Source organism: Micromonospora kangleipakensis (assembly GCF_004217615.1).
Lineage (GTDB): Bacteria > Actinomycetota > Actinomycetes > Mycobacteriales > Micromonosporaceae > Micromonospora > Micromonospora kangleipakensis.
This window is the reverse complement of record NZ_SHLD01000001.1, coordinates 4809905-5268596: the sequence shown is the minus strand read 5'-3', so window position 1 is coordinate 5268596 and position 458692 is coordinate 4809905. Positions and strand designations below refer to the sequence as shown.

420 protein-coding genes, 5 tRNA genes, 27 pseudogenes and 2 riboswitches (2 of these 454 cut by a window edge) are annotated in these 458692 nt (G+C 71.3%); of the genes and pseudogenes, 244 read left to right on the top strand and 208 right to left on the bottom strand.

The window, feature by feature from the left end; genetic code table 11:
* Positions 1 to 429, bottom strand: partial view of a DoxX family membrane protein gene (locus EV384_RS25385; protein WP_242624283.1) — the 5' portion only. It extends 147 nt beyond the left edge of the window; 429 of the gene's 576 nt are visible here — the first part of the coding sequence; it begins with the start codon at positions 427 to 429; the stop codon falls past the left edge of the window.
* 218 nt (positions 430 to 647) lie between these two features.
* On the opposite strand from EV384_RS25385, the gene EV384_RS25380 reads away from it, so the two are divergent.
* Positions 648 to 1346 carry a CBS domain-containing protein gene (locus EV384_RS25380; RefSeq protein WP_130337135.1) on the top strand — a complete coding sequence of 233 codons (699 nt, stop codon included), beginning with the start codon at positions 648 to 650 and terminating at the stop codon, positions 1344 to 1346.
* A 197-nt stretch (positions 1347 to 1543) separates the two neighbouring features.
* Here EV384_RS25380 and EV384_RS25375 read toward each other — a convergent pair whose 3' ends face one another.
* From EV384_RS25375 to EV384_RS25365, 3 genes are all read right to left on the bottom strand, one after another.
* Complete coding sequence (locus tag EV384_RS25375; RefSeq protein WP_130337133.1) at positions 1544 to 2260, bottom strand: helical backbone metal receptor; 717 nt, start codon at positions 2258 to 2260, stop codon at positions 1544 to 1546.
* Between the two features lie 161 nt (positions 2261 to 2421).
* Positions 2422 to 3873: an IS607 family element RNA-guided endonuclease TnpB gene (tnpB, locus tag EV384_RS25370; protein WP_130337131.1), complete on the bottom strand. Its 1452-nt coding sequence runs from the start codon at positions 3871 to 3873 to the stop codon at positions 2422 to 2424.
* The gene (locus tag EV384_RS25365; protein ID WP_130336997.1) at positions 3870 to 4439 is read right to left on the bottom strand and encodes an IS607 family transposase; all 570 of its coding nucleotides are present in this window, start codon (positions 4437 to 4439) and stop codon (positions 3870 to 3872) included. Before EV384_RS25365 ends, tnpB (EV384_RS25370) begins: the two co-directional genes overlap by 4 nt.
* 79 nt (positions 4440 to 4518) lie before the next feature.
* Here EV384_RS25365 and EV384_RS25360 point away from each other — a divergent pair.
* Positions 4519 to 4641 (top strand): annotated as a pseudogene (locus tag EV384_RS25360) (nitroreductase family protein); the annotation flags it as partial.
* Positions 4642 to 4651: 10 nt separating this feature from the next.
* On the opposite strand, the gene EV384_RS25355 reads toward EV384_RS25360, so the two are convergent.
* The 5 genes from EV384_RS25355 to EV384_RS25335 all read right to left on the bottom strand — a co-directional run bounded on the left by EV384_RS25355 (position 4652) and on the right by EV384_RS25335 (position 6740).
* The gene (locus EV384_RS25355; RefSeq protein ID WP_130337129.1) at positions 4652 to 5200 is read right to left on the bottom strand and encodes a hypothetical protein; all 549 of its coding nucleotides are present in this window, start codon (positions 5198 to 5200) and stop codon (positions 4652 to 4654) included.
* The gene (locus EV384_RS25350) at positions 5197 to 5715 is read right to left on the bottom strand and encodes a hypothetical protein (protein ID WP_130337127.1); all 519 of its coding nucleotides are present in this window, start codon (positions 5713 to 5715) and stop codon (positions 5197 to 5199) included. The genes EV384_RS25355 and EV384_RS25350 overlap by 4 nt, the downstream gene beginning before the upstream one ends.
* 1 nt (position 5716) lies before the next feature.
* Positions 5717 to 6073 (bottom strand): Asp23/Gls24 family envelope stress response protein, encoded by a 357-nt coding sequence (locus EV384_RS25345; RefSeq protein WP_130337125.1) that lies wholly within the window; start codon positions 6071 to 6073, stop codon positions 5717 to 5719.
* An 11-nt stretch (positions 6074 to 6084) separates the two neighbouring features.
* Complete coding sequence (locus EV384_RS25340) at positions 6085 to 6273, bottom strand: hypothetical protein (RefSeq protein WP_130337123.1); 189 nt, start codon at positions 6271 to 6273, stop codon at positions 6085 to 6087.
* Between the two features lie 92 nt (positions 6274 to 6365).
* Positions 6366 to 6740, bottom strand: coding sequence for a hypothetical protein (locus EV384_RS25335; protein WP_207232458.1), 375 nt, complete (start codon positions 6738 to 6740; stop codon positions 6366 to 6368).
* Between the two features lie 174 nt (positions 6741 to 6914).
* On the opposite strand from EV384_RS25335, the gene EV384_RS25330 reads away from it, so the two are divergent.
* The gene (locus tag EV384_RS25330; RefSeq protein WP_130337121.1) at positions 6915 to 7790 is read left to right on the top strand and encodes a PDDEXK family nuclease; all 876 of its coding nucleotides are present in this window, start codon (positions 6915 to 6917) and stop codon (positions 7788 to 7790) included.
* A gap of 408 nt (positions 7791 to 8198) precedes the next feature.
* Complete coding sequence (locus tag EV384_RS25325) at positions 8199 to 9449, top strand: hypothetical protein (RefSeq protein ID WP_130337119.1); 1251 nt, start codon at positions 8199 to 8201, stop codon at positions 9447 to 9449.
* A gap of 64 nt (positions 9450 to 9513) precedes the next feature.
* On the opposite strand, the gene EV384_RS25320 is transcribed toward EV384_RS25325, so the two are convergent.
* Entirely contained in the window at positions 9514 to 10761 is a 1248-nt protein-coding gene (locus tag EV384_RS25320) for an MDR family MFS transporter (RefSeq protein WP_130337117.1), read from the bottom strand.
* Positions 10762 to 10893: 132 nt separating this feature from the next.
* On the opposite strand from EV384_RS25320, the gene EV384_RS25315 reads away from it, so the two are divergent.
* Positions 10894 to 11421 carry a mycothiol transferase gene (locus EV384_RS25315; RefSeq protein WP_130337115.1) on the top strand — a complete coding sequence of 176 codons (528 nt, stop codon included), beginning with the start codon at positions 10894 to 10896 and terminating at the stop codon, positions 11419 to 11421.
* A 118-nt stretch (positions 11422 to 11539) separates the two neighbouring features.
* On the opposite strand, the gene EV384_RS25310 is transcribed toward EV384_RS25315, so the two are convergent.
* On the bottom strand, positions 11540 to 11887 hold the full coding sequence (locus EV384_RS25310; RefSeq protein ID WP_130337113.1) for a histone-like nucleoid-structuring protein Lsr2: 348 nt from the start codon (positions 11885 to 11887) through the stop codon (positions 11540 to 11542).
* Positions 11888 to 12148: 261 nt separating this feature from the next.
* Between EV384_RS25310 and lon the strand changes: the two genes are divergently transcribed.
* Positions 12149 to 14485: an endopeptidase La gene (lon, locus tag EV384_RS25305; protein ID WP_130337111.1), complete on the top strand. Its 2337-nt coding sequence runs from the start codon at positions 12149 to 12151 to the stop codon at positions 14483 to 14485.
* 70 nt (positions 14486 to 14555) lie between these two features.
* Here lon and EV384_RS25300 read toward each other — a convergent pair whose 3' ends face one another.
* Both EV384_RS25300 and EV384_RS25295 read right to left on the bottom strand, forming a co-directional pair.
* Positions 14556 to 16349 (bottom strand): DEAD/DEAH box helicase, encoded by a 1794-nt coding sequence (locus EV384_RS25300; RefSeq protein ID WP_130337109.1) that lies wholly within the window; start codon positions 16347 to 16349, stop codon positions 14556 to 14558.
* A gap of 68 nt (positions 16350 to 16417) precedes the next feature.
* On the bottom strand, positions 16418 to 17257 hold the full coding sequence (locus tag EV384_RS25295; RefSeq protein WP_242624282.1) for a hypothetical protein: 840 nt from the start codon (positions 17255 to 17257) through the stop codon (positions 16418 to 16420).
* Between the two features lie 133 nt (positions 17258 to 17390).
* Here EV384_RS25295 and EV384_RS25290 point away from each other — a divergent pair, with 133 nt between their 5' ends.
* Both EV384_RS25290 and EV384_RS25285 read left to right on the top strand, forming a co-directional pair.
* Complete coding sequence (locus EV384_RS25290; RefSeq protein WP_242624281.1) at positions 17391 to 18530, top strand: sensor histidine kinase; 1140 nt, start codon at positions 17391 to 17393, stop codon at positions 18528 to 18530.
* Positions 18531 to 18534: 4 nt separating this feature from the next.
* On the top strand, positions 18535 to 19140 hold the full coding sequence (locus EV384_RS25285) for a response regulator transcription factor (RefSeq protein WP_130337107.1): 606 nt from the start codon (positions 18535 to 18537) through the stop codon (positions 19138 to 19140).
* Here EV384_RS25285 and EV384_RS25280 read toward each other — a convergent pair.
* Positions 19137 to 19565 (bottom strand): nucleoside deaminase, encoded by a 429-nt coding sequence (locus EV384_RS25280; protein ID WP_242624280.1) that lies wholly within the window; start codon positions 19563 to 19565, stop codon positions 19137 to 19139. The two genes, EV384_RS25285 and EV384_RS25280, sit on opposite strands and share 4 nt — an antisense overlap.
* A 56-nt stretch (positions 19566 to 19621) precedes the next feature.
* Between EV384_RS25280 and EV384_RS25275 the strand changes: the two genes are divergently transcribed.
* Positions 19622 to 20140, top strand: coding sequence for a 2'-5' RNA ligase family protein (locus EV384_RS25275; RefSeq protein WP_130337105.1), 519 nt, complete (start codon positions 19622 to 19624; stop codon positions 20138 to 20140).
* On the opposite strand, the gene EV384_RS25270 is transcribed toward EV384_RS25275, so the two are convergent.
* Complete coding sequence (locus EV384_RS25270; protein ID WP_130337103.1) at positions 20115 to 20333, bottom strand: hypothetical protein; 219 nt, start codon at positions 20331 to 20333, stop codon at positions 20115 to 20117. The two genes, EV384_RS25275 and EV384_RS25270, sit on opposite strands and share 26 nt — an antisense overlap.
* A 133-nt stretch (positions 20334 to 20466) precedes the next feature.
* Between EV384_RS25270 and EV384_RS25265 the strand changes: the two genes are divergently transcribed.
* The 12 genes and pseudogenes from EV384_RS25265 to EV384_RS25210 all read left to right on the top strand — a co-directional run bounded on the left by EV384_RS25265 (position 20467) and on the right by EV384_RS25210 (position 32091).
* Positions 20467 to 21213: an ArsR/SmtB family transcription factor gene (locus tag EV384_RS25265; protein ID WP_130337101.1), complete on the top strand. Its 747-nt coding sequence runs from the start codon at positions 20467 to 20469 to the stop codon at positions 21211 to 21213.
* Between the two features lie 93 nt (positions 21214 to 21306).
* Positions 21307 to 22308, top strand: coding sequence for a cytochrome P450 (locus tag EV384_RS25260; RefSeq protein WP_130337099.1), 1002 nt, complete (start codon positions 21307 to 21309; stop codon positions 22306 to 22308).
* Complete coding sequence (locus tag EV384_RS25255) at positions 22305 to 23111, top strand: isocitrate lyase/PEP mutase family protein (RefSeq protein WP_130337097.1); 807 nt, start codon at positions 22305 to 22307, stop codon at positions 23109 to 23111. The genes EV384_RS25260 and EV384_RS25255 overlap by 4 nt, the downstream gene beginning before the upstream one ends.
* A gap of 111 nt (positions 23112 to 23222) precedes the next feature.
* The gene (locus EV384_RS25250; RefSeq protein WP_130337095.1) at positions 23223 to 24191 is read left to right on the top strand and encodes a hypothetical protein; all 969 of its coding nucleotides are present in this window, start codon (positions 23223 to 23225) and stop codon (positions 24189 to 24191) included.
* Between the two features lie 5 nt (positions 24192 to 24196).
* Positions 24197 to 25810 (top strand): asparagine synthetase B family protein, encoded by a 1614-nt coding sequence (locus EV384_RS25245; protein WP_130337093.1) that lies wholly within the window; start codon positions 24197 to 24199, stop codon positions 25808 to 25810.
* A gap of 61 nt (positions 25811 to 25871) precedes the next feature.
* Positions 25872 to 26477: a DUF6461 domain-containing protein gene (locus tag EV384_RS25240; protein ID WP_130337091.1), complete on the top strand. Its 606-nt coding sequence runs from the start codon at positions 25872 to 25874 to the stop codon at positions 26475 to 26477.
* Positions 26478 to 26586: 109 nt separating this feature from the next.
* The gene (locus EV384_RS25235; protein WP_130337090.1) at positions 26587 to 27162 is read left to right on the top strand and encodes an IS607 family transposase; all 576 of its coding nucleotides are present in this window, start codon (positions 26587 to 26589) and stop codon (positions 27160 to 27162) included.
* Positions 27159 to 28586, top strand: a complete 1428-nt coding sequence (gene tnpB, locus EV384_RS25230; RefSeq protein WP_130337088.1) for an IS607 family element RNA-guided endonuclease TnpB — start codon at positions 27159 to 27161, stop codon at positions 28584 to 28586. Before EV384_RS25235 ends, tnpB (EV384_RS25230) begins: the two co-directional genes overlap by 4 nt.
* A 7-nt stretch (positions 28587 to 28593) precedes the next feature.
* A pseudogene (locus EV384_RS25225) lies at positions 28594 to 29420 on the top strand (MerR family transcriptional regulator).
* 118 nt (positions 29421 to 29538) lie between these two features.
* Entirely contained in the window at positions 29539 to 30021 is a 483-nt protein-coding gene (locus tag EV384_RS25220; protein WP_130337086.1) for a DUF1203 domain-containing protein, read from the top strand.
* Positions 30022 to 30072: 51 nt separating this feature from the next.
* Complete coding sequence (locus tag EV384_RS25215) at positions 30073 to 31005, top strand: PfkB family carbohydrate kinase (protein WP_130337084.1); 933 nt, start codon at positions 30073 to 30075, stop codon at positions 31003 to 31005.
* 84 nt (positions 31006 to 31089) lie between these two features.
* Positions 31090 to 32091 (top strand): carcinine hydrolase/isopenicillin-N N-acyltransferase family protein, encoded by a 1002-nt coding sequence (locus EV384_RS25210; protein WP_130337082.1) that lies wholly within the window; start codon positions 31090 to 31092, stop codon positions 32089 to 32091.
* Positions 32092 to 32149: 58 nt separating this feature from the next.
* On the opposite strand, the gene EV384_RS25205 is transcribed toward EV384_RS25210, so the two are convergent.
* Both EV384_RS25205 and EV384_RS25200 read right to left on the bottom strand, forming a co-directional pair.
* Positions 32150 to 33598, bottom strand: coding sequence for an LVIVD repeat-containing protein (locus EV384_RS25205; RefSeq protein ID WP_130337080.1), 1449 nt, complete (start codon positions 33596 to 33598; stop codon positions 32150 to 32152).
* A 465-nt stretch (positions 33599 to 34063) separates the two neighbouring features.
* Positions 34064 to 35509: an LVIVD repeat-containing protein gene (locus tag EV384_RS25200; protein ID WP_130337078.1), complete on the bottom strand. Its 1446-nt coding sequence runs from the start codon at positions 35507 to 35509 to the stop codon at positions 34064 to 34066.
* 138 nt (positions 35510 to 35647) lie between these two features.
* On the opposite strand from EV384_RS25200, the gene EV384_RS25195 reads away from it, so the two are divergent.
* The 8 genes from EV384_RS25195 (at position 35648) to EV384_RS25160 (ending at position 43129) form a co-directional block, all read left to right on the top strand.
* Positions 35648 to 36340 carry a DUF305 domain-containing protein gene (locus EV384_RS25195; protein ID WP_130337076.1) on the top strand — a complete coding sequence of 231 codons (693 nt, stop codon included), beginning with the start codon at positions 35648 to 35650 and terminating at the stop codon, positions 36338 to 36340.
* A gap of 37 nt (positions 36341 to 36377) precedes the next feature.
* Complete coding sequence (locus tag EV384_RS25190) at positions 36378 to 37106, top strand: hypothetical protein (protein WP_130337074.1); 729 nt, start codon at positions 36378 to 36380, stop codon at positions 37104 to 37106.
* A gap of 34 nt (positions 37107 to 37140) precedes the next feature.
* Positions 37141 to 37386, top strand: coding sequence for a GntR family transcriptional regulator (locus tag EV384_RS25185; protein WP_423202970.1), 246 nt, complete (start codon positions 37141 to 37143; stop codon positions 37384 to 37386).
* A gap of 2 nt (positions 37387 to 37388) precedes the next feature.
* Positions 37389 to 37823, top strand: coding sequence for a hypothetical protein (locus tag EV384_RS25180; protein WP_130337072.1), 435 nt, complete (start codon positions 37389 to 37391; stop codon positions 37821 to 37823).
* Entirely contained in the window at positions 37820 to 39055 is a 1236-nt protein-coding gene (locus EV384_RS25175) for a sensor histidine kinase (protein WP_130337070.1), read from the top strand. Before EV384_RS25180 ends, EV384_RS25175 begins: the two co-directional genes overlap by 4 nt.
* A complete protein-coding gene (locus EV384_RS25170) occupies positions 39052 to 39717 on the top strand; it encodes a response regulator (protein ID WP_130337068.1) in 666 nt (221 codons plus the stop codon). The genes EV384_RS25175 and EV384_RS25170 overlap by 4 nt, the downstream gene beginning before the upstream one ends.
* A 150-nt stretch (positions 39718 to 39867) precedes the next feature.
* The gene (locus EV384_RS25165; RefSeq protein ID WP_130337066.1) at positions 39868 to 40644 is read left to right on the top strand and encodes an ABC transporter ATP-binding protein; all 777 of its coding nucleotides are present in this window, start codon (positions 39868 to 39870) and stop codon (positions 40642 to 40644) included.
* A 4-nt stretch (positions 40645 to 40648) separates the two neighbouring features.
* Complete coding sequence (locus EV384_RS25160) at positions 40649 to 43129, top strand: ABC transporter permease (RefSeq protein ID WP_130337064.1); 2481 nt, start codon at positions 40649 to 40651, stop codon at positions 43127 to 43129.
* A gap of 64 nt (positions 43130 to 43193) precedes the next feature.
* On the opposite strand, the gene EV384_RS25155 is transcribed toward EV384_RS25160, so the two are convergent.
* A complete protein-coding gene (locus EV384_RS25155; protein ID WP_130337062.1) occupies positions 43194 to 44594 on the bottom strand; it encodes a serine/threonine-protein kinase in 1401 nt (466 codons plus the stop codon).
* Positions 44595 to 45152: 558 nt separating this feature from the next.
* Here EV384_RS25155 and EV384_RS25150 point away from each other — a divergent pair.
* The 8 genes from EV384_RS25150 to EV384_RS25115 all read left to right on the top strand — a co-directional run bounded on the left by EV384_RS25150 (position 45153) and on the right by EV384_RS25115 (position 52454).
* Entirely contained in the window at positions 45153 to 45794 is a 642-nt protein-coding gene (locus EV384_RS25150) for an RNA polymerase sigma factor (RefSeq protein WP_130337060.1), read from the top strand.
* Positions 45795 to 45810: 16 nt separating this feature from the next.
* A complete protein-coding gene (locus EV384_RS25145) occupies positions 45811 to 46560 on the top strand; it encodes a hypothetical protein (RefSeq protein WP_130337058.1) in 750 nt (249 codons plus the stop codon).
* A gap of 154 nt (positions 46561 to 46714) precedes the next feature.
* Positions 46715 to 47950, top strand: a complete 1236-nt coding sequence (egtA, locus tag EV384_RS25140; RefSeq protein WP_130337056.1) for an ergothioneine biosynthesis glutamate--cysteine ligase EgtA — start codon at positions 46715 to 46717, stop codon at positions 47948 to 47950.
* Positions 47947 to 49287: an ergothioneine biosynthesis protein EgtB gene (egtB, locus tag EV384_RS25135; protein ID WP_130337054.1), complete on the top strand. Its 1341-nt coding sequence runs from the start codon at positions 47947 to 47949 to the stop codon at positions 49285 to 49287. Before egtA ends, egtB begins: the two co-directional genes overlap by 4 nt.
* Positions 49288 to 49421: 134 nt before the next feature.
* Positions 49422 to 50168, top strand: coding sequence for an ergothioneine biosynthesis protein EgtC (gene egtC, locus EV384_RS25130; RefSeq protein WP_130337052.1), 747 nt, complete (start codon positions 49422 to 49424; stop codon positions 50166 to 50168).
* Between the two features lie 55 nt (positions 50169 to 50223).
* Positions 50224 to 51189, top strand: coding sequence for an L-histidine N(alpha)-methyltransferase (egtD, locus tag EV384_RS25125; RefSeq protein WP_130337050.1), 966 nt, complete (start codon positions 50224 to 50226; stop codon positions 51187 to 51189).
* A 244-nt stretch (positions 51190 to 51433) separates the two neighbouring features.
* Positions 51434 to 52021, top strand: coding sequence for a TMEM165/GDT1 family protein (locus EV384_RS25120; RefSeq protein ID WP_130337048.1), 588 nt, complete (start codon positions 51434 to 51436; stop codon positions 52019 to 52021).
* A 64-nt stretch (positions 52022 to 52085) separates the two neighbouring features.
* The gene (locus EV384_RS25115) at positions 52086 to 52454 is read left to right on the top strand and encodes a DUF1622 domain-containing protein (RefSeq protein WP_130337046.1); all 369 of its coding nucleotides are present in this window, start codon (positions 52086 to 52088) and stop codon (positions 52452 to 52454) included.
* Positions 52455 to 52744: 290 nt separating this feature from the next.
* Here the strand turns inward: EV384_RS25115 and EV384_RS25105 are convergent, their stop codons facing one another.
* Positions 52745 to 54127 (bottom strand): RNA-guided endonuclease InsQ/TnpB family protein, encoded by a 1383-nt coding sequence (locus tag EV384_RS25105; protein ID WP_130337044.1) that lies wholly within the window; start codon positions 54125 to 54127, stop codon positions 52745 to 52747.
* A 160-nt stretch (positions 54128 to 54287) separates the two neighbouring features.
* On the opposite strand from EV384_RS25105, the gene EV384_RS25100 reads away from it, so the two are divergent.
* Positions 54288 to 54491, top strand: coding sequence for a hypothetical protein (locus EV384_RS25100; RefSeq protein WP_130337042.1), 204 nt, complete (start codon positions 54288 to 54290; stop codon positions 54489 to 54491).
* A 79-nt stretch (positions 54492 to 54570) separates the two neighbouring features.
* Here EV384_RS25100 and EV384_RS36880 read toward each other — a convergent pair whose 3' ends face one another.
* The 4 genes from EV384_RS36880 to EV384_RS36405 form a co-directional block, all read right to left on the bottom strand.
* Positions 54571 to 55131: a polysaccharide biosynthesis protein gene (locus EV384_RS36880; protein ID WP_278045640.1), complete on the bottom strand. Its 561-nt coding sequence runs from the start codon at positions 55129 to 55131 to the stop codon at positions 54571 to 54573.
* On the bottom strand, positions 55023 to 55271 hold the full coding sequence (locus EV384_RS36875) for a hypothetical protein (protein ID WP_278045690.1): 249 nt from the start codon (positions 55269 to 55271) through the stop codon (positions 55023 to 55025). Before EV384_RS36875 ends, EV384_RS36880 begins: the two co-directional genes overlap by 109 nt.
* Complete coding sequence (locus tag EV384_RS36870) at positions 55268 to 55615, bottom strand: polysaccharide biosynthesis protein (protein WP_278045639.1); 348 nt, start codon at positions 55613 to 55615, stop codon at positions 55268 to 55270. The genes EV384_RS36875 and EV384_RS36870 overlap by 4 nt, the downstream gene beginning before the upstream one ends.
* A gap of 123 nt (positions 55616 to 55738) precedes the next feature.
* A complete protein-coding gene (locus tag EV384_RS36405; RefSeq protein WP_242624278.1) occupies positions 55739 to 55921 on the bottom strand; it encodes a hypothetical protein in 183 nt (60 codons plus the stop codon).
* 630 nt (positions 55922 to 56551) lie between these two features.
* Here EV384_RS36405 and EV384_RS25090 point away from each other — a divergent pair.
* Positions 56552 to 58003: a tyrosine-protein kinase domain-containing protein gene (locus tag EV384_RS25090; protein WP_130337040.1), complete on the top strand. Its 1452-nt coding sequence runs from the start codon at positions 56552 to 56554 to the stop codon at positions 58001 to 58003.
* On the opposite strand, the gene EV384_RS25085 is transcribed toward EV384_RS25090, so the two are convergent.
* The gene (locus EV384_RS25085) at positions 57984 to 58538 is read right to left on the bottom strand and encodes an arsenate reductase/protein-tyrosine-phosphatase family protein (protein ID WP_130340805.1); all 555 of its coding nucleotides are present in this window, start codon (positions 58536 to 58538) and stop codon (positions 57984 to 57986) included. The genes EV384_RS25090 and EV384_RS25085 overlap by 20 nt on opposite strands.
* A 144-nt stretch (positions 58539 to 58682) precedes the next feature.
* On the opposite strand from EV384_RS25085, the gene EV384_RS25080 reads away from it, so the two are divergent.
* The 4 genes from EV384_RS25080 to EV384_RS25065 all read left to right on the top strand — a co-directional run bounded on the left by EV384_RS25080 (position 58683) and on the right by EV384_RS25065 (position 64882).
* Positions 58683 to 59918, top strand: coding sequence for a glycosyltransferase family 4 protein (locus tag EV384_RS25080; RefSeq protein ID WP_130337038.1), 1236 nt, complete (start codon positions 58683 to 58685; stop codon positions 59916 to 59918).
* A gap of 371 nt (positions 59919 to 60289) precedes the next feature.
* Entirely contained in the window at positions 60290 to 60733 is a 444-nt protein-coding gene (locus EV384_RS25075; protein ID WP_130337036.1) for a protein-tyrosine phosphatase family protein, read from the top strand.
* 313 nt (positions 60734 to 61046) lie between these two features.
* The gene (locus EV384_RS25070; protein WP_130337034.1) at positions 61047 to 62318 is read left to right on the top strand and encodes a D-alanyl-D-alanine carboxypeptidase family protein; all 1272 of its coding nucleotides are present in this window, start codon (positions 61047 to 61049) and stop codon (positions 62316 to 62318) included.
* Between the two features lie 218 nt (positions 62319 to 62536).
* Positions 62537 to 64882 carry a lysylphosphatidylglycerol synthase domain-containing protein gene (locus tag EV384_RS25065; protein WP_130337032.1) on the top strand — a complete coding sequence of 782 codons (2346 nt, stop codon included), beginning with the start codon at positions 62537 to 62539 and terminating at the stop codon, positions 64880 to 64882.
* 40 nt (positions 64883 to 64922) lie between these two features.
* Here the strand turns inward: EV384_RS25065 and EV384_RS25060 are convergent, their stop codons facing one another.
* Positions 64923 to 65168 (bottom strand): hypothetical protein, encoded by a 246-nt coding sequence (locus tag EV384_RS25060; RefSeq protein WP_130337030.1) that lies wholly within the window; start codon positions 65166 to 65168, stop codon positions 64923 to 64925.
* Positions 65169 to 65429: 261 nt separating this feature from the next.
* The gene (locus EV384_RS25055; protein WP_130337028.1) at positions 65430 to 65609 is read right to left on the bottom strand and encodes a hypothetical protein; all 180 of its coding nucleotides are present in this window, start codon (positions 65607 to 65609) and stop codon (positions 65430 to 65432) included.
* A gap of 218 nt (positions 65610 to 65827) precedes the next feature.
* Here EV384_RS25055 and EV384_RS25050 point away from each other — a divergent pair, with 218 nt between their 5' ends.
* Both EV384_RS25050 and EV384_RS25045 read left to right on the top strand, forming a co-directional pair.
* Positions 65828 to 67144, top strand: a complete 1317-nt coding sequence (locus EV384_RS25050) for a D-alanyl-D-alanine carboxypeptidase family protein (protein ID WP_130337026.1) — start codon at positions 65828 to 65830, stop codon at positions 67142 to 67144.
* Positions 67145 to 67223: 79 nt separating this feature from the next.
* Entirely contained in the window at positions 67224 to 68087 is an 864-nt protein-coding gene (locus EV384_RS25045; RefSeq protein ID WP_242624277.1) for a M15 family metallopeptidase, read from the top strand.
* A gap of 41 nt (positions 68088 to 68128) precedes the next feature.
* On the opposite strand, the gene EV384_RS25040 is transcribed toward EV384_RS25045, so the two are convergent.
* A complete protein-coding gene (locus EV384_RS25040; protein ID WP_130337024.1) occupies positions 68129 to 69169 on the bottom strand; it encodes a M36 family metallopeptidase in 1041 nt (346 codons plus the stop codon).
* Between the two features lie 109 nt (positions 69170 to 69278).
* On the opposite strand from EV384_RS25040, the gene EV384_RS25035 reads away from it, so the two are divergent.
* From EV384_RS25035 to EV384_RS25025, 3 genes are all read left to right on the top strand, one after another.
* Positions 69279 to 69785, top strand: coding sequence for a DinB family protein (locus EV384_RS25035; protein WP_130337022.1), 507 nt, complete (start codon positions 69279 to 69281; stop codon positions 69783 to 69785).
* A gap of 536 nt (positions 69786 to 70321) precedes the next feature.
* Positions 70322 to 72472 (top strand): hypothetical protein, encoded by a 2151-nt coding sequence (locus tag EV384_RS25030; protein ID WP_242624276.1) that lies wholly within the window; start codon positions 70322 to 70324, stop codon positions 72470 to 72472.
* A gap of 73 nt (positions 72473 to 72545) precedes the next feature.
* A complete protein-coding gene (locus EV384_RS25025) occupies positions 72546 to 73439 on the top strand; it encodes an IS982 family transposase (protein WP_130330970.1) in 894 nt (297 codons plus the stop codon).
* A gap of 48 nt (positions 73440 to 73487) precedes the next feature.
* On the opposite strand, the gene aceE is transcribed toward EV384_RS25025, so the two are convergent.
* The 3 genes from aceE to EV384_RS25010 form a co-directional block, all read right to left on the bottom strand.
* Positions 73488 to 76181: a pyruvate dehydrogenase (acetyl-transferring), homodimeric type gene (gene aceE / locus EV384_RS25020; protein WP_130340803.1), complete on the bottom strand. Its 2694-nt coding sequence runs from the start codon at positions 76179 to 76181 to the stop codon at positions 73488 to 73490.
* A 195-nt stretch (positions 76182 to 76376) separates the two neighbouring features.
* Positions 76377 to 77000 carry a GntR family transcriptional regulator gene (locus tag EV384_RS25015; protein WP_130337018.1) on the bottom strand — a complete coding sequence of 208 codons (624 nt, stop codon included), beginning with the start codon at positions 76998 to 77000 and terminating at the stop codon, positions 76377 to 76379.
* A 180-nt stretch (positions 77001 to 77180) separates the two neighbouring features.
* Positions 77181 to 77672, bottom strand: a complete 492-nt coding sequence (locus EV384_RS25010) for a MarR family winged helix-turn-helix transcriptional regulator (protein ID WP_130337016.1) — start codon at positions 77670 to 77672, stop codon at positions 77181 to 77183.
* Between the two features lie 112 nt (positions 77673 to 77784).
* On the opposite strand from EV384_RS25010, the gene EV384_RS25005 reads away from it, so the two are divergent.
* The 3 genes from EV384_RS25005 to EV384_RS24995 are packed head-to-tail and all read left to right on the top strand — an operon-like array spanning position 77785 to position 80642.
* Positions 77785 to 78834 (top strand): LLM class flavin-dependent oxidoreductase, encoded by a 1050-nt coding sequence (locus EV384_RS25005; protein ID WP_130337014.1) that lies wholly within the window; start codon positions 77785 to 77787, stop codon positions 78832 to 78834.
* A complete protein-coding gene (locus EV384_RS25000; RefSeq protein ID WP_130337013.1) occupies positions 78827 to 79858 on the top strand; it encodes an LLM class flavin-dependent oxidoreductase in 1032 nt (343 codons plus the stop codon). Before EV384_RS25005 ends, EV384_RS25000 begins: the two co-directional genes overlap by 8 nt.
* Before the next feature lie 31 nt (positions 79859 to 79889).
* Positions 79890 to 80642: an NADPH-dependent F420 reductase gene (locus tag EV384_RS24995; RefSeq protein ID WP_130337011.1), complete on the top strand. Its 753-nt coding sequence runs from the start codon at positions 79890 to 79892 to the stop codon at positions 80640 to 80642.
* A 203-nt stretch (positions 80643 to 80845) separates the two neighbouring features.
* Here EV384_RS24995 and EV384_RS37390 read toward each other — a convergent pair.
* Positions 80846 to 80995, bottom strand: a pseudogene (locus tag EV384_RS37390) (IS30 family transposase); the annotation flags it as partial.
* Positions 80996 to 81152: 157 nt separating this feature from the next.
* Between EV384_RS37390 and EV384_RS24985 the strand changes: the two are divergent.
* The 3 genes and pseudogenes from EV384_RS24985 (at position 81153) to EV384_RS36395 (ending at position 81892) form a co-directional block, all read left to right on the top strand.
* On the top strand, positions 81153 to 81449 hold the full coding sequence (locus tag EV384_RS24985; RefSeq protein WP_130337009.1) for a GNAT family N-acetyltransferase: 297 nt from the start codon (positions 81153 to 81155) through the stop codon (positions 81447 to 81449).
* Positions 81446 to 81664, top strand: a pseudogene (locus tag EV384_RS36400) ((4Fe-4S)-binding protein); the annotation flags it as partial. The gene EV384_RS24985 and the pseudogene EV384_RS36400, both read left to right, overlap by 4 nt.
* Positions 81665 to 81712: 48 nt before the next feature.
* Positions 81713 to 81892 carry a CDGSH iron-sulfur domain-containing protein gene (locus EV384_RS36395; RefSeq protein ID WP_242624572.1) on the top strand — a complete coding sequence of 60 codons (180 nt, stop codon included), beginning with the start codon at positions 81713 to 81715 and terminating at the stop codon, positions 81890 to 81892.
* A 349-nt stretch (positions 81893 to 82241) separates the two neighbouring features.
* Here the strand turns inward: EV384_RS36395 and EV384_RS36390 are convergent.
* Positions 82242 to 82517: pseudogene (locus EV384_RS36390) on the bottom strand (redoxin domain-containing protein); the annotation flags it as partial.
* Positions 82518 to 82716: 199 nt separating this feature from the next.
* On the opposite strand from EV384_RS36390, the gene EV384_RS24970 reads away from it, so the two are divergent.
* Positions 82717 to 83667: an NADP-dependent oxidoreductase gene (locus EV384_RS24970; RefSeq protein WP_207232457.1), complete on the top strand. Its 951-nt coding sequence runs from the start codon at positions 82717 to 82719 to the stop codon at positions 83665 to 83667.
* Positions 83668 to 83773: 106 nt separating this feature from the next.
* On the opposite strand, the gene EV384_RS24965 is transcribed toward EV384_RS24970, so the two are convergent.
* From EV384_RS24965 to EV384_RS24950, 4 genes and pseudogenes are all read right to left on the bottom strand, one after another.
* The gene (locus tag EV384_RS24965) at positions 83774 to 83953 is read right to left on the bottom strand and encodes a hypothetical protein (protein ID WP_130337005.1); all 180 of its coding nucleotides are present in this window, start codon (positions 83951 to 83953) and stop codon (positions 83774 to 83776) included.
* 319 nt (positions 83954 to 84272) lie between these two features.
* Positions 84273 to 85064 carry an alpha/beta hydrolase gene (locus EV384_RS24960; RefSeq protein ID WP_130337003.1) on the bottom strand — a complete coding sequence of 264 codons (792 nt, stop codon included), beginning with the start codon at positions 85062 to 85064 and terminating at the stop codon, positions 84273 to 84275.
* Positions 85065 to 85251: 187 nt separating this feature from the next.
* Positions 85252 to 85323 (bottom strand): annotated as a pseudogene (locus tag EV384_RS37385) (hypothetical protein); the annotation flags it as partial.
* 79 nt (positions 85324 to 85402) lie between these two features.
* Positions 85403 to 85621 (bottom strand): PadR family transcriptional regulator, encoded by a 219-nt coding sequence (locus EV384_RS24950; RefSeq protein ID WP_130336999.1) that lies wholly within the window; start codon positions 85619 to 85621, stop codon positions 85403 to 85405.
* 30 nt (positions 85622 to 85651) lie between these two features.
* Between EV384_RS24950 and EV384_RS24945 the strand changes: the two genes are divergently transcribed.
* Together EV384_RS24945 and tnpB (EV384_RS24940) are read left to right on the top strand one after the other, a co-directional pair.
* Positions 85652 to 86221 carry an IS607 family transposase gene (locus EV384_RS24945; RefSeq protein ID WP_130336997.1) on the top strand — a complete coding sequence of 190 codons (570 nt, stop codon included), beginning with the start codon at positions 85652 to 85654 and terminating at the stop codon, positions 86219 to 86221.
* A complete protein-coding gene (gene tnpB, locus EV384_RS24940; RefSeq protein WP_130336995.1) occupies positions 86218 to 87669 on the top strand; it encodes an IS607 family element RNA-guided endonuclease TnpB in 1452 nt (483 codons plus the stop codon). The genes EV384_RS24945 and tnpB (EV384_RS24940) overlap by 4 nt, the downstream gene beginning before the upstream one ends.
* A 58-nt stretch (positions 87670 to 87727) precedes the next feature.
* Here the strand turns inward: tnpB (EV384_RS24940) and EV384_RS24935 are convergent, their stop codons facing one another.
* The gene (locus EV384_RS24935; RefSeq protein ID WP_242624275.1) at positions 87728 to 87862 is read right to left on the bottom strand and encodes a PadR family transcriptional regulator; all 135 of its coding nucleotides are present in this window, start codon (positions 87860 to 87862) and stop codon (positions 87728 to 87730) included.
* Positions 87863 to 88059: 197 nt separating this feature from the next.
* On the opposite strand from EV384_RS24935, the gene EV384_RS24930 reads away from it, so the two are divergent.
* The 5 genes from EV384_RS24930 to EV384_RS24910 all read left to right on the top strand — a co-directional run bounded on the left by EV384_RS24930 (position 88060) and on the right by EV384_RS24910 (position 92349).
* The gene (locus tag EV384_RS24930; protein ID WP_130336993.1) at positions 88060 to 88452 is read left to right on the top strand and encodes a hypothetical protein; all 393 of its coding nucleotides are present in this window, start codon (positions 88060 to 88062) and stop codon (positions 88450 to 88452) included.
* Between the two features lie 107 nt (positions 88453 to 88559).
* Positions 88560 to 88973: a VOC family protein gene (locus tag EV384_RS24925; protein WP_130336991.1), complete on the top strand. Its 414-nt coding sequence runs from the start codon at positions 88560 to 88562 to the stop codon at positions 88971 to 88973.
* 68 nt (positions 88974 to 89041) lie between these two features.
* Positions 89042 to 89338, top strand: a complete 297-nt coding sequence (locus EV384_RS24920) for a hypothetical protein (protein WP_130336989.1) — start codon at positions 89042 to 89044, stop codon at positions 89336 to 89338.
* Positions 89335 to 90180 carry a hypothetical protein gene (locus tag EV384_RS24915; RefSeq protein ID WP_130336987.1) on the top strand — a complete coding sequence of 282 codons (846 nt, stop codon included), beginning with the start codon at positions 89335 to 89337 and terminating at the stop codon, positions 90178 to 90180. The genes EV384_RS24920 and EV384_RS24915 overlap by 4 nt, the downstream gene beginning before the upstream one ends.
* A gap of 159 nt (positions 90181 to 90339) precedes the next feature.
* Positions 90340 to 92349: an elongation factor G gene (locus tag EV384_RS24910; RefSeq protein WP_130336985.1), complete on the top strand. Its 2010-nt coding sequence runs from the start codon at positions 90340 to 90342 to the stop codon at positions 92347 to 92349.
* 31 nt (positions 92350 to 92380) lie between these two features.
* Here the strand turns inward: EV384_RS24910 and EV384_RS24905 are convergent, their stop codons facing one another.
* Positions 92381 to 93034, bottom strand: a complete 654-nt coding sequence (locus tag EV384_RS24905; protein WP_130336983.1) for a phosphatase PAP2 family protein — start codon at positions 93032 to 93034, stop codon at positions 92381 to 92383.
* A gap of 81 nt (positions 93035 to 93115) precedes the next feature.
* Between EV384_RS24905 and EV384_RS24900 the strand changes: the two genes are divergently transcribed.
* A complete protein-coding gene (locus EV384_RS24900; RefSeq protein ID WP_130336982.1) occupies positions 93116 to 93487 on the top strand; it encodes a BlaI/MecI/CopY family transcriptional regulator in 372 nt (123 codons plus the stop codon).
* Positions 93484 to 94401, top strand: a complete 918-nt coding sequence (locus EV384_RS24895; RefSeq protein WP_130336980.1) for a M56 family metallopeptidase — start codon at positions 93484 to 93486, stop codon at positions 94399 to 94401. Before EV384_RS24900 ends, EV384_RS24895 begins: the two co-directional genes overlap by 4 nt.
* Here EV384_RS24895 and EV384_RS24890 read toward each other — a convergent pair.
* The 3 genes from EV384_RS24890 to EV384_RS24880 form a co-directional block, all read right to left on the bottom strand.
* Positions 94383 to 94976, bottom strand: a complete 594-nt coding sequence (locus tag EV384_RS24890; RefSeq protein ID WP_130336978.1) for a DUF6058 family natural product biosynthesis protein — start codon at positions 94974 to 94976, stop codon at positions 94383 to 94385. The two genes, EV384_RS24895 and EV384_RS24890, sit on opposite strands and share 19 nt — an antisense overlap.
* Before the next feature lie 86 nt (positions 94977 to 95062).
* Entirely contained in the window at positions 95063 to 95782 is a 720-nt protein-coding gene (locus EV384_RS24885) for a hypothetical protein (RefSeq protein WP_130336976.1), read from the bottom strand.
* 67 nt (positions 95783 to 95849) lie between these two features.
* Entirely contained in the window at positions 95850 to 96758 is a 909-nt protein-coding gene (locus tag EV384_RS24880; protein WP_207232456.1) for a phosphotransferase enzyme family protein, read from the bottom strand.
* Between the two features lie 317 nt (positions 96759 to 97075).
* Here EV384_RS24880 and EV384_RS24875 point away from each other — a divergent pair.
* From EV384_RS24875 to EV384_RS24850, 6 genes are all read left to right on the top strand, one after another.
* Positions 97076 to 97149: transfer RNA gene (locus EV384_RS24875), tRNA-Trp, on the top strand.
* 134 nt (positions 97150 to 97283) lie between these two features.
* A tRNA-Glu gene (locus EV384_RS24870) sits at positions 97284 to 97355 on the top strand.
* A gap of 25 nt (positions 97356 to 97380) precedes the next feature.
* A tRNA-Gly gene (locus tag EV384_RS24865) sits at positions 97381 to 97454 on the top strand.
* 28 nt (positions 97455 to 97482) lie between these two features.
* Positions 97483 to 98682, top strand: a complete 1200-nt coding sequence (locus EV384_RS24860; protein ID WP_130336972.1) for an RtcB family protein — start codon at positions 97483 to 97485, stop codon at positions 98680 to 98682.
* A 33-nt stretch (positions 98683 to 98715) separates the two neighbouring features.
* Positions 98716 to 98788: transfer RNA gene (locus EV384_RS24855), tRNA-Arg, on the top strand.
* Between the two features lie 533 nt (positions 98789 to 99321).
* Positions 99322 to 99807: a restriction endonuclease gene (locus EV384_RS24850; protein ID WP_130336970.1), complete on the top strand. Its 486-nt coding sequence runs from the start codon at positions 99322 to 99324 to the stop codon at positions 99805 to 99807.
* Positions 99808 to 99931: 124 nt separating this feature from the next.
* On the opposite strand, the gene EV384_RS24845 is transcribed toward EV384_RS24850, so the two are convergent.
* Together EV384_RS24845 and EV384_RS24840 are read right to left on the bottom strand one after the other, a co-directional pair.
* Positions 99932 to 100153 (bottom strand): hypothetical protein, encoded by a 222-nt coding sequence (locus tag EV384_RS24845; RefSeq protein ID WP_130336968.1) that lies wholly within the window; start codon positions 100151 to 100153, stop codon positions 99932 to 99934.
* A gap of 40 nt (positions 100154 to 100193) precedes the next feature.
* On the bottom strand, positions 100194 to 100856 hold the full coding sequence (locus tag EV384_RS24840; RefSeq protein WP_130336966.1) for a hypothetical protein: 663 nt from the start codon (positions 100854 to 100856) through the stop codon (positions 100194 to 100196).
* A gap of 185 nt (positions 100857 to 101041) precedes the next feature.
* On the opposite strand from EV384_RS24840, the gene EV384_RS24835 reads away from it, so the two are divergent.
* Positions 101042 to 101290 (top strand): helix-turn-helix domain-containing protein, encoded by a 249-nt coding sequence (locus EV384_RS24835; RefSeq protein WP_165440070.1) that lies wholly within the window; start codon positions 101042 to 101044, stop codon positions 101288 to 101290.
* Positions 101291 to 101349: 59 nt separating this feature from the next.
* Here the strand turns inward: EV384_RS24835 and lexA are convergent, their stop codons facing one another.
* Entirely contained in the window at positions 101350 to 102000 is a 651-nt protein-coding gene (gene lexA / locus EV384_RS24830; RefSeq protein ID WP_130336962.1) for a transcriptional repressor LexA, read from the bottom strand.
* Positions 102001 to 102269: 269 nt separating this feature from the next.
* Here lexA and EV384_RS24825 point away from each other — a divergent pair, with 269 nt between their 5' ends.
* Positions 102270 to 102698, top strand: a complete 429-nt coding sequence (locus EV384_RS24825) for a MerR family transcriptional regulator (RefSeq protein WP_165440069.1) — start codon at positions 102270 to 102272, stop codon at positions 102696 to 102698.
* 144 nt (positions 102699 to 102842) lie between these two features.
* On the opposite strand, the gene EV384_RS24820 is transcribed toward EV384_RS24825, so the two are convergent.
* The gene (locus EV384_RS24820) at positions 102843 to 103601 is read right to left on the bottom strand and encodes a methyltransferase domain-containing protein (protein ID WP_130336961.1); all 759 of its coding nucleotides are present in this window, start codon (positions 103599 to 103601) and stop codon (positions 102843 to 102845) included.
* A gap of 112 nt (positions 103602 to 103713) precedes the next feature.
* On the opposite strand from EV384_RS24820, the gene EV384_RS24815 reads away from it, so the two are divergent.
* Entirely contained in the window at positions 103714 to 104892 is a 1179-nt protein-coding gene (locus tag EV384_RS24815; protein WP_242624274.1) for a glycoside hydrolase family 3 N-terminal domain-containing protein, read from the top strand.
* Positions 104893 to 105218: 326 nt separating this feature from the next.
* A complete protein-coding gene (locus EV384_RS24810) occupies positions 105219 to 105542 on the top strand; it encodes an NADH-quinone oxidoreductase subunit A (protein WP_207232651.1) in 324 nt (107 codons plus the stop codon).
* 329 nt (positions 105543 to 105871) lie between these two features.
* On the opposite strand, the gene EV384_RS24805 is transcribed toward EV384_RS24810, so the two are convergent.
* Positions 105872 to 106264: a hypothetical protein gene (locus tag EV384_RS24805; protein WP_130336957.1), complete on the bottom strand. Its 393-nt coding sequence runs from the start codon at positions 106262 to 106264 to the stop codon at positions 105872 to 105874.
* A gap of 6 nt (positions 106265 to 106270) precedes the next feature.
* Between EV384_RS24805 and EV384_RS24800 the strand changes: the two genes are divergently transcribed.
* The 11 genes and pseudogenes from EV384_RS24800 to EV384_RS24750 all read left to right on the top strand — a co-directional run bounded on the left by EV384_RS24800 (position 106271) and on the right by EV384_RS24750 (position 118337).
* Positions 106271 to 107107, top strand: coding sequence for a hypothetical protein (locus EV384_RS24800; RefSeq protein WP_130336955.1), 837 nt, complete (start codon positions 106271 to 106273; stop codon positions 107105 to 107107).
* The gene (locus tag EV384_RS24795) at positions 107100 to 108038 is read left to right on the top strand and encodes a complex I subunit 1 family protein (protein WP_130336953.1); all 939 of its coding nucleotides are present in this window, start codon (positions 107100 to 107102) and stop codon (positions 108036 to 108038) included. The genes EV384_RS24800 and EV384_RS24795 overlap by 8 nt, the downstream gene beginning before the upstream one ends.
* 1 nt (position 108039) lies before the next feature.
* The gene (locus tag EV384_RS24790) at positions 108040 to 108603 is read left to right on the top strand and encodes an NADH-quinone oxidoreductase subunit J (protein WP_130336951.1); all 564 of its coding nucleotides are present in this window, start codon (positions 108040 to 108042) and stop codon (positions 108601 to 108603) included.
* Complete coding sequence (locus EV384_RS24785; RefSeq protein ID WP_030504358.1) at positions 108600 to 108902, top strand: NADH-quinone oxidoreductase subunit NuoK; 303 nt, start codon at positions 108600 to 108602, stop codon at positions 108900 to 108902. The genes EV384_RS24790 and EV384_RS24785 overlap by 4 nt, the downstream gene beginning before the upstream one ends.
* Positions 108899 to 110737 (top strand): proton-conducting transporter transmembrane domain-containing protein, encoded by a 1839-nt coding sequence (locus EV384_RS24780; RefSeq protein ID WP_130336949.1) that lies wholly within the window; start codon positions 108899 to 108901, stop codon positions 110735 to 110737. Before EV384_RS24785 ends, EV384_RS24780 begins: the two co-directional genes overlap by 4 nt.
* 4 nt (positions 110738 to 110741) lie before the next feature.
* On the top strand, positions 110742 to 112232 hold the full coding sequence (locus tag EV384_RS24775; RefSeq protein WP_130336947.1) for a complex I subunit 4 family protein: 1491 nt from the start codon (positions 110742 to 110744) through the stop codon (positions 112230 to 112232).
* A gap of 3 nt (positions 112233 to 112235) precedes the next feature.
* Positions 112236 to 113666 carry an NADH-quinone oxidoreductase subunit N gene (locus EV384_RS24770; protein ID WP_207232455.1) on the top strand — a complete coding sequence of 477 codons (1431 nt, stop codon included), beginning with the start codon at positions 112236 to 112238 and terminating at the stop codon, positions 113664 to 113666.
* Between the two features lie 472 nt (positions 113667 to 114138).
* A complete protein-coding gene (locus EV384_RS24765; protein WP_130336945.1) occupies positions 114139 to 115191 on the top strand; it encodes an NlpC/P60 family protein in 1053 nt (350 codons plus the stop codon).
* A 739-nt stretch (positions 115192 to 115930) separates the two neighbouring features.
* Positions 115931 to 116578 carry a C39 family peptidase gene (locus EV384_RS24760; protein WP_130336943.1) on the top strand — a complete coding sequence of 216 codons (648 nt, stop codon included), beginning with the start codon at positions 115931 to 115933 and terminating at the stop codon, positions 116576 to 116578.
* Between the two features lie 325 nt (positions 116579 to 116903).
* Positions 116904 to 117130: pseudogene (locus EV384_RS36380) on the top strand (NADH-quinone oxidoreductase subunit N); the annotation flags it as partial.
* Positions 117131 to 117335: 205 nt separating this feature from the next.
* Positions 117336 to 118337, top strand: coding sequence for a C40 family peptidase (locus tag EV384_RS24750; RefSeq protein WP_130336939.1), 1002 nt, complete (start codon positions 117336 to 117338; stop codon positions 118335 to 118337).
* 62 nt (positions 118338 to 118399) lie between these two features.
* Here EV384_RS24750 and EV384_RS24745 read toward each other — a convergent pair whose 3' ends face one another.
* The gene (locus tag EV384_RS24745; protein WP_130336937.1) at positions 118400 to 119923 is read right to left on the bottom strand and encodes a multicopper oxidase family protein; all 1524 of its coding nucleotides are present in this window, start codon (positions 119921 to 119923) and stop codon (positions 118400 to 118402) included.
* Positions 119924 to 120216: 293 nt separating this feature from the next.
* On the opposite strand from EV384_RS24745, the gene EV384_RS24740 reads away from it, so the two are divergent.
* Positions 120217 to 122391: a heavy metal translocating P-type ATPase gene (locus EV384_RS24740; RefSeq protein WP_165440068.1), complete on the top strand. Its 2175-nt coding sequence runs from the start codon at positions 120217 to 120219 to the stop codon at positions 122389 to 122391.
* Between the two features lie 115 nt (positions 122392 to 122506).
* Here EV384_RS24740 and EV384_RS35555 read toward each other — a convergent pair whose 3' ends face one another.
* Complete coding sequence (locus EV384_RS35555; RefSeq protein WP_207232454.1) at positions 122507 to 123301, bottom strand: hypothetical protein; 795 nt, start codon at positions 123299 to 123301, stop codon at positions 122507 to 122509.
* A 107-nt stretch (positions 123302 to 123408) separates the two neighbouring features.
* Here EV384_RS35555 and EV384_RS35550 point away from each other — a divergent pair, with 107 nt between their 5' ends.
* Complete coding sequence (locus tag EV384_RS35550; RefSeq protein WP_207232453.1) at positions 123409 to 123777, top strand: hypothetical protein; 369 nt, start codon at positions 123409 to 123411, stop codon at positions 123775 to 123777.
* Positions 123778 to 123811: 34 nt separating this feature from the next.
* Here EV384_RS35550 and EV384_RS36375 read toward each other — a convergent pair whose 3' ends face one another.
* The 3 genes from EV384_RS36375 to EV384_RS24725 all read right to left on the bottom strand — a co-directional run bounded on the left by EV384_RS36375 (position 123812) and on the right by EV384_RS24725 (position 125445).
* The gene (locus tag EV384_RS36375; RefSeq protein ID WP_242624273.1) at positions 123812 to 123991 is read right to left on the bottom strand and encodes a P-loop NTPase family protein; all 180 of its coding nucleotides are present in this window, start codon (positions 123989 to 123991) and stop codon (positions 123812 to 123814) included.
* A complete protein-coding gene (locus EV384_RS24730) occupies positions 123991 to 124431 on the bottom strand; it encodes an ATP-binding cassette domain-containing protein (RefSeq protein ID WP_242624272.1) in 441 nt (146 codons plus the stop codon). The genes EV384_RS36375 and EV384_RS24730 overlap by 1 nt, the downstream gene beginning before the upstream one ends.
* A gap of 138 nt (positions 124432 to 124569) precedes the next feature.
* Positions 124570 to 125445: a F510_1955 family glycosylhydrolase gene (locus tag EV384_RS24725; protein ID WP_130336933.1), complete on the bottom strand. Its 876-nt coding sequence runs from the start codon at positions 125443 to 125445 to the stop codon at positions 124570 to 124572.
* 138 nt (positions 125446 to 125583) lie between these two features.
* On the opposite strand from EV384_RS24725, the gene EV384_RS24720 reads away from it, so the two are divergent.
* The 3 genes from EV384_RS24720 to EV384_RS24710 all read left to right on the top strand — a co-directional run bounded on the left by EV384_RS24720 (position 125584) and on the right by EV384_RS24710 (position 127283).
* Positions 125584 to 126102 (top strand): DUF2752 domain-containing protein, encoded by a 519-nt coding sequence (locus EV384_RS24720; protein ID WP_242624271.1) that lies wholly within the window; start codon positions 125584 to 125586, stop codon positions 126100 to 126102.
* The gene (locus tag EV384_RS24715; protein ID WP_242624270.1) at positions 126099 to 126518 is read left to right on the top strand and encodes a DUF6153 family protein; all 420 of its coding nucleotides are present in this window, start codon (positions 126099 to 126101) and stop codon (positions 126516 to 126518) included. The genes EV384_RS24720 and EV384_RS24715 overlap by 4 nt, the downstream gene beginning before the upstream one ends.
* A gap of 75 nt (positions 126519 to 126593) precedes the next feature.
* Complete coding sequence (locus EV384_RS24710; protein WP_130336929.1) at positions 126594 to 127283, top strand: DUF305 domain-containing protein; 690 nt, start codon at positions 126594 to 126596, stop codon at positions 127281 to 127283.
* Between the two features lie 192 nt (positions 127284 to 127475).
* Here the strand turns inward: EV384_RS24710 and EV384_RS24705 are convergent, their stop codons facing one another.
* On the bottom strand, positions 127476 to 128228 hold the full coding sequence (locus EV384_RS24705; RefSeq protein WP_130336927.1) for a zinc metalloprotease: 753 nt from the start codon (positions 128226 to 128228) through the stop codon (positions 127476 to 127478).
* Between the two features lie 254 nt (positions 128229 to 128482).
* Here EV384_RS24705 and EV384_RS24700 point away from each other — a divergent pair, with 254 nt between their 5' ends.
* Positions 128483 to 128845, top strand: coding sequence for a BlaI/MecI/CopY family transcriptional regulator (locus EV384_RS24700; protein WP_130336925.1), 363 nt, complete (start codon positions 128483 to 128485; stop codon positions 128843 to 128845).
* A complete protein-coding gene (locus tag EV384_RS24695) occupies positions 128842 to 129765 on the top strand; it encodes a M56 family metallopeptidase (RefSeq protein WP_130336923.1) in 924 nt (307 codons plus the stop codon). The genes EV384_RS24700 and EV384_RS24695 overlap by 4 nt, the downstream gene beginning before the upstream one ends.
* 40 nt (positions 129766 to 129805) lie before the next feature.
* Here the strand turns inward: EV384_RS24695 and EV384_RS24690 are convergent, their stop codons facing one another.
* Both EV384_RS24690 and EV384_RS36370 read right to left on the bottom strand, forming a co-directional pair.
* Positions 129806 to 130111 (bottom strand): glutaredoxin family protein, encoded by a 306-nt coding sequence (locus tag EV384_RS24690; RefSeq protein ID WP_130336921.1) that lies wholly within the window; start codon positions 130109 to 130111, stop codon positions 129806 to 129808.
* An 87-nt stretch (positions 130112 to 130198) separates the two neighbouring features.
* A complete protein-coding gene (locus EV384_RS36370; RefSeq protein WP_242624526.1) occupies positions 130199 to 130375 on the bottom strand; it encodes a heavy-metal-associated domain-containing protein in 177 nt (58 codons plus the stop codon).
* A 355-nt stretch (positions 130376 to 130730) separates the two neighbouring features.
* Here EV384_RS36370 and EV384_RS24680 point away from each other — a divergent pair, with 355 nt between their 5' ends.
* Complete coding sequence (locus EV384_RS24680; protein WP_130336917.1) at positions 130731 to 132152, top strand: MFS transporter; 1422 nt, start codon at positions 130731 to 130733, stop codon at positions 132150 to 132152.
* A 287-nt stretch (positions 132153 to 132439) separates the two neighbouring features.
* Here EV384_RS24680 and EV384_RS24675 read toward each other — a convergent pair whose 3' ends face one another.
* On the bottom strand, positions 132440 to 133951 hold the full coding sequence (locus tag EV384_RS24675) for a copper resistance CopC/CopD family protein (protein WP_242624269.1): 1512 nt from the start codon (positions 133949 to 133951) through the stop codon (positions 132440 to 132442).
* 335 nt (positions 133952 to 134286) lie between these two features.
* The gene (locus EV384_RS24670) at positions 134287 to 134910 is read right to left on the bottom strand and encodes a DUF2218 domain-containing protein (protein WP_130336913.1); all 624 of its coding nucleotides are present in this window, start codon (positions 134908 to 134910) and stop codon (positions 134287 to 134289) included.
* 191 nt (positions 134911 to 135101) lie between these two features.
* Between EV384_RS24670 and EV384_RS24665 the strand changes: the two genes are divergently transcribed.
* The 5 genes from EV384_RS24665 (at position 135102) to EV384_RS36865 (ending at position 140193) form a co-directional block, all read left to right on the top strand.
* Entirely contained in the window at positions 135102 to 135698 is a 597-nt protein-coding gene (locus EV384_RS24665; RefSeq protein ID WP_130336911.1) for a TetR/AcrR family transcriptional regulator, read from the top strand.
* 145 nt (positions 135699 to 135843) lie between these two features.
* Positions 135844 to 136446: a class I SAM-dependent methyltransferase gene (locus EV384_RS24660; RefSeq protein WP_165440066.1), complete on the top strand. Its 603-nt coding sequence runs from the start codon at positions 135844 to 135846 to the stop codon at positions 136444 to 136446.
* Positions 136447 to 136765: 319 nt separating this feature from the next.
* On the top strand, positions 136766 to 138028 hold the full coding sequence (locus EV384_RS24655; RefSeq protein ID WP_242624525.1) for an LVIVD repeat-containing protein: 1263 nt from the start codon (positions 136766 to 136768) through the stop codon (positions 138026 to 138028).
* 781 nt (positions 138029 to 138809) lie between these two features.
* A riboswitch (cyclic di-AMP (ydaO/yuaA leader) is annotated at positions 138810 to 138952 on the top strand.
* A gap of 211 nt (positions 138953 to 139163) precedes the next feature.
* Positions 139164 to 139967, top strand: coding sequence for a C39 family peptidase (locus EV384_RS24650; protein ID WP_130336904.1), 804 nt, complete (start codon positions 139164 to 139166; stop codon positions 139965 to 139967).
* A gap of 100 nt (positions 139968 to 140067) precedes the next feature.
* Positions 140068 to 140193, top strand: coding sequence for a hypothetical protein (locus EV384_RS36865; RefSeq protein WP_278045638.1), 126 nt, complete (start codon positions 140068 to 140070; stop codon positions 140191 to 140193).
* A gap of 92 nt (positions 140194 to 140285) precedes the next feature.
* On the opposite strand, the gene EV384_RS24645 is transcribed toward EV384_RS36865, so the two are convergent.
* Complete coding sequence (locus EV384_RS24645) at positions 140286 to 140984, bottom strand: hypothetical protein (protein WP_130336902.1); 699 nt, start codon at positions 140982 to 140984, stop codon at positions 140286 to 140288.
* Between the two features lie 32 nt (positions 140985 to 141016).
* Positions 141017 to 141268 (bottom strand): hypothetical protein, encoded by a 252-nt coding sequence (locus EV384_RS24640; protein WP_130336900.1) that lies wholly within the window; start codon positions 141266 to 141268, stop codon positions 141017 to 141019.
* Between the two features lie 986 nt (positions 141269 to 142254).
* Between EV384_RS24640 and EV384_RS24635 the strand changes: the two genes are divergently transcribed.
* The 5 genes from EV384_RS24635 (at position 142255) to EV384_RS35080 (ending at position 146520) form a co-directional block, all read left to right on the top strand.
* Complete coding sequence (locus EV384_RS24635; protein WP_130336898.1) at positions 142255 to 143013, top strand: dienelactone hydrolase family protein; 759 nt, start codon at positions 142255 to 142257, stop codon at positions 143011 to 143013.
* Positions 143014 to 143290: 277 nt separating this feature from the next.
* On the top strand, positions 143291 to 144103 hold the full coding sequence (locus EV384_RS24630) for a transposase family protein (protein ID WP_130340798.1): 813 nt from the start codon (positions 143291 to 143293) through the stop codon (positions 144101 to 144103).
* 67 nt (positions 144104 to 144170) lie between these two features.
* A complete protein-coding gene (locus tag EV384_RS24625) occupies positions 144171 to 145184 on the top strand; it encodes an RNA polymerase subunit sigma-70 (protein WP_130336896.1) in 1014 nt (337 codons plus the stop codon).
* A gap of 298 nt (positions 145185 to 145482) precedes the next feature.
* The gene (locus tag EV384_RS36365) at positions 145483 to 145938 is read left to right on the top strand and encodes a DUF6069 family protein (RefSeq protein WP_242624268.1); all 456 of its coding nucleotides are present in this window, start codon (positions 145483 to 145485) and stop codon (positions 145936 to 145938) included.
* A gap of 461 nt (positions 145939 to 146399) precedes the next feature.
* Positions 146400 to 146520, top strand: a tRNA-Glu gene (locus EV384_RS35080).
* Between the two features lie 15 nt (positions 146521 to 146535).
* Here EV384_RS35080 and EV384_RS24615 read toward each other — a convergent pair.
* Entirely contained in the window at positions 146536 to 148023 is a 1488-nt protein-coding gene (locus tag EV384_RS24615) for an MFS transporter (protein WP_130336894.1), read from the bottom strand.
* A 208-nt stretch (positions 148024 to 148231) separates the two neighbouring features.
* Here EV384_RS24615 and EV384_RS24610 point away from each other — a divergent pair, with 208 nt between their 5' ends.
* Together EV384_RS24610 and EV384_RS24605 are read left to right on the top strand one after the other, a co-directional pair.
* Complete coding sequence (locus EV384_RS24610) at positions 148232 to 148447, top strand: hypothetical protein (RefSeq protein ID WP_130336892.1); 216 nt, start codon at positions 148232 to 148234, stop codon at positions 148445 to 148447.
* 15 nt (positions 148448 to 148462) lie between these two features.
* Positions 148463 to 149212 carry a hypothetical protein gene (locus EV384_RS24605; protein ID WP_130336890.1) on the top strand — a complete coding sequence of 250 codons (750 nt, stop codon included), beginning with the start codon at positions 148463 to 148465 and terminating at the stop codon, positions 149210 to 149212.
* 16 nt (positions 149213 to 149228) lie between these two features.
* On the opposite strand, the gene EV384_RS24600 is transcribed toward EV384_RS24605, so the two are convergent.
* From EV384_RS24600 to EV384_RS24580, 5 genes are all read right to left on the bottom strand, one after another.
* Positions 149229 to 150128: a Gmad2 immunoglobulin-like domain-containing protein gene (locus EV384_RS24600; protein ID WP_242624267.1), complete on the bottom strand. Its 900-nt coding sequence runs from the start codon at positions 150126 to 150128 to the stop codon at positions 149229 to 149231.
* Positions 150125 to 151513 carry a sensor histidine kinase gene (locus EV384_RS24595; protein WP_130336888.1) on the bottom strand — a complete coding sequence of 463 codons (1389 nt, stop codon included), beginning with the start codon at positions 151511 to 151513 and terminating at the stop codon, positions 150125 to 150127. Before EV384_RS24595 ends, EV384_RS24600 begins: the two co-directional genes overlap by 4 nt.
* Positions 151514 to 151517: 4 nt before the next feature.
* Positions 151518 to 152198, bottom strand: coding sequence for a response regulator transcription factor (locus EV384_RS24590; protein WP_130336886.1), 681 nt, complete (start codon positions 152196 to 152198; stop codon positions 151518 to 151520).
* 90 nt (positions 152199 to 152288) lie between these two features.
* Positions 152289 to 152846 carry an AMIN-like domain-containing (lipo)protein gene (locus EV384_RS24585; protein ID WP_130336884.1) on the bottom strand — a complete coding sequence of 186 codons (558 nt, stop codon included), beginning with the start codon at positions 152844 to 152846 and terminating at the stop codon, positions 152289 to 152291.
* Between the two features lie 142 nt (positions 152847 to 152988).
* Entirely contained in the window at positions 152989 to 154254 is a 1266-nt protein-coding gene (locus tag EV384_RS24580; RefSeq protein WP_130336882.1) for an MFS transporter, read from the bottom strand.
* A gap of 73 nt (positions 154255 to 154327) precedes the next feature.
* On the opposite strand from EV384_RS24580, the gene EV384_RS24575 reads away from it, so the two are divergent.
* Genes EV384_RS24575 through EV384_RS24560 form a run of 4 tightly spaced genes read left to right on the top strand, consistent with a single transcriptional unit; the run spans position 154328 to position 157004 of the window.
* Positions 154328 to 155329, top strand: coding sequence for a DUF5937 family protein (locus EV384_RS24575; protein ID WP_130336880.1), 1002 nt, complete (start codon positions 154328 to 154330; stop codon positions 155327 to 155329).
* 4 nt (positions 155330 to 155333) lie between these two features.
* Complete coding sequence (locus tag EV384_RS24570; protein ID WP_130336878.1) at positions 155334 to 155762, top strand: NUDIX domain-containing protein; 429 nt, start codon at positions 155334 to 155336, stop codon at positions 155760 to 155762.
* 22 nt (positions 155763 to 155784) lie between these two features.
* Positions 155785 to 156681: an alpha/beta hydrolase gene (locus EV384_RS24565; protein WP_130336876.1), complete on the top strand. Its 897-nt coding sequence runs from the start codon at positions 155785 to 155787 to the stop codon at positions 156679 to 156681.
* Positions 156682 to 156707: 26 nt separating this feature from the next.
* Complete coding sequence (locus EV384_RS24560; protein WP_130336874.1) at positions 156708 to 157004, top strand: MbtH family protein; 297 nt, start codon at positions 156708 to 156710, stop codon at positions 157002 to 157004.
* A 49-nt stretch (positions 157005 to 157053) separates the two neighbouring features.
* On the opposite strand, the gene EV384_RS24555 is transcribed toward EV384_RS24560, so the two are convergent.
* From EV384_RS24555 to EV384_RS24545, 3 genes are all read right to left on the bottom strand, one after another.
* Positions 157054 to 157314 (bottom strand): hypothetical protein, encoded by a 261-nt coding sequence (locus EV384_RS24555; protein ID WP_130336872.1) that lies wholly within the window; start codon positions 157312 to 157314, stop codon positions 157054 to 157056.
* Between the two features lie 161 nt (positions 157315 to 157475).
* On the bottom strand, positions 157476 to 157817 hold the full coding sequence (locus EV384_RS24550; RefSeq protein WP_130336870.1) for a hypothetical protein: 342 nt from the start codon (positions 157815 to 157817) through the stop codon (positions 157476 to 157478).
* Between the two features lie 17 nt (positions 157818 to 157834).
* Complete coding sequence (locus tag EV384_RS24545; protein ID WP_130336868.1) at positions 157835 to 159004, bottom strand: helix-turn-helix domain-containing protein; 1170 nt, start codon at positions 159002 to 159004, stop codon at positions 157835 to 157837.
* A 167-nt stretch (positions 159005 to 159171) separates the two neighbouring features.
* On the opposite strand from EV384_RS24545, the gene EV384_RS35075 reads away from it, so the two are divergent.
* The 7 genes and pseudogenes from EV384_RS35075 to EV384_RS24515 all read left to right on the top strand — a co-directional run bounded on the left by EV384_RS35075 (position 159172) and on the right by EV384_RS24515 (position 163548).
* Positions 159172 to 159345 carry a hypothetical protein gene (locus EV384_RS35075; RefSeq protein ID WP_165440064.1) on the top strand — a complete coding sequence of 58 codons (174 nt, stop codon included), beginning with the start codon at positions 159172 to 159174 and terminating at the stop codon, positions 159343 to 159345.
* Positions 159342 to 159559: pseudogene (locus EV384_RS24540) on the top strand (hypothetical protein); the annotation flags it as partial. The gene EV384_RS35075 and the pseudogene EV384_RS24540, both read left to right, overlap by 4 nt.
* Entirely contained in the window at positions 159559 to 159690 is a 132-nt protein-coding gene (locus tag EV384_RS36860) for a hypothetical protein (protein ID WP_278045637.1), read from the top strand. The pseudogene EV384_RS24540 and the gene EV384_RS36860, both read left to right, overlap by 1 nt.
* 59 nt (positions 159691 to 159749) lie before the next feature.
* Complete coding sequence (locus EV384_RS24530; RefSeq protein WP_242624265.1) at positions 159750 to 160922, top strand: class I SAM-dependent methyltransferase; 1173 nt, start codon at positions 159750 to 159752, stop codon at positions 160920 to 160922.
* 55 nt (positions 160923 to 160977) lie between these two features.
* Entirely contained in the window at positions 160978 to 161979 is a 1002-nt protein-coding gene (locus tag EV384_RS24525) for a hypothetical protein (protein ID WP_130336866.1), read from the top strand.
* Positions 161979 to 162629 carry a hypothetical protein gene (locus tag EV384_RS24520; RefSeq protein ID WP_242624264.1) on the top strand — a complete coding sequence of 217 codons (651 nt, stop codon included), beginning with the start codon at positions 161979 to 161981 and terminating at the stop codon, positions 162627 to 162629. Before EV384_RS24525 ends, EV384_RS24520 begins: the two co-directional genes overlap by 1 nt.
* A gap of 16 nt (positions 162630 to 162645) precedes the next feature.
* Positions 162646 to 163548 (top strand): inositol monophosphatase family protein, encoded by a 903-nt coding sequence (locus EV384_RS24515; RefSeq protein ID WP_130336862.1) that lies wholly within the window; start codon positions 162646 to 162648, stop codon positions 163546 to 163548.
* Between the two features lie 7 nt (positions 163549 to 163555).
* Here EV384_RS24515 and EV384_RS24510 read toward each other — a convergent pair whose 3' ends face one another.
* Positions 163556 to 164344 (bottom strand): alpha/beta fold hydrolase, encoded by a 789-nt coding sequence (locus EV384_RS24510; protein WP_242624263.1) that lies wholly within the window; start codon positions 164342 to 164344, stop codon positions 163556 to 163558.
* Between the two features lie 101 nt (positions 164345 to 164445).
* Here EV384_RS24510 and EV384_RS24505 point away from each other — a divergent pair, with 101 nt between their 5' ends.
* The gene (locus EV384_RS24505; protein ID WP_130336858.1) at positions 164446 to 164976 is read left to right on the top strand and encodes a PadR family transcriptional regulator; all 531 of its coding nucleotides are present in this window, start codon (positions 164446 to 164448) and stop codon (positions 164974 to 164976) included.
* Positions 164977 to 165147: 171 nt separating this feature from the next.
* On the opposite strand, the gene EV384_RS36360 is transcribed toward EV384_RS24505, so the two are convergent.
* A complete protein-coding gene (locus tag EV384_RS36360; RefSeq protein ID WP_242624262.1) occupies positions 165148 to 165324 on the bottom strand; it encodes an ATP-binding protein in 177 nt (58 codons plus the stop codon).
* On the opposite strand from EV384_RS36360, the gene EV384_RS24495 reads away from it, so the two are divergent.
* Positions 165311 to 165778 (top strand): ABC transporter permease subunit, encoded by a 468-nt coding sequence (locus EV384_RS24495; protein ID WP_207232452.1) that lies wholly within the window; start codon positions 165311 to 165313, stop codon positions 165776 to 165778. The genes EV384_RS36360 and EV384_RS24495 overlap by 14 nt on opposite strands.
* A 173-nt stretch (positions 165779 to 165951) precedes the next feature.
* Here the strand turns inward: EV384_RS24495 and EV384_RS35070 are convergent, their stop codons facing one another.
* A complete protein-coding gene (locus tag EV384_RS35070) occupies positions 165952 to 166149 on the bottom strand; it encodes a hypothetical protein (RefSeq protein WP_165440063.1) in 198 nt (65 codons plus the stop codon).
* Between the two features lie 502 nt (positions 166150 to 166651).
* On the opposite strand from EV384_RS35070, the gene EV384_RS24485 reads away from it, so the two are divergent.
* A complete protein-coding gene (locus EV384_RS24485) occupies positions 166652 to 167371 on the top strand; it encodes a SigB/SigF/SigG family RNA polymerase sigma factor (RefSeq protein ID WP_242624523.1) in 720 nt (239 codons plus the stop codon).
* Positions 167372 to 167597: 226 nt separating this feature from the next.
* Here the strand turns inward: EV384_RS24485 and EV384_RS24480 are convergent, their stop codons facing one another.
* Positions 167598 to 170000, bottom strand: a complete 2403-nt coding sequence (locus EV384_RS24480) for a beta-galactosidase (protein WP_165440062.1) — start codon at positions 169998 to 170000, stop codon at positions 167598 to 167600.
* Between the two features lie 119 nt (positions 170001 to 170119).
* Between EV384_RS24480 and EV384_RS24475 the strand changes: the two genes are divergently transcribed.
* The 6 genes from EV384_RS24475 to EV384_RS24450 all read left to right on the top strand — a co-directional run bounded on the left by EV384_RS24475 (position 170120) and on the right by EV384_RS24450 (position 177016).
* Positions 170120 to 171151 (top strand): LacI family DNA-binding transcriptional regulator, encoded by a 1032-nt coding sequence (locus EV384_RS24475; protein WP_130336848.1) that lies wholly within the window; start codon positions 170120 to 170122, stop codon positions 171149 to 171151.
* A 145-nt stretch (positions 171152 to 171296) separates the two neighbouring features.
* Positions 171297 to 172295 (top strand): LacI family DNA-binding transcriptional regulator, encoded by a 999-nt coding sequence (locus EV384_RS24470; RefSeq protein WP_130336846.1) that lies wholly within the window; start codon positions 171297 to 171299, stop codon positions 172293 to 172295.
* A complete protein-coding gene (locus tag EV384_RS24465) occupies positions 172295 to 173554 on the top strand; it encodes a sugar ABC transporter substrate-binding protein (RefSeq protein ID WP_130336844.1) in 1260 nt (419 codons plus the stop codon). Before EV384_RS24470 ends, EV384_RS24465 begins: the two co-directional genes overlap by 1 nt.
* Position 173555: 1 nt before the next feature.
* Complete coding sequence (locus tag EV384_RS24460; protein WP_130336842.1) at positions 173556 to 174485, top strand: carbohydrate ABC transporter permease; 930 nt, start codon at positions 173556 to 173558, stop codon at positions 174483 to 174485.
* 4 nt (positions 174486 to 174489) lie between these two features.
* On the top strand, positions 174490 to 175395 hold the full coding sequence (locus tag EV384_RS24455) for a carbohydrate ABC transporter permease (RefSeq protein WP_130336840.1): 906 nt from the start codon (positions 174490 to 174492) through the stop codon (positions 175393 to 175395).
* A 52-nt stretch (positions 175396 to 175447) separates the two neighbouring features.
* Positions 175448 to 177016: a glucoamylase family protein gene (locus tag EV384_RS24450; protein WP_130336838.1), complete on the top strand. Its 1569-nt coding sequence runs from the start codon at positions 175448 to 175450 to the stop codon at positions 177014 to 177016.
* Between the two features lie 163 nt (positions 177017 to 177179).
* Here the strand turns inward: EV384_RS24450 and EV384_RS24445 are convergent, their stop codons facing one another.
* Together EV384_RS24445 and EV384_RS24440 are read right to left on the bottom strand one after the other, a co-directional pair.
* Complete coding sequence (locus tag EV384_RS24445; protein ID WP_207232451.1) at positions 177180 to 179033, bottom strand: GH39 family glycosyl hydrolase; 1854 nt, start codon at positions 179031 to 179033, stop codon at positions 177180 to 177182.
* A gap of 631 nt (positions 179034 to 179664) precedes the next feature.
* Positions 179665 to 180873, bottom strand: coding sequence for a D-alanyl-D-alanine carboxypeptidase family protein (locus EV384_RS24440; protein WP_130336836.1), 1209 nt, complete (start codon positions 180871 to 180873; stop codon positions 179665 to 179667).
* 276 nt (positions 180874 to 181149) lie between these two features.
* On the opposite strand from EV384_RS24440, the gene EV384_RS24435 reads away from it, so the two are divergent.
* Positions 181150 to 182802: a glycoside hydrolase family 10-like protein gene (locus EV384_RS24435; RefSeq protein ID WP_130336834.1), complete on the top strand. Its 1653-nt coding sequence runs from the start codon at positions 181150 to 181152 to the stop codon at positions 182800 to 182802.
* Between the two features lie 48 nt (positions 182803 to 182850).
* A pseudogene (locus EV384_RS24430) lies at positions 182851 to 182943 on the top strand (NUDIX hydrolase); the annotation flags it as partial.
* A 453-nt stretch (positions 182944 to 183396) separates the two neighbouring features.
* On the opposite strand, the gene EV384_RS24425 reads toward EV384_RS24430, so the two are convergent.
* Complete coding sequence (locus EV384_RS24425) at positions 183397 to 184014, bottom strand: dihydrofolate reductase family protein (RefSeq protein WP_130336832.1); 618 nt, start codon at positions 184012 to 184014, stop codon at positions 183397 to 183399.
* Positions 184015 to 184305: 291 nt separating this feature from the next.
* Here EV384_RS24425 and EV384_RS24420 point away from each other — a divergent pair, with 291 nt between their 5' ends.
* Positions 184306 to 184866, top strand: a complete 561-nt coding sequence (locus EV384_RS24420; protein ID WP_130336830.1) for a hypothetical protein — start codon at positions 184306 to 184308, stop codon at positions 184864 to 184866.
* A gap of 111 nt (positions 184867 to 184977) precedes the next feature.
* Here EV384_RS24420 and EV384_RS24415 read toward each other — a convergent pair whose 3' ends face one another.
* Entirely contained in the window at positions 184978 to 185688 is a 711-nt protein-coding gene (locus tag EV384_RS24415; protein ID WP_130336828.1) for an MBL fold metallo-hydrolase, read from the bottom strand.
* 348 nt (positions 185689 to 186036) lie between these two features.
* On the opposite strand from EV384_RS24415, the gene EV384_RS24410 reads away from it, so the two are divergent.
* Positions 186037 to 186456, top strand: a complete 420-nt coding sequence (locus EV384_RS24410) for a hypothetical protein (protein WP_130336826.1) — start codon at positions 186037 to 186039, stop codon at positions 186454 to 186456.
* Here the strand turns inward: EV384_RS24410 and EV384_RS24405 are convergent.
* The gene (locus tag EV384_RS24405) at positions 186446 to 187672 is read right to left on the bottom strand and encodes an ArsB/NhaD family transporter (protein WP_130336824.1); all 1227 of its coding nucleotides are present in this window, start codon (positions 187670 to 187672) and stop codon (positions 186446 to 186448) included. The two genes, EV384_RS24410 and EV384_RS24405, sit on opposite strands and share 11 nt — an antisense overlap.
* Positions 187673 to 187777: 105 nt before the next feature.
* On the opposite strand from EV384_RS24405, the gene EV384_RS24400 reads away from it, so the two are divergent.
* A complete protein-coding gene (locus tag EV384_RS24400) occupies positions 187778 to 193579 on the top strand; it encodes a WD40 domain-containing protein (protein WP_130336821.1) in 5802 nt (1933 codons plus the stop codon).
* A 165-nt stretch (positions 193580 to 193744) separates the two neighbouring features.
* Here EV384_RS24400 and smpB read toward each other — a convergent pair whose 3' ends face one another.
* The 3 genes from smpB to EV384_RS24385 are packed head-to-tail and all read right to left on the bottom strand — an operon-like array spanning position 193745 to position 195711.
* Positions 193745 to 194239 carry an SsrA-binding protein SmpB gene (gene smpB, locus EV384_RS24395; RefSeq protein ID WP_130336819.1) on the bottom strand — a complete coding sequence of 165 codons (495 nt, stop codon included), beginning with the start codon at positions 194237 to 194239 and terminating at the stop codon, positions 193745 to 193747.
* Between the two features lie 39 nt (positions 194240 to 194278).
* Positions 194279 to 194887: a lysoplasmalogenase gene (locus EV384_RS24390; protein ID WP_130336817.1), complete on the bottom strand. Its 609-nt coding sequence runs from the start codon at positions 194885 to 194887 to the stop codon at positions 194279 to 194281.
* Positions 194884 to 195711, bottom strand: a complete 828-nt coding sequence (locus EV384_RS24385) for a sterol desaturase family protein (protein ID WP_130336815.1) — start codon at positions 195709 to 195711, stop codon at positions 194884 to 194886. Before EV384_RS24385 ends, EV384_RS24390 begins: the two co-directional genes overlap by 4 nt.
* A gap of 155 nt (positions 195712 to 195866) precedes the next feature.
* On the opposite strand from EV384_RS24385, the gene EV384_RS24380 reads away from it, so the two are divergent.
* Positions 195867 to 197090, top strand: coding sequence for an RNA-guided endonuclease InsQ/TnpB family protein (locus EV384_RS24380; RefSeq protein ID WP_130336813.1), 1224 nt, complete (start codon positions 195867 to 195869; stop codon positions 197088 to 197090).
* A gap of 13 nt (positions 197091 to 197103) precedes the next feature.
* Here EV384_RS24380 and EV384_RS24375 read toward each other — a convergent pair whose 3' ends face one another.
* A complete protein-coding gene (locus EV384_RS24375; RefSeq protein ID WP_130336811.1) occupies positions 197104 to 197829 on the bottom strand; it encodes a FadR/GntR family transcriptional regulator in 726 nt (241 codons plus the stop codon).
* A 135-nt stretch (positions 197830 to 197964) separates the two neighbouring features.
* On the opposite strand from EV384_RS24375, the gene htpG reads away from it, so the two are divergent.
* Positions 197965 to 199857, top strand: a complete 1893-nt coding sequence (gene htpG / locus EV384_RS24370; RefSeq protein WP_130336809.1) for a molecular chaperone HtpG — start codon at positions 197965 to 197967, stop codon at positions 199855 to 199857.
* A gap of 69 nt (positions 199858 to 199926) precedes the next feature.
* Here the strand turns inward: htpG and EV384_RS24365 are convergent, their stop codons facing one another.
* The 5 genes from EV384_RS24365 to EV384_RS24350 form a co-directional block, all read right to left on the bottom strand.
* Positions 199927 to 200286, bottom strand: a complete 360-nt coding sequence (locus EV384_RS24365) for a hypothetical protein (RefSeq protein WP_130336807.1) — start codon at positions 200284 to 200286, stop codon at positions 199927 to 199929.
* A gap of 120 nt (positions 200287 to 200406) precedes the next feature.
* Positions 200407 to 201105 (bottom strand): SDR family oxidoreductase, encoded by a 699-nt coding sequence (locus EV384_RS24360; RefSeq protein WP_130336805.1) that lies wholly within the window; start codon positions 201103 to 201105, stop codon positions 200407 to 200409.
* 46 nt (positions 201106 to 201151) lie between these two features.
* The gene (locus EV384_RS24355; RefSeq protein WP_130336803.1) at positions 201152 to 201628 is read right to left on the bottom strand and encodes a winged helix-turn-helix transcriptional regulator; all 477 of its coding nucleotides are present in this window, start codon (positions 201626 to 201628) and stop codon (positions 201152 to 201154) included.
* 80 nt (positions 201629 to 201708) lie between these two features.
* Entirely contained in the window at positions 201709 to 202074 is a 366-nt protein-coding gene (locus EV384_RS36350) for a hemerythrin domain-containing protein (protein WP_242624261.1), read from the bottom strand.
* Entirely contained in the window at positions 202059 to 203273 is a 1215-nt protein-coding gene (locus EV384_RS24350; protein WP_242624260.1) for an LLM class flavin-dependent oxidoreductase, read from the bottom strand. The genes EV384_RS36350 and EV384_RS24350 overlap by 16 nt, the downstream gene beginning before the upstream one ends.
* 223 nt (positions 203274 to 203496) lie before the next feature.
* Here EV384_RS24350 and EV384_RS24345 point away from each other — a divergent pair, with 223 nt between their 5' ends.
* The 3 genes from EV384_RS24345 (at position 203497) to EV384_RS24335 (ending at position 206963) form a co-directional block, all read left to right on the top strand.
* On the top strand, positions 203497 to 205329 hold the full coding sequence (locus EV384_RS24345; protein WP_130336801.1) for a glycoside hydrolase family 3 protein: 1833 nt from the start codon (positions 203497 to 203499) through the stop codon (positions 205327 to 205329).
* Positions 205330 to 205504: 175 nt separating this feature from the next.
* Positions 205505 to 205677, top strand: a riboswitch (cyclic di-AMP (ydaO/yuaA leader).
* Between the two features lies 1 nt (position 205678).
* On the top strand, positions 205679 to 206350 hold the full coding sequence (locus EV384_RS24340) for a LysM peptidoglycan-binding domain-containing protein (protein ID WP_130336799.1): 672 nt from the start codon (positions 205679 to 205681) through the stop codon (positions 206348 to 206350).
* Positions 206351 to 206525: 175 nt separating this feature from the next.
* Positions 206526 to 206963, top strand: coding sequence for a YbaB/EbfC family nucleoid-associated protein (locus tag EV384_RS24335; protein WP_130336797.1), 438 nt, complete (start codon positions 206526 to 206528; stop codon positions 206961 to 206963).
* Between the two features lie 109 nt (positions 206964 to 207072).
* Here EV384_RS24335 and EV384_RS24330 read toward each other — a convergent pair whose 3' ends face one another.
* Positions 207073 to 209100 (bottom strand): M4 family metallopeptidase, encoded by a 2028-nt coding sequence (locus tag EV384_RS24330; RefSeq protein WP_130336795.1) that lies wholly within the window; start codon positions 209098 to 209100, stop codon positions 207073 to 207075.
* 556 nt (positions 209101 to 209656) lie between these two features.
* Complete coding sequence (locus EV384_RS24325; RefSeq protein ID WP_165440165.1) at positions 209657 to 210514, bottom strand: ATP-grasp domain-containing protein; 858 nt, start codon at positions 210512 to 210514, stop codon at positions 209657 to 209659.
* A gap of 636 nt (positions 210515 to 211150) precedes the next feature.
* Here EV384_RS24325 and EV384_RS35545 point away from each other — a divergent pair.
* From EV384_RS35545 to EV384_RS24300, 5 genes are all read left to right on the top strand, one after another.
* Positions 211151 to 214303 (top strand): OmpL47-type beta-barrel domain-containing protein, encoded by a 3153-nt coding sequence (locus EV384_RS35545; protein ID WP_423202916.1) that lies wholly within the window; start codon positions 211151 to 211153, stop codon positions 214301 to 214303.
* Positions 214304 to 214323: 20 nt separating this feature from the next.
* Positions 214324 to 215292, top strand: a complete 969-nt coding sequence (locus EV384_RS24315; protein WP_130336791.1) for a sugar phosphate isomerase/epimerase family protein — start codon at positions 214324 to 214326, stop codon at positions 215290 to 215292.
* Positions 215289 to 216473: a multicopper oxidase domain-containing protein gene (locus tag EV384_RS24310; RefSeq protein WP_130336789.1), complete on the top strand. Its 1185-nt coding sequence runs from the start codon at positions 215289 to 215291 to the stop codon at positions 216471 to 216473. The genes EV384_RS24315 and EV384_RS24310 overlap by 4 nt, the downstream gene beginning before the upstream one ends.
* A gap of 192 nt (positions 216474 to 216665) precedes the next feature.
* A complete protein-coding gene (locus EV384_RS24305) occupies positions 216666 to 220724 on the top strand; it encodes a ThuA domain-containing protein (RefSeq protein WP_165440061.1) in 4059 nt (1352 codons plus the stop codon).
* Positions 220725 to 220806: 82 nt separating this feature from the next.
* Positions 220807 to 221811, top strand: a complete 1005-nt coding sequence (locus tag EV384_RS24300; RefSeq protein WP_130336787.1) for a hypothetical protein — start codon at positions 220807 to 220809, stop codon at positions 221809 to 221811.
* An 18-nt stretch (positions 221812 to 221829) separates the two neighbouring features.
* On the opposite strand, the gene EV384_RS24295 is transcribed toward EV384_RS24300, so the two are convergent.
* From EV384_RS24295 to EV384_RS24280, 4 genes are all read right to left on the bottom strand, one after another.
* Positions 221830 to 223290 (bottom strand): CoA transferase, encoded by a 1461-nt coding sequence (locus tag EV384_RS24295; RefSeq protein WP_207232447.1) that lies wholly within the window; start codon positions 223288 to 223290, stop codon positions 221830 to 221832.
* Positions 223291 to 223296: 6 nt separating this feature from the next.
* Complete coding sequence (locus EV384_RS24290; protein ID WP_242624259.1) at positions 223297 to 225633, bottom strand: transglycosylase domain-containing protein; 2337 nt, start codon at positions 225631 to 225633, stop codon at positions 223297 to 223299.
* Positions 225634 to 226007: 374 nt separating this feature from the next.
* Positions 226008 to 226697, bottom strand: a complete 690-nt coding sequence (locus EV384_RS24285; protein ID WP_130336785.1) for a hypothetical protein — start codon at positions 226695 to 226697, stop codon at positions 226008 to 226010.
* Positions 226698 to 226865: 168 nt separating this feature from the next.
* Positions 226866 to 227891, bottom strand: a complete 1026-nt coding sequence (locus EV384_RS24280) for a superantigen-like protein SSL4 (RefSeq protein ID WP_130336783.1) — start codon at positions 227889 to 227891, stop codon at positions 226866 to 226868.
* Positions 227892 to 228044: 153 nt separating this feature from the next.
* Here EV384_RS24280 and EV384_RS24275 point away from each other — a divergent pair, with 153 nt between their 5' ends.
* The gene (locus tag EV384_RS24275) at positions 228045 to 228992 is read left to right on the top strand and encodes a diacylglycerol/lipid kinase family protein (protein ID WP_130336781.1); all 948 of its coding nucleotides are present in this window, start codon (positions 228045 to 228047) and stop codon (positions 228990 to 228992) included.
* Here EV384_RS24275 and EV384_RS24270 read toward each other — a convergent pair.
* Entirely contained in the window at positions 228982 to 231510 is a 2529-nt protein-coding gene (locus EV384_RS24270; RefSeq protein WP_130336779.1) for an AMP-binding protein, read from the bottom strand. The two genes, EV384_RS24275 and EV384_RS24270, sit on opposite strands and share 11 nt — an antisense overlap.
* An 84-nt stretch (positions 231511 to 231594) precedes the next feature.
* Here EV384_RS24270 and EV384_RS24265 point away from each other — a divergent pair, with 84 nt between their 5' ends.
* The 6 genes and pseudogenes from EV384_RS24265 (at position 231595) to EV384_RS24240 (ending at position 238149) form a co-directional block, all read left to right on the top strand.
* Entirely contained in the window at positions 231595 to 232632 is a 1038-nt protein-coding gene (locus EV384_RS24265) for an iron ABC transporter substrate-binding protein (protein WP_130336777.1), read from the top strand.
* A gap of 71 nt (positions 232633 to 232703) precedes the next feature.
* Entirely contained in the window at positions 232704 to 234215 is a 1512-nt protein-coding gene (locus EV384_RS24260; RefSeq protein WP_242624521.1) for an ABC transporter permease, read from the top strand.
* Positions 234212 to 235246, top strand: coding sequence for an ABC transporter ATP-binding protein (locus tag EV384_RS24255; protein WP_242624258.1), 1035 nt, complete (start codon positions 234212 to 234214; stop codon positions 235244 to 235246). The genes EV384_RS24260 and EV384_RS24255 overlap by 4 nt, the downstream gene beginning before the upstream one ends.
* Before the next feature lie 45 nt (positions 235247 to 235291).
* Positions 235292 to 236065, top strand: coding sequence for a nucleotidyltransferase domain-containing protein (locus EV384_RS24250; protein WP_130336773.1), 774 nt, complete (start codon positions 235292 to 235294; stop codon positions 236063 to 236065).
* Positions 236066 to 236121: 56 nt separating this feature from the next.
* Positions 236122 to 237228, top strand: a complete 1107-nt coding sequence (locus EV384_RS24245) for a glycoside hydrolase family 18 protein (protein ID WP_242624257.1) — start codon at positions 236122 to 236124, stop codon at positions 237226 to 237228.
* 109 nt (positions 237229 to 237337) lie between these two features.
* Positions 237338 to 238149: pseudogene (locus tag EV384_RS24240) on the top strand (SAM-dependent methyltransferase).
* A 49-nt stretch (positions 238150 to 238198) separates the two neighbouring features.
* Here EV384_RS24240 and EV384_RS24235 read toward each other — a convergent pair.
* On the bottom strand, positions 238199 to 239059 hold the full coding sequence (locus EV384_RS24235; RefSeq protein ID WP_130336771.1) for a S1 family peptidase: 861 nt from the start codon (positions 239057 to 239059) through the stop codon (positions 238199 to 238201).
* 249 nt (positions 239060 to 239308) lie between these two features.
* Between EV384_RS24235 and EV384_RS24230 the strand changes: the two genes are divergently transcribed.
* Positions 239309 to 242110 (top strand): FAD-binding and (Fe-S)-binding domain-containing protein, encoded by a 2802-nt coding sequence (locus EV384_RS24230; protein ID WP_130336769.1) that lies wholly within the window; start codon positions 239309 to 239311, stop codon positions 242108 to 242110.
* A gap of 22 nt (positions 242111 to 242132) precedes the next feature.
* Here EV384_RS24230 and EV384_RS24225 read toward each other — a convergent pair whose 3' ends face one another.
* On the bottom strand, positions 242133 to 243167 hold the full coding sequence (locus EV384_RS24225) for a nitronate monooxygenase (protein ID WP_242624256.1): 1035 nt from the start codon (positions 243165 to 243167) through the stop codon (positions 242133 to 242135).
* A 172-nt stretch (positions 243168 to 243339) separates the two neighbouring features.
* Here EV384_RS24225 and EV384_RS24220 point away from each other — a divergent pair, with 172 nt between their 5' ends.
* Complete coding sequence (locus EV384_RS24220; RefSeq protein ID WP_130336767.1) at positions 243340 to 244221, top strand: SDR family NAD(P)-dependent oxidoreductase; 882 nt, start codon at positions 243340 to 243342, stop codon at positions 244219 to 244221.
* Positions 244222 to 244339: 118 nt separating this feature from the next.
* Here the strand turns inward: EV384_RS24220 and EV384_RS35065 are convergent, their stop codons facing one another.
* The 8 genes from EV384_RS35065 to EV384_RS24185 all read right to left on the bottom strand — a co-directional run bounded on the left by EV384_RS35065 (position 244340) and on the right by EV384_RS24185 (position 250989).
* On the bottom strand, positions 244340 to 244498 hold the full coding sequence (locus tag EV384_RS35065; protein WP_165440060.1) for a hypothetical protein: 159 nt from the start codon (positions 244496 to 244498) through the stop codon (positions 244340 to 244342).
* Between the two features lie 87 nt (positions 244499 to 244585).
* Positions 244586 to 244819, bottom strand: coding sequence for a hypothetical protein (locus tag EV384_RS24215; RefSeq protein WP_130336765.1), 234 nt, complete (start codon positions 244817 to 244819; stop codon positions 244586 to 244588).
* A 120-nt stretch (positions 244820 to 244939) separates the two neighbouring features.
* On the bottom strand, positions 244940 to 246922 hold the full coding sequence (locus tag EV384_RS24210; protein ID WP_242624255.1) for an N-acetylmuramoyl-L-alanine amidase: 1983 nt from the start codon (positions 246920 to 246922) through the stop codon (positions 244940 to 244942).
* Positions 246923 to 247111: 189 nt separating this feature from the next.
* On the bottom strand, positions 247112 to 248353 hold the full coding sequence (locus EV384_RS24205) for a styrene monooxygenase/indole monooxygenase family protein (protein WP_130336761.1): 1242 nt from the start codon (positions 248351 to 248353) through the stop codon (positions 247112 to 247114).
* Between the two features lie 18 nt (positions 248354 to 248371).
* A complete protein-coding gene (locus EV384_RS24200) occupies positions 248372 to 248977 on the bottom strand; it encodes a GTP-binding protein (protein WP_207232446.1) in 606 nt (201 codons plus the stop codon).
* A complete protein-coding gene (locus EV384_RS24195; protein WP_207232445.1) occupies positions 248955 to 249293 on the bottom strand; it encodes a DUF742 domain-containing protein in 339 nt (112 codons plus the stop codon). Before EV384_RS24195 ends, EV384_RS24200 begins: the two co-directional genes overlap by 23 nt.
* A 26-nt stretch (positions 249294 to 249319) precedes the next feature.
* The gene (locus tag EV384_RS24190) at positions 249320 to 249796 is read right to left on the bottom strand and encodes a roadblock/LC7 domain-containing protein (RefSeq protein WP_130336759.1); all 477 of its coding nucleotides are present in this window, start codon (positions 249794 to 249796) and stop codon (positions 249320 to 249322) included.
* Positions 249793 to 250989: a sensor histidine kinase gene (locus EV384_RS24185; RefSeq protein ID WP_130336757.1), complete on the bottom strand. Its 1197-nt coding sequence runs from the start codon at positions 250987 to 250989 to the stop codon at positions 249793 to 249795. The genes EV384_RS24190 and EV384_RS24185 overlap by 4 nt, the downstream gene beginning before the upstream one ends.
* A 329-nt stretch (positions 250990 to 251318) precedes the next feature.
* On the opposite strand from EV384_RS24185, the gene EV384_RS24180 reads away from it, so the two are divergent.
* Positions 251319 to 251945 (top strand): SGNH/GDSL hydrolase family protein, encoded by a 627-nt coding sequence (locus EV384_RS24180; RefSeq protein ID WP_207232444.1) that lies wholly within the window; start codon positions 251319 to 251321, stop codon positions 251943 to 251945.
* Between the two features lie 60 nt (positions 251946 to 252005).
* Here the strand turns inward: EV384_RS24180 and EV384_RS24175 are convergent, their stop codons facing one another.
* The 9 genes from EV384_RS24175 to EV384_RS24135 all read right to left on the bottom strand — a co-directional run bounded on the left by EV384_RS24175 (position 252006) and on the right by EV384_RS24135 (position 263315).
* Complete coding sequence (locus EV384_RS24175; RefSeq protein ID WP_130336755.1) at positions 252006 to 254798, bottom strand: glycoside hydrolase family 38 N-terminal domain-containing protein; 2793 nt, start codon at positions 254796 to 254798, stop codon at positions 252006 to 252008.
* A complete protein-coding gene (locus tag EV384_RS24170) occupies positions 254798 to 255934 on the bottom strand; it encodes a Gfo/Idh/MocA family protein (protein ID WP_130336753.1) in 1137 nt (378 codons plus the stop codon). Before EV384_RS24170 ends, EV384_RS24175 begins: the two co-directional genes overlap by 1 nt.
* Positions 255931 to 256842 carry a sugar phosphate isomerase/epimerase family protein gene (locus EV384_RS24165; protein ID WP_130336751.1) on the bottom strand — a complete coding sequence of 304 codons (912 nt, stop codon included), beginning with the start codon at positions 256840 to 256842 and terminating at the stop codon, positions 255931 to 255933. Before EV384_RS24165 ends, EV384_RS24170 begins: the two co-directional genes overlap by 4 nt.
* Positions 256833 to 258041, bottom strand: coding sequence for a CehA/McbA family metallohydrolase (locus tag EV384_RS24160; RefSeq protein WP_130336749.1), 1209 nt, complete (start codon positions 258039 to 258041; stop codon positions 256833 to 256835). The genes EV384_RS24165 and EV384_RS24160 overlap by 10 nt, the downstream gene beginning before the upstream one ends.
* 2 nt (positions 258042 to 258043) lie before the next feature.
* Positions 258044 to 259180, bottom strand: a complete 1137-nt coding sequence (locus EV384_RS24155) for an ABC transporter ATP-binding protein (protein ID WP_130336747.1) — start codon at positions 259178 to 259180, stop codon at positions 258044 to 258046.
* Positions 259180 to 260052: a carbohydrate ABC transporter permease gene (locus EV384_RS24150; protein ID WP_207232443.1), complete on the bottom strand. Its 873-nt coding sequence runs from the start codon at positions 260050 to 260052 to the stop codon at positions 259180 to 259182. Before EV384_RS24150 ends, EV384_RS24155 begins: the two co-directional genes overlap by 1 nt.
* Before the next feature lie 55 nt (positions 260053 to 260107).
* Positions 260108 to 261001, bottom strand: a complete 894-nt coding sequence (locus EV384_RS24145) for a carbohydrate ABC transporter permease (RefSeq protein WP_130336745.1) — start codon at positions 260999 to 261001, stop codon at positions 260108 to 260110.
* Between the two features lie 28 nt (positions 261002 to 261029).
* Complete coding sequence (locus EV384_RS24140) at positions 261030 to 262427, bottom strand: extracellular solute-binding protein (protein WP_130336743.1); 1398 nt, start codon at positions 262425 to 262427, stop codon at positions 261030 to 261032.
* Positions 262428 to 262577: 150 nt separating this feature from the next.
* Entirely contained in the window at positions 262578 to 263315 is a 738-nt protein-coding gene (locus EV384_RS24135; protein WP_130336741.1) for a GntR family transcriptional regulator, read from the bottom strand.
* A gap of 194 nt (positions 263316 to 263509) precedes the next feature.
* Here EV384_RS24135 and iolC point away from each other — a divergent pair, with 194 nt between their 5' ends.
* From iolC to EV384_RS24110, 5 genes are all read left to right on the top strand, one after another.
* Positions 263510 to 264475, top strand: a complete 966-nt coding sequence (gene iolC, locus EV384_RS24130; RefSeq protein WP_130336739.1) for a 5-dehydro-2-deoxygluconokinase — start codon at positions 263510 to 263512, stop codon at positions 264473 to 264475.
* Positions 264472 to 265359 (top strand): Cgl0159 family (beta/alpha)8-fold protein, encoded by an 888-nt coding sequence (locus EV384_RS24125; protein ID WP_130336737.1) that lies wholly within the window; start codon positions 264472 to 264474, stop codon positions 265357 to 265359. The genes iolC and EV384_RS24125 overlap by 4 nt, the downstream gene beginning before the upstream one ends.
* Positions 265356 to 266255, top strand: coding sequence for a 5-deoxy-glucuronate isomerase (iolB, locus tag EV384_RS24120; RefSeq protein WP_130336735.1), 900 nt, complete (start codon positions 265356 to 265358; stop codon positions 266253 to 266255). Before EV384_RS24125 ends, iolB begins: the two co-directional genes overlap by 4 nt.
* Positions 266255 to 268105: a 3D-(3,5/4)-trihydroxycyclohexane-1,2-dione acylhydrolase (decyclizing) gene (gene iolD, locus EV384_RS24115; RefSeq protein WP_130336733.1), complete on the top strand. Its 1851-nt coding sequence runs from the start codon at positions 266255 to 266257 to the stop codon at positions 268103 to 268105. Before iolB ends, iolD begins: the two co-directional genes overlap by 1 nt.
* A 105-nt stretch (positions 268106 to 268210) precedes the next feature.
* Entirely contained in the window at positions 268211 to 268459 is a 249-nt protein-coding gene (locus EV384_RS24110) for a hypothetical protein (protein WP_130336731.1), read from the top strand.
* Here the strand turns inward: EV384_RS24110 and EV384_RS24105 are convergent.
* The 3 genes from EV384_RS24105 to EV384_RS36345 form a co-directional block, all read right to left on the bottom strand.
* Positions 268437 to 271931, bottom strand: a complete 3495-nt coding sequence (locus tag EV384_RS24105; RefSeq protein ID WP_242624254.1) for a glycosyl hydrolase — start codon at positions 271929 to 271931, stop codon at positions 268437 to 268439. The genes EV384_RS24110 and EV384_RS24105 overlap by 23 nt on opposite strands.
* Before the next feature lie 317 nt (positions 271932 to 272248).
* Positions 272249 to 272422, bottom strand: a complete 174-nt coding sequence (locus tag EV384_RS35060; protein ID WP_165440059.1) for a hypothetical protein — start codon at positions 272420 to 272422, stop codon at positions 272249 to 272251.
* A 145-nt stretch (positions 272423 to 272567) separates the two neighbouring features.
* Positions 272568 to 272924: a hypothetical protein gene (locus tag EV384_RS36345; RefSeq protein WP_242624253.1), complete on the bottom strand. Its 357-nt coding sequence runs from the start codon at positions 272922 to 272924 to the stop codon at positions 272568 to 272570.
* A gap of 126 nt (positions 272925 to 273050) precedes the next feature.
* Here EV384_RS36345 and EV384_RS24095 point away from each other — a divergent pair, with 126 nt between their 5' ends.
* Together EV384_RS24095 and EV384_RS24090 are read left to right on the top strand one after the other, a co-directional pair.
* Positions 273051 to 273671, top strand: coding sequence for an L-threonylcarbamoyladenylate synthase (locus EV384_RS24095; protein ID WP_130336729.1), 621 nt, complete (start codon positions 273051 to 273053; stop codon positions 273669 to 273671).
* A 124-nt stretch (positions 273672 to 273795) separates the two neighbouring features.
* Positions 273796 to 275370, top strand: coding sequence for a Na+/H+ antiporter (locus EV384_RS24090; RefSeq protein WP_242624252.1), 1575 nt, complete (start codon positions 273796 to 273798; stop codon positions 275368 to 275370).
* 8 nt (positions 275371 to 275378) lie between these two features.
* Here the strand turns inward: EV384_RS24090 and EV384_RS24085 are convergent, their stop codons facing one another.
* On the bottom strand, positions 275379 to 275711 hold the full coding sequence (locus EV384_RS24085) for a putative quinol monooxygenase (RefSeq protein ID WP_130336727.1): 333 nt from the start codon (positions 275709 to 275711) through the stop codon (positions 275379 to 275381).
* Between the two features lie 158 nt (positions 275712 to 275869).
* On the opposite strand from EV384_RS24085, the gene EV384_RS24080 reads away from it, so the two are divergent.
* The 6 genes from EV384_RS24080 to EV384_RS24055 all read left to right on the top strand — a co-directional run bounded on the left by EV384_RS24080 (position 275870) and on the right by EV384_RS24055 (position 281482).
* Positions 275870 to 276232, top strand: coding sequence for a PadR family transcriptional regulator (locus tag EV384_RS24080; protein WP_207232442.1), 363 nt, complete (start codon positions 275870 to 275872; stop codon positions 276230 to 276232).
* On the top strand, positions 276232 to 277515 hold the full coding sequence (locus EV384_RS37380; protein WP_242624251.1) for a PH domain-containing protein: 1284 nt from the start codon (positions 276232 to 276234) through the stop codon (positions 277513 to 277515). The genes EV384_RS24080 and EV384_RS37380 overlap by 1 nt, the downstream gene beginning before the upstream one ends.
* Before the next feature lie 374 nt (positions 277516 to 277889).
* Positions 277890 to 278345, top strand: coding sequence for an IS607 family transposase (locus EV384_RS24070; protein WP_130336725.1), 456 nt, complete (start codon positions 277890 to 277892; stop codon positions 278343 to 278345).
* Positions 278342 to 279769: an IS607 family element RNA-guided endonuclease TnpB gene (tnpB, locus tag EV384_RS24065; protein ID WP_130336723.1), complete on the top strand. Its 1428-nt coding sequence runs from the start codon at positions 278342 to 278344 to the stop codon at positions 279767 to 279769. The genes EV384_RS24070 and tnpB (EV384_RS24065) overlap by 4 nt, the downstream gene beginning before the upstream one ends.
* A 15-nt stretch (positions 279770 to 279784) precedes the next feature.
* Positions 279785 to 280513 (top strand): carbohydrate-binding protein, encoded by a 729-nt coding sequence (locus EV384_RS24060; protein WP_130336721.1) that lies wholly within the window; start codon positions 279785 to 279787, stop codon positions 280511 to 280513.
* 114 nt (positions 280514 to 280627) lie between these two features.
* On the top strand, positions 280628 to 281482 hold the full coding sequence (locus EV384_RS24055) for an META domain-containing protein (protein ID WP_130336719.1): 855 nt from the start codon (positions 280628 to 280630) through the stop codon (positions 281480 to 281482).
* Positions 281483 to 281561: 79 nt separating this feature from the next.
* Here the strand turns inward: EV384_RS24055 and EV384_RS24050 are convergent, their stop codons facing one another.
* The 4 genes from EV384_RS24050 to EV384_RS24035 form a co-directional block, all read right to left on the bottom strand.
* Positions 281562 to 282779 carry a M23 family metallopeptidase gene (locus EV384_RS24050; RefSeq protein ID WP_242624250.1) on the bottom strand — a complete coding sequence of 406 codons (1218 nt, stop codon included), beginning with the start codon at positions 282777 to 282779 and terminating at the stop codon, positions 281562 to 281564.
* A gap of 65 nt (positions 282780 to 282844) precedes the next feature.
* The gene (locus EV384_RS24045) at positions 282845 to 283489 is read right to left on the bottom strand and encodes a hypothetical protein (protein ID WP_130336717.1); all 645 of its coding nucleotides are present in this window, start codon (positions 283487 to 283489) and stop codon (positions 282845 to 282847) included.
* 199 nt (positions 283490 to 283688) lie between these two features.
* Positions 283689 to 283928 carry a tautomerase family protein gene (locus tag EV384_RS24040; protein WP_130336715.1) on the bottom strand — a complete coding sequence of 80 codons (240 nt, stop codon included), beginning with the start codon at positions 283926 to 283928 and terminating at the stop codon, positions 283689 to 283691.
* A gap of 30 nt (positions 283929 to 283958) precedes the next feature.
* Positions 283959 to 284675 carry an SDR family NAD(P)-dependent oxidoreductase gene (locus tag EV384_RS24035; RefSeq protein ID WP_130336713.1) on the bottom strand — a complete coding sequence of 239 codons (717 nt, stop codon included), beginning with the start codon at positions 284673 to 284675 and terminating at the stop codon, positions 283959 to 283961.
* Positions 284676 to 284768: 93 nt separating this feature from the next.
* Between EV384_RS24035 and EV384_RS24030 the strand changes: the two genes are divergently transcribed.
* Complete coding sequence (locus EV384_RS24030) at positions 284769 to 285389, top strand: TetR/AcrR family transcriptional regulator (protein WP_130336711.1); 621 nt, start codon at positions 284769 to 284771, stop codon at positions 285387 to 285389.
* 31 nt (positions 285390 to 285420) lie between these two features.
* Here the strand turns inward: EV384_RS24030 and EV384_RS24025 are convergent, their stop codons facing one another.
* The 3 genes from EV384_RS24025 to EV384_RS35050 form a co-directional block, all read right to left on the bottom strand.
* Positions 285421 to 287013, bottom strand: coding sequence for a GMC family oxidoreductase (locus EV384_RS24025; protein WP_130336709.1), 1593 nt, complete (start codon positions 287011 to 287013; stop codon positions 285421 to 285423).
* 304 nt (positions 287014 to 287317) lie between these two features.
* Positions 287318 to 287491: a hypothetical protein gene (locus EV384_RS35055; protein ID WP_165440058.1), complete on the bottom strand. Its 174-nt coding sequence runs from the start codon at positions 287489 to 287491 to the stop codon at positions 287318 to 287320.
* Positions 287492 to 287560: 69 nt separating this feature from the next.
* Positions 287561 to 287707 carry a hypothetical protein gene (locus EV384_RS35050; protein WP_165440057.1) on the bottom strand — a complete coding sequence of 49 codons (147 nt, stop codon included), beginning with the start codon at positions 287705 to 287707 and terminating at the stop codon, positions 287561 to 287563.
* Positions 287708 to 287734: 27 nt separating this feature from the next.
* Between EV384_RS35050 and EV384_RS24020 the strand changes: the two are divergent.
* Both EV384_RS24020 and EV384_RS24015 read left to right on the top strand, forming a co-directional pair.
* Positions 287735 to 289374 (top strand): annotated as a pseudogene (locus EV384_RS24020) (RecQ family ATP-dependent DNA helicase).
* Between the two features lie 96 nt (positions 289375 to 289470).
* Positions 289471 to 291702, top strand: coding sequence for a hypothetical protein (locus EV384_RS24015; protein WP_130336707.1), 2232 nt, complete (start codon positions 289471 to 289473; stop codon positions 291700 to 291702).
* Between the two features lie 32 nt (positions 291703 to 291734).
* Here EV384_RS24015 and EV384_RS24010 read toward each other — a convergent pair whose 3' ends face one another.
* Together EV384_RS24010 and EV384_RS24005 are read right to left on the bottom strand one after the other, a co-directional pair.
* On the bottom strand, positions 291735 to 292439 hold the full coding sequence (locus EV384_RS24010; protein WP_207232441.1) for a spermine/spermidine synthase domain-containing protein: 705 nt from the start codon (positions 292437 to 292439) through the stop codon (positions 291735 to 291737).
* A 333-nt stretch (positions 292440 to 292772) separates the two neighbouring features.
* A pseudogene (locus EV384_RS24005) lies at positions 292773 to 293012 on the bottom strand (hypothetical protein); the annotation flags it as partial.
* 358 nt (positions 293013 to 293370) lie between these two features.
* Between EV384_RS24005 and EV384_RS24000 the strand changes: the two are divergent.
* The 5 genes from EV384_RS24000 (at position 293371) to EV384_RS23975 (ending at position 297946) form a co-directional block, all read left to right on the top strand.
* Entirely contained in the window at positions 293371 to 294408 is a 1038-nt protein-coding gene (locus tag EV384_RS24000; protein ID WP_130336705.1) for an ArsR/SmtB family transcription factor, read from the top strand.
* A 145-nt stretch (positions 294409 to 294553) separates the two neighbouring features.
* A complete protein-coding gene (locus EV384_RS23995; RefSeq protein ID WP_130336703.1) occupies positions 294554 to 295102 on the top strand; it encodes a DinB family protein in 549 nt (182 codons plus the stop codon).
* A 27-nt stretch (positions 295103 to 295129) separates the two neighbouring features.
* Positions 295130 to 296122, top strand: a complete 993-nt coding sequence (locus tag EV384_RS23985; protein WP_165440056.1) for an alpha/beta hydrolase — start codon at positions 295130 to 295132, stop codon at positions 296120 to 296122.
* A gap of 122 nt (positions 296123 to 296244) precedes the next feature.
* Positions 296245 to 297042 carry an ATP-grasp domain-containing protein gene (locus tag EV384_RS23980; RefSeq protein ID WP_207232440.1) on the top strand — a complete coding sequence of 266 codons (798 nt, stop codon included), beginning with the start codon at positions 296245 to 296247 and terminating at the stop codon, positions 297040 to 297042.
* Between the two features lie 280 nt (positions 297043 to 297322).
* Positions 297323 to 297946: an FMN-binding negative transcriptional regulator gene (locus EV384_RS23975; RefSeq protein ID WP_130336697.1), complete on the top strand. Its 624-nt coding sequence runs from the start codon at positions 297323 to 297325 to the stop codon at positions 297944 to 297946.
* Positions 297947 to 298248: 302 nt separating this feature from the next.
* Here EV384_RS23975 and EV384_RS23970 read toward each other — a convergent pair whose 3' ends face one another.
* Positions 298249 to 299208, bottom strand: coding sequence for a threonine/serine dehydratase (locus tag EV384_RS23970; RefSeq protein ID WP_130336695.1), 960 nt, complete (start codon positions 299206 to 299208; stop codon positions 298249 to 298251).
* A 68-nt stretch (positions 299209 to 299276) separates the two neighbouring features.
* Here EV384_RS23970 and EV384_RS23965 point away from each other — a divergent pair, with 68 nt between their 5' ends.
* The 3 genes from EV384_RS23965 (at position 299277) to EV384_RS23955 (ending at position 303139) form a co-directional block, all read left to right on the top strand.
* Positions 299277 to 300185, top strand: a complete 909-nt coding sequence (locus tag EV384_RS23965) for a LysR family transcriptional regulator (protein WP_130336693.1) — start codon at positions 299277 to 299279, stop codon at positions 300183 to 300185.
* 71 nt (positions 300186 to 300256) lie between these two features.
* A complete protein-coding gene (locus EV384_RS23960; protein WP_242624249.1) occupies positions 300257 to 302719 on the top strand; it encodes a glycoside hydrolase family 65 protein in 2463 nt (820 codons plus the stop codon).
* A gap of 87 nt (positions 302720 to 302806) precedes the next feature.
* Positions 302807 to 303139 carry a nuclear transport factor 2 family protein gene (locus EV384_RS23955; RefSeq protein ID WP_165440055.1) on the top strand — a complete coding sequence of 111 codons (333 nt, stop codon included), beginning with the start codon at positions 302807 to 302809 and terminating at the stop codon, positions 303137 to 303139.
* 76 nt (positions 303140 to 303215) lie between these two features.
* Here EV384_RS23955 and EV384_RS23950 read toward each other — a convergent pair whose 3' ends face one another.
* Positions 303216 to 303959, bottom strand: a complete 744-nt coding sequence (locus EV384_RS23950; RefSeq protein ID WP_165440054.1) for an N-acetyltransferase — start codon at positions 303957 to 303959, stop codon at positions 303216 to 303218.
* 402 nt (positions 303960 to 304361) lie between these two features.
* Here EV384_RS23950 and EV384_RS23940 point away from each other — a divergent pair, with 402 nt between their 5' ends.
* Positions 304362 to 305258 carry a helix-turn-helix domain-containing GNAT family N-acetyltransferase gene (locus tag EV384_RS23940; protein WP_130336688.1) on the top strand — a complete coding sequence of 299 codons (897 nt, stop codon included), beginning with the start codon at positions 304362 to 304364 and terminating at the stop codon, positions 305256 to 305258.
* A 124-nt stretch (positions 305259 to 305382) separates the two neighbouring features.
* Positions 305383 to 306540: an acyltransferase family protein gene (locus EV384_RS23935; protein ID WP_165440052.1), complete on the top strand. Its 1158-nt coding sequence runs from the start codon at positions 305383 to 305385 to the stop codon at positions 306538 to 306540.
* A gap of 365 nt (positions 306541 to 306905) precedes the next feature.
* Here the strand turns inward: EV384_RS23935 and EV384_RS35040 are convergent, their stop codons facing one another.
* Positions 306906 to 307577 carry a hypothetical protein gene (locus EV384_RS35040; RefSeq protein ID WP_165440051.1) on the bottom strand — a complete coding sequence of 224 codons (672 nt, stop codon included), beginning with the start codon at positions 307575 to 307577 and terminating at the stop codon, positions 306906 to 306908.
* A gap of 19 nt (positions 307578 to 307596) precedes the next feature.
* Positions 307597 to 308112, bottom strand: a complete 516-nt coding sequence (locus EV384_RS23925) for an RNA polymerase sigma factor (RefSeq protein ID WP_130336684.1) — start codon at positions 308110 to 308112, stop codon at positions 307597 to 307599.
* A gap of 116 nt (positions 308113 to 308228) precedes the next feature.
* On the opposite strand from EV384_RS23925, the gene EV384_RS23920 reads away from it, so the two are divergent.
* The 4 genes from EV384_RS23920 to EV384_RS23905 are packed head-to-tail and all read left to right on the top strand — an operon-like array spanning position 308229 to position 310603.
* Entirely contained in the window at positions 308229 to 308678 is a 450-nt protein-coding gene (locus EV384_RS23920) for a hypothetical protein (protein WP_130336682.1), read from the top strand.
* 4 nt (positions 308679 to 308682) lie between these two features.
* A complete protein-coding gene (locus EV384_RS23915) occupies positions 308683 to 309345 on the top strand; it encodes a cytochrome b/b6 domain-containing protein (protein ID WP_130336680.1) in 663 nt (220 codons plus the stop codon).
* Positions 309335 to 309538 carry a zf-HC2 domain-containing protein gene (locus EV384_RS23910; protein WP_130336678.1) on the top strand — a complete coding sequence of 68 codons (204 nt, stop codon included), beginning with the start codon at positions 309335 to 309337 and terminating at the stop codon, positions 309536 to 309538. The genes EV384_RS23915 and EV384_RS23910 overlap by 11 nt, the downstream gene beginning before the upstream one ends.
* Positions 309539 to 309592: 54 nt before the next feature.
* On the top strand, positions 309593 to 310603 hold the full coding sequence (locus EV384_RS23905; RefSeq protein WP_242624248.1) for an ornithine cyclodeaminase family protein: 1011 nt from the start codon (positions 309593 to 309595) through the stop codon (positions 310601 to 310603).
* 37 nt (positions 310604 to 310640) lie between these two features.
* Here the strand turns inward: EV384_RS23905 and EV384_RS23900 are convergent, their stop codons facing one another.
* The 12 genes from EV384_RS23900 to EV384_RS23845 all read right to left on the bottom strand — a co-directional run bounded on the left by EV384_RS23900 (position 310641) and on the right by EV384_RS23845 (position 319754).
* Complete coding sequence (locus EV384_RS23900; RefSeq protein ID WP_130336676.1) at positions 310641 to 311396, bottom strand: tRNA(His) guanylyltransferase Thg1 family protein; 756 nt, start codon at positions 311394 to 311396, stop codon at positions 310641 to 310643.
* Between the two features lie 5 nt (positions 311397 to 311401).
* Complete coding sequence (locus tag EV384_RS23895) at positions 311402 to 311869, bottom strand: ATP-binding protein (RefSeq protein ID WP_207232439.1); 468 nt, start codon at positions 311867 to 311869, stop codon at positions 311402 to 311404.
* 121 nt (positions 311870 to 311990) lie between these two features.
* The gene (locus EV384_RS23890) at positions 311991 to 312698 is read right to left on the bottom strand and encodes a hypothetical protein (protein WP_207232438.1); all 708 of its coding nucleotides are present in this window, start codon (positions 312696 to 312698) and stop codon (positions 311991 to 311993) included.
* Positions 312699 to 312891: 193 nt separating this feature from the next.
* The gene (locus tag EV384_RS23885; RefSeq protein ID WP_130336674.1) at positions 312892 to 313440 is read right to left on the bottom strand and encodes a YceI family protein; all 549 of its coding nucleotides are present in this window, start codon (positions 313438 to 313440) and stop codon (positions 312892 to 312894) included.
* A gap of 3 nt (positions 313441 to 313443) precedes the next feature.
* Positions 313444 to 313644: a hypothetical protein gene (locus tag EV384_RS23880; RefSeq protein WP_130336672.1), complete on the bottom strand. Its 201-nt coding sequence runs from the start codon at positions 313642 to 313644 to the stop codon at positions 313444 to 313446.
* 45 nt (positions 313645 to 313689) lie between these two features.
* On the bottom strand, positions 313690 to 314010 hold the full coding sequence (locus EV384_RS23875; RefSeq protein ID WP_130336670.1) for an ArsR/SmtB family transcription factor: 321 nt from the start codon (positions 314008 to 314010) through the stop codon (positions 313690 to 313692).
* Positions 314007 to 314444: an SRPBCC domain-containing protein gene (locus tag EV384_RS23870; protein WP_130336668.1), complete on the bottom strand. Its 438-nt coding sequence runs from the start codon at positions 314442 to 314444 to the stop codon at positions 314007 to 314009. Before EV384_RS23870 ends, EV384_RS23875 begins: the two co-directional genes overlap by 4 nt.
* A 248-nt stretch (positions 314445 to 314692) precedes the next feature.
* Positions 314693 to 316840, bottom strand: coding sequence for an RNA polymerase recycling motor ATPase HelR (gene helR, locus EV384_RS23865; protein ID WP_207232649.1), 2148 nt, complete (start codon positions 316838 to 316840; stop codon positions 314693 to 314695).
* 359 nt (positions 316841 to 317199) lie between these two features.
* Positions 317200 to 318855 (bottom strand): MDR family MFS transporter, encoded by a 1656-nt coding sequence (locus tag EV384_RS23855; RefSeq protein ID WP_130336664.1) that lies wholly within the window; start codon positions 318853 to 318855, stop codon positions 317200 to 317202.
* On the bottom strand, positions 318855 to 319001 hold the full coding sequence (locus EV384_RS35035; RefSeq protein WP_165440050.1) for a hypothetical protein: 147 nt from the start codon (positions 318999 to 319001) through the stop codon (positions 318855 to 318857). The genes EV384_RS23855 and EV384_RS35035 overlap by 1 nt, the downstream gene beginning before the upstream one ends.
* A complete protein-coding gene (locus tag EV384_RS35535) occupies positions 318998 to 319153 on the bottom strand; it encodes a hypothetical protein (protein WP_207232437.1) in 156 nt (51 codons plus the stop codon). Before EV384_RS35535 ends, EV384_RS35035 begins: the two co-directional genes overlap by 4 nt.
* Before the next feature lie 211 nt (positions 319154 to 319364).
* Complete coding sequence (locus tag EV384_RS23845; protein WP_130336662.1) at positions 319365 to 319754, bottom strand: PPOX class F420-dependent oxidoreductase; 390 nt, start codon at positions 319752 to 319754, stop codon at positions 319365 to 319367.
* Between the two features lie 270 nt (positions 319755 to 320024).
* Here EV384_RS23845 and EV384_RS23840 point away from each other — a divergent pair, with 270 nt between their 5' ends.
* The 3 genes from EV384_RS23840 (at position 320025) to EV384_RS23830 (ending at position 321522) form a co-directional block, all read left to right on the top strand.
* Positions 320025 to 320216, top strand: coding sequence for a hypothetical protein (locus EV384_RS23840; protein ID WP_130336660.1), 192 nt, complete (start codon positions 320025 to 320027; stop codon positions 320214 to 320216).
* A 119-nt stretch (positions 320217 to 320335) separates the two neighbouring features.
* Complete coding sequence (locus tag EV384_RS23835) at positions 320336 to 320635, top strand: transposase (protein ID WP_130334535.1); 300 nt, start codon at positions 320336 to 320338, stop codon at positions 320633 to 320635.
* Positions 320608 to 321522 carry an IS3 family transposase gene (locus EV384_RS23830; protein WP_341273639.1) on the top strand — a complete coding sequence of 305 codons (915 nt, stop codon included), beginning with the start codon at positions 320608 to 320610 and terminating at the stop codon, positions 321520 to 321522. The genes EV384_RS23835 and EV384_RS23830 overlap by 28 nt, the downstream gene beginning before the upstream one ends.
* A gap of 526 nt (positions 321523 to 322048) precedes the next feature.
* Here the strand turns inward: EV384_RS23830 and EV384_RS23820 are convergent.
* Positions 322049 to 322486 (bottom strand): hypothetical protein, encoded by a 438-nt coding sequence (locus EV384_RS23820; protein ID WP_130336656.1) that lies wholly within the window; start codon positions 322484 to 322486, stop codon positions 322049 to 322051.
* Positions 322487 to 322981: 495 nt separating this feature from the next.
* Here EV384_RS23820 and EV384_RS23815 point away from each other — a divergent pair, with 495 nt between their 5' ends.
* Positions 322982 to 323410, top strand: a complete 429-nt coding sequence (locus EV384_RS23815; protein WP_130336654.1) for a PPOX class F420-dependent oxidoreductase — start codon at positions 322982 to 322984, stop codon at positions 323408 to 323410.
* An 801-nt stretch (positions 323411 to 324211) separates the two neighbouring features.
* Here the strand turns inward: EV384_RS23815 and EV384_RS23810 are convergent.
* Complete coding sequence (locus tag EV384_RS23810; RefSeq protein WP_207232436.1) at positions 324212 to 324592, bottom strand: nitroreductase family deazaflavin-dependent oxidoreductase; 381 nt, start codon at positions 324590 to 324592, stop codon at positions 324212 to 324214.
* A gap of 824 nt (positions 324593 to 325416) precedes the next feature.
* Here EV384_RS23810 and EV384_RS23805 point away from each other — a divergent pair.
* Positions 325417 to 326466 carry an SEC-C domain-containing protein gene (locus tag EV384_RS23805; RefSeq protein ID WP_130336650.1) on the top strand — a complete coding sequence of 350 codons (1050 nt, stop codon included), beginning with the start codon at positions 325417 to 325419 and terminating at the stop codon, positions 326464 to 326466.
* Between the two features lie 408 nt (positions 326467 to 326874).
* Here the strand turns inward: EV384_RS23805 and EV384_RS23800 are convergent, their stop codons facing one another.
* Positions 326875 to 328122 carry a MalY/PatB family protein gene (locus tag EV384_RS23800; RefSeq protein ID WP_130336648.1) on the bottom strand — a complete coding sequence of 416 codons (1248 nt, stop codon included), beginning with the start codon at positions 328120 to 328122 and terminating at the stop codon, positions 326875 to 326877.
* 476 nt (positions 328123 to 328598) lie between these two features.
* Here EV384_RS23800 and EV384_RS23795 point away from each other — a divergent pair, with 476 nt between their 5' ends.
* The 5 genes from EV384_RS23795 to EV384_RS36340 all read left to right on the top strand — a co-directional run bounded on the left by EV384_RS23795 (position 328599) and on the right by EV384_RS36340 (position 332806).
* Positions 328599 to 329324 (top strand): ABC transporter ATP-binding protein, encoded by a 726-nt coding sequence (locus tag EV384_RS23795; protein ID WP_130336646.1) that lies wholly within the window; start codon positions 328599 to 328601, stop codon positions 329322 to 329324.
* 95 nt (positions 329325 to 329419) lie between these two features.
* Positions 329420 to 330091 carry an ABC transporter permease subunit gene (locus tag EV384_RS23790; RefSeq protein ID WP_165440049.1) on the top strand — a complete coding sequence of 224 codons (672 nt, stop codon included), beginning with the start codon at positions 329420 to 329422 and terminating at the stop codon, positions 330089 to 330091.
* The gene (locus tag EV384_RS23785) at positions 330088 to 331434 is read left to right on the top strand and encodes a sensor histidine kinase (RefSeq protein ID WP_242624247.1); all 1347 of its coding nucleotides are present in this window, start codon (positions 330088 to 330090) and stop codon (positions 331432 to 331434) included. Before EV384_RS23790 ends, EV384_RS23785 begins: the two co-directional genes overlap by 4 nt.
* A gap of 14 nt (positions 331435 to 331448) precedes the next feature.
* Positions 331449 to 332096, top strand: coding sequence for a response regulator transcription factor (locus EV384_RS23780; RefSeq protein ID WP_130336642.1), 648 nt, complete (start codon positions 331449 to 331451; stop codon positions 332094 to 332096).
* Between the two features lie 377 nt (positions 332097 to 332473).
* The gene (locus EV384_RS36340) at positions 332474 to 332806 is read left to right on the top strand and encodes a transposase (protein ID WP_242624246.1); all 333 of its coding nucleotides are present in this window, start codon (positions 332474 to 332476) and stop codon (positions 332804 to 332806) included.
* On the opposite strand, the gene EV384_RS23770 is transcribed toward EV384_RS36340, so the two are convergent.
* On the bottom strand, positions 332803 to 334962 hold the full coding sequence (locus EV384_RS23770; protein WP_242624245.1) for an amylo-alpha-1,6-glucosidase: 2160 nt from the start codon (positions 334960 to 334962) through the stop codon (positions 332803 to 332805). The genes EV384_RS36340 and EV384_RS23770 overlap by 4 nt on opposite strands.
* A 600-nt stretch (positions 334963 to 335562) precedes the next feature.
* On the opposite strand from EV384_RS23770, the gene EV384_RS23765 reads away from it, so the two are divergent.
* Both EV384_RS23765 and EV384_RS23760 read left to right on the top strand, forming a co-directional pair.
* Positions 335563 to 335853 carry a hypothetical protein gene (locus EV384_RS23765; RefSeq protein ID WP_130336640.1) on the top strand — a complete coding sequence of 97 codons (291 nt, stop codon included), beginning with the start codon at positions 335563 to 335565 and terminating at the stop codon, positions 335851 to 335853.
* Between the two features lie 361 nt (positions 335854 to 336214).
* On the top strand, positions 336215 to 336685 hold the full coding sequence (locus EV384_RS23760; protein WP_130336638.1) for a phage holin family protein: 471 nt from the start codon (positions 336215 to 336217) through the stop codon (positions 336683 to 336685).
* A gap of 246 nt (positions 336686 to 336931) precedes the next feature.
* On the opposite strand, the gene tnpB (EV384_RS23750) is transcribed toward EV384_RS23760, so the two are convergent.
* Both tnpB (EV384_RS23750) and EV384_RS23745 read right to left on the bottom strand, forming a co-directional pair.
* The gene (gene tnpB, locus EV384_RS23750; protein WP_130336636.1) at positions 336932 to 338359 is read right to left on the bottom strand and encodes an IS607 family element RNA-guided endonuclease TnpB; all 1428 of its coding nucleotides are present in this window, start codon (positions 338357 to 338359) and stop codon (positions 336932 to 336934) included.
* A complete protein-coding gene (locus tag EV384_RS23745) occupies positions 338356 to 338931 on the bottom strand; it encodes an IS607 family transposase (RefSeq protein ID WP_130336634.1) in 576 nt (191 codons plus the stop codon). Before EV384_RS23745 ends, tnpB (EV384_RS23750) begins: the two co-directional genes overlap by 4 nt.
* A gap of 877 nt (positions 338932 to 339808) precedes the next feature.
* On the opposite strand from EV384_RS23745, the gene EV384_RS23740 reads away from it, so the two are divergent.
* The 3 genes from EV384_RS23740 to EV384_RS23730 all read left to right on the top strand — a co-directional run bounded on the left by EV384_RS23740 (position 339809) and on the right by EV384_RS23730 (position 342931).
* Positions 339809 to 340882: a L,D-transpeptidase gene (locus EV384_RS23740; protein WP_242624244.1), complete on the top strand. Its 1074-nt coding sequence runs from the start codon at positions 339809 to 339811 to the stop codon at positions 340880 to 340882.
* 737 nt (positions 340883 to 341619) lie between these two features.
* Entirely contained in the window at positions 341620 to 342015 is a 396-nt protein-coding gene (locus EV384_RS23735; RefSeq protein ID WP_130336630.1) for a type II toxin-antitoxin system VapC family toxin, read from the top strand.
* Positions 342016 to 342610: 595 nt separating this feature from the next.
* Positions 342611 to 342931, top strand: coding sequence for a TraR/DksA family transcriptional regulator (locus EV384_RS23730; RefSeq protein ID WP_130336628.1), 321 nt, complete (start codon positions 342611 to 342613; stop codon positions 342929 to 342931).
* On the opposite strand, the gene EV384_RS37530 is transcribed toward EV384_RS23730, so the two are convergent.
* Both EV384_RS37530 and EV384_RS23725 read right to left on the bottom strand, forming a co-directional pair.
* Positions 342829 to 343368, bottom strand: coding sequence for a WYL domain-containing protein (locus EV384_RS37530; RefSeq protein ID WP_479724759.1), 540 nt, complete (start codon positions 343366 to 343368; stop codon positions 342829 to 342831). The two genes, EV384_RS23730 and EV384_RS37530, sit on opposite strands and share 103 nt — an antisense overlap.
* Entirely contained in the window at positions 343334 to 343609 is a 276-nt protein-coding gene (locus EV384_RS23725) for a helix-turn-helix domain-containing protein (protein WP_130336626.1), read from the bottom strand. Before EV384_RS23725 ends, EV384_RS37530 begins: the two co-directional genes overlap by 35 nt.
* Between EV384_RS23725 and EV384_RS36330 the strand changes: the two are divergent.
* A pseudogene (locus EV384_RS36330) lies at positions 343556 to 343792 on the top strand (4a-hydroxytetrahydrobiopterin dehydratase); the annotation flags it as partial. The gene EV384_RS23725 and the pseudogene EV384_RS36330 sit on opposite strands and share 54 nt — an antisense overlap.
* 213 nt (positions 343793 to 344005) lie before the next feature.
* On the opposite strand, the gene EV384_RS36325 reads toward EV384_RS36330, so the two are convergent.
* Positions 344006 to 345931 carry an Hsp70 family protein gene (locus EV384_RS36325; protein ID WP_242624243.1) on the bottom strand — a complete coding sequence of 642 codons (1926 nt, stop codon included), beginning with the start codon at positions 345929 to 345931 and terminating at the stop codon, positions 344006 to 344008.
* A 157-nt stretch (positions 345932 to 346088) separates the two neighbouring features.
* Here EV384_RS36325 and EV384_RS23715 point away from each other — a divergent pair, with 157 nt between their 5' ends.
* Positions 346089 to 348599: an AfsR/SARP family transcriptional regulator gene (locus EV384_RS23715; RefSeq protein ID WP_130336624.1), complete on the top strand. Its 2511-nt coding sequence runs from the start codon at positions 346089 to 346091 to the stop codon at positions 348597 to 348599.
* Positions 348600 to 349321: 722 nt separating this feature from the next.
* Here EV384_RS23715 and EV384_RS23710 read toward each other — a convergent pair.
* Complete coding sequence (locus EV384_RS23710; RefSeq protein ID WP_130336622.1) at positions 349322 to 350671, bottom strand: MFS transporter; 1350 nt, start codon at positions 350669 to 350671, stop codon at positions 349322 to 349324.
* Between EV384_RS23710 and EV384_RS23705 the strand changes: the two genes are divergently transcribed.
* Entirely contained in the window at positions 350661 to 351881 is a 1221-nt protein-coding gene (locus tag EV384_RS23705) for a DUF5937 family protein (RefSeq protein WP_207232434.1), read from the top strand. The two genes, EV384_RS23710 and EV384_RS23705, sit on opposite strands and share 11 nt — an antisense overlap.
* Positions 351882 to 352093: 212 nt before the next feature.
* On the opposite strand, the gene EV384_RS23700 is transcribed toward EV384_RS23705, so the two are convergent.
* The 3 genes from EV384_RS23700 to EV384_RS23690 all read right to left on the bottom strand — a co-directional run bounded on the left by EV384_RS23700 (position 352094) and on the right by EV384_RS23690 (position 354510).
* Positions 352094 to 352381, bottom strand: coding sequence for a helix-turn-helix domain-containing protein (locus tag EV384_RS23700; RefSeq protein WP_130336620.1), 288 nt, complete (start codon positions 352379 to 352381; stop codon positions 352094 to 352096).
* 635 nt (positions 352382 to 353016) lie between these two features.
* Positions 353017 to 353781, bottom strand: a complete 765-nt coding sequence (locus tag EV384_RS23695) for an ATP-dependent DNA ligase (RefSeq protein WP_242624242.1) — start codon at positions 353779 to 353781, stop codon at positions 353017 to 353019.
* A gap of 105 nt (positions 353782 to 353886) precedes the next feature.
* Positions 353887 to 354510 (bottom strand): TetR/AcrR family transcriptional regulator, encoded by a 624-nt coding sequence (locus EV384_RS23690; RefSeq protein ID WP_130340771.1) that lies wholly within the window; start codon positions 354508 to 354510, stop codon positions 353887 to 353889.
* Positions 354511 to 354620: 110 nt separating this feature from the next.
* Between EV384_RS23690 and EV384_RS23685 the strand changes: the two genes are divergently transcribed.
* Positions 354621 to 355370: a dienelactone hydrolase family protein gene (locus EV384_RS23685; protein ID WP_130336618.1), complete on the top strand. Its 750-nt coding sequence runs from the start codon at positions 354621 to 354623 to the stop codon at positions 355368 to 355370.
* Between the two features lie 387 nt (positions 355371 to 355757).
* Here the strand turns inward: EV384_RS23685 and EV384_RS36855 are convergent, their stop codons facing one another.
* Complete coding sequence (locus tag EV384_RS36855; protein WP_278045636.1) at positions 355758 to 355886, bottom strand: hypothetical protein; 129 nt, start codon at positions 355884 to 355886, stop codon at positions 355758 to 355760.
* Between the two features lie 603 nt (positions 355887 to 356489).
* On the opposite strand from EV384_RS36855, the gene EV384_RS23680 reads away from it, so the two are divergent.
* Positions 356490 to 356942 carry a VOC family protein gene (locus EV384_RS23680; RefSeq protein WP_130330606.1) on the top strand — a complete coding sequence of 151 codons (453 nt, stop codon included), beginning with the start codon at positions 356490 to 356492 and terminating at the stop codon, positions 356940 to 356942.
* Positions 356943 to 357085: 143 nt separating this feature from the next.
* Positions 357086 to 358000, top strand: a complete 915-nt coding sequence (locus EV384_RS23675) for a transposase family protein (protein WP_242624241.1) — start codon at positions 357086 to 357088, stop codon at positions 357998 to 358000.
* Positions 358001 to 358089: 89 nt separating this feature from the next.
* Here the strand turns inward: EV384_RS23675 and EV384_RS23670 are convergent, their stop codons facing one another.
* Both EV384_RS23670 and EV384_RS23665 read right to left on the bottom strand, forming a co-directional pair.
* Positions 358090 to 359379: an MFS transporter gene (locus EV384_RS23670; protein WP_242624240.1), complete on the bottom strand. Its 1290-nt coding sequence runs from the start codon at positions 359377 to 359379 to the stop codon at positions 358090 to 358092.
* Between the two features lie 4 nt (positions 359380 to 359383).
* Positions 359384 to 360634 (bottom strand): aminotransferase class V-fold PLP-dependent enzyme, encoded by a 1251-nt coding sequence (locus EV384_RS23665; protein ID WP_130336616.1) that lies wholly within the window; start codon positions 360632 to 360634, stop codon positions 359384 to 359386.
* Here EV384_RS23665 and EV384_RS23660 point away from each other — a divergent pair.
* Together EV384_RS23660 and EV384_RS37525 are read left to right on the top strand one after the other, a co-directional pair.
* The gene (locus tag EV384_RS23660; protein ID WP_130336614.1) at positions 360633 to 362054 is read left to right on the top strand and encodes an aminotransferase-like domain-containing protein; all 1422 of its coding nucleotides are present in this window, start codon (positions 360633 to 360635) and stop codon (positions 362052 to 362054) included. The genes EV384_RS23665 and EV384_RS23660 overlap by 2 nt on opposite strands.
* 245 nt (positions 362055 to 362299) lie before the next feature.
* Positions 362300 to 362530: a VOC family protein gene (locus EV384_RS37525; RefSeq protein WP_130336612.1), complete on the top strand. Its 231-nt coding sequence runs from the start codon at positions 362300 to 362302 to the stop codon at positions 362528 to 362530.
* A 578-nt stretch (positions 362531 to 363108) separates the two neighbouring features.
* On the opposite strand, the gene EV384_RS23650 is transcribed toward EV384_RS37525, so the two are convergent.
* The 3 genes and pseudogenes from EV384_RS23650 to EV384_RS23640 form a co-directional block, all read right to left on the bottom strand.
* Positions 363109 to 363873 (bottom strand): alpha/beta fold hydrolase, encoded by a 765-nt coding sequence (locus tag EV384_RS23650; protein ID WP_130336610.1) that lies wholly within the window; start codon positions 363871 to 363873, stop codon positions 363109 to 363111.
* A gap of 254 nt (positions 363874 to 364127) precedes the next feature.
* Positions 364128 to 365272 (bottom strand): IS3 family transposase gene (locus EV384_RS23645; protein WP_130334711.1). Its coding sequence is split into 2 segments (ribosomal slippage): positions 364128 to 365002 and positions 365002 to 365272, totalling 1146 coding nucleotides; the frame shifts between segments, so codons are not numbered across the junction.
* 150 nt (positions 365273 to 365422) lie between these two features.
* Positions 365423 to 366726, bottom strand: a pseudogene (locus EV384_RS23640) (IS256 family transposase).
* 259 nt (positions 366727 to 366985) lie between these two features.
* Between EV384_RS23640 and EV384_RS35025 the strand changes: the two are divergent.
* A complete protein-coding gene (locus tag EV384_RS35025) occupies positions 366986 to 367534 on the top strand; it encodes a helix-turn-helix domain-containing protein (RefSeq protein WP_165439837.1) in 549 nt (182 codons plus the stop codon).
* A complete protein-coding gene (locus EV384_RS23635; protein WP_130340768.1) occupies positions 367483 to 368076 on the top strand; it encodes an IS630 family transposase in 594 nt (197 codons plus the stop codon). The genes EV384_RS35025 and EV384_RS23635 overlap by 52 nt, the downstream gene beginning before the upstream one ends.
* Positions 368077 to 368083: 7 nt before the next feature.
* Here the strand turns inward: EV384_RS23635 and EV384_RS23630 are convergent, their stop codons facing one another.
* The 3 genes and pseudogenes from EV384_RS23630 to EV384_RS23620 all read right to left on the bottom strand — a co-directional run bounded on the left by EV384_RS23630 (position 368084) and on the right by EV384_RS23620 (position 369556).
* Positions 368084 to 368425 carry a hypothetical protein gene (locus EV384_RS23630; protein WP_130336608.1) on the bottom strand — a complete coding sequence of 114 codons (342 nt, stop codon included), beginning with the start codon at positions 368423 to 368425 and terminating at the stop codon, positions 368084 to 368086.
* Positions 368426 to 368574: 149 nt separating this feature from the next.
* Positions 368575 to 369105 (bottom strand): annotated as a pseudogene (locus tag EV384_RS23625) (transposase); the annotation flags it as partial.
* A gap of 22 nt (positions 369106 to 369127) precedes the next feature.
* Positions 369128 to 369556 carry a YybH family protein gene (locus tag EV384_RS23620; protein ID WP_130336606.1) on the bottom strand — a complete coding sequence of 143 codons (429 nt, stop codon included), beginning with the start codon at positions 369554 to 369556 and terminating at the stop codon, positions 369128 to 369130.
* A gap of 88 nt (positions 369557 to 369644) precedes the next feature.
* Here EV384_RS23620 and EV384_RS23615 point away from each other — a divergent pair, with 88 nt between their 5' ends.
* Entirely contained in the window at positions 369645 to 370016 is a 372-nt protein-coding gene (locus EV384_RS23615; RefSeq protein ID WP_130336604.1) for a YciI family protein, read from the top strand.
* Positions 370004 to 371209: an RNA polymerase sigma factor gene (locus EV384_RS23610; RefSeq protein ID WP_130336602.1), complete on the top strand. Its 1206-nt coding sequence runs from the start codon at positions 370004 to 370006 to the stop codon at positions 371207 to 371209. Before EV384_RS23615 ends, EV384_RS23610 begins: the two co-directional genes overlap by 13 nt.
* A gap of 216 nt (positions 371210 to 371425) precedes the next feature.
* Here EV384_RS23610 and EV384_RS23605 read toward each other — a convergent pair whose 3' ends face one another.
* Together EV384_RS23605 and EV384_RS23600 are read right to left on the bottom strand one after the other, a co-directional pair.
* Positions 371426 to 372889 carry an MFS transporter gene (locus EV384_RS23605; protein WP_130336600.1) on the bottom strand — a complete coding sequence of 488 codons (1464 nt, stop codon included), beginning with the start codon at positions 372887 to 372889 and terminating at the stop codon, positions 371426 to 371428.
* Entirely contained in the window at positions 372886 to 373635 is a 750-nt protein-coding gene (locus tag EV384_RS23600; RefSeq protein ID WP_130336598.1) for an SDR family NAD(P)-dependent oxidoreductase, read from the bottom strand. Before EV384_RS23600 ends, EV384_RS23605 begins: the two co-directional genes overlap by 4 nt.
* A 70-nt stretch (positions 373636 to 373705) precedes the next feature.
* Here EV384_RS23600 and EV384_RS23595 point away from each other — a divergent pair, with 70 nt between their 5' ends.
* Positions 373706 to 374686 carry a LysR substrate-binding domain-containing protein gene (locus tag EV384_RS23595; RefSeq protein ID WP_130336596.1) on the top strand — a complete coding sequence of 327 codons (981 nt, stop codon included), beginning with the start codon at positions 373706 to 373708 and terminating at the stop codon, positions 374684 to 374686.
* A gap of 558 nt (positions 374687 to 375244) precedes the next feature.
* On the opposite strand, the gene EV384_RS23590 is transcribed toward EV384_RS23595, so the two are convergent.
* The 3 genes and pseudogenes from EV384_RS23590 to EV384_RS23580 all read right to left on the bottom strand — a co-directional run bounded on the left by EV384_RS23590 (position 375245) and on the right by EV384_RS23580 (position 377170).
* A complete protein-coding gene (locus EV384_RS23590) occupies positions 375245 to 375628 on the bottom strand; it encodes a low temperature requirement protein A (protein ID WP_242624239.1) in 384 nt (127 codons plus the stop codon).
* A 121-nt stretch (positions 375629 to 375749) separates the two neighbouring features.
* Positions 375750 to 375926 (bottom strand): annotated as a pseudogene (locus tag EV384_RS37375) (hypothetical protein); the annotation flags it as partial.
* Positions 375927 to 375985: 59 nt separating this feature from the next.
* The gene (locus EV384_RS23580; RefSeq protein WP_130336592.1) at positions 375986 to 377170 is read right to left on the bottom strand and encodes a low temperature requirement protein A; all 1185 of its coding nucleotides are present in this window, start codon (positions 377168 to 377170) and stop codon (positions 375986 to 375988) included.
* Positions 377171 to 377699: 529 nt separating this feature from the next.
* Between EV384_RS23580 and EV384_RS23575 the strand changes: the two genes are divergently transcribed.
* Complete coding sequence (locus tag EV384_RS23575; RefSeq protein ID WP_130336590.1) at positions 377700 to 378284, top strand: Rieske (2Fe-2S) protein; 585 nt, start codon at positions 377700 to 377702, stop codon at positions 378282 to 378284.
* Here EV384_RS23575 and EV384_RS23570 read toward each other — a convergent pair.
* The 5 genes from EV384_RS23570 to EV384_RS23550 all read right to left on the bottom strand — a co-directional run bounded on the left by EV384_RS23570 (position 378250) and on the right by EV384_RS23550 (position 381261).
* A complete protein-coding gene (locus EV384_RS23570; RefSeq protein ID WP_130336588.1) occupies positions 378250 to 378441 on the bottom strand; it encodes a hypothetical protein in 192 nt (63 codons plus the stop codon). The two genes, EV384_RS23575 and EV384_RS23570, sit on opposite strands and share 35 nt — an antisense overlap.
* Positions 378442 to 378516: 75 nt before the next feature.
* A complete protein-coding gene (locus EV384_RS23565) occupies positions 378517 to 379224 on the bottom strand; it encodes an SbtR family transcriptional regulator (protein WP_278045689.1) in 708 nt (235 codons plus the stop codon).
* 57 nt (positions 379225 to 379281) lie between these two features.
* On the bottom strand, positions 379282 to 380280 hold the full coding sequence (locus EV384_RS23560; protein ID WP_130336584.1) for an LLM class flavin-dependent oxidoreductase: 999 nt from the start codon (positions 380278 to 380280) through the stop codon (positions 379282 to 379284).
* A 4-nt stretch (positions 380281 to 380284) separates the two neighbouring features.
* Positions 380285 to 380554 (bottom strand): MFS transporter, encoded by a 270-nt coding sequence (locus EV384_RS23555; RefSeq protein WP_130336582.1) that lies wholly within the window; start codon positions 380552 to 380554, stop codon positions 380285 to 380287.
* 89 nt (positions 380555 to 380643) lie between these two features.
* Positions 380644 to 381261, bottom strand: coding sequence for an NADPH-dependent FMN reductase (locus EV384_RS23550; RefSeq protein ID WP_130336580.1), 618 nt, complete (start codon positions 381259 to 381261; stop codon positions 380644 to 380646).
* Positions 381262 to 381383: 122 nt separating this feature from the next.
* On the opposite strand from EV384_RS23550, the gene EV384_RS23545 reads away from it, so the two are divergent.
* The 4 genes and pseudogenes from EV384_RS23545 to EV384_RS23530 all read left to right on the top strand — a co-directional run.
* The gene (locus EV384_RS23545) at positions 381384 to 382070 is read left to right on the top strand and encodes a TetR/AcrR family transcriptional regulator (RefSeq protein WP_130336578.1); all 687 of its coding nucleotides are present in this window, start codon (positions 381384 to 381386) and stop codon (positions 382068 to 382070) included.
* Between the two features lie 478 nt (positions 382071 to 382548).
* A pseudogene (locus EV384_RS37370) lies at positions 382549 to 382950 on the top strand (eCIS core domain-containing protein); the annotation flags it as partial.
* Between the two features lie 181 nt (positions 382951 to 383131).
* On the top strand, positions 383132 to 384010 hold the full coding sequence (locus tag EV384_RS36305) for a TIGR02269 family lipoprotein (protein WP_242624235.1): 879 nt from the start codon (positions 383132 to 383134) through the stop codon (positions 384008 to 384010).
* Positions 384011 to 384069: 59 nt separating this feature from the next.
* Positions 384070 to 384834 (top strand): annotated as a pseudogene (locus EV384_RS23530) (transposase family protein); the annotation flags it as partial.
* 221 nt (positions 384835 to 385055) lie between these two features.
* Here EV384_RS23530 and EV384_RS23525 read toward each other — a convergent pair.
* Genes EV384_RS23525 through EV384_RS23515 form a run of 3 tightly spaced genes read right to left on the bottom strand, consistent with a single transcriptional unit; the run spans position 385056 to position 388618 of the window.
* Positions 385056 to 385706: a response regulator transcription factor gene (locus EV384_RS23525; protein ID WP_130336574.1), complete on the bottom strand. Its 651-nt coding sequence runs from the start codon at positions 385704 to 385706 to the stop codon at positions 385056 to 385058.
* Positions 385706 to 387184, bottom strand: a complete 1479-nt coding sequence (locus EV384_RS23520) for a sensor histidine kinase (protein ID WP_130336572.1) — start codon at positions 387182 to 387184, stop codon at positions 385706 to 385708. The genes EV384_RS23525 and EV384_RS23520 overlap by 1 nt, the downstream gene beginning before the upstream one ends.
* A gap of 18 nt (positions 387185 to 387202) precedes the next feature.
* Positions 387203 to 388618 carry a TRAP transporter substrate-binding protein gene (locus tag EV384_RS23515; protein ID WP_165440044.1) on the bottom strand — a complete coding sequence of 472 codons (1416 nt, stop codon included), beginning with the start codon at positions 388616 to 388618 and terminating at the stop codon, positions 387203 to 387205.
* A 109-nt stretch (positions 388619 to 388727) separates the two neighbouring features.
* Between EV384_RS23515 and EV384_RS23510 the strand changes: the two genes are divergently transcribed.
* Complete coding sequence (locus EV384_RS23510; RefSeq protein ID WP_130336568.1) at positions 388728 to 390404, top strand: histidine kinase; 1677 nt, start codon at positions 388728 to 388730, stop codon at positions 390402 to 390404.
* A 91-nt stretch (positions 390405 to 390495) separates the two neighbouring features.
* Positions 390496 to 391449 (top strand): TolB family protein, encoded by a 954-nt coding sequence (locus EV384_RS23505; protein WP_130336566.1) that lies wholly within the window; start codon positions 390496 to 390498, stop codon positions 391447 to 391449.
* Positions 391450 to 391468: 19 nt separating this feature from the next.
* Here the strand turns inward: EV384_RS23505 and EV384_RS23500 are convergent, their stop codons facing one another.
* Positions 391469 to 392755: an IS256 family transposase gene (locus tag EV384_RS23500; protein ID WP_423202900.1), complete on the bottom strand. Its 1287-nt coding sequence runs from the start codon at positions 392753 to 392755 to the stop codon at positions 391469 to 391471.
* Positions 392756 to 393076: 321 nt separating this feature from the next.
* Between EV384_RS23500 and EV384_RS23495 the strand changes: the two genes are divergently transcribed.
* The gene (locus EV384_RS23495; protein ID WP_130336564.1) at positions 393077 to 393439 is read left to right on the top strand and encodes a hypothetical protein; all 363 of its coding nucleotides are present in this window, start codon (positions 393077 to 393079) and stop codon (positions 393437 to 393439) included.
* A 26-nt stretch (positions 393440 to 393465) separates the two neighbouring features.
* On the opposite strand, the gene EV384_RS23490 is transcribed toward EV384_RS23495, so the two are convergent.
* The gene (locus tag EV384_RS23490; protein ID WP_130328966.1) at positions 393466 to 394557 is read right to left on the bottom strand and encodes an IS630 family transposase; all 1092 of its coding nucleotides are present in this window, start codon (positions 394555 to 394557) and stop codon (positions 393466 to 393468) included.
* Between the two features lie 123 nt (positions 394558 to 394680).
* Between EV384_RS23490 and EV384_RS23485 the strand changes: the two genes are divergently transcribed.
* The 3 genes from EV384_RS23485 (at position 394681) to EV384_RS23475 (ending at position 398290) form a co-directional block, all read left to right on the top strand.
* On the top strand, positions 394681 to 396096 hold the full coding sequence (locus EV384_RS23485; protein WP_165440043.1) for an RNA-guided endonuclease InsQ/TnpB family protein: 1416 nt from the start codon (positions 394681 to 394683) through the stop codon (positions 396094 to 396096).
* A gap of 87 nt (positions 396097 to 396183) precedes the next feature.
* A complete protein-coding gene (locus tag EV384_RS23480) occupies positions 396184 to 396870 on the top strand; it encodes a TMEM175 family protein (protein WP_130336560.1) in 687 nt (228 codons plus the stop codon).
* A gap of 523 nt (positions 396871 to 397393) precedes the next feature.
* A complete protein-coding gene (locus EV384_RS23475) occupies positions 397394 to 398290 on the top strand; it encodes an alpha/beta fold hydrolase (protein WP_130336558.1) in 897 nt (298 codons plus the stop codon).
* Between the two features lie 921 nt (positions 398291 to 399211).
* On the opposite strand, the gene EV384_RS23470 is transcribed toward EV384_RS23475, so the two are convergent.
* From EV384_RS23470 to EV384_RS23445, 6 genes and pseudogenes are all read right to left on the bottom strand, one after another.
* The gene (locus EV384_RS23470; protein ID WP_242624234.1) at positions 399212 to 401422 is read right to left on the bottom strand and encodes a hypothetical protein; all 2211 of its coding nucleotides are present in this window, start codon (positions 401420 to 401422) and stop codon (positions 399212 to 399214) included.
* Between the two features lie 249 nt (positions 401423 to 401671).
* Positions 401672 to 402483, bottom strand: a pseudogene (locus EV384_RS36300) (hypothetical protein).
* A gap of 160 nt (positions 402484 to 402643) precedes the next feature.
* Positions 402644 to 402889 (bottom strand): transposase, encoded by a 246-nt coding sequence (locus EV384_RS23455; RefSeq protein WP_242624233.1) that lies wholly within the window; start codon positions 402887 to 402889, stop codon positions 402644 to 402646.
* A gap of 28 nt (positions 402890 to 402917) precedes the next feature.
* Positions 402918 to 403406 carry an integrase core domain-containing protein gene (locus EV384_RS36295; protein ID WP_242624232.1) on the bottom strand — a complete coding sequence of 163 codons (489 nt, stop codon included), beginning with the start codon at positions 403404 to 403406 and terminating at the stop codon, positions 402918 to 402920.
* Positions 403391 to 403918: a helix-turn-helix domain-containing protein gene (locus EV384_RS36290; RefSeq protein WP_242624231.1), complete on the bottom strand. Its 528-nt coding sequence runs from the start codon at positions 403916 to 403918 to the stop codon at positions 403391 to 403393. The genes EV384_RS36295 and EV384_RS36290 overlap by 16 nt, the downstream gene beginning before the upstream one ends.
* A 147-nt stretch (positions 403919 to 404065) precedes the next feature.
* Positions 404066 to 405040 carry a magnesium transporter CorA family protein gene (locus tag EV384_RS23445; RefSeq protein WP_130336554.1) on the bottom strand — a complete coding sequence of 325 codons (975 nt, stop codon included), beginning with the start codon at positions 405038 to 405040 and terminating at the stop codon, positions 404066 to 404068.
* 344 nt (positions 405041 to 405384) lie between these two features.
* On the opposite strand from EV384_RS23445, the pseudogene EV384_RS23440 reads away from it, so the two are divergent.
* From EV384_RS23440 to EV384_RS23415, 6 genes and pseudogenes are all read left to right on the top strand, one after another.
* Positions 405385 to 405849: pseudogene (locus EV384_RS23440) on the top strand (CNNM domain-containing protein); the annotation flags it as partial.
* 102 nt (positions 405850 to 405951) lie between these two features.
* Positions 405952 to 406152: pseudogene (locus EV384_RS23435) on the top strand (DDE-type integrase/transposase/recombinase); the annotation flags it as partial.
* 58 nt (positions 406153 to 406210) lie between these two features.
* Positions 406211 to 406493, top strand: a pseudogene (locus EV384_RS23430) (transposase); the annotation flags it as partial.
* Positions 406494 to 406984: 491 nt separating this feature from the next.
* Entirely contained in the window at positions 406985 to 408301 is a 1317-nt protein-coding gene (locus EV384_RS23425; RefSeq protein ID WP_242624230.1) for a ferredoxin reductase family protein, read from the top strand.
* 61 nt (positions 408302 to 408362) lie between these two features.
* Positions 408363 to 408824: an FMN-binding protein gene (locus EV384_RS23420; protein WP_242624229.1), complete on the top strand. Its 462-nt coding sequence runs from the start codon at positions 408363 to 408365 to the stop codon at positions 408822 to 408824.
* Positions 408821 to 409555, top strand: coding sequence for an FAD:protein FMN transferase (locus tag EV384_RS23415; protein WP_207232430.1), 735 nt, complete (start codon positions 408821 to 408823; stop codon positions 409553 to 409555). The genes EV384_RS23420 and EV384_RS23415 overlap by 4 nt, the downstream gene beginning before the upstream one ends.
* Before the next feature lie 58 nt (positions 409556 to 409613).
* Here EV384_RS23415 and EV384_RS36285 read toward each other — a convergent pair whose 3' ends face one another.
* Together EV384_RS36285 and EV384_RS37365 are read right to left on the bottom strand one after the other, a co-directional pair.
* The gene (locus EV384_RS36285; RefSeq protein WP_242624228.1) at positions 409614 to 409871 is read right to left on the bottom strand and encodes an integrase core domain-containing protein; all 258 of its coding nucleotides are present in this window, start codon (positions 409869 to 409871) and stop codon (positions 409614 to 409616) included.
* A gap of 83 nt (positions 409872 to 409954) precedes the next feature.
* Positions 409955 to 410215, bottom strand: coding sequence for a DDE-type integrase/transposase/recombinase (locus tag EV384_RS37365; protein WP_130336550.1), 261 nt, complete (start codon positions 410213 to 410215; stop codon positions 409955 to 409957).
* Positions 410216 to 410803: 588 nt separating this feature from the next.
* Here EV384_RS37365 and EV384_RS23400 point away from each other — a divergent pair.
* A pseudogene (locus EV384_RS23400) lies at positions 410804 to 410923 on the top strand (IS3 family transposase); the annotation flags it as partial.
* 18 nt (positions 410924 to 410941) lie between these two features.
* Here the strand turns inward: EV384_RS23400 and EV384_RS23395 are convergent.
* The 3 genes from EV384_RS23395 to EV384_RS23385 form a co-directional block, all read right to left on the bottom strand.
* The gene (locus EV384_RS23395; RefSeq protein ID WP_130336548.1) at positions 410942 to 411166 is read right to left on the bottom strand and encodes a hypothetical protein; all 225 of its coding nucleotides are present in this window, start codon (positions 411164 to 411166) and stop codon (positions 410942 to 410944) included.
* Complete coding sequence (locus EV384_RS23390) at positions 411166 to 412416, bottom strand: IS256 family transposase (RefSeq protein WP_130336546.1); 1251 nt, start codon at positions 412414 to 412416, stop codon at positions 411166 to 411168. Before EV384_RS23390 ends, EV384_RS23395 begins: the two co-directional genes overlap by 1 nt.
* Positions 412417 to 412660: 244 nt before the next feature.
* Positions 412661 to 413284 carry a poly-gamma-glutamate hydrolase family protein gene (locus EV384_RS23385; protein WP_165440041.1) on the bottom strand — a complete coding sequence of 208 codons (624 nt, stop codon included), beginning with the start codon at positions 413282 to 413284 and terminating at the stop codon, positions 412661 to 412663.
* A gap of 620 nt (positions 413285 to 413904) precedes the next feature.
* On the opposite strand from EV384_RS23385, the gene EV384_RS23380 reads away from it, so the two are divergent.
* Entirely contained in the window at positions 413905 to 414939 is a 1035-nt protein-coding gene (locus EV384_RS23380) for a lysylphosphatidylglycerol synthase transmembrane domain-containing protein (protein ID WP_165440040.1), read from the top strand.
* A 133-nt stretch (positions 414940 to 415072) separates the two neighbouring features.
* On the opposite strand, the gene EV384_RS23375 is transcribed toward EV384_RS23380, so the two are convergent.
* Positions 415073 to 415801 (bottom strand): IS3 family transposase, encoded by a 729-nt coding sequence (locus EV384_RS23375; RefSeq protein WP_130336541.1) that lies wholly within the window; start codon positions 415799 to 415801, stop codon positions 415073 to 415075.
* A 189-nt stretch (positions 415802 to 415990) separates the two neighbouring features.
* Positions 415991 to 416350 carry a transposase gene (locus EV384_RS23370; RefSeq protein WP_130330906.1) on the bottom strand — a complete coding sequence of 120 codons (360 nt, stop codon included), beginning with the start codon at positions 416348 to 416350 and terminating at the stop codon, positions 415991 to 415993.
* 229 nt (positions 416351 to 416579) lie between these two features.
* Here EV384_RS23370 and EV384_RS35015 point away from each other — a divergent pair, with 229 nt between their 5' ends.
* The 4 genes from EV384_RS35015 to EV384_RS23350 are packed head-to-tail and all read left to right on the top strand — an operon-like array spanning position 416580 to position 418725.
* On the top strand, positions 416580 to 416933 hold the full coding sequence (locus EV384_RS35015; protein WP_130336539.1) for a transposase: 354 nt from the start codon (positions 416580 to 416582) through the stop codon (positions 416931 to 416933).
* Positions 416934 to 416965: 32 nt separating this feature from the next.
* Positions 416966 to 417265, top strand: coding sequence for a transposase (locus EV384_RS23360; RefSeq protein ID WP_130334535.1), 300 nt, complete (start codon positions 416966 to 416968; stop codon positions 417263 to 417265).
* The gene (locus EV384_RS23355; RefSeq protein ID WP_341273639.1) at positions 417238 to 418152 is read left to right on the top strand and encodes an IS3 family transposase; all 915 of its coding nucleotides are present in this window, start codon (positions 417238 to 417240) and stop codon (positions 418150 to 418152) included. Before EV384_RS23360 ends, EV384_RS23355 begins: the two co-directional genes overlap by 28 nt.
* Positions 418153 to 418176: 24 nt before the next feature.
* On the top strand, positions 418177 to 418725 hold the full coding sequence (locus EV384_RS23350; RefSeq protein WP_130336537.1) for an IS5 family transposase: 549 nt from the start codon (positions 418177 to 418179) through the stop codon (positions 418723 to 418725).
* A 43-nt stretch (positions 418726 to 418768) separates the two neighbouring features.
* On the opposite strand, the gene EV384_RS23345 is transcribed toward EV384_RS23350, so the two are convergent.
* Positions 418769 to 419152, bottom strand: a complete 384-nt coding sequence (locus EV384_RS23345; RefSeq protein ID WP_130336535.1) for a hypothetical protein — start codon at positions 419150 to 419152, stop codon at positions 418769 to 418771.
* Positions 419153 to 419420: 268 nt separating this feature from the next.
* Here EV384_RS23345 and EV384_RS23340 point away from each other — a divergent pair, with 268 nt between their 5' ends.
* The 5 genes and pseudogenes from EV384_RS23340 (at position 419421) to EV384_RS23310 (ending at position 433380) form a co-directional block, all read left to right on the top strand.
* The gene (locus tag EV384_RS23340; RefSeq protein WP_130336533.1) at positions 419421 to 420617 is read left to right on the top strand and encodes a helix-turn-helix domain-containing protein; all 1197 of its coding nucleotides are present in this window, start codon (positions 419421 to 419423) and stop codon (positions 420615 to 420617) included.
* 635 nt (positions 420618 to 421252) lie between these two features.
* Positions 421253 to 421432, top strand: coding sequence for a hypothetical protein (locus EV384_RS23325; protein WP_130336529.1), 180 nt, complete (start codon positions 421253 to 421255; stop codon positions 421430 to 421432).
* On the top strand, positions 421429 to 421737 hold the full coding sequence (locus EV384_RS37095) for a hypothetical protein (RefSeq protein ID WP_130336527.1): 309 nt from the start codon (positions 421429 to 421431) through the stop codon (positions 421735 to 421737). Before EV384_RS23325 ends, EV384_RS37095 begins: the two co-directional genes overlap by 4 nt.
* 602 nt (positions 421738 to 422339) lie before the next feature.
* Positions 422340 to 422444, top strand: a pseudogene (locus EV384_RS36275) (IS6 family transposase); the annotation flags it as partial.
* A 268-nt stretch (positions 422445 to 422712) separates the two neighbouring features.
* Positions 422713 to 433380, top strand: coding sequence for a calcium-binding protein (locus EV384_RS23310; RefSeq protein WP_130336525.1), 10668 nt, complete (start codon positions 422713 to 422715; stop codon positions 433378 to 433380).
* A gap of 151 nt (positions 433381 to 433531) precedes the next feature.
* Here the strand turns inward: EV384_RS23310 and EV384_RS23305 are convergent, their stop codons facing one another.
* Complete coding sequence (locus EV384_RS23305; RefSeq protein WP_130336523.1) at positions 433532 to 434002, bottom strand: hypothetical protein; 471 nt, start codon at positions 434000 to 434002, stop codon at positions 433532 to 433534.
* Between the two features lie 187 nt (positions 434003 to 434189).
* On the opposite strand from EV384_RS23305, the gene EV384_RS23300 reads away from it, so the two are divergent.
* The 3 genes from EV384_RS23300 to EV384_RS23290 are packed head-to-tail and all read left to right on the top strand — an operon-like array spanning position 434190 to position 440074.
* Positions 434190 to 435320 (top strand): HupE/UreJ family protein, encoded by a 1131-nt coding sequence (locus tag EV384_RS23300; protein ID WP_130336521.1) that lies wholly within the window; start codon positions 434190 to 434192, stop codon positions 435318 to 435320.
* A 35-nt stretch (positions 435321 to 435355) separates the two neighbouring features.
* The gene (locus tag EV384_RS23295) at positions 435356 to 437191 is read left to right on the top strand and encodes a metallophosphoesterase N-terminal domain-containing protein (protein WP_130336519.1); all 1836 of its coding nucleotides are present in this window, start codon (positions 435356 to 435358) and stop codon (positions 437189 to 437191) included.
* Between the two features lie 42 nt (positions 437192 to 437233).
* Positions 437234 to 440074, top strand: coding sequence for an outer membrane protein assembly factor BamB family protein (locus EV384_RS23290; RefSeq protein ID WP_130336517.1), 2841 nt, complete (start codon positions 437234 to 437236; stop codon positions 440072 to 440074).
* A gap of 128 nt (positions 440075 to 440202) precedes the next feature.
* Here the strand turns inward: EV384_RS23290 and EV384_RS35010 are convergent, their stop codons facing one another.
* The 8 genes and pseudogenes from EV384_RS35010 to EV384_RS35520 form a co-directional block, all read right to left on the bottom strand.
* Positions 440203 to 440364, bottom strand: a complete 162-nt coding sequence (locus tag EV384_RS35010) for a hypothetical protein (protein WP_165440038.1) — start codon at positions 440362 to 440364, stop codon at positions 440203 to 440205.
* Between the two features lie 176 nt (positions 440365 to 440540).
* On the bottom strand, positions 440541 to 441989 hold the full coding sequence (locus EV384_RS23285) for an aldehyde dehydrogenase family protein (RefSeq protein ID WP_207232429.1): 1449 nt from the start codon (positions 441987 to 441989) through the stop codon (positions 440541 to 440543).
* A gap of 101 nt (positions 441990 to 442090) precedes the next feature.
* A pseudogene (locus EV384_RS36270) lies at positions 442091 to 442256 on the bottom strand (Sir2 family NAD-dependent protein deacetylase); the annotation flags it as partial.
* A 71-nt stretch (positions 442257 to 442327) separates the two neighbouring features.
* Positions 442328 to 443015: pseudogene (locus tag EV384_RS23275) on the bottom strand (IS6 family transposase).
* Positions 443016 to 443151: 136 nt separating this feature from the next.
* Positions 443152 to 443340, bottom strand: coding sequence for an SIP domain-containing protein (locus EV384_RS35525; protein ID WP_207232353.1), 189 nt, complete (start codon positions 443338 to 443340; stop codon positions 443152 to 443154).
* A gap of 151 nt (positions 443341 to 443491) precedes the next feature.
* On the bottom strand, positions 443492 to 444223 hold the full coding sequence (locus tag EV384_RS23265; protein WP_130336515.1) for a hypothetical protein: 732 nt from the start codon (positions 444221 to 444223) through the stop codon (positions 443492 to 443494).
* Positions 444224 to 444919: 696 nt separating this feature from the next.
* Complete coding sequence (locus EV384_RS23260) at positions 444920 to 445699, bottom strand: transposase family protein (RefSeq protein WP_130334533.1); 780 nt, start codon at positions 445697 to 445699, stop codon at positions 444920 to 444922.
* Between the two features lie 114 nt (positions 445700 to 445813).
* Positions 445814 to 446455: an integrase core domain-containing protein gene (locus tag EV384_RS35520; RefSeq protein WP_242624226.1), complete on the bottom strand. Its 642-nt coding sequence runs from the start codon at positions 446453 to 446455 to the stop codon at positions 445814 to 445816.
* Positions 446456 to 446795: 340 nt separating this feature from the next.
* Here EV384_RS35520 and EV384_RS36265 point away from each other — a divergent pair, with 340 nt between their 5' ends.
* The 4 genes from EV384_RS36265 (at position 446796) to EV384_RS23240 (ending at position 450474) form a co-directional block, all read left to right on the top strand.
* Complete coding sequence (locus EV384_RS36265) at positions 446796 to 447110, top strand: helix-turn-helix domain-containing protein (protein ID WP_242624225.1); 315 nt, start codon at positions 446796 to 446798, stop codon at positions 447108 to 447110.
* Between the two features lie 43 nt (positions 447111 to 447153).
* A complete protein-coding gene (locus EV384_RS36260) occupies positions 447154 to 447558 on the top strand; it encodes an integrase core domain-containing protein (RefSeq protein ID WP_242624224.1) in 405 nt (134 codons plus the stop codon).
* Positions 447559 to 448133: 575 nt separating this feature from the next.
* Entirely contained in the window at positions 448134 to 449144 is a 1011-nt protein-coding gene (locus tag EV384_RS23245; protein ID WP_130336513.1) for a hypothetical protein, read from the top strand.
* Positions 449145 to 449445: 301 nt separating this feature from the next.
* The gene (locus EV384_RS23240) at positions 449446 to 450474 is read left to right on the top strand and encodes a M15 family metallopeptidase (RefSeq protein ID WP_130336512.1); all 1029 of its coding nucleotides are present in this window, start codon (positions 449446 to 449448) and stop codon (positions 450472 to 450474) included.
* 320 nt (positions 450475 to 450794) lie between these two features.
* Here EV384_RS23240 and EV384_RS23235 read toward each other — a convergent pair whose 3' ends face one another.
* Both EV384_RS23235 and EV384_RS23230 read right to left on the bottom strand, forming a co-directional pair.
* Positions 450795 to 451307 (bottom strand): transposase, encoded by a 513-nt coding sequence (locus EV384_RS23235; RefSeq protein WP_242624223.1) that lies wholly within the window; start codon positions 451305 to 451307, stop codon positions 450795 to 450797.
* Between the two features lie 50 nt (positions 451308 to 451357).
* Positions 451358 to 451825, bottom strand: a complete 468-nt coding sequence (locus EV384_RS23230; RefSeq protein WP_278045687.1) for an IS6 family transposase — start codon at positions 451823 to 451825, stop codon at positions 451358 to 451360.
* A 399-nt stretch (positions 451826 to 452224) separates the two neighbouring features.
* On the opposite strand from EV384_RS23230, the gene EV384_RS23225 reads away from it, so the two are divergent.
* On the top strand, positions 452225 to 454102 hold the full coding sequence (locus EV384_RS23225; protein ID WP_130336510.1) for a glycoside hydrolase family 3 protein: 1878 nt from the start codon (positions 452225 to 452227) through the stop codon (positions 454100 to 454102).
* Positions 454103 to 454151: 49 nt separating this feature from the next.
* Here the strand turns inward: EV384_RS23225 and EV384_RS23220 are convergent, their stop codons facing one another.
* From EV384_RS23220 to trpB, 6 genes and pseudogenes are all read right to left on the bottom strand, one after another.
* Positions 454152 to 454853 (bottom strand): IS200/IS605 family accessory protein TnpB-related protein, encoded by a 702-nt coding sequence (locus tag EV384_RS23220; protein WP_207232428.1) that lies wholly within the window; start codon positions 454851 to 454853, stop codon positions 454152 to 454154.
* Positions 454854 to 455485: 632 nt separating this feature from the next.
* Positions 455486 to 455857 (bottom strand): ArsR/SmtB family transcription factor, encoded by a 372-nt coding sequence (locus EV384_RS23215; protein WP_130336508.1) that lies wholly within the window; start codon positions 455855 to 455857, stop codon positions 455486 to 455488.
* A 305-nt stretch (positions 455858 to 456162) separates the two neighbouring features.
* On the bottom strand, positions 456163 to 456321 hold the full coding sequence (locus EV384_RS35005) for a hypothetical protein (RefSeq protein ID WP_165440037.1): 159 nt from the start codon (positions 456319 to 456321) through the stop codon (positions 456163 to 456165).
* A 66-nt stretch (positions 456322 to 456387) separates the two neighbouring features.
* Entirely contained in the window at positions 456388 to 457104 is a 717-nt protein-coding gene (locus tag EV384_RS23210) for a GntR family transcriptional regulator (protein WP_242624222.1), read from the bottom strand.
* Positions 457105 to 457108: 4 nt separating this feature from the next.
* On the bottom strand, positions 457109 to 457963 hold the full coding sequence (trpA, locus tag EV384_RS23205; protein ID WP_130336507.1) for a tryptophan synthase subunit alpha: 855 nt from the start codon (positions 457961 to 457963) through the stop codon (positions 457109 to 457111).
* Positions 457960 to 458692: pseudogene (trpB, locus tag EV384_RS23200) on the bottom strand (tryptophan synthase subunit beta); it runs 427 nt beyond the window's last position. The gene trpA and the pseudogene trpB overlap by 4 nt, the downstream one beginning before the upstream one ends.

Below are 458692 nucleotides of genomic sequence, written 5' to 3'. Positions count from 1 at the left end.
GGGCAGCACGACCGTCCACATCATGACCAGGAGGATGCCACCGGCGACCGCGGCGACCCGGGTGCCGATGCCCAGCAGCAGGGTGACGCCGAGGGCCGCGAGGCCGATCATGAACAGCCAGTCCGCCCAGGCCGCCCCGGCGATGTCGTTGTACAGGCCCTTGAACGGACCGGCGGCGCCGAAGGTGAGGAAGCCCTTGGTGGGGCTGCCCCCGTTGATCCAGGCGTTCTTCGCCGCGGTCTCGTGGCCGAGGCCGAACGTCTTGTCCAGGAAGGCCCAGAGGAAAGTCCAGCCCAGCGCGATCCGGAGGCCGGCGAAGACGTACCGGGTGGCCTTCTGGCCGGTGGTCTCGACGTCGCGGGTGGTCCCGGCCGCCGGAGCGATGGTGTTGGCGGTGATCCGCTCGACTGTCGCGGTCATGGTTTCCACGTCCCTTCTGGTGCCTCGCACCGCGCTTCCCGGTGGCACTTTCATTCCAACCCCGTCCCGTCGTCGCGGGCAGGGCCGACCGGGCCGCTCCGGACCGGGACCTTGGGCCCCTTTCGGCCCGGTCCGGACGGCCTTTCCGGGCCTGCCAACCGCCTCTGACCAGCACCGCCGGCCCGGTCTTACGGTCGCCTCCGGAGACCCGTGACGAGGAGGCCGTGATGAGGACGTGGCAGGTGGGCGACGTGATGACCAAGGACGTCGCGACGGTCGGGGCGCAGACCCCGTACCGCCAGATCGTCGACGTGCTGATCCGGCGGGGCATCAGCGCCGTGCCGGTGGTGGACGGCTTCCGCCGGGTGCTGGGGGTGGTGTCCGAGGCCGACCTGCTGCACAAGGTGGAGCGGGCCGGGCACCCGGACGAGCGGCGGGTCTTCGAGGGACGGCGCCGGCGTACCGCCCGGGAGAAGGCGGACGCGCTGCTGGCCGGCGAGCTGATGACCGCCCCGGCGGTGACCACCTTCCCGGAGGCGTCGCTCCCGGCGGCGGCCCGGCTGATGGACCGGGAGGCGGTCAAGCGGCTGCCGGTGCTGGACGACCTCGGTCGGCTGGTCGGCATCGTGACCCGCAGCGACCTGCTCCGGGTGCACCTGCGCAACGACGCGGAGATCCGCGAGGACGTGGTGCAGGAGGTGCTGCGCCGGGTGCTCGCCGTGCGGGACGGCCTGGTCACCGTCCAGGTCCGCGACGGCGCGGTCACCCTGGACGGCCGGCTGGACCGGCGGACCGCCGTCGACCTCGCCGGCCGGCTCGCGGCCCAGGTCAGCGGCGTGGTCGCGGTGCACAACGCGATCGGGTACGACGTGGACGACACTAGCCTGGTCGACCTGGACCCGGGCCAGGCCACCCCGGTCGCCTGACCGCCGCCGCGGGTCGCCGCCTCGTCGGTTGCCCAGTCCAGCGCCCGCCGGCCACCGTCGGAGCCGTCGACGCCCACCACGATCAGACGATTGCTCTCCATCGCTGCGCTCCTCTCCTCCTGCCCCGAAGTCCACACCGAGCGCCGGCGGGCGGACGGGTGCGAAGGACCCACCACGGCGGGGCCGTTCGCCCCGGTTCAGCCGGGTTGGGCGAGCTGCGCGGCGAGCAGCGCGGGTGCCTCGGCGAGGGAGGGGCCGTACCAGGTCAGGTGCCGCCCGGAGACCAGCGCGCAGGGCACGCCGGGGAAGGATTCCGGACCGTCGTCGGCGGTGAACCGGTACGGCTCGTCCGGCAGCACCACCAGTTCCGGCCGGCGCGCCCGCAGCTCGGCCAGGTCGGGGCGGGGGTAGCGCTCGGCGTCCTCGGCGTACAGGTTCGCCACGCCGAGCCGGCGCAGCACGTCACCGGCGAACGTCCGGCTGCCGAGCACCACCCACGGCCGGCGCCACACCGGTACGACCGCCCGGCGCAGCGCCCCGGGCTCGGGCAGGGCGGCCCAGGCCCGGCGGGCCGCCACGAGCCAGTCCGGCTCGGCGGTCGCGCCGAGCGCGCCGGCCAGGTCGGCCAGCTCGGTCAGCGCCTCGGGCACGGTACGCGGGAAGGTGACCCGGACCGGTACTCCGGCCGCGAGCAGCGCGTCGGCGTCGGCCCGCCGGTTCTCCTCCTCGTTGAGCAGGACCAGGTCGGGTCGGAGCGCGAGCACCCGGGCCAGGTCCGGGTACTTGCTGCCGCCGACCCGGGCGACGTCCAGCCCGGCCGGGTGGGTGCACCAGTCGGTCGCCCCGACCAGCACCTCGGGGCGGGTCAGCGCCACCGCCTCGGTCAGGGACGGCACCAGGGAGACCACCCGCACCTGTCGCTCCCCTCCGCCGCCGATCCGACCTCGATCATGCCGTACCGGCGACACGTCGACGCCCGTCGGTCCGTTGGCCGGGACTGCCGTCGGCCGTTGCTGATCCCATCGTCAGGTCTCAGCAATCCGTGCGTTTTCCGCATGGAAGGTCCGTAACGGTGTCACCGCAACGTGAGGGTCGCGGTGTCCTGATGACGGTCTCTCGCTTCCGCCTGCCGCTGTCGTGGCAGGGTTGCGCCACCTGCCCGCCCCGCCCCGGCCATTCGGCTGGGGAGGGTGACGCGGGTCTTCTGGTCGGCTCCACGAGGCTTCGGCGCTTTCGCGCCCCGGTCTCCGGCCACTCCGGTACCGGTGGTGCTGGCCGCCGCAAGGGCGGCGAGGTTGCAGGCGGCGTTAGCGTCCCGGTCCATCACCAGGCCGCATACATCGCAGCAGAAAGTGCGCGCGTGCAGCGGCAGTTTGGCTTTCACCGCGCCGCACCCGCAGCAGGTCTTCGAGGAAGGGAACCAGCGGTCGGCGACTTGGACCTGTCCACCGTTCCAGCCGGTCTTGTAGGTCAGTTGTCGCCGGATCTCTCCGAATCCGGCGTCGGCGATCTTCCTTGCCAGGCGCCGATTGCGGAGCATCCCGGCGACGTTCAGGTCTTCGACCACCACCGTGCCGTACTCGGCGCTGATCGCTGTGGTGATTTTGTGCAGCGCGTCGGTACGCAGGTTCGCCACCTGGTGGTGTACCCGGTTACGTTCCGCGTTGGCTTTCAGCCACCGTTTCGAGGGCGTCTGGCCGGTGCGCCGGTCTGGCCCTTGGCGGCGGGAAACCCGCCGCGACAGGCGTTTGAGGGCCTTCAGGGCGGTGTCGTAGTGCGCCGGGTTGGGCACGTGGCGGATCTCGCCTTGACCGTCGGCGAGGACGGCGAGGCATTTCACGCCCAGGTCCACCCCGACCGCGACGTCCGGGCGGGCCGGGGTGCGCTCGGCGCGTTCGACCTCGACTTGGAAGGAGACGAACCAGCGCCCGCGCTCGAACCTCACAGTGGCGCAGAGGATGCGGGCGCTGCCGCCCGCGATACGGCGCTCAAGCTTGCGTGTGGATTCGTGGGTGCGGATCGTGCCCAGTCTGGGCAGGGTGACATGACGGCGGTCCGGCTCCACGCGGATCGTGCCGGTGGTGAATCGGCAGGCCAAGCGCGCCTTGTGTTTCGACTTCCGGCGGGGCATACCCACCCGCCCGCCCTTGCGCTGCCCACGCTTGGACTTGGCGTAGTTGTCAAACGCCGCGGCGGCGTTGGCGAGGCCGGTGTTGTAGGCCTCCTTGGAGTTCTCCTCCCACCAGTCGGCAAACCGCGGATCGGTGCGCTTGACCTGATTGAACGCCTTACGCAGGGCTGGCAGCGACCACGGCCGCCACTCGGTCAACTCCGGCCCGGCGAGCCCGTAGGACTCTTCGGCGCGGCGCTGCCACCACGACGCCGACACCCAGCCCACCGCCCAGTTGTAGGCCGCGCGGGCTGCGCCGCAGTGCGAGCGCAGCGCCTGCTCCTGCGCGGCGTTGGGGTCCAGAGCGAACCGGTACGCCTGCACCACGAAGCCCGGCTGCGGCTGGAACTTCTTCACTCGGCCTCCGCTGCGGCGCGCAGTGCGGCGTCGGCCCGGTGTCGGGCCGACCGGCGCCCGTACAGGCGGGCGCACATCGAGGTCAGCACCTCGGTCATGTCCCGCACCAGATCATCGCCGGCCTCCTGTGCATCGAGGATGATCAGGCGACGGCCCGAGGCGGCCAGGGCGGCCTCCAGGTGCTCCACACCGAAGCGGGCCAGGCGATCGCGGTGCTCGACCACGATCACCGCCGCTTCGGGATCGGCGAGGACACGGGCGAGTTTGCGACGCCGGCCGTTCAGTCCGGAGCCGACCTCCGTGACGACTTCACCCACCGCAAGCCCGACCCTGGTCGCTCCCGCGACCACCCGGGCAACCTGCCGATCCAGGTCAGGCTTCTGGTCAGACGAGGACACCCGGCAGTACGCCACCACCCGGCCAGCCGCAGGGGCGTCAGGCTCCTGCACTAGCCAAGTCCCGGTAGCGGTACGCACCACTGGCACGGGCATCTTGCCGTCCCTAGCCCACCGCCAAGCGGTCTGGTAGTGCACACCGTTGCGTGCCGCCCACACGCCCAACCTCACGCGACTATCCTATAAGGAAATTGATAGAAGATGAAACAGCGTGCAACAGCTCTCAACCCCCAGAATGAAGCGGTGCCCGCTGCTCGACCGGCCCGCCGAGGAGCGCGGCAACCTGATCATCCCGGTCGGCTACCCGGCGGCGGCCGCCACGGTGCCGGACATCGCCGGCGAGCCGCTCTCCGAGGTGGTCGTCTGGCGTTGACCGCGCCCGGTCAGAACTCCGCGTCCACCCGGGCGGTGACGTCCAGGTGGGCGGGCCGGCAGCCGACGGTCGCGGCGAACCGCCGGACGGCGGCGTCGACGTGCGCGCGGACGGCGGCGGTGCCGGCCCGGGGGTCGAGCTGCACCTCCACCCAGAAGTCGGGCCGACCGGTCGGGCCGGTGAGCAGCACCCGCGCCCGGCGCACCCCGGGTTCCCGGAGCAGGTCCCGCTCCAGCGCGCCGGTGAGCACCCCGCTCGCCACCCGGGTACGCCCGCCCCCGTCGCCGCCGTGCACCAGGGTGCCCGCCAGCCGGCCCGGCGCCCGCAGCTCCCGGGCGAGCAGCCGCTGGCCGAGCAGGGCCAGCAGCACCCCGCCGACCACCACCGCCAGGGCGCTCCACGGCGTGCCGGCCCGCCACCAGCGCAGCAGGCCAGCGCCGAGCAGCGGGCTGTCGGCGCCCGGCAGCCGGCCCAGGCTCACCGCCAGGCCGGTGCCGCCCAGGGCGGTCAGCAGCAGGGCGACGACCGTCCAGAGCAGCCGGTGCGCGGCGTTGCTCATGCCGCCCGCCGGGCGGGGACCAGCCGGACCTCGACCCGCCCGCACGTCGGCGCGGCCAGCCGGTCCAGCTCGCGGTGCACGGCGAACTCGACGTCCGAGCGGGCCGCCGGATCGCCGGTGGCGGTCACCCGGGGCCGCCAGGCGTCCCCGCGCCGACGGATCCGCACCCGGGCCCGCCGTACGCTCGGCACCGAGCGGACCGCGCGGGCCAGGCGTCGTTCGACCGAGCGCCGGTGCAGGTGCCATCCGTCGTCGCCGTCGAGCCGCAGCCGGGTCGGCCGCCACCGGAGCAGCTCGGCGGTGAGGACGACCAGGCCGATCAGGGTGACGGTGGCGGCGACGCTCCGGGCCGGGGCGTCCTGCCAGCGGGTGCCGGTCAGGGCGGCGTGGCCACGGGGGAGCAGCAGGCCGGGGCGGCCGAGCGCGGCGAGCGTCCCCTCGACCGCGACGAGGATGCCGCCGACGAGCAGGGCGACGGCGAGCAGCAGCGTGGCGATCCGGTTGGCCGTCCGCACCTCAGCCTCCGCTGTCCGGTGGGATGCCGTCGTCCCGTTCGGGCAGGAGCAGGTCCACCACGGTGACGGTGACGCCCGCCACGGTCAGCCCGGTCTGCGCCTCGACCTGGGCCGCCACCCGACGGCGTACCGCCTCGGCGACCGTTGGAAGGTGTGCGCCGTGGTCGACGGCGAGGTCGAGGTCGACGCAGGCGGCCCGGCCGTCGGCGCGGACGGTCGCCGCCGGGGCGGAAACGGCTGCGGTGCGCCGCGCGGCGTCCTCGGCGAGCCGGGCGATCCGCTCCTCTGGCCAGCGGGGCGGGCCGGCGTCGGAGCCGGTGGGAGTGGTGCGTCCGCGGCGGGGCAGGGTGCCGGTCATCGGGGCCCCGGTCAGCGCCGGCGTGGCGGGGCCGTCCGGTCGGCGAACCCGGCCACGGTGACCTCGCCGTCGAGGACCCGGACCAGGAGCCAGCCGACCAGACCGGCCAGGGTGGCGGCCGCGGCGACGCCCGCCCCGCCGAGCGCCCAGACCGCCACCAGGAGGAATCCGGCGAGGAATCCGAACTGCTGCCGCGTCATGCCCACCTCCGCTCGTACCGGCCGGCTCATGGGCGCGGCGTACCCGTTCCCGCCGTCGCCAGTCCTCCGCGACGTGGCGATGCTCCCGGTGGTCAGCGCGCGCCCGCCGCGACCCGGGCCGGCTCCGCGGCGAGGGTCGCCACCGGCACGCCCTCCCGCGCCGCCCACTCCACCGCGTGCCGCACGTCCGTCACCGGCAGGGGCCGACGGTCGGTCACGGTGACCGGCGCGTGCACCCCGAAGGTGACGAACGGGTACGACCGGGCCAGCCCGCCGGTGACCGCCGCGAGCACCGCCTGCGTCTCCCGGGCGGCGCTGCGCCGGCCGAACCGCTCCGGCGCGCCGGGCGGCTCGTCCACCCGGACCGCGACCAGCGCCACCGGCAGCGTGCCGGAGGCGGTGACGCCGTCCAGGCCGGTCCACCGGCGCAGGCCCGGCTCGTCGAGCAGCCCGGCCGGTCCGTCCACCGACTCCGCCCGCCCGGCGCATCGGCCGCCGGGCGGTGGTGCGGAAGACCGGCACGCTCTCGTCCCGGCGGCGCCGGCCGGTCCGGGCAACCGGATTCGGCCGCACCGGCGAGGCGCTCACCATGATCGACGTCCTAGACTCGGCCCGGTCGACCGACGGATGGATTGGCGAAGATGACGAGCACCGGCAGCGAGGACGCGTCCTGGCTGCGTCCGATCACGACCGGGGGCGAGCCGCTGCTCACCCGGGCCGGTCAGGTCGTGTACGCGTCCCGCCGGCTCAGCGAGCTGGTGCACGGGCGGCCGCCGGGCATCACCGGTAACCAGTGGAGCACCGCCATCCGGGAGGGCTTCGACCAGGTGGTCTGCGCCGCGAACACCGGTCGGCCGCTGTTCGCCGTGGAGATCGCCGCTGCTCCGGCCGCCGGCTCGCCGGAGCAGCGCGCCGAACGGATGAAGAGTGCGGTCTGCGCGGCGGTCGGCCTGGAGGTGCTGCGGATCGAGTCGCCGACGTTGCGCGGCGCCGACCACGGCCGGCGGATCGTCGAGTACGTCATCGACGCGCGCGGCTACGCGGACGCCACGGTGGCCGGGCCGGAGGGTGTCGAGCCGGTCGGCTTCCGGGACATCGTCGGCCGGCTGCCCGACGGCCGCAGCGGGCACGTCAACGACCTCGGCGCGCTGACCCGGGCCGCCGTCGTCGAGGCGTACGTGGATCGGCGCCTCGCCGACCCGATCGTCCGGGGCCTGCACGCCCGCTGGAAGAACGGCCCGGCCGAGGGGTGGAGCTGGGTCGGGGTGCGGCCCGGACGGTGCCTGGTCGAGCGGGTCCGGCTCTACCCGCAGCGGTTCTCCTGCGGAGTCGACCCGGCGCGTCTCGCCGAGGACCTCTCCGCCCTGGCGGTGGGGGAGCGGCTGCGCGGCCTCGACGCCGGCGAGCCGCCGTCGCTGATGGACCGGGACCAGCTCCGCCGCGACATCCGGCTCCTCGCGTCCCACGAGGACCAGATGGAGGGCGACTTCGCCTTCGCGCACCTCTGCGCCGACTGACACCGCCCACCGCCGCGCGGCTCGCGCCGCCACCCGGGGCCACGCCCGCCGCGCCCGCGCGCGCCGACCGTGACGGGCCAATGACCGTGATGTGCCGCCGACCGTGGCCGCTCGGCCGGACCGCTGGTGCGGAACTTTCCCGATTCGGGCTTGAACCTTCGCCGCCGCCGCTCCGTACCTAAGCGGGAATGGACCCAGTTCTTCCAGCCGCGCCGGAAGGCGCGGGAGACGGTGCGGAAAGGGCATCGTCGGTCATCGACGTGCGACCGGAACGTCGCAGTGATCCTCACCCCGAATTCCGTCGGTCCGCCGGGGTCACGAGTCAGCCACCGGATCGAGAAGGAGAGCAATTCGATGCGCAGGTCCACACGGGCGCGCCGGCCATCCGGTAACGCGCGGAGCAAGCGAATGCTGGCCGTTGTCGGCACGCTCGCGGTCTTCGGCGGAATCGTCGCCGTGACCCAGATCTCGTCCGCCCAGGACCGGCGGACGTACACCCGCACCGCCTCGGCGTCCTGCCTCCAGCCGAGCCCCGGCGCCACCTCGCCGACCGGCCAGGGCAGCACCACCCGGACGTGGCAGAACGGCCGCTGGGTGCGCAACCACTGGGGTGACGGGCAGATGTCCGTCGCCGAGTGCCAGGCGGTCAAGGCCGGCGGCGGGGCCGCGGCCGGCCCGCCCACCGTGGCCTGCCCGGACGTGAAGGGCAAGCTTCCGCAGGTCCCCGACCAGGCGCGCAACGAGGTGGACCGCAACCTCGCCCTGTTGGACGCCCAGATCGCCGAGGCCAACCGACGGCTCGCCGCCGACGGCGGCCGCAACGGCCAGGACTTCATCAACAGCACGATCCTGCGGCCCCTGGCCGACAAGCGGAAGGCGACGTTGAACCGGATCGCGACCGCGATCGGGCGGGTGGCGCAGCGGCCGCAGGGGCTCGACCAGCTCGCCCAGTGCGCCCTCGCCGACGCCGGTCAGAACGCCGGTGGGAACACCGGCGGCCAGAACGGCGGCGGTCAGAACGGCGGCCAGAACGACAACGGTGGCCAGAACGGTGGTCAGACCGACAACGGCGGCCAGAACGGCGGCAACAACAACGGCGGTGACAACGGCAACGGGCTGGGCGTCCTCGCCAAGGACTGCACCAACAGCAAGCTCCAGCCGCACGACGGTTTCCAGAACGGGAACCGCTGTGTGAGCACCGCTTTCGGTGAGGTGGGTGCGGCCGCGAACAATCCCTCGCTGCTCATCACGCAATTCCCGAACCAGGTCAACCGGAACCAGCCGTTCACCCTCCGGGTCACCACGAAGAACCTGGTCCGGGACCGCTTCCTCGCGGCCGGCCAGGGCGGTTACTACCTGGAGAGCTCGCTGTTGAACGACCAGGGCCTGGTCCGCGGGCACTTCCACACCGCGTGCCGGATGCTCAACGACACCCGGCAGCCCCCGAGCCCGCAGGACGTACCGGCGTTCTTCGTGGCGACCGAGGACGGTCGGGGCGGCGCCCAGCCGGACGACGTGCAGATCCAGATCCCCGGGCTGCCGCAGTCGGGTCTCGCGCAGTGCGCCGTCTGGGCCGGTGACGGTTCGCACCGCATCCCGATGATGGAGCGGGCCAACCAGACCCCCGCCTTCGACGTGGTGCGGATCGAGGTCAACTGAGACCGGGTCGGTCGACGGCCGGAGCCGCCCGGGGGGTACGCCCCGGGCGGCTCCGCCGTTTCCGTCAGACCAGCGCGGGCGCCGGTCGGGCCGGCTCATCGTCCGGGGCCCGCAGCGCGCCGATCCGCCGGGTCCGGGCCGGCGCGGCGAGCAGGTTGCCGACCGCCACCAGCAGGGCCAGGCCGAACAGGCCCAGCCAGAGCGCGGTGTCGCCGAACCGGTCGGTGACCAGCCCGCCGACGGTCGGGCCGCCGAAGGTGGCGAAGGCGTATCCGAGGGAGTAGACGCCCTGGTAGCGGCCGCGCTGGGCGGCGGGGGAGAGGTCGGCGGTGAGCGCCGAGTTGGCCGGCGTCATCATCATCTCGCCGAGCGTCCAGACCAGCACGGCGAGCCCGTAGAACCAGACGCTCTCCGCCAGCGCGGTCAGCGCGAAGCCGGTGCCGATCACCACCGCCGCCACCGCTGTGGTGCGGGACCGGTCGAAGCGGCCGATCAGCCGCGGCACGAAGAGCTGCCCCACCACGATCATCAGTCCGTTCACCGCGATGATCGGCCCGTACGCCGCCGCGGGCAGCCCGTCGGCCTGCAACGCCACCGGCAGCATCACGTTCGCCTCGATGCAGAGCCAGGCCAGCCCGGTGAGCGCGGTGAAGGTCAGGAAGACCGGGTCCCGTAGCACCACGCCGAATCCACCCCGGTCCGCCCGGGTGAACTGTCCGACCGTGACCGGGGCCGGTCGGGACTCGGGCACCTTGACCGCGATCAGCGCGGCCGTGCCGAGCAGCACGGCGGCGTTGACCAGGAAGAGCAGCAGCGGGTCCACCCGGACCAGCAGGCCGGCAACGGTTGCGGCCACCGAGAAGCCGATGTTGATCGCCCAGTAGTTGAGCGTCATCGCCCGCAGCCGGTCGCGTTCGCCGACCACGTCGATGATGGTGGCGGTGAAGGCCGGCCGGGCGACGCCGAGGAAGAGCCCGAGCAGCAGGGTGAGCAGTGCGATGGCGACCGGCTGGGTGCTCAGCCCGAGGGTGCTCGCGGTGGCCGCGGCGGTGACGTTGCCGGCCAGCATGGCCGGCCGCCGCCCCCACCGGTCCGCGACGATCCCGCCGAGCAGCGTGCCGACCGCGCTGCCGGCGCCGTGCAACCCGATCACCATCCCGGCGTACGACGCGTCGAAGTGGCGTACCGAGACCAGGTAGACACCGAGGTAGATGGCGACGAAGCTGCCCAGCCGGTTGATCAGGGTGGCGGTCCAGAGATACCAGAACGTGCGCGGGAGTCCCCCCGCCGTCTGCCGCCACCAGGTCGCCATGCGCCACCCCCGAGAGTCGTCTGTGTAATGCCTGCTAACCGCTCCGGTCATTACAGTCCAGGGGTACGACACTCTTGCGGGCCAGCGTCGATCATGGTGGCGCGGCTCACCCTCGGGCCGTACCGTCGACGGATGTCGACCGAGCGCTTCCCGGCGCTGCTGGACGGGCCGGGCAACGACGTCAGCGAACCGCGCGAGCTGCTGCTCGGCTACCTCGACTGGTACCGCCGGGCGCTGGCGCGCAAGACCGCCGGGCTCTCCGAGGCCGCGCTGCGGACGCCGGTCGACGGCCTCGGTTGGGCGCCGCTGGGGCTGGTCCGCCACCTGGGCTGGGTGGAGCGGCGCTGGATCCGCTGGGGCTTCGCCGCCGAGGCCGTGCCGCCCTGCCCGCCCGGCGACGACGACGACGCGGAGTGGGACGTCCGCGGCCTGCCGGGCGACCAGGTGTGGCGGGAGTACCGGAGCGAGGTGGCGTGGACCGGCCGGATCGTCGAGGGGGTGCCGCTGGATCGCCCGGCGGAGCTGGGTGGTCGGTTCCGCACGCCGGAGGAGGCGCCCAGCCTCGGCCGGATCCTCTTCCACCTGCTCCAGGAGTACGCCCGGCACGTGGGTCAGCTCGACGTGGCCCGCCAGCTCCTCGACGGGAAGACCGGGGAGTGATCAGCCCGGGTGGCGTGGACACGCAGGGCGGGAAATTGTGAACGGTTGAAAAAGCGGACCGGGGCCACGCCGATTTCTCAGCGTGACCCCGGCGTGCCCGAAGGTGATACCCGACCGCTCAGCGGTTCTTGTACGCCTCCACCACCGAGACCGGGATGCGGCCCCGCTCGGAAATCTCGTAGCCGTTCTTGGCGGCCCATTCCCGGATGGCCCGGTTCTGCTCGCGGTCCATTCCGGAGGTGGCCGGGCGCCCCGGGCGGCGCGCGGCGCGGGCGGCCTCGACCGGTCCGCGGCCGATCCGCCGGCCAGCGCTGATGTACGGGTCCAGCGCCTTGCGCAGGACGCCCGCGTTCTCGTCGGAGACGTCGATGGTGTACGCCACGCCGTCCAGGCTGAACTCGACGGTCCGATCGGCCTTTCCGCCGTCCAGGTCGTCGGTCAGAACGGTGATTACTTTCCTTGCCATCGCCATTGCTCCCTGTGTCGGGCGGGGTGTGGCTAAGAGTTTGACGTATGGCGCGGCGAATTCGCAACAATACCCGCGGTTTGCCATTCGGCGGGTCGCCTAATCCGGTCGCGAAATCGTCCGCCGCCGGCCGGGCGCCGGGGGGACGGGGGCGGCCGCCGGCCGGGCCGGAGACGTGGCGTGGGTCACAGCCCGGAACAAGGGGAACGCTTTGTTACTTGAGCCTGACACGCTCAATCTCAACGTGATAGCAGGTGTTCGATGGCAACTCTTCCGGTACTTCCGCTGACCGACGCCGTCCTGCTGCCCGGCATGGTCATCCCGGTGACCCTCGACCCGACCACCCAGGCCGCGGTCGACGCGGCCCGCGCCACCGGCGACAAGAAGCTCCTCGCCGTGCCCCGCATCGACGGCGAGTACGGCTCCGTCGGCACGGTCGCCACCATCGAAAAGGTCGGCCGGCTGCCCGACGGGGAGCCCGCCGCCGTCGTCCGCGGCCTGTCCCGCGCCCGGATCGGCTCCGGCGTCCCCGGACCCGGCGCCGCCCTCTGGGTCGAGGCGACCGAACTCGACGAACCCGCCCCGGCCGGCAAGGCCCGGGAACTCGCCCGCGAGTACCGCGCGCTGATGACCTCGGTCCTCCAGCAGCGCGGCGCGTGGCAGGTCATCGACGCCATGGAGCGGATGACCGACCTCTCCGAGCTGGCCGACGCGGCCGGCTACGCGCCCTGGCTCAGCCTGGCGCAGAAGACCGAACTGCTCGCCGCGCCGGACGTCACCGCCCGGCTGGAGCTCCTCGTCGGCTGGGTGAAGGACCACCTCGCCGAGCAGGAGGTCACCGAGCAGATCAACAGCGACGTCCGCGAGGGACTCGAGAAGTCCCAGCGCGAGTTCCTGCTGCGCCAGCAGCTCGCCGCGATCCGCAAGGAGCTCGGCGAGGACGAGCCGGACGGCTCCGCCGACTACCGCAGCCGGGTGGAGAGCGCCGACCTGCCGGAGAAGGTCCGCGAGGCGGCGCTGCGCGAGGTCGGCAAGCTCGAGCGGGCCAGCGACGCCTCCCCGGAGGCCGGCTGGATCCGCACCTGGCTCGACACCGTGCTCGAGATGCCGTGGAGCACGCGTACCGAGGACAACACCGACCTGGCCGCGGCGCGCGCGGTGCTCGACGCCGACCACGCCGGCCTGGCCGACGTGAAGGACCGCATCCTGGAGTACCTCGCGGTGCGCAACCGCCGGGCCGAGCGCAACCTCGGCGTCGTCGGCGGGCGCGGCTCCGGCGCGGTGCTCGCCCTCGCCGGCCCGCCCGGCGTCGGCAAGACCAGCCTCGGCGAGTCCGTCGCCCGGGCGCTCGGCCGCAACTTCGTCCGGGTCTCCCTCGGCGGCGTCCGCGACGAGGCGGAGATCCGCGGCCACCGGCGCACCTACGTCGGCGCGCTGCCCGGCCGGATCGTCCGCGCGCTGCGCGAGGCCGGCTCGATGAACCCGGTCGTGCTCCTCGACGAGGTGGACAAGCTGGCCGTCGGCTACTCCGGCGACCCGGCCGCCGCCCTGCTGGAGGTGCTGGACCCGGCGCAGAACCACACCTTCCGGGACCACTACCTGGAGGTCGACCTCGACCTGTCCGACGTGCTCTTCCTGGCCACCGCGAACGTGGTGGAGACCATCCCCGGCCCGCTGCTGGACCGGATGGAGCTGGTCACCCTGGACGGCTACACCGAGGACGAGAAGGTGGCCATCGCCCGCGACCACCTGCTGCCCCGGCAGCGGGAGCGGGCCGGGCTGACCGCCGACGAGGTCGCCGTCGCCGACGAGGCGCTGGCCCGGATCGCGGGGGAGTACACCCGGGAGGCCGGCGTCCGGCAGCTCGAACGCGCCCTCGCGAAGATCCTCCGCAAGGTCGCCGTCGAGCTGGCGAGCGACCCGGCCGCGGTGCGGGTGGACAACGGCAACCTGGCCCGCTACCTGGGCCGGCCCAAGTTCACCCCGGAGTCGGCCGAGCGGACGGCGGTGCCCGGCGTGGCGACCGGCCTCGCGGTCACCGGCGCCGGCGGCGACGTGCTCTTCATCGAGGCGACCAGCATGGAGGGCGAGCCGGGGCTGACCCTGACCGGCCAGCTCGGGGACGTGATGAAGGAGTCCGCGCACATCGCGCTGTCGTACCTGCGGTCCAACGGGCGACGCTTCGGCATCGACCCGAACGCCCTCGCCGGGCGGCGGATCCACGTGCACTTCCCGGCTGGCGCGGTGCCCAAGGACGGCCCCAGCGCCGGCATCACCATGGTCACCGCGCTGGCGTCGCTGGTGACCGGCCGGCCGGTCCGCCCCGAGTTCGGGATGACCGGCGAGGTGACCCTCTCCGGCCGGGTGCTGCCCATCGGCGGCGTGAAGCAGAAGCTGCTCGCCGCCCACCGGGCCGGCCTGACCGAGGTGATCATCCCGGCCCGTAACGAGCCGGACCTCGACGACCTGCCCACCGAGGTCCGCGAGGCGCTGACCATCCACACCCTCGCCGACGTCGCCGACGTGCTCGCCCTGGCGCTGCGCCCCGCCGACGTCGACGTGGAGACGCTCGGCGGCCAGAAGCTCAGCGCGGCCTGACCACCACCCGCCCCCTGGCGGGATACACGGAGGCCCCCTGCCGGACCGGCAGGGGGCCTTCGTGCGTGGCTCAGCGTCGGTCGCCTCGGTCGGCACCGAAGTCGCGGCGCTCGCGCCGGTCGGCCCCCTCGAAGCGGCGCTCGCCGCCCCCGTCGCCGTCACGATCCAGCCGTACGGTGGTCTTGCGGCCCTTGATGGTGCTGCCGCGCAGCCCGTTGATCACCTCGTCGGCGACCCCGACCGGCACCTCGACCAGCGAGAACCGGTCGGCGATCTCGATCGAGCCGATGTCCCGGCCGCTGAGCTGGGTCTCCCCGGTGATCGCCCCGACCAGGTCCTGCGGCCGGACCCCGGCGCGTCGGCCCAGCCCGATGAAGACCTGCGTGGTGCCGCCGGTACGCGGTCGGGCGCCGCCGCCACGCCGCTCCCCGCCGCGGCCCTCGTACCCGGGCCGGGTCTCCCGCTGCGGACGGACCGCGACCTGCGGGATCTCCACCTCGTCGGGGGCGCCGGGCAGGGTCGCCTCGTGGGCCAGCTTCACCGCGGCGAGGGCGACCTCCATCATGTCGAACTCGTCCGACAGTGACTCCACGATCACGCGGAACGGATCGAGGTCGTCCTCCAGCAGGCTCTCCCGCAGCGCGGCCTGGGTCAGCTCCAGGCGCCGGGTCCGCAGGTCCGCCACCGTCGGGATCTTGTCGATGGCGATCCGCTGCCCGGTGACCCGCTCGATGGTCTTGAGCATCCGGTGCTCGCGTGGCTCGGCGAGGGTGATCGCCACGCCCTCCCGGCCGGCCCGGCCCACCCGGCCGATCCGGTGCACGTACGACTCCGGCGCCGACGGCACGTCGTAGTTGACCACGTGGGTGAGCTGCTCGACGTCGAGCCCACGGGCCGCCACGTCGGTGGCGACCAGCAGGTCGGCGGTGCCCGAGCGGAGCCGGCCCATCACCCGGTCCCGTTGCTCCTGGCTCATCCCGCCGTGCAGCGCCTCCGCCCGGTAGCCCCGGCCGTTCATCGTCTCGGTGAGCCGGTCCACCTCCTCCCGGCTGCGGCAGAAGACGATCGCCGCGGTCGGGGACTCCACGTCCAGCACCCGGCCCAGCGCCGCCGGCTTGTGCCCCCGGGCCACGATGTATGCGCTCTGCCGCACCCGGGGCGCCTCGCCGGCGACCGGCCGTTCGCGTTCGATCTGGATGCGCTGCGGGTCGGTCAGGTGCTTGCGGGCCAGCCCGTCGATCCGGGACGGCATGGTCGCCGAGAAGAGCACCGTCTGCCGCTGCGCCGGGGCGTGCTCCAGGATCGCCTCGATGTCCTCCGCGAAGCCCATGTCGAGCATCTCGTCCGCTTCGTCCAGCACCACGGTGGCGAGCGAACCCAGCCGCAGGGTGCCCCGGGCGATGTGGTCCAGCGCCCGGCCGGGGGTGGCCACCACCACGTCTACGCCCATGTCCAGGGCGCGCAGCTGACGGCCGATCGGCTGGCCGCCGTAGATCGGCAGGACCCGGGTGCCGAGGTCCTTGCCGTAGCGGTGGAACGCCTCGGAGACCTGCACCGCCAGCTCCCGGGTGGGCACCAGCACCAGCGACACCGGGTTGCCGCCGCTCCGGTCGTCCGGCATCCGCTGCAGCAGCGGGAGGGCGAACGCGGCGGTCTTGCCCGTACCGGTCGCCGCCTGCCCCAGCAGGTCCCGGCCGGCCAGCAGCGGCGGGATCGCCTCCCGCTGGATCGGGGTCGGCTCCTCGTAGCCGAGCGCGGAGAGCGCGCCCAGCAGCTCGGCGCGCAGCCCGAGATCCGCGAAGGCGATGCCCTCGTCGGTGTCGGCGGAGGGGATGGGGTCGGTCGGTGTTGGTGCGGAACTCATGCGCCAAGCCTTTCATCACCCCCGCCGGCCCGTCGCGGCGACCGGCACAACGGTCACCCCCGACACGTTCACCCGACGATGGCCAGCACCATGGTGAGCCCGACGACGGTGTCCAGGACGGCGCACCACTCGGCGTACCCACGCGGCACCACCGCGCCGCGCCGGTGGTGCGCCACGTCCCAGCCGGCGTGCCCGAGCCAGCCGGCGGCCACCAGCCACCGCGCCGGCCCGTCGTCGGCCACGGCGGCCAGCCCGGCCAGGGCGGTCCAGCCCGCCAGGCCGGCCAGCTGCGCCGGCAGCGCGCCCGGGGTACGCCACTGCCGGCGCAGCGTGCCGATCAGCAGGTAGCCGGCGGGCAGCACCAGCAGGCTCCACGGCGGCAGGACCACCGGGGCGACCCAGTTGTCGACCGTCATCAGCAGCGCCAGCCAGGTCGGCCAGCGGGCCGCCAGCGCGGCGACCACCGGGTGCCGTGGCGCCGGCGTCGGGTGGTGGCGCCGGTGCCGCAGGGCGACCAGGACCATCGCCGGCACCATCAACAGGTGGCCGCCGAGCAGCAGGCCGTCCCCGCCGACCAGCCCGGCGGCGAAGGGCACGAGCAGCAGCAGGAACGGCACGTACATGGCGGCGACCATCTCGGCGGTGGCGCGGGCCCCGTGGCCCCGGTGCCACATCCACACCGCCATCCCGATCGACATGTCGGTCGCCATCACGAGGGCGGCGACCTCCGGGCGGGCCAGCGCGGCGGAGAGGCCCAGCGCCGCGCCGGCCGTACGCCAGAGCGGACCGAGCAGCAGCATCCCGACCGCCATGGCGACGGTCATCTCGGCCAGGTGCCGCAGCAGGCGGCGGCCGGGGCGGTCCGCGGGAGTCGGCGGGGGAGCGGGTACGGCGAGCGTCTCGGACATGTTTCGACCCTGCGGCCTACCCGCGCCGGGGAACAGGCGCGACCGTCACGGGAAAGCCGTGCGGAACGCACGGGCGGTCCGTGACATTCCGCAGGGGTGGACGGGACCGAACGGGGCCCTAGGATCGGCGGACATGACGGTCGGGACGGCGGGGGCGGACCGGCGACTGCGCCGCGCCCGTCAGGTCACCCTCGCGTCGCTGGCCACCAGCCTCTGGACCAGCCTGCTGCTGCCCGGCGTCGGGCTGACCCGGGAGCCCGATCCGGTGCGGCTGACCCTCGGCGCGGTGGGCGTCGCCGCGTTCGCCGTCGCGCAGGCCGGCGTGCTCTACGCCGCGGTCACGCCCTGGTTGGCCCAGCGGTGGCGGCACCGGTTCGAGGTCGCGTTCGCCCTGGTCGCGGCGCTGAGCGTGCCGCTGGTCGGCCCGGTGGCGGCCGGCCGGTGGCCGACCTGGGCCTGGCTCGGCGCCTCGCTGGTCGGGATGACCCCGCTGCTGCTGCGGTCCGGCGCCGCGCTCGCCGCCGCGCTGACGGTGGTGACCTCGCTCGCGGTGGCCGCCTGGACCGGCGGCCCGGTCGGCTCCCAGTTGGCGATCACCGGGGGCGTCGGGGCCGGGATCGCGGCGGTCAACTGGGTGCAGGTGTGGTTCTGGGACCTGCTCGTGGAGGCCCGGCAGGGGCACGACGCCCGGGCCCGGCTGGCCGCCGCCGAGGAGCGGCTCCGCTTCGCCCGGGACGTGCACGACCTGCTCGGGCACGACCTCACGGTGATCGCGCTGAAGGCGGAGCTCGCCGCCCGGCTCGCGCCGGTCGACGCCGGGCGGGCCGGTCGGGAGGCGGCCGAGGTGCAGCGCCTCGCCGGTTCGGCGCTGCACCGGGTCCGCGAGGCGGTGCACGGGTACCGGACGGTCGACCTGTCCGAGCAGCTCGCCGCGGTGCGGGAGGTGCTGCGCTCGTGCGGGGTGCGCTGCGACGTCGTACGGCCGCCGGGGGAGCTGCCGGCCGGCGCCGCCGCCGAGCTGGGTGCGGTGCTCCGGGAGGCCGCCACCAACGTGCTGCGGCACAGCCGGGCGGGCTGGTGCCGGATCGAGATCAGCTGGGACGGTGCCGTGGCCACGGTGACGGTGAGCAACGACGGCGTCGACCCGCACGTCGGCCCGGACGGTCACAGCCACGGGCTGCGCGGCCTGGCCGAGCGGCTGGCGTCCACCGGCGGGGTTTCGTCGCCCGCCGGGAGGCCGGTGTCTTCACCCTCCGGGCGACCGTGCCGGTGACCACGTGATCCGCGTGCTGCTCGCCGACGACGAGGAGCTGATCCGGCAGGCCCTCGCCGCCCTGCTCGGCCTGGAGGGCGACATCGAGGTGGTGGCCCAGGCCCGCGACGGCCGTACCGCGGTGGACGCCGCCCGGGCCCACCGGCCGGACGTCGCCGTGGTCGACCTGGAGATGCCGCCGCCGGGCGGGATCGAGGTCGCAGCGGAGCTCGGCCGGGCGCTGCCCGGTTGCGCGGTGGTGATCCTGACCGGGCACGGCCGTCCCGGCCACCTGCGCCGGGCGCTGACCGCCGGGGCCCGCGGCTTCCTGGCCAAGGGCGCCCCCGGCGGCGCGCTCGCCGAGGTGATCCGCCGGGTCCATGCCGGCGAGCGCTACGTCGACCCGGCGCTGGCCGCCGACGCGCTGACCCTGCCGCCCTGCCCGCTCACCCCGCGGGAGCTGGAGACGCTGCGGCTGGCCGAGTACGGCACCCCGGTCGCGGTGATCGCCCGGCGTACCCACCTGGCCGCCGGCACGGTCCGCAACCACCTGGCGGCCAGCGTGCAGAAGCTCGGTGCGACCGACCGGGCGGAGGCGGTCCGGATCGCCCGTGAGGCGGGCTGGCTCTAGGGCCCCTCGACCGGGGCCCGGGCCTCGTCGTACAGGGCCGGACCGGCGTACGCCACGGGCGTCCGCGCCGCGGAGGGGCGCAGGTCGGCCAGCTGCTCGGCGCTGAGCGCGTACACCACCCGCCCGAGGCCGGAGCGCTCGATGGCGGTGGCGCACATGCGGCAGGGCTGGCAGGAGGTGTACATGGTGCTGTGCGCGGCCGTCTCGGCAGCCAGCTGCCGGGCCGCCCAGCGGGCCAGCTTCAGCTCCGGGTGGGCGGTGATGTCGTCGTCGGTCCGCTCGGTGTTGACCTCCTCCGCCAGCACCCGCCCGTCGGCGTCGACCAGCAGCGAGCCGAACGGGCCGTCCCCGGCGTCCCGGGCGGCCCCGGCCAGCTCCACCGCCCGGCGCAGGTGGCGTTCATCGGTCTCGGTCAGCGCGTCCACCCCGCCCGCATTCCCGGGGGACGTCCCCGCACACCGACGGCGACTAGCCTGGCCGGGTGCGCACGGTCGAACTGGTCTGCTCCCCGCCCCTTGAGGAGACGGTCCGGGCGGCCTGGGACCGGCTCGCCGCCGCCGGGATGTCGAGTCTGGCCCGCAACATCCACCCCACCAACCGGCCGCACCTGACCCTCGCCTCGGTCGACGAGTTCCCGCCCGGCACCGAGCGGCGCCTCGCCGACCTCTGCGCCGCCGCGCTGCCGCTGCCGGCCCGCATCGAGCGGGTCGAGGTGCTCGACGGCAGCGCCCCGCTGGTCTGGCTGGTCCGGCCCGTACCGGAGCTGGTCGCCCTGCACGGCGCGGTCTGGGACGTGCTGGCCGGCGCGCCCGGGCAGAATCCGTGGCACCTGCCGGGGCGGTGGATCCCGCACCTGAGCCTGGCGCTGCGGTTCCGGGACGCCGACCGGCGGCTGGCCCGGGCGCTGGCCGGCGCCGACCGGCCGAGCGGGGAGTTCGTCGCGGCGCGCAGCTACGACGGCGAGACACGTACGGTCAGCGACCTCGACGGCCGGCCGTAAGGACCGGGCCCTCGGACGCGCCGCGGACGACGACCGGGTCGGCGAAGGTGTCGGCGAATCCGGCGAATCCGGCGGAGACCGGGTTGCGGTAGCGGTCGGTCCCGGAACCGGCGACGGCCGGCGCGGAGGCCGTCGTCGCCAGCACCAGTCCGACTACGGCGGCGAGCACGCCGCCGTAGTGGAGGTGTCCCATCAGACCTGCCTCGGGTCGGTGTCGACAGAGGTCACTGCGGTGTCACCGCTTCTACAACGTTGGATGCAACGATGCAAAGAGCGGTGACACCGTTCGGTCGGCGCCGAAACGTCCGCGTGTCAGCATGGGGGGCATGACCACCACCAGCACCGACGGCGGTCCGGTCGCCGGCCTCGCCGCGCTGCTCGCCGACCGCACCCGGGCCAGCTTCTGCCTGGCCCTGCTCGACGGGCGGGCCTGGACGGCGGGCGAGTTGGCCCGCACCGCCGGGGTGGCCGCCTCCACCGCCAGCGACCACCTCACCCGGCTGGTCCGCGGCGGGCTGCTGGTCGAGGAGCGGCAGGGCCGGCACCGGTACGTCCGCCTCGCCGGCCCGTCGGTGGCCCAGCTCATCGAGGACCTGGCCGGGCACGCCCCCGCCCCGACGGCCCCACCCCGCACCCTGCGCGCCGCGTCGGCCGGCGCCGCCCTGGCGTACGCCCGGACCTGCTACGACCACCTGGCCGGGCGGCTCGGTGTCCGGCTGTACGACGCGCTGCTGGCCCGGAACGTGCTGGACCGGTCGGGCGGCCTCGCCCTCACCCCCGCCGGGCTGGACTGGCTGGCCGAACTCGGGGTGCCGGTCGAGCCGCTGCGGGCCGCCCGGCGGCCCCTGGTCCGCGACTGTCTCGACTGGACCGAGCGCCGCCCCCACCTGGCGGGGGCGCTCGGGGCGGCGCTCTGCCGCCGCTTCCTCGACCTCGGCTGGACGGTACGCGGCACCGGCCGCGCGATCCGCCTCACCCCGATCGGCGCGCCCGCCCTCGCCGCCACCCTCCACCTCGACCCCGCCGACCTGGCTCCCGCCCCGCCCCGCGACACCGGCGCCGGCCGCGCCTAACCCGCCTTCCGCCCTCCCCAGCCATCCGGACCGACGCCGGCGGGGGAGACGGTTCGGTGGGGGCCGAAGGGTTCCAGGCCTAGCGTTCCGGTCATGAGCTGGTCGACAATCGCCGCCACGGCCCCCTGCGGGCCGCCCGTCCCCGACGTCGAGGGCGGCTGGTCCGTCACGCTGCACGCGGACGTGACCGCCGTGCTGACCCACCCCGACTGCGTGGTGCCGACCGCACCCGGCGGGCCACCGGGCACCCTGGCCTGGCTGCGTGGCGCGGTGAGCCGGTTCAGTGACCGGGAACATCACCCGGCGCGGCGCGCGGTCGGCGTGGCCGTGCTGGCGAAGCTCGACCCGGACGAGCTGCGGACCGCCGCCGGCCGGCTGACCGAGGACGAGATCGACCGGGCCGGCGGGCGGCTCGACGTGATGGCGCGCCTGGCGCGGCGCGTACCGCTGGAGGTGCTGGCGGCCCGGCTCGGCCTGGCCGACCCGACGGCGGCCGTGCCGGCGGTCGCCGCGGTGGCCGCCGCCTACCACCCGGGCGCGACCCCGGCGGCGGTGGCGCGCGCCGACCGGGCGGTCGGCACCCTGCTGGCGATGTCGCCGCCGGCCTCGCCGGAGGTCACCGCGAACCGGCTCGGGCTGCTGGTGCAGGCCTGCGACGCCACCGCCGGGCTGATCGGCGCCGCCGCCCGGCACGTCCTGCCGGCGCCGGCGTCGGTGTCGACGGGCGACCTGCTCGCCGAGGTGCTCCGGCTCGACCCGCCGGTCCGGGCCACCCGCCGGGTCGCCACCGTCGCGCTGCGGCTCGGCGGGTGGGAGATCGACGCCGGCGCCGCGCTGCTGCTCCGCTTCGACGCGGCCAACCGCGATCCGGCCGTCTTCGCCGAGCCGGACCGGTTCGCCCCGGGCCGGCCCGGCCGCGCGTTGACCTTCGGCGCCGGGCCGCGCGGGTGCCCGGGCGAGCGGCACGCCCTGGCCCTGGCCGCCGGGGTGGTCGACGTGCTGCGCCGCCGCTGCCGCGCCACGGACGCCGAGATCCGCCACGACCCCCACCCGACGCTGCGCGTCCCCACCAGACTCGAGGTGATCCCCCGATGAACGACCGGTACGCCGCCTTCCACGCCCTGCACCGGCCGGGCCGCCCGCTGCTGCTCCCCAACGCCTGGGACGCCGCCTCCGCCGCGGCGCTCGCCGCCCGGGGCCATTCGGCGATCGGCACCACCAGCCTCGGGGTCGCCGCGGCCGGCGGGAAACCCGACGCGGCGGCGGCGACCCGGGACGAGAACCTCGACCTCGCCCGGCGGCTGCGCGGGCTGCCGGTGCTGCTCACCGTCGACGTCGAGGGCGGCTTCAGCGACGACCCGGCGGCGGTGGCCGGGTACGTGGCCGAGCTGGCCGCGCTCGGCGTGGTCGGGGTCAACCTCGAGGACGGCCGCCCCGACGGCACCCTGGCCCCGCCCGAGCTGGTGGCGGCCAAGCTCGCCGCGGTGCGGGCGGCGGTGCCCGGGCTCTTCCTCAACGCCCGCACCGACGCCTGGTGGCTGGGGGTGCCCGAGCCGCTGGAGCAGGCCCTCCACCGGGCCCGGGCGTACCGGGACGCGGGCGCGGACGGGCTCTTCGTCCCCGGGGCGCCGGACGACACCGTCGGGCTGCTTGCCGCCGAGGTCGGCGTGCCGCTGAACGTGCTGCACCGACCCGGCGGCCCGGGCCTGGCCGAGCTGGGCCGGCTCGGGGTCGCCCGGGTGAGCACCGGCTCGCTGCTGTTCCGCGCGGCCCTCGGCGCGGCGCTCGACCTCGCCGACGCCGTCCGCGCCGGGCGGGACGGTGGGCCGCGGGCCGTCCCGTCGTACGGGTGGGTGCAGGAGCTGTCTGGACGGTTCGGGGCGGACCACACCGGATAGGGCGTCGTTCGAGGGAGATAGGAGGATTGTTCGGGGATCCACGGGTTCTGGTGCTTACGGTGTGTTTCAGGTTCATCCACACCGTGTCCTGCCCGGAGAGAGGACCCGACCATGCGAGTGCCCAGCCGAAGCCCCGGCCCGCAGCCCGGGCCCGCCGTCGCGTCCACCGCCCCCGTCCGCCGCCTGCCCACGTCGCCCACGGCCCGCCGGTCCGCGTCCGACGAGCCGGACCTGACCGCGTACCGGGCCGCGGTGGCGGAGCTGGTCGTCGAGGTGGGCGCCCTGGCGGACGCCCCGTCGACCGCCGCCCGGCAGGTGCTGCTGGACCAGCGGCTGCGCGAGCCGGCGATCGCCGCGGTGCTCGACGCCACCCCGCAGGGGTTCGTCGGCGCCCGGGAGACGCTGCTGCTGGAGATGGCCCGCTACCAGCCGAACGCCCGCAGCTCCGCCGCTGACCTGACCGCGCTGGTCCGGATCTACCTGCTCTCCCGGATCGACGTGATGTGGTGGCGGGACGCGCCCACCTTCGCGACCGACGCGCAGGTCAACGGCAGCGTCGACCTGGTCGACCTGGAATGGCTGCGCCGCCGTGGCCTGCTCGGCTTCCGGTACCAGGAGCAGCCGGCCAGCGTCCTCGGCCGCAGCCTGCGCGCGGTACACCGCCGGCTCCTCCCGGACGCCACCCCGCGTACCGCCGGCCTGATGTTCCGCCGGGCCCGCCGCGAGATCGTGGCCCTGCTCAACGACATCGCCCGGGAGTTCGCCGTGGCCACCCCGTCCGGCACCCCGCCGCTCTGGGTGACCAGCCTGGCCCGCAGCGCCGAGCACCAGTACCGGCTGCGCCGCCTCGGGTACGCCGCCATGGTGCCCAGCGGGCACTGCCTCGGCTACGCCGCCGACGTGGAGCTGGCCTGGTACCGGCGCTTCGGCGCCCGGGACACCCTGGCCGGGCTGCTGCTGGCCCGGCAGGACGCCGGCGAAATCAACGTGGTCGACGAGGGCCAGGCCTGGCACCTCTGCCTCGCGCCCACCGCCCGCCGCCGCCTGCGGCGGGCGTACGAGGCCGAGATGGGCATCTGAGGAGGATGTGCGGCATCGCGCTCAGCATCGGTCCGGAGGCCGACCCGGCCACCTTCCGCCGGATGCTGGCCGTCCTCGCCCCGCGCGGCGAGGTCACCGAGACGCGGCAGGAGAACGGCCTGCTGGCCGGCGTCCGGCGGCTGCGGATCGTCGACCGACACCGCGCGCTGCAGCCCTGGGTCTCGCCCGACCAGCGGTACCTGCTCTGCTACAACGGCGAGGTCTTCAACCACTTCGAGCTGCGCGTGGAGCTGACGCGGCTCGGGTACGCGTTCCGGGGCGGGAGCGACACCGAGGTGGTGCTGGCCGCCTTCCTGCGCTGGGGCGAGGACGCGGTGCGCCGGCTGCGCGGGGAGTACGCCCTCGCCGTCGTGGAGCGGGCCACCGGCCGGGCCTACCTGGCCCGCGACCCGCTCGGGGTGAAGCCGCTCTACTGGGCCCGCAGCCCGGGCTGCCTGCACCTCGCCTCCGAGGTCAAGGCGCTGGTCGGGCACGGGGCGCCGATCAGCGAGGTGCCGCCCGGGCACCACGGCTGGGCCGAGCCCGACGGGACGGTCCGGCTGCGCCCGCACGTCGACCTGCTGACGCTGGGCGTGGGGCTGCCGGTGATCGACGACCCGGACGAGGCCGCCCTGCTCGTCCGGGTCGCGCTCACCGACAGCATCCGGATGCGGGTGGACACGGACCTGACCGTGGGCGTGGTCCTCTCCGGCGGGTTGGACAGCTCGCTGGCGCTGCTGCACGCCCACCGGATGCACCCGGACTGCCTGGCGATCACCGTCGGCGTCCCGGACAGCCCCGACGTGGCGTACGCCCGGCGGTTCGCCGCCGACCTCGGCGTGCCGCACGAGGTGGTCGAGCTGCGCCCGCGCGACATCCGGCTGGCCGACGTCCGGGAAGCGATCCGGATCTCCGAGCTGACCGAGTACGGCGACATCATCAACGCCGTGGTCTCGGTGCCGATCTTCCGCCGGCTGCGCGAGCTGGGGGTGAAGGTGGTGCTCACCGGGGACGGGGCGGACGAGCTGTTCGGCGGCTACCCGATGTACCGCCGGGTCGGCCCCGAACGGTCCCGCCGGCTCGTCCTCCACAAGATCCGCAACCTCTGTCGTACGGAGTTGCAGCGGGTCGACCGGACCAGCATGGACCACGGGGTGGAGGCTCGGGTGCCCTTCCTCGACCTGAGCGTGGTGGAGCTGGCCATGCGACTGCCGCTGGAGCTGAAGATGCGCGACGGGCAGGAGAAGTGGATCGTCCGGCGGGCGTTCGCCGACGTGCTGCCCGACTACGTCCGGCGGCGGCCGAAGAACCCGATGTCGTACTCGTCCGGGCTGCACGAGCGGGCCCGGCTGTACAAGCCGCTCTTCGCCCGGCTGCACCGGTCGTTCGGCTACGACCTGCTCGAACCCGTCCGACGGGACTTCGACAGCCTGCTCACCCGCTGCGGCAACGACCTGGACCGGGCGATCGCCGACGGGCTGGCCCGTCCCGACTACACCGTGCTGGAGCACGCCCGGGACCTGGTCGGCGCGGCGAGGTGGAACGCCGCGCCGGTGGTCCGCCGGCTGGTCGGCCCGCGCCGCACCCGGGGCGGCGACGAGGCGCCGCTGCCCGGCTGACCACCCGGTACGCCCCGCCCGAGGGCACCCGACTGTCGGTGCCGTCGGGCACGATGTGCCGGTGACCCTCACCGCGACCGACTACGCGTGGTTCCCCGAACGATTCTCCGCGCTGGCCGAGGCGTACTGCCTGACCCTGGTCGAGCGGGTGTCCCCGGTCGAGCTGCTGGACCGGCTCGACGCCCGCGAGCGGCGCGTGCTCACCGGCGTGGACGCCCTCGTCGAGCCGGCCTACGGCGCGTGGGAGGACGGTGGCGGCGACGACGCGTTCGTGGGCGTCGCCGCCGTCGGCGACTGGTCGCTGGTCGTCGAGCCGAACGGCCTGCTCGGTGTCACCGAGGCGGTGCTGACGCCGCTGTCGCGGGGCCGCACGGTCGTCTCCCACTTCCGCAACGTCAACGCCCTCAACCTCTTCTTCTGGTACGTCGACGGCGACCTCCGACTGCAGTTCGAACCGCTCTTTCCGGACAGTCGGGTCGGCAGCGATCCCGACGGGCTGGTCGAGGTGATGCGAAGGGTCGGGTTCGACCTCGACGGCGACGACTACGACCGGTGCGACGAGGCGGCGTTCGCCCTCGCCGCGCACCTGACCGGGGTGCGGTTCACCGCGGACCTGCTCGCCTCGGCGGAGTACCTGTGCGGCACCGTCCGGCTGCCCGGCCGCTGAGCGGTCCGGGCTTGACTCTGACACCGTGTCAGGGCCGACCGTGGGGGTAGTCAGCAGTTCACTCATCTGTGAGCAGGCGTACGAATCTGTGAGTATTAGTATCGGTCTGATGAAGCTTGCCGAGTGGGCGCGTCGCAGCGGGGTGCACCCGCAGACCGCGTACCGGTGGTTCCGCGAGGGGACCATGCCGGTGCCCGCTCGGCGTCTTCCGTCTGGCACGATCATGGTGGATGTGGCCGGTGGTGACACCCAGGGCCGGGTGGTCGTTTACGCCGGGGTGTCGTCGGTCGACCAGCGAGCCGATCTGGATCGGCAGGTAGCCCGTGTGACCGCGTGGGTGACCGGGCAGGACATGGTCGTCTCCCGCGTGGTGACCGAGGTCGGGCCGGCGCTGAACGGTCGACGCGAGAGGTTCCTCGGGCTGCTGCGTGACCCGAAGGTGACCACGATCGTGGTCGAGCACCGGGACCGGTTCGCCCGGTTCGGTGGCGAGTACGTCGAGGCGGTGCTTGCCGCGCAGGGACGTCGGCTGCTGGTGGTCGACCCGGCCGGGGTGGACGACGACCTGGTGCGGGATGTGGCGGAGATCCTGACCGGCCTGTGTGTCCGGCTGTACGGGCGCCGCGGCGCAGCGGACCGGGCCAGCCGCGCGGTGGCCGCCGCCACCGCCGGGGACCTTTCGTGAAACGGTACGAGTCGCCCGCCGGGTGGACCGTTCAGGCGTACAGGTTCGCCCTCGACCCCAGCGACGTGCAGGTGGCCGGTCTGCGCCGCAACACCGGCGCGGCACGGTTCGCTTTCAACCACATGCTGCGGCGGGTCAGCGCGGTCAAGGCGCAACGCGCCGCCGAGGCCAGCTACGGGGTGGCCGAGGCGGACCTGACCCCGTGGCAGGGCTGGTCGTTACCGGAGCTGCGCCGCACCTGGAACGAAATCAAGACGTGGGTGGCGCCGTGGTGGGCGGAATGCTCCAAAGAGGCGTTCAACACCGGCCTGGCCAACCTGTCGGCGGCGCTGGGCAACTGGCACGCCTCACGTACCGGTGCCCGCAAGGGCCGCCGGATGGGCTGGCCCCGGACCAAGAGGAAGCACGGCCGCAGGTCGGCCCGGTTCACCACCGGCGCGATCCGGGTCGACCCCGGCTACCGGCACGTGGTGTTGCCACGGCTGGGCCGCATCCGTACCCACGAGTCCACCCGTAAGCTGGCCCGGCGGGTGAGGGCTGGCACCGCGACGATCCTGTCCGCAACGGTCACCGAGACCGCCGCCAGGTGGTTCTGCTCGTTCCAGGTCGCGGTCAAACGCGTCGTGGGCCGTGCGGCGCACACGCCGAAAGCCGGTCGGATCGTCGGCGTGGACACCGGCATCACGCACCTGGCGGTGCTGTCCACCGGCGAGCTGGTGCCCAACCCGGCACCGTTCAAGGCGGCGTTGAAGAAACTCGGCAAGGCCCAACGCCGGGCCGCCCGCCGAATCGGCCCGTACGACCCGGCCACCCGGCGTAAGCGGACCGCGTCCAATCGGTGGCAGCGGGCGCAGGACACTGTGGCCCGGCTGCACGCCACCGTCGCCGCTGTCCGCGCCGACTCGTGGCACCAACTCACCACCCGGCTGGCGCAACAGTTCACCACGGTCGTGGTCGAGGACCTGCACGTGGCCGGGATGGTCCGCAACCGTAAGCTGGCCAGGGCTCTGATCGACGCCGCCCCGGCGACCCTGCGCCGGCACCTTGGCTACAAGACCGGTTGGTACGGCAGCGTGTTGTACGTCGCCGACCGGTGGTACCCCAGCTCCAAAACCTGTTCAGGCTGTCAGACGGTGAAACCCAAGCTGTCGCTGGCCGAACGCACCTTCAACTGCACCACGTGCGGACTGTCCCTGCACCGGGACGTCAACGCCGCACGTAATCTTGCCGGCCTAGTTCGGCACGTCGACCTGGAGTTGCTGGGCGACGCAAAAACAGGACGTGGAGCCTACGTAAGACCCGTAAGACCTGCACCCGCAGGCGGGGCAGCGGGCCGTGAAGCGTCAAGACCGGTTCATCCGGTCAACGCCGCCCGGCAACGGACGGCTGCCAATCGTGAGTCACATTTACTCACTGAAAGGTAACGGGACCATGTTCACCATCGGAGAGAATTCGCCGGACTCGGTCGGGTGTCGGTGCGGATGCTGCGGCACTACGACGGCATCGGACTGCTGCGCCCGGCCGCCGTCGACCCGCGCACCGGCTACCGGTACTACCGGGCCGAGCAGCTGCGCCGGCTCAACCGGGTGATCGCCCTCAAGGAGCTGGGGCTCACCCTGGACCAGGTCCGGGCCATCGTGGACGACCAGGTCGACGTCGCCGAGCTGCGCGGCATGCTGCGGCTGCGCCGCGCACAGTTGGAGGCGCAGGTGGCGGCGGACCGTGCCCGGTTGGCCGGGATCGAGGCGAGACTCCGGATGATCGAGAGGGAGGGTCGGATGACCAGCCAGGACGTCGTACTGAAGGAGATCCCGCCGGTCCGGGTGGCGGAGCTGACGGGGACCGCGCGCAGCTACCAGACGCCGGACATCAGCCCGGTGATCCAGCCGCTCTACCCGGAGCTGTTCCGCCGGCTGGCGGCCGCCGACATCTGCCCGACCGGGCCGGGGCTCGCATACTACGAGCCCGCCGGGGAGGGCGAGGCGGTCGTCGTGCACGCCGGGGTGGGGGTCGACGAGGACCGGGCGGCCGCGGGGGACGTCGCGATCGTCGACCTGCCCCGGGTGCCGACCGCCGCCACGATCGTCCACCACGGGTCGATGGACGAGGTGGAGGGCACCCTCCAGGTGCTCGCCATCTGGATCGAGGAGAACGGCTGGCGGGCCACCGGCTTCGCCCGTGAGCTCTACCTGGACTACTCCCAGGAGGAGCCGGAGAAGGGCGTCACGGAGCTGCAGATTCCGGTGGTCAAGGGCTGACCGCCCGGGCGGAACGGGGGACGGGCTGCCCCGTCGCGGCCGCCCGTCCGTGCCCGGCCGGCGACGCGAGGTCCGATCGCCGCCAGCATCCCCGTCCGGACCGCGCGAGGGTGGGGTCATGACGACAGCCATCCACACCACCTTCCTCGTCCGCCACCTGCCGGCCGGAGTGCTGGCCGCCGTCCGGGAGACCGGCCGCGACGCGGCGGGGCAGCCGGTGGAGCGGTGCACCGCCGAGGGCGGGGAGCCGCTGCGCTGCTGCCTGCGCGACGCCACCCCGGGCGAGCCGCTGCTGCTCTTCGGCTACGCGCCGCCACCGGCGGCCGGGCCGTACCGGGAGGTGGGGCCGATCTTCGCCCACGACACGGACTGCCCGGGCGCGGATCCCGCCGGCGGCTACCCCGCGCAGTGGCGGGGGCGTCCACAGGTGCTGCGGGCGTACGACCGGCGGGGGCGCATCCACGGCGGCCGGCTGCACGACGGCGACGACCCGGAGGCGGTCATCGCCGAGCTTCTCGCCGACCCGGCGGTGGTCGCGCTGCACAGCCGCAACGTGGCGTACGGCTGCTACATGTTCACCGTCGAGCGGTCCTACGACTGAGCCACCCCGTCCCGGGGGCGTGACCGGCGGTGGCCCGGGTATCAGCCCCGCATGGCGGGACTGGACGCGATCGCGGTCGGGCAGGTGGCGCGGGACCTGGTGCTGCTGGTGGACGGGGTCCCGGACGCCTCTCGGACGGCCCCGGTGCGGCGTCGCCGGGAGCTGCTCGGCGGCAAGGGCGCCAACCAGGCCGTGGGCCTCGCCCAGCTCGGCGCGCGGGTCGGCCTGCTCGGGGTGGTGGGGCTGGACGAGGTCGGGGACCGGCTGCTCGGCCAGGCGCGCACCGACGGCATCGACGTCGCCCCGGTGCTGCGCCGCGAGGGCACGCCGAGCGCGCTCATCGTCGACGTGGTGGACGCCCACGGCCGCTGGCGCTACCTGGAGGACATCCCCGAGGAGACCCTGCTGACCGAGGCGGACGTGGCCGGCGCGGCGGACGTGGTGCGGGCGGCGCGGGCGGTGCTCGTACAGCTGCAGCAGCCGCTGTCGGCGGCGCTGGCGGCGGCGCGGTGCGCCCGGGCGGCCGACCGGCTGGTGCTGCTCGACGGCGCGCCGGACGACCCGGACGGCGCGGCTGAGCTGCTCGCCCTCGCCGACGTGCTGCGCGCCGACGCGCGGGAGGTCGGCCTGATCGTCGGTGACCCGCCGCGGGACGCCGACGCCGGCCTGCGGGCCGGCCGGGAGCTGCTCGGTCGGGGGCCGTCGCTGGTGGCCGTCGAGGTGGCGGGGGAGGGGAACGCCTTCGTCTGGCCGGGCGGGGAGCTGTTCGTGGCGCTCAGCGAGACGCCCACGGTGGACAGCACCGGCGCCGGCGACGCGTTCGTCGCCGCGCTCACCGTCGGCCTGCTCCGCGGCGAGCCGCCCGAGCGCACCGCCCGGTACGCGGTCGCGGCGGCCGGCGCCACGGTGGGCCATCCCGGCGGCCGGCCGGCCCTCACTCCGGCGGCGATCGAGGAGCAGCTGGCCCGCATCCCGGCGTCCTGACGGCCGGCCCGCCGCCACGGCGAGGCAGGCGAGCGGCCGGTGCGGCGATGGACAACCGTCTCTGCCTGCCCTAGCGTCGCCGGTATGCGGAGGAGGACTCTGATCGCCGCAGGCGGCGCCCTGCTGCTCGCCGGCACCGCGTGCACGCGTCCGCCGACCCCGGCGCCGCCCCCGGCCGCGGCCGGGACGCCGACGGCCTCCCGGCAGGACCCGGGCCAGGTTGAGCGGACCCTGGCAAGCCTGCGCAAGGTCGACGACCTGCCGCTGTACGAGATGACCTACACGGGCGACTACGACCCGACGGTCGGCATTCCCGCGCCGCCCACGGCGAGCCCGTTCGGCTGTTCGCTCTTCGCCGCGCTCGGCGACCGTGGCCGGCCGTTGTTCGCCCGCAACTTCGACTGGGAGCCCAACCCGGCCCTGGTGCTGCGGACCGACCCGCCGGACGGGTACGCCTCGATCTCCCTGGTGGACATCTCCTACCTCGGGGTGGGCTCCGACCCGGCCGGCGACCGCCGGCTGCTCAACGCGCCGCTGCTGCCCTTCGACGGAATGAACGAGCGCGGACTCGCCGTGGGACTGGCCGCCGACGACCGGGCGACCGCGCGGCCGGTGCCGGGCCGGCCCACCGTCGGTTCGGTACGCGTCCTGCGCCTGGTGCTGGACAACGCCGCCACGGTGGACGAGGCGATCGGCGTCTTCGAGCGCTACAACCTGAACTTTGCCGGCGGTCCGCCGCTGCACTACCTGCTCGCCGACGCCACCGGCGCGTCCGCCGTGGTCGAGTTCGTCGACGGGACCATGCGCGCCCGACGGGGCCGGGGCGCCTGGCAGGCACTGACCAACGTGCCCGTGGTGGGCGTGTCCGAGCAGGTCCTGCGGCAGGACCACCGGTACGGGGTGATCGCCGCCGCGCTGGACCGGACCGGCGGCGTGGCGGACGGACCCGCCGCGCTGAAAATCCTCGACGCCGTCCGGCAGCCGCACACCCGCTGGTCGGTGACGTACGCCCTGCGGACCGGCGAGGTGCGGCTGGTCACCGCGACCGGTGACGGCGAGCGGCGCTACCAGTTGCCGATGAGCTGACGGGAGGCGGGCCCGGCCCCCCGCGTGCGGGGACCGGGCCCGAGTGTGGTGGAGACCGTCAGTCCCGGTAGTCGGGCTGGGTCTGCACGTTGAGCCGGGTGAAGTGCCTCGTCTCCGCGCCCGGGATGGACGCCTGGTCGATCTCCAGCACGTCCAGACCCTTCTGGATGTCGCTGGAGAAGATGTTGCCGTTGTAGTAGTACGACGACCAGGCACCGCCGAGAACCAGGCGGGTGTCGGAGATCGGTCCCCGCTCCCAGTAGCCGATCTCCCGCGGGGCCGACGAGTCGGTGAAGTCCCAGACGGAGATGCCGCCCTGGTACCAGGCCTGGACCATGATGTCGCGCCCAGGCACCGGGATCAGCGAGCCGTTGTGGGCCACGCAGTTCTCGGTGCTGGAGTTGTCCCGGGGGATCTTGAAGTAGCTGCGGAACACCATCGTCCGGGCGTCACCGCTGCCGGTGACGTCGTAGATGGCGTCCGCGCCGCGGTTCGGCCCGACGGTCGTGTTGCAGGTCGCCGCGCCGCCGCCGCCCAGCTCGTCGGTGAAGATGACCTTGGTGCCGGTGTTGTTGAACGTGGCCGAGTGCCAGAAGGCGAAGTTGACCGTGTCCCGGACCTGGTTGATCACCCGGGGCGCCTCCCGGTCGGAGATGTCCATCAGGATGCCGTCACCCATGCAGGCGCCGGCGGCCAGGTCCTTCTGCGGGTACGCGGTGATGTCGTGGCAGCCGGTCGTGGCCGAGCCGCCCGGGCGGCCCGGGTACCCGCCCTCCGGGAAGAGGTTCGGCGTGGCCACCACCGCCGCGTCGGTGGGCGTCTCAAGCGGCACCTTGACGATGGAGATGGAGTCGTGCGGTGGCTGGCAGTCGGGGAAGGCCGACGCCGGGCTGTACGAGGAGACGTACAGGTAGACGGACAGGCCGTCCTTCGCGGGCACGAGGGTGTGCGTGTGCGAGCCGCAGTCCGTCTCGACGGCCTTGATGTAGCGCGGGTTGGTCTTGTCGCTGATGTCGAAGACCTTGATGCCCTCCCAGGACTCCTTGACCGCCGCCGACTGCGAGACGCTGCTGCAGGAGTCGTCGCTGCGCGAGGAGTCGGTGGAGAGGAAGAGCAGGTCACCGTAGACCGAGATGTCGTTCTGGGACCCCGGGCAGAGCACCTGCGACATGATCTTCGGATTCGACGCGTTCGCGATGTTGTAGATCGTGAACCCGTTGTAGTTGCCGACGAACGCGAACGGTCCCTGGAAGGCCATGTCGGTGCCGAAGGCGCTCTCGGTGTCGAACGGCGCCTGCTTCGGCAGGTTGGCTATCTGCCGGATGTTCGGGCTGCTGGAGATCTGGTCGACGACGAGCCCGGTGGTGTCCACCGTGGCGGGCTCGGCGCTGAGCCTTGGGGTCGCCTGAGCGCCCGGGGCGGCGGCGACGCTGGCGAGAAGGAGGCCGGTGGCGGCCAGGCTCACGATCCGGAGCCGACGGGATGGGGACGTACGGAATCTGATCATCGGCGAGGCCCTTCGAAAGGGGATGATGATTGTCCACACCTTACCGGCGAACGACCGACCTCAATGTGATCTGGGTCACATCATTCGTGTTTGCCGATGGATGCGATCGGTGCGACCTCGACCGGGAGAAGACACGCATGACCGGTCGGCGTGGACGGACCATCATGGCCGTCACAGTCGCGGCGGGGGTTGTATGTGGAGCTTTCTCTGGAGCTGAATCGCCGCGGCATCAGGTCCGCTGTCAGCGGGCGCACGCGCCGTCGTGGCCAATGAGGAGCGGAGACCTGAACTTCGACGGCGGACCGTCGCTGATATACCTGATCGGGCGCTGACCAAGATGCTGGTCGTCGGCATCCTCGAGGAGCGCCGGGACCGGCGGGGATCTCAGGTATCAGTTTTTGCTGAACTGAGTCAGCACACCCGGACCCGACCCCTGGCGGGGCCGAGCCCGGGTGTGCCCTCCGGTCAGTCCCGGTACTCGAACTGAGTCTGCACGTTGAGCTGGTTGAAGTGCCTCGTCTTCGCGCCGGGGATCGACTGCTCGTCGATCTCCAGCACGTCCAGGCCCTTCTGGTCGCTGGAGTAGATGTGTCCGTTGTAGTAGTACGCCGACCAGGTGCCGCCGAAGGTCAGCTGGGCGGCGTTGACCGGACCCCGCTCCCAGTAGCCGATCTCCTTCGGGTTGGCCGAGTCGGTGAAGTCCCAGACCGAAACGCCGCCCTGGTACCAGGACTGGACCATGATGTCGCGGCCGGGCACGGGAATCAGCGAGCCGTTGTGGGCCACGCAGTTCTCGGTGTCGGCGTTCTCGCGAGGGATCTTGTAGTAGCTGCGGAACACCAGCGAGCGGTTGTCACCGCTGCCGCTGACGTCGTAGATGGCGTCCGCGCCCTTGTCCGGCCCGACCTTCTTGTTGCAGGTCGCCGCGCCGCCACCGCCGAGTTCGTCGGTGAAGACGACCTTGGTGCCGCTGTTGTTGAAGGTCGCCGAGTGCCAGAAGGCGAAGTTCTTCGTGTCGCGCACCCGGTCGGTCACCCGGGGGGCCTCCCGGTTGGAGATGTCCATCAGGATGCCGTCGCCCATGCAGGCACCCGCCGCCAGGTCCTTCGCCGGGTAGGCGGTGATGTCGTGGCAGCCGCTGGTCGCCGTGCCGTTGCCGCTGCCCTTGTATCCGCCGTCGGGGAAGAGGTTCGGCGTGGCCACCACCGCGGCGTCGGTCGGGGCGCCCAGCGGCACCTTGACGATGGAGATGGAGTCGTGCGGCGGCTGGCAGTCGGGGAACGTGTCCGACGGGAAGTACGACGACACGTACAGGTAGACCGAGGTGCCGTCCTTGGCCGGGACGAGGGTGTGGGTGTGCGAACCGCAGTTGGTCTCGACTGCCTTGACGTAGCGTGGGCTGGTCTTGTCGCTGATGTCGAAGACCTTGATGCCCTCCCAGGACTCCTTGATGGTCGCGGACTGCGCGACGCTGTTGCAGGAGTCGTTGCTGCGCGAGGAGTCGGTGGAGAGGAAGAGCAGGTTGCCGTAGACCGAGATGTCGTTCTGCGACCCGGGGCAGAGCACCTGCGACACGATGGCCGGTGCGCTGGGACGGGCGATGTCGTAGACCACGAAGCCGTTGTAGTTGCCGACGAAGGCGTAGTTGCCCTGGAAGGCGACGTCGCTGTTGGTGGCGTTCAGCGGGGCCTGCTTCGGCAGGTTGGCGATCTGCCGCAGGTTGGGACTGCTGGCGATCTCGTCGACGCCGGGGATGGTGTTCGAGGCGTCCCCAGTGGTGCCTGACGCTGGCTGCGATACCACCTGGGCGTTGGTCGGTGGGGCGACCATGACACTGGCGATCAGGAGACCGGCCGCGGCCAGGCTCACGACTTGGAACCGCCGTGTTCTTGGCGTGGAGAATTTGATCATCGGCGAGCCCTTCGCAAGGGGGGTGACGACTGTCCACACCTTACTGTCCCCTGAGGTCGGTACATGTGACCTGAGTCACATGTCGGCGCCTTGGTCAATGGATACCATCGCGGTGACCTCGACCTCAGGGAGTGGCTCATGACCAACCGGCGCGCCCGGACCCTGGCGATCGTCACACTGGCCCTTGCGCTGCCGGTGGTGATCCTGATCGTGGTCCGCTTCGGCGGGTCAGGCTCCGCACGACCCGTCTCCGCCCCGGCCACCGCCGCCCCGGCGGGCACGCCCGCCCCGACCGGCCCCGCAGTCATCGTGCCCGGGCGACCGGGGGAGTCGGCGGCCGTACGGGCGGCCGAGGAGATCGGCGACGTCGCTCCGGCCCCGCACAACTCGATGGACGTCTGGTTCGTGCGGATGATGATCCCGCATCACGCGCAGGCCCTGGAGATGGCCGCGCTGGCCCCCGACCGGGCCGCCGACCCCGACGTCCGCGCCCTGGCCGACCGGATCCGGGCCAGCCAGGGGCCGGAGATCGACATGATGCGCGGCTGGCTGCAGAACCGCGGCCTCTCGCCAGAGGTGGCGGGGCACGACCACGGCACGATGCGCGGCATGCAGTCGCCGGAGGCGATGCGCCAGCTCGCCGCCGCCCGGGGCGCCGAGTTCGACCGGCTCTTCGTGCGGATGATGACCGAGCACCACCAGGGTGCCGTCGAGATGGCCACCAATCTGCTCAAGGTCGGCTCGGATCTCACCCTGTCGGAGTTCGCCAACTCCGTCGCCACCGAACAGGCCGTGGAGATCAACCGCATGCACGAGCTGCTGGCCCGCTGACCGCCACATGACCACCAATCCCCGACGGACCGGGCGAATGGCAGCGGTTGTTGATTCCGCCGAGCCGCGACCCCAGCTCGACTACTACCTGCTCCTCTCGCCCGCCGACGGCCGTCCGTTGAATCCGGAGGGGATCGTCATCGAGGAGTTCGTCCGAGACCGCCACTGCGTGACGGTGGGCCTGCACAACGCAGGATGGACGCCGGCGGACGGCCGCTGGTGGAGTTCCGCTTCGTTCAGCCGCGGTATGCGTACCGACCCGGAGCTGTCCGGGCGGGTGACGCCGGTCGGCCGCGGCGCCGCCGAGGCGGCCTACCGGCGGCTCGGCGGGGGACGGCTGCCCGCCGAAGCCGTACTGCGTAGCTACTTCCGTGACTACGAACCGTTTGCTGTCGCGCCGCCGCTCCGGCTCGGCCCGGCGGACGCACCGGACGGATTCCACGAGAAGCGGGTCTACCGCGTCCTGTTCGCCAAGGATCTTCGTGCGGACCAACTGGCGAACCTCACTGCCGTGTGGCGGACGCCGGCCGACGGAGAGCTCGCCGATCCGGCGGCATGGGGGTTTCCCGCCGGCCGACTGCGCGTAGGCGGCGACCTCTTCGCCTGGAATCTCCGCAGGATCGACCGGAACCTCGCCTGGTGCCTCGACCTGACCGCCTCGCTGGCGACCGACGCCGACGACGCCGTCGGGCCGGTGCTGCACGAGCTGACCTCCGTCCTGCGCCAGCAAGGGCTGATTCCCGTGACGACCGAACGGTTCGCCTGACGGCTCAGCCCTTTCCCTACCGAAACCTCCCGTCCTGCCGGAGTACTTCGCATGCCCGCACCACCGAAGTTCGAGCCGCACCATCGGCGAATCATCGCCGACATCAGGGAAACGCATCGCCTCGGGCGAGTGGCCTCCCGGACACAAGCTGCCCTCGACCAAGGCGCTTGCCGAGCTGTACGAGGTCGGCAGCCAGTCGACGGTCCGCCAGGCCATCACGATCCTCATCGAGACCGGCGAGCTCTACGGTCACCAGGGGCTCGGCGTCTTCGTCGCCTAACCGTGAGGACCCGACGGCGAGGGGAACGACGACCGCCGGCGTGTGACTGCACGCCGGCCTGGGTCACGCTGGCCGTCTGCGACGGGCGGTCCGGGCTGGCCTCGGGTACCGCCCACCTGCTGGCCCACCTGAGACGGGCGACCGCCCCGTTGCTGCCGGAGCTGGTCAGCGACACGGAGATCCGGGTCGCGCTGAGTTCCCGGGTGGAGGCCGATGCCCTCAGCCGGGCACTGTGCGACTGGGCGGCTGGCGCGGACGACGGCTGGACAGTGACCATCACCGGGTCGGGTTGGCCCGCCCCCGGGCGGGCCACGTTGCACCAGGTGCGCGGGCGGTTCGCCGCGGAATGGATCGCCTGGTCGGTCGCCGTGGCCGCCGGCTTCGAAAACGGTCCGACGGTAGGCATCGACGAGCGGGACGCCCCGTACGCTGGGTGACCGTGAACCGCACGATCTTCGGTCGTCCGCTGCGCGGCGTCGCGTTCGACGTCGCCGTCTCCGGACTGGTGGCGCTCTTCGCCGTCGCCGGCGTGGTCACCCAGCCGGGCGGCTGGAAGGCGACCGGGGTCGGCCTCGCCATGGCGGTGGCGCTGCTGTTCCGGCGGTCGCACCCGACTCCGGTGGCGGCCGTGGTGGGCGCGCTCGCGCTCACCCAGGTGATCGCCGGCTGGGGCCCTCAGGGCTACGACATCGCCGTGCTGATCGCCCTCTACAGCGTGGTGAAGTACGCCGACGGGCTGCGGGACGGCATCCTCGCCGGTGCGGTCGCCGCCGTCGGGGTGGTGCTCGCCGCGCTCCAGGTCCGCGGGCCGGCGGCGTGGTGGGCGAGCGCGATCTACTTCGGGCTGATCACCGGCGCGGTCTGGCTGGTCGGACTCAACGTGCGGACCCACCGGCTCTACGTGCTGACCCTAGAGGAGCGGGCCGCCACCCTGGAACGCGAGCGGGAGGCCGAGTCCCGGGCGGCGGTGGCCGAGGAGCGCACCCGGATCGCCCGGGAGCTGCACGACGTGGTCGCCCACAGCATGGCGGTGATGATCGTGCAGGCCGACGGCGCCCGCTTCACCATCGACCGGGACCCGGCCACCGCCCGGGAGGCGGTCAAGGTGGTCGCGGACACCGGCCGGCAGGCGCTCGAGGAGATGCGGCGGCTGGTGGGCGTACTGCGGGAGCCCAGCCGGCCCGAGCCGGTGGCCGCGCCCGGCATGGCGGGTGAGCCCGGCGGCGGCGGGTTGTCGGCGGAGCCGGCGCACCGCCGGCCGGCGCTGGTCGAGCTGCCCGAGCTGCTGGACCGCTTCCACGCCGCCGGGCTGCGGATCGCCTGGACCGTGACCGGCGAGCCGCCGGCGCTGCCGCCGGGCCTGGAGCTGACCGTGTACCGGGTGGTGCAGGAGGCGCTGACCAACGCCCTCAAGCACGCCGGGGTCGGCGCGTCCGTCGAGCTGGACCTCGGGTACTCCGACGACGCCGTGCTGGTCCGGGCCGTCGACGACGGGCGCGGCCGGCCGCTGGTCCGGCCGGCGCCGTCTGGCGGGCACGGCCTGGTCGGCATGCGCGAGCGGGTCAGCGTGTACGACGGCAGCCTCACCGCCGGGCCGCGGCTGGCCGGGGGCTGGCGGGTCGAGGCGCGGCTGCCGCTACCGTCGGCGGCCGAGGGGGTGGCGGCATGACGGTCCGGGTGGTGATCGTGGACGACCAGGCGCTGGTGCGCGCCGGGTTCAGGATGGTGCTGGACTCCCAGCCCGACCTGGCGGTGGTCGGCGAGGCGATCGACGGCGCCGACGCGCTGCGGGTGCTCGACCGGGTCGAGGCGGACGTGGTGGTGATGGACATCCGGATGCCGACCATGGACGGGGTGGAGGCGACCCGACGGATCTGCGCCGGGCGGCCGCCGGGGCGGCCCCGGGTGCTGGTGCTCACCACCTTCGACACCGAGGCCGACGCGTTCGCCGCCCTGCAGGCCGGGGCGAGCGGCTTCCTGCTCAAGAACGTCCCGCCGGAGGAGCTGCTGGCCGCGATCCGGGTGGTGGCCGAGGGCGACTCGGTGGTGGCGCCGTCGATCACCCGGCGGCTGCTCGACCGGTTCGCCGGTCAGCTCGGTCCCGGCCCGACCGGGGACCCCCGGCTGGCCCAGCTCACCGAGCGGGAACGGGAGGTGCTGCTGCTCGTCGCGCAGGGACTGTCCAACGCGGAGATCGCCGCCCGGGTGCACGTCGCCGAGGCGACGGTGAAGACCCACGTGGGCCGGATCCTGGCGAAGCTCCAGCTCCGCGACCGGGTGCAGGCGGTGGTGCTGGCGTACGAGAGCGGGCTGGTCACCCCCGGCGGCTGAGCGGGCGTACGACCTGGGTCGTACGGGTCCACCCGGTCGGGGGCGACCCGGGGCGTACCCAGGTCGAGCGCGCAGGTGGAGATCAACTGGCCGGTGCCGCGCATAGCGTCGGAAGGGTCAGATCCACCGCCTCCACACGGGGAGCAGCACGTGTCCGTCGCACCTGTCACGACCGCCGCCGGCGTCGCGGTCACCGCCCGGGACCTGCGCAAGGAGTACGGCGCCGGCCAGTCCCGGGTCGTCGCCCTCGACGGCGTCGACCTGGACTTCGCCGCCGGCCGGTTCACCGCCATCATGGGACCCTCCGGGTCCGGCAAATCCACCCTGATGCACTGCCTCGCCGGGCTCGACCGGCCGACCGGTGGCGCGGTGCGGATCGGCGACGCGGACCTCGCCCGTCTCGACGACCGGCGGCTCACGCTGCTGCGCCGGGACCGGGTCGGCTTCGTCTTCCAGAAGTTCAACCTGCTGCCCACCCTGACCGCCGAGGAGAACATCGTGCTGCCGCTGGCCATCGCCGGCCGGCGGCCCGACCCGGCCTGGCTGCGGCAGGTGGTCGCCGCGGTGGGGCTCACCGACCGGCTCCGGCACCGGCCCGCCGAGCTCTCCGGCGGCCAGCAGCAGCGGGTCGCGGTGGCCCGGGCGCTGATCACGCGACCATGGGTGGTCTTCGCCGACGAGCCCACCGGCAACCTGGACTCCCGCTCCGGCGCCGAGGTGCTGCGGCTGCTCCGCGAGGCGGTCGGCACCCTCGGCCAGACCGTGGTGATGGTGACGCACGACCCGGTGGCCGCCGGGCACGCCGACCGGGTGGTCTTCCTCGCCGACGGCCGGCTGGTCCACGAGCTGGTCGCGCCGACCGCCGGCCAGGTCCTCGACGCGCTCACCCGCCTCGACGCCGCCGCCACGCCAGCCCGGGGGCGGTGAGGCGATGTTCCGCCTGACCCTGCGCCAGGTACGCGCCGACGGGCTGCGCCTGCTGCTCTCCTCGCTGGCCATCCTCCTCGGCGTCGCCTTCGTCGCCGGCACGCTGATCTTCACCGACGGCATGCGGGCCGCCGCCTACGACCGCGCCGGCACCTTCGACCGGCACACCGACCTCGCCGTGTACGCCGGGGAGACGCCCCTGCCGCCCGCCCTGGTCGACCGGGTGCGGGCCGTCGACGGGGTGGCCGCCGCCGACGGCGAGCTGACCGGCTCCGCCGGGGTGGTCGGCTCCGACGGCCGCCCGGTGCTCGGGTACGCCGTCCTCGCCTCGATCCCCACCGACCCGGCCCTGCAGTCGTACGACGTGGTGGCCGGCCGGCTGCCGGAACGCCCCGGCGAGCTGGTGCTCGACGCGCCGACCGTCGCCGACGAGGGTTTCCGGCTCGGCTCGCCGGTGCGGGTCGGCGGGACCGGGGGAGCGGCCCGGCCGTACACCCTGGTCGGCACCGTGGACGTGGCCGGCACCTCGCGGGACGTCGGCGGGCCGTACCTCGGGCTGGTCGGCGCCGACGCGCTCGCGGTGACCGGCGAGCGGGGGTACGGCCGGATCATGGTGGCCGCCCGGCCCGGGACGGACCCGCGGGCGCTGGCCGAGCGGGTCCGCGCGGTGGCCGGGGCCGGGGCGACGGTGAAGGACCGGCAGCAGATCCTCGACGACGTCGTCGACGAGGCGGTCCGCGACCAGCGGCAGTTCGGGCTGTTCCTGCTGACCTTCGCCGCGGTGGCCGTCGTGGTGGCCGGCTTCGTCATCGCCAACACCTTCGCCATCGTGCTCGCCCAGCGGACCCGGCGGACCGCGCTGCTGCGGCTGGTCGGCGCCACCCGCGGCCAGATGTTCCGGGCGACCCTGCTGGAGGCGGCGGTGGTCGGGCTGCTCGCCTCGGTGCTCGGCGTGCTCGCCGGCGCCGTGCTCGCGGGCGGGCTGAACGCGTTGCTGTCGGCGTGGGACGCCCCGGTCTCCGGCGGGCTCACCCTCACCGCCCGGACGGTGCTGCTCTGCCTCGGCCTCGGCACGCTGCTCACGGTCGGCGCCGGGGCGCTGCCAGCCTGGCAGGGGACGCGGGTGCCGCCGGTGGCCGCGCTGACCGACGCGGCGGTGCGGCCGTCCCGGCGGGCCGGCCGGGTCCGGCTGGCGCTGGGCGCGCTGGTCTTCGCCGCCGGGGTGGCGGCGCTGGCCGGCGCCGGCGTGGCCGGCCAGGTGCCGCTGGTGGCCGCCGGCGGGGTGCTCAGCTTCTTCGGCATCGTGCTCTTCGGCCCGGTGCTGGTGCCGGCGCTGGTCCGGGTGCTGGGCTGGCCGGCCCGGCGGCTGCTCGGCGCGACCGCCGGGCTCGCCGTCGCCAACGCGGTCCGCAACCCGCGCCGGATCGCCGCGACCGCCACCGCGCTGGTCATCGGCATCGGTCTGGTGTCGGCGTTCGTGGTCGGGGCGGGCAGCGCCAAGGCCGGCATCGAGCGCGCGGTCGACGCCGAGATCGGCGTGGACTTCCTGGTCACCGGGATCGGTGCGGACCTGCCGGCGTCGCTGGCCGGGGAGCTGGCCGCCCGCCCGGAGCTGGGCATCGTGCACGAGCAGCGCAGCCGCGTCGTCGGCGGCGTCGAGGTGCGCTCGGCGCACCCCGCCCTGGTCGGCCGAACCCTGACCGCCGTGGACGCCGGCGACGTCGGCCGGCTCGGCCCGGGGACCGTGCTGGCGCACCGGGAGGTGGCCGCGGCGCGGGGCTGGACGGTCGGCTCGACCGTGACCGTCGCCGGTCGGCCGTTCCGGGTGGCGGCGGTGGTCGCCGACGACGGTCCGGCGTTGGCCGGCAGCCCGGTGCCCGCCGGCTTCGTGGTCGACGTGGTGGACGCCGACTTCGGGCGGCTCTTCCCGGCCGAGCGCGGGTACCTGGCGGAGGTCGACCCCGCCGACGGGGTCTCCCCGGCGGCGGCCCGGACCGCGATCGAGTCGGTGCTCGGCAACTACCCCACGGTGAACCTGATGGACCAGGCCGCGTACAAGCGGATGCTCACCGGCACGGTCGACATGGTGCTCGCCTTCGTCACCGCGCTGCTCGGTCTGGCCGTCGTGATCGCGCTGGTCGGGGTGGCGAACACGCTCAGCCTGTCGGTGGTCGAACGCACCCGGGAGAACGCGGTGCTGCGGGCGGTCGGGATGACCCGGGGCGGGATGCGGGCCGTGCTGGCCGTCGAGGCGGTGCTCACCGCCCTGGTCGGCGCGCTGCTCGGGATCGCGCTGGGCACCGGCGTCAGTGCGGGCGCGATGGCCGTCGTCGCCCGGATCGGCGGCGACTTCACCCTGGTCATGCCGTGGGCGCGACTCGGCCTGATCCTCGCGGTGGCGGTGTTGGCGGCGCTCGCCGCCGCCGTCCTGCCGGCCCGGCGGGCGCTGGCCCGGCCGGTGGTCGAGGCGCTCGGCGCGGAGTGACGCCGGCCCCCGCAACGGCAACGCTCCGGCCCGCGGTCGCGGGCCGGAGCGTGGTCGGCTCAGCTCAGCTCAGGGTGGCGCCCTCGGCCGGCGGGTTCGGCGGAGTGCTCTCCGTCGTCGGCGGCGGGTTCGGCGGGGTGCTCTCCGTCGTCGGCGGCGGGTCGGGCGGGGTGCTCGCCGTGGTCGGCGGCGGGTCGACGGGCGCGGAGCTCGACGGGCTGCCCGACGGTGCCGGGTCGGCGGTCGCGCTCGGCACCGCGCTCGGCGTCGCCGAGGGCGAGACGGACGGCCGCGCGCCCGGGCCGACCGGGCGGTAGGTCCGGCCGTTCTGGTTGGTGGGCGTGACCTCGTTGACCACGGGGTCCTCGCCGGCGCCCCCACTGGGCGCGGCCCCGGGCGACGCGGGCGGGATGGTGGTGGCCGGGTTGTTGTTGACCGACTTCGCCGCGCCGAGCGCCGCGCCGAGGGCGGCCAGCGCCAGCAGCACGGCGGCGAGCGCGCCGACCAGGGTGCCACGCCGGCCCCGGCGGCCCGCCGGGGGGACCGTGGCCAGCGGGGCCGCGGCCGTCAGGTCGTCCCGGGTGTTGGTCGGGCCGGCCGGCCGGCGCAGCGCGACCGGCACCATCGCGGTGGGCGACTCGGAGACCGCGGCGCGGGCCGCGGCCGCCATCTCGGCGCCGGTCGCGAAGCGGTCGGCCGGGTCCTTCGCCAGCGCCCGGGCGACCAGCTCGCGGACCGGCTCCGGGATGTCGGGCGACAGCTCCGGCGGCGCGTCGTCGAGATGGCGCACGGCGACCTGGAGCGGATTGTCGCCGGTGAACGGCGGACCGCCGGTGAGGCAGCAGTACGCGACCGCGCCCAACGCGTAGATGTCGGTGGCGCCGGAGACCGGGCGGCCGGCGGCCTGCTCGGGAGCCATGTAGAGGGCGGTGCCGGGCACCGCGTTCGTGCTGGTGATGCTGGTGACGTTGGTCGACCGGGCCACGCCGAAGTCGACCAGCACCACGCTGCCGTTCTCCTGCACCAGCAGGTTGCTCGGCTTGACGTCCCGGTGCACGATGCCGCGGGCGTGCGCCGCGTGCAGGGACTGGGCCACCTGCGCCACGATCGACATGGTCTCGGCGACCTCGAGCTGGCCGGCGGTCTCGATCCGCCGGGACAACGGCTCGCCCTCGACGAACTCCATGACCAGGTAGTCGGCGCGGCTGCCGTCGGGCAGGTCGTCCGTGCCGGAGTCGAAGACCTGCACGATGCCGGGGTTGCGCAGCGAGGCCATGATCCGGGCTTCGGCCCGGAACCGGGCGATGAAGTCGGGGTCGGACACCAGCGCCGGAAGCAGGACCTTCACTGCGATCTGACGGCCCAGCACCTGGTCCGTGGCACGCCAGACGTCGCCCATGCCGCCGGTGGCGACACGTTCGTCCAGGCGGTACCGACCGCTGAGTACGACTTCCGATGACAACACCCCAATACCGTACCCAGCGGGGCGGCGGAGTATTTCCCGCGATCTCTCCGGTCGGAGACGGCGGCCGGTCCGAGGTCGATCCGCCGAACGGTCAGCGACACCAGCGCCGTTTGGCCAACCCGTGACGACGCGGATACGCTCGGCCCGAAAAAGGTGCCGCTGGGCTCGTATGTCTGGTTTCAGGATCCCGGATTCACCGGTTCACCCCCTGATTCGGGCATCGGAGCGTCGAAAGGCCACCGGCCGTTACGCCAACTCGCCGTGTTTGGTCGTAGACAAATCTCACTATTTCCCTGTTGGACGCCGGCTTGTCGTGCCAGCGATCCACTCCTAGCGTTAGCCCGGCTCCGGGCCGCCCCGTCGCGCCGGTACGGTATGTCCGCCGACGGCCGTGCTTTACGGCGTTGTCCATACGTGCCGCCCGCCGCTCCGGCGTCGGGCGCGATCGGGTCAGCGGGGGGCTGATGGTGCGGGTGGTGGTCCGGTTACCGGACAGGGCGGGCGTCGGCCATGCCGGACCCGACACGGGCCGGCCCGCGGATTCAGGACGGCGGGTACATGACCGGTGAGCTGAGCGAGGCGGTCGTCGCCGCGCAGGCGGGGGACGAGGAAGCGTTCCGGTTCCTCTACCGCAGCCTGCAACCCGGCCTGCTGCGCTATCTCACCGCGCTGGTCGGCGCGGACGCCGAGGACGTCGCCTCGGAGACCTGGCTGCAGATCTCCCGCGACCTGCCGAGCTTCACCGGCGGCGAGTTCCGGGCCTGGAGCGTGACGATCGCCCGTAACCGCGCCATGGACCACCTGCGCCGGCAGCGCCGCCGGCCGTCGCTGCCGGTGCCCGTGCAGGCGCTCAGCGAGCTGGCCGGAGACGCGGACACCGCCGAGCGGGCCGGCGAGACCATCGGCACCGAGGCGGCGCTCGCGCTGATCGCCACCCTGCCGCCCCGGGAGGCCGAGGCGGTGCTGCTCCGGGCGGTGATCGGGCTCGACGCGGAGACCGCCGGGCGGGTCCTCGGCCGGCGCCCGGGCGCCGTCCGCACCGCCGCCCACCGGGGGCTGCGCCGGCTCGCCGCCCTGCTCGAACGGGGCGAGCCGGGTCAGTCCTCGGGCGGGAACGGGAATCCGAGCCCGCCCCGCCCCCGTACCGGCCGGGGACGGCACGCGCCCAGCGCGCCGCACGCCGAACCGGCGGACGGATGACGTGAGGGGATTCCGAATGAGCTTTCGCCGGTCCGACGGACCCGCCGACCGGGCGGAGTCCGAGCGTCTCCTCGACGCGGCCCGGGACGCCCGACCTCCCGCAGCCGACGCAGACCCGTTGCGGCACCTGCTCGCCGCCGCGGCGGCCCCGGCGAACCCGGGCGAGCTGTCCGGCGAGGAGCAGGCCCTGGCCGCGTTCCGGGCGGCCCGCGCGGCACCCGCGCCCGCGCCGGCGCGGGCACCCGGACGACGGCGGCTGCGGGCCGGCGCCGTGGCCTGGGTCGCCGGGCTCGCCGCCACCGCCACCGCCGGCGTCGCCTTCGCCGCGGTCAGCCTCGACGCTCCCGAGGAGCCCACGCCCCCACCCGCACCCACCACGCCGGGCGGCGGCGACAGCTCGCCGTCGCCCACCCGGGGCGCCGACCCGACCGGCAGTGACCCGGGCGCTCCCGGCGCCACGGCGCCGTCCGGGGCACCCGGCACCACCGGCACGGGGCCGGGCCGATCGGCGGGTACGGCGAAGCTGACCGGGCTCTGCCGGGCCTACCTCGCCAGGTCGACCGAGCAGCGCGCCCAGGCGCTGGAGACGCCGGCCTTCGCCGACCTGGTCACCGCCGCCGGCGGCGCCGAGCGCGTCGAGGACTACTGCCTGCGCCTGGTGCCGGAGGCGAGCCCGACCTCCTCGTCCAGCCCCCGTGCCGCCAGGTCGACCCGACCCACTCCCGCCGCCCCGGCCGGGAAGTCGAGCACCGGCACCGACGGCTGAGCCCGGGATCCGGACAAAAATTCATCTCCACGGGCGCGCGGATTCCGTCTGCTAGACAGAAGATGGTGGGACCGCGGGTGCACCCGCCGACGACGGTCGGTGACAGCGCGGTCGACGCAGCGGTCGGGACCCGCGTGGAGAAGGGAGCCGTCTCTTGGTGATGTCACCAGAGCTGGACCGGGCGACCGTCCTGCGGGACACGGCCGGGGCGGTCGGACACATCGCCAGGATCTGCTTCAAGACCGGCCCACCCAGGTTCACCGGCGTCGAATTGGAATGGACCGTGCACGACGCGGCGGACCCGGCCCGCCCCGTCGACCGTGAACGACTGCGCCGGGCGTTGGGGCGGCACAGCCCCGTCACCATCGGCGGGACGAGCCCCGCCGAGCCGCTCCCCGGTGGCGGCAGCGTGACCGTGGAGCCGGGCGGGCAGGTGGAGATCTCCACCCCGCCGCAATCGTCGATCGCCGCGCTGATCGCGGCCACCGAGACCGACATCGCCGCGCTGACCGCCGTGCTGGACGCCGCCGGCCTGGTCCTGGGCCACACCGGCATCGACCCCTGGCGGCCACCGCGCCTGGTCGTGGAAACCCCTCGCTACCAGGCCATGCGCTGCGTCTTCGACCAGCGTGGACCGGCCGGTCGGACCATGATGTACAGCACCGCCGGGCTGCAGGTCTGCCTGGACGCCGGCGAGCCGGAGCGGCTGGCCGAGCGGTGGGCGGCGGTGCACGCGATGGGGCCGCCGTTGCTGGCCGCCTTCGCCACCGCGGACCGGCACGCGGGCCGGCGTACCGGCTGGGCCTCGGCCCGGATGGCCGCCTGGCTGGCCATCGACCCGACCCGGACCCGGCCGGTCTGGTCCCCGGCCCGGCCCGACCGGGACCCGGTCGCGGCCTGGACCGAGTACGTCCTCGCCGCGCCGCTGCTCTGCCTGCGCGACGACGGTCCGGACTGGACCCCGCCGACCGGGGTCACCTTCGCCGACTGGCTCGCCGGGGCGCTGCCCCGGCCACCCACCACCGACGACCTGGAATACCACGTCAGCACGCTCTTCCCCCCGGTACGCCCGCGCGGCTACCTGGAGGTCCGCTACCTGGACGCCCAGCCCGGTCGGGAGTGGACGCTGCCGCTCGTGGTGCTGGCCGCCCTGCTCGCCGAGCCGGGCACCACCCGGGCCGCGCTCACCGTCGCCGCCCCGGTGGCGGACCGCTGGCACGCCGCCGCCCGGTACGGCCTCGCCGACCGGCCGCTCGCCACGGCGGCGGCGGCCCTGTTCGACCTGGCCCTGGCGGCCCTGCCGGGGCTGGACCTGCCGCCGGGGACGCACGAGGAGACGACCCGAGGAATCCGGCGGCGCCGCGCCGCCGCGGAGAGGGGGTACCGGTGACGACGACCGAGCGGCCGGGCACGGAGGCGGAGCGGCTGCGCAGCCGGATCGCGGTGGAGCTGGAGCGGACCCGGGCCCGCACGGCCCTGCTCACCGAGGCGGTGGACGACGACGACCTGATGCGGCAGCACTCGCCTCTGATGTCCCCGCTGGTCTGGGACCTGGCCCATGTCGGCAACCAGGAGGAGCTCTGGCTGGTCCGCGACGTCGGCGGCCGCCCACCCGTCCGCCAGGACATCGACGACCTGTACGACGCCTTCAAACAGCCCCGCAAGGACCGGCCGTCGCTGCCGCTGCTGCCGCCGACCGAGGCGCGAGCGTACGTGGGCACCGTCCGGGACAAGGTCTACGACCTGCTCGACGGCATCCGCTTCACCGACCGGGGACTGGTGGCCGACGGGTTCGCGTTCGGGATGATCGTGCAGCATGAGCAGCAGCACGACGAGACCATGCTCGCCACCCACCAGCTGCGCTCGGGGCCGCCGGTGCTGGACGCGCCGCCGCCGCCGGAGCGGCGGGCCCGGGTGGCCGGCGAGGTGCTGGTGCCGGCCGGCCCGTTCACCATGGGCACCTCCACCGACCCGTGGGCGCTGGACAACGAGCGCCCCGCGCACACCGTCGAGCTGCCCGCGTACGTCATCGACGCCGCGCCGGTCACCAACGGCCGATACCGCGAGTTCATCGCCGACGGCGGGTACGACGAGCCGCGCTGGTGGAGCGAGGCGGGCTGGCGGCACCGCACCGAGGCGGGGCTGACCGCGCCGATGCACTGGCGGCGCGACGGCGACGGCTGGGCGTACCGGCGGTTCGGCCGGTGGTCGCCGGTCCGTGACGACGAGCCGGTGGTGCACGTCTGCTTCTTCGAGGCGGAGGCGTACGCGGCCTGGGCCGGCCGGCGGCTGCCCACCGAGGCCGAGTGGGAGAAGGCGGCCCGCTGGGACCCGGCCACCGGTCGCTCCCGCCGCTACCCGTGGGGCGACGAGGACCCCACGACCGAGCACGCCAACCTGGGGCAGCGGCACCTGTGGCCCGCGCCGGTGGGCGCGTACCCGGCGGGGGCGTCGCCGCTCGGCGTGCACCAGCTGATCGGCGACGTCTGGGAGTGGACCTCGACGACCTTCCGCGGACATCCGGGCTTCGCCGCGTTCCCGTACCGCGAGTACTCGGAGGTCTTCTTCGGCGACGACTACCGGGTGCTGCGGGGCGGTTCGTTCGGCACCGACCAGGCGGCCTGCCGGGGCACCTTCCGCAACTGGGACTACCCGATCCGGCGACAGATCTTCAGCGGGTTCCGCTGCGCCCGCGACGCTGCGGAGCGGAGCGGAGCGGCAGTGTGAGCGCGAGGAGTGAGCCGGTCTTGCGAGCCCCGCAGTCGCGAACTGAGGTGGCAGTGTGAGCGCGAGGAGTGAGCCGGTCTTGCGAGCCCCGCAGTCGCGAACTGAGGTGGCAGTGTGAGCGGCGGTGCCGCCTGATGTGTCGTCACCTCGCGTACCTGGGACCGCCGGTCAGCCTGCGGACCCTGCTGTACGACCCGCCGTACTCGCTGCTGCGGCAGTCCTGGGCGCCGCGGGACATGCGCGGCGGCGGCACGATCAACGCCGACGGCTTCGGCGTCGGCTGGTATCCGGGTGAGGGCGACCCGGTCCGCTACCGGCGGGCCCAGCCGCTCTGGGGCGACACCACCCTGCCGGAGCTGGCCGCCGTCACCGTCACCGGCGCGGTGCTCGCCGCCGTCCGCTCGGCCACCGTCGGCATGCCGGTGCAGGAGAGCGCCGCCGCGCCCTTCGCCGAGGCGCGCTGGCTGTTCAGCCACAACGGGGTGGTCCGGGGCTGGCCGGACGCGATGGTCCCGCTCGCCGCCGAGCTGCCGGTACGCGACCTGCTCACGCTGGACGCGCCGACCGACGCCGCGCTGCTGTGGGCGCTGGTCCGGCACCGGCTGCGGGCCGGGGAGGAGCCGGCCGCGGCGGTGGCCGCCACCGTGGCGGCGGTCGCGACGGCCGCCCCCGGCTCCCGGCTGAACCTGTTGCTGACCGATGGCCGGACGGTGGTGGCCAGCGCCGCCGGCCACGCGCTGTCGGTCCGGACCGCCGGGGACTCGGTGCTGCTGGCCTCCGAGCCCCTCGACGACGACCCCGACTGGCGGCCGGTGCCGGACGGGCAGCTGGTGGTGGCCACCCGGGCCGGGGTGCGGACCCGCGCCCTGGCGGGCGGGTGACGCCGGACTTTTTCGCAGGTGGGACAGGGACGTTCGCCAACGGAAGGGACACCTCATGAGCGCGGAGCCACTGGAGATCTACCTGGAGGAGCAGGACCTCGACCGCGGCCTGCGGGAGGACGTCCGGTTCGGGTTGACCGCCGAGCCGAAGTGGCTGCCACCGAAGTGGTTCTACGACGCCCGGGGCAGCGAACTCTTCGAGGAGATCACCCGGCTGCCGGAGTATTACCCGACCCGGGCCGAGCGGGCCGTGCTGGCCAAGCGGGCCGGCGAGATCGCCGAGCTGACCGGCGCGAAGACGCTGATCGAGCTGGGGTCCGGCTCGTCGGAGAAGACCCGGCTGCTGCTGGACGCCTTCACCCGCCGCGGTGGGCTGGGCACCTTCGTGCCGCTGGACGTCTCGATCAGCGCCCTGCGGCAGTCCACCGAGGAGATCGCCGCCGACTATCCGGGGCTGCGGGTACGCGGGATCGTCGGCGACTTCACCCGGCAGTTGGACCGGCTGCCCACCGGCGGCCGGCGGCTGGTGGTCTTCCTCGGCGGGACGATCGGCAACCTGCTGCCGGTCGAGCGGGCAGAGTTCCTGACCGCGATGCGCGCCGCGCTGGAGGCCGGCGACTGGCTGCTGATCGGCACCGACCTGGTCAAGGACCCGGCGGTGATCGTGCCGGCGTACGACGACGCGGCCGGCGTGACCGCCGAGTTCAACCGCAACGTGCTGCGGGTGATCAATCGGGAGCTGGGGGCGGACTTCGAGCCGGAGGCCTTCACCCACGTGGCAGCCTGGGTGCCGGAGCGGGAGTGGATCGAGATGCGCCTGCGCGCCGAGCGCCCGATGCGGGTGCGGGTGCTCGACCTGGACGTCGAGTTCGCCGCCGGGGAGGAGCTGCGGACCGAGGTCTCGGCGAAGTTCCGGCCCGAGGGGATCGCGGCCGATCTGACCGCCGCCGGGTTCACCCCGGAGGCCTTCTGGACCGACCCGGACGGCCTCTTCGGCGTCACGCTCGCCCGGGCCGACTGAGCGGCCGGGCCGGAGGCCGCCGCGGGTGACCCTGTTCACCCGCAGCGGCCCGCGCCGGGCGGGGTGGGCTACGCTGGCCGACGCGAAGGGGAGTAGCCCCCAATGTCGTGGTCGACATACTGATGCGTTCCGCATCCGGCCACGCGGCCCCGGCCCCGGGGCGGGCGAGACCTTCGACTCAGGCTGTCGCAGCCGGGTCGAGGGCGCCCCTGTACCTCCTCCCGGCTTGATCGGGAAGGTTCACATGGACGGTTTCCTCGTCGCGCTCGTGATCAGCTTCGGCGTCATCTTCGTCGCCGAGCTGGGTGACAAGTCCCAGCTCATGGCCCTGACGTTCGCCACTCGGTTCAAGCCGATGCCCGTGCTGATCGGCATCACGGTCGCCACCGCGATCGTGCACCTCGCGTCGGTCGCGATCGGGTACGGCCTCAACGCCGCCCTGCCCACCGGCTGGATCTCGCTGATCGCGGGTCTGGCCTTCCTCGCCTTCGGCGCGTGGACCCTGCGGGGCGACAAGCTCACCGAGGAGGAGAAGCGCAAGGCCGAGAAGACCGGCAAGTCGGCGATCGTCGCCGTCGGTGTCGCGTTCTTCCTGGCCGAGCTGGGCGACAAGACCATGCTCGCGACCATCACCCTGGCCACCAAGTACGGCTGGTTCGGCACCTGGCTCGGCTCCACGCTCGGCATGGTGGCCGCCGACGCGCTGGCCATCCTGGTCGGCCGGCTCCTCGGCCGGCACCTGCCGGAGAAGGCCATCCGGTACGGCGCCGCGGTGCTCTTCGCCATCTGCGGCCTCTGGCTGATCTTCGAGGCGGTCGCCGAGCTCTCCTGAGCCCTCCGGGCCGGCCGGTCCCCGCCCACCGACTACTGCTCCCCGGGACGGGTAACAGCTCCGGATGCGGTGGTCGGAGGTCCTGCGCCACGGCGACCAGATCCTGGTCGCCGTGGTGGAGGTCGCCGGCGCGGTGATCATCTTCGTCGGAGCGCTCTGGGCGGCGCTGCGGTTCGTGGTCGTGGGACTCCGGCACCGCGACGCCGCCCTCTTCACCCCGATCCGGCTCTCCCTGGGCCGGTTCCTCACCCTCGGGCTGGAGTTCCAGCTCGCGGGGGACATCCTGCGTACCGCGGTGTCGCCGACCTTCACCGAGATCGGGCAGGTCGCGGCGATCGCCACCATCCGGACCGCGCTGAACTTCTTCCTCCGCCGGGAGATCGCCCAGGAGCAGCGGCAGGTGGGCCAGGCGGGCGGCGGGCCGCCGCCGTGACCGGCGCGCTGCCGGACCTGACCACCGGGCTGGCCTTCCTCGGCGCCTTCGCCGCCCTGGTCACCACCGGTTCCTGGCGGGCCGCGCTGCGGATCCTGCTGGACCTGCTGGTCGCCGCCGGACTGCTGCGCCTCTCCATGGCCGGCGGCTGGTCGGCGCTGGCGGTGGCGGCGGTCGTGGTGGCGCTGCGGCAGCTCCTCTGGGCGACCCTGGCCGCCGGCCCGCCCGGCCCGGCCCCAACATCGCCGCCCCGCTGCGGCGGAGACGATCACCGCTTAGTGCGGTGTCCACTAACGCGCACCGGGTTTCCGGTGGACGTTGTGGATCCTCGCCTTGGGGGCGAGCGACTCCCCACCGGGTGGTGGGGCGGGCCTCCGCGGGCCAACTGATCCTCGCGCCGGCCCGGGTGGGCGGCGGGGGTCACGTCGGGACCGGCCGGCACCGGGCAGGTGTCGGCCGGCTCGACGGTGCGTGACCACCTGCGGCAGCACGACCGCTGTCGGGGTGGTGGGTCCGCCGCCCGGAATACGGGTGGCGATGCTGGCGGCCGCGACGAGGTCGCGGTGGCCGGAGAATGCGCAGTGCGGGCAGGACAAGGTCCTGCCGCGGGGTTTGGGTACCCGCCTGCGGCAGGCGGGGCAGGTGGAGGAGGTGCCGCGTTCGTCGACCAGTCGGACGGTGATACCGGCGAGAGTGGCCTTGTCGGTGAGGACTTGGAGGAGCCGGCCGATCTGCCACTGCCGTAGCCGCAGGTTGTGCCGCCGCCCCGCCGGCAGGTCCAGCACTCCGCGGGGGTCGCCGACGTGCAGGACACCGACCCGCTGCCGCACCGCCCACGAGACGACGCTGTGGGCGGCTTCGTGCTGGGCCTGACGGACCCTGCGCCGGTGCCGGCCCTCCACCAGCCGTGCCCGGCGCCGGTACTGCCGCCACCGCCGGGATCCCTTCTGACCAGGTTTCGGCGCCCTGGGGGCAACGGCGCGACGGCGGGCCTTGGTGTCGGCCAGGTGCATGCGGTGCTCGGCGCGGATCGCCCGCCCGGACACCAGCAACCCCTCGCCGTCGGGGCCGGCCACCGCGTAGGGGTGGATGATTCCCAGGTCCACCCCGGCGACCCTGGCTGGGTCCGGTTGTTCATCGGGCGGGTAGACCGCCACCGGCACCTCGGCGGTGACATCGAGGAACAGGCGCCCACCTTCACACAGCAGCGTGATCGACCGGACTTGTTCGGCCGGATACGGCACCTCCCGCGCCAGGCGCACCCACAACGGCGCCCCACCTTTGGCGGTGGGTATCCGCACCCGGCGTCCGTCGAGGGTGAACGTGCCGTGATACCAGCGCACCGGCACCAGCCCCCGCCGCCGACGCGGGAACCGCGCCGACAGGTCACCGCCCTTGCGACGTTTCGCCGCCGCGAACCACGCATCGGAGAACCGGCGCAACACCGACCGGGCACCCGTGGTGTCCAGCTCCGCGAACGTGCCCGGCCCGGACGCCGCCATCTCCCGGCACAACTCCTGATAGCCGGACAGGGGTACGTCCCGGCGGCGGCGCCGCCACGCGTTGACCTCCAGCACGCACGTCCACACGTCACCGGCGGAGCGCAGCAGCCCGAAGCACCGGCGCCGCTGCCCGGGCGTCACCCGCAACGCGACGCGTGCGGTGCGATGCATGACCCGCGGGGCGGCGGGATCTCGACGGCGAGGCACGGACCGAAGCCAACACCACGCCTACGACAATTTCCCAACCCCCACCATCCAGGCCAACGTTCATGGACACCGCACTAGCGTTGGCGGCGAGAGGCGAACACGGAGAAGACCGGAGGACAAGCGCATGAGCAGGCACGACGAGCCCAACGAGTACGGCTTCGCCGGTGACGCCACCGCCCCCGAGCCGCCGGCCGGCGCGCGCCCCGACGAGCAGGACCGGATCGAGGAGATCGCGGTGCCGGCCGACGACTTCACGGAGCCGTTCGCCGACGCGCTGGAGGAGACCGAGGAGACCGAGGAGGAGCGGGCGGCTGAGCGCCGGCGCTGAGCCGCGACGCTCGGAGGCGCGGCGCGGACCGGACGCGGTGGGACGCCGAGCGGACGGGCCGCCCCACCGCGTGGGCCGGTCAGCGCGGGCCGGGCACGCTCAGTGCCGCCCCGGTCTCCGTGCAGAGCACCGCCAACCGCTTGATCAGCTCGTCCGGGTCGGCGTACGGGTCCAGCCCGCGCACCTCGTCGGGGGCGAGCGACGGCACCCGGACATGCGAGATGAGCGGGTGCAGCGGCCGGCTGTCCGTCCCGTCGGCGCCGAACAGGTGCTCGTGCAGCTTCTCGCCCGCCCGCAGCCCGGTGAAGACGATCTCGGCGGGGACGGACGCCTCGGCGGCGAGCCGGCGGGCCACGTCGGCGATGCGGACCGGCTCGCCCATGTCGAGGACCAGCGCCTCCCCGCCCCGGCCGATGGTGGCCGCCTGGAGGACCAGGTGCACCGCCTCCTGCACGGTCATGAAGTACCGGGTGACGTCCGGGTGGGCGACCGTGATCGGCCCCCCGGCCTCGATCTGCGCCTGGAACGCGGTCAGCACCGAGCCCCGGCTGCCGAGCACGTTGCCGAACCGGACGCTGAGGTACGCCGCGCCGAGCTGCTCGGCGTAGTGGGCGGTGAGCCGCTTGCAGTAGCCGAGCACGCTGATCGGGTTCGCCGCCTTGTCGGTGGAGATGTTGACGAACTCGGCGACGTCCCGGCACGCCTCAGGACGTTCAGGGTGCCCCGGACGTTGGTCTTGATCGCCTCGCCGCGCCGCTGGAGCATCGTCAGGTGCTTCAGGGTGGCGGCGTGGAAGGCGATGTCCGGCTGCCGGTCGGCGATGACCCGGGCGATGCCTCCGCGTCCCGGATGTCGGCCAGGATCAGCTCCGGCCCGTCCAGCAGCGCCCGGCCGTGCAGCGACATCTGCAGGGCGTGCAGCGCCGACTCGTCGCGGTCCAGCATCATCAGCTCGCCGGGCTCGCAGCGGGCGACCTGCCGGCACAGCTCCGACCCGATGGAGCCACCGGCCCCGGTGACGAGGACCCGGCGACCGGCCAGGCCGTTGCGTTCCACGGCCAGGTCGGCCACCCGCTGCGCCCGGCCGAGCAGGTCGGTGATCTGCATGTCCAGCACGTCGGTCATCGCCACTGGCCCGGTCCAGCAGCTCGCGTACCGCGGGAGGCACCTTGAAGGCGGCGCCGGCCTGGCGGGTGCGGCTGCGCACGTCGCGCATCAGCTCGGCGTCCGAGCCGCTCATCGAGAAGATCACCGTACGCGCCCGGGTCCGCCGTACGGCCTCGCCGATCTGCTCCCGGCCGCCCAGTACGCGTAGCCCCGCCAGGCGCTGCCGGCGGCGGCCGGGGTGCTCGTGAGCAGCCCGGCCGGGACGTACCGGCTGCGCGGGTCGCCGAGGAGCACCCGGACGAGCCGCTCGCTGGCCTCGTCCACCCGTAGACCAGGCACCGCTCCGCGCCGCGGACCGGGCGCTGGCGGCGTTCCCGGTGGGCGCGCCAGACGGCCCGGGCCGCGCCCATCAGGAGCAGGGCGACGGCGGTGCCCACCAGCGGCGTGCTGGCCGGTACCGGCCGGTCGGTGACCGGCAGCAGCCCGGTCAGCGTGACCAGGGCGGCGAGCGCGCTGGTGCCGGCCGGGTCGCGGGCCTCACCGGCGCTGCCGATCGGGTGGCGCCAGCGGAGCCGGGAGCGGACCACGGTGCCGGACGGACTGGACTCGGGGTCGGGCCGAATTCGAAGCGGGTCCAGGCGGCACCCAGAAAACCGGCGCACCAGGCGACGGTGTCCAGCGTTAGCAGACACGGGGTGGCCGCGCGGTGGGTGGCCCCGGCGCGGAGTGCTGCGACTGCATCGGCGGTGGTGGCTTCGCGATCCATGGTCTGCCCCCGCGTCTGGTCCGAGAATGGGAGGATTTGGTACTTGTGTGCCGGTCTGATCGTCTACATTCGTTGAGTCGTCCGCTAAGAAGGATGAGTGCTTTAGATACTGGCACGCGTACTGGGCGTCTTAGGGGGGTCTTCGTGCAGTTTTTCCGGATAGCTGGCTCGACGCGAGGGGAGTTGTGATGGAAGTTCGCAGCTACCTGCGCCTGATCCGACGCCACTGGTGGATCGTTCTGATCACCCTGATGGTGGCGCTGGGTACGGCCGCCCTCGTGACGGTCCGGACCCCACCCCGGTACATGGCCTCGGTGACCTTCTTCGTCACCACGCCCAGCCAGGGCGTCACCGACGCCTACCAGGGCGGGCTCTTCCTCCAGCAGCGCGTCAAGTCGTACGCCGACCTGCTCACCAGCGACCGGCTGGCGCAGAGCGTGGTGGCTGAGAACCAGGTCGGGCTCACCGCCGACCAGGTGCAACGGCGGGTCAGGACCTCCACCGAGGCGGGCACGGTGCTGCTGAAGGCGACGATCACCGACACCGACCAGACCCGCGCCCTGAAGATCATCGAAACCCTGTCTGCCAAGTTCGTGGAGCTGGTCCAGAAGGTGGAGACGCCGCCGGGCGGCAGCTCCGCCCCGATGAAGCTGGAGGTGGTCAATGGACCCCGGGTGAGCTCCAACCCGGTCTCCCCGCAGCCGGTACGCAACCTGGTCATCGGCGGCGTGCTCGGCCTGCTGCTCGGCATGGCGCTGGCCCTGCTGCGCGGGCTGGCCGACGTGCGGATGCGGGACGCCGCCGCGCTCCAGCGGGTGACCGGCAGCCCGCTGCTGGGGGTGGTCCCGTTCGAGAGCGGCGCCCGGAGCGCCCCGCTGATCGTCGGCGAGGCGGCGAACTCGGCGCGCGCGGAGGCCGTCCGGAAGCTCCGCACCAACCTGCGCTTCGTCGACGTGCACGAGCCGGCCCGGGTCATCGCGGTGACCAGCGCTCTCCAGGGCGAGGGCAAGACCACCATGGCATGCAACACGGCCATCGCGCTGGCCGAGGCGGGCTGGCGGGTGCTGCTCGTCGACGCCGACCTGCGTCGGTCCAAGGTGGCCGACTTTCTCGGCCTCGACGGCGGCGTCGGCCTCACCGACGTCCTCGTCGGCGACGTCCAGGTGGGCGACGTCGTCCAGCGCTGGGGCGACAAGTCCCTGCTGGTGCTCCCCAGCGGGTCCGCACCGCCCAACCCGAGCGAACTGCTCGGTTCCAAGGCGATGGCGGATCTGCTGCTCGCCCTGCGGGAGTCAGCGGACATCGTGATCATCGACACCGCACCGCTGCTGGCCGTGACCGACGGGGTGGTGGTGGCGGTGCAGGCCGACGGCGCGCTGCTCATCACCCAGCAGGGCCGGACTTCGCGCAGCCAGGTGGCCGCCGCCGCCGCGTCGCTGCACTCGGTCTCGGTCCGGCTGCTCGGCTGCGTGCTGAACATGGCGAAGCTGCCGAAGGCGGACGCCTACCAGTACGAGGCGTACCGGGTGGCCGTTCCGCCCGCGCCGTCCGTGCCCGCCGACCGGGCGTCCGCCGGCGAGCGTGCCGAGACGGACCGGGTCAGCGATCCGACTCAGGAACTCACCCGGCTGTCCCGATGAGCGCCAGCATGGGTGTGATCGACTGTTCGATCTCCTCGGCGCAGCGTCGGAAGTCCGCCGGCGTACCACCGATCGGGTCACGCAGATCGTCCGCGTCGGGGGCGGCGGGTTGCAGCCGCCCCCGGGCGCGGGCCGCCGCCTCGACCGCCGCCCGCAGCGGTCGGCCGGCCGGGTCCTTCGGCGGTTCCGCCGCGGCGGCCAGCCGGGCGAACTGGCGGAGGGTGAAGGTCCGGTGCAGCACCCCCGGGGCCAGCGCCGTGCAGAGCGAGCGCTGGCGCCGGGTCGCGGTCAGCACCACCGTTGCCCTCGTCAGGTGTTCCGGGCGCAGCTTCCGGGTGCGGAAACCGGTGGGGTCGGCGCCGGCCCCGGCCGCGACGTCGATCGCGTACGGGTGCATGGGCGCCCCGTCGACGGCGTCGGTCCCCGCGCTGGCCACCGTGACCGGGTGCGCGGCGAGCAGTCGCCGCGCGATGTACTCCGCCATCGGTGACCGGCACATGTTGGCGTGGCAGACGAAGAGCACCCCGTCGACCATCTGCACCCCTCTCGTCGGCACGGTCGCGGGACGGATCGCCGCGACGGCGGTGCTCCGGCGGTTGCGGCCGGACGCAGAGGGGTTGTCGGCATCGTACGGGGTGCCGGCGGCCCGCCGCCGGGCCGCCGCGCCGGGGGTCGACGCATGAAGATCGGCATCCTCTCGTACCACTTCCCGCCGGAGCCGGCGTTCATCCCCGGCAGCCTGGCGGAGGAGCTGGCCGCCCGCGGGCACGAGGTCCGCGTCCTGACCGGCTTCCCGGACTACCCCGGCGGGCATGTCTATCCGGGCTGGCGGCAGCGCTGGCGGCACCAGACGCGCAGCGAGCGGCTGACGGTCCGCCGGGTGCCCCGGTACGCCGGGGGCGACGGGTCCACGCGGGCGCGGATGGCCAGCTGGCTGTCCTTCGCCGGCAGCGTGGCGCTCACCGGCCGGCGCTACCTCGGCGACGTCGACGCCCTGTACGTCTTCCAGCTTCCGGCGGTCACCTTCGCCGCCGCCGGCCTGCTCCGGCTGCTCGGCCGGGTGCCGACCGTGCTGCACGTGCAGGACGTCTGGCCCGAGGAGGACCCGTCCCGCGGCGCCGACACCCGACGCTGGTCGGGGCGGGTCGGTGCCACCCTGCGTCGGCTCTACTCGGAGGCCGACGGCATCGCGGTCAGCGCACCGTCCATGCGCGACCTGGTCTCCGACGGCGGCGCCGACCCGGCCCGGGTGCGGAACGTGCTCAACTGGACCGACGAACGGATCTTCCACCCGACCGAGCCGAGCCGGGCCGCCCGCCGGCTGGTCCGCCGGGACGGCCGGTGCGTGGTGATGCACGCCGGCACGATCGGCGTACGGCAGGGTCTGGAGACCGCGGTGCGCGCGGCGGCGGCGCTGGACGATCGGATGGACCTGGTCCTGGTCGGCTCGGGCGCGGAGGAGCGGCGGGTGCGGGGGCTCGCCGCCGAGCTCCGGGCGGAGAACGTCCGCTTCGTGGAGCGGCGCTCACCGGTCGACATGCCGGAGCTGTACGCGGCGGCGGACTACCAGCTGGTGATGCTGCGGGACCTGCCGGAGCTGCGCGGCATGGTGCCCGGGAAGCTGCAGGCGGCCCTCTCCTGCGCCTCGCCCGTGGTCGCCTCGGCCGGCGGCGACACCGTCGAGCTGGTGGAGCGGGCCCGGGCAGGGCTCTCCTGCCCGCCGGAGGACTGGGCCGCGCTGGCCGACCGGTTCTGGCTGGCCTCCGCCATCCCGCCGCCGGCCCGCGCCGACATGGGCCGCCGGGGACGTGAGGCCTACCTGCGGGAGATGTCGCTGCGGGCCGGGGTCGACCGGATCGAGCAGATGCTCCACGAGGTGGCAGCCGGCACAGCGCCGGCCGGCGGTCGCTCCTAGCGAAACTCGCATAAACGCTTGAAGGCGTAAAAGGGTCGAATAGCACCACTGAGTCCTAGTCGTTAGTGCTAGAAAACGACCAATGGGCACGTCTGTCCGCTTTTTGGAGTGGAGAGTGGCGTGAGGCATAGCGGTGTGCCGCGCCGCCGGAGCAGGTCCCGACAGCGCACCCGAGCTCGGGTCCGGTGGCGGGCTGGTGGGCGCCGGTGCCGTGCTGATGCTGCTGACCCTGGCCTGGCGTCGCCGCGAGCGCTTCGGGCTGAGCGGTCGCTGACCGATCGCACCGGGCAGGGCCCGGACCAGAGCGGGATGCCCGCCCGACAGTGGTCCGGCGGGCGTCCCGCATTCCCGGCGGCGGCACAATGGGGGCGATGGCAGGGGACTCCTGGGTGGACCGGGCCGGGCTGGTGACGCTGCCCGGCGGGGCCGTGGTGCGCGGGCGGCGGATCGCCGACGCCGCCTCGCCGGCCGACTTCGCCCTGCTGCTCGCCCCCGGCCCTTACCCCGCCTGGCCGCACCGGCGGATCCGCTGGCCCGACTTCTGGCTGCCGCTGGACCGCGCCGACGCGCTCGACGCGCTGCGCGAGGCACGGCGGCGGGCGTACGCGGGGGAGCGGGTGGAGATCGCCTGCCGGGGCGGTGTCGGCCGGACCGGCACCGCGCTCGCCGCGCTCGCCGTCCTCGACGGGCTGCCCGCGGAGCGGGCGGTGGCCTGGGTACGCGCGCACCACCATCCGCGCGCGGTCGAGACGCCGTGGCAGCGACGCTGGCTCCGGCGGATCGACCCGGCCCGGGACGGCCCCGCCGCCCGTTGACCGGGCGGTGGGCCGGCCGGTCACCCGGAGACGTACCGGCGCAGGTGGCGGGCGGTGACGGTGTCGCCGTGCGCGACCAGGTCGGCGGGGGTGCCGGTGAAGACCACCCGCCCGCCGTCGGCGCTGCGGATCGGCAGCTCTCCGGTCGGGCGGCGGACCGGGTCGCGCAGGGCCGCCCGGTGGTCGAGGTGGCGACCGGTCAGGGTCGCCGAGCGCCGCAGGCCGGCGACATCACCGGCGTAGCAGATCCGGCCGCCGGCGGACCCCGGGGTCGGCCGCGGCCAAGCGATCTTGCGGGTTAGTCTGCGTGGTCATGAGAGCCCGGGTCCTGGCCGCCGCCACCGCCGCCGTACTCGTGACCGTCGTGCCGACCGTGCCGGCGCACGCCGCGCCCGCCCAGGCCGCGCCGGGCGCGCGGGCCGCCCGCGCGCCGCTGCCCTGCCCGAAGGCGCCGGCCCCGAAGGTGTCCCGGCCGCCCCAGCCGGTGCCCCCGCCAGCCGTGCCGCAGGACCGGGTGGTCGGTGGCGAGCAGCTCGACACGCCGGGACTGGTCGCGCCGGCCGGCGCGCCGGCCCCGCCGGCGGTCACCGCGACGTCCTGGCTCGTCGCCGACCTGGACACCGGCGCGGTGCTCGGCGCCTGCGGCCCGCACGAGTACGGCACCCCGGCGAGCACCCAGAAGCTGCTGCTGGCGGCCACCATGATGCCGAAGCTCGACCCGAAGCAGGTGGTCACCGTGACCCGGGGCGACCTGAAGATCGCCCCGGGCAGCTCCGCTGTCGGCCTGCTCGTGGGCGGCCGGTACACCGTCGAGACGGTCTGGCTGGGGCTGCTGCTCAACTCCGGCAACGAGGCGGCGAACGTGCTGGCCCGGCTCGGCGGTGGCACCGGGGGCGTGACCGGCGGGGTCCGCGCGATGAACGAGGAGGCCCGCCGGCTCGGCGCCCGACAGACCCACGCGGTCACCCCCTCCGGCCTGGACGGCAAGGGGCAGTTCACCAGCGCGTACGACCTCGCCCTGATCGCCCGGTCCTGCTTCGCCAACCCGCTGTTCCGCCGGTACGCGCTCACCGAGCGGACCCAGATCCCGGCCCAGCCCGCGCTCAAGAAGGGCGGGTTCCAGATCCAGAACGAGAACCAGCTCATCTACCGGTACCCGGGGGCGCTCGGCGGCAAAACCGGCTTCACCGAGCTGGCCCGGCACAGCTACGTCGGCGCCGCCCAGCGCAACGGCCGGCGACTGGTGGTCACCCTGCTCGGCGCCGAGGCCCGGCCGGTCCGCGGCTGGCAGCAGGGCGCCCAGCTGCTGGACTGGGGCTTCGCGCTGCCCCGGGACGCCTCGGTCGGTCGGCTCGTCGAGCCGGGCGAGCTGGACGCGGCGGAGGCCGCCCCGAGCGGCTCCCCGGCCCCGCCGACCACGCCCGCCCCGTGGCACGGCCCCGCCGCGACCGCCGCCCGCCGGATGGCCGAGGGGGACTGGCGGGTCATCGGGCCGGTCGCCGGCGGCGCCACCATCGTCGGGGTGCTGGTGGCGGTGCTGGTCGCCCGCCGTCGCCCCCGCCCGACCGGCCGCCGCCGCGCCTAGTCCCGGCCCCGGCCGCCGCCGCGCCCAGCCCCGGCTCCGGCCGGGCCGCCCGGCGCGGGGAGGGGACGAATCGCCCCGGTTGCGGCCCGTCGCGCCCCGGGGTCGCCCTATGGTCGACCCATGCGGGACAGCGCGGCAGCCGGCCGGAGGACGTCCCAGCCGGGCCCGGCCCCGCGTACCGGCGGCCCGCGCCCGCCGGACGCCCGCTAGGGCCGGGAATGCCCCGGACCCACCGGCCGTCGCCGGCGCTGGTGTTCAGCCTGACGGTCTCCGGCGGGCTGCTCGTCGCGGTCAGCCTGTGGGCCCGGCACCGGCCGCCCGGCCGCTGGGAACGGGACCTCTTCGCCCTGGTCAACCAGATCCCCGGGCCGGTCGGACCGGCCCTGGTCCTGGTCATGCAGCTCGGCGCGTACCCGGCGGTGCTGGTGGCGGCGGCCGGCGCGGTCGCGGCCCGGCGGATCGGCCTGGCCCGGGACCTGCTGATCGCCGGCAACCTCGCCTACTGGTCGGCCCTCCTCGGCAAAACCCTGATCGGCCGGGCGCGACCCGGCGGGTTCCTGGCCGACATCCGGTTCCACGACACGGTCACCGGGCGGTTCGGGTACCCCTCCGGGCACATGGCGGTGGTTACCGCGCTCGCCGTGGTGCTCGCCCCGGCCCTGCCCGCCCGGCTGCGCGGCCTGGTCTGGCTCGCCGTGGCGGCGGTCGGCACCGCCCGGATCCACGTCGGCGCCCATCTGCCGGTCGACGTGCTCGGCGGGTTCCTGCTCGGCTGGTTCGCCGCCAGCCTCACCCGGCTGATCGTCGGCGACGTTGGCCCCGGCGACTCGGCCCGGCGGCTCCGACAGGTCCTCCTCGGCCGGGGCGTCGAGGTGGCCGAGCTGACGCCGGTCCGGGGCGACGCCCGGGGCTCCCGCCCGTGGCAGGTCACCACCACCGAGGGACGACGCCTCTTCGTCAAGGTCACCGGTGGCCGCCAGCGGGACGCCGACTGGCTCTACAAGCTCTACCGCCGGCTGCGCTACCGGGGCATCGCCGACGAGCCGCCGTACGTGACGGCGAAGCAGAAGAACGAGCACGAGGCGTACCTGCTGCTGCTCGCCGAGCGGGCCGGGGTGCGTACCCCGAACCTGGTCACCACCGCAACCGACGCGGTGGGCGACGCGCTGCTGGTCCTGGAGTTCGTGCCCGGCCGGCCGCTCGACGCCCTGGACGCGGCCGACCTCGGGCCGGACGTCCTCGACGACGTCTGCCGGCAGGTGGCCCGGCTGCACCGGGCCGGCCTGGCCCACCGGGACCTGCGGGCGGCCAACGTGCTGGTCGCCGACTCCTCGGCCTGGCTGGTCGACCTCGGCTTCGGCACCGAGGACGCCTCGGCCGAGCAGCAGGCCCGCGACCTGGTGGAGCTCCTGGTCACGCTGGCCGCGCTGGCCGGCGTACGGCCGGCCGTCGACGCCGCGATCCGGCAGCTCGGCGCCGGTCCGGTCGCCGACACGCTGCGCTGGCTGCAACCGGCGCTGCTGTCCCGGGCCGGTCGCGCCCTGGCCGATACCCGCCCCGGCCTGCTGGCGGACCTCCGCGACGAGATCGCGCGCCGGTGCCCCGGCCGGCAGGACCGGCTGGCCCGGGTCGTCCGGATCACCCGACGCGACGTGTTCCTGCTGGTCATGCTCGGTCTGCTGGTGCATTTCCTGCTGCCGCAGCTCGGCCAGGTGCGGGCCGCGCTGCACGCCGTGCTGCACGCCGACCCGCTGGCCGTGACCGGCGCCCTGCTGGCCTCGGCCACCACCTACCTGCTGAGCGCGCTGGTGCTGCGCCTCGCCGCCGCCGGCCGGGTGCCGCTCGGCCGGACGGTCGCGGTGCAGGTGGCCGCGTCGTTCGTCAACCGGCTCGCCCCGGGCGCCGTCGGTGGCGCCGCGCTGAGCATCCGCTACCTGCGCCAGCAGGGCCTGCCGGTCCCGGCCGCGGCCACCGCGGTCGCCGTGGACCGGATCTCGGGCATCGTCTCCGTCGGCCTGCTGCTGCCCGTCCTGCTGCCGTTCGCCCGCGGCGCGCGCCGCCATCTGGTGGGCGCCGCCACCGGGCGGGGGCTGTTCGTGCTGCTGGCCGTGCTGGCGGTGCTGCTGATCGTCGCCGCGACGCTGGCCGTACCCCGGCTGCGCGCGCGGGTCGGCGCGGCCCGGCGCCAGGCGGCGCAGGCGCTACGCTCGCTGGCCCGCAGCGGACGGATCACCCGGCTGCTGGCGGCGAGCCTGGGGCTCACCCTCGCGTACGGCACCGCGCTCTGCCTGTCGCTCCTCGCCGTCGGCCTGCCGGTCGAGCCCGCGCTCGTCGCGCCGGTGCTGCTGGTCTGCGTCGTCGGGGAGGGGGTGTCGTCCGCCGCCCCGACCCCCGGCGGGCTGGGGGCCACCGAGGCGGCGCTCGTCTCCGGCCTGCTGCTGTACGGGGTCGGGGTGGACACGGCGGTCGCCGGGGTGCTGGTGTACCGGCTGGCCACCTTCTGGCTGCCGGTGCTGCCCGGCTACGTGACGCTGCGGGTGCTGGTCCGCCGACACGTCGTCTGAGCGCCGGGGGCGGTGGTCTCCACCGCCCCCGGCGGGCACCTCACGGTCGCGGGTCGACGTCCGCACCGGCGGTGCGGGCCCGGTCCGCCTCGGCGTCCGCGGCGCCGACCGGCGTCCCGTCGGAGTCGCGGGCGGCGTCCGAAAGGTCGGTCTCCGCCCCGGCGCGGGCCGCGTCGGCGCGGGCGTCGTCGGCCCCGACCACGGGGCCGTCCGCCTGCTCGCCGGTGTCCTCGGTGAGGTCGCCGGCGGCGGCGAGGCCCAGCGGGGCGTACCTGGGATCGGTCATGGTCTCCTCCTTCGACGTCCTGCCCCGGGCTACCCCGGGAACGCGACGCCGACACCTGACCGCCGCTCCACCCCGGACGGTGGGGCTCAGGTCACCGTCCCCGTCGGGCAGCCGGGTCGGGCGGTCCGGGTGAAGTCCGCGGTCCGGTTGGTCTCCCAGCTGCCGCCGCCAGGTCCTGTCTCGCGGATCATGGCCGTCGGGGACGGGGCGTGGCCGTCGGGGCCTCCAGCATCCGCGCCGCGGGCCCCGCCCGCCGACGGCTCACTCGTTGTGCAGCACCTCGGCAATCGTGAGCCGGGCCGCCCGACGGGCCGGGACCAGTGCCCCGAGGAGCGCGATCACGACGCCGGCGAGGGCCATGAGCGCGAGTGTCGGCGCCTGCCACACGTCCAGCACCGAGGACGGGATGGAGACCCGGGCCGCGTCGGCGGCGATCGGCACGACGTACCCGTGCGCGAGAATCCCCAGGGGGATACCGAGGACGTCCGCCGGTTCGCCTGACCGACCCGGCCTGCGCGCCGTCCTCGCCCGTTGACCAGTGGCCGGGCCGCGCCGCCGGTCACCCGGCCGGCGGCGCAGCCTAGCGTTCCGGTGCTCGTCGTGGGCCGGAACCGGCGACCGGCCCCCCGATCGGGCAGCCGTGGCTAGCGTCGCTGAACATGAGAGCTTGGGCTCTGCCGCTCGCGGCCCTCACCGCCGTGCTGCCCGCCGTCGGCGCCCCGACGGCCGCCGTCGGCGCTCCCACGGCCGCTGCCCGCGCTTCCACGGCCGCCGTCGCCGGCCCCTCGGGCCTCCGCAACCGGGCCCCGGCCGGCATGGTGCCGCCCTGCCCGAATGTGCCCGCCCCGGCGACCCGGCCACCGCAGCCACCGCCGCCGGCGGACCCCGCCGCCCGGGCCGTCGGCGGGGCCGCGCTCGCCACCGCCGGCCTGGCGGTGCCGCAATCCGTGCCCGCGCCGCCGGCGGTGACCGCGACCTCGTGGGTGGTCGCCGACCTGGACAGCGGCGCGGTGCTGGGGGGCTGCGGTCCGCACGAGTACGGGGTGCCGGCCAGCGTGCAGAAGCTGCTGCTGGCCGCCACGATGCTGCCCCGGCTGGATCCCCGCCGGGAGGTCACCGTGACGGCGGAGGACCTGGCCATCGAGCCGGGCAGCTCCGCGGTCGGCCTGATTGAGGGCGGCCGGTACCGGATCGAGACGATCTGGCTGGGCCTGCTGCTCAAGTCCGGCAACGAGGCGGCCAACGCGCTGGCCCGGCTCGGCGGCGGCGCGGACGGCCAGGCCGGCGGGATCCGCGCGATGAACGAGCAGGCGCGGCAGCTCGGCGCCCTCCAGACCCACGCGGTCACCCCGTCGGGACTGGACGGCCCGGGCCAGTTCACCAGCGCGTACGACCTGGCGTTGATCTTCCGGGCCTGCTTCGCCGACCCGGCCTTCCGCCGGTACGCGGCAACCCGCACCGCGGAGGTCCCCGGGCAACCGGCCCTGCGCGAGAAGCCGTTCCAGATCCAGAACGACAACCAGCTCCTGTACCAGTATCCGGGCGCGCTGGGCGGCAAGACCGGGTTCACCGACCTCGCCCGGCACACCTACGTGGGCGCGGCCGAGCGCAACGGCCGGCGGCTGGTGGTGACCCTGCTCGGCGCGGAGACCGCCACCCAGCGGGGGTGGCAGCAGGGCGCGGCCCTGCTCGACTGGGGCTTCAGACTGCCGCGGGACGCCGCCGTCGGCCGGCTGGTCCGCCCGGGCGAGCTGACCGCCGCCAGCGCCACGCCGACCGGCACGGCGCCTCCGTCGGCCCTCGCCGGCGGCGCCGGGCTGCACGGCGCTCCGGCCGGCGGCCCCGCGCCCTGGCCCCGGACCGGACCGCTCCTCGGCGTCGGCGCGGTGCTGGTGGCGGGGGGAGCGGTGCTGATCAGCCGACGTCGGCGGCACGCCGTGCGCGCCAGCTCGGGGACCACCGGGCAGGGCTGGTAGCGCCGCCCGCCCCGGCCGTACCGGGCGGGTCTCCGGGTTTGCCCGTCGCCGCCGTGACGGGTCCGGTAGACAGGGCAGCGTGAGCAGCGGGAGACGACCGTCCGGCGGCGCCCGGGGCCTGGCGGTCGTGCTCGTCGCCGCGACCGCCGTCGGCGCGGGCTGCCAGCGACCCGCGACGCCCCCGCCCCCGGCCCCGCCCTCGCCCTCGTCCTCGCCGAGCCCACCACCGTCCGCCACCGGGCCGCGGGCCCCGGCGGACTTCGTGGCGCTCTCCGACGTCGATCCGAGCATCCACCTTGACATCCGGTACGCCACGGCGCACAACTTCGTCGGTCGTCCGATCGCCAGCTACCCGGAGCCGCTCTGCCTGCTCACCCGTCCGGCGGCGGAGGCGCTGCGCCGGGTGCAGGCCGCCGCGCTCGGCCAGGGGCGCAGCCTGAAGGTGTACGACTGCTACCGCCCCCAGCGCGCCGTCGACGACTTCGTGGCCTGGGCGAAGCTGCCGGGGGAGCAGCAGATGAAGGCCGAGTTCTATCCCGACGTGGCCAAGTCGAAGCTCTTCGCCGACGGGTACGTCGGCGCGCCGACCTCGCACAGCCGGGGCAGCACGCTGGACCTCACCCTGGTCCCCGCCCCGCCGCCCACCCAGCCCGGATACGTGCCGGGGCAGCCGCTGGTGTCCTGCACCGCGCCGCCCGGACAGCGCTTCTCCGACAACTCGGTCGACATGGGCACCGGCTTCGACTGCTTCGACCCGCTCGCCCACACCGCCGACCCGCGGGTCACCGGGGACGCCCGGGCGAACCGGGAGCTGCTGCGGCGGCTGATGACCGCCCAGGGGTTCGAGAACTATCCGCGGGAGTGGTGGCACTACCAGTTCACCGCCGAGCCGTACCCGCGGACGTACTTCGACTTCCCGGTGGCCCGGTCGTCACTGCCGTGAGCGCCGTCCCGGCCGGCACCCGGCCGGGACGGCGCTCACGGTCAGAGGATGCCGCGGGCGACGAACGCCGCCCGGGTCGCCGACGCGGCGGTCGACCCGTAGAGCCGCTGCGCGGCGACGACCGTGGCCAGCGCCGCGTCCTGGAACGAGGTGTCCGGGGCGAAGTCGAACTGCGCGTCCACGATCAGCGTGGTGGCCCTGCGGTCGCCGAGGGCGGACCGGATGTCCCACAGCGCGCGGGACCAGATCTCGCCGTCGCGGTGCACCTCGCCCACCATGTCCGCCGGGTAGATCTTGGTGCCGTCGAGCCGGCGCAGGCAGTGCGGGACGGTGCGGGTGTAGGAGACCGAGTCCCAGTCGGCCACGCAGGCCTCCGGGGTCTTCGTCGGCGTGCCGGTCGCCCAGCTGGTCACGACGACGGCCAGGTAGTCGCTGAAGGCCTCGCCGATCGAGCCGGACTCCAGGTTGGTGCCGAAGCCGGGCACCTGCCCGTCCTGCACCGAGTGGCCGTACTCGTGGACGATCACCTCGGCGTCCTCGGCGTCGTCCACGCCGCCCTTGCCGAGGGTGATGTTCGCCTTGTCCTCGCGGAAGAACGAGTTGTCGCCGCCGAACTGGTCGATGCGCAGCTCGATCTGCCGCTGGTTGACCGGCCGCAGCGTGCTGCCGAAGCCGAGCGACTGCAGGTACGCCTGGGCGGTGTTCACCCAGTGGTAGCCCATGACCTGCTCGAACTGGTCGGCGTCGCGGTGCCACGCCGGGTACCCGCCGTCGACCGCCCGGGCCGGGGTGCCAGTCTTGCTCTTGACCACCACGTACTTGCCGGTGAGGGTCCCGGAACCGTCCAGGTTGGTCAGCAGCACCGACCGGTACGCCCCGGCCAGCGCCGGGTAGTCGGCGTCCTTGGCATCGGTCAACGTCTGGTCGCCGAGCTGCTGCACCGGGTTCGGGGCGAAGACCGTCGCGGTGGCGCTGTGCCCGTACGGGTCGCCGGCCGCCTGGACGGTCGTGCCGCCGGCGGCCAGCGCCGCGGTGACCGCCGAGGCGACCAGCGCGGAACGTCTGATGTGGGGGTTCATCATGATCCCTTCACGTGTGGATCGATCCGCTGAGACTAGGCTGCCCGGCGAACCCTGCCAACCCCCGACGGGCAGGCCAGCGGCCCTCCCGTCGTCCCAGGAAGGACCCCTCGTGGAGACCGAACGGATCGGCCCGCCCCTGCTGGCGGGGGAGCGCGAGACGCTGCGCGCCTTCCTCGACTTCCACCGGGCCACGCTGGCCCTCAAGTGCGAGGGCCTGAGCGACGAGGAGCTGCGCAGGCAGTCCTCGCCGCCCTCGACGCTGTCGCTGCTCGGCCTGGTCCGGCACATGGCCGAGGTGGAGCGCGCCTGGTTCCGCCGCGTGATCAACGGCGAGGACGTCCCGCTGGTCTGGTCGGAGTCCGGCGACTACCAGGAGGCGTACGACGCGACCGAGGCCAGCCGTTCGGAGGCGTTCGAGGCCTGGCGGCGGGAGGTCGAGCACGCCCGCCGCATCGAGCGGGAGGCGGAGTCGCTGGACGTGACCGGCCACCAGGTCCGCTGGGGTGAGGACGTGTCGCTGCGGCTGGTGATGCTGCACATGATGCACGAGTACGCTCGGCACAACGGCCACGCCGACTTCCTCCGCGAGGCGATCGACGGCACCGTCGGCGTCTAGGGCCTGTCCTGTCGATCATGGAAGCCAGATGATGGCGGCGATGAGGACGGGCTGGCTCGGGGATGACCTGCCGGTGATCCCGCCACCGCCCTCGAGCATCACCCGGCTCGGGCAGCAGCGGCGAGATCACCCTCTGATCACGCTCACGCTGTGGGCCGTCATCGCTGCGCTCCTGGTCGGCCGGCGCCCCCGCCTGATCCGGCGGCGCACCGCAGCCCCCGCCTGATGGTTCGTAGCGGGTTGGCGGGTGGGCTTTCGTGAGTCACGAGCCGTGATGCGTGTTCCGCCCGGTCAGGGGTAGTCGGGCGGTTGGTGAGATGAGGTGGGGAGGGCTGGGTGAACTCGTACCCTGCGGTGGAGGCCCACGGCTTGATCGGCGACTTCCGGCCGCCGCGCTTGGGGGTCGCTGGCTGATGTGCGACGTGCCACCGCCATCCGGGCAAGGGTGGTTGTCAGGGGAAATCGTGGAGCTGAGGGTCCATGGGGTGGCGGGCGCCGGGGCCGGTCAGGTGCTCGGCTGCCGGGACGTTCGTCAGGTGGCCGGCGACCGCCGGGCCGGCTTCTACCGGCCCCGAGCGCAATCCCGGCACACCACCGGTGCCGGTGGGACGGTGCTGGAGGCGTACCAGTGGAGCGACCTGCCCTCGGGCACCGCGGCGCGGACGCTGTCCCTGGTGTTTCTACTGCCGTTCATGCTGAGCAACGTGACGTTCTGGATGCGCCCGGCGGGACGGGGCTTGCAGTCCGGCGTCACGGTGCTGAGCCGGCTCCTCGCGCTCACCCTGACGCTGGTCTACGCGCTGACGGCGGCTGGGGTCGCCCTCGACCTCCTGGCATGGAAGTGCATGGGCTCGTCCGGCTGTCTCGCCGGCCGTGGCTGGCTGTCCTGGCTGGGCGGCCGACCGGTCGGTCTGCGCCTGGCGCTGCTGGCCCTGGTGCCGTTCGCCGCGGTGGCACTGGTGTGGTTTCTCGGCGCACGACAGGCTCGCTCGTACGGAGCCTTCCGGTTGCCGACGGCAAAGCCGCAGGGTGACGACCTCACGGCGTTGGACCGGTGGGACGTCTCGCCGAGGGCGAAACGTCTTCACACGATCCACGTCGCCGCTGCTCTCGTCACGCTGGACGTCGTGCTGCTCGCCGCACGCGCCGCCGCCGGGACGTCCGTGACGGTGGTCGTGCTGTCCGCGCTCACCGGAGCGCTGCTGGCCACGTGTGTGGTGCTGCTCTGCGTCCCGCGCCTACTGGAGTCGGCTCCGATCGCCAGCACCAGGGATCGGATGCCTCTGGTGCTGCGCGCCGTAGCCGGCGGCCTGACGGTCGCGACGCTCGGGTACGTCGCCGTGGAACCGGTCCGCTGGCCGCGGTCGAACGGACTGCCCAGGTACGACGACATCGTCGCCATTGTGTTCGTCACCCAGACGGCGCTGCTCGTCGCGCTCGCCGTACTGGCGCTGTGGCGTCCTGGCGGCCGGGACCGCCGGCCGGCGCTTCTGCGCGGGTTGGGCGCGGCCGTCGTCGCCGCAGTCGCGGTGGGCCTGGCGGGGGCCCTTTCGGGCGAGGTGGTCTACCGTGCGGCGTCTCTGCTCAGCAGGCGGACTTTCATGCTGCGAACGGGGGACCTGGCGGTCCCAGTGCCGGCATACCGGTGGGCGATCCTGGCCTTCTTCCTGACCACAATCGCCGCCGTGGCGGCGGGCGCCATTATCATCCTGTCGACCCGCGCGGAGCGTCGGCGAACCGCAGCAGCCATCGTGGCCCGGGACTACCCGGCTCCCCCGCCAGAGGCGAAGGCCCGGGCCCGGCGAGTGGAGAAAGCGGTCATCCAGGCGTCTTTTACCGAACAGCTGGGCTCACTGGCCATCGCCTACGCGTGCCTGACCGTGATCGGGCTCGCGGCCAGCGCGCTAGCGCTGGCGGGCTTGGAGCCGAGCCCGCTGGCGCAGGACCTTCTCGGCGTGCCCAGCGAGGTGCAGAGCGTAGTGATGGCCATCGGCAGCTACCTGATCCTCGCCGTCGTCGTCGGGCTCCTGGTGGGCGGGCTGTTCGCCTCGCGGACGGCATGGTTTCGCCGCTACGTCGGAGTGCTGTGGGACCTCGGCACCTTCTGGCCCCGCGCGGCCCACCCGTTCGCGCCGCCCTGCTATACCGAGCGGGCGGTGCCCGAGCTGACGGATCGGATCTGCCAGCTGGCGCGACGCTACGACGGGGTGGTGCTCAGCGGACACAGCCAGGGGTCGGTCATATTGGCCGCAACCGTGCTGCGACTTCGCCCAGAGGTGCGGCGACGAGTCGCGCTGCTCACCTATGCCTCCCCCCTCAAGCGACTCTGCGCCGAGCTCTACCCGGAGTACCTCGGCGAGCCCGTGTTGCACGAAATCGGCCACCGGATCGGGTGGCGCTGGCTGAACCTGTGGAGCAACACCGACCCCATCGGCGGCTGGATCTTCTCCGGACAGCGACCCGGGGACCAGCCCGCGCTCCCCCCGCCCGCCGCGCTGGTGGACCGCCGCCTACGCGACCCCGACGACGTGCTGGCGCCACCTGGGGACAGCACCCCGCCGCCGATATGGGGGCACACACCATATGAATCGGACGATCGCTACGCCGCGGCAGTCCGCGAGCTGGCAGACCGGCTGCGAGCAGATTGGGAGCAGCGGGGTCCACAGAACTGCGCCGAACTGCATTGAACGACACCTAGACGAGTAAGTCCGAAGTCCTTCGGGTCTGTGCAGACAGGCGAAGGGTGTTGAAGATCAGTTTGTGACGACCGACCTCAACACCCTTCTGACCGCACTGTACGTGAAGATCGATGACTGGCTGGGACGGCCGCCCCGGGCCGGACGGCCACCGCGGTTGTCCGACGCTGAGCTGCTGACCCTGGCAGTGGCGCAGGTCCTGCTCGGGGTCCGTTCCGAGGCCCGCTGGCTGCGGTTCGTCCCCGGTCACCTACCTGGCGCGTTTCCGTACCTGCCGGGCCAGTCCGGGTACAACAAACGCCTCCGGGCCGCGCTGCCGCTACTCAAACGCGCCATCCGAGCCGTCGCCGAGGACACCGACCTGTGGACCGACGGCGCCTGGGTCGTCGACTCGACCCCGGTGGAGTGCGGCCGGTCCCGGCCGACGGTGAAACGCTCGGGCCTGGCCGGGTGGGCCGGCTACGGCTACTGCGCCTCGCACTCGAGGTTCTTCTGGGGCCTGCGCCTGCATCTGGTCTGCACCCCGTCCGGCCTGCCGATCACCTGGGCCCTGGCCAACCCGAAAATCGATGAACGGCAGGTGTTGACCGCGATCCTTGAAGACGACCCGGACCTGATCTCGCAACGTCCCGGGCTGCTGATCATCGCGGACAAGGGCTACGTGTCCGCCGAGTTGGACCGCTGGCTGGCTGAGCGCGGAGTCCGGATGCTCCGCCCGTCCTACCGCAACCGCACACCACGACCCGGCGAACACCTCCTGAAACCGATCCGGCAACTCATCGAGTCGGTCAACGACACGCTCAAGGGCCAACTCGACCTCGAACTACACGGCGGACGCAGCATCGAAGGCGTCGCCGTCCGCGTCGCGCAACGCCTCCTCGCGATGACCGCCGCAATCTGGCACAACCGCACCACCGGCCAAGCCGTCACCAGGTCCCTGATCGCCTACGACCACTAACCAAGGAGTTCGGACTTACTCGTCTAGACGAGTAAGTCCCAACCCGGGTCAGTTGTCGTCGGCGATTCCGTAGCGCTGGCGGGCCTCCTGAACGGTCTCGGGCTTGACCTCGCCGCGCCGGGCCAGGGCTGCGAGCGCAGCGACCACGACCGACTGCGGGTCAACCCCGAAGTGGCGACGGACGGCCTCGCGGGTGTCGGAGAGGCCGAAGCCGTCCGTGCCGATCGAGTGCCAGTCCTGCGGCACCCACTGGCTGATCTGGTCCGGGACCGCCCGCATCCAGTCGCTGACGGCGAGCACGGGGCCGGGGGCGCCGTCCAGCACCCGGGTGACGTAAGGGATCCGGTCCTCGCCCTTGAGCTGCAGCGCGTCACAGTCCAGAGCGTCGCGGCGCAGCTCGCTCCATGAGGTGGCGGACCACACGTCGGCCGCCACGCCCCAGTCGCTGGCGAGGAGCCGCTGGGCCTCCAGGGCCCAGTGAATGGCGGTGCCGGAGGCGAGGAGCTGCAGACGCGGGGCATCCGCCGCCAACTCCTGGGCATTGGCTTCCTGGAACCGGTAGAGGCCCTTGAGGATGCCCTCCTCGATGGCCGCGCCCGACGGCATGGGCGGCTGGACCTTCGCCTCGTTGTAGACCGTGAGGTAGTAGAAGACGTTTTCCGCGTCCGGCCCGTACATCCGGCGCAGACCGTCGCGGACGATCACGGCGACCTCGTATGCGAAGGCCGGATCGTAGGCGATCGCCGCAGGGTTGGTGGAGGCGATCAGGTGGGAATGGCCGTCCGCGTGTTGCAGGCCCTCGCCGGTCATTGTCGTACGGCCGGCGGTGGCACCGATGAGGAAGCCGCGGCCGAGCTGGTCGGCGAGCGCCCACATCTGGTCGGCCGTCCGCTGCCAGCCGAACATCGCGTAGAAGATGTAGAAGGGGATCATCGGCTCGCCGTGGGTGGCGTACGACGTGGCGGCGGCAGTGAAGTCGGCCATCGAACCGGCCTCGGTGATGCCCTCGTGGAGGATCTGGCCGTTCGTGGCTTCCTTGTAGTACAGGAGCATGTCGCGGTCGACCGGGTCGTAGGTCTGGCCGTGCGGCGAGTAGATCCCGGCGGTGGGGAAGAGCGACTCCATGCCGAAGGTACGCGCCTCATCCGGAACGATCGGCACCCAACGCTTGCCGGTCTCCTGATCCCGCATCAGATCCTTGACCAGGCGGACAAAGGCCATGGTTGTCGCGATCTCCTGACTACCGGACCCCTTGGCCAAGGTTTCGAAGGGCTTGGCGGGCGGCTCGGGCAGCACCACCGGGTGGACCGTGCGAGCCGGGGCGGGCCCGCCGAGCGCGGCCCGGCGCTCGTGGAGGTAACGGACCTCCGGCGAGTCGGTGCCGGGGTGGACGTACGGCACCAACTCATCGTTGAGCCTGCTGTCGGGGATGGGGAGTTCGAGGAGGTCGCGCAGCGCGCGGAACTCGTTGCCCGTCAGCTTCTTCATCTGGTGGTTGGCGTTGCGCGACGCGAAGCCGGGGCCGAGCGTGTAACCCTTGACCGTCTGGGCGAGGATCACGGTCGGCGCGCCCCGGTGCTCGACCGCGGCCCGATAGGCGGCGTACACCTTGCGAGGTTCATGGCCCGCCCGCGAGGCGTGGAAGCACTCGGCGATCTTCGCGTCGGTCAGCACCTTCGCCATCTCGACGAGCGCCGGGTCGGCGCCGAAGAAGTGATCGCGGATGTAGTCGACATCCCGGGCCGCGTACGTCTGGAACTGCCCGTCGGGGACTTCGCGCAGCCGGCGTACGAGCGCGCCCGTGGTGTCGAGCGCGAACAGGTCGTCCCAGGCCGAGCCCCAGAGCGACTTGACGACGTTCCAGCCCGCCGCGCGGAACTGGGCCTCCAGCTCCTGGACGATCTTGAAGTTGGAGCGCACCGGTCCATCGAGCCGCTGCAGGTTGCAGTTGATCACGAAGGTGAGATTGTCCAGGCCTTCGCGACCAGCGAGGGCGAGCGCGGCGGTCGACTCGGGCTCGTCCATCTCGCCGTCGCCGAGGAACGCCCACACCCGCGAGGCGGAGGTGTCCTTGATGCCACGGTGCTGCAGATAGCGGTTGAACCGCGCCTGGTAGATCGCCGACAGCGGGCCCAGGCCCATCGACACGGTTGGGAACTCCCAGAGCCACGGCAGCCGGCGCGGGTGCGGGTAGGAGGGGAGGCCATCGCCGCCCGCCTCCTGCCGGAACCGATCGAGGTGGCCCTCGGTGAGCCGTCCGTCCAGGAACGCGCGGGCGTAGATGCCGGGGGAGGCATGGCCCTGGATGTAGAGCTGGTCGCCGGAGCCGTCGGCCTCCTTACCGCGGAAGAAGTGCTGGAACCCGGTCTCGTAGAGCCACGCGGCGGAGGCGAAGGTGGCGATGTGGCCGCCCAGGCCATGGCGGCTGCCGCGGGTCACCATCGCGGCGGCGTTCCAGCGGTTCCAGGCGGTGATGCGCCGTTCCATCTCCTCGTCGCCGGGGAACTCCGGCTCGGCGGCGGTCGGGATGGTGTTGATGTATTCGGTCTCCAGCAGCTTCGGCAGCGCGAGGCCGGAGCCCTCGGCGTGTTCAAGAGTGCGGCGCAAGAGGTACGAGGCGCGGTGCGGCCCGGCTGCCGCGGTGACGGCGTCGAGAGAGGTGGCCCACTCGGCGGTCTCCTCGGGGTCGCGGTCCGGGATTTGATCGAGTGCGCTTGGCTGCTTTCGCCCGATGTCGGTCATGGTGGGCCGCCTTCCGACGGTTCCGGACCTCTCGTCCGCGGGGCGGGAGGTCGAGACGGTGAGACAGGGGACCTGCCGGCCGGGACAGCTCGGGGCCGAGGGGTCCAACGCCACTATAGATCTGATCGATGATCGATCAAAAGGCGCCGAGCAAGCTCTCCGCTGGCCACGAAAGTGGCGTCCCATGTCGCGAAATCAGACTCGGGGAGCACAACCGAGCACATGCTCCTTGACCAACTCGTCGACCCGGGGATCCCGTCGCCGAAAGGCCTCAACGATGGCCTCGTGCTCCTCCGCGTACGACTGCTGGCGGGTGCCCAGCCACCGGATGGAGAGCGTCGTCCACACCTCGATACCGAGCGACTCCCAGGTGTGCAGCAGCACGCTGTTCCCGGATGCGCGCACCAACTCCCGATGGAAGGCGACCGTATGACGCACCTGGGCCTCGGCGTCACCTTTGCGATCGGCCTCGTAGAGCGCGGCGACTTCGGGCTCCAGGACGGAGACGTCCTTGCCCAGCCGTGGCGCGGCAAGCGAAGCGGCGACCTGCTCGAGGCCCGCCCGCACGGGATAGATCTCCTCGAGATCGGCCGCGGAGAGATTGCGTACCCGTACGCCCTTGTTGGGTGCGGACTCGATCAGCCGCAGCACCTCCAATTCGCGCAGCGCCTCCCGGATGGGCGTCTGGCTGACCTCCAGCTCCACGGCAATCCGCCGTTCCACGATCCGCTCGCCCGGCTTCCAGCGCCCGCTGACAATCCCCTCGACGATGTACTCGCGGATCTGCCGAGGCAGCGAGCGGACGACGGGCGGGGCCATGGGCACTCCTCGGGAGATTGGTGGCTCCCTAGACAATACGGCGGCCAACCGGAGGGCCGAATCGACCCGCCACCCGGGCCAGCCGAAGAGGTCACTGGTTCGATCCCAGTATCGCCCATCGTAAGTATTTGCAGGTAGGGAGTCCGTTGCCGGAGGTGCCGGTAACGGGCTCCCGGATCGTCACAACTTGCGGGACGAGCCAAGATGCGCGCGGAGCGTTGCGGCGACCTCGCCTGCCGCGGCGAGTTGATCCGGCGTGAGTGCGTCGACGAAGAGTTCGCGGACGGCGCGCAGATGCGGGACCGTCGCACCCCGGAATGCCTCAGCGCCGGTCGGGGTGAGCACGACCTCGGCCCCCCGGTTGTCGGCGGCGTACTCCTCGCGGCGGATGAGTGCGCGCCGCTCCATGCGGCCGAGGTGATGGGAGAGACGGCTGCGCTCCCAGCCGATGCCCGCCGCGAGCTCGGAGGAGCGCATCCGCCGCCCCTCGGCCTCGCTGAGGGCGAGCAGCACCGCGTAGTCGCCGGGCGACAGCGAGGACTCGCGCTGCAGGCGTGATGTGAGCTCGGACCTGAGTGTCTCCGCCGTCTCGATGAAGTCGCGCCAGATCCGCAGCTGCTCGGCGGTCGGCAACTGGCGCCCTCTCCGCCGCTGCGGTGTGTCCTCCGTCATGCGTCCTCCAATTGACGTGTCAATCATACCGTGGGCATAATTGACACGTCAATCAGTCTGGCGATCCCGGGGCGGCGCGCCGCACTGCCCGAGATCGGAGCAGGAGGAGACCATGAGCGCCGAAGGCTTCGAACTGGGACTCAACACATTCGGCGAAGTAGCCACCGACGGCGACCGTGTCCTGAGCGACGCCGAGACCGTCCGGCTGATCGTCGAGGAGGCGCAGCTTGCCGAATCGGTCGGCCTCGACCTGTTCAGCGTGGGCGAGCACTACCGCGAGGGCTTCACCGACTCGGCGACGCCCGTGCTGCTCGCGGCGATCGCGACGGCCACCGAGCGCATCCGGCTCGGCACCTCGGTCACGGTGCTCAGCACGAACGACCCCGTCCGGCTCTACCACGAATTCTCGACCCTCGACGCGGTGTCGAACGGCCGCGCACAGCTCATCCTCGGGCGCGCCTCGGCGACCGAGTCGTTCCCGCTGTTCGGCTACGACCTGGCCGACTACGAGCAGTTGTTCGAGGACAAGCTCGACCTGTTCATGCGGCTCCAGTGGGAGGACTCGGTCACCTGGTCAGGCACCGTCCGTAGCCCGCTGATCAAGCAGCGCCTGCACCCACGGATGCAGCCGGGTGGCATCCCGACCTGGATCGGCGTGGGCGGCAGCCCGAGCTCCGTGGTCCGTGCCGCCCGCTACGGACTTCCGCTCATGCTCGCGATCATCGGCGGGCGCCCGCAACGGTTCGCCGGCCACGTCGACCTCTACCACCGCGCGCTCGAACAGTACGGGCACGCCCCGAAGCCGATCGGACAGCACTCACTCGGCCTCGTCGCCGACACCGACGAGGAGGCTGCGGAGACCTGGTGGCGCTACTGGCAACCGGTCGTGACGCAACTCGCCCGCGAACGCGGCTTCTACAAGCCGACCCGCGAACGCTACGAGGCCGAGATCGACCGCGGGGCACTGTTCGTAGGGTCTCCCGAGACAGTCGCCCAGAAGATCGCCACGATGGCCCGCGACCTGCGACTCAGCCGCTTCGACCTCAAGTACGACGTCATGCACCTACCCCGGCGGGCCCGCGCCCGCAGCATCGAACTGCTCGGCCGCGAGGTCGCCCCGCGGGTGCGGGAACTGCTCACCAAGGAGCCCACCCATGTCTGAAATCCTGTTCGGCCTCGACACCTTTGGCGATGTCCCGGAGGACGACTCCGGCAGACCGATCTCCTACGCCGCCGCGATCCGGCAGGTCGTCGACGAGGCGGTGCTGGCGGACGAACTCGGCGTCGACGCCATCGCCGTTGGCGAGCACCATCGACCGGAGTACTCGGTGTCGACCCCGGAGACCGTGCTCGCCGGCATCGCCACGCGCACCTCGCGCATCCGCCTCGGCTCCGGCGTGACCGTGCTGAGCTCGGACGACCCGGTACGGGTGTTCCAACGCTTCGCCACGGTCGACGCATTGGCACACGGCCGCGCCGAGGTCATCCTCGGACGCGGCTCGTTCACCGAGTCGTTCCCGCTGTTCGGCTACGACCTGGCCGACTACGACGCGCTGTTCGAGGAGAAGCTCGACCTCTTCGTGAAGCTGCTCGACGAGCAGCCGGTCACCTGGAGCGGCACCATGCGCGCCCCGCTCGAGCAGGCCGACGTCTTCCCGAAGACCGAGTCGGGACGCCTCGGCACCTGGGTGGGCGTCGGCGGTTCGCCGCAGTCGGTCGTGCGCACCGCACGCCACGGCCTGCCGCTCATGCTCGCCATCATCGGCGGCCCGCCCGAGCGCTTCGCGCCCTACCTCGACCTGTACCGGCGAGCCGCGGACCAGTTCGGCACGACCGCGCATCCGGTCGGAATGCACTCGCCGGGCTTCATCGCCGACACCGACGAGGAAGCCAAGGAGGTGTTCTGGCCGCACTACCGGGTCATCCGGGACCGGATCGGCGCCCTGCGCGGCTGGCCGCCGATCCGCCGGGCCGAGTTCGACGCCGATATCGACCACGGATCCCTCTACATCGGCTCACCGGAGACCGTCGCCCGCAAGATCGCCCGCACGGTCAACGCCCTCGGCGTCGGCCGGTTCGATCTCATCTACACCGCGGGCGCACAGCCGGTATCCGCCCGGCTGCGGGCCGTCGAGCTCTACGGCGCGAAGGTGATCCCCATGGTCCGCGACATCCTCGCCAACTGATCCCAGATACGCGAACACGAACGGAACAGACATGAACGACACCGCCCAGAACGGCCCCCGAACCCTCGGCATCCTCGGTGCCGGCAAGCTGGGAACCGTTCTCGCCAGGCTCGCCCTGGCCGCCGGTTACCGTGTGCTCATCGCCGGCTCCGGCGACCCCGCCAGAATTGCGCTCACCGTCGAGGTGCTCACTCCCGGCGCGGTCGCCACCACCGCCGTCGACGCCGCGGCCCGCGCCGACATCGTCATCCTCGCCCTGCCACTCGGCAAGTACCGCAGCATCCCCGCAGACGCGCTGCGCGGCAAGCTCGTCGTCGACGCCATGAACTACTGGTGGGAAGTCGACGGCATCCGAGACGACCTCACCGACCCGCGCACGTCCTCGAGCGAGATCGTCCAGGCGTTCCTTCCCGGCGCCCGTGTCGTCAAGGCGTTCAACCACGTGGGCTACCACGACATCGAGGACAAGGCCCGCACCGCAGGCGTTGCCGCACGCACGGCCGTCGCGATCGCCGGCGACGACCCCGCCGATCTCGCCGCCGTCGCCTCCCTCGTGGACGCACTCGGCTTCGCCCCGGTCATCGCCGGCCCCCTCGCCGAAGGCATACGCTTCGAACCAGGCACCGAGCTCTTCGGCGCCGACGTAGACGCTGACGAGGTCCGAGCCAGACTCGACCGCTTCCCGGAATCGGAGCGTGGGCGGATCGTCGCCCGCGCGCGTGCCAAGACGCCGGGACTGAAGACGAACGGCTCTGGCACGAAGGCGGTGGTGAGCACGTCCTGAGTGGTGTGTCGAGTGCGGCAGCCTGCCACCGGGACCGGTCGAACCAGGCACGACCTCAGCCTCAGTCCGCCCTGCCAGCTCGGTGCCGACGGTTCGGCAGGTGGTTCGGGGGGCGGATTGGGAGCAGCGGGCTGCACTAAAACGGCCGTCAACCGCACCCAACGGCACCCAACTGCACTCAACGGCACCGCCCCTACCTGCCGTCCCGCTTGCCATGGCTGGCCTCGCTGGGCGAAGAACACGCCGTCACGCAGCAGCGGTGCGATCTGCTGGTGGTAGGCCATCTCCGCGCCCTGGTCCCAGGTGAGGGTGAGTCGCGCCGCCTCCGGAAGCTCCGCCAGCACGGCGAGCAGGCACTTTTCTCCGAGCGCTCAGAAGCCTGACGCCTGGCGGAGTGTGATGACGGGAACAGCCCCCACAGGCAGTTGACCCAGGTCGGTGATGCGTGGAGGACCATGTACGCACGCTCCGGGTGCACGCGGCGGGGCCGAACAACCAGGGAGGCGGACAGTGAGTGACGTGGACATGACCGTCATCCGGAACAATCCGGAAATGAAGAGGTACGAGGTTCTGGGCGACGGCACTCTCGCCGGCTTCGCCGACTACCGCCTCGTCGGCGACCGTGTGGTGTTCACTCACACCGAGGTGGACGTCGCCTACAAGGGGCGCGGACTGGGCTCGCGGCTGGTCGGGGAGGCGCTGGACGATGTGCGACGGCAGGGCCGATTCGCCACCCCGCTCTGCCCGTTCATCGTCTCCTACATCCGCCGCCATGCCGAGTATGCCGACCTGGTCCGGCACCCGTGACCGAGCCGGCCACGCACGACCCCTTCGATGACGGGAAGCGGTATTCCGGCCCGGAGATCCTGGTCAGCTACGACGCTCGCCGGTGCCGGCACGCCCGCGAGTGTGTCCGGGGTCTACCGAAGGTGTTCGACGTCGGACGACGCCCATGGATCCTGCCCGGGGCCGCACCGGGAGACGAGGTCGCGACCGTCATCAGGCGGTGCCCGACCGGGGCCTTGCAGTATCGCCCGACGACCGGTGCCGACACCGAGCAACCTGATCCGGTGACGACCGTACGAGCGGTGCCCGGTGGCCCCCTCCTCTTGCGGGGCGACCTGCGGGTGTGGACGGATCAACCCGGCGTCGGTGTCGGGATGCGCCGCGAGACCCGGATGGCCGCCTGCGCCTGCGGCGCCACCGGGCTCGCCCCGTACTGCGACGGATCGTGTGGTGTCGAGCTCTAGTCAGCTCCCTGGCGGTCACCCGGCGGCGGAGTGTGGTTCGCACGCCGCGCAACGATTCCCTGGCAGGGATGTTCTCGTAGACTCGCCGATTCGACAGTGCCAGGTCGACGTCGACCAGGTCGCCGTTGCCCATCCGCCCGAACGAGCGAGTTCGGCGTAGGCATCGGCACGCCGGGCGACCGGTCAGGACGAAGGGAGGTCGGAAACTCCTGACGTCTGAGCGGCGCCGCACGATGTCGAGCATCTCGTCCACCGCGCCGGCCGGGTCGGTGACCGGGAACTGCACCGCGCGCACCACCGCGTCCGGCCCGACCAGCAGGGTGAGCCGCTTGAAGCGGTCCACGCCGCCGGCCCGGAAGGTGGGCAGGAGCAGCCCGGCGGCGAGCCGGCCGACCTGGTCGGACAGGAGCGGGTACGGCAGCCGGGCGTGCCCGGCGAAGGCGCGCAACTGGTCGGGACGCTGGGTGCTCACGCCGCGCACCTCGGCGCCAGCGGCGCGGAACAGCTCAGGCCGGTCGGCGTACGGGCCGGACTCCAGGGTGCACCCGACGGCGCCGGGGATGTCCTCCCAGCCCGGCGGGTGGCCCTGCGCGGGGGCGAAGGCCCCGGGGAAGAGGTAGAGCACGCGCCCGACGACCGCCGCGTGCCACTGCCCGGGAGCGCCCCTGATCCAGCGCGCTTTCTGCGCCCGAGGGGCAAGGGGCTACGGAAGTCCGGCGGGCGGCTGCCGAACCGCCAGATAATGCGGGTGTCAGCCTGCGGTTTATCCCCAGGGGGCGGCCGGCTGGCTGATCGAAATGCCGTCGGGAAGGAGCAGCAGTCGGATGAGCACGATGCACGCCGTGAGAGCTCACACCAGGGGCGGCCCGGAGCAACTCGTGTACGAGGAGGTGCCGCGGCCCGAGCCGGGGCCCGGTGAGGTGTTGGTGGCCGTGAAGGCTGCTTCCATGACGCCCCGCGAGCTCACCTGGCCGGAAACCTGGACGCACAGCTCGGACGGGACAGGACCCGAGCGCACGCCGATCATCCCGTCGCACGAGTTCTCCGGAGTCGTCGCGGCGTCCGGGGCGGGGGTGGAGAGCCCCGCCGTGGGGGAGGCCGTCTACGGGTTGATCCCTTTCACCCGCGATGGCGCGGCCGCCGAGTACGTCGCCCTGCCCGCGGCCGTCGTGGCGGGCAAACCCGCCACCGTTGACCATGACCACGCCGCAGCGCTCCCACTGGCTGCGCTGAGCGCCTGGCAGGCACTCGTGGACCACGCCGACCTCCAAGCCGGCCAGCACGTGCTGGTGCAGGGCGGCGCCGGCGGAGTGGGGAGCTACGTGGTGCAGCTCGCGGCCGGTCTCGGTGCTCGCGTGAGCGCTACGGCGGCGGCGGCCGACCTGGAATTCGTCAAGGGTCTGGGTGCCGAGCAGGCCATTGACTATGCGCACGACCGCTTCGAGGATCACGTCCGCGACGTGGATGTCGTCGTTGATCTTGTCGGAGGAGCGACGCAGTCGCGGTCCTGGTCGGTTCTGAAGCCGGGCGGCATTCTGGTCACCCTCTCCGCGCCTCCCGACCAGCAGGAGGCAGCCCGGCACGGCGTCCGCGGGGTGTACTTCATCGTCGAGCCCGACCAGAACGCGTTGCGTTCCATCGCCGAGCTCGTCGATGACGGTCGGTTGAGGCCGGTGCTGGACCGCGTGCTGCCCCTCACTGAGACGCGCTCAGGTTACGAGGCGCTCGAGACGGGCAAACGCCGCGGTAAGATCGTCATCCACGTCGCCGACTAGTGCCTCGTCACGCAGCCTTGATCGGGTAATCGGGATGGCGGATCTTGGAGCCGATGGCGAATCCTGACTTCGGCTGTGCGCGGTGCATCGGATGGACGCTCGGCTCCTACCCCCACTCCCGGCGCACCGGAGGCTGCTCGGGCTCCTCGTGCGGGGGATCCGTTTCTGCCGTCTCGACCTGGTCCGCCGGCGCGACTCGGGCGGGCAGCTCGCCGAACCTGACGTGCCGCAGGACTTCGAACTCCTCGTCCGTTGACCGGTCGGTGTGCCCTCGATCCTCACCCATCGCCGACCTCCCTCGTCGGGTTCCATTGTCCCCGCTGAGGCAATATTCGGTCACCGCAGGGTTCGATCAGCGAGGAGGCAGCGAGACGCCTCCCTGGGTCTCGCTGCGCTCCGTCAGCCCGCAACTGCTCCTGTCGCACCAGCGGCTGTCCCCCTCCGGGACTCTCGAACGCGAGGCAGGAGGAGCGGACGAATTGTCGTCCACTGTTTCTCCGCGATCTCGGTGATGCCGTCCGGCATCTGGCACGGCCGACCGGCCGACCGCGCTTGAACCCCGCGCCGCACCTCCGGCCGCACCGGAGGTGCGGCGCGCGGGACGTTCAGCGACCTGTGGCCGGGTCGCGTCGCAGCGGGAGCCAGGCCAGCACGTCCTGGATCTTCGCGTCCCAGTACGCCCAGTCGTGGGCGCCGGGGGAGAAGTCCACGGCGAGCGGCACCCCGCGCCGCCGGGCCGTCTCGACGAAGCGGGTGTTGTCCTCGTACAGGAAGTCCTCGGTGCCGCAGGCGACGTAGAGCGCGGGCAGGTCGTCGCCGGCGCGCTCCAGCAGCGCGACCGTGTCGTCGTCGGTGCCGGGCACCGGCCGGTCGCCCCAGACGGTGTGCCAGACCGCCGGGTCCACCGGGCTGGTGGGGTGCTCCCGTCGGGTGGCCACGTTGAGCGCGCCGGAGAGGCTGGCCGCCGCCGCGAACCGGCCCGGGTCGCGCAGCGCCCACTTCACCGCCCCGTAGCCGCCCATCGACAGCCCGGCGACGAAGGTATCCTCCCGACGCTCCGAGAGCCGGAAGAACGAGCGGCAGACCTCGGGCAGTTCGGCGCTGAGAAAGGTCCAGTACCGGTTGCCGTGCTCCTCGTCGGTGTAGAAGCTGCGGCTCCCGTTCGGCATCACCACGGCCAGCCCGAGCGGCGCGACGTACCGCTCGATCGCGGTGCGACGCAGCCAGATGGTGTGGTCGTCGGTCAGGCCGTGCAGCAGGTAGAGCACGGGCGGGTCGCCGACGATGGCGCTGCCCGCCATGCCGATCTGCGATGAGGCGCGTTCCGGCAGGATGACCAGCATCGACGTGTTCACGTCGAGCGCCTCGGAGAAGAAGTCGCAGTGCACCAGCGCCATGGCGCCCGATGCTACGCGACACGGCGGCCACGCCATTGCCGCGTGCGTCCAGCAGGCTGACGGCCCCGAGCAGCCACCCGCCGGTGAGGGCCCGGCGCAGCACGTCCGCGGTGGAGGTGTGGGCGCGCCGCAGCCGGGCGGCGATGTCGGTGGCGTCGCCGAAGCGGGCCACGGCGAGCCGTTCGGCTTCGGCCGGATCGGCCCCCTCGGCGACGGCCTGCGCCGCCGCGCTGCGCAGGTGGTCCTCGGCCTCCACCATGGTCCGCCGCCCGGCGGCGCCGGTGCCGGCCAGCCGGTCGAAGAGCCGGTCGAGGTACGCGCGTCGATCGGAGCGTCGCTCATGCCGGTGCTCGCTGGGCCGGTGTGAGGATCGCGGCGACGCCGCGGACGAGGGCCTGCCATTCGGACTGCTTCGCCGCCAGCGCCGCGCGGCCCTGCTCGGTCAGCTCGTAGCACCGGCGACGGCGGCCGGTGTCGTCGTTCCACGCGCTGGCCACCAGGCCGGCGCGTTCCAGCCGGTGCAGCGCGGGGTTGATAGCTGTTGCACGTTGTTTCATCTTCTATCAATGTCCTTATAGGATAGTCGCGTGAGGTTGGGCGTGTGGGCGGCACGCAACGGTGTGCATTACCAGACCGCTTGGCGGTGGGCTAGGGACGGCAAGATGCCCGTGCCAGTGGTGCGTACCGCTACCGGGACTTGGCTAGTGCAGGAGCCTGACGCCCCTGCGGCTGGCCGGGTGGTGGCGTACTGCCGGGTGTCCTCGTCTGACCAGAAGCCTGACCTGGATCGGCAGGTTGCCCGGGTGGTCGCGGGAGCGACCAGGGTCGGGCTTGCGGTGGGTGAAGTCGTCACGGAGGTCGGCTCCGGACTGAACGGCCGGCGTCGCAAACTCGCCCGTGTCCTCGCCGATCCCGAAGCGGCGGTGATCGTGGTCGAGCACCGCGATCGCCTGGCCCGCTTCGGTGTGGAGCACCTGGAGGCCGCCCTGGCCGCCTCGGGCCGTCGCCTGATCATCCTCGATGCACAGGAGGCCGGCGATGATCTGGTGCGGGACATGACCGAGGTGCTGACCTCGATGTGCGCCCGCCTGTACGGGCGCCGGTCGGCCCGACACCGGGCCGACGCCGCACTGCGCGCCGCAGCGGAGGCCGAGTGAAGAAGTTCCAGCCGCAGCCGGGCTTCGTGGTGCAGGCGTACCGGTTCGCTCTGGACCCCAACGCCGCGCAGGAGCAGGCGCTGCGCTCGCACTGCGGCGCAGCCCGCGCGGCCTACAACTGGGCGGTGGGCTGGGTGTCGGCGTCGTGGTGGCAGCGCCGCGCCGAAGAGTCCTACGGGCTCGCCGGGCCGGAGTTGACCGAGTGGCGGCCGTGGTCGCTGCCAGCCCTGCGTAAGGCGTTCAATCAGGTCAAGCGCACCGATCCGCGGTTTGCCGACTGGTGGGAGGAGAACTCCAAGGAGGCCTACAACACCGGCCTCGCCAACGCCGCCGCGGCGTTTGACAACTACGCCAAGTCCAAGCGTGGGCAGCGCAAGGGCGGGCGGGTGGGTATGCCCCGCCGGAAGTCGAAACACAAGGCGCGCTTGGCCTGCCGATTCACCACCGGCACGATCCGCGTGGAGCCGGACCGCCGTCATGTCACCCTGCCCAGACTGGGCACGATCCGCACCCACGAATCCACACGCAAGCTTGAGCGCCGTATCGCGGGCGGCAGCGCCCGCATCCTCTGCGCCACTGTGAGGTTCGAGCGCGGGCGCTGGTTCGTCTCCTTCCAAGTCGAGGTCGAACGCGCCGAGCGCACCCCGGCCCGCCCGGACGTCGCGGTCGGGGTGGACCTGGGCGTGAAATGCCTCGCCGTCCTCGCCGACGGTCAAGGCGAGATCCACCACGTGCCCAACCCGGCGCACTACGACACCGCCCTGAAGGCCCTCAAACGCCTGTCGCGGCGGGTTTCCCACCGCCAAGGGCCAGACCGGCGCACCGGCCAGACGCCCTCGAAACGGTGGCTGCAAGCCAACGCGGAACGTAACCGGGTACACCACCAGGTGGCGAACCTGCGTACCGACGCGCTGCACAAAATCACCACAGCGATCAGCGCCGAGTACGGCACGGTGGTGGTCGAAGACCTGAACGTCGCCGGGATGCTCCGCAATCGGCGCCTGGCAAGGAAGATCGCCGACGCCGGATTCGGAGAGATCCGGCGACAACTGACCTACAAGACCGGCTGGAACGGTGGACAGGTCCAAGTCGCCGACCGCTGGTTCCCTTCCTCGAAGACCTGCTGCGGGTGCGGCGCGGTGAAAGCCAAACTGCCGCTGCACGCGCGCACTTTCTGCTGCGATGAATGCGGCCTGGTGATGGACCGGGACGCTAACGCCGCCTGCAACCTCGCCGCCCTTGCGGCGGCCAGCACCACCGGTACCGGAGTGGCCGGAGACCGGGGCGCGAAAGCGCCGAAGCCTCGTGGAGCCGACCAGAAGACCCGCGTCACCCTCCCCAGCCGAATGGCCGGGGCGGGGCGGGCAGGTGGCGCAACCCTGCCACGACAGCGGCAGGCGGAAGCGAGAGACCGTCATCAGGACACCGCGACCCTCACGTTGCGGTGACACCGTTACGGACCTTCCATGCGGAAAACGCACGGATTGCTGAGACCTGACGACGGGATCAGCAACGGTAGACGGTGCCCTCCGGCAGGTCGAAGGTGCCCTCGGAGCGGTCCCGGAGGGCCTGGATCAGGGCGTAGCCGTGCGTCGGTCCGGTGCCGCAGTGCGGCCAGGACCAGCAGGTCCAGGTGCCCACGCAGGTCCATGCTCATGCCAAGGAACGCGAAGCCTAGCGATTGTGGGCGTCAAGGGGATTCGCCCCGATGGCGGTCGGAACCGACGGTTCCTATTGCCCTCGTCGTCTAGGGGGGACAGGATGACCAGGCGCGCACTGGAAACCTCCGCGTAACCTGCGCGCTGCTGGTCTCTGTCACGAGGAAGTGGGAGTCAGTCATGAGCGACGTGTCGACGGCGCTGGGTGTGCGCCTCTATCCCGACCTGGTCGAACGGGGCGGGCTCGCGTCCGGGCTCACCGAGACAGCTGCCCAGCACCAGCTCGACGTCGGCCGGGTCTCCGCTCCCGAGCAGGGCCGCAGCCGCTTCACCTGTGCCGAGCTGACCTCCGAGCGGGGCACCGTCTGCGTCGGACTGGGCTCCCAGGCGCGCTACTTCATGATCGACATCAGGGTGGCGGGGGAGGTCCAGGCCCGGGGCGACACCACCGACCTGGTGCAGGTCGCCCAGGTGGCCGCCGCCTGGCGGGCCGGCGCGACCCTCGACGACCTCACCACGCGCTTCCCTTTCATGGAGCGGGTGACGGTCCGCCCGGCGGTCGCTCAGGTTTAGTAGCGGACACGACGGGCCGGCACCCCAGCCAGCGACCGGCGCGCCGTGGAAGGTCGTACCCCGGTCGTAGCGTGCCGTCAGGAGCGCCGACGACGAAGGGACCGATCATGCTGCGAGGACTCGCCACCGTCAACTTCTGGGCCGACGACCTGCCGGCCGCCCGGGCCTGGTACGCGGACCTGCTCGCCCTCGAGCCCTACTTCGAACGGTCCGGCCCGGACGGGAGCCCCGCCTACTACGAGTTCCGCCTCGGCGACCACCAGGACGAGTTGGGCCTGATCGACCGCCGCTTCGCGCCGCCGGGCGCGGCCGACCGGCCGGGCGGGGCGGTCGTCTACTGGCACGTCGACGACGTGGCCGCGGTCTTCGACCACCTGCTGGCCGCCGGGGCCGTGGTGCACGACCCGCCGCGCGAGCGGGGTCCCGGCTTCGTCACCGCCTCGGTCGTCGACCCGTTCGGCAACGTGCTCGGCGTGATGACCAACCCGCATCACGTCGAGACGCACGGCCTGACGAAATAGCGACGACAGTCGACGCGGCCCTCCGCTAGCGTCCGGCTGTCGACAGGTCAGCCGGACGGGGGAGATGGATGAGGCGTCGTCGGTCGCCGCAGGAGAAGAAGGCGTTGAGCTACGCCCTCGACTGCCGCAACGACTACGGCGGGAACGACAAGGCTTCCCGCCTCGCCATCCCCCGCAACAAGCGGTTCCCGCGCCGCGCCAACCGGCACCACGACCACCAGCGGCTGGCCGGTCTCACCGGCGCGCCGGACCCCGCGATCGACGAGGTCGTCGAGGTGCGCCTGCGGGGCCGCCGCCCGAAGTCCTGGCGAAAGTTGCCGGACCTGCCGCTCGGCCGCCACGTCGAACGCCGCCGTCACGCATGAGCGACCAGGGCAGCGCCTCCACCGTCGCCCTCACCACCCGGCTGCGGCTGCACCGGCGCGAGTGGCGCCACGCCGGCCGGACGTACCAGGTGATCAGCCTGCGTCCGACCGACCCGGTCCGGTACGCCGTCCGGGTGGAGCGCCACTACACCGTGGTCAGCTCGGACCTGGCCGGCGCCCGGCTGCTCGGCCGGCTGCTCTGGGGCCTGGCGTACCAGCGCCGGCCGGACACCCTGCTCGTGCTGGAGCCCGGCCGGCTGGTGCCGGACGTCGAGGAAGGGCGGCCCAGCCCACCCGTGGTCTTCTCGGTGGCCGCCCGGACCGTGCTCACCCCGGTGGTGGCCCGGCGGCTGCGCGCCGCCCACCTCTGGCGGTCCCGGCCGACCGGCACCGTCACCTGGAACACCGTGGGGTTCCCTGCGGCGCTGGCCGACCTCCAGCGCTGGTACGCCGACCGTCGCGCCGGTGTCCCGCTGCCGGACGGGTACGTCCCGACGTGGCCGACGCCCCACCTGCACGCGGACGCCTCCGTGGTGACCCTCTCGGCCGCACCCGGGTTGCTGCGCCAGTGGGCGACCACGGTCGGCCGGGCGGGCGGCTGGTGGTACGGGGACGAGTCGTGCACCGAACCGGACTGGGGGGTCGGCTTCGACGTGCACGCGGTCCGGCACTTCCACCGCCGGGTGTCGGCGGCCCGCCGGGCCCGGGCCGAGGTGCTCGCCGCCCCGGGCCTGCCGACCGAACCCGACCTCGTCGCCGAGCGAGTTCGCGCCCACATCGAGGTGGTGGCCGCCCGCCGGCCGGGGCCCTGGGACTTCGCCCCACCGCCCCGGCCGGACTGAACGGCCGCCCCGGCCCACCCCGCAAGAGTTAATCGGTTGCCGGCCCGCGGGCCGGCTGCTGCAATCCGAGTAAGCCCGAGCAGAGGAGCCAGGCAATGCGCGCAGCGTCCGTGTCCAACCAGAAGGGAATCGCCACCTACCCAGAGGACATGACGCTGCGTGAAGACGTTGAACTTGGGAATCCTGGCACATGTCGACGCCGGTAAGACGAGCCTGACGGAGCGGCTGCTGCACAGCGCCGGCGTCATCGACGAGCTCGGCAGCGTCGACGACGGCAGCACCCGCACCGACACGATGGTGCTGGAACGGCAGCGCGGCATCACGATCCGCTCCGCCGTGGTCTCCTTCGTCGTCGACGGGGTCACCGTCAACCTGATCGACACCCCCGGCCACCCCGACTTCATCGCCGAGGTCGAACGGGTGCTCGGCGTGCTCGACGGCGCGGTGCTGGTCGTCTCCGCGGTCGAGGGCGTCCAGGCCCAGACCCGGGTGTTGATGCGGACGCTCCAGCGGCTGGGCATCCCCGTGCTGATCTTCGTGAACAAGGTCGACCGGGCCGGCGCCGACCCGGAGCGGGTGCTGCGCCAGATCGCCGAGAAGCTGACCCCGGCCGTCATCGCCACCGGACGGGTCGACGCGCCCGGCACCGCGGCCGCCCGCTGCCTCCCCGTTGACCCCGGCGACCCGGAGCACGTCGCGCGCCTCGTCGACCTGCTCGCCGCATACGACGACGCGCTGCTCGCCGCGTACGTCGAGGACGAGCGCGCGGTGACCGGGCGTCGGCTCCGCCGGGCGCTCGCCGCGCAGACCGGGCGGGCGCGGGTGCATCCGGTCTTCGCCGGCTCGGCGATCACCGGGGCCGGCGTCGAGGCGCTCATCGCCGGTCTCGTCGAGCTGCTGCCGGCGGCCGACGGCGACGGGGACGCCCCGCTGCGCGGCACGGTCTTCAAGGTCGAGCGCGGGCCGGCCGGCGAGAAGATCGCGTACGCCCGGATCTTTACCGGCACCCTGCGGGTCCGCGACCGGGTCGCGTTCCGGGCGGATGCGGCGGCCAAGGTCACCGCGATCAGCGTCTTCGAGGCCGGTGGCGTCGTGCCGGCCCCGTCGGTGGGCGCCGGCCGGATCGCCCGGCTGTGGGGCCTGGCCGACGTCCGCGTCGGCGACTTCCTCGGTGCGCCGCCCGACCGGCCGGCCGGCCGCCACCATTTCTCCCCGCCGACCCTGGAGACGGTGGTGGCGCCGTGCCGCGCCGCCGACCGGGCGGCCCTGCACTCGGCGCTCGCCCAGCTCGCCGAGCAGGACCCGCTGATCAACCTGCGGCAGGACGACATCCGGCAGGAGATCGCCGTCTCGCTCTACGGCGAGGTGCAGAAGGAGGTCATCCAGGCCACCCTCGCCGACGAGTACGGCGTGCCGGTCGACTTCCGGGAGACCACCACCGTCTGCGTGGAACGTCCGGTCGGGGCCGGCGCCGCCGTGGAGTGGATCGGCAGGGAGCCGAACCCCTTCCTCGGCACCATCGGGCTGCGGATCGAACCGGGCCCCATCGACAGCGGGGTGGAGTTCCGCCTCGGCATCGAACTCGGCTCGATGCCGCTGGCGTTCCTCAAGGCCATCGAGGAGACCGTCCGGGAGACCCTGCGGCAGGGCCTGCGCGGCTGGTCGATGATCGACTGCGTGGTCACCCTGACCCACGGCGGGTACTGGGCCCGGCAGAGCCACTCGCACGGGGTGTTCGACAAGAGCATGTCCAGCACGGCCGGGGACTTCCGCAACCTGACCCCGCTGGTCCTGATGGCCGCCCTCACCCGGGCCGGCACCCGGGTGCACGAGCCGATCCACCGGTTCCGTCTGGACGTGCCGACGGATCTCTTCGGCGCGGTGCTGCCGGTGCTGGCCGGGCTCGGCGCGGTGCCCCGCGACTCCACGGTGCGCGGCTCGTCGTACCTGGTGGAGGGGGAGGTGCCGGCCGGCCGGGTGCACGCGCTGGAGCAGCGCCTGCCGTCGCTGACCCGGGGCGAGGGGATGCTGGAGTCGGAGTTCGACCACTACCGGCCGGTGCGCGGGCCGGCGCCGGGCCGGCCCCGCTGGGACCACAACCCGCTCAACCGCAAGGACTACCTGCTGGCGGTGGCGCGCCGGGTCACCGGAGCGACCCCGGACCGGTGACCGCCGTGCGCCGGTCCGGGCGCCCCGGCGGTCACCGGCCGGTGGTCTCCGGCGGGGTCCGCCCCCGGTCCGCGGCGGTGCCGGCGACGACCGGACCGGGCGGCGTCGGGGGCTCGGCGGTGACCAGCGGGCGCAACGCGGTGCGACCCGTCGCGGTGACCAGCCGGGTGGTGAACGGGCGGGCGAGCAGCACGACGAGGACCGCGACCACCGCGCCGAGGAGCAGGCCGGCGAGGACGTCGTGCGGGTAGTGCGCGGCGATGTACACCCGGGAGAAGCCCATCACCAGCGCGGCGACCGCGGTGACCAGGCCGAGTCGTCGGGACACGAACCACAGCGCGGCGGCCGCCGCGCCCGCCATCACCGAATGGTCGGAGGGGAACGAGAAGTCGGTGCTGCGGGTGGCGAGCACGAGGATGCCCGGGTGGCTGGTGTACGGGCGGGCCTCGTGGAACGCCGACACGAACGGCTGGTTCGCGGCCACCGCCAGCAGGGTCGCCACCGGGGCCAGGACGGCCGCCGCCACCCGGGCCGGCTCGTTCGTGCGCCGGGCGTACCACCAGGCCGCCAGCATGAGGGCGGCGAAGAGCACCGCGCCGTACGCGGCGTAGCCGGTCCCCGCGGCATGCAGCCAGGGGGTGGCCACCGCGAACCGGTTGACCTCGTCGAACAGTCCGACGTCCATCGCGCTCCCGTCGCCGAGTAACACCTACAATGTTTGTAGTCAGAGGGTACTACTACAAGATTTGTAGTTACTGGGGGACGGGTGGAGAGCAGACGCCGCCGGCACGGCGACCTGGAACACGAGATCCTGGCGGTGCTCGCGGCCGCCGACGCGCCGCTCACCCCGGCGACGGTCCGGGAGCGCCTCGACGCCGGGCTCGCCTACAACACCGTCACCACGGTGCTGGGCCGCCTGCACGACAAGGGACGCGTCACCCGCCACCCGGCGGGCCGCGCCTACGCCTACCAGGCGGTACGCGACCGCGCCCAGGTGACCGCGCACCAGATGCGCCGGCTGCTCGACGACGACGACAGCGACCGGTCGGCCGTCCTCACCCGCTTCGTCGGCTCGCTCACGCCCGAGGACGAGGCGCTGCTGGTCTCCCTGCTCCAACGGACCGAGCCGGACTCATGATCATCGCCCTGGGTGTGGTGCTGACCTCCGTCGCGGCCTACGCCTGCTGCGGGCCATGGCTGAGCCGTACCCTCCGACCCGCCCTCGCCGTGCGGCTCCTCGCGCCGACCGGCCTCCTCGTCACCGCGGCGCTCTGGTTCGCCGCCGCGGTCGCCGCCGCCACCTGGATCGGCCAGGACGCCGAGATCGCCGCGGTCGGCGCCTGGTCGGCCCAGGCGCTGCGGTCGCAGGCCCCCGTGCCCTGGCCGGTCTCGGCCGCCGCCCTGCTCGCCCTCGCCGCCGCGGCAACCCGCACCGCCGTCTTCCTGGTCCGCCGGGTCCGGGCGATGCGTGCCGCGCACCGCGACTGCGGCCGACTGGGCGAACCCGGCTCCCTGGTGGTGCTCGACATCGACACACCCGACGCCTTCACCACTCCCGAGGCCACCGGCCGCATCGTGGTCACCCGCGGCATGCTGCGCGCCCTCGCCCCCGACGAACGCGCCGCCCTGCTCGCCCACGAGGCCTCCCACCTGTCCCACCGGCATGCCTGGTGGACCACCGCCGTCGATCTGGCCGCCGCGGCCAACCCGGCGCTCGCCCCCACCGCCCGGACGCTGCGCAACGCCGTCGAACGGTGGGCCGACGAGGACGCCGCCGCCCGACTGGGGGACCGGCGGCTGGTCGCCCGCGCCCTGGCCCGGGCCGCCCTGGCCCGGCGGCGCCACCCCGGCGACCTGCTGCCCGCCGCGACCGGGGGCGACGTCCCGGACCGGGTGCGGGCCCTGCTCGACCCGCCCGTCCCGCGACGCGGCCCGGCCGTCGCCGTGCTCGCCCTGGTCCTCGCCGCGCTGACCCTGGGCGCCGCGACCGTCCAGCACCAGGGCGAACGCGTCTTCGAACGCGCGGAGCACGCTCACTCGCAGCGGGGGTAGCGGGCCCGTACCGCGTCCACGCAGGTGTCCCGGGAGGTCGGCCCACCGAAGCGGAGCCGGTCGTACCCGGTGAACGCCGGCTCCAACGCGTCCAGCTCGTCGACCAGCGCGTGCAGCCGCGCCGACCAGGCCGCCGACCCGGCGTCCGGCTCGTCCAACGCGGACCGGATCGCCGCCGTCAGCTCGTCCTTCCGCTTGATGGATTCCGGGGTGACCGAACGCAGGCAGACGTACCGGCCGCTGAGGTAGGCGTCCCACTCGGCCGCGCCGGTCGCCGGGTCGGCCCAGTGCGCGGTGAACCAGGCCGCCAGGCGCTCCGGGCCGCCCGCTCGCTCGGCCAGCGCGAACAGGTCCGCCGGAACCATCTCCGCGTCGTCCGAGCGCAGGTAGCCCGGCAGCGGCAGCCGCCGGTCCAGCATCAACCGGCGTACGTCGTCCGGGTCCCGACCGGTCGCCGCGCACAGCTCCGCCAGGACCACGAACTGCTTGCTGACGTACGCGTCGTCCGCCGCCGTCATCGAATGGTCCCCGTTGACCTCGCGGAACCGCTCGGCCAGCCGCTTCCTCAGCTCCACGCGCTTTCCCTCCGGTCAACGGACCGGCCTCCGCGCGGTCGTCACCGGCACGGTAGCCGCCGGACGGTTCGGCCCGCACCGAACCGTCACCGGTCGTCGAGCCGGGCGAGCGCGTTGCCGACCAGCTCGTCGGCGGCCGCCTGCCACCGGGCCCGGTCGCCGGGGGAGTCCCGTCGCCGACGCCATCGTCGTCGTGGCTCGGCACGGGGCGTCGCGATCAGCTCGAACAGCCCCGGTTCCCGGTACACGGAGACCGGAGGGTCGACCTCGGGATCGTCCGGCGGTTGCGCGTACCGCAGGAGGGTGTTCGCGGCGTGGTACCGCACCAGGTACTCGCTGTCGCAGACGGCCCGGCCGAGCGCGTGGACAAGGTCCGCAGTGGGCGCGAAGCGGGCCAGCGCGATCGCGGCATCCATCCGGTCCGTCCAGTGCCGCGCGCCGAGGACCGCCACGATCGCCGCCGCCCACGACTCCTCGGCGGTCAACCGGTGCAGGGCGGTGGCGACGCTGACCAGAAAGGTGTTCGACGCGGTGGGGACGGCGGCGCGCAGCAGCTCCCGAGCCCGAACCGGCGCGAACCCGGCCTCGCCGAGCACCGCCAGGGACTCCGCGGCGACCACGTCCCGGTCGTCGAGGCCGGCCGTCAGCATCCGTTCCACCATGACGGGATCAGCCCGCGCCGCCCGCAGCAGCCTGGAGAACTCCGGCCCGTCGTGCCACACCAGGTACGGGTCGCCGAACACCGCCCGCCGCCACGCGCGCCATTCGTCAACCGTGGCCGGCCGCGCTGCCTCGTCGGAGGTCATGTCCGCATCGTGTACCCCGACGGCGACCGCCGCAGTCCTGAACTCGGCGGGGGCGGACAACACCGGTTCAGGCCCACCCTTCGTCTCCCGGTCCGGATGCCACCAGACGCCGCCGGGCGTCCGCCAGGCCCTTGTCGTTCTCGGCGGGCCCATCGATGCCGGTGCGGTCGTCCGCGACGATCCGCCGCGCGAAGTAGTCCGCCTGGACCGCCCACCGGAATCGCAGCATCGGCCGCAGACCCCGGTCCACCTCGGCGCGGTCGAGCGCGCCTCCGCGCAGGTACGCCTCGACCAGCTCGCCGCCGCGATCCGGCCCGCCGACGTACATCACGGCCGAGGCCAGGTCGTACAGCAGCGGACCGGTCAGCGCGACGCTCCAGTCGATCACCCCGCACACGCCCGCCGTGCGATCCCACCGGAACGCCTCCGGCGCCGGATCGGTGTGCAGCAGACCCCACGACAGCGTTTCCGGCGCCAACTCATCCAGGTCGCGCACCGCCGCGGTCACCGCCGGACGGACCCAGTCGCGTACCCCCAGGTGGCCCGCCGTGGGATCGACCCAGTGGAACCGTTCCGCGTCGCGGACCCGGACCGTCGCGAGCGCCCGATGGACCCGGCCGAGTGTCGACCCGATGACCCGCTGCTCCACCCGACCCTCGCCGGTCAGCGCCACCCCCGGCACCCAGGTCAACAACGCCAGCGGCCGGCCACCCGCCGTCACCACCGTCCGCCCGTCGACGGTGGGCACCGGCGCTCCCGCCGGTACGCCGGCCCCCTGCAACCGGTCGGCGATCGCCAACCCGCCCGTGAACTGCGCAACCGCCGTCGGCGCCACCGACTTCAAGACCCAGCGCCGCCCATCCCGGTCGACGAACCAGGTCTCCGAGTTCATCCCGCCACCGTGATGGCTGAGCTGCGCGCCACCGAGCCGCCAGTGCCGTTCCAGCCAGGACCGCAGCGTCGCCTCGGGGACCATGGCCGCAGTCAACCAGCCGTACGCCGGCATCGACCAGCCGAATATCAATTGCGGTCATCGTGCTCCGCGTTTACCGTCAACTGGCAACGTCAACCGGATCAACCCAGGGAGTACGCCGTGTCGCAGCGCACCCGCACCGAGGCCCCGCGGCCCACGCCGCGCGGTGGTGCCCCGCTGCCCACCGGCGAGCGAGGCCTGGGCCGCTGCCAGCGTCAGCGGTGGCAATCGGGGTGGCGGCGCGACTAGCGCCAGCGCGACACGCGCAGCCGCCCGCCCCCCGAAGGGACCGGGCGGCTTTTTCGTCACCCACTCCCCTCAGGGGCGTAGCTCAACCCGGTGGAGCACCGGATTCCAAACCCGACGGTTGCAGGTTCGAATCCTGCCGCCCGTGCTCGCCCTGTCCCGGCCCCGGCCGGCGACGCCGCACCTACTCAACTCCACAGTGGATGGCATGAGCACGAGCCCGGCCGACGCCCCGACGCGCCGGCCGGGGCGACACATCCGGGACGGTTCCCCGTCCCACACGGGCCGTTGGAGCAATGGCAGCTCACCCGGTTCTCAGCCGGGCGGTTACGGGTTCGAGTCCCGTACGGCCTACGACCGTCCCACCCGGGACGGACACGCGGTTGTAGCGCAGTCAGGCAGCGCGTCACCTCGCCAAGGTGAAGATCGCCGGTTCGAATCCGGCCAGCCGCTCGCACACCCCCGACACGAGGAGACGACGATGGGTTTCACCCCGCTGGCCGGCACCCGGGCGCCGGTACGGGTCTGGACCGACCCGTACGGCATCGAGCCGCAGGCCGCGCAGCAGCTGCGCAACATCGGCGCACTGCCCTGGGTGCAGGGCGTCGCCGTCATGCCGGACGTGCACTTCGGCAAGGGCGCCACCGTCGGGTCGGTCATCGCGATGCGGCAGGCCGTCTCGCCGGCCGCGGTCGGCGTCGACATCGGCTGCGGCATGTCCGCCGTGCGGACCTCGCTCACCGCGGCCGACCTGCCCGACGACCTCGCCCCGCTGCGTTCGGCCATCGAGGCGACCATTCCGGTCGGGTTCGCCAAGCGCGACGACCCGGTCGACCCGCGCCGGGTCCGGGGCCTGGCGCACGCCGGCTGGGACGCGTTCTGGCGGCGCTTCGGTGAGCTGGACCGGAAGGTGGCGCAGCTGGAGCACCGGGCCCAGCACCAGATGGGCACCCTCGGCGGCGGCAACCACTTCATCGAGGTCTGCGTCGAGCGGGGCGGTCCGGACGACGGGCAGGTCTGGCTGATGCTGCACTCCGGTTCCCGCAACATCGGCAAGGAGTTGGCCGAGCGGCACATGGCGGTGGCCCGCGGGCTGCCGCACAACGTCGACCTGCCCGACCGGGACCTCGCGGTGTTCCTCGCCGGCACGCCGGAGATGGACGCCTACCGCCGGGACCTCTTCTGGGCCCAGGAGTACGCCCGGCGCAACCGGTCGGTCATGCTCGCCCTGCTCTGCGGCGTGGTGCGGGACGAGTTCCCGCACGTCTCATACGGCGAGCCGATCTCTTGTCATCACAACTACGTGGCGGAGGAGACGTACGAGGGCGTGGACGTGCTGGTGACCCGGAAGGGCGCCATCCGCGCCGGCCGGGGGGACCTGGGCATCATCCCGGGGTCGATGGGCACCGGCTCGTACATCGTGCGCGGCAAGGGCAACCCGGACGCGTACTGCTCGGCCTCGCACGGGGCCGGGCGGCGGATGTCGCGGGGTCAGGCGAAGCGGACGTACAGCACCGCGGACCTTGTCCGGCAGACCGTCGGCGTGGAGTGTCGCAAGGACGCTGGGGTGGTCGACGAGATCCCCGGCGCGTACAAGGACATCACCAAGGTGATGGCGCAGCAGGACGACCTGGTCGAGGTGGTCGCGCACCTCAAGCAGGTGGTCTGCGTGAAGGGTTAGACCGACCGGCGCCCGTGGGGGCGCCGGTCGTACGCCCCGGTGGCGCAGCGGAGAGCGCGCCGGTCTACGAAACCGGAGAGCCCAGGTTCGAATCCTGGTCGGGGCACCTTGCGGAAGTTCAAGATTTCTGTACCGACTGGCGGTTTGAACTTCCGCCGATTCGCATTGTCGCCATGCGTTGGCGACCGAAGTTCAGGTGAACCGGCTATCTCCGCGACGGTACCAGGCGGTTGGGGAGCCGATACGCTGGGCCGTCGTGCCCAGGAGAACCCGTCTGGTTGGCAAGGCCACGGACGATCCACAGGTCATCGTGGGGGAGAGGCCACGTGGGAGGGGGCGAAGATCCGTCAAACGACCGCGGCGGCTTCGGCCCGGGGCTTTCGGGGTGGCGTACCTGGACCCGGCGTGTCCAGGCGATTCGTGTCGTCGCCCCGAGGTTCCTGCAGCGACGGTCGATTGCGCCAGCCCCCGCCTGCCCCAGCGAAAGCCGAGCGAGAGGCCCGCCTTTGGTGCGTCTCGCTTGCCGGAGGGGTCATCGCGGCAATCGGACGCGGAATTCTTGTCGGTGGGTCGAAGTATGGTGGGCGCCGCTCGGCCCTGAAGATCGCCGGTGCGGCTTCGCAGCAGGAGGAGCGCAGGATGCCCACCCGCCAGGATCGCCCAGTCGATGCAGCCGTCTGCGACGACGAGGGCCATGGCGGCGCTCAGAACCCGAGCGGGCGGACGCCGGATTCCCACCGCAACGCCCTAGCGGAACCACTGACGCAGCTCGCCGAGGACAACAGCACTCTGCGGGGCATGCAGTTCGAGAGCATCGTGCGTTTCTGGCTCCAGGCCGATCCGGTGTATGCGCCGCAGGTGGCCCGGATCTGGCGGTGGGAGCAATGGCCGGGTGCTGATGGCCCCGACTTGGGCGTCGACCTGGTGGTCGAGACCGTCACCGGCGCGTTGTGGGCGGTGCAGTGCAAGGGATATCACCGCCCGCCTCGCCCTCATCGACGGCGACCAACACGACGACGCGCACGGCACCTCACCGATGCCGATCGCCGCGTAACATCAACCCCGGATTTCCACGGTGATCGTCTTCTACACCACGCCCGTGGACGCGACCGCCAGGACAACTGAGAAGCGGCCACTTCGCCTGAGAACTGACACGAGCCAGGTGGGTGGACATCACGAGCGCCTCGACCTGACTGGGCGGCTGCTCCGGGCGGACTAATAGGCAGTCACCGCGCTGGACGGCATGCCGTCAGGCGGCGCGCCGGTACGCCTCGCCCAGGAGGTCTCGCATCAGCTCGATTGGGTTCATTCCCCGCCGGCCCGCTTCGGCCTCCAGCCACTGGACCAGCTTGTCGTCGGAGTCGAAGCTCAGCGTGTAGGCCACCCGTATCCGCCGGTCCGTGGTGTCCACCTGGGCGGCACTCCAGTCGACGGGTTCGTCTGCCTGCTGCTCAACCTCATCCCGCCTCATCGGCGTCCCCTCTTGTCCATCTGCTTGTTTGAGACGAAGCTCAACGGCCGGAACTCACTGCAGGTTGTGTCCTAACTCGGTATAGGGGGATGCGTCCGCCGCGGGCTTGATCAGTTAGCTGGGTGGCGACACCCCATCGCAGGATCTTTGCAACTGTCTCGTCGGCGATGTCGATGCCGAGCCTGTCGCTCGCTGCGTCAGCAAGGTCTGCTACGTCGCCGACGAATTGGCCCTCTGAGTCGGCCGCCGCGAGGATCGCCTGCCACACAGCCCGCCAGGTGCGGCGTCTTTGCGTGCTCCATGCTTTGGCACGGATGTCGAAGGCTTGGAGCCGCTGATCTTGCGCGGGTTTCTGCGGTCGGGTGGGTCCCCTTGGCTTTGGGACGCAGAGTTGGTAGGTGTTGCAGCGCTGGCCGTTGCCGTGGTCGATGATCTTCAGCAGTCCAGTCTCCTGTAGCCGTCTCAAGGAGGCTTGGACGTTGGCCCTGTTCGCCGGTCGTCGTCCAGATGCTGTTGCGATCGCCGCTGCCAGCTGGGTCGGTGACAGGGCTACGTGCATGGCCTCGTCGGCGCTGTCGACGAGTACCCGCCAAACCGCACGACGGAGACTTGCCATTCGGCCAGCGATGGTGTGGGTGTGCACCCACGGGGCGGACGGATGGCGGTCGTCGAAGGCGCTGTAGGCCCGCTCACGGTCGATCATCGCATCGCCGTCCTGCAGCTAGGGGCGCCAGTGACCCAACTCGTTCGCGACCACCGGGCCCTGCGGTCCGGGCTTGGTCGCCGGAAGGAGTTGCGGTGAGGCGCGGGGCGACAGCCACATGCTCCCCAATTTAGGGCATTATCCTGCACTGACAAGAGTCCTGGCTGCGGCTTGCCTCAATTCTTGTGACCGAGCCGCCGCCGCCCGTGGACCTTGCGGCACTCGGCCATGCGGTCGCGAAGGCCAGACGCGCGGCCAATCTCACCCTCGACGGCCTCGCCGAGCGCAGCGGCGTCTCGCGGCGGATGCTGGTTGAGGTCGAGGGGGGCCGCATCAACTGCACGATCGGCGTCCTGCACGGCATCGCGCATGCCGTCGGCGTGCCGTTGGGCGACCTGGCCCAGACGGCCTGCACGGACAGCCGTACCAACTAGTTGGCATCGCATCAGTCCCAGGACGACGCCGACGTCCGTAAGCAGACGTCGGCCGGACGCTAGACGCGCCGAAGCACACAGACGACCTTGCCCAGGATGACCGCGTGTTCGGCGGAGATCACCTCGTAGAGCGGGTTTCGCGGGACGAGCTCGACGCGACCGTTGCGGGTCCGGTAGGCCTTGACCGTCGCCTCGCCCTCGATCATCGCGGCGACGATGTCGCCGTTCTCGGCGACCGCCTGCTGGCGCACGACGACGACGTCTCCGTCGCAGATTGCCGCCTCGATCATGGAATCGCCTTTAACTGTCAGAGCGAACAACGTGCCGTGCCCTACTAGGGCGCGAGGCAGCGTCAGCTCGTCCTCCACGTGTTCCTCGGCGAGGATCGGGGCGCCGGCAGCGATAGTGCCGAGCACCGGAACTTTGACGCCTGGCTGGTCTGCTCCGTTCGATGTCGTCCCAGCCTGCGCCCTGCGGATGTCGACCGCCCTGGACGCGTTTGCCTCACGACGCAGGAGGCCAAGCCGTTCCAGCATGTTCAAGTGGTATGCCACGGACGAGGGAGAGCCAAGCCCGACGGCTGCACCGATCTCGCGCACCGTGGGCGGGTAGCCGTGCTGCTGGATCCAATCTTGTATCACAGTCAGGATGCGCTGCTGCTTGGCGCTGATGTGGGGCGGCTCGGCCTCGGCGCCATCAGAGGTTGTCATCCACGGACAATACAACGGATTCTAGAACACGCGTACTAACGCGCTCGGTGCGGCTTCGGCCCGCAGCCATCATCGGTTGACGAGGTTGTTCCCTCATCGAAGCGCTGCCGTCGCCGTCATCTCCTGCCGTTTTGCCGGCCGGTTGCCGCGGTTTGCGCGCCGGCAGCGCCGACAACCCGCCATGCAACTCAGTGGTGAGGCGGGTTTGGGGACGCCGAACTCGTCGTGGCTTGCCGTGATCGACCGGGCTGCGGCCTAGTGTCGGTGGCATGCAGCCAGGCGACGACGCGACGATGACGATCGGTGAAATTGCCAGCAGGTTCGGGCTGGCCACCCACGTGTTGCGGCACTGGGAGTCGGCGGGGCTGCTGGCGCCGGCTCGGGTCGTGGCTGGGCGCCGCCGCTACCGCTCCGCCGACCTGTATCGGGTCGCGACGATCCTGCGCGCGAAGGAGACGGGACTTTCCCTGGAACAGATCCGCGAGCTCATGACGTCGGCCGTGCCGGCGCGGCGGCGGGAGATTCTGCTGCGTCACCGCGAGGACCTCGTCGCGCGCATCGACGCGCTGCGGGACTCCCTGGCGTTCATCGACGGGGGCCTGGAGTGCGAGCACGAGGACTTCACCGCGTGCCCGCACTACCAGGCGATGGTGCGCGCCCGGATCGGTTCGCAGGCCGCACCTCATGTACCCACATGACGTGCAGGTCCCCGGATGGCCCTGCCGCGAGGGCCAGCGACGATCATGGCCCGGCGGAGCCAGTCGCGTCACCCCTCGGTCCGCTGACATTCTGAAATGACAAGCCCCCAGCTGCGGCTCCAGGTGCACGTCAGCTCGAAGGGATCAGGGTCGGCGGGCTGAGGCGACGAGCATCGGAAAGGCCACGAACAGCCGTCCTTTGCTCGCCCGGGACTGCTGGTCCCGGACCCAGACGGCACCCTGCTCAGCGGTCACGCTGCCCGCGGTGACCGCCTTGGCGGCGAAGGCCTCGACCATGGGCAGGAATCCGGATTCGGTGAAGATGCCGGTGTGCGCTTCGACGGTGACATCCTGGAATCCGGCGTCGAGGAGCAGGTTCCGATACGCCCGGGCCACCTGGGGGTTCGGGAGGGAGTCGGCCTGGCTACGCAGGATCGCTCTGGTGAGGTCAGGGTGGGACGAGTCGATCATCAGCGCGTCCCAGTCCGGTCCGACCAGCACGATCCGCCCACCCGGGCTCAGCACGCGGTGTGCCTCCGCCAGCGCCGCAGCGGGGTCCGGCACCACGTGCAGGACCTTGTCCGCCCGGTATCCCGACACCGCCTGGTCGGGGAGCGGGACAGATTCGGCGCTGCCCGTCCGGAACTCGGCCCCCGGCCAACGGCGACGCGCCGTAGCGATCATCAGCTCATCCGGGTCGACACCGATCGCGGCTACGCCGTGCTGGTTGAGCTCGGCCACCGCGCGTCCCGCGCCGCAGCCCACGTCAACCACTGAGTCCCCGGGGGAGAGGTCCAGCAGCTCGTAGCTGCGGTGCCGTAGCCGCACCACGCCCGCCTCGGTTTCCGCGGCGTCGAGTCGCGCGATCAGCCCGGCAGTGGCATCCATCGTGTCTTCGGTCATGGACGCCACCCTCCGACTTCAGGTCGACCTGAAGTCAAGAGGCCGTCCCACCGGCGGATGACGTCTCGCCGGTAAGCGGGCATGGGGTGGGGGTGGGCCGTAGCGTGCGGGGGTGGACAGCGTGCACCTGCCCCGCCGGCTGCTGCTCGCCGGAATCGGCTCAGCCGCGGTGGCGACCGTGGCGGGCTGCGAGTCGCGGGGCGCCACGTCGGCGACGCCGAGGCCGACCACCACAGCGCGGCCGTCGCGTGCACCGCGCGGGCACGACGCTGCGTTGCGGCGAAAGATCGCCAGTCTGCTCGTGGTCGGCTTTCGCGGTGACCGAGTCAGCGACGGCGACTGGATCGTGAAGGCGGTCAGGGGCGGCTTGGGCGGGGTGATCCTCTTTGATCAGGACCTGGAAACCAAGTCGGTGCGTAACATCCGCTCGCCCGGGCAGGTCACGCGACTGGTGAAGAGTTTGAAAGATGCCTCACCGGGCCGGCTCATCGTCTCCATCGACCAGGAAGGCGGCCGCACGTCCCGCCTCAACCCGAGCAACGGCTTCCCGGCCACCAAGTCGGAGGCCGAGATCGGCGCGGAGAACTCCCCGGCAACCACCCGCAAGTGGGCGCGAGGACTGGTCGCCAGCCTGACGCGGATCGGGGCCAACGTGAACTACGCCCCGGTCGTCGACCTGAACATCAACCCCGACAGCAGAGCGATCGGCAAGCTTGGCCGCAGCTTCTCCGCCGACCCGGACGTGGTGGTCAGCAATGCCACGGAGGAGATCCAGGCCCATCGGGCGGCTGGTGTGAAAACCAGCCTCAAGCACTTTCCCGGATTGGGCAGTGCCGCCGGAAACACCGATTTCGAGGTCGTCGACGTCAGCGACACCTGGCAGCAGATCGAACTGGAGCCGTACCAGCGGCTGATCCAGGCCGGCCTCGCCGACTCGGTCCTGGCCGCCCACGTGCTCAACAAGCAGCTCGACCCGGCGTATCCGGCGTCGCTGTCGACCGCGACCGTGACCGGCCTGCTGCGCGGCCGGCTCGGCTGGCACGGGCCAGTGGTCAGCGACGACATGCAGGCGGCCGCGATCACCGAACGGTACGGCGCCGCGGAGGCGGCCGCCCTGGCGTTGCAGGCTGGCCTCGACCTGCTCGTCTTCGCCAACCAGCAGGTGTACAACCCGCGAGTCGTCGAGGAGACAGTCGACACGATCGTCAATCTCGTCCGGACCGGGCGTTTCACCGAGGACCGCATCGACCAGTCCGTCGCGCGAGTGGATTCCCTCCGCCCGAAACGCTGACCCGACATGCTCGCGCCGCTCCAACTTCGTGGACGCGTTCGCGGCACAACAGGCAGCCTCTACTACCTCATGATAGTAGAAGTGGGTGAGGAGTCCGTGCGGATCGGCCGATGCCGAATCCACGTTGGCTTGCCATGTGCCGGCGTGACGGTCCCATCCGCAGGGGCGGCGCCTCCGCATGCCGGCAGAGGACCTCGCACACCGCCTGACGGGGAAAGGCGATGGGAGGGAGCGACCCGGCGCGGGCCTGGGCGGCCGAGCGCTCGGCTAGCAGCTAGGGAATCGGCAGCGCGGATAGGAGCGGAATGTACGCAGGGGCAGCGAGCATGGTGCTGGTGGCGGTGCTCATCGTCGCCGGCCTGTACCTGGCCCACCGGGCTCTGGCGATCGCTTCCTCGCCGCTGGAGAGCCTGCCCTTCCAGTCCGGGTGGCAGCCCGAGGAGCACGCACTGTCGCGCTACCACGTCCGGTGGTACCTCGCCACGCTGCTCTTTCTCGCCTTCGACGTGGAAATGCTGTTCATGTACCCGTGGTCGGTGGTCGTCACCCGACTCGGGGCCACCGCGATCGTCGAGATGTTCGTCTTCCTCGGCGCAGTCTTCGTGGCCGTGCTCTGGGCCTGGCGGGAAGGCGCGCTGCGGTGGGCCTGAGCGAAGCGTTAGGGCGGATCGCCGCCCGGCACGCGCATGTGCTCGTAGCCGAGGTGCCAGGGCACTGGGTGACCCGGGCCGCGGTCGAGCGGCACGTCCTGGCCCGGGGCTGGCGGCTGGCCCTGTCCCCGGCGGACGCCGACATCCTGGCCGTCTGCGGCCCGCCGCCCCCGCACCTGGCGGAGCCGCTGCATCGGCTGTGGGAACAGATGCCCGGCCCGCGCGCTCGCATCGAGGTCGAATCCCCGCAGGCAGTCCTGCCCGCCCTCGTCGCAGCGGAGGAAGAACTGCTCGACCTCACCAGGCAGCGTGTCGACAGCCGTGACCGGTCACCCGACCACGCCGCGACCGGCCATGCCCATCCGGGTGAGCATCACCCCCACGAACCGCACGCTCCACACGGCCGCGCCGGGCACGACACCGCCCACCCCGCCCCGGACCGCCGTGGCGGCGGAGAGCAGGGCGGGGCGGCCCACGAGCCGCAGGCCGACCACGGCACGGGCGCCGACTCCGCGGAGATTCAGGAAGGAACGCACCGCGGAGGGCCGGCGCACGATGCGCACGGCCACATCGGCCACCCCGAGCCGCCACACGGCAGCGGTGAGCACGCCGACGGCGGCGGCCGGGGGCATGACGATCACGGCCACCCGGGGCACGCCGACCACGATCAGACGGCGACTGGTCGGCAGGCGGGTCATGGTGGTGCGGGGCGCTCCGGTCATGAGGACATGCCCTCCGACGGCCATGGCGACATGAACCACTCCGGGCGCGCCGGTTCTGAGCACGCCCATCACGAGGGCATGGGGCACGCTCAACACGGCGCGATGATGGGCCATGGCGGCATGGGCCACGGTGGCATGGCGCATGGGGGCATGGACATGGCCCCCGGCGGCATCCCGCTCGCCAGCGGCGGTGAGGACCGCGATGGCTTGGAGATGGATCTCCTGCATCTGCGACTTGGCCCGGTCCTGGCGTACTGGCCGGCGGGCCTCGTCCTGCGGTGCACCCTCCAGGGCGACGTCATCGTCGACGCGGAGACCAGCCTGGTCGCCGCCGACGACCGCATTGCAGCCGCAGAGCCGGGGCACGTGCCGGGGGACCCGCGGCGGTTCGCCGCCCGACGCTGCGACAACGCCGCCAGCCTCCTGGGGCTCGCGGGCTGGGGTGATGCCGCCTCCCGCGCTCGGCGGATCCGGGACGCCCTGCTGTTCACCGATGACCTTGATAGGCCGGCGGGGGAACTCCACCGGCTGCGCCGCATGGTCGGCCGGTCGTGGTGGTTGCGGTGGTCGCTGCGCCGCGTCGGGCCGCGGAATGCGCACGATCTCGCCCGCCGCGGCCTGCCAACCACCATGGCAGGCGGCGTCCGTGACCGGCTGCTCGCCATGCTCGACCGGGCCGCACACAGTACCGCCGGCCAGCAGCCCACCGGCCCGCCGCTCCGCGTACCCGTCGACGCGATCCCTGATCTGGTACGCGGGTGGGACCTCGCCACCGCCCGCCTCATCGTCGCCAGCCTCGACCTCGATCCGCTCGCCGCCGATCGGGAGGTGAGCCATGTCTGAAGCCGCGGTCACCGTGGTCCACGCCGGGTGGGCGGTGCCCGCCGCCGGGCTGCTCGGACTCCTGGCGGTCGCCGGTGCCGTTCTTGACGGGTTCCTGACCGCGCGGACAACCGGCACGGGCTCATCCGGGCTGAGCCAGCCATTCGGTGAGGTGGCCCGGCTGATGCGCCAGCGGCGGCGGACCACGGTCGCGGCGGACAGCCTGCTGTGGCGCATCGGCGGGTCAGGACTACTGCTGATGGCGTTGATGATCATCACGGTGGTGCCGCTCGGACGGTGGACGCTGTTCGACCTCGACGTCGGGGTGATCTGGTTCAACGCCATGGACGTGCTGGCGTGGGCGTTCGTGTGGCTGACCGGCTGGGGCGCCAACTCGGCGCACTCCCTGGTCGGCGGTTACCGGTTCCTCGCCCACGGGCTGGCCTACGAGCTGCCGCTGATGTTCGCGCTCGTGGCGCCCGCGGTCGGTGCGTCGAGCCTGAACGTCGGGGAGATCGCCGCCGCCCAGCAGGGCCTCTGGTTCGTCGTCTGGATGCCGGTGGCCTTCCTCGTCTTCTGCATGGGAGTCCTGGCGATCGCTGTCTGGGGACCGTTCTCCCCGGCCCTCGGCGCAGACGTGGCCGGCGGCGTGACCGCCGAGCTGTCCGGCGTCGACCGGCTGCTGTTCCAGGGCGGCCGGTACGCGTTGCTCGCCGCCGGGGCCGCGTTCGCGGTGCCGATGTTCCTCGGCGGCGGCGCCGGCCCGCTGCTGCCCGCCTGGGCGTGGGTGCTGATCAAGACCCTCGCCCTGCTGGCCGTGTTCGTGTGGCTGCGCCGCCGCCTGCCGGCGGCGCGGCCGGACGTGTTCATGGAGGCCGGGTGGCTGGTGCTGCTTCCCGCGGTGCTGCTGCAGGACCTGATCGTCGCGGTCGTCGCCGCGGGGAGGAGCTGAGGTGATCACTCACGTCGCGTTCTGGGCCCTGGCGGTCGTCGCCGTGCTCGCCGGCGCCGCCGTGTTCATCGTCAACTCGATGGCCCGGGCCAGCTACGCCCTCGCCGTGTCGTTCATCGCCGTCGGCGTGCAGGTGCTGCTGATGCAGCAGAACTACGTCGGCGTGGTGACGATCCTGATGATGGTCATGGAGATGGCCGTCATGGCCGTCTACATGGTCATGTTCATGGGAATGAACCCGGCGCTGATGCCGATGAGCATGGTCCACGACAACCGCCACGCCCTGGCGGTGTCCATCGGTGTGTTCGTGCTCCTCGCCGCCGGGGTGCTGCTCGTGCCCTGGCCCACGCGGCGCGGCGCCCCGCCCGTCGACGTCACCGAGGCGTTGGGGGAGGAGCTGATGGGCCCGAAGATGCTGGTCATGACCGGCGTCGGGGCGGTCATGGCGGTCACGATCATCGCCGGCGTCGTGCTGGCAGCCCACCGGACCCGCTACGACCGGTTCGGCGACGACCTGCGCCGGCGACCGGCCGACGACCCGCAACCGGGAGGTGTCGGCCGATGACCCTGCAGACCGTGCTGCTCGTGGCAGCGGCGCTGTTCAGCGTCGGCCTCTACGGCGCGCTGTCCCAGCAGGTGGTGGTCATGGTGATGATGGGGCTGGAACTGATGCTCAACGGCCTCATCCTGGCCGCCGCCGGCTTCTGGTGGTTCCTCGCCCCGGACCCGTCCGGGCAGGTGCTGCTGCTGATCATCATCGTCGCGATGACCGTCGAGATGGCGATGGGCTTCGCCGTGGCCACCCATCTGCATCGCGTGCGCCGTACCGACATGACCGACATGGCCGCGGACCTGTCCCGATGAGCCAACTAGCGCAGGCGGCCCTGTGGTCACTGGTAGCCCTCCCCACGGCGGCTGGGACCCTGCTGGCCACGAGCCGGCGCGCGGAGCGGGCCGCCGCGCCGGTCTCACTTGCCGTCGCCGCGGCCTCGGTGGTCCTGTCGGTGGTGGTCGCGGTGGCCCGGCCCGCCGTTGCGGTGCCATTCATGGCCGGCGTCGACTTCGCGCTCACCGTCGACGGGCTCGCCGCGCTGCTGGTGCCCATGCTCGCCGTGGTGACCCTGCTGGTGCTAGTCGCCGCGGCAGGGGAGATCCGCCGCTCGCAGGCACGCTTCCACGGCCTGATGCTGCTGTTCGCCGCCTCCGCCGCGCTCACCGTCACCGCGGCGACCCTGCCCACGTTGCTGTTCGCGTGGGAGATCATGGGCGCGGCCTCGTACGCGCTGATCGGGTTCAGGTGGCGCGACGAGGACCGCGTGTCGGCCGGCCTGACCGCGTTCGTCACCACCCGCTCGGCCGACCTGGGCCTGTACGTCGCCGCGGGAGCCGCCCTGGCCGGTGGCGCGGGTCTGGCCCTGGCCGAGCTGCCCCACAGCAGCCCGGGATGGCGGCACGTCATCGCCGCCGGGATCGTCGCCGCCGCGCTCGGCAAGGCCGCGCAACTGCCACTGTCGTTCTGGCTGTCCCGGGCGATGGCCGGCCCGAGCCCGGTCAGCGCGCTCCTGCACTCCGCGGCGATGGTGGCCATGGGCGGCTACCTGCTGCTGCGGGTGCAGCCCCTCCTCGCCGCAACCGGCTGGGCCGCCCCGGTGACCATGTGGGCCGGCGGTCTGACGGCGCTGCTGCTCGGCGCGGTGGCGGTCGCCCAGCGGGACATCAAGCAGCTGCTGGCCGCCTCCACCGCCGCCCAACTCGGGTTCGTGGTGATGGCCGCCGGCGCCGGCACGGTGGCCGGCGGCGCCGCCCATCTGATCGCGCACGCCGCGACCAAGGCGCTGCTGTTCCTGGCGGCAGGGGCGTGGCTGACCGCGTTGGGCACCACGCAGCTCGCCGGCCTGCGCGGGGTCGCCGGTCGGTGGCCGCTGGTCGGCTGGTCCGCCACCGCCGGGGCGCTGGCGCTGGCCGGGATCGCGCCGCTGGCGCTGTGGGCGACCAAGGACGCCGTCCTCGCCAAGGTCCTGGAACAGTCGCCCTGGCTGTACCTGGTCGGGCTGGCCGCGTCGGCATTGTCGGCCGCGTACGCGGGCAAGCTGCTCGTCGTCATCTGGCGACCCCTCGGGCGGCGCGGTGACCGCGACCGGGTGGAAGCCGGGCGGGTCACCGGCCTGCAGCAGGCGCCGCTGGTGATCCTCGCGGTGGGCGCCGCCTGTGCCGGTCTGCTGGCCCTTCCACCGGTCGACGCCGTCGTCGCCCGGACTGTCGGGCAGCCCGGCGAGTTCCACGCCTCCGTGGTCGAGCTTGCGGTCTCGGCCGTGCTCGCCCTGGCCGTCGTGCTGCTCGTCGCCCGCCGACCGGCCCCCGAGCCACGGTGGGCGCTCCGGTGGCTGGGGCTGGAGGCCACCGTACGGGTGCTGATCGTCCGCCCGACCCTGCGCTGCGCCGAGGTGCTTGCCCGCTTCGACGACCAGGTCCTCGACCGCGGCGTCGAATCCGTCTCGGCCGGGACGCTGCGCCTGGCCGCATGGGCCGGCCGGGTCGACGACCGGTGGCTCGACCGCGCCGTGGAACGGCTCGCGGCCGGAGCTCGCCAGCTGGGACAGCTCGCCCGCCGCCCGCAGACCGGTCAGCTGCACCAGTACTACCTGCAGGCCGTCGTCGTGCTCCTCGTCGCCGTCGTCGTCCTCCTCGTGTGGGGATAAGCCGTTGCTCAGCCTGATTGTCTTCCTGCCGCTGATCGCCGCCGTGGCGTTGGCCGCCGTGCCGCGTCTCGGCGACACCGTGGCGCGCTGGACCTGGGTCGCCGTGGCGGCCGTCGACCTCGGACTCATCGCCCTCGTGTGGGCGCGCTACGACACTCCGCCGCCCGGGGAGTTGGCCTTCGCCGAGCGGGCGGCGTGGATTCCCGGCGTGAACAGCAGCTACCACATCGGCGTGGACGGGTTCTCGCTGCCGCTGGTGTCGATGACCGCGGTGATCTACCTGGCCTGCGCGGTGTACGCGCTACGCGAGCGGCACCGCCCCCGCGCTCACGCGGCACTGTTCCTGTTCCTGCAGAGCGTCAGCCTCGGCCTGTTCGTCGCCGCCGACCTGATCCTGTTCTTCGTCTTCTTCGACCTGTCCATCGTCGGCATGTACTTCGTCATCGCCGGCTGGGGCCACGGCAACCGAGCCCACTCGGCGCTGAAGTTCTTCCTCTACACATTCCTCGGCTCGCTGGCACTTCTCGTCGGCTTCATCGGCCTGTACGTCGCCGCCAACCCGCACACCTTCGACATGCCGGAACTCGCCGCCACGCCGCCGCTTCAAGGCCGGCCGGTCGCTGGTGGACTGGTGCTCGCGGCGATCCTGCTCGGCCTAGCGGTGAAGACGCCGACCGTGCCCTTCCACACCTGGCTCCCGCCCGCGCACACCGACGCACCGGCCGTCGGCTCGGCGGTCCTCGCCGGGGTGCTGCTGAAGATGGGCACCTACGGCTTCGTCCGCATCGCCATGCCGATGCTGCCGCAGGCGTGGCGAGCCTGGGCGTGGGTGGTCATCGTCGTCGGCGTCATGTCGGTGATCTACGGGGCGCTCGTGGCGCTGGCCCAATCCAACGTCAAACGCATGATCGCCTACACGTCGGTCAACCACATGGGCTACATCATCCTCGCCGTCGGCGTCGCCGGCCTGGTCGCCGCCGACACCACCCAGGCCCGCAGCGTGGCGGTCGCCGGCGCAGTCACCCAGATGGTCAGCCACGGCCTGATCACCGGCGCCCTGTTCCTGCTCGCCGGCGTCCTGCAAGACCGCGCCGGCACCTACGACATGCGCGACTTCGGCGGGCTCGCCGCACCCGCGCCGACCTTCGCGGCGCTGTTCGCCGTGGGAGCGTTCGCCTCCCTCGGCCTGCCCGCCTTCTCAGGCTTCATCGCCGAGTTCCAGATCTTCACCGGTAGCGTCGCCGCGGCCCCGGTCACCGCCGTCGCGGTGCTCGGCATCCTGATCACAGCGGCGCTGTTCCTCCGCGCGCTGCAACGCGTCTTCACCGGCGACACCGCCGGCAGCTCGGTCGGATTCACCGACCTGCGCGCCCGCGAGCTTTGGTCGGTCGGGCCGCTGCTGCTGCTGTCCCTGGCGGTCGGGGTTCTGCCGCGCCCGCTGCTCGACGTCATCGAACCCGCCGCACACGCCGTCGTCGGCCTGCTCGGGCGGTGACCGGTGGAGACGGAGATGATGCGGCCGCTGCTGCTCCTGCCCGAGATGCTGCTCGCTGGCGGCGCGCTCGCCGCGCTGATCGGCGGTTCCTTCGTCCCCCGCCACCGGCAGTGGATCATCCGGATCTTCACCGCCATCGTGCTCGTCGCCACGATCGTCGCGGCCGCGATCCAGATCCGCAGCCCGGCGACAAGTGCCTTCGACGACTCGTTCGCCGTCGACACGGCCACCGGCATCGCCCGCATCCTCGCGGCGTCCGGCACCCTGCTCATCCTGGCGATCGCCGCCGACGAGATCGCCGGCAGCGCGCGGGAGAGCGAGACCTATGCCCTGCTGCTGTTCTCCACCGCCGGCACCGTGCTGCTGGCCGGCGCGAACGACCTGCTCGCCCTCGCCGTCGGGTTCCTGCTCGCCAGCATCCCGCTGTACGCGCTGATCGGTCTCGCGCACACCGGCGCAGGGGCGGAGGCGGCCATGAAGACGTACCTGATGGGGGCACTGTTCGGCATTCTGCTTCTGCTCGGGGTGACCATCCTGTCCGGACTCACCGGCACCACCGGCTACGCCGAACTCGCCGACCGGCTCGCCGGCGCGCCGAAGGCGGCGGTGACCGTCGCAGCGGTCGCCGTGATCGGTGGCCTGATGTTCAAAGCCGGCGGAGTGCCCGCCCACTTCTGGGTCCCCGACGCGGCCCAGGCAGCAACCGCCACGGCCGCGACGTTCCTCACCACCGTGCCCAAGATCGGCGCGTTGGTCGCGGTCTACCGGCTCGCCACCGTGCTTCCCCCGTCGTCGTGGCCGCTGCTGGTGGCGGCGCTCGCGGTGGCGAGCATGACGCTGGGCAACCTCGCCGCGTACTGGCAGTCCGACCCCCGGCGGCTCCTCGGCTGGTCGACGGTCAGCCAGGTCGGCTTCCTGCTCGTACCGATCGTGGCGGCCGGCCGCAGCGACCTCGCCCTGCCGTCGCTGCTCGTGTATCTCACCGGCTACACCGCGACCAACATCGCCGCGTTCGCGGTCAGCGCCGCCCTGCCCGAGCGCCGCGACCTCACCGACTACCGCGGCGTGGCCGCGGAGCGGCCCTGGCTCGCCGCGGCCCTGTTGGTCGCGCTGCTCGGCCTGGTCGGCACCCCACCGGCCGCGGTGTTCGTCGGCAAGCTCACCACCGCGACGGCGGCCTGGGACGGCGGATACGCCTGGCTCGCCGTAGTCGTGTTCGCCAACAGCGTGCTCAGCCTCTTCTACTACCTGCGCTGGATCGTCCCGACCTACCGCCAGCCCAACCCTGGAAATCCGGACGGCGGTGCCCGTGGACCGTCCGGAGACGAGCAGGTGCGGCCGTGGTCACCGCGACTTGCGGTGACCGCCGCCGCGGTCAGTCTCGCGTTGGGTGTCGCCGCCGGTCCCCTCTGGGCCCTCGTGACTGGGCCGTAGACGTGCGCGGTCAGTCCGGTCAGAGCCGTCGGTTTTCAGGCGGAGCCGACACGGAACGCGTCCAACGGGCTCTTACGGGTAGCACCTGCCTCGGTGTGGGCGGAGAGGGCCGTATGAGCCCGTCGACCTGCCTCGCCGGCGCATAGATCACCAACCATCATCTGCCTCCGCTCATACGGCCCTAGAGGGGAAACGGCTCTGCGGAAGATCGGCGCATGGCTCGGGTTCACCTCGGGAGAGTGAGGCTTCCTCACCCCGCCGAGTTCGATGATCGAGTCATACCGCCTCATGCGTCCACGAAGCGGGTCTGACGGAAGGTCTGCCGCAGGGCTGGGTGTCATCGCCGTGGGGAGTTCCCTCACCCCGGGAGTTGCCCGCAATCACGTTCGGTGTCGCCACGGGGGTCGTCGCCAGCTGCGTACCCGCTGACCTGACCGATTGCCGGGACCGAGTGGAGAAGGGAGAAGGGGGCATGGAGTACCGGAGGTACCTCCGCAGACCGAACTTGCTGCTCACGATCGCGCTGTTCGCCGTGGTGGTCGCTGCAAGCGGGATCACCTATGTGGTGGCACGACCGTCGCCGGCGGACCAACCGGAGGTGACCCTGGGCGGGGCGAAGGCGGAGGGCGGCCCGGCACACGGTGCCTCGGGCTACACCTACCAGCGGTCGAAGGAGCCGGATCGTACGGAGATCATCGACTCCTCCGGGGAGCCGGTCGCGGTCATGACCGACGGCGCGCGGACCGGGCACATCTACGGCCCGGCGCGGACGTTCGAGGAGCCGCGCTTCACTGATGCGAAGGTGGAGAGCAATATGTGGGTTCGGATCGCACCGCAGGAGTGGCGTGCGGGCGCGGAACAGGAGAGATGGTTCGTCGACTGGCTCGCCGCGGCCCGCAAGGACCGCTCGCCGGACGTGTTGGCGATCGCCTTGGAATACACCCACGGAGCCCCGGCGAAGAAGGACAACCAGGGGCGGCAGTATTCGGGGGACGCCTCGTTCGGACCGCCGGACCCGTTGGATCCCGATGGCCGTCAGGAGCGCTCCGACTTCTACGACTACCTGCAAGCGCCGTGGACGTTCCTCGACGGCAAGATTGAAGTGCCCTCGCCGGAGCGGGAGCTGGCCCTGGACTGCTCCGGCTACCTGCGGATGGTCTACGGTCACCGGCTCGGGTATCCGCTGCTCGGCACGAACAGCCCGGGTGACGGTCTTCCGCGGCGGGCGTACGCGATGGCCGAATTCGGCCCAGGCGTCCAGTTGATGCCCAACTCCGGCCAGCGGGCCCGCGGAATCGACAAGCTGCTCCCCGGCGACCTGGTGTTCTTCAACGCCCAGCCGGTACCCAACCGCCAGATCGACCACTCGGGCATATACCTCGGCCTCGACGACGGCGGGCACCACCGGTTCATCTCCAGCCGGTCACAGACCGACGGTCCCACCATGGGCGACCTCTCCGGCGCACCCCTCCTGGACGGTGTCGGCTACTGGCCGGACCGGTGGCTCACCTCCCGCCGGATCTGATCCGCCGAGCATCCAGGGGTACCCGCTGGCGCCTCCCTGTGCGCGGTTGGGGCATAGTCGTTCAGACGACGCCCCAACCGGCCGGCCGCCGTGCACTACTCGATGGCACGCCGGCTCGACGGTGTGGCCCGAACAGCCCCGGTGGTGGCTCCACCCTGACGGGAGTCGTCAGGGTGCGATGAGCTGATCGAGCCGCCCACTCGTCCGGAGTTTCCGGCCGGGCGTCTTCCAGCCCCCGTATCCAATGAGTCGGCGCCTTCGACGAGCATCTGATGAATGGGCGGAAGTGTTCGCTTGGACGGCTGGCCCGTCGGCGGACATCAGCACCGCGATCGCCCGGCGCAGCGTCGCCGGGCAATGCGCGGTCCGGATCATTCGCTGCAGTCCCTGACCCGCGGCCATCGGCGCCTACTGGACCAACACTCCCGGCATCTGCCCACCAGCGACCACCTCACACCACCATCTGTGAGGAGACAGCCTGCCGGACACACCCTCAGAAACCACGGGTTACACGATCAAGGTTCAAAGGCCCGCGATTCTCCCACTACGCGGGGAGGTTGGCAGCGTTTTCGCGGACCTTCGTCGGGTAACCGTTGGGCGAGATCCCGGCGCGCCGTGTCGAGAGTCCGGAAGCCGGGAGTGTCCGAGGCACCAACGAGGTACCGCGGGCGTCTTCCTTGTCCCGCGGTGCTGCGCCTCCGATTCGCCTGGAGGCGCCAACCCCGATGGGAGCTTCACGATGAGATCGATTGTCCGCAGGAGTCTCGTGTCCGTTGCTGGTCTCATGCTCACCGGTGGCGGCGTCGCCGGTCCGGCGATTGCCGCCCAGGCCGCCCCAATCGAGAGCAGGCCGGCGGTCGCGGTGCCGCCGGAGCCTGCGGGCGAGGGCAAGCGGGTGCTCGAGCATGACTACCAGAGACAGCCGAACGGCTACTACTGCGCCCCGGCCGCGACCCGCATCGCCCTCTCCACTCAGGGCAAGGACCCGAGCCAGAAGGAGGTCGCCCAGAAGCTGGGCACCACCGAGGCCGGCACCAACTCGGCCGACGACACGACCCGCGTGCTCAACGAGGTGACCGGTGGTGGCTACGAAACCACCGAGATCAAGAGCGCCACCGCGAAGCCCGAGCAGGTCGACAAGCTGCGTACGGACGTGGTGGAGGCGGTCGATGCTAAGCGCGGCGTCGTCGCCAACACCCTCGGCACCGCGGTCGACACCGACGGCGACCGGCATCCGTTCCCGGGCGGGCACTACGTGACCGTGGTCGGGTACCGCGACGGTGGCGACGCGATGGAGATCGCCGACCCGTACGGCCCGGAGAAGCACTACTGGATCGACGACGAGAAGCTCGCCGACTGGATCGCGGAGCGCGGCTACTCCAGCTGACGCCGACTCGCGACACGGCCGCTGGCCGGGTTCCCGGAAACGGGTCCGGCCGGCGGCCTTTGCGAGCTTGGGTGCGGGCAGCGGGTCAGGATGGTGCCCGGGTTCGCGACAGTCAGTTCTCCGCTGTCAGGTTCGGGTTTGCTCCCTGTGCCCCACATCTCAAGGGCCAATGGCGGTTCCAGGAGGGCAAGTGCGGTGTCCACTAACGTTCACCGGGTTTCCGGTGCCTGTTGTGGATCCTCGCCGGTTGGGCGAGCGACTCCCCACCGTTCGTTGGTGGGGCGGGCCTTCGCGGGCCAACTGATCCTCGCGCCGCCCGGGGTGGTGGGACGGGGGATACGCCTGGCTCGCCGTCGTCGTGTTCGGCAACAGCGTCCTCAGCCTCTTCTACTACCTGCGCTGGATCACGCCGGCCGCGCCGACGGCAAGCCGGTGGTGGAGTCCCAGCTGAGCCGTCGCGGGTGGTCGGCGCGCGTGGCGGTGTCCGCCGCCTTGCCCAGCCTCGCCGCCGGTCTCGCCGCCGGGCCGCTCTGGCACGTGGTGAGCCGGTAGCAGGAACAGCCGCGCGGGGCAGTTACCAAGATCTGCCTCGCCGTCGTCTCCGAGGTGCGTCGATTCCGCCTGCCACGACACGCCTCTTCTACTATCCGCAGATAGTAGGGCAGAATGCGGAAGGTCCTCGCCAGGGGTGAGCGCCATACGGCGCTGTCCGCCCTGCTCCACATCACGGTAGAAGGAGTTCGTGCTGGTGGCTTCCATGCCCCTCCACCATCAGGTCCCGTGTCGCTCGCCCGCACCGTCGGTCGGTGCGCGTCGGTTGATACACCGTCTGCTCACCGTGGTGGCCGCCGTCGCGGTCGGCGCCGGGTTGCTGGCGGCCCCGGCGCACGCGGCGCCATCGGCGGACGAGATCGAGGCGCAGATCGACAAGCAGTGGGAGCAGCTCGAGCCCACCATCGAGGGCTACAACAAGATTCGGGCCCAGCTGAAGGTCAACCAGAAGAAGTCGGCGGACCTTCAGAAGAAGATGGCGCCGCTGGAGCTGCAGTCCGCGTTGGCGATGAACCGGGTGGGGGCTATCGCCGCCCGTCACTACATGCGAGGCCCATCGCAGGAGATCGGCGCCCTGCTGGTGGGCACCAAGCCCGGGACCCTCGCCGAGCAGCTGGTGATCCTCGACCGGCTCGCGGCGCAGCAGCGCCAGGAGATCGCCGGTGTGCTGGCTGTCCGCGACCGGTACAACGCGCAGAAGCAGAAGCTGGACGAGCTGATCGCCACGGAGATCAAGCAGCGGGACGAGCTGGCCGCGAAGAAGAAGCAGATCGACGCCGAGATCAAGCGGCTGACCGCCTCACTGCCCAAGACGACGGTGAAGGTGACGGGCTGCCCCACCATCTCCGGCGTGGTCAGCAGCGCCGCCCAGACGGCGATCCGCGTCGCATGCCAACAGGTCGGCGATCCCTATGTCTGGGGAGCCAATGGTCCGGACGCCTTCGACTGTTCCGGCCTCACCCAGTACGCCTACAAGGCTGCGGGCATCTCGCTCACCCACTTCACCGGCGCGCAGTGGAACGAGGGGCGGCCGGTTTCGCGGGCCGACGCCCGGCCTGGCGACCTGATCTTCTTCTACAGCGACCTGCACCATATGGGGCTCTACCTCGGTAACGGCCTGATGGTGCACGCGCCGCGGGCCGGCAAGCCGGTCAATGTTCTCAGCATCAACTACATGCCCATCGCCGGCTTCCGCCGAGTGACCTGACCGCCAGCCTGTGACGGAGGCTCCCGCCGGGAGCCTCCGTGACCTCTGGAGAGAGGGCCCGATTACGCCTGGTAGGCCAAGTTGATCATCATGCCAGCCTCCGCGTGGTAGATGTTGTGGCAGTGGGTCATCCACTGACCCGGGTTGGTCGCGTCGAACTCCACCGCCACTGTCTGCTTCGGCACGATAATCACCGTGTCCTTCCGCACTCCGGTGTCGGCGACCGCGAACGTGTGCCCGTGTACGTGCATGGGGTGGAACATCGTCGTCTCGTTGACGAACTCCAACCGGACCCGCTCGCCCTGGCCGACCACCAGCGGATCGAGCTTGTCGAAGGTGGCGCCGTTGACGGTCCACTGGTAGGGCATCATCGATCCGCCCAGCACCAGCCGGTGCACACGATCGGCCTGGCGGCGCTCCAGCCGGACGGCATCGGCAGCCCTCAGCCCGCCGGTGAGCAGCACTCGACGGTCCAGTTCCGGGGGGTGGACGGCCCCGCCCGGCGTGGCTCCGGCACTGGTGCGGACCAGGGCCAAGCCCTGGCCGTCCTTGCCCTCTGCGACCGCGACCAGGGGAAAGACGCCGTCGCCCAGTTCCACGGTGACGTCCGCCCGTTCACCCATGCCGAGCACCAGGGCGTCACAGGTCGTCGGGGCGACTGGGAAGCCGTCGGTGTGGGTGACGGTGAGGCGGTGGCTGCCGAGGGCGATCCGGAATGCGGTGTCGGAAGCGGCGTTGACCAGGCGGATCCGCACCCGCTGGCGCGGCCGACCGGTGAACGTCACGGGGGCGGCTGGGGCCCTGCCGTTGATCAGATAGTGCGCGTAGGCGACGTCACCGGCACCACCCAGCACGGGTGAGGTCATGGTCTCCATGGCGCCCATCGACATGCCGGTCATGCCACCCATGCTGCCGTGATCCATGCCGGCCATGTCCCCGTGGCCGCCCATCGACTGCAACGATGCCAACACGTCGTCCGGCGTGCGGCCAATGCCGTCGACCCAGTCGTCCAGCACCACGATCCACTCCTGGTCGTACCGGCCGGCCTCGTGCGGGTCGTCGACGACGAGCACCCCGTAGAGCGCGCGGTCGAGCTGAACGCCGGAGTGCGGGTGGTAGAAGTAGGTGCCCGGGTCGGGGACGGTGAACTCGTAGGCGTGCCTGCCGCCTGCGGCAATCGCCTGTTGGGTCACCCCGGGCACGCCGTCCATGTCGTTGCGCAGCGCGACACCGTGCCAGTGCACGCTCGTCTCGGCGGCGAGACCGTTGGTCACCTCGACCCGGAGCACATCTCCGGCCCGCGCGCGAATCAACGGCCCGGGTGCGGACTCCTGATATCCCCAGGTCTGGACCTGCCGGCCGCCAAGATCGAGGGTGACCGGTCGGGGGTTCAATGCCGCGGACACGGTGCGGCCGCCGGCCCGCCGCCGGGCCGCCTCCGTCCGCGCCACCAGGTCGCCGCCCGGCGCCACGAGCTGCGGGTCGAACATCCCGCCCGCCCAGACGGCGGCACCGGCCGCACCGGCGAGGCCGACCGTTCCGGCAATACCAGCCAACAGCCGCCGGCGGGTGAGGGTGGGGGACATGGCTGCTCCTTCACCTACGAGGAACCCTGCCTGCAGCGTGACCTTTGCCGCCGGCCGGTCACCACGTCCCGCCGCTTTCTTTGGGTTCGTCTCATCACCGGTCTCCTTTCTCGGGGCTGCACCCCCACACTGCTCCCGGCCGTCGCCCTGGCGTCAGCGCCCATCGGCCCTGCTCCCTGGGCCGAAGGTCCTACCCCTGCGGGGTAGTAGTAACAGAAGGCGCTAACTCATAGGGCACTCCGCGTTTGCGCCATACCCCCTAGGGGTATATGTTGTTGGCGGAGGTAGAACCCATGACACGTCACCACACCGGCCACGCCGCCGTCGCGACCGCGCACGACCATTCGCACCGTTCCCACGGGCCACAGGTCGCGCAGCCTCACGAGACGCACTCGGCGGCGCCTCGATCCCCTGAGCACGGCCAACACCACCACGGGGGGCATGCCGGCCACGGCGGCGGGCACGACAAGCACGCCGGGCACGACCCGGAGCAGTTCCGGCGGAAGTTCTGGCTGAGCCTGGCGCTGACCGTGCCGATCGTGGCCACCAGCCACATGGTCATGGACTGGTTCGGCTACACCCTCGACTTCCCCGGCATGACCTGGGTCGGACCTGTCCTCGGATCCCTGGTGTTCGTCTACGGCGGCTGGCCGTTCCTGGTCGGCGGCGTCCGCGAGGTCCGCGACCGGGCGCCCGGCATGATGCTGCTCATCTCGATGGCCATCACCGTCGCGTACGCAGCCTCCCTAGCGACCAGCCTCGGCGCGTTCAGCCTCGACTTCTGGTGGGAACTGGCGGCGCTGGTGACCATCATGCTGCTCGGCCACTGGCAGGAGATGAAAGCGATCGGCCAGGCCCAGGGAGCCCTGGCGGCCCTCGCCGCGCTGCTGCCCGACGACGCCGAACGCCTCGACGACTCCGGCCGACCGCACCCGGTCTCTCTGCGTGATCTGCGGGTCGGCGACGTCGTGCTGGTCCGCTCCGGCGGCCGGGTCCCCGCCGACGGCCGCATCGTCGACGGCTCCGCGGAACTGGACGAGTCGATGATCACGGGGGAGTCCCGTCCGGTGCCACGCGCCGTCGGGGACCGCGTGGTCGCCGGCACCGTGGCCACCGACTCCGCCCTGCGGGTACGCGTCGACGCCATCGGAGAGGACACCGCCCTGGCCGGCATCGGCCGCCTCGTCGCCCAGGCGCAGGCGTCCGCCGGCCGCGCGCAGGTGCTCGCCGACCGGTTCGCCGCCTGGCTGTTCTACCTGGCCACCGCCGCAGCACTGATCACCTTCGGCACCTGGTGGGCACTCGGCGACGTCAACGAAGCCGTGGTCCGCACCGTGACCGTCCTGGTGATCGCGTGCCCGCACGCTCTGGGGCTGGCCATCCCGCTGGTGATCGCACTCTCGACCGCGGTGTCGGCCAAGGCAGGCCTTCTGGTCAAGGACCGCCTGGCCCTGGAGCGCATGCGGGGCGTGGACGCGGTGCTGTTCGACAAGACCGGCACCCTGACCAAGGGCGCCCACACCGTCACCGCCACCGCCGCCACCGCCGGGCTCACCGACGACGAGGTTTTGCGGATCGCCGGTGCGGTCGAGACAGACAGCGAGCACCCACTCGCCCGGGCCCTGGCCAAGGCAGCCCGGGACCGTGGCCCGACCGCGAAGGCCCGAGACTTCCGCTCGCTGACCGGACGTGGCGTCCAGGCCGTCGTCGACGGCACGTCGTACGCCGTCGGCGGCCCCGCCCTGCTGAGGGAACTCGACGCTACCGTGCCCGCCGACCTCGAGGCCGCCAGCGACCGGTGGTCGGCCCGGGGTGCCGCCGTCCTGCATCTCGTGCGGCTACCGGCCGACGGCCGACCGGAGCCGATTGGCGCGTTCGCGCTCGAGGACGAGGTGCGGCCGGAAGCCCGGCAGGCCATCGCCGAGCTGCGCGAGCAGGGCGTGAAGAAGATCGTGATGATCACGGGCGACGCCCGGCCTGTCGCCGAGGCGGTCGCCGCCGACCTCGGCTTCCGGCCCGGCGTGGACGAGGTGTTCGCCGAGGTCCTGCCTGCGGACAAGGATCGCGCGGTGGCCGCGTTGCAGGCGCGGGGCCTGACGGTGGCAATGGTCGGCGACGGGGTGAACGACGCGCCCGCTCTGGCCCGCGCCGACGTCGGCATCGCGATCGGGGCCGGCACGGACGTGGCGATCGAGTCCGCCGGCGTGGTCCTGGCCTCCTCGGACCCGCGCGGGGTTACCGGCGTGATCCGGCTGTCCCGGGCGTCGTACCGGAAGATGGTGCAGAACCTGGCGTGGGCGGCCGGCTACAACGTGGTGGCGATCCCGGTCGCGGCCGGAGCCCTGGCCTGGGCGGGCATCGCCCTCAGCCCGGCGGTCGGCGCCGTCCTGATGTCCGCCTCCACCATTGTGGTGGCGCTCAACGCCCAGCTGCTCCGGCGGGTACGCCTTACTCCCGGACGCGGCTGAGCAGCTGGGACCCTGGCCCGGCCGGCACGCAGCCGGCCGGGCCGATGTCGCCGGTACCGTCCCGACGGCCGCGCGCCGGCCGACAACCTGGCGGTGTCCATCCGGGCCGAGACGCCTACGGGACGGCCCCCTCCGGCTGCGGCGCAGCAATCCGCGCCACCGCCCACGCGCGGCCCGGTGGCGCCACCGACCATCGGTAGGCCACCGTGACGGCCAGGGACAGCGCCACCAGCCACCCCAGAGCCACGATCAGTGCGCCGAGTTCGTCGAACCCGCGCGTCAGCGCGCCGTCGAGCAGCACCCTGACGCCGCCGTAGCCGGGCAACGCCTTCGCCCACGTCGGCGGCTGCGCGCGCAGCATTGGGCTCTGACTGATGCCGAGGTCGAGAAATGGCAGCAGGAAAGCCATGAAGACGCCGCCGACCCGCCCGAAAACCGGCGCGATGAGAGCGCCGACCAGGGCGTACGTGACAGCCACACGGACGTTTCCCGCGGCGTACATCGGCCAGCGGACCGCGTCGAAGACCGACGCCGTGGTGGCCAGCGACACCGCCGTGGCCAGCAACGCCGCGGCGGCGAGCACCCCGAGCCGGCCGGCCAGTAACGCCGCCGGACGCAACCCGGCCAGCGCCGCCCGGCGATCGCCGGCACGGCTGTCCAGCACGGTGAACAGCCCGGCCAACGCCGCCAGCGAGGCGACCGCGATCGGCATCGTCGCCCCGTGCACCTCTGGCATCGGGTACGTCTCGGCCAGCCGCCGGCCGTGCTCGCGCACCGTCACCATGATCGGCTGTTCCGGGGTGATCGCGTCGGCCAACAGAATGAAGATCACCGGGACCGCGACGTAGAGCGCCCACATCGCCGGATTGCGGTACCCGTCCCGCCACGCCGCCCGGGCGGCGCCCGCCAACTGAGCCCACCACCCGCCCGGCCGATGCCCTCGGCGGGCCGTCCCACCCCGGGTTGGGTACCAGCGTTCCGACAGCCGCGCCGATCCCGATGCAGATGACCGCCGCCATGAGCATGCCGACGACCACGTGGCCCGGCCGGTTGACGCCGGTCCGCAGCCCGAGTGTGAGCAACGCGATCGCGCTGACCAGCACCGCCAGCGTCAGCCCGGTGAGGAGCCGGGCCGCGACCATACGCGCCGGCCGCAGCCCGGCGAGCACCACCCGCTGGTCGGTGTCGCGGGTCGCGGCAGTCTGGAAGTACATGCCGATGCCGGCGAGAAACGCCGCCGACCACGCGGCCGTGGCGTCCTCCACCGCCGCGCCGCCGCGGCCACCCAGGATCCGCGCCGCGTCGGCCAATGTCCCCGCCACCACCACCACGAACACCACGGGTACGACGACGAGCAGCAGCAGGTTGACCGGGTTGCGGGCGTAGTCGGCGAGGAACCGCCGCACGAACGCCAGGACGCTCACCGTGGCGCCGCCCGGCCGTTCGTGATGGCCACGATCCGGTCGAACCGCTCCTCGTCCACCACGAAGTGGCTGATGACCAGCGCGGTACGGCCGGCACGCCGACGTTCGTCCACCAGGTCCCAGAACTTCTGGTACGTGTCCCAGTCAAAGCTCGCGTACGGCTCATCGAGCAGCATCAGCTCGGGATCCGGCAGCAGGGCCAGCGCCAGGTTGAGCTGGCAAGCGTCCGGCCGGAGAGCCGTTCGGCCCGGGTGTGGGCGTACCGGTCGAAGCCCAGCTCGTCGTACAGCGACTGCAGCGACTGCTCCGTCTCCTCCTTGGCCATGCCGTAGGCGTGGCCGAAGAGGTCGAAGTGCTCATCGCAGGTCAGCCGCGGATACAGCTGTGGGCTCTGTGGGCAGTAGCCGATCCGCCCGCGGTGCGCGACCGTTCCCGCGTCGGCGCGCAGCGCGCCGACGAGAATCTTCATCAGAGTGCTCTTGCCCGAGCCGTTCTCGCCGATCACCCCGACTACCTGGCCTGGGCGCAGGTCGAGGTCCACCCCGCGCAGCACGGGCTGACGCCGCCGGAACAGTCCTCGACGATAGGACTTGCGCAGGCCGCGGGCCGTCAGCACGGACGCCGCATCTGGTGACTGCCGGCGAAGCGCGGGGTCTTCATCACGGCCGGTCACACGTCACCTCCGTAAACGCGGGGGTGGTGTGAGCGTTCGTGCCGCCCTCAGCTTAGGGGCGATGGGGGAGGGGTGCCGCCGTTACGACAGGGAGGTCTCCAGCGCGTGCCAGCTGGCCCCTGAGTCGCTGCTGCGCCGCACGTCACCCGATCGGGTCGCGACGAAGAGTTGATCCCCATGCACGGTGAACGCAACAGGGGCGTCGGGCGCGGTTCCGCCGGTGGGCGACCAGGTGTCACCGCCGTCGGACGACAGGAGGATCCGCCCGTCCACGCCGATGGCGTAGAGGCGCTCGGCGTCCTGCCAGTGCAGGAGAAGCGCCGGCGGTCCGCCGGATGGCTGCCACGTGCGGCCACCGTCGGTCGAGCGCTGCACGCCGCGTTCGGTGGTCGCGAGGATGATGTCCGCCCGCTTCGGGTCAACGGCGAGGTCGTACGCGTCGATCTGGGAGCGGCTGTCCCAGGTGGTCCGGTCGCTGCTGGCCATCAGCGTCCCGGAGGTGGAGTCCAGGCCGTACGTGATCGCGCCGGTGGTGCGCAGAACGTGGAAATCGGCGTGCCCGGCCAGTAGGAGGGAGTGCCAGCTGTCGCCGCCGTCCCGGCTCTCGATGAGGCCGAGGTGAGCGGGCCCGGGCTGTCCCGGCGCGGGGTGGCCCGAGGCGAGGAATGTGTTCGGGCCGACGACGGCGAAGCCCATGGTGTCCTGGCGTGCGTCGCCCACCAGTGAGGCCTGGTTGTGGGACATGCGCACGACGCCGTGGTGGGTCGCGACGTAGAGCTGTCCGTCGGCGGGGTTGACCGCCAACCCGTGCACGTGGCTCACCGTTGTCGTGGCGGCATGGTGGTCGGTTCCCGCACGATCGCGCCATCGGCTACCGATCAGGACGGCCGCGGTCAGGACAAGGACGGCGACCAGCCCGATCGCCCAGATCCTCCTGTTGGCAGACCTGCCAGGCATCCTGATCTCCTCGTGCGTGGTCCTCTCGGCAGGTGCCCATGGTATGCCATCTACTATGCGCGGTTAGTAGGCGCGTGTCGGGATAGATGGCTCCTGCCCATCTCGGCGCTCGTGCTGTTGGACACAGGAGGGGGTGGGATGCGACAGGTGGCGGTGGACCTGCATCGCACGGCACAGCGTGCGGCGACCCTGGCGTTGGCGGGCGCGATCGGCGCGGCGGCGGCTTTCGTACTTCGCTTCAACCCGACCGACCGGGTCGCTGATCCCACCGGCCCGTGCCTGTGGCATGCGGTTACCGGGATCAACGGCCCGGGCTGCGGCGGAACGCGCATGTTCTACTACATGCTGCACGGCGATCTCGTCGACGCGGCTCGCCGCCACCTGGCCGCCCTCGTCGCCGTCCCCTTCCTCCTCTACGCGGGCGTCCGCTGGGCCGGCATCGCCTGGTTCGGGCGGGAGCTTCCCGCGCTACGGTTGTCGCCCACGCGTCTACTGGGCCTACGGCGTCGCCTTCCTGCTCTACAGCACGGTCCTTCGCAATCTGCCGTGGCCGCCGTTCATGTGGTTCGACATCCCGAACCTGACCCCCTGATAGGCGCGTGCGATCCCGACCCCTCTCGGTGGCATTGGCACCCAACTAGTCTAGGTATGGCATGAAAAGCCCGATGGTGAACGAACCGAGCCTGCGGAGGCAGACGCTTCTGCGGCTGGTGCTGCTCGTCGCTCTGGCGTTCGGCGTGTTCGGGATGCACACCTTCGGCCACCCACCAGACCTCGGATCCTCCGGCGGTGGGTACATGACGACTGCCGCCCACAAGATCGAAACTGTGCCGGCTGCAGAGCAGGGCCACGACGGCTCGCACGGCCACAGCGACGGCCTTCACGCGATCACCGTGTGCCTGGCGGTGCTGGGCGGCGTCCTGGTTCTCAGCTCTCTGTCGGCGCTGCGGCAGCGCCAGTGGGACCTCGCCATGCCGACCGGCGCCCAGCCATGGGCGACGGGCAGGCGTCGAGCTCCGCCTCGCCGCCCGATCGGGCTACATCTCACCGCTGCGTCGGTCCTTCGGACATAGGAAGCGCGCGAATCCGGACTGCCCGGATCGGACGACTCCTTTTCCCGAAACCTAGCGACAAGGACTACGTACCTGATGAAGCAAACCATCCTGCGCCGCAGCGCCCTCGCGGGCGTCGCCCTGTCCGCTCTGCTCGTCACCGCGGCCTGCGGCGGCGGTGACGACACGGCCGGCATGGAGCACGGCAACAGCAGTCCGTCGACGAGCACCTCGTCCTCGGCCAACGCCACCTTCAACGACGCGGACGTGATGTTCGCCCAGATGATGATCCCGCACCACCAGCAGGCGGTCGAGATGGCCGACCTGGCCCCGACCCGGGCGAACGACCCGGAGCTGAAGGACCTGGCTGCCAAGATCAAGGCAGCGCAGGATCCCGAGATCACCACTATGAAGGGCTGGCTGACGGCGTGGGGCAAGCCCACACAGATCCCCAGCAACCACAGCATGCCCGGCGTGAGTTCGGCGCCCGGGCACAACATGCCCGGGATGTCGGCCTCGCCCAGTCATGACATGCCGGGCATGAACTCGGACATGCCGGGCATGATGTCCGAGCAAGAGATGGCGGACCTCGCCGCCGCCAAGGGCACCGCGTTCGACAAGAAGTTCACGGAAATGATGATCGCCCACCACAACGGCGCCATTGAGATGGCCAAGACCGAGCAGGCCAACGGCAGCAACCCCGAGGCCAAGGCGCTCGCCGCCAAGATCGCCTCGGATCAGGCCGCGGAGGTTCAGACCCTGCAGAAGATCCTCGACCGCCTGTAAGCGGCGTCTCCCCGGCCGGGCTCGACGAGGACGTCGAGCCCGGCCGGATGTCCGCCACCTGGCCAACTGGTCCGCCTTGCGCGGCTACTCGGCCTGAGCACACCCGCGCAGCGGCCCCTCGCCACATGGCGAGGGGCCGCTGCGTGTCTCGGCGATCCGGTGACGGACCCCTCCACCGCGGTGACCCGACGATCAGGCCCAGATCACGTGGGTGACGACCATGGTGCCGTCGGCGAAGTGCCGGACGTAGGTGGAGTGCCGGTCGGCGCGCGAGCCGCTGACCAACCTGCCCCAGGACTCGGGGGAGTTGCCGACTGACGCGGTGGCCGGCGAGGAGCCGACCGTGCTGGTCGAGTCGACGTGCGAGTAGATGGTGATCAGCTGGTCGTAGTCGTGCTGGTTGGGGTGCTGGTTGGTGCTGGGGTCGTTGGTGTAGTCCATGCAGGTGCCGAGGTTGGCGTTGTTGAAGTTCTCGTCCTGGTGGTCCAGGCCAAAGGTGTGGCCGACCTCCTGGCAGGTGACGAGGTTGCGCCACGCCGGCGTGTTGTACTGGGCGGTGTTGAAGTAGGTGTCGTTCAGCTTCACGGTGCCCTGGGTGATGTGGGTGCCGCCGGTGACCGAGATCGAGGCGATGCCGAGCCAGCCGTTGTTGCCGTAGGTGGAGTTGCAGACCTCCACCCGGCCGGCGGTCGCCTTGCAGTTCCGGTTGCTCAGCCCGGCCACGACGGTGGTGTTCAGGACGGTCGACTTGCTCCAGTCGGCGGAGGCGCCGGACAGTGCGGAGTCCCACTGGGAGCTGACGTTGTCACCCAGCTTCAGGGTGAACGGGTTGGCGGTGCGCGCCCAGTGGTAGCCGCCCCAGCTGTGGTTGGCGTGGGCGGGCGACGGGAAGGCCAGCAGGGCGAGGGTGGCGGCGCCGGCGGCGGCCAGCAGTTTCTTGTGCATTCCAGCTCCTCTGGGAGTGCCGTTGGGGGTGGGTATGGCATTGACCTGCATCACTTGATACGTCTCATGTGAGCGTGTCCGGACCTTGCAGGAGGCAACTTTTCGCCCTCTGCAAATAGGGACCACCTTCGACGTTCGTCGCGAGCCGGTCGGGCGCTCCTGAGGTATCCGGCCCCTGTGCCCACCAGCCCCGGCACGTCCTGGTGGCCCGGCGGGTCGCCTCACGTACGCTTACGGGCACGAAGGGGGAGCACGTGGCGGAGCTGGGCAAACTCGAATCGACCGTCATGGACGTTCTCTGGCACGCCGACGAACCCGTGCTGGTCAGAGACGTCCTTGAGGCGCTGACCACCGACCGTGCCCTGGCCTACACCACTGTTCTCACGGTGCTCGATAACCTGCACCGCAAGGGCTGGGCCGTGCGGGAGAAGGACGGCAAGGCGTACCGCTACCGGCCGGCCGGCACTCGTGAGCAGATGACCGCCCGCGCGCTGCGCCAGGTGATCGAGACCAGCACCCACCCCGATCTGGTACTCCTGCACTTCGCACGGTCAGCTTCCGACCGCGAACTGCACATTCTCAAGCAGGTGCTTCACGAGCGGGAGTCCGGCGGGTGAGCCTCGCGCTCGCCCTCTTCACCGGCACCGCCGCCGTCGCCTGGTGGGGGCCCGCCGCGTTACGACTGTGCTTTCGCCACGTGGCTGACCCCGTCGCGGTGTTGCTCGGCTGGCTCGGGTTGCTCGTCGCGGTGATCGCCACTTTCGGCCTCGCCATCGCCATGCTTCTCGCCCCGGGGGCCACCCACGAGTGGGCACTGCACGACCTCGCCCGCATCTGCTGGCACTGGACCCGGCCCAGCCGGCCGCCCGCCCTCGACGAGGTTGTCGGGGCAGCGGGGGCGCTGATCATGCTCGCCGTGCTCGCCAAGTTCGCTGCGACGTGTGCCCGCCGGGCACGCAGCGCCCACCGCGCTCGCCGGGCCCACGCGGATCTGCTCACGCTCGCAGGCGGGGCGCCCGACCCCGGCGAGGCGGCGGTGCTGTGGATTCCGCACCCGACCCCGTTGGCCTACAGCCTCGGCGGATCCGGTGGGGTTACGGTGCTGGCCAGCTGCGCCCGTGACCTGCCGGCGGAGCAGCTCGCCGCGGTGCTCAGCCATGAGCGGGCCCATCTGCGCGAGCGCCATCATCTCCTGGTTGCCGTCGTGGAGGGGCTCGCGGCGGCCGTGCCCTGGCTGCCGTTGACCCGGGAAGCGCCGTCGGCCGTCCGTCTGCTCGTCGAGCTGCGTGCGGACGCCGCTGCGGTACGCGAATGCGGCCAGGCGGCCGTGCGAAATGCGCTGCTGACCTTCGCTGGCGCGCCGCATCCGCCGTCCGCTCTGTCGATGGCGGGCGCGGAGGTGGCAATCCGACTGCAACGACTTCAAACGCGCCGTCTGCACGGGCGAGATTTTGCTGCTCGCGCGGTGCTCGCTTCGGTCGCCTTGATCGCACCTGTGAGCGTCGGCCTGCTTGCGGGCATTGTCTCCTGCCTGTAGGCGTCAGGCCCGAATCCGGGTGTGGCGGCGTGCTGGTGCGTCATCCAGGGAGGTCGGCAGGGTTGTGGTCCTCCGTGTCCAGGTGGGCTCGTAGCTGGTCGTCGGTGGGTTCGACCAGGAAGCTGCCGTCGGGCCACAGCAGGGTAGGAACACGTCGTTGTCCCCGCTGCAGCTGCCGGACCAGTTCAGTTGCGGTCTCGTCCTCGTCGAGGTTGACATAGGTGTACGCGATGCCGGCCTGGTCGAGCAGGGCACGGCTGCGTCGAACGTCGGGGCACCAGCCGGTGCCGTACACCACCAGCTCGGGTTCGGCCGCACGGTGGTGCGGGCGGTCGTCTCCGTTCATCTCACTCTCCTTGAGCGCTAGGGCAGTTCGGCATGCCGCATCCCCTGGACACCGCCCGGTGGCCAGGGGATGCGGCGCCGCTGGAGGTCAGCCGACGAGGTGGTAGCCGGCCCGCTCCACCGCCGCGCGGACGTCAGCGGTCTCCAGCGGGTTGGCGCTGACGACGGTGATGGTGCCGCCGGCCACGTCGGCCTGTACGTCGCTCACGCCCTCGACCTCTGCGACGTGACGGGTGACAGTCTTGGCGCAGCCGCCGCAGGTCATGCCCGACACCCCGTACGTGCTCCGGACTCCCGCCTGGGCGTCGGTGGCGGCAGGGGTGCTGTCAATGGTGACGGTGCCGCAACCGCAGCTCGATTCATTGCCGCACATGTGGATCTCCTCGTGATCGCTGGTGTTTCCCCCTCCACGGCGCGTCACGGACGGCCGCGCAGTGCCAGGCCGACACCCGGCCGGCCAGCAGCCTGAAGATACCCCTCCCCGGTATTTGCCTCAAGGGCTCGGCGGGCCCGTTCAGCCATCGGGCGATACGCGCGGGATCGCTTGACACCGCATACGGGTGGGGGGTACACAGTTGCCACTACCCATACCCCCCAGGGGTAACAAAGGAGTGATCACGATGTCATCCGGCTCGAAGCGCTGGTGGGCCCTCGGACTCATCGCCCTCGCCCAGTTCATGGTCATCATGGACACCTCGATCATCGGCGTCGCACTACCACGCATACAGGCCGACCTCGGCTTCTCACCGGAGAACCTGTCCTGGGTCTTCAACGCCTACGTCGTCGCGTTCGGCGGTCTGCTGCTGCTCGGCGGCCGGCTGTCCGACCTGCTCGGCGCTCGGCGCATGTTCGCCGCCGGCTGGCTCATCCTGCTCATCGGCTCCGCCGTCGCCGGCCTGGCCGACAGCGTCTCGGTCGAACTGGCCGCCCGCGCCGTACAAGGCGCCGGAGCGGCGCTGATCGCCCCGTCGGCGCTCACCCTGCTGATGATGCTCTTCGGCGCCGAACCCAAGGAACTCACCCGGGCCCTTGCCCTGTACGGCGCGGCGGCACCCGCCGGCGGCACCGCCGGTGTCTTCCTCGGCGGCGTCATCACCGAGTACATCAGCTGGCCTTGGGTCTTCTACATCAACGTCCCCATCGCGGCCCTCGCGCTGCTGGCCACCCCGGCCCTGATGCCCACCGGGGGTACCCGCCGTGGCTCCCTGGACGTTCTCGGCGCCTTGACGGTGACCGTCGGCCTCGGTGCCGCCGTCTATGGAGTCGTCCGCGCCCCCGAGGTCGGCTGGGCCTCCGGGCAGACCTGGCTGGTTCTCGCCGGAGCCGTCGTCGCCCTGGCCGCGTTCGTCGCCATCCAGGCGGCCCGCCGCGAGCCGCTGATGCGCCTGTCGATCTTCCGCGCCCCGAACCTCGCCGCCGCCAACGTCGCCCAACTGCTCCTCGGGGCGGCCTGGATCCCGATGTGGTTCTTCCTCAACCTCTACCTGCAGCAGGTCCTCGGCTACAGCGCCTTCCCGAGCGGCGCCGCGCTGCTGCCGATGACGATCCTCATCATGATCGGCATGATCGCACTCGCCCCGCGCGCCATCGCCCGGTTCGGCCCGAAGCCCATGGTGGTCACCGGTCTCGCGATCCTCGCCATCGGCCTCGGCTGGCTCTCCCTGGTCCGGCCCGACGGCATCTTCACCGTCGACGTCCTGCCCGCCTCCCTGGTCGCCGCGCTGGGCATGTCCCTGGCGTTCATCCCGTCGCTCAGCACGGCCATCTCCAGCGCCCGCCCCGAGGAGGGCGGCCTCGCATCCGGCATCGTCAACACCAGCTACCAGGTGGGCTCCGCGCTCGGCCTGGCCGCGATGACCGCGGTCGCCTCCTCCGCCGGAGCCGACCGGCTCGGCGACCTGCCCGCCCTCACCGACGGCTACTCCGCCGCCTTCGTCGGCGCGGGAATCATCGCCGCCGCCGGCGCTGTCACCGCCGGGATCACCCTGCGCCGAGCCAGGCGGCAGACGGCGGACCACGCCGAACCCGTGAGCGTCGGGTAATCCGAACGCAACCTATCGACCGCCCACAGGACGCCGGTGGATCAGTCCGAGCCTGGCTGATCTACCGGCGCCGACCTGCGACGAGCGCCCACACGCTGAACCAGCCATTGGGTTGTGCGGACCGACCTTCCGGAAATCAGCAGAGCAGGCGCCTTTGACGCACGCCGGCCCACCACCCGTGTTGGTCGCTTTTGACGCCAGGCCCCACCAGCCGCCAGCTCCGGAAGCCGCCACCCCACGCCCACGACAGGGCTCACGCGTCCTGTCGTCTCACGCGCATTCGCCGCCTACGTCTCGGCGTTTACCAGGATCGCGGTGACCAGCACGACGGCCAACATCAGGAACGCTTCGACCAGGACGGTGCGGCGTAGCTGATGAGTGCAGTCCTTCGCGCGGTCGTCAAGCCGGGGCACCACACGCCTGCTGTTGTAGAGCCCGACGAGGGCAACAACCGTCACCAGGGCGACCTTGACGAGAAGCACCCGTCCCCAGCTGGTGGTCACGATATGGCCCGGCCGCTCCAGGATCAGCAGGGTCAACGCGACGCCGGCGACACCCGTGAGCGCTACCGCGGCGGTGGCCGGTATGGAGAAGCGCACCGCCATCTCGGCGGCACCCGTCGGTGCGCCCAGGCGGGCGCGACCGAGCAGCAGGACGGCCAGGAGAAGAACCCCGCCGACCCAGACGGCGGCGGCGATGGTGTGGGCGAAATCGGCCGCCACGACGACGACCCGAGGTTCCGCGGTGACGGTGTGCCCGTCGAGCAGGAAGGAACCCAACAGCAGCGCCACGGTGACACCCAAGAGCACAGGGCGGACAGCTCGGGCTCGCACCCGCGCAACGTCGCCGGTCGGTCCACCAGCGGCAGGCGTCACCAGGTTCCGAGAGTCGGTAGCTATCGCGGCGACGGTCGGAATGGAGTGACGCCCGACAGCGTGTCGGCCCCGGATCAGCGCCGCTTCGAGTGAACCGGACACGAGCAGACCCGCCGCGCCGGTGAACCGCAGGACCAGGCTGGCGGCCACCGGTGTCTGGCTGAGGGCGGCCAACGCCGGAACGCTGGCCGCCGAGGTGAAGGTGCCCTGCTCACTGAAGACCGCCGCGAGTGCAGCCAGCTCAAGGGCCGCTCCGGCCGCTACCGTCAGCCCAGCCGCCCGCACCCAGACCTGCACTACCCGGATGTCACTGCGAGTACCGACCAATGTGGTCAACGCGAAGACAAGACCACCGACACCGAGCAGGATCGCCCCGTAGGACAGCCACCGCCCGACGCCGCCGACGAACCGTACAGGCCCCTGATCCGCATCGGCGGTATGGCCAACAGCGTGTCCGCCGGAATGGGCGGGCGGCGAAGCCGACGGCATACCGGGCCCACCATGGCCGGCATGTCCGTGCGGGCTGTCTGTTGCCTCGGGTTTGGCGGTCGCTCCAGGCGCCGGGGGAGGCGAGGCCACCGTGAAGGTGAGGACACCTGTCAGAGGGTGGGCGTCCGGGGCTGCGACATTCCATCGCAGCTTGAACGTGCCGGCGGTCAGGGGAGTGGTCGGATGGACCAGCCACGTACGGCCCCAGTCGGGGGTGTGGCTGGTCGCCGGTACGGCATTGCCCTTGACGTCGGAAAGCTTGAATCCAGCTCCAGTGGGCGTGCCGGCGGCACTGAACGTCAGCCGAATCTCTCGAACGGCGCCATCGACCCGCCCACCGTCGGCCGGCACGGCCTTGACCAGCTTGAAATGCGCGGCGGCGGGGGAAGCGAACCCGAGCGCCACGATGAGGGCGGGAAACAGCGCCAGCCACACCCGCAGTGCCCAGCGCGCGGCGCGACGTGCTGACGGCTGATGACAGGCAAGATCCGGCGATGCGGCAAGCAAGGTCAGGCCGCCCGGCGACGCCGCTGGAAAGGCACTGTTGATCCTTCCGCCGAGGAGCCGTGGACCCGACGCCCACACATCGCTCCCACCTGATGTGGTCGCCATCCTAGGGCAACTACTACCCGCTGATAGTAGGGGCGTGTCAGCCTCGACGATCCTGAGAACTCCGGCCGGCGGAGAACGGAGCACGATGGCGCCGCCGACGACTCGCAACGGCGGCAGACCGTGCCCGAGAGTGGTGCGCGGCGTGGACGCAGTCCGGGTCAGGTGTGGTCAGGGCGCTTGGTGGTCCTGCGCTGACGGATTTTGAAGCGGGCCACGGCGATCAGCGCGATCTTGACAGCGACGAGCGCCACGACGACGTTCGCGGCTAGGCCGGTCCACCGCGACTCCGCCACGATCGAGCCCGCCAGCCCTACATGCAGAGCGACGACCAGGACCACGGCCAACGCGAGGACAGCGGTCTGGAGGTGGGATCGCGGGAAGCCCCGCCGTTGCCCGGATGGCACGCCGACGGCGTCTCGGAGGGGGGCCGAATCGGGGGATTCGAGCCGCTGCCAGGCTACGGCCAGAGGGTCGCGGCGGCTGAACCGCTCGAAATCGCGGGTGATGATGTCGCGGATCTGAGTCAGGCGGTCTCCGTCCGCAGCCTCGATGCGCACAGTAAGGGAGTTGCCGTCGGCGGTGAGCGTCGCCTGGCCCCACGGGCCGAAGGTGACACTTCCGCTGGTGTCGCTCCACTCGGCGGCCACCTGCACCTCCCGGCGCATGTGCAAGTGCATGCGGGCAGAGTGGCCACCGCTGCCCATGGCGGCGGCGTGCTTGCAGAACTGGACGAGGTACCGGGTGGCTCTGTCGGTCTGGATCTGGGCTTGCAGGACTGGCACGGTGTTCCTTCTCGGTCGTGGTCTCCGGCGATCCGAGACCGCGGCGGTTCGCGGGCCGGCTCCCGGCGTGGTCGAGGGTCGGGCTGGACAGGCGGTTCACCCAGCAGGTCGGCGCGTCCCAAATTATAGAGACAACCTGTCTCCGTCAACCGCAAACTGTTCTGATCGTGAACGACGTGTAGGATGTTGGTGTGCCCAAGCTGTGGACCGAGACGATTGACGCGCACCGCGCAGCGGTTCGGGACGCCGCCATGGATGCCATGGCCGCCCTGGTGGCCACGCACGGGCTGGTCGCGGTGACGATGTCGCAAATCGCCCAACAGGCCGGCATCGGACGCGCCACGCTGTACAAGTACTTCCCGGACGCCCAGGCCGTTCTCACCGCCTGGCACGAACGCCAGATCACCACACACCTCGACCAGCTCACCGCCGCCGTCGACCCCGCCGCCCCAGCCATCGCGCGCCTGGAAGCTGTCCTGCACACCTACGCGCACATCCAGCACCACTCGGCGCGCCACCACGGCGGCGAACTCGCCGCGCTGCTGCATCGCAGCGAACACGTCGACCGCGCCCAGCAACGACTACGCGGCTTCGTCCAAGACCTAATCGCCGAGGCCGTGCGAGACGGCGACCTCCGCGACGACGTGGCAACCGACGAGCTGGCCACCTACTGCCTGCATGCCCTCACAGCAGCCGGCACCGTTGCACGTCCAGACGCCGTCCAGCGCCTGGTCATCGTCACCCTGGCCGGACTGACCGCCAGCGCCGGTAATTCGCCTCTGTCGTAGCCCGGTTCATGGGCTTGGAAGGAAGCCGCAGCACGACTGACGATTTTCCCGGGCTCAGGGCAGCGTGCAGTGCGGACACGTGGGGTGGATGCCGGCGAGAGTGGCTCGGAGCGCCAGCTCTGGACGTCGATGCAGGATGGACAGCATGACGAAAATCCGGGAACGCGTCTTCGATGCCTTTTTCGGCCACCCTCGCGGCCTCCCCGGCCGCATCGGCGGTGCGATCATGGCCAGAGGAAACGCCGACCAGGAACACTGGGCCGTTGACCGCCTGGCACCACCCGTTGGCGCCCACCTCTTGGTCGTCGGGCACGGTCCGGGCGTCGGCCTCGCTCTTGCCGCCGGCCGCGTGGGCCCGACAGGGCGCGTGGTCGGCGTCGATCCCTCGGCGACCATGCGCCAGCTGGCAACTGCCCGTTGCGCCGAGGCGATCGCCGCTGGCGTGGTCGAGATCCGCGATGGCGCAGCCGACCGCACCGGATGCGCTGACGCCAGCATGGACGCCGTGGTCTCGGTCAACAACGTGATGCTGTGGGACCGGCAGGCCGGCCTGGCTGAGGCGGTCAGGGTGCTGCGGCCCGGCGGGCTTTTGGTGATAACGGTGCACCGTCACGTGCTGGACACCTCAGCGGAGCATCTGGCCAACGATGTGGCCGCCGTCGGCTTCGTCGACGTGAGCCTCCAGGTACGGCCGCGGCGCATGAACAGCCCCGCCATCGAAGTGGTCGCCCGACGACCCACCGGCTGATTTGCGAGCACAGCCTGGTGGCACACGGGCCTGCGCCACGACACCCGTGAGGTCAGGGCGGCGACGTTGGCGTGTGCCGAGCCCCTGCTCGGCGAGCAGTGGCAAGGGGCGCGTTCAGCGCCGGGCAGCCGGCCGGCGGCGCCGGGCAAGGGTTCATTTTCACCAAAGGTCTAGCGATACATGAAGATATTTGACAGTGTGATGATCACCTGCGTGATCGCGTCATGTGGCGACACGCCCGACGTTAGGGGGCGCCGTGCGTAGACCTTCCCGAATCCGATCACTCGCCGTCGCAGGCGCGGCGATCCTGTTGGCCGTGATGGCATCTCCGGCCCAGGCACACGAGCCTTGGGACGACGGGTCCGTCCCGCCGCCCCCGCCGAGCAGCCCCGCCGACGGCTACAGCCAGAACATGCACCTGCTCGGGACCGACGCCCACACCGGCGGCGTCAACTCCGACCTCGCGTTCTCCGGCAACCTCGTCTACGCCGGCCACTACGGCGGCTTCCGAATCATTGACATCTCCGAGCCGGGCTCGCCCGCTGAGCTGGCCGACGTGCACTGCAACGGCCCCCAGGGCGATGTGTCCGTCTGGGGCGGCCTGCTGTTCCTGTCCGTGGACACCCCGCAGAGCACGCCGGGCTGCGAGGGGTCCCGCAACGTCACCGCGTCCACCCCGGGCGCCTGGGAGGGCGTACGGGTCTTCGACGTCAGCGACCCGAGGGCACCGCGGTTCCTCCAGGCGATCCGCACCGACTGCGGCTCGCACACCCACACCCTCGTGCCCCGGGAGGACGGCGGCACCTACATCTACGTCGCGTCGTACCCGCTGAGCGCCACCAACATCGGCCCCGACTGCCAGGCGCCGTTCGAGCGGATCTCGGTGATCGACGTACCGGGTGGCGACGCCGCCGCCGGCCTCGCCGCGAAGGTCGTCGCGGAGCCCACCGTCAAGGGGATCGACCTCTTCTCCGGCGCGTCCGGCGACTTCTTCGCATGCCACGACATCCAGGTGCTGACCCCGCGCAAGCTCGCCGCCGCGGCCTGCCTGTCCCAGGGCCAGCTGTGGGACATCAGCAACCCGATGGCCCCCCGCGTGATCGCCAACGTCGACACGCCGGACGTGGACATCTGGCACAGCGCCGCGTTCACCCACGACGGGAAGTACGTCACCTTCGGCGACGAGTACTTCGGGCCCGCGCAGGAGCCGTTCGGGGCGATCTGGACGTACGCCGTCGACGACCCCGCCACGCCGCTGAGCCACCTGCGCATCCCACGCGCCGAGCCGAGCACCTACCACAACTTCAACTACGTGCCCGTTGCCGGCCGCAACATCCTGGTCTCCTCCGCGTACGGCTCGGGGACCTCGATGGTCGACCTGACCGACCCGAGCAACCCGAAGGAGATCGCCTACTACGACATGCAGTCCAACCAGTGGTCGACCTACTGGTACAACGGCCTGATCATCGCCAACGACATCTCCCGCGGTGTAGATGTGATCCGGTTCAGCGGCCCGCAGACCGCCGGGGCCAAGAAACTGCCGATGCTGAACCCCCAGACCCAAACGTTCCTGCTCCGCTGACACTGCTACGAGAAAGCGGGCGGGCGCCGTCGGCGCCCGCCCGCTTTCGTGACCTACCAGCGAACCCGCACGTCGGCTGGTTCCTCGCCGTCCAGCCGCCGGGGGAAGACAGCCGATCGCCAAGGCATCGGGAGGCGAGCTCCCACCAGCGGCGATGTTGCGGATTATCAACTGTTGCCAAGCCAAGGCCGGTTGTTCGAGTGGACCGGCTTACATGTCCCCAACTCCCGGCCGAGCCGCCGGCGGCGCTCCGACATCCTGAGCAAGAACCCACCTGGTGCGGCACGTCGACACCCGCAAGTTGAGGTCCCGGCCGTAGTGGTCAACATGCGCCGGCGATGGCTTTACCTGCGCCAACCGGCCGCCCTGCGCCGACTGCCGGGTGTCACGAGCGCCGCCGGCAACTCCACCATGAACGCCTGTGCGGACCCGAACCCTGCCCCGACTGTGTCAGCGCCGCCGCCGGCCGGCGCCGCCCCGCCCGGGTTTGCTGAATTGTGATGTGAATTGGTTCGGGACGGGTCACATCCGACGGGAAACGGTCATTCGGGTAAGGGATGCGGTGATTGACAACAAATTCAGCGCCGACCCCGCCCCGATGTCCGGTTGCCTCCCGATAGTTCCGTCATAGCTACTCGTCCCATTGAGCGACATCAGTGACGGGCTGTTCCGGTCAGAGTAATGGTGTTCGGAGTTTAAGCAGGTGGGGTTGCTTGGCGGGGGCGTACCCGCCGGTAGTGTCGGCGCGTCCGGTGCGGTTTTCGATCGCAAATGGCGACGCCGTGCCGACCCGCTCAATCGTGATCTCACGAACCGGGGACCCAGTGCAACACCGGGGTGAATCCGCGAGCCACGGCCCGCGGTAGGGCGTTACTTCCCGCCCGAATCCGTCAGCTAACCCGGTAGGCGGCCACGGAAGGAGTTCGAGCCTCGTGCGAACCACCCCCCGTTACGCCCCTCGCCTCCACGGCATCGCGGTGCCGACGCTCGCCTGACCGGCGACTTCCGGCACCGTCCCCAAGCCCGGCCCACCGGGCGCTCCCGATCCCCGCGGCACCCCCGCCCCAGCAACGCGCGTGAGTTCCTCCGCGTGTCGGGCCGGCGTGTGCCGCTCAGGCCCCCCGTGGAGGAACACATGAAGCACCGAATGAAGCGTCAGCTGCGGCGTGTCGTGACCGAGCGCCCGTACCAGATCATCGCCGGCTCCGCCGCGGCGCTCGTGCTGGCCGGCGGCGTCGGCACGGCGCTCGCCGCCACCAACGACACCCCGGCGCACAAGGTGAAGACCGCCGCCGTTGCCGAGCTGGCCCCCCGGCTCGGCGAGGCCGCCACCGGTGGTGAGGCCCGGATCGCCGCCCCGTCACCGTCTGCGAAGGCCAGCGCCAACGCCACGACCGACCCGGACGTGACCAAGAAGGCGAAGCCGAAGCCGCCGTCGACCAAGGTCCTCGACTACACCTACGAGGCGCAGTACGCCTACTGGAACTGCGGCCCGGCCGCGGTGCGCAACGCCCTCAGCGCGAGCGGCGTCGAAACCACCCAGGACGCGATGGTCGCCCCGCTCGGCGCCACCGAGAACGGCACCAACTCCGCCGCGGACACCACCCGCGGGCTCAACCAGATGGTCAAGGGCAACCCGTGGCGGACCCACATGATCCCCGGCGCGGCCACTCCGGCGCAGATGGACCAGCTCCAGGCCGACGTGGTCAATGCCATCACCGACGGCCGTGCCGTGGTCGCCAACACCGTCGGCTCCGCCACCGACACCGACGGCGGCTGGCACTCGTTCCCCGGCGGCCACTACATCGCCGTGGTCGGCTACAAGGACGACGGCCGGACCGTCCGGATCGCCGACTCGGCAAATCCGGCTACCGCCTCCTACTGGATGACCACCATCGACCTGGCGAACTGGATGGCCACCCGCGGCTACTCCGCCTGATCGCACCTCTCCCGTCGGGCACCGGCTCCACCGAGCCGGTGCCCGACGCCATTTCCGGCCCGGCCACCGGCCATGTCCAGGCGAGAACAACCATTGACCCGTGCCGGACCGGTTACACCGAAGATCGGACAAGCCCCTCGCCGGACAACTCGCCGCCGCCGGCACGGCCCCCGCCGCGCACCTGGCCGCCGCCCAGTACCTCTCGCACGGCATCTGGGTCGCCTGACCACATCAAGCGGCCCCCGGCTTTGCTGCTCAGACATGGCTTATGAATGCGAACGCGCGAAGCGCCAGCGAGGGCACATGCAGGGCACGCTGTCACCCCAGCTCCCACGCAGTCCAACACACGACCCACGGTCGATCAGGCCGCACGACCGGCAGCGGCTTGCTCCCGAGCAGGATGGCTGCGACGGCACCGACTGCTGCGCGGATCTCAGCCTCCTGGTCACGCAGGGAATCGCACACCACAAGAAGAACGTCGCCGTGAACGTGGGTCTGGGCGCGGTGGCCCGTTCGCTGCCTGATCAGCGAGCGGACCTGTTTCCGTAGGAAGGCCATCTGGTCACCGGGAACCGCCCGCACCTCTGCGTGCCCGTGCTCACGCACCACGTCGCAGACGACCTGTGCAACGATCGGGACTCTGGGGTCAACCGCGAGCGCGGGGAACAGGTGGTCCATCAGTGTTAGACACCGTCGGCACGTCGGCGCGAACGCCGGCTCCCGGTACCTGCAGAGCGTCCCACCGTCACCGCCGACCATCACCGCCCAGACCCGGCCGCACATCGTCGTCGGCGCCCAGACCGACTCCCGCAGCGCCTGGACGTCATACCGCCGCTGGACTGCTCTCCGGTCACTGCCCGCCGAGGTGAAGTAGTGGTCGGGTATGGCACCACGTCCCTGCTCCGACGGCTCGTGCCGCTGCACGAGGTGCACGGCCTCACCGCCGCTCACCGCCGCGAGAAGCAGTAGAGACTCCCCAGCGCGAATGACGTTCGGTCCGTGCAGGCCGTCACGCACGCCAGCAGTATGCCCGCGTCCCCCCAAGGCGCTCAGTCAGCTGACCTGGGTTGCCGGGCACGCGGGCTGTGCTGAAGACGGGCGCCTGACGGGGCGGCTGCTACTTCAAGGACCCATATCAGCTCGCCGACGTGTTGCCGGAGATCCTCCAGTTGCTTCGGCGAATGGCTGCCGTAGCCGTCGGCTGCGGCGTGCCGTTCCCAGTAGTCCATGTAGTGATCAAGCGCAGCTCCGAGCGTCAGGATCTGACGGTGCGACAGCCGAAGGATCGTCTCGTCGTCCAAGGGGGAAGCCACAAAGGGATCGTCCCAGCCGGCTCTCGCCGAGAACAGCTACTCGGTCGTGTACAAGTGCGCTGCCGAGCTGCCGAAGTTGCTGTGACGGTGAAGCCGTAAGCGCATTGGGCCAGGCTTGTCGAAGGTCACGGTCGCTGGCGGTGTGCCGGTCGGTCTGGGGGTCAGGGGGTAGCGGTGGCCAGGAATATGGGGACGGCGACCATCAGGCGTCGTCTCTGGAACGATCGATGGAGGTTCGGGTCCTCCGCTCGCAGCGACGGCTTTCAGGAAGCCGACAGTCAGCCTTTTTCATCGTGGCGGTGCTGGTCACGGTAGGTGCGGGCCCCGGTGTCTACATGAGACGAGGCTTCCGGTAAGACAGCGGTCGACCAAGATCCGATGCCCCAACCGGGAGCCCCGCTGTGCTGTCTTACCCCGCCGCCATCCCGCTGTCCAGCCGGAGCCTGAACCACCTCGCCGGCGAGGCTCTGTTCGTCGAGCTGTTGGCGGAGGATCTCCAGCATCACGCCACACAACTGCGCCGTCGCGTCACCGGGTCCGCCCGCCAGGTCCTGAGCATCGCCTCGGGTGCGGCGTCGGCCGCACCGACGCCGGCCGGCCAGATCGCGGGCGGGGTGTTGGCCGTGCTTGCCTCCCTGGTCCACGGGCCCAGGCAACGGAAGCCGATCACGCTCTTCCGGATCAACAAGACCGAACCTCCCACGGCTTTCCTGCCCGCCGGGCCGCCGTCTAGCGAACGACCTCGGGACGGCTCTCCGGATCGAGCCGGACCGTGAACGCGTGGCCGACGGGTAATTGACTGGCTGGCAGTGCGGCCGGGTTGATAGCGTGCCCCCAGATCCGTGACCAGGCCGAGGAGGTGAGACCCGTGAACGCAGTTCGCACGTGGTGCTCCCTCCCGTCACGGACGGGCGACTGACGTATCCGTCGCCGGGAGCGCCCATCAGGATGGCACTCCCGAAAGGCACCAAACCATGCATTCTGTACGTTTCACCGCTGAGACCTCGTCCGACGGTGTCGTCGAACGCGACTTCCTCGTGGGCGAGATCCCGGGTGTGCTCTGGGCACCCGTATCCGGCGCCGATCATGCCCCGATCGTGCTCGTGGGGCACAACGGCGGCATGCACAAGAAGGCGCCGGGGCTCCGGGCCCGCGCCCTGCACACCGCGGCCACCTGGGGGTTCAATGTCGTCGCGATCGACGCACCGGGACACGGCGACCGCCCGCGTACGGACGAGGACGAGCAGGCCCGTACGGAGATCCGGCAAGCCATGACGGCGGGTGATACCCCACGGTTCGCGGCGGCCAGCGTCCGCTTCATGGCCTCGGTCGCGGAACGGGCCGTACCGGAATGGCAGGCGACGCTGGACGCCCTGCAGGCGTTGCCGCAGATCGGCCCGGACGCGCCGGTCGGCTACGGCGGGGGCATCTCGATGGGCACGTCGATCGGGGTACGGCTGACCGCGGCCGAGCCCCGGATCACCGCCGCGATCTTCGGCGGCGGGTTCTTTGTGGACGAACCGGTGATCATGGCCGCGCGGCAGATCACCGTGCCGGTCCAGTTCCTGCTGCCGTGGGACGACGAGCACGTCGACCGTTCGTCCGGGTTCGCGTTGTTCGACGCGTTCGCCTCTGCCGAGAAGACGTTGCACGCGAACCCGGGCGACCACCGCAGCGTCCGGTGGGTCGGGGTGGACGATACGTTCTTGTCCCGCCACCTCGGCCGGGCCTGACCTGACCGGTACCGGCGTCCGGCGCGAAGCTGGGCGCCGGTACCGGCGATAGATGCAGATTCGCGGCGGCGAATGACTCCAGATGCTGCCTTTTTGCGGCTTGCATCGATGAGCCTTTTTTATCGTGGCGGTGCTGGTCACGATGAAAAAGGCTCAGTAAGCCATTTCCAACCTGATGGTGCAGGTCAGTGGCGTGGTGAAGGTCGGTAGCCGGGTCAGGCGAGGCTCCCGTAAGACAAGCAATCGACCAAGGAAGATGCCCCTACCGGGAGCCTCGTTGCTGTCTTACCCCGCCTCGATCCCGCTGTCCACCCGATCGCTGAACCACCTCGCCGACCTGATCCGCACCCACCGCCACCAGCGACGATCCCGCTGGCGCCGACTCGACCCGGGCCGGCAGGCCCTGCTCGCCCTGGCCCACCTGCGCAACGGCGACACCCTCACCCGCCTGGCCGCCGGATTCCAGGTCGGGGTTGCCACCGCCTGGCGCTATATCCGCGAGGCGATCACCTTGCTCGCCGCGACCGCCAACGACCTGCACCAGGCGATGACCAGGATCCGGCTGCTGGCCTACGTCATCCTCGACGGCACGCTGATCCCGATCGACCGCGTGCACGATCAGAAGCCGTACTACTCCGGAAAGCACCGACGGCACGGGATGAACGTGCAGGTAATCGCGGATGCGGCCGGACGCCTCGTCTGGGCGTCGGCGGCACTTCCCGGCTCGGCACACGACCTGACTGCTGCGCGAACCCACGGCATCATCGCCGCGTTGACCAACGCTGACGTGATGACCTTCGCGGACAAGGCGTATCAAGGCGCCGGCGGTTCCGTGCGTACTCCGTTCAAGCGGCACCGCTACCGGCCGAAGCTGTCGCGCCGGCAGAAGGCCGTGAACAAGGCCCACGCCCGGAGCCGCTGCCGCGGCGAACGCGCCGTCGCCACCCTCAAGACCTGGAGAATCCTGACCAAGCTGCGCTGCAGCCCCTCCCGGACGACCGCAATGGTGCAGGCCATCCTCGTTCTCCACCACGTCGAAAACCCGACCTACCAGGGAGGAAAAGCGCTCGGCCATGCCGACCGACCCTAGTGATGAGTTGTCGCGCCCGCACCCGTCACACCTACGACGGGACACGACGAGACGGAAGGATGACGTGATGAGTGCGGACACGCGGCTGGAGGAGCTGGGCGTGGCCGGGCTGGGCGGGAGCGGTCTGGGCGAGGTCGACGAGCCGGCGTTCTCGGGGCTGGCGCAGCGGCACCGGCGGGAGCTGCACGTGCACTGCTACCGGATGCTCGGGTCGTTCGAGGACGCCGAGGACGCCGTACAGGAGACGTTCCTGCGTGCCTGGCGGCGGCGGGAGACCTTCGAGGGGCGGTCGACGTTCCGGGCCTGGCTGTACCGGATCGCCACCAACGCCTGCCTGGACCTGCTCGCCAAGCGCCGCCCGGAGCCCGCGACCGGCGGCGAGGTGCTGTGGCTGCAGCCCTACCCGGACCGGCTGCTCGACGAGCTGCCCGCGGGCGACGCGGACGAGCCGGAGACCGTCGCCGTCGCGCGGGAGACGATCGAGCTGGCGTACCTGGTCGCGGTCCAGCACCTCGCGCCGCGCCCGCGGGCCGTGCTGATCCTGCGGGACGTGCTCGGCTGGCCGGCGAAGGACGTCGCGGAGCTCCTCGGGGACTCCGTCAACTCCGTGAACAGCGCGCTGCAGCGGGCCCGCGCCGGCATGCGGGAGCACCTGCCCGCCGAGCGGCAGGACTGGACCGGCGGCGAGGAGGACGCCGGGACGCGCGAGCTGGTGCGCCGCTTCACCGAGGCGAGCGTGGCCACGGACATCCCGGCGCTCGCCTCGATGCTGCGGGACGACGTGCGCTGCTCGATGCCGCCCACGCCGGGCCTGTACGTCGGCCGCGACGCGGTGGTGAACGACTGGGTCGAGGACGGCTTCGAGAGCCTGAAGGGTCTGCGCGCCGTCCTCACTTCCGTGAACCGGCAGCCCGCCGTCGCCTTCTACCTCTGGCGGGAGCGGGAGGAGGCGTACCTGCCGCTGACGATCGACGTCCTGCGCGTCACCGGCGGCGCGATCACCGAGATCATCATTTTCCACGACGACCAGTTCCCGCGGCTCGGGCTGCCGGAGCGCCTGCCGGCGGACGGCACGGAGTAGTCCCGGTGTGGACGCTCACGCTGCGCGGTGGCGCGCGTGTCGCGGTGGTCGCGGCGGAGTGGCGCGACGCGTTCGGCGTCGTCACCCGCGGGCGGGTGCAGCTGGAGCTGCGCGACGGCGAGCCCGGGCCGGTCCTCGGACGCGACGCCGGGTTCTGGCTCCGCGGCACCGGCGTCCGCGCTCTGCGCAACCCCGGCCGTCGCACGGCGAGGGTGCGCGTCGTCACGCCCAGGGCCAGGACCGTCACCTGCCAGTCAACACACCCTGTACGCCCGTTACCGAATGATGGAGAAACGACATGAACAGCATGAACGACACCGGGGTCGTCGCCGGTTCGGCATCGGGGCAGGCCAGCCACACCCGCCGACTCCGCGGGCTCGCCGGCACCGGCTTCATTGCCACGCTCGCAGCGATGGTCGCCACCACCCTCGCCGCTGCGCTTGCCCAGGCCGTTGGCGTCGACTTCGAGGTCCCCGATGGTGGCGAGACGATCCCGTTGTCCGGGTTCGCCGTGGTGACCGGCTTCTTCTCGGTCGTGGGCATCGTCATTGCCGTCGCTCTTCTTCGTTGGAGCGCTCGCCCCGCCGAGCGATTCGTGTGGACGGCAGTGTCGCTGACCGCGATCTCGTTGATCCCGCCCCTCCTCTCCGGGGCAAACACCGCCACCACCACCGCCCTCCTCGGGCTACACCTCGTCCCTGCGACGGTGATGATCTCCACCCTGGCGCGGAGCCTCCGCACCCGGACCGATTGACGATCCCGCAACGGGACAACGCGCGGCGCAAGGGCGTGCGCGAGCGCACCAACGTGGCCCCCGGTGCTGCCACCCTCCATTCCAGGTTCCTTTTCTTGGTCAATTCGAAAGCTGAGTCGCGTGTGCGAAGAAGCACAGGGCACCTTGCGGGATGAAGACCAAACGCCATCCGCTTCGGTCGGGGCGCACCGGTTACCCCGGGTCGCGTTCACCCTGGCCGACCCCGCCGTCGCGCGCCTCCCATGTGGATTCGGCTCCTGCGCGGCTTGAGCCGGGATCTGACCCTCTCTCGGGTCGACGTCAGGCTCAAGCCGCGCCGGGACGCGCTCGCAGCCGAGCCCTGACACCTACGCCTGCGGGAGGCGGCCACGCCGTAGCCGGCAGGGCAGGGAGCGCTGTTTGTGACGTGGGAGGTTGAAAAAGGCTCAGTGTGCATTCGAATCGCACCCGGGTACGCGGATGGCGCGGTGGACGAAGTGGGAGAGTCGCCCGGCATTCACCCGGGACACGTTGAGGACGCGGGTCCAGCTGCTGCTCATAAACGGCGGGCCGCCCGGTTCGACCCCGGGTCCGGCGACGCCACTCCCGCGGCCGTCGTCAGCCCATGTGCACGGCGTTGGCCGTGGCCAGGTGCGCCTTGCGGACCTTGATCAGCAGCAGGGTGGCCAGCCCGGAGAGCAGGATCAGCCCGGCGCCCCAGGCGAACGCCACGGTGTAGCCGTGCACCAGCGCCTTCACCTGGGTCATCGGGTCGGGGACCCGGCCGACCAGGTACGCGGTGACCGCGCTGGTGTACATGGTGTTCAGCAGGGCGGTGCCGAGCGATCCGCCGACCTGCTGGGTGGCGTTGAGGGTGGCGCTGGCGGCGCCCGCGTCGTGCTCGGGCACCCCGACCAGGGCGAGGCTGGACAGCGGCACGAAGGTGAAGCCGAGGCCCATGCCGAGGATCACCTGGGCGGGGAGCAGGTGGCTGACGAAGGACGTGTCCACGTCGATCTGGGTCAGCGAGAGCATCGCGGCGGCGGCGAGCACCGCGCCGGCCACCATCAGCGGCTTCGCGCCGAGGCGAGGCAGCAGCTGGCTGGCCACGCCCGCGGCGACGAGGACGCCGGCGGTGACCGGCAGCGAGGCGAGGCCCGCCTCGACCGGCGTGTACCCCAGCACCACCTGGAAGTAGAAGGTGAGGAAGAGGAACGCGCCGAAGAGCCCGGCGCCGATCAGGGTGGAGGCGATGTACGCCCCGCCCCGGTTGCGGTCGAGCAGGATGCGCAGCGGCAGCAGTGGGTGGCTGGAGCGCAGCTCGATCAGCACGAACGCGGCGAGCAGCACCAGCCCGGCGGCGATGAACCCGATGGTGGCGGCGGCGTCCCAGCCGTCCTCGGCGGCCTTGGTGAAGCCGTACACGAGGGAGACCAGCCCGGCGGTCACGACGACGGCGCCGGGGATGTCGTAGCGGGTGTCGCCGTGGGCGCGGCTCTCCGGGACCAGCGGGATCGCGGCGAGCAGGGCGATGGCGGCGATCGGGATGTTCACCAGCAGGCACCAGCGCCAGTTGGCGTACTCGGTGAGGACGCCGCCGAGGACGAGGCCGACGGCGGAGCCGCCGCCGGCGATGGCGCCGTAGACGGCGAACGCCTTGGCCCGCTCCTTCGCCTCGGTGAAGAGCACGGTGAGCAGGGCCAGCGAGGCCGGGGCGAGCAGCGCGCCGAAGGCGCCCTGCAGGGCCCGGGCGGCGAAGAGCAGGCCGCCGGTGGTGGCGAGGCCGCCGATGGCGGAGGCGAGCGCGAAGCCGACCATGCCGACGAGGAAGGTGCGCTTGCGGCCCCAGTAGTCGGCGATCCGGCCGCCGAGCAGGAGCAGGCCGCCGAAGGTGAGGGTGTAGGCGGTGACCACCCACTGCCGGTCGGCGTCGGAGATGCCGAGGCTGAGCTGGGCCTGCGGCAGGGCGATGTTCACGATGGTGGCGTCGAGCACCACCATCAGCTGGGAGATCGCGATGACCGCGAGCACCAGCCAGCGCCGCGGGTGCGCCGCCGGCGCGACAGCGTCCGGTGCGCCGGGCGCGGTCAGGGTGTTTCCGGGCATGGGGCCAGTGCCGGTAGATGGTGGCCTTGCTGACGCGGGCCCGGGCGGCGACGGCGTCGATGGTCTTCGTTTGGCCGCCGGAATATGAGCCACGTCGCAGTGTCAGCCGAAACGAGTTCGTTCCGCAGGGGTTCATCGAGGATTCACCGAACGGGGCGAGGAACGCGTTCCCGAACCCACCCGGCGTGGACTTCGCTACCGTCGGGGCGTGGCCGAGGTGAACCTGCGCCTGCGTGGCGGACCGTACGACGGGCAGACCGTGGGCTGGGACGTGCCCGACGCGGACGACCCGCCGATGTCGTACGAGCTGAAACTCCACGGACCGCACGAGGCCGTGGAGATCTACCAATACCAGCGGGCGGAGCGCGCGCCGGAGGGCGTGGCGGACTGGATCTACGAGGCGCCCGACGTCGGGACGCGGTAGGAGAGCGGCCGCGACGTGAGCGAGGTGCTGGAGGACGGCGACATCTACTTCCTCTACCGGCCGCGGGTGGGCGAGCGGCACGTGGAATCGCTCGACGAGGTGCAGCGGCTGCTGGTGGTGCTGCATCCGTGGTACGGGCGGCGGCGTCTGCGGCTGCTCGTCGCGGGCCGCAAGCGCCTGCCCGAGATCGACGAGCACGACCGTTTCTGGGCGTTCGTCGACGCCGTGGTGAGCCGGCCGGAGGAGCTCTACGAGGCGCTCAGGCGGCACCTGTACGGGACGAAGGCGCGTGGTGAGCGGTTCCAGCCACCGGCTCGTCCGGTGGCCGAGGGGGCGTACTGCATCACCCGGCACGACGAGCACACCCATCTGGCGTACCAGCTCGAGCTGCCCCGCCGTCCCGGTCCGCCGCAACACGAGCTCCGGATCGAACCGGAGGCGAGCTACGTCGTCACGGTGCAGAATCCGCAGGCCCCGTCGCCGCCCGGGGTCGGTCTGCCCGGCCACGGCCGGGCGAAACTCCCCGCCAACCTGCAGGAGCGCTTCGGCACCCGCCGGTTCGTCCCTCTCGATCCGCCCCGGTTCCTCGACCACGCGGGCGTGGAGATGGTGCTGATCGGGACGGCCCACGACGCGTCGGCGGAGCTCGGGATCGACCTCGACGCCGAGGTCGAGCGGGCGGCCCGGAACACGATCTTCGAGGATCTGCGCATCGGACGCGCGGAGCGGCCGGCCGCCCCGCTGCTCACCGGCCGGTGGCAGTGACGGCGTCCCGCGACTCTCACCGCTCGGCGACGAGGACGACCGGGACCGACACCACGTTGATCCGGCTCCCGTCGCGCGCGGAGACCTCGTACACCTCGACGGTGCCGGGACCGGTGACGGCCACCCGGTAGCCGACGGTGGCCCGGTAGTCGCCCCGGCAGCCGGAGCCGCAGGCGGCCGTGGTGAACGAGGTGCCGACCTCCCGGCCGTCCGCGGCCAGGACCCGGACGCTCACCGTCGCCTCGAAGACCTCCGCGCTGCCGGTCACGGTGACCGGGCTGGTGACCCGTTCGCCGATCGACGGGCCGGTCACCACGATCGCCGGCAGCAGGTCGGCGTAGTCGTCACGGCCGGTCGACGCGCCGTCGGTCGGGGTGAACGCCACCCGGCGCACGGTGGGGAACTGGGTCAGTGTCCAGACCACCTGGGCCCGGCGGAGCCGCGCCGTCGCTGTTCCGCCGCTGTCGAAGCCGGCCGGCGGGGCCAGCGCGGCGACCCCGTCGGCGATGCGGACCACCTGGACGCCGGCCGGCACCCGGGTGGTCAGGCCGACCGCCGCCTCGGCGCGGGACGGTCCGGCGGCCAGTTCGGTCAGCGCCAGCCGGGACGTGGCGACGGTGGCCGGGAGCGTACGCCGGGTCGGCGCCAGCTTCCCGTCCCGGACGAACCAGAGCTGCACGGTGATCGTCCCGCCGTCCGGTCCGTCGGGCGTCACCGGGACCGTCGTGGTGGGGGAGGCCGGCGGGGGACGACGGCTCGGCGTGGTGGTGGCCGGTGCGGGGGCGCGCGGCGTGGCGGTGGCGCCGGCGGTCGTGGGCGCGCCGACCGGGGCCGGCCCGAGGGTGCCTGTCCGGGCCGGGGCGCAGCCGGCGGCGAGCACCACGACCGCCGCCAGCGGAGCGAGCAGGCGTCTCACCGGTCACCCCCGGAGGGTTGGACGGGCAGGTCGAGGCGGAACAACGTGCCCCGGCCGGTCTCGCTGCGCACGCCCAGCCGCCCGCCGAGCAGTCGGGCGTTCTCCCGGGCGATGGCCAGGCCCAGCCCGCTGCCCGGGCCGGTGCGGGACGGGTCGACCTTGTAGAACCGGTCGAAGACGTACGGCAGGTGCGCGGCGGGGATGCCCGGCCCCTGGTCGCTGACCTCGACGATGACCGACCCGTCGGTGCGCCGCACCTCGGCCCGGACCGCGCCGCCGCCGTGCTCGACCGCGTTGGAGACCAGGTTCGCCAGCACCCGCTCCAGGCGGCGCGGGTCGGTGTCGACCGGCGTCGCGTCCCCGGCCACGGTCACCCGGCCGGTCCAGCCGCGGGCGTCGACGATGCCGCCCAGCAGCGCGACGACGTCCACCGGCCGCACCGACAGCGCCTCCCGCCCGGCGTCCAGCCGGGAGATCTCCATCAGCTCCTCGACCAGCCGCCGCAGCCGCACCACGTCGGTGACGAGCAGCTCGGCGGCCCGGCGGGCGTCGGCGGGCAGCGAGTCCAGCTGCTCGGCGAGCAGCGACGCCGCCGCCACCAGGGCGGTCACCGGCGTACGCAGCTCGTGCGCGACGTCGGCGGTGAACCGCCGCTCCCGGGCCCGGGCCCGGGACAGCGCCTCGATCTTCGTCTCCAGCGCCTCGGCCATCTCGTTGAACGACGCGGCCCAGGCGCTGAACTCGTCCCGGCCGTGCACCGGCAGCCTGGTGTCCAGCAGGCCCTCGGCGACCGCCCGGGCGGCCCGGCTCGCCCGCCCCACCGGCTCCAGGGTCCGCCGGGCCAGCGCGTTGCCCACCCCGGCGGCGAGCAGCAGCACCGCCGCCCAGCCCACCAGCAACGCCGTGCGGAGCTGGCGCAGGCCGTCGACGAGGTCGTCCTCCACGGTCACCACGTACAGCTCGGCGGTGGAGCCGGGGATCCGGCCGCCCACCACGAGCAGGTGCGGCCGGGCGCCGTCGGGGGAGCGCTGGTAGCCGAGCTGCCCGGCGGTGACCGCGGCCCGCAGGTCCCGCCCCGGCGTCGGCGCGTAGCGCGGGTTCGACGCGGCGGTGTCGCCGGCCACCAGCAGGACGTGCCGACCGTTGCCCTCGAAGCTGGCCAGCAGGTCCGCCCGGCGGGCGTCGGTCAGCGGCAGGAACTGCCCGGCCAGCACCAGCTGGTAGCGGGCGTCGGCCGCCGCGCGTTGCAACGAGCCGTCGAACCTGGCCTGCCGCAGCATCAGGTACGAGCCGCCGGCCAGCACCCCGGCGGATACCCCGGCGACCAGCACGAACGCGACGACGAGCCGGCGCCGCAGGCGCCCCGGGGGTACCCGGCCGGCCATCGCGTCACCCCGTCGACAGCTTGTAGCCGGCCCCGCGGACCGTCCGGATCAGCACCGGCTGCCCGGGATCGTCCTCCACCTTGGCCCGCAGCCGCTGCACCGCCACGTCCACCAGCCGCGAGTCGCCGAGGTAGCCGTGCCCCCACACCCGGTCCAGCAGCAGCTCGCGGGTGAAGACCTGACCGGGTCGGCGGGCCAGCTCCAGCAGCAGCCGGAACTCGGTCGCGGTCAGGGTCAACTCCCGTCCCGCCTTGCGGGCCACGAAACGGCCCGGGTCGATCTCCAGCGGGCCGGCCGTCACCGTGGTCTCCTCGACCGGGGCGACCGCCCGGCGCAGCACCGCGCGGACCCGGGCGATCAGCTCCGGCAGGTCGAACGGCTTGCGGAGGTAGTCGTCGGCGCCGCACTCCAGCCCGACCACCACGTCGATGGTGTCGGTGCGCGCGGTGAGCATCAGGATCGGGACCTGGCTGCTCCGGCGGATCTCCCGGCACACCTCGAAGCCGTCCAGGCCGGGCAGCATGACGTCGAGCACGATCAGGTCGACCGGCCGGGCCCGCCAGCCGGCGAGGGCGGTCGGCCCGTCCACCGCGGTGTCCACCCGGAACCCGGCCCGGCGCAGACCGAGGGCGGTGACCTCCCTGATGGAGGCATCGTCCTCGACGATCAGCACGCGGCCCTCCATGACGACCTCAGGGTAGCTCCGGCGCGACGGTGCGGGACCCTGGCGCAACGGTCGGTGATGAGGGCCGACCGGCCCCCATCACCGGTGTGGTCAGGCCTGCCACTTGTGCGCCACGTCGAGCACGATCCGGCTGTGCGTTCCCGGGCCGGTGAGCACGAACACCCGGTACGGCAGCTGCGCCCGGACCCCCACCGCGAAGGTGGTGTAGCCCTCGAAGCTGCCGCCGAAGACCACGTCCCGCAGCGTCCGGTAGCCCAGCGCGTTCACGGCATGGTCGCCGGTGCGGTACGGCAGGGTGGCGACGTGGTTCTCGTCGTACGCCGGGGCCCGCAGGGAGACTCGCAGCAGCGCCCCGCCCGCCGTGTACGGCGACAGCGCCAGCCCCTGCCCCTCGGTCCACGTCTCGCCGTACGCGACCGACCAGCCGTTCGCCGGCCCGGCGAACTCGAACACCACCCGGTCCCAGCAGTCGTGCTTCCCGGCCCGGACCTCCATCAGCGGGGCGCTGCTCAACGCGCCGCCCGACTTGGCCGTGCTGCCCCAGGTGATCCCGCAGTACGGCGTGGTCGCCGCCGCCGCGCCGCCGGTGCCGGCGAGCAGGCCGCCGAGCAGGACCGTCAGCGCCACCAGCGCTCTCCTCAGTCTCATCGTGTCCTCCCTGTCGATGTCGAGGGACCTGCTCCGGTGGTCCCGCCTCGACGGTCGGCGCGCCGTGCCACGGTGGCTTCGCAGCCGGGTAACCGTCGGGTAACAGCGACCCGTCCGCGCCGACGGTCCCGCCCCGGGACCGTCAGCGGTCGACCGTGGGAAGCGCCGACGGGTCGGACAGCGTCCGCAGCGGCGACCGGTACAGCGGCAGCCAGGTCAGCGCGGCGCCGGCCGCGCCCACCCAGAGCGACGTACGCGCGCCCGCGTACTGGCCGAGTAGCCCGGCCAGCCCGGCGCCGACCGCGATCGCGCCGGTGAGCAGGAACCGGAAGGTGGCGTTCATCCGGCCGAGCAACGGATCCGGGGTGACCCGCTGCCGCAGGCTGACCCCGATCACGTTGCCGACCCCGGTCCGCCACGCCAGCGCCAGCCAACCGAACCCGGCCAGCCACAGCCACCCTCCGGTGTCGACCAGCGCGACGAGGGCCCCGGCCGGCGCCACCAGCACCCCGGGCAGCCAGAGCGCCCGGCCGTGCCCGATCCGGGCGGCCAGCGGGCGGGCCGTCACCGCGCCCAGCAGCGCGCCCACCCCGCCCGCCCCGAGGAAGAACCCGAGTATGCCGGCGCCGAGCCCGAGCTCGCGCAGGAACACCACCGGCAGCATCGTGGTCATCAGGTTCACGGTGAGGTTGATGCCGGCCAGCGAGACGGCGAGCGGACGCAGCAGCGGGCTGCCCAGCACGTGCCGTACGCCCTCGGCGAGCTGCCGCCCGAAGTCACCGGTCGTGCGCTCCCGGTCAGCGGCCGTCGGGGCGGCGGGGCGTACCCGGGTGAGGGCGAGCGCGGCGAGCAGGTGGGTGACCGCGTTCAGGGCCAGGGCGACCGGCGCGCCGAGCCACTGCACGAGCAGCCCGCCGAAGCCCCGGCCGCCGATCTGGATGGTCGCGTTGCTGGTCATCAGCAGCGAGTTCGCCGCCACCAGCCGGTCCCGGCCGACCAGTTCCGGCAGGAAGCTCTGGGCGGCCACGTCGCCGAAGACCGTGCCGACGCCGGTGAGCAGCACCACCGCGTACAGCTGGCCGATGGTGAGGGCGTCCGCCCACCAGGCCAGCGGGATCGAGGCGTACAGCGCGGCGCGGGTCAGGTCCGCGGCGAGCAGCACTGTCCTGCGGGGCGACCGGTCGACCCACACCCCGGCGGGCAGCCCGATCAGCAGGAACGCGACGGTGCTGAGCACGGCGAGCAGGCCGACCTGCCCGGGGGTGGCCGCGAGCACCGACACGGCCAGCGCCGGCACGGCCAGGTAGCCCACCTGGAAACCCAGGTTCTCGGTCAGGCTGGCGGCGTAGACGTAGCGGAAGGGCCGGGGCCAGCGGGTGGACCCCGGCGCGGCGGTGGTGGCGGTCATGGCGACGACCCTGGTCGGTGCGGGTGCCGGGGTCGATAAGTTTGAGCTGCGTCGAATTCGTGGGGAGGTGTCGATGCTGAGCGTCGCGCTGGGGGTCCGGGACCTGGCCAACATCCGGTTCGCGCTGTCGCCGCTGTGGGAGGCGGTCGCCAGCGTCCGGGTGGTCAAGAACCCGGACTGGTTCCCCGCCCACCAGCCGTGGCACCGGCAGGTCCGGCCGCGGCTCTCCACCGTGGACTGGCGGCTCCTCGCCGACCTGGTGCCGGTGCCCACCGTGGTGATCCCGGCGTTCGTCTGCGCGCCGCCGCTGACCGCCCAGCCCACCCTCGAGCTGGAGCTCGCCGCGCTCGCCGCCACCCCGCCCGAGGCGGTCCGGGCCGCCCTCGACGGCCTGCCGGGGCCCCGCCCGCCCCGGCTCGCCGCCCTGTACGCCGACCCGCCGGCCGGCCTCGCCCGACTCGCCGAGGAGATCGGCGCGTACGCGGACGCCGCCATCGCCCCGTACTGGCCCCGGATGCGGACCCTGCTGGAACGCGAGGTGCTGGTCGGCGCCGGTCGGATGGCCGCCGACGGCGTGCAGGGCCTGCTCAACCGGATCGACCCCTACGTCTCCTGGGACGACGGGACCCTGCACGTCGACCACCTCACCCGGGCGGGCGCCGCCGCCCTGGACGGTCGGGGGCTGCTGCTGGTCCCGTCGGTGTTCGCCGGGTCGCGGGTGTGGTCGAACCTCTCCGAACGCGCGCCGCAGCCGGTCCTGCGCTACCCGGCCCGGGCGGTGGGCGCCCTGTGGGAGCGCAGTGCCGCGCCGGCCAGCGAGGCGCTCGCCCGGGTGCTGGGGCGTACCCGGGCGACGCTGCTGCACGAGCTGGCCGTGCCGGCCGCCACCACCGAGCTGGCCCGGCGCTGCGGGCTGGCCGCCGGCACCGTCTCGCACCACCTGACCGCGCTGCGCGACGCCGGACTGGTGGGCACGCACCGGGTCGGGCGGTTCCTGCTCTACGCCCGGACCAGCTCGGCGGAGGCGCTGATCGCCGGCGCCGGTCCGCCCGAGGCGGCCGGTGGCGCAGAATGACCTGATGCCCGGCCGCTCCCCGCGTACTCCCTCGGTGTCCTGCGTCTTCGTCTGCCACGACGGGGCGGGCCGGTTGCTGCTCGCCCGGCGCGGCGCCGGTGCCCGCGACGAACCCGGCACCTGGGACACCGGCGCGGGCGCGCTGGAGTACGGGGAGACCTTCGAGGCCGCCGTCGCCCGCGAGGTCCGCGAGGAGTACGCGACCACGCCGCTGGAGGTCACCCTGCTCGGGGTCCGCAACGTGCTGCGCGACGACCCGCCGTCGCACTGGGTGGCGGTGGTCTTCGCGGTCCGGGTCGACCCGGCGACCGTCGCCATCGGGGAGCCGCACAAGTTCGACCGGCTCGGCTGGTACAGCCGCGACGACCTGCCCACCCCGCTGCACTCGCAGCTCCCGCCGACGCTGGCGCTGCTGCCGGACCACCTGGGCTGACCGCACCGGCTACCGTGACCGGATGCCGGTCACCCGACGTCGACTGTTGCAGTCTCTCGGCGCCGCCGTCGGCGTCACCGGGCTCGGCGCGGGCGGCCTCGCCCTGGTCGACGCCGAGGTGCTGCCCGGCCGGTCGGTGCTCAACCACGCGCTGGGCCGCTGCGCCGCCCGGCCGCCCGACGCGCCGCGCGGCGCCGCGCAGCCGCCGGTCACCGGCACATTCCGCTCCGCGGCGCGCCGCCGGGAGGTCGCCTTCACCATCTCCTACCCGCCCGGGTACGCCCCGGGCGCCGACCTCCCCGTCTGCCTGGCCCTGCACGGGTACGCGGCCGACGCCGGCACCGCCGTCACCGCCGCCCGGTACCCGGAGTTCCTGGCCGGCGCGCTGCCCGACGGGGTGGCCCCGTTCGCGCTCGCCGCGCCGGACGGCGGCAACGGCTACTGGCATCCGCATGCTGACGACGATCCCCTCGGGATGCTGGTCGGCGAGTTCCTGCCGCTGCTCGCCGCGCGCGGCCTGCGGACCGACCGGGTCGCGGTGGCCGGCTGGTCGATGGGCGGGTACGGCGCACTGCTGGCCGCGCTGACCCACCGCGACCGGTTCCGGGCGGTGGTGGCGACCTCACCGGCGATCTTCCACTCGTACGACGACGCCCGCGGCGTCAACGCCGGCGCGTTCGACAGCGCCGACGAATGGGCCCGCTACGACGTGACGGCCCGGGCCCGGGAGTTCACCGGGTTGCCGGTGCGAATCGCGATCGGCGCCGCCGACCCGTTCGCCCCGGCGGTCCGGACGCTGCGGGACCGGCTGCCCGACCCGGGCGTGGTGACGATCGGCACGGGCTGCCACGACAACGACTACTGGGCCTCGGTCGCCCCCGAGCAGGTGCGGGCGATCAGCGCGGCGCTGGCTGGCTGACCGCCTCGCCGTCGTCGACGTGGACGATGGTGATCCACGATGGCGGCTGCGGCGCGTCCGTGCCGACCAGACCGGCGATCACCCGGGCCGACTCCAGCGGCGCCGCCGGCCACGTCGACGACGGCGAGTACCGCGTCCTGGTCAACGACGAGGAGCAGTGCGCGCTCTGGCCCCGGCACAAGGCGGTCCCGGCCGGGTGGCGGGACGCCGGCTGCGCCGGCAGCCGCCAGGAGTGCCTGGACTTCGTCGAGCGGACCTGGACCGACATGCGCCCCCGCAGCGTCCGCGAACACCTGGCCGCCGAAGCAACCCGGCTGGGCTGATCCACCGGGCGGGGCGCCCCCGTCGAACCGGCCGCCACCGCCCGGCCGGTCAGTAGCCGCGGTTCGGCCAGTGCGGGTCGTCCCACCGGTCCGGGCCGGTGAGGCCGAGCAGCCTGATCCGGTGCAGCAGCTCCTCGCCGGCGCCGGCGGCCCGCAGCGGGGCCGGGGCGTGTCGCAGCAGCCAGTCGGTGAGCTCGGCGCGGAGGGCGTCCTCGCCGGCCGCCGTCTCCCAGTTCTGCCACGGAAGCTGGTCGCCCAGCAGGTCGTACTCCCACTCGGCGAACGACTCGGCCAGCCGCCGGCCCGCCACCGGACCGGGTCGCCGACAGCCAGGCGTCGAGCCAACGACCGAGCGTGCCCGAGGCCGTCACGAGCATGGGCAGCACCACGTGCGCCGGCACCTCGGCGTCCGGGTCGGTGAGCGTGACGACCCACCAAGTGTCCAGGAACTCCCGCACCGCGGCGGCCTGCTCAACGGGCCACCGCTGCCATCGGCCGAGGTCGAACGCCCGCCCGGCGCCTTCCATGCCCAACGACGTAAGCTGCCCGTCGACCAGGGCGGTGGCGAACTGCATGCGCGGCCTCGGAACACTCGGGCAGCACGTCGAGGCAGAGCTGTCGATAGGCCGCGTAATAGTCGCCGTTCTGGAGCCGCGTGAGGTACCTGACCAGGGCGGTCCGGGCCTCGCGCCGCTCCTGCCGCTCGTTCTGCTCGCCGAGCAGGTCCGCGACGCCGCAGCAGGCCAGGAGGCAACACACGGCGAGCAGGGTCACCATGAGTCGGCGTCGTCGACGCCCGATCTGGGCAGTCACCCGCCGGAGGGTACAGCTCAGTGGATCGCCCGCAACGCCTCGCGGAAGTCGGCGGTGGCCGGCTCGTGCGGATAGCGCCGGTGCAACTCCGCGTCCACCTCGCCGGCGACCAGAAGCAACGACGGTAGTGACCGACGAGCGGCGGTGAACGCCGTCAGCCCCGTACTGACCGCCTTCTCCAGGTCACCAGCCCGTGCCGCGGTGGCGGCCAGGGTTAGCCGCGCCTCGGCCGTCCGCATGGGCGACCGGTCCGTACCGTCGGGTGCGGTTGCATCGCGGATGACCTCCGTGGCGAAGTGCTCGGCGAGCCGGTCGTCCTCGGCGAACCGGTAGGCGTCCATGGCGTAGAAGAGCCACTTGGCGGGATCGACCTCGAAATGGTTGTCGGGGCGCTGGGGTGGGGTCAGTGATTCCAGCATGCGTCGGCCACGGTCGAGGGTCCGGCGTACGCCGGTGACGTCGCGGAGGCGGCCGAGCGCCTTGGCCTCCTGCGCGATGAGCTGCACCACCACGGCGGAACCACCGGCCGCCTCCTGCCCAGCCCGGGCGGCGGCGAGGACCGCCGGGTGCCGGGACTGGGTGAGCGCGAACCAGGCGGCCATCTCCCAAGCCCATCCGATGATGCTCGAATGCCCTGCCTCCTCGCCGAGCTGCCGGGCGGCGGTCCGGGTCGCCTCGGCGCCGGCCCGCATGCCGAGGTCGTACTCGACGCAGCCGATCAGCAGCGCCAGCCAGCCCGCGCACACCAGCAGTTCCCGATGCTCGCGCAGTCCTATCGGCTGACGCAGCAGTCGGGCCACCTCGCGCAGCCAGCCCTGACCCTCCGCCCGGAGCTGACGTGCGTCACGCCAGCCGTACTCGCAGCAGAGTTCCGTGACGGTCGCCTGGAGAGTCTCGATCGTGGCCGGTGCGGTGTCGCCGGCCTGCATCCGGCGCAACAGTTCGGCGGTTTCCCAGGGGCGGGCGTCGACGGCTGCGGCGACGTCCAGATGGGCGCAGGCGATCAGTTCGCCGCGGGCCCCGAGCACGTCGTCGAGCCGGCGGACCAGGTCCTCGGTCGGCCTGCGGCGGCCGTTCTCGATCCGCGACAGGTGGCCCTTGTCGGCGGGCAACCGCTCCGCGAGGGCGGCCAGCGACAGACCGCGAGCCTCGCGCATCGCCCGCAACTGTGGTCCGAACGACGGCACCGCACCGCCCTCCCCGCCGTTGCCCGTTGCCGCCCGTCGGTGGCAACCCGCAACCCGTCGACCTGCTGAGCGTACCGCCGCAGAGTGGGGGCGACGATGACCGTGGGTGTTCGCGTGGCAACAAGCTGCTTTTCCGGCCGTCGGCCACCTTTCAGAGGGGAGATCCGGTGCGGCGTGTGTCGTACGAGGAATATCTGCTCGCCGTGGCGCTCACCCTCGCCCGCCGGCACCGCCCGGTCCGGTGCTGGCGGCGGTGGCGCTGCCGCTGTGGCGCGGACCTGCCCTGCCGGACCCGGCACCGCATCCCGATCGGCCGTGGCCACTGGCCGGGGGAGCGGTGACGACCCACGATCCGGTACTGCCAGTGTGGAGCTGCGGCGGCTGCGGCCTGCCCTGGCCGTGCCCGACGCGTCGCCGGGAGCTGCGCGCGGAGTTCGACGACGCGCCCCCATGTCGCTCGCCCTCTACCTGGGCGCGCAGCTCGTCCGGGCCAGCGCGGACCTGACCTGGCTGCCGGCGGGCGGGCTGCACCGGCGCTTCCTCGGCTGGCTGAGATGAGCATCCTGCGCAACGGCGACGAGAAGTACCACTACAGCGACGGCTCGCACCGCTGGGTGCCGCCCGATCCGGAGCTGGACCGGGAGGTCTGGGGGGACAGGTCCGCCAGCACCAGCACCGGCACCTGACCGGCGAGCGGCCGACCGTACGCGTGCGCCGACTGGCCTGACGGCAGCGTCTCGGGTCGGTGCGGATCGACGGCACCGGCCTGAAGCGGCTCACCGACGAGCCCCGGTTGTACCAGTCGCCGGTGTTCTCCCCCGACGGCCGCTACTGCGCGGCGCTGTCGGTGCCGCCGACCAACGAGTACCCGGACGGCGGCAACATCATCGTCTCCACCAGCGGCTTCGGCGAGCCGTGGTGGATCCCCGGCGACGAGTACGACGACAGCAGCCGGCTGGACTGGGCGCGCCCTCTGACCCGCTCCACCCTTCGACGCGGCGGCCGGCTTCCCGGCCGCCGCGTCGGCGTCTGCCGACACCGTCGCGCCGACCGCGCCTCCGACGCCGTCCGATGCGAGGCTGGACGACAGGACGGTCGCCGGGCGACGACGACAGTGGAGGGTGCGATGGCGGAGTCACCGGCCGCGACCCCGTGGCGCGGCGCGCAGGCGCACGGCCGCCGGGCCAACCGGCGCAGCTACCACGACGGCGTCAAGGTCAACGGGTACGTCGACGACCCGTACCACCGGATCCGCCGGGCCGTCGCGGCCCGGATGGTGGCCGACGGCGTCACCGGGCGGCTGCCGGTGCTGGAGCTGGGCTGCGGCCCGCGCGGCATGCTCGACCCGGCGGACCTGCCGGTGCCGCTGGTGCTGGCGGACCTGGCGGAGACGGCGCTGCGCGACGCCCGGCGGGCCGCCGGGCCGGATGCGCTACCGGTCTGCCTGGACGCCACCCGCGGCCTGCCGTTCCGGGCGGGCAGCTTCGCCGGGCTGCTCACCGGTGAGCTGATCGAGCACGTCTACGACCCGGTGGCGCTGCTGCGCGAGTGCCACCGGGTGCTGGCCCCGGGTGGGCTGCTGGTGCTCACCACTCCCAACCTGGCCACCGTGCAGGACCGGGTGTCCTTCCTCCTCGGCCGCGCCCCGCGCCAGGTGGACCCGCTGCACCCCTACCTCTGGCTGCACATCCGGCCGTTCACCGCGTCGCTGCTGCGCCGGGTGCTCCGGCGGGCCGGGTTCCTGCCGCTGGCGATCCGCTCCAACCAGGTCGGTTGGCGGCTGCCCGGCGGACGCTGGGTCACCTCCCGGCTGCTCGCCCGCCTGGCGCCGGGACTCGGCGGTTCGCTGATCTGCGCGGCCCGCCGGGGCGCCGAGCCGCCGTCACCAACTGTTACGGGGCAACGAAACAGTGCGTGATCGTGATATTGACAAAGGGCTATCATAGGGAAATCGTCATCGACCGGGGGATGTCATGGCCCGCCTCTTGACCTGGGTCGTCAACAATCTCGACGCCTTCATCGGGCTGCTCCTGGCCTTGACCGTCGCCATCCTCGGGCTGACCAGCACCGTCAGCCAGGAGGTGGTCAACAGCGCCATCCTGCTGATCCTCGCCCTGCTCGCCCAGGCCATGCTGCGGGACCGGCTGCGCCGGGAGACCGCCGAGCACCAGGTGCGGCACGTGCTCAACGACACCCGCGACCGGCTCACCGAGCTGGTGCCGCAGATGCGGGAGATCACCGGCCCGGAGGGCGCGCTGAACCGGGCCCGGGAGGCCATCGACAGCGTCTCCATGGTCCGGGTGCTCAACGGCACCGAGGTCGGGCAGGCCCTGGCCGAGGCCCGCCGGCACACCGACCGCTGGGACTTCAAGGGCGGCACCGGCACCTACACCCGGGCGGTCACCCTGCCCGAGTGCCTCGACCACGCCCGCCGGCGCAACGCCACCCTGCACTTCTCGATCGAGATCATCGACCCGACCGACGAGGGCGTCTGCGAGCGGTACGCGCGCTTCCGGCGCAGCCTGGCCCCGAACGCGCCGGGGGAGCGGTGGACCGTGGACCGCACCCGCAAGGAGTCCTTCGCCACCGTGCTGGCCGCCTGCTGGCACCTGCAGCGCTCCGGGCTGCTCACCATCGACGTGCGACTCTCCCCACGGATGAGCACCTTCCGCTACGACCTCTCGTCGAGCTGCGTCATCATCACGCAGGAGAATCCGCAAACCCCGGCGCTGCGCATCGACCGCAAGGAGCTCTACTACAACCGCTACAACATCGAGCTGCAGTACAGCCGCGAGCAGAGCCGGCGGGTGCCGATCGAGGCCGCCGGGCAGGTGAAGCTCGACGACGAGCCGTCCGTGGAACAGGTCCGCCGGCTGTTCACCGCGCTCGGCCTGCCGCTGCCCCGCTCGTTCGGCGACCGCGAGGTCGCCGACATCGTGGGCAAGGCCATCCAGGCGAGGGACCCGTACGCATGATGACCTACACCGATCTGGAACGGGAGATCGACCGGGGCACCCGGCCGGAGCTGCTGCGCCGCTGGGTGCTGAACGTCCTCGACGACGTGGCGGAGGGCCGCCGGCCGCTGCGCGCGGTCCGCCACCCGCTCGGCTTCACCTGCCTGCCGGTCGACCGCACCGGCCCCGACGGGATCTGCGTGCACGCCTGGCCGGCCGAGCCGCCACTGGTCCAGCCGACCACCTCCGCCATGCACTCGCACAGCTGGGACCTGCTCAGTCACGTGCTGCACGGCCGGGTGCGCAACGAGCTGATCGAGGTGACCGACGCGCCCGCCGAGCCGATCTGGCGGGTGTACGAGGTGCGCAGCCGCGAGGACATCGACGAGATGGCCCCGACCGACCGGCTGGTGACCGCGGTGACCGCCACCGTGGAGACGCACCAGGCCGGCGACTCGTACGCGCTGCGCGCCGGCGGGTTCCACACCTCCGAGGTGGACACCGGGGAGCCGGCGGTGACGGTGGCGCTGGGGCGTACCACCCCCGGCGGCTGCGACCTGAGCCTCGGCGCGGTGGACGGGCGCAGCCACCGGGTGCGCCGGGACCGATGCGACACGGTGGAGACCGCGCGGATGGCGCGGGAGATCGCGCGACTGGTGGCACGGGGCTGACACGGCTGGAGGAGCCATGGACGTGAAGCCGCTCGGAACCGGGCCGGACCTGCGCGAGGCGCACCGGTTCGCGGTCGACGCCGCACGCGCCGCCGGAAAGCTGCTGCGCGCGGGGATGAGGGGCGAGGTGCACGCCCGGGCCAAGAGCGCCTCCGGCGACCTGGTCACCGACCTGGACCTGGCCGCCGAGCGGCTGATCGTCGACCGGATCCGGGCCCGCTGGCCGGAGCACGGCGTGATCGCCGAGGAGGGCGGCGAGTACGCCGCCGACGACGCCTGGGCGTGGCTGGTCGACCCGCTCGACGGCACCAACAACGTGGCCATCGGACTGCCCGCGTACGTGGTCGGCATCGCGCTCTGCGAGCGCGGGTCGCCGGTGCTCGGGGTGGTCCACGACCCGGTCGCCGGCCGCACCTGGTCGGCGGTGCGCGGGCAGGGCGCGTTCGTGCACGCGGCCGGGCCGTCCGGCCGGCCGCTGCGGGCGCCGCGCCGGCCGGTGCCGTCCGCGCCGGTGCTGGCCTGGACCCAGGGTCACGAGGTACGCCGGGACGACAGCACCGCCCGGGCGTTGAAGGTGGTGCTGGACTCCACCGCCCGGCGGGTGCTGCAACTGTGGGCGCCGCTGCTCTCCTGGGTGATGCTGGCCCGCGGCGACATCGACGGCATCGTCGGCTACCGTCCCGAGGCGGTCGACCTGCCCGCCGGGATGCTCCTGGCCGCCGAGGCCGGCATGGTCGTCCGGGCCCTCGACGGCGGCTGCTTCGACGACCGGTACGGCTGCCCGGCCGAGCGGCGCAGCTTCGTCGCCGGCCCGCCGGAGAGCATCGACCGACTGGTCAAGCTGGTCACCGCGGCCCAGTGGATCGAGCCGCAGGTCCGCCACCTCACCCCGATCTCGCTCACCACCGTCGGCTGGTGAACCCCGCTCAGGTCGTCCGGTCGGCGAACCGCTGCCCGCCGTCAAGGGCCCTCGGACCGGCGGATCGACCGGTACGCGCGGCCTTTACCGCGAGGGCGAAGCCTTCGACGTTGTCGATCATGATGTTGTGGCCGCAGTTGGGAATCGCCACCACCTCGACACCCGAGGCCGCGAGCCGGTCTGCGTCGAAGCGCGGCCCGTCAGCCGCCGGGTACAGGAGCGTGCGCGGGATGGTCAGCTTGTCCAGGTGCTCGCGCACCATGGGCATGGTGCCACGCAACAGGTTCATGGCACTGCGGTAGAGCGCCTGTGGCCCGGCCAGTCGCATCGTGGCCGCCCACTCCGGCCCGACGAACTCCAGCGTCTCGCCCCAGCCGTGGTCGAGGAACTCCTCCTCGGTGTGATAGACGCCGATGCCGGAACTGCCCGGTCGCTTCGTGCTCGGCAGCGGGTGCACCGGATCGAGGGCGGGGTCGACGAGCACAAGCCGGCTTACCAGCTGGGGGTGGCGTGCGGCGAGGATGACCGCGACCGCGCCGCCCATGCTGTGCGCGACCACGTCGGCGTCGCTCACCGCGGCCTGATCCAGCGCACGGGCCAAGACGTCCGCGTGCATTTCCAGGGTGTACGGCGCATCGGCAGGCCGGTCGCTGATGCCGAAGCCCAGCATGTCGATGAGGAGCGAGCGGTGGCCGGAAAGGGCTGGATGCGCGACCGCCTCGGCGTAGTACGGCGCCGAGCTGGCTCCCAGGCCGTGGATGTAGACGCGGGCGGGCTGGGCGCCGGGGATCTCCACCCAGCGAATGCGGGAGCCGTCAGGAGCTACTTGAGCGCTATGCATAGCGCAGAAGATATCTCGTGACCGAGGTATCCTGGCAACGGGGTATGATCTAGATCATGCTGGAACTGGCGATCCTCGGTTTCCTCTACGACGAGCGGCTCCACGGGTACGACCTCCGCAAACGCATCGCCGCCCTGACTGGACACGTGCGCCCCATCGCCGACGGCACGCTCTACCCCCTGCTCAAGCGCATGGAAGCCGCCGGGCTGCTCACCCGGGAACTCCAACCCGGCCAGGTTGCCGCACCCCGGCACATGCTGTCGCTGACCGCCGAAGGCAGAAAAGCGCTGCTCGACCGGCTCCGTGAACCCGACGAGCTGTTCATCACCGACGAAAACAGGTGGTTCACCCTGCTGGCCTTCCTGCGCCACCTCGATGACCCGGCGGCACAGGCCGCCGTGTTGCAGCGTCGGCTTGACTTCCTCACGCAGCCAGCCAGCTTCTTCTGGGACGGCGAACGGCCACTGCGCGCCGCCGACTTCGACGACCCCTTCCGACAAGGGCTGTTCACGATCGCCACCGCTACGACGCGTACCGAGCTGAAGTGGCTTCGCGAGACACTGGCGACCCTGAACCAGGTCTCATGACGCACACCCGACGATTGGCGGCCGTGCCGACGCCGTGATCACCGCGCGCCGGGCCTGGACGGACAGCTCCGAGCGCCTGCTCATCCTGACCCCGGGCTTATTGATCATGATGCGGCTAAGCAGAGCCGCCACGCGTTGAGCGACGCCGGCGTGGTGGAACCGTGGAACGCCTCAGGGGAACGTCACCTCGATGTCCAGGTCGCCCTTCGGTCGGGATCGCGCGGTCAGGGTGGCGCCGTGCGCGTCCGCGATGGCGCGGACGATCGCCAGCCCGAGGCCGTACCCGGCGGTGTGCCGGATCCGCTCGCCGCCCAGCTGCTGGAACGGCTGGAAGATGCTCGTCGGCACGTTCGTGGGGCTGGTCGTGGTGGTCGTCGTCGGCGCCATGTTCATCACCGCGGAGTACCGGCGCGGGCTCATCCGGACCACCCTGACCGCCAGCCCCCAGCGCATCCGGGTGCTCGCCGCGAAGGCCGTCGTCGTCGGCGCCGTCACCTTCGTGACCGGGCTGCTCGCCGCCGCCGTCGTGGTCGCCTTCGGCCAGCGGGTGCTGCGCGGCAACGGCGTCTACGTCCACCCGGCGTCGACGCCGACCGAGCTGCGGGTGATCGTCGGGACCGGCGCGCTGCTCGCCGTCGCCGCGGTCCTGGCACTCGGCCTGGGCGCGCTGCTGCGGCGCAGCGTCACCGCGGTGACCACCGCCGTCGTCGTGATCGTCCTGCCGTACCTCCTCGCCATGACCGTACTGCCGGCCGGGGCGCTCGGTCGGCTGACGGACGCCGTGCACGCCGCGCTCGCGTGAGGCGCCCAGCCGCTGGCGTCGCCGGGTGAACGCAGTCGTCGGCGGCTTCGCCGCCCTTGTCGCGGTCATCGCCTTCGGCTGGGTCGTCGGCCGGACGGGCACGCAGGTCGGACGCCTGATCCACCTTGTCGGCCAGATGGGGAGTCGTCTCCAGCGGCGTCGGCGCCGCCAGGTCAGTCCCGCTGCTCCGAGCCGTCGCTCGCCATTGGAGTCCGCTGCTGCGACAGGCGGGCCGTGTTCACCGCGAACGGATGGCGTAGCCGCCGCATCGCCTCCTCGCTGCCGTCGAAAGTCACGTCCGGGCCGTCGAGCCCGTCGACGGTCGGCATGGCGAGAAACAACGTCGGTCGATCAGTGTCGTGTGATGTCACGCAGCATTCCTATTTTCAGAGGGACACATGGGGTCGCGGGCGGTTCTCGCCGCGCAGTTTCGTGTTCGTGGCGAGCCGGCGCTCGCACTGCCACCCGATGGTGGTCTCTCGATCGCGGGCGACCGCCCGGCGACACCGGCACACCGCACCATACCCGGCGTCGCCGTCCGTCATGCGCCGCCGTCGCAGCGGAGCCGCTGCGGCCGACTACTGCTGAAGCTCGACCGTCCGGCGGCGGTGGGCGAGGCGACGCGGTCTCCGCGGTCACCGGCGGCGGGCCACTATCTGCATGGCTGACTCTTGGCATCGTCCTTTCGGCTAGGTTATCTGAGCCTGTTGGTCTACTGTCTGCTCAGACGGTTGGCGCCGCAGAGGCGGAGCGCGGCCGGTGCGATGCGGAGGAAGCAGCATGATCACCACGACCACCGACCGGCCCGTTGAGCCGAAGACCCGCGCTGACCACGCCTCCGTCGACTCGCCCGCCACCCAGCTGCTCCTCGCGATGGCCGCGCTGCCCGCCGGCCACCCGTCCCGCGCGGCGATGCGTGACCGAGCGATCGAGGCCTGGCTGCCGCTGGCCAACCACCTCGCCCGGCGTTACAGCGGTCGTGGCGAGCCGACCGGAGACCTGACGCAGACCGCGGCCGTGGGGCTGATCAAGGCGATCGACAAGTTCGACCCGTCACGTGGCGTCGACTTCGCCGGTTACGCGATCCCCACCATCGTGGGGGAGCTGAAGCGGCACTTCCGGGACCGCACCTGGGACATCCGGGTGCCCCGCCGCCTGCAGGAGCTGCGGCTGGCCATCTCCGACGCCAACAGCACTCTGCTGCAGACGTTGGGTCGCTCCCCGACGGTGGCCGACATCGCCGCGCACCTCAAGCTGACAGAGGAAGAGGTCCTGGAGGGCCTGGAGGGCGCCCGCGCGTACAACGCGGTGTCGCTGTCCACCCCGATCGGCAGCGGTGAGCGGGCTACCGAGCTGGGCGAGATGCTCGGCGGCGAGGACGGCGAGTTCGCCCTCGCCGAGCTGCGTGTCGCCCTCGGCCCGGCGCTGGCCACCCTTGACGAGCGTGAGCAGAAGATCCTGACCCTGCGCTTCTACGGAAACCTGACGCAGAGCGAAATCGCCGTAAAAATCGGCGTATCGCAGATGCATGTCTCCCGGCTGTTGGCCCGCGCACTGGCCAAGCTCCGGACGCAGTTGGTCGACACCTACTGAGCAGCGCCATCCTCCCGGCAGGCGCCGAAAAGACCCGAGGGCCGCGGCCGCCGCATTGAAGGCGAGGGTGGTGGCGACGGCCGGCGCCCGGCAGACGAACAGTCCCATCGCGCGCAGGTCGGACACCCCCCGTGCGGGTCGGCACGGTGCGGGCGGGCGGGAACGGGCATCGACCATCCTGCCGGCTGGGGCGGCACCCGGCGACAGGCCGGTGCCGGCACACCGGTCACCTGAGAGCCACCCTGACCGGGTGACCGTCGGCTGACCGGATGGTGACGGTGACCTGGTTGCCGTCGACCGTCACGTGTCCGCCCTCGGCCGACACCTCTCGGTCGGTGGAGAACACGGCGACGTCCTCGGCCTGGGTGGGCAGCAGCAGCACCTCGTCCTCCGACCGGGACACCAGCTCGCAGCTCGTCTCCACCAGCGTGGTGGCCCCCACCCGCACACCGGCGGGGAGCATCAGTCCGGCCCGCGCCGGAATCCGCAGCCGTCGTCCCGACAGGACGGGTCGGTCCCGGTGGCGCAGAGTGAACTCGACGGCCGACGGGGCGACGTTGAGCAGGTGCAGCAGGCGTTGACCGGCGCGGTCGACGGTGGAGGTGAGCACCAGGCCGGGCTCGTCGGCGTCGTGCCGCAGGCGGGGCCGTACGCCCAGCCGTTCCAGGGCCGCCCGCCAGAAGTCGAGGTGGCAGGGGTGGTCCGCCGCGATGATCAGGGCCCTACCGGCGCCGACGGTGACCTCCATCGCGCACGGGCGGCCGGAGCCGACCTCGACGAGTACCGGCTCACCGGCGCCGGCGAGCAGTTGGGCGTAGCCGACGCGAACCTCCGCCGGCCCGGCTGCCCAGTCCCGCCCGACCACCGACGGAAAGTAGTGCGGCCCGCCCTCCATCCACCCGTCAGCGGTCACGCCGAGCGCGTCGGCGAGCAGCGTGCAGGGAGTGCCGTCGTGACCACGCTCCGGCAGCGGTCCGTGCAGGAGCAGCCGCCCACCGGCCCGGAGGTGGTCCACGAGCCGCCGCTGCACGTCCGCGCCGAGCGTGGGCGCGGTGGCCAGGGCGATCACCCGCGGGCTGTCGGCCGGTGGCGGCGCCTGCAGGTTGACCGCGGGGAAGGAGAACCCGCCCAGCAGCAGGGCCCGGGCCAGCACGTCCCGCGAGCCCATACCCCGGAACCGCTCCAGCTCGCCCACCTGATCGGTCCGGGCGGTCGAGCCAGGATGGCGGTACTCGGTGAGGTAGTGGTCGGGTACGAAGCCCAACGCCAGCCCGTCGTGCTCCTCGTCGCCGTCGGCCAGCAGGTCGGCCACCCCGCGGACGGTGTGCAGCGCGCGTCGCGCGGCGTCGTACGTGGGGTTGAGCCGTCCTTCCGGGTCGACCGGGGCGGCGAAGCCGTGCCGCTCACCGGTGAAGGCGAGACGGTCGTTGCCGTCGCCGACCGGCTCGGCCAGCGGTGGATTGTGGCCGCCGGCGAACAGGTAGAGGTTGAGCAGCCGGTTGCCCTGGGCCACGCAGAGCCGGGTCTTCAGCTCGATCGCCTCGGGTGGGTGGCGGACGGACAGGTCCTCGCCGTAGTCGCCGTTGCCGGCCTCGAACTCCAGGCAGGTCAGCGGCTGGTCGGGTCCGTGCGTCGCGGCCAGGAAGGCGTTGGAGATGTACAGGTCGGCGACGTTGGTGACGGTCAGGTCGCCGAGGTAGTAGTCCGAGCCGGAGGTCAGCTGGGGCTGGCCGCGGTAGGCCTCGAAGAGCTGGCTGATCCCGATGGGGAAGGTACGCCCCCGTCCGCCGCTGGTGCCGTGCACGTTCACCAGCAACGGCACCCCACGGACGCCGTGCCGTTCGGCGCTGTCGCGTAGCGCGGCCACGTAGCGGCGGTAGCGGTCCCGCATGTAGCGGCCCAGGTCGTCGTGGAGCGTGAGGGACTCCCGTTCCGCCGGGGTGCGCAGGGCGGTCGCCCAGGCCCGCGGGTCGGTGGGGTCGGCGCCGATCCGGGCGGCCGCGCCTTCCTTGCCGTACCGGTCGACCGCCCAGCGGGCCAGGTCGGCGCAGAGCCCGGCGGTGAGGTCGGGGGAGTTGGTCACCCAGGACAGCATCCCGATCTCGTTGTCCAGTTGCACCGCCACCACCGGCCCGCCGCGCCCCGCGAGCCGGTCGGCGATCATCGGCATCACCTGGGCGTACCAGGCGGCGGCGGCGGCGAGGAACTCCGGCGCGAGATAGTCGATCGTGCGGGTGCTGATCGGCGCGCCGTCCCAGGTGGTGGGGAGCAGGTGCCGGTGTTCCTCGTACACCCGGTACGGGATGCCCTCGTTCTTGACCTCGGCCATGATGAACGGCCCGGGTCGGACCACCGCCCGTAGCCCGCGCTGGTGGGCGAGGTCCAGGAAGCCGGCCAGGTCGCGTTGTTCGTGTGTTCGTCCGGTCAGGTCGACGGAGCCGTCGGGCAGTTCGTGCCACAGCCACGGCACGTACGTCGCGACGGTGTCCCCGCCGCACTCCCGCAGCCGGTCGAGCCGGTCGGCCCAGTCGGTGCGAGCCAGCCGGAAGTAGTGCACCTCCCCGCAGAGCAGCAGGTGCGGTCGGCCGTCGATGACGATCCTGCGGTCCTCGAGTAGCACCGTGGACATGTGGGGCAGCGCTCCCCTCACCGGAGATTGTGGACCCGACCCTTGTGAACTTCGACGCGTCTGCATATGGTCGCCTGAAACCGGTTTCTGTTAACCGCACGTTACGGATCGAGGGAGTCATGGGCAACAGTCGGCTCACCGTCCGCGAGATCGCCCGACTGGCCGGTGTCTCGGTCGCGACCGTCTCGCGGGTCTCCAACGGCACCGGTCAGGTGTCCGAGGAGATGCGCCGTCGGGTGCTCGAGGCGATCGAGAAGCACGGCTACCGCCCCGACCACCTCGGTCGCGCGCTCGCCGCCGGTCGGCACGGCGCGCTGGGCCTGGTCTTCCCGGGCCTGTCCGGTCCGTACTTCACCGAGTTGATCCAGGGCTTCGAGTCCGAGGCCGTTCCGTCGCGGGCCAGCGTGCACATCCTCTGCACACATCTGCGTTCGGACTCCGACGCGCAGGCGCTGGAGATGGCCCGGCGGGTGGACGGGCTGGCGGTCATCGGCGGCACCATCTCCGAACCGACCCTGCTCCGGCTGGCAGAGATGGTGCCGGTCGTGGTCGTCGCGGGCGAGGGTCCCGGCGCCGTGCCCTCGGTACGGGCCGAGAACGCCGCCAGCATGGCCGAGCTGACCCGGCACCTGCTACTCGATCATCAACTGACCGACCTGGTGTTCGTGGGCAACCCCGAGGGGTCGCCCGACGTCAGCGAGCGCTGGGCCGGATTCCTCGCCGCCCACCGGGCGGCGGGGGTCACCCCGCCGGCCTCGCCGGTCGCGGTGAGCATGCAGCAGGCCGACGGAGTCCTCGCCGCCGAACAGCTGCTGCGCCCCGACAGCCGACCCGCCGGCGTGGTCTGCGCCAACGACGAGACCGCCCTCGGTGTCCTCGTCGGAGCACTCGGTCGGGGCCTGCGGGTGCCGCAGGACGTCGTCATCACCGGCTTCGACGACGCCCCGATCGCCGCCCTGGTCAACCCGGCGCTGACCACCATCCGCCAGCCGGTCCGGGAGCTGGCGGCCGAGGCGGCCCGGCTGATCCTCACCGCGGTGAACGAGCCGGAGCGCGTCCCCTGCGGCGACATCGTGCTGCCCACGGAACTCGTCCTGCGCCGCAGCTGCGGCTGTCCGGCGAACCCCGTGACCGGAGGTACCGGCACATGAGGAGAGCCCCTGTTCGTCCGCCGGACGACATACCTGTTCGAGCAGTTGAGCCGCATCGGTCGATCCACTGTAAGCGCTTTCGGTAGGTGTAACCGCTTTTCATCCCGCTTTGGGGGCCATGGTGAACCCGCAGGATCGACGGCAGGTGACGATCTACGAGGTCGCGCAGCGGGTGGGCGTCTCGATCGCCACTGTGTCCCGAGCCCTGCGGAGTGGCGGGCAGGTAGCCGGGGAGACCCGTCGGCGGGTCCTCGAGGTGGTGGAGGAGCTGCAGTTCCGGCCCAGTCGCCTGGGGCAGTCGCTGGCCGAGGGCCGGCACGCGGCCAACGGCATCGTCTTTCCGGACCTCTCCGGCCCGTACTACGCCGAGGTGATCCTCGGGTACGAAGAAGTCGCCGCCGAAGTCGGCAGCAGCGTCCTGATCCTGGCCACGCACGGTCGGACGGATCCGGGCCGAAAGGTGCTTGACCTGGCCCGTCGCGTCGACGGCATGGCGATCATGGGCCGGACCGTGTCCGACGGCGTGGTCGCCCAGGTCGCCGCGACCGGCATGCCCACCGTCCTGCTGGCCCGGCTCCCGGTCGGCGAGCTGGACACCGTCACGACGGACAGCGAGGCCAGCGCACGCGAGCTGGTCGCCCATCTGGTCGCGCACGGCTACCGGCGATTCGCCTACCTGGGCGACCCCGACGAGTCGTCCGACGTGACCGCCCGCTACGACGCCTTTCGTTCGGCGCTCGTCGACCGCGGAATCCGGCCTCCGCGTGCGCCGCTGCGCTGCGCCTTCGACGTACCAGCGGGGCAGGAAGCGGCGCGGCGAGCGCTCGCGGGATCGCCCCCTCCCCAGGCGTTGGTCTGTGCGAACGACGAGGTCGCGCTAGGGGCGCTGGCGGCGGCGAAACAGCTGGGCCGGTCCGTTCCCGATGACGTCGCGATCGTCGGCTGGGACGACGTGATGGCCGCCCGGTACGCGGGGCTCACCACGGTGCGCCAGCCGATGCGCGAGTTGGGCGCGACGGCGGCCCGGTGGCTGCAGGACCGGGTGGCGAGCAGTCGTCTCCCGGTACGGCGAGAGGTGCTGAGAACGCAGCTCGTCATCCGCACGAGCTGCGGACAACATCCGAACGAAATGGAGGTTCCGTGATGAGAACAGGGACCCGTAGAGGCGTCGCCGTGGCCCTCGCGGCGGTACTCGCGCTGAGCGGCTGCGGCCGCGACGGCGGCGGAGGCAACCAGGGGGCCGCCAAGCCCGTCGGCGAGGGCAAGGCGAAGGGCGACATCACGGTCTGGGCGATGGGTACCGAGGGCGAGAAGCTCTCGGTGATCGCCGATGACTTCATGAAGGAGAATCCGGACGCGAAGGTCACGGTGACCGCCGTCCCCTGGGACGGGGCACACGACAAGCTCGCCACCGCCATCGCCGGTAAGCAGACGCCCGACGTCAGCCTCATCGGCACCACGTGGATGGGCGAGTTCGCCAAGACCGGCGGGCTCGACGTGACCCCGTCCGATCTGATCAAGAAGGACGACTTCTACGAGGGTGCGTGGAACACCACGGTCGTGGACGGCACCTCCTACGGAGTGCCGTGGTACGTGGAGACGCGGCTGCTCTATGTGAACAAGGCGGTCGCCACCAAGGCCGGGGTCACCACCCCACCGAAGGACTGGGACGAGTTCAAGTCAGCGATCAAGGCGCTCAAGGACAAGGGTGGCGCCAAGTGGGGCGTCAACCTCCAGCCCGGCCAGACCGGTTCCTGGCAGACCGTCATGCCGTTCGTCTGGCAGAACGGCGGCGACGTGGCCAAGGACGGGAAGTTCACCCTCGACAGCCCGGAGGCGGTCGAGGCCTTCGCTTTCTACAAGTCCTTCTTCGACGAGGGTCTCGCACCCAAGGACCTGCCGCAGGGCGCCCTTGAGCCGGCGTTCGTCAAGGGCCAGATCGGCGCGTTCGTCTCCGGTCCCTGGCACATCGGCGTACTGAAGGACCAGGGCGGCGCCGGCAAGTACGACCTGTGGCCGATGCCCACCAAGCAGTCGGGCACGTCGTTCGTCGGCGGTGGAGATCTGGCGGTGTTCAAGGACGCGAAGAACCGCGACGGCGGCTGGAAGTTCGTCTCCTACCTCTCCCGCCCCGAGGTGCAGGCCAAGTGGTACAAGACGGTCAACGACCTGCCCGCGGCCAAGAAGGGCTGGGACGACCCGGCGCTGAGCGGCGACCCCCAGCTGTCGGCGTTCGGCAAGCAACTCGAGGACGCCAAGTCGCCGCCCACCATCGCCACCTGGGAGCAGGTGGCCGCGGCGATCGACGGCGAGGTCGAGAAGATGTGCAAGACGGGACTGAAGGCGGAGGACGCCGCCAAGGCGATGCAGCAGCAGGCCACCTCGATCGGCACCGGGACCTGACATGACCGCGGTCGCGTCCGACGCGTCCAACCGACGGGGGCGCAGCGGCCTGCGCCTCCGTCGGGCCGCGGTCGGCTGGGGCTTCGCCCTTCCCTTCACCGTGCTGTTCGTGGTCTTCATGGCCGGGCCCGTGCTCGCCTCGCTGCTGATGAGCTTCACCGACATCCGCAGCGCCGACCTGCGCAACCCGCTCGGCGTCAACGTCGTCGGGATGCACAACTACAGCCGGCTGCTGCACGACGAGCTGTTCGTCAAGGCCGCGGTGAACACCGCCATCTTCGTGTTCGCCGGCGTGCCGCTGACGATGGTGGCCGGACTGGCGGCGGCGCTCGGGCTGAATTCGGGCCTGACCCGGTTCCGGTCCCTGTTCCGCGTCGGCTACTACCTGCCCGTCGTGACCAGCATCGTGGCGATCTCCGTGGTCTGGCGATTCCTGCTCCAACCGGACTCCGGTCTGCTCAACAGCCTGCTGGGACTCGTCGGAGTGGACGGGCCGAACTGGCTCTTCGACACGCGGTTCGCCCTGCCGTCGCTGATCGTGATGGCTGCCTGGCGCAACCTCGGCTACCAGATGGTGATCTTCCTTGCCGGTCTGCAGGCCATCCCGCAGGAACTGTACGAGGCGGCGCGCATCGACGGGGCGACCACCTGGCAACAGCTGCGGTACGTGACGCTGCCCGCGCTGCGCCCGACCCTGCTCTTCGTCGGGGTCATCGCCACCATCGGTTACCTGCAGTTCTTCGAGGAGCCGCTGGTGATGACCCAGGGCGGCCCGCTCAACTCGACGTTGTCGGTCTCGTACCACATCTACAACCAGTTCGGCTTCGGCAACTACGGCTACGCCGCGGCGATGAGCTATGTGCTGTTCCTGGTGATCGTGCTGATGTCGATCCTGTGGTTCCGGCTGCTGCGTTCCGAAGAGGGTAGGTGATCCGATGTCGACACCGGTGACCGCGACCGGTCGGCGGGAACGTTCACCCGAGGCCCCTCAGGCAGCCGGACGGCGTACGGCGCGGCGCCCTCGGGACCGGGCCGCCACCATCGTCCTGCACGTTCTGCTGGTGATCGGGCTGCTCGCCATGGTCGGCCCGTTCGTCTGGATGCTGCTGTCGTCGTTGAAGCCGGAGAGCGAGATCCGGCTCGTCCCACCGACCTGGTGGCCGCACGACCCGACGCTCGGCAACTTCCGTGACCTGTTCGCCAGGCTGAACTTCCCGACGTACTTCCTGAACTCGGCGATCGTCGCCGGCCTGATCACCCTCGGCAATCTGATGTTCTGCTCGGCGGTCGGCTATGCCCTGGCCAAGCTGCGCTTTCCGGGCCGCCGCGCGCTGTTCGGTCTGGTCCTGGGGTCGGTGATGGTCCCCGGCATGGTGACCTTCGTCCCGTTGTTCGTGCTGGTCGCCAACATGGGCCTGACCAACACCTACGCCGGCCTGGTGCTGCCCTTCCTGGCCTGGGCGCTGGGTGCGTTCCTCATGCGCCAGTTCATGCTGTCCATCCCGGACGAGCTGATCGAGTCCGCAAGGGTGGACGGCGCCGGCGAGCTCCGTATCTTCCTCCGCGTCGTCCTGCCGCTGTGCCGCCCGGCGCTCGCCGCACTGGGCATCCTCAGCTTCCTCACCTTCTGGAACAGCTTCCTGTGGCCCCTCGTGGTGGCCACGACCGAGGACAAGTACACCCTTCCGGTCGCCCTCGCCCTGTTCAGCGTGGGCCAGAACGAGACCAAGTTCGGGCTGCTGCTCGCCGGTTCCGTGGTGGTGGTGCTGCCCGTGCTGATCGTCTTCCTCCTGCTGCAGCGGCACTTCGTCCGCGGCATCGCCACCACCGGCCTGAAATAGCCGGCCGACGGTGGCGTGACGACCCGGAACCATCGACCTCCGGAGGTAGCCAATGATCCGTCCCTACCGTGCCGCCCTGGCGGCGGCACTCTCGCTCACCCTCGCCGCGTCCGGCGCGGCCAGCGCCGCCGCGGCGCCATCGACCGGCCTCCCGGCGTCGGCCGTCACGCCGTCCACCATCACCGCGTGGTCCACCGACACGTGGCGATCGATGGCCGCGATGACGGACCCGCAGACCGGGCTGCCCGCCGACAACATCGGTGGCGCCCTCGCGCCGGCGAGTCGTGCCCGTTACACCTCGCCCACCAACATCGGTGCGTACATCTGGTCGGCGATCACCGCCCGCAAGCTGCACGTCATCGGAGAGCAGGAGCAGGTGCAGCGCATCTCGCGCGCACTCGACTCGCTCGCCCGGTTGGAGCGGCACCCCGACTCCGGCATGTTCTACAACTGGTACGACCCAGCCACCCTGCAACTGCTCCGGACCTGGCCGGAGAACGGCTCGACCGTCTATCCCTTCGTGTCCAGCGTCGACAACGCCTGGCTCGCCGCCGCCCTGATGATCGTGCACAACGGGGTGCCGCAACTGCGCCACAAGTCCGACCCACTGCTCGGCGCCATGGACTTCGGCTTCTACTACGACTCGCAGGCGCGCGGGCCGGATGTGCCGGCCGGGCTGATGCGCGGCGGCTTCTGGGTCGAGCCGCCCCCCGGCTGCTCGACCAAGGGCAACTACGAGCACCGCGGTCCGGACGTCTACTACACCTGCCACACGTACGGGGCGTTCAACAGCGAGACCCGGATGATCAGCTACGTGGCGATCGCGCTCGGCCAGGTGCCGCCCGCCCACTACTTCGCGCCCTGGCGGACCTTCCCCGACACCTGCGACTGGTCCTGGCAGGAGATGCGTCCGGTCGGCGAGTGGCGGGAGTACCTGGACGTGCCGGTCTTCGAGGGCGCCTACCGCTACCGGGGCCTGCAGTTCGTGCCCACCTGGGGCGGTGACATGTTCGAGGCGCTCATGCCGGACATGTTCGTGCCCGAGGAGCAGTGGGGCCCGGACAGTTGGGCCCGGAACCACCCGGTCTACGTGCGCGGCCAGATCGAGCACGGGATGAACGACGCGAGGTACGGCCACTGGGGCTTCTCGCCGGCCTCGGATCCCCAGGGTGGCTACCGCGAGTACGGAGTGGACGCCATGGGGCTCGACACCAACGGCTACGCGAGCGATGAAGAGCGCACCAGCGTCGACTACGGCTTCGCGGGCTGCCCCGATCGCCCCGCTCAGCCGCTGCCCGCCGCGTACGGCGACGGTGTCGTGACCCCGCACGCGGTGTTCCTCGCCATGCGCTACGCGCCGGCCGATGCGCAGGCCGAGCTGACGCGGCTGCGCAACGAGTTCGACAGCTACGGGCCCGGCGGCTTCTACGACTCGATTGCCGTACGCAGCGGCACGGTAGCAAAGCGGTACCTGGCGCTCGACCAGGGCATGATCATGGCCGCGCTCGGCAACCTGTACGGCGGCGACATCCTGCGGAAGGAGTTCACCCGCGGCGGTGCTGAGCGGTTCCTGCACCCGGTGATGCGGATCGAGGAGTTCTCCGTACCAGCCGAGCAGTAGCGGGGTTCGCGGCCGGAGCCTCGCCGGCTCCGGCCGCGGGCAGCCGGGGCCGACGACGCCCGTCGGCCCGGCACACCAGGTAGCCGACGGCCTCCGGCGCCGGGTTCCAGCCCACGGTGACGTGGCTCCGACGGCGTCGGCCCGAGGGGTGGCGCTTTCCCGGTCAGGCCCCGGCGAGCTCGACCAGGACCACGCCGGGTTGCGGCAGCGCCAGATCGATGACGCAGGCAACGCCGTCGCCGGCCGGCTGCACCTTCTCCGCCGGCAGGGCGTCGGCGGCGCGCAGCGCCTCCCACTGCTCGTCGGTGGGCCAGTCGCCGACCCCGAGCCGCTGTGCGAGGGTGGTGACGTCGCCGTGCTCACGGTCGAGCCGGGTGACCATCGCCGGCCGGCCGGCGGCCCCGTCGACGGTCAGCCGGACCCGCCGGGCCAGCGACGCGGCTCCGTCGCGCTTGGACTGGTCGAGGGTGCTGTTCCACACCAGGATCGCCAGGCTGCCGTCGTCGCGCCGGCTGGCCCAGGTCTGCACCAGGCCCCCTGCGCCGTCCCCGTCGGCGGTGACCGGCAGTTCGGTGTCGCCGAGCTGGGCGAGCATCCACAGCGCGTGGTAGCGCGGCTTGGCGATTCCCCCGACGGTGATCAGCCCGAAGCCGCCGTGCAGCAGGCGGGGCGGCCGGCCGAGTTCCTCGAAGTGGTCGCTGGCCACCCAGTAGGACAGCGCGTCGACCCGACCGGCCGCCGACCGCATCCCGGTGAGCAGGAACGCCGCGGCGGAGGCGCCGTCGTTGACCGGGTGGAAGTGGGTGGGAGTCACCCCCCATTCGGTCCACAGGATCCGCGCGTCCGGCACGCCCAGCCGGGCCAGGGTGGGCCGCAGGTCCAGCGGGGGACTGCCGTAGGTGTGGGTGGAGACGAAGTCCACCGGAGCGCCAGAGGCGGCGGCATGTTCCAGCAGCGCGTCGACCCAGCCGGCCGCCGCCGAGGACGGCCCGCCGACCGGGATGCGCGGGTCGACGTCCTTGACGGCGCGGGCCGTTACGTCGTACAGCTTCATCCACTCCTCCCGGGTGCCCGACCAGAACACCTCCAGGTTCGCCTCGTTCCACACCTCGAAGTCCCAGCCGAGCACCTGCTCGCCGTAGCGGTCGAGCAGGTGGGCGACCAGGGCGCGCACCAGGTCGGCCCAGCGGTCCCAGTCCCGGGGCGGGGAGATGACACCCCGGTAGCCGAACACCGTGCGCTCGGGGTCGCTGGCCAGCTCACGAGGCATGAATCCGATCTCGACCACCGGTCGCAGCCCCACCGACAGGAGCAGGTCGTAGACCTCGTCGACGCGGCTGAAGTCGTACCCCGGCTGCCCGTCCACCTCGCGGTAGACACCGAGGTCGTCGTGCAGGATCGCGTGCGCGCGGACGGCGTCGACACCGATCTCGTCGTGCACCCGGCGCAGCGCGGCCAGCAGTTCCATGCCGATCTCCCGGCCGCCCGAGGTGTCCCGGCACAGCAGCTGGGACAGCCGCTCACTGCCGATCATCGGCCGCCACGGCCGGTGCAGGGCCGACCCGTCGGCCGCGGCGTCCAGCCGCAGCGACACCGTGGGCGGCTCGTCGCCGACGGGCCGGGCCGTGGCCGGCACCGGCTCGCTCAGCGTTCCGGTGCGTGTCACCTCCGGCACCGAGGCGACCGCGTAGGCGTATCGCCGGCCAGGCTCGCCGGTGGTGTCGACGTGCCAGGTGTCGGGCACGGCGAGGACGTCACCGCCGAGGTGGTCGACCGGGGTGAACCCGCCGTCGGGTGTCCCGTCGCCCAATGGGGCGCGGTGCACCAGGTAGCCCACGGCGCCGTCCACCGGCTGCCAGGAGAGGCGGACGTGGCCGACGCCCTCGCGGGCGGTCAGCCCGGCCGGCGGCGGCAGCTCCGGTGCTGGTCGTACGCCGCCGTCGTCGCTGCGCCGGGCGATCCGGGCCTCCCAATCGGATCGAGCGCCGGACGGCTGCTGGTCGTTGACGTTCGTCACCGGGCACCTCCAGGCCTCACGGTTGGTCCGGTCCGAGCACTGTAACCGGTTACCGCACCGAGTTCGAGCGGTGCTGGTGATCGATGTCCGGACCGGCATGTCCGACGCGACGTGGGAGCCGGCTCGCGACGCCACCGGGACGCCTCGGGCCGATCGCGGCCGCGCATCGGAGACCTCAGCTCAGCAGCCGACACGTCCGACTGCCACCGTCGCGGATGGACGGACCGACGGGTACGCCACCAGGCCCGGCGACGCCGTTCAGAGCCCGGGCAGCGGACGGCCCACATGCCCCGCCTGAAATCTGCCACCCGGTCTCAGCCATGCCAACCGACCTGCTCGCTCGGTCACGGGCAGCCGCTGAAGATCAAGGCGCCGGCGCGGGCCGGGGGAGGCCTCGGACTTCTACTACGCCAAGTGACGCCCCTGGCCGCGGCGGCCCCGTCATGCCGTCGCTCGTGCGCCCGCCCGAGGCCCGATCGACCGCACCCGCTCTGCGCCGCCGTGCATCCCGAACTTCGCGGGCCGTCGCGCTCCCCTCAGCCGCCGGCCGGTCTGCGTTACATCCCCGCGACGGCCGTGGCGACCTGATGGCGCGCGTGCCGCTTGGAACTCCTCCTCCGCCTCCACGTCCCTACCGTTGGCGAGCTCGTCGCCGCGCACCTGTGCGCCACCACGGAGCCGCCAGGATCAGAACGGCCAGTACGAGGGCAGCGCCGAGCCCGAGCCCGGTGGGCAACGAGAACGATGACGGTTCCTCTGCCCGACCATGGGGCTCGCCTTTGACCGGGACTACGGGACGGTCGTACTTCTTTTCTTCGGGCGCGACCAGGCGGCCGACGGACGCGTCGGGAGGAAGAGCGAAGCCCCAGTTGAGCAGCGCTGCCGCCTCTCCGAAACTCCCCAGCGGCGCGGTCTCGGCTCCGAGCAGGGTCACCGCGAGCCGTCGGCCGTTGCGTTCGGCCACGCCGACGTACGTTTGCCGAGCCAGGTCGGTGAAGCCCGTCTTCCCACCGAGCGTTCCGGGGTATATGCCCAGCAGCGTGTTGTCGTGGGTGATCTCGAACCCCGGCGTTCCCGGCCGTGCCGGTATCTGCGCCACCCTGGTCGCGATGTACCGCCGAAAGTCTTCCCGGGCGAAGGTGGCCCGCGCGATCAGCGCGAGGTCGTATGCGCTGGTGTATTGACCGGGGCCGTCCAGGCCCGAGGGGGTCGCAGCGTGGGTCTGGTTCGCGCGCAGCCGGCGCGCTTCGTCGTTCATCGCCTGCACTCCGCCCTGCCTACCGGCGTTGCCACCGCCGACGCGAGCCAGCACGTTGGCCGCGTCGTTCCCCGATCTGAGGAGGAGCCCCAGCCATAGGCTCTCGATCGAGTACCGGCCACCCTCGGCCACCCCCATCAGCGAACTGGCCGGATCGAGATCGTGCAGATCCGCCCTGGTCACCTCGACGACCTGGGCCGGATCGAGGCGGGGCATCAGGGCGGCCGCCAGCAGCAGCTTCTGCACACTGGCTGGCGTTCGGTGCTCGTGGGAGCCGCACCCGCCGAGAACCTCACCACTGGTGAGGTCCGCCACGAGCCACGAGGTGGCGGTCACAGCCGGCGCCATCGGCGCGTCCGCAGGAATGGCCAGTCCTGACGTCGCCAGCGCCTGCCCCCCGACTGCCCCCTGGGCGGGGTCGACCGGAGGCGAAGACGGTATGGCAGGCGGGGGCACCGGCGGCTTCACGGCCGGGCATGGCACGTACGGCGCGGCTGCCGCCCGCGTTGGTGGCGCGACCGCGATAGCGGGCGGAACCAGGATGGCGCTGAGCGTGAGGGCGGTAACCCGAATGATGGTCACGTTAACGTACGGTAATCCTCAGCAAGGCTGGCGCGGTCCGATTGGAGAAAGCCCGCCGCGGTGACGGCGAGGAGAAGACACACTGGCGGCGTCATCTCGGGCGGTAAGGGTGCAAACGACCAGGCGCGCGAGCTTCCTGATGCGCCGCGCCGCGCCGGTGTCATCGAGGGCGAGGCTTCAGCTGACGTCACACAGCGTTGGTGGCAGGCCTTATCTGACCGTTAAGTAACGGTCTAACTGGTTCACCCCGAGGGCAGCATTGGGCAGACTGGGCCAATGCCCGCCGCCGCTCCGCCCGCTCCCCCCGCCCACCGCCGTCGTACCCAGGCGCTCGTCGCGGTGGTCGCCGCGCTCGCCGTGGCGGTCGGGGTCGGCGCCTGGTCGCAGCGGGATCGCGTTGTTGGCGACCGTGGTGCACCGGAGCCGGGCCACGCGGCCGCCTTCGGCGCGGCGGGCGGCACCCCCAGCTGCGCCGGCCGGCCGGCCCGGGCGCCCCGCGAGCTGCGCGGCATGTGGATCACGACGGTGAACAACATCGACTGGCCGAGCCGGCGCGGACTGCCGGCCGACACGGTGCGGGCGGAGTTCCGGGGCTGGCTGGACCTGGCCGTGCGGCGGAACCACAACGCGGTCTTCGTGCACGTGCGGCCGAGCGGGGACGCGCTCTGGCCGTCCAGGTACGCGCCGTGGTCGGAGTGGCTGACCGGGCGACGCGACGGCCGCGACCCGGGCTGGGACCCGATGGAGTTCATGGTCGCCGAGGCGCACGCCCGCAACCTGGAGTTCCATGCCTGGTTCAACCCGTACCGGGGCGGGCAGCCGGCCACGGTGGGCGGGCCCGGCCCCAGGCTGGACCAGCTCGCGCCGACACACCCGCTGCGGTGGCACCGCGACTGGGTGGTGACCTATCCCAGCGCCGACCGCCCAGGCAGCCGCCTCTACTTCAACCCGGGCGTCCCCGAGGCGCGCAAGTTCGTCGAGGACTCGATGCTGGAGGCGGTCCAGCGGTACGACGTCGACGGGGTCCATTTCGACGACTTCTTCTACCCGTACCCGGAGGCCGGGCAGGACTTCCCGGACGGCGCGGCGTTCGCCCGGTACGGCCGGCGGTTCGCGGACAAGCACGCCTGGCGCCGGGACAACGTGAACACGCTGGTCCGCGAGATGAGCGAGCGGATCAAGGCGGTCAAGCCGTGGGTGAAGTTCGGCATCAGCCCGTTCGGCATCTGGCGCAACAAGCGCACCGACCCGGCCGGCTCGGCGACCGCGGGTCTGCAGAGCTACGACGACATCTACGCCGACACCCGACTCTGGGTCCGGGAGCAGTGGCTGGACTACGTCGTGCCGCAGCTGTACTGGCACATCGGGTTCGGCAAGGCCGACTACGCCAAGTTGCTGCCGTGGTGGGCGGCCACGGTGAGGGGCACCCGGGTGCAGCTCTACATCGGCCAGGCCGACTATCGGGTGGGCGAGCGCGGCGCCTGGCGCGATCCGGCCGAGCTGGACCGCCAGCTCGCCCTCAACCGGCGGCACGGGGTGAGCGGGAGCGTGCACTTCAGCGCCAGGCAGGTGCGCGCCGACAAGCTCGGGGCGGTCAGCCGGTACAGCGGGGCGCACTACGCCGGCCCGGCGCTGGTGCCCGCGATGGCGCAGCTACCAGCGGCGCCGCCGGCCGCACCCGCGGTCACCGGCGCGCGGCGCGAGGACGCCGGCGGGGTGGTGCTGACCTGGCGCGGGGACGGCGCCGCGAGCTTCGCCGTCTACCGCGTGGACGGCAACGCGGCCCGGCTCATCGGCACCACCCGGGGTACCGGTTGGGTCGACCCCACCGCCCCGGCTGACCGCCCGCTCTCCTACTGCGTGTCCGGACTGGATCGCAGCGGGAACGAGGGCCAACTCAGCGCGCGGATGTCCGTCGCCGCGCAGTAAGGGATCCGCGCACTTCGACTTCAGCCTGTCCTTGATGGATGGTCGCATGTGGCGGTGCTGGACAAACGAGAGCACCTGTTGCTGATGCGGCGGTATCGGTTCGTCTTCGACCGATGGGTCTGGGAGTTGCCCGGCGGCTACGCCGTATCGCGGTGCTGGAGGTGCTCGTCCGGCAGGCGCGGGGCGAGCTGTAGGAGGGACGCGCCCTGGCCGTGCCGGACCCGGCAGCGGGAGCTGCGCGCGGAGTTCGACGGCGCGTCGGTGTCGCTCGCCCTCTACATGGGCGCGCAACTGGTACGCGCCTCGGCGGACCTGACCTGGCTCCCGGCAGGCGCGCTGCATTGACGCTTCCTCGGGTGGGTGCGGTGAGCGTGCTGACTGACGGCCGCTGGAGGCTCGGCTCGGACGAGGTCATCGTCGCTTTCGCACCGACAGCTGCACCGCAGGCATCGGCTACCCGCAGTCCGGCTGAACGCCGATCTCTGACGGCCGGACCTGACGGCGCAGCAGGGTCGAGATCCGGGTACCGGCACCTGAGCTGGTGGCGCACGGGCGGGGCGACCTACCTGCGCGCGGGAGCGCGGGGCCCGGGTTCTACTGTTCGTGCTGGGGAAGGTGGACTTTGGCGTCCTCATAGCTGGCGTTGCCGACCGACTCGGCGGGGGAGTAGACGAGGTTCAGGACCCCGGTCTTGAAGGTCTGCGACGAGATCAGGGTGAGCGGGATCGGGGGCTCGCCCTCGTCGAACAGCCGCATGCCCTTGCGGACGGCGATCGGATGCACCAGCAGGTGCAGCTCGTCCAGCAGCCCCGCGGCCAGCAGCTGGCGGACGACGGAGACCGAGCCGCTCATGCCGATGGTGCCGTCAGCGGTTTCGTTCTTCAACGCGGTGACGGCCTCGATGAGGTCGCCCTGCAGCTGCTCGGAGTTTCGCCAGACGAACTTGAGCTGCTGGTTCGACACCACGATCTTGCGGGCGTCGCCGAGCTTTTTGGCGAACGGGGCGTCCTCCCCGCCGGCCGCTTCCCGCTCGGGCCACGCCCCGGCGAAGCTGTCGTAGGTCCTGCGACCGAACAGCATCGTGTCGGCCCTGCCGAGGGTGGCGTCCACGGCAGCGCCCATCTCCTCGTTGTAGTACGGGAAGTGCCACTGATCGGGCGCCTCGACGACGCCGTCGAGCGCGATGAACAGTCCCGCGCTGATCTTCCTCATGATGCTTCTCCAACTCAGTCGCTGAACGTTTCCGTCATCCACCAAGACGACGCAGGCCCGATCAACTTCATCGGTCGCATCTGGATCGGCTGCAGCCAAGCCTAGAGGACGCCTCCCCGGTGCGGGCCGTCCGTTTGAAGATGGCGGACCTCGAAAATGAGGGTCATCGCAACGGTGACCTCCTGGTCCTCCTGATCGCAGTCAACTCCGAGCCCTTGCGGCTCGCGCAGGGTGTCTACAGTGGTACGCGCCACCAGGTCGGTAGTTTAAGAAGGAGTGGGGGCGTCAGCCATGGACGTCTGGACCAGCTTCTTTTCAGCTATGGCGGGTGTCTCGACGGCACTGATGACAATCGCGTTCTTGGTCTTCCAGCTCAAGTCTGACGCCTGGCGGACCAACACCCTCCGACACTTCATCGCGCTGTTCACCCTCGCAGAGTTCGCCACACCGCTAGTAATCAGTTTGGTCATCTTGATGCCGAGCCATCCCTGGCGACTCGCTTCGGCGGTCGTGGGTGCTGGAGGCCTCGTGATGCTCGTGTCCTACTGGATCGCATATTCGCGAACGGACGAGCCCACGCCGTTCGACCGTCTGGAGTTTCGGCTCTCCGCGATCTCGCTGGTGTGCTACGTGGCTCTCACCGGGGCAGCCGCACTGCCGGAGAAGACCGGTGTCTATCTTGTCGGCGGTCTGTCGGTCTGGTTCCTGGTGTCGGGCTCGATAGAAGCGTGGCAGTTCCTCGTGCCACCCCCCGCCGCGGCGCCTCGCGCTAACGCGGTTGCTGACGACACTGGGTCGAACGGCTTCGGCCACACGAGCGAGATGGGGAGCGACGGGGCCGCATCGCGTTGAACCAGGGCTGCGGAGGGCCGAGCGGGGCAAATTGCCACCGCTGCCCGCACCGACCATCTGCACGACCACGGATGGGCCTCGCAGTACAAGCCCAGCGGCGTGGGGTGCGGGTCAGCGCAGACGGGAGAGGAAGGCCCGGACTTGCTCGCGGGCGCGGTTCGTGATTTCGGGGCCGTGGGTGAAGGCGGCCACGTCGTAGTCCAGTTCGCCCAGTACATGAGCCGTGCGCTGGGTCATCCGGAAATCCGTGCAGAAGGACTTCACCGGCCAGCGGACCCCGGCCACGTTGAAGAGCGCGTCGCCGGTGACCAGCACCCGGGTCGGTTCGTGCAACAGCGACACGTGCCCCGGGGAGTGCCCGGGGGTGTGCAGCACCCGCAGGCCACCGCCGACGGCCAGCACGTCGCCATCGGCCAGTGGGCAGGCGACCTCGACGGCCGGGAACCGGCCTCCGGCCAGCCGGGCGAGGAACCGTCCCGCCGTGATCGTCGGGTCGTGGGGCGGCACCTGCCCGGATTCGGCGTACGGCACATCGGCGGTGTGCGCGGCGACCGGGGCGCCGGTGCGCCGGGACAGTTCGGCGGCCCCACCGGCGTGGTCCGGGTGGGCATGGGTCAGCACGATCCCGGTCACGTCGGCCGGGGTCTTTCCGATGGCCGCCAACCCGCGCACGATCCGGGCCGGCGCCCGTTTCAACCCGCAGTCGACCAGCGTGACGCTGCCGTCGTCGCCGACAAAGGCGTACGAGTTGACCAGGGCTCGGCCGACGGTGGGAATGCGCCAGACCCCGGGAGCGAGCGGAACCGCAGCAGATCTCGCCATCGGCCGAGTCTACCGGGCATCGCCGTCGGTCTCTGTCTGGCGAGAACGTCGGGCACCGAGACAGCAGGTGATCAATGGACGGTACCGTCGATACCTGAAGCGCCTTGAACCGAGAGCAGGTGACGGCAGGGCCGCCGATGGCTGCGCTGTCCCGCGGGCGTGCGGGCTAGGCCGGATCGTGACGACCGCACCTCCACAGATGCGCGCCGGACACCTACTGTTGGCGTGGACCCTCAGCGCCCGGCCGTGCTGTCGGTGGCGCCGGCGGGCCCGGCAATGATCGGCGTCACCGCCGGTAGATGAGGGAGCGCGATGTCATTCAGGCGGGCGGTCGTCGGGGGTGCCCTGGTGGCCGTGGCGGTGGTGGGTTACCTCGCGGGCATGGTGCCGGGCGACTCGGTGCGGGCGACGGTGGACCACTGCTATGTCACCTATGACCGGCAGGAGCAGCGGCACAGCCGGTGCGTGGGGCAGTGGACCCGCGCTGGCCGCGCCGTTTCCGGACCGGTCCACGGCGTGGACGTCGGCCGGCAGTGGCAGGTGCTCACGGTGGATCCGGACCCGAACTTCGAGTGGGAAGTGACCATTCCGCGGTCCGCGCGCCGCCAGGCTGTTGTCGCCAACCAGACGCGCGCCTATGTGGTACCCGCATTCGTGCCGGTCCTGCTGATGCTACTGGCCCTGCTGGCGGTGGCGTTTCTCGCGTGGAAGACGCGGCGGCGGGGTGGGTGGCCGAAGCTGCAGGCGCGGCGGCTGGCTACGGGGTGAGCAGGAGGGCGGCGACGGTGGCGGCGGTGGCCAGCGCGGCGAGGGCGGCGCTGGTGGCGACGAAGCGGCCCAGCGGCACCGCGACCCCGGCGGCGCGGCAGCGCTCGTACCAGATCAGGGTGGCCAGCGAGGCCCACGGCGTCGCGAGGGGGCCGACGTTCGTGCCGATCAGCAGGGCCAGCAGCTGGGTGTGGTTGGCCGGCGCGATGACCGCCTCGCCGGCGACGTACGCGGGCAGGTTGTTGACCACGTTGGCGAAGAGGGCGCCGACGCCGCCGGCCCGCAAGGCCCCCTCGGCGCCCGGGTCGCCGCCGATCAGCGCGCCCATCACCGTGTCCAGTCCGTGCCGGCCGATGGTCTGCACCACCAGGAACAGCCCGATGATGAAGACCAGCAGCCGCCACGGGATCAGGGCCGGGCGCAGGCTGTGCCGCGCCCGGATCGCGAAGCCGGCCACCAGGATCGCGGCGGCCACCCCGGAGGCGAGTCCGATCTCGACGCCGGCCAGGATGCCGGCGATGAAGAGCAGGCAGGCACCCAGCGCGGTGCGGTAGAGCACCGGGTCGGGCGGCACGTGCGGGGGCGGCGGGACGAATGGGTCCGCGCCGGCCCGGGCCGGCCGCCAGTACCACCACCAGAGCAGCAGCATGGTGATGACGATGGCCACCAGCTGCGGCCACCACAGCCGGGCGGCCCACGGCAGCGGGTCCAGCCCGATCCGGACGCTGGCCAGGATGTTGGTCAGGTTGGACACCGGCAGCAGCAGGCTCGCCGTGTTGGCCAGCCAGACCGTGGTCATCGCCAGCGGCGTCGGCGGCACGCCGAGCTTGCGGGCCAGAGCGATCATCACCGGGGTGAGCAGCACCGCGGTGGTGTCCAGGTTGAGCGCGATGGTGGTGACCGACGCGAAGGCGACGCAGAGCCAGAACAGCGCCCGGTAGCTGCCCCGGGCGGCGATCGCCACCCGGGCGGCGAGGGCGTCGAAGACCCCGGCCACGGCGGTCAGCTCGGCCAGCACCACCACGGTGCCGATGAAGATCAGGATCGGCACGATCCGGCGTACGGTGGCCTCGGCGTCCGGGCGGGGGAGGAGTCCGGTGAGGACGCAGAGCACCCCGGCGACGGCGAGCCCGATCGCGATCCAGTCCAGTACGTGCAGCCGGCCCCAGCGGGATCGGTCCGGCGCGGCGGACGGCGGCTCGCCGACAGTCTCCACGACACATGATCCTCGCATACGCCCGGCTCGCGGACGGCGCCCGACGCGGCCCGGCCGACTGCCGAGGGTGTCCACGGATTGACGATGAGTGTCCATAATGATCCTGTGGCTGTAGGCGCGCACCCCACCCGGTCCGACCGCCCGATCGACTTCTTCATCAGCTACTCGCCGGCCGATGAGCGCTGGGCGACCTGGCTGGCGTGGGAGTTCGAGTCCGCCGGCTACCGCACTCTGCTCCAGGCGTGGGACTTCGTCGCCGGCACCAACTTCATCGACTTCATGGACCGCGGCGTCCGCGAGGCCGCCGTCGTGGTGGCCGTCCTCTCCGAGCGCTACCTGCACTCGACGTACGGGAAGCTGGAGTGGCAGGCCGCGCTGCGCGCCGACCCCGACGGCACCGGCAGCAAGCTGGTCACCGTCCGGGTGGAGGACTGTCCGATCGACGGCCTGCTCGCCACCATCACCTACGTCGACCTGGTCGGGGTCACCGACCCGGCGCAGGCCCGGGGGCGGGTGCTGGACCGGATCCGGGAGGCGCTCGACGGCCGGGCCAAGCCGGTCCTGCAACCGACCTTCCCCCACCACCCGACCGGGCCGGCCGGGGTGCTCGCCGCGCCGTCCGCGGGCGTGCCCGCGCCGCGCCGCTCCCGGCGTACGCCGATCAACCCGCCGCCGTTCCCGCCCGCGGCGCTGGCGGTGCCCGACTCCCGCACCACCGTGACCGTGCTCCAGGTGGCCGGGCCGCGCTTCGGCCGGGGCGTGATCGAGCCCGGCGCGCCGGTCACCCCCGGGGAACTGCAGGAACACCTGATGGGTGACCTGACGCTGCTGATGAACGACGGCGTCCCCCGGCCGGATCTGCTGGTGGTGGCGGGCAACCTGACCGAGTCGGGCAGCCCGCGTGAGTTCTCCGACGCGCTGAGCTTCCTCACCGGGCTGCGGGTGCTGCTCGGGTTGGAGCCGCACCGGCTCGTCGTGGTGCCCGGCCCCCGCGACGTCACCATGGCCGCCAGCCGCGCGTACTTCGCCACCTGCGAGGCCGACGACGTCGACCCGCAGCCGCCGTACTGGCCGAAGTGGCGGCACTACGCCCGCCTCTTCGACGAGCTCTACCAGGGCCTGGAGGACCGGATCTTCGACAGCGAGCAGCCGTGGACGCTGTTTCCGGTGCCGGACCTGCGGGTCGTGGTGGCGGGGCTGAACTCCACCGTCGCGGTCACCCACCGCGAGGAGGACCGGTACGGCTTCCTCGGCGAGGCCCAGTCCACCTGGTTCGCCCAGCGCCTGCGGCACTACCAGCAGTCCGGCTGGCTGCGGCTGGGCGCCATGGCGCACGCCCCCGGCCCGCGCACCCCGTACGCCGACGAGGTCGCGGCCGACGGGACGACCCTGCGCGACCGGGGGCCGTTCAACCGCCTCGTCGGGCCGATGCTCAACCTGCTGCTCTCCGACGTCGCGCCGACCCGCGCGCCGGCCGACCCGGTGGTGCCGCTCTCCACCACGTCCCGGGACGGCCGGGCGCAGGTGCTGCGACTGGCCGCCGACGGGATGACCCGCTGGGTGCTCGGCCGCGACGACCGGCACGACGTGGGCGAGCCGACGGCGGTGAGCTGGCCTCGGTCGGAGGCCACCTTCGGGGCGGCCGGCCCGGCGCAGGTGCCCGACCCGCGGCTGCCGACCGCCGTGGAGGGGCCGACCCAGGGCGTCGCCGCGCCCGACGTGCCGGCCGCCGCGCCGGCCGTGGTCGCGCCGACGCCGCTGGAGCGGCTGCTGGACCGGCTGGCCGAGGTCTGCGAGGCACGGTACGACCGGGTGCTGGTCCGCCGGGTGCCGGCCGACCCGCCGCACCTCTTCGTCACCTACCGGGCCGACGGGGTGGTCCGGCAGCAGCGGGTCGGCGGGCACGTCGGGACCCCGACCGCCGCCCACGTCGACGACTTCGCCCGGCGGGTGCACGCCACCGACCCGGACGTCGCCTCCGAGCTGATCTACGACGGCGACCGGATCGGCCGGGGGCTGGCCGAGGCGGCGCAGCGGCGCGGGGTGCGCGTGCTGCACCTGACCGAGTTCCAGGGCCTGCTGGATCTGCGCGACTACGTCGCGGCGCAGACCGCCCGGTTGCAGGCCGACCGGCTCTACCCGCCGGGGCAGTACGTGCCGCAGCGCTACCGGCACCTGGTCGGCGCCGACCAGCGGGTCCGCGAGGACGTGGTGGACGAGCTGCTGGAGCTGGTCTCCGCCCCGGACGGCCGGTTCGTGCTGGTGCTCGGCGACTTCGGGCGGGGCAAGACGTTCGCGCTGCGGGAGGTGGCCCGCCGGCTGCCCACCGCCGCGCCCGACGTGATCCCGATCCTGGTGGAGCTGCGCGCGCTGGACAAGGCGCACTCGGTGGACGGGCTGGTCGCCGCGCACCTGGCCAACCACGGCGAGCAGGTGATCGACCTCAAGGCGTTCCGTTACATGCTCCGGCAGGGTCGCATCGTGCTGCTCTTCGACGGGTTCGACGAGCTGGTGGCCCGGGTGACGTACGACCGGGCGGCGGACCACCTGGAGACGCTGCTCCAGGCGGCCGAGGGCAACGCCAAGATCGTGGTCAGCAGCCGGACCCAGCACTTCAAGACGAACTCGCAGGTGCTGACCGCGCTCGGCGAGCGGGTCGGGCTGCTGCCGCACCGCCGGGTGCTGGCCATCGAGGACTTCACCCCCGGCCAGATCGAGGCGTTCCTGCGGCACCGCTACGACGGGGACGAGCGGGCCGCCCGGGCCCGGATGGAGCTCCTGGCCGGGGTGAAGGACCTGCTCGGCCTCTCCCGCAACCCGCGGATGCTCGGCTTCATCGCCAACCTCGACGAGGGTCGGCTGGCTGCCGTGGCGGGGGCCGGCGGCACGTTCAGCGCGGCTGCGCTCTACCGGGAGATCCTGGAGTCCTGGTTGGACTTCGAGGAGCGGCGCACCCAGGGGGTGCCGGGCGCGCCGGTGACCCTGCGCCGCCCCGAGCTGTGGGCCGCGGTCGGCCGGCTGGCGTTCCAGCTCTGGGAGAGCGGCGAGTCGTACCTGCGACTGGCCGAGCTGGCCGAGGCCGCCGGCCAGCTCGCCGGGCTGGCGGAGTCGCGGCTGTCCGGCCCGCAGGCGATGCACGCGGTGGGCGCGGGCAGCCTGCTGGTGCGGACCGACGACGGGCTGTTCGGGTTCATCCACACCTCGGTGATGGAGTGGCTGGTCGCCGAGGGGATCGCCGCGCAGTTCAACCGGGGGGAGGATCCGGCCGCGCTGGCGGTGCGCCCGCTGTCGGCGCTGACCGTGGAGTTCCTCGGCGACCTGGCCGACCCGCGCCGCTGCACCGCGTGGACCGCCCGGGTGCTCGGCGACGAGGACGCCGGGGAGACGGTCCGGGCCAATGCGCTGCGGCTCAGCGCCCGGCTGCGGCTGCCCGACCGGGCCGACCTGCGGGGCGCCTCGCTGCGCGGCGAGGACCTGTCCCACCGGGAGCTGGCGCGGGCCGATCTGACCGGCGCCGACCTCACCGCCACCCGCCTCGTCGCGACCAACCTCACCGACGCCCGGCTGGAGCACTCCCGGCTGCGCGGGGCGCGCCTGGACCAGGCCCGGCTGGCCGGCGCCGACCTGCGCGACGCCGACCTGGCCGGGGCGCGGCTGTTCCGGACCGACCTGCGCGGCGCGCGGGTCGGCGGCAGCCGCTGGCGGCGGGCCGCGCTGATCGACGTGGCCGCCGACGCGGCCCTGCTGCGCGCGCCGGAGCTGCGCGGCGCGGTGGTGGCGCCCGGCCGGCCGGTGGTGCCCGGGCTGGCCCCGCCGGCGGTGGGCGTCTCCTACGGCTTCGAGGTGGGCCGGCTGCCGGTGCCGGTGGCGTACAGCCCGGACGGGGCGGTGCTCGCCGTCGGCAGCGACGACGGTGGCGTGCTGATCTGCGACACGCTCACCGGCCTGCCGGTGCGCACCCTGCAGGGCCACCGGGGGCGGGTCTACGCCGTCCGCTTCGACGCCGCGTCGCACCAGCTGATCACCGGCGCCGCCGACCTGACCGTACGGCTGTGGGACGCCGACCACGGCGACGTGCGGCACGTCATCGAGGACGTCTTCGCCGGCTGGGTCTGGCCGCTGCTCACCGACGGGGAGCGGGGCCGGTTGGTGGTCGGCGACGCGGCCGGCGTGGTCCGGCTCTACGACACCCGGAGTGCCCGACTGCGGCACGAGTGGCCCGGCCATGCGGCGCCGATCTGGGGTACCTCGTTCAGCCCGGACGGCCGGCGGCTCGTGGTGGTGGACAGCGCCGGCGTGGTCCGCGGCTGGGACGTCGCCTCCGGGGCGCTGGCGTTCCAGGTCCGCGAGCCGGAGGTGGTCTACCGGGTGGCGCACACCCCGGACGGCCGGTCCCTGGTCGCCGTCGGGCAGCACGGTCGGGTGTGGGTCCGCCGGGCCGCCGACGGGGAGCTGCTGCGCCAGCCGCGCGGCCACGAGGCCGACGTGTACGCCCTGGACGTGCACCCCGACGGCCGGCTGATGGCCACCGGGGACACCCACGGCGCGCTGCGGCTGTGGGAGGTGGAGACCGGTCGGCCGGTCCGGGTGCTGGGCCGGCAGCGTGGCGCGATCTACAGCGTCCGGTTCAACGGGGACGGCACCCTGCTGGCCTCGTCGGCCAGCGACGGCGCGATCCAGCTGTGGGACACCGTCGACGGCCAGCCGCGGCACGAGCTGACCCGGCACCGCGGCTCGGTCTGGCCGGTGGCCTGGCGACCGGATCAGCAGCAGGTGGCGACCAGCAGCAACGACGGCACCACCCGGCTCTGGGACGTCCGCACCGGGCAGCTGCAGCACACCCTGCGCGGGCACGGCCGGCGGGTCACCTCGCTCTCCTTCTCCGACGACGGCGAGGTGCTGGCCACCTGCGGCAACGACGGGGTGGTGCGGCTGTGGGAGCCGCGTACCGGCCGGCTGGTGCGGCAGCTCAGCAGCCCGGCGGACCGGTTGCTCTCGGCGGTCTTCTGCCCGGGTGAGCCGCTGCTCGCCTCGCCGAGCGGGGACGGCGGGGTGCACCTGTGGAACACCGACACCGGCGTGGACGAGCGGGAGCTCAATGTGGACACCGACCACGTCTGGGCGGCCGCGTTCAGCCCGGACGGCGACGCCCTGGCCACCGCCAACGACGACGACACGGTCCGGTTGTGGTACCGGCGGACCGGCCGGCATTTCGCCACCCTCACCCCGCACCGCGGCCGGGTCCGGGCGGTGGCGTTCAGCCCGGACGGCGAGACCATCGCCACCGGCTGCGACGACCAGCTGGTGCGGCTCTGGGACGCCGCCACCGCGACCTGCCGCGCCACCCTGGAGCAGCACACCGACCGGGTGTACGCGGTGGCCTTCAACGCTGATGGGACGCTGCTGGCCAGCGCCAGCAACGACGGTTCGGCGGTGGTCTGGGACGCGCTGACCGGCGAGCGGCGCACGGTGCTCACCGAGCACACCGGCCGGCTCTGGTCCTGCGCGTTCAGCCCGAACGGCGACCTGCTGGCCACCGCCGGGGACGACCTGGCCATCCGGCTGTGGGACCCGGGCACCGGGCGGCTGCACGGCACCCTGGTCGCACACACCCGGCGGGTCTGGTCGGTGGCGTTCAGCCCGGACAGCAGCCTGCTGGCCAGCGCCGGCGACGACGGCACCGTCCGGCTGTGGGACGTCGCCGACCCGGAGCACGCCCAGCTGCGGGCCACCCTGATCGGGCTGCCCGACGGCTGGGCGGCGGTCAGCCCGGACGGCCGGTACAAGCTGGACGGTGACCCGGGCGGCCAGTTCTGGCACGTCATCGGGACCTGCCGGTTCGAGGTGGGGGAGCTGGACCCGTACCTGACCCAGGTGCGCCGGCTGTCCGTGGACGCCCCGTTCTGACCGCCGCCGGAGCCTCCCCGCCGCGGGCAGGCCTCCCTGCGCGACCTCCGGACCGGGGCGACCGTGGCCGGCGCGCTGCTGGCCCTCGGCGTGCTGGCCATGACCATCGGTCTCATCCGAGCCGAGGCCGCGGCGTTGGCCCGTGCCGCCGACCCGCGCCGACCCTCACCGGGCCGGCCGGCGGGCTCCCTTGAGGCGTCGGCCCAGCTCCCGGGCGATCTCCCGGTTGGCGTCCCGCTCGGCCATGGCCTGCCGCTTGTCGTACGACTTGCGGCCCCGGGCCAGGCCCAGCTCGACCTTGGCCCAGCCGTCGGCGAAGTACATCGACAGGGGCACCAGGGTCAGCCCGCCGCCGCCCTCGCGCAGCTTCTCCAGGATCCGGGCGATCTCCACCCGGTGCAGCAGCAGCTTGCGGGTGCGCCGGGGCTGGTGGTTGGTCCAGGTGCCGAAGCCGTACTCGGCAATGTGCAGCCCGTACAGCATGATTTCGCCGTCGCGCTCCTGGGCGAACGCGTCGACCAGCGACACCCGCCCCTCGCGCAGCGACTTGACCTCGGTGCCGGCCAGCACGATCCCCGCCTCGTAGGTCTTGAGGATCGTGTAGTCGTGGCGCGCCTTCTTGTTCGAGGCGACGAGCTTGCGCCCGGTGTCCCTGGACACGCCCACCTCCGCACTCGTCGACCCGGAGCAGGATACCTGTCACGAGGCGCGCGCCGCCGCGACCCAGGCGGTGGTGAGCAGCAGTAACGCCGCGATGTAGGTGGCCATCACCAGCAGCCCCTGGCCGGGCAGCGTGACGCCGGCCGCCCCCAGCCCGATCAGCAGGTCCGAGCCGAGGAAGAGCGCGCCGCCCACCGCCGCGCGCCGGGACACCCCGGCAGCGGCGGCGGCCATCAGCGACAGTGTCAGGCTGTAGCCGAGCACCGGCAGTCGCAGCGGACCCAGCGCCTCCCACAGCAGTGCGTTGGCCACCGCCCAGAGCGTCAGGTACGCCACCACGGCCGGGACCGGCGGCCGGCGGTACCGGACGAACGCGGTCAGGAACGAGAGCTGGGTGACCAGGAAGCAGCCCATCCCGACCAGGAACGCCGTCCGCCCCGGCACCAGCAGCGCCACGTCCCCGGCGGTGGCGAAGACCAGCCCGATCGCCACCGGGTCGACCCGCCGTCGGGCGCTGTACAGGTACCCCAGCAGCAGCGGCGCCAGCAGCGGCTTGGCCAGCCACTGCATCGTGGTCAGGTCGAACGCGACGCCGACCAGCTCGACGGCGGCGGCGCCCCCGAACGCCCCGAGCCAGCCCCGCCTCACCGGGCCGGCTGCCAGCCGGGCCGGCCGAACACGTAGCCGAGGCGGTGCCGCCACGAGCTGGCTGCCCGGGCATCGGCCCAGATCGCCGTGTACTCGTGGGTGGCCACCCGCAGCGGGTTGTAGGTCGTGATGTTCTTGGTCAGCCCGTACCGGACCGCGGCCCGTTCCGGCTCGAAGCTGCCGAAGAGCCGGTCCCAGACGATCAGGATGCCGCCGTAGTTGCGGTCCAGGTATTCGGCGTTGGAGCCGTGGTGGACCCGGTGGTGCGACGGGGTGTTGAAGACCCACTCGATCGGCCGGGGCAGCACGTTGACCCGCTCGGTGTGCAGGAAGAACTGGTAGAGCAGGCTGATCGACTGCTGGAGGAAGATCATCCACGGCGGGATGCCGAGCAGGGCGAGGGCCAGCCAGAACGGCAGCGAGGTCATCGGCGTCCAACTCTGCCGCAGCGCGGTGGAGAGGTTGTAGAAGACGCTGGAGTGGTGCACGACGTGGCTCGCCCAGAGCAGTCGTACCTCGTGGTGCAGCCGGTGGAACCAGTAGTAGGCCAGGTCGTCGGCGAAGAAGAGCAGCACCCAGGTCCACCAGTTGCCGGGGGAGAGGTGGACGGGGGCGAGCGTCCAGAGCCCGGCGTAGAGCCCGACGGTGGCCAGCTTCCACGGGAAGCCGATCACCTGGCTGCCGAGGCCCATGGAGAGGCTGGTGCTGGTGTCGCGCAGCTCGTAGCCGCGTTCGTCGTCGTCCGGCGCGAACCGGTAGGAGAGGGCCTCGACGATGATGAGCAGCAGGAACGCCGGGACGGCGTAGAGCACGGCGGGAATCATCTGAACTCCTTCGAGGGGGCCCCGTCCTTTAGGGCGGGGAGGAATCGGACCCCTGCGGACCAGGGCAGTGAAAGCCGGTGCGCCGGCAAGGCGGACCGGTGGCCCTTCACGAGAGCCGGCAGGTTGTCACATCGAATTGCGATAGTTCGAGAGCCATGAAGACCACGCATACGAAGCGGGCGTTCAAGTACCGCTTCTATCCGACGGAGGCGCAGGCGGCCGAGCTGTCGCGCACGTTCGGCTGCGTGCGGAAGGTTTACAACCTCGCGCTGGCGGCGCGTGCCGAGGCGTGGTCGCTTCGGCAGGAGCGCGTCAGCTACAACGCCACGTCGGCGATGCTGACCGCCTGGAAAAAGACTGAGGAGCTGGCCTACCTCAACGACGTGTCCTCGGTTCCGCTTCAGCAGGCCCTGCGGCACCTTCAGACGGCCTTCACCAACTTCTTCGCCAAACGCGCGAGATACCCGCATTTCAAGTCCCGGAAAAGTGCGCGGAGGTCGGCGGAGTACACCACCAGCGCCTTCCGTTTCCGTGACGGTGAGCTGACGCTGGCTAAGATGGCGGAGCCGCTGCACATCGTGTGGTCCCGCCCTCTTCCCAAGGACGCGAAGCCGTCGACGGTTACCGTCTCTCAGGATGCGGCTGGGCGCTGGTTCGTGTCCCTGCTGTGCGAGGACCCGACCGTGCGGCTGCTCCCCACCACCGATCGGGCGGTCGGGATAGACGCCGGGCTTGACCATCTGCTGACCCTGTCGACCGGGGAGAAGATCGCCAACCCTCGGCATGAGCGGCATGAGCGGCGTGACCGGGCCCGGCTCGCCCGCGCCCAGCGGGAGCTGTCGCGAAAGGCCAAGGACTCGGCGAACCGGGACAGGGCCCGCCGCAAGGTCGCCAAGGTTCACGCTCGCATCGCCGACCGGCGACGCGACCACCTGCACAAGATCACTACTCGGCTCGTTCGTGAAAACCAAACGATCGTGATCGAGGACCTCACCGTTCAGAACCTGCTGAAAAACCACACACTCGCCCGCGCCATCAGCGACGCGGCGTGGCGCGAGTTCCGCAGCTTGCTGGAATACAAGGCCCAGTGGTACGGCCGCACGGTGATCACGGTCGACCGTTGGTTCCCCTCCTCCAAACTGTGCTCGACCTGCGGAACTGTGCGAGACGCGATGCCGTTGCACGTCCGCACCTGGACATGCGCCTGCGGCGCCACTCACGACCGCGACGTGAACGCCGCGCGGAACATTCTGGCCGCCGGGCTGGCGGTGTCGGCCTGTGGAGCTGATGTAAGACCTCAACGGGAGACCTCCCGGACGAGGCGGTCGGTGACGAAGCAGGAAGGCCCACGGGCGACCGTGGGAATCCCGGTCTATTAGCGCCGGGAAGATGTCAAGCTCGGGCTTCCCTTCCGGACGGGGTGGTGGGGGTGGTGACCGGGGCGGTCAGCAGGGACCGGGCGTGCCGGGCGGCGGCCGTGCCCTGGCCGGCGGCGATGGCCGCGGCGAGCCGGCGGTGTCCGGCGATGTCGAGCAGTTCGGCGGCCCGGCCGTCGGGCGGGACGTCGCCCACGGCGAGCGTGCCGGCCACCAGGCTGTTGAAGGCCAGCAGGTAGGCGGTGTTGCCGGAGCCGCTGACGATCAGCCGCCACATGGCGATGTTCGCCTCGGCCATCCGCGGCAGGTCGGGCGCGAGCGCCGCGTACTCCTCAACGGCCCGGACCACCGCGGCCGTGGCCGCCGGGTCGCCGCGCTCGGCGCAGAGCCGGGCCGCGTCGGTCCCGACGCAGGCCCGCATCTCCAGCATGTCGCGGACCAGCGTCTCCACCGGGAGTACGTCGCCGGACTGGGTCAGCGACAGCGCCAGGTCGAGCCCGGCGTGCACCCGCCAGTCCAGCACCCGGGTCGCGCCGCCCTGGCTGACCCGGACCAGCCCGAGCTGTTGGAGCCGGCGCAGCGCCTCCCGGACGGCGTGCCGGTTGACCTCGAACGCGGCGGCCAGTTCCCGCTCGCCGGGCAGCGTCTCCTCCGGCCGGTAGCGACCGCTGACGATGGCGTCGCGGAGCTGACCGAAGACGTGGTCGGAGACGGAGGCGCGCGGGACGGGGGCGAAGGCCATGGGCAGCAGTGTGGCCCGCGACACATCAACCCGTCAACTGGTTGGACCAGATCCGCCGATTGCCACCCTCCGCTGCCCGCGCCGGCACGGCTCGTATCCTTTCGCCGGAAGCCCCCACGAGCGAAGGGAGTCGGTGTGAGCGACCGGGTCGAGACGTTGGAGTTCCAGGCCGAGGCCCGTCAGCTGCTCCAGCTGATGGTCCACTCGATCTACTCGAACAAGGACGTCTTCCTGCGCGAACTCATCTCGAACGCGTCGGACGCCTTGGACAAGCTCCGGCTGGAGTCGCTGGTCGACAAGGATCTCGAGGTCGAAACCGACGACCTGCACATCGAGATCGAGGTCGACAAGGAGGTCCGTACGCTCACCGTGCGGGACAACGGCATCGGCATGTCCCGCGACGAGGTGGTCCGGCTGATCGGCACGATCGCCAAGTCCGGCACCGCCGAGCTGCTGCGCAAGCTGCGCGAGTCGAAGGACGCCGGCGCCACGCAGGAGCTGATCGGCCAGTTCGGTGTGGGCTTCTACGCCACCTTCATGGTCGCCGACAAGGTCACCCTGCTGACCCGGCGGGCCGGGCAGAGCGGCGGCACCCGGTGGGAGTCCACCGGCGAGGGCACCTACTCGGTCGAGGCGGTCGACGAGGCCCCGCAGGGCACCTCGGTCACCCTGCACCTGAAGCCGGTCGACACCGAGGACAACCTGCACGACTACACCGCCGAGTGGACGGTCCGGGAGATCGTCAAGCGGTACTCCGACTTCATCGCCTGGCCGATCCGGATGACCGCCGAGCGCCCCGGCGAGGACGGCGCGACCACCCGCGAGACGCAGACCCTCAATTCGATGAAGGCGCTCTGGGCCCGCTCCCGGGACGAGGTCGACGAGGCCGAGTACAAGGAGTTCTACAAGCACGTCAGCCACGACTGGGCCGACCCGCTGGAGACCATCCACATGCGCGGCGAGGGCACCTTCGAGTACGAGGCGCTGCTCTTCCTGCCCTCGCACGCCCCGCTGGACCTCTTCTCCCCGCAGGGCCGCCGGGGCGTGCAGCTCTACGTCAAGCGCGTCTTCATCATGGACGACTGCGACGCGCTCATGCCGAACTACCTGCGCTTCGTCAAGGGCGTCGTGGACGCCCACGACCTGTCGCTGAACATCTCCCGGGAGATCCTCCAGCAGGACCGGCAGATCCGCGCCGTGCGCCGGCGCCTGGTCAGGAAGGTCCTCGCCACGCTCAAGGAGATGTCGGCCGAGTCCTACCGCACCTTCTGGACCGAGTTCGGCGCGGTGGTCAAGGAAGGGCTGCTGGAGGACGCCGACAACACCGACGCGCTGCTGGACCTGGTGCGGGTCGCCTCCACCCACGATCCGGCCGAGCTGACCACCCTGCGCGACTACGAGGCGCGGATGAAGGACGGCCAGTCGGAGATCTACCTCGCCACCGGCGAGTCCCGCGGCACCATCGAGAACTCGCCGCACCTGGAGGCGTTCCGCGCCAAGGGCTACGAGGTGCTGATCCTCACCGACCCCGTCGACGAGGTCTGGGTCGAGCGGGTCGGCCAGTACGACGGCAAGGCCCTGCGCTCGGTCGCCAAGGGCCAGGTCGACCTGGAGACCGACGAGGAGAAGGCGAAGGCCGAGGCGGAGCGGAAGGACTTCGCCGAGCTGCTGAGCTGGCTGACCGGCGCGCTCGCCGACAGCGTCAAGGAGGTCCGGCTCTCCTCCCGGCTGACCACCTCACCGGCCTGCGTGGTCGGCGACGCGCACGACATGACCCCGACGCTGGAGAAGATGTACCGGGCGATGGGGCAGGAGGTGCCGCGGGTCAAGCGGATCCTCGAACTCAACCCGGGCCACCCGCTCGTCGCCGGGCTGCGCAAGGCCCACGAGCAGGGCGCCGAGACCGAGGCCCTGACCGCGACCGCTGAGCTGCTGTACGGCATGGCGCTGCTCGCCGAGGGCGGGGAGCTGGCCGACCCGGCCCGGTTCACCCGGATCCTCGCCGACCGGCTCGCCCGCACCCTGTAGGGCAGGCGACTCGCCCTGCGGGTGCCGATCCCGCCGGCCGCGGCGCGCACGCCACGGCCGGCGGGTCGGCTACCCGCGCGCCAGCCGATCGAGGTGCTCCGCCTCCTCGGCCGACGGCTCACCCGGCCCGCTGCGGAGCAGCCGCCACCGGGTCGTCCTGCCGTCCGGGCCGACCAGTTCACCGCGCGCCAACGCCCGGTCGATGTCGTGCCGCACGCGCTGTTCCCGCTGCGGTTCGGTGGCGAAGAGGATGCGCAGCCGTACCTCGGCGCCGACCCGCTCCGCCCGGGTGTGGTGTGCCGCGACCGGGCAGGGCGGCTCGTGTTCCCAGTGGCCGCACAGGACTGTGGTGATGGCCGCCCCGGGGGCGCGTTCATCGTCGTCCGGTGTCATGTCCAGGACTGCCTGGTGGGCGAACCCCTGCCGCATGACGCCATTGTGCCCCTGCCCGCCGCCCCGGCGGTCCGATCCGAGCCGGGACGGTGTCGGTGAAACGTCAGGCCGCCCCGGTCCGGGCCCAGTCTCAGGCCGGGGCGGTCCTCCGCTTGATCAGGGCAGGTCGGGGTAGAGCGCGGCGACCCCGCCGGACAGGCCGGCGAGGACGCGCCGGGAGGTCTCGTCGGCGACGATCTCGTACCGGTCGGCCTCGATGCCGTCGACGGCGATCCGGGCGATGTCCGCCGGATCGGACTTCGGCGCGGACACCCCGGCGGTCATGTCGGTGTCCATGTATCCCACGTGCAGGCCGGCGACGCGGACACCCCGGTCGGCGAGCCGCGTCCGCAGGGCGTTGGTCATCGCCCATTCGGCGGACTTCGCGGCGCTGTACGCCCCGGTCTGCGGGAAACTGATCCAGGAGAGCGCGGACAGGATGTTCAGGATCGTTCCGCCGCCGTTGGCCGCGATCGTCGGCGCGAAGGCGCGCACGACTGACAGCGTGCCGAAGTAGTGGGTCTCCATCTCCAGCCGGACCGCGTCCAGGTCGGCGTCGAGCAGGTCGGCTCCGGTGCTCACGCCGGCGTTGTTGATCAGCAGGGTCACGTCGCCGGCGAGCTCGGCGGCCGCGGCCACGGAGCCCGGGTCGGTGATGTCCAGCCTGACCGGCGTGACGCCCGGCAGGTCGACGCTGTCGGGGTTGCGGGCACCGGCGTAGACGGTGGCGCCCCGCGCCACCAGCTCGGCGGCCAGGTGGCGGCCGAATCCGCGGTTGGCCCCGGTGACCAGCGCCGTGCGTCCAGCGATCTTCATGTCCTGCTCCTGAGTTGCTCGAAGGGTGTGTCGACTTCTCGCCCGGTCACGCGCGCAGCAGCCCCGGCCCCGGGCGTACGTCGATCTCGCCGGGCGGCACGTCGTGCCCGGCGTCGCAGCGCAGCCGCGCGTGGACGGCGGCGCCGCAGTCGTGGTGCTCGACCCGGACGGACGGGCCCGCCTCGTCGGCGGCCCAGGCGTCCCCCCACTGCCGCAGGGCGGTGAGCACCGGCAGCAGCTCCTGTCCCTTGCGGGTCAGGACGTACTCGTCCCTGGTGCGTTGCCCCGGCTGCCGGTAGGGCCGCCGTTCGAGCAGGCCGTCGGCGACGAGCTGCTTCAGCCGGGCGGCGGCGACCGGCTCGCTGACGCCGACCCGCCGGGCGAAGTCGTCGAAGCGGCGGGTGCCGAACGACGCCTCGCGCAGCAGCAGCAGGGTGGACCTGTTCCCGACCACCTCGACCGCGCGGGCGATCGAGCAGTTGGTGGTCAGCCAGGCGTCGCGCTGCGCGAGGAAGTCCGTCATGCCGACCACTCTAGCCACCTGGCTTAGGAGAACCAAAGTCAGCTATCTCACGCCGGACCTGGCGGCGACCGGGAATGGGTTCAGACCTGCCCGGCGTAGAAGCCGTACCGGGCGAGGGGCTCGACGATGACCCGCTCCTCGTACGACAGGTGCGACAGCAGCGTGTCGGTGAGCACATCCACCGCCTCCTGCAGTTCGGTGAAGTCGCCCGGCTGCCGGATCAGGTTCACCAGGGCCCGGTCCACGCTCTCCACCACCTCGTGGATCACCACGTGCTCCTCCTCGAGGCGGTCCAGCACCGGGGCCAGCCCGGCGTCCGCGCGCCGCAGGTGCGGGAAGATCGAGTTGTCCTCCAGCCCGTGGTGCTGGGTCACCGCCGTGCAGTACGCGGCGCAGTACGCCCCCAGCGTCCAGTTGTTCTGCCGCATGGTCATCTCGTTGAGCACCGCCCGGGCGTCGCCGGGGGAGACGGCGCCCCGGCCTGCTGGAGCAGGTCGCGTACCTGGCCGAGCTCCTGACGCAGGTGGTCGTGCACGTCGACCAGGTGCGCCCCGACGGCCTGGGCGTGCGGCGTGTAGACGTGCCCGGCCGGCGCGGGCGGCGCCTCCGGGCGGGTCGACTCGTCCCACAGGCGGCGGTTCCTGAGCCGTACCCCCGGATCGGGGGTGGCGGTGACGGCGAGGGTGGTGGCACCGCCGGCCTCGACCGCCTCCCGCTGCTCCTCGACGGCCCGCGCCCGGCTGCCGGGCTCGGCGCGTTCGGCGGCGACCAGCTCGCGGACCGCGGGCGCGACCTCCTGGGCGAAGAGCTGGATCGCGGTGGGGTCGTCGGCGCCGAGGATGAACCCGGACGTGCCGTGGTCGAGGGCGAGCCCGGCCAGCTCCTCCACCCACTGCTCCGGCGGCCCGACGAGGAAGTCCGAGCGGGACCGGGTGAACCGGCCCGACAGGTTGAGCAGCCGCCGTACCGACCGGGGATCCCGCCCGGCCGCCTCGGCGCCCTCGTCGACCAGCGCGTTGAGCTCGGCCAGCTCCGCCGGCCCCTTGGGCAGGTACGCCAGCGACGGCAGCCAGCCGTCCGCCGCCCGCCCGACCAGCCGCAGCATCCGCGGCTTGTACGCGCCGACCCAGATTCCCACCTCGTGCGCCGGTGCGGGCCCGCGCTTCGCGCCGACCACCCGGTAGTGCTCCCCGTCGACGCGGACGATGCCCCGCCGGTCGTCGGCCCAGATCTCCCGGATGACCCGGATCGCCTCGTCCAGCGCCTCCACCGCCTGGCCGGGCGTGAGCCGGCGTCCGCCGACGGCCTCGATCGCCTCCCAGAACGCGCCGGCCCCGAGGCCCAGCTCGACCCGGCCACCGCTGAGCAGGTCCAGGCTGGCCACGCTGCGGGCCAGCACCACCGGTTGGCGCAGCGGCAGGTTCAGCACGTTGCCGGCCAGCCGGATCCGGCTGGTCGCCGCCGCCACGAACGACATCAGCGTCCAGGTGTCCAGGAAGTTCGGCTGGTACGGGTGGTCCTGGAAGGTGGCGAGGTCCAGGCCGACCTGCTCGCAGAGCTTGGCGAGGGCGACCACCTGCTCGGGCTGGCCGGCGGTCGGGGTGAGGAAGCTGCCGAAGATCAGCTCGTGCCCGTAGTCGGTCATGTCCGCTCCGCCACCTCGCCCCGATCCGCGCCGCCGGTCGGTCGTTGGCTGCGTCGTGCCGGCGGACCCCGCCACCGTAGCCCGGGCCGGAATGCGGTGATCACGGGACCCGAGGAATCGACAGGATTGTTCACAGCTCGGCTCGGTCAGCGGTGTCCATCGATGTCCGGGTGGCATATGGTGCCGGACAACGGCATTGCCGTTCCTCCGGGAGGAGTGACCCGTGACCCGCCACCACCGTGTCCGCCGTCCGCTCAGCCTCGCCCTGCTCCTCGTCGCGGTGACCGCCCTGGCCGTGCCCGGCCCGGCCGCCGCCGCCACCTACCCCTACCAGGACCCGAGCCTGCCCGTCGCCACCCGCGTCGCCGACCTGCTCGCCCGGATGACGCTGGACGAGAAGATCGGCCAGATGACCCAGGCCGAGCGTGGCTCGGTGACCGCCGCCGACCTGACCACCTACCGGCTCGGCTCGCTGCTCTCCGGTGGCGGCTCCGCGCCCTCGCCCAACACCGCGACCAGCTGGGCCGACATGTACGACGGCTTCCAGCGCGCCGCTCTCGCCACGCCGCTGGCCATCCCGGTGATCTACGGCGTGGACGCCGTGCACGGGCACAACAACGTGGTCGGCGCGACGATCTTCCCGCACAACATCGGGCTCGGGGCGACCCGCGACCCGGCCCTGGTGCAGCAGATCGGCCAGGCGGTGGCCGAGGAGGTCTCCGGCACCGGCGTCGACTGGGACTTCGCGCCCTGCCTCTGCGTGGCCCGCAACGACCGCTGGGGCCGCACCTACGAGTCGTTCGGCGAGACGCCGGACCTGCCCTCGGAGATGTCCACCCTGGTCACCGGGTTGCAGGGCACGACCCTGGGCGGCCCGACCTCGGTGCTCGCCACCGCCAAGCACTACGTCGGCGACGGCGGCACCACCGGCGGCGACGACCAGGGCAACACCCAGCTGACCGAGGCCGAGCTGCGGGCGATCCACCTGCCCCCGTTCCAGGCCGCGGTGCAGCGCGGCGTCGGCTCGGTGATGATCTCCTACAGCAGCTGGAACGGCGTCAAGATGCACGGCAACCAGTACCTGATCAGCACCGTCCTCAAGGGCGAACTCGGCTTCAGCGGCTTCGTCGTCTCGGACTGGAACGGCATCGACCAGATCGACGGCAGCTCCGGCTTCACCGCCGCCGAGGTCGCCACCGCGATCAACGCCGGCATCGACATGGTCATGGTGCCCACCGCCTGGAAGAACTTCATCAGCACCCTGCGCGCGGAGGTGCAGAACGGGCACGTGCCGCTGAGCCGGATCGACGACGCGAACCGGCGCATCCTCACCAAGAAGTTCGAGCTGGGCCTCTTCGAGCGCCCGTACACCGACCGGGCCTGGACCCCGACGGTGGGCAACGCCGCCCACCGGGCGCTGGCCCGGCAGGCCGTGCGCCAGTCCCAGGTGCTGTTGAAGAACGCCGGCGCCGTGCTGCCGCTGGCCCGGGACAACAACAAGATCTTCGTGGCCGGCAGGAACGCCGACAACATCGGCAACCAGAGCGGCGGCTGGACCATCTCCTGGCAGGGCTCGTCCGGCGCCATCACCCCAGGCACCACGATCCTGCAGGGCATCCGCGCCGCGGTCGGTCCGACCACGACGGTCACCTACAACCAGCGCGGCACCGGCATCGACAGCAGCTACCGGGCCGCGGTCGCCGTCGTCGGCGAGACACCGTACGCGGAGGGCCAGGGCGACCGGACCGGCAGCATGAGCCTGGACCGGGAGGACCTGCGCACCATCGCCACCCTGCGCAACGCCGGCGTGCCGGTGATCGTGGTGCTGGTGTCCGGCCGGCCGCTGGACATCGCCACCGGGCTGCCCGGCTGGAACGCGCTGCTGGCGTCCTGGCTGCCCGGCACCGAGGGCGCCGGCGTGGCCGACGTCCTCTTCGGTGCCGCGCCGACCGGGAAACTGCCGATGACCTGGATGAACTCGGTCAGTCAGCAGCCCATCAACGCCGGCGACGGGCAGGTTCCGCTCTTCCCGCAGGGCTACGGCCTGACGTACTGAACGCGTTCGCGGAGGCCGCCGGGCGTCGACCCGGCGGCCTCCCTATTGCACGTTCGGGAGTGTCGCAACTCGAAATTCCGGCCCTTCGCCCGGCCGGGTGAAGAACTTCACAAGAAGTGGGCGATCGTCCGAAACCGTTCCTAACGTCGTATGCGTTCGCGATCGCGGACACCACGGACCGGCAACGCCTAATCCCGCCGCCGGCCCGTCGGTACCTGACCTCAGGCGGGAGCGGGGGACCCACACGTTCCTCGGTGCTCGACACCTCGGGGTGAAGCCGCCTGACGGCGGCCGGGCTCCTCGGCCCGAACCCGACAGCTCACCTCGTCGGCGTGGAGGAAACCACACCATGGCAACTGAATACACCGCACGCCACCGACGGACCGGCGCGCGCCGCCTCGCCGTCGGGGCGCTCGTCGTCGGTGCCGCGACCGGCGCCGCCGCGATCCTCGGCCCGGCCGCGCCGGCCAGCGCGGCCAGCGTCAACTGGGACGCCATCGCCCAGTGCGAGTCCGGCGGCAACTGGCACATCAACACCGGCAACGGCTACTACGGCGGCCTCCAGTTCTCCAAGAGCACCTGGAACGGCTACGGCGGCCAGAAGTACGCCAGCCGCGCCGACCTGGCCAGCCGCGGCGAGCAGATCGCCATCGCCGAGAAGGTCCTCGACGGGCAGGGCATCGGCGCCTGGCCGGTCTGCGGCAAGAAGGGCGGCTCGACCCGGCAGTACTCCACCAGGGACTCCGGCTCGACGTCCCGGTCGGACTCGGGATCGAAGTCGAAGGGGGAGAAGCGCTCCTCGCGGAGCGAGCAGCCGGCGACCCGCAGCCACCGGCGTACCGCGCCGGCCGCGGGCGACTCGACCACCACCTACGTGGTCAAGCCCGGCGACACGCTGTCGATGATCGCCGACATGCGGGACCTCGCCGGCGGATGGCACGCGCTGTACGAGCGCAACAAGCGCGTGGTCGGTGCCGATCCGGGCCTGATCTTCCCGGGCCAGCAGCTCCGGCTGCGCTGACGTACCGCCGGATCCGATCCCGTTGGGCCGGAGCCGGCGCAGCCGACGAACGCCCGGCCGGTGCTCCGGCCGGGCGTTCGCCGTCGTGGTGGACGTGGTGCCGGTGTCCCCGGCGGGCCGGACGGGGGATTGCTATCGTCACGGTGCTCGGGAAGGACGTGAAGAAAGCGCGGGTATGACCAACGAACCGTTCTCCGCGGCCGCGAGCCTCGAGGAGCTGCTGACCCGGACGCAGCAGGCGCTGTCGGCGATGCGCTCCCGGCCCGCCGAGCACACCGACGGCGATGCGGAGGAGCTGCTCCGCGGCACCGGCGCCGCGGCCGACGGGCTGGTGCGGGCCGTGGTCGTCCAGGGTGGGCGGTTGGAGTCCGTCACCGTCGACCCGCGGCTGTCGGCCGAGGGGATCGAGGCGCTCTGCGCACACATCGTGGTGGCCGTCAACGCCGCCCTCGCCAACCTCGACACCCAGGTCAGCGCCTCGGCGCGGGCCGACGTGGACGCCCTGGCCGCCCGGCTCGGTGGGCTGCGGGAGCAGTCGAGGCGGCAGATGGAGATGTTCAGCCAGGCGATGGAGCACGCCGCCGCCCGGCTGGGCGGCGGCCGGACGGGCTGACCCGCGCCGGTCGGCGAAATGTCGGTGCCCCGGATCACAATCCCGGGATGGAGAACGCGGCGCAGCGGCCGGCCGTCGGGAGGACGACGACCGGCCGCTGCGTCTTCGATCAGCTCAGGGTGAGCGCGGTGTCGTCGACGACGAAGGAGGTCTGCAGGGAGCTGTCCTCCACGCCGCTGAACAAGATGGTCACGGTGGTGCCGGCCAGCGACGAGACGTCGAAGGACCTCAGGACGTAGCCGGTGGCGGCGTTCACGTTGGAGTATGTCGCCAGGGTGGTGCTGCCGGCCTTGACGGTCAGCTTGTCGTAGGCCGTGCTGCCCGACTCAGACGTGTCGATGTGCAGGTAGAAGGAGAGCGTGGCCCGGCATCCGGCCGGGATGCTCACCGCCTGCGACAGGGTGTCGGTGTGGGTCGAGCCGTACCCGTCGAGCCACGCCTTGTACGAACCGCCGTGCGCGGGCTGGCTGGTCGAGTTGGTGATGACGCCCGAGGTGGCGCTCCAGCTCACCGCGCCGGACTCGAAGCCGGGGTTGGCCAGCTTCTGGCCGGTGCAGCTGCCGGTGGGCGGCGGGGTGGTGGTGCCGCTGCAGGTCGGGTCGCCGGACTGGGCCGGCACGCTCGCCGCGTCCCAGGCGGCCTTGACCGTGTTGAACTCGGTGCAGCTGGTCGGGTAGAGGTTCTTCGCCGCCTGCAGCGTCCAGGTGCGGTACTTCAGGTACGACGAGGACGAGGTCTTCAGCAGCATCGCGTTGTACATGATCTTCATGGCCTTCTGGATGCCGAGGCCGGTCACGGTGCTGCCGTTGCAGGTCGAGCTGGTCGGCTGGCCGTTGGTCGGGTTGCTGCCCATGGCCAGCAGGTAGAACCAGTGGTTGCCGGGGCCGGCCGCGGCGTGCACCTCAGTGCTGGGGATGCTGCTGGAGTAGCAGTTGGGGTCGCCCAGCGCCGACGGGTTGTACATGTTGCGGATCGGCCCGCTGCCGACCAGGTTGATCTTCTCGCCGACCAGGAAGTCGGGGGCGTCGTAGGTGGACGGCTCGTTGGCGAACCACTCGGTGGCCGCGCCGAAGGTGTCCGCGACGAACTCCTGCGTCCCGTTGCCGGAGATGCCGCCCGGCGTGTTGTCGTCGATGCCGTGGCCGATCTCGTGGGCCACCACGTCGAGCGAGCTGATCCACTGGCCCGAGGTGTTCTTGCCGATCTGTACCTGGGTGCCGTCGTAGTACGCGTTCTGGTCGTTCAGGCCGACCCGGATCGGCCAGGCGCCACCGCTGCCGTTCGCGCCGTTGCGGCCGAGCCACTGCGACAGCATCTTGTGCTCGGTCTGCGCGGCGAAGAGCGCGTCGACGCAGCCGGTCTCCTTGTTGGTGGCGGTGCCGTTGCCCCAGACGTCGTCGGAGCCGGAGAACGTCGTGTTGGTCGCGGCGTCCTGGCAGCTCTGGTTGGTGACGTTCGGGTCCTTCATGGAGTACGTGCTGCCGGAGAGGGTGGTGTTCAACGTGACCGGCCCGTTCCAGGCGCCGGTGCCGCTGCCGTGCACGATGCGCTCCTGCTTGCGCAGCACCTTGCCGGTGAGGGCGTCGACGTCCACGGTGAGCCGGCTCGGGCCCTCGGCGTCGGTGCCCCGCAGGGTGGTCTCCCAGGCCAGGGCCGGCTTGCTGTCGAGGGTGTAGACGACGAGCGTGGTGCCCTCGACGGTGGTCACCGTCTTCAGCTGCGCGCGGGCGGTCCGCTCCGCGGCCGCGGACCGCAGCTTCGGCGTCGTGGCGAGGCTGCCGATGCTCTGCTGCTGGGCCACGGAGGCGTACTTCAGGTTTCCGGCGGAGTCGGTCGCCAGGACGAAGTCACCGCCGGTCACCGGCAGGCCTTTGTAGGTGCGCTCGTAGGGCACGTACTGGGTGCCCTCGGAGGTGATGACGGGCTTCTGGACGAATGCCTCGTCGGAGCTGGCGTGCAGGTACTGCGGGCGGCTGGCGACCAGCGCGCTGGCCGACCTGGCGGCGAGTGCGCGGGCCTGGGCCGCGTCGGGGGCGGGGCTGGGCGGTGCGGCCTGTACGGCCGCGGCGGTGCCGGCGGCGATCAGACCGGCCGCGGCCGCACCGGCGAGCGCGGCGAGGCGGGGTGAGAGCTTCAAGGGGGTGTGCTCCTGTTCCTAGGCGGCGCGCGGAGCCCGGTAGGGACGCGCGCCGCGGTCAAGCTGCAAGGCGGGCGATGGCGGTCTCCGGAGCTGCCGGCGTGCCCCGGATCGACCGACCGACCATCCCGAGCCACCGGGGTCGGTGACTCGTGGCAGCACGATCACACGGGCAGCGGTGCAGATCAATGGGTGACCGAGGCAACGGTCTTGTTCCGATCGACTCGGCGACATCGACAATTCAGGAAGCCATGATCTTCAATAGCCCCTGATCAGCCCTTATGTTCTCGGCGGCGAAAGAGGCCGCGCCCAACTTGCGGCTAATGCCGCTATCCGCTGATGGCGCGTCTTGGTGCCGCGCCGAGGCGCCGATCGTCCCCGGCCGTACGGCCCGTCGGTCGGCGCTGAACGAACCGTGATCATCCGCCGCACCGCCGGCCCCTCCCGTCGTTCGGGTGATGTCACGACGGGGTTTCGCGCGGATGACGACGAGGTGCGCGAGCCCCGGTCGGGAGCTCGCCACGCCGGGCTGACCGGGGGTGCCACCGCCGTCCGGTCAGGACGCCCCGGCGAAGGCCCGGCCCAGCGCGGTGATCAGCGCCGACGGAGCGACGGTGGCCGGGCGGTCGCTGACCTGGCCGTCGCCGAGCTCGACCACCCGCCACCGTCCGTCGGCGTGCCGGGCCAGGTCCACCGTCACGAACGGCAGGCCGAGCGGGGCGACCAACGGGGTGAGGAAGCCGGGGTTGACCCCGTCCGTCGGGGCGGCGTCCGGGGTGTCCGGGTGCGGGCCGACGAGCGCCCACCGGCCGTCGATCCACCAGGTGCGTACCTCGGCCCCGGTGAACCGCTCGAACCGGCGCAGCACGAAGCCGCCCGTGAAGTCGTCCTCGCGCAGCTGCAGGAGGCGGGTGGCGACGCGCCACGCGGCGTCGTCGTCGGCGAGGTCCGGGATGAACGCCGCCTCGTGCCAGTGGTGCTTGGCCGATTTCGTCCAGTCGCGCAGTACCGCCGGCCCGCCGCCGAGCGCCCGCCGGGCCGCGTCGAACGCGGCCCGCCCCGCCCCGGTGGTCCAGACCGACTCAGGCGTGACGGTCCGTAACGCCTCGTACCAGCCGGGCAGCTCATGGGCCCGGCGATATTGCGCCGGCGTCGTACGCAGCCGCACGTCCCGGGCGGCCAGGGCGTCCGCGAGGTCGGCGTACCGGTCGGCCCGCAGCATCCAGCCGCGGTAGACCGCGACCCCGGAGGCCCGTACGGCCGCCACCGCCCGGGCCGGATCGTGACCGGAAGCGAGCAGGTCGTGGTCCACCAGGGCGACGAGGATCCCGGCCGCCCGGGCAGCCTCGGCCTCCGCGGCGAAGTGGTCGTCCGGGCGGCGCGGACGCAGCGGGTCGGCGGGGAACAGCAGCATCACCTGGCTCATGTTGCCGGATCGCCGCGACGAGTTCTGTCCTTTGTGGCGACACCGGTGAGGCGGTCGGTGTCCGCCGCCCGTGACGCTTCGACCCCGTGCCTTGCCGACGGTGGCGGGGGAGGGCCGAATTCCGCCCCTGACACCACTTTCGTTTGCTGTAGCGCAAAGTAGCTGCGGCGTAGACGAAAGCTATGGACACCCTGTGCGGAAGTTAGTAGGGTCAGCACTGTCAATATGTTTCGTCGAGCACGACTGGCACGGTAGTTCTCGACGATGGCCTTCAGGCGGCGCAACCCGCCCGGAGGCCATGACCGGCCAGGAATGGCCGTCCCCGGGTCAACGCCGCACCACGGCGACCCGGCGCGGGCACGCGCCGAGGCTCGACCGATGTCCGCCCTTACCCGACGAGACCCCTCAGCTCCGACGCGGAACCGCGTCCGATGCCGCGTGCGATCCGGACCGCCGCCGACACCGGACCACCACCACTCCACACCGGACGACCGTGGCGAGCCGCCACGGCCGGGGATCCCGCGCGGCCAGGGAGGGGCCGCCGGGCGGCTTCGACCACTCCTGACATCGACGGGCCGACGCACGCTCCGCCCGGTGTTCTCCCGGACCGTGAGAGAGGCATCCATGAATCCACATCCACCGCGCGGCCGACTCACCCTGAGCCGGCTCAGGAGGCCGATGGCGACCATTGCCACGATGGTCCTCCTGCTGACCGCCGCCGTGGCTGCGTCCCCGGCGAACGCGCGTCCGACCGATCCGGAACGGCCGGCGACGGCCGGGGCGACCACGCCGTCGCAGCAACTGCAGGCCCAGGCCCTCACCTGGACCGCCGGCGACAACTTCCTGTCGTACCGGTCCGCGCCGACGACCGCCACGGCTGGACCGGCCACCCTCGTCTTCGAGAACAGCGCGGCCACCGGCAACACCACCGGCATGCAGCACACCCTCACCTTCGAGACCGGGAACCCCGCGTACAACAGCGATGTCGACGTGAACATCCTGGCCGATCCGTCGGACAGCAACGGGGGCCGGTGGACGGTCGACGTGGTCCTCACGGCCGGCACCTACCGGTACTTCTGCTCGATCCCCGGCCACGGCGGCATGACCGGGCTCCTGGTCGTCACCGACGGAGGATCGGACACCACACCCCCGACGGTGACGGCCGCGGTCTCCGGGGAGAAGGACGCGACCGGCGCGTACGTGGGCAGCGCCACCGTGACCCTGTCGGCGACCGACACCGGTTCCGGGGTGTCCCGCGTCGAGTACGCCCTGGACGGCGGCGCGTACGGCACCTACTCGGCGCCGGTGACGGTGAACCAGCCGGGTCAGCACACGGTCAACTACCGGGCGACGGACAAGGCGGGTAACACCTCGTCGGTGCAGTCGGTGTCGTTCACGGTGGTGCAGACGCCGCCGGCGGACACCACGCCGCCGACGGTGACCGCGGCGGTGACCGGGCAGAAGGACGCCAACGGCGCCTATGTCGGCAGCGCGACGGTGACCCTGTCGGCGACGGACACCGGCTCGGGCGTGGACCGGATCGAGTACTCCCTCGACGGGGCCGCCTACGCGGCCTACTCGGCGCCGGTGACGGTCAACCAGCCGGGCCAGCACACGGTCAACTACCGGGCGACCGACAAGGCGGGCAACACCTCGTCGGCCCAGGCGGTCTCCTTCACGGTGGTACAGACGCCGCCCGCCGACACCACGCCCCCGACCGTGACGGCCGCGGTCTCCGGGGACAGGGATGCGACCGGCGCGTACGTGGGCAGCGCGACGGTGACCCTGTCGGCGACGGACAGCGGCTCGGGTGTGGACCGGATCGAGTACTCCCTCGACGGGCAGCCCTACGCCGGCTACTCCGCGCCCGTGGCGGTGAACCAGCCGGGTCAGCACACGGTCAGCTACCGGGCGACGGACAAGGCGGGCAACACCTCGTCGGCGCAGTCTGTCTCCTTCACGGTGGTGCAGACGCCGCCTGCCGACACCACCCCGCCGACGGTGACGGCCGCGGTGACCGGGCAGAAGGACGCCGACGGCGCGTACGTCGGCAGCGCCACGGTGACCCTGTCCGCGACCGACACCGGCTCCGGCGTGGACCGGATCGAGTACTCCCTGGACGGGGGTGCCTACGCCGCCTACTCGGCGCCGGTGACGGTGAATCAGCCGGGCCAGCACACGGTGTCGTACCGGGCGAACGACAAGGCGGGTAACACCTCGTCGGCCCAGTCCGTGTCGTTCACCGTGGTGCAGACGCCGCCCGCCGACACGACGCCGCCCACCGCGACCGCGACGGTGACCGGGCAGAGGGACGCCGACGGCGCGTACGTCGGCAGCGCCACGGTGACGCTGTCGGCCGCCGACGCGGGCTCGGGCGTCGACCGGATCGAGTACTCCCTCGACGGGCAGCCCTACGCCGGCTACTCCGCGCCGGTGACGGTGAACCAGCCGGGTCAGCACACGGCCAGCTACCGGGCGACGGACAAGGCCGGTAACACCTCGTCGGCGCAGACGGTGTCGTTCACGGTGGTGCAGACGCCGCCCGCCGACACCACCCCGCCGACCGCGACCGCCGCCGTCTCCGGCCAGCTCGACGACGACGGCGCCTACCTCGGCAGCGCCACGGTGACGCTGTCGGCCGCCGACGCGGGCTCGGGCGTCGACCGGATCGAGTACTCCCTCGACGGGCAGCCCTACAGCCGGTATTCGGCGCCGGTCACGGTGAACCAACCCGGACAGCACACGCTCAGCTACCGGGCCACCGACAAGGCCGGCAACACCTCGGGCACCGCGTCGGTCACGTTCACCGTGGTGGCGAGCGGCCCCGGGCCCGACTGCCCGGTCAAGGACACCCGCCCGACCGTGTGGCTCGGCACCGTGGACAGCGGCGTGCCCAACCGGGTCGTCGAGGACGACTGCACGATCAACAACGTCATCGAGGACGAGCGGAGCTGGCCGAACCACGGCGAGTTCGTCTCCTACCTGACGGTGGTCGCCGAGCACCTGCACCACCTGGGTGTCATCACCCACCTGGAGCACGGGCGACTGATCAGCGCGGCGGCCCGCTCAGGCGTCGGCAAGCCGGACGAAAAGAACGGCTACCAGCCGCTGCTGGACAACACGGCCGCGTCCTTCGGCCGCTGGCAGCACGTCGGCGCGGGCGGCTTCACCCGCAACGCCGACGGGTCGATCAGCAGCCGGCCCGAGCCGGGGCTCGGCATGCTGTGGTTCCCGGTCAGCGCGTACGGCGATTTCTCGCTGAAGCTGCGGTGGCGCGACGACGCCCCCGCCGACGGCCGGGCCAACAGCGGGGTCTTCGTCCGGTTCCCGGACGTCCGCGCGCACCCCGACGAGCCGCGCCCGGAGTGGGTGGCCATCAAGTACGGCCACGAACTCCAGATCCTCGACCGGCCCGACGGCGACCAGTACAAGAGCGGATCGGTGTACGGCTTCGACCGGGTCGACCTGGCCGGCGCCCACGTCACCCCGAAGGGCACCTGGAACGACTACGAGATCCGGGTGGTCGGCCAGCACTACTCCGTCTTCCGCAACGGAGAGCTGATCAACGACTACGTGAACACCCCGGACACGGTCTTCAGCCCGCCCCGGGCCGACGACCCCGGCGGGGCCGGACGGCAGAGCGCGCGCGGATACATCGGCCTGCAGAACCACGGCACCGCCGACGTCATCAGCTTCCGCGACGTGCGGATCGCGCCGCTCACCCCGTGCTGCCCGAACGGGTCGGCCTCCGCCGCCAACTCGACCACCTGCTGCTGATCGAGCGAAGGGAACCAACCATGGCAAAGAACAGGATCGACCGCCGGGCGCTGCTGCGCGGGCTCGCCGGCTCCACCGTGGCGGTCACCGCGGCCAGCCTCACCGGAGCCCTACCCGCCACCGCAGCGGGCGACGACTCGAACGGTCACCTGATCCCGCGCGGCCACATGGGCATCCAGCTCTACAGCGTCCGGGACAAGATCGCGCAGGTCGGGTTCGCGGCGGTCTTCGAGGAGCTCTCCCGGATCGGCTACCGGGAGGTGGAGTTCGCCGGCTACACCCAGGGCGCCGTCGGCGCGATCACCCCGGCCCAGATCCGGCAGCTGCTGGACGACAACGGGCTGAAGGCGGCGGGCAGCCACCGCGGGCTGAACGACTTCCGAACCAACCTGGAGTGGGAGCTCGAAGTCGCGGAGACCCTGGGCATGCCGGCCATCGGCACCGCCCAGGCGCCCACCGGCGACCGCACGATCGCCGGGTACCAGGCGGCCGCCGCGGAGTTCAACGCGTGGGGCGCCGCCGCCGCGGCCCGGGGCATCAAGCTCTACCAGCACAACCACACGATCGAGTTCAGCTTCGCGGTCGACCGCCCCGACGTGCGGCTGTACGACCTGTTCCTGGAACTCACCGACCCGCGGTACGTGTACCTGGAGATGGACATCCTCTGGGCGTACGGCGGGGCGCGGAAGTACCCCGGCTTCCGCCCGGTCGACTACGTCAACGCCCAGCCGCACCGGTACCCGCTGTTCCACGTCAAGGACGGCGTCCCGCTGCCCGACCCCCAGCAGGGCAACTCCTACCTGGACGTCGAGTTCGGCGCCGGGGTCATCCCGTTCGCCGACTTCTTCGGCGAGCTGAAGGGCGGGGGCTGCTTCGAGTACCTGTGGGAGCAGGACTCCGGGCCGAACGCCCAGCCCAACCCGCCCGGGTCGCTGGGCGCCGCCGAGCGGAGCTACCAGCGCATGGTGGAGCTGCGGGGTGCCCGGTGAGCGCCTGGCGGCTGGCGGAGACCGATCCGCTCCCGGAACCCGACGCGGCCCGGCCCGATCGTCCCCGCTCCGGGGCGCGGCGGCTGCTGGTCGTCGCGGCGGTCGTCCTGCTGACTCTGGTCGGGGCCGGTGGCCTCGCGGCCGCCGGCACGGGGATGTTCTCCGCCGAACGGCCCGAGGGCTGCGTCAAGCCGGACCGCAGCCTCCAGTTGTACGCGGTGGAGCTGCCGAAGGACGGCACGCAGATCCGGCTCGGCTACGGCCTCACCCCGGAGACGGCCTCCTACCCGGGGCCGACCATGGAGATGATGGAGGGGGAGTGCCTCGCCATCACCCTGCACAACCAGGTCTCCGCCGAGACGCTGGCGGCGCTGCGCACCAACCCGGCCCACCCGCTCGGCGTCTCGCTGCACGTGCACGGGGTCAAGTACACCCAGCAGTCCGACGGCACGGTGCAGAGCGAGTCGTTCGTCCCGCCGGGCGCGTCGCGCACGTACACCTGGTACGCCGCGCCGCGCAACACCAGGACCGGGGCGCAGGGCACGGCCGGTTACTGGTGGTACCACGACCACGTGGTGGGCGGGCCGCACGGTACGCAGGGCCTCTCGTCCGGCCTCTTCGGCGGGCTGGTCGTCCGCCGGCCGGGCGACCCGAAGCCGGACCGGACCTACGTGACCGCCTTCGGTGACCGGCAGAGCATCAACCTGCGCCGGGGCGAGGCCACCGACACCTGCGACGCGGCGAACCCGCAGCCCGGCCCGACCTGCCTGGTCGCCCGGAAGGGGGAGCGGGTCGAGTTCGTCGTCATCGGCATCGGCAACGACATGCACACCTTCCACCTGCACGGGCACTCCTGGGCGGACACCCGGACGGGGATGGTGAGCAACGGCCAACCGTTCGCCGACTCCGTACCGATCATCGACAACAAGACGCTCGGCCCCGGCGACTCCTTCGGGGTTCAGGTGGTGGCCGGTGACTCGGTCGGACCGGGGCACTGGATGCTGCACTGCCACATGCAGTTCCACTCCGACGCCGGCATGTCGACGATGCTGCACGTCCTCGACGAGAACGGGCAGATGCCCCCGGGGATGGACCACCAGCATCCGGCCGTCGCCGACGCCGGCCAGCCGACCGGCGACAGCCAACCCGCCACCGACGGCGGAGCGCACCAGCACGGCTGACCACCCGCGCCCGCCGCGGTCACCGTGACCCGGGCGGCGTGGCTGCCGGCCCCCAGCGTCGAGGACCAGCAGCCACGCCCCCGACCCGACCGGCACCTCGGTCGCCACCACCCACCCCGTCATCCGGCCACCCAGCCTCACCCCGGATGACCGATCCGGAAAACCCATGTCCCTCAACACAGAGGAGTCGAGATGGCTCAAGGACGCCATTTCCGGTTCTCCCGATGGGTCGGACGCCTTCGTTCCGACTCGACGGGATCCACCACACCGACACCGGTCGCCGGGACCGTTCCGCGGCGCGCGAAGGCGCCCCGCCGCGCCGGCGCCCTGGCCTCGAGCGCCGCGCTGGCGCTCGGCATGCTGGCCCTGCCCGCCCAGGCCGTGAATCCGACGCCCGCCTCGGCCGCGGCCGCCGCGGCCGTGAAGGTGCTGGTCTTCCACGGCCCGGTGGACAAGCAGGACGACCCGGTCGCCCGGGCGACCACGACGATCAGGGAGCTCGGCGCCGAGCACGGCTTCACCGTCGACGACTCCGCCGACCCGGCGGTGTTCACCTTCGGCAACCTGGCCCGGTACCGCGCGGTGGTGTTCCTCTCCGCCAACGGGGTGACGCTCAACGACGCCCAGGAGGCGGCCTTCCAGGCGTACGTCAAGGGCGGCGGCGGCTTCGTCGGCGTCCACGACGCCGCGCGCGCCCAGCCGGAGTCCGCCTGGTTCACCGGGCTGATCGGCAGTCGTCCGGCCGCCGGCCTGCCCAACGCCGAGAAGCCGGTCTCGGCCACGGCGAGCGCCGAGAACCCGCCGAACGAGACCGCCGCGAAGGCGATCGACGGGTCGACGGGCACCAAGTGGCTGACCTTCTCCCCGACCGGGTGGCTCGCGGCCAAGCTGGCCAAGCCGGTCGTGGTGTCCCGCTACGCGCTGACCTCGGCCAACGACTTCCCCGGCCGGGACCCGAAGAACTGGACCCTGCAGGGCTCCCAGGACGGCACCACCTGGACCGACCTGGACACCCGGACCGGGGAGACCTTCCCGCAGCGGTTCCAGACCAAGCAGTACAGCTTCGACAACAGCACGGCGTACCAGCACTACCGGCTGAACATCACCGCGAACAGCGGCGAGCCGCTGATCCAGCTGGCCGAGCTGTGGCTGATCGGCCCCGACTCCGGACCCGCCCCGGACAGCACGGTGCAGCGGGCCGTCGTCGACGTCACCGACCGGCAGCACCCCGCCAACAAGGGGTTGCCGCTGACCTGGACCCGCTCCGACCAGTGGATCAACTGGGATCCGAGCCCGATCGGCAAGGTCCACACCATCGCCCAGGTCGAGGAGGGCACCTACAACGCGGGGCTGAGCGGCAACGGGGCGTTCCACCCGATCTCCTGGTGCCAGGACTACGACGGCGGCCGGTCGTTCTACACCGGCATGGGGCGCACGGAGGAGAGCTGGAGCGGCGACAAGCAGTTCCAGGGCCACCTGGCCGGCGCGATCAAGTGGACGACCGGCATGGTCCGCGGCGACTGCCAGGCGACCATCGCCTCGAACTACCGGATCGAGCGGCTCACCGCCGCCAACCAGCCGGGGCAGCTCGACCAGATCGGTGAGCCGCACGGTCTGACCATTGCGCCCGACGGCGCGGTGTACTACATCGGCAAGGCGGCCTGCCCGACCGGGCCGATCGCCAGCTGGGACGACCCGAAGGTCGGCCTCGGCTGCGGCACGATCCACCGGTGGGACCCGAAGACCAAGCAGGCCAAGCTGCTGACCACCCTCCCCGTGATGGGCAACCGGGGCAGCGGCAGCGAGCTGGTGAAGAACGAGGAGGGCCTGGTCGGCATCACCCTCGACCCGAAGTTCGCCCAGAACGGCTGGGTCTACGCCTACTGGATGCCCCACGAGTCCATCGACCGGGACCGGCGGATCGGCCAGCGGACCGTCTCCCGGTTCACCTACGACGCCGCGAAGCAGACGATTGACCAGGCCACCCGCAAGGACCTGCTGCACTGGGACACCCAGATCCACAGCTGCTGCCATGCCGGTGGCGGGATGACCTTCGACGAGAGCGGCAACCTCTACATCGGTAGCGGCGACAGCAACTCCTCCGGCGGGTCCAGCGGCTACTCCGGCAACAACTGGACCCAGGAGTACCAGGGCACCTCGTTCCAGGACGCCCGGCGTACCTCCGGCAACACCAACGACCTCAACGGCAAGATCCTCCGCATCCACCCGGAGGCGGACGGCAGCTACACGATCCCGTCGGGCAACCTGTTCAACGGCAAGGAGGAGGGCGGCGGCAAGACGCGTCCGGAGATCTACGTGATGGGCGTGCGCAACATCGCCCGGATCGCCTGGGACCCGGTCAACCACTGGCTGACCGCCGCCTGGGTCGGCCCGGACGCCGGCGGCCCCAGCCCGGACCTCGGCCCGGCGAAGTACGAGACCGCCACGATCATCACCTCGGCGGGCAACCAGGGCTGGCCGTACTGCATGGGCAACCGGCAGCCCTACCGGGACCGGAGCAACACCGACGCGAACGTGCTGACCGGCTGGTACGACTGCGACAACCTGAAGAACGAGTCGCCGCGCAACACCGGTCTGGTCAACATCCCGCCGGCCCGGGACAACATGATCTGGTACTCGCCGCAGGGCGGTGGCCCGGTCTACCCGAAGCGTGCCGACGGCAGCGGGCTGCCCACGTACGTGGCGGGCGAGGAGAAGTTCACCCAGCCGTACCTCAAGGGCGGCGGCCAGGCCATCATGAACGGCCCGACCTACCAGCGCGAGAAGGTGGACACCGACAGCGGTGTCGCCTGGCCGGCGTACTGGGACAACAAGTGGTTCATCGGTGACGAGTCCAACGCCAACAACCGGGTCGCCGTCACCGTCGACCCGGCCAAGGTCGAGGACCACGCCCCGCCGGCCTTCGCCGAGGACCTGCGCCAGATCATCCGCTCCGGCAACGGCGGCACCCAGCTCCAGTCCTGGATGGACGCCAAGTTCGGCCCGGACGGCGCGCTCTACATGCTGGACTACGCCGGTGGCTTCTTCAGCCTGCACTCGAACCAGAAGCTGATCCGCGTCGCCTACCAGGGTGGTCCGGCGACGCCGCGGCCGAGCGACGCCACCGCCTCGGCCGTGGCGCAGAGCAACCCGAGGACGATCGCGTTCTCCGGCGCCCGCGTCGGCGGGGTGGCCTGGGAGTGGAACTTCGGTGACGGCAGCGCGCCGTCGCACGAGGCGAACCCGACGCACACCTACGCGGACTACGGCACCTACCAGGCCACGCTCAAGGTGACCTACGCCGACGGCGAGGTGGCCACCGCGAAGCTCCAGGCGTTCGCCGGCTGCACCGCACCGGACGCCCGCAAGACGGTCCGGATGCTCGACACCGACACCGGGGTGACCAACCACGAGGTCGGCGGCGACTGCACCATCAACGACCTGATCGACGACGAGCGCGGCTGGCCGAACCACGGCCAGTTCGTCAGCCACGTCGCCGACGTGGTCAACCAGCTCCGCGCCGACGGCGTCGTGGACAACCGGGAGGCCACCAAGCTGAACACCGCGGCCGCCCAGTCGGAGATCGGCAAGATCCCCGGCTACCGGTCACTCTTCGACGGCACGGCGGAGTCGCTCGCCGACTGGCGGCAGGCGCCCGGCGGGTCGTTCGCGCTGCGACCCGACGGGTCGATCCGCAGCTCCGGCGGGCTCGGCATGCTCTGGTACGCCAAGGACGACTTCGCCGACTTCTCGCTGCGGATGCAGTTCCGGGACGTCTCCGCCGACGGCGTGTACGCCAACAGCGGCGTCTTCACCCGGTTCCCGGATCCGCGGACCCTGCTGGACCAGCGGCCGGCCGGCAGCTGCGGCACGGTCGGGTCGGCCCGGACGTCGCAGGCCTGGGTGGCGATCTACTGCGGCCACGAGATCCAGATCTACGACGGGCCCACCGGTGAGCCGCAGAAGACCGGGTCGATCTACAACTTCGACCCGAGCGGGCTGGACGAGGCCGGGGTGACCCCGAAGGGCCAGTGGAACGACTACGAGGTCCGGGTGGTCGGGCAGCACTACACGATCATCCGCAACGGCGTGGTGATCAACGAGTTCGACAACACGCCCGGCAAGGCGTCGTCCCGCCAGGGCGACCCGCCCACCGACCTGCGCCAGTTCCTCAGCGGGTTCGTCGGGTTGCAGAACCACGGCACGAACGACCTGATCGAATTCCGCGACGTGCGGGTGCGGGAGTTGTGACGGCACCGGCGCCGGGTACGGGGGCTGCCTCCGTACCCGGCGCCGGCCCCTGCGTGTCCGCTGTGGTCGTTATGCTCCCGCGGTGTTCCGACATCTCTTCAACCGTGGTCCGCAGCCCGTCGAGCCGGCCGCCGACCTCGACCCGGCCCTCGACGACCACGACCTGCGGGCCGCCCGGGACAAGGCGCTCACCGGCGACTGGCAGGCCGCTCAGGACGTCGTCGAGGCCTCCGGCGCCGACTGGGAACGACGGGGCCGCCGGATGGCGGCGCTGAGCGTGGCGGCCGCGGACGACGGAGCGTGGCTCGACGCCTGGCGTGCGGCGATCCCGGACGACCCGACGGCGGCGGCGATCTGGGCGTCGACCCTCGCGGAACGGGCGAGCCGGGCGCGCGGCTCGGCCCCGACGGCCGACACCACCCGGGAACAGCTCGTCGGCTTCGCCGAGCTGTCGGCCCAGGCGGCCGCGGCGGGACGGCAGGCGATCGCGCTGGCGCCGCACGACCCGGTGCCCTGGATCGACGTGCTGTGGGCCATGTTCGCCGGCGGCCGCACCCGGCACGAGGAGTTCGCCGAGGCGCTCGCCGAGGTCCGGCGCCGGGACCGGTTCAACTTCGCGGCCCACCTGGCGGCGGTGAGCTTCCACTGCGAGAAATGGTTCGGCTCGCACGACGCCATGTTCAGGCTGGCCCGGGCGACCGCCGCCGCCGCGCCGCCCGGCGCGGGCGTGACCATGCTCCCGGTCTTCGCCCACTTCGAGTACGCGATGCGCGAGTTCAACTGGGGCACGCCGACGCCGAAGGGGCTGCTCGCCTGCCGCCGCTACTTCCAGCGCCCTCAGGTGCAGCGGGAGCTCGACGCGTGCGTGGCGAAGTGGCAGGCGGCCGGGCCGCCCACCCACGCCGACGTGATGGTGTGCCGCAACTGGCTGGCCCTCGCCTACGCGCTCTCCGACCGGCGGGCCGAGGCGAAGGCGGCGTTCGACGAGATCGGACCCTACGTCGCGAGCCCGGCGTGGTCCTACTTCTTCGGTGGCCGTGCCCACGGCTTCCTGTCGAACTGGCGGTGGGCCAACCGGCTCCGGTGAGCCGCGAGCCCTTGCGGGTCAGCTCGGCAGCCACGCCGGTGGGTCGGCGCCCCACGGCGACGGGGGCGTCGCCCACGTACGTGGTCCGCCGGGCAGGCAGACCGGCGGCAGGGCGTACCGGAGACGACCGACCGGAGCGTCCCGCTCCTCGCACCAGCGGCTCGGATCCGGCGCGCTCGCCGGGCCCGCCGAACCCTCCGCCGGAAGCTCGTGCAGCAGCCACCGCGCGGTACGGGCCAGGGAGAGTTCGACCGACCAGGCCCCGCCCCGCTCGACCCGCAGCGTCAGGGCCCGCAGCACCGCCGCCGCGAGGAGGTAGCCGGTGCCGTGGTCGAGGGCCTGGGCCGGCAGCGCTCCCGGCGTGCCGTCGGCCCGCCGTTCGACATCCGCGATGCCGGTGGCGGCCTGCACCAGGCTGTCGAATCCGCGCCGGCGCGCCCACGGCCCGCTGAAGCCCCACGCCGACAGCCGCGCGACCACCAGATCGGGACGCCGGCGGCGTAGCGCCTCGGGGGAGAGGCCGAACCGGTCCAGCGCCGCCGGACGGTAGCCGGTGACCACCACGTCGGCGTCGGCGACCAGCTCGTCGAAGCGCGTCCGGTCGGCGGGCCGGCGCAGATCCAGCAGGGTGGACCTCTTACCGAAGCCGGTGTCCACGTGCTGCGCCTCGATCTCCGGCAGGCGGGGATCGTCGACCCGCAGCACGTCCGCACCGAACAGGGCGAGGACCCGGGTCGCCACCGGACCCGCGATGACCCGGGTCAGGTCGAGCACCCGCACGCCGGCGGCGGGCAGCAGCGGACACTCCGGTGGCGGCGGCAGCCGCCGTGGCGCGGCCGGGCCGTCGAGACGCAGCCCGACCAGGGGCTCCCGCGCGACCGCCACGGACTGCGGGTGCGCGGACCAGTGCTGCGGTGTGCGTACCGCGACGGCGAGCCCGCCGACGGCGGTGAGCGCCTCCTCGACGCCGACCGCCGGCTCCGCGCGGATCCGGTCGGCCACCTCGGCGGCCAGCGACGCGTCGTCGGTCCGGGACGGGTCGAACCCCAGCGCTGTCAGCAGCCGGTCGCGGTGATGCGGGTAGTTGGCGTGGGTGCGTACCCAGCCGTCGGCGGCCGGCCAGAACCGGGACAGCGGCGCGAAGCCCTCGAAGGCCGTCCCGTCCACCCGCAGGTGCCGTTCGCTGGTGAAGGCGGTCGCCACGGCGCCGGTGTCCACCGGGACGGGGTCGGCCACCCGCAGCCCCCGGCTCCGGGCCAGCTCGGCTGCGGCCAGCCCGGCGGCGGCGACGGTCGCCACGGCGAGCTCCGCGACCGGCAGCCGGGCCGTCAGGACCTCCGCCGGACCGTGCCGGTCCACGGAACCGATGGCCGCCGGGTCGCCGCCCAGCGCGGTCCATGCCGTTCGGACCGCGGCTCCGCTCGCCTGCTCCACGAGCCGATTATTCGCCGGCCGCCGCCGCCGGGCGGCGGCGGCCACCCACCGTCACCTCGGTCCCTTGGTGCGGGACGGCGACAGGCTCGGCAACGGGCTCAGCGAGGGCGACAGGGTCGTCGTCGGCTTGGGCCGGCCGGTCGGGCTGGAGCTGGGGGTCGGCACCTTGCTCGGCGTCGGTGACGCGGTGGCCGGCGTCGGTGACGGGGTCGTCGGCTTCGGCGTCTCCGGGGGGGTGGGCGACGGCGTGTCGTCCGGGAACTCGGGCGTGCCGAACCGGTACTTGTCCGGGTCGAGCTTGAGCGCGGCGGTGGCCTGCTCCATGAACTGCCGCCAGATCGGCCCCGGCCCGGTGGACCCGTACACCTCGTAGCTGCCGTCCTTGGTCCGCAGCGGCTTGCCGTCGGTGGTGCCGAGCCACACCGCGGCCGCGAGCGCGCCCGTGTAGCCGACCATCCAGGTGTGCACGTTCTGGGTGGTGCTCTGGCCGGCCTGCCAGGTCCCGGTCTTGCCGGCCGAGTCCCACCCGTTGTCCAGCTTGGCCGCCTTCACCCGGCTCAACGTCCAGTTGAGCTGGTTGATCGCCTCCTCGTCGAGCCCGACGTCGGCCTGCACCAGCCGCTCCTCGACGACGCGCTCGTCACCCTTGGTGACCGACCGGACGAAGTGCTGCTCGGCCCGCTTCCCGCCGGCGGCGAAGGTCGCCATCCCGTTGGCGTGGTCCTGCACGGCAATGCCGTACTGGCCGATACCGACCTCCGTGGAGAAGCGTCCCGCCACCTCCTCGGCCGGCTGGCCGCGCAGCTCGACCCGCTCCGGCCGCGGGTTGCCCTTCTCGACGGCCCACATCGAGTCGACGCCGGCCCGGGTGGCCATGTCGATCACCTTCGCCGTGCCCAGCTTCTCGGTCAGCTCGAAGTAGGTGACGTTGAGCGAGGCGACCGTGGCCTCCCACAGGGCGCAGTCCGGCTGGCACGGCGCGTGTTCGGCGTTGCGGATCGGGCCGGCCGGGCTCTCCTTGGTGCGGCCCGACTCCGGGAACTCCTTCGTCTCCGGCGAGTCGAAGTGCTGCTTCACGGAGATCTTGTCGCCTACGGCGGCGGCCAGGTCGTAGACCTTGAACGACGAGCCCGGCGGGTGCTGGCCGAAGCCGCGGGCCTCCCCGTTCTCGTCGTAGTACCACCCGGCGTAGTCGGCGCCCGCGCCGTCGTTGCCGCCGTAGTACCCCAGCACCCGGCCCGTGCCCGGCTCCACCGCCACCAGCGCGGCCTGCCAGTTCTTCGGCTGCCCGCGAACCGCCTCCGGCGCGCTGTCGCGCCGGATGTCGGCGGCCGCCTCGGCCGCGTCCTGGACCCGCTTGTCGATGGTGGTGACGATCTTGAAGCCGCCGTCGCGGATGAACTCGGCCGGCTTGCCCTTGAACGCCTCGGTCTGCCGCAGCTCGCTGAGCACGTGGTTGATCACCAGGCCGGTCGGCCGGTCCAGGCCCGACCGGCCCGCGTTCGGGTCGACCGGCTTCACGTCGTCGGGATACGCCAGGTTCGCCGCGTCCTGCGCCGACAGGTAGCCCAGCTTCACCATGCCGTCCCGGATGTAGTTCCACCGGTCGATCGAATTCTGCTTCGCCGTCGCGTTGCGCCGCGGGTCGTAGCCGGGCGAGCCCTCCGGGTCGTTCGGGTCGGCCTCCGGCTGCTTCACCATCGCGCAGAGCACCATCGCCTCGGCCGGGGTCAGCTGGTTGGCCGCCGGCGCGTCCCGGCGCACCGTCTTGCCGAAGTACGTCTGCGCGGCCGCCTCGATGCCGTACGCGCCGCGGCCGAACGGCACCGTGTTCAGGTAGAAGCCGAGGATCTCCTCCTTGGAGTACTTGTCGTCGAGCTTCCAGGCGATGACCGCCTCGCGGAGCTTGCGGGAGTAGGTGACGCCGTTGAGGTCGGCGGCGACCCGCGCGTACTGCTGGGTGATGGTCGACGCGCCCTGCCGCTGGCCGCCGGTCACGTTCGACCAGGCGGCGCGGAGCACGCCGGAGAAGTCGATGCCCTTGTTGGTCCAGAAGCTGCGGTCCTCGGCCGCCACGATCGCCTGCTTGGCGGAGTCGTTCATCTGGTCGTACGGCACGATCGTCCGGTTCTCCGCGCCCAGCGTCGCCATCTTCGTGCGACCGTCGGCGTAGTAGACCGTGGTCGACTCCGGCAGCCTGAGGTCGGTGGGGGTCGGCACGCTGTCGAAGTAGTAGCCGCCGGCCACCAGTCCGGAGCCGCCGAGCAGCGCGAACACGGCCAGGAAGATCAGGATGCGGTGGCGCCGACGCTTCCGTCCCGCGGGGGCGACCCGCGCTCCGGAACCGTCGGCGGCGTTGTAGTTGTCACCGGTGGGAAGCACCCGCACCCGATACCCTCCGCCCGATCCGACGAATCTTGCGTGTGCCCGATTACACCAGGTCGGGCGAGCTCCCGGGTGCCGGACCCCGGGTCAGCCCGGGTGGTCCGGCGGGGGTAACCGCACCGTTGCGGTGCGCAGTGCGCGGCGTGGTCGCGGGCGCACCGACCGTGATCGCGTTCGAGCGGGCGGGCGAGCAGGGCGAGTCGGCGCTGCCGCAGCCGCGCCACCGTCGACGGCGGCAGCGCCAGGAATGGAGCCGGCCTTGGAGTTGGTGACGTGCGCGAACCCGCCGCCGCGCCGAGCGGCAATCGACCGGGGCGGTCCCTCGTGGGGGGCCGCCCCGGTCCGTCCGGGCCGGGGCCGTCAGCCGCGCCGGCAGGTCACGGGTGGACGTACCCGCTCACGCGGTCGTTGCGCACCCGGACGGGCGAGGGGCGGGCGGCCCACCGCGCGGCGGCGTTGCCGCTCATCCGGCCGCCGGCCCGGAACGGGGACAGCCGCCACATCGGGTGCGCGGTCCCGCCGCCCGGCAGCCGGATGACCTCGCGGCTGGTGTACCCGTGCCGGTGGTGCAGGTCCCGGTCGGCCGTGGTGAACACCTCCGCGTAGGTCGGCAGGCTCAGCGTGTCCATCCACCGCTGGCTGCCGGCGAGCACGGCGGCGGCCCGGTTCGGCCGGTCGGGGCCGGGGGCGGCCAGGAACGCCAGATGGTTGTGGGCCTCGACGGGACGGCGCGTGGCGAGGGCGCGAACGAGGAGGAGGAAGCGGTCGCGGTGGGGGCCACACGCGGCCCCCAGGCGTTCGCCGTACCCGGCCGGCGCCGGGATCGGCCGGTAGCGGTGGAACCAGACGGTGGCGGCGGTGCCGCCCTGGAGGAGGAACGCGTCGCCGAAGAGCAGCGCGTGTTCCGTCCAGATGCGGGCCACGGCGGCCAGCACGCCGGATCGGCACGGCTCGTCCGGGACGAGCCAGGCGCCGAGGGGGGTGGGGGAGAGCGTGTCGGTGATGAGATCGACGATCCGGTCGATGTCGCGCCATCCGGCACGGACGACGGATGTTCTCACGGGCATGGAGAGCTCCTGCTCCTGCTCACGATCACGATCGGAGGTGGCGCCGACCCGGCGTCGCGCACCCGGCGCGCCGGTCCACGGGTCGGCCACGGGGCCGCTGGGGCCGTCGGGGCACTGATCGACACGACTGGCCGGAGCGGCCGTCAGGCGCACTCCGGCGGTCGGTGTTCAGGCGGGTCTGGTCCCCGGCCGGGGCGATCGGGAGGAGAGGCCGGCCGGGTGGTCCGGGCGGCAACGCTGTCCCCGTACGGCGGGAGGCGTCCAGGCCGCCGCCGACCCCTCGGCGACGTCGCTGTGCGCGGCGCCGGACGAACCGGCGCTGCTCGGCACGGGAACAGGCCCGGGCCCGGGCGGCAGGTAATCGGCGTCAGACCGGAGCGGGTGTGCGAGGCGGCCGAGCGGGGTGTCCGCCTCCAACGGTGACCACTGGCGCACCGCGGCGTCCGGCCGCGACGGGGCGACGTCGGCGCCCGGCGTGCGGTCGGCGTGCTCCGGCGTCGTGGCGGCCGGTGCTGCCCGGCCCGGCGGTGGAGCGTTCTCGGCCGGGGCGCCGGCCTGGTCCGGTGGACCGGCCGGCGGCTTCGCGCTTCCCCGCACCGGTTTGCGGGGCCTGAGCCCCGGCTTGACCACCTTCGCGGTGACCGGACGCGGAGCGGTGGCGGCCGGCTTCGCCGGTCTGGCCCGGCTGGGGCCGCCGGTCGGGGGCGGGGATTTCGTCGCGCGGTGGGACGTCGGGCCCGGGCGGGCCGGTGCGGCCGCCGGCCGGCGGTACGGCGCGGTGTCCCGCGCGGTGCGGTGCGGCGGGGTGTGCCACGCGGTGCGGTGCGGCGGGATGTCCCGCGCGGTGCGCTGCGGCGGGGCGTCCCCCGTGGTGCGCTGCGGCGGGGCCGGGGGCGGCGACGTGGGCTGGGTCGAGGCGGCCGGCGGTGGGGTGTCCGGGGTCGCTTCGCCGGTCTCGGTCGAGGGCGCGGCGGTGCCGGACGGGTCCGCCGTGGGTGTCGCCGGCAGGCCGTCGGTCAGGAGGCCCTGGAGGAGGTCGACCGTCCCGATGACCGTCACGGTGGGCGTCGGTTCGGCGGCGTACGCGGCGTCGCCGGTGACCGCGTCGTAGGCGGTCCACGCGCCGCTCACCCCGGCGAGCAGGAGGCCGAGACGCAGGGCGACCCGCGTCAGCCGCTCGCCGCGTCGCGTCATCCCCGACACCTCTCCGAACCCCGGTCAGCGCCGGGGTCAACGCCCGTACTGTACCGAAGGCGCTCGCCCGATCACAGAGTGCGGCTGATCGGAATCGGGCGCGTCGCGAGCGGGCAGGAGTGGAATTCCGGCGGCCTGGGTACCTCGGCGGCCATGAGCACCAGCACGGTCGACAGCACCGCCACCGCCCCGGCCGCCCCGTCGGTGGGCACCGTCGCGGTCGTCGCCCACCGGAAGAAGACCCTCGGCGGCGGCCTGGACGAGCTGCGGGCCAGCCTGGTCGCCGCCGGCGTCGGGCGGCTCCTCTGGTACGAGGTGCCGAAGAGCCGCAAGGCGCCGAAGCGGGTGCGCAAGGCGCTGAAGAAGGGCGCCGACCTGCTCCTGGTCTGGGGCGGCGACGGCATGGTGCAGCGCTGCGCCGACACCCTGGCCGGCACGGACGTCCCGATGGGCATCCTGCCCGCCGGCACGGCCAACCTCTTCGCCACCAATCTCGGCATCCCCGCCGACCTGCCGGAGGCGGTCCGGATCGCGCTGCACGGCCGACGCCGCACGCTCGACCTCGGCCGGCTCAACGGCGAACACTTCGCGGTGATGGCGGGCGCCGGCTTCGACGGGGACCTGATCCGGGAGGCCGACCGCAAGCTCAAGGGCCGGCTCGGCCGGGTGGCGTACGTCTGGACCGGGCTGCGGCACGTCCGCGGCGAGCTGGTGCGCACCCGCATCCGGGTCGACGGCGCCGACTGGTTCGACGGCGAGGCGAGCTGCGTGCTCTTCGGCAACGTCGGCACGATCACCGGCGGCATCCCGGCCTTCGACGACGCCCGTCCCGACGACGGCGCGCTGGAGGTCGGGGTCTCCACCGCCAGCGGCGCCGTCGACTGGGCCCGCACCCTGGGCCGGATGGCGGCCGGGCGTTCCGAGGACTCGCCGTTCGTGCGGATCACCCGCGGCCGCAAGGTGACGGTCCGCTTCGCGACGCCGAAGACGTACGAGCTGGACGGCGGCGCCCGGACCACGGCGAAGCGGCTGAAGGTGAAGGTCGTCCCGGGCGCTCTGACGGTCTGCTGCCCCGACCCGCCGCCGGCGGTCAGGGCGTGACCGCGCGCGGCCGGGTCCGCATCCGCACGGGTCGCGGCACCCGTCGGACCAGCGCCCGGACGCCTGCGGCGCAGCCGATCCCGACGGCGAGCGACACGACCAGGGCCAGGGCGCGCGACCACGGCCCGACGATCGGCATCACCTGCCAGTGGGTCAGGTAGATGAAGAGCGAGCTGCCGGCGAGCGTGGCGGCCGCCCGGTTGAGGGCGGGCCGGCTCGGCAGCCGCGGCACCCAGACCAGCAGCGTGAAGCCGGCGACGATGAACGCCTCCCGGAACGGCTCCCCGAACAGGCCGGGCACGGTGGCCAGCGCGGCGGCGGTCACCACCAGGCGCTGGGCGGTCCGGGTGGCCCGGGCGGCGGCCCAGCCGAGCGCGAAGAGCCAGCACATCACCACGGCGTCCGGCACATGCCCGAGCGCGGCGAGACCGGGCAGGTCGTAGCGGGTGACCAGGCCGAGGGCGGCCAGGGCCAGCGGCAGGCCGAACGGATACCGCCGCTCGGCCCGGTCCACCGCCGGCACGGCCAGTAGCGCGGCGACCGCGACGAGGATGTACACCAGGGCCTCGATGAACCAGAACTGCCACGCGGTCGGCCCGTCGTGCGGGCCGAGAACGCTGTTGAGCAGCAGCACGTTGGTCAGGGTGTAGTCGCCGGTGACCGCGCCGGCGACGGCGATCCAGGCCACCGAGGGCAGCACGACGCGGCCGATGGCGCGCCCGGCGCCGCGCAGCCGCTCCCGCCGTGGCGCGTCGGTGAGTTGGAACCGGGCGAAGTTGAACCCGGCGACGGCGAGCAGCAGGTGGGCGCCCCCCTTGACGGTGAAGAGCGGGATGTGCGACCCGACGATGACGACGATGGCCAGGGCGCGCAGCGCCACGCTGGTCTCCAGCACCCGCCGTCGGGTCGGGGGTGGGGGCGCTGGCCGGGCGAGGTCGCGGATGGCGGTGGTGTGCCAGTCGGCGGGCAGGTCGCCGAGGAGTTCCTCGAGGCGTACCGACATCTCCACGTAGGACAGCGAGTCGCCGCCGAGGCCCACGAAGGTGTCGTCCGGGGTGACGTCGGGCCGGTCGAGCAGCTCGGCGTAGAGCCGGCGGAGCCGGTCGGCGTCACCGCTGGCCGGCACGACGGCCGGCGCCGGCGTGGGCGGCAGCCCTCGGACCGCCCGGTAGTCGGGCTTGCCGCTGGTCAGCCGGGGCAGCTCGGCCAGGACGTGCACCCGTACCGCACGGGCCGGTAACCCGGCCGCGGCGGCGGCCGACCGCCGCACCCGCTCCGGGTCCGGGCCGCCCGTCGCGGCGACGACCAGCTCCCGGTCCGTACCGGCGCAGTACGCCTCGAAGCCGTCGCGCCGCAGGTGCGCCTCGACGCGGTGCGGGTCCACCCGGAGCCCGAAGATCTTCGCGAACCCGCCGGCCCGTCCGACGATCTCGTAGAGCCCGTCCGGCCCGCGCCGGGCCACGTCCCCGGTGCGCAGCTCCTCGACGGTGCGGCCGAGGGCGAGGTCGGCGGGCGACTCGGCGTAGCCGAGCATCACGTTGGGTCCGGAGTAGACCAGCTCCCCGGTGTCCGGTGCGGGCCAGTCGGGCAGTGGACGCAGTCGGAACGCGCCACCGGGCACGGGCACGCCGATCGCCTCGGGTCGGCTCTCGGCCAGCTCCGGCGGCAGGTACGCCATCCGGGCCGTCGCCTCGGTCTGTCCGTACATGACGAAGAGCCGCCAGCCCCGGCGGCGGCCGAGGTCGGCGTAGCGGGCCACCCGCTCGGGGTCGAGCCGCCCGCCGGCCTGAGTGAGGTAGCGCAGGTGCGGCAGCCGCATCCGGTCGAAGCCGACCCGGTCCAGCAGGTCGAAGGTGTACGGCACCCCGGCCAGGGTGGTGCCCTGGGCGGCCCGGAAGAGGTCCCAGAAGCAGGTGTCGGCGACCGACAGGTCGGTCAGGACCAGCGCGGCGCCCCGCAGCAGGTGGCTGTTGACCACGGAGAGCCCGTAGCAGTAGTGCAGCGGCAGGGTGGTCGCCGCCCGGTCGGTGTCCCGGATGTCCAGGTAGCTCGCGATGGCCTCGGCGTTGGCCTGGAGGTTCGCCGACGACAGCCGGACCAGCTTGGGCGAGCCGGTGGAGCCGGAGGTGCTGAGCAGCAGCGCCAGGTCGGGGTGCAGCTCGTGCCGGCTGGTCGGGCGCCGCTCCTGCACCCGCAGCTCGCCACCGACCCGGCGGATCACCACGTCCGGGTCGTACGCCCGGGTCAGCTCGGCGGTCGCGAGGTCGTTGTCGCCGGGCACCAGCAGCAACGGGTGCCCGGCGGCCAGCGCCGCCAGGTACGCGACCAGCTCGTCGAGCCGGTTCGCCCCGGCGAGCAGGACCAGGCGCCGGGTGGTGCCGAGCCGCCCGGCCAGCGCGGCCACCCGCTCGGCCAGCGCGGCGTAGCTGAGCCGGGTCTCGGCGGTGATCACTGCCGGCCGATCACCGTGGCGGGCGAGGGCGCGGACGAACGGCGCCGGCCCGACTTCGAGAAGCATGGCCGAAAGGTTAGGGCAGGCTCACCTAAGGTTCGAAGGGGGGTTGGCTTGCTTCGACGGCTGTCATTAAGGTAAGCCTTACCTGTGCAGAAACGTCTCCGTCTCACCCTGACCGTGGCCCTGGCCGGGCTCCTCTCCCTGACCGCGTGCGGTGGTCCCGAGGGCGATCCCGGCAAGCCGGGCGACAAGCGGCTGACCATCTACAGCGGCCGCAGCGAGGCCCTGGTGAAGCCGGTGCTGGAGAAGTTCGAGAAGTCCACCGGCATCAGCGTGGACGTCCGCTACGGCAGCACCGCCCAGATGGCCGCCCAGCTGCTGGAGGAGGGGGAGCGCAGCCCCGCGGACGCGTTCTTCGCCCAGGACGCCGGCGCGCTCGGCGCGGTCGGCAAGGGCGGCCTCCTCGCCACCCTCCCCGGCGAGCTGCTCGACCGGGTGCCGGCCGCTTACCGGGACGCCGACGGGGAGTGGGTGGGCGTCAGCGGCCGGTCCCGCGTGCTGGCCTACAACGCCGACCAGGTCGACGCCGCCCAGTTGCCCAAGAGCGTCTTCGAGCTGACCGACCCGCGGTGGAAGGGCCGGATCGGGGTCGCCCCCACCAACGGCTCCTTCCAGGCCTTCGTCACCGCCCTGCGGGTGCAGCACGGCGACGCCCGGGCGCGCGAGTTCCTCACCGGGCTCAAGGCCAACCAGCCGCAGATCCGCGAGGGGAACGTGCAGATCGTCTCCGACATCGACGCCGGCACGGTCGCGGTCGGCCTGGTCAACCACTACTACGTGTACGAACTGGCCAAGGAGCGCGGTGGCAACCCCGACGCGCTCAAGGCCAGGCTGCACTTCTTCCCTGACGGCGACACCGGCGGACTGGTCAACGCGGCCGGCATCGGCCTGCTCAAGCGCTCCGGCGGGGACCCGGACGCCCGGGCGCTGGTCGACTACCTGCTCGGCGCCGAGGCGCAGACCTACTTCGCCACCGAGACCTTCGAGTACCCGCTGACCGCCGGGGTCCCCGCCGCCCCGGGCCTGCCGCAGCTCGCCACCCTCGACGCGCCGAAGATCGACCTCAACGACCTGGACACCCTCGACGCCACCGTCGCGATGATCAAGGAAGCGGGGCTGGCCTGAGCGGCGTCCTGGCCGGTGACCGGCGGGCGAAGGCCCGCCGGTCGCCGCGCCGCACCGTACCCCGGCCGGCGCTGACCGCCGCCTCCGCCGCCGCGGTCGCGGTCGCCCTGCTGCCCCTGGTCTACCTCGCCGTCCGGGCCGCCGAGGCCGGCGTCGACCGGATCCTCGCCGAGCTGCTGACCGCCCGGGTCGCCGTGCTGGCCGGGCGTAGCCTCGCCCTCGCGGCCGTGGTCACCGCGGCCTGCACCGCGCTCGGCGTCGGCATCGCCCTGCTGGTGACCCGCACCGACCTGCCCGGCCGACGGACCTTCGGCGTCCTCGCCGCGCTGCCCCTGGCCGTCCCCACCTACGTCGCCGGGTTCGCCTGGACCGCCACCGTGGACGGCTTCGAGGGCTTCTGGGCGGCCGCCCTGCTGCTGACGGTCTGCTCCTACCCGTACGTCCTGCTGCCCGCCGTCGCCGCGCTGAACCGGACCGACCCCGGGCAGGAGGAGGTGTCCCGCTCCCTCGGCCGGGGACCGTGGCGCACCCTGTTCGGGGTGACCCTGCGGCAGATCCGCCCCGCCGTGGCCGCCGGGGCGCTGCTGGTCGCCCTCTACGTTCTCTCCGACTTCGGCGCAGTCTCCATCGTCCGGGTGGACACCTTCACCCGGGCCATCTTCACCGCCTTCAACCTCGGGTTCGACCGCACCGGCGCGCTCGTGCTCTCCACCGTCCTGGTCGCCCTCACCGTCCTGCTCATCGGGGCGGAGCTGGGCACCCGCACCCGCGACGCCCGGTACGCCGGCAACCCCGTCCGGCCCCCGGTACGCCTGGCGTTGGCCCGCTGGCGTGGACCCGCGCTGCTCGCCCTGCTCGCCGTGTACGCGCTCGCCCTCGGCGTGCCCGCCGCGGGGCTGGCCCGCTGGCTCGCCGCCGGAGTGTCCCGCCCCGGCTCCCTCGCCGAGGTGGCCACCGCGGCCGGCGCCTCGCTGTCGGTCTCCCTCGCGGGCGCGGCGCTGACCATGCTCCTCGCCCTGCCGCTGGGGCTGCTCGCCGCCCGGGCCCCCGGCCCGGTCGCCACCGTTCTGGACCGGCTCACCTACGTCGCCCACGCCCTGCCCGGCGTGGTGATCGGACTGTCCCTGGTCTTCTTCGCGGTGAACGTCGCGTACCCGCTCTACCAGAGCGTCTGGCTGCTGGCCCTGGCGTACGCGACGCTCTTCCTGCCGCTGGCCGTCGGCGCGGTGGCCGCCGCGGCGGCGCAGAGCCCGCCGAGCGTGGAGGAGGCCGCCCGGTCCCTGGGCCGCGGCCCGTTCACCGTGTTCCGCACGGTAACCCTGCCGCTGACCCTGCCCGGGATCGGCGCGGGGGCCGCCCTGACGTTCCTCACCTGCATGAAGGAACTGCCCGCCACCCTGCTGCTGCGCCCCACCGGCATGGACACCCTCGCCACCGAGCTGTGGACGCACACCTCGACGGCCGCGTACGCCGCCGCCGCCCCGTACGCGGCGATCCTCGTCGCCCTCGCCGCCGTCCCGACCTGGCTGCTCGCCGCCCGCACCGGCCTGGTCGACCCCGCACCCCCCGGAGGCCCCCGATGACCGAGAGCATGCTGACGGTCGCCGACGCGGCCAGGTCGTACGGGTCGGTGCCGGCCCTGGCCGGCGTGGACCTGACGGTGGCCACGGGCGACCTGCTGGCCGTGCTCGGCCCGTCGGGCTGCGGCAAGACGACCCTGCTGCGCTGCGTCGCCGGGTTCGAACGCCTCGACCGGGGCGCCGTCACCGTCGCCGGGCGGCCGGTGGCCGGCCCGGGCGGGCACGTCCCGCCGCACCGTCGCCGGGTCGCCGTGGTGCCGCAGGACGGAGCGCTCTTCCCGCACCTCTCCGTTGCCGACAACGTCGGCTACGGCCTGGACCGGGCGGCCCGTCGCGGTGGCCGGATCGAGGAGGTGCTGGCCCTGGTCGGGCTCGCCGGCTACGGCGGGCGGATGCCGCACCAGCTCTCCGGCGGCCAGCAGCAGCGGGTCGCGGTGGCCCGGGCCCTCGCGCCCCGGCCGCCGCTGGTGCTGCTCGACGAGCCGTTCAGCGCGCTCGACGCCCAGCTCCGCGCCGAGCTGCGCGCCGACGTACGCCGGGCGCTGCGGGCCGACGGTGCCACCGCCGTGCTGGTCACCCACGACCAGGCCGAGGCGCTGTCCATGGCCGACGCCGTCGCGGTGATGGACGCCGGCCGCATCGTGCAGCACGGCACCCCGGCCGAGGTGTACCGGGACCCGGCCACCCCCTGGGTGGCCCGCTTCGTTGGAGAGGCGGTGCTGTTGCCCGCCACCGTCGACGACGACGTCGCGGTCACCCCGCTCGGCCGGCTGCCGCTGCGCGGACCGGCGGTCGGCGGCGCGGCAACTGTCCTCATCCGCCCCGAGCAGCTCCGGCTGGCGCCGACCGGCGGCTCCGTCGCGACGGTCGTCCGGCAGGACTTCCACGGGCACGACGCGCTGACCACGCTGCGCCTGGCCGACGGCACGCTGCTCACCGCGCGGACCCTCGACGAGGGCGCCGGACTCAGCGCCGGGGCGCAGGTCGCGGTGACGGTGCGGGGACAGGTCCGCGCGTACGCCGGATCGGCCTGACGCCCCGGCCGCTGCGCGGTCCGGGGGAGCGGGCAGGATCTCGGCATGGACGGCGACGTGGGCGACTACCTGGGCGAGCTGGTCGACCGGGCGCGCGACGTGCTCGGCGACAACCTGGTCGGCGCGTACGCGGCGGGGTCGGTCGGCCTGGACGCCTACCAACCGGGACGCAGCGACGTCGACGTGGCGCTGGTCGTCGCCCACGCGCTGGACGGGTCGACCAAGCGCACGCTGGTGGACCGGCTGCGGCATGAGGCGCTGCCCTGCCCGGCGCGCGGCCTCGAACTGGTCGTCTACCGGCGCGACGTGGCCGGATCCGGCACCCCGGAGCCGGGCTTCGAGGTCGAGCTGAACACCGGCCCGGCGATGCCGTTCCGCGCCACGTACGCCCCGACTGACCGGCCCGCCGCGGACGGACGCTTCTGGTACGCCCTCGACCGCAGCATCCTGCACCAGTCCGGGCTGGCCCTGCTCGGCCCGCCCGCCGGGGACGTCTTCGCCGACCTCGCCCCGGCCGACCTGCGCCGCCTGCTGACCGAGGCCCTGGCCTGGTGGCTCGCGCTGCCCATCCCCGCCGGAGACGGGCCGGCGCCCGGCGCGGAGGATGCCGTGCTGGGCGCGTGTCGCTCGTTGGTGAAGGCCCGCGACGGCGTCTGGCTCTCCAAGGTGGACGCCGGTTACCGGCTGATGGAGCGGGGCGAGCACGTGGAGCTGATCGCACGCTCCATCGCCGCCCGCCGGGGCGAACCGCCGCCGAGCGGTCCCGAGGCGCGCGCCTTCCAGCGGCAGGTCCTCGCCGAGGTCGCGGGGACGCATTGACGGAGGTGACAGTCCTACTGTAAACAAGGTGTACTGAACGAGTCGGGGAGGTTCCCATGCGACGCTCGGTACTCCTGGCCGCGATCCTGCTCACGCTGACGTCGACCACCCCGGCCGTCGCCGCGCCGCCACCCCGTCCGGCCGCCGCGAGCCTAGCCGCCGCCACCCCGGTCCAGATCTACGGCGCCTGGCACTGCGGCAACGACTACTGCACCTGGCGGACCGTCCGTACCGTGGCCGAGTTCGACAGCCAGAATCACTGGCTCGTCGACCGGGGCGACGGCCGCCCCTCCGTCAACCTGGTGGTGCTCAGCTTCGTGAACCCGCTCGCGCTGCTGCACCAGACCACCGACGCGACCACGCTCGACGGCGTACCGCGGGGCATCACGTCGGAGATCGTCAGCTACTTCACCTCCCACGGCATCCGGGTGATGCTCTCCATCGGCGGCATCACCTACACCGACGACTGGGACGCCGCGCTCGCCGAGAACCCCGCCCTGCTCGGCCAGCGGGCCGCCGCCGTCGCCACCCGGCTCGGCGTCGGCATCGAGATCGACTACGAGCAGAACAGCGATCCGAACCTCGCCGGCCTGCAGTCCTTCATCGACGCCTACCGGGCCGTCCACCCGTACGACGCCACCGGCGCCCGGCCGCAGGCACGGCTCACCATCGACGTGGCCGCCGGCGATCGGTGGCTGATCGACCTCAACCGCCGGGCGACCGCCGACTGGCTGCGCACCGACGCCCCGGTCCTCGACTACGCCAACGCCATGGTGGCCGCCCGGCCCGCCTCGGCCAGCAACTCGCAGGCGAGCTGGCAGGAGCACGTCGACGGCAAGCCGCAGTACAACCCGCCCGTGCCGCCGCTCGCCCCGGCCAAGTTCACCGGCGGCGTCTACATCGCCTACGGCGGCAAGCCGCTGCCCGAGTGCGTCGACTACATCAACTCCGTTCAGCGGGCCGCCGCGCCGTACGTGCAGACCGTCACGCCCAACGGGGCGGGCACCTCTGCCGGCATGCTGGGGTACATGTTCTGGGCCGCCGAACGGCCGTCGACCCGGGGCATCGGGACCGTGCCGCCGAACACCTGCGAGGGCGGCGTCGGTGCCGGGGCGACCGCCCTGACCGTCCCGGTGCCGATGCCCGCGCTGCGCCAGACTTGACCCCGCTCAACGGCGTCGGGTAACGGATCGGCGCAGGCAAGGGGGCGTTGATGCCGGTGCGCCGAGCGACCTAGGCTGTGCCGAACCCACTAGACACAGAGGAGCGTCGGTGACGGACACGCCTCGGACCGCCACGCCACGTGCGGACGCGCTGGACACCAGCGTCGCGCACTCAGCCCGCCTGTGGAACTATCTGCTCGGCGGCAAGGACAACTTCGCCGCCGACCGGCAGGCCGCCGAACAGGTCCTCGCCTTCATGCCGGAACTCGTCCAGTCGGCCCGGTTCAACCGCGAGTTCCTCGGCCGGGCGGTCCGCCACCTCGCCGGTGCGGCTGGCATCCGGCAGTTCCTCGACATCGGCACCGGGCTGCCGACCGCGAACAAGACCCACGAGGTCGCCCAGGCCACCGCGCCGGAGTCCCGGGTGGTCTACGTGGACAACGACCCGATGGTGCTCGTGCACGCCCGGCCCTGCTGACCAGCAGCCCGCAGGGCGCCACCGACTACATCGACGCGGACCTGCGCGACCCGGAGCGGATCCTGGCGGAGGCCCGCCGCACGTTGGACTTCAGCCAGCCGATCGGCATCATGCTGCTCGGCATCATGAACTTCCTCGTCGACGACGGCGAGGCCGTACGCATCGTGCGGCGGCTGGTCGACGCCGTGCCCGCCGGCAGCTACCTGGTCGTGTCCCACCCGACCAGGGAGGTCAACCCGGAGGCGGTCGACCGGGCGCTGGCGATGTGGAACGACGGCGGCTCCGCGCAGATGACCGTCCGGTCCCCGGTGGAGATCGCCCGCTTCTTCGACGGTCTCGAACTTCTCGAACCCGGACTGGTTACCTGCTCCCGGTGGCGTCCGGGCGGCAACGACACGACCCCGACCTCCGAGTACTGCGCGGTGGCGCGGAAGAGCGCGTGAGGCGGCCCGGCCGCCCGGCGCCGTGCCGGGCGGCCGGGTCAGCGGTGGATCAGTAGACCGTCACGCCGTACTTGTTGGCGGCCTCGGGGACGGGCTGGTAGAACGTCGTGCCACCGGACTGGCAGTTGCCGCTGCCGCCGGAGGTGATGCCGAGCGCCTTGGTGCCGTCGTAGAGCGGGCCGCCGGAATCGCCGGGCTCGGCGCAGACGGTGGTCTGGATCATGCCCTTGACGGTGCCGCTGCCGACGTAGCGGACCGTGACGTTGAGGGCGGTCACCGTGCCGCTGTGGGTGCCCGTGGTCGACCCGGTGCGCTTCACCGCCTCGCCGACGAACGCGTTGGCGGCGGTGTAGCCGCCGGGGTGAGTCAGCGAGGTGTTGTCGTACCGGACCAGCGCGTAGTCGTTGCCCGGGAAGCTGGAGCCGATGGTCGGGCCGATGAGGGTGGTGTGGCTGGAGTTGGTGTACCAGGTGTTGGCCACGTCGCCGCAGTGCCCGGCGGTCAGGAAGTAGTAGGTGCTGCCCTTGACCACGTTGAAGCCGAGCGAGCAGCGGTAGCCGCCGCCGTAGATGGCGTCGCCGGCGGAGAGCAGCGGGCGGAAGGTTCCGCGCGCCCGGTCGATCCGGATCGCCCCGGAGTTGCTGCCGGCGCTCTTCCGGATCGTGGCCATTTCGGCGGCGGAGACGGTCTCGTCGGCGGTCACCACGACCCGGCCGGACTCCACGCGCCAGGCGATGCCGTCGACGCCGGAGGCCGCGACGGCCTGGTCGACCTGGGCGAGCTGGCTGGCGCTCCAGCTCGGCGCCGCGGCCGAGGCGGCGCCCGGCACGGTGAACGCGCCGGCGGCGACCAGGCCGACGGTGGCGGCGAGCAGCGGGGTGAGCCGGCCGGGGGTGTGTCGGATTCTCACGGTCTCCTCCTTGGAGGCGGCGGGCGACCGGTGCGGGCGGGGCCCATGAGGCGTCGCCGGGCCCAGGGTCGGGGATTGACCTCGGCGAACGTGATAGCGGCGAGTATCTATCACGGTCAATTCAACCGCAAGGGGCGAGCCGCCGACGGCCGGCTCGCCGCTAGGGTGTCAACGGGGGAGGTGCGCCATGACGATGCAGATGACCAGGGCCTCGCGCCGTCTCGTCCGGGACACGGAGAGGCCCGACCGGTGAGCCGAGCCGTCGACCTCGAACCCGACCTCGCCGCGCTCGACGCGGCGTTCCCGGGCGCCGTGGCGACCCGGGCGGCGGACCGGCTGCGGCTGGCCCACGACGCGTCGCACTACCTGCTGCATCCCCGCGCGGTGGTCACCCCGGCCGACGCCGAGCAGGTCGCCGCCCTGCTGCGACACAGCCGTCGCAGCGGTACGCCGCTGACCTTCCGCTCCGGCGGGACCAGCCTCAGCGGGCAGGCGGTCACCGACCAGCTCCTCGTCGACACCCGACGGCACTTCCGCGAGCTGACCGTCCTCGACGACGGCCGACGGGTCCGGGTGCAGCCCGGGGTCGTGCTGCGCCAGGTCAACAACCGGCTCGCCCCGTACGGCCGCAAGCTCGGCCCCGACCCGGCCAGCGAGTCCGCCTGCACGGTCGGCGGCGTCGTCGCCAACAACTCCAGCGGGATGACCTGCGGCACCGAGTTCAACACCTACCGGACGCTGGAGTCGCTGCTGCTGGTGCTGCCCAGCGGGTCCGTCCTGGACACCGGCGCCCCGGACGCGGACGAGCGGCTGCGGACGACCGAGCCGGAGCTGCACGCCGGCCTGCTGCGGCTGCGCGACCGGGTCCGTGGCAATCCCGACTCGGTCCGCCGCGTCCGCGCCCAGTACGCCATGAAGAACACCATGGGCTACGGGGTGAACGCCTTCCTAGACCACGACTCGCCCAGCGACCTGCTGACCCGGCTCGTCGTCGGCAGCGAGGGCACGCTCGCCTTCGTCGCGGCGGCGACGTTCCGCACCGTACCGGTGCACCGGCACGCCGCGACCGGCCTGCTGGTCTTCGACACCCTGGCCCGGGCGATGGCCGCGATGCCGGCGCTGGTCGCCGCGGGGCCGGCGGCGGTCGAGCTGCTCGACGCCGCCGCGCTGCGCGTCGCCCAGCTCGACCCGCGGGCGGACGCCGCGCTGCGCGGCCTGGCCGTCCGGGAGCACGCCGCGCTGCTGGTCGAGTGGCAGGAGGCCGATCCCGACGCGCTCGCCGACCGGGTGGCCGCGGCCCGGCCCGTGCTCGCCGGCCTGCCGCTCTCCGCCCCGGCCCGGCTCAGCGGCGAGGCGGCGGCCCGGGCGGCGCTCTGGCACATCCGCAAGGGCCTGTACGCGGCCGTCGCCGGGGCCCGGCCCTCCGGCACCACCGCCCTGCTGGAGGACATCGCCGTACCGGTGGCCGCCCTCGCCGACACCTGCGCCGAACTCGCCGACCTCTTCGCCCGGCACCGCTACGAGCAGAGCGTCATCTTCGGCCACGCCAAGGACGGCAACCTGCACTTCATGCTCAACGAGCGGTTCTCCGGCGGCGAGGCGCCGGAGCGGTACGCGGCGTTCACCGAGGAGATGGTGGACGCCGTCCTCGCCCACGGCGGCACCCTGAAGGCCGAGCACGGCACCGGCCGGGTGATGGCGCCGTACGTCCGTCGCCAGTTCGGCGACGAGCTCTACGAGGTCATGCGCGAGCTGAAGACGCTCTGCGACCCCGACGGCGTGCTCAACCCCGGCGTGCTGCTCAGCGACGACCCTGACCTCCACCTGCGGCACCTGAAGACCGTGCCGACCGTCGAGCCCGAGGTGGACCGCTGCGTCGAGTGCGGCTACTGCGAGCCGGTCTGCCCCAGCCGGGACCTCACCACCACGCCCCGGCAGCGCATCGTGCTGCGCCGGGAGATCGCCGCCGCGCAGGCCGACGGCGACCTGCGGCTGGCCCGCGAACTCCAGGCCGACTACGACTACGACGCGGTCGACACCTGTGCCGTCGACGGCATGTGCGCCACCGCCTGCCCGGTCCTGATCAACACCGGTGACCTGGTGAAGCGGCTGCGCGCCGAGCGCAACGGGAGCCTCGCCCAGGCCGGCTGGCGGGGCGCCGCCGCCCGCTGGGGCACCGCCACCCGGGGCATGGCCCGTGGCCTGGACCTGGCCGGCAGCCTGCCGCCCGCGCTGCCCGAGACGGCCACCCGGGCCGCCCGGGCCGTCCTCGGCCCCGAGCGGGTCCCGCAGTGGCGGCGCGACCTGCCCCGGGGCGGCGAGGTCCGGCGCGCCCACCCGGTCGACGACCCGGACGCGGTCTTCGTCCCGTCCTGCCTGGGCACCCTCTTCGCCCCGGCCGAGGGCGGCCCGGGCGTGGCCGCCGCGCTGCTCACCCTCGCCGACCGCGCCGGGGTCCGCCTGCTCGTCCCCGACGGGATCGCCGCCGTCTGCTGCGGCACGCCCTGGTCCTCCAAGGGCCTCACCGACGGCTACCAGGCCGTCCGCGACCGGGTGTCGCCCGCGCTCCGGGCGGCCAGCCGCGGCGGGACGCTGCCCGTGGTCAGCGACGCCGCGTCCTGCACGGAGGGCTTCGCGAAGCTGGTCGCCGACGGCGGCGACACCGTCGGGGTGGTCGACGCCGTCGCCTACGCGGCGACCGAGCTGCTGCCCCGGCTGACCGTCCGGCGCCGGCTCGCCTCCCTCGCCCTGCACCCGACCTGCTCGTCCACCCGGCTGGGTCTCGACGAGGCGCTGCTCACCGTGGCCCGGGCGGTCGCCGACGAGGTGGTGGTGCCCGACGGCTGGCAGTGCTGCGGCTTCGCCGGCGACCGGGGCCTGCTGCACCCGGAGCTGACCGCCGCCGCCACCCGCGCGGAGGCCCGCGCGGTGTCGGAGCGGCACTTCGAGGGGTACGCCTCGGTCAACCGCACCTGCGAGATCGGGATGGCCCGGGCGACCGGCCAGCCCTACCGTCACCTCCTCGAACTCCTCGAGGAGGCGACCCGCTGACGGGTGTCGCCCGCTCGGCGGCTCAGAGCGGCCGGCTCAGCTCTTCGATGATCTCGGCCGCCGGGGCGGCCCGCGCGGCGCGGTAACCGGTGCCGGCCCAGAGGTGCACCCGGTCGGCGTCACCGGCCGCGGCGGCGGCTCGCCGCAGCGGCCGGGTCAGGTGGTGCAGCGCCGGGTAGCCCAGCGGGGCGTCCGCCTCGTACCGGTCGATGAAGTCGTTGCGCAGCCCGCGCGCCGGCCGTCCGGTGAAGGCCCGGGTGACCACGGTCCGGTCGCGCCGCGGGTCGACCAGCGCCTCCCGGTGGGTACGGTTCGCGCCGCTCTCGTCGGCGCGGAGCAGGAGCGTGCCGACCAGGACGGCGGTCGCGCCGGCGGTGAGCGCCGCCCGGACGTCCGCGCCCCCGCCCACGCCGCCCGCCGCGAGGACGGGCAGGCCGGTGCGGGCGCGGACCAGGCCGACGAGCTCGGCCAGCGGCCGGACCGGCGCGGGGGAGTCCGGGGTGAAGGTGCCGTAGTGGCCGCCGGCGTGCCCGCTCTGGCCGACCAGCCCGTCCACCCCGAGGTCCGCCGCGGCCGCCGCCTCCGCCGGGTCGGTGACCGTGACCAGCACCCGGCTTCCGGCCCGTTGCAAGTCGCGGAGCACCGCCGCGGGCGGCAGTCCGAAGGTGAAGCTGACCACCGGCACCGGGTCGTGGACCAGCAGCGCGATCTTCTCCGCCCAGTGGTCGTCGTCCTCGGTCCGCGGGGCCGCCGCCAGGTCGAGCCCGTACGGCCGGCCCTCGTCGGCGATGCGGGCCGCGTAGCGGCGGAACTCGGCCTCGTCGACGGGCACCGGCGTCGGCACGAAGACGTTGACGCCGAAGGGCAGGCCGGTGGCCCGCGCCGCGGCGATCTCCGCCGCCACCGTCTCCGTCGGCTGGTAGCCGGCCGCCAGGAAGGCGAACGCGCCGCAGGACCCCACCGCCGCGACTAGCCGGGGGGTGGTGGGTCCGCCCGCCATCGGCGCGGCGACCACCGGCAGGTCCACCCCGAGAAGCGCTCTCCGCTCGGTCTCCACCGACCCAGTCTGCCAACCCCGGTCCGCCGGCGCGGTGCGGGTACCGGTCCCGGGTGGCGGATCTCCGGCGCCGACGGGATCGCCGGTCTATGTTGCAGGGGACGACGGTGCCCCCGGTGGCGGCCGAGGGCCGGCGGCGCCGGGCAGGCCGTGACGCGGAGGTGAGGGACGGATGTCCGCAGATACGCCGCCGACGCGACCGCTCGCCGGGCGGGTCGCGGTGGTGACGGGTGCGGCCCGGGGCATCGGACGAGCCGCCGCCGTCGCCCTGGCCGGGGCTGGGGCCGACGTGGTCGGCATCGACGCCGCCGGCCCGGTCAGCGCCATCCTCGACTACCCGCCGGCCACGGCGGAGGACCTCGCCGAGACCGGCCGGCTGGTGACCGGGGCCGGTGGGCGGTGGCGGGGGGACGTCGCCGACCAGCGGGACATCGCCGCCCTCCGGTCGGCGGCGGCCGTCGCCGAGCAGGCCTGGGGTGGGGTGGACATCGTCTTCGCCAACGCCGGCATCCAGGCGTTCAAGCCGCTGCTGGAGATGGCCGACGCCGACTGGCACGACCAGATCGACGTCAACCTGACCGGTACGGCGAACGTGCTGCGCGCGTTCGCCCCGCTGCTGGTCCGGCGCGGCGGAGGGCGGATCATCGTCACCTCCTCCACCCAGGGCCAGCACGGCACGAAGTCCGGCGCGGCGTACTCCGCGTCGAAGTGGGGGATCATCGGGCTGATGAAGTCCGCCGCCCTGGAGCTGGGCGGGCACGGGATCACGGTGAACGCGGTGATCCCCGGCCTCGTCGACACCGTGCTCACCCGTCACGAGGACCGCTACGCCCAGGCGATCAGCGAGGGCGGGCGTACGCCCACCGGGGACGTCGGTGCGGACGAGCGGACCGCGGTGGAGCTGCTGCGTGCGAAGACCCCGCTGGGTGTCCCGTGGGTGCAGCCGTCGGACGTCGCGCCGCTGGTGGTGTTCCTCGCCTCGGACCAGGCGCGCATGGTCAGCGGCACCTCGTTCGCCGCGACCGGCGGCGACAGCGCCCACGTCACCGCCTGACCGGCCGGCTCGCGGGAGGGCGGGTCGGGAAGGTAAGTGCGCCGACGTGAAGCGGGTGCGGGGCGTGATGCGGGCCGAGGCGGGTGTTTCCGCCCGCCTCGGCGTCATAACCGGTGCGTCACCGTTTCGCCTGCTGCTTCGCGGCCTGCGGCTCCATGCCCTTGCCGACCTTGTTGAGTGCCTTGCGTAGCTCGCCCTCGGTCATCTTGGAGTTGCCTTCGATGCCCTTTTGATGGGCCTGCTGACGCAGCTCGTGCAGTTGCTCCCGACCAGACATGGTCACCTCCGTCGTACTCGATCCGGAGCCCCACGCTTACCCGCGACGGCGGCGAACCAACGCCCGGCGGCGGCGGAGCCGGCCGGATCACCCGGCGACCGTGGCCAGGTAGCGGTCGGCGGCCTCCGGTGTCATGAACCAGTCCGGGAAGTCGTTCGGGTCGCTGAAGCCGTTGGCGAAGCGGCGGGCGATCGTCGGGTTCCCCGCGGCGGCCCTCAGGATCTGCTGCACGTCCGGCGGCAGCGGCTGCAGCATCGCGTTGGTCCAGGCGGTTACCGCCGGCCCGGTGCCGGCCCAGAACCGCTCGAAGGTCTGCCCCATCCACTCCCGCTCGAACGGCCGGTCACCGCGCTCCAGAATGGACCCTCAGGTAGGTCTGGACTGAGCGGGCAGGTGGGCCCCCTCTCAATGAGAGGGGGCCCACCGCCTGCAGAGGAGGGGTCAGTCGGGCGCGCCCACCGTCGAGGGCAGGATGGTCACGTCGTCCTTGTTGACGAACATGATCCGGTGGCCGAACTGGATCTGCACGTACTGCATCTTGCCGCGGATCACGGTCCAGTCACCCGGGAACGTGCCGGCGAAGGTGTAGGCCTTGTAGAACTCGCTCGGCGCGACCAGGCCGACCGCGTACCGCTGCCCGGCGGACAGCGTGTACTGCAGCGGCCGGAGGGTCTGGTACGGCACGCCGGCCGGGTAGGCCGCCTCCTCCGGATAGGCCCGCCCGTACACCGGGATCGTCGCCTTGCCCGGCTTGGGCGTCACCACGAAGCCGGTCGCCCACTTGGCCACCGGTGCGGAGCCCGGGTTGTAGAACCACGCCTTCTGGCCGAGGTACCAGATCGCCGTCCAGTCACCCTGCCGGTCCGCGACGGCGTACGTCTGGCCCGCGGACGCCCGGGCGCCGTGGTCGGAGGCCTCCATGGTGGACGGGGAACCGTCCTCGTGCAGGCCGACGTCCTTGACCAGCGGCGCGTCCTGGCTGGGCGCGCTGTGCAGGATCACCGACGACGACCCGCGCAGCGGGCAGGGTTCGCTGGTCGGGTTGCCGTTCTCGTCCAGCTGGCAGCCCCAGAACGCCGGGTGGTTGCTGGCGAAGTCCGGATCCATGGTGACCAGCCCGGTCGTCGGCGTGCCAGTGCTGTGGAACGGCGCCTTGAGCAGGTCGAAGTAGTGCGACCAGTCCCAGTACGGGCCCGGATCCCAGTGCATGCCCCGGACCGTCGTCGGGATGGTGCCCGGCACGTTGTCATGGCCGATGATGTGCTGGCGGTCCAGCGGAATGTCGAACTTCTTCGCGAGGTAGCCCACGAGCTTCGCGGACGTGCGGTACATGGTCTCGGTGTACCAGGTGCCCTGACGGGCGAAGCCCTCGTGCTCGATGCCGATGGACTTGGCGTTGATGTACCAGTTGCCGGCCTGCCAGGCGACGTCCTTGGTCTTGACGTGCTGCGCGGTGTGGCCGTCGCTCGAGCGCATCGTGTAGTGCCAGCTCACGTACGCCGGATCCTGCACCAGTTCCAGCGTCCTGGCGTAGGTCTCCTCGGTGTCGTGGATGACGATGTATTCGATCTTCTGCCGGGCCGGCCGGTCGGACAGGTCGTGGTTGCCGTAGTACTCCGGGTCCGTTCCGTCGCCGAGCAGTTGGTACGGCGCCGGGATCCACTGGCAGGCCAGCTCCGTCGGGCATTCCACGCCGTCGGCGCGGGCCACCTTGCGCAGGCCGAGCTTGTCGAGCCAGGACTTCTGCGGCGTCACGTCGCGTGCGGCGAGGGTGACGCGTTGCCCGTCGTCGGTCGTCCGTGCCGCGCCGGTCCGGATCGTCGCGTACACCTCGTTGGCGAAGGTCGCCGCGGAGTCGGTGCTGTCGGAGCCGGAATACCGGGCCACCGCGCCGTACCAGGCGGCGGGGTCGGTGCCGCCGCCGACCGGGGCACCGATCTGCTTCTGGTACGACGCCAGCAGGGCGGCGCCCCCACGGATGTTGGCCGCCGGGTCGGACCTGAGCGCCTCCTTCCCGCTGCCGGTGACCGCCGCGGCGGCATCCAGGGTCTGCAGCGCGGCCTCGGCCGGCGGGTTGACCGCGGGTTCCGCGGCGTGGATCGGGGCTCGCGAGTCGTCGCCGCGCGGGTCCTCCTGCGGACCGTAGTGGCCGGGCTCGCCCAAGCTGTTGACGTACGTCGCGTCGGTGAGGTGCATCGGGCCGTACCCCGCGCTGGTGCTGGGGGTGCCGGCGTTGGTGTCCCAGCGGGACTCCAGGTACGAGACCGCGAGCAGGACGGACTCGGGGACGCCGTACTCGGCGGCGGCTGCGGCGTACTGCTGCTGTCGTGTGTCGGGCGTCGGGTTCGCCGCGGGCGCGGGGCCGACCGGCACGAGCGTCGCGGCGCCGACCAGCGCGGTGGTGAGCAGGAACCGCCTGCCCATCGGGGCTCTTGATCGGGGCATGGAACCTCCGTCCAGGGGATGACTCAGTGGTCACCCTCGCCCCGGCGGGCCATCATGTCAATAGGTTCCGATCAGCCGCATCACGGCGGAAGAAACCTTCAGGATGGGCCGCCGCCCGGCCAGGTCGCTGACCGGATGGCGGCCCACCGAGGCCCGGCTGTGCGGACCTCAGCCGGCGGCGACCGTGGCCAGGTAGCGCTCGGCGGCGTCCGGCGTCATGAACCAGTCCGGGAAGTCGTTCGGGTCGCTGAAGCCGTTGGCGAAGCGCCGGGCGATCGTCGGGTTCCCCGCGGCGGCTCCCAGGATCTGCTGCACGTGCGGCGGCAGCGGCTGCAGCATCGCGTTGGTCCAGCCGGTGACCGCCTGCCCGGTGCCCGCCCAGAACCGCTCGAAGGTCTGCCCCATCCACTCCCGGTCGAACGGCCGGCCACCGCGCTCCAGAATGGACCCCAGGTAGGAGTGGGCGCACTTGGCGGCGGTGTTGCTGCCCTGGCCGGTGATCGGGTCGTTGGCGACCACCACGTCCGCCATTCCGAGCACGAGCCCACCGGAGGGCAGCTCCGCCACGGGGTGGCGCACCGTCGGGGTGTACCGGCCGGACAGGGTGGCCCGCCCGTCGGTCAGCTCCACGTCGAGGCACCGGTCGTAGATCCATGGCGTGTAGCGGCGGGTCAGGTCGAGGGTCAGCTTGAGGTGCTCGGCCGGGTCCCGCCGCTCGGTCCACAGATCGAGCGGCCCGCCGGGCACCGCCTCCCAGAACAGGATCTCGCACGGCCCCGACAGGGTCAGGGCGGGGATGACGAACAGCTCACCCAGGCCCGGCACGGCGTTGAAGCTGACGTGCGGCGCCGGCAGCAGCGGGTCCGGGGTCATCCCGTGCACGTAGGCGACGGCCAGACCCCGCTGCGGGGCGGTGTGTACCGAGCGCTGCGGGTCCCGGTCGAAGACGCCCACCAGGTCGCCCTTGCCGGCGGCGACGACGGTCAGGTCGTACCGGCCGAGCCGGGTCAGCCCGTCCAGGTCGGCGGTGGTCACCCCCTGGTAGTGCACCGTCCCGCCGCGCTGCTCGAACAGCTCCAGCCAGGTCGCCATCTTCAGCCGCTGGTCGGTGCTCTGCGCCGGCTCGTCCAGCGGGCAGGGGATCCGCAGCGCCCGCTCACCGGGCGGGGCGGACAACGACACGTGCAGGCCGTCGATCCGGGGCGCCTGGTCCTGCCACAGGTCCAGTCCGTACCGGCGCTCGGTGCGCAGCGCGGCGTCGAACATCGCCTGGGTGCTCATCACCCAGCCGCGGCGGATCTCGTCCGGCGTGCGGGCGGACATGACGGTGACGTCGTAGCCCTCGGCGAGCAGGCTCAGGCCGAGCTGCAGTCCGGACTGGCCGGCCCCGACGATCAGGATCTTGCGCATGGGTTCCTCCAGGTTGGGCTATCGGGCCGCGAGCGCGCCCGCGGCGGGTCGGGCGGTGCGGGCCATCGTGTGTTCCACCACCGCCAGCAGCGCCCGGGCCACCGAGGACGCGTCGCGGACGTCGCAGGCGATCAGTGGTACGCCGGCGGGCAGCGCGAGCGCGTCGCGGACGTCCTCCAGCGGGTGGTGCAGCACCCCGTCGAACAGGTTCACGCAGACCACGAAGGGCACGCCGCTGTCCTGCTCGAAGTAGTTGACCGCCGGGAACGACGCCGCGAGATTCCGGGTGTCGGCGAGCACCAGCGCGCCGACCGCGCCCCGGCACAGGTCGTCCCACATCGGCCAGAAGCGGGGTTGGCCGGGCGTGCCGAACAGGTACAGCACGAGGTCGGCGCCGATGGTCAGCCGGCCGAAGTCCATCGCCACGGTGGTGGTGGTCTTGTCGATCCCGGGGTCGAGCCGGTCGACCGGTTCGCTGGCCGCGGTCATCCAGGCCTCGGTGTTGATCGGCGGGATCTCCGAGATGGACCGGACGCAGGTCGTCTTGCCGACGCCGAAACCACCGGCGATGACGATCTTCGCCGACGTCAGCAGCGGATTCTCAGGCAAGTCGGCGGAGGCCATCGCGCAGTCTCTCCAGGAGGCGGAAGTCGAGGGTGTAGGTGTCGGCGTGGATCGTCACGCGGTCGGTGGCGGCGAGGTCGTCGACGACCACCCGGGTCACCCCCAGCGACATCCCGCACACCGCGGAGAGTTCGGCGACCGACCGGGCCCGGCGGGCGTGCTCGTACAGGGACCGGGCCTCCGGCAGCAGGCCCGAGGCGAAGACGGCGTCGTAGTACGGCACCGACACCAGGGTGTGCACCAGCAGCGGTTGCCGGGTGCGGGTACGACCGGCGGTCAGCACGTACGGCCGCACCTTCCAGTACGTCATCGGCATGATCAGCCTCCTCGGCTCCGATCGGGTCAGCGCGGCTGGCTGGCGGTCATTCGATGCAGTTCGTGCCGCACCTGCGGGGTCAGGGCGTGCCACACCGCGCCGACGAACTGGGTCATCCGGTAGGAGACGACCCGCAGGTCGCAGCCGGGAGCGGCGGCGACCGCCAGGCCCGCCGACTCGCCGACCCGCATGAACAGCAGGTGCCCGCGGGGCAACCGCACGGTCAGGTACTCGGAGGCGCCGAGGTCCAGCAGCGCGGCGGAGCGGTCGGCCATGCTCAGCAGGCCGGCCGTCAGCGCGGCGAGCTGGTCGCCGAGGTCCCGGGAGACGTTCCGGGAGGCGGCGAGCTGGAGGCCGTCCAGCGACACGATCAGGGCGTGCGTGACGCCGGGTACGTCCTCGGCGAACTGGCGGATCAGCCAGGCGCAGTCCGGCAGTCCCGGCCCCGGGCCCGCCGGGCCGTTTCCGTTGCCGTGGCCGTTGCCAGTGAAGCCGTGGGTCATCGCAGCGGTCCTTCATCGTTGCTCGTGGTGGCCTGGGCGTCGCTGACGCCGGCGGCGAAGGCCGCCGTCTCGTCCGGCCAGGCCTCGGGGGTGGACCCGTCGTCCGGGGTGCTCCGGTGCTGCGCCGTCGCCGCCGGCCGGCCCGCGCCGGGGATGGGGTCGTCGGCGCGCATGCTCTCCGGCACCCGGCGGGGCAGCCCCGCGGTCGACGGGGCGGGGGTCTCGCCGGCCGGCCGGCCGATCGTGTTGAGGCGGACAGTGGGCGCGTGCGTGCTGTCGGAGGCCGGGGCCATCTGCGTACTCCAGTGGTGGACCCGGCCCCCGTCGGCCGGTGGCGGGGGCGGCCAGGCCGCCGGTGGCGCGGACCCGGCGGGAGCGGGTCCGGCGAGATCCGGCCCCGCCGCGGCGGCGTTCTCGCAGAGCAGCGCGCCGGGGACGAGGACCGTCGCCGTCGTGCCGCCGGAGGGCCGGCCGGTCAGCGTGACCCGCAGCTGGTGGGCGACGGCCAGGTGCGCCACGACGGCGAGACCCAGGTGGGCCGCCGGGTCGAGGGTCGTGGGGGTGATCGGCGCGCCGGTCAGCAGGGCGTTGAGGGCCGGCAGGTGGTCGGGGTGGATCCCGACGCCGGCGTCCTCCACGCGCACCAGGACGCTGCCGTCCTCGGTGATGTACGCCGACACGATCACCGACGAGGTGGGCGGGGAGAAGCGGGTGGCATTGTCCAGCAGCTCGGTGAGCACCCGGATCACGTCGTCGGCGGCGAACTCGACCACCGCCAGGTCCACCACGTGCCCCACCCGGATGCGCGGGTAGTACTCCACGGCCGAGGTCGCGGCCCGGACGACGTCGACCAGGGTCACGGTCTGCGGGTCGGCGTCCTCGACCCGGCGGCCGAGCAGGACCTGGAGATTCTCCGCGTGCCGCCGGATGCGGGTGTTCGCGTGGTCGATGCGGTAGAGCCGCTCCAGCCGCTCCGGGTCCTGCTCGTCGGCCTCCACGGCCTCCAGGTGGGAGCCCATCTGGTACGCCGAGGCGAGGATCCGCATCGCGAACTGTTCGCAGATGGCCGGCCACGGGCCGGCCGATGGCTCCTCGGGTGGTGGGGGAGGTGGTGGGGGTGTCTCCTGTGGTGCGACGGCCCACTGGGCGACCGTCGGATCCAGCCAGCGTGCCGCTCGCTGCCGCCAGGTCACGCGACGTCGACCCGCCGATTGCACTGGGGTGATATCGGTGCTTCTCACGAAAATACCGATCTGTCAGTAATCACCGACTGTGGCATGGTGCAGCAGTCAACCACCGTCTTGTGGGGATAGCAACGGTCAAGGTCAACTTGGGGCGGTTTTCACATCCGTACCGCCCGGCGCCCACGGATGCTTCATCGGTTCCGGCCGCGGAAACGCAACAGCTGGCGCCCCGGGATCCGCCCGGCCCGGTGTGACGTCGGCCGGCGGCGGCGGACAAACCCCCGGCCGGGCGGCATGATCATGACGGCGGGTGTTCGACGAGGAGCGGAGGCGAGCGGTTGACGGCGGACGTGCCCCGGGGCGGGCGGGTGCTGTTCATCGGCGACAGCATCACCGACGCCGGACGGGACCACGCCGGCGACGACCTGGGCTGCGGGTACGCGATGATGGCCGGGGCCTGGTTCACCGCCCGGCACCCCGCCCACCGCGTCACGTTCCGCAACCGGGGCGTCAGCGGCGACCGGGTCCGCGACCTGCGGGCCCGGTGGGAGGCCGACTGCCTGGCCCTCGCCCCGCAGGTGGTGTCGGTGCTGATCGGCGTCAACGACACCTGGCGCCGCTACACCCGGGACGACCCCACCGACGTCGCGGAGTTCGAGCGCGACTACCGGCACCTGCTCGACGTCGCCCGGCGCCGCCTGGACCCGGCGTTCGTCCTCGTCGAGCCCTTCCTCATCCCGCTCGACGACGCGCAACGCGCCTGGCGGGCGGACCTCGACCCGAAGGTGGCGGTGGTCCGCCGGCTGGCCGCCGAGTTCGACGCGACGCTGGTCGCGGTGGACGACCTCTTCCGGGTCGCCGGGGTCGGCGAGCGGGTGTGGACGAACGACGGCGTGCACCTCACGCCGTTCGGCCACGCGCTGCTCGCCCAGCAGTGGCTGCGCGCGGTCTCCCCGGTGGCCTGAGGGCGCGGGGCGGCCGGTTCAGCGGGTCCGGGCCGCCCGGCCCGTCGACGTGTCCCGCCCTCAGTCGGAGCCCGGCAGGTCGAGTTGCACGGTGGCGATCTCCCACGCCCGCAGCGGCAGCCGGACCACGCCGTCGCCGTCGACCGGCAGCGGCTCGCCCGGCCGGCCGACCAGGTCGGCCCGCCACGCCCCACGTACGCCGCGGCCAGCGCCGATGACGGCGTTGGTGTCCCGGGCGGCGACCAGCCGCAGCTCGATCCGGCCGTCCCGGTCCCGGAGGCTGGTCAACGCGACGCCGTCCCCGTCGACCGTCAGTCCGGTGACCGGCGCCGGCAATCCGGCGGAGGGTTCGCCGCTGCCCGAGAAGTCCAGCAGCTCGTGCCGGTACGCCTCGGCCGCCGCCAGGACCCCGGCGGAGTCCCAGTCGCCCCGGAACGGCAGTACCGCCAGCTCGACGCTGCGCTCGCCTCGGCACTGGGCCAGCGGCGTGGGAAGCTGCGGGCCGGCGGGTTCGTCCCGTAGGGCGTGCCGGTTGCGGGACAGCATCCCGATCGCGCGCAGGACGGTGACGGCCAGTTCCCGCCCGGAGTCGGTCAGCTCGTACTCGGTCGGCTGGGTCAGCAGGACGGCGAGCGACCCCTCGGCGCCCCCGGCGGCGACGAACCCGGAGGCGGGGAACGTCGGCAGCGGCACCTCACCGCCGCCGCCCTCGGCGGTCAACCCGCGCTCGACGACCGCGAACTGACCCTCCGCGTACGACGAACGGGCCGCCGCGGGTAGCGGCAGGTGCAGGCGGACCCGGTGGTCGTCGCACCGGTTGTCGAAGCTCAACCGCAGCCGGGCGAAGGGCTCACCGGCCCGTAGCTCCACCCGGGTGGTCACGGTGACCGTCTCCCGGTCCACGCGGCGCGAGCCCGCGTCCACGTCGGCGCCGACCGGCCAGCGGTACTCGCGGACCACGTCGAGGACGGCGACCACCGGACCGTCGTGCACCACGACGGTCCGCACCGCGCGCGGCTTGTCGACCAGCTCGTCGGCGGCCGGCGGGGCGTAGTTGTAGCTGTCTCCCACGTCGCCGCCGTCAACGATCCGCGCCACGCCGTCCACGCTCAGGCCGTCCGGTGTGGACAGCCGCAGCGTGCCGTCCTCGGCCACCTCGACGCGGAGCAGGCCGTTGGCGACGGTCCGGTCGACGACCGTCACGGGCGCCGGACCGGCCGCCTCCGACCCCGGCGTGGCGCCGTTCGCCCGGGTGGCCGGTCCCTCCTGGGGCAGGACCACCGGGCGTACCGCGGCGAGCCCGAGCGCCGGCACCTCGACCAGCGCCGCGACGGTCAGCCGCGGAGCGGCGACGATCCGCACCCGCCACCGGTCCGGGCCGCCCGCGACGGCGAGCGCCAGCCGGACGTCCTCGACGTCGAAGGTCGGGTCGCCGTGCCGGGCCACCTCGAACGTGAGGGTGGCGTCGTCGCGCGACATCGACCAGGCGGTGATCTCCTGCCCGTACAGCTCGCGCCCGTGCACCCGGGTGAGCACCGCCGGCAGGTCGGCCGCCGGCACCAGGTCGTCGGCGAGCAGCGTCCCGGCCCGGTCGAGGACCTGCGCGGGCGCGACCGTGCCGTCCGCGCCGACCAGCCCGACCGCCTCGTCCGGGGACGCCTCGACGTCCAGGCGGACCAGGGCGGTCCGGGCCGCCGGGGTCGGGTTGAACAGCAGGTGCCCGTCGCGCGGCACCGCGCCGGCCAGCCGCGCCCCCACCAGGTCGCAGACCGCCCGGCCCAGCTGGTCCGCCTCGGCCAGCCGGGCGGCCACCTGCTCGGCGGTCTCGTCGCAGCCGCAGCCGGTCACCGAGTCGTGGCAGCTCGCGTCGATCAGCCGGGTCCAGGCCATGTCGAGGAACCGTTGCACGGACGGGTCGTGGAAGAGCGCGGCCAGGGGTTCGGCGTACCGCTCGACCCGCCGCTCGGCGCGGCCCATCGCCTGCTTCAGGTGGGCGCGTACGGAGATCACGCCGGGCAGGATGTTCGCCCGGGCGTGTGAGCGCAGCTCGCCGGCGACGGTGGGCAGCCCGTCCACCGTGGTCGGTTGGGTGGTGAAGTACTCCGCGAGGGTGCCGAGCCGCAGGTGCACCCCGTCGACGCCGGCGGCGGCGAGGAGGTCCGGGGCGTCCGGCGCGGGCGCGGCGTGGTCGGCGCCGTACATCGCCAGGGTCGGGCTGTCGTCGCCGTCGGGCCGCCAGCCGCGCAGCCGTTCGGCCAGGTCGGTCGCCCGGCGGGTGACGAGTCGCCGGTCGTCCATCAGCCCGGCCGCGTTGCCGTAGCCGCCGGGCAGGTACTCGGTGCGGATCGTGGTGCCGTCCGGGGCCTGCCAGGCGAACGCGTGCGACCGGACCCGCTCCGGCACGCCCCGGAACACGCAGGCGTGGGCCAGCCCCGCCCCGGCCAGGAGCTGCGGCATCTGCGCGATGTGGCCGAACATGTCAGGCAGGTAGCCGACCGGCATCGCGCCGCCCAGCCCCGCGCTGCGAGCCAGCCCGCGCTCCAGGTTGCGGACGATGTTCTCCCCGGAGCACAGGAACTCGTCGAGCAGGATCTGCCACGGCCCCACGGCCAGCCGCCCGGCCCGCACCAGCGCGACCACCTGCTCCCGGCGCTCCGGCCGGACCTCCAGGTAGTCGTCGACCGCGGCGAGCTGCCCGTCCAGGGTGAACCGCTGGCGCTCGTCCTGCGCCATCCGGTCGAACACCTCGTCGAGCAGGGCCACCAGCCGCAGCCGGAACCGCTGGAACGGCTCGTACCACTCCCGGTCCCAGTGGGTGTGCGGCACCACGATGATCTCGGTCGGTCGGTCCATCAGCTCGCTGCCTCTCCGCCGATCGCCGCCCCGGTCAGCTCCCCGTAGCGGCGTACCACCTGTTGGCTGGTCCGTACGTCGGCCGCGCCCTCGGCGATGCCGCTCAGCGGGCGCGCGCCTTCGGTCACCATCGCGTGGAAGGCGACCAGCTCCTGCTCGAAGGCCTCGGTCACCGACCGGAACACCGTCCGCCGCTCGCCGTCGCCGTGCCGGTCCACCGCGGTCAGGCTGGTCGGTGCGTTGAGCAGGTACGGCGACGGGAAGACCAGCTCCAGCGCGCCCCGGGCGTGGTGCAGGGTCACCGTTTCCCGGTAGGCCGGACAGTCCGGCAGGTTGAGCCATCGGATGCCGTACCGGCCGCCGGACGGCAGTCGCCCGGAGATCTCCACCGACGGCTCGGGCGGCCCGTCCGGCTCCAGCGGCCAGGTGGCGACGTGGTCCACGGTGGCCGGTGCCCCGGTGAAGAGCCGCAGCAGGGACAGGTCGTGCGAGATGCTGTTGATCAGAATCTGGTAGAGGGTGCGCGCTCCGCGATCCCCGCCCACCGCCGCGTCGAGCAGCCCGTCGTCGGCCTCCCGCAGCCGGGCCAGCTCCGCGGCCGGCACGTCCCGCGGCAGGGGCGGCAGGTTGGCGAACGCCAACTGCTGGTCCCCGCCCGCGTGCAGGACGGTCACCTCGACCGCGTGCACCGCCGCCGCGCCGCCGATCTCGTCGAGCAGCCGGGCGGCCTCGGCCACCGCCGGGTCGTACTGCTTCATGTAGCCGACCATCAGCGCCGCGCCGGAGCCGGTCAGCCGGTCGGCCTCGGCGACCGTGTAGGCGAGCGGCTTCTCGCAGAGCACCGGCAGCCCCCGGCCCAGCGCCGCGGCGGCGAGTTCACCGTGCGAGCCGGAGGTCGCCAGCAGCACCGCGTCGTGGCCGCCACCGGCCAGCATGCTCGCCGCGTCCGGGTACCGCCGGGCCGGGTCGACTCCGTACCGGGCGCCGAGTTCGGCCAGCCGCGACGGGGACAGGTCGCTGAGCGCGACGATGTCGAACAGGTCGGCCCGGCGTCGCAGCAGGGGCAGGTGCACGGTACGGGCGATGACGCCCAGCCCGGCCACCGCGATCCTGATCCGCTTGCCCGCCTCGGTCATGGCAGCGCCTCCTCCAGCCACCGCCGGTTGCCGCGCTGGTCGGCGCGGATCCGGTCCAGGTCCTGTCCCTGCGCGGGGGCGTCCTGCTCGATCACCAGCCAGCCGGTGTAGCCGATCTCGTCGAGGCCGCGCAGCACCCCGGCGAAGTCGACGTCGCCGGTGCCCAGGGCGCAGAAGCCGCCCGCGGCGACCACCTCGGTGAGCCCGCCGCCGGCCTCGCGGACCCGGCGGTGCGCGGCCAGGTCGGCGTCCTTGAGATGGACCTGCCCGACCCGGCCGGCCCACTTGCGCAGCGCGGTGGCGGGGTCCCCGCCGGCCAGCGTAAGGTGCCCGGTGTCCAGGCAGACCGCCACGTCGGTGAGTTCCAGCAGCCGGTCGGCCTCCGCCTCGGTCTCCACGTCGGTGCCCAGGTGGTAGTGGAACACCGGTTCGAGGCCCCGGCCGCGGCACCGGTCGACGGCCCGCTGCACCCGGTCGGCGAAGCCCGGCCAGGCGGCGGCCGGCAGGGCGGCGGCCAGGTCCGGCGGCGTGCCCGGGCGGGCCATCCGGGCCGGGTTGGCGGCGCAGGCGAGGGTGGGCCGGGGCGCGAACCGGGCATCGTCGACGGGCGCGGCGGCGAACACGTCCAGTGCCGCGTCGAGCTGGGCGAGATCCTCGGCGAACCCGTCGGGGTCGGCGAAGCGCAGGTCCACCCAGCCGCCGGCGAGCCCGACGCCGTTGGCCGCCAGCCGCCGGGCCAGCGCCTCCCCGGTACCGAGGTAGCCGATCGGCCCGGAGTCCACTCCGGTGTAACCGTCCGCGGCCAGCGACGCGAGCAGCTCGTCCGGGCCGACGAACGGGTCGTCCGCCTGGTAGATGCCGTAGTTGCAGGGGGCTCCGGCCACCCTGGTCCGTGCGGTCAGCGGCATAGTGCGATCACCTCCATGCGGTGGGACTCCAGGACGTGCAGCCCGTCGGCGGCGGGCAGCAGGCACCGGTCGCCCCGGACCACCCGGTGGCGGCCGTCGGGGTAGCCGAGCAGCGCGCCGTCGGCGCCGAGCGCCAGCAGCTCGTCGCCGAGCCGCAGCAGCAGGGGCGCGTCGGGGCCGGCGGAGACCGCGGTGCGGCCGGCGGCCAGCGCGTCGCGGACCGCCGCCTCGTCAGCCGGGTCGCCGTCGACGAGCACCCAGGTGGTCGGCGCTCCGGGCAGCGCGTCCGCGCCGGGCCGGTGGAAGTCGCTGCCCCCGACGGGTACGACGTCCGGCCGCCACGCCTGGGCCCACGCCAGCGGAGCCCCCCAGGTGCGGTCCCACCAGCCGGAGTGCCACACCTCGACCAGTCGGGTGCGGGTGGTCACCGGCTGCCGCCACGCGCAGTCCCCGCCGAGCGGGTGGTTGATCGACAGCAGTCCGCCCGCGCGCTCCGCCGCGCCGAGCCACTCGTCGGCGGGCCGGCGGAAGTCGATCCAGCCCACCGGGCCGAACGCGTTGGCGTGTCCCCGGTCGGTGGTCACCTCCTGCCCGGGCACCAGCGTGATCCCGTACCGGCGGGCCGAGCCGGGCAGCCAGGGGTGGTGGCTGACGGTGTTGTGGTCGGTGACGGCGAGGAAGTCCAGCCCCCGGGAGACGGCGAGGGCGGCCAGCTCGTCGATGGTCTGCCTGCCGTCGCTGTGCACGGTGTGGGCGTGCAGGTCCCCGGCCAGCCAGCGCCGCCCGTCCACGTCCGGCACGGTCGGGCGGGGCGGGCGCTCGGGCCGCTCCGGCGATCCCGGCGCGTCCGGCGGCGTCGGTGGGGTGCCGCTGGTGGTGGCGGTGACCTCGAAGTCGAGGCCCTCGGGCGGGATCCGGTGCAGCCGGAGCAGCACCTGCCACTCGCCGGGCTCCAGCTCGCCGGGCAGGTAGCCGGGGGTGGCCCAGTCCGCGGTGATCGTGTAACCGTCCCGGGCGCCCCCGGACCAGCCCCGGAAGCCGGCCGGCCCGACGCACCCGAGGTCCAGCACGCCCGCCGCGCGCGGGTAGTCCAGCCGTACCGTCAGCGCGGCGGTGCCCGGCGCGACGGTGACCGGCAGGGCCCGCAGCACGTCCTCCGCGCGGTCCCGCAGCGTCCACCTGCCCCGGTGGGTGACCATGGTCAGGCGTCCGCCCCGACCCCGGTGCGCGGCGCCGGCACCGGTGCCGCCGTCACGCCGCCGACCAGCTCGCCGTCGCGGTAGACAAGTGAGCGGCCGGGCCGTGGCACCAGCCAGCCGGTGTCGCCGGGACCCGGTTCCCGTCCCTCGGGCACCACGACCTGCACGCTGGTCGCCGTGTCGTCCTCGCCGGGCACGTCCAGCGACACCAGCGAGAAGCTGCCGAGGTTCTCCACGACGACGACCTGGCCGGTCAGCGCGTCGGGGACCGGCTCGGGGGAGTAGTCGAGGTATTCGGGCCGGACCCCGTAGACCACGGTCTCCCCGTCGGTCAGCTGGCCGCGGGCATCGTCGGGCACCGGCAGCCGCACGCCGGCGACGGCCAGTGCGTCGCCGTCGGCCCGGGCCGGGACCAGGTTCATCGGGGTCGAGCCGATGAACCCGGCGACGAAGGTGTTGGCCGGGTGGCGGAACACCTCCGTGGGGGTGCCGACCTGCCGGATCCGGCCGCCCTCCATCACGGCGATCCGGTCGGCCAGGGCCAGCGCCTCCGCCTGGTCGTGGGTGACGAAGACGGTGGTGACGCCCAGCTCGCGTTGCAGCCGCTTGAGGAAGGTCCGCGCCTCCAGCCGCAGCCGGGCGTCCAGGTTGGACAGCGGTTCGTCGAGCAGGAACACCTTCGGGTGGCAGGCCATCGCCCGGGCCAGGGCGACCCGCTGTTGCTGGCCGCCGGAGAGCTGCCCGGGACGGCGGTCCAGCAGCGCCGACAGGCCCAGCTCGTCGGCGGTGGTCGCGGCCTTGTCCTGCCGGGCGGCCTTGCCGACCTTCTTGATCCGCAGCGGGTACGCGATGTTGTCCCGCACGGTCATGTGCGGGAAGAGCGCGTAGTCCTGGAAGACCATCGCCACGTCCCGCTGGCCGGGCGGCAGGTTCGTCACGGCGCGCTCGCCGATGCGCACGGTGCCGCCGGAGGCGAGCTCCAGCCCGGCGATGGTGCGCAGCAGGGTGGTCTTGCCGCAGCCGGAGGGGCCGAGCAGGGCGAAGAACTCGCCGTCGGCGATCTCCAGGTCGAGGGCGTCCAGGGCGCGTACCCCGTTGGGGTAGACCTTGGTCAGCTCGCGCAGGGTGATGGCGGACATCAGCGCTTGATCCCTCCGTGGAAGCGGAATCCGTACCTGCTGCTGACGAAGACGAACATCAGCGCCACCGGCAGCGAGTAGAGCAGGGAGAAGGTGGAGAGCAGTCGCAGGTCGGCCTGGCCGCCCTCGGTGTAGAGGGTGTACATGATCACGGCGGCGGGCCTCTTGTCCGGTCCGAGCAGCAGGAACGGGACGAGGAAGTTGCCCCATACGTTCGCCACCGCCCACACCCCGACGGTGGCCAGCCCGGGCCGGACGATCGGCACCACGATGTGCCGCATGATCTGCAGCGGGCTGGCGCCGAAGACCCGCGCGGACTCCTCGTACGACGTGGGCGTGGCGTCCATGAAGTCCTTGAGGATGAAGATCGCCGCCGGCAGCAGTCCGCCGCTGAGGATCAGGATGACGCCGAGCCGGGAGTCGATCAGGTTGGCCCGGACGGCCAGCTCGAACAGGGGCACCATGGTGGCCGTGCCGGTCACGATCGACGAGAGCAGCAGCAGCCCGTAGAGCAGGGCGTCCCGCCCCGGGACCCGGACCCGGCTCAGCGCGTACGCGGCCAGGGCGGCGAACGTCACCACCAGCAGGGCGGTGCCGCCGGCCAGCCAGACCGAGTTGACCAGCGAGGTCAGCGCGTACGGGTTGTCCAGCAGGGCGCGGAAGTTGTCCAGGGTGAAGTCCGGCAGCGAGGTGCCGATCGTCGGGGTGTCGTCGAACGGCGCGGTGGCCAGCCAGAGCAGCGGCAGGGCGAAGAAGGCGAGCACCAGGCAGAGGAAGACGTAGCGGCCGATCCGGGCCAGCACGTGCCGTACGGCGGCCCTCGACCTGTCGTCGGTCCGGGTGCCGTCCGCCGTCGTGGTCACGGTGCTCACGGCGCCTCCTGAGTTCGCGACTGCGGGGCTCGCAGGACCGGCTCACTCCTCGCGCTCACGGCGCCTCCTTCCGCCGGCCCAGCGTGCGCAGGTAGACCAGCGCGATGACCAGGTTGATCAGCAGCATGATGAACGAGATCGCGGCGCCGAAGCCCAGCTCGCCGCCGGAGAGCGCCACCTTGTAGACGTAGACCGCCAGCACCTCGGAGCGCTGCTCGGGGCCGCCCGCGGTGATCAGGAACGGGGTGAAGTCGTTGAACGTCCAGAGGCTGATCAGCAGCAGGTTGGTCAGCACGTGGCCGCGGATGCGGGGGAACACCACGTCGCGCAGCTGCTGCCAGGTGGACGCGCCGGCCAGCCGGGCGGTCTCCAGGTGTGAGCGGGGCACGTTCTCCAGCGCGGCGGCGTAGAGCATCATCGAGAACGCGGTGCCCCGCCAGGTGTTGAAGATGATGATCGACAGCATCGGGTGGTCGAGCAGCCAGGCCATGCCGGGCGTGCCGAGCAGGGCGTTGAGCGTGCCGGCGTCCCGGTCGAGCAGGGCGATCCACAGGAAGGCGACGACCGAGCTGGGCAGGATCCAGGACAGCAGGATGAACGCCTCGACCACCCGGCGCAGCGGACCCCGCCGGTCGCGCAGCGCGAAGGCGATGGCGAAGCCGAGGCCGGCCTGACCGATCACCGCCGAGCCGAGCACGAACTGCAGGGTCAGCAGCAGCGACGTGCGGAAGCGTTCGTCGGTCAGCGCCCGGGTGTAGTTGTCCAGTCCGACGATCTCCGGGTTGGCCGCGGCCAGGCCGGTGAGCCGGTAGTTGGTGACGCCCAGGTAGATCGTCCAGGCGGCCGGCACCACTAGGAAGAGCAGGATCAGCACCATGCTCGGGACGAGGAACCCGGCGGCGCGGGCCCGGCCCAGCCCCGCGGCGTCGGGGGCGGGGGAGGCGCCCATCACCGGGCGCGCTCCCCCGACCGTCTCGTCAGGACGAGACGTTACCTGGACCACCGACGATCCCTTCGACCTTCTTCTGGTACGCCGCGGCCGCCTCGTCGGCGCTCTTGCCCGACGCCGCGGCGGCGGTCGCCTCCTGCAGCGCCACCGACACCTGCGGATAGACCGCCAGCGGCGGCCGGTACGCGGTCAGCGGCAGCACCTTCTCGGCCACGAAGTTGAGCATCGGGTCGCTGGCGAGGACCTCCTTGTTCACGTCCATCCGGGAGGTGATTCGCGCGGCGCCGGCGAGCTGCGCCTTGGTGGCCTCCGCCGAGTGCATGAACGCGAGCAGCTCGAACGCCTGGGACGGGTACTTCGAGTTGGGGTTCAGCACGTCGACGCCGCCGCCGGACATGCTCACGAAGTCCTGCCCCCGGATGCCCGCGCCGGGCTGCTTGGCCGGGATCATCGCGTACCCGACGGTGCTGTCCCGGTCGGGCATCTTCGCGATGCCGTCCTTCGGGTTGATGACGCTGCGCCAGAAGTAGTCGCCCTCGCCGAGGATGCCGATCTTGCCCGCGGCGAACTCCTCGAAGGACTTGTCCCGGCCCTTGGCCTCCTGCTGGAGCTTCGGGTCGCCGAGGCCGCCGCCGTAGACCTTGGTGTAGAAGTCGAGCACGTCCTTGACCGGCTGGTTGGCGCCGGCCCACTTGCCGTCCTTCCAGATCTCCCCGCCGGCGCCGACCAGCAGCGGCAGCGCGCCCTGCATGCTGGTCGCCTCGCCCATCGCCGTGCCGGCGTTGATCTGGATCGGGGTCACCCCGGGCAGCGCCTTGAGCTTGGCGCCGGCGTCGAGGATCTCCTGCCAGCTCTTCGGTTGCCAGTCGGCGGGCAGGCCGGCCTGGGCGAAGAGCTTCTTGTTGTAGTAGAGGACGCGGCCGTCGGTGCCCTGCGGGACGCCGTACCGCTTGTCGTCGAACGTGCCCAGGCCCTGCACGCTCTCCGGGATCTGCGACCAGCCGTCCCACTTGTCGACCTGGTCGCCGGCCACCTCGGACAGCGGCTTCAGATATCCGGCCTGGGCGAACTCGCCGACCCAGATGCCGTCGACGGACACCACGTCGGCGCCGCCCTTGGAGCGCAGGCCCAGGGCCAGCTTGGTCTTGTACTGCTCGTCGTCGACGCCGCTGGGCACGAACGACACCTTGGCGGTGATGCCCTTGGCCTTCTGGGCCTCGACGAACCGGGGGATGACCCACTTCTCGATCCACTCGGCGCCGGCGGAGTTCTTGCCGCCGGCGATGGCGTTGGAGGCGATGGTCAGGGTGATGTTCTTGGCGTCCTTGCCGGCGGGCTCCGAGTCGCCCCCGCAGGCCGTGGCGGCGAGGGTGACGGCGGTGAGCGCGGCGAGCACACCCGTGACGCGTCTCGGTGTGACTGACATGGGTTGTTCCCTTCGCAAGGAGTGACTTCGAAGAGACTCGCGGGTCGCCCGCCGGCCGCAGGTCCATGCCGGCGGTGCTTGTCGGCCACAATGTCATGACAGCCTGACGACGTAAATACCTGTCACTGAAATGAGCCTGAAACAGGCGCGTCACCGCTCGGCGACGGTCACCTCCAGCACGTACCGGGAGGCCCGGTAGATGTGCGCGCCGTGCTCGACGTAGCGCCCCTGGTCGTCGTACGCCGTCCGGGTCATGGTCAGCAACGGGGCGCCGCGCCGCTCGCCGAGCATCTGCGCCTCGGCCGCCGTCGCGGCCCGGGCGCCGATCCGCTGCTGGGCGCCGCGCACCCGCAGGCCGGCCGCGCGCAGGATCGCGTACAGGCCCCGGCTCTGCAGGCCGTCCAGGGTGAGCCGGACCAGATCGAGGGGGAGCCAGTTCTCCATCACCGCGAGGGGCTCCCCGTCGGCGAAGCGCAGCCGGCGCAGGTGCTGCACCTCGCTGCCGGCGGTGACCCCGAGCGCGGCCGCCACCTGCGCCGGGCAGGCCACGGTGGCCAGTTCGAGCACCGAGGTGGACGGCTGCCGTCCGGTCCGCGCGAGGTCGTCGTGCAGGCTGGTCAGCTCGACCGCGCGGCGTACCTCGCCCCGGACCACCTGGGTGCCCACGCCGCGGCGGCGGACGATCAGTCCCTTGTCCACCAGGTGCTGGATTGCCTGCCGGACGGTGGGCCGGGACAGTCCCAGCCGGTCGGCGAGCTGCAGCTCGCTGTCCAGCCGGTCGCCGGGCGCCAGCTCGCCGCGCTGGATCGCGGCGCTGAACTGCTCGGCGACCTGGAAGTAGAGCGGGACCGGGCTGCTCCGGTCGACCACGATCTCGGGGCCGGTCACGGCGGACCTCCTCGTCACGGATGCCCAGGGGGTCGGGGGCGCGCTGATGGGCGCCACTGTACCGAAGCGGTAACTGAGCGAACCTGCCGGATGTCAGGACAACACATTGACACAACTCCCGGCCACTGTTACCAATCAGGGACCAGGATCGAGCTGGCGGTCACGCCGTCGCCGGCCCGGACAAAGGACGCCGCATGCTCGACGTGCTCACCATCGGCCGGGTCGGAGTGGACATCTATCCGCTGCAGATCGCCACGCCGCTGGCCGAGGTCGAGACCTTCGGGCGGTTCCTCGGCGGCAGTGCCACCAACGTCGCGGTCGCCGCCGCCCGGTACGGGCTGCGCGCCGGCGTCATCACCCGCACCGGCGCCGACGCCTTCGCCGACTACGTGCACCGGGCGTTGCGGGACTTCGGCGTCGACGACAGCCAGGTACGTCCGGTCGACGGGCTGCCCACCCCGGTGACGTTCTGCGAGATCTTCCCGCCCGACCACTTCCCGATCTGGTTCTACCGCACCCCGACCGCCCCGGATCTGCAGATCCACCCCGACGAGCTGGACCTCGCCACCATCGTGGACGCGCGGGTCTTCTGGGTCACCGGCACCGGGCTCTGCCAGCAGCCCAGCCGGGACGCGCACCGCACCGCGCTGGCCGCGCGCGCCGGCCGCCCGCACACCGTCCTGGATCTCGACTACCGGCCGATGTTCTGGCCCGACCCGGCCGCCGCCACGGCCGCCTACGTCGAGGCACTGCCCCGGGTCACCGTCGCCGTGGGCAACCTCGACGAGGTCGAGGTGGCCGTCGGCACCCGGGACCCCGAGCGGGCCGCCCGGTTGCTGCTCGACCGCGGGCCGCGGCTGGCCGTGGTCAAGCTCGGCCCGGACGGTGTGCTGGCCAGCACCCCCGAGCGGACGGTCCGGGTGCCGCCGGTGCCGGTGGAGGTGGTCAACGGGCTCGGCGCCGGGGACGCCTTCGGCGGCGCCCTCTGCCTGGGCCTGCTGCAGGACTGGCCGCTGGAGCGGACGCTGCGCTTCGCCAACGCCGCGGGCGCGATCGTCGCGTCGCGGCTGGCCTGCTCGTCCGCCATGCCTGACCAGGCCGAGACCGAGGCGCTCGCAGCCCGGGCGGAGCCGGCCCCCGCGACGGAAGGAGACCGGTGAGCACCGAGTACGAGGCGTTGACCCTCACCCGCGCGCACCGGCCGCAGGCGATCGCCGAGGCCGCCGCCGGACGGACCCGCCGACCCTGGCCGGACCACGGTCGGCCGCTCTTCCTCATCGCCGCCGACCACCCGGCCCGGGGCGCCCTCGGCGTCCGGGACCGGCCGATGGCCATGGCCGGGCGTACCGACCTGCTCGACCGGCTACGACTCGCGCTGTCCCGGCCCGGGGTCGACGGGGTGCTCGGCACCCCGGACATCCTGGAGGACCTGCTGCTGCTCGGCGCGCTGGAGGACCGGCTGGCGATCGGCTCGATGAACCGCGGTGGCCTGTTCGGCGCGGCGTTCGAGCTCGACGACCGGTTCACCGCGTACGACGCCGACAGCATCGCCGCGATGGGCTACGACGGCGGCAAGATGCTGTGCCGGATCGACCCGGACGACCACGGCACCGCCTCCACGCTGCAGGCCTGCGCCCAGGCGGTCAGCGCCCTCGCCGCGCACCGCACGGTGGCGCTGGTGGAGCCGATGTGGGTGGGGCGCACCGACGGGCGGGTCCACGTAGACCTGACCCCCGAGGCGGTGATCAAGAGCGTGAGCATCGGGCAGGCACTCGGCACGACCTCGGCGTACACCTGGTTGAAGCTGCCGGCGATCGACGAGATGGACCGGGTGGTGGCCGCGACCACCCTGCCCGTCCTGCTCCTCGGCGGCGACCCGACGGAGACCCCCGACGTGGTGTACGCCCGCTGGCAGCGGGCGTTGCGGCAGCCCGGCGTCCGCGGCCTGGTGGTCGGCCGGGCGCTGCTCTACCCGCCGGACGACGACGTCGCCGCCGCGGTCGATCTGGCCCACTCGCTCCTGCCCGCCCGGCAGCAAGCATGACCGGGGAGCTGCACCTGCCCTGGGGGACGACGGCCCGACTGCCCTGGGCGCTGGAGCTCACCCCCGGACAGGCCGGCTGGACGTACGCGGGACTGCGGGTGCTCGTCCTGCCCGCCGGCGGCGTGGTCACCTTCGCCACCGGTGACGAGGAGATGCTGGTCCTGCCGCTGGCCGGTGCCGCCACCGTCCGCTGCGACGGGGTGCGCCTGGAGCTGACCGGCCGCGCCTCGGTCTTCGCCGCGGTCACCGACTTCGCCTATCTGCCCCGGGACGCGACGGTGACGGTCCAGGGCGAGGGGCGCTTCGCGCTGCCGTCGGCCCGGGCCACCCGCCGGCTGTCGCCGAGCTACGGCGCGGCCCGGGACGTGCCGGTGGAGCTGCGCGGCGCCGGGCCGGCCAGCAGGCAGGTCAACAACTTCTGCGCCCCGGGGGCCTTCGACTGCGACCGGCTGGTCGCCGTGGAGGTGCTCACCCCCGGCGGTAACTGGTCGTCCTACCCGCCGCACAAGCACGAGGACGACCGGGTCCACGACGACGGTCGGGTCGAGGCGGCGCTGGAGGAGATCTACTACTTCGAGGTGTCCGGGGCGGCGCCGGGCGACGGCGGCGGACCGGTCGGCTACCAGCGGGTGTACGGCACCGACCGGCGGCCGATCGACGTCCTCGCCGAGGTGCGCAGCGGTGACCTGGTGCTCGTCCCGTACGGCTACCACGGCCCGTCGATGGCCCCGCCCGGCTACCCCCTCTACTACCTCAACGTGCTGGCCGGGCCTGGCGCGGACCGCACCATGGCCTGCGTGGACGATCCCCGGCACGGCTGGATCCGGGGCAGCTGGACCGACCAGGAGGTCGACCCGCGCCTGCCGCTGACCGGCCCGCCGGCGGGAGGCCGCTGATGCGTCGGCTCACGGTGGCGCAGGCCCTGGTGGCCTTCCTCGCCCGGCAGTGGTCCGAACGCGACGGCCAACGCCGTCGGCTGATCCCGGCCTGCTTCGGCATTTTCGGCCACGGCAACGTCGCCGGTCTCGGCGAGGCCCTGGCCGGCGCCGCCGCCGCGGGCGTCGACCTGCCGTACCGGTTGTGCCGCAACGAGCAGGGCATGGTGCACACGGCCGCCGCGTACGCCCGGATGACCGACCGGCTCAGCACCCTGGCCTGCACCACCTCCATCGGCCCGGGCGCGACCAATCTGGTTACCGGCGCCGCCGGCGCGACCATCAACCGGCTGCCGGTGCTGCTGCTGCCCGGCGACATCTTCGCCACCCGGGCGGCCAACCCGGTGCTGCAGGAGCTGGAGGACGTCCGCTCCTACGACGTCGGTGTCACCGACGCGCTGCGCCCGGTCAGCCGGTACTGGGACCGGATCAACCGCCCCGAGCAGTTGCCGGCGGCGCTGCTGGCCGCCATGCGGGTGCTCACCGACCCGGCGGAGACCGGCGCGGTCACCCTCGCCCTGCCGCAGGACGTGCAGGCCGAGGCGTACGACTGGCCGGAGGAGCTGTTCGCCGAGCGCACCTGGCACGTGCCCCGCCCCCGCCCGGACGAGGCGGCCGTCCGGCGGGCCGCCCGGATCGTCACCGCGGCCCACCGGCCGGTGCTGCTGGCCGGCGGCGGCGTCATCTACAGCGGCGCGACAGACGCGCTGCGCGGCTTCGCCGAGCGGCACGGCGTGCCGGTGGTGGAGACCCAGGCGGGCAAGGGCGCCCTGCCCCACGGCCATCCTCTGGCCGCGGGCGCGGTCGGGGTCACCGGCTCCGCCGCGGCCAACGAGCTTGCCGCGAACGCCGACGTGGTGATCGGCGTCGGCACCCGCTACAGCGACTTCACCACCGCCTCCGGCACCGTCTTCGGCGACGCCCGGTTCGTCAACCTCAACATCACCGGTTTCGACGCTGCCAAGCTGTCGGGCGTGCAGGTCGTCGGCGACGCCCGGGAGAGTCTGGCCGCGCTCGGTGCGGCCTGCGCCGACTGGGCCACGCTGCCCGCGTACCGGTCGACGGTCGCGGACCTGGGCGCCCGGTGGGCGGCGGTGGTGGACCGCGCCCGGCACGCCGACCCGCAGGCGCCGCCGACGCAGGCCGCGGTCATCGGCGCGGTCAACGACGCGGCCGGCCCGCGGGACGTCGTGGTCTGCGCTGCCGGGTCGATGCCCGGCGACCTGCACAAGCTGTGGCGCAGCACCGACCCCAAGGCCTACCACGTCGAGTACGGCTACTCCTGCATGGGCTACGAGATCGCCGGCGGGATCGGGGTCAAACTGGCCGCGCCGGACCGGGAGGTCTTCGTGCTGGTCGGCGACGGTTCCTACCTGATGCTGCCGAGCGAACTGGTCACCGCGGTCGCCGAGGGCGTCAAACTGGTCGTCGTGCTGGTCGACAACCAGGGTTTCGCCTCGATCGGCCGGCTGTCCGAGAGCGTCGGCGCGCAGCGGCTCGGCACCGCCTACCGCGACCGTGCCGGGGAGCCGCTGCCGGTCGACCTCGCGGCGAACGCGGCGAGCCTGGGCGCCGAGGTGATCCGGGCGACGACGATGGCCGAGCTGCGCGCCGGGTTGGACGCGGCGAAGGCGGCGGACCGGACGACGGTCGTGTACGTCTCGACGGACCCGATGGAGCCCGGGCCGGACGGCGGTGCGTGGTGGGACGTGCCGGTCGCCGAGGTGTCGACCACCGCGGCGGCGCAGACAGCCCGGGCCGCGTACGAGACGGGACGCAAGGCGCGCCGCGCGCACCTGCGCCCGTCCTGACCCACCTCACCACTGTTCACTTCGTGCCGTCGATGCTGCGGTACCTCCTGGCGGGCGCGCCGCTCAGGCCACCGCAGTTCCCGGTCCCGTCGGTAGACTGCCGCGATGCACCGGTCCCGGGTCCACGCCCTGCTCAGCGACGTGCCGCAGGACTCCGCGGCGCAGGCGACCGGCTTCTGGTCCGCCGCGCTCGGCGTCCCGCCGCGGCACGACACCGACGAGCCGGAGTTCACCAACCTCCCGGACGTCGTGCCCGACCTGATCACCGCGATCGTCCGACGAGCGACGCCGCGACCGCCGGGACGGCGGCCGGGGCGTCCACAGTGTCCGGTCACCCGGTGTACGGCAGGGTGACCTTCGACTGGTTGCCGGTGCCGAGGCTGGTCGGCGTGCTGCCGATCGCGTTCCAGACCTCGACCTTCACCGTGCCGCCGGCCAGGTTCCCGAGCGTGCCCACGCCCGAGTAGAGGCCCTTGGTCTCGGTGTAGTGCTCCCAGCCGGTGACCGGGTCGGTGGCGTAGTAGTGGTACGTCTCCACCCGATCGAAGGTGCCGTTGCCGGTCAGGTCGTAGGAGACCCGCACGTGGGTGCCATCGCCCACGCCGATGTCAGCGTCGAGGAACAGGTCGAACCGGGTCTGCCCGCCGGAGTAGGTCGCGGTCACCCCGGTGGTGGTGTAGACCAGCGGGTTGTGCGGCGTACCCACCCAGTTGCCGTTCGCCGCGGCGACCGTCGCCGTGTCCGCGGTGCCGGCGGTGCCGGAAAGCTGGCTGGTGCCCTGCAGGTACACGTTCGCGGCGAAGCCGGTCGGCGGCGGGGTGGTGGAGGTGGGTGCGGTCCCGGTGTACGGCAGCACGAGCTGGGACTGGTTGCCGATGCCCAGGTTGGTGGAACCGCTGCCGATGGCGTTCCAGACCTCGATCCGCACCGTGCCGCCCGCCAGGTTCCCGAGCGTGCCGGTGGCCGACTGCAGACCCTGGGTCTGCTTGTAGTGCTCGCTCCCGATGACCGGGTCGGTGGCGAAGTAGTTGTACGTCTCCAGCCGGTCGAAGGTGCCGTCACCGGTCAGGTCGTACGACACCCGGGCCTGCACGCCGTTGCCGACCGCGGTGCCGGTGTCGACGGCCAGGTCGAACCCGGTGGTCCCACCGGTGTAGCTGCCGGTCAGCCCGGTGGCGGTGAACACCTGCGGGTTGGTCGGCGTGCCGTCGTGGTTCCCGTTGGCCGCGGCGACCGACACCGTCCCGGCCGTGCCCGCGGTGCCGCCGAGGGCGCCGCCCGCGAGCAGGTACTGCGTCGGGCTGGGCGGCGACGTCGGGGGAGTGGTGGTCGGGGTCGGGCTGGGGCTGGTCGCCGTCGGGGTGGGCGACGGCGAGTCGGTCGGCGTGGTCGGCGGGGTGGTCGGGACGACCACGCCACCGGTGGCGCTGCCGCCGCTCCAGGTCAGCGCCCCGGAGGTGGCCGTCCTCCCGGCCGGCACGGTCAGCGTCGTACCGTTGGAGAAGGTCACCGTCAGCGGCTGGGCCGTGATGTTCGACGCCACGTAGGTGCGGGCGGTGCCCTTCGTGAAGACCTTGGCCAGCGGGTGGTTCGCGGTGATGCTGGTGTCCACGGTGCCGAGCGCGGCCAGGTTGCGGATCCAGTGGAAGGTGTGCGCCTTGCTCTCACCCTCCTCGCTGGTGAAGGTGCTGTTGGCTCGGAAGTTCGACAGGGCCTTGTCGCCGTCGCCGAGGGCCAGGAACTCCCAGATGACGTCCTGCCAGACGCTCGGCGGGCCGCCGTTGTTGGTGACCAGTTCGTTGTAGTTGGCGGTCACGTAGGCCGGGTCGTTGCCCAGGTAGAAGTGGCCGCCGGTGATCGGCAGCATGTTGATGCCCTGGATCATCTCCGGGTCCGCGGAGAACCAGGTGGAGTACGAGGCTCCGTCGCCCCAGACCATGCCGACCGTCTTGTGACCGAAGGCGGCCGGGAAGTTCTCGTCGTGCACGTCGAACCAGTACTCGGAGATCGCCGCGGACTGGGTGGTCCAGATGTAGATGCCGGCGTCCCGGACGGCGGTGTCGCCGGTCGCCTGGCCCCACTGGATCAGGGCGTTGGCGAAGTTCATCCCCTCCGACGAGGACTCCTGGTTGTTGCCGGCGAAGAAGCAGGCCAGGCCGGACGCCCAGTCGTGGCCGGCGTAGATGTCGAAGTCCCGCAGGTAGGGGAAGCGGGCGTCGGCGCGGTCGTAGTTGTTGGCGTCCCGGATCAGCAGGTCGACCATGCCGCCGTACTGGGTGTCGGCCGCCCAGTTGGGGTCGAACTTGGCGACCGTCGCGGCGGCGGCGATGAAGTAGCCGTAGTGGAAATGGTGGTCGTTGAGGTCCTCGTCGGAGAGGTACGAGGCGGGGTAGCCGATCAGCGTGCCCCAGTTCCTGTCGTAGTAGAAGAGCTGGCTGTTCTCCCCGGAGCCGGCGGTCAACCAGTTGGTGAGCCGCGTCTTCATGGCGCTCACCGCCGCGTTGCGGACGGTGGTGAGGCCGAGCTGGTCGGCGATCTCGGCGATCCGCGCCGCCCGGCCCAGGCCCTTGCCCGCCCAGTACGTGTCCTGGCCGCTCACACCCTCGGGGTTGGCCAGTTCGGCGTTGAGGTAGTTGGTGACGGTGGTCAGGTCGGCGCCCGAGGAGTCGCCCACCGCCGGCACCTCCGGCAGCACGCCGGTGTACTTCATGCTGGTGGTGAAGGACGAGACGCCGGTGAGCGTGCGCATCGCGCCTCGCGGTGAGACGTACGTCGGGGTGATCGGGGTGCCGCCGGCGAGGTTGCGCCACTGGTGCGGGTAGAGCGACACCACCGTCCTGGTCTCGGTGCCCTCGCGCGGGGTGGTGGTGAACGCGTAGTTCGTGCGCACCGTGCTGGTCGCCGGGTCGTACGCGTAGGTCATCCTGGTGCCGGTGACGTGCGCGTGGGCGTACCGGCCGTACTCGGCGGCGAGGGCGGCCTTGTCGGCGCCGGCGGGCAGGACGGCGACGGAGAAGTAGCCCTTGCCGTTCAGCGTGGAGCTGATGCCCGCGCCGGCCACGGTCCAGCTCGCGCCGGTCGGCGCGTACGCCACGTAGTCGTGGCCGCTGACCGTGAAGCCGATCATCGAGCCGGAGTTGGCCCACACGGTCGGCGCCCCGGCGGCGGTGAGCTGCGCGTTGCCCCCGGTGATCCGGTAGTAGCTGAACGGCAGGCCGTGGCCGATGGTGGCCCGCATGGTGCGCGCGCCGTCGTTCCAGTCCGCGGTGACCGTCCAGTCGGTCCAGTCGGCGGCCTTGACGACCGGGGCGCCGAGCCCGGCCACCCCGACCCGGATGTCCTCGGTGTACGGGAAGTGGTACTCGCCGACCCCGGTGGCGGTGCCGCTGATCGCCGGCGTGGTGCTGTACGACAGGCCGAGCCCGTTGTTCTCCGCGTGGTACGCCAGCGGGTGGGCGTGCATGTTCTCGCTGGTGGCGCAGTTGTTGCGCTTCCACAGCAGCGACGACCACCAGTCGTTGGTGGGGATCGCCCCCTGGGGGGCGTCGGCGGTGACGAAGAGGCGCGGGTTGGTGCTGATCTCGCCGCAGCCCTTCGGCAGTGCGGTGTTGGGCGGGCGGGTCTCGGTGTAGCTGCCGGCGCCGACGGTGCCCGCCTCGGCGGTGCTGCCGCCGACCACGACGACGCCGAGCATGCCCGCGGCGAGGAACGAGGCGGTGGCGAGGGCCAGGGCGCGGATGCCGCCGGGTCGCCGGCCGGCGGGGGACGGGACGGGTGTCGGCTCACGACGGTCGCCCGGGGAGAAGTCCCGGAGGGGGAGTGTCATGGGGTTCCCCTTTCGCAATCAGGGATCGGGGTACGGGGTGTGCGGCAGGAGTTGAGAGAGCGCTCTCTTGGGGAGCGACGTTAGGTTTCGGTTACGCCGCCGTCAATGGCTTGTTAAGCGAGAGAGCGCCCTCTAAGGCTTCCTTACCGCCGGTCCGCCCGACCGTCCCCCGCCCGGGAACAGCGAAGATGGTCCATCGGTCGCCCCGGCGACCCGACCCGCGAGCCCCCGAAACATGCTGGAAATTCATCCACACCGGATCATGAAAGTCGAGCCTGGGCGCGCTCCCGCGACGTCACCCGATGGTGGCCGTCGCGTCAGGCCAGTTGCCACGTCAGGCACGGCACGTCCTCGCCGGGCGGGCAGGTACCGGGACGCTCCCGCACCCAGTCCACGCTCAGCGCGTCCACGGGAACGATCTCGTTAAGGACGGGTCGCCGGTCCTCGACCTCTTCGGCGCTCGCGACCGGGTGCGGACGAAGATCAGACATCGTCGCAGCGAACCGCACGCTCCGGGTCCGGTCAACGGGCGTAGCCGGCGCGGCCGGCGCGGCGGACAGTGAGCTGCGACCCGAGGTCCGATGGTGGTCCGACGCGCCGCCCGGCGGTGGCGCCCCGGTGCCGGGCCGGACGGCCTCAGACGGCCGACGTCACCGCCCCGTCGTGCCGGGCGGCGGGTGCCGGCTGCGGACGGTGGGACGCGGCCGGCAGTTGGCCGTCCGACCATCCGGTCGGCGCCGCCGGGCGGTCCGGCTCGACGGCGCCGGTGCTGGCCGCCGAGGCCGGGCGGGCGGCGGCCCGAGCGGCGCGCATTCCCTCCTGCGCGTTGTTCCAGGCGGTGCAGGGCCAGGCCGCGCCGACACAGCTCGGGCTGGTGCAGGCGTCGTCCTCGTCGGCCTGGTGGGCGTCGGCCACCGCGGTGGCGAGGCCCCACAGCAGCGGGTCGGTCACCTCGGCCGGACGGTCGGAGTGGTCTGTGCTGGCTTCGGACATGTCTGGTCCCCCTCTTCGAGCGGCCCCCACCATTTCCAGCCCCGTTGTCGATCAAACCTTCGCCCGAGATCTTTTTCGCCGGCCGCGGGGCCCGGCCCCGCCGAGCGGCGGCATAGGCTTGCCGGTGTGGCGAGGTACTACGACGTGCATCCGGACAATCCGCAACCCCGGGTCCTCCGGCAGGTCGTCGACCTGCTCCGGGACGACGGCCTGATCGCCTACCCGACCGACTCCTGCTACGCCTTCGGCTGCCAGCTCGGCAACCGCGCCGGCCTGGACCGGATCCGCGAGATCCGCCGGCTCGACGACCGGCACCAGTTCACCCTGGTCTGCCGGGACTTCGCCCAGCTCGGCCAATTCGTCAAGGTCAGCAACTCGGTCTTCCGGCTGGTGAAGGCGTGCATCCCCGGCAGCTACACCTTCATCCTGCCGGCCACCGGGGAGGTGCCCCGCCGGCTCCAGGACCCCCGCAAGCGCACCGTCGGGGTACGGGTGCCGAAGCACACCGTCACCCAGGCGCTGCTGGCCGAGCTCGGCGAGCCGCTGCTCTCCAGCACCCTGCTGCTGCCCGGCGAGGACGAGCCGATGACCCAGGGCTGGGAGATCAAGGAACGGCTCGACCACCTCCTTGACGCGGTGGTCGACGCGGGAGACTGCGGCCTGGAGCCGACGACCGTGGTCGACCTGTCCGGGCCGGCGCCGGAGGTCCTGCGACGCGGGGCCGGGGACACCACGCGCTTCGAGTAGTCACCGCGCCAATTACCCGGTTCGACCGCGCGCTGCGCGCCCGCCGTTCCACGATGTTGAGGCGACGGCCTACACATGATCCCTCCGCCGCCGTGCAGCGGCGATCGGATGACGGGAGTGCGACGTGAGCGGGCTCGTGCTGATCGCGGTGCTGGGCGTGACGGTGCTGATCGGCACCACGCTCGGCGGCCGGTACAGCGTCGCGCCGCCGGTCCTGCTCATCTCGATGGGCGCCCTGCTCGGGCTCCTCCCGCCCTTCCAGCACGTGGTGCTCGAACCGGAGGTGGTGCTGCTGCTCTTCCTGCCCGCGATCCTCTACCGGGAGAGCCTCGTCATCAGCCTCCGCGAGATCCGGGCCAACTTCGGAGCCATCGCCCTGCTTGCGGTCGCCCTGGTGGTGCTCACGATGGTCGCCGTCGCGTACGCCGCGCAGGCCCTCGGGGTTGAGCCGGCGGCGGCCTGGGTGCTCGGCGCGGTGCTCGCGCCGACCGACGCGGCCGCGGTCGCCGGGCTGGCCAAACGGATGCCGCGCGGCATCCTCACCACGCTGCGCGCGGAGAGCCTGATCAACGACGGTACGGCGCTGGTGCTCTTCTCCGTCGCCGTCGGGGTGATCGCCGGCGGCGCGGTGCCCAGCGCGCCCGGCCTGCTCGTCGGGTTCGTCGTCTCCGCCGCCGGCGGGGTCGCCGCCGGCCTGTTGGTCGGCGGGGCGGTCATCCTGATCCGCAAGCACGTCGACGACCCGATGCGCGAGGGTGGGCTGAGCATCCTCACCCCGTTCGTCGCGTTCCTGCTCGCCGAGACCGTGCACGCCAGCGGCGTGCTGGCCGTCGTGGTCGCCGGGCTGCTGCTCTCGTACGCCGGGCCGCGGGTCATCCGGGCCCGCTCCCGGATCACCGCGTTCGCGTTCTGGGACCTCTCCACCTTCATGATCAACGGCAGTCTCTTCGTGCTGCTCGGGATGCAGATCCCGCGCTCGCTGCGCAGCATCACCAGCCACTCGCCGACGCAGTCGCTCGGCATCGCGGCGGCGGTCACCGCCGTGGTCATGGTCACCCGGATGGGGTGGCTGCACCTCGCCATCCCCGCCCTGCAGACCCTCGACCGCCGGAAGGGCCGCCGCGCCAGCCAGTTCGACTGGCGGGTGCGCACCGCCGCCGGCTGGGCGGGCTTCCGCGGCGCCGTCTCCCTCGCCGCCGCCCTCGCCGTCCCGGTGGCGACCAGCGCCGGCACTCCCGTCCGCGAGCGCGACCTGATCGTCTTCGTCACCGTCACCGTCATCGTGCTGACCATGCTGATCCAGGGCACGACGCTGCCCGCCGTCGTCACCTGGGCCCGCCTGATGGGCGACGAGGAGCGGGCGGACGAGGTACGCACGGCGCGGCTGCGGGCCACCGAGGTCGGGCTGGCCGCCCTGCCGCAGGTCGCCGCCGAACTCGGCGCGTCGCAGGACGCCGTCGACCGGCTCCGCTCCGACTACCAGGCGCACCTCGACGACGTCCGCGCCCCCCACCTCCGGGGGACGACGGAGGAGCGCGAGATCGAGCGTCGGCTGCGGCTCGGCGTACTGGATCACAAGCGCCGTGAGATCACCCGGCTGCGCGACACCAACGAGATCGACGACGCGGTGCAGCGGGAGGTGCAGGCGGCCATCGACATCGAGGAGATCCGGCTGCTCGGCCCGACCACCGAGGACTGACCCGCCGGCTACTCGCTGCCGGGCACGGCCATCTCGCCGAGCCGGGACCAGTCCTGCTGCGGGACGGTCACGTTGACGATCCGGGGGGTCTCGGCGAGGTGGGGCGGTAGGGTCCGCTGCGCCGTCCGGAAGTGCTCGGACCGCACGTGCGCCGCCCCGGCCTCGTCGTCCCGGAAGGCCTCGACCAGCACGTACTCGGTCGGGTCGTCGATGCTGCGGGACCAGTCGAACCAGAGGCAGCCGGGCTCGGCGCGAGTGGCCGTGGTGAACTCCTCGGCGATCTGCGGCCACCGGTCGGCGTGCTCCGGCAGCACCCGGAACTTGGCGGTAATGAAGATCATGGGTAGAGGCTACCCAGCCGGCCGTGCCCCGGCGCCTGACCCGGGCGACGTGGCGGCAGCCTGCCGCCACGCCGCTCCGGGTGCGGACCGATGGCCGGTCGCGGGGGAGTCGGCAAACCGACAGCCTCCACTGTGGTGCGCCGTCCTTAGAATGAGCCATGGCTCCGCCGGCGATGAACCGCGCGACGATCGACGTGCTCGGTCTGCTGCTCCAAGCGTGGGAGCACGAGACCGAGGTGCACGGCTGGCAGTTGATGAGGTCGCTGCGGCGCTCGGGTCCGACGATCTACGCGGTGCTCGACCGGCTCGAGGACGCCGGCTGGGTCACCGGCTCCTGGGAGACCCCGGCGGACGGCAGCGCGGGACGCCCACGACGCCGTTACTACCGCCTCACCCCCTCCGGCGCCGAGGCGGCCCGTCAACACGCCGTCGTCCCCGCCTCCGCGCCGCCGCCGCGGCCACGCCCGGCCCCCGGCTTCGGTCGACACGCCCAGCTCCCGGCCGGTGGGCCGAGCCGCTGATGGGCACCACCGAGATGGTCCTGGCGGTCGTGCTGGGGCTGGTCGTCAACGAGATGACCGACCTGTCGCCGTGGCTGGGCCGCAAGCTGGTGGCCTGGTCGGCCTGGCTGCGTTACCAGGACACCCCGCGCGCCGGCATCCGGGCCGAGGAGCTGGCGGCGGTCATCAACGACCGGCCCGGCAAGCTCTTCAAGCTGGGCACCGGGCTCGGCTTCTTCTCGGCGGCCCTGATCACCCGGGTGCGCCGGCTGATCATCGGCGGATCGGCGCCGGGGGAGGAGCCGGTCGGCGACGACCTGCTCGGCCCCCGCCGGGTCCTGCCGCTGGAGGATGAGCCGACCCGGTGGGTGGCGCGCTTCCTCTTCCCCACCGAGCGGTACCGGGGCGAGTGGCGAAGGCACTGGATCCACCCGGCGAAGAGCCTCGGGGTGATCACCCTCTACGCCGTGCTCGGGGTGTGGGCGGTCCAGGAGCGGATCAAGCCGCGGTACGTCGGCTGGGTGATCGCCCTGGTCGTCGCCCTGGCCGTCCTGACGGCCGCGCACCGGGTGTTCGCGTGGTACCTCGGCCGGTTCGTCATCACCAACAAGCGGCTGATGTCGACCGAGGGCGTGCTCTTCCGCCGGGTGGGGATGATCCCGCTGCTGCGGGTCACCGACATGCGCTACGTGCAGTCGCCCCTCGGCCGGCTGCTCAACTACGGCACGTTCCGCCTGGAGTCCGCCAGCCGGCGCAACGTGCTGCGTACCATCGTGGACCTGCCCAACCCGAACGAGCTCTACCTGCGCCTGGTCGAGGAGCTGTACGAGCCGCAGGCCGTGGAGGCGCGGCTGGGTCGCTACGTCGACGAGGACGAGGACGCTCCGGACAGCGATCCGTCCGTCGTCGGGTTCGACGAGGTGGGGGTGAGCGAGCCGCCCGGCTGGCGACTCGTCAACCTCCGCCCGCAGCCGGACTGGTCGGCGACCGGACCGGTCGACCCGGCGTCGGTGCGCCAGGAGGTCATCTTCCGGATCGCCGAACTGTCCGACCACCTGGCCGCCCTCACCGACGCGATCACGCGACTCGAACCCGCGTCGGCGCCAGCGGCGGTCCCTGCCGGCGAGACAGCCAAATCCGGTGAACTGCCCACCCCGGTACGGTCCGACGAGCAGCTGGCCGCGCCAGACGTCGGACCCGCGGCACGCGGCCGCAGACATGCCGACGAGCAGGAAACCAGCCGGCCGATCCCGCGCAGACGTCGCCCGACGGTGGCAGATTCGTTGCCCGACGTCGGCGACTGAGCCGTACCAGGGTCATGCGTTGCGGGTACCGCCGCGACTTCCATCCGATGCAGCACCCGCTGTTCTGGACACGATCGCGCCGGCCGCGACCCGGCTCGGCCCGGTCGGGCGTGCGGGCCGGCGGCGTGGTGAGGGCCGGACCGGCCGGCCCACGGCCACGGCCTGCGCATTGACACCCGGACGCTTCGTACCCGGCGGAGACGCAGACGACGGGCGGTAAGAATCGTTCAACGCCTATACACTCGTGTGTCACCTGCCACGGCGGCTGCGGGTCGTCCGTGCCGGCGTATGGCGCGAAGAGGAGCGCGAGGGTAGTCAGCAGTTCACTCACCTGTGAGTAGGCGTACGAATTTGTGAGTACTGGTATCGGTTTCATGAAGCTTGCCGAGTGGGCGCGTCGCAACGGGGTGCACCCGCAGACCGCGTACCGATGGTTCCGCGACGGGACCATGCCGGTGCCCGCTCGGCGTCTTCCGTCTGGCACGATCATGGTGGACATGGTCGTCTCCCGTGTGGTGACCGAGGTCGGGCCGGCGCTGAACGGCCGACGCAAGAGGTTCCTCGGGCTGCTGCGCGACCCGAACGTGACCACGATCGTCGTCGAGCACCGGGACCGGTTCGCCCGGTTCGGTGCCGAGTACGTCGAGGCGGCGCTTGCCGCGCAGGGACGTCGGCTGCTGGTGGTCGACCCGGCCGAGGTGGACGACGACCTGGTGCGGGACGTGACGGAGATCCTGACCAGCCTGTGTGCCCGGCTGTACGGCCGCCGCGGCGCAGCGGACCGGGCCAGCCGCGCGGTGGCCGCCGCCACCGCCGGGGACCTTTCGTGAAACGGTACGAGTCGCCCGCCGGCTGGACCGTTCAGGCGTACAAGTTCGCCCTCGACCCCAGCGACGTGCAGGTGGCCGGTCTGCGCCGCAACACCGGCGCGGCACGGTTCGCTTTCAACCACATGCTGCGGCGGGTCAGCGCGGTCAAGGCGCAACGCGCCGCCGAGGCCAGCTACGGGGTGGCCGAGGCGGACCTGACCCCGTGGCAGGGCTGGTCGTTACCGGAGCTGCGCCGCACCTGGAACGAAATCAAGACGTGGGTGGCGCCGTGGTGGGCGGAATGCTCCAAAGAGGCGTTCAACACCGGCCTGGCCAACCTGTCGGCGGCGCTGGGCAACTGGCACGCCTCACGTACCGGTGCCCGCAAGGGCCGCCGGATGGGCTGGCCCCGGACCAAGAGGAAGCACGGCCGCAGGTCGGCCCGGTTCACCACCGGCGCGATCCGGGTCGACCCCGGCTACCGGCACGTGGTGTTGCCACGGCTGGGCCGCATCCGTACCCACGAGTCCACCCGTAAGCTGGCCCGGCGGGTGAGGGCTGGCACCGCGACGATCCTGTCCGCAACGGTCACCGAGACCGCCGCCAGGTGGTTCTGCTCGTTCCAGGTCGCGGTCAAACGCGTCGTGGGCCGTGCGGCGCACACGCCGAAAGCCGGTCGGATCGTCGGCGTGGACACCGGCATCAAGCACCTGGCGGTGCTGTCCACCGGCGAGCTGGTGCCCAACCCGGCACCGTTCAAGGCGGCGTTGAAGAAACTCGGCAAGGCCCAACGCCGGGCCGCCCGCCGAATCGGCCCGTACGACCCGGCCAGCCGGCGTAAGCGGACCGCGTCCAATCGGTGGCAGCGGGCGCAGGACACTGTGGCCCGGTTGCACGCCACCGTCGCCGCTGTCCGCGCCGACTCGTGGCACCAACTCACCACCCGGCTGGCGCAACAGTTCACCACGGTCGTGGTCGAGGACCTGCACGTGGCCGGGATGGTCCGCAACCGTAAGCTGGCCAGGGCTCTGATCGACGCCGCCCCGGCGACCCTGCGCCGGCACCTTGGCTACAAGACCGGTTGGTACGGCAGCGTGTTGTACGTCGCCGACCGGTGGTACCCCAGCTCCAAAACCTGTTCAGGCTGTCAAACGGTGAAACCCAAGCTGTCGCTGGCCGAACGCACCTTCAACTGCACCACGTGCGGACTGTCCCTGCACCGGGACGTCAACGCCGCACGTAATCTTGCCGGCCTAGTTCGGCACGTCGACCTGGAGTTGCTGGGCGACGCAAAAACAGGACGTGGAGCCCACGTAAGACCCGTAAGACCTGCACCCGCAGGCGGGGCAGCGGGCCGTGAAGCGTCAAGACCGGTTCATCCGGTCAACGCCGCCCGGCAACGGACGGCTGCCAATCGTGAGTCACGTTCACTCACTGAAAGGTAACGGTGAGCCCACGTCATGGCCCCTGACGGCATCTGGCAGTTCGGGCCGGCGCGCCTGTTGACGGTGGTGGGAGTCGGCTACCTGACCGTCGTGCTGGCGCTGGCGGCGGTCACGTTGGAACTCGACGCCGAACACCCGACCTCGGCGAGTCGTTCCCCCGGGACCGGCGCGATGACCGAGGGGCAGGGTGATGACGGCCCCAGTGCGCCCGCCGTGCCGCCGTCCCCGGTCACACCTGTCGGCGGCGGGGACGTGCGCGTCGGATCGGCGCAAACCCGACCCGCAACACCACCCGCGACACCACCCGCGGCCCGCCCGCCCGTCGTCCCACGGCCCACCACCCCGGCTGCACGGCCGGTGCTGACGTCGTATGAGGCCGAGTCGGCGGCGAACGGGCTGGAGAACACCCGGATCTACACCTGTTCCGGCTGCTCTGGCCAGAAGAAGGTGGGCAACATCGGCCGCGGCATGGGAACCCTGCGATTCAACGGCGTGACCGCCCGGACGGGCGGCTCGGCCGCCGTGACGATCGCCTACGTCAACGGGGAGTCCCCGCGAGTCGGGCAGGTCAGCGTGAACGGCGGGCCTGCGATCACGCTGACCTTCCCGGGCACCGGCGGGTGGAGCAGCGTCGGCGCCATGGTCGTGACGGTGGCTCTCCGGCCCGGACCCAACACGCTGACGATGTTCAACCCGAACTCGGCGGCACCCGACTTCGACAAGATCACAGTCAGCGTCCGATAGCCCGAGCCGGTGCCGCAACCGGGAGGGGCAGCGCGCCGTCCAACCACTGAAAGCGGCGGGCGGCCGGTGTGGCGGAAGGGACGGCGAGACGAGATGGGCCGGCGAAGCTACCTTGTGGCGATCGTTGCAATCGGAGCACTGCTGGCCGGCTGCGCTGGGCAGGGCGGGACGCAGGCCAGAGCCCTGGACAGCACGCAGCTCGGCAGCACCGGGAGCCCGGGACCGGCGGATCCGGTGGCGCTGATCGGCAACTGGAGGCTGGCGGAGGTGGCCGAGGAGCCGGACGGCATCCTGCGCCTCGCACCCGACCAGATCCAGCTCTTCGGCCGCTGTGGGATGCTGGTCGGCTCCTGGCGGGCCGACGCCGGTGGACTGTTCGTCGTCGGAATGTTCGGGGCCTCAGGAGCCGAGGGCCGCACCGGCTGTGAGAAGGCCGGCAGGTCGACCCCGGAGTGGCTGCGGCTGATCAGGTCGTACCGGCTCGAGGGCGAGACGCGGGTGCTCCTGGATGGCGAGGGCGCGCTGGTCGCCCGGCTACTGCCAGGCGCGAAGCCAACCGCCGGGCCGAACCTGGCGGCGTCCGAGGTCGAACCGCCGGAGGTCACCGACGAGGTCCGGCGGCGGTTCGCGCCCGCAGCCGCGGTGCGGGCGACGCTGACCCCCGCCGACGGGGACCGGCTCGTCGGGAGGTGGGTGCCCGCTCCGGGGCCCGAGACGGCGTACGTCGAGTTCGGTGCCGACGGCGAGTGGCGCGGCTCCGACGGTTGCAACGGCCAGGCCGGGCGCTGGATCGCCGGCCCAGGGGGAGCCCTCCTCGCCACCACCGGTTTTAGCACGCTGATCGGTTGCGACCACGCGCCGGTCGGGGCGTGGCTCTCCTCGTCCTGGCGGGCCGGCCTGGACGGCGAGACCCTGGTGCTCCTCGACGCCCGAGGCGAGGAGGCCGGGCGGCTGCGCCGCGCCGGCTGAGCACCGGCCCGGCGCTGGTGATCCGGCCGCCGACCACCTCCCCGGGGGTGGTGACGTGGCTACCCGGCGGCGCCGCCGGTCAGAGCCAGGGCAGCGGGTCCACGGCCCGGCCGCCGAGACGCACCTCGAAGTGCAGGTGGGGCCCGGTGGAGGCGCCGGTCGACCCGACGAGTCCGATCACCTGGCCGGCGCGTACCCGCTGGCCGGCCGAGACCAGCAGCCTGGACTGGTGGCCGTAGCAGGTGGAGAGCCGCTGCCCGTCGGTCCTGCCGTGGTCGAGACAGGTGTAGTTGCCGTAGCCGCCATACCAGCCGGCCCGGGTGACCCGGCCGTCTGCCGCCGCGACGATCGGGGTACCGACGGGGGCGGCGAGGTCCACGCCGGGGTGCAGCTGCCACACGTGGAAGTACGGGTCCAGCCGGGTGCCGAACCTGCTGGTGAGGCGGCCGCGCAGCGGCCGGCCGAGCTTGCCCACGCCGGCGGTGGCGGTGCCGCGGGCCGGTGCCGCAACGGCGGGCACGGCACGTACGCGCCGCTCGATCTCCTGCCGCAGCGCCGCCTCCTCCCGCTCGCGGCGGGCGAGTTCGCTCTGACCTGAGGCGATCGCGCCCGACAGCGCCACCGCGCGGCCGGTGGGGGTGTCGACCACCTCCGCGGAGTCCGCGACGGCGAACGGCGGTGCCGGGTCCGGATCCCCGCCGGCGGTCAGCGCGGTCAGCAGCTGCAGCACCGGATCCGGTTCGCGCCGCACCCGGGTCAGGTCGTCGCGGGTGCGGGCGAGGACGTTGTGCAGGTACTGGATCCGGTGCTGGACGTCGGTGAGCGCGGCGACCCGACGGGCCTGGGGCGTGTCGGCGGCGTCCACCGGTGGCTGGGGATAAAGGTCGGCGCCCGGGTCGGCGGCGATCAGTGCCGCGGCGGAGCCGGGGCTCACCAACGACTCGCCGGAGCCGGGGGAGACGCCCACCCGCGGTGGGGTACGGACGGCCGGCGGCGTGGTCGCGGGCGGCACCGTCTCTCCGGTCGACGGAGTGGCCGACGGGGTGGTCGGCGGCTTCAGGGTGGGCAGCTTGACGGAGGGCGGCTCGAGGGGCGGCAGCGTGACCGTCGGCGGGTTCACCGGCGGCAGCGACAGGGTCAGCGACGGGCTGGGCAGGGTCGGCAAGGGGAGCGGCTCCTGCGCGGCGGTCTGTGCGGCGGTCGCCGCCCCGGCATCCAGGCAGAGGGACGTCATCATCAGCGTCGCCGCCCCGGCGACGGCCGCCAGCGTGGCTCGCCTCCACCACGGTCGGTCCATGCCGTGCTCCTGCCGTCGAACCCGATGTCCGTCGCTCTGCTACATCGGATCCCGGCGGCTGATCGTTACAGGTCGCCGTGCGGCGGTGGGCTCTGCCGCCGCCGTAGCCGCCCCCGGGTCAGCAGGGCGCCCGCGACGACGGCGCCGGCCAGCACCACCGCCGCGACGGCCGGCACCCGCATCGACCGTCCGGGCGGGACGTCGCTCGCCGCGGCCGGCGACTCCAGCGCCGGGTCGGTGGGCGTGGCCGTCGACCCCGGGAGCAGATAAGCGTTGCTGGCGAACTGGGCGCCCGTGGCGGTGGACTCCAGCGAGGTGACACTGACCCGGTTGCGGACCATCGTGCCCGGCGGCACACCGGGGCGGACCCGCCCGGTGATCGTGATCCGCGGCACCGCCGGGGCGGTGCCCAGGCGCAGGTCGCCGAGCTCGCAGACGATGGTGCGAGGGGACGCCGTGCACTGACCCGGTTCGGCCCGGGCGGTGACCCCGTCGAGATCAGCCGTGGTGGTGAAGGTGACCCGCGTGTTGGTGAGGGTGCCGCCGCCGGCGATCGTGATGGTGTGGGTCACCCGCTGCCCGGGCAGCGCGCCGAACGGCGTCGACGTCAGCACCGGCGCGGAGTCCGGAGGGACCGGTGTCGGCGTCGGGGCAGCCGCGGCCATGGCGGCCATCAGGCCCATCAACGGAGCGGCAACCGACTCCCACATTCCCACACTGTAGGCCGGCCGGCGGGCGTCCGCCGGTCGTTGTGCCTCCCCGTACCTCCTGCGGGTTTCATCGACGCCGGCCGTTGCGCCCCCGGCCTCGTCCCGGTTCGGCGGAAGGGGGCGCACCGGGCGATGGTCCAGATCCAGCTCGGGTCTGGTCATCGATCCGTTTCGGTGCGCCCCGCTCCACCGCAGGGTGCTATTCGCTGGCGAGCGAGCGCTGCTGCTCACGGAACTGTTCGACGGGAAGCCCGCCTCGGCCCCAGTTCTCGGTCTCGACTTCGTCAATGACGACGAAGGTGGACGTCAACGGCTTGTGCAGCACGTCGAGCAGCAGTTTGCTCACGCCCTGGATGAGCGCCGCCTTCTCCTCGGCGGTCGCCGCCGTCGCGCCGGGGCTGGTTCCCTCGCGGGTGATCTGAATCGTGACGATGGGCATGTCGGGTCCTTTCGGGCGGTTCGGGTCCGGTCAGTGGCCGGCGTTCTGGCCGCCGTCGACGTGCAGGATCTCGCCTGTGACGAACGGGGCGGATTCGAGGTAGACGACGGCGTCGACGATGTCGCTCGTCTCGCCCATCCGGCCGACCGGGTGCAGCCCGGCGTACGTCTCGTGGAACTCAACCGGGTGCATCGGGGTCTTGATGATCCCCGGAGCGACGGCGTTGACCCGCACTCCTCGGCCGGCGTACTCGATGGCCAGGGACTTCGTGGCGGAGCTGAGGCCACCCTTGGTGAGCGACGCGAGCACGGACGGCACGTTGGAGTTGGGCTGGTCCACCAGGCTGGTCGTGATGTTGACGATGTGTCCCCCGCCGACGGCGAGCATGTGCGGCAGGACGCGCCGGGTGAGATGGAAGAACCCGGCGAGGTTGACCCCGGTGAGCAGGTTGAACTCCTCGTCGGTGTAGTCGGTGAACGGCTTGGCGACGAAGGCGCCGGCGTTGTTCACGAGGGTGTCGATACGGCCGAAGCGGTCCAGGGCGGCGGTGACCACCCGATCCGCGGTGTCGGCGTCTGCGATGTCGCCCCGAACGGCCACGATTTCCGGGTCGTCGGCGGCGGTGATCGAGCGTGAGGTGGCCACGACGCCGTAGCCGAGCTTGCGGTACGCGTCGACCAGGCCGGCGCCGATGCCCTGAGACGCACCGGTGATCACAACGACCTTCTGACCCTGTTTGGTGCCCATGATGAACCTCTTCCTGGTTGGCCGAAGCCTCGATGACTACTAGACGACCGGTCGGCTATGAAGCTAGACGACCGGTCGTGTATCGTCTACTCCATGGGACGGACGAGTGACGCGCGGAACAAGATCCTCGGCGCTGCGGCGACGCTGATCGAGCAGCGCGGGTATTCGCCGCTGGGCGTGGCCGAGATCTGCTCGACGGCAGGAGTGCCGAAGGGCAGCTTCTACTACTTCTTCGAGTCGAAGCAGGCGCTCGCGCTGACTGTCATCGACGAGCACTGGGCGGCCCAGCGGCGGCAGTGGGTCGAGGTGCTCAGCAGTGGTCACGATCCGCTGCGGCGCCTGCGAGACCTCTTCGAGACCACGGAGGAGGTGCAGCGAGCCGGGCAGCAGAAGGTCGGTCTGGTCGCCGGTTGCCTGTTCGGCAACCTCGCGCTGGAGCTCAGCAACCAGAACGAGGAGATCCGCAGCCGGCTACAGGGGATCTTCGAGGCCCAGATCGACCTGATCGAGGAGGTCGTCATGGAGGCGAAGGCCCAGGGCCAGGCCGGCGCGCTGGTCGACGCCCGCGACGCCGCACGGTCCATCGTCGCGCAGATCGAGGGACGCGCGCTGCTCGCGAAGCTGCTCAACGATCCGGCCCAACTCGAGGCGCTCTGGCGCAACTGCCTGGACCTGCTCCAGGTGCCCACGCAGGCGCGGCCGGCAACCGACTGAGCGGCGGCCCGCCGCGACGATCACCCGCTGCTCAGCCCGCGAGGATCAGGTCGGCGGCCCGCCAGGCCAGTGCCATCACCGGGGCGTTGAGGTAGCCCGAGACCAGTACCGGCAGCACGGAGGCGTCAACGACCCGTAGGCCGTCCACGCCGCGGACCCGGAGCTGCGGGTCGACCACGAACTCGTCGCCCGGGCCCATCGCGCAGGTCCCTACCGCGTGGTAGCCGCAGTAGCCGAGCGTCAGCGCCGCGTGGATGATCTCGTCATCGTCCTGTACTGCCGGACCGGGCACTGTCTCCGCGGAGATCCGCTTCGCGATCGGCCCGGTGGCGAACAGCTCCCGCATCCGCCGGAAGGCACCCACCGCGAGGTGACGGTCATGCGCGGTACTGAAGTAGTTGGCGACGATCCGGGGTGGGGCCTCCGGGTCGGCCGACGTGATGGCCAGGCTGCCCTCGCTGTCCGGCCGGGTCACCGTGGCCAGGGCCATCAGCCCCGGCTCGGTCTCCAGCTCCAGCGCGTGCCCGGGACGCGGTGGTGCCGCCGAGAAGGGCGCGATCAGCAGCTGCGCGTCGGGATGATCGGCCTCCGGGCCTGACCGGATGAACGCCCCGACGTCGTACACCGGCAGGGCGAGCGGTCCTCGGCGGGTCAGCAGGTAGCGCAGCAGTGCCCGCCCCTGACCGATCCGGTTGCTGAGCATCGGGTTGTAGCCGCCCCTGGCGGTCAGCCGGAACTGCAACGGCATTGATCGGTGCTCACGCAGGCCGGTTCCCACCCGGGCCCGGTCGAGCAGCACGTCGACACCGGCGCGGCCCAGCGTGTCGGCCGGACCGATGCCGGAAACCTGCAACAACTGCGGCGTCGCGATCGCGCCGGCGGCGAGGATGACCTCGGCGGAGGCCGCGTAGTCGACCGTCCGAGCGTGCCGACGGGCGCGCACCCCGATCGCTCGGCCGCCCTGGATGAGGACCCGGAGCACGACCGTCCCCACCGCGATCGTCAGGTTGGGCCGGTTGCGGACCGGGTGCAGGAACGCGTCGGCGGCGCTGGTCCGGCGACCGTCGCGGATGGTCGCCATGAGGTAGCCGATCCGCTCGTCGTCGTCGGCGTTCAGGTCGTCCGACCGGCGCCAGCCCAGCTCCACCCCGGCCGCGATCGTCTCCTCGCAGAGCTCGTCGGTGTCGGTCGCGCTGGACAGCCGCAGCGGCCCGCCGGCGCCGCGTACCTCGGAGGGGCCGAACGGGTTGTCCTCCAGCTGCTTGAAGATCGGCAGCATGGTGTTCCACCCCCAACCGGGGTTACCGAGGCGTTCCAGTCCGTCGTAGTCGAGCCGGTCGCCGCGGCCGTACACCATCCCGTTGATCGAGCTGGATCCCCCGATCATGCGACCGCGCTGCCAGACCTCGCGGTGCGCCGGCCCCGCGTCGGCAGGGTAGTGCCAGGCGGTGCGCCGGTCGTCCATCAGCCGGCTGAAGCTCTTGGGGATGCGGACGAACGGGCTGCGATCCCAGCCACCCGCCTCGATCAGCAGCACCCGGGTGCCCCGATCCTCGGTCAGCCGGTTGGCCAGCACGCAGCCGGCCGAGCCTGCACCGACCACAATGTAGTCGAACTCCTCCACTGTGCACCCCCCGTCCGCTGGCACGAGCGCTGCGCCCACCGTAGTTCGCTGATCATCGAACGGAAAGGGGTCGCGTGAGCGACTTCATCCATCCTCGGCGATCGACAGGCCGTTGGATCGACCCCGGAGCAGTTCGATGGTGCTGCGCGGGCACTGCGTGCCGCTCGTCGCGACACCGGGAGAAGTACCTCTCGCCATCCCGCTATCGTCGGCGTTCGCTGGCCCGGTCGACGCCCTTGTGCACCCCGCACCGTACGATCGATGAGCTCGCGCAGCGAGCTCTCGTCGACGTCGTCCAGTCGTTTCAGGTAGAGGCACCCACCGGCGGCCACACCCCGGGCACCGCGCAACTGGCGGGCTGTCGTGGCCAGCGCCGCCAGCGCTGAACGCTGGGCACGGCGACCAGTATCGCGGCACCGATCAGCAGCGTCGTGCCGGTCCGCACCGGGGTGGCCAGGTCGGCGTGCTGGCCGGCCACGGTCACCTTGTGACCGAGTAGGCGCAGTAGCCATGGTGGGCGGGTCAGCATGGCGAGATAGCTGCCCGCCTACACGACGCCGGTCAGCACGGCGCCGAGCGGGGAGAATCGCAGTGTGGCGATGAGCCCGAGCAGGATTCCAGCCGCTGCCAGTAGCAGCGCGTTCCGCACGAAGTCGCCCGTGTTGAAGGCGCCGCTGCTGATCTTCAGGTCCACCTGTGCGGTTGGCTAGCATGCCCGGCGATGATGATTATCTTTCGCTCCCTGCGGCTACGCCGCGCCGCGCGTGGACACTTCGGCTGGCAGAAGCTGCGAGCTACGCAAATGCGCGCGATGCGCGCGCTGCTGGCGGGCCGCGACACGCTGGTCGTGCTGCCAACCGGGGGCGGGAAGTCTGCCGTCTACCAGGTTCCCGCCACGCTGCTGCGCGGCCCCACGGTGGTGATCTCACCGCTGCTGGCATTGCAGCAGGACCAGATCGGCAACCTCAACGAGCGGGGGGATCCTGCTTTGCGTGCGGTTCGGATCAGCTCCGCGGAGAGCCCGAGCAAGCAGGCCGCTGCGCTGGCCGAGCTTCGCTCGGGTGCCGCGAAGTTCCTGTTCATCACGCCGGAGCAGCTCAGTTCGCCGGAGCGGCTGGCCGAGGTCCGCGCGTTGCGTCCGGCGCTGGTGGCGGTCGACGAGGCGCACTGCATCTCGTCCTGGGGGCATGATTTTCGCCCCGACTACCTCACCCTCGGCCACCTCATCCGCGGCCTGGGCCGCCCGCCGGTCGTGGCACTGACCGCCACGGCATCGCCGCCGGTCCGCGAAGACATCACCGCGCGGCTCGGCATGCGCAAGCCGCGGCTGGTCCTGTCCGGACTGGACCGTCCGAACCTCTTCGTGGCGGCCGTGCACTGCCCCAGCGAGGACTACCGCTGGCGTAGGCTGCTCACCCTGCTCAAGGAGGCCGACCCGCCCGGCATCGTGTATGTGCCGACCCGGCGCGCCGCCGAGGAACTCGCGGAACGGCTTTCCGACGCGGGTTTTCCCGCGAAGGCCTACCACGGTGGTATGGCGGCTGGGGTGCGTCACCGCCGCCACGAAGACTTCCTCGCCGACCGGGTGCCGATCATGGTCGCCACGTCGGCGTTCGGCATGGGCATCGACAAGCAGAACATCCGCTGGGTGGCACATGTGGCGCTGCCCGACTCACCGGACAGCTACCTGCAGGAGATCGGGCGGGCGGGGCGCGACGGTGAGCCGGCCCGGGCGTTGCTGCTCTACCGAGCCGAAGACATTGCCCTGCAACGCTTCTTCAACGGCGGCGCACCTGAACTGGACGAGCTGCGAGCGGTCGCGGCGGTCCTGCACAACGGCCCGATGACGCGCAGCGCGCTGGTGAGGGCCACCGGCCTGGGACAGCGCAAGGTCGCCAGCCACATCAGTCTGCTTGAGCAGGTCGGCGCGGTGGCGACAGGCACCAAGGGTGAGCTCAGCGTCCCTCGGTATGCGCCCCTGCCCGATCAGGCGGCTCGGGAGGCGCTGGCCGAGTACGCCCGCTATCAGGCCGGGCAGCGTTCCCGCACCGACATGATGCGCCGATTCGCCGAGAGCCGGGGCTGCCGTATGCAAGCACTGCTGGGCTACTTCGGAGAGCAGCTGAGCCACCCCTGCCGGCACTGCGACAACTGCCACGGCGGCACCTCCGAGGTGCTCCCGGCGGACGGGCCGTACCCACTGCACAGCACCGTCCGGCACGCCAAGTGGGATCAGGCATGGTCCTCGGATACGAGAAGGACCGGATGACCGTGCTCTTCGACGATGTCGGGTACAAGACCCTGTCGGTCTCCGTCGTGCAATCGCAGGGCCTGCTGGCGCTCGAGGCGAATCGCCGCTGAAGCTGCGGACAGGCGGTTGACCGGCCGAAAGCCGCGTAGGGCGCGGCGCAACGGGTAAGCGACCGCGGCGAACAGTCGACGGGACGGCAGGTGCCGGTGGAAACGACGGAGTTGCGGGTGCCGGGCGTCGGCGGCTCCAGTGCGGAGGAGACCCTCGACCGACCGATCGTGACCAGGGTGGCCGGCGACGAGAACGCCGGATTCTTCCGTCCCAGGGCGGGCTTCGGCGAGCCGAGGGGGCCCGGCGGGGTGCTGATCGAGGCCTACCGCTGGGGCAACCTGACCGGCGGCAGAGCCACCCGGGCCTTCGCCCTGATGCTGCTGCTTCCGTTCATGCTGAGCAACATCGCGATCTGGATGCTACCGCCGGCAGCGGCCGGCTCCGGGGCGGTCGCCCGGGCGACCTGCAGACTGCTGGCCGGGACCCTGACCGCGATGTACGTGCTGTCGGTGACCGGCGTGGCAGTCGACCTCGTCGCCTGGCAGTGCGCCGCCGACCCGCGTTGCACAGACGGCCGCCGGTCGATCTCCTGGATGGCCGGCGTGCAGCCGGGTCAGCGCGTGGCGCTGCTCGCCCTGGTGCCGATCGCCGCCGTCGCGGTCATCTGGTGGCTCGGGGCGCGGTCGTGGCGGCTGCCCGAGGACGCCTCCGCCGAAGCGGTGCCGGGCGGTCTCGGCGCCTTCCGGCTCGACGACCACGACTTCTGGGACAACCAGACCTTCCTCCGCCGGCTGCGGGCCCTGCACGTCGCGATCGCAGTGGGCACCGTCGACGTCGTCGTGCTCGGCGTGGTCGCCCCGCATGACGATCGGACCGTCGGCTACGGCCTCCTCGCCCTCACCATCGCCGTCATCGTCGCCGCCACGGCGCTGCTCTGCCGTCCGGCCCGGCCCGGCCACCCGCAGGACCGGCGGCTCGGAGTCGCCAGCCGGGCGGTACTGGTGGCCATGCTGGCCCTCACCGCGCTGACGCTCGGTTACGCCGCCCTGCCCCGGTCCCGGTGGATCCCGGGGACCGAGTTGCCCAACTACGGCTCCCTGGTCGCCTGGCTCTACCTGAGCCAGGTCGTGCTGCTGTTGATCCTCAGCGCGGTCGTGGTGCGCCAGCCGAGCCGGACGAGCACCCCGGCGTTCCTCGGCGGCCTGGGCGCCCCCGTGGTCATCACCCTCGCCATCGGCCTCGGGGTCGCGTTCTCGTCTGCCATCGTCTACGCGACCTCCGACTATCTCGACCGGGACGTCGAGCCCACACCGCGCCGTCTGTTGCCTGCCGGGGTCCCGCCACTGTTACCGCCGCTGGCGTACCGGTGGGCCGCGATGGGCTTCTTCGTGGCCCTGCTGGTGACCGCGGTCGCCGCCCTCCTGCGCAGCCGGCTGACGATATGGCACCGGCGCCGGGCGGCGATGGAAATCCTGCGCCACGACTTCCCGGACGCCCCGCCGGAACCGCACCCTCGGGTCCGCGCGGTGCGCAATGCCATCGCCCGGGCGCAGTTGACCGACCGGAGTTGGCCGCTGCCCGCCGCGTACGCGATCATCTTCGCGCTGATCCTCGGCTCCGCCGGACTGTCGCTCGCGGGCATCGGGCCGAGAGATCTCGGCCTCCGCATCGGCGGAGAGCCGCTGGCCCGATCTACGGTGTTCATCAGCCACCTGGGCACCAACCTGACTGGGCTCTTCGCCATCGCGATGGCGGTCGCCGCCCTGTTGACCCACCGGCCGACCGCGCGTACCCGCTTCGTCGGAGTGCTGTGGGATCTCGCCACGTTCTGGCCGCGCGCCGCCCACCCGTTCGCCCCGCCCTGCTATGCCGAACGCGCCGTGCCCGAGCTCACCCGGCGGATCCGGTACCTCACCAGTCACGGCGGAACCCTGGTTCTCTCCGGGCACAGTCACGGCGCAGTCCTGGCGGCGGCGACCGTGCTGCAACTGCAGCCCGCCTGCCTCGACCGGATCGCGCTGCTGACCTATGCCTCTCCCCGCCTCTACAGCAGGGTCTTTCCCGCGCACCTGGGCCACGCCACGCTGTGCGACATCGGCGACCGGGTGAGGTGGCGCTGGCTCAACCTGTGGCGGGACACCGATCCCATCGGTCGCTGGGTCTTCTCCCCGGACCCGGGCCGCTCGGTCGCCGGGAGGCCGACCGACCCGGCTGATCCAGCGAACGGGGTGGACCGGCGGCTGCGCGACCCGCACGGGCTGCTGGCCCGGCCGGACGACACCGTGCCGCCACCGATCCAGGGACACCGGTTCAGCCCCGACGACGACTTTCAGGCCGCCGTCCGCCACCTGGTGGCGCGGCTGCGGGCTGACCTGCCCGGGACCTGAACCCGTAGGCGCCCCTTCCTCGACCATCGCGCTCACTGCGGGAGAACGCCTCTTCCCGCGCTCCTGGTTCTTGGACGGCCCGGGGCGGTACGGCGGGCCAGGTAGACGACGTCCGGTTCGCCGCGCGGCACCTCGACGCGGTGGGTGCTGACCGGGCCGATGAGCGTCTCCAGACGGGCGGCGTACGCCGGTGCGGCCGAGGCGCTCCAGACGGCCAGTACGCCGTCGTCGGCGAGCCGGTCGCGCAGCAGGGCGGTGCCCTCGTCGTCGTACAGCTCGGCATTGGGCTGGAAGACGGTCCAGTCGGGGCCGTTGTCGATGTCGAGGCAGATGGCGTCGAAGACCCCTTGGGTGGTACGAAGCCACGCCACGATGTCTTCGTTCACGATTCGCACCCGGGCGTCGTCGAGCGCCTTGCCGCTGTAGGCAGCCAGGCGGTCGCGGTGCCAGTCGATGAGGGTCTCCTCGATCTCTAGGACCACGATCTCCGCGGGCGCGGCGGAGGCCGTGGCCTCGGCCAGCGAGAAGCCCGCACCCAGCCCGCCGATCAGCACCCGCGCCCCTGGCCCTGCCAGGTTGAGCGCCGCGCGCACGAGCAGCCGCTCGGATGCTCCGGCACGGGTGTCCATCAGGAAGACGCCGTTGTTGACGATCTCGAAGTGCTCGCCGGATTTTCGAAGAACGAGCTCACCCCGGTCGGTCACCACCCGATCGACTACGGCACCTGCCTCGTTCACCAGGCAAATCTATGTCACAGGGATCTCATGAGCTCGCGATATACCGGGTGTGCCACCGAACGGCATCGACCGGGGCACGTCGCAGCCGACGCCGCATTGCGGTCCATTTCATCACTTGTGCTGCTCTTCGCCCAGCCGGTACCTGCCGCAGGCGCCACTCCTGGAAGGGCCGTCCGGATCTTTGGGTGCGAGGCGCACGCACCGTCGAGCCGGCCGACACCTGCCCGGTGCCGGCCGGTCCCGACGTGACCCCCGCCGCCCACCCCGGGCGGCGCGAGGATCGGTTGGCCTGCGGAGGCTCGTCCCACCACCCGGTGGGGAGTCGCTCGCCTGCTACGGCGAGGATCCACAACGCCCACCGCAAAACCCGGCGAAGGTTAGTGGACACCGCACTAGGCCACGCCATTGCTTGAGGCGGTTGAAGCAGCGTTCGACCACGTCGCGCTTCTTGTAGATCGCCCGGTCGAAGGTGGGTGGTCGTCCGCCGGCGCTGCCCTTCGCGGCCCGGCGGGTGACATGGTCGCAGCGTTCCGGAATGACGTGCCGGATTCCGCGAGAGCGCAGGGCTCGCCGGTGGGGTCGTGGGCGTAGCCCTAACAGGGGGTCCGACCACCCGTCCTCGATGGGGCTACGGTAATCGCGGTGAGGTCAGGTCGATGGTGCTGCGGCGGGGCAGGCCTTGATCGGGCTGTGAACCCCGCAGACGGGTAACGGACGTCCAGGGCGACGGTGACCAGCTTGCGAGATGCACCACGCCGACCTGGACGCGTTGCCCGTCGATGGATGCCGGCGCAGGCGGTGACGACGCGGTCGACCTCGAGGCGGTGGCCTGCGGTCCGGGCTACCTCACACCTCCAACAAGGGCAGGTAGCTCTGAGCTCGACCACCATATCGTCGCTACATCAGGACAAATCTCCGGAAGGTAGAGCTCATGCCCATCGCGATCACCGGTCTGGACTCGGCCGCGTCGGGGCGTGCGGTGCCGGTGGTGTCACCGCTGGTCGAGCTGGGCTCCGCGCTGCACGTCCTGCATGATCCAGCCCACCACTACGCCGACGAATGGGCGGCGGCCGTCCGTGCCGGTATGAGTCCGCGGCTCGCCGAGCTGACGCAGTCCTGGTCCTGGACCACCCAGGCCATCAGGTCGGCGCCCTTCGTGGCGGCATCCTCCTCGGCTGACTTTCCCGGCCAGCTCGACGAGTTGTGTGCGATACCCGCGTCGCAGCTGGCCCTGCAGTTGCTGCGTCCGCTCTCACCGTCGGGCGACGTACGCGCGGCTCTGCACTGGAGCCGTGCCCGGGGTCGAGCGGTGGCCGCCCTGGTACAGGCACTGGTCGAGCGGCCGGATCAGGCTGTCGCGGACTTCCTCGAGTTCCTAGAGCAGAGTTGGCGGGAGTGGTTCTCGGCCGAGTGGACCAGGGTCAGGTCGCTGTTGGCCGCCCGGGCGCGTCGCTTCGCCGACACGGTCTCCGCCCAGGGTGCCGCGCGGGCGTTGGCGACGATCGACCCGTCGGTGACAGCTTCCGACGCGGGTAATGGGGTGACCATCGCCAAGGTCCAGAACACCCGCCACGACGTGTCCCGGCGCGGGCTGCTGGTGGCCCCGAGCGCCTTCATCCGGCCTCACCTCTATGTAGCGGACGTGCCGGGCCATCCGCTCCTGCTCATCCACGCGGCCGAGGCGGGTCAACCGGTCCCGTCGGTTCGTGAGCTGCTGCGCCGTCTGGAGACCGTCGCAAATCCGGGCCGGCTTGAGATCGCACGCGCGATCGCGACCGAGCCCCGGACCGCCGGCGAGATCGCAGCTCTGTGGCGCATGGACCCGACCCTGGTCAACCGACACCTGCGCGCGCTCGCCGCCGCGGGACTCGCCGGGGCGTCGCGGCGAGGCCGGTTCGTGCAGTACCACCTCGACGTCGATGCCATCGAGGTGCTCGGCACCGACCTCATCGCGCTGCTGCTGCGCTGAGCTTCGACGGAGGCTGAGGAACGTCTGACGGAAGTCGTCAGTCCACTGGCCGGTCGCGCCAGGCCGGTGTTCAGTTGGCCCCGCTCCCGGCGCAGCCCATGCTGTCCCGGCGTCCGTCGCGTTGCTCGTCTCCGGAAGGCCATCCGTGAACACCACCCGTGACACCCTGTCGCTCGACGAGGCCACCCGGCGCATCCGGGTCGACCACGATCTGCTCCTCACCCGCGTCGAGCGGTTGTCCGAGCAGCAACTCACCGCGGAGTACCACGTGCTCTCCGGGCCGCTCGGAGACTTCTGCGAGTCGCTGCACGACTTGGTGGCGCACGTGTTGATGTGGGACGAGATCAACCTGGCGGTGCTCAGCGAGGCGGTTGCGGGCCGGTCGCACTGGAGCCTGGACCCCCGCTGGGAAACACCCGATGCCGGGCGGCGGCTGAACCGGGGCGGCGTCGCGGCGGGTCGGCACATCCCGTCGCCGCTGCTCCTGCACCGGCTCGTGGCGGTCCGTGACGCGCTGATGGACGAGTTCGCCCGCTACAGCGAGCGGTCCTGGGCCGAGCCGGGGGAGACGCCGGTGCTCGCGGACGGACTCGGTGAGCTGGCCCGCAAGGTGTGGACCGTGCCGGGGCATCAGGCGTTTTGGCACGCGGCCATCCACCTGGACCAGCTGACACAGGCCGCAGCCACGCAGTGAAGCCCGCAAGCGGAGAGGGATACAGCGATGAGGACACGCCTCGTGGACGAGCCGGGGTTTGCGGCCGAGACCACCGCGTTGTTGGAGCGGTTTGCGGACGATCCGGCGCCCGGCCCGATGACATACGACCTTCTGTTGGCGGACCGAGCCGAAAAGCCCGACCCGCTGCTGTCGGGCCACTGTCACCCGGACGTGCACGCAACTGACATTTACCTGCCGTTGCGCGGCGGTCCGACGCTGGCCCGGGTCTATCAGCCGTCGGGTTCGCGACCGCGGCCCCTCCTGCTCTGGCTGCACGGCGGCGGGTTCATAGGTGGATCGGTGGTCGATCTCGACCACCCGTGTTCCCACCTGGCCCGCCTGGCGGATGTGACGGTGGTGTCGCTGGAGTACCGGCTGGCGCCGGAGCATCCGTTCCCGGCCGCCCTCCACGACACCTACGACGCGATGTGCTGGTTGGCTGAGCACGGCACGCTCATCGGCGGCGACGGTCGCGTCGCGGCCGGTGGGCAGAGCGCGGGCGGCGCCCTGGTGGCGGGCGCCTGCCTGATGGCGCGCGACGACGGCGGCCCCGCCATCGCGCGGCAGGTGCTCTGCTATCCCGTGCTGGAATTCGGCCAGGACACCGAGTCCTACCGGGAGTTCGACGGGATCTTTCTGAGCATCAAGCCGGGCCGATGGAGTGAATCGGTGTACCTGGCCGGCCAGGAGGTCACCGCGTACGCGGCCCCGCTGCGGGCGGAAAGCCTCGCCGGGCTCCCACCTGCATTGATCATCGGCGCCGGACGGGACCCCTTGCGTGACGACGCACGGGGCTACGCCGCACGCCTGGACGCCGACGGCGTCGACGTGACGCATGTGGAGTACGCCGGAACCATGCACGCGTTTCTGAACTTCTGCAACATGCTGTCCGTGGGTGAGCACGCGATCCAGGTCATCGCCGCGGACCTCGTGCACGCGTTCAATCCGTTGTCGCCGGCAACGGCACGTGAGACGCGAAGCCGGATTGAAGCGGTATGAGCAGCATCGTGGTCTTCGGAGCGGGCGGCCGCCGACTTCCTATGCTCGGTACGTCCCACAGGTGTGGAGTCGCGTCCGGGCGGCTGAGTCTGGCAGAGGTGCTTCGAGACTGAGAGCGGTACATGAACGGCGACGAAAGGTACGGCGTGGAACGTCGGCGGCGGGTTGCGCTGGTGACCGCCCGGGAACAACCGGGGGGCGCCGTCGATCTGCCGCTGCTCGCCGAACGGCTCCGCCAGAACGCGCACGCCGAAGTGGTCGCTTGGGACGACCTCGCGGTCGATTGGTCCACGTTCGATCTGGCACTGATCCGTTCCACCTGGGATTACCCCGGGCGGGTGGCTGAGTTCCTCGCCTGGGCGGACCGCTGTGCAGCGGTCACCCGGCTCGCCAACCCGGCGAGTCTGATCCGGTGGAACTGCGACAAGACCTACCTCGGTGCGCTACGCGACAGTGGCATCCCGGTCGTCCCCACCACCTATCTGCCCCCGGGAACTGCTCCGGTCGTACCCGGTGACCGGGAATTCGTGGTGAAACCTGCAGTCGGCGCTGGCGCCCTGAACGCCGCCCGCTACCGCCCCGCTGAGACCAACCGGGCGCTCGAGCACATCCGGATGCTGCACGGCGACGGCGTGACCGTCATGATCCAGCCCTACCTGACCACGTTGACACCGCCGGCGAACGGGCGCTGGTATTCGTCGGCGGCGACTACCTGCACGCTATCCGCAAGGGCCCCGTGCTCGCCCGCGGCGCCGGCTACGACGGTCCGCGGGAGGCGCACCCCGGTATGCGCAGCTGGACTCCGTCGGCCGACGAGATCGCCCTGGCCCGGGCCACGCGAGCCGCGGTCCCCGGCACCGACGAACCGCTATGTGCGCGGGTCGACCTCGTCTCCGACGAGGCAGGCGACCCCCTCGTGATGGAGCTGGAGCTAATCGAACCGAACCTTTTCCTGGCCACGCACCCCCGTTCACTGGACGCCGTGGCCGCCGCCGTCACGCACGCCGCCGCCCCCGCCTCGACTGGACAGTCATGGAGGTAGAAAACTTGCCGCAAAGGACCTGCGGGCGCTGTCCAGTACGGCTATCAGGCTGAACCCCATCCACGAAGATCCACACCCCGTTTCAACCGCCGGTTGGAGCAAGAGGTGTCGGAGCCGCTGCCAAGCTGGGGGCGGATGACCATGGCGGGAGAATCACGATGTACGTTCCGGCCCACTTCGCCGGCGACGAGCAGGCGGTACAGCAGGTGCTGCATCACATCGGCGCCGCCGATCTGATCACCACCACCGCCCAGGGCCTGCAGGCCAGCATGCTGCCGTGGGTCTACGACCTGCACGCCGGCACACACGGCGCGCTGCTGGGACACTTGGCGCGCAACAACGACCAGTGGCGCCTACCGGCGCTCGGCGAGGCGCTCGTCATCGCGCGGGGACCGGATGCCTACATCAGCCCATCGTGGTATCCCTCGAAGGCCGAGCATCACCGGGTGGTGCCGACCTGGAACTACATCACCGCCCACATCTACGGACAGCTGCACGTGCACGACGACCCGGCCTGGCTAGAAGCGCAGGTGCGGCGGCTGACCGAACGGCACGAGGCCGGGCGCGCCGAGCCGTGGTCGGTCGACGACGCCCCAGCGGCGTTCGTCGCCGGACAGCTGCGCGCCATCGTCGGTGTCGAGGTCCGCATCACCCGCGTGGAAGCGAAGTTCAAGCTCAGCCAGAACCGCCCAACCACTGACATGGACGCGGTCATCGCCGAGCTGCGCCACCTGGGCGATAACCGCAGCGCCGCCGCCGTTGCTGCGCACCGCCCCCGCTGACCGGCACAGGTTGATGCTGCCGCACCCGGCGCGCTGGCACTCAAGCCATCCGCGACGGCAACCCGTCCGCCCTGGCGACCGGTTACCCGTTCAGGTTCGGGCCGGCGTGCTACCACCCATACCGCGCGACCGGCTGCCTCGACTACCGGCGGAACGTCCCCGACTACCGCTGTTTCCAAAGAGGGCGACCGGGCGCTGGTGGTGGTCGGCAACTTCGGTGGGGGGCACGGCAGTGCCGGCCAGATGGTCGTCGGCGCCATCGTTATCCGGAACCGGCAGGTCGGCTAATAGGCGCTCCCAGTTCACCGGCTCTCGCCGGTTGGGGACCAGTCGGTGTTGGCGCCGCAGACGATCAGGCAGGCGTGGTCGCCGGGGACCTGTCCGGCGAGCCAGGCCGCGAACGCGGCTGCGCCGGCCGGTTCCACGGCCAGCCGGAACTCGTCCCATAGCCGGTCGCGAGCGGCGATGATCTGGGGGTCGTCGACGAGGGCCAGCTGCGGGGCGGTCGCCCCAAGGATCGCGTACGGGATGCGCCCGACCCGGCTCGCACCGAGCGCGGACGCTGCTACCGAATCGACCGGGCTGTCGACCGGTTCTCCGGCGGCAACCGCGGCGTGCAGGCTGGCACACCCTTCCGGCTCCACGCCGATGACGGCGCGCGCCCCGGCCGCCAGGCTCACCCCGGCCGCCAGGCTCACCCCGGCGATTAGCCCGCCGCCGCCGACCGCAACCGCCACGGTATCGCAGTCCGGCGCCTGGTCTGCGATCTCCAGGCCCACCGTGCCCTGCCCGGCCACGACGTCGGGGTCGTCGTAGGCGGGCAGGTAACGCAGTCCCTGCTCGTCGGCGTACGTCCGGGCGGCCAGTTCGGCCTCGGCGTACGACCGGCCGTGCCGGACCACGTCGGCGCCGGTCGCGGCGATGCGTCGTTGCTTGTCCGGTGGCACCGTCTGCGGCACGTAGATCGTGGCGCGGGCGCCGAGCAGGCGGGAGCTGACGGCCACGCCGAGCCCGTGGTTGCCGCCCGAGGCGGTCACCACACGGTCGGTGCCCGGCCCGCTCAGCAGCGCGTTGAGCGCGCCGCGGACCTTGAACGAGCCGGTGAGTTGCAGGTGTTCCAGCTTCAGCGTCAGCCGGCGGCCGTCCACGGCCGCTTCCAGTACGGGCGTACGTCGGATGTACGGCGCGATCCGCTGGGCGGCCCGCCTGACGTCCTCGGCCGCCGGCAGCGCCGCCGCCCCGATCTGCGCGTGTCGGATCATGCCCCCACTCTGCCCGCCCCAGGCCATAAGCTGGAGCGGGACTTGCTAACGGGACGTAAGGAGCGCTAATGGGACTGGATGTCGAGCGCCTGCGAGTCCTCGTCGAGGTCGCCCACGCCGGCTCGATCGCGGCGGCGGCCAAGCGCATGGGCTTCACTGCCTCCGCCCTGTCCCAGCAGTTGGCGAAGCTGGAGCGGGAGGTCGGCGACCGCCTCGTCGACCGCGGACCCAGCGGCGTACGGCCGACCGCGACCGGTGAGTTGCTGGTCCGCCACGGTGAGCGTGTCCTCGGCGCTCTCCACGACGCCGAAGAGGCCGTTCGGGGTGCCCGCCGGCTACCCCGTGAGCACCTGTCCCTTGGCACGTTCGCCAGTGCCGGTAAGGCGCTCGTCCCCACCGCACTGGCCACGTTCCGCCGCGCCCACCCGCAGGTACGCCTCTCCCTGCTGGACATCGAGCCGCCCGACGGGTACGGCCTGGTCACCTCCGGCGACCTCGATCTGCTGATCACGCACCGCTACCCCGACGTGCCGCTGCCGCCAGCCACCGGCCTGCACCGGGCGCACCTGATGGCCGACCCACTGCGGCTCGTGCTGCCCACCGGCCACCGCCACGCCAGCACCGATCGGCTGACGTTGGCCGCGCTCGCCTCCGACGAGTGGATCTCCGGCGGACCCGGGGTACCCAACCGAGTGGCCCTTGACGGGGCGGCCCGACGGGCCGGCGTCGAGCTACGCGTGGCCTACGAGACCCGGGACTACGCAGTCACCCTCGCCCTCGTCAGCGCCGGCATCGGCGTTGCCATCGTCCCGGACACCACCCTGCGCTCCGCCGAACCGGGTGACTACGTCGTCCGCGACCTCGACCGGCCGATCGCCCGCGAGATCTTCCTCGTGCGCCGGCCGCGCGCACGTCCACCCATCTCCGACATGGTCGCCCACCTCCAGGGCGCCACCACGCCCCTGCCATCACTGTGACACCCCGCCTCCTGGAGTTTGTCGAGCCCGAGCCGGGGAAAGCGCAGCGCGCCGTGGGAGAGGAGTGCCGGGTGCCGGCGGACGAGGACCCTGGGTGCGAGCTGTGCACCGGGAGTCTGCCGGCGGGCTGGGTGTTGGCGTACCGGGACGGTGACGCACCCGGTGAAGGTACCCGGGAGACGATGCTGACCCTGGGCAACGGGTACCTGGCCACTCGGGGGGCGGCTCCGGAGGCGTGGGCCGACGGTGTCCACTACCCGGGCACCTACCTGGCCGGTTTCCACAACCGGCTCTCCGGCGCGGGCCTGCCGGATGGCACGGAGAGCATCGTCAACCTGCCGAACTGGCTGCCGTTGACGTTCCGTCCCGCCGGTGGCGAATGGTTCGCGCCGGGGGAGGGGCGGCGCGTGCACGAGCACCGAACGCTGGATCTGCGGCGCGGGGTGTACCAGCGGGAGTTGCTCGTGGTCGACCGGGATCGGCGGCGGACCCGGATCCGGCAGCGACGACTCGTGTCGATGGCGAATCCTCATCTGGCGGCGCTGGAGACGAGCATCTTCGCGGAGAACTGGTCGGGCCGGTTGGAGATCAGGTCGGGCATCGACGGGCGGGTGCTCAACGCGAACGCGCCGGCGGAAGCGGGCGGCTGCGGCCGGCACCTCACTGATGTGGCCACCGGCGGGGATGACGCGGAGACCGTCTGGTTGACGGCGGTGACAACCAACGCACGACACCAGGTGGCCGTCACAGCCCGCACCAGAATCACCGACGCCGGCGTCGCCCACAGCAGGCCGACTGCCATTCACGAGCCGGGTGCCGTGAGTCAGGTGATCGGGATCGACGTGACGCCCGGCGAACGGGTCTGCGTGGAGAAGACCGTCGCGGTGTCCTCCACGCAGGACCGAGCGGTGTCCGAACCGTTGACGGCCGCTCGCGACGAGTTGCGCTACGCCGGGGCGTTCGGCACGTTGCTGGCCGAGCATGCCGCCGCATGGGCCCGACTATGGGAGCGTTTCCGGCTCGATGTCGGCGAGGAGCACGCCTGGCAGTTGCCGGTACGGGTGCAGACCTTCCATCTGCTGCAGACGCTGTCACCGCACACCCTTGAGCTGGACGCGGGCGTGCCCGCGCGAGGGCTGCACGGTGAGGGCTACCACGGGCACATCTTCTGGGACGAACTGTTCGTCTACCCGTACCTGAATCTGCGGTTCCCGGAGCTGACGCGGGCCCTGCTGAAGTACCGGCACCGGCGGCTGACGGCGGCGCGGCGGCAGGCGGCCGCGGCGGGAATGGCAGGTGCGCTGTTTCCCTGGCAGAGCGGCGACAGCGGCCGGGATGAGAGCCCCAATTGTTCGCCTTCCCCGGTGACCGGGGAGTGGGTGGACGACTACACCGGCCGGCAGCAGCACGTCAACCTGGCGGTGGCCTATTGCGTGTGGCGGTACTGGGAGACGACGGGTGACCTGTCCTTCCTCGCCGGGTGCGGGCTGGAGTTGCTGACCGAGACAGCGCGGTTCTGGGCCGGACTCGCCACCTACCAGCCGTCCGACGACCGGTACGACATCCACGCAGTGATGGGGCCCGACGAGTATCACGACGGGTACCCCGGCCGGCCGGGCCAAGGGCTGGACAACTCCGCGTACATCAACGTGATGGTCGCCTGGGTACTCGGCCGCGCCGATGAGGCCACCGCGATCCTGAGCCGGCATCCGGGAATGATGCCCTGGCCTGACGTCGGCGCGACCGACGACGAACGCCGCCGGTGGCGACACGTTGCGCGCCGACTGCGGCTGGCGTTCCTCGACGACGGGATGCTCGCCCAGTTCGAAGGGTACGGCGATCTGGCGGAACTGGACTGGGACCGGTACCGGCGGCGGTACGGCGACCTGCGGCTGCTGGGGTCACTGCTGCAGGCCGAGGGAGAGGACCCGAACCGCTACAAGATTTCCAAGCAGGCCGACGTGCTCATGCTGCTCTACCTGTTCAGCGCCGACGAACTCGCCGGGCTGGTGCGCGGCCTCGGCTACGAGTTCGACCCGGCCCGGATCCCCGCCACCGTTGACTACTACCTGTCCCGCACGGCCCACGGATCCACGCTGAGCCGCATCGCGCACGCGTGGGTACTGGCCCGGACGGACCGTCGTCGGTCCTTCGAGATGCTGCTGACCGCGCTCGGCACCGATCTCGCGGACCCGCAGCACAGCTCGACGCGCAACGGCATACATCTCGGCGCCACCGCCGGAACGCTGGACATCCTGCAACGGTGCTACACCGGACTGGAGGTCCGCGGCGACGCGCTCCGGCTCAACCCGCTGCTGCCTGACGGGCTCGACGGGCTCGACTGCGTGATCCGGTACCAGAACCAGTTGATCTCCCTGCATGTGAATCACGAGCGGTTGCAGATCTCCGCCGTCCCCGGGTCGGACCAGCCGGTCCGGGTGGCCGTCCGGGACAAGTCCTTCCAGCTCGCCCCCGGCTCGACCGTCACCGTCGAGCTGCACCCGCCTGCCAAACCGGCCGAAGGCAGTGGCTGAGAGGCGTCGGCTGGGCCGGCGCGGGCGGCGCGACGAATGACTGGTGTCTTGTCGGGTACGCGGGCGGCGATACGCGAGGAGAGCCACATGACCGTAACCGTTCCCGACGTGATTGCCCGCTACTACCAGCTGGCCGGCGGGCCCGACATTGACGCCTTCGTCGCCTGCTTCACGGACGACGCGATCGTCGCCGACGAGGACCGGACCTATCAGGGCCCGGCGGCGATCCGGGCCTGGCGCGAGCGGACCGCGGCCGAGTTCGACTACAACGCCATACCGGAGACGGTCGAGGAGGAGGCCGGTGGCAACCTGGTCGTGACGACGCTGCTCACGGGCACGTTTCCGGGCAGCCCGGTCCGGCTGCGCCACCGCTTCACGCTTCGCGACGGTCTGATCGGCGCCCTGGACATCCGGCCGTAGGGCAGCCGTGTCCGCGGGAAGGCCGCGCTGCGGGCGGGTAACAGCAACTGACCACGAGAACCCGTCCCGGCCTCGCCTACAGCCGGTGGCGGACCCAGACGTTGGGTTCGACGTAGACGGCGTGGTCGTGTGCCACGTCGCAGTGCACCGGCACCAGGGCTCCCGGTACGAGCACCGGCCCGCTGGTGTCGAACGGCAGGCCCGTCCACGAGCGCCACTCCGCGAGCGTCCCGCTGATCATCATCGACCGGGTGGCGACGCGCTCGATGCGCCCGCCCGCGCGTACGTGCACCCGCAGCCACGGATCGACGGGCAGGCCGTCGTCGCGGACCTGCGCCGCGTACTCGGTCATCGGCAGGTCCGGTCGGGCGTGCTTGCCGCTCGGACGGACCGGGGCGACCAGGGTGTCGTAGCCGAGCTTGGCGACGGCCTGCCGCATGGCGGCGAGCATCGCGGCGGAGAGCCCGGCGGCGCGCCGGTCGGGTCGGATGCAGATCTCGATGGCCGAGACGATGTTCGGGGTGGCGCCGGTGAGGCGGGTGATGGCGGCGCGCTGGATCGCCCGGTCCCAGCCACCGTCGGGAAGCTCCGGCTCCGTCCAGCGCAGCGGCACGGCGTACGCCCGGGCGACGGCGCGGCCCGGCTCGGCGGAGTCGACGGCGGCGAACACGAACTCGGGGTAGAGGTCGTGGGCGACGTTGTAGTACACCGCGCCCATCGGGTCCCAGAGCATGAACTGCGGCCACGCCCCGTCGAAGTCCTCGTCGAGCAGGGGTGCGAGGTCCGGACGCTCCGCCAAGCTCACGATGTCGATCGTCACGGGCGAAACCGTAGGGCGCCGAGCCGCGCACCGCACCTTATTTCGCGGTCCCGGCTGTCGGCGGGCACCTGATCGAGTGTTCCGCATCGGGCGTCGGAGCGAAGAGCAACCAACGCACCAGTCGTGGATGCCCACGATGTCGGACCCGCCGCAGTGTTGCCTCCAAGCCCGTGAAGGGACAGTGCCGATGAAGGCTCCGCCGTCGCCGATGGTGGCGCGACTCGTCATGTGTCACCTGTGGAGCTGGATAACATTCATCCACTGGCGGTGTCCGCCGTCGCTGCTGCAGTCGATGCTGCCGTCCGGGCTGGCGGTGGAAACTTTCCCACCCCGACCAACCCGGCCAACGTTTGTGGACACGGCACTAGCGCCAGCCCCACATGCCTGACTAAAGTCAGGTATGTGGAATCGGAGCTCATCGCCGCCGTCCGGCGGTTCAACCGGACGGTCACCCAGCGGGTAGGGGCGCTCGACGACGAGTACATGACCCGTGGACGCTCCCTTGCCCAGGCGCGCCTGCTATGGGAAATCGGCCGCGGCGGCGCCGAGGTCGCGGCGCTACGGGCCCGGCTCGGGCTGGACTCGGGGTATCTCAGCCGGCTCCTACGCATCCTCGAAAGCGACGGTCTCGTCACCGTCGGGCCGGCCGAGCCGGTCGGCGGCGACGGGCGGGTACGGGCCGCCGCCCTCACCGACGCCGGCCGGGCCGAGTGGACTGAGCTCGACATGCGCTCCGACGAGTTCGCCTGGTCGATCCTCGAGCCGCTCACCGAGCACCGCCGCGAACGGCTCGTCGCGGCGATGGCCGAGGTCGAGCGGCTGCTCATCGCCTCGATGGTGATCGTCGAGCCGTGCCCGCCGGGCGACCCGCGGGCCCGGGCGTGCGTGCGAGCCTACGCCCGGGACGTGGCGCGGCGGTTTGACGCCGGGTTCGACCCGGCGCTGAGCAGCCAGGTTCATGACGAAGAACTCGTCCCGCCCGCCGGCGTGTTCCTGCTCGCCACCCTCAACGCCGAGCCCGTCGGCTGCGGCGCGGTCAAGCTCCACCGCGACGCACCCGCCGAGATCAAGCGTATCTGGGTGGCAGACACCGTACGCGGGCTCGGGATCGGGCGGCGGTTGCTGAGCGAGCTGGAACGATACGCCGCCGAGCGGGGCTGGACCGCCGTCCGGCTGGACACCAATCGCAACCTCACCGAGGCGATCGCGATGTACCGGTCGGCTGGCTACCGCGAGATCGAGCCGTATAACACCGAGTACTACGCCCACCACTGGTTCGAGAAGCACCTCGCGCCGTGACGGCGCACGTGGCCCTCCGTCGCCAGTTCATCGCTCACTCCGGCGTTGTGCAGCGGTCACCCGGCCAAATGTTTCGCCCATGGGCCCCATCGATATCTTCGCCCGCGCCGGAGAGAATCCACATATGTCCACGATCGTCCAGGCCCGACGATCACAGCGGATGCCTCAGATAGGCAACCTCAAGACCGCCATGGTCGCGTGGATCGTCGCCGGGCACGCCCTGCTCGGCTATTCGTCGATCGGTGGCTGGCCCTACGACGAGGTCAACGAGGTCACGTTCGATCGTCGATCAGAGTGGTTGCTGGCCATCCTGATCGGCCCGTCGGCCCTCTTCGTCGTCGGCACATTCTTCTTCCTGGCCGGGCTGTTCTCGCCCGCCGCCGTTGCCCGCAAGGGGTCGGCGCGGTTCGCGGGTGATCGGATCCTGCGGCTCGGTGTGCCGTTCCTGTGTTTCATGGGACTGATCTGGCCGCTGTTCATGTGGGCTGCGTACCGCGCGGCCGGCTACCGCGTGTCGTACTGGTGGACCTTCACGCACCGCCAACCCTTGCTGGATTCCGGCCCACTGTGGTTCGCCGAGGTGCTGCTGTACTTCTCGCTCGCATACGCCGCGTGGAGCTGGGCGGCTACCCGGCTGCGTCGGCAACCTCGTCCCGAGCCCGGGCCGTTCGGCGGTGGCCACCTGGTTGCGCTTGCCGCCGCCGTCGCGGTCGCCTCGTTCGTGATCCGGCTGTGGTTCCCCGCCCGGAGCACGCAGGTCCTGGATCTGCACCTGTGGCAATGGCCGCAATGCCTTGCGATGTTCGGGTTGGGCGTCGTGGTCGCGCGGCGCGGGTGGGTCGGCAGCGTGCCGGAGGGCCTGCGGCACGCCTGCGGCCTCGCCGTGGCGGTCACGCTGGCCGCCGTGGCGGTACTGGCTGTCGCGCTGGGCGTGTCGAGTCTCGCCGAGGCCGCCACCCCGTTCCTCGGCGGCTGGCATTGGCAGGCGCTGCTGCTGGCCGGTGTGGAGGCCTGCCTGGTGGTTGCGGGATCGGTGTGGGCGCTCGGCACGGCGCAGCACCACCTACTGAACGGCGGCCGGCTTTCGGTGGCCTGCGGCCGCGCCTCGTACGCCGCATTCGCCTTGCAGGGACCCGTCCTGCTGGCCTTGGCGATCGCGGCCCGGCCGCTACCCCTCCCGGCTGAGGCCAAGGCCCTCGTGGTGGGGGCGTTCGGCGTCCCGGCTTGCTTCTGGCTCGGATGGCTGATCATCGCGCGCACTCGGCTCGGCCGGCTCCTGTAGGCCACCGTCGCGCGGCTGCTGCAGTCGATGACGGCGGCGGGACAGCCCGCGCCCACCGGTGATCCCCTGCTCCACGGGTCTGCTGGCGTGCCCGTACGGGTGGGAAGGTGGCATCGGGAATGGCTGGTGCGAGCGGACCGCGGCCGAGTTCGACTACAAAGCCCTACCGGAGACCTTGGAGGACAGGCCGGTGGCAACTTCGTGGTGACCCGGAATCAGCCGTCGGCGACGGGGGTACGGCTCGTGCCCGGACGCGGGTAGGCGTCGGCGGCCGCGGCCAGGCGGGCGGCGTGGTCGCGTTGCTGCTGCCCGCGGAGCGCCGCCGGGGGAGACGGTCGACCCCGGTGATCGTCTCCGGGGCCACGTCACCGGGTGGCGCGCAGCAGGGCGTCGGTCGACTGGAGGCGGATCTCGCTGACCTCGGCGACCGCCATTCGGAGCCGGTATCCGAAAGTCCCCGTGCGGTTGATGACCTGGCAGGTGCCGATCGCGTGCGCGGCGCCGGCACGGTCAACGGCGAGGACCGAGTATGCGCCGTCGGCCGGCGCGGTGGTGACGGTGACCAACAGCCAGGACGGGTTTCCCTGGTAGAGGAAGACGGTGCCGGCCGGTCGTGCGTCGGCAGTGGTCAGTGTGGTTGCCTTCAGGTAGCGACCGTTGGCAACGGCGAGCGTCTGCCGGTACTGCTCGGCCAGGCGCCGGTCTTCGGCGGTGCGCGACTGGACGTACAGCGCCCCGCCGCCAGCGGCGACCAGCATGCAGACCGCAAACGCCAGGGCCGCCACGACTCGCCGGCGGGCCAGGAGCCGCCGCCGGGGTGGCGGGGTGGAAGCCGCGTCCAGCCGGGCGAGGACGGTGCTCTCGAACCGCGGGGGAGGCTCGACGGAGGGCGCCAGCAGCAGGACCGCATCGGCGGCCGTGGTCAACTGGTTGAGGTCTCGGCGGCAGTCCTGGCAGCGCGAGACGTGGGCCAGGGCCCAAGCCCGATCATCCCCGGCGGCCGCACCGGTGGCGAGCTCCGGGAGCAGGCCATGCACGTCGCGACACTGCGGCAGCTCATTCATCACGTACCTCGAAATGATCGCGCAGCCGGGACATGCCCAGTCTGATCCTCGTTTTGACGGTGCCCAGCGGTACGCCCTGCCGCTCGGCGATCTCCTTCGCGGTGAGTCCGTGAAAGATCGCCAGGACGACAGCGGTGGCCTGTTCGAGCGGCAGCCCGCGCAGGGCGACGCGGATGCGGTCGGCGTCGGCCACCTCGTCGGACGGTTCGGCGATGGCATTGTCGGCAGCGGTGAGCAGCGCCAGCATCACCTCCGGCTCGTAGGGGCGGTCGCGGCGCAGCCGGATCGCGTCGATCGCCGCATTCCGGGTGATCGACAGAAGCCACGGCAGCACGGCGCCACGGCGGGGATCGTAGCCGCCTGCGTACCGCCAGGCCCGCACGAACGCCTCCTGGGCGACGTCCTCCGCGGTGGCCGTGGCCCCGACGATACTGACCGCGAGGCCGAAGACCCGGGCCTGGAAGCGGCGGACGAAGCTCGCCGTGGCCTGCGGGTCGCCGGCGGCCATCCCGGCGATCAGCGCCTCGTCACTGACACCCACATTCAGTACTACGCACGACAGGTCGGTGCGGGATCTCTTTTCTGCGACAGATCCCGCACGAGGTCGACGCAGGTAGTACTGGTATGAGACTGAAGATCGCGATAGGGGCGGCAATGCTGGCGACGCTGGCCGCCTGCACCGGGACGAACGGCGCTACCGGGGGCGACAGCGGCAAACTGTCCGTCATCGTCGCCGAACCCGTCAGCGGCGCCACCGTGTCCATCCCGTTCACCGTCAAGGTCGACAGCAGCGTGCCGCTCGGCTCCAGCGAGTCCGGCCAGCACCACGTGCACATCTGGTTCGACGACAACGAAACCGACTACCTCATCGTCGAGTCCAACACCACCCAGATCACCGACGCCCCCTCCGGGCAGCACACGATGCACGTGTCGCTGCGCAACGCCAACCACTCGCCGGCCGGGGCCGAAGCCACCACGCCGATCACCATCGGAAGCGGTGGCGTGCACGTACCCTCGCCCAGCGCCGCAGGCGAGGGGACGTCACCCACGACATCCGACCCGTACACCTACTGACGGCATGGCCAGCGACCCAGGCACCGTCCGGCGCTACTCCCGCGCCACGCGGTGGTTTCACGCACTCACCTATCTCACCGTGCTGATCCTGCTGGGTACCGGCTGGTGGCTGGTCGCCGGGCGGGAGGGGCAGCCCAGTGTTGCCGCTCGGCTGACCGGGATCGCCGACACCAGCCTGCACCGGTACGCCGGCTGGGTGCTGACGGCACTGGCCGCCAGTGCGGTGACGCTCGGGGTACGGGCAACCCGCACGTTCGTCCGCGAGTCGCTGCGCCACGACCGCGGGGATCTGAGGTGGTTCGCCCGCTGGCCGGGCGCACTCGTGACCGGCCGGTTCGCCCGGCACGAGGGCCATTTCGACCCGGGACAGCGCGCCGCGAACCTGCTGATGGTCGGGCTGTTCGTGGCCCTGATCGGCAGCGGCATCGGGTTGGTACTGGTTACCGGCGGCCCCTGGTTCGTCTGGCTGCAGCGGGTGCACCGCTGGGCCACGTACCTCATCACGCCGGTACTCATCGGACACATCGTCATCGCAGCCGGCCTCCCGCCCGGGTACCGCGGCGTGGCCCGAGCCATGCACCTCGGTGGCCGCCTGCCGCTACGGGTCGCTGAGCGGGTCTGGCCAGGCTGGCTCGATCGGCATCGCGGAGTGCAACATGACAGCTGAGCCGCCGTGCACGTTCACGACCTCCGTCGCCTCGCTGCTCATCGGCGCCCTCGGCCCGCTCGAGCGGCAGGAGGTCGAAGCCCACCTACGGCGGTGCGCGGTGTGCCTGGAGGAACTCATTTTCCTCGCGCCGCTGCCCGGCCTGCTGCACCGAGCGGTGCCGCCTGGTTCGTGCCCCCGATGCGATCCGTGATCGACCGGATGGAAATGTCGGCTCTCTCGAGTTCTTCACATAGCGTCGGGCGCTATGAACGAGGTCAACGAGGATCCCACTCGCACTGCCCTTCCTGTCCGGCAATTTGTCGGGATGCACCTGATCTCCGGAGACGACGTCGCGGAGATCCCGATCCGGGACGCGGTCGACGCCTTGGAGACCGCCCTGTGCGGCGGCCTCGATCCTGAGCAGGACACACCCCGTTCCCGGGTGACCACCGAGGCCGGGGAACTGCTCGTCATGCCGTCCACCCTGGGCGCCTTCTCGGGCGTGAAGCTGCTTTCCAGCACCCCGGACAATCCCCGCCGCGGACGACCGCTCATCCAGGGGGCTTTCATCCTCTTCGAAGGTCCGGAGCAACGTGCGGCCGCCATCATCGACGGCGTCGCCCTGACAAACCTGCGCACCCCTGCCGTCTCCGCGCTCGCCGTACGACACCTCCGGCCCGAGGTGGCCGACCCGCTCCGGCTCACGATCTTCGGCGCCGGACCGCAGGCGCGCGGCCACGCCGAGGCCATCCTTGCCCTGTACGAGATCAGCGAGGTCTCGCTGGTGGGACGCGACAGCGCACGCCGCGACCGTCTCGCCGGGCACCTCGCCGACACCGGCGTCCCGGTACGGGTGTCCGGTCCCGACGCGTCCGCAGCGGCGGTAGCGCAGGCGGACATCATCTGTTGCTGCACGAGTGCACCGGCTCCGCTCTTCGACGGCAGCCTGGTCAAGGCGGACGCCGTTGTCGTCGCGATCGGTTCACACTCCCCGCACATGCGTGAGGTCGACGACCGGCTCGTCAACCGCGCGAGCGTCGTCGTCGAATCCCGCGCCAGCGCGTTACGCGAGGCGGGTGACGTCGTGATTCCCCTGGCTGCCGGCGTCGTGCGCGAGGAGGACCTGTACGCGCTGCGCGATGTCGTGACCGGCAGCGCGCAGCTACCCACCGGTGGACCCAGGCTGTTCAAGGGGACCGGCATGCCGTGGCAGGACCTTGTCGTCGGCGCCGAGATCTACCGCAGCTACGTCACCGCGCACGACGGTGCCCCTTGATACGGCGAGGTGCCGTCACCCCTCGGGCCGACTGGGTCTATTTCTGGCCGGTGGCGAGGGCGGTGATGAGCTGCCGGTAGGCGTCCTTGATCGGTAGGTCGCGTTCGGTTTTCATACGGCGGCGGGTGGTGGTGACGGGGGCGCCGCGTACGGGATCGAAGCCGGTGTGCTCGTGGGTTTCCCACCACAGCCCGGTGCCCCGCCGCTGCCAGGCAGGAAGGCCGTTGAAGTTGATACCGCGGCGGAACAGCAGCTCGTTCTTGTCCGCGGTACTGGTTCCTTCCAGCGTGCGGCTGGCCTGCCGAGCCGACTGGCCGTCCTTGCGTAGCGTCCAGTAGCACCAGCCGTTGAGCGCGCTGCGAGTTGCGTCGGACTGCCGCCAGGAGAAGTAGTCGACGACATCCTCAACGCCGACTCCGACCCAGAGGCGGGAGTCGAAATGAGCCGACTCGCTGGCCGCATGGGTGAACGCCGCGGAGGCGATGCCGGCCGAGATCGACACGAGCTTCTCCACGCTGCGGCCGAACAGGTCGGAGGCCGGATCGAGCAACAGCGAGATCTCGTCGCTCTGGGTGTAGGCGTAGCGGCCACCCACTTCCGCCAGCAGCGCTTGGGCGGTGACCACCATGAGGTCGCAGAACCGTGCGTCGAACGGCTTGTCGAAGCGCTGCTCGGTGAGTCGGGAGAATCCCCGCCCGTCGACCCTGATCACAGTCCAGGCACCCGCCAGCACGCGCAGCGGGTGGAAGTACTCCCGGGCCCGTTGCCGGGCCTCGAACTCCTCGGCGTTCACGGCGTTCAGCCTTCCATCGGTTCGACCTGGAACCCGCCCCTGCCGTCGAGCCGGACTTCGTACAGCCGGTCGAATCCATCGACCTGTCGAGGGCGTCGGAGCCGCTTGAGCGTGTCATACAGCCCAACCTCCGGCACCCGGGCTCGATCCTCACGCGCCGCGTTGCGGTCGAGCGCCGCAGGCAGATCGGGCGGGAACCAGTACCCGACCGTCATCGCGCCGTGGGCGCGGGCAGCCTCGATCAGCGGTTGCCACTCGCGAGGTGAGGGATTGGTGTTGTCCACCACGACGCATTGCCTCGTGGCCAGGGCCTCGTTGACGAGCCGCATCTGACGGCGCTGGCGATGGCGGGCATTCGGGAACGCGTCCTTGCTGACCACCACATGATTGTCGGTCAGCAGGCGGCGGCAGAACGTTGTCTTGCCCGACGCCTGCAGACCGATCAAGATCGCCAGTTCCAGCCGATCAACCACAGACCGCCTCCGGTACCCGCATCCCAGTCATCGAGAAGAGCTGATCGTGCTGCGGGGGCGAGCGGTGACCGTTGTTGTCCCGCCGTCCGTCAGGGCCGGCCGGCGGGGCGGTTCGGCCCGATTATCGCCGGGTCCAAGAGTTGCTTCGCAGCGAGTTCGCCCAGTGCGTCGCACCGACTCCGGTCTGCTGCGGTCCGGTGTCCGTCGAGCCGGGCTGCGGGGTCTGGCCTGCCGGGGTCGGGCCGAGCCACTCGGCACCTAGTGGGCGATCGCGCTCCGGAGTGGCAAGCGAAGTAAATTCGTCCGAAGGTTTCATTTCGGGCGCGTCGACGGCTGGCTGCGGCCAGCGCCGCCAGCGCTGACGGCTGAGCACGGCGACCAGCATCGCGGCACCGACCAGCAGCGTCGTGCCGGTCCGCACCGGCGTGGCCAGGTCGGCGTGCAGCCCTGCCACGGTCACCTTATGGCCGAGGAGGTGCAGCAGCCAGGTCGGGCGGGGCAGCATGGCGAGATAACTGCCCGCGTACACGACCCCGGTCAGCACTGCGCCCAACGGGGAAAATCGCAGGGTGGCGATGAGCCCGAGCAGGATCCCGCCCGCCAGCAGCAGCAGCGCGGTCCGAACGTAGTCACCCGTGTCGAAGGCACCGCTGGTCTGCGCCGCGGTGAAGGCCTGGACCGAGCGGTCCTGTCCGATGGCGAGAAGAATCCAGGCCAAGGGACCGATAACGATCGCGGCTATCAAGGTTCCGATATGTCGCATCGGGGGACCGTACCTCTGCGGCGGAACGATGAAAACCCCCAGCGCGGACAGTCGTTCCTCGCTCACGATGAGGCGTCGCCAAGGGTCAGGCACAGACCCACCGGCGGATCGACCAGGACTACACCCGCCCGGACGGCACCCGGGTCGCGACGCTGACCGGGGTGGCGGGCTGCTCGACCTGTCAGCCCGGCGGGAGCGGTTCAAGGAGCTGGCTACCGACCCGGGGCCGCTCAACCTCTGAGGCCCGGTCCGGACCAGGTCAACGTCCGAGGTCGACCTCGATCTCCACCTCGACGTCGTCACGGACCTTGAGGGCGCCGAGAAAGGCCGAGTACGGCTTGATTCCGTACGCCGACTGGGTCACCACCGTGGCGGCGCGGTACCGGTCGGGCGTCACCTCGCGTACCTCGACGTCGATGGGAGCGGCGACCCCGTGCAGAGTGAGCGTTCCGCTGATGGTGGCGTGGTCGTCGCCGGTGACGACGCGGTTGGACTCGAAGGTGGCCGTCGGGTGGCGACCGACCTCCAGCGTGCGCCGGGCGTTGTTCTCGATCTCGCCCCGGTCCCTGTCGGTCAGCGGTCGCGCACCGCCGGTGCCCTCCCGCACGGCCAAGGATCCCAACTCAACGCGGGCCGTCGCGGTGGCGTCCACCGGCCCGGTCTCGGGAACGTCCAGCTCCACCGACCAGTCGGTCACCTCAATGGTCAGGTCGTGCCCGACGGTCGAGCCGACACCCTTGCGGCTGGTGCGCAGTAGCATCCGCCCGTTGTTCGGGCCGAACCGCAACCGGCCGGTCGTGATCGCCACCCGTCAACTGTACGCGGAATCACCACCGCCCTCATCGCAACCAGGCATTTCATTCAAGCGACGCGAGCTTCTTGCGGACGCCAGGAGCATGTCGCCATGGTCGGCCAGAAGGTCGAGCTCGGCGGAGATGTCGTCCATGGCGCGCAGTGCTGCGAGGGCGCCCTCGCAGCAGTCGACGGCGTTCGGGGTGTCGCCTGCGGCCACCCGTACCTGCCCGATCAGCGTCGCTCATCACCTGCCGTTGCGGTATCAGGACTGTTCGGCCTGGCGCTTGAGCAGGGCCAGCCGCTCGTCCCAGGTGGCGGCCAGGCTGGTCATCCACGACGCGGTGGCGACCAGCGACTCCGGCCGTACCTGGAACCGCACCTCACGGCCGGCCCGTACGCCGGTCACGAGGCCGGAGGCGCGCAGCACGCCGAGGTGCTTGAGGATGCCCTGCCGGGTCACCGGCAGCTCCCGGGCCAGCGCGCTGGCCGTGCTCGGCGAGCGCCCGAGCAGCTCGAGCACCCGCCGCCGGGTCGGATCGGCCAGCGCCACGAACACCCGGTCGACCTCGACCGCGGTGGTCATCCCGGCTGCTGCGCCCGGTCGCGCAGACTGTCCAGCTGCTCGCCCCAGCCCTGGGTGTTGCCGTCGAAACTCTTGCGGCGCGCCTCCTCCGGGATGGGCAGGGCGGCGAACCCGGTCTCGACCACGGTCACCCTGATGGCCTCGGCCTCGCTGGCCAGGTGGAACTCGACCAGCGTGGTGTTGTCGCCGGTGAGATCCTCTCCCGGGCTGGTGCTGGCCCACCGGAATGCGGCGTAGGTCTTCGGGTCGAAGCTCACCAACTGCACGGGGAATCGGCCCCACTGCTCGGATTCGCGGATTGCGATGGCCCCCGGCGTCCGGTCGATCGGGGCCGGGGTCTGGCTCGGCACCCACCACCCGGGCTCGGTCACCAGGTCCCAGACCCGGTCCAGTGGTGCCTCGATGAGCACGGAGCGCTCGATGCGGTCACTCATGTTTGTCTCCCTTCATCCGCAACTCCACAGTTGCACATCATCGGCCGATCTGCAACCCGCCGGTTACACATCACCCGATGGTGCGGTCCCCGGCCAGGGTCGTTGGACGGACCGCAGGGCGTTCTGCGCCGCGCGCAGCACCCTCGGTTACCTCAGCCCCGCCGCCTACGAGGCAACCGCCCGCCCGACTGGCAGTATGGTGGCCTGACACTTCACCGACCCGGTCCGTCAAAGCGGGTCAACCCCAGTCAGGATCTCGTGAGGATGACGAGTTGCTGGGTCGCTCGGGTCATCGCGACATAGCGGTCGACCGCTCCTTCGATGCCTGTGCCGAATGCCTCTGGGTCGATGAGGACGACCAGGTCGAACTCGAGCCCCTTCGACAGCTCCGGGGTCAGCGACCGGACGCGGGACGTCGCCCGGAACGTGGGATCGCCGATGACGCAGGCGATCCCGTCGGCGTGCGCGGCGAGCCAGGTGTCGAGGATCGAGCTCAGATCAGAAGCAGATCCGTGTACGACGGGGACGTCGCTGCTGCGGATGGAGGTCGGCACGTTGGCGTCCGGGAGCACGGCCCGGATGACCGGCTCGGCTTCCGCCATGACCTCTTCCGGCGTCCGGTAGTTGATGTTCAGGGAGGCCAGGTTTGTCCGGTCGAGCCCGATCCGCTCGAGCCGTTCCTGCCACGACTCCGTGAACCCGTGCCTGGCCTGGGCGCGGTCCCCGACGATGGTGAAGCTTCGGGACGGGCAGCGGAGCAGCAACATTTGCCACTCAGCGTCGGTCAGTTCCTGAGCCTCGTCCACGACGATGTGCGCGAACGGGCCGGCGAGCAGGTCCGGGTCGGCGCCCGACAGTCCTGACTCGTCGACCAAGGCGTCCCGCAGGTCCTGTCCGCGCAGCATCGTCAGCACGCCTTCGCCGTCGTCATAGACATCGGCCTCGATCAGGTCGTCGACGACCCTGGCCATGCGCTCGCGTTCGGCGGCGACCGCGGCGTCGTGCCGACGCTGACGTCGGGACGCCTCCGGGTCGCCGAGCCGCTGCCGTGCCGCGTCCAGGAGCGGCAGGTCGGACACCGTCCAGGCCTGGGCGTCGGCGCGCTGCAACGTCCGAACGTCGTCGGGGCTGAGCCAGGGAGCGCACTTGCGCAGATAGGCGGGTACCGACCACAGATCTCCGACGAGGTCGGCCGCTTCGAGCAGCGGCCACGCGCGGTTGAAGGCCGTGCGCAGATCCTTGTTCCGCAGCAGCGACATGCGGACCAGGTCGGCCGGTTCGTCGCCGTCGTGCTTGTCCACCAGGATCGTGAGCAGTTCCTCCCAGATCTGGTCGCGCGCCTCGTTGTGCGGGGTACCGGGTTCTCGTGCTTCGAACGCCTCGGCCCAATCGTCGGCGCTCAGGCAGACGTCGGACGAGTCGGTCGTGACCGTCATCCCCTTGGTCGGCGGCTCCTCGTAGAACCGGACGGCCGTCTCGATCGCCTTCACCAGGTCCGCGGACGACTTCAGGCGGGCCACCTCCGGGCCGGTCTCGATCGCGGCTGCGGCTCCCTCGGCGACGAGGTCCCGCAGCGTGCAGGTCTGCACGTCGTCCTCGCCGAGGCTGGGCAGGACGTCGCCGACGTAGGCCAGGTACGGCTGGTGCGGACCGACGAACAGCACGCCGCCCCGGCGGTGACCGAGGCGAGGGTCGGAATAGAGGAGGTAGGCGGTGCGGTGCAGCGCGACGACCGTCTTCCCCGTACCCGGACCGCCGTCGACGACGAGAGCGCCACGGGATCCCGCTCGGATGATGGCGTCCTGGTCGGCCTGGATGGTGCCGAGCACGTCCCGCATGCGGTTCGACCGGTTGCCGCCCAGGCTGGCGATGAAGGCCGACTGGTCGTCGAGCGCGGCGGCGTGCCCTTCGAACCCGTCCGCCGTGAACACCTCGTCCCAGTAGTCACTGATCCGGCCGCGGGTCCAGCGATAGCGGCGGCGGCTGGCCAGACCCATCGGGTTGGCGTGGGTCGCTCCGAAGAACGGCTCAGCCGCCGGGGAGCGCCAGTCGACCAGCAGCCGACGACCCGCGCTGTCCGTGAGGCCCTGTCGTCCGATGTACACCGGCTCGGGGTTGTCCGCGCTGACCATGCGTCCCAGGCACAGGTCCAAACCGAAGCGACGCAGTTGTCGCAGGCGAGCGGTCAGCCGGCGGACCTCCTGGTCCCGGTCCACCGCCTGCCGGCCCTTGCCGCCGGGTGCCTTGCGCGCGGCGTCGAGCAGGTCGGACAGGTCGGCGTCCACCTGCTCGAGGCTCTCCGCGATGGCCGCGAAGTGCTGCTCGTCGCGGGCGATCAGCGTCGGGTCGGCCTTGGGGGAGAGGTGGTCGGGAAGGTCAAACACGCTGGTAGTCAGGGGGTTCACGTCATCAGCTCCGATCTGAGGTCGCTTGCAATGGGAGACGAGTGCGCGGCGGCCCTGCGCACGGATCGCCTCGATGGCCACCCGGCGGCGTCTTTCGAGGCGCGCATGGGCATGCTGCCGAAACCCACGTATATGCCGGCGTCCAGGAACGCCACCAACTCGGCCGGGAGTGGGCGTTCGTCCGGCAGGATCCACGCGCCGGTCTGCACGACGTCGAGGTCCGCCGGCTCCTGCCACAGGCCCAGGATCGGGTCCGCCGCCAGCCACGGGTGGTCGGTGCGGCGTGGCCGCCATCATGTACGCCCCGCGCGGCGCCTGACCCGTGGCCGACGGGCCAGGCGTCCCGCGACTCAGTGCGGTGCCGCCGCCGCTTCCCGCGCGCGGCGCTCGTCGCCGGTGAGGGTGGACAGCGGCTTCTCCTTGATGAAGACCACCGCGAGCACGGCGAGGAACGCGATCGGCGCGGCCACCAGGAACAGGTCCGAGGTCGCCGTGCCGTAGATGTCGCGGATCACGGCGAGGACCGGCGCGGGCAGCGTCTCGAGGTCGGGCACCTTGGCGCTGCCTCCCCCGGTCGCCGCCGCACCGAAGTGGTCGACGAAGAGCGAGGTCACCCTGTTGGTGAGCACCGCGCCCAGCGCGCTCACCCCGATCGCGCCGCCCATGCTGCGGAAGAAGGTGAGCGTCGAGGTGGCCGCACCCAACTCGGCCGCGGGCACGTCGTTCTGCGCGGCGAGCACGAGGTTCTGCATGAGCATGCCGACCCCGATCCCGAGCACCACCAGGTACGCCGCCAGCAGCACCACGCCGGTCTTCGCGTCGATCGTGCTGAGCAACAGGAACCCGCCGGTCATCACGAGCGAGCCCACCACCAGGTACGCCTTCCAGCGCCCGAACCGCGTGATGAGTTGTCCGGCGACCGTCGAGGACACCAGCAGACCGAAAATCATCGGCAGGCTCATCAGGCCGGCCACCGTCGGGGACTTACCGAGCGCTACCTGGAAGTACTGCGACAGGAACACCGTACCGCCGAACAGCGCCACGCCGACCAGCGTGCTGGCCACCACGGTCAGCGCTACCGTGCGGTTGCGGAAGATGCCGAGCGGGATGATCGGCTCCGCGGCCCGCGACTCGGTCCACACCGCGAGCGCGAGCAGGAGCACGCCGCCGCAGACGAGCGCCGCGGTCTGCCACGAGCCCCAGGCGAAGTGCTGACCGGCCAGGCTGGACCAGATCAGCAGCGTGCAGACGCCGGCCATGATCAGCAGCGCGCCCAGCCAGTCGACCTTCACGGGCCGGCGGACGACCGGCAGGTGCAGCGTCTTCTGCAGCAGGGCGATCGCGGCCAGCGAGAACGGGATGCCGATGAAGAAGCACCAGCGCCAGCCCAGCCACGAGGTGTCCACCAGCACGCCGCCGATCAGCGGGCCGGCGATCGTGGCCGCGCCGAACACCGCGCCGAAGACGCCGGAGTAGCGGCCCAGCTCGCGCGGCGGGATCATCGCGGCCATCACGATCATCGCGAGCGCGCCCATGCCGCCGGCGCCCACGCCCTGCGCGATGCGGCTGACCAGCAGCAGCGTGACGTTCGGCGCGAAGCCGGCGATCAGCGAGCCGACCACGAACAGGCTCAGCGAGAGCTGGATCAGCAGCTTCTTACTGTAGAGGTCGGCCATCTTGCCCCAGAGCGGCACGGTCGCGGTCATCGACAGCAGCTCGGTGGTGACCACCCAGGTGTAGACCGACTGGGTGCCCCCGAGGTCGGCGATGATGCGCGGCAGCGCGTTGGAGACGATCGTCGAGGCCAGGATCGTGACGAACATGCCGAGCATGAGGCCGGACAGCGCCTGGATCACTTCGGCGTGCGACATCCGCCCGGACTGCTCGGCGGGCACCTCGTCGCGGGCGGCCGCCTCGGCGGCCGCGGGCACGCCGGCCACGGCCAGGTCGTCCGGCGCGATCGCCGCCGGGGTCCCGGCCGCGCCCGGCTCGGGTTGAACGGTCATCAGCTCTCCTCGGTGGTAGGGGTGGGTGTGGCCAGGCCGCCGGCGAGCATCGCGAACGCCTCGTCCACCTGGTCGGCGAGTGGGGCCGCGCCGTCGCCCGCCGTGGCCCGGCGCATCATCGCGGTGCGGAACGCGGCGCCCGTCACGGCCGCGACGACCTGCGCGTACGCGTCGTCGCGCGGCCCAAGACGTGGTCGCGGACGTTGTCCACCGGTGGCAGGCCGATCGACGCCCGGTGGATGTTGAGCGCCGCGCCGAACAGCGCGTCATAGCTCTGGGCGTCCAGGTCCCACAGCACCGGTTGTCGGTCACGTCCGGCGGGAACGGCCGGCCCGGCAGCGGGTGCGGCGGGTGGTGCGGCGACGGCAGCATGACCACGACCGGCACGTCGCCCAACCGGTCCGGGCGCGACAGCATGGCGAGCGGCCTGCGCAGGCCCGCTCCACCGCGTGTGCTACGTCGCCATCTCCCACCCGCTCAGGCTTGTGTAGCCCCGTCCTGGCGAGATTTCACACCGTACGGCTCGCTCGCGGCCCGTCCAGCCCCCACGAGACGATCTTGGTAGGTGTGATCCTGATGATCTCCCGAGAGAGGTACGGCAGGGGCGGCTCGTGGTCCGTCAGCGCCACCGCCGTGCCCCGGATCTCGATGCCTCGGGGCGCCCACGGATCGACCGTCGCCAGGTCGTCCACGACGAACGCGACCGTGCTGCCCTGCTGGACGTTCCGGAACTTCTTCGACGAGCCCAGCGCGCCCCCGCCGATGACGATCGTGCCAGTGCCGGCATCGACGAAGAAGTTGGTCGGGTTGTTCTGCACCTGCCCGTCGGGCGAGACGGTGGCCAGCCGCCCGATGCGCTGCGTGGCCAGGTAGTCGAGTTCTGTTTGGGTGAAGACCATGCACGTCAGCATGAAACCCCGTCCCCGCGCGACCCGATCGTCGACAACAACACACGCATTTCGCGACTCCCATTTCCGTAGGTTCTGGCCTCGGCCGGCAATTCTGCGGCACGACCCGGGTCTTGCCGCAAGTCCCCCGGTGCGGTATATGTTGAGAGTGGAAGGGAGTGGGTACTTCCCTTTCCCTTGATCGTCCGCTGGACGGACAACCTCCCCGCGAAGCGGCGTCGCGCCGCGTACGGCGGTACTGTCGGCCCAGGAGGATCTCCCGTGGGCCTACGGATACAGCCGCGGAACGAGAAGTTCTTCACCCTCTTCAGCAAGGCCGGCTCGAATGTCGTCGAGAGCGCTGCCATTCTCATGGAGTTCGTCGCCGCGCCGCACGAGCGCTGGGCGGAGCTCGCCAAACGCATGCACGACACCGAGCACGCCGGCGACGACACCACTAAGCTTGTCGTTTAACCTGCCGGCCCGATCAGCTGCGGATTCGACCCGGGATCCGCCTGCGCACTGTGGGCAGCAAGCGGCCTTGTGCCATTCCCCTCGTAGCGTGGAGGCCAGAGCTTGAGGGATAGAGGTTCATGGCTGAGACGAGACGCCAGTTCGATCCGGAGTTCCGGGCGGGCGCGGTGCGCATCGTGCGGGAGACCGGGAAGTCGATCGCGCAGGTCGCGCGTGACCTGGGGATCAACGACGGCACCCTTGCCAACTGGGTGAAGAAGGACCGCGAGACTCGCGGTGAGGCCGCTGCCGGGCAGTTGTCGGAGGACGAGCGGGCGGAGCTGGCCCGGCTGCGGCGGGAGAACGCGGAGCTGGCGATGGAGCGTGATGTCCTCAAGCGATCCGTGGTCCTGTGGGTCAAGGAAGCGACGGGCCGGTGAGCGTGGCCGGGTTCATCGCTTCCCAGAGGACCGAGCATGACGTGCCGCACGCGATCGCCTGCCGGGCCCTCGGAGTGTCCGAGTCGTGGTTCTACAAATGGCGCGACCGGCCGCCAACGCCCCGCGATGATCGGCGTGCCCGGCTGGCAGCCGCGGTCACGAAGGTCTTCGACGACTCGGGCGGCACCTACGGCAGCCCGCGCATCGGGATCGAGCTGCGCGAGCAGGGCTGGCAGGTCTCCGACAACACGATCGCGCAGCTCATGGCCGAGTTCGGCCTGGCCGCCCGTATCAAGCGCCGCCGGCGCAGCCTGACCCGCCAGGGCAAACGTCCGGCCGCACCGGACCTGGTCAAGCGGGTGTTCACCGCGCCGGCGCCGGATGTCGCCTGGTGCGGCGACATGACCGAGATCCGCACCGACGAGGGCAAGCTCTATCTGGCCACTGTCATCGACCTGTACTCGCGCCGGATCCTCGGCTACGCGATGGGCGCCCACCACGACGCCGGGCTGGTCGTCGCAGCGCTGAACATGGCCGCCGTCACCCGCGGCGGCCGCGTGGAAGGGGTGATCTTTCACAGCGACAGGGGCAGCGAGTACACCTCGGCCGACTTTGCCCGGGCCTGCGCCCGATGGAAGGTACGCCAGTCGATGGGCCGGGTCGGGTCCTGCTTCGACAACGCCGTCGCCGAGGCCACCTTCTCCACCATCAAGGTCGAGTACGTCCACCGCCGCCACTTCCGCACCCGCACCGAAGCCCGCCTGAAGATCGCCACCTGGATCACCGACTTCTACAACCAGCGCCGCCGGCACTCCGTCTGCGACTGGCGCTCACCCATCGACTACGAACGATCAGAGACCCGCGCCCTGGAGGCCCAGGCCGCATAACGGAGCCCTCCACGATTCCAGGGGATTGACACTTGGCGTGATCATGGATGTTGCTGAAGACATCAATGATCGACACCAAGGCCGTGAGGATGAGTGTGCTGGATGACGCTGCCCGCGTCGAGGCTTTATCAGGGATTGGGCCCCGGCGCGAAAGCCCCGACCGTGAGCGGTGAGGCTGGCAAGATCCGGAACAACACCCGAGCGGCAGCAGTCGCGGAGTCGGCCACGTCATGCGGCAGAGGCAGCCAGAAGGCAGCGAAAGGACCAGCAGCGGGCAGTAGGAGACGACACAGGGCAGCAACGAAGCCTTGCTCACCGGTGCAAGACGGCATCGGATGGCGTCCAACGATGCGTCGTACCCGCGTTCACACCGAAGAGTTCGGGCGCCTGATGCATGCGGATCGTCTGGGCCAGTGCGATGTGAAGATCCAGTCGAGGCCGTCTTCCCGGGGACTGTCGAGGTGTTCGGCGCACTGTGAGCCGACCTGGTGTAGCAACGCTGGGAGGCTGGTTATCCGGGCGGCGGTCAGGCGGCCCGCCACCGCAGCCGACTGTCCCCGGCCGAGCGCTTGCACACCATCAGCTTCCCTGTGCTGGTGCGTCCCACCGCGCCGGCCGCCTGGCAGGACCCACCGGGGTGCACACCGTTGCGCATGGACGGGCGGGTGGTGCGCTTCACGGTTGACTGGGGGCTGCGCGTCGGCTTCGGGGTGGGCTTGGCCGTCTTGCTCGGCGTCAGCGATGGACTGGCCGGGGCGAAGTTGGAGGGGAGGGCGGCGATGTGGTCGGCGCTTGCGCTCACCGAAGGGGTGGTCGTCGGCTCGTCGTCGCTGAGGAACTCGCCCAAGGCGTTACCGCAAGAGCAGAGGACCAGCAGCACCGCGAAGGTGACCTCGATGACCGTCGCCGGGTAGCGCTTGGCTTTCGAGAGGACTCCGGCCGGCGGGGGAGCGCGGTGCTTCACTGCGCGAGTGTGACTGGCCGCAGGAGTGGACGCCCATTACCCGTTTGGTTTTCCGGCTGTCAACAGTCGGACACAGGGGACTGCGGGCAATGAGACGCGGCAGTAGCCAGGCGAAGAGGTGGAGAGCCCGACGACGATGCGAAAAGGGGCATATGTCCTCCGGCGCCACGTACTCCGCCCACCAAGTGGTGGCTTTGTCGCTGTTGCAGTCGATGTTGGCGATGAGACTCGGCTCCGAGCATCAGTGGCTTCCCAGCCCAGCGGAAACACTGAGGTCGCCCCTGGCAGTGTGGGGGTCGAGCGTCCCGTCTGACATCCGCACCTGACATCAACGGAGCCGAACGCCAGCGCACACCAGCGGACGGATCAGGGAAAGGTCTCGGACGTCCCGAACGGTGGCGGACGCCGTGACCATCGCCGGGTGCGCCTTGTAAGCGAGGCGTCAGGCAGCAGCAGTCCGCGATGGTTGCGGCCGGACGGCACCACAATGGCCGCATGGCAAAGTCGATGATCGATGGGCAGTGGCAGCAGTTCGTCTCGTACGGCACCCGCACCGGCAAGCTCGCGACGACACGGGCCGACGGCTCGCCGCACGTCGTCCCAGTGTGTTTCTTACTCGACGGCGACGACGTGCTGTTCAACACCGGCAAGACCTCGGTGAAGGGCCGCAACCTCGCCCGCGACGGCAGGGCCGTGCTGTGCGTCGACGACGAGAACCCGCCGTACGCGTTCGTGACGCTGCGTGGGCGCGCGACGATCACCGAGGACCTGCCCGAGATGCGGCGGTGGGCGATCCGGATCGCCGAGCGCTACATGGGGCCGGACCTGGCCGAGGCATACGGGGCGCGCAACGCCGTGCCGGGCGAGCTGCTGGTGCGCCTGACCGTGGAGAAGGTCGTCGGGCACACCGGCATCTCCGACTGAGCGACCGCCCGCGCGGAAGCAGAGAGGAAGCATCGAACGTGCCGCCTGTGGCCGACACGTCACGACAGCAGGCGGCGTGGTAGCCGAGCTGAGCGGCACGGGATGACAACCGACCGCAGCAGACGCTGCGCCGCACCGGCGTTCGGGACGAAGAGGTCAAGAGCTGTTCCCGCGCCGGCCGTCAGCGACGGTCTCCCAAGAACCGGAGACAGTTCCGGCCGAAGGGGGTCAGCTGCCAATCTTGCCGTGCTGGAGAGCGATGAGTCGTACCGTGGCGGCGCCGAGAAGACCTGTGAGTGCTGCGGGCAACCCAGCCGCCGCACCTGGTGCATGGTGACTCGTGACGGCCTCCCGTACGCGGTGTTCTTTGCCGCGTGTTACAACCATGCTGGCGTACGCGAAAGCTGGATTGACGTGGTATTCGGTACGTGGGGTCAGGACACCGACTACGACGACCACCTCACCTTCGGCTGCCGCTTCGGCCCAGGCGCCGGCAGCGATCTGCCTGGGGCTACTGCGGTAGACGCTGCCTCGGCGGCGCCAACGGCCCCCTCTACGGTCACAAGCTCACGCGAGCCGAGGCCCTGGCCCACCCAAAACTCAGCGAGTTCTGGGATGTGATCGACTTCGTCGTGGCGAACGATCCACTGGTACGCCAGCACCACTACGGGCATCGGGCACCTGCGAGCCAGTAACGCCGCCAACGGCAGATCGCTAACTGACGGAACGGACAGGGCGCACTGCTGATCGAACGCCCTGTCATGTCGCATTGCGGGCGTGCAAACCGTCGGGCAGCATGCGTTAGCGCCTTTGCAGTACAACCACGGGAATCTGGCGGGTGGTCTTCCGCGCGTACCCGTCGTAGCCCTTGTACATGTCGGCCATCTGCCGCCACAGGCGCTCGCGGTTCTCGCCGGCGGTCTCGCTGGCGGTGACCAGGTAGGTCTGCCGGGCGATCTGTATGGAGGCGTCCGGCTGCGAGCGCAGATTGAGCCACCAGGCGGGGTGCCTGGCGCTGCCGCCGTTGGACGCGATGATCACCCATCTGTCGCCGTCGGTCTGGTACATCAACGGTACCGTCCACGACCGCCCCGACTTGCGCCCGGTGGTAGTCAGCAACAGCACCGGTGCGCCGAACATCTTGCCGCCGAGCTTCCCGCCGCTGCGCCGGTACAGCCACACGGCCGTACGCAGAAACCCTCGCGTGAGCGCTCTACCGAATCCACCAGACCGTTTCGCCATGGTCACTATCTACCAGACCAGGGGGTCGGTGGATAGCCGGCTTAGGTCGCCAGATGCGCGCTCATGCCGCCGACCGTGCGCGCTGTGTCTCAGCGCACCGGTCACGCTGAGTAAACGTCAGCCTCGAGTCGGTGCAGCGTCCTGCGTAACTCCGAAGTGGTCAGGCCGGCCATGACGGCGACACCAATACCGCGCCCAGATCAGCCACTGCCAGCGCAGGCTCCGATTCCACCAGGTACGGCTGGTCACCGATCGCCAAGAACCAGCCACTCCGGCAGGGCGACGTCGCGCCCGACGTGGCCCGAGTGCTCGGTAACGACCTTACCGAGCACCGGTTCGCGGTATCGCCGGCGAGGACACCGGCGGAGCTGCGTCGGTCGCCGGGCTGTCACAGGCCACCGACGCCGTCAGGAGTAGGACCACCACCGCTGCTCGGAGAGCGCTCGGCGCACCCGCAGTATCGACCGTCGGCGAACCGATGTGCCCTGGGCAAGATCGCCGGCCCGACGATCTCCGTCGCGATCGTGGTGCCGTCGGCGCGGCCACCCTCGGGACGCCGCCCCTTGGATGCTCGGCACCCATTCGCGCCGCAGCCAGCGTCCGCATCTCAGCCAAAGAAGAGCCGCCCTGCCTCTCGACGGCCGGGTCCCCGGCCGAGACCGACGCCCCGATTCCCGCCCGGGACGGCGGCCCGAGGCAGCGTGAGATCGGCGTAACAGGTGATCAGCCAGCGCTACGGACGGAACCCGACGTACCGTGAGATCGTGCCGACGAGAGATGTGATCACCACCGCTGACCTCGACGAACTTCGCCGCTCGGCGCTCGGCGCGGCCAATCCGCTCGGCGTCGCCGCCGACCTGGCAGACGCGGTGGAGCAGGGCCGGCTGGCGGAGCCGGAGGACGCCGGGGACGCGCTGACCCTGGCCGCGGAGATCGCCGAGATCCGAGGGCGGCTGGACGCCGCGCTCCGGTACGCGGACCGGGCCTTGGAGGCGTACCCGTCGGTAGAGGATGCCCGGGCCGGCTTCGCCCGGGCGATGCGGGCCCGGATCCTGTTCCGGGCCGGCGGCCGGGAGGACGAGGCGATGGCGGAGCTCACCGCGCTGCGCCAGCTCCTGATCGAGCAGCCCGAGGCCCCGGCGTACGTCAGCGCGGCCCTGGACGCCGGCGGTCTCTCGGTGATCGCCGAGGAGTGGCTGAGCGAGGCGGTCGACACCGTGCTCGGCAGGCGCGCCACTGCGGCCGGAGCACCAACGGAGGCCGTACCCGCCGCCGAGGCGACGGTGGAGGTCGGCCCTCCGGAGGCGCCCGGCGTCCTCTTCTTCCTGCTGCAACAGCGGCACCGGGTACGCCGGGACTTGAACCTGCCGCATGATCGGCAGGACGATCTGGCGGACCGGCTGGAGGCTCAGCTCGTCCGCCGGGCGGAGCAGCGGCAGGGCACGGAGCCGGACCTGCTCTTCTGGCCCCGGGCCGAGTTCGACCGCCTGCTCGCCGAGCACGCCGAGCTGACCGAGGCGTACGGGCCGGACTGGGACGCGCACCGGGGCCGCCTGGAACGGCACCTCGTCCAGCAGGCCAACACCGGCCGGACCGGGCTGAGCGTGGTCAGCGCATCGGTGGATGGGCTGAACGGCTATGCCAGCCGGCACAACGGGGATCCCACGGATCCGGAGATCCGCACCCGCTACGCGCGAGATCTGGCGACCCGGCCCGGCGCGCAGATTTCCTGGCCGTCGGAGCGCAACGACGCCTGCTGGTGCGGCTCGGGCCGCAAGTACAAGCAGTGCTGCCTGCCGCGCTCCCGTAGCTGACCGCCTGCCAATCGCTGCCGGCGGCAGTCGGGCCAGGCCGGCCTCGACGAGCGCTCGCAGCGAAATTGGGGTGGCCGCAGATCGGAATCACGAACGTACGCGATCGCCTGCGCCGCGGGGACGATCCACGGCCTCCTACCTGCGGTCTTCTGTTTGCGAAGGTCAGAGGAGGTGCAGCGTCCCGCGTCACACAACTGCACTCAACGGCAGCGAACAGCAGTCATCGGCCAGGTGACGGGATGGCTGCGATGTGCGGATTCACGTCGAGGCTCAGATGTTGCTCGAGGCAGCGGCCAGATCAACATCACCTCCTACTCGGTGTCCATCAGCTGACGTCCGTACCCCCGACCCGGCGGCTGGTCGATCCCAGCGCCGGGTCGTGGAGGCACGGCGTCTGGGACCGAGGGCTCAGCCCGCCGACGGGTGGTGCGCGTCGGCTGCCCGGCCCATGCGGGTGACGGCGTCGGTGAGGATCGCGGGTGAGGTGGCGAAGTTGAGTCGTACGAAGCCTGCCCCGCCGGTGCCGAAGACGTGCCCGGAGCTGAGGGCGACCCGCGCGCGGTCGAGGAACATCTTCGCGGGCCCGGCGACATCGCTGGCCACGCCGGGTTCGCCGTCCGACTGTCCGATGTCGATGCCCAGCGCCGTGCAGTCCAGCCAGGCGAGGTAGGTGCCCTCGGGCCGGTGGTACCGGGCGGACGGCATGTGCTTCGCCAGCAGCGTTTCCAGCAGCGTGCGGTTGGTGTCGAGGCCGTCGAGGACGAGGTCGAGCCACGGTCCGCCGGCGCGGAACGCGGCGGTGTGCGCGATGACCCCCAGGTGGCTGGGCCCGTGGCTGACCTCTTCCGGCATGCGGTCGAGGTCGGCGACGGCCTGCGGCCCGGCGACCGCGAGCGCCGCCTTGAGGCCGGCGAGGTTCCACGCCTTCGAGGCGGAGATCAGGGCGAACGCGTTCTCCGCGCCGGCCACCGTGAGGTACGGGGTGAAGTGCGCCCCGGGGAGCACCAGGGGGGCGTGGATCTCGTCGGAGATCACCCGCAGGCCGTGCCGGTCGGCCAGTTCGGCGACGGCCTCGAGCTCGTCACGGCGGTGGACGACGCCGGTCGGGTTGTGCGGGTTGCACAGCAGGAACGCCGGCCGGCGGCCGCGGGCCCGGGCCCGGCGGAAGGCCTCGTCGAGAGCGGCAAGGTCCATCCGCAGGTCGGGTCCGAGTGGGGCCTCGATCACCTGCCGGCCGCTGTGGCTGGCGAAGGCGTAGAAGGGCGGGTAGACGGGGGAGCAGACCACCACCGCGTCCCCGGGGTCGGTCACGAGCCGGAGCACCTCGACGATGCCCATCATCACGTCGGGTACGACCATGGTGCGGTCGACGCGGAAGTCGTTCCAGCCCCACCGCTGGGCGGCGAAGTCGCCGAGCGCCTCGGCGTACGCCGTCCCGTACGCGTATCCGGTGTCACCGAGGTCGATCGCGCTGCGGAGCGCGTCGGCCACGGCGGGAGCGAGGGGTACGTCCATCTCCGCGACCCAGAGGGGAAGCACGTCGGGCGGGTGCATGCGCCACTTCACGCTGGTGCGCTGCCGGAGTTCGGGCAGCGTCAGCCGGGTGAGCGGATTCTGCGCCGTGAAGCCGTTGGCGGAGGGGACAGGGCTTGCCATGCCGCCCACCCTAGGCCGTACGTCGACGTCGCCGCCCGGTCGGGCGCCGACGAGCGCGACGCCCGGTGCTGTTCCGCTATTGCTGCGACCGCCACTGGCCCTCCGGTCAGTGGGGCCGGGGCGGTAGGACACGTAGCCGGCACCGGGCGTCAGTCAGGTCGTGTCGCCTCGTCACCGCTAAGGTGGCCACGAGGTCTCCGGTTATGGGTTCTTCTTCGTCGTTGAACCACCTACCGGAGACCTCGCTGTCTGTCGATCACCGACACGCCGACGCCGGTCAGACGATCTCCACTACTGAAACACGGCCTAGTGTCCCGTGACCCTGATCGGTTACGTCGCGAACAACTCGAAGGTAAACCGATCAGGGTCACGGGACACTAACTGGGTCGGGACCGCGATGGGGGCGGAAAACCTCCAGGCGGAGTCGGATGTTTTCCGGCTTCCGACCGCCGACGGCGTTGCCTAGCGTCGATCGTGTGATCGAACTACGTGAGCTGACGAAACGCTACGGCGACCGGGTCGCCGTTGACGGGCTGAGCGTCCGGGTGCAGCCGGGGGTGGTGACCGGCTTCCTCGGCCCGAACGGATCCGGCAAGTCGACGACGATGCGGATGATCCTCGGCCTAGATGCCCCGGACCATGGCGAGGCACTGATCGGCGGCGTCCGGTACCCGGACCTGAACTGGCCGTTGAAGACGGTCGGCGCGCTCCTCGATGCCGGGGCGTTCCATCCCGGCCGCAGCGCCCGTGCGCACCTGACCGCGCTGGCCGCGAGCAACGACATCCCCGGTTCCCGGGTCGAGCAGGTGCTGCGCATCGTCGGTCTGTCCGACGCGGCAACGCGGCGTGCCGGTACGTACTCGCTCGGCATGCGCCAGCGGCTCGGCGTCGCTGTGGCCCTGCTCGGCGACCCGGGCGTCCTCCTGCTCGACGAGCCGGCCAACGGACTGGATCCGGAGGGCATCCGCTGGATCCGGGACCTGCTGCGCGGACTCGCCGCCCAAGGCCGGACGGTGTTTGTGTCCAGCCACCTGATCGCCGAGATGGCGCTGACCGCCGACCGGCTGGTGGTCATCGGCCGCGGCCGGCTGCTGGCCGAGACGACCGTCGCCGAACTCGCCGCCGGCGACGACAGCCTGGAGGACGCGTTCTTCCGGCTCACCTCACAGGCCACCGACTATCGCGGAGTGGGAGCGTCATGAACGGGTACGGATTCCGGCACGCGGCCCGGATGGAGCGGATCAAGCTGAGCAGCGTCCGGTCGACGTGGTGGCTGGCGATCGCTGCGGTGGTCTCGATGGCCGCGGCCGGGGCCGGGGTGGGACTCGGGTACCGATCGCACACCCCGGTCGCCACCGCCGCCCAGATCCTGAACAACAGCCTCGGCGGCGCCATTGTGGCCCAGCTGCTCCTCGGAGCGCTCGGCGTCCTGATGGTGACCGGCGAATACGGCACCGGGATGATCCGCTCGACGTTCGCCGCCGTCCCGCGGCGTCGGATCGTCTTGGCCGCGAAGGTCGCCGTGTGCGGCGGCGCGGCTCTCACCGTCGGCCTGGTCGCGAGCTTCGCTGGCTATCTGAGCGGGCAGCTCGCGATCCGCGGCACCGCCATCCCGGCCGCATCCCTCGGAGACCCGGCGATCCTGCGCGCGGTCGTGCTGACCGGCGTTTATCTGGGCGTCACCGCGCTGATCGGGGTCGGCATCGGGACGATCGTGCGGCACTCGGGCGCCGCGATCGGCACGCTGTTCGGTCTGATGTTCGTCCCGATGATCGTGGCCGGCCTGTTCGGCGAGAGCGGAATCCAGCTCGGCCGCTTCGTCCCGCTGTTGATGCTGCTCAACTCGATCGCGGTGACCTCGCCGGTACCCGGGCTGTTCTCCAGCTGGATCAGCGCGCTGCTGATGTGCGGGTACGCGGCGGTAGCGATTCTGTGCGGCGGCGTGCTGCTCCGCCATCGCGACGCGTGACCAGCGACAATGGGCTGATGACCGCGCTGCGCGCTCCGTTCACCACACTGGCCCTGCGCCGGGCGGTGTTCTGCGTCGTCGGCGTGGTCAGTGCGGCCGCGATCCTGAGCGTACCGGCGATCGTGCCGGCCCTGGGCGTCCTCATCCTCTGGGCGACCGGAGCCATGTCCAACCAGCCCGCACCTACCGTCGCACCGGTGTTCCTGGTCCTGTTTCCGCTCACCATCGCGCTCCTGGTCGTGCTGGCCGCCCCGATCGGGCGCGCGATGGGAGCCGTGCATCGCTCACTCGCCGACCGGCTGCTCGACGTGCACGTGGACGCCCCGCCGCCCCGGCTCTCGAAGCGGATCAGCGCCGTGGTCTCCGACGGACCGGGCTGGCGCGCCGTCGGGTACGGCCTGCTCAAGGTGCCACTGGCCATCCCCGAGGGCTACGGCGCATTCTGCTACGTGTTCGGCCTGGTCAACCTCAGCTACCCGGTGTGGTGGCCGCTGTTTCGCAACCACCCGGCCGGAACGCGCCTCGGACCGGTGTGGGCGCTGACGCCGTTCGGCACTATCAGTACGCGGACGTTCGCCGGAACGTTCCTCATCGCCGCGGCCGGCCTCGCCATGCTGCTGGTCGCACCGTGGTTGATGCGGGCCGGTACGACACTGGACCTTGCCGCCATGCGACGGCTGCTCGGTCCGCGTCGGCTCGCCGAGCGGGTACGCGAACTGCAGGTCACCCGGGCACGCGCGATCGACGACGCGGCCGCGATGATGCGCAGGCTGGAACGGGACCTGCACGACGGCGCGCAGATCCGGCTGGCCACGCTGGCGATGAACCTCGGCATGGCGACCGAGAAGCTCGGTGTCGACGGCCTGCCACCCGACCTCGCACAGGCCCGCGAACTGGTCGCGCTCGCCCACCGCGGAGCGAAGGATGCCCTCGCCGACCTGCGCGACCTGGTGCGCGGGATCCACCCGCCGGTCCTCGACAACGGTCTCGGCGACGCGCTGGCGACGCTCGCGACGAGCAGCGCCATCCCGGTCGCGGTGAACGTCGAGCTGCCCGACCGCCCGGCGCCCGCGATCGAGACCATCGCTTACTTCTGCGCCTCCGAGCTGCTCGCGAACGCGGCCAAACACAGCCGGGCGACCCGTATCGGGCTCGGCGTCGTCCGATCCGGCGAGCGCCTGATGTTGACCATCAAGGACGACGGCATCGGCGGGGCGAACCCGGACGGTCCCGGCCTGTCCGGCCTGGCCCGCCGCATCGCCGTCGTGGACGGCCGGATGCGCGTACACAGTCCGACCGGCGGTCCGACCCGGGTCGAGATCGAGCTGCCCACACAGGTGTGAACGGAGGCGACGACATGCGGGTGGTGATCGCGGAGGATGCCGCGATGATGCGGGAAGGGCTGGTCCGGCTGCTCACCGACCGCGGTTTCGAGGTGTGCGCGGCGGTGGCCGACGCGGATGCGTTGCGGTCCGCGATTGCCGCCAGCGTACCGAATGTAGCCATCATCGACGTCCGGATGCCACCGACGCACACCGACGAGGGACTGCGCGCCGCGATCGACATCCGACGCGACCATCCCGACGTCGGTGTGCTGGTGTTCTCCCAGTACGTGGAGACCCGCTACGCGACCCGCCTGCTCGCCGACCGGCCGACCGGCGTCGGATACCTGCTCAAGGACCGCGTCGCCGACGTCGCCGATTTCGTGGACGCGCTGACCCGGGTGGCATCCGGTGGCACCGCGCTGGATCCGGAGGTGGTCGGCCACCTGATGCGCGCCGGGCAGGACACGGCCGGGGTGGCGTCGCTGACCCCCCGGGAGCGTGAGGTGCTTTCGCTGATGGCCGAGGGACGATCCAACGCCGGGATCGCGGCGGCTCTTGTCATCACCTCCGGGGTCGTGGAGAAGCACGTGGCGAACATCTTCGCGAAACTCGGTTTGCCGTCCTCGGATAGCGACAACCGCCGGGTCCTGGCCGTCCTCCGCCACGTCAGCGGCGGCTGATGTCACGTGATGCTGTTGTCTTTACGTGACGATGGTGTGGTTGGCAGTCGGGGGGAGTTGACGGCGGAGCAGCGTACTGAGCTTCCTGCGCTCATGACCAGCACGGAGGTGTCGGCGGCGGTCGGGACGCGGGCGCGGATCGTGTTGTGGCATGCCGAGGGACCGGGCTGTCGCACTGGTCCAGCCGCAGCATGGCCGACTACGTCACCCGCACGAGTAGGACGCCGGTCTCGCATCACTGGGTCGCGAACCTGTGGCGCGAGCATGGCCTCAAACCGCACCCGCAGGGCACCTTCAAAACTCAGTAAGGATCCGCGGTTCCCCGACACGGTCGCCGACTCGTCGGACTGTATCTGGACCCACCCGGCGGGGCAGTCGTGCTCAGCCTGGACGAGCAAACCCAGATCCAGACCCCGGACCACACCCAGCCGCTGTTACCGATCGAGTTCGACGCCAGCGAACAACGCACCCACGACTACGTGCGGCACGGCACGACCAACTTATTCGCCGCCTTGAACATGAACACCGGCGAGGTCGTCGGTGACTGCATGCCCAGCCGCAACGGAGCCGCGTTCCTGGCCTTCCTCAAAAAGGCCGTCGCCCCGCATGCCGGCCGAGAGATCCAAGTGTTGCTGGACAACCTGTCCACCCACACCACCCCCGATGTCCGATCCTGGCTGGACAGCCACCCGAGCGTGCATTTCCACTAGTCGGCGGGCGAGACCGTGCAATCGGAACCCGCGGCTTCGACGTTCCACCGTCGCCCGAGCGCCGCTACGTGGTGCAGGCGGATCCGTCCGAGTTCGTCGGGGACGTGAGCGTCGGCGACGAGTTCCCCCTCCCGCGGTTCGAGGCCGAGCATCGTGCGCAGGAACAGCAGAGGCGCCCCGCTGGCCCAGGCCTGGGGGTTGCAGGCGGTCGGGTACGGCACGGGCTGACGGCCGAAGGACCGGTCGTAGCCGGAGAACGCCTCGGGCAGCCGGTGCTCGGAGTGCCGGGACGCTTCCAGCATCGCCATCGCGATCCGGTTGGCCTCGTCGCGGTGACCGTAGCGGGCCAGCCCGGCGGCGATGATCGAGTTGTCGTGCGGCCAGACCGTGCCGACGTGATAGCCGATGGGGTTGTAGCCAACATCGGCGGTGGACAGGGTGCGCACCCCCCACCCGGAGAACAGCTCGGGAGACATCAGGTGTCGCGCGAGCTGTCCGGCGCGTTCCTCGGGGACTATCCCACTCCAGAGCAGATGACCCATGTTGGAGGTCATCGAGTCGATCGGCCGTTTGTCGCCGTCGAGGCCGACGGCGTAGTAGCCGCCCCGCTCGGGGATCCAGTAGTCCCGATTGAACTGTTCGCACAGGCGCGCGGCGTCGGCGCGTAGTCGCTGGGCCATGGCCGGGTCCTGCCACAGTCCCTCGGCGAGCTCGGCCATGCGCAGTTTCGCGTCGTAGGTGTAGCCCTGCACCTCACAGGTGGCGATCGGTAGGACGGGTATCCGCCCGTCGGCGTACTGCACGCCGTCGGGGGAGTCCCGCCAGCACTGGTTGCCCAAGCCCTGCGTGGATCGGGTGGCGTACTCGACGTATCCGTCGCCGTCGCGGTCGCCGTAGTGGTCGATCCACCGCAGCGCGGCCTCGGCATTGCCGCGCAACCGGCGCACGAGGTCGGCGTCCCCGGTCCACCGCCAGTACTCCGAGAGCAGGATGAGCCAGAGCGCGGTGGTGTCGGCACTGCCGTAGTACGGGTGGTAAGGCTTGAGCCCGAGCTGGGTCAGCTCACCCGAGCGGTACTCGTGGAATATCTTGCCAGGTTCCTCGTCGGTGAAGTCGTTGAACCCTTTCGCCTGATGCGTCGCCAGCACGATCAGGGCGCCGCGGGCGACATCAGGGCCGCAGGTCACGGTCTGGTAGGCGGTGATCACCGTGTCGCGACCGAAGGTGGTCAGGAACCACGGCAGGCCCGCGGCAAGGAGGACGACCGGCTCGCCGGCGATGGTCTTCTCGATCCGCATGGACACCAGATCGACCGCCGACCTGTGGTAGACGTCGCGGAGCAGATCGACGTCGGTGTGCAGATGCGGCTTCTCCGCCGCCCACCGGGTCGACGGGTCCTCCGGCCCGTGATCGAACGCCTCGCCGAACCCGCGGACCGCCGGTCGGTAGTCTTCCTCGCCGCAGCGCAGCGGAACCTGCAACTCGCAGGACCACTGCTGCCCCCGCTCGAGACACACATCCCACACCAGGGCGTCGCCGTCCACCAGGTCGGCCGGCGGGTCGGCCTCGACGCGTACCGACGCCGCATAGCTGCCGTTGCGGTACCCGAACCCGAGTGCCGAGCCGTCCGGTTCGTGCTGACGGATGATGTCCGGGGCACGGTCGCGGCCCGACTCCTTGATCTCGAACAGGTCGGCGAAATCCGTCCCGACCGCCACACGCAGGCGGAACGACACGGGCTCGATGCCGAAGTACCGCAGCTCGACGCGTTCGTAGAGGCCGTCGCCGACGAAGCGCTGCCGTCGCACGCCCACCCGGTTGGCGGGCAGGTGGGGCAGGTCGGAGTTGGCCAGGAAGAACGCCGCCGAGTACGCGTCAACGGTTCCCGAGGAGAGCACCAGCAGCGGCGCGTCGTCGATCGTCAGTTCCCACTGGTTGAGGAACCGGGTGTCGTCGTGCACCAGGCCGCCGATGGAGCCCCTCGGCACGTCTCCGCGGGCGTCGGAGAACATGAAGGTGCGACCCTCCAGCACGCCGATCGCGTCCGGCCCCAACTCCGGCGGCATGTCTCGGCAGGCGCCGCTGGACACCCCGGGCCGCGTCCGTGCGTCCGGCATCGGGTCGGCGGGCGTCGGCCGCCGTGATGTCGCGGTCACCCAAACCTCCTCACGTCGTCGGTCCGCCCATGCCGAGCGTCGCTCGCAGCGGAAGACCGCCGCCGAGCCGCTGTCAGGACTTGGTCATTCCGAACCAGGGTTCCCGGCCACACGCAAGTCATCCCATGGCACCCCGCTGCCGTTGGAATGGAGAGGCGGTGGAGTTCCGACATCTCCAGCCATAACGTCCGATCCGCGCGCTCCACCTAGGCGACGACGGGGAGCCGTGAGCCGGGTTCGCAAGGGAGCGGAGCGGGAGCACCGCACGCTGAACGGAGCTTGAACTCCCTTTCGGCTTGGGTGTCGCTGCGCCGCGCCTGCACCCGGCATCACCACATCGTCGGTTCGAGGCTTCCCCCTTGATCCGTTCGGTTGCGGCGCTGAACCCGTCAGGGGTGCCGCTGCAACGCGCCACGTGGGACACGTTCACCTCGTCAATCTTCCTGTCCTCGACGAGCGCCGGGGTCACGTCGGCGAACCGTTCCTGATAGTCACGTGAGGTCGGGTGGCAGCGTCCCGTTTCACACAACTGCACTCGCACTGGCTAAAGGGCGGCCCTGTTGGCGCAGTCCCGGTAGTCAGGGGCAAGGTGCATCGGCCGTGGACTACGACGCCGAGATCCCGCGGGTGGCGGCCGATCACTGCTGCGAGATGGCGGAGCGGACCGTGGGGCCTCTGGTCCTGAGCGGCGTGGACCGGCACCGGCTGCTCGCTCTGCCGACATGGATCCCGCTGGGCGCCATCGGACCTAACCGGGACGGCGTAAGTCCCGGCGCGCGTCGTGCTCAGGGGCGGTCGCCCGGCATGATGTCGTCGTGCCGGAAGCAAAGGCGGCGGCATCGGCTCGTCCTCGCGAGCGCGGGAAGCGAGGCGGGCCAGCAGCCCGGGTAGTCCGTCCTGGCCGCACATCATGCCGCAGTGGTCTGTCAAGAAGGCAGTGCCTGCTGGCCATTCACGTGCACGGCAGCAAGGCCAGTCGAGTGTCACAACTACCGCAGCCGACCGTGCTCAAGGGGAGCCACGCCACGCACCTTGACCGGACGAGTACTGCGGACCGAACGGGTCGCTGACCCTGGCAGATTGCGGGAAGACTTCCCGCGGTTGCCCCGTGTGCCGAATCAGCCGTCCGACCCGTCCGGGCACCGATGGCCTCGAATCAGCCCTTGTCAGCTTCGTCGTTGGTCCTGCCCGGAACACCAGCGGACAGGTATGGCGGTGACCTTCGTGGGTAAGCGGCGGACGAGGGGGAGCCATGAGTGACGCGGCGGCGGAACGGTCCGGAGGATCCGGAAGGGCGGTTGGCCCGACCGAGCGCTTGGCTGCGGACGTGGCCGAGGTGGTGCGTGAGGAGGTCCGGGAGGTACGCACCCAGCTGATGAGGGTGGCTCGTCCGACGGGAGTCGGCCTGGCGCTGCTCGCCACCGCCGGGGGGTGTCTCGTCCTGGGAGTCGGGGCTGCTTCAGCAACCGTGCTGCGCATGCTGGAGACCTTTTTGCCCCGCCGGCTGGCTACCGCGGGACTCACCGGGGGCTATCTCGTCGCCGCCGTTGTGCTGGGACGCGCAGGCTTAAGCCAGCTGCGGGCGGCCGGAGGCGGCCCGGCCTGGCTGGCGGACGAGATGCAGGACGCCGTCTCCACCACCGCGAGTCGGGTGGTGCCGGCCGGTGCCGCCGCCGTTCGCGACGAGCTCGACCGGTGGGGTTCCGGCCGGCAGGACTATTGATGTCGCCATGCGCGGGCAGGCAGCGTCGATCCTGGCGTCGCCGGTGGTCGGTGCGGCAGGGACTGCCGGCGTGACCGGGACGACCGTAGTACGGGATGCCGAGGACCAGCTTGTCGCGCGGCGCACCGCGGGCGATCCAGCCGTCGATCGCCACGTCGGCAGAGAAGTCCGGGCTGTCCGGCGCTCCCGCCGGCACGCGCAGCGCCGACTGCTGATTGGTCACCGCGCGCCGTGGAAGTCGTACCGTTACCTTTCAGTGAGTAAATGTGACTCACGATTGGCAGCCGTCCGTTGCCGGGCGGCGTTGACCGGGTGAACCGGTCTTGACGCTTCACGGCCCGCTGCCCCGCCTGCGGGTGCAGGTCTTACGGGTCTTACGTGGGCTCCACGTCCTGTTTTTGCGTCGCCCAGCAACTCCAGGTCGACGTGCCGAACTAGGCCGGCAAGATTACGTGCGGCGTTGACGTCCCGGTGCAGGGACAGTCCGCACGTGGTGCAGTTGAAGGTGCGTTCGGCCAGCGACAGCTTGGGTTTCACCGTTTGACAGCCTGAACAGGTTTTGGAGCTGGGGTACCACCGGTCGGCGACGTGCAACACGCTGCCGTACCAACCGGTCTTGTAGCCAAGGTGCCGGCGTAGGGTCGCCGGGGCGGCGTCGATCAGAGCCCTGGCCAGCTTACGGTTGCGGACCATCCCGGCCACGTGCAGGTCCTCGACCACGACCGTGGTGAACTGTTGCGCCAGCCGGGTGGTGAGTTGGTGCCACGAGTCGGCGCGGACAGCGGCGACGGTGGTGTGCAACCGGGCCACGGTGTCCTGCGCCCGCTGCCACCGATTGGACGCGGTCCGCTTACGCCGGGTGGCCGGGTCGTACGGGCCGATTCGGCGGGCGGCCCGGCGTTGGGCCTTGCCGAGTTTCTTCAACGCCGCCTTGAACGGTGCCGGGTTGGGCACCAGCTCGCCGGTGGACAGCACCGCCAGGTGCTTGATGCCGGTGTCCACGCCGACGATCCGACCGGCTTTCGGCGTGTGCGCCGCACGGCCCACGGCGCGTTTGACCGCGACCTGGAACGAGCAGAACCACCTGGCGGCGGTCTCGGTGACGGTTGCGGACAGGATCGTCGCGGTGCCAGCCTTCACCCGCCGGGCCAGCTTACGGGTGGACTCGTGGGTGCGGATGCGGCCCAGCCGTGGCAACACCACGTGCCGGTAGCCGGGGTCGACCCGGATCGCGCCGGTGGTGAACCGGGCCGACCTGCGGCCGTGCTTCCTCTTGGTCCGGGGCCAGCCCATCCGGCGGCCCTTGCGGGCACCGGTACGTGAGGCGTGCCAGTTGCCCAGCGCCGCCGACAGGTTGGCCAGGCCGGTGTTGAACGCCTCTTTGGAGCATTCCGCCCACCACGGCGCCACCCACGTCTTGATTTCGTTCCAGGTGCGGCGCAGGTCCGGTAACGACCAGCCCTGCCACGGGGTCAGGTCCGCCTCGGCCACCCCGTAGCTGGCCTCGGCGGCGCGTTGCGCCTTGACCGCGCTGACCCGCCGCAGCATGTGGTTGAAAGCGAACCGTGCCGCGCCGGTGTTGCGGCGCAGACCGGCCACCTGCACGTCGCTGGGGTCGAGGGCGAACCTGTACGCCTGAACGGTCCACCCGGCGGGCGACTCGTACCGTTTCACGAAAGGTCCCCGGCGGTGGCGGCGGCCACGGCGCGGCTGGCCCGGTCCGCTGCGCCGCGGCGGCCGTACAGCCGGGCACACAGGCTGGTCAGGATCTCCGTCACGTCCCGCACCAGGTCGTCGTCCACCCCGGCCGGGTCGACCACCAGCAGCCGACGTCCCTGCGCGGCTAGCGCCGCCTCGACGTACTCGCCACCGAACCGGGCGAACCGGTCCCGGTGCTCGACCACGATCGTGGTCACCTTCGGGTCGCGCAGCAGCCCGAGGAACCTCTCGCATCGGCCGTTCAGCACGGACCCGACCTCGGTCACCACCCAGGAGACGAACATGTCCTGCCCGGTCGCCCACGCGGTCACACAGGCTACCTGCCGATCCAGATCGGCTCCCTGGTCGACCGACGACACCCGGGCGTAGACGACCACCCGGCCCTGGGTGTCACCACCGGCCACATCCACCATGATCGTGCCAGACGGAAGACGCCGAGCGGGCACCGGCATGGTCCCCTCGCGGAACCATCGGTACGCGGTCTGCGGGTGCACCCCGCTGCGACGCGCCCACTCGGCAAGCTTCATCAGACCGATACTAATACTCACAGATTCGTACGCCGATGTGAGTGCATCGCGGTATCACGGCGACAGCGCCGGGGACGCGGAACAAGATCGTGCATCCGACGACGGTATTGCCCAAGGTCCCACGGTTGTCGAGAGCGTGCCGCCGCGGCCAACAAAGTGGACACCACCTCCGAAACGCTCACCGAGCTCCCGTTGTACACGGTGTCCTGACCATCGATGCGGTTGAAGAGCGCGGAGCGTGACCCTCCAGAAGAGAGGGGGAGGTCTCGCCTGGCTCTTGGCGCTGCGATCCGCCATCGCGTCTCGCCTGTCGTCCAAACCGCCTTGTAATACTGCCGCCACTCCACCGGTTCGCCGGCCTGCCACAGCCGTTGAGCTGGCCGCGCCACACGGACCAGCCGTTGCTGTTGCCGACGACGGGTGCCGCAGGGCGTGAGGTTGCTCGACGTCGCGGTGACGCGACATCGCGATGCCGACCATAGTTCCCGGCCGGCAGGCGACGGCTCGGCCGGGAAAACCTCGACACACGTCTCGTTGCGCGGGTGGGATGCTGGGTCCGGCCTGCGCCGACGCCAATTGATCATGTCGCCGATCATCAGAAGGCGAACCGTCACGGGCAATGGGGAACTGCGGTGCGGCCGGTCTGGGCCGCTGGCGGAGAAGACAAGGATGTGGTGGGGGCTCCCCTGGCGCGCCGTCGGCAAGTACTCTCCGGGCGGAAAGGATCGCGATGATCAGTCGTCGAAAGTTGATCGCCACCGGTCTGGGCGTCACGGCCGGCCTGGTGACTGCAGGTTGCAGCCGTGGGTCCTCGTCCGGAGCCAGGTGGTCGCAGCCCGGTCTGGCTGCGGCGAGTGCGCCCGCGGGCGAGGTGCGAGTGACCGTCACCCCGGCTGCCGATGCGACCAAGGTGTCGCCGCTCGAGCAGGTCGTCGTGGCGGTGGAGGGCGGCACGCTCAAGGACGTCTCGGTGGCCACGGGGGGCAAGACCATCGCCGGCGAACTCGGCAGCGACGGGCAGACGTGGCGTTCGACCGGCAAGTTGACCTATGGCAAGACCTACACGGTCACCGTGTCGGCGGCCGACTCCGCCGGCGCGCTGACCGGGCACACGAGCAGCTTCCGCACCGTCAAGCCGTCCGGGGTCGCTTCGGTCACGTTCCAGGCCAGCGCGCTGACCGCCCTCCGGGACGGCGGCACGTACGGGGTCGGCCAACCGGTCATGGTGAACTTCAGCAAGCCCGTCAAGAACCGCGCCGAGGCCGAGAAGGCGATGCTGGTGGAGACCACGCCGGCCGTCGAGGGACGGTGGCGCTGGATCAACGGCCAGAACGCGCACTGGCGGCCGGCGAAGTACTGGACCCCGGGCACGAAGATCTCGGTGAAGGTCAACCTCTTCGGCCATGATCTCGGCAAGGGCGTCTACGGCGGCGCCAACGCCAGCACGAACTTCACCATCGGCCCGTCCCGCGTCGCCATCGCCGACGCCACCACCCACCGGATGAAGGTCTACATCGACGGCAAGATGGTGCGGGACATCCCGATCAGCATGGGCAAGGGCGGCACCGCCGTGGGTGCGAACGGGGAGGTCATCAGCTACTGGACGCGCTCCGGCCCGCACGTGGTGATGACCCGGGAGCCCTCGCACCGGATGACCTCGGCCAGCTACGGGATTGTCGATCCCAAGGATCCCAACTACTACGACGAGGTCATCAAGCTCTGTCTGCGGATCTCGTACTCGGGCGAGTTCGTCCACCTGGCCGACTGGAACATCGGTGCGCACGGCAACTCGAACACCTCGCACGGTTGCATCAACGTCGGACCGGACCATGCCCGATGGTTCTACGAGACGTTCCGGCCGGGTGACGTGGTCGATGTGCGCAACACTCCTCGACGGATGGCGCTCACCGACGGGGTGGGCGACTGGACCGTGCCGTGGGACAAATGGTGACCAAAGGTGCCACGGCGCCGACCCGACGCCCCCGCGGTCCTGACCGGTTCGATCACCTGCCGGAACTCCGTCGGGAGCTGGGCCACCATGTCCTCGACTTCGTCACCCGTGACGGACATGAGCTGAACCTTCGCCCGCCTACCGAGCCGTCTACGAGGAGGGGTTGGCCGACCATGGGGGAGCGGATTGGGAGCAGCGGGTGCGCCGAACTTCACTGAACGCCGCTCAACTGCACGCGCCGGCACGGGCTTCCACGTGCGGATCTGTACCTGCCCTCCTCAGACGCGGTGCAGCGTCCCGGTTCGCACCGAAGAGGCTCGGTAGCCGTCGCCGGCGGCTGCCTGCCGCGGCGACTCCAGTACTTAGGTCAGGGACGAAGGTGAAGCCCGCCGCCGGAGTGCCCGGCGTCTGGTGGGCGAGGACGACCTCGGCCGGCTCCACATGCCGCCCTACGCCACGACCTCCGGCGTCCCGGCACCTGCCTGGAGGTCGCCGGAAACGTGCGGTTGCCGATCAGCACGGATTTGCGCCCGGGTAGCCGCCCATCCAAGACGAGAAGCCCCAACCGGCTGTGAAGCCGTCCAACCACATCGTCGTGGCAACAGACCACGAGTGTGCACGCCGGGCGACCGTCCGTTCGTGTCCCCGTCGCAAACTTGGCCGGCGGACCCCGTCCCGTACCGCGAGACAGGGCCTGTCGTCCCACGATGCCCCATGACGCCGAGGAGATGGCCCCTATGACCAAGTACGTGATTGGTCCGGACGTGGCACTTCAGCTGGCCCACGACGAGGCCGTGATCCCCGACGAGCACCAGCTCTTGGCTCCGACACTCCTTCGCTCGCAGATGCTGTCGCTCCTCTTTCGAGCAGTACGGCAAGGTGAGATGGCAAAGAAGGACGCCGATCGCCAGCTCAACTACGTGCGCGGGCTGCGGATCCGACTGCTCGGAGACCGTGTCCTTCAGAACGTCGCCTGGAAGATTGCCGACCAGCTCGGGTGGCCCGACACGCTCGACGCCGAATACGTCGCACTGACCCAGCTCCAAGCCGACGCCTTCATCACGCTCGACGCGGACCTCGCCAACGCTGTGAAGGGCCTGGTGATGATCGCGCCCATCGAAGCGCTGTCCTGATCGAAAGCACCTCACGAACGGCCTCCGCAACGCGCGGAGCTGCCGCGGTGTGCGCGGCGCACTCAACTGCCGCGAGTCGCACGCTCGACGCGACTCCAGAGCGATCATGTCAAATCGGTGGGACTCTTGGCCATAATCTGCTCCCGACGCAGGCCGTCGGGCATCAGGTCGCCGCCGGCCGTGGGCGGGGGGACGCCCACGCGGCGCGGGTGCGTCTCCATGAGCGACGCCGGTTCCCCGGCGGGGAACCGGCGTCGCGCCATCCTGCTCGCCGAGGCTGGTGCCCGCGCTACGTCGCGGCCGCAATGTCATTGGCGTTCCCGCCCGATGGGCCTATGGTGTGCCGCATGTCCCCGGCCCGGCAGTTGGTCGCCACCGCCGTTCTCACGGCGGTGCCGGCTGCTGCCCGCGGCCAGCGGTCCGCGGTCGCCGCGATCCGCCCGGTGGACGCGCGGGACCTCGCGCCCATCCACGGCCTGCCGAACCCGGTTCCCACCGGCCGTGGCCCTCCGGGAATCCATACACCCGCGAGTACGGCCACCAGGGCGAAGCCATCCGGCTTCGGCCTTCTTCTTTTCCCGGAAAGGAGCCCCAGATGAGCACCGACCTCCGAGGCACCCTCGACCCGCGGTGGCGCGCCCGGCTGCGCGCCACCCTGAGCACCGAGTTCGAGGCGCAGACCGCGCGGCTGACCGAACTCACCGCGGACACCGGCGACCCCGGCGAGGCGCACACCCGCGCCGCGCTGATCGCCGCCACCCGGCAGAGCCTGGCGCAGATCGGTGACGCGCTACGGCGCATGGCCGACGGTGGCTACGGAACCTGTGAGCGATGCGCGGCGCCGATCCCGGCAGAACGGCTGGAGGCGGTGCCGCACGCTCGCTTCTGCGTGCCGTGCCAGCAGAAGCACGGCTGACCCGGCCTCGGTGGCGCCGGACCGCTCCGGCGGTCCGGCGCCGCACCGGATGGACCCGCGGTGACGGGGGCCTCGCAAGGTCCGAGGACGAGCCCGAGGGGGTCGACCTCCCGGGTGGCCGCCCGCCCGTCCCGTACGTACCGCAGGCGCACCCGACGATCGCGCCAGACGCTTCGGCGAGCTGGGTCAGGCACGGTACCGGCTCGGGCGTGCCGTGCCAGCGGACCGGGTCCAGGTGGAACCGCTCCACCGTCCGGCCGGCGCGCTCCCGCGCCTCGCCGGTCAGGCTGGCCCAGACCTTGATCCGTGCGCCCTCCAGCATCTCGCCCAGCCCCAGCTGCTCGGCCGGGCCGGCGAGGCCGAGGAACGCCAACGCTCCGGCCTCGTCCAGGCCGACCCCGGTCAGCCGGGTGCGGTAGCCGCGATCGAGGCGGCATCCGCCCGCCGGCCCCGGTCGAGCGGTATCCCGGCCGCCGCGATCGAGGCGGCATCCGCCCGCCGGCCCCGGTCGAGCGGTATCCCGGCCGCCGCTAGCGCCTCGACGTCCCGCTGCACGGTCCGCTCGCTGACGTCCAGCTCCCGGGCCAGCTCCCGCGCGCTGGCCTGGCCGCGGAGAGGAGTGACATGGCTGAGGTGTCGACGGACCCGACCGAGCGGATCACCCCGCGTCAGTTCCACGAGGCAGACGGGGTCGGGGACTGGCGGGTGCTGGGCGAGGGAGCGTGCGCCTACTTCCGCACCGGGTCGTTCGCGGCCGGCGCCCGGCTCGTCCAGGCGATCGGCGAGCTGGCCGGCCTGGACGGCCACCACCCCGACGTCGACCTGCGGCACGGCGGTGTGACTGTGCGGCTGATCACGATCATTCCCGGCTTCTACGGGCTGACCGCGGGCGACGTGGAGCTGGCCCGGCGGATTTCGGCGGTCGCCCGCGAGCTGGGCCTGCCCGCCGACCCGTCCGCCGGGCAGAACGTCCAGGTCACCATCGACGCGCTGGTCCGTTCCGAGGTGCTGCCGTTCTGGCGTGCCCTGCTCGGGTACGAGTTCGTGCTGGCTCATCCGTCGCTGATCGAAGTCTTACCGTGCCGCATCTCCGCCATTCTCGTCTCGCCCGCGCACCTCTGCAGCCAGCAGTTCCGGTGGCTGGGCGGGATCACCGTCGAGAAGGCGGCGCAGCTTCGCCGTGGCGCCGGGAAAGGCCAGGCGCGTGGTGTATGCGGTGAGGCGTATCGCCCACCACAGGATGGCCAGGCAGTATCCGATGATCAGCGTCCCGCTGGTGGCACCCGTGAAGACGATGGCGTAGCCGAGGCTCAGTGCTGGCAGGGTGATCACTCGTAGGGTGCGGTGGTCGGTGGCCGTCAGGGCGGTGGCTGCTCCGAGGATGGCGGCTCCGGCGGTGCCGATGAGGCCGGGCGCGGGAATCAGGTCGGCGGGTGGGGTGAGGCTGACCGCGGCGCGCATGAGGAGCATGCCTGCTGCCGCCAGCATGATCGGCAGGATCACCGGGCGGGCGCGGCCGAGCCAGGTTGGGAGGTCGGCGGCGGGGATACGCGGTGCGACGAGGGCGATGAGGACGGCGCTCGCCCCCAGTGGGGCAGCTGTGGTGAGGGCCCATTTCAGGTGAGGGGTGTAGTCGATTCCGAGGGACGTGCCGGCTGCAAGGCCGAGGAATGCGGCTGCGGTGGTGCCGAGCGCGGCTGCGGCGAGATAGGAGCGGCGGATGAGTGCCGCCGTCGTCGGTTCGTCCGTCCGTGAGGTGGGCGACCCTGCGAGCCACGTGGTGGGGGCGAGCTGCGCGACGGCCAGAGCGGTCACGGCGGCAAGTGCTGCCGCGGTGCCCAGCTGCGGCAGGGATGTGCGGGCCCCGATCACCCGGATGCCGATCGTGGTGACGTCAGCGGTCAGGATGGCCTGCACGAACAGGGCGAGCGCGCAGCCCCCGATGATCAGCGCGGCCGCGAGGTCGCGGATGCGCAGCCGGGTGCGGGGCAGTCGCGCGGCGATTGCGGTCAGTGGTGTCGCGGTGAGCGTCAGGGCTCCGCTGGCGGCGGCATGGGGATGGTTGACGATCACGGGTTGGACTCCGGTGGCGGCGGCCAGCTGCGTGGGGAGCTCGGGTGCCCCTCCGGTGTCGGCGGCAACGACCATGGCCAGGTGTGCGGCGTCGACGTCGGCCGTGTCGAGCAGCTCCGCGACTGCACCGGGTACCTGCTCGGTGAGAGGTTGTGCTGCGGCGTGGAGGTCGGCACGGGTGATCACGGCAGGTGGACGTGGGTGGGGGAGGAGCACCGGGGCCCGCTCCTGGGTGGCCAGCAATGCGCGGGCTTGGCGGACCGATTCCCTGACCTGCCGGGTGGCGTCGTCCTCGCGCCCGCCCTGCGCCGCGGACCGGTGATGCTGTTCGGCCGGTGAGCCCTGTAGCTGGCGGGCGAGCACGTCGTCGATGTGGGCCACGGGGATGGTGCGGGTGGCGAGGTCGTGCCAAGCGCCGCCGTTGATCTGCAGAACGGTGAGGCGGGGAGGACGTACCTCGGTCTCGCAGACCAGCACACACGCGCCGTCGGGCAGGGACGGCTGGTGTGCGGTGACGTGTGCGACCAGCGCTGCGGGGGCGGTGACCATGGCCGGCGCGGGAAGTCCTGCTCGTTGCGCCGCCTGCGTGAGGCGGTTCCTTCGGCGCGGCCCCCACTGGGGCGTTATGACGATGGTGGTCGAGCCGATGAGCCCTACCTGAGTGCCGGCGACGGCGGCGACTTGGCGTAGGAGCTCAGCGGTGTGGTCACTAGGGGCGGCGGTGGGTCCGCTGTCGGGCGGGCTGTGCGAGGAATGCTTGCCGTCGGGCACGATGGTCCCGAGTCCGTCGGCGCCGAGTATCCCTGCGGGCGCGAAGGTGGGCTTGCCGTCGAACAGGATCGGGACGTAGATGCCGTCGCGCCAGGCGATAGCGGCGACCGCCGACGAGGCGAGATCAACGCAGAGATGCGCGCCCGGAACCGACATGGAGGGCAGTCTGGCTGATCGTCGCGCAGTGTATGAGACCGGAGACGTGTGGTGATCCATTGTGTGCGGATGGTGAGAAAAGTTGTGGCCTTCGATGGCGGTTCTCCATCATTGTCATGTATCGCAGGAGGATCATCGTCGGCCCGGGGGAGTACGGATGCCGCAACGGTCGCCGCAAGCGGCCCGCAAGCTCGCCGAGTACAGCCACCTACCGACAGTCCATCAACCAGCCGACAACCGCCAGGACGGCGCTTCCTTCGGTCGGCTTGTGAGGTCGGTGGCGGGCCTCCTGGCTTTTTTAGCGGGGCCGCCCGCGGCGCTGTGGCTGGCTGGGGGAGGCCCTGCCAAGCGGTTGCCCAGCTGGCACCAGACCGTTGACTGGTTCGGGCGATCCGACCGGGCAATCACCGCCGCAGGACTCGTGGACGCGGCGCTGCTGAGTCTGTGGCTGCTGTGGGCGGCCTTTGCGGTGCTGCTGCTGATCGAGCTGCTGGTCCTGCTCGCCCCCCGTCGCCTGTCACTGCCGCGGCTTCCGGCACCCCTACACCGGCTCGTGTTTGGGCTCGCCGGCTCCGCAGCGCTCACCCTCACCGCCGGTAGCCGGCTCGACGCCACCCCCGCGAAGCCTCCCGTCGAGGCGGCCGCCATCCCGCAGCAGGCCGCAGCCCAAGGACCGGCGCTCATTCAGGTCGGGTCTCAACGGTATGTCTACGTCGTTGAGCGCAACGACTCACTGTCGACAATTGCAAAGCGCTGGCTGGGTGACTCCGGCCGGTGGCCGGAAATTTGCAGGCTCAACCGGCACCGCCATTTCCCCGGCGGCACCCTGCGCGACTGCGACCTCATCTATCCCGGCTGGGAACTGCGACTACCCGCCGACGCTCGGCCACCCGCCGCGGCGCGACCCGTACCGGCGGGGCCGCGGGACCAGCAAACCAAACCGCCGCCGTCGAAGGCGAAGAGTCTCGTTCCCACCCCGGACGCCTCGACCGGCAGGGCCGATCAACCCGCTCACGGCGTCTGGGAGGACCACGGCGGTGATCGGGCAGAGGCAGCGCATGGGCTGAACCTGCCGTCCGGCGCATTCATCCCCTGGTCCGTCGCCACCGCCATCAGCGCCGCCGCCGCACTGGTCTGGCTGCATCGACGCCGCCGCTACGTCCCGAACCATGAACCACCCGAGCTACCACAGGCCGTGGTGCACATTCACCAGCAGGTCAACCGGCAGGCCCCCGCCAGTCAAGGCCTCCTCGAACGGGCATACGCCGTGCCACCGCTGCCGGCGGTCGCACCCGGCGGGGTCGGCTTGACCGGACCTGGTGCCCACGCCGCGGCCCGCGCCGCCCTGATCAGCGCCCTCGCCGACGGTGGCCCCGGCCACCCGGAGCGGCAGACGACAGTCGTCATCGACCGACCCACGCTCGCCGAGCTGCTCGGCGCGGACAGCGTTGAGGCCCTCACCCCCTGGCGGCGCCTCAAGCTGACCAATGACGTCGACGAGTCGCTCACCATCGCCGACGAACACCTGTTGCGGTGGGCCCGCTTGCGGGAGGCCAACAGCCAGCCGCCACCGGCGGCGCTTCTGCTCATCAGCGCCGCACCGGACGGGCAGCTGGCCGTGAGGGCCCACATCACCCTCGGCATCGGCGCCGACCGAGATGTCACCGGGCTGCTGCTCGGCCACTGGGCGCACGGCCGTACCGTCGACGTCGACAGCCGCGGCATGACCTCGCTGGTCACCGGCCCGTCGCAAGATGTCGAGCCGCGCATGGCGGTGCTCGATGTCGACACCGCACTGGCGGCCCTGGCCACGCTGCAGGAGGCCCACACCGGCGTCTCCGTCGCCCCGCCGCCCATCACCGCAGGCGACCAGACGGGCAGAGATGAGAGCAACCCGCCTGAGATCCCTGCTTCCACGAGCCGGCAAGGGCCCGCACAGCTTCGCTTGCTTGGCATCCCCCGCGTCGAGCACCTCACCGCGCCCGGCAGGCCCCTGCGCGCCAAAGCCGCTGAACTTGCCGTCTACCTGGCCTGCCACCCCGACGGTGCCGACACCCGCACCCTCGGCGAATACCTCGTCCCCGACGCGCGCATCCGCCAAGCCGACCAGCGGATCCACACCAACGCCTCCAACCTGCGCCACGTCCTGGGCCGGTCCGGCGGCCGGCGGCCCGGTGGCTACGTCCTCAAACGTGGCGCCAACGACCGCTACCGCCTCGACCCCCAAACCGTTGACGTCGACCTGTGGGAACTGCGAGACAGTCTCACCCGCGCCCGCACCACCACGCCGCCCGAGCGCACCACCATGCTGCAGCGAGCCTGCGACCTCTACACCGCCCCGCTGGCGTACGGATGCGACTACGACTGGGTCGAGCCGTACCGGGAAAAGGCGCGACAGTGGGCGACGGAAGCCCACCTGCTCCTGGCTGAGGATCTACTCGCCACCGACCCGATGGCGGCGTCGGCTGTGCTCGACAAGGCACTCTGCTTGGACCGGTACAACGAAGAGCTCTACCGGGCAGCGATGCGCGTGCGCCACCGCCTCGGTCAGCTCGAAGGCGTGACCGCCCTGCTGAACGGCCTTACGACGGCGCTGCGTGACCTCGATGCCGCGCCCAGCCAGGACACCGTTCTGCTCGCTCACCAACTGCTCAGGGACAAGTCCTAGGCATGTTGAGCAGCTATCTGCTCGATAACCTTTCCTGGGGGCCGTCGGGGTAGAGCGCGGCAGGAAAGCTCAACGGCTTCGCCATCGCCCTGCAAGTCCGGTGAGCTTGGTGCCGCTCAGCCCGCCTAAGACTGGCGTCACCGCCCTCGGCGTCGGCATGGTCGGCATCGACCTGGCGCCCACAAACGAAATCACAACTGACTACGTGAGCTCCCAGTTCACACCGGAGCGCTCAGCGGTTTTGAGCAGCAGTCGACGGCACTCTATGTCGCCTGGCAGGGGAGTATCCGCAGGTCGGAGCGGTAAGGAGCTGCTGAACGGCCTGGCCTTGCATGTGGGTGCAGATTGGGTGCAGCTCGGCGAAATGGTCACCGCGTCCGAAGTGCTCAACGAAGCCGGGCAGGGAAGGGCGCGCTGACCTGCGGTGATGTGGGCGAGCGGGTCGGCATGACCTCCCAGAGAACACCGAAGTGGTCACCTGTTCGGCGGCGTGGGCGCTGAGCAACTTCAGATACCGGCTCGGTGGCTGGGGCACGCCGCCGATGCGAGCGGGCAATAGGGGCTCGTCTCTGCATGCTGGGTGACGGCCGCCGGGTCTACTCCAAGAAGGCGGTCCCGCTGAGGTAGTTCAGGGGCGGAAGGGCATCACGCGATTGACTCGTCGCTCTGTCAGTGGCCGATGTGTGGCGCACAGCTAAAGAGCACCAACGCTTGGTCCCGGCTCACTCTGATCGTGAAGTCCTCCGCCACCGTGCCGAGGCCACCGTCAGCTCGGCACCGTGAACGCTCTTGGTCAGGGGACCATCGACGGCCGGGCTCCCGCCATCTGCCACGGCATGACTCATGGACTGCCCACGCGAACGGTGCGGACGATAGCGTCGAGTGCCCAGGCGCACCGTCGCTGCGCCCAGCAGGGTCGCGGCGGCCAGCGGCAGCCACAGCGCCGCCGCGCCCAGGCTGAGCAGACCGGTGATGATGATGGGATCGACGGCCCGGGCCAGGCCGTAGCTGAGCTGCCAGCGGGCGAGCGCGCGCCCCACCAGGTGTGGCGGTGCTGACTCGATCACCAGCGGCACGCTGCTGCCGGTGTAGAGAATTTCACCCAGCGTGTAAGGCACGATGGCCAGCGCGACGAGCACCGTGCCGGGGCCACCGCCGGTCGCCCCGCCGAGCCAGAAGCCGAGGTAGGAGGCGGCGAGCAACAGGCCGGACCACAAGAGCACGGTGCGGTGCGGCCACTTCGCGAGGCGCACTACCACGACCAGCTGCAGCGCAATCACCATGACGGTGTTGGCGACGAAGATGCCCGAGGGCCACGCCAGGGACGCGTGCAGGCCCTGCACCAGCAGCAGCGGCAGGGCGATCTCGAGGATGTCGGCGTAAAACGCGTACGGAATGCCGGCCAGGGCCAGGATGGTAACGGTGCGTAGGCCGGCACCGCGCGCTTCCTTCGTTGCCGCAGCCGGGGCGGGGGCCGGAACATCTTGATGGGGCAGCGGCACCCGGGCGATCACCGCCGCGCCGAACGCGCACCCGAGCGCCGTCGCCAGCGCGAGCCAGCGGAGCACCTCCGGCCCGCTCGCGACCAGAACCGTGCCGAGCAGGGCGCCGGCGCCCAGGCCGGCGTTGCGCAGCGAGCGGCCCGCGGCCAGCGCCGCCGCACGCTGGGCCGGGCCGGCGAGCGCGGCGACCAGCGCGGAATTGGTGGGTGGAGCGATCTGCGTGCCGACGCCGATGAGCACCGCACCGATCGCGAATCCGGCGATGCCGGGCACCAGGGCAAGCAGCAGCGACCCCACCGCTCGCACCAGTAGCGCGGCGACGGCGGGGGCCCGCCGCGCCCCGCGGTCGATCCAGCATCCGGCGAGCGGGACGGCGCCGAGGCCGGCCAGCATGCCGACGGTCAGCGTCATACCGGCCTGCGGCGCGCTGAGCCCGATCAGCACGGCGTAGATCACGATGAACGGGCGCAGCATCCCGGAGGTCGCTGCCTCGACTGTGGCGCTGAGCGCGTAGCGGCCGCCGCCCGGGATGCGGGCCAGCTCACGAAGCGTCGTACGGGTGGTCGTCACGGCTCCGATCGTCCGGCCATACGGCTGCGAAGGGACCCAGGTTGGCCAGCGTCGTCAATCCATGCCTCGTCGATTGACAAACTACGTCAATCGGTCTGCCCGGGCGCGGACCCCTGCCATGATCGGTACTGTGGTTACCTCGGTCGACATCGCCGGCGTACCAGCCGATCGGATCCGGATAACGCCGTCGCCGCTCGCGGAGCTCGGCGCGGTGCTGCACGTGCTCGCGGAGCCGCAGCACCATCCGGACACCGCCGCGGCGGTTGCGATGATGGCGGCTGCCCTTCCCACAGAGCTGGCTCCAGACCTCGAGGAATTTGGTCTGCTCTGGCACTCCGGCCGGGCCGACTTCCTGTTCCCGCCCGATCCACGGCCGAGCCTGCGCGAGGAACTGGACGACATCGACCGCCTGGACGACGAACGCTGGGTCGCTGCGGCGCTCGCCGCCCATCGGGCCGTCTCACCGGCGCCGCGAATGTGGTCGCCGCTGCGTGACCCGATCGTGCGGCAGCGGGCGCTGGCCGCGGCCCGCGCCCGAGGGCCGCGGCAGGCGGCGTGGGCCGAGCGGGTGCTCGCCGATCCGGCCGCCGAGCGCGAACGGCTACGACGCTTTCTGCTCGCCTGCGAGTCCGCCTTCTTCGGCACGGTCTGGAAACGCGTCCGCCCAGCGCTCACCGAGGAAGCCGACCGTCGACGCTTCGACCTGGCCCGCGAGGGTATCGGCGCCCTCGGCCGGATCTCGCACGCAATCGGGGTCGACACCGAGCGCGGCATTCTGACCATCGACAAGCTGCAGGACCAGACCGCAGACGGTCGCGGCGGCGGGATGAGGCTCATCCCGAGCGCGTACGGCGCACCGCATATGACCGTCGTGTACGCGCCCGGCTGGCTGCCCGTGCTGCAGTATCCAGCACCGGGCTGGGACCCGCGCCCGGTGTTGCGGGTGGACGAGCTGGATGCTCGGCTGACCGCGCTTGCGCACCCGCTGCGGCTACGTTTCTGCCGCACGCTCGCCCGAGGTCCGCACACGACCGGCGAGCTGGCCGACTTTTGGCAGGTGACGGCGCCGGAGGTGTCCAGGCACCTCGCGGTGCTGAAGGCGGCCGGGCTGCTGATCTCGGCGCGCCGCGGCCGCTACGTGACGTACCGCCTGGACATGGAGGCCTGCACCGGCCTGGGGCAGCAACTGGTGGACGTCCTCGGGCGCTGAACAGCCAGGACGCGTACGTGGGCAGGAAGACGAGGTCGACGTTGTTGGCCGCGCACCAAGTGCAGACCTCGGTGCGAGGCGTACCAAAGGATTTTGGGCATGTCTGAACCGCCCCGAGTCTGGTGGAGTCCTCAAGAGAACGCAGAGCGGGCGGCGAGCCAGTGGGGGTGGCTCGCCGCCCGCTCTCGTGCCGGCGTTGGGTCGCCGGCCTCCTAGGACGGTCTAGGGGGTGTGCGGGGGACCTCCGGGTGCCGGCATCGGGCCGGCGCGAGAACCGACGAGTGCGATGTAGCGATCGCTGCTCCGGAGGCCCCCCACGACCAGCGCCGCGCCGTGGCGGGTGCCGGCTTGTAGGCGGCGGCCAGGTCCTCGTCGGTGAAGCGGACCTTGCGGCCGAGGCGGTGGCAGGAGATGCGGCCCTTGGACACCCAGCGCCGGAGGGTGGTTTCCGCGATGCGAAGCTTCGCCGCGGCCTCGGCGTAGGTGTAGTCCCTGGCCACCTCGTCCTCCTCCTACCTCCGACGCGTACGCGAATCTCGGCCGAGGAGGACGCAGGCCCATGTCGGCGCCGGCCACGCGGCGGTTAGCTACCGGGATAGCTGCACGACGACGGAAGGAGGTGGATGACGCGACATGACCAGCACGTCGGTTACGACCAGGCGGGCGGCGCGCGCCAAGCTGCGGGCGCTGGGCATCGTCGTACCTTCGCCTTTCACGATCGACGACTTCTGCTCGCTGCTCAGTACGGCGCGGGGCCGCCCGATCCGGATCATCTCGGTCGACCTACCGTCGCCAGCCGCATCGTGCGGAGCCTGGCTTGCGACCGCCAACGCGGACTACGTGTGTGTCGACAGCATCGCGCCGGCCCCGCTGCGCGAGCACATCGTCCTACACGAGCTGAGCCACATCATCTGCGATCACGGCGGCATCCCCACGGCCGAGAAGGTGACACAGTACGGCCTGTTGCATCCGTCCACGGTGCGGCGGATGCTCGAGCGCACTCTCTACGACAGTGCGGAAGAACGGGAGGCCGAGCTGCTCGCCTCAGAGATCGGATCCCGCATCAACCGCGGTCAGCCCTGGCGCCTCCCCGCCGATGACGGCACCCGGCAGATCATCGACGGGCTTGCCCTGGTCATGTACCGCACCCGATGGCGCCAGCGCCCGTGTTCAAAGCCATGTCGGCGTCGATCTCCGCCACCACGGTCGGCTCCACCTGCACGTACGGCAGCGGCTCGGGCCGGTCCAACTGGCCGGTCCAGGACGCGGGCAGCGGCTGCGGCCACGGGTGGGCCGTGCCGTGGCGCGGTATGCGTGGCGGTGAGAGCAGTTCGGCTAGCGCCGCACGCTGGTCCAGGGTTAGTGGGTGGGAGCGGCCGGTGTATCGCAGCCGTCCCCGGCGGACGAACCGGCCCAGCAGCACGGTCTCCGGGCGGCTGATGCTGCCGGTGACCCCACCGATGATGGCCTCGGTGACGATCCGGGTGCGGAACTTCGACCAGCCGCGCCTGCCAGGCTCGTACCGGCTGTCCAGGCGTTTGCTGACCACGCCCTCGATGCCTGCCGCGACGGTCCAGTTCAGCAGCCAGTCCGACACCTGCCGCATGTCGGCCGTCTGCGGGGTCAGGGTGAGCTGCGCCGGCGCGTCGGCGAGCAGCTGCTCCAGCCGTGCCCGACGCTGCGCCAGCGGCAGGTTCAGGATCACGTGCCCGCCGGCGTCCGCGAGCAGGTCGAACAGCACGTAGTGGGCGGGACGCTCGCGTGCCACCCGTAGCAGGTCGCGGCCGGCGGTGACCCGGCGGTGGAGCTGGGCGAAGTTGGTCCGGCCGCGCTCCCAGACGATCAGCTCGCCGTTTATCTGCAGTTGGACGTAGTCCCAGGGCCTTGGCCTGGAGCCCACTCCGTCGTAGACATGTCGACCACGGGGCGTCACGAGCGGCCAGCGACGGGATGAGAATGTGCGGCAAAGTGGCGTGCGACCATAGGCCGCGCGTGACGCGCGATGCTAGCGCTTGTAGCCGTAGAGGAAGGCGTGCACCCCGGCGGAGACCATGGCGGTGACTTCGTCCTTGTCGTTCAGCATCGCGCGGTCTGCCAGGTTGTCGGCGGAGATGAGCAGCATTAGGTGCCCGGCTGCGCGCGTGGGATCGTCGATGGTGAGGTGGCCGCGGTCGGCGATCTGGCGTAGCCGGTCGGCGAGTTCGCGCCGCACGCGACCGGGACCGGTGTCCTGCCAGAGCCTCAGCGCTGCCGGCGGGATGTGTTCGGTCTCGGCGTTGATCTGACGGATGAGCGCGAAGTGCGGAGCCAGGTCGGAGGTCAGCACCGCGAGCCAAGCCAGCCCGAGGTCGACCAGGTCTGTCTCGAGGTCGACGACCTTGCTCAGGTGGCGGTCGATGACGTCGATCACGGTGTCGGCGACCCGCTGCGTGCTCTCCTGGATCACCGTCTGGAACAGCTCCGCCTTGTCGTTGAAGTGGTTGTAGATGGTGCGGTTGGAGACGCCTGCTTCAGCGGCGATCGCGTCCAGGCTCGCGCGGGTGTACCCGTCGCGGGCGAACAACGTCAATGCTCCGTTGATGATCGCCTGGCGTTTGTCGGGCTGGCCAGCCGGCTTTTTCTTCTCCATCACGCCTGCTGAGGCTACCCGATTACATCGCCCGGTGCATTACATGCGCCGAGCGATGTAGGCTCTGCACCGATCGGTGCAACACCAAGTCCAAGGAAGGAAGATCCGCTATGCCCACCAAGACGCTGCAGATTCCCACAACGGACGGCCAGGCCGACGCTTTCGCCGCCTTCCCCGACCGTGCCGAGCGGCGCCCGGGGGTGCTGATGTACATGGACGCCTTCGGCGTGCGGCCCGTGCTGAGGGAGATGGCCCGCGAACTGGCCGAGCACGGGTACTACGTGCTCGTTCCCAACCTCTACTACCGGCACGGCCCGGCACCGGTGATCGAACTTCCCGAGCACATCGGAAAAGAGATCCGGCCCGCGGTCTTCGCCCAGCTGATGCCCTTGATCGAGGCGCACACCACCGAACGTGCCCTGCGCGACGCCGACGCCTACCTCAGGTTCCTCACCACCCAGCCCGAGGTCAGCGCCGGACCGGTCGCCGTGATCGGCTACTGCATGGGCGCCGTCTTGGCGATGCGCACCGCAGCGGCCCACCCCGACCAGGTGGCCGCCGTCGCCGGATTCCATCCCGGCCCCTTGGTCACCGACGCGCCCGACAGCCCGCACCGCCTCGTCCCCAAGCTCACCGCCCAAGTCCACCTCGGCCTCGCCGAGAACGACATGCCGTCCGAGGCCATCAGCGAGCTCAACCAGGCCCTGGATGCCGCAGGTGTCGGCTACACCTCCGAGATCTACCCCGGCACCGTCCACGGCTTCACCATGTCCGACACCCACGCCTTCAACCCCTCCGCACTGCAGCGCCACTGGGACCGCCTGCTCCCCCTCCTCGACCGCACCCTGGCCAACAGCTGAGGCTCCGGCTCGGAAACCTGAAGTACACGGCGAGCTCGGCACGCGCATCGGTTCCCGCAGCCGCAGATCGCTGCGCATCGGTCCGGACCGCCGCACATGGGCCAGGAACGGGCGGAACGAGGTCCGTGTCGTGCCCACCGGACGGGCCGCGCCGCGAATGATCGACGCCATCGCGACGCCGTGGCGAGCGTGGAACTCGTAGAAGCTGGTGACCGCGGCCAGTTTGCGGTTGCTAGTCGACTCGCTGCACGCCGACTTCACCGATGGCAGCACGGCGATCTCGCCCGCCCGTGCCGCCGGCGGCGATCTCAACCATGGCTTGAACCCGGCCAGTTCGTCGTAGCGCAGCTGGGCCCAGTCCAGCCCGCGCGATGTCAGGTACGCGAATTAGTCCTTCAGGTCGAAGGCGTACGCGCGGACCGTGTTCGGTGACCTGCGCTGGTCAGCCAGGTGAGAGAGGAACGACTCCACCGGCGGGATCGGCAGATGGTCCTCGCCGAGCAACGTCCAGGACACGTCTGAACCGGCTTGCGACACCACTCGTTGAACCCGCACGAAGCTCTCCCGCCGTCATGGACACAGCGAGACTGCGGCGTCCACGACAAAGGATGAAGCAGTTCAGACGGCCCGCCGTGGACAAGCTGTCCGACGATCCCCGACTAGAGATAACACCGTCGAGCACCACCCCAGGCGGGACAGCCGCCCGGATCGCCCGGGTGACGTCTGCTGGCACCGTCGGATATCAGGTCCGAATTGCCTGGGGCCGCGGCTATGGCGGCGGCCCCTACGGTGTGTCGCTCGGCAGGGCCACCCCATGCGGCGCGCTGGGGCCAGCGCGCCGCTCTGGATGGCGACTGAAAGCCCGCGCGGCTTCCGGATCCGATGAGCGGACGTCAGACGATGCCGGTCACTACCCGCCGGGTCATCGTACTATTGCGTGGGCTGTATACGTAAAGCCAGATCTCTCGACCCTCGTCGTCGATCTCGGGCTCACTGAAGTGATCTCAGCAAGGGGTTGGACGGCGGTCACACCTCGTGGTCTGCTGGCCGTTGGTGCTGGTGGAATCGGCCGTCGCCAGACCAGGAGACGCTGCTCGTCATGTCTGGCACGCTGTGGGCATGACCGAGGAACCGAAAGATCGTTCCGGCCCGTCCGGCGACACGGTATCCGCTTCACCATCAGTGATCTCTGTGATGCTGATCGTTCCAGACGCAGAGGCTGCGGTTGCCTGGTACAAGACCGCACTGGACGCGACAGAGTTGTGGAACCTTGGTGGCGTGGCCGGCCTTGAGATCAGTGGCGCCCCCTTCTTTCTCCACGAGGTCAATCCCGAGAACCCCACGGAGATCAGTCCCGGCCAGGCGGGCGTCACGAGCACCCGCATCGAGGTGTTCGCCGATGATCCCGACTCCGTCATCGAGCGCGCGCTCGCCGCCGGCGCAACCGCCGGAGCGGGAATCGAGGATCACCGCGTGCCCTGGGGGACGCACCGTCAAGGTGGCTTCACGGACCCGTTCGGTCACAAGTGGTCCGTAGGCGATAAGTCACCCCTGCGCCCGTTCCCCGGCTGATCAAGGGCCGGCCTTCAAATGCGACCCGCAGGATCGCGCACCGCCTCATGTCGCGCGGAGTGGGCCGGCTCTGATGTGAAGTATCACTGCCGTAGCTGGCGTCTGAAAATAGGTCGACACGGACCAAGCGTCCATAGTGAACGGTGCCGGACCTGGGCGTGGAGCCCTCGGTAGAAGAGGTCTGCCAAGATCTACTTCACCAGTCAGGACTCCACGTGATCGCCTATCGTGCCATGCTCGACGTACCCAGGGAACTCGTGCACTACCTCGCCCGCCTACTGGCCGCCGAGCGCCGAGCCCGCGGCACCCGCACCGGCACCGGGGCATTGACCTGCTTCCGCCAAGCGCTGATGGTGCTGGTCTGGTTCCGCAAAGGCGAGGACAAGCCCCTGCTCGGCGCCGGGTTCGCCGTATCGAGGGCCACCACCTACCGCTACATCGCCGAAGCCATCACGGTCCTATCCGCCCAGGCTCCGGACCTACACACCGCCCTGACCCGGGTCGCCGACGAGGGCTGGTCCCACGTGATCCTCGACGGAAAACTGTTCGACACCGACCGCCTCACGGAGACCACCACCAGCGTCAAAGGCGAACCGATCGACGCCTGGTACTCCGGCAAGCACCGCGACTTCGGCGCCAACATCCAAGCGATCATGCGCCCGGACGGGCTCCCGATCTGGACCTCCGACGCGGCACCCGGCCACCTGCACGATTTCACCTGCGCCCAGCTCCATGACATCACCGGCGCGCTGTACTGGGCCGCCTCCCAACTGGACCTGCCCACCCTCGCCGACTCCGGCTACGAGGGCGCGGGCCAAGGCATCCACACACCGGTCAAACAACCCGCCGACGACGGCCGCCTCGGCATCGACAACCGCACCTATAACCGGCTCCTGCGATCCCTGCGCGGCCTCGGCGAACGCGGCTTCGCCCTGCTCACCGGCCGATGGCACGCCCTGCGCCATACCACCGCCAGCCCTCGAAGCGTCGGCGACATCGTCCGCGCCGCACTCGTGCTCACCCAATTCGAATACCGATACCTACCCAATTGTCGTTGAGATCACCTCACTGGACTCCCGAATGTAGTGGGCCGGCTGGTGGTCGGCAGCCTGCTGTGGCTGCCGGCCACCAAGCGTCTTTGTCTGCGCTATTCCGCCATTACCACCGCCGGGAAGGCGCGCAGCCGGCTCACGGGAGATGCGACGAGCACGATCACCACTGCGGCCGAGGCGGTGGCCGCGACGGCCAGCGCTGCTTTGGCACCGATGGCTCCGGTGAGTAGGCCTGCGGTGAGTCCGCCGAGCGCTCCGCCGCCGAAGAGCAGGGTGCGGAAGACGGCGGTCATCCGGCCCATCATCGATTGCGGGGTGACCGCCTGGCGGAGGCTGACGATGATGACGCCAGCTACGCCGAGCCCTAGGTACGTGGTGAAGAAAGACAGGGCGCACAGCCCGACAACCAGCGGTCGCGGACCGGCTGCCACGACGATCAGCGTCGGGCCGAGCAGCAGGGCTGACTGGGCGACGAGGTAGACCCGCCCGATGGGAAACCGTTGGATCACCTTGCGCGAGATGACCGCGCCGAGCAGCCCACCGACCGATGCCGTTGCGAAGACGCCACCAAGGATGGTCGAGCTCAGCTGCAGATCACGGGTGCCGTAGAGGAGGAACATCGTCCACACGGTGATCATCGAGAAGTTGCAGCAGAAGCCGATTCCCGCAAGCCAGCGCAGGATGCGGCTGTCGATCACCCACCGTAGGCCGTCGCGCAACTCGGTCCTCAGGTGGCGGCGTTCGGCGGCCGGCGGTTGGGGTTCTCGGGTGCGTATCAGCAGGAGCGACACCAGCGAGACCAGATACGAGGCAGCGTTCACGACAAGGGCCACCGGCGCGGTCACCGCGCTGATCAGGGCCCCGGCGAGGCCCGGTCCGGCGATGTCGGCGGCCGAGGAGCTGATGCCCATCTTGGCGCTGGCCTCGACGTAGTGCCTGGGGTCACGAACGAGCGTGGGCACATACGACATCCAGCTCACGTCGAACAGCACCGAGGCGACACCGACAGCGCACGCGATGATCATCAGCGGAGTCATGCTCAGCGCGCCTGTCCAGTACAGCGCGGGCACCAGGGCCAGCAGCAGCATCCGGGCCAGGTTGGCGGCGAGCATGATCGGTCTGCGCCGGGCGCGGTCGACCCATACCCCGAACAGCATGCCGAGCCCGAGGTACGGGACGAGCTGCAGGAAGCGCAGGAGGCCGACCTGTTCGTCGGTGGCGCCGAAGGCGTTGATCGCGGTGAGGGGTAGGGCGAGGGTGGTGACCTGCGTGCCGAGCAGGGAGACGGTCTCGCCGAGCCAGAACTTGAGGAAGTCCCGGTTGTGCCGCAGGCTCGCCGGTGGGCCGACCGTCGATGCCTGGTCTGTCATGTCCAGGGTCTGCACGACCTTACTGCCTTTCGTTGGTGCGCCGGCTGGCGGTGAGGTGGGCGACGGCGTCGGCGACGGCATCGACCTCGTCCTCGGTGTTGTAGTAGTGCGGCGAGAGCCGCAGCGCCCAGGCGACGTCCTTGTCGGCGAAGTCGTACTGGGCGAAGTGCCGGTAGCTGAGCGCCGAGTTGATCCGGTGTGTATCCAGGGCCTGCTTGAACGGCACCGGTTCCCAGCCGGCGACGTCGAAGGTGACCAGCGCGGCCGGGTTCGGACCGCGATCGAGCACGCGTACGCCGGGAATCTGCGTGAGCTTGTCGCGTAGCCGGGCGGCCAGGGCGGGAGTGCGCTGGGAGATCGGCCCGATGCCCACGCGTAGCGCATAGCGGATGGCGGCGGCGCTGCCGATGACGGCTGCGTAGGGGAACTCCCAGTCCTCGAACCGCGCCGCGGTGTCGACCGGGCGATAGGTGTCGGGACCGGTCCAGCGCGCGCCGTACATGTCGATGAACAACGGCTCGAAGCCGTCGCGCAGGATCCGGTCGGCGACGTAGAGGAAGCCGGTGCCGCGCGGTCCACGCAGGAACTTGCGGCAGGTGGCGGTCAGGAAGTCGCAGCCGATCTCGTCGACGTCGATCGGGTACTGGCCGACCGACTGGCAGGCATCGACCAGATACACCAGGTCCAGGTCCCGGCAGTGACGACCGATCTCCGCGATGGGCTGGACCAGCCCGGAGTTGGTGGGGATGTGGGTTACCGCGACCAATCGCGGACGCCGTGTTCGCATGAGCTGCGCCATCGCGTCGACGTCAACGCCGCTGCCGTCATGGTGGTCGGGTGCGTGCACGATCTCGATGCCGAACCGCTTTCGTAGCGACAGGAAGGCGATCTGGTTGGAGATGAAGTCGTTGCGGGTGGTGAGGATGACGTCACCGGGCTGGAACGGGATGGACGACAGCGCCCGGGTGTAGGCATCGGTGGCGCTGGCCGCGAAGGCGATCTCGCCAGGCTGGCTACCGATCAGCTCCGCGGTGGCGGCGTAGAAATCGCTGACCTCGGCGGCGCGGACGTCGGCGGCCTCGTAGCCGCCGATGCGCGCCTCCAGGTCCAGGTGTTCGACCATCGCCTGGTGTACCGGCCGGGCGAGCAGGCCGCAGCCGGCGTTGTTGAAGTGGATCACCGACTCGCAGCCGGGGGTGTCGGCCCGTAGGGCGGTGAGGTCGAGGAGCGTTTCTCCAGAAGCGGCGATAGCGCTATCATGTTCTCTCATGGTCGAGAGTAGCACTATTGCCGTTCTGGTCTCCACGTTGCGGGCGGAGATCGCCCGCCTGGCACCCGGTGACCGGCTGCCCAGCAATCGTGACCTGGTGCGTAGTCACAGCGTGAGCCCAGTGACGGTGGCGCGGGCAGTTGCGGCGCTGGCCGCCGAAGGCACAGTGGTGACCAGGCCCGGAAGCGGGACCTTCGTGGCGCCCCGCCGGTCGCGCACGCCCCATGGCGCGGTTGATACGTCGTGGCAGACGGTCGCGCTCGGCGACCGCAGCGTCGACGCCCGCACCGCCACCGACCTGCTCAGCCCGCCACCGACGAGCACGATCACCCTGGCGGGCGGCTACCTGCACCGCTCCCTGCAGCCGACCAAAGCCCTGGGCGGGGCGCTGAGCCGGGCAGCCCGGCGACCCGACGCCTGGGACCGCGCACCAACCGCCGGACTGGAAACACTGCGTTCGCTGTTCGCTCGGCTCCTCGACGCCAACGTCGACGCCGACGACGTGCTGATCACCAGCGGCGGACAAGACGCCCTTTCCATGGCGTTTCGATCCATCGCCGCGCCCGGCAGCCCGATCCTGGTCGAGTCGCCCACCTACCAAGGCGCCCTGGCCGCCGCGCGTGCCGCCGGACTACGCCCCATTCCCGTCCCGATCGACGCCGACGGCATCCGCCCCGACCTGCTCGCAGACGCGTTCGCGACGACCGGCGCCCGGCTGCTCTACTGCCAACCGACCTTCCACAACCCAACCGGCGCGGTTCTGCCACCCGAGCGCCGCCGCCAGGTCCTCGACATCGCCCGCGCCGTCGGGGCGTTCATTCTCGAAGACGACTTCGCGCGACTGCTCGGCCACGGCGGACCGATGCCCCGCCCTCTGCTAGCCGACGACGACGACGGCACAGTGGTCTACCTGACCTCCCTGACCAAGCCCGCGTCACCGAGCCTGCGCATCGGCGCACTGATAGCCCGCGGCCCCGTGGCCCACCGGCTGCGCGCGACCAGGCTCGTCGACGACTTCTTCCTCGCCCGACCGCTGCAGGAAGCCGCCGTCGAACTGATCAGCACACCGTCATGGGATCGGCACCTGCGCGGGCTGGCCACCGCGCTGCGCGAACGCTGCGCGGCCCTCGCCACCGCACTCGCCACGGAGATTCCGGAATGGACGCTCTCCAGCGTCCCCCAGGGCGGCCTGCATCTGTGGGTACGCATACCGGGACCCCTCCAGTCGGCTACCGCGATCGCCGATGCTGCCCACGCCCGAGACGTCGCGGTCAGCGTCGGCAGCGGCTACTTCGCTGCCGAACCCACAGGGGCGTATCTACGTCTCGGCTTCGCGGCTACGGCCGACCTGGCCCAGCTATCCGAAGGCGTGCACCGACTGAGCAAGGCGACAAGACACTTGCACAGTGCCGATTCGTAAAGTGCCCGTCGCTCGCCAGCACATCATGCTCCAACCCTGGGCCGGTGCCCTCTCCCGCAACCGGCCGGAATTCTGCTCCCACCGATCTGGGACGCTCAGTGGTGGCCCAACGTAACGATCCGCCTGTTCGGCTCCGCTTGGCGGGGCCAGGCGGTCGTTGCTGGGCACCCGGGCGTAGAGCTCCGGCGGTCGATCGGTTCTTGGTTCGCCGGACTTGCTCCGGCCACCCGCACAAAGATGTCCGATTGTTCCTGTATGAGGCCGAGGGCAAGTCCGCCAAGAACCGTATGCATATCGATATCCGGGTGGCCGGTCCAGGCCCCTGGGACATGGCCGAGCGCGCCCGACTGATCCGGCAGAAAGTGCCCGAGCTGGTTGCCGCCGGCGCGACGGTGGTCAGCGAGGAGTGGTACGGCGACGTCCTCGGGCACGTCGTCATGCATGACCCCGAAGGCAACGAGTTCTGCGTCGCTTGATGCCATGATCAGTGCCGCATTCCGGCATCCGGATCTGCCGCGATCCGCACTCTGCTGTCGCAGATCAGTTGGCGGACGACTGTCGCGCATCAGTCGACGGAGGACATCTGCATCTCGACAGCTCGCCGGATGCTCGCCGGATGAAGTTGCCGAATTCCGCTCTATCAGATCAAGGCGGCCCGCAAAGCGGGCCGCGCCGGCCCGGCCCCGGCCTGCTGGCGACCTCCGGCCGGCATCGGCCGGGCCGGCCGGCCACGCTGACGGGACACAGACCTTCGAAGACCTCGGGGCTCCGCCCCGAACCCCGGCCCTCCTCAGAGATCAGCCGGGCGGATCACCTCGCCGGGCACCACAAGGCCTACCAGCCTCCCCGGACGGGGCCAAGGTCGTTCGTCCGGTAGGGCGCTCCACCTTGTCCCCGTCCGGGGAGGCTGGACGGTCTACGACTGCCCGACGAGGAGATCCGCCAGCACTACAACTTCGCCGCCCGACCATTTAACTGGATATACACCAGCAAAGACGTCGACGAACTCCTCGACCGTCTCACCGCCCACGAGGCCGGACTGAAGCTCCCTGGTTCAGTCGGGTCCGGACAGAAAGGCACTGACAGCGGCGGCGAACTGCGCTTGAGCATCGTGATGCACGACGTGACCGGCTGGCAGCTCGGCAAGACGGGCCTGGCCGGCGCGACGGGCGATCATCTCGCGAGCGTGGCCGGCGGCCAGTTCATCGCTGCGCGTTCCACGGATCAGGAGGGTGGGGCAGCTTACCGAAACCCAGTCCTTCCAGTGGTCACCGTTGAGTGCTTTCTGGGACGCCACCGTGTCGTCGATGTCGAACGAGAAGCCCCAGCCGTCCTTCGACCGGCGGAAGGAACACTCCAGGTAGGGAGCCGTCGCGCCCAGGGCCGACGCCAGTGCATGGCGGAATGGCGCGTGGCGGGGGAGGCTGGTGGTGAACGACCAGTCGCAGTCCACGACCGCGCCGATGTCCTCGACGATCAGCGCGGTGACCCGGTCCGCGTGCCGGCCGGCGTACTGGTAGGCGTTCACACCGCCGAGTGAGTGGCCCAGCACCGCCGCAGGACCGACTTGCAGATGCCGGTGGAAGGCGGCGACGTCGGCGACATAGTCGTCCCGCTCATAGCTCTCGGCACGATCCGACGCTCCATGCCCACGCTGATCGAGCGCGATCACCCGCCACCGCGGTGCCAACGCCTCAGCCAGCGGCGCGAATGCCGACGCTTCGTTGTAGTGCCCGTGAAGAGCCAGGAGCGGAGTACCCGAACCACCAAAGTCCAGATACGAAAGCCTTCGACTCCCAACCGTGAAGAACCCACGCATGACCTGGGATGTTAGACCCCCGCAGTTGACCATGAACAGCACGGACGATGTTTGGCGACGCACGTTGACAGGGCGGCGGGGGAGTGGTGTGAGATGTCGAGAGGCATCTTCCCTGCTAGACGCCGATCCGCCCAGGTCGTCATGGCGGCCAACTTGATCTCATAACTCCTCGGTCACCGTGCCCGTTGCGTGCCCGTTGGCATGGGAGCTAACGGGACTGCCCCGGGTTCGGTTGACTCGCGGGGTTGAGTGGTTCAGGCCGCGTGTGCGGGCCTGTTGATTGTCTCAAACTCGATCGGGGTAAGCCGGCCCAGGCGTCTTTGCCGTCGGCGCCGGTGGTAGGTGCGTTCGATCCAGGTCACGATCGCCAGGCGTAGCTCGTGGCGGGTGTGCCAGCGTTGCCGGTCGAGGACGTTGCGTTGCAGTAGGGCGAAGAACGATTCCATCGCCGCGTTGTCACCGCAGGCGCCGACGCGCCCCATCGAGCCGACTAATCCGTTGCGGTGCAACGCTTTCACGAACTTTCTGGACCGGAACTGACTGCCCCTGTCGGAGTGCACGATCGTGCCGGCCGGGCTGCGCAGGCGAGCCGCGTTCGACAGCGCCGCGACGGCCAGGGACGCCTTCATCCGTGAGTCGATGGAGTAGCCGACGATCCGGCCGGAGTACACGTCCTTGATCGCACACAGGTAGAGCTTGCCCTCGCCGGTGGGGTGTTCGGTGATATCGGTCAGCCACACCCGGTTCGGCGCGTCGGCGGCGAAACGGCGTTGCACCAGGTCGTCGTGCACCGGCGGCCCGGCCCTTCTCGTGAGGCCTCTGCGTTTGGCGAACACCGACCAGATCCGCTGCTGTGAGCAGAGCCTGGCCACCCGGTTGACGCCGGCGGTGATGCCGTGGGCAGGTAGTTCATCCGCGATGAACCGGTACCCGAACGCCGGGTCGTCGGCGTGGATGTCGAGAGCGGCGTTGATCAGATAGGCGTCTTCCAGGTCCCGGCGGGCGACCGGGCTGTTCTTCCACGCGTAGTAGGCCTGCTTGCTGAAGCCCAGCACCCGGCAGGTCACCGCGACGGGGATCCCGTCCGCGGCCAGGTCACCGACCAGCGGGTACGTCATTTTGGGGCGATCTCCTTGGCGAAAAACGCCGCCGCCCTGCGCAGGATCTCGTTCTCCTGCTCCAGCAGCTTGTTGCGTCGTCGCAGCTCCCGCAGCTCCGCCGACTCAGAGCTGGTGGTGCCGGGGCGGATCCCGTCGTCGGCGTCGGCGATCTTCAACCAGCGGTGCAGGCACGACTCGGAAATCCCGAAGTCCTTCGCGATCTGGGCGATGGGCGCCTCGCCCTTGCGGGCAACCGCGACCACGTCACGGCGAAACTCCGGCGGGAACGCTTTCGGCATGGCAGACATCCTTCCAGCGAGGAACGCATCCTCACAGGTCAGGAGTCAACCGAACTGGGGGCAGTCCCAACGGTCAACGGCGGTCAGCTCCTGGACATGGCTGCAACATGGGGTCTGTCAAGAAAACGGTGTAACACGGGTTGTTGAGGACTACTTGCGGGCTGCGGCGAGTCGGCCTTCGAAGGCCATCTCGAAGGCGTTCAACGCTGGCTTCCAGCGCATCGTCCAGCGTTTGCGGCCCTGCCCGGTCGGGTCCAGGCTCATGACCGCGAGGTAGACACATTTGAGCGCGGCGGCCTCGTTCGGGAAGTGTCCGCGGCGCGGACGGCCCGCCGGATCCGGGCGTTGACGCTCTCGATCGCGTTCGTGGAGCAGACGACGGTGCGGATCTCGGCGTCGAAGGCCAGGAACGGCACGAACTCCGCCCAGGCGTTGGTCCACAGCCTGATGATCGCCGGATATCGGCCGCCCCAGGCCTCTGCGAACTCGTCGAAGCGGGCCTGCGCGGCCGCCTCGGTGGGTGCGGTGTAAACCGGCCGCAACGCCTTGGCGATAGCGTCCCAGTGTTGCCGGCCCGCATACCGGAACGAGGCTCTGAGCAGGTGGATGACACACGTCTGGACCACCGCGAGGGGCCAGGTCGCGGCGATCGCGTCGGGTAGTCCCTTCAACCCGTCGCAGACGACCATGCAGGCGTCGTCGACACCGCGGTTCTTCAATTCGGTCAGCACCTGCAGCCAGAATTTGGCGCCCTCCCCGCCGTCACCCGCCCACAGGCCGAGGATGTCACGGGTCCCATCAACCGTGACCGCCAAGGCGACATAGATGGGCCGGTTGGCGACCTTGCCGTCTCTGATCTTCACGTGCACGGCGTCGAGGAAGATCACCGGGTAGACCGGGTCGAGGGGCCTGTTCTGCCACTCGGTCATGCCGTCGATGACCTTGTCGGTGATCGTGGAGATCGTCTGGCGTGACACGTCAGCGCCATACACCTCGGCCAGGTGCGCGGCGATCTCACCAGTCGTCAATCCCTTAGCGGACAACGAGATCACCATGTCCTCGACCCCGGTCAACCGGCGCTGCCGCTTCTTGACGATCTGCGGCTCGAAGCTGCCGTCACGGTCACGCGGCACGGTGATCTCGACCGGGCCGACCTCGGTCAGGACCGTCTTGCCGCGGGCGCCGTTGCGCGAGTTGCCGCCGTTGTTGCCCGCTGGATCGCCCTTGTCATAACCGAGGTGGTCGGTGATCTCACCGTCCAGGGCGGCCTCGATCACCCGCTTCGTGAGCTGCTGCAGGAGACCGCCGTCGCCAGTCAGCTGCAGGCCCGCCGCGCGGGCCTGCTCGACCAGGCGGCCGACCAACTCCGCGTCCACACCGTCCGCCGGCTTACCCACCGGGTTGTTCTTCTTCGCCACCGCGGAAGTATCCACGGCCATCGTCGTTTCGGTCATCAGGTGCCGCTCCTTGATCAGGAGTTGCACCGTTCTTCTTACAGACCCCCAACAAATGGCGGCGCAGGTCAAGCCAGGTCACTGCCGGGCAAGTTGCGGCCGTGTCCACGCTTCCTAAACCGTGGTCGCAGTCCCAGCACGGTCCGGGGCTAAACGGCCTAGTGCCTCGTCTTTGAACGTTGATCGTGTAATCCGTCGGTTCTGAGGGCGTGTCGGGCAGGCTGTCTCCCAACGGTTGTGGTGTGGGAGGTGGTGGCCGGTGGGCAGACGCCCGGAGGTGTTCGTCCGGCAGGTGTCGATGGCTGAGGGCCAACGGTTGCAGCGCATTGGTCGGACGGCGAAGGACCCGGTGAAGCTGCGCCGGGCGATCGTGGTGCTGATGTCCGCCCAGGGCCAGCCGGCCCCGGACATCGCTCATCTGCTCAAGACCAGCGAGGACTACGTGCGGGACGTGATCCACGCGTTCAACGAGCGGGGGTTCGACGCGCTGGACCCAAAATGGAGCGGGGGCGCACCGAGACGGATCGATGAGCAGACCCGGGACTGGATCTGCGTCATCGCCCGGTGCCACCCCCGCTTCCTCGGCCGTCCCTTCTCCTGCTGGTCGCTTGCCAAGCTGCGCGACTACCTGATCGACACCGGCCGCGTCACGACGATCAGCGTGGAGACGGTGCGGCGGATCCTGCGCGAGCGCGGCGTGTCGTGGCAGGCCACGAAGTCGTGGAAGGCCAGCACCGACCCCGAGTCACCGCCAAGATGCGCCGGATCCTCGATCTCTACGATCACCCACCGGACGGCGGCCGGGTGATCTGCGTGGACGAGTTCGGGCCGCTCAACCTGCAACCCCGGCCCGGCCGCGCCTGGCGACCCCAGGGCCAGCCGGTGCGGCTGCGGGCCACCTACACCCGCGACCATTGCGTCCGACACATGATCGCAGCTCTGGACCTGGCTACCGGCCGGCTGCACTACCGCATCCGCGACCGTAAACGCTGGCGGGGGTTCCTCGACTTCCTCAAGACTCTGCGCCGCCGCTGGCCCGACCAGAAGCTGCACGTCATCCTGGACAACTTCTCCCCGCACAAGCACCCCGAGGTCCGCGCCTGGTGCGCCGCCAACCAGGTCGAACTGGTGTTCCTGCCGACCTACGCGTCCTGGCTGAACTGGATCGAAGCCGAGTTCGCCGCAGTGCGCTACTTCGCCCTCAACGGCACCGACCACCGCAGTCACGCCGAGCAGGACGCCGCGATCGGCGGGTACGTCCGATGGCGCAACCAGCGCGCCCAACCGAAATCCGGATTCGCCATCGGATCCAAAATCCGCCACCCGGATTACCCGTTCAAGGCTGCATGACGAGGCACTAGTCGCCGACGAATCGGAGACGCACGTCTGAATCGACGAGGCATCGCTCGGCGAGCCCTCGAATGGCGTCGAGCACCTGGCCCTCGCCGACGTTCTGGACGTTCGCAACGAGAACATCCAATTCGCCGAGGAACTGAGTCATCTCGGCGGGCGTGAGTTCCAGCAGCCCGTAGGGATCGATGCGGTCCAGCATCGGAGTCCTACCGCCGTGCTGCGAGCGCTCAAGCACGGCAGCGAACCGGAAGTGCGGGTCACCTACTACAGCTACTTCAAAATCCCGCCGGCGGCGCGGGCTCGTGCCCAACTGTTCGACCCTGATCAGCTCAACGTCCACGCCCACGCCCGGAAGGCTAGCAACGGCACCTAACGGCAGCCGGCCGACCATCAGCTCCGCCCCACGGGCGTGCCGGACTGCGCGCCCCGGCGCAGTCCCTCCGAGTAGCTGGCTGCCGTCGAGGGGGGTGACAGACATCCCATGAGCTTTGGGTGTCAAGCAGCGGCCGGTTGGTCGTACTGTTCGCGGTGTTGCCAGGCGGTGGTTTCGTCGTAGGCGGTGCCGGTTTTGAGGCAGCCGTGGAGGATGCCGACGAGGCGGTTGCCGAGTTGGCGTAGTGCGGCGTGGTGGCCGAGGCCGCGGTTGCGTTGGCGGTCGTAGTAGGCGCGGGCGCCGGGGGAGCCGGTCAGGGCGGCGAAGGCCTGTCGGCCGAGGGCGTCGATGAGCCGGTCGTTGTGCACGTAGCGGGCCAGGACGATCTTTTTCTTCCCGGACTGGCGGGTGATCGGGCTGGTTCCGGCGTAGTTGCGGCGGGCTTTGGCGTCGGTGTAGCGGGTGGTGTCGTCGCCGAATTCGGCAAGCACCCGGGCGCCGAGGATGCGGCCCAGGCCGGGCTGGCTGAGGTAGATCTCAGCGTCCGGGTGCTGCCCAAAATGCGCCTCGACCTGCTGTTCCATTGCCTTGATCTGGGATTGCAGTGTGTCCAGGATCGCGACCTGGGCGCGGACGGTGGCCGCGTCGGCGGCGGGCCCAGCGCTCCTGATCACCTCAGTCGGTGGGGGTCAGCCCGGTCGAGGCGCGGAACGAGCCGTCCATCTCGAACGGCACCGACTCGTGCTCGTGCGTCACCAGCCAGCGCCCGTCGATGCGGCGCAGGCCCAGCGTCACCCGGAACCACAGGCTGAAGGGCTCGGTCGAGCCGCGCGGCACGGCGGTCAGGCAGTCGAGGCTGGTCGCGAACGCCACGTCGCCGTCCGTGGTGATCTCCAGCTGGGTGACCTCGCGGCGCGGCGGCGCCTCGAAGGTGGCCATCCAGGCCTCCAGCCCGGCCGGGTTCCGGCCGTCGCCGGGCTGGCGCAGCGGCGGGGCGAGGGTGTACTCGACGAAGCTGGGCGCGTAGTACGACATGATGGCCTTGGCGTCACCTTGCTGCAGCAGCGAGGCCTTGCCCTCGATGGCTTCCCGGATCTTGTCCATGACAGTTCCTACCTTTCTCTCTTGCCCAGGATGTCGAAGCCGGGCCGGCCGGTTTCGACATCCTGGGCAAGAGAGAAGGAGAGAAGCCGTGAAATACCTGATCCTGATCCAGTCGAACCCGCAGTCGCTGGCCGTCTGGGAGACGCTGACCGATCAGCAGCGGACCGATTTCGGCGTCGGTCACCTGCGGCTGACCGAGGAGATGCGCGAGGCTGGCGTGCTGGTGGTCAGCGAAGGGCTGGGCGATCCCGCCCTGGCCACCCAAGTCTCGGTGCGTGACGGTAGGACGATCACCTCCGACGGCCCGTACGCCGAGGTCAAGGAGCATCTGGCCGGCTTCTACCTGATCGACGTCGCGGATCTCGACGAGGCGGTCGCCTGGGCCGCGAAGGCGCCGGACGCCGCGTATACCCGGGTCGAGGTACGCCCGATCCTCGATATGAGCACATGGGAGCAGTGACCGGGCTGCCGGACCTGCTGCGCGAATGCGCGCCGCAGGTGCTGGCCGCCGTGGTGCGCCGCTACGGCGACTTCGAGGCCTGTGAGGACGCGGTGCAGGAGGCGCTGGTCGCGGCCGCCCGGCATTGGCCGGAGACCGGCGTCCCGGAGCAGCCGCGGAACTGGCTGATCACCGTGGCGAGCCGCCGGCGGGTGGACCTGCTGCGCAACGAGACGGCCCGCCGGCGCCGCGAGGAGGCGGTCCGGCACGAGCCCGCGCCGCAGGTCCGTGGCGACGACGAGCTGGCGTTGCTGCTGCTATGCTGCCATCCCGCGCTGAGCGTGCCGGCGCAGGTCACGCTCACCCTGCGGGCGGTCGGCGGGCTCACCACCGCGGAGATCGCCCGGGCGCTGCTGCTGCCAGAGGCCACCGTGAGCCAACGGATCAGCCGGGCCAAGCAGCGGATCCGCGACACCGGCACCCGGTTCGAGATGCCCGCGCCGGGCGAGCTCGGCGAGCGTCTCACCGCGGTCTGCCACGTGCTCTACCTGATCTTCAACGAGGGCTACACGGCCAGCTCCGGCGACGCCTTGAACCGGGTGGAGCTGACCCGGGAGGCGATCCGGCTGACCCGGCAGCTGCACCGGCGCCTGCCGGACGACGGCGAGGTGGCCGGGCTGCTCGCGTTGATGCTGCTCACCGACGCGCGCCGGCCCTCGCGTACCGGCCCGGACGGCACCCTGGTCCCACTCGCCGAGCAGGACCGGCGCCGCTGGGACGCGGCCGCGATCGCCGAAGGCGTCGCGATCATCACCCACACGCTGGCGCGGGCCCCGATCGGCCCGTTCCAGCTGCAGGCCGCGATCGCGGCGGTGCACGACGAGGCAGCGCGCGCCGAGGACACCGATTGGCCGCAGATCCTCGCCCTGTACGGGATGCTGCACGCACTCGCCCCGAGCCCGATGGTCACGCTGAACCGGATCGTGGCGCGTGCCATGGTCGACGGCCCGGAAGCCGGGCTCGCCGCTCTGGACCAGATCGCCGAGGATCCGGTGCTGGCCCGGCACCACCGGACCGCGGCGGTGCGGGCCCATCTGCTGGAGCTGGCCGGCGACCGGGCCGGGGCGCAGGAGCATTACCGGCTGGCGGCGCGGCTCACGCTCAGCCGGCCCGAGCAGCGCTATCTGGAGTCGCGGGCCGCGCAGCTCCTATGAATCTTTTTCAACCTGACATCGGGCCGAGCATCCGGGCCATTGGCCGGCGCCGGATGTTGCCGCCCTGACCACGTTGAAAAAGGTTCAACGTGCTGTTGGGGTTCATCGGCCGACTGGGATCCCGGTAACGCACGCGTCTGCCGCGATCCGCGCGCTGCGGAGCGTGACCACCCAGCAGCAGCCCTCGGAGTGTCCGGACATGCCGATGAGCGGACGTCACTGTCGGTCGGCAACGGCGCTTTCACCGTCACCCGCCACGATCCCGACCCCCGCCCTCGCTGGGCGCCCGGTCGAGCCGAACCGGGTACGGCCGCCGGCTGCGGCGAAGACGGCGCCGGCCACCGCGACGAACGCGCCGAGGCGCAGTCCGGTGCCGTAGCCCGAGGCCAGCACCTCCGGCCGGGCCGACTCGACGGCCGCGGCGCTGACGAGCACGGCGACACCGACGGCGATCCCGACCTGCTGGGCGGTGTTCAGGATGCCGGACGCCCGGCCCTTGTCCGCCGGGGCGAGGCCTGCGGTACCGGCGATCGTGGCGCCGACGAATGCGGTGCCGAGCCCGAGCCCGAACAGCAGCAGGCCCGGAAGGAGGTCACGGAGATAGGACCCGTCGACTGGCAGGTACCCGAGTAGCAACTGCGCCACGGCGACCAGCAGAAGCCCGGCCACGACGAGGGCGCGGGCCGGGACGCGACCGGCGAGCCGCGCGGCGGCCGTGGTTGCGACGAGCGCCAGCAGGGCGCTCGGCGCGATGGCGAGCCCGGTCGCGGTCGGCCCGAGGCCGACGATCCGCTGCAGGTACAGCACGAGGAAGAAGCCCTGGCTGCCGACGACCGCCATGAGGCACGCGATGGCGACGGCCGCGACCGGCAGGGGCCCACGGGTGAGCGCCGGCAGCGGCACCAGCGGGTCGGGCGAGCGCGCCTCGACGATCCCGAACGCCACGAGCAGCATGGCGGCGGACGCGAGCAGCGCCACCGTGCCGGGCTCGGCCCAGCCCTCGGCCTGCCCCCGGGTCACGGCGAACACCAGTGTCGCCGTGCCCAGCGTCGCGGTGATCGCGCCGGGAACGTCCAGCTGCGCGGCCCGCGCCGTGGCCGGTCGCGCGGACGGTGCGGGTGGCAGAAGGCGGACGGCGAGCGCGACTGCGGCGGCTCCCAACGGCACGTTGACCGCGAACACGAGGTGCCAGCCCGCGAGGTCGGTCAGCACCCCGCCCAGGATCAGGCCCGCGGCCGCTCCGGACGCACCGAGGCCGGCCCAGATCCCGAGCACCCGGTTGCGGCCGGGGCCCTCCGGATAGAGGTCAAGCAGCAGGGCGAACGCTGCGGCGGAAACGAAGGCCGCCCCGGCGCCCTGCACCGCCCGGCCGGCGAGCAGCGCCGGCATCGTGCTGGCCATCGCGCACAGCAGCGAGGCGGCGGTGAACGTCACGGCGCCCGCCACGAACACCCGGCGGCGCCCGGCGAGGTCGGCGACCCGGCCGGCGAGCAGCAGCAGGCCTCCGAACGCCGCCGCGTACAGGGAGAGCACGTATTGCAGGGTGCGCTCGTCGGTGGCCAGGTCGACGCGGATGGCGTCCACGGCCACCGTCGTGATCGTACTGTCGAGCACGACCATGAACTGGACGACGCAGAGCACCGCGACGGCGGCGCGGCGCCGGGTGGCGTTGCCGGTCACGCCGTCAGGCCACCGTCGAGCGGGACGATCACGCCGTTGAGGTAGTCGGCGCCGGGGCCGGCGAGGAAGGTCACGACGGCGGCCACGTCCGCCGCGGTAGCCAGCCGGCGGGCCGGGATCGTCGGCAGTACGTCGCGCTCGATGTCGAGGAACGCCTGCACCGGTGCGGACATGGGGCCGTCGATGACGATGCCGGGGTTGACCGCGTTGACGCGTACCCCGTCTGCGCCGTGCTCCAGCGCCCAGGTGCGGGTCAGGTTGTCCAGCGCGGCCTTCGACGAGTTGTAGATCGCCGCGCCCCAGAAGGTCTTGATCGTGCCGATCGAGCTGATGTTGACGATCCGTCCGGCGCCGGACGCGATCAGGGCCGGTAGCGCGGCCTGAGTCAGGAAGAACGCGGCCTTGTAGTTGAGCGCGACGATGCGGTCGAAGTCCTCCTCGGTGCCCTGGATCGCCGGTCCGCTGGTGTGCGCGGCGGCGTTGTTGACGAGGATGTCGAGCCGGCCGAAGCGGTCGATCGTGGTATCGACGACGCGGCGGTGCGAGTCGCGGTCGGTCAGGTCCGCGGCGACGAATGACGCACGCGGCAGGTCCTTCACGACGGCCTCGCCGGCCTCGCTACGGCGGCCGACGACGGTGACCGCCGCGCCGGCCTCGGCGAGGGCGCGGGCGATGACGGCACCGATGCCGCCCGTCGCGCCGGTGACGATCGCGGCCTTGCCGTCCAGGTGAGTTATGGAATCCATGTGGTCGACGGTAGGAAGCTCAGCTCATAAGATCAAAGACGAGTTCTGGATGACTTGATAACGTGCGCATATGAAGTTTGACCTACGGCACCTGGAGGCCTTCGTCGCCGTCGCCGAGGAGCTGCACTTCAGCCGCGCCGCGGCCCGGCTGCACGTGGCCCAGCCGGCCCTCTCCCAGCAGATCCTGCGCCTGGAGTCGGCGCTCGGGGTCGACCTGCTGGTGCGCGAGCGCCGCCGCACGGCGCTCAGCGACGTCGGCCGGCTCTTCCTGGTGGAGGCGCGGCGCACGCTGGAGCAGGCGAGAGCGGCGGAATCGGTGGCCGAACGCGCGCGGCGCGGGGAGCTGGGCCGGCTCCGCGTGGGCTACCACCCGACCGCCTCGTCGCAGCCGTTCCTCACCGCGCTGGCTGCCTTCGAGCGGGTCGTGCCCGAGGTGGAGCTGAGCCTGCGGGAGCTGCCCATGGGCGTCCTCGGTCAGCCGCTGCACGATGACGTGGTCGACGTCGCGTTCCTCAGTACCCTCGGCGATGTCGAATGCGGGCAGCTGCAGCTGCGGATGCGGACCCTGTCGACCGAGCGGTTCCTCGTCGCCGCGCCGGCGGGGCACGCGTTGGCCGCACGTGCCGAGGTCGGGCTACGCGACCTCGACGGGGAGACACTCGTCATGCTGGGCCGCGACGTCTGCGCCGTCTGGCACGACGATCTCGTCTCGATGTGCGGGCGAGGCGGCTACAGCCCCCGGTCGATCCGGTACGTCGGGGAGCTTGGCACGCAGCTCACGCTGGTCGCGGCCGGGCTCGGGGTGGCCCTGGTGCAAGAGTCGACCAGGCTCCTGCGTACCGAGGGGCTCCGCTACGTCCCTGTCCGCGACGCCGATCGGCTGGTGATCTCGGCTGCGATGTGGCGGACGGCGGACACCTCCCCCGTGCTCACCCGGTTCCTGAACCTGTTACCCACAGCACCCACCTCGACCGGCCAGGCGGAGCAGCTACCGGAGCCGTTGTCGGAGCCGGTCGCGATCGGCACCAGACTGCCGGATCAGGTGCATTGATGTGTCGCTGCCCGCGCTACAGGATTAGCGGTTGCGCCGTCTGGTCATGATGGCGTCCCACACAGCCCCTTAACTGCACTGTGACACCGCCAACCGCCATGGCATCGACTCTCCCCGCCTGCCGGGCGAGGTGTCCGCCCGACTGGTGACGGCGACGATGACTACGCCGGCGATGACACTCACAGCCGCTCACGAGCGCTCACAACGACTAGCGTCCGGCCGCGGCGAAACGGTCGTAGACCGCAATGTCACACCGGACGCCGTCGATGTCATCGCGGCGTCGACCGCTGAGACGACGGTGCAGTCATCGGGGCGTGACAGCCCGATGTCATCGGAGCCGGTGTCATGACACGGCCGGCGACGATGACCGCACCTCTCACCGCATTTTCCGCATGCGCGGCGGCCCAACGGGACCCGGGAACAGGTTGGGAATTGGACAGGATCGGGCCGGCGGTGCGCCTCTCGTCAGATGGACGTGGCCGCCAAAGGCCTGGTTTGGCCTCCCGCGGCATCGCATTGTGGCCCGTGAATGGCCCGTCGGCCTCGCTCTCTGCCGGCCTACTTCAGGGAGCGGACCCCGCTGGGGTGCTGGTCTGACGGCGTCGCTCGACGGTGCGCGCGTGCTATCCGGATGGCCCAGGGGGCGATGAGGGTGCCGAGGATGCCGAGGTCTGCGGCGACACCGATCATGAAGGCTGGTAGTCCACGCATCGCGGGAATGCTGACGGCGAGCACGGCCGCGCCGATCAGGCGCGACCAGTACACGTGGCCGAAAACCGGTTTTTCGAACAGCGCCCGCCCGGCGAGGAACAGGGCGGGCCCGCCGAGGATGGTGAGGGTCCACGACAGCGGGGCGTGGTCGACGGGGTTGGCGATGACGAGTTCGGCGCCGACGCTGGTCACGATGACGCCGGCAACCATGAGGAAGTGGGTGTAGGTCACCGCGGCTGCGATCCGGCCAGGGTTCTTGGCGGAGGCGACAGCCTCGCCGAGTGAGTGGCCAGCCCTGGAAGTAGGCCCGCCACAGAAGGACGGTGGCGGCGAACGCGACAACAAATCCAATGGTGTGGGTCTGGCCGAAGCCGACGCGGGTGAGCGTCTGACCGCTGACGAGGACTATTTCGCCCGCAGAGCAGATGAGGATCTGCCGGTAACGCTCGGCGAGGTTGTCGGCGCTGATGCTCCAGTCAGCTGAGATGGAGCGGCCCAGGCCTGGGGTGGGGTAGTTGAGCCTGGCCACGCCGTAGTCCAGCGCGACTGCGAGGGCCCAGCGGCCTCGACCCGCTGCAAGCAACGTACTCAATTCGGGCCAGGTGGTGAGGGCGGCTCGGGTGGGCGTCCTCGGGCACGGGCTGCGTCGGATATGGCGATTCCGGCCAGGACGAGGGCAGGTGCCATGGCGACCAGCAGCGGCGGCAGGAAGTACGCCGCCGGCGATATGGCGGCGAGTACGAGGACCCCGATCGGTCGGGAGCGGGAGACCCGGCCGAACACCGTGTACTCGAACATGCCCCGTCCGGCGAGGAACAGCGCGGATCCGCCGAGGATGACGGTGATCCAGGCCGGTGGTGTGTGTCCGAGCGGGTGCTCGATGACAAGTTCGTCGCCGACGGCGATGGCGACGATGCCGGCGACCATGAGCAGGTGGGCGTAATTCGCCGGGATGACCGCGCGGAATGGGTCGGGGGCGGCTGCGATGGCCTCTGCCAGCAGCCGCCCGGCGCGGTGGATGTAGATCCGCCACAGCAGCGCCGTGGTGGTGAACGCGACCACGACCGCGGCTATCCGGTCGGGCTCGAACCTGCCGCGGCTGAAGGTGAAACCGGTGACCAGGATGAGCTCGCCGAGCGCGATGATGAAGAGCTGCCGGTAGCGCTCGGCCAGATGTGGGGCGGAGATTGCGAACTCGGCTGCACGCGTCGCGCGACCCAGCCGTGGTGTGGGAAAGCCGAATGCGATTCCCCCGTACTCCACGGCCACCGCCAGCGCCCACAGCACCCCACGCGCCGTGTCGTGCGCGACAGCACCCGCGATCCACGGCACTGCGGACACGCAGGACCAGAAGAGTGGCCGCGCGAAGGCGCCCCGCGCCTCGTGGCCCCGCAGCAAAAGCACCACGGCGGCGCTGCGACCGATCTGGGTGGCGACGTACAAGCCTGCGAAGACCAGACCATGCTCGCCGAACGCCTCCGGCGCTGCGGCGGCCATCAGCAGGGTGCCGAACATGGTCGCGATCACCAGCAGCTGTATCAGCGGCTGCTGCGGGTCCAACCTGTCCGTGAGCCCCGCCGTCTGGGCCCAAACCGTCCACAGGGCGAGCAGCAACACGAGCGTCTGGAAGGCGTCGCTCCAGCTCAGATGATCCAGCAGCCCCTGCGAGAGCCGCGCGAGCGCGAAGACGAACACCAGGTCGAAGAACAGTTCCAGGTACGTCGCTCGTGGTTCCTCGGGTCGTCGCAGCAGCGCCGCTGCCCCACTCGCCATCTGCTCGCCCGTTTCTGCCGGTTCTGTCTATCTTTTCGCTCGTTCGTACCACACGGCAGTGCCGTCAGATGCGGATGTGCTGCGGTGGCCCGGGTTCGAGCGGCTCCGTTTACCCGCCGGGCGGAGACAGAGGTCGGTGAGTTCCTTCCATCCGTCGCCGCCCGCGCGGATCAGGTCGTCGACCTTGGCCCAGGCCTCCGGCCGGTGCTACAGGCGGCGAGTGTCACCCAGGTCCTGATACCGCCCTGTCATGCAGGTCCTGAAACACGACAAGCGGAGCTCCTGGTTTCGGGGTGTCTTGGAGTGACAACGTCTCTACCGGAGCTCCGCTGCTCGCTTCAGCATCGACACACCTTGACAGCCAGCCGATCGGCCTAACTGAACGGCGTTGGGGCTAGTCCTGGGCTAGCCGGCCCACCGGGCCGGCCAGAATCCCCGCAAACCGGGTGAACCGCCTGACAGAGTGGTCTCTGTGCGCAGGAACGTGACCGCGAATCATGACGGGCACGGCGGCAGAGAGGGGCGAGGTATGAGCGACGTTCAGGTGCTCACCGGGCCGGGCACGCAGAGCCGTCGGGCCCTGCTCACAGGTGCGGGCGCGGTCGGTGCGGCGGCGGTTCTGGCCGCCTGCGGCGGCGACGACTCCGGCGACGGGGCCGGCGCCCCCACCACCGCCGTTAGCCCTACCGCCACCGGCGGCGGCGGTCCGGCGGCCGGCCAGCCTTTGAAGACCACCGACATCCCGGTCGGTGGCGGCAAGATCTTCGCCAAGGAAGGCGTCGTGGTCACGCAGCCGAATCCGAGCGAATTCAAGGGCTTCAGTTCGATCTGCACCCACCAGAACTGCACGGTTTCGCGCGTCGAGGGCGGCACGATCAACTGCCTCTGCCACGGCAGCAAGTTCTCCACCTTTACGGCCCCGTTTCCGGATTTCCTCCGCCCTACCATCCGCCGCGTCGAACAGGGCCTGGACCTCGTCGTAGGTCAGCGGCCGGCGACCCGGCCGTCCCTCGAAGTCGCTGACGTGGGCGACGGTGTTCCACTCGTGCAGGATCTTCGCCGGGGCCTGGCCGATCCGCTCAGGCAGCCGCCCAGCCGTAGCCGGGGTCGCTGACGAAGTCGCAGAACAGCCGCAACGTCAACTGATAGCCGCGGCCGGTGGACTCCGCCAGCGGGCGCTGCCCGGAAGTGAGATGAGCGAAGAACGCGTCGACCTCGGCCGGCTGCCACTGCCACGGGTACTGGTTGGTGAACCTCGCGAACCGCCGCACCAGGCTGAGTCGCGGCGTGATCGTGACCGGCGTCCATCTTCGAATGGTTGCTGCTGGTCGACCGCTGGCGAAGCGTCAGCGCGGCGCGGGTGGGGGGCGTAGGCCGTCGAGGGCGACGCCGAGCACCCGCTCGCGCTGGTCCGGCTCGGGGAATCGGGCCATTGTGAGGCCGCTGACCAGCCGGACCACGTCGTCAAAGCTGATGTCGTCGCGGACCACCCCGGCCGCCTGGGCGCGGCGCATCATCGGCTCGCTCGCGGTGTAGATCTCCGTCCGACACGTACGGAACACCTCGGAGTCGTGCAGCAGCTCTTCAGCCAGCGCCCGCTTCGTAGCGGCATATCCGACGAAACGGTGCAACCAGGCGACGAGGGCATCCCACGGGGGCAGGTCGGCGAGGTCGGCGGCGGATCGGGTGAGCGCTCGGACCTCCTCGACGTAGACGGCTTCGAACAGGTCCCGTCGATTTGGGAAGTTCCGGTAGAGGGTGCCGATGCCTACGCCGGCGCGCCGGGCCACCTCCTCCAGCGAGGCCGACGCTCCGTTCTCCGCGAACGCCTCGCGGGCCGCCGCGATCAGCGACTCGTAGTTGCGCCGGGCGTCGGCCCGTTTGGGCCGCCGTGCGAAGACCTCGGGCAGGTGCCCTCCGCCGGTCATGACGTGCGTCGCCGGCGCGAACTGGCGGCACGGCCCGCACCACGCGGCCCAAAAGTCCACCAGCACGATGCCGTCGCCCTGCACCGTCTCGGTGAAGTCCTGCTTGGTGTCACGGTGCTCATCTATGGTTGCCCCTTCAATCAGATTGTGGCCCCCCGGCCTCGCCCGCGGCCGGCCGTTGGGTCAGGCGGTGGCCGCCTGCTTGGCGATCAGCTCGAACGAGCGGATCCGGTCCTCGATGTCGTAGACCTGGGTGGTCAGCATCAGCTCGTCCGCACCCGTGCGCTCGCGCAGCTCGGCGAGCTGGCGGGCCACGGTCTCCGGGGAGCCGAGCGCCTGCCCCTCGAACCGCGACCGCGCCAGCTCCAGCTCCTGCGGCGTGTACGGGTACCGGGCCGCTTCCGCAGGGCTGGCCAGCAGCTGCGCTCGGCCGGTATGCATGCGCAGGAAGGACAGCATGGCCGGGCCGGCCAGGTACTCCGCGCGCTCGTCGGTATCCGCGCAGATCGCGTTGACCGAGACCATCGCATACGGCTTGTCGAGGTACTCCGACGGGCGGAAGTGCTGCCGGTACAGGGCCAGTGCCGGCAGCGTGTTGGCGGAGCTGAAGTGGTGCGCGAAGCTGAACGGCAGGCCCAGCGTGCCGGCCAGCTGCGCGCTGAACCCGCCCGATCCGAGCAGCCAGATCTTCGGCATGTTGCCCAGCGCAGGGATCGCGGTGATCCCCATCCGGGGCTCGCGCCTGGTGAAGTACCCGATGAGATCGTCAAACTCCTGCGGGAACGACTCGGCGGACAGGCCCTTCGTCGTCCGGCGCAGGGCCAGCGCGGTGACCTGGTCGGTGCCGGACGTCCGGCCGATGCCCAGGTCGACCCGGCCCGGGTGCAGCGCCTCCAGGGTGCCGAACTGCTCGGCCACCACCAGCGGGGCATGGTTGGGCAGCTGCACGCCGCCCGAGCCGACCCGGATCGTCGAGGTCGACGCCGCCAAATGCGCGATCAGCACAGCCGGGGACGAACTGGCGACCCACGGCGTGTTGTGGTGCTCGGCCACCCAGAACCGCCGGTAACCCAGCTCCTCGGCGCGGACCGCGAGCGCCGTGGTGTGCCGGAGGGCCTCGGCGGAGGATCCGGTGGCGTCGACCGGAGCGACATCGAGGACAGAGAGAGGTACGTCAATCACAAGATCATTCCTTTGGTGGTGGGTTTGTCGTGTGGCGGGATGGTCTAAACCGGAGGTGGCTAGCGGCGGAGCCGCCGGTGAACAGGGCCAACGCGGTGAGGTAGGCGCGCTTGGCGCCGAAGCGGCTCATGGCCCAGGCAGCCAGCGGGATCACGGCGCAAAGAGCGAGCGTGTAGCCGGTGGCGATCCACTGCACGGTGGCGAGTGGCGCGTCGAACACCGTCGCCAGCGGATGGAGATCGACGTTGACGATGGTCACGTCGAGCACGGCCATGATCGATGACGACGACCACGAGGGTACGGGCGAGAGTGGCGGCGGATCCGGCGGTTCGTGCCGGTCCGGTGGCGGTGCTCATCCCCCCGTCACATACCGTACGGGTGCTCGGCGCGAGCGGTGCGCAGCGCGCGGCCCCACCACAACAGCTGGTCGACCATGTTCTTGGCGGCGCTCTCGAGGACCACCGGGTCGAGCGGTCTGCCGTCCTCGCCCAGCCCGGACCAGGGCCCGTGCAGGCTGACGGAGTCGCGCACAGTCATGGCGTGCAGCTCGGCGAAGACCTGACGAAGCTGCTCGACGGCGCGAAGCCCGCCGCTCAACCCGCCGTAGGAGACGAAGCCGATCGGCTTGGCCTGCCACTGGGTGTAGTGCCAGTCGATGAGGTTCTTCAACGAGGCCGGAAAGCTGTGGTTGTACTCGGGCGTGACGACGACGAACGCCTCGGCGGCGGCCAGCCGTGGGCTGACGTCGGCGAGAACGGCCTGAGTCCCCGGCGCGGGGGCGGGAAGGCCGTCCCGCCCGGGCATGGACACGGGAAGATCCAGGCCGGCGACATCGACAACGTCCAGATCGATGTCGGGGCGGTGGCCCACATGGCCGGTGAACCACTCGGCGACCGACAGGCCGGAGCCGCCGCCACGAGCACTTCCGATGATGACGGCGACCCGGAGCGCGGGGTCGTTCGAAGGTGCGAAGTCAGACATCGCGGTCTCCCCTCTCGTTTCATTGCCACGATTCGCTGCACGTCAGGTAGCATACAACGAGTATTGCAAAAGATAAAACGGTCGTTGTAATCGGCCTTGATCGACATGTGGGAGATGAAGCGATGACCGGCGCGGGATCAGAGGACAAGACAAGGACGGCCCAGCCGCGGCGGGGCCGGGTGGACAAGGCGACAGCGATCGTGCAGGCCGCGTGCGAGGTCTTCGGACGGGACGGCTACTCCCGGGCCAGCATCGACACGATCGCCGCCGAGGCCAGCGCCTCGACTCGCACCATCTACAACCACTTCCCGGGTGGGAAGGAGGAGTTGTTCCGCTCCATCATGCGGTTGAGCGCAGAGCGGGTCAGGGACGAGCAGCTCGCGCAGCTGCGGAGGTACCTGGATCCGGAGCGTCCGCCGCATCCTGACGACCTTGAACGTGACCTGCTCGCTCTGGCCCGCGCCTGGGTCGGCCTGATAACGGACTCCCGCGACCACTTCTCGCTGGTGCGGCACATCTACGCGGAGGCCGCGCACATCCCGGCCGAGGTCTTGGACGCCTGGCAGGAGGCCGGACCGCGCGTGGTGGGCCGCGAGGTGGCGTCTGCCATGGCCGCGTTGGGCGATCGTGGCCTGATCGACGTCCACGGCAGCCCGGCCCAGGCCGCCGCCCATTTCATGGCGTTGATCTCAACCGAGATCACGCAACGGTCCTACTGGGGGGTCAGCCCGCTCCCGCCGGAGGAGGCCGACCGGCTGACCTCCGCCGGAGTACGCGCGTTCCTGCGGGCGTACGGCTCCGCAGGCTGAGTTAGTGGAACGCCGATCTCACGTGCAAGTCGCTGAGTAGGGCTTTTTGGCTGGTGACCTCTTCGGGAAGACTCAAGTGGTCAACCTGCCGGCCTATGAAGCCACGGCTTCTCACCGGCTCCGTCGGCGGTTCCATCTGCCGTGAGGCGTCCGCTCGTGCTACCACCGGTCGTTGGCGTAGCCCCACCCACACTCAGGCGACGATCACCAGGACGATGGGCACGCCCACGGATGTCCAGCCGAGGCCCACCAGAAGGTCAACGGCCGTGCCCCGAGAGTCGGGGTTGATCAGGCACATGACGAAGCTGAGAACGAGTCGGACCACGAGCCCGCGGAGCGGCCGGTTCTGATCCTGCGGCGCACCCTGGCCGGCAGGCGGCTTACTTGCCGCGGTATCGCCTCGTGAATGAGTCGTATTCGAGTGGGGCAGCGCTGAGTGATCGTAGGATGAGCGTACGGTGAGGCGCGAGAGGATGCCATGGGGCAGGAGCGGGTCGCTACCAACGCCGAGCGGGCTCGAGACGACGCGGACCTCCCGCCGCAGTCCCGGCGATCGCCCGGCGGAGTGTCGCACGCCGTGTTGAGCTTGCAGCGTCAGGCCGGCAACGCCGCCGTCACGGGTCTCCTCGCCGACGCCCGACCGATGCCCGGCGGCGGGCCGCACCATCCGGCGGAGCAGTTGCTGCTGCCCCGTTCCGGCGGGGTGGCGTTGCCCGGCGCGCTGCGACGGCGCGCCGAGAGGGCCTTCGGCCGCGACTTCAGCCTGGTCCGGGTGCACGACGACACAACTTCCCGGAGTGCCGTCGCCGCCATCGGCGCGGTCGCGGCCACCCACGGCCCGGACATCCACCTCGGCCCGACTGCCCCGGAACTCGCCTCCCCGGCCGGTGAGCGGCTGCTGTGGCACGAGATTACGCATGTGGTGCAGCAAGGCGGCCACGGCGGATGCAAGACGTTGCTGTCCGCCCCGGGCGACCCGCACGAGCGGCAGGCCGAGGGGGTGGCGTCCGGGCTCGTGGCGCCTGCTTCGGTCACCGGTGGCCCGGCGCCGTCAGGGCCCCGTGAAGATCGGCCAACAACTGGTGGGCGAGGGGATCTTCGCCGAGGCGGAGGCCGAGATGCAGCTCGCCGCGGAGGTCGCGGAGGCGGCGGCCGGCGAGGGCGCGATCGAGGTCGGCGGGACAGCGCTCCCGGGCCTGGGAGTGAGGCTCCATCAGGCCGGCTCGATCCTGCTCCGCTCGGCCGTCAGGGCCAGTCCCTGGGCGGTGCTTGGCGCAGTGGTCGTCGCCGGTGTGATCTATGTCGTCATCGAAGCGCAGTCGCACCCGGAGGCGCGGACCAAACCCGGGGAGGAGTACCGCGGTACAGCCCTGCCCGGCGGCGCGCCGCCACCGCTGGTTCAGGCACCGGGCGCCGACAGGGGAACCAGCATCGAGGCACCCGGTGCCGCCCGGGAGGGTTCCATTGAGGCGCCCGGGGCCGCCGGGCCCGAGGCGGTCGAGGCTCCGAGCGGGCCGACAACCGGTCCGGTACGGGCGCCGGGCGTGGTGGACAACCCGGATGAGTGTCTACGCCTCATCAAGGCAGGCACCATGCACGACCACCACATCTTCCCGCGCCAGTTCCAGCACGACTTCGCGAAGCTTGGCATCCGGATCGACGACTTCACGGTCACCCTGCCATGGGACAAGCACATCGGCCGGGGCGGCCTGCACATCACTTTCGACTGGAACGGGGAGTGGAGCGAGTTCTTTGCACGGGTCCCGGACGTGCTCACCAACGCCCAGGCAACGGCCTGGTTCAACCGGGCGCTGGATCTCGCCATCGACATGATGGGGAGGACTGGTCTGATGAACCGACGGCTGCACCTCTACCGGTCCAGGCGGCGCAGTCCGGTCGTCCCGCGCCGCGATGCGCCGCCGGTCCGCCGCCGCCGCTGAACGACGGGACCCGTTACGCGGTACGCCAGGATGCGGTGCACGACATCGAGGATGCCTGGGTGCAGGTGATCTCCGCAGCGCGCGCCGAGTGGATCTTCCCGTTCACTGGGTTGCAACCCGCCCAGTTCCGCAAGCTGGTCCGCCTGGTCGTCGAGCGAGGCGGGGACACGATCGCTGACGGTCGGCCGGGCCGGCAGTGGGCGCTCGACCTGGCGGACCGCGTGCTGTTGGTGGCCGCGTACTGGCGCACCAACCTGACCATGCGGCAGATCGGCCCGCTGTTCGGGGTGTCGCACTCCGCCGCGCACCGGGTCATCGACTCCCTCGGCCCGCTGCTGGCTCTCGCCCCCGTGCGTCGGCGTCCGGTCGACCAGATCGCCATCGTCGATGGCAGCCTGATCCCCACGCGGGACCACAGCCTCGCCGCGCGGAGCAAGAACTACCGCTACTCGACCAACCTGCAGGTCGCCATCGACGCCAGCACACGTCTCGTCATCGCCGTCGGCGACCCGCAGCCGGGAAACCGCAACGACACCATCGTCTACCGCACCTCAGGCATCGACCAGAAGCTCGCGGGTCGGCCTGTGATGGCCGACGGCGCATACCGCGGCAACCCGGAGGTGATCATCCCGTACCGCAAGCCCTCCGACGGCAGCGAACTGCCGGCCTGGAAGGAAGAGCTCAACACCCAGCACCGCAGCGTCCGCGCCGGGGTCGAACACGCCCTGGCCAGGATGAAGTGCTGGAAAGTCCTGCGGGACTACCGCCGCGCTGCCCACACATTGATCGATACCGCTTCCGGCATCGCCCATCTCCACAACATCGTCCCAGGTGAGCGCCAACCCGGTCACAGGCAACGCCTCCGCCGAGTTACGAGACGTCCCTTAGCCAGCCATCGACCCGCCACGCTGTCGAGGTCACTCGACAGATGGCCGAACTCATGGCCCTGGGGCGATTACCATTCTCTGGTCCTATCGAGTCTCGCTCAGGCCTCTGTCGCTCAGGCCTCGGAGTTCCGAATCCATCCTTGTGAAGTCCAGGAATGTCAATTGGTCGATCGCAGGTAGGTGAGCACGGCCAGCACGCGGCGGTGGTCCTCGCTGGACTCGGGAAGGCCAAGCTTGTTGAAGATCTGTCGCACGTGCGTCTCCATCGTGCGCATGCTCATGCTCAGACGATCCGCGATGGCCCGGTTGGACCTGCCTTCGGCGAGGAGGACAAGTACCTGGCGCTCTCGCGGGCTGATGAAGTCCAACGGGCTCGGGGGACGTCGCTTGGACATAAGGCCCGACACGATGGCGGGGTCGATGACGCACTCGCCGAGGCTCAGCCTGTTGAGGGCATCGCGGAGCGTGTCGATGTCGCTGACCCGGTCTTTGAGCAAGTAGCCGACCCGACCTGGCCCCTCGGCGACCAGCCGGCGGGCGTAGTCCGACTCCAGGTGCTGGGAGAGCACCAGGACGCTCACCTTGGGGTGCTCGGACCGGATGCGCTGGGCCGCGCGCAGCCCTTCGTCGGTGTGGGTGGGGGGCATCTTGATGTCGACTACTGCGGCGTCGGGGGCGGTAAGAGCGACCTCCCGGAGCAGCCCTGCGGCGTCCTCGGCCGTCCCCGCGACCTCGACGCCGGCCTCGGCGAGCAGGCGCGCGAGGCCCTCCCGGATGAGCATGGAGTCATCGGCGATGACGACCCGCATCATTCCTCCTTCCCGGCCAGCGGGAGGCTCACGACAAGCTGCGTGCCGCCGCCTGGCGGGGAGACCACCGTCAGGATGCCGTCGAGCGCCTCAACCCGGTCTGCGAGGCCGCGCAGCCCGGCGCTGCGGCGGTCCGCCCCGCCGCCCCCATCGTCACCGATGTGGGCGACCACCTTGCGCCCGTCGGCGGTGATCTCGATTGACGCGGCCGTCGCCCCGGCGTGCTTGGCGATATTGGCGAGCCCCTCGGAGCAACAGAAGTAGACCGCGGCCTCGACCGCCGGCGGCAGCCGCCGGACGTCGGCGGTGACGGTTACGGGAACGGCCGACCGCTGGGCAAGTTCTCGCAGCGCGGCGGACAGGCCGCCGGCAGCCAAGGAGGGCGGCCGGACCCCTCGTGCGAAGGCGTCCATTTCGGCGCGGGCAGCATGCAGCTCGATCAAGAGCCGATCGCGCTCGCCGTTGAGCGGGCCACACTCGCGAAGGATTCCGGCGGCGAGGTCGAGCTGCTCGTACGGCCCTGCCACCAGGACCGCCTCCAGGCGCCGGCACTGGGCGTCCCCGATCTCCACCAGGCGGCGACGGGACGCGCGCAGCTCGGTCACGGCTGCATCGATCTCCGCGTTCAGGCGGTTGTTGGAGACGGCGAGCCGAACGACGGACGCGACCCCGGCGATCAGCTCGGGGTCGCCCAGAAGCACGGGGTCGTGCGCGACGACGGCCAGCGGCTCGTCCCCCTCGTCGACGCGGGTGGCCGCCCGGTTGTCGCCGGTGAGGTCGAGCACGGTCCCATCCTCGGCGACGTAGCTGCCTCGGTCGGCGCGCCAGAGGCCGATCTCGACGGCCGGGTCTCCCATGGCGCGGCGCAGCTGGGCACGCAGTCCGGTCGGCAGGCCTCGTCCGACGTTGGTGACCAACTCGGCGAGCGCAGCGTCGGTCCACCCGCCTCGGAGCAGGTCCACGAGCAACACCACGACCACGAGGGCGACTACCGTGTCGTAGGCCAGCAGGACAGGCAGGTCGAGCCGCCAGGCGAACAACTGGTTGACGCCGCCCAGCAGGAGCACGAGAGCGAACGCGCATGCCGCCAGGAGCGCAGGGCGAGCTGCCACGCGGGCGGGCCCGCTGGTCCGTCCGAAGACCTGGAACGCGGTGACCACCACCAGGGCGGCCAGGATCACCTGCAGCCACGGCGAGCGGGCGAACGCCTCGGTGATCGCGGCGAGGTACGCCGCGGCGACCGCGACCCACGACAATGGACCCCGCAGGCGGCCGGTCGGGTAGGCCAGGTGCAGGTGGGTTAGCGGCCCACGATGGAGGAACACGAGGCTTGGTGTCAGGTAGCCGGCGAACCACGCCAGCCCTGCGAGCACCATGAGCAGACCCACGCGGCTCCCGGGACGCGTCCGCCAGGCGACCGCACCGGAGCCCAGGACCACCGCTCCGACGAGCAGATCCAACGCGGACACGACGGACACGGGTCGCTCACCCCGCCCTCACTGCCTGATCCATGGGTCGGATCCTCCGTAGGCAGACTCGTCCGGCTGGCAGTTAGTGCAGTCGGGCCAGATGAAGTCGGTGAACGTCAGCTTGTCGCCGTCTAGGTGATAGGAGGCGATGAAGTCCACGGGGCCGTTGTTCTCGGCGTGGATACGGCCCTGGAACAACGTATACGTGTGACTCTGACTCGCCCCCTCCGGGTCGATCTTGGTCATCACGCCACGCCTGAAGGTCAGGGTCGACGTGCCGGGCGGATACCACGAGAGGTAGTAGGGCGCTCGCTCGAGGTCTTCCTTGGTCCGGGTGCGGACGTAGGTCCCGTCCGGGATGCCTAAATCGGTGGAGGCGGGGGTTGGCGTATCGGGGCACGTCGCCACGTCCGGTGCAGCGGCGGTTTTGATCTTGAGGGCGGTGATCTGGCCGAGCCACTCCGCGCTTTGGGGATCCTGCCTGAGCTGGTCGTACACGGGCGTAACGGCCTTCCGGAGATCTTGTAGATCCTCAGCGCTGGCGAAACTGACCTCGACCGATGAGTTGCACAGGACCGACATCCCGACCCGGTCGTCCTCCTGGCTCGCCCTGATCGCCGCAGCGCGCACGTCACTGGCGGCCTCGCGCAGGATCTTGCGTTGCTCCTCGTCGAGCGAGCCCTCGGTTACTTTGCCCATGAGGATCAGGCTGGGTTGGATGCCTAGGCTGAGGTTGCCGGCGAGGTGGCGCAGGAAGCTCTGGTAGCTGTTCCCGGCGACGGCTCCGGGAGGTGCCGTGTAGCCGTCGTACGCCCGGATGTCGGAGCTGCTCGCCATGAAATGCGGAGTTGCTCCGAGGCTCTTCATCGTGGCCTCGTTCATTGCGGAGTCCTGCGTGGCGAGGATCTGGCCGCGGAAGTCGTCCGGACCGGCGAAGGCGTGCTCCTTGCCGGTCACCCGGTAGAGCGATGATGGCAGGACGGCGATGCCGACCACGTCGATTGCGGTGACGCCGGCCAGCATGTCGTCCACGATTCCGCTGTCGAACACCGCGGACTCCAGCGCGTAGCTGTCGACCAGGAACGGCGCTACCAATGCCTGGAAGCCGAGGTAGCCCTCCCGGTCCAGGGCCCGCGCCCGCACGCCGCCCAGGGCGACCTTTCCTTCGCGGAGGTCGGCGAGGACTCCCTGCTCCTGCTGGGGTTCCCCTCGCCGCCAGGCGCTCTTGAACTCGATCTGGAGCGCGCCGTCCGAGAGTCGCTTCACGTCGTCGGCCCACTCGGTCTCCGCCGCGCTGGGCCCTCCGATGTTCACCACGGCGTAGGTCAGCACCCGCACCTGCTCCTCAGCGTCACCTCCGGCGCGATCCGGCGCGGCACTGCAGCCGGAAGCCAGCAAGGCGGACGAGAGCGCCGTGGCGATGGCGGCGTACGAGTGTTTCATGGCGTCTCCTTTCGACTCCCTGGACGCTACGAAGGGTCGGCGAATCCGCCATCGGTGCAGGCACTGAGTCAAGGGTGACACGTGACGGCTCGGCTGGAATGATCCGACCATGCCGTTCCGGCTGACGGTTGGCGGAGCCGGGCTCCTGCTCGGCGGTCTCTCTCTGTGGCTGGCGGCGAACAGCGAGGGCTACTCGTTCGCCGCGGACGCACCGTGGGCGTTGATCCTGTACCTGACCGCCGGTTGGCTGACGATCGCGGCAGGTGTCCTGCGCTGGGGTCGACGGCCGGCTCTGCTCCTGGTCCTGGTCGCGATCGCCTGGTTCGTGGCCGAGTGGGACTCGCCGCTGGCCGGATCCGCGCTCACGTTCACCACGGCGCTCTGCCTCGGCTACGCCGGCCCCGCTGTAGTCGGGCACCTGACCCTGGTCGACATGGGTCGATCGCGGTGGAACGTGCCGCTCGCCGCCGTCGGGTACGTCGCGACGATCGCGCTCCTCGGTGTGCTGCCCACGGTGTACTTCGACCCGGCCAGCCAGGGGTGTCCGACGTGCCCCGACAACCTTGTCGTGCTGGCGGACGACGCCGGGGCGCTTCAGCGGACGGCGCAGTGGGGGATGCGGATCGGCCTGGCGTGGGCGGTCGTCGTCATGGTGGTGGTCACCGCACGCCTCGTGCGCGCGACACCGGTCCGGCGACGGCGGGCGGCACCCGTCGTTGCCGGAGGGGGTGCCTACCTGGTGGCCTCCGCGTGGACCTTCCTGATCAACTTCGATCGCGGCCACCTCGGGCACACCGCACTCGAAAGCCGGCTCTGGGCCGCCCAGGGGATCGCCCTGATCGTGCTGGCGGCCACCTTCGTGGCCGAGCTCGTACGCGCCCGGCGCACCCACGCCTACCTCGCCCGGCTCGTCGTCGACGTTGCCGCGGGCTCCCAGCCCGGTCGGCTTCGCGACGCCGTCGCCGAACGCGTCGGCGATCCCGGCCTGGAGGTCGCCTACCCCCTGGACGTCGGCGGGTACGTCGATGCGGCCGGGCATCCGCTGCTCGTTCCCGCCGACGGCCGCCGGACCACCCGACTCGCCATCGGCGACCACGAATTTGCCGTCCTGGTGCACAGGCCCGGTCTTCTAGACGACCCGGTCCTCGTCGCCGAGCTGATCGGCGCCGGGCACCTCGGCTTGGAGAGCGCGGGCCTGCGCGCCCGGACCCTGGCGGTCCTGGAGGACGTGCGTGCCTCCCGGTTGCGCCTCATCGAGGCCGGCGACACGCAGCGTGTGCGTCTGGAGCGGGACCTGCACGACGGTGCCCAACAGCGACTGGTCGCGCTGTCGTTCGCGTTGAGCGTCCTGCGCAGCCGGGCTGGGGAGGACGGCGAACGGCTGTATGCGGCGGTGCCGGCAGTGCAGGCGGCCCTGGACCAGCTCCGTGCCCTCGCCCGTGGAATATCGCCCGTCGTCCTCCGCGAGGAGGGGCTCGCTGCGGCATTGACCTCGCTCGCTGAGACCGCACCGCTGCGCCTGCTCGACCTGCCCGAGGGCCGGTTCCCGGACTTGGTCGAGACGACGGCGTACCTCCTCGTCGCCCGGGCCGCCGCTGCGGGTCCCACCGACGCGGCCGTGACCATGTACGACGACGACCTGGTCCTCGACCTGGTCTCGCCCTGCGCGACGGAGGCGCTTGACGACGTGCCCGACCGGATCAGCTCACTCGGCGGTCGGCTGACCGTGGAGCCGGGGGCCGACGGGACCAACCGGCTTGCCGCCCGAATCCCCGTCACTCAGTGACTGCACGGATGTCGGCATCCGCCCCCCGTCCGAGCCTTTGACGCAGGTGGTGGACCGGCCGCCGGACGGACCAGGCAACGGAGAGACAACCATGGGACGACAGACGATGCGGAGCCTCGCGGCGGCGGCGACCCTGCTCGCTGGGCTGCTACTCGGCGGCACCACGCCAGCCTTTGCGAGCGCACCCGTCAACGGGCAACTCGCGTTCGACCGGGGCGAGAACGCCGTCTTCATCAGCAACCCGGATGGCACGGCCGAGCGCAGGCTGAGCCCGGACTCGGCGGAGGGATGCTGCGCCACCTGGTCTCCGGACGGCACGATGCTGGCGCAGCTCGCCCTCACCGAGGACGGCCAGTGCTGCACCGGCCTCTACAACGCCGACGGCACCGGCTTCCACGTGCTGGCCCGGCCCAGCCCGGGGTTTCTCGCCGGCTGCACCACCTGGTCACCCGACCAGACGCACCTGGCCTGCGAGGCGTGGGACGAGACAGATCCAGACTTCGCCTCTGGCGTGTTCACGATCCGACTGGACGGCAGCTACCTGACCAGGCTCACCACCAACCCCTACCCGGGCGGCACTGACCTCAAGTGCGACTACTCCCCCGACGGGTCACAGATCGCCTTCTACCGCGACGACCCGACCCGCAAGAACGGCAACTCGGCCCTGTTCGTAATGGACAGCGACGGGACCAACGTTAAGCGCATCACCCCGTGGGGCAAGCTACGCAACTGCGCGAGCTGGTCACCCGACGGCAAATGGCTGCTGTTCAACAACTTCCACGGCCAGATCTGGAGGGTGCATCCCGACGGCTCCGACCTACAGCAGATCAAGCTACACACGGGCGAGAGCTGGTACTTCGCCTTCGAGCCCGACTGGTCCCCCGACGGCAACCGATTTGCCTTCAGCATGTGGAACCCCGCCCTCGGCCAGGACGACATCTATACAGCAGCAGCGGACGGCACCGACATCGTCCAAGTCACCAACACGCCAGAGCACGAAGGCAACGTGAGCTGGGGCTCGAACCCCGTGGGACTATCTCGCTAACGGTGTTTCCGGCGATCTTCTAGTAGGTCTCAGCGGCCGGGAAGCGGTCGCTGAAGGTGATGGCGAAGGCGTTCAACGCGGGTTTCCAGCGCATCGTCCATCGGGTCCTGCCGGTTCCGGTCGGGTCCAGGGACCGGGTCACGAGATACAGGCACTTTAGCGCCGCCTGCTCGTTCGGGAAGTGGCCGCGGGCCTTGACCGCCCGGCGGTAGCGGGCGTTCAACGACTCGATCGCGTTGGTCGAGCAGATCACCCGCCGGATCTCCACGTCGTAGTCCAGGAACGGGATGAACTCGGCCCAGGCGTTGTCCCACAACCGGATCACCGCCGGATACCGTCCACCCCACTTGTCCGCGAGGTCGTCGAACGCTGCCCGGGCCGCGGTGGCGTTGACCGCGGTGTAGATCGGCTTGATGTCGCGTTTCAGCTCGTCCCAGTACTTGCGGGAGGTCAGCCGGAACGTGTTGCGGATCAGATGGATCACGCAGGTTTGCACGACGGTCTGGGGCCACACGTTGGTGACCACCTCCGGCAGCCCTTTGAGGCCGTCGCAGACCAGGAAGAACACGTCCTTGACGCCTCGGTTGCGCAGGTCGGTCAGCACGCCCATCCAGAACTTGGCGCCCTCACCACCGGCGCCGGCCCACAGCCCGAGGATGTCCTTGTCCCCGTCGAGGGTGACCCCGATCGCGGCGTAGAACGGCCGGTTGGCGACCTGCCCGTCGCGGACCTTGACCACGATGGCGTCGATGAACACCGCGGCGTAGATCTCGTCCAAGGGCCGGTGCGACCAGTCGGTCATCTCCTCGATGACCTTGTCGGTGATCCGGGAGATCGTCTCCTTCGACACCGACGCCCCGTAGATCTCGGCGAAGTGCGCCGAGATCTCCCCGGTCGTCAGCCCCTTGGCATACAGCGACAACACGACCTCGTCGACCCCGGACAACCGGCGCTGCCGCTTGCGGACGATCTGCGGTTCGAACGTGCCGGCCCGATCACGTGGCACGTCGATCTCGACATGACCAGTCGCCTCGGTCAGCACCGTCTTGGACCGGGTGCCGTTGCGGATGTTGCCCGACCCGGCGCCGGCCGGATCGTACTTCTCATAGCCCAGGTGCTCGGTCATCTCCTCGTTCAGCGCAGTCTCGAGCACCGTCTTGGTCAACTGCTTGAGCAGCCCGTCCGGGCCGGTCAGCGACAAGCCCTGTTCCTTGGCCAGCCGGACCAGCTCGGCAGCGGCCTGCTCCTCCGCCGACGGCTCAGGCTTCCTCTTCCGTGGGGTCACATCGTTCAGTGTCGCGGTCATCACGGCACCTTCCTCGCCAGGCACCACGCCCGGCGGGTCAGGCCGGAAACACCGTTAAATCCACAGTCCCAACCCCGTCCAGCAGCCGTAACGAGGGCAGCGGGGGCATTGTTGCCGTGTATGGGACCAGGGGAGGTACCAGCTTTGCCGGGTCGCCGGGCGGCGGCAGGCAAGCCGCTGGTTCGGTCGCCACGCCATTGGCCGTGGGTGGTTCTCTCGCTCGTGGCCGTGCTGTGTACCGGGATCGTGGCAGTGCCGGTGTCGTGGGCTGCTCTGCGATAGGCCGAGGCAGATCGAGGTGAGGCGACGCCGGACGCGGCGGTGAGCGTGTACGTGCTCCAGATGAGCAGCGGAGAGGAGATCGGCCTATCCCGGGTGCTGGTCGACGAGCGGCATGAGGAACTGCTGCGGCAGTGGGCGTCAGTACCACGGCGAGATGGACGCGGCAACGTGCCGTCGAAGCTGGAGACGGTCGGACCGATCGACGTCGAGGACCAGGACGACGACCGCGCGACGGTAGCCGCCCAGGTCCGCCCGAACTGGTGGAACGAACAGGCCAACCCCAGCGGCGCAGCCCACCCGTGGCGGTTCGAGACGCGGCGAGACGCGGGCGGCTGGCGGGTGTGGGCAGCCGACCTGCCGCCGTGGTGCGGTGTGCATGTCCGGGCCGACACCTGCCATTGAGGGCTACTCGCCGGCGACCAGCCCGGCTAGTGTGCTGCGCTAGAAATCCGCCTACAAAATCGTGCGAGTGATTCGAGAATCTCCTCGGCGGTCTTGGTCCAGGTGAAGGGCCTGGGGTTGGTGTTCCAGTCTGCGATCCAGGTGCGGATGTCGGCTTCCAGGCTGTGAACGCTCTTGTGGGCGCCGCGGCGGATCTTCTGCTCTGTGAGGTAGCCGAACCAGCGTTCGACCTGGTTGATCCAGGAGGAACCGGTCGGTGTGAAGTGCATGTGGAAGCGGGGATGGCGGGCCAGCCACGCCCGCACGGCGGGGGTCTTGTGGGTGCCGTAGTTGTCGCAGACCAGGTGCACGTCCAGATCGGCTGGCACGGCTTTGTCGATCGTGGCCAGGAACTTCTTGAACTCGGTCGCGCGGTGCTGGCGGTGCAGTTCGCCGATGACGGTGCCGTCGGCGATGTTGAACGCGGCGAACAGGCTGGTGATGCCGTTGCGGGCGTAGTCGTGGGTGCGGCGTTCGGGCATGCCGGGCATCATCGGCAGCACCGGCTGGGACCGGTCCAGGGCCTGGATCTGCGACTTCTCATCCACGCAGAGCACCACGGCCCGTTCGGGCGGGTTGTGGTAGAGCCCGACCACGTCGACGACCTTCTCGATGAACTGCGGATCCGTGGAGAGCTTGAACGTGTCGGCCAGATGCGGCTTGAGGCCGAAGTCCCGCCAGATCCGTCCGACGGTGGACTTCGACAGTCCGGACTTCTCCGCCATGGAGGTACGCGACCAGTGGGTGGCGTTACGTGGCGTCTGCTCCAAGGTGGCGACGACGACCTCTTCGACCCGGTCCAAACCGATGGACGGAGGACGACCCGGCCGCGGCTCGTCGATCAGTCCGTCCAGCCGCAGCTTCAAAAATCGGCGACGCCATTTCCCCACCGTGGACAGATGAACACCCAGTGCCGTTGCCACATCAGTGTTCGAGCCGCCATCGGCGCAGGCCAGAATGATCCGGGAGCGCATCGCGAGGACCTGCGCCGTCTTCGCCCGCCGCGACCATCGGGTCAATGTCGCACGTTCTTCATCGGTCAACGTCAGCGGCGGGGTGGGACGCCCAGTCCTCGGCATCCCACCACCATACCCACTTATCAGGCGAATTTCTGGCGCACCGCACTAGTGCTCTGACCACAAACGTTGGCCGGGTTGGTCGGGGTTGGGAAAATGTCGTACCGGTGGTGTTGTCTTCGGTTCGTGCCTCGTCGTCGGGATCCCGCCGCCCCGCGGGTCGTGCACCGCACCGCGCGCGTCGCGTTGCGGGTGACCGCCGGGCAGCGGCGGCGGTGTTTCGGGCTGTTGCGCTCGGCTGGTGATGTGTGGGCGTGCGTGTTGGAGGTCAACGCGTGGCGGCGCCGCCGCCGGGACGTACCCCTGTCCGGTTATCAGGAGTTGTGCCGGGAGTTGGCGACGTCCGGGCCGGGCACGTTCGGCGAACTGGATTCCGTCGGGGCCCGGTCGGTGTTGCGCCGGTTCTCGGACGCGTGGTTCGCAGCGGCGAAACGCCGCAGCGCCGGTGACGTGTCGGCGCGGTTCCCGCGTCGCCGGCGGGGGCTGGTGCCGGTGCGCTGGTACCACGGCACGTTCACCCTCGACGGACTTCGGGTCCGGATCCCCACCGCCAAAGGCAGTGCCCCGCTGTGGGTGCGCTTGGCGCGGGAGGTGCCGTATCCGGTCGAGCAGGTCCGCTCGGTCACCCTGCTGTGTGTGGGCGGCCGACTGTTTCTCGATGTCACCGCCGAGGTACCGGTGGCGGTCTACCCGCCCGGTGAACAACCGGACCCGGCCTGCGTGGCCGGGGTGGACCTGGGGATCATCCACCCGTACGCGGTGGCCGGCCCCGACGGGGAGGCACTGCTGGTGTCCGGCCGGGCGATCCGCGCCGAACACCGCATGCACCTGGCCGACACCAAGGCCCGCCGCCGCGGCGTGGCACGGCGGGCGCCGAAGCCGGGTGAGAAGGGGTCGCGGCGGTGGCGGCAGTACCGGCGTCGGGCACGACTGGTGGAGGGCCGGCACCGCCGGCGGGTGTGTCAGGCCCAGCATGAGGCCGCCCGCACGGTTGTTTCCTGGGCGGTGCGGCAGCGGGTGGGTGTGTTGCACGTCGGTGATCCCCGCGGGGTGTTGGACCTTTCTGCGGGGCGGCGGCACAACCTGCGGTTGCGGCAGTGGCAGATCGGCCGCTTGATCCAGATTCTCGTCGACAAGGCCACCCTGGCCGGTATCAGTGTTCGGCTGGTCGACGAACGCGGCACGTCGTCCACCTGCCCCGCCTGCCGAAGGCGGGTGCCGAAGCCTCGTGGACGCACCTTGTCGTGCCCGCACTGCGCATTCTCCGGCCACCGTGACCTGGTCGCGGCTGCCAGCATCGCCACCCGTGTTCCGGGCGGCGGATCCACCACCCTGGCAGCTGTTGTGTTGCCGGAGGTGGTCACGCACCGTCGAGCCGGCCGGCACCTGCCCGGTGCCGGGCGGTCCCGACGTGACCCCCGCCGCCCACCCCGGGCGGCGCGAGGATCAGTTGGCCCGCGGAGGCCCGCCCCACCCGGTGGGGAGTCGCTCGCCCCCAAGGCGAGGATCCACAACGCCCACCGCAAACCCGGTGAACGTTAGTGGACACCGCACTAGATGGAGCCGTAGGACGGGGACGTTTCCGGTGATCGTTCCCGCCCACGGTCCCCTCACTGTTAGCGTACGGCAGTGTCCGCAGGTCCCGAGGAGGTTCAGCCGAGAGGCCCTGCTCGCCTGGCCGACATCGGTCGGCTGGCGGCGTTTAGCGACGGTGTCTTCGCCATCGTCATCACCCTGCTGGTGTTGGACTTGCGGGTGCCTGAATACCACCAGGGTGAGCTACTCACGTCGCTCGTCAGGGAGGGCCCGTCCTACCTGGCTTTCGTGGTTTCGTTCGTCTACATCGGCGTCCTCTGGCTCAACCACCACGCACTGCTACGGCTGGTCCGCGGCACGACCCTCACGCTCAGTTGGATCAATATCAGCATCCTCTTCGGCGTGGTGATCATCCCGTTTCCGACTGCGGTTCTATCGTCGGCGCTCGTCGATGGTGACACCGACGACCTGCGGGTGGCTGTCGTCATGTACGCGCTCGCGGCGGCGCTGATGTCGGCGCCCTGGTTGGTGTTCTTCGCCTACCTGCGCCGCCATCCGACGCTGCGCGCGGGCCACATCGACCAAGACCACGTTCACGCGCAGGAGGCTCGCCCAATCACTGGCCTCGTTCTCTACGGATTGGCCGGGCTGCTCGGCTGGATCGTAAACCCGCTACTGGGACTACTCGGCATCATTGTGATGATCATCTTTCACGGTCTCACCAGCGAAGGTCTCCGCACTGGACCGCTCCAGTGGGTTCGGACCGGCCGCCGAGGCTGATGGGTCGCCGGCCATCCATGGCACGACTCGCTCGTCTGCAGCGCTGGGGCTCGATGTCGACGTGCGACGTCGCCGCTCGGCAAGCCATGTCATTGCGGATGCTCGCGGCAGGACGGGGCCTAGTGAGTCTGCCGGCGGTTGGACTCCTGCCGGATCGCCTCGGTGAGATCCCGCCAAGTGCCGGCCGAGGTCTTCATCATCCGGTCGACCATCGACCGGGCGGAGGCTTCGTTGCACGGACGCGGCCGGACGAGGCGCGCAGTTCTTACAAGAGCGAGGGGTCGCAGGTTTGAAACCTGCCGCGCCCACCATCAACTACCAGGCGAAACCCGCCCGGCCTCTGCGCCGTCGGCGCGCGGCCCTCGTCGCCACGCGGATGGTGGTACGTCGAGGTCATACCCGCCCCGAGCGGCCCCCGACGGGGCAGTATGAGGAAAGTACGGCATATGAGCTGTCCGACCGCGCAGCCGGCTGGTCCGGCCCATGAGCATGTCGGGTCGGCGGGGCAACCGGAGGGGGATCCATGGTTGGCGGCACACACCACCGGACCGCGACTGTCGACGGCCTTGACGTCTTCTACCGTGAGGCCGGCCTGCCGGATGCGCCGCCGCTCGTCCTGCTGCACGGCTTCCCGACCAGCTCGCACATGTTCCGGGAGCTGATCCCGGCGCTGGCCGACCAGTACCACGTGGTGGCTCCCGACCACATCGGGTTCGGCTACTCTTCGGCGCCGTCGCTGGCCGACTTCCCGTACACCTTCGACGCGCTCACCGACGTCACCGCCAGCCTGCTGGACCAGCTCGACATCCGCCGGTACGCCGTCTACATGCAGGACTACGGGGCACCGATCGCGCTGCGGCTGCTGCTGCGCCGCCCCGAGAGCATCTCCGCGATCATCACCCAGAGCGGGAACGCGTACCAGGAAGGTTTCGTGGAGGCGTTCTGGAAGCCGCTGTTCACATATGCCAACGAGCCCGGGCCGAAGACGGAGGCTGCCGCGCGGCAGGCGTTCACCGAGAAGATGGTCCGCTGGCAGTACGAGACCGGTGTACCTGACGTCAGCCTGGTCAGCCCGGACGCCTGGCGGCACGCTATGGAGGTACTCGCCCGGCCGGGCAACGACGAGAACCAGCTTCAGCTCTTCCGGGACTACAAGACGAATCTCGACATCTATCCGCAGGCGCAGGAGTGCTTCCGGCAGACCCAGTTGCCGCTGCTCGCGGTGTGGGGAGCCAACGACGAAATCTTCGGCCCCGACGGTGCCCGCGCCTTCGCGCGCGACCTGCCCGACGCCGAGATCCACCTGCTCGACACCGGGCATTTCGCGCTGGAGACCCACGTCGACGAGATCGCCGGGCACATCCGGGAGTTCCTCGGCCGGCTGCAGCTCCAACCGATGATGGCAGTTTCCAAGCGGTGACCCCTGTTCATGAGTTGTGCGCGGCGCGCGACCCCCTGCCGGATCAACATGAGCGCGGGCGACCCAGGCTGCCTGTCGTGGGGGCCAGGCTCGGGGGAGCGAGATGGGAGCAGACGGGTGCACCCAACGGCAGTCAACTGCACCCAACGGCGCCGAACAGCGCTCAACGGCACGCGCGCCCAGCTGCAGCTCTGTGTTTCCGCAGGTCAGAGTCGGTGCAGCGTCCTGCTTCACACCGAAGAGGTCACTGGTTCGATCCCAGTATCGCCCACCATCAACATCTGCAGGTAGGAAGCTCGTCGCCGGAGTCGTCGGTAACGAGCTTCTCTGCTATCGCCCCTTACTTCGGGAGCAGTTTGGGAGCAGGGCGCCGATGGTGCCGACCGGCTGTACCCAGCGACTCTTCCGCGCAGGGTTGGGCGTGGGCATGGTGGGGTCTCGGGCTGGTACGGGATAGGCAAGATCGGGAAGGTGGCGCCCACGGTGGTGGTCCTCCACTCGTCGAGTCTGGACTGCTGCGTCGTGGAGATCGTCCAAGATGCCGCCGCTGAAGCGGCGCTGCGCCTTTCCTTCATCCGTGGCTACATTGGACCTTGTCGCGACGTTGGTGGCGCAGGGGAATCGGCACCGGGGCGCGGGCGCCTCAGTGACGCTTGGTGAGCACGTCCTTGGTGTACGGCAGATTGAGGTGGCCGACGCCGAGTCCGCGCATCAGAGGAGTGTCAATCCCCTGGAATCGTGGAGGGCTGCGTTATGCGGCCTGGGCCTCCAGGGCGCGGGTTGGTGATCGCTCGTAGTCGATGGGCGAGCGCCAGTCGCAGACGGAGTGCCGCCGGCGCCGGTTGTAGAAGTCCGTGATGGTGCCCGCGCCGAGCCAGGCGTCCGGCAACAAGGGGTCTGGGACGACGCCGAGCGCCCGTATCAGCCGCTCGATCTGGCCTCGCAAGCCTGTGCGGCAAGTTCTCGGACGGCCGTCTGATACGCCGGCTGCGTGTGGTAAGGCCAGTGCCGCTCGACGGGTGGTGGCACGGTGTCGGTTGGGTCGATGGTCACGCTGCGGGGGTCGCGGAGCCGGATGTCGACCGACGCGGCTGCCGGGCTGTTGCACGGTGGGTGTGCGCTTCGCTGCGGGGCGAAGATGGGCCCGCCGACCGGGTCGGTGTCCCGCCACAGGTTCCGCCACCGCCAGTCGAGCCGCTCGCCCAGTTCGCACAGCGTTCGCCCGCCAAGGTAGGCCGGATAGAGGTGGGCGTAGATGCGGCCCAGCGGGGAGCCGTGGGTCAGCAGCGCGACCCGGCGTAGGACGGTGGGCGGCAGTTGCAGGATCGTGGCCGCGGCGAGGATCGAGCCGTGACTGTGCCCGGAGATGACCACGGTGCCCTGATGGGCGAGCGCGGACACGCGCTTGACGAGTTCGGGCACCGCCCGTGCGGCGTAGCAGGGAGGCGCGAACGGGTGAACCGTCCGGGGCCAGAAATCGCCCAGGTCCCACAGGGCCGCCACGACGCGCCGGGTCTCGGCTGACCGGTAGGAGCGGTAGCCGAGAATCATCAGGCCGATCACGAGCAGACTGATCAGCCAGACCCCCGCATCCGTGACGTAGGCGGCGAGCACCGTCGATTGTCGGCGCTGCTTACCGAGCTCGGCCGCAAGCTGGACGGGACCGATTCCGATCAGGTCGAGGGCGATGGTGGCCAGGCCCAGCGAGGAGATCAGGAAGAACGCCACCAGCATGGGGCCTAGTTCCTCGGTCACATGGGATCTGGCGATGGTCTCCCGGACGATCCTGAGCCGGGGCTTCGCCTGTGTCGGCACGTCCGGGTAGTCCTGCTCGACGATGCGTTCGGCTAGCGGGCGTCGTCGCCGTCGGCCTATGACGAGCGTGCTGAGGGCCGCCACGGCGACGATCATCAGTGCGGCGAGCCCGGCGAGCGCGGCCCACCAGTAGGCAACCGGTGGGTCCAGGGGAGCCATGCCGGGTGGATCTGGGTGGGCCGGACCGGGAATGTACCCGCGGTCGAGTTGATCGGCGACCCGGAAGACCAGGGTGGCGGCGAAGGCCGAAGCGACGGTCACCGACGCCGCCGCCATGATCGGCGTTGCGAGCCCGCGCAGGAACGGGCGGGCCCCGGGCACGGTCACCCGCGCGCGCACCATGGTGACCAGCGCGAGCAGGACGAGCAGCACGCCCTGTCCCGCGATCAGGCCGCCGGCGGTGCCTTCGTACCCAGGCAGCTGTCCGACCACGAGGGGATTGCCTGCGCGCAGGGCGGCGTAGCCGAGAGCCAGGACGGTCACCGCGACCGTGGCAGCCCGCAGGGGGCGCAGAAGGCGACGAACCCCGGCGCGGGTCGCCGGCACGGGAAGGCACAGCAGCACCGCACAGAACCCCAGCAGGCCGATGGCGGCGACGATCAGCAACCAACCTACGGGAGCCTGCGGGTCGGAGATTCCGGCGAGCAGGCTGGCATCGAGCGTGCCGGCGCCGACCCCGACATGGATCTGACGCAGCCAGGCCGTTGTCCGCTCGTCGTCCCAGAACCCCCGGGTGTTGAGGCTCTCGGTCAGCTCGGAGGTCTCCGGACGTGGTGCTGGCGGTCCGAAACCCTCGAGCGCACGCGCGGACCGTATCCCGATCCTCCAGATCACCCACAACGCGAGTAGCGGGATGAGCGACAGCAGGGCCAGACGCGGGCCCATCGGCAGCTCATCGAGCCAGGACAGGTAGGGGCGGCCGTCCCGGCACCGGGCGTACGGCACGCACTGCCAGCCGACGAGGTCCAGCGTGACGCCGATGACCGAGAGCACGAAGGCTGCGGTGAGGGTGCCGGCGAGCAGTCGGCACAGCGCACCGAGAAGACCGAACCGGTCGGTCGGCGTCGGGCGCAGCCAGATCGCGAGGTTACCGAGCATGAACGGCAACAACAGCAGCATCGAAGCGGTCCGCACCGCCGCGCCGGCGGTCAGGGCGCCCCAGCGGTACGCCTCCACGGCGACACCGTCAGTGGACCCGCCGGCCGCGCCGCTTCCCGGCCGCGGCCGGTAGAAACCGGCCTGACGATCTCCGGCCACCCGCACCACGATCGGGTGATCGAGAATCTTCTCCGCCGTGCCTCCGGATACCCCGTGCACCCTCAACTCGACGGCGTCACATGCAGGTCCTGTGCCCACGCGGACAGGGTCACAGATATATGGTGGGTTGGCAGTCAATACCGCACAATCAGTAAAATTGCGACTTGTATGTGTGTATTGAGTGCATCCACTGCGGGTGCAGGGCCGGCACAGCCGGGCGTCCTCGACGGCGGGGTGGTGAGACCGGCGAGGACGTTCGCGGGGTCCGCGTGTGGGGGGCACCGGGTTGACGCGGTGCGCGGGTGTGACTCAGGCGGCGAGCGCCGCCGTCGCGGACACGGGCCTCTGATCGGCGTTGTGGCGGCTAACCGCGGCGAGGCCAGTGCGGGTGGCCGTGCGGTGCACGGCTTGATGGGCGAGTTCGTCAGCCGTCTGCTGGCTGGTGACGCCGGTGAGCAGCCCTTTGGCGAGGGCGTCGGCGAGGCGGGTGTCGATGCGTCCCAACCGCATGCGCAACGCGTCGACGGTGATGCCGAGGCGGGCGGCGACCGGTTCGATCGCGCGCCGCCCGAGCCGGATGTCGATGTAGGGCTGCTCGTCCTCCCGGTCGAGGACGCCCAGGCCGACCGCCCGTTGGACGAGCAGGTCCGGGTGCCCGTAGGGCACGGTGGGGTGCGGGGACCGGTGACGTGATCGACGTTGTCCACCGACGTGTACTCGCCGGGCTGTTGGCGCAGGGCGTAGCCGGCCCGGAACGCCGCCCGGCACAGCGCCGCGTAGGGGGCGTCGCGGGCCAGGTCGACCCGGTCGCGCAGCGCGGCCAGGAAGCCGGTGAGGACCTCCGCGCCGATGTCGTCCGGATCGCCGCCGTAGCCGGCGCACAGGTGACTGGCGTAGCGGCGCAGCGCCGGCATCGCCATGCCGACCGCGGCGATCACCCACGCCGGCCCCTTGAGGCGGGCGCGGCGGATCAACTCCCGCCACACCTCGTCGCGCGCGGTGAAGGCGCGCGGGTGCGCGAGGAGCCAGTCCCGCAGCGCCGGCAGTGTCATGACATCGCCGGGCAGGCCGGTGCCAGGGTCGAACGTGTCAAGGTCGAGTGTCATCGGTGCGGGCCGCATCTCCCGGACATCACCCGCGCGGTGCGGGCCTTCGTGCCGCCTGGGGTGGTGCTCGACGGGGGAGTTGGTCGTCTGGGAGCGCGGACGGACGAACTTCGCCCAGTTGCAGCGGCGGGTCGCCGCCGGCCGGTGCCCTTGCCGAAAACGTCGTCCGCGCGGGTCACGCGGCATGCTCGTACTCGTGGAGGATGCCGCCGAGGCGCTCGCGTCTTCGTATGTTGAGGTAGGCCATCTTGTCCGGATCGACGATCGGCTCCGGCAAGGGGTGTAGCGGGCGGGCGTTGGCTATGCCCTGGTGAGGCCGGTGGAAGTTGTAGAAGCCTTCGAACTCCCGTAGGGCGTGGAGGAGATGGTGCTGGTTCCAGATCAAGGTGCGGTCCAGGAGTTCACGCCGGCGGGTCTGCACCCTGTCGGGCTCGAAAATTGAGTTTTGGCTACGCCGCCTGCGAATACTCGTTGATCAAGCCACCGAGGATTGGGCGGCGCTGGACCCGGGCGGCGTTCAGGTCTACGACCTGTGGTGGCGGGTTCGGTGGCTGCTGGTCCAAGGAACGATGCGGACGGTGGCCGTTGTAGTGCGCCACGTACTCACTCAGGACTGCCGCCAGATGAAGCTCGCCGAGAATGAGCATCCGGTCAGTGCATTGGCGTACGGTGCCCACCCACCGCTCGGCGAACGCATTGGCCCGGGGCGCCTGCGGCGGAGTCTTGATCACATCGACGCCCTCGGCGGTGAACACCGCGTCGAAGACGGCCGTGAACTTCGTGTGCCGGTCGCGCAGCAGGAACCGCAGCCCAGCAGCACGCTGATCGAGGTCCGTGAGCAGGTTGCGCGCCTGCTGCGCCACCCAGGCGCCGGTCGGATGGGCGGTCGCCCCGACGACGTGGACCTGGCGGGTCGCGATCTCTACGAAGAACAGCACGTAGATCCGCTGGAGGAAGACGGTGCCGTGAAGAAATCGCACGCCAGGATCGTGTGCGCCTGGGCGGTCAGGAACTGCTTCCAGGTCGGTCCGGACCGCCGCGGCGCCGGGTCGACGCCGGCGCGGTGCATCTTCCACACCGTGCTGGCCGCCACCCGGTAGCCCAGGCCGAGCAGCTCACCATGGATACGCCGATGCCCCCATGAGGGATTCTCGGCGGCCAGCCGCAGCACCAACTTACGCACCTGCGCGTCGACAGGTGGCCGGCCGGGCCGCGCATGCGGGTACGTCCACCGCCGGGCGACCAACTCGCGGTGCCACCGCAACAACGTCGCCGGGGTGACGAAGAACTCCGACCAGCGGTGGCGGGGCAGCAGCCGCGACAGTACCGCCAGCACCACCCGGTCGGCCGGTTCGAGGTCGAGGCGGTGCAGTACCGCCACCTGAGGGCGGAGCACCAAGATTTCCACATCCTTGGCCCCGCCATCGCGGGCGAGATTCTCGAGCCCCACGACTGCCGCGGTACCTGCGCGGCATGTTCTGCAGGCCGACCTCCATGAGGCAGGCAGTTATACCTTGCGCCATCCCACGCGCCATTTCCCGTCAGTTCGGCTCGCGGAATGGCGATCAGCGGGTGTCCCGACTCCGTCTTGGTGTCGTCAGAGCCAGCTCTTGCGGCGGAAGACGACGTATAGCACGAAGGCGAGCCCGACCGTCAGGGCAGCTGTCAGGTAGAACTCGGTATCGGTGTGTCGCCAGGGGAAGGCCAGGTTCTGGCCGAAGAAGCTGGTGATCGCGGTGGGCACGGCGATGATGGCGGCCCAGCTCGTAACCTTTTTGACGGTTAGGTTCATCTGGTTGCTTTGCACCATCAGGTTGGCGTCGAGCATGGTGGTGATGAGGTCTCGCAGGGACTCAGTCCATTCGATGACGCGGAGTATGTGGTCGTACACGTCTTGGTAGTAGGGGAGCATGGGTGCATCGACGATGTGCATCGTCGGCCGCATCACCGAGTTCACCACCTCGCGCATGGGCAGTGCGACCTGCCGCAGCCGGACGAGGTCTCGGCGGTGGTGGAGCGCTCGTCGTTGGACTTCCCCGAGTGAAGTGTTCTTGTCCTCGAACAGCTTGTCTTCCAACTTCTCAAATGTTGAGTCGAGCTGCTGGACGGCCGTGAAGTGACAGTCGACGATCAGGTCGAGCAGGCCGTGGAGGAGGAAGGCCACCCCGTGCTCGGCGAGTTCGGCGTTCTCGTCCCAGCGCAGCAACAGTTCATCAATGTCGAAGCTGTCGTCCTGGCGGACGGTGATGAGCGCTCGTGGGGTGATGAAAGCGGCCATCTCGTTCGCGCTCACGCCGCCGTCGGGATCCAGGCGCACCATGTAGCTGGTCAGGAACAGGTGCGTGTCGTAGCGGTCCAGCTTGGCGCGCTGCGCCGCTTCGACGACGCTCTTCACCGCGAGCTGGTGCAGGCCGAACTCCGCGGCCACGAGGTTGAGCTCTTCCGCCGTCGGGTGGCACAGGTCCAACCAGGCCACGGCGTCCTCGTCCGCGCCGAGCCGCGTGGACACCTCGTCCGGCGGGAAGTTTTCGTCGACCAAATGTCCCCCGCAGTACAGGCGCGTCCGGTTCATCGCGCCGCCGCGGGCTCACGAGGTGGCTGATCGGGGCCAACCCATTCAGCAGGCATAAAATCTACACCGCCCCAGTTTGCCCCTTAAATTGCGGCGGTGTGGGGACTATCGCCGTCACCCCGCGGCCAGCTACGAGGGTGCGGGTGAAACTTCTCCTGTCTGCGTCGACCGGCCTGAACCGGTCGCCACGGCAGCGGCCAGGGCAGGGCGGTGAGGTCCGGCACCGGCGGGTGGTTCCCCGATCGGAGGCGGGAATGCGCCCATGTGCTGACCGGCGCGGCGTTGGGCCTGTGCCGCTACGGTTGATGCCCCGGACGGTCCGGGCGAGGAGGCAATGACAAGCCGTGGGCGGCTATGGCGTGCAGGTCGCGCTGGTGCTGGTATTGGTGAACGCAGTGTTCGCGGGCAGCGAGATGGCGTTGGTGCAGCTGCGGGAGAGTCAACTGCAGCGGCTCGAGCGCACCTTACGAGGTGGACGGGTGCTGGCGAAGCTGGCCCGGGACCCGAACCGGTTCTTGGCCACGATCCAGATCGGCTTCACCCTGGCCGGGTTCCTGGCCTCCCCGGCGGCGGTGTCCCTGGCGGCGCCGCTGGTGGGCCCGTTGGGCTTTCTCGGGTCGGCGGCGGAGCCGGTGTCGATCGTGCTGATGACGATCGTGCTGACCTTCATCACCCTGGTGCTCGGAGAGCTGGTCCCGAAACGGATCGCGACGCAGCGCGCGGAGGGGTGGGCGTTGCTGGTGGCCCGTCCCCTGGACGCGCTGTCGACGTTCTCCCGTCCTGCGGTGTGGCTGCTGAGCAAGGCCACCGTCGACGATCTCGGCCGCAACCCGTACTTCCGCACCGCCAATGCCCTGGTCGCCCTGCCCGGCGGCGCCAAGTCACCCTCGTAACGCCGGATGCCCGGCGGTCGGCAGGAGGCCGATCACAGCCAGCTTAAACACCGACTGCGGCCGATGCGCGGGCTGCGCAGCGGCCGGACGGCCCAAGTGGTCATCGCCGGGCACGCCTTCATGCAGAACCTCCGCCGCGGCCACTACGAACTCGGTATCGACGCCCCGCCCGCTCTGCGGGTAGCCGCGGCGTTCACCGAGTTCGCCCGGGCGATCTGATCCCAGCCGAGACCTGAGCATCACCGCGCCCAGCGATCTGGCAACGCAACAGTTCCCCAAGACCTGGGTCGACGCCGGCTTCAAGAACAGGGTGATCGAACACGGCGCCACCCTCGGCATCGATGTCGAGGTCGTCGTCAAAGACCAGCACATCAAAGGTTCTCGGTAGTCAAACGCCGATGGGTCATCGAACGCACCTCGGCTGGATCATGCTGCACCGGCGCCTGGCCCGTGACTACGAAGCCCTACCCGACAACTCCGCCAGCATGATCCGCATCGCCATGATCGACAACCTCACCAAACGCGCCACCAACGAAACCACCCAAACTGGCGAGACGACTGAAGGCAGCATCACCAACGCCTCACGCTCGGCCCCGGTCAACTCCAGCGGCGCCAACTTCCACGACCATCACCCATACCAGATTTAACAGGAAAATACGGACTCAGAACACTAGAGAGGCCGGAAGGTCCCGCCGTTTCCAATTTCCGCGATGTCCCGCGAGGCCGACTCCTCGTCTTCAAGGATGTGAGGAGGGCCGTATCCACGAGGTGGCATCATCGAGACGCAGCCATTGTGCCGCTACCCAAACTCGCCGGTGAATAGACGCGATCGCGCTCAATCATCTTTGTCCGGGGCGACGTTTTCTGACCGATTCTCCGATCGCACTACACGCTCGTCGGCGGATCCCAGAGATGGCAATGGGGAAATCCGACGGTTAATGGGCGAACGGGCGGGGCTGGCGCGGGAGGGGGGATTGTGACTGGGGCGGCGCAGGGGGCTGGCGCGGCAGCCAGGCCCGTACGAACCGCCGCGTGGTCGTGGTGGGCCGATGTGATCGCCTCGGCCGGCGCGGTCAGCGTGCTGATCGTCGTCGCGCTCTGGGTGCGGGGCGGCGGTGTGCAGGATCTTCGTGGCTGGGCGGAGGGCCTGACGTCGCTCGGCCGGTTGACCGGGCTTGTCGCGGCCGACCTGCTGCTCATCCAGGTGCTGCTGATGGCGCGCGTGCCGTGGATCGAGCGCACCTACGGACAGGACAATCTCGCCCGTTGGCACCGCGTCGTCGGGTTCGTGTCCTTCGATCTGCTGCTCGCGCACATCGTGCTGATCACGGTCGGATACGCCGCGACGGGTGGGGTTTCCGTGACAAATGAGGCGTGGAGCCTCGTCACCACGTACCCGGGAATGCTGCTGGCGGTCGCCGGGGCAGCCGCCCTGGCGATGGTCGTGCTCACCTCCCTGCGGGCCGCGCGGCGGCGGCTGCGCTACGAGGCGTGGCACCTGCTGCACCTGTACGCCTACCTCGGCGTCGGCCTGGCGCTGCCGCATCAGCTCTGGACCGGGGCCGACTTCACCAGCTCCCGGGCCGCGACGCTGTACTGGTGGACCGCGTACGCCGCGTGCGCCGGCGCGGTTGTCGCCTTCCGGCTCGGCCTACCGGCCTGGCGGACGCTGCGGCACCGACTCACGGTCGCCGCAGTCGTCCCAGAGGCCCCAGGCGTTCACTCGATCTACATGCGCGGACGCCACCTGGACCAGTTGCCCGCGCGCGCCGGGCAGTTCTTCCAGTGGCGCTTCCTCAGCGGCCCGGGTTGGAGTCGCGGCCATCCGTACTCAATGTCCGCCGTACCGCGTGAGGACATGCTGCGGATCACGGTGCGATCCCGCGGCGAGGGCAGCGAGAAGGTATCAGAGTTACGGTCGGGGACTCGTGTGCTGATTGAGGGGCCGTACGGCCGGCTGACCGCCGCCCGGCGCACGGCTGCGCGGGTCACCATGATCGCGTCCGGGATCGGAATTACCCCGCTGCGGACGTTGTTGGAAGAGTTACCCTACGCGCCGGGCGAAGCCACACTGCTGTACCGGGCGCGCTCGGCAGAAGACCTGGTGTTTCGCCAAGAACTGGAGCGCCTCGCGGCCGACCGCGGCGTGCGGGTGGAGTACCTGTTGGGGCCGCGCGGGCGGGAGAACTCGTGGTTGCCGGCCGGGTTCGACGACGACGCGAAAGCCTTGCGTGAGCTTGTCCCAGACATTGCGCAGCACGACGTGTTCGTCTGCGGTCCGGATGAGTGGATGCAAACGGTCGTACGGGCGGCGCGGCAGGTAGGCGTGCCGGCGGAGCACATTCATCTTGAGCGCTTTACCTGGTAACTCCCCCATCCTCATGGCGCTCACAAGCTGACCCGAGGAGGACGACATGCGTAAGATTACGATGTGGTTCCTCGCCACGATCGCCGTGGTGGTACTTCTCTTCACCTACAAGACGTCGACCGGACCCGACAGCTCGCCTTCGGCCGAGGCTGTTGGCGGCGCAAGCACGCCGGGCGTGGTGACTGGTGCGCCGGCGGAGCCCGGGACGTCACGGGGCACCGGGGCACGGTCCGGTTCCACCGTCGCCGACGGCCCAGTCGTGCAGACGAAGCGGGGGCGCGTCCAGGTGCAGGCCGAGATCAGCGGCGGCAAGATCACCGAGATCACGCCGCTGAAGGTGCCGAACTCGAACAACCGCGACAGTGAGATCAACAAGAACGCGGTGCCGAAGCTGCGCGCCGAGGCGCTCGCCGCGCAGAGCGCGGACATCGACGCGGTGTCCGGCGCGACGGTGACGAGCGAGGGCTACACGGAGTCGCTCCAGGCCGCGCTGGACGCCGCCCAGTTCAAGGCCCGGCCGTGACCAGGCGGGCGTTCGTCGAGCAGATCATGGGTCTGCCCGTCAGCGTGCATGTGCGTGGTCCCGGTGCCGACTCTCCGGCGGCGGCGGACGCCGTCGCCGGGGCCTTCGCCGAACTGCGCGCGATGGACGCCGTCTTCAGCCTGTACCGCCCGGACAGCCGGCTGAGCGCGCTGAACCGGGGAGAGCCGGTACATGATCCGTTGGTCGACGCGGTGCTCGACCTGTGCGAGCAGGCGCGGCAGCGTACCAGCGGCTACTTCAACGCCTACCTTCCCGAACCCGGCGGTGGCACCCACTTCGACCCGTCCGGCCTCGTTAAGGGCTGGGCCGTCGAGCGCGCCGCGGAGCACCTGGAGGGGTACGAGTTCTACATGAATGCCGGTGGGGACATGACGGTACGCGGATCCTGGCGCGTAGGCGTGGAGGATCCGGCACAGCCCGACAAGCTCCTCACCACCATCGAGGTCGTTGACCGGGCCATCGCGACCTCGGGCAGTGCACACCGCGGGGCCCACATCGTAGATCCGCACACCGGCGCCCCCGCCCGGGGCGTGCGCTCGGTCACCGTCATCGGCCCGTCCCTGACCTGGGCGGACGTGTATGCCACCGCAGCGGCTGCGCAGGGACCTCAGGCGGTGACATGGCTCGCCACGCTACCCGGGTACGAGGCCCTGCTCGTCGGCGACGACGGCGCCCTACTGGCCACGCCCGGCTGGTCACTACCCGCGTAACCCGGCCGGCCGAGCTCGACCTCGACCTTGTATTTGCCGAAAACCTCGTCCGCGCAGGTCATGCGGCATGCTCGTACTCGTGGAGAACACCGCCGAGACGATCGCGTCTTCGTATGGCGAGGCGGGCGATCTTGTCCGGGTCGGCGACCGGTGCGGGCAAAGGGTACAACGGTCGTGCGTTCGCGATGCCCTGGTGTGGGCGGTGCCTGTTGTAGAACCGTTCGAACTCGCGCAGGGCGTGGAGAAGATGCCGCTGGTTCCAGATCAGGGTGCGGTCCAGGAGTTCACGCCGGCAGGTCTGTACCCACCGCTCCATGATCGAGCTTCCGGACGCCGCTGAGCACGACCTCGATGCCCGCGTCCTTCAGGACGGCGTCGAACAGGGCAGGGAACTTCCCGTCACGGTCCCGGATTACCGCGCGAGGTCCCCGCAGCCATGGCCACGTCCCTGACCCCGCACACCAGCTCCCACCAGGGCGGATGAGGTTTTCGGCAAGGGCAGGGTCGTAACCGATGCTTGAGCTGGCTGTGATCGGCCTCGATCGGATTGTTCGCGTGCCGCTCGACGTGGTGCCAGGCCGAGGGGATCAGGTCGTCGAGCACCGCTGGGTAGACCGGGGCGGCGTCGGTGACGACTTCGCTGGGCGTCACCTTCAGCATCCGCAGTGCCGCTGGAAGAACCGCCGGGCCGCGGCGGCATCACGGCGGGCCGAGACGAGCACCTCGATGACCTTGCACCGCTCGGAAACCTGATTCTGGCCCCTGAAGTGCGGTTTTGTGCGGGGCGGATCAACCGTCCCCGGGCATCGTGGCGGGCATGTTCCTGTCCTTCGGCTACCTGATCCTGTGTCAGTCCTGCGGCTGGTGGTGCAGTGCTTACGCGGCGAGCGGTCGAAGGACATCGAACTCCTGGTGTTGCGTCATCAGGTCGCGGTGTTGCGCCGCCAGGTCGCACGTTCGGACCTGGAGTCGACCGACCGAGCCGTGCTGTCAGCCCTGTCTCGGCTGCTGCCTCGTACCCGCTGGTCGACGTTCTTCGTCACCCCGGCCACCTTGCTCCGGTGGCACCGTGAGCTGGTCGCCCGGAGGCGGACCTACCCGCAACGACGACCCGGGCGTCCTCCGATACGGGGGGAGATCCGTGCCATGGTGTTGCGCCTGGCCTGGGAGAACCCGACCTGGGGTCACCGCCGGGTGCAGGGTGAACTCCTCAGGCTGGGTTGCCGGGTCGCAGCCAGCACGGTGTGGCGCCTGGCGATCGTGACCTGGATCGAACGCACCTACCACCGGCGCCGACGGCAAAGACGCCTGGGCCGGCTTACCCCGATCGAGTTTGAGACAATCAACAGGCCCGCACACGCGGCCTGAACCACTCAACCCCGCGAGTCAACCGAACCCGGGGCAGTCCCCATCGATCGCTTCGACCTGTAGGCCGGGGTAGCGCCAAAGCTCGGTAACGGTGAGATCGACGGGTTGTGCGGCGTCGCGGATGCGCCGCAAGCGTGTGCCAGGACGCACGATCCCCGCAAGGCAGCGAGCAACCACGACCAGCGTGTGCGCCTCGGCGAGTTCAACTTCGACGATCTGCAGTTGTGGTGCGTCGGTGGGCATCACGCGGCCTGTACCTCGCCACGTTCCACCAACACACCGTCTTGGAAGCGGGCGCCGGCGCGGACCAGAGCGACCAAGTGCGGTGCGTTGACCGCCCGCCACCGCTGCTGCGCGGACTCGATGAGCTTGAACGCCATGGCCAGCCCGGCGGCGCGGCTGCCGGGTCCCTTCGTGACGCGGGTGCGGTGGCGCAGCGTGGCGAAGGTCGACTCGATCGGGTTTGAGGTGCGCAGGTGGATCCAGTGATCGGCGGGAAAGTCGTAGAACGCCAGCAGTTCGTCCAAGTCGTCAACGACCTTCTTCACGGCTTTGGGGAACTTGGCGCCGTAGACGTCAGCGAACCGCTTCGCTGCGGTGCGGGCGTGCCGCTTGTCTTCGGCGTTGTAGACCTCTGCCAGAGCTGCCTTCGCACCCGGATGGGCGGACTTGGGCATCGCCGCCAACACGTTGGCGACCTTGTGCACCCAGTCACGCTGGTGCCGGGTGTCGGGGAAGACCTCCCTCAGCCCTGCCCAGAACCCCAGCGCACCGTCACCGACGGCCAGCATCGGGGCGCGCATACCCCGGCGGGCGCAGTCACGCAGCAGGTCCGCCCACGACCCGGTCGACTCCCGATAGCCGTCAGCGAGGGCAACCAGCTCCTTGGTCCCATCGGCGCGGACCCCGACGATGACCAACAGGCACAGCTTGTCCTCGTCCAGACGCACGTTGATGTGCACCCCGTCGGCCCACACGTACACGTAGTCGACCTGCGACAGGTCCCGAGCGCAAAAGGCGTGGTAGTCGTCGACCCACTGCTTGCTCAGCCTCGTGATCGTCGCCGACGACAGACCGGCGGCCGAGCCCAGGAACGACTCCAACGCGGGTACGAAGTCGCCGGTCGACAGCCCGTGCAGATACAACAGCGGCAACACCTCAGCAACCTTCGGCGACTTACGGCACCACGGCGGCAAGATCACCGACTGGAACCGCTTGCGCTGCCCGGTCTCCCCGTCGACCCGCTTGTCATTTACCCGCGGCGCGGTCACCTCCACCGCGCCGGCGGCGGTCATCACCTGCCGAGGCTGCGCGTGACCGTTACGCACCACCAGGCGCCGGCCCCGATCGTCGCGTTCGTCGGCCAGCTCGGCGGCGTCAACCTCCGCCTCCAACGCGGCGGCCAGCATCCGCCGCGCGCCCTCCCGAACGATGTCATCCAACAGCGAGACGCCCTCACGCCTCGCCCCGTCCTCGGCGACTACAGTCAACACCGGGCGTGCCATCCCGACCGACGCGCCAACGTCGGCCTTGCTCGAGACCTATCCGATCATCGGGAAGGTACGCCCCTTCCCGACCGATCCACAGGTCTCAAGCATTTCTCGAAGGGCAAGCATCAGCAGCAGTGACTCGGCGACAACCGGGCCTTGCACCGCCAGCGTGACACCAGCCGGCATGGACCAGGGTGGATCAGTGAGCATCGGGATGGCGGGTCGAGGGGTGTTGCCGCACGTCGGGCTAGGGTGTTCCAACCACCGATCTAATGGCCTCGACGTAGTCGTAGAAGCGCTGCGTCCGTTGCCCCGACTCTCTCATCGCTCGGGATAAATCCCCCTTCGGGAAGAACGACTTGAGCAGGGCATGAGATAGCTCTAGCTGCACCCCGACGCCTCGCCGGTTTTTGTTGCAGATGTTGCGGGGGTCGGTTCCGGCTATCTCCATCGAACCGGACGTGAGCCTGAACCCGCTGTTGGTCAGCGCGGTCGAGATTTTTCGTTCAAGGTCGCTGTCCACTCCGCCAAGGGCGGTTTCGGCTTCGCCAGTCGGGCCGGTGTAGCCGTGGAAGGAAATGGTTCTGTCCGCTCCTCCTACCACGGCTAGGCATTGCGGCTCGTCGAAATCGATGGAGGTGATGTGCAGATCGGAGTTGTGGTGGGATTTGATGCCGGCGAACACGTAGGTGTCCATGAGTCCGTCGCCTGCGGCCAGCGCCAACTCTCCGCTGCCCTCTTCAATGCCGCCGCCGTGGATTGCGATGGCTGCCCACGACGTCGTCGGCACGTTTAGCACCGTCCGGGCGTAGTCAACGCCCTCCTCGTCGACGGCGGCCAGCTCGGCGTAGGTGTCGTACCGGTCGCCCACCACTACCTCCCGTTCAAGATGCCGGCCGACGTCGCGACACTGCCACCCGATCCGATTAGCGTCGGGCCGGAGCTGCCGATCGTGGGGCTCTCAACTGTCCGCTCACAGTTCGCAGCCTAATCGGAGGCCAACCAGTCAGGCCTCGACAACGCCCCCATTCGTCCGAGCGCGCTCGCGATGGCCCCCGTGACGTGGGTGCGGACCGGTTAATCGTCGTCGGCACGCTCCCGCCCAAGCTGGCATCGTCCGTTGCCTTGGAGCGAGAGCGCTTGGCGATGGTCGTAGAACCGGTGGGTGCCAGCCGAGTAGCCACGCAAGTAGCCAAGGTGGCGGACTCGGCCGGATCGCGCCGGACGTCAGTGGACCGCTGGACCAGCGCGACGTAGGACTGGCGAAGGTGCGCCGGCTCCTGCAGTCCCGTGGATCGGTAAAACTGCCGTCACATCGGCGATACTGGCGAAGGGCCGTGTAACGGGGGTGAGGAGTCAGGCGTTGGTGGGTAGGCCGCCGTCGTGGTCGGGTCGATGAGGGCGGGCCCTTCGAAGGCAGGCGCCGGCGGGACGACACCGGGCGGAGGCGTCCACGCGCGGCGCCGAAGGCACCTCACCCGAAGAGTGGTCGTGTCCGCCGTGACGGTCGCCGTTCTCGTGATCGTGTTCGTCGGTGCTTTTCCTCGATTCGCCGACTACTCGCAGGCCTGGGCGTCGATCCAGCGGATGCCGATCGCCTACCTCGTCGCCCTCCTCGGCGCGGCAGTGGTCAACCTCGCCGCGGGCGCGTGGCAATTGCAGGCCGTGCTGCCTGGGCTGCGATATGGACCAGCCTTCGTGGTGGACCAGACCTCGTTCGCCTTGAGCAATGTCGTGCCGGCCGGCGGCGCCATCAGTCTCGGTGTCGAGTACGACATGCTCGAGTCCTACCGGTGCGATAGGGGGGCGGCGGCGAGCGCGGCCGCGATGTCAAGCGGCTTCAGCGTTCTCGCCACGCTCGTCATGCCTGTCGTGGGTGTCCTGTCGCTGCTGGTCAGCGGAGAGGTGAGATGGCACTACGTGCTGATCGCGATCGTCGGGGTTCTAGGCGTCGGCATCGCCGTTTCCGCGTTTGTGGTGATTCTGCGTAGTGAGGACGGGGCCCGCAGGGTCGGGCACCTGGCAGAGCGGCTCCTCAACGCGACGGCGCGGCCCTTGCGTCACCGCCGGACGGCCAATCTCACCGGCAAGGTGGTCGACTTCCGCTCGGGCGTAGTCGAGGTCATGAAGACGCGGTGGGCGCGGGTGGTCGCGGCGACCCTGTTGCCGCAGCTCACCTCGTGGTCGATCTTGTTCCTCGCATTGGCGGGCCTAGAGAAAGGCGCCCACGACAACTTCGGGGTGAGCTGGCAGGAGTCATTGGCGGCCTTCTCGTTCGCGGTGATCGTGACGTTCATTCCGGTCACCGTCGGCGGTCTAGGCACCGTCGACGCGGCCCTGACCGGTTTGCTTACCGCGTTCGGTGCCACCTGGGGCCAGGCTCTCGCCGTGACCCTCGTGTGGCGGGCCGGGACCTTCGTTCCCCAGGTGCTCACCGGCGCGCTGATGTTTCTGTGGTGGCGGGTCACGGCTGGCCGCAGGCGACGGATAGCCGCCGAGAGGACGGGCGACAAACCGCCCAGATGAGGTCGACGACACCATCGCGGCGGCCATCCAGGCCTCGAACGGCGCAGGTATTTAGAGCCTGGTAAATAAGGGGTTCAGGCGGTTGCTGAGCCTGGCGAAGATTGAGTTCCCCCCCGCTTTGATGGAGCGGTGGTTACCTGCTGCCGGCTGGTGCAGGGGTAGTGATAGTTGGTTCGGCTGGTTCCTTCTGGCGGGCGTGCCAGGCGGTTTCGTGCTCGTCGGGGCTGAGGTAGCCCAGTTCCTTTTGGATGCGGCGGGTGTTGTACCAGCCGTCGATGTAGGCGAATATCGCGTTCTCGGCCTCGTCGCGGGTGCGCCAGCTCGTGCGGTAGACGAGTTCGATCTTCAGCGTCGACCAGAAGTTCTCCATGAGCGCGTTGTCGTACGAGTCGCCGACGGAGCCCATCGAGGGCAGGATTCCGTTGTCCTGCAAGCGTTCAGCGAAGCGGAAGGACGTGTAGTTGGACCCCCTGTCGCTGTGGTGGATCAACTGGCCGTCGCGGACGTCGCGGGACCAGATGCCGTATTCGAGTGCGGCGAGGATGAGGTCGGTGTCGCAGCGGTCGGAGGTCTTCCATCCGACGATCCGGCGGGAGAAGGCGTCGCGGACCGCTGCCAGCCAGAACACGCCTTCGCCGCATGGGATGCGGGTGGCGTCGGCGACCCAGAGCCGGTTCGGCCCGGTTGCGGTGAACTGACGGTTGACCAGATCCGGCGCCGGCGTCGCCCGCGGGTCCTGCTTCGTGGAGCCGCCGCGCCAGCCTCGGCGCAGGAACGCACCCTGCCAGCCCTGCTGCGCCATCAGCCGCTCCACCCGCTTGCGGCCCACGCGGATGCCGTCGCGGCGTAGCTGCCGGTGCACCCGGTCCGTAGGTGTGCCCCGACGCGGCCCAGATCTCGTGAATGTTGGACAGCAACCCCAGGTCGACTACGTCACGGTCGCAGGGCTGTTCGACCTGCTTGACCCACGCGTAGTAGGTCGAGGCGCCGACGTTGAGGACCCGTAGCAGGAGCGCGACCGCGAACTGGTCACGGTGTTCATAAATGAACGTCATGACCGCCGCCGGGTCGGGTCGAGCTCCGCCGCGAAATACGCGCTCGCCGCTTTCAGGATCTCGTTCGCCCGCCGCAGCTCGGCGACTTCTTTGCGCAGCCGGCGGTTCTCCTCGGCCATCTCGCTGGTGGGCCGGTCGTGACGCTCGCCCGCGTCGGCCTCGGCCTGCCTGATCCAGTTCCGCAACGCCTCGTGATGCACGCCGAGCTGCTCGGCCAGGCGCCGGATCACGGGCTTCGGGTCCGACTCGCGATACAAGCGCACAGCGCGCTGGCGTAGCTCGTCGGGGTACTTCTTCGGTGCTGCCACGGACGACTTCCTCCCCATGGCCATCAGACCATGATCGAGAAGCTCCATGAAAGCGGGGGTGGCTCAAGTCGAAGGCGGGGCGTGACCAGCGCGCCGGCCATGTCACAGCAGGTCACGCGACCGCCCGTCTAAGAGCCTGGTAAATAAGGGGTTCGGGCGGTCGCCGGTCCTGGCGAAGATCGACAATCGTGACGGCCCCGGCGTGGCGGCGTGACATGGGGAAGGGCCTTCGGATACGAGCAAAGGCGACTAAACCAGCACGACCGAAGGCCCAACCCTGTCTGTATACCTTGTCGCCGGCGTCGCCGCATCCGCCACCCCGGCCACCGTTGACGATCACCTGCCCACCGCCCGGCCACGGCACTATCCGTCCGACACCTCGGATGCCGAATGGCAGGTCCTGGCTCCGCACGTGCCGGCCGGGAGCGGACGCGGCCGGCCGATCACCTACCCCCGCCGGGACATCGTGGACGCGATCCGTTACCTCGACCGGACCGGCTGCCAGTGGGACGCGCTGCCTGCCGACTTCCCGCACCACAAGCTCGTCTACCACTACTTCACGACCTGGACCCGCGACGGAACGCTCAACCGCATGCACAACAGCCTGCGGGAACTGCCATTCCCCTCGTAGCGTGGAGGCCAGAGCTTGAGGGATAGAGGTTCATGGCTGAGACGAGACGCCAGTTCGATCCGGAGTTCCGGGCGGGCGCGGTGCGCATCGTGCGGGAGACCGGGAAGTCGATCGCGCAGGTCGCGCGTGACCTGGGGATCAACGACGGCACCCTTGCCAACTGGGTGAAGAAGGACCGCGAGACTCGCGGTGAGGCCGCTGCCGGGCAGTTGTCGGAGGACGAGCGGGCGGAGCTGGCCCGGCTGCGGCGGGAGAACGCGGAGCTGGCGATGGAGCGTGATGTCCTCAAGCGATCCGTGGTCCTGTGGGTCAAGGAAGCGACGGGCCGGTGAGCGTGGCCGGGTTCATCGCTTCCCAGAGGACCGAGCATGACGTGCCGCACGCGATCGCCTGCCGGGCCCTCGGAGTGTCCGAGTCGTGGTTCTACAAATGGCGCGACCGGCCGCCAACGCCCCGCGATGATCGGCGTGCCCGGCTGGCAGCCGCGGTCACGAAGGTCTTCGACGACTCGGGCGGCACCTACGGCAGCCCGCGCATCGGGATCGAGCTGCGCGAGCAGGGCTGGCAGGTCTCCGACAACACGATCGCGCAGCTCATGGCCGAGTTCGGCCTGGCCGCCCGTATCAAGCGCCGCCGGCGCAGCCTGACCCGCCAGGGCAAACGTCCGGCCGCACCGGACCTGGTCAAGCGGGTGTTCACCGCGCCGGCGCCGGATGTCGCCTGGTGCGGCGACATGACCGAGATCCGCACCGACGAGGGCAAGCTCTATCTGGCCACTGTCATCGACCTGTACTCGCGCCGGATCCTCGGCTACGCGATGGGCGCCCACCACGACGCCGGGCTGGTCGTCGCAGCGCTGAACATGGCCGCCGTCACCCGCGGCGGCCGCGTGGAAGGGGTGATCTTTCACAGCGACAGGGGCAGCGAGTACACCTCGGCCGACTTTGCCCGGGCCTGCGCCCGATGGAAGGTACGCCAGTCGATGGGCCGGGTCGGGTCCTGCTTCGACAACGCCGTCGCCGAGGCCACCTTCTCCACCATCAAGGTCGAGTACGTCCACCGCCGCCACTTCCGCACCCGCACCGAAGCCCGCCTGAAGATCGCCACCTGGATCACCGACTTCTACAACCAGCGCCGCCGGCACTCCGTCTGCGACTGGCGCTCACCCATCGACTACGAACGATCAGAGACCCGCGCCCTGGAGGCCCAGGCCGCATAACGGAGCCCTCCACGATTCCAGGGGATTGACAAACAGGTCCGCGAACAGGTCGAGGGTCGCAACCGGCAGCCGACGGCTGCGCTGGTCGACTCCCAGTCGGTACGGGGCGCGGAGACCGTCGGCCGGGGCGGGCGTGGCTATGACGCGGGGAAGAAGGTCAACGGCCGCAAACGCCACATCGCCGTGGACACCTGCGGACTGCTGCTGGCGGTCCTGGTCACCGGCGCGCAGGTGCAGGACCGCGACGCCGCCCGACCCCTGCTGCGGGCGCTACGCGCCTGCTTCCCCACCATCAGCCTGACCTGGGCCGACAGCGGCTACGCGGGCCGGCTCGTCGGCTGGGCCACCGCCCACCTCACCCTGACCGTGCAGATCGTCGCGAAGCTCGCCGGGCAGACCACCTTCGTCGTCCTGCACCGCAGATGGGCGGTCGAGCGCACGTTCTCCTGGATCAACCGGTGCCGACGCACCGTCCGCGACTACGAACGGCTACCCGACCACCACGCCGCGATGGTCCAATGGGCCATGATCATCGTCATGACCCGCCGCCTCGCCCGCCACCAAGGCACCTAAAACCCTTATTTACCAGGCTCTAAGTTCCGCTTCAACGTCTGAGTCAGGAGTTCCTAGCTCGGACGAAGTCCGCGTAGTCCTCCCCGGCAACGCCGTGGTTGACCCAACGATGCGGCGACGCCCCGGTCGTACGCTCTGCCAGTTCCAGCGCTTCGGCCGGGTCCTGAACGTGCCCGATGACGCGGCCAGGCCCGGGGTCGTTCTCGCCTTCTGGATCAAGCGGCGGGAACACTGACAGGTCCCGGGAGTTCTCGTCGTCCAGGTCCTGCACGTCATGGACTGACAGGTTGTAGCCGTCGTGCCATGGCCAGATCGAGACCCAGCGGATGCCTTCGATGCCCTTCAGCGTGATGGGTCCGAGAAACTGTTCGACCTCCTTCCTGCGCTGGAGCGTGCCAAGGAGGAACGACCGGCTGAGGTATCGCACGCTCGGAGGCTACCGGTCGCAGAAGCGGATGCCTTGTTGCTGTCGACAGACGGCGACAGCAACCGGGTCAGACGAGAAGGGGCTCAGCCGGACAGTGGCGGATCGCCGCCCGAGGCCAGAGACACGCGCGGGCCGGCGCGGACGGTGCGCCCAGAACTTACAAGCGAGGGGTCATCGATGCGCGAGGTGTCGGGGTACCGTCGAAGCGGTGGCTCGCTGGGTCGCGGGCGGGTGAGTTCGCCTGGACCCTTTAGCTTGGAGCGGCGCTATGGCCTCATCCGTCGATCCGCGCTTCGGATCAGCTCTGCGTGAGCTTCGGGAGCAGCGTGTTCTGTCGCTTCGGTCTCTCGGGCAGCTCGCCCACCGGAGTAAGAGCCATCTGCACGAGCTGGAGACAGGGCTCAAGGCTCCAACAGTCGACACGGCGCGCCACTTGGACCGGATTCTCGACGCAGGAGGCGAGCTTGCTCGCTTGGTCGATGCGCCGATTGACCATGCAGCCGAGGCCGGGGATCTGCGGGCGAGAGTTGCCGCCAGCGATGTCAGTGGGGACGTGGTCGACCGGATCGAGCAAGGTGTTGATGACCTTGCCAGTGCCTATCCAACGATGGCCCCGGCTGACCTTCTGCCCTTGGTGCGGCGGCACCTCGCCAATGTCGGGCGGTTGCTGGATGGACGGGTCACGCTTGCTCAACGACGACGGTTGTTGGTTGCTGGCGGCTGGTTGGCGGTGCTGCGGGCCACCGTTCACATCGACCTGCGGCAGCGGCAGGCGGCGGCTGCTCATTTGCGGGCCGCTCGTGATCTTGCCGAACACGCTGAGCACGCCGAGATCCAGGCCTGGTGTCTGGAAACCCGGGCCTGGGACGTGTTGACTCAAGGTGACTATCGGACGGCACTCGATCTCTCCCACCAAGCTCAGCGGGTCGCCCCAAAGGGCAGCTCTGCCTGCATTCAGGCGACTGCTCAGGAGGCTCGTGCATGGGCGCGGATGGGGGACGTCGGTGCGACCCGGCGAGCGCTGGACCGGGTAGAGCGGCTGACGGCGAATCTGCCCGTTCCTGAGCGAGCCGAGCACCACTATCGCTACGACCCGGCCAAGGCCGCCGCGTACACGGCCACGACTTTGGCATGGGCGGGTGACCCAGGTGCCGAGCAGGTAGCGCGGGCGGTGCTGGCCGACCTGGACCCGGACGGCGATGGGGGAGCGCGGCCCCGCCGGTCCGCATCGGCTCGTCTCGACCTTGGTCTTGCCTTGGTCGCCGCCGGGCAGCCGGACGAGGCGGTCGTTCTCGGGACGCAGGCTGTGGTGTCCGGGCGCGTGGTGCCGTCGAACTGGTGGCGGGCTGCGGAGTTGCTGGCGAAGGTTGAGCAGACGGGGGTGCCAGAGGCGGCGACATTGCGCGATCTGTGCACCGAGTACGCCCCTGGACGCCGACCGCCAGCGGACAGCACGGCTGGTTAGCGGACAGTCACCTTCTGGATCGATGACGCGCGCGGCGTGACGCTGGTTCTCAGTGCATTCGGGCGCGGAATAGTGCATCACCAGGTGACCCTCCGCGCCCTCGACACGGAGGGCCGGACACGTGACGTTGACTGTCGGACTCCTGCGGCGGATCGTCAGCCGGTACCTCCCGTCGCCGCCGACTGTCGCTGGCATCGGACAGCGCATCCAGGCAGGGGAGCAGGAGGCAGCACGGCGGCGGCTGTTGGACCAGGCGCGAGGCAGACAGCAGCACTCGTCAGCGGACGGTGGGCCGCTCGCCCATGACTCGGCGCGCTTCGGTGAGCACGGCGAATGACCGCCCATTGGCCGGTGCCGCCTCTTTGGAGTTGCGGCGGCTGTGGCGCACCGTGGCCATGCCCCACCCGGTGCCGGGAGCTGCGCGCGGATGTCGACGATGCTCCGGTGTCCCGGACGCAACGGATCTCGTACGAGGAGTATCTGGTCGCTGTTGCCCTCACCCTGGCTCGCAGGCACCGGCCTGTGTGGTCCTGGCGGAAGTGGCGACAAGTTTGCCGCTGTGGAGCTGATCTGCCCTGCCGTGCCCGGCACCGCATCCCTATCAACCGTGGCCACTGGCCGGGCGAGGAGACGCAGTGAAAGACGACCAGGAACAGGTGATCCTGTCGGTGCACGTGCGGGGGCTCGATGGCCTGTGCGTTGGATGCCGCGCGTGGTGGTCCCGGCTGGCTCCGTACCCGTGTTGGCAGGTGGAATGGGCAACCAGCCGGCAGGCCCGGATGATCACCGCCCGGTTCCTGGAGGGTGTGCGGTGACCGCCCACGGCCCGGTTATGCCGGTCTGGAGCTGCGGAGGCTGCGGCCTGCCGTGGCCTTGCCCGACGCGGAGGCGGGAGCTTCGCGCGGAGTATGCAGATGCTCCGGTGTCGCTCGCCCTCTACCTCGGCTCCTACCTCGTCCAGGCCGCGGAGGACATGCCCTGGACGCCAGCCGGCGTGCTGCACCGCCGCTTCCCCGGCTGGGTCAGGGCGGCCGACTCGTCGACGCCAGCAGTACAGCAACGGAGTACAGCAACCGTGCCAGCCGAACCGAGCCGAGAGGCACCTGATCAGGCCCGCTGACCTCGCATCAGGCCCGATGCGACCCGCTCGCCGAGAGTTCACACCGAAGAGGTCACTGGTTCGATCCTAGCATCGCCCACCATCGATATATGCAGGTCAGAAGCTCGTCATCGGAAGCTCCGGTAACGGGCTTCTCACCATTTGCCCCCTACATCGGGAGCAGATTGGGAGCAGCTCGATCCCGGCGGCGTCGGGCGAGCGCGTAGTCACCTGGTCAACGCCAGCGGCTCCTCGGAGTCGGGAAGGTTCAGACCTCGGGCGTCCGCGGTCATCAGCCGGTCCATCGCCCGAGCGGGCACGGCAGTGCACTGAACCAGGAGAACAAGTTCGTCCTGTGGGGACGGTCATCAAACGGTGCAGATGATCTCCTCAGACCTCGCGAAGTGGATCTTCTCATCACATTGCTCGCAGCGGTCGCAGTCGTCGTCTGCCGGTCTCACGTGGCTACCCGTAGTCGACTCGGCGTCCTTCCCAGCTAAGCAGGCGATGCCCCGGCGACCCACGCCTGGGCATCGCTGCCATCTTGCCTTCGTGCAGATGCTCGGCTACGCCGGCTGTCGATCTGGTCCGCTCCTCGAGGCGGCCGGTCAACCAGGTCGCCCGCGTTCATGCAGAACCTCCGACGCGGCCACTACAAACTCGCCATCGACACCCCGCCGACCACGCGGGTCGCCGCTGCGTTCACCGAACTCGCCCAAGCGATCTGACCGTGGACCCGGCACGGGTTCAACACGTCCGCCGATCCGATAACGCAACGGCGCCCCCGATCGGCGTACTTGCGGCCGGCGGCGAGCATCTCCGCGTTGCCGGTCTTGTCGGTGCCGTACCTGCCCACTGCGAGCACCCGCGCGGTGCCCGGCCCACATCTCCCGTGTCGGCAACTCGACATCATGTCTGGCCGCTCAGTCACCTGCCTGTCAGACACTGCCGCAGTTACCGTCCGTACAACCTGTTGTGGCGGCTGGGGGTGTACCGATGGTACGACCGGCGTGGCGTCCGCTGATCTCGTTGATGTCGGCCATGGTGGTGAGCATCTCCACTTTCGTGGTGCTACCACCGGTCGCGGCGCGGGCAGCCGACCCGGCTGCTGCCCGAGTGGCCGCCGGCCTGGAGGAATGGTTCGGCAAGGTCGCCCAACTCGGCGCCGTCGGCCCGCTGGGGCAGCCGGTGCCCAGCCTGAACCTGACGCCGAGCGGCGCGGCCGGACTCGGCCTCTCGACGCTCTACGGTGACTGGAAGGCGGCGAAGCTCGGCGGCCTGTCAAGCGCCAGCTCGTTGAGCGAGTTCGCCTCGATCCTGGACGGCGCCGACCATACGCTCGGCGACGCGCGGGCGATCACCGTCGCGGCCGGTCCGGTCACGGAGCAAGGCGGCAGCACCGAGATCCTGGTCAACGTGGCGGTCAAACGGACGGTCGACGCGGGCCTCGGCATCGCGGGCGGACCGGCGCCGTTCTCGTTCACGTCAAGCGGCGGGATCGAGGCGACCCTGGAGGGCAAGCTCCGCTTCACATTGGTGTACGACCCGGCGCCGCCGAACGGGTTTGTCGGGATCCGGAACACCGCCGAGGCGGGACCGACGTTGGACGTCACGATCGGCGGCAAGGTCGGCAACCTGGCCACCTCCAAGGCATCGCTCGGCATTCTCGGCGTGCAGTTGTCGGGCGGCACATACAACCTCAACGCCTCCATCTCCGCCCGGCTCGCCGACCCCAACGGGGATGGCCTGATCGCGGTGAAGGAGTCCAACGGCACCGGCGGCGAGCGCGACGGCGAGCTGGCCGGTGATGGCGCGGTGAGCGGGCTTGCCACGGTCACCCTGGCCGGTTCCGTCTCCGGGACCGTCACCATCGTCGGTACGAGTACCGGAGCGATTGCGAACCTGCCCAACACGGCGGCCGTCACGGTCACCGTCGCCTCCAGCAATCTGGGCATGACGCCGGTCTCCGTGTCCTATCCGGACGGTTCGTTCGCACCGATCGAGGCGTTCCTCACGATGAGCCCGCGCGACCTCGCGGATGGCCTGGCCCAGCTCGCTGTGACGCTGCGGGCGGCGCTGCGGGCCGGCGACACGAGCTTGCCGTTCATGCGCGGAAACCTGACCGACGCGGTGCTGCCCGAGGAGGCGCTGCTGAAATTCCTCGAACAGAACGTGACCCAGGCGCCGCCCGGTACGGCCGATCCGGCCAAGCTCATCGACGTCGGCAAGCCGCGGTTCGGTTCGATCCAGGAGCTGATCAGCAAGCTGCAGGGCACCGTCAAGGTGGGCGCCAACGAGGTACCGGTCACGGTCAGCGTCACCGATGGCAACTACCAGCCCGACAAGCGCAAGCTGCGCCTCACCATCGGGCTCACCCGCACCGATGGCACGGCACAGGCGCTCGACGTCGTCGGGCCCTCGCTCACCGGGTCCGGACCCGGCGTCACCTACTCCGACACCGAGCTGCGCGACACCAGCAAGAACTTCACCGACCAGTTGGTCGCCGGGCACCAGGTGACGGCGGGCGCGTCGGTGGCGCTCATCGACAAGGTCAAGCCGGGCGATCCGCACACGCTGGTGCTGTCCGCCGCACCGTTCGGCGCCAACCCGCCGGCATCGCTGTGGAAGGGCGGCACGCCGTCCAACGACGCCGCGTCGGCGGCGAACCCGAAGCCGCCGTACAGCATCAGCGGTGCCGACGCGCGTACCGGCCAGGTGGAACTCGGCGACGCGCTGGCCGGCGCCACCGGTGTCAAGGCCGCGAACGCCAACGCTCCGCTGGCTCAGGTCACACCCAACTATCAGGTACGGCTGCCGCTCGTGCTCGACCTGCAGCGCGCCCGTACCGGCAACGAGTGCACGCCGGCCTGCCCGTACACGGCGACCAACACCAGCGGGATGGCCACCATCGTGACGTCGCAGCCGCTGCCGGCCCAGCGCATCATGCTGCACACCGGCACCGCGCTGGTCACCGCGGACGCTCCGATCTCCACCGCGGTCGATGTCACCGCGAACACGGGCTTCCTGCAGGTACGGGTCACCGGCGGGTTGCGCATGTGCACCAAGGGCGCCCCGGCGGCCTGTCCCGACGGCGGAGCACCGCCCCCGGACACCCACCTGCTGTCGGTCGGGCTCAAATCCGGCATCGGCGACCCGGACGGCGACATCGCCATCCCGGCGCTCTTCGACCGGCTACGGACGCAGCCCGGCGCCACCGTCAACGCCACCGTCAACGGCCAGGCGTACGCCAACCTCGCGCTGTCCGTACCGGGGAACGCCTCGTTCTTCGGCGGGTCGCCCACCGCCAACCTGACCCTGACCATGGCGGACGTGCGGCAGCCGCAGAACGTCCAGCCCTCCGTCCAACTCTCCGCGCTGCAGGCGTTCGCCAACTTCGACCCGAACAATCCGCAGGCGCTGTTCGGCGCGCTGCTCGCCGCACTGCGCGAGGTCTCCGGCCGGATGCACGGGCTCTCCGGCGGCCCGCTCGACACGAAGGTCCCGCTGGTCGGTCGCAGCGTCGGCGACCTGCTCGGCTCCACCGAGACCGGTGGCGGTACCGGCGTGCAGTACGGCAGCAACTCGCTCACCGACCCGTCCAAGCCATTCACGCCGGAGAAGTACGTGGGCCGGCGGATCGTCATCGGCTCTCAGCTGATGGTGGTGTCTGCCGTGGACGCCGCGGCCAGGAAGCTCACGTTCGTCGAGGCCTTCCCGAGCGGGAGCCAGCCGGCCTCCGGTACCCCGTACGTGATCGGTGACGAACTGACGATGGCCGTGGACCGGCTCACCGCCGACCCGAGCAGCACCCTGCAGGACATGGTGGGCCAACTCAACACGGCGCTCGGCGGCACCGGCGTCGGCTTCGCCGTGGACACCACGACCAGCCCGCCGAGGTTGAAGCTGATCGTGGACTGGCAGCGGTCCTACCACACCGACGTCCCGCTCAACCTGTCGCTGGGTGACAAGAGCATGGTCGGCACGACCGCGCAGGGCATGCTCAGCACCACGCTGACCGGGCAGGTCAAGCTGGTCCTGCTGGTGCCCATGACGCCCGCGACCGCCGCCGACCCGCTGGCCAACCTAAAGGTGGACAAGGGCGCGTCGAAGCTCACCGTGCGGGCCGAGATCGAGAGCTCGCCCAACTCGGCATTCACCGCGAACCTGGGTCCGCTGGCGGTGGCGCTCGGCAACCCCGGCGCCAACCCGTCGGGCGCGCAACTGCAGGCCGATGTCGAGTTCGGCGCCACCGGCAGTGCCGGCGAAGACACCCTCGGCAACTTCCTTGGTGGGCTCTCGATCGGGTTCACCGGCCGCCCCAAGAACTGCACCGACATGGACACCTCGGTGCCGCTCGCGGTCTGCGCCAGGCTGCCCGTCTACTACAAGCTCGGCACCACCTGGCAATCAGCGTCGTCCCAGCCGCTGCTCGTCCGGCTCCCGGTGGACGGCTTCACCTCGACCGACGGCAACCTGTCCGACGGCAAGCCGAAGCTGTTCGCCCCCGACCTCTCGGCGCTGTTCAGCTCGGTCGCCCTCGACCTCGGCACGATGGGCGACGGCCTGGACAGCTACCTGCGCTACCTGGACCTCGCGATCAAGGTCGCCGACGCGGGCGGCACGCTGCCGGTCGTCGGCGAGGATCTCCAACAGGGCAAGGCGTTCCTGGACAAGATGCGCAACGCGTTGACCACCGTGCTCGGGCCGACCGCCAACGGCGGCAACCTGAAGTTCAGCGACTTTAACAGCGCCGAGAGCTGGCTGGAAAACCAGGTGGAGGACGTGCTCCCGGACGGCGCTCAGGTGAACGCGCAGGCCGATTGCAAGGCCACGCTGGCTCCGGTCACCAATGTGCACGTCTCGGTGCTGGCCGACCCGGACCCGAAGGGCACGACGGATTACGAGTACCGGGTGGTGGCGTTCCGCGGCGACGGTACCGGCTACACGCTGGCCGTCACCGCGCCGGAGAAGCCGAAGAACGAGGCATCGCTGAGCTCGACCCACAAGAACCGGGTGACCTGGACGCCCAGCCCGTCCGCGACGGGCTACACGATCCTGCGGAAGGTCGGCACGGCCGAGTGGCGCAGCATCGTCAGCCTGCCCGGGCAAACGACGTCCTCGTTCGACGACGCGCTGCCCGCAGGCGCCGGGTCGGCGAACCTGCCGGACCTTCCGTCGGAGCCGCCGAAGCTGGTGAACTGCCCGGCCGACCAAATTCAGGGCATTACCGTCAGCCTCGACATCGGCCAGGGCAATGTTCCGAACCCGAGCTCCTGCACCACCCCGGAGTGCTCGGTGGAGGTGCCACTGGACCTGGGCATTCCCGGCCTGTCGGTGAAGGCGGCCCCGGGCGCCGGCAAGGTGAAGGGCGCCATCGGGTGGCGGATGCACGTGAAGGTCGGTCTCGACCGCGACCGGGGGTTCGTGGTGTACACCAAGGATCCGGACGAGGCCACGCCCGAGTTCCAGCTCGCCGCGAGCCTGTCGCTGCCGTCCGACATCGAGGCGCAGCTCGCGTTCATCCGGGTGACCGCCAAGAGCCTCAACCCGACCAGCACGCCGCTGTTCTCCGGCTCGTTCAGCTTCAACCTGCAGGCGCCGGGCGGCGGCGACCGGATCGACCTGTCCACGTTGAAGACGGTCGAGAACGTCAGCTCGCTGTTCCAGATCAAGCTGACCGCGACCTCGGACATCAAACTGCGGCTGACCGCCAAGGCCGACTCGGCGCTGCCGGGCGTGGGGGCCACCTTCCGGCTCAAGTGGGTCTGGGACCCGCTGACCCCGGGCTCCGACGCCGGTGGCAACCTCTCTGAGCTGGCCTTCCAGGACGTGGAGATCGACTCCGGGGCGTTCCTCAACAAGGTCCTCGGGCCGATCTTCGATGAGATCAACAGGGTGTACCAGCCGATCAAACCGATCGTGGACACCATCAAGGCGCCGGTCCCGGTGCTCAGCGACCTGAGCCGGGCGGCCGGCGGCGGCGACGTCAGCCTGCTCACCATCGCGCAGACGTTCTCGACGCTCGCCGGCGGTCCGAAGTTCGACGAGTTCGTGAAGGTGTTCACGCAGGTCGGTGACGTCCTGGGCAAGATCGGCACCGCCAACGCGTCGTGTTCGAGCTGCGTGTTTGTCGGTGACGTGACGATCAAGAAGAGCGAAGCGCTGACGACGGCGAACACGCCGGATGTCGCATCGCGCTTCCTCGGTACCCAGACGGAGAAAGGCACCGGTTCGCCGCTGGAACAGATTGACAAGAAGACCGACGCCGACCTGCAAAACACCTCCGGCGGCGACACCGACCACCCGGGCTTCACGTTCCCCGCGCTGGAGAACCGGTCGCTCATCTTCGGCCTGCTGCTCGGTCAGGACGTGCCGCTGGCGGAGTTCGACTCCGGACCGCTGACGCTGGGCTTCTCGTTCAGTCAGTCGTTCGGCCCGGTGTACGCGCCGCCACCGGTCATGGTCACGATCTCCGGCAGCGCGTCGGTGACCCTGCGCGTCCGCGCCGGATTCGACACCTTCGGCCTGCGTACCGCCGTGGAGCAGGGCAAGGTCGACGCCAAGATCCTGAACAGCCTGTACTTCAAGACCACCGACGCGTCCGGCAAGCCGGCACCGGTGGTGCAGTTCTCCGGTGAGCTGGCCGCGGGTGCCGCCGTGACGGCGGTGGTCATCGAGGTCGGCATCAAGGGCGGCATCGCCCTGACCGTCTCGTTCACCTGGAACGACCCGAACAACGACGGCAAGTTCCGGTTCTTCGAGTTCCTCACGACCGCGATGGACAACGCGCTCTGTCTGTTTAATGTGGACGGCAGGCTGAGCGTCTTCATCCGCGTCTATCTCACGCTCGGCGTCTGCCCGTTCTGCGCCTCGTTCAGCTTCACGCTGGTCGATGCCACGCTGCTCGACTTCTCCGTCCGGCCGGACTGCACCCCGCCGCCGCCCAAGCTGGGCGAGGTGGAGGGCGAGACGCTCTACCTGTTCGCCGGGCGGCTCGGAAAACAGGAGTTCCGCGGCGACAAGGCCTGGGACAACGGTGGCACGAAGGCGGAGAAGTTCGTGGTCCGGCAGACAACCGCGTCGTCCAGCGGTCTCGCCACGGTCAGCGTGACCGCGCTGGGCATCAGCGAGCAGTTCGACAACGTGCGAACCGTCGTGCTCGACGCGCGCGGCTACGACGGACGGATCGACGCGCTGTTCACTCCCGGCGAGCAGGATGTGCCATTCGACCGCAAGACCGTCGTGTTCGGTGGCGACAACGATGACACTGTCCGCACCGGCAGCGGTGAGTCCTGGGTGGACGGCAACGGCGGCGCGGACACCATCACGGCCGGCGACCGGCCGGCGCTGTCGGTGGACCGCTCCAGCGCCGCCAAGGCACACGTCGCCGGTGGCTCCAACACACCGGCGCCGGGCGCGGACCCGCCGACCGCGGGAACCGACACGCTGACCGTTGGCAACGCCGACGACTGGGTGGCCGGCGACGCGAGCATCGGGTTCGACCCGATCGAGGTGGCATTCGACCGCGACGGCAGCGAAAACAGGATATTGATGCCGAACGCCGGCACGGTCCGGCATGGTGACACCACAGCGATCGCCTCGGACGGCAACGACATCATCTCGGTCGGGTTGGGCCACACCGACGTCTACGCCGGCGGCGGCGCCGACAACGTCGGCGTGCTCTCCGACAGCGCGCAGGTGGATGTCGTGCCGGCGGCCGACAAGCCCAAGTACCGCTCGGCCGGCGTGACGGTGGTCGGTGGCCCGGGTAGCGATCGGATCGGCGGTGGCTCGAACCAGGACCACATCTACACCGGCGGACAGGGCGACCTGGGCCCCAATGAGCCGGGCAGTGGCGACGTCGGCACCACCAACACCGTGGACAGCGGTACCGGCGACGACATCGTGCACGGCAGTGACGGTGTCGACCTCGTCACCGGCCAGTCCACGGTCGACCAGCGGGCGCACTTCTACGGGCACGGCGGGGCGGACATCCTGATGGGCGCGTACGGCCGGGACATGCTGTACGGCGGCCCGCAGGACGACCTGCTGGTGGCCGAACCGGCAACGGTGACCGGGGAAGGTCCCGCGACTACCCGTACCGTGACCCGCAAGCCCAACCCACACACCCCCAGGCACAAGACCCTCGTCGGCGGTGCCGGCGGCGACCATATCTACGGCGGCGACGGCGGCGCGACCGTCTTCGGCGACCGCAGCGTGGGGCTTGACACCGACCTGGAGGAGAAGCTGGGCTGCGGTCCGGGCACCGCGGTCGCGTCCGACCCGGACGACCCGCCGCCTCCGTCCATTGACGACGGGCCGGACCGCGTCTTCGGCGGTACCGGAGTGGAGGCAGTCAACGCCGGTGGCGCCAACGACGAGGTGTACGCGGGCGGTGGCGACGATCGGGTCTGCGGCCAGTCCGGCGACGACACGGTCGACGCCGGTGCCGGTGCCGACCAGGCCTGGGGCGGCGCCGGGGTGGACCACGTCTTCGGCCGCGACGGCGAGGACAAGCTGTACGGCAACGACGGTGGCGACTTCCTCTTCGGCGGCAACCAGACCGACACGGTCGAGGGCAACAACGGCGCCGACGCGATCTACGGCGGCGACGCCCGCGACATCCTGGTCGGCGGCACGCAACTCGCCGGCCGGCCGGACACCGGTGACCGGATCTACGGCGACCTCGGCGACGACCTGATCATCGGGGACAACGGCATTCCCGACCAGTTCGGCCGCGGGACCCCGTACGACCTCGCGATCACCTCGGCCGCGCCGGCCGAGGGTGGCAAGGATCTCATCTTCGGAGGACCCGGCCCGGACACCGGATACGGCGGTCTTGACGGCGACACCGTGTACGGCAATGCCGAAGCCGACTACCTGGAGGGCAACAACGGCGAGGACACGGTGTACGGCGGCGACGGTGACGACGACATGCTCGGCGGCAGCTCGCAGATCGCGCTCGACGGTCCGAGCGGGCCGACGGTCGGCCGGCCGGATACCGGTGACCACCTCTTCGGCGAGTCCGGCCTCGACGTCATCGCCGGCGACAACGCGGTAATCTCGCCGGCCGCGTCGGCCGCCGCACACCCCATCACGCGCGGGCGCGGCCTGCCGGACACCCGGCTCCGCCAGGTGCTGCTGTACGACCTCGGTCACGCACCCGTGGCCGGAACGTCCGGCGGCGATGAGATCGCCGGTGCCGACGGCGTCGACCTCATCTTCGGTCAGGGCGGCACCGACGTCATCGACGCCGGGGCGCAGGACGACTATGCCGAGGGCGGACAGGACCGCGACATCATCGGCGGCGGTGACGGCCAGGACGACCTCGTCGGTGGCGGCTGGTTCCCGGTCTCCGGCAGCGGGCAGACCACGGTCGGCCAGCTGGACGCGGGCGACGTGATCACCGGCGGGCGGGGCGCCGACGTCGCCATCGGCGACAACGGTGCTGTGCTCCGCGAGGGCACGCCGAGCCAGCTTGTCCTCGGGCGGGTGGCGACGCCGCGCTCCATCACGCCGTACGACCTCGCTGCGGTGACCCTGCCCAGCACACACGGTGCGGACATCATCGCCGCCGGCGAGGGCGACGACGTGGCGCTCGGCCAGGCCGGCAACGACCGGGTCAAGGGCGAGGACGGCGGCGACTACGTCGAGGGCGGCGCGGACGCCGACTGGGTCGAGGGCGGCTCGGGCGACGACGAGCTGACCGGTGGCGGCTCCACCGTCGACGGTGCCGACACCGGTGACACCACCAGGGGACAGCCGGACGGTGGGGACGTCGTGTATGGCGGGGACGGCGACGACGCCGTACTCGGCGACAACGGCCTGATCGCCCGGGTTGCGCCGTACGACCACCGGACCCTGCGGGTCAACCCGCTCAACGTGGTCACCCAGCGGCGCACGCTGCGCCCGTACGACCTGCAACAGTCCGCGAACGACCTGCTCACGCCGGCGACCGGCCGCTCAGGTGACGACCAGATCTCTGGTGGGTCGGGCGTGGATGTCGTACTCGGGCAGGACGGCCCGGATGCGATCTCCGGCGGCGGCCACGACGACTACGTCGAGGGCAACGGCGGCGCCGACCGGATGTGGGGTGACCGCAGGCTCGCCGAGGGTGGCGTCGCGCTGCCGCCGCTGGTCTGGCCTGGGACACCGAGCCCGGTAGCGGTGCTGGAGGGCGACCTCGGCGCACCCGACGGGCAGGACGACCTGCTCGGCGGGAGCACGATCGCCGGATTCCGCGATGGTGGTGACAAGGTCGAGGGCGACGGCGCTGCCGACTACGCGATCGGTGACAACGGTACGGCGGCCCGCGACGTGCGTGACTTCGCCGGTCAACCCGTCCCGGCGGGTACCGAGACCGGCGCGGGCCTGGTCCGGGACCGGGTCTACACCATGCGGTATCCGACGCCCGCTCCGGACGGCGCCGCGTACGTCCGGGTGGCCGGTCCGGGGCAGCAGGCCACCCGGTTCTGCGCGACCCGGCCGCAGGGCACCTGCGAGCAACCGGACGCGTACGGCGACGACACCGTGCGCGGTGGTCCCGGCGACGACACCCTGTACGGGCAGGACGGGAACGATCTGCTCTACGGCGGCGACCAGGACGACGACATGTACGGTGAGCTCGGGCACGATCAAATGTGGGGCGACGCCGGTGAGGACGCCATGGTGGGCGACCGCGGGGGCGTGGTGGACCTGCGGGAGGACGGCTCCCGGACCTTCACGGTCTCCTACAACCAGGTCCCGCAGATCACCTACACCGGCTTCACCACCGGGTCGGTGAGCAGGCAGACGGACCTGCGCCACGACGTCAACGGCGACGTGTTCGTCGGCACGGCGACCTCGGCACCGATGCCGTACGACGGTGAGGCGTTCGGCGGCAACGACCGGATGCGCGGCGGTGCCGGGCACGACTCGATGCACGCGGCCGTCGGCGACGACCTCGCCAACGGCGACAGCGGCGGCGACAGCGTGTTCGGCGACGACGGCGCGGACGTGCTGTGGGGCGGCAAGGGCAGCGATGACCCGGCCAACCCCAACGACCGCGGCGCGGGAGACTCCCTGGTCGACTACGTCTTCGGCGGCAAGGGCGCAACCTCTGGCCCGTCCGTCGATCCGCAGACCGGCAGCCTCGGGGCGGACGTGCTCGACTTCCGGCCGCGCGGGTCGTACCCGAACGGCTGCGTTGCGACGCCGTGGCCGGGCGAGGACCTCACCGGCACCGTCGTCGATCCGTGCGCTTGGTTCGAGATGACCGGCCTCGACGACGCCGACCCGGCCAACAACCAGCACCACACCGGGATCGACTGGATCTATGGCGGCTGGGACCGGGACGTGCTGCAGGGTGATGTCACGGATAACGGGCCGAACCCGGGTGACCGGCTGCTCGACTGGGGCGGCGCCTACAACATCTACACGCATTGCAACGCGGCCTACGGGGGATATAACGACGTGCGCCAGCACAGCCCGGACATGCAGGCGTTCCTGCTGAAGTGGGCGGGTGCGCTCGGCGCGGGACAGGCTCCGGTGGACGTCACGGTGCCGGGCACGGCCGCCTTCGGCGAGCTCGCGCTCGTCTACCAGTCGGACCTCCGGGACCACGGTTCCGGCCCGGCGTTCCCGAAGACCCCCGGCCACTTCGATCAGGAGTCCTGCGCTCCGTAGTAACCGACATGACCGGTGGTGCCCGTGAACCGTACACGGTCACGGGCACCACCGCGTGGTGTCAGGGTGTCCTCGGTGCGGGTGCGGCCGAGAATGACTGGTCGGCCGGCAACACCATGACGTTCTTCGCGACCGCCGCCTCCGGACGTGCTCAGGCGGTGACGCGCGAGCCCAGCCGTCGGATGGATGTCAATCGAGGTACATCGATGAGTCGGTCGTTGTGCACGGAGCGGGCCAGGACGATCTTCTTCTTGCCGGACTCGCGGTTGATGTAGGCGACCTGGGCGGCGAAGGCCAGCAGAGCGAAAACGGTGCCGACGCCGATCGCGAACGCGGACGACAGCCCCGCGAGCCTGGCCAGCAGCGTGACCGCGAGCCCCACCAGCAGCGCGTTCACCGCGCCCACCATCGCCGCCGTAGTCAGCAACAGCTGCGCCCGCCGGGGCGCGTTACCGACCGCCGCCCAGGTCGCCCGCATGTTGCCCTCGCCCTGCACCGCGTCGGCGAAGAAGTCGTGCTCGCCGGCCAGCCGGCGGTGGTAGTACGCCCGGATGCGCTGGATCCGCGCGAGATCCAGCTCGTTCTCCACCATGTTCTGCACCAGGCGCAGGGCTTCGTACACGGGCCTCGTAGCCGGGCCGAACCCGGCTTTCGGCGCTCAGAAACCCGGCTTTCGGCCGATGGGTGATCGGCAGCGGAAGGTTCGGTGAATTGGGCCGTCTTGAGTTGCCGGGTGTGGAGCGAGCACTGCAGGGTTTGGGGAACCACCGCCGTTCCCCCCCCCACACACACGACGGAAGTGATTGCCTGTGCGTCTGCTGGCGTTCCTCGCCGCCCTTGTTGCCATGTTCCTCGTCGCCGCTCCGGCGCAGGCGCACGTCCGCGCGACCTCGGTCGCGGTCGACCTGAGCAGCCAGGGCGACGGCGTCGCGGCTGTCGTCGACGTGGAGTACGACGTCCTCGCCCGGCTGCTGAGTCTCGACGGTGCCCTGAGCCCGGACGCGGTCGGCGTGGACGGCGCGGCCGCCGAGGTGCCGACCGAGGTGCGGCGCAGTTCGCTGGACGCGCACGCGAGCGACGTGGCGGCGTACGTCGGCGGGCGGCTGCGGCTGAGCCGCGGCTCGATCGGGTGCACCGCTGAGGACGACGCCCGCGTCGAACTCGCCGACTCCGGCGCGGTGCGGGTCGCGCTCGCCTACGACTGCCCGGCGTCCGGCGCGCTCACCGTCCGCAGCGACATCTTCCGCGCGTCCGACGGCGTCATCGACGACACCACCACGATGGTGGCCTACGACATCGACGGCCGCCGCGGTTCGACGTTGCTCGACACCGCCCGCACCAGCGTCACGGTGGGGCGCACCAACCTGCTCAGCGAGATCCCGCGGTTCGTCCGGCTCGGGGCGGAGCACCTGCTCTTCGGGCTCGACCACGTGCTGTTCCTGCTGGCGCTGCTGCTGGGCGCGAAGCGGCTGCGCGACGTCGTCGAGGTCGCCACGGCCTTCACGGTCGCACACTCGGTGACCCTGGTGCTGGCCGCGATCGGCTGGGTCAGCGTGCCCGGGTGGATCGTCGAGCCGCTCATCGCGCTGTCGATCGCGTTCGTCGCGCTCGGCAACCTGCTCTCGCCGAGGACGAGCCACCGGCTGCCCGTGGTCTTCGGCTTCGGGCTGCTGCACGGGCTCGGCTTCGCGGGCGCGCTCAGCGTCGACGGGCCGCTGTCGGCCTCGACGCTGGCCGACCTGGTCTCCTTCAACGTCGGCATCGAACTCGCCCAGTTGACGATCATCGCGCTCACCTTCCCGGCGCTGCTGTTCCTGCGCAGGGCCGCGACCACGCCGGTCGCCGCTCGCGCCCTCACGCTCGGCACCGTCGCGGCGACCGTCGCCGTCGCCGGTGCCGGTCTGGTCTGGTTCGTCGAACGCTCCCCGCTCCTGACCTGACACCCACCTCCCGCCCCCCACCCCGAAGGATCCCGATGTCCGCGTTCACCTGGACACGCGCGCGCCTGCGCGTCGTCCTGTACGCCACCACGCTGGGGCTCGCCGCCAGCGTCGTGGCGGGCCCGCTCACGTCGTACGCGGCGGCCGCCATCGACCCGCCGGAGGCCACCGTCAGCGGCGTCGTGTACGTCGACGCCAACGGCGACGGCCAGCGCAACCCCGACGAGGTCGGCCTGGCCGGCGTGCGCGTCTCCGACGGCAAGGTCGCCACCACGACCGCCGCCGACGGCTCCTACTCGCTGACGATCTCCATCGACCGTCGCAAGTCGGACATCGTGTGGGCCGGCCAGCCGCGGGGCTACCGGTTCGGCCTGGACCAGTACAAGGAGCCGAGGTTCTGGGCCAACCTCGGCCAGCTCGCTGACGACGCCACGCCGACCGCGGACTTCGCGCTCGTCCGTGACGGCCTCTCCGACGGCGACACCTTCTCCTGGGCCAACATCGCTGACCCGCACGTCAACGCGCAGCTGCCCGACCAGATCCGCGAGATCAACTCCACGGGCACCGACCTGCGCTTCATCGCGGTCAGCGGCGACCTCACCAACGACGCCAGCCAGGGACAGTTCGACACGTATCGTCGCGGCACCCAGCAGTCGGCCGTCGGCGCGTGGCCGGCCGTCGGCAACCACGAGTACGCGAGCGGGTCGGCGTACGCGGACAAGATCGACAACTATCGCAAGAACGTCGGCCCGGAGTGGTACTCGTTCAACTACGGCAACCGGCACTTCGTGGTGCTCGAGAACAACGGCTCGGCGCCGTTCGACGAGGAGCTGAACTGGCTCAAGGACGACCTCGCCGCGAGCGTTCCGCTCGACGACGATCCGACCAACGACATCGAGGTCGTCGTCCTTACCCACCAGCCGATGAACGTCCCGTTCGGCTCGCCGTCGACATACGACGCCTTCGGTGACGTGCTCGAGCACTACAAGGCGCAGCTGATCCTGGTCGGCCACGAGCATTCCAACCACGTCGAGAACCACTCGGCGTTCGCCTCGACCGCCAAGCACATCCAGACCGTGTCGAGCTCCTACACGATCGACAACGCGCCCCGCGGCTTCCGCTACATCCACATGGCGGGTCCGGGCTTCGACAACCCGTTCCGGATGTACGGCGAGAACGAGCACCTCACCATCGTCAGCCCCGCGCCGGGCTCGAAGGTGCCGGCCGCGAAGTTCCCGGGCATCCAGATCAACGCCTACGACACCGGCGACGAGGTCGTCTCGGCGCGCTACCGGATCGCCGGCGACAAGAACTGGATGCCGCTGCACCACAGCGGCGAGTTCACCTGGCAGAGCAACCTGCCCGACAGCCTGCAGACGGTCGGTGAGCACAGCATCGACGTGAAGGTGGTCGACGCGGCGGGCAAGACCTGGACCAAGTCGGCGGACTTCACCCTCACCGACGAGTCGGCGCTCGAGCCGGTCGCCGGCGGCGACTGGGACCAGCACCACGGCAACGAGGCCCACTCCGGTGTCGCGCCGGCGCAGGAGGCTGGCCGCCGCCTGGCCTGGAGCTTCCGCACCAACGGCACCTTTCTCACCGGGTCGCCGGTCATCCACGACGGCGTCGTCTACGCGGGCACCCGCGACGAGAACGGCGACGGCAACAGCCGGATCCACGCCGTCCAGCTCAAGAACGGCAAGGAGCTGTGGAACTTCGAGGTGCCGCAGTCGATCCACGGCAGCCTCGCCTACGGCGACGGCCTGATCTTCGCACCGACCCTCGGCTCGGAGCTCTACGCCGTGGACGCTGTGACCGGCGAGCTGCGCTGGAAGGCCGTGCCCGAGCAGGCGGCGGCCCCGAACAACTAGCGCACCTACGGCTACTACTCGCCGGCCGTCTCCGGCCACACCGTGCTCTGGCCCTACCAGGCCCGCTTTGGCATTGGCAGCCAGGGCGTCCTCAAGGCGCTCGACACCCGCACCGGCGCGCAGATCTGGGCCTCCCCGATGTCCGGCGCGACCATGAGTGACGGCACGCCCGCCGTCATGGACGGCACCGTGTACGTCGGCAACGAGACCGCCGACCGCGTGCTCGCCTACGACCTGGCCACCGGCGCCCGCAAGTGGACCGGAGCCGAGTCGCTCGGCAGCTGGCAGGACGGCGTACCGACCGCGGCCGAGGGCAAGGTCTTCATCGGCGCCAACAACGGCATCGCCGCCCGTGACGCCAAGACCGGCGCGACGCTGTGGACCTACCGGAGCTCGCGCTCCTCGCTCGTCTCGAGCGGCTCGACCCCGAGCGCCGCGGCCGTCAAGGACGGCGTCGTCTACATGGGCTTCCCGAGCGGCGCCGTCGTCGCCCTCGACGCTCAGACCGGCAACGTCTTCTGGGAGCGGGCGCTGCCCGGCGACATCTACCACGGTGGCGTCATGTCCAGCCCGGTCGCGGCCGGCGACACGCTCTTCGTCGGCGCCAACAACGGCAAGTTCTACGCCCTGGCCACCGACACCGGCCAGATCCTGTGGAGCCACGAGACCGGCACCTGGGTGGGCGCCGGCCCGGCCGTCAGCGGCAACACCGTCGTGACGGGCGCCTGGGACGGCAACCTCTACGCCTACGTGCCGGGCGGCGAGTCCGCGCAGCGCTGGGAGACCGTGACCGGCACGGTCAGCGACCCGGAGACGGGCGCTCCGATCGCCGGCGCGAAGGTCACCGCCGTCGCCGCCGGTCAGGACACCGCGGTGACCAGCACCGACGCCAAGGGCCACTACCGGATCGGCCTGCCGGCGTCGACCTGGACCGTCACGGCGGCCAAGCGCGGCCTGATCGCCGACGACCGCTCGGCGTCCAGCGTCACGGTCGGCACCACCGGCAACGCGACGGCCGACCTGGAGCTGATCAAGGTGACCCACCCGGTCGCCGGCAAGTCGACGTACGCGCCGGACTACGGCAACGGCAGCACGCGCACGGACGTCGTCACGGGCAAGGAGTACTACTACCTGGCCAACGACAAGATCCGGGCGTCCGTGACGCCGTACGCCGCCGGCAACAACGGCGTCGGCGGCAACAACGGCGTCGGCGGTCTGGGCCAGGGCGCGCTGTCGGACCTCATGCTCAACGACGCCAACGGCGCCGAGACCCTCGACTGGGGCGAGATGCTGCTGCGTCCGAGCCTCACGCCGCCCGACTCGTGGGACCGGCCGAACGAACAGCTCGACCTGCCCGACCTCGCGGTCGACGGCGCTGCCGTGGTCGGCAACGGTCAGTACCGGGCGAACCCGGCCATCAAGGCGCAGGTCCGCTACGAGACCCTGCCCGACGCTCCGATCGTGAAGATGACGGTCGAGCTGACCAACACCGGCACGACGGGCTACCAGGGCTACTTCAACTACATGATCGACCCCGACAGCTCGGTCGACAACGGCCGGATCCCCGGGTTCAGCGGCATCAACGCGGGTCTGAAGACCTCGGGCTGGACCGGGAACTACGTCTACGTCGGTGCTGACGCGGCCACCACGAACGGCCAGGCCGCCCACGGTCTCGCGTGGGCACTGGACACGCCGACCGCGGTCGGTGCGTACGGCTACGTCGAGGGTCTCTACTACGACGCCACGATGGCGCCCGGTGCCACCAAGCAGTTCAGCTTCTACCACCTGACCGACTACGCGACCGCCGGTGGCGACCCCACCCGCAACATCGCGAAGTGGGCCGATGAGGTCGACCTGCACGACGCGGCCGTCCCGGACGCCGCTCGCGCGGCCGGCACGATCACCGCGGGCGGCGCCGCCGTCTCCGGTGCCCGAGTTGCCCTCGAGCAGGCCGGCACGGTGGTCGCGACCACGAGCACCGACGCCCAGGGCAAGTACCTCGTCAAGGCCCCGACCGGTCAGTACGACGTCCGGGTGTCCAAGCTGGGCTACCAGACGGCCACCGGCACGGTCACCGTGCCGGCGGCGGGCAGCGACGTCGCCGACGTCGCGCTGAGCCCAGTCACGGTCGAGGCGAGCTACGGCAAGCAGATCGGCTCGGGTCTGGTCGAGGCGGGCTACGGCGACGTCATGCTCGAGAACGACAAGCTCTCGATGGCGATCGCCGACGCCTACAACGACTCGCAGCTCTCCGGTGGCACCCGCGGCAAGCCGGTCGACATCGCCGTCCGCGGCATGGCCGACCAGTTCGACTGGATCAACCTGCCCTACGTCTCGGCGACCCAGCCGACCGGCGGTAGCGCGTGGGACATCCGGTCGGTGGCGGCGACCGACGTCCAGATCGTCCAGGCGACCGGCGACAAGGCCGTCGTCCGGGTGTCCGGGCCGGTCAAGGGCTTCACGGGTCTGACGGCGACGACGACGTACACGCTGAAGCCGGGCGACAACTTCGCCACGGTCTCGACGGAGCTGAGCAACTCCGGCTGGGCTCCACTCAGCGTGTGGACCGGTGACGCGATGGACCACGACGCGGCCGGCCAGGCCAGTGTCATCCCGGGCGCCGGCATCGTGATGCCGGGTGCGACGGCGGCGTACGCCCCGACCAAGCCGTACATCGGCATGACCGGGACCGACCCGCAGGTCTTCGGTCTCGTCTACGGCACGCCGGCCAGCGCCTTCGACGTCTATGCCACGGGCAATTGGGTGATGAGTCGGTTCAACGTCGACGTGCCGGCGGGTGGCTCCTACACCCTCACCCGCAAGCTCGTCGTCACCCCGGGCACCGACGCGGTGGGCATCCTCGACGGCGTCCCCGCGCCGTAACGCACACCCACCCCACCACCCGGGGCCGGCCCGGACTCCAACCGGGCCGGCCCCGTGCGCCGAGCCGCCAGAACAATGCGGCGGGTCGCGTCAGGTGGACCACGTACCGCAGCCCCTCGTTGGTGCAGTTAGCGCTTCCGGGCGGGCGGCCCACTGGTTCCGGCGGCCACGCCCCGCGCCGCTGCCCGGACGAGCCCGGCGAGGAGCAGGATGCCCATGCCGACGCCGGCCCGGTTCGCGAACAGATTGGGCTCGGTGAGCGCGACCACGTCGAGCAGCGCGAGCACCACCCCCGAATCCCTTCATCAGGCGTCCGGACCGGGGACGCGGCAGGGTGAGGCGGATGAGGGAGCCACCCTCCTTCATCACCGATGGCCGACGTTGCCACAGTGAACTGCTTCCGTAGGAGATCGAGGCACGTAATCGAGGCCTGCCTGCGCAGCGCGGTGGCTCGTAGCGCAGTTCCCTACGCGTAGGGGTACCACCAGGGCTTGCGCTCGGCGCGGGTGTCCCAATGCACGTGCTTGGTCTCCCGGAACGCCTCCAGACCCTCCGGGCCCAGCTCACGGGAGTTGCCCGACGCCTTCATGCCGCCGAAGGGCCCGGCATCGTTGTCGGTGAGCGGATCGTTGATCCAGACCGTGCCTGCTCTCAGCTCGTCCAGGCAGCGATACGCGTAGTCGGTGCGATTGGTGTAGACGTTGGCGCCCAGACCGTAGGGCAGCGCGTTGGCGCGGGCGATTGCCTCGTCCAGCGAGGAGACCCGCACGATCGGCGCGACCGGCCCGAATGTCTCCTCCCGCATAAGCGGCAGGTCGTCGGTGGCGTCCACGACGACGGACGGGGAGAGGAACCAGCCGCGCTCGAACCCGCCCCGATCGCCGCCGACCAGGATGCGGGCGCCACCGTCACGGGCCGAGGCGAGCTGGCCCTCCACCTTCGCCCGCTGCACTTCGGCGATCATCGGGCCCATGTCGGTCCCAGCCGCCAACGGATCGCCGAGCCGGACCGCGGCCGCCTCGGCGACCATCCGCTCGACGAACTCGTCGTAGACGGAGTCCATGACATAGAACCGCTCGGCCGAGGTGCAGACCTGCCCGGCGTTGAGGTACGCGGCCCACGCGGCACCTGGTGCCGCGACCGAGAGATCGGCGTCCTCGCAGACGATGAAGGCGTCCTTGCCACCCAACTCCAGGTGCGTGCGTTTGACCTGACGCGCGCACAGCTCGCCGATGCGCAGCCCGGCGGCCGTGGAACCGGTGAAGGCGACCAGATCCGTACCGGGGTGCACCACCAGGGCCTCCCCGACCTCGGCACCACCCGTCACCAGATTCACAACACCCGGCGGCAGCTCGGCAAAGGCCCCGGCAAGCATCAGCGTCGACAATGGCGTGTAGGGCGAGGGCTTCGCCACGACCGTGTTCCCCGCAGCAAGCGCCGGAGCGAGCTTCCACGCGAGCAGCAGCAGCGGATAGTTCCACGGCACGATCGCGGCGACCACGCCGAGTGGCTCCTTGATGACCAGCGCCAGCTGTCCGTCCTCCACCGGCGGCAGCACCCGGCCCCGCTCGTGCCGGCCCAGCTCCGCGTAGTAGTCGAAGCAGGCCGCCGACCAGCCGACCTCGTCGGAGTTCTCGATCAGTGGCTTGCCGCCCTCGATCGACATCTGCCGTGCAAGGGCGTCGGAGTGTTCACGCAGCCAGGTGGCGATCCCGTGCAGAAGGTCGGCCCGCTCGGCCGCCGGGGTACGCCGCCAGCCGTCGGCGGCGTCGCGGGCAGCACGGACCGCGCTATCGACCTGCTCAAGAACCGCGGATCCGACGGCGGCGACGACCTCCTCGGTCGCCGGGTTGATCACCGTAACCGAGGTTCCGGTCCCCGCCACGTGCTGGCCCGCGATCCACAACTGCGTCACTGCCGACTCCTGTCTCGAAGCTGTGCGGCGGCGATCATAGGCGCCGGAACGCGGCCGCAGCTAGTGCCCCGTCTTTGAACGTTGATCGTGTAATCCGTCGGTTCTGAGGACCCGAGTTGCTGGGCATCGACATGCGCCCACAGGCCGGTGAGATCGTTTGCGGAAGGTGGGCATGCCGCTCTCGGCTGAGATCCCGGCGCCCGTGAAGATCACAACACGGCGGGCCCCGCCGAGGAGTTGGGCAGGTCGCCGGGGCCGGCCGCCGATTGCCGGCGCCTGGGAGGGCGCTGTTGCGTTCTCGGATCGGACGGCGCGCTGAGCCGGGGTCGGTTTCGACGTCAGATCGCCAGGGTGAGTTCGGTGAACGCCGCGGCGACCCTCGCCCCGGGTGGGACGTCGAGTCCGAGTTCGTAGTGTCCGCGGCGAAGGTTCTGGGCGAAGGCATGTCCGGTGATGATCACCTGGGCTGTTCGATCGGTCCGCAGCCCGCGCATCGGTTTCAGGCGGTGTTTGAGCTGACTGTGATCGGCCTCGATCGGGTTGTTGGCGTATCGCTCGACGTGGTGCCACGCCGAGGGGGCCAGTTCGTCGAGCACCGCGGGGTAGATCGCGGCGGCGTCGGTGACCACCTCGCTGGGTGTCACCTTCAACGCCGATAGCGCCCGAGAGAAGAATCGCCGGGCCGCGCCGGCGTCTCTGCGAGCCGAGACGAGCACGTCAATGACCTGTCCGTACTGGTCGACCGCCCGATACACGTAGCGCCACACGCCGTTGACCTTGACGTAGGTCTCGTCGACGAACCACCGATCGCCTGGCGAGTGGCGGGCAAACCGGGCGGCGTCGGCCAGCAGCGGCGTGAACCGCTGCACCCACCGGTAGACGGTGACGTGGTCGACCTCGACCCCGCGCTCGACCAGCAGTTCTTCCACGTCGCGGTAGGAGGTTGTAGCGCAGGTACCACCGGACCGCGACGACGATCAGCTCGGCCGGGAACCGGAACCCGGCGAAGGCTGACTTCGGCGGCAACGAGGTACGGGGACGGATTGACGACTTCACCGCTCACGCCTGTCTCGATCTTGCATGCGACCCACGCATCTGTGAGTCTCGCGGAAGAACCTTGTCGATCAGCGGCACGACTCGGGCGACCTAGGCCGGCCTCGCGTCAGCACGCCGCGGTGGCGTCCGCCAGCCGTTCCTGCACCTCGGCGAGATCCTCCTCGGTCGGGGCGTCGTCCTGAGTCATGCGAAGTCGCCAGCACCCGGTGAACTCGATCGAGCGCTTGTCCACGCTGCGCTCCTCGACGAGGTGTCGCCGCAGCGCGCGCACCGCGCCCGACTCTTCGCGAGCCACGCGGCGACCGAGCCCGACGGGAACCGCGCACCTCGCACGGCCTCGACCAACATGTCGCCGCGTCCGGCCGGGACCTCGCTCCGGTCCAGCCAATGGACGATCACCTCGCCGCGTCGCAGTCGTGCTCCTACGCGGCTTTCGCCTCGGGCCCTCATCGCCCGGGGACGTGCTCCGGTGCGTAGGCGGCGCGGAAGAAGCCACGGACCCGGCTCTCACCGATGCCCAGGTTGTGCTCGAACGTCGTCGGCTTCGTCGGGGTGCCTGTGTCGAAGCCGATTAAGATGTCGTCGCGGCGGCCCCGGTTCGGGTCGTACACCTGCACCGTGACCCGGGTCCCAGCCACGCTGTAGCCGAAGGCCAACACCTGGTGGTTGAGGGCCAGATCCCGGGGGTCCCTCGCAGCCACCGTGACGACACCGAGCGGAACCGGCACGCCCCGGTCGAGGTCAGACGAAATCTGCGGCCACTGGACTTTGATCGTGCGCCAGCAGACGCCGCGTTCGATGAGGACGCGGCGGCCGAACATGGTGAAGCTGGAGTCCCCGTCCGGCAGGTTCATCCACTGGTAGTACTGGACGACTCCGGCGGGCACATGCCAGGAATCGACCAGGCGGTGAACGAGGAAACCGTAGAGCGGGTCGTCCGCCGTGGGTCGCTCGGCCGGCGCCGCCAAACCGGCGCGCCAGTAGTCAAGCGCCGCGAAGACCATTCCGCCGCACAGGCCGGCGGCGGCGTCGCCCAAACGGATGGTGCCCAACGGGGTGGGCAGGACGACCGCCGGCTGGGTCGGCCACGCGTTGACGAATGCGAAACCATTCTGTGATGGCAGAAAGCTCCCCAGCATCAGACTCTCCCTGGCCGCCAGCGCCCGCCCGGGCCACAAGCCGACATTTCGGTGCTCCCAACGCTAGGCCGGGTACTCGGCGGGAACGGTCGCCATCGCGACGGGGTCGGCTTTCCGACCGCCGACGCCGCAGCCGGGCAGGGTCCTGAATCAGCAGCATGACCGCCTCTTCGGGAGTCGCGGCGCACCGGATGCTCCTCCGGACGGGTGGCGGTGCTCTTCTCGACGGCGCCGAATCCGCCGAAGCATAATTCCGGACGACCGCTGGCAAGGTCGTCCGGACTCACTTTGCGTCGCTTCTGGTCAACGCGTCGGGCGCCCCGCAAGCCTAGGCCGGACAGGACAGTTGTTGTGTTCCTGCCTGGCTAGACCGCCGCGTCCCAGCCTTGCGCGAACATCAGGACCATTGACCGCGGCGCAGGGATACACGAATCTCGACCACCGAATCCGCAAGGTGTCTGAACAATCCCCCCTCCGGTTACTCAGACCCATTTCACGTGCCGCTGGTCAGCGCGGTCGATGCCCGCAAACTTCGTCTGGACAGGACAGATGTTGTCCTTCTGCGCCGAAGTGGCGGCGTCCAGGTGATCATGGCGGATGATTCGGCGGCGTCCAGATTTGGTTGGCGAGTCATGTGCGTCGATAGGGGTTGGCCCTTGACGAGTGATCTTGCAGAATGGCGCTAAGGGACGTCTCGTAACTGGGTGGAGGCGCTGCCCGGGGCCGGGTCGGCGGTCAGCCGGCCAGGATGATGTTGTGGAGGTTGGCGATGCCGGAAGCGGCGTCGGTCAATGTGTGGGCGGCGCGGCGGTAGTCGCGCAGGATCTTGAAGCACTTCATCCTGGCCAGGGCGTGTTCGACCCCGGCGCGGACCCTCCGGTGCTCGACGTTGAGGTCTTCCTTCCAGTCCGGCAGGTCGCTGCCGTCGGCGGGCTTGCGGTACGGGATGATCACCTCTGGGTTGCCGCGGTAGCCGCCGTCGGCCATGACTGGCCGCCCGTCCAGCTTCTGGTCGATGCCGCTGGTGCGGTAGACGATCGTGTCGTTGCGGTTGCCGGGCTGCGGGTCGCCGACGGCGATGACCAGGCGGGTGCTGGCGTCGATGGCGACCTGCAGGTTCGTCGAGTACCGGTAGTTCTTGCTCCGGGCGGCCAGGCGGTGATCGCGGGTGGGGATCAGGGTGCCGTCGACGATGGCGATCTGGTCGACCGGCCGCCGGCGCACCGGCGCGAGGGCCAGCAGCGGGCCGAGGGTGTCGATGACCCGGTGCGCTGCGGAGTGGGACACCCCGAACAGCGGGCCGATCTGGCGCATGGTCAGGTTCGTGCGCCAGTACGTGGCCACCAGCAGCACCCGGTCGGCGAGGTCCAGGGCCCACTGCCGGCCCGGCCGGCCGTCGGCGATGGCGTCACCGCCACGCTCGGCGACCAGGCGGACCAGCTTGCGGAACTGGGCGGGCTGCAGCCCCGTGAACGGAAAGATCCACTCAGTGTGGGCTGCGGTGATCACCTGCACCCAGGCATCTTGACCGGTCGTCCTCAGCAGACAGACACCGGGGTTACGAGACATCCCTTAGGGTGTGGGGCTCGCAAACCAGATTCGGCTACGCTGCCTGCGAGTATTCGTTGATCAGTCCGCCCAGTATCGGGCGTCGTTGAGGTCAACGACCTGCGGCGGTGGGTTCGGTGGTCGCTGTCCGAGTGATCGGTGTGGCCGGTGGCCGTTGTAATGCTCCGTGTACTCGGTCAGGACGCTCGCCAGGTGCCGTTCGCCGCCGATGAGAATCCGATCGGTGCACTCGCGCCGTACCGTGCCGATCCAGCGCTCCGCGAAGGCGTTCGCTCTCGGGGCCTGTGGCGGCGTGCGGAGCACGTCGATACCGGCGGCGGTGAAGACCGTGTCGAAGGCCGTAGTGAACTTCGTGTCGCGATCGCGGAGCAGGAACCGGAGCCCGTCGGCCCGCTGATCGAGGCTCATGAGCGGATTCCTGGCCTGTTGCGCCACCCAGGCACCGGTCGGGTGCGCGGTGACTCCGACGATGTGGACCTGGCGGCTGGCCAGCTCGATGAAGAACAGCACGTAGATCCGCTTCAACAGCACGGTGTCGACCGTGAAGAAGTCGCACGCCAGGATCGTGTGCGCCTGGGCGGTGAGGAACCGTCGAGTCGGTCCAGTCCGGCGGGGCGCCGGATCGACGCAGGCGTGGTGCAGGATCTTGCAGACCGTGCTGGCCGCTACCTGGTAGCCCAGACGAGCCAACTCGCCCTGCACCCGTCGATGGCTGTACCGCTCGGAAACCCGGTTCTGGCCTCTGAGGTGAGGTTTTGTGCGGCCCAGCCAGCCGACTGCGGGGCATGGTGGCGGGCATGTTCCTGTCCTTCGGGTACCTGATCTTGTGTCAGATCCTGCGGTTGGTGGCACAGGGAATGCGCGGCGTGCGATCGAAAGATGTCGAGATTTCTGTGTTACGTCATCAGGTCGCGGTTCTGCGCCGCCAGGTCGCACGTCCGGACCTGGAGCCCGTCGACCGAGCCGTCCTGTCAGCCCTGTCTCAGCTGCTGCCTCGTTCCCGCTGGTCGACGTTCGTCGTCACCCCCGCCACCCTTCTGCGGTGGCACGTGAGCTGGTCGCCAGGAAGTGGACCTACCCGAAACGACGACCCGGGCGCCCTCCGATAGGGGCGAAGATCCGCGCCCTGGTGCTGCGCCTGGCTCGGGAGAACCCGACCTGGGGCCACCGCCGGGTGCAGGGAGAACTGTTCAGATTGGGTTATCGGGTGGCACCGAGCACGGTGTGGACGATCCTGACCGATGCCGGTGTTGACCCGGCTCCGCAGCGCGGCAGGCCGACCTGGACCCAGTTCCTGACCGCTCAGGCCAGGGGCGTCCTGCCTGCGATTTCCTGCACGTGGACACGATCGGGCTGACCCGCAACTACGTACTGTTCCTGATGGAGGTAGCACCCGGCGGGTGCACATTCTCGGCGCCACCGAGCATCCGACGGGGGAGTGGGTCACTCAGCAGGCCCGGAACCTGTTGATGGACCTCGGCGACAGAGTCGCCCAGTTCAGGTTCTCGATCCGGGACCGTGACAGCAAGTACATCGCGCCGTTCGACGAGGTCTGCAGCACGGCGGGCATCGAGATCCTGCGCACCCCGCCTCCGGCGCCGCGGGCGAACGCATACGCGGAGCGGTGGGTTCGCACGGTCCGCCGTGAATGCCTCGACCGGATGCTGATCTACAACAGGCGACACCTGCTGGCCACCCTCGGGGAGTACGTGGCCCACTACAACGACCACCGGCCGCACCAAGCCCGGCACCAACAACCGCCCACCGCGCCACCGCCATACCGCCACGACCGGTCGTCGACCTGATCGCCGCACGAGTGCGCCGTAGGAAGATCCTCAACGGGCTGATCAACGAATACACCCAGGTGGCGTAGCTCTGACCGACTTTTCGAGCGGTACAGGGTCTGCGCGGATGTCGGAATACCCGCCTTCCAAAATTCGCCAGGTCTGTCTAAATTCCGACAGCGTTTTCTCGACGCGACCACGAAAATTGTGAACACGCATCACCGACTTGCCGATCCTCGTGGGCGGATTCTCCGTCTTCCGAGCACCGCGGCAACTCACCGATTAGGTCCCGCAGCGAAGGGGGAATTGGTGAGATGACGAACCCTAGCGATGACTGGCGGATTCCTGAGGAACGGCGGCGTCTGTGGCCCGAGCAGTGGGCGATCCAGGCCGCAGTTGAGGCTGACAGGCTCGATCAACGAATGCGCGTGGCACTAGCGGGGATGTCGCCCGGCAGTCAGCAGAAGTCTAGCGAGGAAGCAATCAAGTACCACCTGGGTGTCGCCCGCGTGGCCTGCCTACGGCCGCCGAAGCGCCGGTGGCGGGGAGTACGAGATCGGTGGCGCGGAACGTCGGTTGAGCAGGCGTATCGAAGTATGCACACCGCGAAGGTATTCCTCGTAGATCTGCTGCCAACGGTCGAGGTCAATGCTTTGACCGCGGACGTCTCGGCTCGCATGGCGACCGTTCTACATCGCAACGATCCACGGCGCGTTGAGGCCGAGAAGTCGCTGCAAAGCCCAAATGTGCGGGTCAGGCGGGCTGCGCTGAAGCAGGCCATGGAGACGTCCTACGACGCCTCCGACGAGGAGTACAGCCGCCTCCGCGACTTCCGGAATATCATTCTGCTGACCGCCGCTCTCATCGCGCTGTTCCTGATATTCCTCGGGATCGCGGTCCGGCAGGCGCCTCAGGCGATGCCCCTATGCTTCCAGCCGAGCGTTTCGACCGCTGCCGGAGAACAAGAGCAAGCTACCCACGTCTGCCCAAGCGGCAATCGACAGAATCCGTCCCGCGGCGACCTGCCGATTGTGGCCGGACTCGGGGCCATCGGCGGAGGCTTGGCGGCCCTCGTGGCCATCCGCAACCTCCGCGGCACCTCGACGCCGTATAGCATTCCGGTCGCCCTCGCGGTGCTCAAGGTGCCTACGGGCGCGCTCACCGCGGTCGCTGGGATCCTTCTTCTCGGCGGAGGCTTCGCCCCGGGGTTCTCCAACCTGGACTCCCAGCGTCAGATCCTCGCGTACGCGCTCGTGTTCGGATACGCCCAGCAAATCATCACGCGACTCGTTGATGAACGCGCGCAGTCGATCCTACACAAGATTCCGAGCAAGGACCGTGAAGCAAAGCAACCCGAAGCGCCCGTGGCCTTGCCCGACCGCCTTGAGCAGGCGAGTGGCGAGATTGGTGCAGTGGCCAATCCGCAGACCGCACAGCCCGCTCCGAGATCAACGCTGCCGCGTCCAAAGAGGCCGACGGAAGCGGCGGCCCCGACCCAGCGAACGTCCGTCGCAGTAGAGGCCAGCGAAAAACGGAGGGGATCCTCTAGCTCTACAGCTACGGGCGACGAGAGCCCTGAAGGACCGGCACCGATCTCTGATCCGTAGCTGTAGCCGGCAGGGGTCCGAACGCTGTCTCGCAGGGCCCTCATGCCACTTGCTGCAGGAATGGGCGATCGGCAGGGGCCTTCCCCCCTTCTCAGCTGGCCGAACGGGCAGGAGGCGATCGCTCCCTACGCCGGCAGTTGACACGGGAAGCACGACCCCGCCGGGTGTGGATATTCGCCTGCCGACCTTGCCGAGAGAACCGGACGCCCTGCGTGTCCCGAGGACGACCCGATTATGTCTGGTCGCGGACAGACAACCCTGCGTGACGGTTCGATGATGGATTGGTCGGGAGGAGGCGGGCATGGGATTTCCAGTACGCCCCGTCAAGCGGCCGAACAGGTTGGCCGGGCAAAGCAACGGCAAGCTTGCAGCCGAGATCCTCGTCGACGTCCCCGGGCAACGAGGCGGGCCGAGGGTCCGGCTGGTGAAACCAGCCGCCCGCGCTTGGACGGCAATGTGCGCCGCCGCGCTGGCCGCGGGCCACACTCTCAAGGCCACTGATCTGCACGGCTCGTACCGCCCGTACGAGGTGCAAGAGCGGATCTTCCGGGAGCGGTACACGCGCACTGTCCTGCCTGGACAGCCCTCCCGGATGTGGAACCGGCAACGCTGGTACCAGAAGCCTGGCACCGCGAAGGCCGCCGTACCGGGTACCTCCAACCACGGCCTAGGACTTGCGGTCGACACCGGCGAGGAACGCGACCACAACATCGACACCGATACACTCGACGGCGGCACCCTGCGCTGGCTGATCCACAACGAGCAACGGTTCGGTTTCTCCCACGAGATCCAATCCGAGCCTTGGCACATCCGCTACTTTGCCGGGGACACCATCCCCGCCGCGGTCACCGCCTACGAATCCGAGATTGAGAACAGCCACACGATCCCGACGGATCCTGCCACAGGGGATGACGACGACATGACACCGCAACAATTCCTGACAATCCTGCGCGACCCGGCAGTAGCCGCCACCATGAGAGCGCTGCCCTGGCAGTACACCGATCCCGGGCATCCCTCCGCTCACGGCATCGTGCTCGCCGAGATGCGCATGTCGCTCCGCCAACTCGCCGCCACCGCGGACCTGATCAGCGCGAAAGTCAACATCGACGACACCGAACTGGCCCGCATCCGCGGCCAAGTCGAGGCCGAACTGGCCGAGTTTGCCGTCGGAGAAGTGGCCGACAAACAGCAGCTGGCGACCCGAACCCTCGCCGGCCTAACCCCGGCCGTAATCGTCGACACGATCATTACTGCGCTGCCCGCGGATCAGGCCAAACAGGTCGCCACCCAACTCACCGCGAAGCTCGCCGTCCTGCAGCCGCAGGGCTGATTCGACCCCACGCCTTCGGATGCCCCACCCGTACACCACGCTCCGCCGCCGACGCATTGCGGTCCGCCCTAACCGAGGAACATGCTGGTCACAGGGGATGATGACGTGCGCGCACAACGTACTTCTCGTTTGATCTTCCGTATGCTCGGTGGCGTGATCATGGCCGTCTTGCTCAATGGGTGCGGTGCGGTGGGCAATCGAACGATAGCGGTACGGCGGACGCGGTGAATACCACGACGCCGTCGGTGACTACCACGACGCAGTCGGTCAGTGGGACTACGAGCACCCTCGAACCTGTAGGGCTCGCAAAGTCGGTTCGGCTATGCTGCCTGCGAGTACTCGTTGATCAACCCGCCGAGGGTCGGGTGCCGTCGGATCCTGGCGGCGGTCAGGTCAGTGACTCCCGGCGGCGGGTTGGGCGGCTGCTGGGCGAGCGATCGATGTGGGTGGTGGCTGTTGTAGTGGGCCGTGTACTCGGCGAGGACGGCCGCGAGGTGGCGCTCGCCGACGATAAGCATCCGGTCGGTGCACTCCCGGCGTACGGTGCCCACCCACCGCTCGGCGAACGCGTTCACCCGGGGTGCCTGCGGCGGGGTCTTGATCACGTCGATGCCTCCGGCGGTGAACACGGCGTCGAAGGTGTTCGTGAACTTCTTGTCGCGGTCGCGGAGCAGGAACCGCAGTTCAGCCGCGCGTTGGTCGAGGTCCATCAGTAGGTTCCGTGCTTGCTGCGTGACACAGGCACCAGTTGGATGGGCGGTCACCCCAACCACGTGGACGTGGCGGGTGGCGATCTCGACGAAGAACAGCACGTAGATCCGCTTGAGCAACACCGTGTCGACGGTGAAGAAATCACAGGCCAGGATCGTGTGGGCCTGGGCGGTCAGGAACTGTTTCCAGGTCGGTCCGGACCGCCGGGGTGCCGGGTCGACCCCGGTCTGGGGGAGGTTCTCTCGCTGGGTGTCACTTTCAACGTCGACAGCGCGCGTCGGAAGAGCCGCCGGGCGGCTTTGGCGTCCCGGCGGGCCGAGACGAGCACGTCGATGACCTGCCCGTCCTGGTCGATCGCCCGGTACACGTACCGCCACACGCCGTTGACCTTGACGTAGGTCTCGTCGACATGCCACCTGCCGCCTGGCGAGTGGCGGGAGAATCGGGCGGCGTCGGCCAGCAGTGGCGTGAACCGCTGCACCCACCGGTAGACGGTGACGTGATCGACCTCGATCCCCCGTTCGACCAGCAGTTCCTCAACGTCGCGGTACGAGAGGTTGAAGCGCAGATACCAGCGGACCGCGACCACGATCACCTCGGTCGGGAACCGGAACCCGGCGAACGCCGACGTCGGAGGCAACCACGGGCGAGAGCGGGTCGATGACTTCACTGCTCAAGCCTGCCTCGATCTTGCCAATGCAACGGTGCCCCTACCCGTGCCCGGCCGCCGCGACCACGGCACCGCCGCAGGCCTCGATCGGCCCAACCGCGCCGCAGGCAAGCCGGTGGCGGCGGTGGCGGCCCGGTGCGCGTACCCGGTAGCGGTCCGGCAGATTTGGCGCTCGTTGATCAGCGCCAGGTGGCGACGCGGGCGCGGCCGCGTCGGGCGATGCGGCTGTGGGTGGGCCGTCTGTCAGGGTGTGAAATATCGACATTGGTTTTTCCTCCTGGCCGGGGACCCAGCAGGTAGATCTATCGCTTACAGAAAAGTTCGCTTACAGTGAGGTCGGTCACTGATCTTCCCCTCCGGAGGGTTGGCATGCGCCATTGGTTCGGTCTTCGAGTCTGCGTCGCCGTTGTCTCGGTTGGGGCGCTTCTGTCGTCCACGGCGGTGCCGTCGGTCGCTGCGGGGGAGGTCGCGACCGGCGCGGCAGACCGTGTTTGGCCCGGGCATTCCGACGACGCGACGCTCCGCGGCAAGATCATCAGCATGCTCCAGCACATGACACTGCAGGAGAAGGTCGGGCAGCTGTTCGTCGTCGAGGTGTACGGCCAGGACGCCAACGCCGTGTCCCCGGCCATGGCGGCCAAAAACCAGGCGCTGTACGGTGTGGACACCCCGGTCCAGGTCATCGACAAGTACAAGCCGGGCGGGGTCATCTACTTCGACTCCAGGCGCGGGCCCGACAACGTGCAGAACCCGCGGCAGATCGGCACGCTGTCCAATGGGCTACAGACGGCCGCCGTCAGCCAGCGGCAACCGATTCCGCTGCTCATCTCCACCGACCAGGAAGGCGGCGCGGTCGTCTTCCGGCTCGTCGCACCGGCCACCGCGATGCCCGGCAACATGGCCCTCGGCGCGGGACGATCGACGGCGGACGCACACCGCTCGGCCGAGGTGATCGGCACCGAACTGGCGGCCGTCGGGATCAACCAGAACTACGCACCCGTCGCCGACGTCAACGTCAACCCTGCCAACCCCGTCATCGGCGTGCGGTCGGTCGGTGAGGACCCCGCCCTGGTGTCCGGCATGGTGGCCGCCCAGGTGGACGGCTACCACGACGGCGGTGTGGCCACCGTTGCCAAGCACTTCCCGGGGCACGGCGACACCGCCGTGGACAGCCACTTCGGCCTGCCAGAGGTCACCCACACCCGCGAGCAGCTCGAGGCGATTGACCTGCCGCCGTTCCGGGCGGCCATCGCCGAAGGCGTCGATACGATCATGACCGCGCACGTCGTGCTCCGGTCGGTTGATCCCAGCGGCGCACCGGCGACGATGTCCGGGTCCATCCTCACCGGGCTGCTGCGCGAGGAGCTCGACTACGACGGGCTCATCGTCACCGACGCCCTCGACATGGGCGGGGCGACGAGCACGTACCCGCCGAACGTCGCGCCGGTCGAGGCGTTCAAGGCCGGAGCCGACCAGCTCGTGCTGGCGCCGCAGATGGATGTCGCCTACAACGCGGTGCTCGACGCGATCCGCAGCGGCGAGATCTCCACGCGGCGCCTCGACGAGTCGGTCTACCGGATCCTGCGCCTGAAGATGAAGAGGGGTCTGTTCGACGATCCGTTCGTCGACGTCGAGCTGGCGGAGAAGGTCGTTGGCGCGCCGGACCACCTCGCCGACGCGCAAGTCATCACGGATCACACCACGACGCTCGTGAAGAACGACGCCGGCGTGCTGCCGCTAACTGATGACCCGCGGGACGTTCTGGTGACCGGCTGGGGCGTGACCACGACGAGCACGCTCGGCAACGCGATTGGCCAACGCGGACAGACCGTCACGGTCAGGGAGACGGGCACGACGCCCAGCCAGGCCACGATCAACCAGGTGGTCGCCGAAGCCGCGAACAGCGACCTCGTGGTGGTGTCCACGATGAACGCGGCCAGCGTCAGCGTCACCACCGGGCTGCCCACCGCGTCGGCCGCCGCTCAGCAGGCCCTGGTCAAGGCGCTGCTCGCGACCGGCAAGCCGGTCGTCGTTTCGGGGATGCGCAACCCCTATGACATCTCGTACCTCACCGAGGCGCCGACCTATCTCGCCACTTACGGCTACACGGCCGCCCAGATGGAGTCGCTGACCCGCGTGCTGTTCGGGGAGGTCAACCCCGTCGGCAAGCTGCCCGTCACGATCCCGCGCGCGGACGGGTCGGGTGCCCTCTACCCCTTCGGGCACGGACTCAGCTACGGCGGCTGACCGGCGGATGCAGGCGGTGGCACCCGGCGAGCGAGCTCCGTAACCGTTCCTAAAGACTGAGCGGGAGTGAGTTCTGTTGCCAGAACCCGTGCTCGGCCGAACGCCCCGAACGGTGTTGGGCGTTCTGGTCCCCCGCGTTCTCACCGCATCCGGCGCCGACGGATCGTGTCCGTGGTCCGGGAATGCGGGGGCGGGTTTCCTCGCGCCGTGTGGTGCCCGGTCCGGCCTGGGCGGTCCGATGCCCGGCACGATCACTCTGGTCGTGCGGGGGCGGTGCCGTCCGTCGCCGGATCGGGTGCCCCAGGGCACGCCGTCCGATCGCCACCGCTGCCGCGTGATGGCGAGTGGTCTTGCGATTCTTGCTGGTGAAGGGCTTCTGCCAGTGCTGCGCGCCCCACTTGCTCGTGTAGGCCGGGTCCACGACGACGATGGTGATGCCGAGTTCGGTCGCCATACTGACGAGCCGGGCGCGTAGGTTGCTCACGGGCATGCCGGAGATCAGGTTGCGGAACCGCTTGCGGCGGCCGTGCTTCTCGCGGGTCTTCTCCGCTGCGAAGTCGAGGTCTTCGACCGCGATCGACAGGTTGTGCCGCTTGGCGAAGTGCAGCAGCCGGATGAGCGCATGCCGGACCTGGGCATCACGGTGCTGCGCGGTGCCGGACAGGTCGTAGCCGTAGGTGAGCGGGGCGCCGAGCGGGTTGCCGTGCTCATCCAGACGCCAGGCGGCCAGGTGGTCGGCGTTGGTGTCCACGCCGATCAGGCCGCCGACACGGGCGGCGTTCAGGGGGCGCGGTCTTGACCGGCGGGTCTCCGGCGATGAGGGCGGCTTTCAATGCGTCCCACGCCGCGTTATCGGTGAAATCGGTACGCAGGACCAGCGACGTGAGGTCTTCGGGTTGGGGCAGAGGGGTCATTGACTGCGATCCTTTCAGCCCGTCGCCGTCACTGAGATTCTGGCGCTTCATGCCCTCGGTCTTCCGATCACCCTTGCCGTCCACTCACCAGCTCCTTCCGCAACCTCCTCTGAAGCCCGAGACCATGCGGCATACGAACACGTCTACGGATGGTCAGAGTGACAACCAGGCCGGTTCAGGTAGAGACAGCCGCTGTCGACTTGCCGCAGAGTGCGGATACGGTGTGGTCGTTCATGTGGGATCCGGCATCCTGTCTCAAGCTCTTCGACACGGCGGAAGTAGCCACTCACCGCGCTGAGGCACGCCCGGCGGGGGTCATCGGCGTCGGGGGAGCCATGCTGGGCGGGCCGCCGCTACCGCGGGATTCTTGAACACCACGCTCCAAGTGGGCTGGATAGGTGCGTCCTGCGTGGGTCTGCCGACCTACGGGTGGGGGCCCGGCACCGGTGCCGGCCTTCGACAGTGCCGCTCAGCGGGCCTTCTTCGTCGCCCGCTTGCGGGGCGGCGTCAACAGGTCCGCGATCGCCGCGATCGCGGACGGCACCAGGCGGTAGTACGCCCAGACGCCGCGCTTCTCGCGCTCGAGCAGGCCGGCCTCGGTGAGGATCCGAAGGTGATGACTCACGGTCGGCTGGGAGAGACCAAGCGGCGCGGTGAGGTCACTCACGGACGCCTCGCCCTCCGGAGCGGACTGGATGAGACTGAGCAGTCGCAGCCGGGCCGGGTCGGCGAATGCCTTCAGCACTCCCGCGAGCCGCTCGGCATCGGCACGCTTGATCGGCTCGCCAGCAAGCGGCGAGATAGCAGGCATAGCAGTTTTCGCAGTTCCCACGTCTGCCATCGTTCCACCAACACCATCGATAGGCCGGTAAAACCAGGACCAGTACCCCGATGGCCAGCAGTCCGGGCGGTGTCGGTACACCCGCCGGTCGCGTCCACGCCGGTGTTCAACCGTGGGCGTGATCTCGTACAGGCAGGCCTGCCACAGGACGGTTTCCCCGCCGCCGGGGACGATGTGCCCGTCACCTGGCCCGCCGCGCAGCCGCACGTATTCGACGGCTCCGGGCAGGGGGCGTGCGCTACGAGCACCCTATATGCCCAGGCCGGCAAGGTTGCGGATGCAGGCCGGGGTCCGCTCGTTAGCTGCTACGCGTGCAGCCGGTCCCCGCGCCGCTGCTTGACGCGGGGACCGGTGGTCGGTGGCCTGCGGCTGGGGCTGCTCCACCTGCGTGTGGCCGTGGCCAGCAGCCGGGCGGCGGCCTCGCCGACCAGCTCAGCTTCGCCGTCGAGACCTTGGCGCACCACGGCCGGTCCCCAGGCTGTGGACAACTCGCGTGCCTGTGGAAAACGCCCTGATCATGGCCGAACCTGCTAGTGCTTCAGCCGGCTCCACCGCAGCGACAGCCCGGTGGCGACGCGTTCGGTCCGGATCTCCATGACCGTGCCGAGGATCGTGGCCCGGTCGAAGACGACGGGGGAGTCGTCGAGGACGTACGTCGTGCGGTCGGAGACGAACACCGGCGTGCCGGCCGGTTGCCGGAGCAGCTCGGCGGCCGGATCGTCGAGCAGGCCGGGCCGGAGTGTCTCGGTCGCGCGGTGCACCACGAGCCCGGTGCTGGCGATCGCGGCGTACAGCGAGACCGCGCTGAAGTCGGTCTCGGCGATCCGGGCGCCGGTCGGGTCGGGCACCCACGACACCTGGTGCACGGCGCGCCGCCCGGCCAGCAGTCGTACGCGTTCCAGGCGCAGCGCCACCCCGGCCCCGATCCGTTCGACCACCCAGTCCGGGGCGGCGCCGAGGCTCTGGTCGATGATCTCGGTGCTGACCGTCTGCCCCTGCGCCACCAGATCGTCGGCCAGGCTGCGCAGCGAGTCCAGCCGGTACGCCGCCCGCGGCTCGGCCACGAACGTGCCCCGCCCCGGCTGCTGGCTGAGCAGCCCCTCGTCCTCAAGCACCCGCAACGCCTGCCGCAGCGTGGCCAGCGTGACGCCGTACGACGTGCTCAGGTCGCGCTGCGACGGCAGGGCGGACCCGGCGGCGTACTCGCCGGCCCGGATCCGCTGCCCCAGATCGGCGGCGATCGCCATGTACTTAGGCGCGCGCCGCTCCCGCATATCCATGCTGCTCCACTCGCCCGGCGGTGGAACCGGTCGACGTCCCGGTCGCCACGGTGTCGAGCCCGGCCCGGATCGCGGCGAGGTCGACGGCGACCTCCTCCGGAGTGGCTCCGTCCAGCACCCTACGCATCAGCGCCGAGGCGACCACCACCCCGTCCGCCGTCGCCGCCGCCGCGACCGCGTGCGCCGCGGTCGAGACGCCGAAGCCGATCAGCACCGGCCGGTCGGTGCGCGCGGTGACCGACGCGGCCAGCGCGGTCGCGGTCGCGGCCAGGTCGGCGCGCTCGCCGGTGGTGCCCATGACGCTGACCGCGTAGATGAAGCCGCGGCTGCGGGCGCAGATGTCGTCCAGCCGCTCCGGCGTCGTCGACGGCGCCACCAGCAGGACCAGGTCGACGCCGGCCGCCGCGGCCGCGTCGTCCAGGCCGCCGAGTTCGTCCAGCGGCACGTCCGGCACGATCAGCCCGGACACCCCGGCATCGGCGAGCCGCCGGCAGAACTCGGTGTAACCCAGGCGTACGACCAGGTTGGCGTACGTCATCGCGACGAGCGGCACGCGTACGCGGTCCCGGACGGCGGCCAGGTCGGAAAGGATCCGGTCCGGCGTCACGCGCTGCTCGAGGGCCCGGTCGGACGCCTGCTGGATGGTCACGCCGTCGAGCATCGGGTCGGAGAACGGCAGCCCGACCTCGATCGCGTCCGCCCCCGCCTCCTGGTACGCCAGCAGATGGTCGGTCCAGTCGGCCGTGATGCCGCCGGTGACGTACGGGACGAGCAGCTTGCCCCCGGCGTCCCGGGCGGCCCGAAGGGTCGTTTCCAGGCGGCTCACTGCGCACGCTCCCTCAGGGTCGCCATGTCCTTGTCGCCCCGGCCGGACAGCGTCAGCATGACGGTCGCGCCGGGCGGCAGTTCGTCGCTCCCGGCCGCGCGCATCACCCACGCCACCGCGTGCGCCGATTCGAGCGCGCAGAGGATGCCCTCGGCCCGGGCCAGCCGTCGGACGGCGTCGAGCACCTCGTCGTCGGTGACGGTGACGTAGCGGGCGCGCCCGATGTCGCCCAGGTGGGCGTGCTCCGGGCCGATGCCCGGGTAGTCGAGGCCGGCCGAGATCGAGTGCGCCTCGGCGATCTGGCCGTTCGCGTCCTGCAGCACCTTCGAGCGGTAGCCGTGCACGATCCCCGGCGCCCCGTCGGTCATCGCGGCCCCGCCGGCCGCCTCGACGCCGATCAGCCGGGCACCGGTGTCGGCGAAGCCGGCGAACGTGCCGGCCGCGTTGGAGCCGCCGCCGACGCAGGCCACCACGTAATCGGGTACGCCAGCGGTCAGCTCGGTCGCCGCCTGCGTCCGCGCCTCGTCGCCGATGACGCGCTGGAATTCCCGCACCATCCACGGGTACGGGTGCGGGCCCATCACCGACCCCACGCAGTAGTAGGTGTCGTCGACCCGGGCCACCCACTGGCGCATGGCCTCGTTGCAGGCGTCCTTGAGCGTACGGCTGCCGCTGTGCACCGCGACGACCTCGGCGCCGAGCATCTTCATCCGGAACACGTTGAGTTCC

Bases quoted from the DNA above. Each gene is read 5' to 3' on its own strand.
- EV384_RS24415 (WP_130336828.1), bottom strand. From the start codon at position 185,688: ATGGCGAGATCTGCTGCGGTTCCGCTCGCTCCCGGGGTCTGGCGCATT.
- EV384_RS24350 (WP_242624260.1), bottom strand. From the start codon at position 203,273: ATGACCGACTACGGGCACGAGCTGATCTTCGGCAGCTTCCTCACCCCG.
- EV384_RS24615 (WP_130336894.1), bottom strand. From the start codon at position 148,023: ATGCCCGGAAACACCCTGACCGCGCCCGGCGCACCGGACGCTGTCGCG.
- EV384_RS25195 (WP_130337076.1), top strand. From the start codon at position 35,648: ATGACCAACCGGCGCGCCCGGACCCTGGCGATCGTCACACTGGCCCTT.
- EV384_RS24780 (WP_130336949.1), top strand. From the start codon at position 108,899: ATGAGCCAACTAGCGCAGGCGGCCCTGTGGTCACTGGTAGCCCTCCCC.
- EV384_RS23985 (WP_165440056.1), top strand. From the start codon at position 295,130: ATGAGGACACGCCTCGTGGACGAGCCGGGGTTTGCGGCCGAGACCACC.
- EV384_RS24595 (WP_130336888.1), bottom strand. From the start codon at position 151,513: ATGGCCGGCCGGGTACCCCCGGGGCGCCTGCGGCGCCGGCTCGTCGTC.
- EV384_RS24925 (WP_130336991.1), top strand. From the start codon at position 88,560: ATGCTGCGAGGACTCGCCACCGTCAACTTCTGGGCCGACGACCTGCCG.
- EV384_RS25205 (WP_130337080.1), bottom strand. From the start codon at position 33,598: ATGATCAGATTCCGTACGTCCCCATCCCGTCGGCTCCGGATCGTGAGC.
- EV384_RS23555 (WP_130336582.1), bottom strand. From the start codon at position 380,554: ATGGCCGTGCTCGACGTGACCATCGTCAACGTCGATCTCCATCCGCTG.
- EV384_RS24765 (WP_130336945.1), top strand. From the start codon at position 114,139: ATGGAGTACCGGAGGTACCTCCGCAGACCGAACTTGCTGCTCACGATC.
- EV384_RS24515 (WP_130336862.1), top strand. From the start codon at position 162,646: ATGGACGTGAAGCCGCTCGGAACCGGGCCGGACCTGCGCGAGGCGCAC.
- EV384_RS24915 (WP_130336987.1), top strand. From the start codon at position 89,335: ATGAGCGACCAGGGCAGCGCCTCCACCGTCGCCCTCACCACCCGGCTG.
- EV384_RS25220 (WP_130337086.1), top strand. From the start codon at position 29,539: ATGACGACAGCCATCCACACCACCTTCCTCGTCCGCCACCTGCCGGCC.
- iolC (WP_130336739.1), top strand. From the start codon at position 263,510: ATGCTCGACGTGCTCACCATCGGCCGGGTCGGAGTGGACATCTATCCG.
- EV384_RS23735 (WP_130336630.1), top strand. From the start codon at position 341,620: ATGACCAAGTACGTGATTGGTCCGGACGTGGCACTTCAGCTGGCCCAC.
- EV384_RS24660 (WP_165440066.1), top strand. From the start codon at position 135,844: ATGACGAAAATCCGGGAACGCGTCTTCGATGCCTTTTTCGGCCACCCT.
- EV384_RS24210 (WP_242624255.1), bottom strand. From the start codon at position 246,922: ATGGGCAGGCGGTTCCTGCTCACCACCGCGCTGGTCGGCGCCGCGACG.
- EV384_RS25100 (WP_130337042.1), top strand. From the start codon at position 54,288: ATGAGCAGGCACGACGAGCCCAACGAGTACGGCTTCGCCGGTGACGCC.
- EV384_RS23545 (WP_130336578.1), top strand. From the start codon at position 381,384: ATGACCGGCGCGGGATCAGAGGACAAGACAAGGACGGCCCAGCCGCGG.
- EV384_RS25010 (WP_130337016.1), bottom strand. From the start codon at position 77,672: ATGACGGAGGACACACCGCAGCGGCGGAGAGGGCGCCAGTTGCCGACC.
- EV384_RS24585 (WP_130336884.1), bottom strand. From the start codon at position 152,846: ATGAGACTGAGGAGAGCGCTGGTGGCGCTGACGGTCCTGCTCGGCGGC.
- EV384_RS25300 (WP_130337109.1), bottom strand. From the start codon at position 16,349: ATGAGTTCCGCACCAACACCGACCGACCCCATCCCCTCCGCCGACACC.
- EV384_RS25265 (WP_130337101.1), top strand. From the start codon at position 20,467: ATGACCACCACCAGCACCGACGGCGGTCCGGTCGCCGGCCTCGCCGCG.
- EV384_RS23815 (WP_130336654.1), top strand. From the start codon at position 322,982: ATGGCAAAGTCGATGATCGATGGGCAGTGGCAGCAGTTCGTCTCGTAC.
- EV384_RS25355 (WP_130337129.1), bottom strand. From the start codon at position 5,200: ATGAGCAACGCCGCGCACCGGCTGCTCTGGACGGTCGTCGCCCTGCTG.
- EV384_RS36870 (WP_278045639.1), bottom strand. From the start codon at position 55,615: ATGACCGACGTGCTGGACATGCAGATCACCGACCTGCTCGGCCGGGCG.
- EV384_RS25015 (WP_130337018.1), bottom strand. From the start codon at position 77,000: ATGGCCCCGCCCGTCGTCCGCTCGCTGCCTCGGCAGATCCGCGAGTAC.
- EV384_RS24795 (WP_130336953.1), top strand. From the start codon at position 107,100: ATGTCTGAAGCCGCGGTCACCGTGGTCCACGCCGGGTGGGCGGTGCCC.
- lexA (WP_130336962.1), bottom strand. From the start codon at position 102,000: ATGACAACCTCTGATGGCGCCGAGGCCGAGCCGCCCCACATCAGCGCC.
- EV384_RS23800 (WP_130336648.1), bottom strand. From the start codon at position 328,122: ATGGCAAGCCCTGTCCCCTCCGCCAACGGCTTCACGGCGCAGAATCCG.
- EV384_RS24465 (WP_130336844.1), top strand. From the start codon at position 172,295: ATGAGAACAGGGACCCGTAGAGGCGTCGCCGTGGCCCTCGCGGCGGTA.
- EV384_RS24140 (WP_130336743.1), bottom strand. From the start codon at position 262,427: ATGTCAGTCACACCGAGACGCGTCACGGGTGTGCTCGCCGCGCTCACC.
- EV384_RS23915 (WP_130336680.1), top strand. From the start codon at position 308,683: ATGGCCAGCGACCCAGGCACCGTCCGGCGCTACTCCCGCGCCACGCGG.
- EV384_RS25060 (WP_130337030.1), bottom strand. From the start codon at position 65,168: ATGACCGATCCCAGGTACGCCCCGCTGGGCCTCGCCGCCGCCGGCGAC.
- EV384_RS23210 (WP_242624222.1), bottom strand. From the start codon at position 457,104: ATGGCGATCGCCGCCGATCTGGGGCAGCGGATCCGGGCCGGCGAGTAC.
- EV384_RS24200 (WP_207232446.1), bottom strand. From the start codon at position 248,977: ATGGCCTCCGCCGACTTGCCTGAGAATCCGCTGCTGACGTCGGCGAAG.
- EV384_RS24850 (WP_130336970.1), top strand. From the start codon at position 99,322: ATGCCCACCCGCCAGGATCGCCCAGTCGATGCAGCCGTCTGCGACGAC.
- EV384_RS25160 (WP_130337064.1), top strand. From the start codon at position 40,649: ATGTTCCGCCTGACCCTGCGCCAGGTACGCGCCGACGGGCTGCGCCTG.
- EV384_RS24475 (WP_130336848.1), top strand. From the start codon at position 170,120: ATGGGCAACAGTCGGCTCACCGTCCGCGAGATCGCCCGACTGGCCGGT.
- EV384_RS24280 (WP_130336783.1), bottom strand. From the start codon at position 227,891: ATGACGCGACGCGGCGAGCGGCTGACGCGGGTCGCCCTGCGTCTCGGC.
- EV384_RS24970 (WP_207232457.1), top strand. From the start codon at position 82,717: ATGAGCACGATGCACGCCGTGAGAGCTCACACCAGGGGCGGCCCGGAG.
- EV384_RS25070 (WP_130337034.1), top strand. From the start codon at position 61,047: ATGAGAGCCCGGGTCCTGGCCGCCGCCACCGCCGCCGTACTCGTGACC.
- EV384_RS23730 (WP_130336628.1), top strand. From the start codon at position 342,611: ATGAGCACCGACCTCCGAGGCACCCTCGACCCGCGGTGGCGCGCCCGG.
- EV384_RS23925 (WP_130336684.1), bottom strand. From the start codon at position 308,112: ATGGCCGCCGGCGACCCGCAGGCCACGGCGAGCTTCGTCCGCCGCTTC.
- EV384_RS24245 (WP_242624257.1), top strand. From the start codon at position 236,122: ATGCGACGCTCGGTACTCCTGGCCGCGATCCTGCTCACGCTGACGTCG.
- EV384_RS24205 (WP_130336761.1), bottom strand. From the start codon at position 248,353: ATGCGCAAGATCCTGATCGTCGGGGCCGGCCAGTCCGGACTGCAGCTC.
- EV384_RS25085 (WP_130340805.1), bottom strand. From the start codon at position 58,538: ATGGTCGACGGGGTGCTCTTCGTCTGCCACGCCAACATGTGCCGGTCA.
- EV384_RS25000 (WP_130337013.1), top strand. From the start codon at position 78,827: ATGTCTGAAATCCTGTTCGGCCTCGACACCTTTGGCGATGTCCCGGAG.
- iolD (WP_130336733.1), top strand. From the start codon at position 266,255: ATGCGTCGGCTCACGGTGGCGCAGGCCCTGGTGGCCTTCCTCGCCCGG.
- EV384_RS23905 (WP_242624248.1), top strand. From the start codon at position 309,593: ATGAACGAGGTCAACGAGGATCCCACTCGCACTGCCCTTCCTGTCCGG.
- EV384_RS25050 (WP_130337026.1), top strand. From the start codon at position 65,828: ATGAGAGCTTGGGCTCTGCCGCTCGCGGCCCTCACCGCCGTGCTGCCC.
- EV384_RS24805 (WP_130336957.1), bottom strand. From the start codon at position 106,264: ATGACCGGAGCGCCCCGCACCACCATGACCCGCCTGCCGACCAGTCGC.
- EV384_RS23780 (WP_130336642.1), top strand. From the start codon at position 331,449: ATGCGGGTGGTGATCGCGGAGGATGCCGCGATGATGCGGGAAGGGCTG.
- EV384_RS23505 (WP_130336566.1), top strand. From the start codon at position 390,496: ATGGGACGACAGACGATGCGGAGCCTCGCGGCGGCGGCGACCCTGCTC.
- EV384_RS36325 (WP_242624243.1), bottom strand. From the start codon at position 345,931: ATGTCGGTTCCGGGCGCGCATCTCTGCGTTGATCTCGCCTCGTCGGCG.
- EV384_RS24270 (WP_130336779.1), bottom strand. From the start codon at position 231,510: ATGCTTCTCGAAGTCGGGCCGGCGCCGTTCGTCCGCGCCCTCGCCCGC.
- EV384_RS25320 (WP_130337117.1), bottom strand. From the start codon at position 10,761: ATGGCGACCTGGTGGCGGCAGACGGCGGGGGGACTCCCGCGCACGTTC.
- EV384_RS24820 (WP_130336961.1), bottom strand. From the start codon at position 103,601: ATGACCGAAGACACGATGGATGCCACTGCCGGGCTGATCGCGCGACTC.
- EV384_RS25040 (WP_130337024.1), bottom strand. From the start codon at position 69,169: ATGATGAACCCCCACATCAGACGTTCCGCGCTGGTCGCCTCGGCGGTC.
- EV384_RS24250 (WP_130336773.1), top strand. From the start codon at position 235,292: ATGGACGGCGACGTGGGCGACTACCTGGGCGAGCTGGTCGACCGGGCG.
- EV384_RS23395 (WP_130336548.1), bottom strand. From the start codon at position 411,166: ATGCCCACCGACGCACCACAACTGCAGATCGTCGAAGTTGAACTCGCC.
- EV384_RS24080 (WP_207232442.1), top strand. From the start codon at position 275,870: ATGGCTCCGCCGGCGATGAACCGCGCGACGATCGACGTGCTCGGTCTG.
- EV384_RS23215 (WP_130336508.1), bottom strand. From the start codon at position 455,857: ATGGCAGACGTGGGAACTGCGAAAACTGCTATGCCTGCTATCTCGCCG.
- EV384_RS24650 (WP_130336904.1), top strand. From the start codon at position 139,164: ATGAAGCACCGAATGAAGCGTCAGCTGCGGCGTGTCGTGACCGAGCGC.
- EV384_RS24195 (WP_207232445.1), bottom strand. From the start codon at position 249,293: ATGCCGATGACGTACTGGAAGGTGCGGCCGTACGTGCTGACCGCCGGT.
- EV384_RS23245 (WP_130336513.1), top strand. From the start codon at position 448,134: ATGCACACCGCGAAGGTATTCCTCGTAGATCTGCTGCCAACGGTCGAG.
- EV384_RS24495 (WP_207232452.1), top strand. From the start codon at position 165,311: ATGCTCGTCGGCACGTTCGTGGGGCTGGTCGTGGTGGTCGTCGTCGGC.
- EV384_RS24920 (WP_130336989.1), top strand. From the start codon at position 89,042: ATGAGGCGTCGTCGGTCGCCGCAGGAGAAGAAGGCGTTGAGCTACGCC.
- EV384_RS23490 (WP_130328966.1), bottom strand. From the start codon at position 394,557: ATGCCGAGGACTGGGCGTCCCACCCCGCCGCTGACGTTGACCGATGAA.
- EV384_RS35065 (WP_165440060.1), bottom strand. From the start codon at position 244,498: ATGTCTGGTCGGGAGCAACTGCACGAGCTGCGTCAGCAGGCCCATCAA.
- EV384_RS24335 (WP_130336797.1), top strand. From the start codon at position 206,526: ATGACCAACGAACCGTTCTCCGCGGCCGCGAGCCTCGAGGAGCTGCTG.
- EV384_RS25315 (WP_130337115.1), top strand. From the start codon at position 10,894: ATGTCGACCGAGCGCTTCCCGGCGCTGCTGGACGGGCCGGGCAACGAC.
- EV384_RS23660 (WP_130336614.1), top strand. From the start codon at position 360,633: ATGGTCGAGAGTAGCACTATTGCCGTTCTGGTCTCCACGTTGCGGGCG.
- EV384_RS24285 (WP_130336785.1), bottom strand. From the start codon at position 226,697: ATGCCCGTGAGAACATCCGTCGTCCGTGCCGGATGGCGCGACATCGAC.
- EV384_RS25235 (WP_130337090.1), top strand. From the start codon at position 26,587: ATGAAGCTTGCCGAGTGGGCGCGTCGCAGCGGGGTGCACCCGCAGACC.
- EV384_RS24035 (WP_130336713.1), bottom strand. From the start codon at position 284,675: ATGGGCACCAAACAGGGTCAGAAGGTCGTTGTGATCACCGGTGCGTCT.
- EV384_RS24305 (WP_165440061.1), top strand. From the start codon at position 216,666: ATGGCTCAAGGACGCCATTTCCGGTTCTCCCGATGGGTCGGACGCCTT.
- EV384_RS24590 (WP_130336886.1), bottom strand. From the start codon at position 152,198: ATGGAGGGCCGCGTGCTGATCGTCGAGGACGATGCCTCCATCAGGGAG.
- EV384_RS23575 (WP_130336590.1), top strand. From the start codon at position 377,700: ATGAGCGACGTTCAGGTGCTCACCGGGCCGGGCACGCAGAGCCGTCGG.
- EV384_RS25145 (WP_130337058.1), top strand. From the start codon at position 45,811: ATGAGCTTTCGCCGGTCCGACGGACCCGCCGACCGGGCGGAGTCCGAG.
- EV384_RS25270 (WP_130337103.1), bottom strand. From the start codon at position 20,333: ATGGGACACCTCCACTACGGCGGCGTGCTCGCCGCCGTAGTCGGACTG.
- EV384_RS23680 (WP_130330606.1), top strand. From the start codon at position 356,490: ATGACCGAGGAACCGAAAGATCGTTCCGGCCCGTCCGGCGACACGGTA.
- EV384_RS24715 (WP_242624270.1), top strand. From the start codon at position 126,099: ATGAAAAGCCCGATGGTGAACGAACCGAGCCTGCGGAGGCAGACGCTT.
- EV384_RS24105 (WP_242624254.1), bottom strand. From the start codon at position 271,931: ATGACACTCCCCCTCCGGGACTTCTCCCCGGGCGACCGTCGTGAGCCG.
- EV384_RS24170 (WP_130336753.1), bottom strand. From the start codon at position 255,934: ATGACCGAGGCGGGCAAGCGGATCAGGATCGCGGTGGCCGGGCTGGGC.
- EV384_RS24040 (WP_130336715.1), bottom strand. From the start codon at position 283,928: ATGCCCATCGTCACGATTCAGATCACCCGCGAGGGAACCAGCCCCGGC.
- EV384_RS23665 (WP_130336616.1), bottom strand. From the start codon at position 360,634: ATGAGAGAACATGATAGCGCTATCGCCGCTTCTGGAGAAACGCTCCTC.
- EV384_RS25080 (WP_130337038.1), top strand. From the start codon at position 58,683: ATGAAGATCGGCATCCTCTCGTACCACTTCCCGCCGGAGCCGGCGTTC.
- EV384_RS23855 (WP_130336664.1), bottom strand. From the start codon at position 318,855: ATGACCGTTCAACCCGAGCCGGGCGCGGCCGGGACCCCGGCGGCGATC.
- EV384_RS25310 (WP_130337113.1), bottom strand. From the start codon at position 11,887: ATGGCAAGGAAAGTAATCACCGTTCTGACCGACGACCTGGACGGCGGA.
- EV384_RS24365 (WP_130336807.1), bottom strand. From the start codon at position 200,286: ATGCGGCAGGGGTTCGCCCACCAGGCAGTCCTGGACATGACACCGGAC.
- EV384_RS24960 (WP_130337003.1), bottom strand. From the start codon at position 85,064: ATGGCGCTGGTGCACTGCGACTTCTTCTCCGAGGCGCTCGACGTGAAC.
- EV384_RS24930 (WP_130336993.1), top strand. From the start codon at position 88,060: ATGAGCGACGTGTCGACGGCGCTGGGTGTGCGCCTCTATCCCGACCTG.
- EV384_RS25325 (WP_130337119.1), top strand. From the start codon at position 8,199: ATGCTGGCCGTTGTCGGCACGCTCGCGGTCTTCGGCGGAATCGTCGCC.
- EV384_RS24045 (WP_130336717.1), bottom strand. From the start codon at position 283,489: ATGTGGGAGTCGGTTGCCGCTCCGTTGATGGGCCTGATGGCCGCCATG.
- EV384_RS25210 (WP_130337082.1), top strand. From the start codon at position 31,090: ATGCGGAGGAGGACTCTGATCGCCGCAGGCGGCGCCCTGCTGCTCGCC.
- EV384_RS24785 (WP_030504358.1), top strand. From the start codon at position 108,600: ATGACCCTGCAGACCGTGCTGCTCGTGGCAGCGGCGCTGTTCAGCGTC.
- EV384_RS23600 (WP_130336598.1), bottom strand. From the start codon at position 373,635: ATGGATTCCATAACTCACCTGGACGGCAAGGCCGCGATCGTCACCGGC.
- EV384_RS23610 (WP_130336602.1), top strand. From the start codon at position 370,004: ATGGGAGCAGTGACCGGGCTGCCGGACCTGCTGCGCGAATGCGCGCCG.
- EV384_RS25250 (WP_130337095.1), top strand. From the start codon at position 23,223: ATGCGAGTGCCCAGCCGAAGCCCCGGCCCGCAGCCCGGGCCCGCCGTC.
- EV384_RS24060 (WP_130336721.1), top strand. From the start codon at position 279,785: ATGGCCCCTGACGGCATCTGGCAGTTCGGGCCGGCGCGCCTGTTGACG.
- EV384_RS24760 (WP_130336943.1), top strand. From the start codon at position 115,931: ATGAGATCGATTGTCCGCAGGAGTCTCGTGTCCGTTGCTGGTCTCATG.
- EV384_RS24450 (WP_130336838.1), top strand. From the start codon at position 175,448: ATGATCCGTCCCTACCGTGCCGCCCTGGCGGCGGCACTCTCGCTCACC.
- EV384_RS24880 (WP_207232456.1), bottom strand. From the start codon at position 96,758: ATGGTCCCCGAGGCGACGCTGCGGTCCTGGCTGGAACGGCACTGGCGG.
- iolB (WP_130336735.1), top strand. From the start codon at position 265,356: ATGACCGGGGAGCTGCACCTGCCCTGGGGGACGACGGCCCGACTGCCC.
- EV384_RS24745 (WP_130336937.1), bottom strand. From the start codon at position 119,923: ATGTCCCCCACCCTCACCCGCCGGCGGCTGTTGGCTGGTATTGCCGGA.
- EV384_RS25200 (WP_130337078.1), bottom strand. From the start codon at position 35,509: ATGATCAAATTCTCCACGCCAAGAACACGGCGGTTCCAAGTCGTGAGC.
- EV384_RS25260 (WP_130337099.1), top strand. From the start codon at position 21,307: ATGAGCTGGTCGACAATCGCCGCCACGGCCCCCTGCGGGCCGCCCGTC.
- EV384_RS24325 (WP_165440165.1), bottom strand. From the start codon at position 210,514: ATGCTGCTGTTCCCCGCCGACCCGCTGCGTCCGCGCCGCCCGGACGAC.
- EV384_RS23420 (WP_242624229.1), top strand. From the start codon at position 408,363: ATGTGGTTCCTCGCCACGATCGCCGTGGTGGTACTTCTCTTCACCTAC.
- lon (WP_130337111.1), top strand. From the start codon at position 12,149: ATGGCAACTCTTCCGGTACTTCCGCTGACCGACGCCGTCCTGCTGCCC.
- EV384_RS24625 (WP_130336896.1), top strand. From the start codon at position 144,171: ATGAGTGCGGACACGCGGCTGGAGGAGCTGGGCGTGGCCGGGCTGGGC.
- EV384_RS25255 (WP_130337097.1), top strand. From the start codon at position 22,305: ATGAACGACCGGTACGCCGCCTTCCACGCCCTGCACCGGCCGGGCCGC.
- EV384_RS23975 (WP_130336697.1), top strand. From the start codon at position 297,323: ATGTACGTTCCGGCCCACTTCGCCGGCGACGAGCAGGCGGTACAGCAG.
- EV384_RS24215 (WP_130336765.1), bottom strand. From the start codon at position 244,819: ATGGGGCAGACCTTCGAGCGGTTCTGGGCCGGCACCGGGCCGGCGGTA.
- EV384_RS24175 (WP_130336755.1), bottom strand. From the start codon at position 254,798: ATGGACCGACCGACCGAGATCATCGTGGTGCCGCACACCCACTGGGAC.
- EV384_RS24690 (WP_130336921.1), bottom strand. From the start codon at position 130,111: ATGAACGGAGACGACCGCCCGCACCACCGTGCGGCCGAACCCGAGCTG.
- EV384_RS24950 (WP_130336999.1), bottom strand. From the start codon at position 85,621: ATGAAACAACGTGCAACAGCTATCAACCCCGCGCTGCACCGGCTGGAA.
- EV384_RS24220 (WP_130336767.1), top strand. From the start codon at position 243,340: ATGTCCGCAGATACGCCGCCGACGCGACCGCTCGCCGGGCGGGTCGCG.
- EV384_RS25120 (WP_130337048.1), top strand. From the start codon at position 51,434: ATGGACGGTTTCCTCGTCGCGCTCGTGATCAGCTTCGGCGTCATCTTC.
- EV384_RS23715 (WP_130336624.1), top strand. From the start codon at position 346,089: ATGCCGCAACGGTCGCCGCAAGCGGCCCGCAAGCTCGCCGAGTACAGC.
- EV384_RS25215 (WP_130337084.1), top strand. From the start codon at position 30,073: ATGGCGGGACTGGACGCGATCGCGGTCGGGCAGGTGGCGCGGGACCTG.
- EV384_RS25295 (WP_242624282.1), bottom strand. From the start codon at position 17,257: ATGTCCGAGACGCTCGCCGTACCCGCTCCCCCGCCGACTCCCGCGGAC.
- EV384_RS24905 (WP_130336983.1), bottom strand. From the start codon at position 93,034: ATGGACGTCGGACTGTTCGACGAGGTCAACCGGTTCGCGGTGGCCACC.
- EV384_RS24575 (WP_130336880.1), top strand. From the start codon at position 154,328: ATGCTGAGCGTCGCGCTGGGGGTCCGGGACCTGGCCAACATCCGGTTC.
- EV384_RS24275 (WP_130336781.1), top strand. From the start codon at position 228,045: ATGAGCACCAGCACGGTCGACAGCACCGCCACCGCCCCGGCCGCCCCG.
- EV384_RS25065 (WP_130337032.1), top strand. From the start codon at position 62,537: ATGCCCCGGACCCACCGGCCGTCGCCGGCGCTGGTGTTCAGCCTGACG.
- EV384_RS23760 (WP_130336638.1), top strand. From the start codon at position 336,215: ATGAGTGACGCGGCGGCGGAACGGTCCGGAGGATCCGGAAGGGCGGTT.
- EV384_RS25115 (WP_130337046.1), top strand. From the start codon at position 52,086: ATGCGGTGGTCGGAGGTCCTGCGCCACGGCGACCAGATCCTGGTCGCC.
- EV384_RS24965 (WP_130337005.1), bottom strand. From the start codon at position 83,953: ATGGGTGAGGATCGAGGGCACACCGACCGGTCAACGGACGAGGAGTTC.
- EV384_RS24580 (WP_130336882.1), bottom strand. From the start codon at position 154,254: ATGACCGCCACCACCGCCGCGCCGGGGTCCACCCGCTGGCCCCGGCCC.
- EV384_RS24255 (WP_242624258.1), top strand. From the start codon at position 234,212: ATGACCGAGAGCATGCTGACGGTCGCCGACGCGGCCAGGTCGTACGGG.
- EV384_RS23370 (WP_130330906.1), bottom strand. From the start codon at position 416,350: ATGGAGCTTCTCGATCATGGTCTGATGGCCATGGGGAGGAAGTCGTCC.
- EV384_RS24420 (WP_130336830.1), top strand. From the start codon at position 184,306: ATGGACGTCTGGACCAGCTTCTTTTCAGCTATGGCGGGTGTCTCGACG.
- EV384_RS24635 (WP_130336898.1), top strand. From the start codon at position 142,255: ATGCATTCTGTACGTTTCACCGCTGAGACCTCGTCCGACGGTGTCGTC.
- EV384_RS35545 (WP_423202916.1), top strand. From the start codon at position 211,151: ATGAATCCACATCCACCGCGCGGCCGACTCACCCTGAGCCGGCTCAGG.
- egtC (WP_130337052.1), top strand. From the start codon at position 49,422: ATGTGTCGTCACCTCGCGTACCTGGGACCGCCGGTCAGCCTGCGGACC.
- EV384_RS23845 (WP_130336662.1), bottom strand. From the start codon at position 319,754: ATGGTCTTCACCCAAACAGAACTCGACTACCTGGCCACGCAGCGCATC.
- EV384_RS24560 (WP_130336874.1), top strand. From the start codon at position 156,708: ATGGTGATCCACGATGGCGGCTGCGGCGCGTCCGTGCCGACCAGACCG.
- EV384_RS24680 (WP_130336917.1), top strand. From the start codon at position 130,731: ATGTCATCCGGCTCGAAGCGCTGGTGGGCCCTCGGACTCATCGCCCTC.
- EV384_RS25090 (WP_130337040.1), top strand. From the start codon at position 56,552: ATGGAAGTTCGCAGCTACCTGCGCCTGATCCGACGCCACTGGTGGATC.
- EV384_RS24840 (WP_130336966.1), bottom strand. From the start codon at position 100,856: ATGATCGACCGTGAGCGGGCCTACAGCGCCTTCGACGACCGCCATCCG.
- EV384_RS24505 (WP_130336858.1), top strand. From the start codon at position 164,446: ATGCTGGAACTGGCGATCCTCGGTTTCCTCTACGACGAGCGGCTCCAC.
- EV384_RS24165 (WP_130336751.1), bottom strand. From the start codon at position 256,842: ATGCCGCTGACCGCACGGACCAGGGTGGCCGGAGCCCCCTGCAACTAC.
- EV384_RS23295 (WP_130336519.1), top strand. From the start codon at position 435,356: ATGTCCGCGTTCACCTGGACACGCGCGCGCCTGCGCGTCGTCCTGTAC.
- EV384_RS25245 (WP_130337093.1), top strand. From the start codon at position 24,197: ATGTGCGGCATCGCGCTCAGCATCGGTCCGGAGGCCGACCCGGCCACC.
- EV384_RS23510 (WP_130336568.1), top strand. From the start codon at position 388,728: ATGCCGTTCCGGCTGACGGTTGGCGGAGCCGGGCTCCTGCTCGGCGGT.
- EV384_RS25105 (WP_130337044.1), bottom strand. From the start codon at position 54,127: ATGCATCGCACCGCACGCGTCGCGTTGCGGGTGACGCCCGGGCAGCGG.
- EV384_RS23595 (WP_130336596.1), top strand. From the start codon at position 373,706: ATGAAGTTTGACCTACGGCACCTGGAGGCCTTCGTCGCCGTCGCCGAG.
- aceE (WP_130340803.1), bottom strand. From the start codon at position 76,181: ATGACCGACATCGGGCGAAAGCAGCCAAGCGCACTCGATCAAATCCCG.
- EV384_RS24705 (WP_130336927.1), bottom strand. From the start codon at position 128,228: ATGCACAAGAAACTGCTGGCCGCCGCCGGCGCCGCCACCCTCGCCCTG.
- EV384_RS35550 (WP_207232453.1), top strand. From the start codon at position 123,409: ATGAGCATGCCGACGACCACGTGGCCCGGCCGGTTGACGCCGGTCCGC.
- EV384_RS23620 (WP_130336606.1), bottom strand. From the start codon at position 369,556: ATGGACAAGATCCGGGAAGCCATCGAGGGCAAGGCCTCGCTGCTGCAG.
- EV384_RS23970 (WP_130336695.1), bottom strand. From the start codon at position 299,208: ATGATCCGACACGCGCAGATCGGGGCGGCGGCGCTGCCGGCGGCCGAG.
- EV384_RS24340 (WP_130336799.1), top strand. From the start codon at position 205,679: ATGGCAACTGAATACACCGCACGCCACCGACGGACCGGCGCGCGCCGC.
- EV384_RS36375 (WP_242624273.1), bottom strand. From the start codon at position 123,991: ATGCTGCTCGATGAGCCGTACGCGAGCTTTGACTGGGACACGTACCAG.
- EV384_RS24190 (WP_130336759.1), bottom strand. From the start codon at position 249,796: ATGACCCACGGCTTCACTGGCAACGGCCACGGCAACGGAAACGGCCCG.
- EV384_RS25290 (WP_242624281.1), top strand. From the start codon at position 17,391: ATGACGGTCGGGACGGCGGGGGCGGACCGGCGACTGCGCCGCGCCCGT.
- EV384_RS23685 (WP_130336618.1), top strand. From the start codon at position 354,621: ATGCCCACCAAGACGCTGCAGATTCCCACAACGGACGGCCAGGCCGAC.
- EV384_RS23515 (WP_165440044.1), bottom strand. From the start codon at position 388,618: ATGAAACACTCGTACGCCGCCATCGCCACGGCGCTCTCGTCCGCCTTG.
- EV384_RS23360 (WP_130334535.1), top strand. From the start codon at position 416,966: ATGGCTGAGACGAGACGCCAGTTCGATCCGGAGTTCCGGGCGGGCGCG.
- EV384_RS24460 (WP_130336842.1), top strand. From the start codon at position 173,556: ATGACCGCGGTCGCGTCCGACGCGTCCAACCGACGGGGGCGCAGCGGC.
- EV384_RS25005 (WP_130337014.1), top strand. From the start codon at position 77,785: ATGAGCGCCGAAGGCTTCGAACTGGGACTCAACACATTCGGCGAAGTA.
- EV384_RS24655 (WP_242624525.1), top strand. From the start codon at position 136,766: ATGGCATCTCCGGCCCAGGCACACGAGCCTTGGGACGACGGGTCCGTC.
- EV384_RS24070 (WP_130336725.1), top strand. From the start codon at position 277,890: ATGAAGCTTGCCGAGTGGGCGCGTCGCAACGGGGTGCACCCGCAGACC.
- EV384_RS24360 (WP_130336805.1), bottom strand. From the start codon at position 201,105: ATGAAGATCGCTGGACGCACGGCGCTGGTCACCGGGGCCAACCGCGGA.
- EV384_RS23500 (WP_423202900.1), bottom strand. From the start codon at position 392,755: ATGACCGCGACACTGAACGATGTGACCCCACGGAAGAGGAAGCCTGAG.
- EV384_RS23920 (WP_130336682.1), top strand. From the start codon at position 308,229: ATGAGACTGAAGATCGCGATAGGGGCGGCAATGCTGGCGACGCTGGCC.
- EV384_RS23965 (WP_130336693.1), top strand. From the start codon at position 299,277: ATGGGACTGGATGTCGAGCGCCTGCGAGTCCTCGTCGAGGTCGCCCAC.
- EV384_RS24525 (WP_130336866.1), top strand. From the start codon at position 160,978: ATGGCCCGCCTCTTGACCTGGGTCGTCAACAATCTCGACGCCTTCATC.
- EV384_RS24030 (WP_130336711.1), top strand. From the start codon at position 284,769: ATGGGACGGACGAGTGACGCGCGGAACAAGATCCTCGGCGCTGCGGCG.
- EV384_RS25150 (WP_130337060.1), top strand. From the start codon at position 45,153: ATGACCGGTGAGCTGAGCGAGGCGGTCGTCGCCGCGCAGGCGGGGGAC.
- EV384_RS23225 (WP_130336510.1), top strand. From the start codon at position 452,225: ATGCGCCATTGGTTCGGTCTTCGAGTCTGCGTCGCCGTTGTCTCGGTT.
- EV384_RS36370 (WP_242624526.1), bottom strand. From the start codon at position 130,375: ATGACCTGCGGCGGCTGCGCCAAGACTGTCACCCGTCACGTCGCAGAG.
- EV384_RS25075 (WP_130337036.1), top strand. From the start codon at position 60,290: ATGGCAGGGGACTCCTGGGTGGACCGGGCCGGGCTGGTGACGCTGCCC.
- EV384_RS24825 (WP_165440069.1), top strand. From the start codon at position 102,270: ATGCAGCCAGGCGACGACGCGACGATGACGATCGGTGAAATTGCCAGC.
- EV384_RS23690 (WP_130340771.1), bottom strand. From the start codon at position 354,510: ATGGAGAAGAAAAAGCCGGCTGGCCAGCCCGACAAACGCCAGGCGATC.
- EV384_RS24145 (WP_130336745.1), bottom strand. From the start codon at position 261,001: ATGGGCGCCTCCCCCGCCCCCGACGCCGCGGGGCTGGGCCGGGCCCGC.
- EV384_RS24155 (WP_130336747.1), bottom strand. From the start codon at position 259,180: ATGTCCGCCATCACCCTGCGCGAGCTGACCAAGGTCTACCCCAACGGG.
- EV384_RS23475 (WP_130336558.1), top strand. From the start codon at position 397,394: ATGGTTGGCGGCACACACCACCGGACCGCGACTGTCGACGGCCTTGAC.
- EV384_RS24800 (WP_130336955.1), top strand. From the start codon at position 106,271: ATGCCCTCCGACGGCCATGGCGACATGAACCACTCCGGGCGCGCCGGT.
- EV384_RS23240 (WP_130336512.1), top strand. From the start codon at position 449,446: ATGGGATTTCCAGTACGCCCCGTCAAGCGGCCGAACAGGTTGGCCGGG.
- EV384_RS24375 (WP_130336811.1), bottom strand. From the start codon at position 197,829: ATGGCCTTCGCCCCCGTCCCGCGCGCCTCCGTCTCCGACCACGTCTTC.
- EV384_RS24995 (WP_130337011.1), top strand. From the start codon at position 79,890: ATGAACGACACCGCCCAGAACGGCCCCCGAACCCTCGGCATCCTCGGT.
- EV384_RS24810 (WP_207232651.1), top strand. From the start codon at position 105,219: ATGGTGCTGGTGGCGGTGCTCATCGTCGCCGGCCTGTACCTGGCCCAC.
- EV384_RS23875 (WP_130336670.1), bottom strand. From the start codon at position 314,010: ATGACCACCGCGGTCGAGGTCGACCGGGTGTTCGTGGCGCTGGCCGAT.
- EV384_RS23580 (WP_130336592.1), bottom strand. From the start codon at position 377,170: ATGGCGAGTGGGGCAGCGGCGCTGCTGCGACGACCCGAGGAACCACGA.
- EV384_RS24160 (WP_130336749.1), bottom strand. From the start codon at position 258,041: ATGGTCACCCACCGGGGCAGGTGGACGCTGCGGGACCGCGCGGAGGAC.
- EV384_RS24720 (WP_242624271.1), top strand. From the start codon at position 125,584: ATGCGACAGGTGGCGGTGGACCTGCATCGCACGGCACAGCGTGCGGCG.
- EV384_RS23550 (WP_130336580.1), bottom strand. From the start codon at position 381,261: ATGTCTGACTTCGCACCTTCGAACGACCCCGCGCTCCGGGTCGCCGTC.
- EV384_RS24085 (WP_130336727.1), bottom strand. From the start codon at position 275,711: ATGATCTTCATTACCGCCAAGTTCCGGGTGCTGCCGGAGCACGCCGAC.
- EV384_RS23980 (WP_207232440.1), top strand. From the start codon at position 296,245: ATGAACGGCGACGAAAGGTACGGCGTGGAACGTCGGCGGCGGGTTGCG.
- EV384_RS25170 (WP_130337068.1), top strand. From the start codon at position 39,052: ATGACGGTCCGGGTGGTGATCGTGGACGACCAGGCGCTGGTGCGCGCC.
- EV384_RS23955 (WP_165440055.1), top strand. From the start codon at position 302,807: ATGACCGTAACCGTTCCCGACGTGATTGCCCGCTACTACCAGCTGGCC.
- EV384_RS24355 (WP_130336803.1), bottom strand. From the start codon at position 201,628: ATGACGGACTTCCTCGCGCAGCGCGACGCCTGGCTGACCACCAACTGC.
- EV384_RS23445 (WP_130336554.1), bottom strand. From the start codon at position 405,040: ATGAACCGGACGCGCCTGTACTGCGGGGGACATTTGGTCGACGAAAAC.
- EV384_RS24860 (WP_130336972.1), top strand. From the start codon at position 97,483: ATGGGTTTCACCCCGCTGGCCGGCACCCGGGCGCCGGTACGGGTCTGG.
- EV384_RS23935 (WP_165440052.1), top strand. From the start codon at position 305,383: ATGTCCACGATCGTCCAGGCCCGACGATCACAGCGGATGCCTCAGATA.
- EV384_RS25340 (WP_130337123.1), bottom strand. From the start codon at position 6,273: ATGACGCGGCAGCAGTTCGGATTCCTCGCCGGATTCCTCCTGGTGGCG.
- EV384_RS23340 (WP_130336533.1), top strand. From the start codon at position 419,421: ATGGCCTCATCCGTCGATCCGCGCTTCGGATCAGCTCTGCGTGAGCTT.
- EV384_RS24000 (WP_130336705.1), top strand. From the start codon at position 293,371: ATGCCCATCGCGATCACCGGTCTGGACTCGGCCGCGTCGGGGCGTGCG.
- EV384_RS24480 (WP_165440062.1), bottom strand. From the start codon at position 170,000: ATGTCCACGGTGCTACTCGAGGACCGCAGGATCGTCATCGACGGCCGA.
- EV384_RS25330 (WP_130337121.1), top strand. From the start codon at position 6,915: ATGACGAGCACCGGCAGCGAGGACGCGTCCTGGCTGCGTCCGATCACG.
- EV384_RS37530 (WP_479724759.1), bottom strand. From the start codon at position 343,368: ATGCCGCCTCGATCGCGGCTACCGCACCCGGCTGACCGGGGTCGGCCT.
- EV384_RS35060 (WP_165440059.1), bottom strand. From the start codon at position 272,422: ATGTCTGATCTTCGTCCGCACCCGGTCGCGAGCGCCGAAGAGGTCGAG.
- EV384_RS23650 (WP_130336610.1), bottom strand. From the start codon at position 363,873: ATGCGTGGGTTCTTCACGGTTGGGAGTCGAAGGCTTTCGTATCTGGAC.
- EV384_RS24895 (WP_130336980.1), top strand. From the start codon at position 93,484: ATGATCATCGCCCTGGGTGTGGTGCTGACCTCCGTCGCGGCCTACGCC.
- EV384_RS36285 (WP_242624228.1), bottom strand. From the start codon at position 409,871: ATGGAGCGGTGGGTACAGACCTGCCGGCGTGAACTCCTGGACCGCACC.
- EV384_RS23910 (WP_130336678.1), top strand. From the start codon at position 309,335: ATGACAGCTGAGCCGCCGTGCACGTTCACGACCTCCGTCGCCTCGCTG.
- EV384_RS36365 (WP_242624268.1), top strand. From the start codon at position 145,483: ATGAACAGCATGAACGACACCGGGGTCGTCGCCGGTTCGGCATCGGGG.
- EV384_RS24455 (WP_130336840.1), top strand. From the start codon at position 174,490: ATGTCGACACCGGTGACCGCGACCGGTCGGCGGGAACGTTCACCCGAG.
- EV384_RS23310 (WP_130336525.1), top strand. From the start codon at position 422,713: ATGGTACGACCGGCGTGGCGTCCGCTGATCTCGTTGATGTCGGCCATG.
- EV384_RS23870 (WP_130336668.1), bottom strand. From the start codon at position 314,444: ATGAGTGACCGCATCGAGCGCTCCGTGCTCATCGAGGCACCACTGGAC.
- EV384_RS23635 (WP_130340768.1), top strand. From the start codon at position 367,483: ATGCGCCGGATCCTCGATCTCTACGATCACCCACCGGACGGCGGCCGG.
- egtD (WP_130337050.1), top strand. From the start codon at position 50,224: ATGAGCGCGGAGCCACTGGAGATCTACCTGGAGGAGCAGGACCTCGAC.
- EV384_RS25345 (WP_130337125.1), bottom strand. From the start codon at position 6,073: ATGACCGGCACCCTGCCCCGCCGCGGACGCACCACTCCCACCGGCTCC.
- EV384_RS37380 (WP_242624251.1), top strand. From the start codon at position 276,232: ATGGGCACCACCGAGATGGTCCTGGCGGTCGTGCTGGGGCTGGTCGTC.
- EV384_RS24750 (WP_130336939.1), top strand. From the start codon at position 117,336: ATGCCCCTCCACCATCAGGTCCCGTGTCGCTCGCCCGCACCGTCGGTC.
- EV384_RS24110 (WP_130336731.1), top strand. From the start codon at position 268,211: ATGCACCGGTCCCGGGTCCACGCCCTGCTCAGCGACGTGCCGCAGGAC.
- EV384_RS24885 (WP_130336976.1), bottom strand. From the start codon at position 95,782: ATGACCTCCGACGAGGCAGCGCGGCCGGCCACGGTTGACGAATGGCGC.
- EV384_RS36345 (WP_242624253.1), bottom strand. From the start codon at position 272,924: ATGTCCGAAGCCAGCACAGACCACTCCGACCGTCCGGCCGAGGTGACC.
- EV384_RS24385 (WP_130336815.1), bottom strand. From the start codon at position 195,711: ATGATTCCCGCCGTGCTCTACGCCGTCCCGGCGTTCCTGCTGCTCATC.
- EV384_RS24380 (WP_130336813.1), top strand. From the start codon at position 195,867: ATGAAGACCACGCATACGAAGCGGGCGTTCAAGTACCGCTTCTATCCG.
- EV384_RS24425 (WP_130336832.1), bottom strand. From the start codon at position 184,014: ATGAGGAAGATCAGCGCGGGACTGTTCATCGCGCTCGACGGCGTCGTC.
- EV384_RS23525 (WP_130336574.1), bottom strand. From the start codon at position 385,706: ATGCGGGTCGTCATCGCCGATGACTCCATGCTCATCCGGGAGGGCCTC.
- EV384_RS23790 (WP_165440049.1), top strand. From the start codon at position 329,420: ATGGCCGCGGCCGGGGCCGGGGTGGGACTCGGGTACCGATCGCACACC.
- EV384_RS24740 (WP_165440068.1), top strand. From the start codon at position 120,217: ATGACACGTCACCACACCGGCCACGCCGCCGTCGCGACCGCGCACGAC.
- EV384_RS37365 (WP_130336550.1), bottom strand. From the start codon at position 410,215: ATGCTGAAGGTGACGCCCAGCGAAGTCGTCACCGACGCCGCCCCGGTC.
- EV384_RS24565 (WP_130336876.1), top strand. From the start codon at position 155,785: ATGCCGGTCACCCGACGTCGACTGTTGCAGTCTCTCGGCGCCGCCGTC.
- EV384_RS24725 (WP_130336933.1), bottom strand. From the start codon at position 125,445: ATGCCTGGCAGGTCTGCCAACAGGAGGATCTGGGCGATCGGGCTGGTC.
- EV384_RS24435 (WP_130336834.1), top strand. From the start codon at position 181,150: ATGCCCGCCGCCGCTCCGCCCGCTCCCCCCGCCCACCGCCGTCGTACC.
- EV384_RS24710 (WP_130336929.1), top strand. From the start codon at position 126,594: ATGAAGCAAACCATCCTGCGCCGCAGCGCCCTCGCGGGCGTCGCCCTG.
- EV384_RS23835 (WP_130334535.1), top strand. From the start codon at position 320,336: ATGGCTGAGACGAGACGCCAGTTCGATCCGGAGTTCCGGGCGGGCGCG.
- EV384_RS23745 (WP_130336634.1), bottom strand. From the start codon at position 338,931: ATGAAGCTTGCCGAGTGGGCGCGTCGCAGCGGGGTGCACCCGCAGACC.
- EV384_RS24570 (WP_130336878.1), top strand. From the start codon at position 155,334: ATGCCCGGCCGCTCCCCGCGTACTCCCTCGGTGTCCTGCGTCTTCGTC.
- EV384_RS24485 (WP_242624523.1), top strand. From the start codon at position 166,652: ATGGCCGCGCTGCCCGCCGGCCACCCGTCCCGCGCGGCGATGCGTGAC.
- EV384_RS24520 (WP_242624264.1), top strand. From the start codon at position 161,979: ATGACCTACACCGATCTGGAACGGGAGATCGACCGGGGCACCCGGCCG.
- EV384_RS24315 (WP_130336791.1), top strand. From the start codon at position 214,324: ATGGCAAAGAACAGGATCGACCGCCGGGCGCTGCTGCGCGGGCTCGCC.
- EV384_RS25380 (WP_130337135.1), top strand. From the start codon at position 648: ATGAGGACGTGGCAGGTGGGCGACGTGATGACCAAGGACGTCGCGACG.
- EV384_RS24050 (WP_242624250.1), bottom strand. From the start codon at position 282,779: ATGGACCGACCGTGGTGGAGGCGAGCCACGCTGGCGGCCGTCGCCGGG.
- EV384_RS24845 (WP_130336968.1), bottom strand. From the start codon at position 100,153: ATGAGGCGGGATGAGGTTGAGCAGCAGGCAGACGAACCCGTCGACTGG.
- EV384_RS36860 (WP_278045637.1), top strand. From the start codon at position 159,559: ATGAGCATCCTGCGCAACGGCGACGAGAAGTACCACTACAGCGACGGC.
- EV384_RS25190 (WP_130337074.1), top strand. From the start codon at position 36,378: ATGGCAGCGGTTGTTGATTCCGCCGAGCCGCGACCCCAGCTCGACTAC.